Below are 461,373 nucleotides of genomic sequence, written 5' to 3'. Positions count from 1 at the left end.
ATTCTCTATTTAGAAGTGGGGCAGGACTGCCCGGAAAAATATGTCTAACAGATTGAAGTTCTTGCTCCACATGCCAGATCGGTGCGTATTCACAGTTACTACCATTTTCATCACATAAACCATCGCTAAAGCCTAAGGTTAAGACCTCTAGCTCTTTTGGTCGCAGTGCTTCTGGCTCGGTTAAGGTCAGTGATGGGACAGTTGCGATCGCATAGTTCTCAATTAAATACTGCTCGCCATCCCATAAAGCCGCCATGGGTATGCTGCGAAGGATGCCATCTTGGATAAAAACGAGGGTCTTAACATGGGCCTCTGCTAAAACCTCATCAAAGGGAGTAATGATCCACTGATAAAGCTGTGCAGCAGAATGATAGTCATAGGTACGATCATGGGATCTTTCTAAACCTTGCCGATAGTCGATGGCTGTTTTTACCAGACGTTCGGTATTGACTGGCACCCAGGTCAGCTGCGCCGCCGCATTCGGCACAGTCAAGATCAGCGCCATTTGATCACCCACCGTAATGGAGCTAATCACGGCAGAGGTTGTATTTTGATTAATTAGCCCAATCACCTGCTCTTGCCGGATTGGACTGAGTAAACAATCATCCCCAAAGTAATTTTGCAATTCAGCTAATCTGAGAGAGTCTACGGTCTGTAACGCACCTTCTAGACTATTGAGAGGAACATCGTCGTTTCCGTTTTCTACTGATAGTTGGTAAGAGGTATTGTCCGCTAGTTCAAGCTGGAGCTTGATCATTCTGCGATAAAGTGGCTCGACAGCATCACGAAAGTCAAACTGTAGATCTTGAGTGGCCGTTAAAATATCGTCACGAATACTGTCCAAGATTGTAATCGCCTGATGGTAACTGGCCATCGCTTGGGTGTAGTCGCCCTGGGACTCATAGAGGCGACCCGCTTGCCATTTCCACAGATATTGACTATCAGCAGCGTCTCGTCCCTCATCGGCCTGCCACTCAGCTAATTTAGTGAGCCTGAGCGCTTCTTGTTGATAGGTGAGCTTTTGTGTCGGTGACAACGATGTTTGAGCTTGGCATTCATAGAAATGGCCTAACTGCCCCGTCGCAAAGGATTGGGCCCGAAAATCATCGATATCTTTAGCAATTATCTGGGCATGGTCTAGTACCGTACGGACGATAGAGTCAGTTCCTGGAGAAAAACAGCTAAAGGCCTGTAGATTTTCTTGATACGATTTTGCTAGGGCAATGGCAGCATAGGCGGTCTCACGGGAATTGGGTAATTGTTGTAATAATTGACCAATCCGTTGCTGTGTTAAGGAGAGATCTGGAACAGGATGTCTTCTTTGGGAAAGTTTTAACAGCGTTAGCTGGGTACGCAGTTCATCTGTTAATAACGGTATAAGAGAACGTCTGTCAGTTAGGGGCTCGTCAATTAATTCAAACCGCTGCTGCACTAAAAGCAGAGCCTCTTCTACATAGCTGATAGCATTGTCAAACTGCCCATCACCTTTAACTTTCAGCCCCTGGGCAGAACTGACAAAGGTCAGACTTTTAGCCGCCTCAGCCCGTTGATAGCTGAGTAGAGCCTGTCTACCATAGGCATTGGCTAAGCTATTCAGCATCGGAATCTCATAGGCATCTGAGAGGGGTCCCTGATGCGCTAAGTGAAGACCAGCGGTGAGAATTACCACCGCACTCCCATAGTCGCCTTGAAGCTGGTAGGCATCCCCCAAACTCCCCAAGGCTGCAACCTGTCCTGCTAGATCTTGAGTGGAGAGCGCAAGCGGGTAAGCTCCATCTTCAACACAGTTTTGGAACAGGGTGACAGGGCTCGGTGGCTCATCTACATCTATAGGGTTGGTAGTTTGAATATCAACATTTTGAGGTAAACAGATCAGTGCAATTGCTCGCCGGTATTGTCCCAAGCTGGCATAAATCTGGGCTTGTTCAGTTTGTATTCGCCCCATCCTTGCCACCATGCCTAACTGGTCATAGATGTTTCCCGCCTCAATCAGAGCCCCTAGGGCTTTATGGGGTTGTCCTAGCTGCTGATAGGCATTGGCTAGGTTAGTGTGAATCACAGCTTTCTCAGGCACCGGACCGTCAGCAGGGTAACCATTGAGGGCTTCCAGCCAATGCTCAATAGCTACAGAATAGTCGCCTGTATTGTAATCATCGACCCCCGCTTGAACGGCTTGAATAGCCATCTCTTTAGCGAAACTCGCTGCCGATGCCATCCCAGGGATAAAGGGACTATGACCAATCCAGACCGCTAGGGTTAGACCAACAGCAAATAGAGTTTTGAGCCAACGTCGGTTAACGAATAAACACCGGCCAGGAATGTGCATCAAAATATTATCAGGGGAGAAAATTGTTAATTTGCAATAGGACTATTGATATATGGGTGAGCCAGCTGTGACGTCATTACGGCATCAGATGTCTCATGAAAGGACTTAGCAGATTTATACAATGCGTACTCTACTCCCAAAATGTAACAGAATAGATGTCTGAATCGTTATTAATCAAGAGATCGTCCCATGAAATTTACTCAATCTGCTGGTTGGTTTCATGTCTGTACGTTGTTATTAACGAGCAGCTTGGTTGGGCTCTCCCATGGAACTATGATGGCTCAGATTTTGCCGGATAATACGTTGCAGGGTGAGTCTTCGGTGGTAACGTCTGGCGCGGCGGTACAGGGTTTGCCTACGGAGCTGATTGAGGGAGGAGCACGGCGAAATACTAATCTGTTTCATAGTTTTTGGGACTTTAATGTAGATTTTGATCAGCGGGTTTATTTTGCCAATCCTGCGGTAACTGAGCGGATTTTTAGTCGAGTAACCGGGGGAAATCCATCGTCGATTGATGGAGTCTTAGGAGTCGATGGGACAGCTAGCTTATATTTTTTGAACCCCAATGGAGTGATCTTTGGACCAGCAGCGAGTTTAGATGTGTTGGGCTCGTTCTTTGTGAGTACGGCGCAGGGGATTGGGTTTGAAGATGGTAGTGAGTTTAGTACATTGGGGCCGAGCGATAGTTCACTTTTGACAGTGAGTGTCCCACTGGGGCTACAGAAGGGACCAGCACCAAGAGAACAATCTGTGGTGCTCAATCAAGGTAGTCTTGCGACTGGACAAGACTTAACAGTGTTTGCAGATCAGGTGGATTTACAAGGACCAGTCATATCTGGTGGAAGTCTCAATCTATTCGGTACAGATACGGTTCGTATTCGAGATTCCGTAACCGTTCCTTTCATAGCCGCAGCAGCAGGAAACTTAAAGATTCAAGGAAATGAGACGGTTGATATTGTTGTGTTGAGTCATCCAGATAGTGGTCTTTATTCTGGTGGAGATTTATTGTTACAGAGTGCGAATGAGGTGGGGGGAGATGCTCATTTTTGGAGTCGAGGAGGGTTTAGTGTTGAGACATTAAATGGTGATGCTGGTAACTTATTCAGTCCAATCGATCCTATTATTCGAACGTTTGGAGATGTTGTTATTAATGAATATGAGGGGGCATCGCTCCATATTTTGGCCGGTGGTTCAGTGACCCTAGGAACAGCTACAATTACTGGCTCAGATCCAGGCATTTTGGGCATTGATGCGATCCGGGAAGTAATTGAGTTGTCGGACGGTACGCTGTTGGCAGTTGATGGCTTAGCTCAACCAACGTTGGATATTAGGGCAGGTGTTAGACCCGAGATAATCGGCGATCCTCCTTTAGAAATCTTAACTGGGTTCAATCCGTTTACGGATATTTTTTTTGCACCAGCCTTTGCTACACCTAACCCATCTACTGCTGATATCAGCGTAGGTGACGCACGTATTGAGCAGCCCGATGGATTGATTCTGTTGACAAATCAATATTTTCCACAGCCAACCGTGTTGAATAGCTCAATTTCGATTACGGGTGATGGAAGATTTAATGATGGATTAGTTGTCGGCACCTTTAATGGAGAAAGCAGTAACATAGTTATTGACGCTCGCAACAATGTGTCTGTTACTGACAGTGTTATTAGTACTACTGCTTTAGGAGACGTTGGCGATATTACGATACTGGCCAATGATGAGGTGGATTTCATCAGCACCAATGGCAGGTTAACAGGGGTTTTTAGTGATGTTGCTGCCAATGGTACAGGCAACGGTGGCAATATCGTTATTCGAGCCTCTGAGTTGATGCTTGCAGGCGGAGCTCAACTATCTGCCGCCTTGGTTGGAACGGGTAATGGTGGCAATATTTTTCTTGCGATCGCTAATCAATCTACCATTGATGGATTGAATGAAAATAATGCACTTGTCAGTGGTATTTTTGCCGAGGTGAGTGGCCCTGGGGCAGGAACTGGGGGAGATATCGAGTTAAATACCAGACGATTAAACGTAACAAATGGTGCACAGATTAGTACGTCAACCAATGGCATTGGTGATGCAGGCCACATCATAATTGATGTTGCTGAGACGGCCCGCTTTGATGGAGTAAATAATGCAACAGGAATCGTTAGTGGTGCTTTCAGCAACGTCAATCGTACTGGAGCAGGCCAGGGTGGAGTGATTCAAATTTTAGCCAATGATCTTGCAGTTACCAATGGGGCACAACTCAGTTCATCCGTCTCCGGTACCGGTGATGCAGGCAATGTGATGATTGAGGTGGCAGAAACGGTCCACTTTGATGGATTTGATCCACAGGGAAACTTTCCGAGTGCGGCCCTTAGCAATATTAATTCTGATGGGGAAGGCAAGGGCGGAGTTGTGAGCATTACGGCCAATCAGCTTGATGTCACCAATGGGGCAGCAATAGCTGCTTCCTCAAATGGTCTAGGTGATGCGGGAAGTGTAATCATTGCCATATCTGACTCCATGCAAGTCACTGGTTTTAACGCTGCGAACGGTAGAGCTAGTGACATCTCTAGTAGTATTCGGTTTGGAGGGAGAGGCAATGGCGGCTTGGTTGACATTTCAGCTAACACGCTGGAAGTCAACAATGGCTCCCAGATTGAAGGATCAACCAATGGTACAGGTGACGCTGGCACGGTCGTCATTGATATCGCTGAAACAGCTAGATTTGATGGCTTTAATCCAATTAATTTCTTGGGTAGTGGCGCTTTTAGTAATGTGAATTCAGACGGAGTTGGCAATGGCAGCCTAGTGCAAATCTCAGCTGGCAACCTCGACGTGACAAATGGTGCACAGTTGAGTGCGTTAGTGTTTGGTCAAGGGCAGGCAGGTGATGTGGTGCTCAATGTTAGAGAAACAGCACGTTTCGATGGGTTTAATCCCAATGGGAATTTCCCAAGTGCGGCGTTAACCAACATTGAACCCAATGCAGTCGGGATGGGGGGAGATATCACCATCACGGCTGCTAATCTTGACATAGTCAATGGAGCCAGGGTGGTGGCCAGCTCTGATGGCATTGGCAATGCAGGGGATGTGAGGATCAGAGTCACTGACACCATCTTTATCAGTGACTCTGATCCTATTTCTTTGAGTGGCATTTTTAGTAATCTTAGAAAAAATGGCATTGGCACTGGTGGAGATATTGTTGTTTCAACCAACAATTTAGAAATGAGTAATGCTGCAACAATCAGTGCATTCTCCGATGGGAATGGTGATGCAGGCAATATATTTTTAACTGTCAACAATAGTTTTCGAGCAAACGATAGCAGTGTTCTCACGAATGCAGAGAATACTGCTGGAGGCAGTATAACTATCAATGCTGAGAATGTCTTACTAATAGGTGATAGCGATATTGTTACGTTTGTAAATATCGGCGCATCAGGAGGAGGAGACATTACGTTTAATGGTAATACGGTTATTGCCCTTGATGACAGTGATATTTTAGCGTTTGCTGATGATGGACGCGGTGGGGACATTACCTTCAACACAGCCTTCTTTGGAGAAAATTATGTACCGGGCAGTCCACCACCGTTTAATGGCAATGATCGAGTGGATGTGAATGCCAGTGGTGCCATCGACGGCAGTATTACTATCTCTGATATCTCTTTTATTGAAAACAGCTTGACCGAACTGCCAGATGCCTTGGTAGATCCCACCACACTTACCACTGGCAGTTGCATTGTCCGCACAGAAGAAAATCCAGATTCTTTTATCACTACGGGCTCTGATGGTCTTCCACTACGTCCTAACGACTCTGCTGGCTCCAGGTTTTCAGCGCTCCCAGTGCAACCCCTGACTAACGAAGATGCTCCGAGCCTATGGCACGTTGATCAACCTATCGTCGAACCCAATGTCCTGCATCGGCTGGCCGATGGTCGTTTGCTGCTAGGGCGAAACTGCCCATAATCAAATGTAGTTTTCTGCAATGCTCGCCTCAGAAAACGGAAAATCTACACTCCATTTATATGGCTATTTCACTCAAGTTTGGATAACCGATTGGACACAGCGAGAATCTCTTGTGTCATAAAACTCTCCTGACTTCAAGGGGAATAACCCTTAATTTAGGAAGTGTGAATGAGCCAACAAGCAATGCATTTCATCGTTATCTCTCTATCCATTTTCTAGAACAAAGCATTGCTACTGAAAGGCTCAATCCGCTCTTGAAATACCTAACGCATTAATGGAGTTCGACCCATGACATATGGACAAATCACTCAATCTATTGACAATACAGCTACAGGGGATAACAATATCGATGCCCTACTGCTTGAACATCGATGGGCAGATACGACCGTAACGTTCAGTTTCACCAACAACTTTAAAAATGACTATGAGGAAGAAACAGATTATCCAGCCGAGTTTGAAAATGGATTTCAAACTCTAAACGCCACCCAAAGATCTGTGGCTCGCGAATGGATGGATATGTATGAAAGTGTCTCTGGCTTAACATTAACGGAGCTAACGGGGGCTCAGGATCGGAATGCCACTATCCGCATAGCAGAATCTAGTGCTGCCAATCCAGCTCGAGTCGGTGATTTCCCAGGAAGTACAGAGCATAGTGATAGTAGCTTTGCAGCTGGAGATATTTGGTTTGACAACAACCAGTTTAACAATCCTCAAATGGGTGACTATGCCTATCTCACCTTTGGCCATGAAATTGGCCATGCATTAGGTCTTAAACATGGTCACAGCACGGAAGAGGGCGTGCGAGCAGTTGCCATGGATGCCAATCGAGACTCCATAGAGTTCTCGGTGATGACTTACCGTTCTTACGTAGGCAGCCCAGTTAGGAGCTATACAATCGCACAAGATAGTTATCCCCAGTCCATGATGATGTATGACATCAGGGCTATACAAGAGATGTATGGTGCCAATTTTAACCATAACTCCAACGATACAGTCTATAGGTTTTCAACAGACACGGGGGAACTGTCGATCAACGGTGTTGGTCAAGGGCAACCGGTTGGGAATAAAGTCTTCCGTACCATTTGGGATGGCAATGGCAATGACACCTACGATTTCTCTAACTATACGACCAATCTCTCCGTTGACTTACGCCCTGGCAAATGGAGCAATTTAGATAGAGATGGTAACTTTCAACAGGCAGAGCTAGGTCCCAATCAGCACGCCCAGGGTCATGTTTATAATGCTCTTCAGTACGATGGGGATAATCGCTCATTAATCGAAAATGCCAATGGTGGTTCCGGTGACGACATCATCCACGGCAATAACGCTGATAACGTGCTCCGAGGTAAGGCAGGCAATGACGTTCTTCGTGGTTATTTAGGGGCCGACGAGATTCAGGCCGGCACCGGTGATGATACCGTCTACGGTGGCTTTGGTAATGACCGGCTCTATGGCTTTTCTGGTAATGATAAACTCAATGGTCAAGCTGATGATGATCTGATTCATGGTGGGGCCGGCCATGACATCATCACCGGTGGTTTTGGCAACGATCGCCTCAATGGCGATAAAGGCAATGACCAACTCGTGGGGGGCGCTGGTAACGATATCCTTACGGGGGGTGCTGGAGCGGATAAATTCCAGTTTAAGTCCTTACAGCATGGTATCGATTCCATTACTGACTTTGTCCGTGCCCAAGGCGATAGAATTACACTGGTGGCCAGTGGCTTAGGTGGCGGCTTAACCGCAGGTTTATTAGGTGCAGAGCAATTTGTCCTGGGGTCTGCAACCGATACCAATGACCGTGTGCTCTATAATAGTTCAACTGGAGCATTATCTTTTGATATTGATGGCTCAGGCTCTGCGAAGGCTGTCCAGATTGCCACCCTATCAGCAGGTACATCTCTGACGAGAAGTGACTTTGTTGTCGTATAGAATGCCTTATTCCATGGGACGGATGACTTCAGTAGAGATGTCATCTGTCCATTTTTTGTCTTCATTTGTCTGTCTTAATCTAGCGTTTGTTTTAATCTAGCTCTTGATGACGATTAGCCATTTTGAGCCGCTGTTTAAATTTGGTAAACTATATGACAATAGTCAGCGTACTGCTACTCTCGCGATTGCTGATTTAGGGTATACCCCATGGCCCACAACACCAACATCACCCTTGCTTGGCAACATTTACCCAATAGTTTAAAAAACTGGCAGCTGTCAATATTACCAGGATTGACCTTAACGGGGCTAATTATCATAGTTAGACTTTTAGGTGTATTTCAAGCTATCGAGTGGAGAACGTTAGATCTATTTTTACGACTTCGATCTGCAGAAACAACAGATACAAGAGTGCTGGTTGTTGCCATTGATGAAACTGATATTCAAAACTTGGGCACCTACCCGTTACCTGGTCAAACCTTAGCAACCCTTTTAAGACAGTTGGACCAATATCAGCCCCGGGCTGTGGGCATTGATATTTTTCGTGATTTACCCGAAAAATCAGGTAATCAAGATTTTGTAGAGGCCTTAGCCGATCTACCCTATGTCTTTGGTATCGAATTTTTAGGGCAGACTGGTGAGAGTATTGGCCCACCCCCCACCTTACCTTACGAAAGAGTAGGGTTTTCAGATTATCCGTTAGATGATGATGGCGCTGTGCGGAGAAGTCTTTTAGGGAGACCTAAAGACTCTGGTGTTTATCAATTCTCCCTGGCCATGCGTCTCACGTCTGAATATTTACGGCATGAAGGCATTCCATTAGAAAATGGTTTAAAGAATCCTGATGCTATGCGCTTTGGGGCTGTAGAAATTGAACCGTTTTACCCTAATACGGGCGGTTACGTAAGAGCTGATGCGAATGCCCAACAAACACTGATTAACTTCCGCAGTGGGCCTGCGCCTTTTCGGATGGTACCGCTCAGGGATGTGTTAGCGGATAATGTCTCCCCCAGTTGGATTAAAGACAGTGTTATTCTCATTGGCATTATTTCTCCAGGTCATAAGGATAATGTGACATCCGCTGCCCTCGTCGGTAAAAATCCTGGTGCCGTGTCTGGCGTTGAAATCCATGCCCATGTAGTCAGCCAGATTCTGAGTGCTGTCTTAGATAATCGTCCTCTACTGCGCAGCCTGCCAGACATTGGAGAATACCTATGGATTTTATGGTGGGGGACTGCGGGAATTGTGCTGGTGGGTGTGGTCCCCACACCGTCGCGGCATTTGATTTTGGTGCTGATGACGGGCGTAGGTTTGGTGTTTACCAGCTATGTGGCCTTGTCCGTGGGCTGGTGGCTACCATTAGAGCCGCCATTGATTGCCTTTTTACTGAATGGCCTAGTCTTGCCGGGGATATTGCTATATGACCAGATGTTGCGATCGCGCATCGAAGCTGGTCAACGGGTCATCCGCCACACATACAATGCTGTTCACAACGGTCCCCTACAAACCTTAGCTCTCATTCTAAAAGATGTTGATGATCCAGATAAAACGATAGATCGCCCCCAACTATCCGCTAAGCTTGACCAACTCAATCAAGAGATTCGGGCTGTTTACAACACCTTAGAAGAAGAACTTAAACCGCAAAATAACCAACTTCATCTGCAAAGTCAGGGGCCTACTTTAGACCTTGATATGGTTCTGCATGAGTTGCTTTATGAAGTGTTTGAGCAAACAATACAAAGAGATTTTCCACACTTTAAATCCATTAAATTTAACGTAGTTCAATTTGAATCTATGGAGGATTCACGATTGGGCAGGGAAGAAAAGCGATATCTCTGTCGTTTCCTCGAAGAAGCCCTCTGTAATGTAGGTAGGTACGCTCAGGGCGCTACAAAGTTAACAGTCAATTGCCTGGCCACAGAAAACGAAAACCTCATTTTAGTTCAGGATAATGGCAAAACTGTTCTTAAGGACGACTCTAAGTACATCAATCGGCTAGAAGGAGGTAGAGGCACCTGGCAGGCTCAGCAGCTAGCTCACCACTTAAAGGGACAATTCAAACGCTTTTCAGTATCCCCCCATGGCACATGTTGCGAATTAAGATGGCCCATTTCCAAACCTAGGTGAAATTAGCTAAGCTCAAGAAAATGCAAGATTTCAGCATACTAAAGTCTCTTAATATGCCATTTCTCCCTTTAGGTAGTAGATTGACTCGGATAACTTGCTTAGCGCTGATCAGTACCATTGTAGGATCCTCAATGTCTGCGATCGCAGCCTACATGCCATCGGAAGATACAAAGGCCCCTGAAGGACCGACGCTTTCAGGGGGACGTCGAGGGGGATGTGACGATGCCTCAGCCCTTGATTTACTAGCCCTTGCCCCACAACACTCGGTGGGACAAACGTTGACAACACAACCAACATTGGTTTGGTATGTACCTGATGCCAAGGCCTATAACGTTCAGCTAAATTTATACCAATATACCGGTGAGGGTTGGGCCGATATTGTGGAAGGGTTAGACATTGGCCTGAGCACGCAAGGCTATATGAGCTATACGGTACCCGCCACCCTAGAGTTGGAAATAGGCAGTGTCTATGAGTGGCAAATTGTGCTGACTTGCATCCCTGATCGTCCATCCAGTACTCAGGTCACAGGCGCACAGTTTGAGGTGGTTAGCCGTCCCATTGACCTGAGTGCGGTAGACGGTAATCGGGTGCAACAGGCTCAAAAATATGCGATCGCAGGGCTATGGTACGACGCCATGGCACTCCTATCAGATCCGTTGCTAACCCCTGAGGAAAATGACTATAGACGTGCATTACTAACTAGTCTGGCTGAGTTTGAAGATGTTGAAATTGGGGCTCAACTTCGACAAATCTCGGCAGTTAATTAAGTTTAAGCATTGACTTAGGAATTAGGGGTTAGGTCTGCTTTCTGGTCACTAGGATGAGGCTAACCGGCCTACTCCCTAACACTGACTACCTATACCTCACACTAAAGACAGATAAGATTACCAACTGGATCAGCTAAGTTAGATATTGCAGTGGCAAATACAGCTCAAATCCTGAATAAAATGCCGCATCTTTTATTGCAAGTCTAAATCATGGCCTCTGACTATCCCTGTAACAAGATACTTATTGTTGATGATCATGAAGCAATCTTAAGTGGCACTATCAGTGCCTTATCACAAGAATATCCTGACGCAGCCATTACCACAGCCAACACAGCTCAATCGGCCCAAGGGGAATTATCAATCGCATTACCCGATCTCTTGATCATGGATCTATCCATTCCTCAGGATGCTCAAACACCCTCTGAAGTGGATACAGGCATTGAGCTTCTACGAAAGGTCATGGAAACCTACCCAGAACTTAATATTGTTGTACAAAGTGCCCATATACGTTCACTGATTCGGCTCAAGCCTCAGATTGCGATTCATCAGGCAGGTTTTACCATTATCGATAAAAAATTGCCGATGAAAGAAATGCTGACTAAAGTCGCTTGGGCTTTGCAAGGCTTGATTTATACACCCCGTGATATGCGGACAAGTTTAGAAGTTAGGTCCGAATGGCTCACGGTTCTGGAATTAGCCTTCAAAGAAGGTCTCAAAGATAAAATAATTGCCGAAAGAATGAACGTTTCAGAACGCACCGTTCGTCATTATTGGTCTAAGGTCCAGGATGCCCTGGACGTTTACCCTGAAGCGAATAAAAATATACGCATTCAAACTGAGATTCGTGCCCGTGAAGAAGGCTTAATTGCCTAAATTTTAATCAACACCCAGAATTAACATCCAAGCATATGCCCTCACCGGGACATGCGACGTCTCCTAGTTGCCGATGATGAGATTCCAGATACATGGCATACGCTCAATCAGCCTGATGAGATGGTGCCATAACATCACTGGTTAATCCTTGGGCAGCTTTATCGGTTTTGGCAGCCATAATGAAATCATTTCGATGCAGCCCATTTAGAGCATGGGTCCACCAGGTGACTGTGACCTTACCCCATTCAGTCAGTAGAGCCGGATGATGTTGCTCCCCTTCAGCCAGATCACCGACTTTGTTGGTGAACCCCAGGGCGGTCTGAAAATCACTAAAATGGTAAACCCGTTGTAATTGAGGGATGCCCTCTACGGAGATAATATCCCAATCCGGAATCTGAGGCTTAAGTTCCGCTACTTCCGCCTCACTGGCGGGTGGAACCTTGCCACTACAAGGAATACAGGTTTGACGGGTTAATGAATCACTCATTTTTCTTCTCCTGAGTTCAACAGGCCAGAGCCCATACAGTTAGCCCTGGCCTAAAGCTTTCTTTAGTTTACTGAGAGTGCTTCTTTTTCAATCTTCTCTTCTTCATCTTTTGAAAGCACACGCCCTTCGTCCTCAAAACCTTTGAGTTGATCAAAGTTTAAATAGCGGTACAGTTCATCTGCAAAGGGATCGAGCTTCTTCGCAACAATCTCCAAATATTCTTCCATGTTGGGAATTCGGCCCAGCAATGCACAGGCAGCTGCCAGTTCTGCAGAACCTAGATATACCTGAGCACCTTTACCCATGCGGTTATTGAAATTGCGGGTGGACGTAGAAAAGACTGTTGCACCATCTTCCACACGGGCCTGATTCCCCATGCAAAGCGAACATCCAGGCATCTCAGTTCGGGCTCCAGCGGCGGCAAAGGTGCCGTAGTAGCCTTCCTTACGCAGCTGCTGTTCATCCATCCGAGTGGGTGGACAAATCCAAAGACGTCCCTTAACAGTACCAGCCCCTTCTAGCACTTTTGCTGATGCTCGATAGTGGCCAATATTAGTCATACAGGAGCCGATGAAGACCTCATCAACTTTGTCGTCAACAACATCTGAAAGAGTTTTGATGTTGTCAGGATCATTCGGTGCAGCCACCAGAGGTTCCTTAATCTCGTTGAGGTCAATCTCGATCACCTCTGCATAGGTTGCATCTGCATCCGCTGACATCAGGCTAGGATTGGCCAGCCAATCTTCCATCGCCGCAATTCGCCGTGCCAAAGTACGAGCATCGGCATACCCACGGGCGATCATGTTCTTCATCAGTGCCACATTGGACCGTAGATACTCAGCCACAGTCTCTTCGCTAAGCTTGATGGTACAGCCTGCTGCAGAACGCTCTGCCGTTGCATCAGTTAACTCAAAGGCTTGCTCCAGCTTCAGATCAGGCATTCCTTCCATCTCAATAATGCGACCGGAGAAAACATTTTTCTTATTCTTCTTCTCGACGGTGAGTAGACCTTTTTGGATAGCTACGTAGGGAATTGCATTAACGATGTCCCGCAGTGTAATGCCAGGCTGTAATTCACCTTTAAATTTGACTAAAACCGATTCGGGCATGTCCAGAGGCATTGCACCGATGGCAGCTGCAAAGGCGACTAAACCAGACCCAGCTGGGAAGGAAATACCTAAGGGGAAACGGGTATGGGAATCTCCGCCTGTGCCCACAGTGTCGGGCATCAGCATGCGGTTTAGCCATGAGTGAATGATGCCATCCCCAGGCTGTAGGGCAACACCACCGCGAGAGGAAAAGAAATCTGGCAATGTGGCATGGGTCTCTACATCCACTGGCTTTGGATAGGCTGCAGTATGGCAGAAGGTTTGTAGCACTAGCCCCGCACTAAAGCCAAGACAGGCCAGCTCCTTCATCTCATCGCGGGTCATCGGACCAGTGGTGTCTTGAGAACCCACCGTCGTCATCAGTGGTTCGCAGGACATACCCGGTCGCACACCGGGCAAACCACAGGCTTTACCCACCATTTTCTGGGCCAATGTGTAACCGTTGCCAGTCTCAGTAGGCGCAGCAGGACGAATAAATACATCGCTAGGTGCTAGGCCTAAAGCTGCACGAGTTTTATCTGTGAGCGCACGGCCAATCATTAGGGGAATGCGTCCACCGGCTCTGACTTCATCTAGCAGGGTGTCAGGTGTGAGGCTAAAGGTGGCAATGACAGCGCCATCCTTGGTAATTTCGCCTTTGCGCACATGGATGGTAACGACATCGCCAGTTTCCATCTGGGAGACGTCGCACTCAATGGGGAGAGCACCCGAATCTTCTGCTGTATTGAAGAAGATAGGCGCGATTTTGCCACCGAGGATGTAGCCGCTTGTCCGCTTGTTAGGAACGTGGGGGATATCTTCACCCAAATGCCAGATAACAGAGTTCATCGCCGATTTGCGAGAGGACCCGGTACCAACAACATCCCCTACGTAAGCCACCGGATTACCCTTGGTTTTTAGCTCGGCAATGGTTTCTAGGGCATTGGGCATTTTAGACTCGAGCATCACCAAACCATGCAGGGGGATGTCTGGACGGCTAGTGGCATGGGGGGCAGGGGAAAGGTCATCTGTATTAGTCTCACCAGGGACCTTGAAAACAGTGATATCGATGGTGTCGGAAACCTCGGGCTTACTGGTGAACCACTCCGCTGTAGCCCAGGCATCTACAACGTGTTGGGCGTAGTCACTGCCTTTATCCTTGCCCTTGGCTAGCGCTAGTACGTCGTTAAAGGCGTCATATACAAGCAGTGTTTTCTTGAGTGCATCGGTGGCAGCTTGGGCCAGTTCTGCATCTGGAGATTTAAGTAGATCTACCAAGGACTGGACGTTATAACCACCTAACATTGTGCCGAGTAGCTGCACGGCTCTTAGGGGCGATATCAATGGACTCGTGGTTTCGCCCTTGGCAATGGCGGTTAGAAAGGATGCTTTTACGTAGGATGCTTGGTCAACTCCGGGGGGAATGCGATCGCACAACAGATGCATCAAAAACTCAGATTCACCCTCAGGCGGCTGCTTAAGTAGATCACAGAGATCAGCTGTTTGCTCAGCAGTTAACGGTAGTGGAGGAATCCCCAATGACGCTCTTTCAGCTACATGTTTGCGATATGATTCCAGCATCACTTACCCCTACGCTATCTTAAAAAATATTAGACCGGAAAAATTGACAAAAGAGTGCCACTCTCTGGATTCTACATCCATCCTAGCGCAATTCCACCTCAGCAGTCGCCCAGGATCCTTGTAGTGTCAGGGATAAAAAGATTGTAGAACGTCTCAATGGACTCCTCTCAAACTCAAAATAGAATAGCTTTTTAGGAATTATTCCCGTTATTTCTCCCTAATTAGATGAACCTCTCTCTGAGGGAATGGAATACTAATGCCAACTTCATCAAACCGTGTTTTAAGGGATTCCTGAACGCCGAAATATACATTCCAGTAGTTCTCAGTTTTAGTCCAAGGCCGCACAGCCAGATTAACGCTGCTATCAGCCAGCTCTAGGACCCCTACCGTAGGTTTAGGCTCTGCTAGCACCAAGTCTTGACCTGCCAAAACTTCCAAGGTCAATTGTTTAACCTTGGCCAAATTTTCCTGATAGGCCACACCGATTACCAGATCCACCCGCAATATTCCCTTGGCTGAATAATTAATGATGTTGTTATCGGTCAGCTTGCTGTTCGGCACAATTACGGTGCGATTGTCCAAGGTGCGTAGGATAACTGTAAACACTTGGATCTCTTCCACAATGCCATTGATATCAGCCGCTTCTATCCAGTCTCCTACTCGAAAGGGCTGAAATAAAATGATTAAGATGCCTGCGGCAAAGTTTGACAGCGATCCCTGCAAGGCCAAACCTATCGCCAGGCCTGCAGCACCCAGAACAGCAACCAGCGATGTTGTTTCAATTCCTAGCTGACCCAGGGCTGCCAAAATAAAAAAGGCTAAGGTCCCGTAATAAAGGATATTACTAGCAAAAGAGATTAACGTTGGCTCAATGCGAGCCTTTGCCATTAGCTTTTTAATCAGCTGCTTGACAAACGAGGCCATCCAACGACCCACGATTAGAATGATAATTGCAACAATAATCTGTAAGCCAATATCTACAGAGATATTTCGAACTTGGGTCAATAGCTGATTAGACTGAGCAGATGAGATTTGACCTAGCGCATTCATGGATTTATGTGCTTAGCATGACAATATGAGCTAAGTGCTTGATCATACTGCTTTGCTTACGCGCTTAACTGTCTTTCAGCTAGCTATCGGTCAAAACTTTCCATCAAAAAGAGCGATAGACGTGTCTATCGCTCTTGAGGTTGATTTTAGTCAATCGTTAGGATTAACAAAATGGTGTTGCCGAGCGTTGGTATGGTTTCACCGTTTCATCTACATGTCAGTTTCTTGAGAGACTTCGTTTCTAGGCTGCTCGCTGATGCACAGTAAAGTGCTGAGCAGGTGCTGGGAAACCAGCTTGACCAAAGCCCTCGCGAATCACTTTATTGGTATCGAAATACACCTGCCAGTAGTCGTTATTGTTGCAATAGGGGCGTACTGCCAAAACAGGACCCATGGGATTGAATTCCAGAATCTCGACATCTGGAGCAGGCTCTGTCATGACATTGGGAATGGCAGCTAGTTTTTCTTTAAGTAGTGCGATCGCTTGGCTAGGCTCCACAGCATTATCGAGCTGAGCAACTAAATCAACACGGCGATAGGGATTGGTAGAGAAGTTTTGAATTGTATCCGAGAAAATTGTGTTGTTGCCGACAATCGTCATTACATTGTCCATAGTGTTGATTTTGGTAACAAATAAACCAACTTCTTCAATAGTGCCTGTCACTCCGCCTGCTGCAACAAAATCACCGACTTTGAAGGGACGCAAAATAACTAGAAACGCTCCAGCTGCAAAGTGAGCTAATAGACCACTCCAAGCTGCGCCAATTGCAATGCCAGCAGCAGCTAATAGGGCCGCAAAAGATGTAGTTTCAATGCCAAAGAAACCTAAAATGGCAACCACTAAAACAACATTTAGGACAACACCAACGGTAGATTTAAGGTAGATAATTAGTGTTGGATCAATGGTGGTGTTTTTAAGGCTACGGGTCAACAAACCAATGGCAAATTTGATCAGCCAACGACCTACAATCCAGAAAATGAGCGCCCCAACAATTTTGAGACCAACTGCGATCAGAATGCTGGTAGCATTGCTAGCTATATTGGTTAAAAATGCTTCGTTCATTACGATCCTTCCAGCCCAAAATGTATCTACAAAGTGAAAGTATAATATTGAATATAGATATACATTTCTTCCGCTAAAACACTTAAGCTTTCAGCGCACATTATCGATTGTTCTGTTCGTTATTCAGCCTTATTTCTCGTTTTTCGGTAGTTAGCAGTCAAGGTTATTTGTGAAACAATCATCACCTAACTATCTATTGCGGCTACGGCTCTATCTAAACCTTGTGCCAGTTTTAGGCATTCCTGCCTCTCTGTTAACTCTTTATGGCACTCCCCATGAACCTGATGCCCAGCTAAAGCAAGTAAGTCGCTTAGCCGTTGTCTTGGGAATGGGATGGTTATTAGCAACTGTGTTGCTGAGTGCGGGTGCCCATAGCGAATTTTCCCAGCTGGCGACCCTACGATTTTGGATTGCGAGTAGCTTTGTGGGGAGCGGCTATTTTCTGACAAATCTATGGCTGATGCTACGGATATTCCAAGGGAAATCGACTAAGCTCCCAGGCGTTAGCCAGCTAAGCCGCCGGCTACCGGATTAATGTTGCGTTTTGAAAAGATCCGTCTTTTCAGAAAAATACTGCTACTATTCTGCTAAAAATTGGACTGCTGTCCCTGATGTATGGCAGTTTTCCATTACCTTGGGCAAGGGTAGCTATATTAATTAGTCAATTGTGGCCAATAGTCGCTAAACTAACGGCTACATTTCCGCTTTCATAGCCCTTCTTCTCAATTATTATTCTCCAGGTTTGAGGTCATTCTGTGTCCATCCCACACCGCAAAAAACAATCAGCTAAACAGCCAATAAAGAAGGCGGTATTGCCCAAGCAGCGTAAACGTCGTGGGTGGTTGGGCATACCTAAGTGGGCATGGATCACTGTGTCATTGGCCAGTGTAGCGACGTTTTCAGCGGCTACGGGGGCATTGCTGGCGGTGTCTATGAATAGTCAGCCACTGTTACAGAGTCAGCTGTCACCTGAAGAAGCGGCTGTTTTCAGCGAGGATGAACCTATCCTTGCGACCAGTAGTTTGCGCCTCCCCCGTTTGACCAGACCGGTGAATATTCTGGTGCTTGGGGTCAAAGTTCTAACCTCTGATCTCGATCGGTCTGTTGCAGGTGCAGAGGACTTGGGATATCACGCCCTGGTTAACTCCTTTGAGGGCCTATCAGATACCATGCTGCTGCTGCGTTTCAATCCGCGCACGGGGCAGCTCGTGGTGATGTCTGTTCCCCGTGATACCAGGGCATTGGTCAATGGTATGTTGACAAAAATCAATGAAGCTAATTTGGATGGGGGGCCTGCATTAACAGCAGAGTCCATCAGCGACTTGCTAGGGGGGGTGGCGATCGACCGCTATGTTCGTATCAATGTGCAGGGTGTGGAAAAACTGCTGGATGCTCTGGGCGGCGTGACGGTTAATGTGCCACAGGATATGAAATATCAGGACGATAGCCAGCATCTGTACATCAATCTGAAAGCGGGTCGACAAACTTTAGACGGCAATCAGGCGCTGCAATTTCTACGGTTTCGCTACGACGAGAATGGCGATATTGGGCGGGTACAGCGCCAGCAGACAATGATGCGGGCTGTCATTGAGCAAACGCTTAATCCAGCAACCATCGCCCGACTCCCGAAGATTTTGTCAGTTATTCAGTCCCATGTTGATACCAACCTCTCAGTAGAAGAATTGGTGGCATTGGTAGGTTACGGGTCTCAAACTAGCCGTTCAGACGTGCAGATGTTGATGCTGCCAGGTAACTTTAGTAGTCCGACAGAATATAGTCTTAGCTACTGGCTCCCAAATTACGCAAAAATTGATGAGATGGTTGAGCAATACTTTGGGTTAGATGCCGCTCAGATGATGGAGGCTACCAGCCCTTCCTATTTAAGCGTGGTGATTCAAGACAGTACTGGTGATGAAGTTGCAATCCAGTCTTTGGTGGATACTCTCTACGATAGTGGCTATCGCAATGTGAGTGTTGGCTACGATTTGAACGAGGCACTTGCTGAAACCCGCATCGTTGCTCAACGTGGTGATCGTGCCAGTGCATCAATGCTAAAGCAGTTTTTAGGCATTGGTGAGGTGCGGGTTGAAAGTACTGGCAACCTTAACTCAGATATTACAATTCAATTGGGTGAGGATTGGTTAGCCGAACATGGAGCCGCCCTTTGATGCCCAATGAGCGAATTTATCAAATCAAACTGACTTTAACCGATAGCGAACCGCCTATATGGCGACGATTATTGGTCAATGCCACCACAAACTTAGAAGAATTGCATCGCATCGTGCAAATTGCCATGGGGTGGCAAAATTTATCGAACTATCATTACCGCATTGGTAAGCAGCGATCTGATACTGAGCCCTCTCTGTTGCAAATGCCCCTTAATGAAATCATTAGGGATGATCTGGTGCAGTTCTGTTACGTGTATGACCTACGTGACGGTTGGTTTCACACTATAGAGGTGGAAATGATTTTGCCCGCCGACCCTCAAGGCCATTATCCCCACTGCATCACCGGAGAATTACGCTGCCCTCCCGAAGGCTGTGGCGGTATTTGGGGTTACAACGAGCTAATAGAAATTCTCGATGACCCCGATGACCCGCAATATTTGACCCGATGGGATGAAGTCGGTGGGGACTTTGATCCTGACTATTTTGATTTGGGTCTTGTCAACGTACAACTACACTCGGGCTAGTGGCTATTATTTTTCTGGGTTAGACATTTGCTGAAAGCCTTGGGCCGCTTGCTGCCATCCCCGACGAATCTGTGGTCCTTGGTAGTTTATAAACCACTGGCTGCGGGTGGCGAATAAGGCTAATTCCATGGGTAGAGTGAACTGTATTAACCCTTTGCGACGTAATGTGCTGACGTAGGTATCAAACTGCTGTCTTAACTCATTGAGTTCGTCTAAATACCAATCAAGGCTTGCATGACGTAGTGATGCCGACTTTTTGATCCGCTGTAGTTCAGCTTTGAAGGTACTCAATGACGCCATAAACACCTGGTCCCGCATTTGGTCCTGCAGCATGTACTGACTAAAAAGATGCTGGGTGCTTAAGGCTTGATACTGGCTGTCAGCGATTTGTTGGGGACGTTTAGAAATTGGCCGCATATCGATTATGGCGAGCGGATGTAAAAGTCTGAGCGGATATCGTTAGGTCAGACACGATGCTGGCCAAATCTTAGCAAATTCGTTGCTAAGGCAGCGACGTAGAATTTCCTGGTGCTTGAAAGCTAATTCCATTTCCAGGGCTTTCTCCAACTCAAACCAGCCAACGTCTGTGACTTCGCCCTTGCTGACCTGAGGATTTAACGGCGGTAGGTCTGCACCTTGACTGAGAAACACCATCACAGGATAGTGCATGGTGACATTTTGGGAGTGGCGGGGCTCACTAAAAACTAGACTAGGTTGATCAAGGGAACCCACTAGTCGATGGTTTGCCTGGATCTCCTTAAGATCCAGACCCAGCTCTTCCCAGACTTCACGAAGCATAGCCCCACCGATGGTTTCGTCATAGTCTAGATAGCCCCCTGCTAAACACCACTTGCCGACCTCAGACGGCAGGTCAGGACCACGTTTATTCAGGGGGACGTAGGCGTTACCGTCACAAACGACCACGACAATGGCCAGAACGGTAACGCTACGGCTGATCCAAAGCTCCTCGCCGTCAACGATGACACAGCGATTGGGAGTACTGGTGAATTTAGCCATTGGTTAACCCGGAAAAGGGCCTAGTTACTTTGGTTGTTAAGATAAGTCGCGATCGCATCCTCTGCAATCTGTGCCATGCTCATGCCCTTGGTGGCGGCGGCTTCCTTCAGCTGTAGGTAAACTTCACCAGAGACACCGACACGGTGCTTACGACGACCTGATGCCTTCTTGGCAGGTACATAGGATTCAGCAAAGTTACGAATCGCGTCGAAACCGAGGCGATCGCAAAAATCACCAAAGCTTTCACCAGACTGGCGACCTTTCTTAAAGAAGGCAAACATTGGCTCTAGAGTACTCTCCAGATCATCAATGTTCATTTTCTGCATGTAAGGCTGGGCTAATCGGGTTTGATTAGGCGAACCTCCGAGCCACAGCTGATAGGAATTAGGCGCGCTACCCACAAAGCCAAGTTCAGCCATGTAGGGGCGGGCACAGCCATTGGGGCAACCGGTCATGCGAATCACAAAGTGCTCTTTCTTTAGCCCTAGCTTATTCAGCAGTGCTTGAATTCGGTCAAGCACAGTGGGCATAGCTCTTTCCGACTCAGTAACCGCCAAGCCACAGGTAGGTAGAGCTGGGCAAGCCATGGCATAGCGGTGAAGCAGATTGATTTGATTATCTGCTTCAATGCCGTTGCTAGTTAGGATACGGTCAATTTCGTCCTTATCAGCTGGGTTGATCTCCGTTAGCAACAGACTTTGGTTGCTAGTAAGACGGATGGGCAACCGATAACGTAATTCAATTTCCTTCAGCGCTGACTTGATCTTGAATGCACCATTGTCATAAATCCGGCCATTCTCAATATGGACACCGAGGAAGAGATTGCCATCGCCCTGCTCATACCAGCCTAGATAGTCATAGAACTTCCATTCTGGCAAAGGTTTAAAAGGTTGCAGGCTCTTGCCAAAGTACTCCTCAACCTTGGCCCGGAACTTCTCAACGCCCCAATCGTTGATGAGATACTTCATCCGAGCATGGCGGCGCTGTACACGATCACCATAATCACGCTGGGTGGCCACAATTGCCTTTACCAAGTCATAGACATCTTCCTTATCTACATAACCAATTTCGTCAGCAATACGGGCAAAAGTTTCCTCTTTGTTATGGGTACGTCCCATACCGCCACCGGCCAATACGTTAAAGCCCAGTAACTCCTTATTTTCATCAACAATTACCACCAGAGTGACATCCTGGGTATAGGCGTCTACGGAGTTGTCCCCCGGTACAGTCACTGAGCACTTGAACTTACGCGGCATATAGTGGGTGCCGTAAATGGGCTCGACACTGTCCTGAAAGGTGGTGCCATTGCCATTACTCTGACGCGCAGCGACGACATCTGGGTGCTCTTCACCAGTGACGGCCTTTTCACCATCTAGCCAAATTTCATAGTAGGCGGGAGTTTGGGGCGTGAGTAAGTCAGCAATCCGGTTAGCATAGTCCCGGGCATAGACATACTCTGGTTTGTCCTTAAAGGGAGCGGGTACAGCCATCACATTGCGGTTCAAATCGCCGCAGGCTCCCAGGGTGGACCCCATGCTACGAATAATCGACGCCATGGTGGCCTTCAGATTTTTCTTTAGGATGCCGTGGAGCTGGAACGCCTGGCGAGTGGTAGCCCGAATGTTGCTGTAGCCGTATTTGTCCGACAGCTCATCTAAGGTCAGATACATTTCCGGTGAAACTAAACCTCCAGGATTGCGGGTCCGCAACATCATGCGGTAATCCTTTTCCTGACCTTTCACTCGGTTATCGCGATTATCTTGCTGGTAAGACCCATGGAATTTCAGAATCTGGATACCGTCTTCACTGAAATGAGTAGTGTCTTGGGCAAGCTCGGTTGCTACAGGTTCCCGGAGAAACTGACTACGTTCCTTAATCCCTTCCAGTCTGGATACTTTCTTTACAGGATTAATCGCCGGAACCGACGACTGAGCTACGTGGCTATTAGTAGAAATCGGGGTTTGAACCATGATGCAGCGGTCGATAGCAGAACAAGAACTGATGAATCCGAAAAACGAAACAGGCTATGGAAAAGCATCCAAGCCTAATATTTAAGTGTCTCGGTTGATTAGACTAGCGGAGCTAAATTGTAGTCAGATAGCTAGTCAATAACGGTATTACCCGGTAAATCGTTAGACTTTGATTTCCCGGTAATCCGCTCGGGATAGTGGTGTATACCCAATGGTATCATTGCCAACCATTTTGTGAGTGGTTACTCTCTGGCCAAATGTTATCTGATGCTGAAAATCAAGACTGGGCTGCAGTGATTCCACTTTATCCATGGTAAGCCCTTAGGATTGAGTTACCTATCTTGCCAAGCGGAGGCTCAATCTATGGCAGATGCCACCATGTACAGCGAAGAGATGTTTGTGTTGCTGATTCCTGGCAACGAGGAGGTCTTTTTAGAACCTGATGAGCTATTGGCCAAGCTCAAAGCCATGTTAGAGAAGTATCCTGGCCCCTTTCCCAGAGACTTACAAAAATTTGACTTAGTTGAACAGCAAGCTCTACATCTACGCGATACTGCCTGTGAGTTTGAAGTTACCCCCGGGGTGTCCTGGCAGTGGTATGCGGTGAGACTGGAGAAGTAGGCATGGGTAGTAGGCAATAGGAACGGTGCTTCCAGTAAAACGGGAGCATTCTGCATTGGCATAAAACTTCTATTAAATTATATGGTGTCCTGAATGCACCGACTCCTCTTCTCCCCCCTGGTCCATCCCGTTTCTCTAGAGAACTATGTAGAATGAAGAACAAAATTATGCTGTCTCAACACAATTAGTTGACCTGTGGATGAACTCAGGACGGGGTTAGAGTTAGCAACCCACGTTGAACTGGCCGCCCTGGCCGAGGTATTATTTCGACCCAAGTTTAATCCTTTAGATTATTGGTGTACCCCTTCCCCCCAGAAGGTGCAGAGTTGCGATCGCACCCATCGTATCCAACAAATAGACGCTCGACTGCGCTATCTGGCGGCTGATGGTTTGACGGTGCTGCGACAAGACACCCAGCAGCTGAGCTATCGACAAATTTTGCTACAGCTCAACCGTCACCTTAAACTTCGGTTGTCTACGCGATTATCCACCCTCGATTTAGAAGCCGAAATATTTTTGCAGTTACTCGAAAAGACCTGGCAGCAGCTACCTCCCAGTCAGCAACGTCAGCTGCAAAAACGATTGACCAATGAATTGGCGCAGATGAAAGAGTTTCAACGGCTATCGCCTCAATTACAACAAAACCCTATGGCTTTAGTGCTTAAGGGAGGCGGTGCCGTTGCTGCTAGTTCGGTGATTCGCCCCTGGTTACTGCAGCAAATTGCAAAACAGTTTGCGCTCCAGATGGCACGTTATCAGGTGGCTCAACAAACCCTGCGCGGGGCCGCTACTTTGGGCGCTAAAGTGCAGGGGAAAGCGGCTATCCATCTGGCTTCCCGCGGCATGGCTATTAATACGGCACGATACAGTGCTGTACGGGGGGTATTTGCTTGCTTAGGGCCAGCCCTATGGACTTGGTTTATCGTCGATCTAGGCTGGCGAGCCATTGCCTCAAACTATACTCGCGTGATTCCAGTCGTATTTACTCTGGCCCAAATTCGATTGATCCGCGATTCGGATAACGAGTTATCCGATCATGCAACGTTGGAAGCGGCGGCATAATTTGACAGACATATATGACAAATAGCGTCTCTGAGGATAGTCCCAAAAATCACTATGAACTTTTGGGGGTGAAGCCGACAGCCTCCCCCCAGGAAATTCGTCGCGCTTATCGGGAGTTAAGCAAGCTCTATCATCCTGATACCACGGAGTTATCGAGTGCGATCGCAACCAAAAAGTTTCAAGCCCTCAATGAAGCCTATGGCACCCTAAGCAATCCAGAACAACGTCTTAGCTACGATAGTAAAATAGGCTATTCTCGGTTTTACGTGAGCCAAGCCCCCAAAGATATTAGGACGGGTTCTGGCAAAGATTCACCCTTTGAGTCTCGCTATACCTACCTTGATCCGACCGATCGCCCCCTATCTGCAGGGGAGATATTTGCTCTGTTTATACTGGGGCTAACGTTTGCCGTCTGCCTGGCCCTAGTATTTATTTTGGGGATCGCCGATAGTGATTTTACCCTGTCTGTCTTACAGCCTTAATTTAGCAATAGCAATACTCCATGGCCCTTCCCTCCACTGATACACCTCTGTACAACCACACGCTGCCTGACATTGAGCTATGGCTGACCCAGCAGGGTTGCAAGCAAGACAATTCTGAACTCAATCGCTGGGAAATTTCCAAGGCAACCTGGCGAGCAGATTTAATTCTAGAAACGGACTCGCTAGTTGTGCGTTATTTAGATGCAGGCGATACCGGGGAGGACATTCAACGGGGTTTCAAATATTCCCTAAGCCGTCAAGATTTAGAAGATGCCATTTTTGCGGGTCCTTAACTTTACACAGCGCATTTTAAGTATTTAGAAGTCCCGACCTTAACGTGGTGATTAAAAATATTGATCACATCGGTCTGACTTACAGACGCGGTGGATTGACTCATAGGTAGCAGCACGCCGACCAAATAACCTATATCGATTGTCACGGATGAATATGTACAGCTGATCCCCAGAACGCTTCAGGCCCGGCAAGCTACGGTAAGCAGCCACAAACAGAGCACCAACTGGTAGCAAGGCTCCAATTTCTTCAGCAGCAGCACTGCCCTGCCAACGCCTCTTAGGATTAGCCTCATCAATTAGTAGCATCCCTAACTCACAATCAGCAGCTGTAACGTTGAACTGCTCCAGGATTTCAGCATCTTGCATCGACCCATAATGAAAGCGCTGGCCTCGATCAAGCCACTCTAACCATTGGACTAAGGTTGTACAGAGATTACAGTCGCCATCGTAAATTACGCAGTGCATAGGGATCACTCTAAATAGAACAGGTACAAGCCGAACACAGACGACTTACAGGAAGAGAGCTTATATTCAATATCCAGAGCAGTCAAAAATCAGCTTAGAAATCAGGCTTTTTAGGAAATCGCTATAGATTTAAGCCCATGCATCACACCCGTTTATTCCTTAACTATAGGAATAAAACCTGTCAGCTTGACCCGGTGTTAAGGCACCTCCAATGTAGCTTGCTATACATTAAGAACGTTATTCAAGGCACAAAATCACGGAATGATGCATGTTAGCTTAAGCACATTTTCAAATTTTTCTTAACCTTGCCTTTACCTGAGCTCGGTAGTTTTCACCAAGAATGTCTTTAGACATTTTTGGTGAGGAGTTTAAGTCAAAGCAATCATGGAATTCAAAGCACGGAAAATGCGCTACGCATACTCAGCGACTCTGCTTGCTCTATTAACTAGCCTGGCTGCTTGCGGCGGTGGCACTACAACTGATACCGCCGATGCACCTGCTGACGGTGGCACTGAAGTTGCTGCTGCTGGTGGTGTCTCTGGCGATGTTTTAATTGATGGTTCTAGTACCGTATTCCCCATTGCAGAAGCAATGAGTGAGGAATTCAGCATTGCTAACCCTGATGTCAATGTCACTGTCGGTATTTCTGGTTCCGGCGGTGGCTTCAAGAAGTTCTGCGCTGGTGAAACCGATATTTCTAACGCTTCTCGTCCTATCAAGGATGAAGAAGTTGCGGCTTGTGAAGAGGCAGGCATTGAGTTTATCGAGGTGCCCGTCGCTTTTGACGGACTGACCATTGTGACTAATCAGGCTAATGATTGGGCTCAGTGCTTGACTACTGAGCAGCTGAACACCATGTGGTCTCCTGATTCTGAAGGTCAAGTTGCCAACTGGAACCAGGTAGATCCGTCATTCCCCGATCAGGAACTAGGTCTGTATGGTCCTGGTACTGACTCTGGTACGTTCGACTACTTCACCGATGAAGTTAATGGTGAAGAGGGTGCAAGCCGTGGTGACTACACTGCCAGTGAGGACGATAATGTAATCGTGCAGGGTGTAACAGGTGATGAGGGTGCCCTAGGTTACTTTGGTTACGCCTACTTTGAAGAGAACTCTGACTCTTTGAAGGCGGTTGAAATCCAGAACGACGCTGGTGAATGTGTAGCTCCTTCTACTGAGACTATCGCTGATGGCTCCTACAACCCCATGTCTCGCCCCCTGTTCTTCTACGTGAAGAAAGAAGCCTACGACACTAAGGAGCAGGTCAAGGCCTTTGTTGACTTCATGCTTGAGCCCAAGAATGGCGAGCTAATCGGTGATGCTGGTTATGTTGCATTGCCTGATGAGATCTTAGCTAATGCCAAGGCTCGTGTTGATGAGGCCAAGCTAGGCAGCGACCCTACTAACCTGTAGGGGTTAAACCCATCAGGCTCTCTACCTGATGATTGGTCATTGCAACTGGGGAGAGTTAATCTCTCCCCAGTTCTCTTTGGCTAAGTTCTGTTCTGCATCGCTGGATGCATCGTTTCTGGACAAAAATTTAGTAGTCTATTTTTGCATCTGATACTCTTATTCCCTGCAAACAAGAGTTACAGCTGACCTAAAGCATTGGCTTAAACATTGGATGCACTCGAACATTGTCCACGTCCAAAACGGTCGTTTTGACCCAGAGTAAGCAGGTGCCTGGACGTGGTGTAGCCTAAACCCAAGCTGAGGACTTTATGCATGACAGCTGAGCTTCCCTTAAATGATATTGCCCCTGGCGCTTGGCAACCGAATCGTAGTCGTTCTCAAGCTATTCAGATGATCGTTAAGATCATCTGCGGAGCATTTGCTGCAATTTCGATTGTCACCACCATTGGTATTATCGCAACGCTCATTTTTGAGGCCTTTTCTTTCTTTGGAGATCTACCAGCTGAGCTGTCAAAGGATGGCGAAAACGTCTCCTATATTCAAGGGGTTATTCATTTCCTAACGGCTGGCCGTTGGACACCTTTGTTTGCGAGTAAGCAGTTTGGAATTTTTGTGTTGATCAGTGCGACGCTGATGATCACCTTTATTTCAATCGCGGTAGCCCTCCCCTTGGGACTATTAGCTGCCATCTGCCTGAGCGAATATGCGAGTCCCAAACTACGTAAAATCCTCAAACCTGTTCTAGAAATTCTAGCGGGTGTGCCGACGGTGGTTTATGGTTACTTCGCTCTGTTGACTGTTACCCCTTTCTTGCAGGCATTTTTGGAACCTGTGGAAGGTTTCAACTCCCTAAGTGCGGGCATTGTTTTGGGAATTATGATTACGCCTATGGTGGCGTCTTTGAGTGAGGATGCCATCTATTCTGTGCCTCAGTCCTTACGTGATGGTTCCTATGCGTTGGGAGCCACTAAGCGTGAAACGGTTTGGTCTGTTGTTTTGCCTGCTGCGCTTTCAGGAATTGTTTCGTCTTTGATTTTAGCGATGTCACGGGCCATCGGTGAGACCATGATTGTGACCTTGGCGGCAGGCGCAAACCCTACCCTGGGCTTTAATCCATTCGTACCCGTCATGACCATGACAGCTTACATTGTGCAGGTGACAAAGGGGGATGCTCCCCATGGAACCATTGCCTACGAAACTCTGTACGCAGTGGGCATGACCCTATTTTTAATTACCCTTGCTCTCAATGTCTTTAGCTTTTGGTTTGTGCGTCGTTTCCGTCAGAAGTACGACTAATGAAAGCGTTTTCTGAGTTAACGCAGACCGTGTGATGAGTAGTAGAGCAAGTGAGCAAATAGGAATACAAGGACATGACGGCTCAAGGGATTGAAAATAAGGATGTACCAACTGGCAACTTTAAGCAGGATTTGTCCGGTCGCTACAACCTAGATAAAGTATTTGCAACAGCTGCATGGACTGCCACTATCATTTCTGTTGTGGTGCTGGCATGGTTGTTGTTTACGATTTTGCAAGATGGTTTAGGCACGCTAAACCCTAACTTTTTTACAGCATTCCCATCACGAAAAGCTGAGCAGGCCGGTATCAAGGCAGCTTTCTTCGGCACCATGTGGGTAATGGGGATTGTGGCAGCGGTATCATTCCCCATTGGTGTGGGTGCAGCCATCTACCTTGAGGAGTTTGCCACTGATAATTGGTTTACCCGGTTGGTGGAAATAAACATTGGGAACCTGGCTGGTGTGCCCTCAATTATTTATGGTTTGCTGGGTCTAGCTGTTTTTGTGCGTATTCTTGAGCCCTTAACAGGTGGACGCAGTGTGCTCTCCGGGGGGTTAACGCTCTCGCTACTGATTTTGCCAGTGATTATTGTGGCTACGCGAGAAGCTCTCAGAGCAGTACCCAACAGCATTCGTTTGGCGGGTTTTGCGTTAGGTGCTAATCAGTGGCAGGTTGTCTGGCATCACGTGCTACCCAGTGCAATGCCTGGTGTCTTAACTGGGGTAATTCTGGCGCTATCTCGCGCTATTGGAGAGACAGCACCTTTGCTCGCGATCGGTGCGGTTGCGTTTATTCGCTCTACACCTGAGAACTTGCAAAGTCCGTTTACGGCAATGCCCATTCAAATCTACAACTGGGTTGGCCGTCCCCAAGAAGAGTTTCACCATATTGCCGCTTCAGGAATTATCGTGCTGATGGTCATGTTGCTGTTGATGAATACGATCGCAATTTACTTGCGTAATCGTTTTCAGAAGACGCGCTAGTTTACCGCATTCATTTACCAAGATATTGGGTATTCGCAGGAATTATAAATTATGCAAGATACACGTCCTAAAACTATGACCGATACAGCTTTACAGGCTGAAAAAATCTCAGTTTACTACGGATCTAGCTTGGCGGTTAAAGACGTTTTTCTGGATATTCCTCGTAACCAAATTGTGGCCTTTATTGGTCCATCTGGATGCGGCAAAAGTACTGTGCTGCGATGTTTTAATCGGATGAACGATCTGATTCCAAGTGCTCGCGTTGACGGTAATATCCTATTTGACGGAGAAAACATTAAGCGATTTGATCCCGTAGAACTACGTCGCCGCGTGGGCATGGTTTTCCAGAAGCCCAACCCTTTCCCAAAGTCCATCTATGAAAATATTGCCTTTGGTGCTCGTATTAATGGTTACCAAGGTGATATGGATGAGCTAGTGGAGCGATCCTTAAAAGGGGCAGCCCTTTGGGATGAGGTCAAAGATAAGCTCAAAGACAGTGGCTTAGGCCTATCAGGTGGGCAGCAGCAGCGTTTGTGTATTGCTCGTGCGATCGCCATCGAACCCGAAGTCATCCTCATGGACGAGCCCTGCTCTGCCCTTGACCCCATTTCCACACTAAAAATCGAAGAGTTGATGCATGACCTGAAGACACAATACACAATCGTGATTGTGACCCACAATATGCAGCAGGCATCCCGCGTTTCAGATAAGACTGCCTTCTTCAATGCACAGGCCACTGAAGCTGGTGGCAAGATGGGGTATCTGGTGGAATATGACGATACGCAGTTGATATTTAGCAATCCTCGCGAAGAATACACCCGCGACTATGTATCTGGCCGATTCGGTTAATTCACCGGTTGGCTATCCACATCATCCAAGCGTTTCAAATTATCTCCGTAGGGGCATCTCTTGTAGGTGCCCTGTTTTTTGTATGCGGTAGGGGGATTGCATACAATCCCCCTACTGGAATAATAAAATTCCGGCTTGTATGAGACCGATAGTAAAACCCAAAATTCCCCCCAGGTTAACAATGGCTTGTAGCTCATTGCGGACAATGCCTTGAATCGCCATTTCCAGGTTTCGTGGGGACGTGGCATTGACCCGTTCCATAATCACCTGGTCAATATCAAGAATGGGAATTGCCTTAGCAACAATGTTTTCCAAATCTTCTTCCAAATATCGTTCCAGGATAAGAGCGAGTTCTTGACTGGCAGTATCCAGAGAATCCATAACGACTGAGGATGTCTGTAATCGTTTCAGTAATCGCTGGGCTACCTTGTGCCAGTCAATGGAGTCACTTAACCCCCTGAGCAACGGCACCCCGTCTGTTTGTAAATAGCTGCGAATAGTCTGCCGCAGGGTGAGCCTGAGTTGTTGGACGGTCGATATTGGAAAATCCTGGAGTGAGAAATTTTGCAACCATTCTTGAAACCGATTTTCCACGCGTAGAGCGTTAATCAGTTCAGCAATGCGACTGTTACACTTGGCCGGTTCATCTAAACAATAGGTGCGTAGACGGGTGAGAGCATTGCGCACGCCCAAAATATTGGCGACCACCCAATACGTACCGCTAGTTTTTTCTCGTAAAGTTTCGTCAATCACCTTAATATTTCGATCGGTGAGAAAGTCAATAATTAAGCGACGTAGACGATCAGGCGGCAAAATGCCCTGGCGCACCCAGGTAGAAATTTGTTTGGCCTGATTTTCGTTTAGACGAAAATTCAGCAGGACCTGATCAAAAATATGGTCAATTTGATCAGCCAGAAAATTCTCATCCCGGGCCCATACTTTTAACATTTTGGGTAAAGATTGGCCCAGCATATCCTGAAGAATATTGCCGAGGATATAGGCTGTTTTGTCCTGGTTGCTAGTCTGCGTTTGGGTGAGGGCTAAGTTCAAGAGCCAACGAATGGCACCCTCCATACGTTCAGTTTTAAGTAGTCGCTTCGCCAGCCGCTGTAGCTCTTCGGGCGTCAAAAGTGACCCCATGATCGTATCGGCAATCCGCTTGGCCAGACGGTTTTGGTTGCTCGGAATCAACCCTGGCGTAAATGGTAGTCGTTGGCCAAACAGGTGGATAGGACGATAGGGTCGGAATAACATTTTGATGGCTAAATCGTTAGTGAAATAGCCAATAATGCCACCCACAATGGGGGGCACAACCAACACAATGGGAGAAACTGCGATCATTTTTGCGCCACCAGGACACCCATCATCCCCCCGACGAGAGGATAATGCACAGCCTCACGAAAACCGACTTCTTGGGCCAAGGCAACTTGCTCACTACCCATAGGGAAACGATCTACGCTGGGACCGATATAAGCATACTCTTCGGTCAGACCGCATCGCTGAGCGGTGGGCACCACAATGGTGTCGAGATACCATTGCTGGAACTGCTTAACGAAAGCAGAACTCGGACGATGAAAATCCAAAATAACGGCTTTGCCATTGGGCTTTAAGACCCTGTGGAGTTCACTAAGCCCCTTGGGAATATTGATGAGGTTGCGTAGACCATAGCCCATGGTCAGGGCATCAAACTGATTGGTCTCAAAGGGCAAACTGAGGGCATCAGCTTCAACCCAAGTAGTGCGTGTGGTATAGCCTCTGGTGGCAGCACGTTGGGCTGCGATCGCAAGTTGCTCAACCGCAAAATCTGCCCCGGTCACCCGACCATCAGCCCCCACTTTTCGTGCTAGCAGTAAGGCCAAATCACCACTACCGCAGCATACATCCAGAACATTCATCCTTGACTCGGCACCACTCCAATCTACAGCCATTTGCTTCCAAACCTTGTGTAGACCAAAGCTCAGAGATTGGTTTAAGTCATCATAGACCGGTGCAATCCGGTCGAATAAGTCACGAATATAGTTGGCATCGGGAGCAGCCTGAGCCATCAGTTCCTTCCTACGGACAAGTGTGATCAGCGACCCTAGCATACAATTGATGCTGACTACGGCAACTGAATCCGCCTTTTATCATACTGCCGCTTGAGCCTATTGAGAGCGGACTGCAACTAGAGCTTGAGCCATTTGATTCGTTGCAATCGTTAGAATATTGCTGACATCAGTGAGCGTGCGATAGCTGTGGGCCCAATGGAGTGACACCACTGCTAACAGACGTTCTTGAAATATGATAGGGGCCACCAAATGAGCTCGTGTACCTGTTGCCTCGTAGAGATGATCATTGACGTTGCTAGCGCTCACGTCGGGCAAGGTTTGCAGAGTACGAGTTGCCATTACCGCCTGCACTAACGGGTTACTGTCTAGGCTTTGACCACCCAAGTTGCCAAACGTAGCCGTTGCCCCATTGTCTACACACTTGATGACACATAGCTGAGCTGATAGCGTTTGTCCCCATCCATCAGCAATAAACTGTAGTGCCTCGCTCTCCTGCATCGCCATGTGGGCAATCTCAGCGACTCTGCCCATGAGCTGAGATTGCCGATCAGCAACATACAGTGCATGATGACTTTCCTTAAGCAGCTCATAGGTGTCGGCAGCCTTTTGAACTAGCTGTTTTAGAATATTTGGCTCCCAAGGCTTAGTAATATAGCGATAGACTTGGCCATTGTTAATGGCTTGAACCAAATCTGTAACGTCTGTAAATCCTGTAAGAATAATACGAACCGTGTCCGGAAAGTCAGGCACCGTCTTACTCAGGAACTCAGTGCCGCTCATATCAGGCATCCGCTGATCAGAGATAATGACCGCAACTTCGCCATCATCTTCTAATACCTCTAATGCTTTTCTGCCGCTCTCAGCTCTCAAAACCTGATACTCGCGACGGAATGTGCGGTATAGCAAGTCTAAATTGTCGGGTTCATCATCGACAACTAGAAGCCGAGGCTTTTGCCTGGTCAAAACTTGTGCTGCATTTAAAGGACTGACTGTGTTCATAAAGACTTGCAGGAGTACACAGAGAGGGCTACTCACAGGATAACGATACCCATCGAATCACACCAGACTGTGTTTGACTGATGATATTAGTAAACCCAGGTTAATTCTGGAGTAACGATTGAGAGAAGTTATCTGGCTAGTGATGCAATATACCTGAACTGTCAAGCTAGCCCCAACTACGGCTCGCTACAATAAGGAAGCTGACTAGAAAATTTAAGAGATGTTACAGTCAATTCTGCATGCCGCCATCAACGTTTCAAATCTGGCAACAGCAGAACATTTCTATGGAACAGTCCTTGGACTAACCAAAGTAGAACGAACCCTGAAATTTGCTGGAGCATGGTACCAGCTAGGCTCTTTTCAAATCCACCTAATTGTAGCGGAGCGTGATTATTCTCAGCCAGCCCCTGATGAAAAGTGGGGGCGTCAAGCACATTTAGCATTTGCAATTACAGATTTAGACGTTGCCAAACAGCGATTAAAGTTAGCTCATATACCGATGCAAGCCAGTTCGTCTGGTCGTGCAGCGATATTTGTCCAAGACCCAGATGGTCATGTTATTGAATTGAGCCAACTGTAAAATATCAGATTAAATTGCCTATAGCGCAATGCTGGCAAAATGTTTATATGGGGGCATGGTAGCGTGAAGATTAATTCTTATTCTTGATATTTTTCTTTCTAAACGGGGGCTATCCGTGAAGTTTGTTATTTTAGGATTGCTTTTTGCTTTAGTAGGATTTCTCTTAGTGGAGTTAGCCCTGAAGCTCTTGTTTGGGTTTGGCAATCCACCTCTCTATGTAGCTGATGATACTATCGGGTATCTGTTAGCCCCCAATCAGCGAGTGCGACGCTTCGGTAATTTAATTAACATCAATCAATATTCCATGCGGTCGAATGAGATTGAAAAAACTCGACCGTTGAATATTCTAAGGGTATTTCTAATTGGCGACTCTATTGTTAACGGAAATTGGTGGACCGATCAATCTTCTACATTATCGGTAAGACTAGAGAATAGCCTTCTTCAATATGATGAGATACAGTGGGCTGAAGTGCTCAATGCATCTGCCAATTCATGGGGACCTCGCAACGAACTGGCTTATCTACAAAAATTTGGAATCTTTGAGTCACAAATTGTCATACTGGTGATCAACACTGATGATCTCTTTGGTGTCCAGCCTAATTCGCTTCAGGTGGGTAAAGACCGCAGTTATCCAAATCAAAAGCCTTTGCTTGCTATCTTAGAAATCTTTAACCGCTTTAAGAAACAACAACCTATTCCAGGTTTAAAAGAGGTTCAGAACGAGAAAGGAGATCGCATTGGCAAAAATCTAACAGCCATTATTGAGATCAAGAAATATGTAGTTACCAACAACGGCATATTGTTGTTAGCCATGACCCCTCTTAAACGGGAGGTGCTCCATGGTCCAAGAGATTATGAGATTGTTGCCCGTGAGCGAGTGAATAAACTAGTCGCTCAGCAACAGATTCCCTATATAGATTTCTTACAACTGTTCCAAGATACCCCTATACCTGAACATCTTTATCGAGATCATATTCATCTCAGCCCCAGTGGGAATACCTTGGTGACTCAATCTTTAACCGCCCTTACCCTCGAAGTCTTGGCCAAGTAAAACCAGTTTTCTCTGAACAGCTACGTAACCTTTCTTTGCAGTGAACCCGATCCACTGCCTTCTGATAATTACTGTGATAATATCAATCACATAGCTAGGGGTGCCCACTCAAACGGGCTGAGATTATACCCTCGGAACCTGAGTCTGGGTCATGCCAGCGTAGGGAAGCAGCCGATTTAGTTGACTGTTACTGCTGAATGCATCCGTGGGAAAGTCAAGGGGTGATATCTGTTATCTACAGACTATGCTCATCGCTCCTAGTATTCTGCCCAACGCAATGAGGAAGCATGGTGTCCATAGGAGCGATCGCGCTACTAGTGACTCTAGTAACGGCAGCAGCATTTACCCTACTTGGTGTGCTTTATGCTGGGTGTCAACGGATTGATTTAGAAAGCTACATGGTCAATCGCAACCAGGTTGGTGGTTGGTCAGCCTTGGCAACGGTGACGGCTTCAGCTTTGGGAGCCTGGATTTTATTTAGTCCCCAGGAGGCAGGCTCCGCGTTTGGTGGAGTGTCAGCTATTTTGGGTTATTGTCTTGGTTCAGCAGGGGCCGTGGCCTTATTTTTTATCGTAGGGCCAAGACTACGCCACCTAATGCCCCAGGGTCATTCCCTAAATGAGTATGTAAAGCATCGCTTTGGCGGCCCCATGTACTGGCTGGTGGAGACGGTAATTGTTTTTTACATGTTTATTTACCTGGCAGCAGAGCTAACAGCTATTGCCAAGGCATTGCAGCTAGTGGCCGATGTTCCTCTAGGAGTCACCGCTCTGGTAGTGATTACAGCAGTGTTTATTTACACGACGGTAGGAGGTTTAGGCACCACTATCTTGACTGATGTGGTTCAGTTTGTGGTGATTGTGCCCTTGTTGTTGATCTGCTCAGGGATGATTGTTGTGGCTTTGGGGGGGACAGATGCCTTTATTGCTGTTTCTGCTCAGCAGCCCGAGCTATTATCCTTGGGCAACATTGATGGTGTTCGCTTTGGAGCCACACTGATCATTGCTATTGTTGCCGCAGAGGTTTTTAATCAGGGCAACTGGCAACGAGTTTATGCCTGTCGTGACAGCCAAACAGTGCGTCGAGCTTTTCTGGGGTCGGCAGTTATCATTTTGCCACTGATCTTTATTGCAGGCTTGTTAGGTGTGTTGGCAGTTCCCTTAGCAGCAGAACAACCGGACATTATTGGTGCAACTGCGTTCTTTGGTTTGTTGAGCCAACTCGCGATGCCTGGTTGGGTGTTAGTCAGTGTGATTGTATTGGCTCTGGTTCTAGTAATGAGCAGCCTGGACACCATGCTCAATGGTATTTCAAGTGTGTTCACGCTAGATCTTATGCGCGTGTTGCCTGACCCGTCAGCGAAGAATGTGCTGAGAGTTTCACGAATTTTAACTGTTTTGATAGGGGTGCCTGCGATCGCAATTGCCTCCCAAGGCTACAGCGTACTGTATTTATTTTTTGTTGCCGATTTGATTTGTGCAGCCGTCTTATTCCCCATGCTATATGGTTTATACAGTCGCCATCTTACAGGGTGTAATGCCTTTGTTAGCTCGCTCATAGGAATGGTGGCAGGACTATTGTTTTTTCAAAAACCAGACTTTTCACCCTTATTTCCAATGGTGCCTGGTAGCGCAGATCTACTCCATAGCTTTGCAGCAGCGCTGATTACTTCAACAGTGGTCACACTAGTTTGGACTACCTTAGCAAAACAAAATGGTACAGCTCCCGTTTTTAATTACGATCAGCTACAAGCTACACCTTATGTAGTTCAAGCTGAAGACAGCTTGCCAGCTTAATTCCTGGGCCGACCTGGCCAAGTCGTCACCATTTGTTACCCCACTTCATTTTGGTTTAAAGATGAGAACAAACTGGATTACCCCCCGTCGAGGACAAGCGAATGTTACCCAGATGCACTATGCGCGTCAGGGCATAATCACAGAGGAAATGGCGTATGTAGCTAAGAGAGAGAATCTACCTGCTGATCTGATTAAAGAAGAAGTTGCTCGGGGACGGATGATTATTCCAGCCAATATCAACCATCCCAATCTAGAGCCTATGGCTATTGGTATTGCCAGTAAGTGCAAGGTGAATGCCAATATTGGTGCTTCTCCCAATTCTTCTGATATCAGCGAAGAGTTGGACAAAATGTACCTTGCTGTGAAATACGGTGCTGATACCGTGATGGATCTCTCCACAGGTGGTGGCAACCTAGATGAGATTCGTACTGCCATTATTAATGCTGCTCCCGTTCCCATCGGTACAGTTCCTATCTATCAAGCGTTAGAAAGTGTCCATGGCAGCATTGAAAATCTCTCTGAGGATGATTTTCTTCACATCATTGAGAAGCACGCTCAGCAGGGTGTGGACTATATGACCATCCATGCAGGACTACTGATTGAATACTTACCGTTGGTGAAAAATCGCATTACCGGCATTGTGTCTCGGGGTGGTGGCATTATTGCCCAATGGATGTTGCATCACCATAAGCAAAATCCCCTTTACAGTCGATTTGATGACATCATCGAAATCTTCAAAAAGTATGATGTTTCCTTTAGTCTTGGTGACTCTTTACGTCCAGGCTGTCTCCATGATGCTTCGGATGAAGCACAGCTATCAGAACTAAAAACACTTGGTCAGCTGACCCGACGTGCTTGGGAACACGATGTCCAGGTGATGGTGGAAGGGCCTGGTCACGTTCCCATGGACCAAATTGAGTTTAACGTACGCAAACAAATGGAAGAGTGCTCAGAAGCGCCATTCTATGTGCTGGGACCCTTAGTAACTGACATTGCTCCCGGGTACGATCACATTACCTCCGCCATTGGTGCAGCTATGGCGGGCTGGTATGGAACCTCTATGCTCTGCTATGTAACCCCCAAAGAACATCTAGGTTTACCCAATGCTGAAGATGTCCGCGATGGCTTAATTGCTTATAAGATTGCAGCCCATGCAGCTGACATTGCGCGCCATCGTCCGGGAGCTCGCGATCGCGATGATGAACTTTCCCACGCTCGCTACAACTTTGACTGGAATAAACAATTTGAACTGTCCTTAGATCCTGAGCGTGCTCGTGAGTATCACGATGAAACACTACCGGCTGATATCTACAAGACAGCTGAGTTTTGCTCTATGTGTGGTCCTAAGTTCTGTCCGATGCAGACTAAAGTAGACGCAGACAAACTCACAGAACTAGAGAAGTTCTTAGCTAAAGCAGCAACAGTGTAAAGACATCTGAGACTTTCTTTATGAAGTAAGATGTTGATGGGTTAAATAATATTTGGGAAGAAAGGTAGCGGCTTGATGCTGCTCCTTTCTTTTATCTGGAGAGACATTGGTTTCTGTATGCTTCACATAGGTTTTCTATGGCAGTTACATATTTGTCAGATGTTGTTGCAGGAGTTCTTCAATTTCTTCGACTTGAAATTGTTTGGCCAGCTGTAGAATGGTTTCGGCAAAGACGAGATATCGTTGATCTGTAGCCACTAACTGTTCGACTTGCGATCGCAACACCTTTAAATTAGCTTTTCGTGCGTGAGTAAACAGCATCTCTAATGTTTGCCTTGGAGGTAAGATGAGTTCAGCATTGGCAGATGCTGCTTGTAGGGGACTATCCTGCTGAGATTGGTAGATCCACTCTAATTTCAAATGAGTTAACAGGATCTCGAATAAATGAGTCTCATCTACAGGCTTAGCTATGAAACCATCGCTGCCTTGAGCTAGGGCTTTTTGCTGGTCACTTTGGGATACTGAGGCTGACGAGACAATAACCTTGACTTGTTTGAGGTCCTCAGAATTACGAATGCGCTTTAAAAACTCAAACCCATCCATTGTGGGCATCACTAAGTCAGTAATCACTAAATCAGGAGACCCGGAGCCAAGTATGTCCAGCCCCTCTTGACCATTTTCAGCTTCAACAATATCGAAACCTAATGGCTTTAGTAGATTCCTTAAAACAACACGATTTTCCCAATGATCGTCCACTACTAATATTTGACGACGACGACCCTTGTAACCAATTATATGACGGATGTTGAAGGTTATTGGTCGTTCCTTACATTGCTGCGTTAAAGGAAGTTTAACCGTGAAGAAAAACTCACTACCCTCTCCAATTTGACTGCGTACTTGGATAGTACCTTTCATCAACTGCACAATACGTTGACTAATTGCGAGACCGAGACCTGTCCCTTCCGACTGTTTGTGACGATCACCTACTTGCTCAAATGATTGGAATAGTTTAAACAGATGAGCTTTGGCAATGCCTACCCCAGTATCAATGACTTGAAATCGTAACGATGTTTGCATCTGATCAAGCATCAGCACATCTACCTTTAGGGTGACACTCCCTTGATTGGTAAATTTGATAGCATTGCCCAATAAGTTAATTAAAATTTGCCGTAGACGCTTGTCATCAACGATGACCCCAGTTGGCAATTGAGGGTTGGGCTGATAAATCAATCTCAGTTTTTTTTCGTCAGCGCGAATTTTGCATATTTCCACAACACTTTTGAGTAGTGCTGGTAAATCTACTGCAACAGGTATTAACTCCAGTTTACGAGCTTCGATTTTAGCTAGATCTAAAATGTCATTGATCAAGGTGAGCAGGTGGGTTCCGCATTGATGGATAACACTAATTCCATTACGTTCTCGTGCAGTTAACGTTTGGCTTCTTCTCAAAATTTGAGAATAGCCAAGAATACCATTCAGAGGCGTGCGAAGTTCATGGCTCATGTTAGCCAAAAATTCACTTTTTGCCTGATTTGCAACTTCTGCCTTTTGTTTTGCGATTTTGAGTTCTTCTTCAGACCGCTTTCGGGCAGTCACATCGGTCAGCATACAGAGTGTCCCCGTATGTTGGCCAATGTCATCGAAAATTGGAGTGCCATTGGTCAACAGCCATAAAGTCTTTCCATCTGGCCGCATTAACTGTAGGTCATGGGGCACTCGCGACCCCCGTTGAAGAGCAGTCAAATACTCACGGACTTTAAGTTTATCTTCACGGGAAGCAAGAAAATCCCATAAGCTAGCTTCCTTTAGCTTTATCTCATCGAGGCCTAAGATATCTGCCATTTTGCAATTGGCAAAGGTAGTTTTTCCTTGGGGGTCTAAGAGCCAAATACCTTCTTCAGCAGTTTCAATAATACGGCGATATTGCTCCTCTTGCTCTCGAATGGTGGCGAGAATTCGCTGACGTTCTTGAATGAATTGGGCTGTATTAATAATTGCAAAGCAGATAAAAATGAGAAATAAGATAGAAATGACTGTAATAAGCTGAATTGCGCCAGATCGTAGATTTACCAACTGTACATACTGATCTCGTCTCTGATGAGAGTGTTTATTGCCCAGATCATTGATTAGGTACTCAAAGTCGACAAGCTGTTCGTAAAGCTGAGTTTGTAATGCATCATTTGTAGAATCAGTAATCCAGTGATTCAGGTTTACCTCTAATATTTGCCAGGCACGGTCAAATTCAGTGAGCTTACTAGCAAGTTCAGGAGGTAGATCGCTACTGATATGATGCTTTTGAATTACCCTCAGACGACTCTTCACAAGATCAACTTGTTGCTTAATAGCAATCACGTCAAGGTCGCCATGTCTAGCCCTAGCTAGAACGGCTAATCGTAAAACTTCCCGGTTCAATTGATTGACCCCCCGCTCAGAACGATTGAGGCCACTGGTTAGGAGTTCATCTTGGGCTTTTAAGTAATCAATCAGGTTGAGACCGCTGAAAGTAATGGCTCCAAATAATCCCACCGAGATTGTTGCCAGCATCACGATTTTGGTCTGAAAACTTTTGAAGCCTTTCCCAGGCATAAGTTTGGTTTCTACCGGAGTCAAAGGTATACGCATGACAACTATCGCATAAACCTTGAAGTATCACTACTCTTTCACGGTAATGTTCTTAATTTGCCATACCCAATAGGAATCTGTACCCAGCTCAAATTTGTAGTCATTGTAGGGAAAAACGAGCATGGCCGGGCCACGATAATCGGGAGTCATGTATTCATCATCTTGTTGTAATGCAAAAATGACTGGATAGTCACGAACTAAATGGATGGGGACATCTACTTGAAAATCATTTAAGGCAAGCACACCCAGCACGCTGGCTTCAGGAGGAACTTGCCATAATTCCAGTAGATCTTTCATCAAGACCCCTTTAAATGTGTGTTCTTCTTTTTCAAATGGATCTTGAACAGTATATTCCACCAGTCCTACTGACTCAATGGTGGGAATATCCATGATGATCTTTTGGCCATCATTCGTTGCACCAATTTTTCCTGAGACTGTTAAGATTACATCTTCCTGGGGCTTAGGAATTGCGCTACCGGCCTTGAGAATAGGTGTTTCTAAGCGAGTGTAAACCGAGTCAAACTTAGGTTGGGTTGCACATCCAACAACCGCAGCTAGCATTAGGGGATAAAGGATGGACTGAAGCGTAAATTTCATGGGTTCCCTCGCATGCTGATCAAGGCTTTGCTCAAGGAGCTTTTAACTTAACGTGCCCTCAAGCCAGAGGTTATTAACGCAGCATTATCCTAAAATTGGCTGACTTTAATGATGGCAGATATGCATGAAAGGACTTGAACTTTAAACACTAGGAAACCGGAAGTTTGGCGAGGGGCAACCTTCGAAACTTCCGGCATAGGGGTTTTATCTGTGCTGTCCTTAGGGGTTTGAAGAGAGCTGTTTATCTCTCTTGTTCTTGATTCCAAACTGCCTATAGCATTTAATTCAGTCAGACTGTCATAGGAGTCGATTTAGCAAAAGCAGGCCACTGAGAACAGTAGCTAATGCTAATAGCCACTGCCAGGGTTGATTCAAGGTTTCTAGGAGTCTGGCAAAACTCTTATAAAACTGAACGATGTCTGCGAACAAACTAGTTTTATGGGGGGGAGTGATGGGAGGATCTACATCCTTAGGAGGAAGCGTGGGAAGGTCTATCTCCTTGCAGGGTAGCTCTTGTGGAGAGCCATAGGGATGCAGGGGGCGACGTACGGATGCGACAGGAGCAAACTCTCCACGATACTGTTTCGTAGCCGCCCGCCCCCGCAAGGGGGGCTTTACCTTCGATGCATGACGGGGTAAACGGGTCATCGGCGGCCAATCCTGACAACATCACCATCAAATGTGGGCACAGAGAGCACAAACGGATCGGTAGAGTAGGTTAAGGCCTGTTCTTCAAGGATACCGAGGGCGATCTCTTCACCCATACGTAAACTATCGTAGTAGTCACTAAAGTAGTGGACTCCAGCCATATCACGACCAATAGAGATATTCGCTGCAAGCTTGTTTAGTTCACCCTCTAGGGTGAGAAACTCACTGCAAGTAGACTCCACAAGACACCCTGTAGGTGCACCTTCGCCCGTAGAAGGATGGGAGAGGTCAGGTGCACGGAAAACAACAGGTTTGTCACCGTGTTCTTCACGCTTGAAAGCGATCGCACCGCCCTTAGTTTTAGCCAAAACAGCACTGGTATCAAAGAAGGCTTTAAGAATGGTGACACAGGCCCCTGCAACAGTGGCATGACCTGCGCCATAGGCAGGGTGCATAGGTGAGCCTTCTGGAAACGCCATGGGTAAGAAATGGGTGCCACAACCAGGGCCATTTGCGATCGCGGTTAGAGTACGTCCCAAAGCATCTCTTAGGACACCAATGTCTGATGCTAATGCTGTAGGAACTTTGGCACCACAGCGTAGTAGCTCAAGTTTGCCAGCCAACGCCTCGGGACGCAGACGAATATGACTGTTGAACTTCTGGAAACGAACTGCTTTTAGACCTCGGGTCGCCATTTCTGTTACAAGATTGAGAATGTGGGGGCCACCATAAAGCGCGAACCCCCCTGCATTACGAGACGTTTTCGTGTGGCCAACAAAAGTCGCCCCCCCTGAGAGTTGATCAAATCCCGGATCAAAGGGGGTGCCCATGCCTAGCAGGATGATGCAAGCATTTAAGTAGGCTTCGTATAACGCATCATAATGGACATAAGTGGCCAAGTCACGAAGTGTAGAAATAAATCGACGGGGAGGGCGAGCTGGCGCTGAAACAGGTTGACCTTTTTTGGCACCGTAGGTTTCCCTAGGAGGCTTGATACCACGCTGTACCTTCACATACTCAGGCATGGTAATCATGTAGTTTTTGCACGGTTCAGCAATAGGAACCTTCTGGTCGATTTGCAGGACACCATAGGTAATTTTGCCTTCGGCGACGCGTCCCCCACCATTACCATCCTCATCTTGATTGACATCTGTATTACCAATCAGCAAAAACTGAGAGAGATATGGACCGACTTCAACACCGGGAGAAGAACCACGAAAGACTGTTTGAGGGTCGAATTCTTGATCACTATTGACCTTACGAGGGCGACCGGTTTGATTACTTACGTAGCTTAGAGTGTTGAGACGCGAGATCGCACTATCAATCTCTCCTGTGGATTTGCCATTTTCAAAGGCATTAAATGGCTGATCACGGAGAATAGCTAGCTCATAAACTTCAGCCATTTCCAAGGCAAGCTCTAGATTAACATTGCCATGCTCATCCAACAGTGGTGGTGCAGGCGGCATGGTGACTGCCTGGGCATCAGGACCTTGTAGCCCATAAACGACACCAGCGGTAGGTGCTTCCCACTGTCTTAACTTGCCAGTAATCTCTACATCTGTCTCAGGGACAACCTCACCTGCATAGTTCACTTGGAACTTGGCACCGTGACGGACGCGATCTGTAAAAGGATCAATAAAGCCATCGTCAATGGCCCGGCGAAACTCCACGAAATCTTGAGGATCTTGCAGTAAGCCTGTGTCAGGATTGTGGGGTAGTCCTTTGGTAAAGGACATAAAATACTGGGCTCCAGCGTAGCGCTGTTCATCCCCATTAGCTTTATGGGTGGGGTACTCGCGACTTCTAGCTAGTTCGGCTGCTTCCAGACGAACAGCATAGGACTCTTGGCGACGATCAGACATAAGAATCTTCCTACACGAAACGTTAGATCCTACGGATGCTCATGGCACCGAAAATCTAAAAACGATGTATCTGATTCAAATCTAAAAGCCGTGAAAGCAATCGCCAGTACCCTTAGGGGTAATTTCAAATACCCTTGAAATTTATTACTTTGTTCCGGAATTTGCTAAACAACCGATGCTAAGCAGATTGAAGGTTTAGGGCTTTCCAGCGTGCTTGGATTTCGCTGATTGTGAAAACTGCTTTAAAGTCAATATTTTCCTGAGCATAGTGCTCAGCTCCCCCTTGCTGTCGATCGACCAAGGAAATTACCTGTTTGACGGTGTAACCAGCTGCTCTCAGACGGACGATAGCCTTCATAGCGGACTGTCCGGTGGTAACAACATCTTCCAAAATGACAACATTGCTATTCTCAGGGAGGACGGGACCTTCAATGTAGGCTTGGGTGCCATGGCCTTTGGCTTCTTTGCGCACAATGAGAGGAGTTATAGAACGTCCTGTATAGGCTGCAACAACGCTGACTGCGGTAACAATTGGATCAGCACCCAAGGTAAGACCGCCAACACCAACAACGTTGTCATCTAAATAATCAAGCATGACTTGCCCCACCATCTGCACACCTTGAGGGTGCAAGGTAACCAATTTCCCATTGATGTAATAGGTACTCTGTTGCCCTGAGGACAGGATGAAATCGCCCTCTTTGTAAGCATCTGTGCAGATCAAATCAAGCAACTGCTGTTTAACGGTGGTGAGATCAGTGGAGACGGTGGACGAAGGAGCCATGGTGTTAGAGATCACTGGATGGGATGGGTACTTTTGAAAAAGCGTTGACTAATGTTGTGCATTATGTGTCTATGAAGCATTGCAAAAGTGATTAAAACGGATAAGATAGAGGCCAACTTTTGTTGATAACTCTGCTTTAGCTTTTGGTGGCTTCATTATTGACTGCTGAATAATGCTTAGCTAGTTTATCGATTTTTATGAACCGGGGTACTATATGCCCCAAATTGTGAGGTGGACCCATCATGAAACTTAAGGGATTAGTACTCAGTACTGCGGTTGCGATCGCAGCCTTGTCAGCCATGGCCAGCCGCGCCAACGCACAGAACGCAACGTTTACCGAGCCAACTGTGCTTGAAACAATGGATGACATTAACACTCGTCACAGCGGTAGCTATAGACGCGATCGCAGCATTGGTCGTCAGGCGGCTCATATTTTTGGCTTTGGGATTCCAGGACGGGCAGCTTTCCCTGAATTGGAGTTAGATCGCAACAGTGCTGGGCTTAATGAAGCCTATAACGAACTCATGTTTCTTCAAACCCGCAATACCCCAGCGATTCGAGTACCTGATCTGGCTAATCCTTACAACACCTCACTTCAGATGCTGCCTGGTTCCCAAGCAGGCAGCCGAGTAGTCGGCACTGAGCTAAACTTTGAGCCGTTGCCAAGACGTTAATAAAAAGCCCCGGTGTCTTTAAAGGCATCGGGGCTTTTACAATCCAGGGTGCAGGAATCGAACCTGCCTAAGGCGAATTATGAGTTCGCTGCCTAATCCGCTCGGCCAACCCTGGCTATAGAAAGTATATCTATTAGGCCTGTTATATCATAGTCAACTCCTGAAAATAGATGAGTAACAGTTTTTGATATATTTAAATTTAAGCGGCCCTTTCTAAGGGTACGCTAATCCATATTGCTATTTTGGCTAAGTTTTAATTTAACAGTGCCTGGCAGAATATCCCCTGACCTTATGAGAGTTAATCCAGCAATCGCGTTTACCTTGATATTGCTTGCCGCTATGTTTGGTTCAGGCATTGTTAGCGCATCTTGGGGATATTCCTTGGGGCGGCAAGCCCTGACCGGTATTCGCCAACCAGAAACTCGTCCTGCCAGCGCTTCAACGGGTAGCCGAGATACCACCCAAACGAGTGACTTTGTCTTGCTGAAGGAGGAGGATATCCTCAAAAACATCAAGGCTCGTATTGAAGGTGGCTTGGATACTGCTGAGTAGTCGAAAAATGGGACAAATAGATGAACCACCCCCCCCAAGGGGCTGTCAATGGTTGTGCAGGGTTTCATGATTGACGGCGGTGGGTTACCCATTGGCGCTACAGGTATCATGGCCCGTCTGCTGGCAATCGTGGCGCTGATTATTCTGAATGCTTTTTTCGTGGCAGCAGAATTTTCTATTGTTTCGGTGCGGCGCTCTCGGATTAATCAGCTGGCCTCAGTTGGTGATGTCCAGGCACAAACCGTTCAAAGTCTTCAGCAGAGCATTGACCGCCTGCTGCCTACGACCCAAATTGGTATTACCTTGGCTAGCCTAGCCCTAGGCTGGATTGGGGAAGACACCCTAGCGGTCTTGCTGCATCACTGGTTACGGCAGCTGCCTATTCCTGTCTCGTTTTTTTCCCATGGGCTAGCACTGATGTTAGCGTTTTGGAGTCTGGCCTATTTACAGATTGTTCTGGGGGAATTGATTCCCAAATCATTGGCCTTGAGCTATTCGGAACAAGCAGCGCGGCTGTTAGGGCCTGTCAGCCTTACCGTGGCTCGATTGTTTTCACCCGTTGTATGGCTTCTCAATTTTTCCACCCAAGGCTTACTTAAACTGGTGGGATTACAGGAGCGACGTCAGTCGGATACTCAGCTCACGTCAGATGAGCTGCAAATGATTATCAGGACGCCAACAGCGGTGCTTGACCTGGATCAAGAAGAACGGGATATTCTCAATAATGTCTTTGAGTCCAGGGATTTTACAGTGGAAGACATCATGGTGCCGCGAACCCAAGTTGTGGCCCTAGACGATACAGCGACCTGGCAGGATTTACTGAATATCGTGGTAGAGACAGGATATTCTCAGTTTCCTTTGGTCGGCGAGTCTTTGGATAGTATCAGCGGCATTCTTGATTTTAAGGCGATGGCTGAGCCTCTGGCGAAAGGGCAGCTGACCTATGCAACCGAGATCCGTCCGTGGATGAAAGCTGCACGGGTGGTGCCAACAGATTTACCGCTGAGCGACTTACTCAGCCGGATGCAGCGATTAAATCATTCAATGATGATTGTGGTGGATAACTATGGTGGCACGGCTGGATTGGTGACTTGGGCAGATGTAACGGCTGAGCTGATTGGTGACGAAGAGGTGATGTTAGCGGGAGACATTACCTATGTAGATGACCACTCAGCTTTAGTGCCTGCTCAAATGGAAATTGATGCGGTCAATAAGCAGTTTACGTTGGCACTGCCCACCACCGATGATTATCAAACTCTGGCAGGGTTTGTCATCCATTCATTGCAGAAAATCCCTGAAGCAGGGGAGCAGTTGAACTATGGTGATGACCTTGTTTTCACCGTGAAAACGGTTAAAGGTCCGAAGTTAGAGCAGATTCAGATCACACGTCATAATGTGCCACTACGCCGTCGTATCCCTCGCAGACAGACAGGAAATTGACACAGCGGGATGGCAGATTGCTATTCCTATGGCCAAAATTCTGACAATAGAAGGACTGGTTTGACGTTATAAGTGGAGCATGCAACCAAAGAACTAAGGATTGCTGTGGTAATATCTGGTTGACTTTGAGGAAAGTAAAGTCATTCTGGGAGCAAATTGCTCTCTGGTGTGAGGGACCCTGGCGTGCAACAACGAGATTCTCAAATTGCAAGTGATAGTCACGAGGACTTGCTCCGCATTGGCGTAATTGGTGTTGGCAACATGGGTCAACACCATGCTCGTGTACTGAGTCGCATTAAAGATGTGCAGTTGGTTGGCATTGCGGATACAAATGTTGAACGTGGTTTGTCGACCGCTGGCAAGTATGGTGTGCGTTTCTTTGAAGACTATGATGAGCTGCTGAAGCATGTGGATGCCGTTTGCATTGCTGTACCCACCCGGTTTCACCATCAAGTGGGAATGGCCTGTTTGCAGGCTGGCGTGCATATGTTAATTGAAAAGCCGATTGCCGCTAATATCAGTGAAGCCGAGTCTTTAGTAAATGCTGCTGCCGAGGCAAACTGCATTTTACAAGTCGGCCATATTGAGCGTTTTAATCCGGCTTTTCAGGAATTACATAATGTCCTCAAGACCGAAAAACTACTAGCCCTTGAGGCCCGGCGCATGAGCCCTTACTCTCAACGGGCGAATGATGTCTCGGTGGTGCTCGACCTGATGATCCATGACATCGACCTGTTGCTAGAGCTGGCGGAGGCTCCGGTGGTCAAGTTGACTGCTAGCGGCAGTCGAGCTGGGGATTCGCCATACTTAGACTATGTGACAGCCACACTGGGGTTTGCCAATGGCATTGTCGCTACTTTGACGGCCAGTAAGGTCACTCATCGCAAGATTCGTAGCATTGCGGCCCACTGCCGTAATTCCCTAACCGAGGCTGACTTTCTCAACAATGAGATTTTGATTCACCGTCAGACAACGGCGAATACGATGACAGACTATGGCCAGGTGCTCTATCGTCAGGATGGCCTGATTGAAAAGGTCTACACCAGTAATATTGAGCCCCTCCATGCAGAACTTGAGCACTTTGTGAACTGTGCCCGAGGGGGAGGGAAGCCTTCTGTAGGGGGTGAGCAAGCGCTGAAAGCGTTGCGGTTGGCAAGTCTGATTGAGCAGATGGCCCTAGATGGTCAGGCTTGGAAGACGGATGATGAAATGGCAGGGGTGTTGCAGGCCGTTACGGTATAGCGGTAATAACAGCAGGTTCGATTGCGATCGCAATCATGCCACTATCTTTAGCCGACACACCAAAAATCACTTCACCCTCATGGGCGGTAAAAAAGCAGTGCAGGATGCCATCAACCACCCGACATAGAGCAACGGTGCCTGAACGGATCTGCCAAGCTTGCTCAGGGACGTTTAGTTCCAGGATTTCATCTTGTTGAATATGGCACGCCTTTTGAAGTGTGTCTCGGGGCTGTGCGCTCAAGGTAGACATAAGGGATATGCAAATAGACCGAAGCTAGTCTTCTAGGATAGTCAAGCAGGGGAGCAGAATAGCGCGTTTTCTTATTTATCTTAGGAATGTTGAAATAAACTTCATGGAAAACTAATGGATCAGGCCGTATGCAAGGGTAAGGGATTATGCATCATGGTCCTAACCAAGGTGGCCAACGCTATGTTTAGGATTTGGCCAATGCTGCGATGGCTGAAGCAGCGGCTGTAGATGAGGAATATGGGGGCTTAATGCCGAGATATCGATACCCGCTCGCTGGGTTGCGATCGCACCCACGGCTTCCAAGTAAGACCCCACATTGACCACATTTAGATTTAAAGCGGCAGCATCAACTGCAAGGGTAGTGGGATTGTCTTTAACCGCAATAATTTGGGTAGCCGTGCCACTGAGGCTCAGAGTAGCACTGCCCCCTAATGTACTGGCTGGAACAATCAGGACATCAACGTCGGGGGCGCTAATGCTGCGGGCGGTGGCCATGGTGCTGAACTGAGGCGCTTTGCTCAGTCCTGCCAGCACACAGGGTAAAAAAGTATAGCCAATTTCTTCAGCGGCAGACCGTGGAGAAATGCTCGGGTCAAGCGGCAGCGGCTGAAGGGCTGGGGCATGGGCACAGGGCACTTGAAACTCGCGTACCACCAGATGACTAATGACGGCTTCAGCGCCAGCGAGAGGATCGACACCCTGGCCCTGGCGATAGTCGGTGAGGGCATCGCTATCCATATCATCTGGAAAACGGGCAATGACAGCAATGGCGGTACAGCCCGATTGCAGCAAATGCTCGACCGCACGCAGCAGGCTATCAGGGCGTTCTAATGTGCCCCAAGTAGCTGCTGCTGCCTGTTTTAGCTGTACCCCCAAGGAAGCATCTGTAGTGACATATCCATGGATCTTGAGACCAAGGGTGGCACGAGCGGCATCGGCTGCTTGCAAATGTCGCCAACGCAGATCGTCTTCAATCTCCTGGTCTAGCACCAAGCCAATGGTATTTTGATGCACTGGCTGTAGGTGCCAGCGTCCAGCAGCAAACTGGTCGAGGCCATAGCCTTCAACATAGTAGGCATTGGGTAGGGGCCAGTAGAGCTGGGCCCCATTGAGCACATTGGGATGGGTAATCAGACGATCAGTGACGGTTGCGATCGCACGAGCAACGGGCAAGGCATCCCCTGCATAGCCACCAATCGCTGCCCCTACCCCCGTAGGAACAATCATCATAGTGGTATGGGGGCGGCCATTGTGAACAATGCTCATGCTTGATCCTTGGGCACCACTGTAACCACCGCTTCTATCTGGGCGGTTGTCTTTTCTACCGATGTGATTGCCCACCGCAGGGGTTCACCATAGGTGCGCAGTTGGCTTTCAATATGGTTACGAAGCGCGATACCCGTAGTCTGAAGCTCGACCGTCATCAAAACAAACTCTGTGGTCAGGAATGTGCTGCAATCTGATGAGTTATTGTCCAAATCCGTCATGCCCGTGTGTGGTGGACAGCACCGACTTTTATGTCCGACTTTTATGTCCGATGTTGACCTGCTTTAGCGCTATAGGGTTAATTTTGAAATTGGCCAAATTGGGATTGGTAAACTGCGTCTTCCTTTTCTGTTTCTAGCTTGATATTGGACGTGGGATACGCCACACATAATAAGGCATAGCCCTTATCTTGAAGTTCTTGGCTGACCCCCATACCATCTTCTTGAGATACGCTCCCCTCAGTGATCAACGCAGCGCATGTGGTGCAGACCCCTGCGCCACAGGAGGTGGGAAGATCTAGGCCAGCCGCTTGGGCCGCAGCTAAAATCGTTTCCTGTTCATCGACAGTGATGGTTTGAACAGTCCCTTGATGTTTGATTTCAACAGAATAGGTTGCCATGTGACCAGTGGATTAAATAAAAAAATTAAAAAGCGTATTGAATGATTAGCTTAAGGCAGAGGCTGCCATCAGATAAGTATGACAGCCTAACCTTGAGATTTTTCTTTGAAAACACGCTCAAATTCTTCTAGCAAATCATCCATTTCTTCTAAAGCCTGATTGACGTCGATCCGTAGTGTGCCTAGGTTAGGCTGCTCTAGTAGCTGCACCAAGGAATTTCGTTTAGCCCTGATTTGTTCAATCTGAGTTTTAAGCGTTTCTAGAGGCATAGTTATGTCTGATATCACCGTCTACCAACTCCAGAATAAGCAACTTTGGGTGCTTAATGCTATCAGGAGCTGGACCAGTCGTAGATGATGAATATACGGACAGACAGTCACTAGTATAGTCGTGAGTTCGTTTTGTATTTGCAGGAAATTTATCCTAGAACTTCCATGTTTACAAAGGCCCTGAGTATTGATTCCGTGCAGGTCGGATCTAATTTTTGAGCAGGGTTTAAAGGCAAATCCCTTTACTATGGGATTAGACAAGATTGGGATTAGGCAAGACTAGGTTTGCTATCACAAACCTGTGTCTAATTGCACGAAGCAAACATCATCATTCACCACTGACGTTCATTTTTGAATTTAAATCCTACATATGCTGCGCAAAGTTCCCCTCGGTGGTGTTCTACTATCAATTGGCTCTATCCTGACCCTGGTGGGCTTTGTAGCCTACTTCAAAGATATGGCCACCTTAAATTTGGCGGGATTTTTCTATGGAATTCCACTGCTCTTGGGGGGAGCAGCGTTGCGGGCTGCTGAGTTAGAGCCGGTACCTTATACTCAACCAGCTAGCGATACCGTTGTTACACTGCGGGATAAAACGGCAACCCAAACGCAAAATCAGGTTCGTAAGGATGTCACTCGCTATCGTTACGGACAGGAAGCTCACCTAGATATTGCTTTAGAGCGATTAGGATTGAGCCCTAACGATAAGCAACGCCCTATTCTTAGTGGTTTGCGTGAAGAGCTGCGGGATGGTGCATATGCCCTAGTGCTGGAGTTTGATTCACCTTACATGGCCTTAGAAACTTGGCAGGAAAAGCATGAAAAAATCGAGAGATTCTTCGGGCCTAATATTCGGGCTGAAATTGAATCACTGCCTGAGGATCAGGTGGAGTTAGCGCTGGTTACGACAGCGGCGGCAGCCTAAGGCTCTTCCAGTGAATATTTCATGCACGTTAATGCATAGCTCGCGTCAGAGACTTAGGTGAATTAGCCGAGCGGCCAGAAGACTGTCTTAAAATTTAACCCCTAGCACCTAATACCTTTGATTATGTCACTAACCTGGAGACTGCCTATCAGGCAGAACTAGCCATTACCACAGTACTTACTACACACTGATAATGCCTGACCACTGTACTTGCTTAAGCTTAGTACGACGGTAGGAGAAAAAACGCTCGGGTTCTTGAAACGTGCAGTGGGGTGCAGTGGCTACCTGGTCCGATGCGAGGCCCATCTGTTCTAGCTGCATTTCGTTGATACGACGGACATCTAGACGCACATGACCGGGCTTGTTATCGGGTAATAGGGGTGGACTATCTACCGTTAATAGATGGGCAACGATGTCTGCTGGATTGGCAAATTGGTCCGCATCGACGACGCTGAGGCCCATTTGGGTGGCAACATCTTCTCCCACCTGGTAGACTTCACCTGCGATCGCAGGTCCCAGCAAAACACGCAAATCCTGGAGTTGCGAGCCTTGAGCCTGTAGCTTCGCAATGGCGGTGGGGACAATTTTCTGCGCAGTACCACGCCAGCCCGCATGGGCAGCGGCCACTTGCCCAGTACGTTCGTCCGCAATCAGTGCAGGCGTACAGTCTGCCGTGCAGACCCACGTGGCTTGACCCGCTTTACTACTAAAGCAACCATCTGCATGGGGACGCTCAATGTCCTCATCTGAGACCTGACTGCTACCACTGGCTACGAGGGTCTTAGTCCCGGTTCTGACGGCCTCTGGAGCAAGGACGACATTGCCATGGACTTGTTTTGTTCTGAGTACCTCGGCATTCTTGCTCAACGCTGACGTGAGAACTTCAGGGAGTTGGGGCGCAAATGCCGAAGTGAAGAAGCCATGGGGTTGGGCAATCAGATCGCAGGTTAAATAGGGCTGACCTTGCCAGGTCTGCCAGGTCCAATTGTGCATGGGAGAGAACGGGGTAAAAGGTGAGTAGGGTCAAGATTGACACGCTACCAGCTTAGCCTTTACTTCCGATCTCAACTTGAGCAAGCCATATTCCAAACCTTCGACGACCGCCTTATAGGACGCCTCCAAAATGTTGGGAGAAAGTCCTACGGTGGTCCAACGATGTTCGCCATCCCCAAATTCCACCAGCACGCGGGTCTTCGCAGCAGTACCTGAAGCACTGTCTAGAATGCGCACCTTGTAGTCGGTCAAGTAAAATCTCTCTAACTCTGGATAAAAGCGTTCTAATGCCTTGCGGAGAGCATGGTCTAGAGCCTCTACAGGGCCATTTCCTTCAGCTGCGTGGAGTAAGATTTTGCCATCCACAGACACCTTAACGGTGGCCAAAGAAGAGCTGCCCGCCGGGTCCTCAGGGGAACAATTCACGCCGCTGCCAGCGTAGGGCATCCGCTCGCAATGCACCTGAAATCCATACACATCAAACATTTTTGGCCGTTGCCCCAAGGCCTCCCGCATCAATAATTCAAAACTAGCCTCCGCAGCTTCAAACTGATAGCCCTCGTCTTCTAAGGACTTTAGCCGATGCAGTAGCTGCCGCGAGGTGGGACTGGTGCGATCTAGTTTGAGACCAAAGCTGCGGGCTTTAGCCATGACATTGCTTAACCCTGCCTGATCAGAAATTACAATGCGGCGCAGATTACCCACAGCAGTCGGTTCAATATGCTCGTAGGTTTTGGGATTTCGTTCTACAGCGCTGACATGAATACCGCCTTTGTGAGCAAAAGCTGACAGCCCCACATAAGGAGCATGCTCATTTGGCGCTAAATTGACTATTTCACTCACATATCGGCTGGTTTCCGCCAGAGTCGCCAACTTTTCTGCCGGTAGACAGTTGTAGCCAAGCTTCAGCTGAAGATTGGGAATTAATGAACATAGATTGGCATTACCGCACCGTTCGCCATAGCCGTTGATGGTGCCTTGAACCATGGTGACCCCTTCTAGGGCAGCTGTCAGAGAGTTAGCAACGGCCAGATCGCCATCGTTATGGGTATGGATACCTAACTGAGGAGGATTTTTCAAATTCAACGTGGCCAACCACTGGCCAACTGTGCGTACAATCTCCGTGATCTGATGGGGTAACATGCCGCCGTTGGTGTCGCATAGCACCAACCACTCCGCACCAGCCCGAAGCGCAGCTTCCAAGGTTTGGACTGCATATGTAGGATTGCTTACATAACCATCAAACCAGTGCTCAGCATCGTATATGACCCGTCGTCCTTGCCGTCTTAAATAGGCAATGGAGTCGTAGATCATGGATAGATTTTCATTCAACTCCGTCTTTAACCCCTCGGTAACGTGGAGATCCCAAGACTTACCAAACAGGGTTAACCAGTTAGTTCTTGCTGCTAAAGCTGCTGCTAAGGTGACATCCTCTGTCACTGGCATATGGGGGCGGCGAGTCGAGCAAAAAGCAACGACTTCAGCCTGACGCAATGGGTGCTGCTGGAGCTGAGAAAAAAACTGCCCATCTTTCGGATTCGCTCCTGGCCATCCCCCCTCGATAAAGGGAATCCCCAGATCGTCTAAGCGGCGAGCAATATTCAATTTATCTTCAACCGAAAGGGACAACCCCTCGCGCTGCGCACCATCCCGCAGAGTAGTGTCGTAAATCCAAAGCTGAGTGTTTTGAGACATAGCAACAGAGAACACAATGTAGTGAATGAAGCCTAGAAATAGTAGATGTAGAGGATGCTTCCTGTGATATTTGCTGAGTGTCGAATTCTGAACTTTATTTGATTTTTATTTTTTAGATACGTGGCAATTTAAAGACCCTGTGTACCGAGTTTAGACCTTTGATGAAGATATTCACAACCCAAAATGGGAAATGAACGGATGAGGATCAATCCTCTTAACCACAAGTGTTTGGCAGCATTTTATACTCTTTGTGACAGGCTATTTTTTGAGTCGTTTAAGTCATATCATCTCACTACTTTTATGAAGGCCATGGAAAAGCTGCGAAAACTTCAGGTTATGGCTTAATTCACTGATAAATATTTAGTGATATTTGCAATGTTTCTAAATCAAAACGCCTAAGTGTTTTACACATCTAAACTGTTATTTATCAAACTATCTACACAGACTTGAATTTGCCACATAAGAAACTGGAATATAGTTTGAAATGCTTAACACAATGATTCCCATGCCAAACGTGACTGCTCAAGGACAAACCTTTGAATGTGAAACGGGTGCCAATCTCAGACGTGTGCTTTTAGATAACGACATTGCTCTATACAATGGCAACGCTAATTTGATTAACTGCCGTGGTATCGGTAGCTGTGGAACCTGTGCTGTGATGATCGAGGGTGAGGTATCAGCGGCAAATTGGAAGGATCGGGGTCGACGGTCACTACCGCCCCATACCCCTGAGCGTCCCCTGCGCTTAGCCTGCCAAACCACTGTACTGGGGGATATTACAGTGACTAAATACGATCAGTTTTGGGGACAGGGACAAACGTTAGTGTGGTGAGGCGTTAAAGTTTAGACCCAAAGTTGTTAGAGTTAATGTCTGAATTCCTGCAAATAGTGGCTCCATTTTTCAAGAACTGGGTAATGATAAAAGGCGGTGGTAGTAAGGAGGGGATAGGCGTATGAATAAGTTTATCTTGGGTGGTATTCTGGCGGCGATTTCACTGATGGCCATCTACGGCACCAGTGCGTCTAACCAAGTAGCATCTTGGGTGGACCAAACTGATGATGACCCGTCTTCCCAAACTAATTTTGAGGCGGCTGACGATGCCACAAGTGGCACCGTAGTAGCACTGAATGGAGATGATGCGAATGGTAATTCCATTGGAATTATTAGTAGTCGAACACCGTTAGAAAAGGCAGGGGAGATTCCTCAACGTCAAGTTGTCGATGTGCAAAGTGCTCCGGCCTTTGGTATCAATGCTCAAACCAACAATGCTGGGGATGATACCGATGGCGTTGTTGTTGAGCCCAACCCCACGGCTGGAGAGACGGCTCAAACTACACCGCAAACGCCCCCTGCAAATCAGGGACAAGCGCAGCCGCAACCCACCAATCAGAACCAAAATCAGCCGCCTGTTAGGGCGCTTTGGTAGGGTAAACTGATGCACTTGTTGTGTTTCAGGATGTAACTCATCTTCGAGGCAGGACAATCTGTTAAGGTCTGTTCTGCGCCTAGATATTACAGACAATGTCTTCCTAAAATTGGCACCGTCGTTAAGACTTGCTGGGCGGCTATTGCTTGCAAGCATTGTTTATTCTTGCAAACATTGTTTATTGAAGAGGTGGTTGATAAAAACCTATGGGTCAGGCAGATGTGCTGGTGATTGGTGGCGGGATTGTTGGGCTTGCGATCGCAACCGAACTTCGCCAGCAAGGGGCTACCGTTACCGTACTCAGTCGTGATTTTAATGCGGCTGCGGGACACGCGGCTGCAGGCATGTTAGCTCCGAGTGCTGAAGGCTTAACAGGGGCTCTGTTGGATCTGAGCCAGCGAAGTCTTGCCCTCTATGCCAGCTGGAGTCGTAAGTTAGAGGAACTGACGGGTCAAGATACCGGCTTTTGGCCCTGTGGGATTCTCACCCCTGTGTTCTCTTTAGAGCATGCTTCACCAGGTTTACTCAGCCAGACCGCTATTCATAGCTATCAGCCCCACCTTAACCCCAATGTTCAGGGGGGTTACTGGTACCCCGAAGAGGGGCAGGTCGATACTCGCGCCCTGCTTCAGGCCCTGCGCATTGGAGCCCAAGAACTGGGAGTGGACATCCAAGAAGGGGTGAGTGCTGAGGCGTTTTTGCAACATAATCAGCAGGTCACTGGGGTACTGACATCCAATGGTCAGCAGCAGGCGGGGCATTACGTTTTGGCGGCTGGTGCTTGGTCCAGTGAGCTATTGCCCATTCCCATAATCCCCCGTAAGGGACAAATGGCCGCTCTAGGCACACCGCCCAATTTTCCCCATCGCCTCAATCGGGTTTTGTATGGGGAGCATATCTACATAGTGCCGCGCAAAGATGGACGGATTGTGCTGGGGGCAACCAATGAGGATGTTGGATTTACCCCCCATAATACGCCTGCTGGTGTGGCACAGTTGCTCAACGAGGCAGTACGGCTATATCCGTCATTGGCTGATTGTCCCTTACAAGACTGTTGGTGGGGATATCGCCCTACAACACCTGACGAAGCACCTATTTTGGGACCTAGTCAATGCCATAATCTGACCTTGGCAACGGGGCATCACCGGAATGGTGTGCTGCTGACGCCAATTACTGCCAAGCTGATTGTTGAATCGATTCAAGGTCAGCCTGATCCGCTGTTGGCAACGTTCCATTGGGAACGGTTTATGGGGGCAGCGAAGCAGGGTATTGCCGATGCTGCGGGGATGGTGGGCGGCGGCCATCCTACCGATTCACAAAATTCTACTGCCGCCCCTAATTCCGAGTCGTTGGGTTGCACCCGTTCAACCCAACCTACGTTTTTTTCGATTCCTACAAAAATGCAAACTCTTTCTGCTCCTCCGATTACGACTGATGATGATGCTCTTGTTATTGCCGGACGGTCTTTCTCGTCACGGTTGATGACGGGTACGGGTAAATTTGACAATTTTGATACGATGCGGGCTAGTCTGGCCGCTAGCGGTAGCCAAATTGTGACGGTGGCTGTACGTCGGGTGCAGACCAATGCTCCTGGCCATGAAGGTCTGGCTCAAGCAATTGACTGGCAGAAGGTTTGGATGTTGCCCAATACGGCTGGATGTACCAGTGCCGATGAGGCGATTCGGGTGGCTCGTTTAGGCAGAGAGATGGCAAAGCTGTTGGGGCAGGAAGACAACAACTTTGTGAAATTAGAGGTGATTCCAGATTCAAAATATTTGTTGCCTGATCCCATTGGCACACTACAGGCGGCGGAACAACTTGTAAAAGAAGGGTTTGCTGTACTGCCCTATATCAATGCCGATCCGATTTTGGCCAAGCATCTTGAGGAAGCTGGGTGTGCGACAGTGATGCCGCTGGGCTCTCCCATTGGGTCAGGTCAGGGGGTGCGCAACGCGGCTAACATTGGCATTATTGTTGAGCAAGCCACCATACCGGTGGTGGTAGACGCAGGAATTGGTAGCCCCAGTGAAGCTGCCGAATCTATGGAGATGGGGGCGGATGCGTTGTTGATTAACACTGCGATCGCAAAAGCTCAAGACCCTGTGAAAATGGGTCGAGCCATGGGATTGGCGACTGAGGCAGGACGCTTCGCCTATTTAGCCGGTCGTATTCCAGTGAAAGCCTATGCCAGTGCTAGTTCTCCTCTCACAGGGACAATCACGGGCTAATTAATCTGGCTAATTAATCTATATTCATAGAAATTGGCATTCAATCGGTAGTATCAACTATATTCGATTATTCACCGAATATAGTTGAGGTATTTACCATGGGGCTTGTGCAGTTGATGCCACGTCTAGGGATTATTGTTCCTTTTGCTTTGCTTCTAGGTCTGAGTGCAACAAGTAGGGCACAGACCGAAGAACTCAGCTTAGACGAACTGTACAGGCTTTGCAGCAGTTTTCCTTTTAATTCTCGTTGTGAGGGGTTTGAAGCACCGATACCCCTGAATGATCGAGATGGCACCCAGGTGAACTGTGGTTTAGATTTATCTCAGGTTGATGCTTCTGGTGATTGTCGACTATTGATTGAAGACAATATCCTCGTCGTGTATGCAGAAGAGGGTGATCCCATTGAGCCTCTGGATAACCAAAAAGGGAGTCGAGAGATTCGCATCCCCTTTGATCAGATTTTTTCCACAGCCTTACGTATTTGGGATAGAGAAATCGATGCCACTGCATTTTTCGTAGGTGGCCAACTCTATATTCAACGCAACGAGGCTGAATATGGTGGCTTTGAGCGCGACTATGTGCCAGGGGATAGCGATGAACGAGAAGGGCGTGGCAAAGAAGATTTTGCTGAAGTTGCCATTGGCTTTATTGAGTCTCCAGAGACCGATGGACACCGCAGCAATATTTTGCGTGTGACGTCGACAGAAGAGTTTGGTGCTTACTTGTTAGAGCAGCTAGGCCGTGGAGATATTGGCGCTATAACAACGACACTAACCACACCCAATTTTTCTGTTGAAGATGCACGGCAACAGCTAATGGAGACCAATGCCTGCATTCGTTGTGATCTTAGCGGGGTCGATTTGAGTGAATTAGATCTGGATAAGGCTAATTTGGAAGGGGCTGTGCTTGCTGGTGCGAATCTATCAGGCGCTGATTTTTCGGAAGCCTATCTGGTGGGTGCCGATTTGAGTGGAGCCAACCTGACGGAAACAGACTTTAGTCGGGCAAAGCTAGGCTTAGCAAATTTATCAGCCGCCACCATGGATGCTGTTGATTTACATGCCGCCAGTTTGCCCTTAGCGAATTTACAGGATGCCAAGATGCCGAATGCTGAGCTGGGTGGAGCCCATTTGGCAGGGGCTAACCTGATCAACGTAGACCTGAGTAACGCCGATCTAACAGAATTCACCTCCACAGGATTTATTCCCTTTTTAGGGCTTCAGCGATTTCGCCTCTATGCCAATTTACGAGGTGCTGATCTCACTAACAGTACCCTTTCCATGGCTGACTTTGATGATGCCGTTTTAGCTGATGCCCAACTAGTGGGTGCAAACTTAACTGACGCAAATCTCAATGATGTTGCTCTGCGAGGTGCTGATCTGACGGGGGCTACTGTTGCTGAAGATATTCTCGCTGAGGCAAGACTGTGTGGTGCAACAATGCCCAGTGGAGACGTGTTTACTGAAGGATGTGAAGATGAGTAATGTCAGTTTTAAGTGCTTGATTGTGCATTTTGCATTACGGCGATCTTTTGTAAATGAAGACGATTACATGATCGGTCACCCCTGAATTTGAAGTATACAATCTGCTGAAAGCAGCGTTTTACCTTGATCACTGACTACGGTACAGGCAGGTGTGAGTTGCTGTAAGGCAGAGGGTTGTTGCTGTAGCTGTTCTATGGCTGATGATAGCTCTGCGTCAAACTGTCGTAGCCACTGGCGCGGCATATTATCGGCATTAAACGAGTTCTCATCGATCAGCCAAAAATCAATACCGTAGTCAGTAATAACTGAGTGGAGTTTGGATAGGTCTGGGCTATATTGGGCGGCCATCAAGTCTAAAATACGAGATCGAATTTGGCTGTAATAGCCTTGGTGGTAGGCCAAACTATGCCCTGGGCTGACAAGCACTGAACGACCTGTAAAGGCTGGAATATTCTCAGCTTCCTTCGCTAAAGAAGCGATCCGAATATCGCGGGGCTGTTGTTGTAAATACCCATAGAGTGCGGTGCGATTCGAGTTCACATACACCACATTTAGAAAACTGTTGAGTAAACCCGGATAACCTACGGTAATTACAGTAAAGCCAATTACCAAGCTGAGAGCGACTCCCTGCCGCCATAAATGAGACTGATGCAAACGTCGGAGAGCTGCGTCTAATAGCGTCACTAATACTATGGCGGCGGCTAGAGAGAAAATGATTTTAATGCTGTGGCGGCTGTAGCGGCTAGGTAAGTGCAGACGAAATAAGAGGGCGTGGGAGGCGAAAAACATGATGACTGAGGCAAGCCATAGCTGATGAAGGATGGCACCGTTGCGGGTGATTGTTTTTAGCAGGGGCAGCCGCAGTCGATAGAGCAGGGGCAACAATAATGCAGCGCAAATGGTGACAGGAACAACGGGCGGTAGCAGACCGCTGCGGGCGGCAAATAACCAGTATCTCAGCGGGTTGTTATAGAAAAAGGCGTTACGACTACCGGGTTGAAACTCCGCCATGCCCCTGGCTTGTTCTAGGGTGACCACAGGGCCATAGGGTGAGGTGCCCATGGCGTAGGGTAACAATACAAGACTAGCCACTGCCAGACCTACAGCCAAAAACTTCCAAGCATCCGGTTTTCGTGGCGGCCAGATCACCTGTAGCCCTAACAGCGTCAGTGAGACAAACACAGTCTGGGGGTAAAACAATCCCTGGAGACCGAGCACTATTACACAGGGGATAAGTTGTCGCCGCACGACATACAGTAAAAAGGCCAAAATCAACAAAATGTTGAAGGCCTTAGGGGTGGCGGAGGCTAGTTCATCCCACATCCACAGGGATTGATTGAGAATAATTGTGCTGGTAAACGCGACTAGCGGCACAGGGATAATGGCGATGGCCAGGTAAAAGGCATAGGCTGTGCCGATGACGCCCAAAACGGGAGGCAGCAGTTTACTCAATAGAAATGGATGCAGTCCTACTTTTGCACCCAGCCAATAGAGGGCCTTATAACCACCGGGAGCGACTGATTGAAAATAGTCGGCAATAATATCGTCTGGGAATAGGCCAGGATCAACATAACGCAGCATCCAAAATAGGTGCTGCCGACCGTCGTCTGCAATGGTGTACGGCCCCGCAAAGGCAATTCGCCAGAACAAAATGCCATAAATTATGGCAATAATCAGGCTCGCTGCTAACCAGATACGTTGATTTTGGGGGGTGGAACGGAGGCCGTGTTGATTGATCCAGGCCGCAATAGTCTTCAAGGTATCACCAGAAAATCGGTCAGGCCCATCTTACTAGTGTTGCGCCCAGCTTAGGTGGCTTTCACCAGGACCAAATCGCCATCGATAATCGCCTCATAGGAGGCTAAGGGGTCGGTAGCAGGACCGGTGGCCACGCTGCCATCAGTGTTGAACTTTGAGCCATGGCAGGGACAGGCAAATGCGTCATCTTTCCACTCGACGCTACAGCCCTGGTGAGTGCACATGGAGTTAAGAGCGATGACGCTATCGGCAGCGGCTGGATCGCGAATGACAATCACAGGGCCAGCAATAAAGCCTTTTTTGGCTAGATAACCATCGCTGTCTAAATCGGTGACGGTACCGAGAGCGGCAAATCCATCTTCTCTCGGTGTTTCATCGATCGTGGCAGCTGGAGCATCATCAGGTTCTGGGGCTTCAGAGGTAGTTTCTGTGGGATTGCAGGCTGCGATCGCAATCGGCAAAGATGTAGCCAACAGCCCCAACCCAAACAGGTTGCCAAACTCACGACGTTTCATATAAAGTCCTCTCTCCTTTGGTTTTTAAAGCCTGACCCTGCACCTATGGATACCTCTGCAATACCGTTGGTTAGGTACGGGTCTCGGCTGTCTGCATGCCACTCAGCCAACCTTGATGACGAATGGCAGTAATTAGCACAAACAGTAAATCTAAACCGACGACTCCAGCAATCATCAGCTCGGAACCGCCGGTACCAAAACCATAGCTGTGTAGCCCAGTCCCCAAAACAAAGTTGACGCCATACCAAGCCATCAGCACGGCATTAAAGGCCACCACGCTGGCCACGCTAATGCCAAAATTGCCAATCCAACCGACTAAACGACCGTGAAGGGGTATCAGGTAGCAAAGCAATGCAATCAGCGCCCAGGTTTCCTTAGGGTCCCAGCCCCAGAAACGCCCCCAGGAGAAGTGGGCCCAAATACCGCCAAGGATAATGCCAGCGGTCAGCAGTAGCACCCCCACTTGCAACACCCGGTAGTTGAGCTGAGACAGCAATTTAATGCGTGACTTGGCATTGGGGGTAAACAGATAGCTGCCCAGGGCTACGTGCCCTAACCCTAAGGCCAGGGCAAAGCTGGCATAGCTGAGGGCGATAGTGGGCACATGAATACTCAGCCAGAAGTTATCCCGCAGTACCGGTACCAATGGTGAAATGCTGGGGTCCAGCACAGCGGGTAGGCTATCGGCCAAAATTAAACACACCACAGACAGGGGAGCGGCAGCCAGCAAATAGTATTTAGAGCGATGCAAAAGCTCGAACATGAGAGCGATGGCTGCAATCCCAAAGCCCACCCATACCACTGATTCATACATATTGGTCACAGGAGGACGACCGGCAATTTGCATCCGAAGCCAAAAGCCGAAGTTTTGCACAGCGACACCGGCCACAAAGGTGCCAATGGCCGTCCAGTACAGATTAAAAGGCTGTACCCACAGAGCCACAAGCATTAAGACAAAAGCGATGCCGTAGAGCTGCCAGGCCTTGGCAAAAGGATGGAAGTGGTTGAAAAATACCTCCCGTCGCATCACACCATCTGGGGGATAAACGTCAGGGCTAAGGGCGGCCAGTCCAGCTTTGAGAGACTGGGCCATGGGAGCAAGCATGGGCAGATGATCGGTGCCCGACAAAATTGTCTGCTTGATAATGGCGAAGTTGGCTAGCAGCGGAGCCACAGATTCTGCATCGTAAAGGGTTTGAGCCTCGTTGATGCCCACCCATTTGCCTTTGATATCATTAGGGTGAGGAACGATTGCGATCGCATCATCGTTCACCATGCTCAGCATTAGTTGCAACCGGTCCTCGATGGTCAGGGCTTCCCGTTCGTCGCGAGTCAAATCCTCATCATCAATTTGCTTACGATGGGCCGCTCTAACCACATCTCCCAACGGTTGGTTGCGCATCAGCGTCTCAAAGGAGAAATGCTTCTGCTCCACATCCAGCCCCGCTAGCTCCTTTAGGGGACGATAGCTGACCAACACAAACGGCTCTTCGTTCCAGTTGCGATTGTTAAGCCAAAGAGACATAAAGGTTTCCATGGCACTTTCCTGAACGCCATCGTGTTTATAGGTCGTTGCCCCATGAATCTTGGCAACAGTCTCCTGCGCAACGGTATCCAGTGGCTTTTTGCGTCCACCCTGCTGCACAGTCATGGTTTGTAGGCTATCCAGGGCGGACGGCTGAAACTGACTGATGGGCAGAACAATCAGCAATAGCCCAAGGCATAAACCAATCGCAAATTTAAGAAGTTTCATGGGATGTGACTTATGAATGCGGATACTCGAATCACAGGGACTTAAGTCCCTATTTTGATACAGATAGGATGATGCAGATAACTATTTCCTCTATGTAGCGGTTTTGCCTGCACCATTAGAGAAAACGTTAAAAATGGGAATCTGTTTGGTACCAACATCTTGGTTATCTTCAGCAGCCCCTAAGATGTCACCCACAAATTTCAGCTTTTTAGCCACAGCTCGACCGTAGAACATGATGGCTACGCCCAGGGTCACCATGAGTGAACCAAGCCAAGTCAGGCCTGTCACCCACCAGGGTTCACGCTTAACCTGCAACGTAGACTGGGCTAAATCACCCGGATTCCACGATGCCTGAGCAACTTTCCACCCCTTAAACCACGTAGGATGATTCATCCACACTCGACGTTCTGTCAATTCACCGGTTTGTGGCTCCATCAGGGTAACCAGACTTGTCCACATGGCCACAGACTCGCTCCCCTCATTACGCTCCACGATAAAGTCATTGAGTTTAAGGGCAAAGGGTAGCTGCATCAGCTTGGGGCTGAAGGCTACGTACAAGTCGCCTGCCTGGGTTGTAATCGTGGTTGGCTCACCCCATGGCACCCAAGCTGTCTGGCCATTTGCAGTTGCAACCTGCAAAGCGGGTTCCCCACCTTCGGAACCTTCTGGTAAAGGCACAATATCTCGCTCAATTCGTGCCTGTGGCACATAATCTTCAAGGGTGATTTCAAAATCTGCCCATCCGGGTGACACCGCCTCTCCTAGAACAAGGGGGCCAGCTTGAAAGCCTTTAGATGACTTGGCCGCATAATGCAGCTCACCTGCATCATCCACAACGACCTTAAAGAATGCTTCTGGTTGTGTATTGGCCAAAATTTGGTAGTCGATATCTACGGCTAAAGGAGTGTCTCCCGCCAACTGTGCACGAATGGGTTCGAACGCTGGGTTGCCAAAGATAAACCAACGCTCAGTTGCATCACCCATCGATAGCTCCAATTGCACAGCTGGATTTCGCTGCTGCTGCGTTACAGTTTCTGGCTTGCCATCACCATCAAGGCGAAAATCAGGCCAAAAATCTTTGATGGCGAGTTCAACATCCCCCAGCATGATGGTTTGATTCACACTAGATTTCACATCTACTGTTTGAGTCATGTCTGGGAGATTAAGCGTCAATGTGCCCCAAACAGCATTACTGCCTGGAGAAGGCATGGTTAACGCTTGCTGCAGCTCCTGACCAGAGTGCACCTTGATGATTTGTAATTCAGCAGGCCCGATATCCATGCGATCATAGGACGCCGGAGCAACTGCTAGCCAACGCTCCAGGGTTTGACCCATGCGATCGCTACTGAGAGACAGTCTTACAGCTGGATTGTCAATGGTTGCGCCATCTGTAAAGTGAGCCGTCTTAATGGCGTGATTGGTATAGCCCAGTAGAGATAAATCTCCTAGGTGACTGGGAACAACACTGCCATTGTCCTTAATGAATAAGGATGCCTGCTGTGTCTCTTGACCAAGGGCGGCAACTTCCAACAGGTCACCCTCCACCCGCAAGGTACTAACAGGACCACCGTCTGTACGTGCCAACAGCATGCCTTCAACACTTAAATGAATAACCGCCGCTGACCCAGCGATAATCACCACCAAACCCCAGTGAGCAATGGCAAAGCCAACTTTACGAGCCCCCTTCCAGGGATAACGGAGTAATGTGGAAAGACTTAGATTCATGGCTAGGAGAAATATTAGACCCCCAAACCATGGACTCTTATAAATCTCTTGCTGAACAACAGCTGACCCTACCTCTGACTCATAAAATGTTGCACCGATAAGAACAGAGCCAATAATCACCAACAAGGGAACAGCTAGTCTAATCGAACCTATAAATTGAACCACGGCAGAGGTCATAAGCGAGGAATTACCAGATTACTCACATTGCTGGGTTGTCGATAAAACAACAACATTTGACAATCTTCACCGTGATTTGATGTCTTGTTTGTATACATAGGCACAGAAAATCTCTGTTTCTTATCATCGCGACCGATATTATTCAAAAAACGAATCGATCTATGTCGATAAACGCAAATGAACACTTATTTTCGCAATTATTTAGAACTCAAAAAATATACGTGACTAGAGATGAACAGAAGTGCGAAAGCTCCTTCAATAAAGAGTTTTGGCAGTTTTGGTTTAAATGAAAAAATGTTGTCTTCCAAAATTATTTTCCAAAAGCAAGATGGATTCAATTTTTGCAAATATCAGATGCGTTAAAGGGATTTAGCTGTCATTTTGGTATCTGAAGCCACAAAAAAATAGTTGTGATCGCAATACGGTGATAGTCAAATACGCAGATACCGATCCATAGACATAAAGCTTTGTTACTGCCGAAGCTGGTCTCAGGCATTTGGTTTCATGACGCTGTATTTGTCTTTGATTGCCTTGGGTGCTCTGAAAAGGCATCTGTGGAATCGAGCCCCACAATCATCACTTAGCTTGTTTCAGTGCATTTAGTTGATTTGTTGGAATGCTTTGTGCTTTCCAAGCATCTCTGCATGGCATTTTTTGGTTCCTTGAAACAATGCTTGTGACGAAAACTTGTTGAAGTGAGACTAACAGGAATGTCCTTAAACGTTGAGTTGTTAGAGCAGAGTTTCGAACTTGTGAAGCCCAAAGCCGATGAGTTTATAGGTAGCTTCTATAACAACCTTTTTACAGACTATCCAGCAGCTCAGCCATTGTTTGAGCATTCAGATATGGCTAAGCAGCAACAGATGCTTAAAGGTGCTCTGGTGATGGTTATTGAAAATCTCAGGAAGCCGGAGGTTCTGAGTAATGCGCTTAAGGGCTTGGGTGCTCGTCATGTCAAGTATGGTGCTTTGCCAGAGCACTATCCGCTGGTGGGCAACAGTTTGTTGAAAACCCTTGAACAATATGCCGGTGACGCGTGGACATCGGATCTCAAAGAAGCTTGGGCCGGTGCGTATGGAGCGATTACTGAGCTAATGCTTGAAGGAGCTGATTATACACAGGAAGAAGTGGCATTAGAAAGTGCGCCTGCCGAAGAGGGTGGTCTCAATGTAGAGCTGCTCGAACAAAGCTTTGCGTTGGTTGCTCCTAAGGCCGATGACTTAGTATCGACATTTTACGAGCATCTGTTTACCGATTATCCAGATGCTCGCCCCTTATTTGAGCACACGGATATGGTCAAGCAGAAGCAGATGCTTAAGGGTGGTCTAGTGATGGTGGTTGAAAACCTACGTAAGCCAGATGTTTTGAGCAAAGCCTTAAAGGGCTTAGGGGCACGTCATGTTAAGTATGGTGCTCTGCCTGCTCACTATCCTTCGGTGGGGAATAGTTTGCTGAAGACTCTGGAGCAATATGCAGGTGATGCCTGGACATCTGATGTCAAGGATGCTTGGGTTGGTGCATACGGTGCCATCACTGAGCTGATGCTTGAAGGGGCTGACTACGATCAGCAAGATATTCAGTTGGAATCTGCAGCAGCTGTGCCAACTGAGGTGCCAGAAGGTATTGGTGCGGGAACAACGGCGGGCATTATCGGCGGTGGCGCGGCGGCCCTCGTCATTCTGCTGATGGTGTTGCTTTAATGGTGGTTGCTTAGGGATTTGATGGCACGCTCTTTTAAGCAAAGACTAGGTAACGTATTCTCCCTCAAGACAGGCATCATTCTGGCTTTGGTTATTTTGCTTGTGTGGGTCTCAGCAGCGTTTGCTCTAGATAAGAAAGAGGTTTTTCTACCTGGTGAAACCTCTGAAGGGCATCATGTCTTTGAGGCGTCCTGTGCTTCTTGTCATGAAGGGTTTAAACCCGTTAGTAATGAGACCTGCACCCGTTGTCATGGGGCCGAGCTAGCTGATGATTTACATGGGGTGAAAAAGTTTCGAGACCCCCGCTGGGCAGAGTATCGAGAGAGAGTTGACGTACTGACCTGTACGGCTTGCCACAATGAGCATGTGCACATGTTTGGTCGGGGAGTGAATCTGCAACCTGATTTGTGTATGGCTTGTCATGAGGAGCTGACCCTGACACAGCTCAAGAGCCATGAAGGATTTGCTCCGGACGGTTGCTGGACTGCAGGTTGTCACAACTATCATGATCACAGCACGGTATCAACGGGTTTTTTGCGACAGAACATGGGAGCGCCAGAGATGTTGCCTGTTCAGGAGGTCCCTGATCGGGTGGTGACTACATCCCTAGAAGCAGCCCCTGAGCCTAACCTCAGCAAAGAGTTTTTGGGAGGTGGCTCATGATGTGTCAGATATCTAGGCTGCTGCGTTCTCTCGTGCTTTTTGGATTGATACTGCTAGTGAGTTTTGCTCCTAGTCAGATAGCTGGAGCGACGACAGAGCAGGAGCTAAGTGATATTAATAGTCTGTGGCAAAGCAGCGCCCATGCTCTTAACGATGTGAATTGCGCCAGCTGTCATCAGCATAGTGAGACTAAAGAGTTTCTGGCAGCTCCTAATCACGAGACCTGTCAATCTTGCCACGAGCAAGCGGTAGATACATTCTTACTAAGTAAGCATGGTGTCCGTCTGCTAGAAGGTGATTTGCCTTTAACCCCGGCGATGGCCAGACTACCTATGAAGCATGATGCAATGGACAAGCAAATGACCTGTAATGCTTGTCATGATGTGCATTCTGCTAACACGGTGGAAGCGTCAGTTGATGCATGCTTAACCTGTCATAACGACAATCACTCCCTGAATTATCAAAATTCCAGGCATGCTGAGTTGTTTTCAGCGAGTCAGCAGCTTCCTCGCCCTGGACCTGGTGCTGTGAGTTGTTCTACTTGTCATTTACCCCGTGTGCCCCATGGCCAAGATGATAGTACTACGGTCAAGGTGAATCACAACAATACATACAATCTCAAACCACAGGATCGCATGGTGGGGGATGTGTGCATGAATTGTCACGGCCTTGAGTATAGCTATAACAGTATTTTCGACCCTGAACTGGTCGAAGCCAATTTTGACCGACCTCCAACCCTTGAAATGGAGACCTTTGACATGATGAAGGCTGCTGAGGCAAGGAGATCGGGCAATGCCTCTGAATAGCGCATGGTTGTTGTTCAGAATCCTCTGTCGTGAACAAGATTGAAATATCCGGATGTACCAGGAGATGACTAATATGTTGATAAATTGGTTTCAGAGCATTCGCGCTAGGACAATTGGGTTACTGGGCTTAGCCGCTGCAGTTTGCTTTACTGCTGTTGCTTGTAGTGGTGGTGCTTCTTCCACCGTAGCAACTGCGACAGGTCCTAGTATTGCCCCTGATCTTGTTGCTGATTACATTCACACTGTGCTAGCAGCGGATCGTACTGCTTACACCAAGCACGTAGTAAACCGTGTAAAAACCCTTGAGGGTAAGTCTAAGGACAAGGGTGTACTTGACATTGAATCTACTGAAGGCTGGCAGCAAACTGATGGTATCCCTCTGCCTGCACAGATGTTCCGCCTGGGTTCTGAGATTGCCAATGAATCTGGTTACTTTACCTATAACTTGATTTCTACTTGGTATATCAACGACAACCATGGACCTAAGAGTGACTTTGAAAAAATTGCTCTAGAGGAAATGGAAGCCAGTGGTGAGGCCTATAAAGATTATCAAGAAGTGGGTGGTCAAGCATATTTCTCGGCAATGTACCCCGATAAAGCCGTTGCTGAAGCTTGTGTGACTTGCCACAACACCCACCCCATTCACCTTGAACGCTATCCCGACAAGCAGTTTGAGATGGGTGAAGTGATGGGTGGTGTTGTTATTAACATTCCTGTTGAAAGCATGCCTGCTTCTTAGTTTGCCCTTTGGCATAACGGTTGTTTGACACAGCTTTAGCGGGCGTCTTTAAGAGGCTCTTCTAACATTAGGGGTAGTTGTGTTGGTTGCACGAATAGTTCTATCCCTAATGTTGTTTATTTACTGTTGCTGTTTGTTGCCTTGGGGTAATGAAGCCTAAATTTTCCACGCTAATTTTATTGACACTGGCGAGTGCTTTGTTATTGTTGCCCTTTGCGATCAGTCCGATTTATTTGGATGCGCTACGGGATCGTTCGGTTGAGCTTCATCAGTTTATCCGTGGAGAAATCTACAAGCAGGTGACAGGCTATGTTGCTCTAGCATTTGTTGTCTTTGAAATGTTGCTATCGCTACGTAAGCGAGGTCGGAGCTGGCTCGGTAAGATTAAACTGCCTGGTTCTGTGATGTTGTGGCGCAGTGTGCACATTTTCCTGGGCGTGGGTCTATTAGCGATTGTAGTTGTCCATACCATCGGGGCTACTGGCCTTAATTTCAATTATTTATTTTTGTGGGTGTTTTTTGCAGTTACCCTCTCTGCTCTTGTAGGAGTAGTGGCAGAAACAGGAATACTTGAGTCACCACGTAAATTCTTTGGTGTACCAGGGAATAAAGATTTAGTGATGACGAAGGGGCCATTGATCCGCAATATGCGGGCTGTTTGGCTGCCTACCCATATTTTTCTAGTCAGTGTTTTTATGTTGATGCTGGGGGTGCATGTGTTCCTGGCTTACTACTATCGCTAAGGGGACAGTGAGTTGATGGTTTTTACGACGAAGGACGGTGCAACTGGCTCGTCAATCAAATTAGTGGGTGCCATGATTGCGATTTTGGTAGCGATTTTGGTGACCCTATTGATTACGCGTCCGGCGGCAACGACGACCAGTTTCACGCCCCTTTCAGGATTGATGACCTTAAAAACGATGGCAGCTGAGGCGACGCCCTATGAAGTTGCGATCGCATCTCCAAACCCTACATTCATCGAGTTTTACGCTAACTGGTGCACGACCTGTCAGAGCATGTCCCCTGCGATTGCTGATCTACATCAGCAATATGGCGATACCATTAGCTTTGTTATGCTAGACATTGATGATCCTCAATGGGCGAATCAAGTTTCAGACTATGGTGCATCTGGTGTCCCTCAGTTCACGCTGCTCAATGCCCAACATGATGAGGTCAAAACATGGGTTGGCAAAGTGCCAAAACCCATCCTCGCGAATGTTTTTGACCAGTTGCTTGGATAGGGAATGATATAGCTATGACATTATTAGATCGATTTCTCAAACTATTAGAATTTCTAGAAGCAGCCCAAGAGGTATTCGAGTTTTTGACTACCCCCACTGGCCTGTCGGGCGTGCTGGCCATTTGCCTTTACTTTCCAATGCAGGCGCTAGGGTGTGACGCATCGGCAGCAGCTACCCTCGCTTGTACAGCTGCTCTAACCTTTTTCTGCCTTATTGAAAAGCCCGATTTTTGAAGAGTTGGGCACTATGGCAACGCGCATCAGGTGGCCATTCTGTAGGAACTTTACTATGACTGGTAATTCCTATGGCATCGGTCTGTAGGATGTTGGTCAAGTTTGCACCTTTGAGATTGGCTCCAGTTAAATCAGCTCCTGATAAATTGGCGTTTGTTAAGTCAGCTCCCCGTAAATCAGCATGCTGTAGGTTGGCCCGTTGTAGACAGATTCCCTGGCAATTAGTAGCTGTTAAGTCAGCTTTTCTAAAGCATGCCCCTGTGAAATCTGCGTCACTTAAATCGCTACCTTCTAGATTTGCAGATGTCAGATTGGCCTCTGTGGCCAAAACTTGTGAAAGATTGCTCCAGCTAAGGTCGGCTGTCACCAATTGGGTCCCTATCAGTCGAGCTGTTGCCCAATTGGTTTGATGTAAACAAGCGCCACTAAAATCAGCTTTTGTGGCCAAAGTTCCCCAGAGCTGAGCGTTTGAAAAGTTAGAATCTTGAGCAGATACCTCACACAAGGTTGCACCAGTCAGCTTAGCTAGGACAAAATCCGCCCGGTCTAGCTTTGCTGCCGTTAGGTTGGCACAGCTCCAATCAGCGTGACAAACATCAGCCTCAGTTAAGTCAGCCCATAATCCCTGTAGCCAGATGCCGACCGTGTTTTGCAAGTTGGCAGCTACCAATATGCCCCCGCTGATATCAGCCCAAATAAAACTAGCTTTAGATAAATCACTGCGGCTAAAATCTAAGCCACTTAGATTGGCCTGATAGAAATTAGCTTGGTACAAACGAATACCAACAAAGCTGCGTTCAGTTTGGTGATATTGCTGCCAGAAAGCGAGGATATCCATAACCTTGAAGAGGTGAAACAACTCAACTCTCCCCACTGCGTAAGCACCTATGTTGTAGCACTCTACATTAGGTGATGTAGCATTTTTAACCAGGCAAATTTAGTGCCCCGCTCTGCTTGAGCCAGACAATCTGAGCCTCAGTCAATCCCTGTACATCAGTAAAAATAGCGCCTGCGACTTGAGCATCGGTAAAATCAACAGCTGTCAAGTTGGCATTTTCAAGATTTGCTTGCTGCAAGTTCACCCCTGCCAAGTTAGCGCCTGCAAGATTTGCCCCCTCTAGCTGAGCACCCATCATAGAGGCATCAGTCCAGTCAGTTTCAATTAAACTGGCTCCATTCAGTATTGCCCAGTCAGCTTGGGCTGCCATCAATACAGCACCGTCTAGCTGTGTTTGCTCCAGAATGGCATTGAGCAAGTTCGCTTTAGTTAAATTAGCGCCATTCAAGTTAGCTGCGCGCAACCGAGCTGCCTCCAGGTCAGCTTGTTGAAAATTAGCGCCTCGCACTGTTGCACGATGCCAGTTGCTGCGAGTCAGATTAGCGCCTTCAAAGACCGCTTCGCTAAAGTCAGAATCAATTAGCTGCGCCTTGACTAGATTTGCCCAACTGAAGCGGGTGCGATGACCAATGGCATTGGATAAATCGGCCTGGGTCAACGTGGCAAATGATAGGTCAGCTTCAGTGAGATGCGCGCCATGAAACTTGGCTTTAGGTGCCTGTAGTTCACGGAAAATCCCCCGCTCTAAACGAGCACGGGTCAATTCAGCCGCATCCAATCGGGCTTTATCAAAGCGAGCGTCTGAAAGTACCGCCAGAACTAGGGTGGCTTTTGAAAAGTCAGTACCTTCACAGGACGCACCGGTCAAATTTGCTTGCCGTAGATACGCATGGGCAAAATTCCCTCGGTCCAGTGCGGCTCCTCCCAGATCTATCTTGCTCAGCTCAGCTCGACGTAACGATTGCTGATGGCTAATCTTGGAGAGCACTTCGTTAACGGTAAGCTGAGCCATAATGCCAAAAATCCTTACTGCGGTATCAGAAGCAACAATTTAATCTTGATAACCGTATAATACACAACAGTTTTATCTGATTCCCTGTGAATTAAGAATTGTTAGGCCTAATTTGTCTAGATTTGATGACATTGTCAGGCTATGGCTGTTCTAGCTTCGATTTAATCTCACTGACGTTGTTAAGGTCACGCCCATGGCGTGGCCTCCTCAGAGTGTTCCTTAGCTGTTCTTCATAACTTCTAAAAACCTGGTGACAGCCGGTGAGGGTGGCACGTTAGCCAAGATAGCGACGCCAATCACCCGTTCTAGGGGGACAGGCAGGGGACAACTGTCGACCGTATCAGGAATGGGCATGGCGGCTAAACGCGGTAAGATAGCGGCTCCCAGGCCTTGGGCCACCATACTCACAATGGTGGAATCTTCCTTAACGTTATAGGCCACTTTCAAGGGCTGTTGCCAGCGTGACCAATGTTCTCTGACTGCGGTGGTGCATTCGGCATAGTTAAGCAAAATAAAAGAGCGGGTGGACAGTTCATCCCAAGTAATGGGCTTGGCTGTAGGATGTTGGGCTTTGGGAAGGAGTACTACATACTCATCCCGAGTAATTTCCCAGGTTGTAAAGTCTTCGGAGCGGGGTAAAGGCAGCAACCCCAAGTCTGCACCGCCAGACCGTAGTGCTTGTTCTACACCGGCTGGGTCAAATTCATCCAGACTCACTTCTACCCGTGGATAGTGCCGTTGAAACTCGGCAATTTTAGGTGGCAGAATGTGGGTGGAGGCGCTCCGAAAAGAGGCGATACGTAGACGGCTATTGTAGAGAGCCTTTTCGAGATTGACTTCGTATTCGATCGATTCACGCAATTCTAAAATCTGTTTTGCATGGCTGACTACACGTGCGCCAATGGTGGTGAGCTTGGCCCCCATGCGCCCGCGCACAAGCAAGGGGACATTGAGTTCATTTTCGAGGGATGCGATCGCACGACTAACCGCCGACTGAGACATATCCAACTGCATGGCCGCATCCGAAAAACTGCCACATTTGCCAATGGTCACGAGCACTTGAAGTTGGGAAATGTTCATCAATAGAATCTATTCGGTTAGCGCATAGATACTTTCCGCTGGGCGATTTGATCCTTCAAATGGAGGCCGTTAGCTTAAATGCATCATCACGCTTAAGCAGCAAAGTTTAATTTCTATGTTTGAACTATATCCGTTCGAAAAGTTTCGAGATACTCCTAGCGTTCAATTTTTTGACATTACAGTCCCCAAGTCGAATGCCCGTGATTTAGTGTTTCACGATGGCCCTGCCATTAGCCCCCACAGCACTAAAACCGGTGATTGGCAATTTTATTTACACCCGCGCCAAGAAGATAATCTGTTGGCACTGTCTGGGGGACGGACATTCTATCTGGTTAACTTTAGCTGGGACTATCCGTTCCATCGGGTACGCCTTGAGCAAAATGCCTATATTTTGCGGATTCCACCGGGCACATTCCATCGGTCCGAGTCGGACCCCAAGGGTTCCCTTGTGATTAATCAAGCAGTACGTCAGGCCGCTGCCACTGTGCACAGTGAGTTTCGAGTCTATAACAGTGCTGAAATTCCGAAACTGCGAGCTTTACTTGCCTCTGGGTTGCCGCCCATGGACCATGGGTTTCCCTCAAAGGAAATGGTTGCGCCGCCGTTGGCTGCGTAGCACTCCCATGCAAAATTCAAATTCCTACAGCGTCTATCGACCATCGGTAGACGCTTTTATGATAGACATTCAGGCAATTTCCACTTAGGAAAGTGTGCCAGTGATAGGGGAATGCGATCGCACATCCTCTAATTTAAGAGGCATAACCTACTTGCGTGGGGAGCATCTATGGCTGAAACCAATTTCACACAGTTAACCCAGTTGCCCTGGCCAGCATTCATCAGTGCATCGTTGATATTACATGTTGGCGCTTTAGTCGCGAGCCTACCGGTCATTTTACAGGTGGATGCGCCCCCTGATAATTCTGTAACCATTCCGGTGACCCTGGTGGGTGAAGGGGATATGCCAGTTGCTGCCGTTGACAGTCCACCACCAGACATTCCTCCAGCTGAAGCCCCCTTACAACAGCCCAATGCCCTTGGTGGCCAAGACCCAGCGGTTGAGCCAACTAACCAGAATCAGGGATTAGCACAGCAGGCTCCGCCACAAAACGGTCTAGCTCAAAAGCCTGAACCAGAGGCTGTAAATACCGATCCTTCTGAGAACCCCACCACCAAGCCAAACAACGGCACTGAAAGCTCTGACGGAACTACTACAGAGAATCCACCAGCTTCAGATCACCAGACCCACGACACCGAAAAGCCCCAAAACCCTGAGTCCGCAATAGGTGATGGCGCAATTGCCATCAGCATTGTAAGCACCTCAACTGTGCCGCCTGGCACCCCAGGTGATTGGCCAGATGTTTTGCCTACGTTGCAGAGTGCCTCTGCATTGAGCGTGACTGATCACACGTGTAATAATGCCTTACCGGCTGGCGAGGTCACGTTGGGATTGGTGATCGCAGCCGATGGCTCTGTTATCCAGGTTTTTGCCCCGCCTGATGAGGACACGATGTCAGCACAAATTGCCAGCTGCTTACTCACCCATGCCCTCAGCGTGAATCCTGCTGCGATCCGATTTGCGCCTGCATACACTGGCCAGCAAGCCATCATTACCGATCGAATGCAGCTCACATTACGATTCTCCCCAGGATAAAAACCTTGATTTTCAACCAGCTTTCTTATGGCAAACTGTGTTAACCTAGCAAAGCTGGTTGAGCGAATGCTCAAAGTAAAGCTGGTCAAGCACATGCTTGCTGTCACGCTGGTCAAGCACATGCTTGAACTTGCGGGTGTAGTTTAGTGGTAAAACCTTAGCCTTCCAAGCTAATGATGGGGGTTCGATTCCCCCCACCCGCTTTGAAAATCTAAATATTCAGTTATCAGGTGTCTGTTAGTTTCGAGCTAACGCTGTCTAAGAGATGAATGTTAAACACTGAATCAGTACAGCGTTGATATTCCATAACACTTCAAGCAACTCTCCAGAAAAATTGTTGTTTGGATGCATGTTGTTGACACAGCGTTGAAAATTAAAAGTAAACAACAGGTTTCTGATCGTAGCTGGAACTGGTGGTGTGCCCACAAAAATAATTGACGAACTCTACAATGCAGGCGACTCGATTGAAGACATTGCCCACGAATATAGCTGCACTACAGTCCAAATTTATACGGCTATTTGGTTTGAGTCTCAATCACAGGTTGCATGAGTAAGTCATGGGCCATCTTCTTCACCGACCGTGCATGAAGCTATTGAAACTTTGGGATGATGTGTAGTGTAAATAATCTAACCCATGTTCATTGACCTGCTTATGTTAGAACGGTAGGACGACCATAATTACCAGGACTCTACTAAAGATCAATGAAAGTCAAAGCGTTTCTAGGAATAGTAGGGTTAGGCGCATTGGCAGCCGTGCTGATCGCGACTAACCCAGGTCAAGAGCAGTACAATACATTTGCAGCGGAAACCCTACAAACTGAAGCCCGCGCGGCATTTTGCCAGGCAGACGAACTTGATGACTGGTTAGGGGATTTGGGTAAAGCCCTTGGTAATATTTGTGAGACGGCCATTGAAAATGGAACCCTCATCGGAGAAGAGGATCTTACGGAATTTATAGAAGACAACACTCAGCGCCAAAACTTTTGGGTCTTTAGCCTATACACGACAGAAATTCCAGCGGTGCGGGTGAGAATACTAGGAATTTTCAACCGATTTATTCCTATTCAACAAACCGTGGGATAATCCTATGCCAGGCTCTCCGATTTATCTTGATTGCCATGCTACAACACCCGCTGATCAACGGGTTGTTGAGGTAATGCTGCCATTTTTTACAGAATATTTTGGTAATCCTAGCAGCATCCATCACTATGGTTGGCCGGTTGAAGCTGCTATTAAAAAAAGTCGTGAAACTATCTCACATAGCATCAATGCACAACCAGAAGAGATTGTTTTCACCAGTGGTGCTACTGAGGCTAACAACTTAGCCATCAAAGGTGTTGCGGAAGCTTATTTTAGCCATGGCAAACATATCATCACGGTGCAAACAGAACATAGCGCAGTCTTAGACCCTTGCCGTTATTTAGAATCCCTGGGTTTTGAAGTGACCTATTTGCCCGTAGAGCCTGATGGTTTATTGTCTCTACCCTTATTAGAAAAGGCAATTCGTCCAGAGACTATTTTGGTCTCGGTCATGGCGGCTAATAATGAAATTGGAGTGCTGCAACCGCTGAAAGAGATTGGGGCTCTATGCCAAGAGCGAGAGATTTTGTTCCATACAGATGCGGCCCAGGCGATTGGTAAAGTACCTTTGGATGTTCAGGCGATGAATATCCATCTGATGTCGATGACGGCCCATAAAGTCTATGGGCCAAAAGGGATTGGGGCTCTCTATGTGCGACGACGTCATCCTCGGGTAAATCTGGCGGCTCAACTCCACGGCGGTGGTCATGAGCGTGGAATGCGTTCGGGTACACTCTATCCACCACAGATTGTGGGGTTTGCCAAAGCGCTTGAGCTGGCTACGGCAGAGATGGCTGTAGAACGTGAGCGGTTAAGGGGGTTGCGATCGCAACTCCTAACCCACCTCAACCCATTGCCAGACAGTTATCTCAACGGCCATCCCACCCAGCGACTCCCAGGCAATCTCAACATGAGCTTTGGCGGTGTAGACGGCCAAAGCCTATTGCTGGGGCTACAGTCAGTTGTCGCCCTTTCCTCAGGTTCGGCCTGTAGTTCAGCGAGCACGGCCCCATCCCATGTGCTTAAGGCCCTGGGGCGCAGCGATCCGCTAGCCTACGCATCCCTACGTTTTGGCTTAGGCCGCTTTACCACTGAACAAGAGATTCAGCAGGTGGGTCAAGCGGTTATCGAAACGGTGCAGGCACTACGATCTCTGTAGAAAGCTTAATCCCTGCCTACTTACCCATTTGGCGTTTTAATTCTTCCAGTTCCGCCTCAGTTTCCCAACGCTGAAAGCTCTCTTCTAACGGATCCAGCGGCTTGGATTGGAATGGACTGCGATGCCAACCAGTAGTACTAGAATCCCTGGGCGGTGTCTGAGCAGCAGCTTGGGCCGTGGCAATTTTGGCTTTCAATTCCTGGCGCTTAGCATGGATTTGCTGTTGTAGGGTTTGAGTTTCTGCCAGCCGTGACTTGATGCTCTTCATCTGGCCCCACAAATGATTCCCCTGGCGCAGCAAGGTTGCCTCCCGTTCTTTGGCGGGCTTTACCAAATCAAAGCGCTGGGCAGACTCTGCCTTAGCAATACGTTCATGCCAACGCTTAATATCCTTAGCGGTATCTAGAACAGCTGTTTCCAACTCGGCTTCACGACGTTTGAGGGTGGCTAATGTAGCGATCGCATCTTCTTCTTGACCCCGTAGTTGTTCCTCAAGAGCCATCATCTCTAAATGAGGGTGGGCTTTGAGGAACTCATCTAAGCGGGTCTCCAAAAAGCGGCTGAAATCATCAAATATGCTCATATATTTGCTATGCCGACACCATGCAATCAACCATCAAGCCCAGTGTACTTAAAATTGTTGACCAATGTAGATGGAGCGCACCTCACCATTACGTCTGACAACGACCTCTTCATTACTAATTGATACAATGCTCCAACCACTGCTGCCAATGGTTTCACCAATATAGACTCGCTGTGATGTGCCATTGACTTCAAACAAAGCTGCCGAGCGCTCTCCCAATTCCAGCACACCGACGAGCTCGTAAGTATTGGCAGTAGAAATGTTCGGAATAGTCGCTGTTGTGTTGGGCGACTCGGTGCTTGCACCGTTGGGAGCAGGTAAAGACGGTGATGTCACAACATTGGAAGGTGAACCTTGATTGTTCCCTGAACCAGGCTGTAACAGGGGAACAAAGACACGTTCAATCACATTGTTGGAAGGTTTTCCTGCTGCCGCCTGATTGCCAGATGGGTTGCCAGGTACTGTAGCAATGGCACCAGGGGACTGGGTTTCAGTTTGAGCACTGCGCTCACCCCGGATCACCCCTAGCGACCGCTTGAGGTATTCACCAAAAGCAGTTTCCTGGGATATGGCAGGTAAGACAGCCTCTTCTGATGCCGTTGGGAGGGCAGCTGGGGCGGTTGAGGAATCTGCTGTTTGCACATTAGGTTGCTGTCGCATCCACCAGATACCAGCGGCAGTTAAACCTGATAAACACAATGCACCCAGCATAAAATTGCCCAGGCGTTTCTTGCTGAATCGCTTGCTAGACCATATTTTTGGTTTGTCAGACTTAGCTGAGCTAGTTTTAGTGTCTGTGGTAGAAGCCTTAGCACTCTGCTCTACTGCTTGGGTAGCAGTAATGGGCACAATCATCGCCGGGACTGTAACCGATTGATCGCTCAGCAAGGACTGTGTTCCCTGAGAGGCTTGAATACCAGGATCTGCATAAATAGCGGATTCTTCACCCGCCAAAATGCGGTCGACATCCTCAAAGATTTCATCCATCAAATCTTCAGCATAAGCATCGACCAAAGTGTCAGCTTCTTGGGACGTGCCTGCAGGGGCAGCTGCTGCGGCATTGGACTGTCTAGATTGGCTCATAACTTGACATGTACGATTTGACAGTGGGGGGCTACGGACGGACCAACAATAGCCAATTGTTCTTAGGCAAGATGCCTAGAAAGTTAGCAGAGTATACAGCAAACTGAAAAGGAAAATTTCGATTTTATAGAAAATATTCTGACGCATTATATAAAAAATATGCACAAAACCCTTGCACTGGAAGACTTGCAGCGGCTCTTGGTTGCTTGAGACGAATAATGCACATTAACGTATTCAGCGCCAATTGTTTATATTTGTGCAACAAAATAACTGCATGTACTGCGCATGATACCCAGCGAATGCAGTTATTTTTCAACGTAATACCTACGCAAATGTATGGGATATATCCAGATGGCCAAATGTTAAGCTCAGCGCTAAATTCAAGGTCTCCAGAATTTTCACTAGCCAGCCGACAGAATCCTGCTTGGCTAACTCGTAGTGATTAAACAATGTGGACAACCGACGCTCTAGGTAAGGCTTAACCTTACGGCACAACAGCAAAATTCTGAGTAATAGGCCTGTTGTCAGGGTTGCACCCAGATTATTGATCAGATCAATGAAAACAAAGTGAGAGTGGGAACCAGCAGGGTCAACGACTAAAAAGTTGAACAAGTTAGAGCATGTCCGCACTAGCAAAAAGTCATTAAGCCGTTGATTATCATTTTCAGGATAGATATCTTTTAGATTCTGGTACAGGGCATTATTGAAGTGCTGACGCCCATAGGCAGGGTCGACACCTGATACCAAATATTCGTAAAAATCATCCTTAAACGACTTGAAGGATGCTGTCTCGCAACATTGGCTACGAAACTTTAGGGCTAAGTCATTATAGGTACGCCCATGGGCATCCCTGCCAGAGAACTGCTGTAGGGAGTCAACTAGCTCGCGATCGCTAAGTAATGTGGGATTATTCGATGGTCGTAACCATTGGCCTTGTTTTTCTAAGAGCCCCTCTCGCTTCAGTCGTGAGCGGCGTACACGGTAGTTTACGTACTGAGACAGATCCAACTCTACTTTCTTTTGAGCCTGGTGCTGCATCCGTCGTACGTGGGTTTGCTGCTCCTTGGGGCTTTCTTCACTTAGCAAACAATGCTCATATAAATATGGGTAGCGACCAATTAGAGTGCCTAGGGGTTGACGAGCGCGCAAGCTAGGGTCACTGTCTCGTTCCATGACCTGGACCAAGCGCTTGAGCATGAGGTATTGCTCAGTTTTTCTAAACTGAGACACAATTTCTCTCAAACGACGCACGGAGCGTGCCCTCGACACCTCACGGACGGCATGGCTGGGAGCATATTCAAAGAGACTGACGAGTTCCGCAATGGCTGGCTGATGATCTCGGTTTTTCTGCCATCGATTGATCAGAATATGACAGCAACGATTCAGAATATGGTGGAAATACATATCCGCATGGGAGTCCAGCAGAATCTTATCGAGACTGGTGACTACCTGGTAATCACCATATCCAGTACCGTCGATAAATAACGTGTTGAAGCGATTAATTAGTACATCAGGTCGCTCGGAATCTACACAGCCAAGCCAATGATCGTAAAGCACCTGTTCCTGTGGACTAACTAATCGCGCACCATAATCAGATTGCGAGTAGCCTGATTGGACATTCACCAGTGAAACCTCAGCAAATACACCTTATGTAAAGACAAACTTCTACAGGGAAAACTTGCGGCGATCGAAACTACAGACAAACTTATTTTTAAGTCTAACTGCTCCTGATGACCTAAGACAGCATAAAAACTTACAAAAGACCTTGAGAGATGCTGAAGAGGGGGCAATCTAGCAGCATAACTAGACTTAAAGCTGAAATGGTCGAAGGTTTAACTTAAATCACAAGCGTTTCAACGGAGGCACATTGGTAGGTTTGATCTACGGGTCTACAGCGGCGCAAACTGAGACTAACATCCCCCTAAGTTTAGATTCGTGTTCTTCCCCACAATAGACTAACGTCTTACTAGTTTAACCCACAGGGATTTTCAGATAGGATGCGACTGCACCGTCTCTGCTGAAGCTTCTGTAAATTCACAGAACTTTCTTCATCAAGCCTATATGTGGTTAGCATAGCTAATGCTGATGAAACAGTGCTGATGAAACAGAGTCTGCTTAAATTTCTCACAATACTGTTATGTCTAGCTTTGCTGCCGTTTCCCAGCTTTTAGATGCCCTTGATGACGAATTGGTCGGACACACTCTGAGGCCTACTCAGCTAGACCAGATGGTGGGACATATCAGTACAGATACTCGCACCATCCAGGTCGATGACTTGTTTTTGGCGTTAGAAGGTGAGCGGTTTGACGGTCATAGGTTTGTCGAGCAGGCACTGGCATCTGGTGCGATCGCAACCATCACTCGCCAAGGTGTGATTACGGCTGAGGTGCCCCGTATAGAAGTAAAAGATACCCTGGTGGCTTACCAACGCATAGGCCGCTGGTGGCGTCAGCGATTAGGGTTACCCGTGGTAGCCATTACTGGCTCTGTGGGTAAAACGACGACAAAAGAACTGATCTCAGCAGCCCTGGACCTACATGGGGGCGTCCATAAGACCCGTGCCAATTTTAATAATGAAATCGGTGTACCCAAGACACTCTTGGAGATCACCCCCGAGCATGACTATGCCGTTGTGGAAATGGGGATGCGAGGCCCCGGGGAAATTGCCGTGCTGACGCAGATAGCTCAGCCCAATGTGGCTGTGATCACGAATGTGGGTACGGCCCATATTGGGCGGCTAGGCTCCGAACAAGCAATTGCAAATGCTAAATGCGAGCTACTGGCCAATATGCGGCCCGATGGCATTGCTGTGCTCAATCAAGATAACCTCCGATTGATGGAGACGGCGGCTCGGGTTTGGTCGGGTAAAACCATTACCTATGGCTTAACTGGTGGCGATGTCCATGGTCAGTTTCAGGGGCAAACGGTTGTGGTAGATGGTCAGGTGCTGCCATTGCCCTTAGCAGGTGAGCACAATGCGCTGAATTATTTAAGTGCGATCGCAACTCTTCAGGCCCTAAACCTTGACTGGTCTGGTTTAACCAAAGGCCTGGATGTCAATATGCCCGCAGGTCGGGCTAAACGATATGAGCTGGCCCATGACATTGTGCTGCTGGATGAAACCTACAATGCTGGTGTTGAGTCCATGAAAGCGGCCCTAAGGTTACTAAAAGATCAGCCAGGAAAGCGCCATATTGCCGTTCTTGGCACCATGAAAGAGTTGGGGCACAAGTCTGTAGAGCTGCACCAGGCCATCGGCGAAGTGGTCCAAACGTTAGGTATCGATCATCTATTTATCTTGGCGGACCCTGCTGAAGCTGCGGCAATGGCAACGGGGGCTGGAGCCATACCCCATCAGCAATTTACGAGCCATACTGATTTAACACAGCGCCTACAGCAATTTATTCAGCCAGGCGATCGGTTACTGTTCAAAGCATCACGCTCAGTGGAAATGGATAAGGTCGTGAAGCCATTACTTGAGTCTTAGATCGTTAAGGATATTAATTAAGGGTCACAGAATCTGCTCTACAATAAAAAATCTGACACTTTCATCTGGTTGTGGCTCTGATCCTTACACAAGAGCATATTGAACGCATGCAAACCCATGCGGAGCAAGCCTATCCCCATGAGGGGTGCGGTTTGCTAGTGGGGACGTTTGACGCTGCAACCGACCAAAAGACATTAGCGAATGTAGTTCTATTGGATAATGCGTGGTCTGCTGATGTTGCTGTGGCTCTGGCTGAACGAGGCCAGGGTGACTCGGCGGCGATGACAAAAACGCGACGCTACTGGATTGATCCCAAAGATTTATTTGAAACCCAGCGCCAGGCTAGGGAAGAAGGCCTGAGCATTATTGGGGTATATCATTCGCATACTGATGCTGACGCGGTGCCGTCGCAGTGCGATCGCGATCTAGCTTGGCCTGCTTATGCCTACATCATTGTGTCTGTCCGTAATGGTATCGCTGTGGATATCCGCAACTGGCAGCTAGATAACAATCATCAATTTCAGCCTGAACCATTCAAAATTGTGCCAGCCTCTGCGGCAAAGGATCGAATGCCGCGCTTGTCGTCCTGAAACTTGAAAAACGCTCACCCGTAGCGTTGCAACAGACCATTACATCTCTTTTCGTTCTCAAGGAACCATGCTGAATCCAAATCTGGATGACATCCAACTAACTAAAGAAGACTATGAGCGCTACTCACGGCATCTAATCCTGCCCGAAGTAGGCGTTGACGGTCAGAAGCGACTAAAAGCTGCCAGTGTACTGTGTATCGGTACGGGCGGTCTTGGCTCTCCCTTAATTCTGTATCTGGCAGCGGCTGGCGTTGGTCGTATCGGCCTTGTCGACTTCGACGTGGTTGACTACTCCAACCTGCAACGCCAAATTATTCACGGCACCTCTTGGGTCGATAAACCTAAAATCGAATCGGCCAAGCATCGAATTCTTGAAATCAATCCCCATTGTCAAGTCGACCTACACAATACTCGTCTAAGTGCTGACAATGCCCTCAAGATTTTTGAACCCTATGACATCATTGTAGACGGCACCGATAACTTCCCCACCCGCTACCTAGTGAATGACGCTTGTGTGTTACTCAACAAGCCCAACGTCTATGGCTCTATTTTCCGGTTTGAAGGCCAGGCGACGGTCTTCAATTATGAAGATGGTCCCAACTATCGCGATCTCTATCCCGAGCCCCCACCGCCGGGCCTGGTCCCCTCCTGTGCAGAGGGAGGGGTTCTAGGTATTCTCTGCGGTATTGTCGGCTCTATTCAAGCCACAGAAACCATTAAGATCATTTTAGGTGCGGGCAATACCCTCAGCGGTCGTTTATTGCTATATAACTCTCTGGATATGTCGTTCCGTGAGTTAAAGCTACGCCCCAATCCAGTGCGACCTGTGATTGAAAAATTGATTGATTATGAGCAATTTTGCGGTATCCCCGATGCTAAGGCAGCTGAAGCTCAACAGAAGGCAGCTATCGACGAAATGAGTGTGACTGACCTCAAGCAGTTGCTTGACAGCGACAGCAGTGATTATGTCTTACTTGATGTTCGTGATCCAAACGAATACAAAATCGCCCAGATTCCCGGCTCAGTGCTAATACCGCTCTCCGAAATTGAGAGCGGTGCTGGGGTTGAGAAAGTTCGAGGATTAGTGAACGGCCATAAACTCATCGCCCATTGCAAGATGGGTGGTCGTTCTGCCAAAGCACTCTCTATTCTCAAAGATGCAGGCATTGAAGGGACCAACGTGACGGGCGGCATTCTGGCCTGGAGTCGTGAGGTTGATCCTTCAGTACCTCAGTACTAAATTTAGTGTTTTCTTCCGAAATCCCTTTCTAACGAGAAGGATTTAAGCCATTGTCTTCTACAAAGGCAATGGCTCAGTTTCATCAATAGCTCATTTTTTTGTGTACAGACGTTGCTTGCAACGTCTTTTTAATCATGTCCCTTAAAGACCGCATCAGCGACGAAATTAAAGCTGCCATGAAAGCCCGCGATAAGATTCGCCTAGAAACCGTTCGTGGTATTAAGAAAGTCATTCTAGAAAAAGAAACAGAAGTACGTCCCAAGGGTCAGGATGCGCTGACTCCTGAACAAGAAATTGAAGTTGTCACTCAGCTAGCTAAACAGCGTAAGGACTCGATTGAACAATACAAGAGTGCAGGTCGCGACGACCTGGCTGAGAAAGAAGCTCAAGAACTAGCTATTTTGCAAGAGTACTTACCTGAGCAAATGTCTGATGATGAAATTGCAGCAGTTATCGATGAGCTGATTGCCAAAACTGGAGCTAGTGGTCCTCGCGATATGGGGAAAGTGATGGGGCCTGCCATGAAAGAAATGAAAGGCAAGGCCGATGGTGCCAAAGTGCAGGCGTTAGTAAAAGCGAAGTTAGCGGGTAGTTAATTCAAGCTTTAAAGAAAGAGTGTAAAAAAAGAGCGTGCAACAATTGTTGCACGCTCTTTTTTAAAGTCTCACTGTAATCTCAGACTATCGGCGAGGCTGATAGTATACTTTTTGACCCTCGTTGGGCACAAAAATACACTCACGAGCAGAGCGCCAGAAGCTAGTCCAGATAGAGTCTTTACCTTCTCGGTAATAATCTCCTAAGATTGGCTTGATTGCCTCAGTTGCATCTTTTAAGTGGTAGTGAGGCATATTCAAAAAGATATGATGAGCCACATGGGTGCCAATGTTATGGTGAATGTTGTTGATAAACCCATAATCGCGGTCAATGGTAGACAGTGCACCCTTGAGAAAGTACCAGCTATCATTGCGATACCAGGGGATATCAGGTTCTGTGTGGTGTAGAAATGTGACCAAATCTAGCCACATCACGAAGACTAAATAGGGCATGACGTAGAACTTAAACAGAAAGACTAGGCCAAACTGTAAGCCAATCGCACCCAGGAAGCCGATAAACAGGGTCCATAGCGTTGTGCTTGTAATCACATCCCACTTTTCGGAGGGGCGAAATAGATCGCTGCCGGGCATAAAGTGAGATCCTTTACGACCAGGTGAACGCTTGAATAGATAAAAAGGATAGGCTAAAAGAAACAGATTGAAACGGATCGCTTTGCCAATCGCATCCATTTCGTTATATTCATCTTCAGAAACTGGATACCAGCTTTCGTCTGTGTCGATGTTGCCAGTGTTGGCGTGGTGAGTACGGTGACTAATTCGCCAGCCATGGAATGGCACCAATATGGGGGTATGGCTAAGGTGACCAATGAGATTATTTAGCCACTTGTGCTTTGAAAAAGAGCCATGGCCACAATCATGACCCACAACAAACAAGGCCCAGAACATAGTGCCTTGCATTAACCAAAAGAGAGGGAAAAACAACCAGGAGTTGAGGGCGTAAGCTATGCCATACAGGCCAGCAATAATACCAATATCTAGAAAAAAGTAAGCTAGGGAGCGACTAGTAGACGGTTCAAAACAGTAGTCCGGAATCGCATCCTTTAGATCTTTAAGGGTAAATGGAAGCTCGCTCGTAGATTGGGTTGAAGACCCAGTTGGGCGGGTAGTTAATTGCACTTATTACCTACGTTTGACATCTAAAATCAAGCTTTGCAACCTGATATATTACGGACTGGAAAAGCACCCGCATCAAGCCTTAAAGCCGATTCACAAAGCTTTACAATACTATAGATTGAGTCACAGACGTGACGCTAGATAGTCAATTCGAGGAAATGTTCTGACAAAACACGTAGTCTTTACCGGTACTTAACAGAGACCGGCACGACAATTATCGGATGAAGTGCTGCACTTCAGGTAGTGATGCATTACTTGTGATAGCTGCCGCCTTGCAGGATAGTCTTACCGCGATACAGCTGTTCTAACAACAATAATCTTGCGACTTCATGGGGGAATGTCATCGCCGATAAGCTCAGTACCTGATAAGCCTTGTGCTTGAGATGGTAGCTAACTCCAGTAGGACCACCAATAAAGAATACCAATGCACCAGAAGCTTCTTGACCTAACCACTGGCTAAAGGCAACTGAATCGTAATGCTTTCCGTCCTCTGAGAGCACGATCAGTTTGTCATAGGTCTTCAGTACACCGAGTACCTTGGTTGCTTCAGTATCTGGGTCAGTATCTTTGATTTCCAGGAACTCAATTTCGGGTAGCCGCTGAATATATAGACCAATACCGTCTTTGAGCCAGCCCTTTTTAATTTTGCCGACCGCAATGATTTTTACCTTAGGAAAGCTTTGCCCCATCTGTTGCCAGTTTTGAGTGTTAAGTGCTGAGTTTTGAGTTGGTTAACCGAGTGCCACTCCTCTCAGAGTAGCCTGGGAGCTAACTCAAAATTCAAAACTTTACTCTACCGGTGTGGAGGCAAACTCTGGTAACTTTTCAGCGTTGGCAGAGAAGGCTGCAAGCTTTGGGTAATTTGCGGGGTTGATTGACGTCAGCTATGTATAGCTGGGTAAACCACCAGGCCACAGCGACAGTAATATCCGACTGCGTGGGTAAATAGCAGGCTGGGGACATTGCCACCCGCCTGACATAGGGAGAATCAAGCATGCCCATCAGCTGCATAGGCGTACCAAGGGTAAGCGAACACTTCTGAACAAAAGGGAAGCTTGATGACTATACGTCACCCCTTAGATGTTTCTATAGATCGTGCTAGGGTCAGTTATTTATTTTTGTTCAGTAGTGACATAGTCAATGGCCCATCTAGCTGCTGCTAGGCTAATACGGGCTTGTTCCATCGATGATAGGGATTCCCATTCGATGTCACGCACTGAGTTAATGGTGGCATCCAATATTTCCTCTTGACCACGCATGGCGTGAGCTAAAGGACGGGCCATAACTTGCAGATCGGCATCATCCCATCCAGTGAGAGTGTCGCGAACACAGGTAATTAGCTGCTCTGCTAGAGGGCGACCGGTATTGACCACTTGAGTGGCTTTGGCCGTGATTTGATTAATCACGTCTTTAGATAGACGACTAGCAAAACGCTGGGCTAAAGCTGCTTGGATAGATGTTCCACCCCAAAATGCATCTAGTTGAGCTGAGAATGCTTGCCAACCAATCTTGGCTTCCTCATCTGACAGTGCTAGCTCATCACCAGCAGCAGTAGCCTCTGCAAAATAATTCGATGATTCTGCAGGGGTCCATGGATAAGGTTCTTGAAGTGCCAAAATTGACTGCAGCATTTCCTGCTGAGCTAGATTTTCTGCGGATAGATGTTGCTTCGAAGAAGAATTTTTGTGGTTGACCATGGTAGTTTTACCCTCCCATAAGTTCATTGAGCTGTGACAGGAAGAGGATACAGGCTTGATTCCAAGTGTTCCGCATCTAATTATTGAACTTACGGCAAACTTACGCTAAAAGACGTAAGTTCGTATACCCAAACATCGAAATTTTGTCTAAAAGCAGCTCTGAGATTGACCAAATTATGGGAGTTCTAGGTCTCTCCAGTGGGCTCGATTAAAAATTCTAGCAAACAGCCATCTGAGCTACCAAAACGCAATTGTGTGCCTGATGATAGGGGAATTTCTTGGCGATGGATTTGCTGCCATCCTTCGTCACTGAGATAGTAGGTGCCATAACGTGAGAAGTCCCGCAAAAAGTAGGTGGGTTCTGAGGCTTCTTCCGCAGCAGTGGCACGACGATAGAAAATTTCAGCGTGCTTGCTAGATACCCAGGGCTCTCCTATGACCAGATCATTGTCGGGCAGACGTCCCACGCGCATTAAACCTCGATAAATTGGCCATACTTTGCCATCGCCACCAACTTCACGAATGCTGATGGTGTGGGCAGCAGCACGGCCACCAATGCCGGAATCGCCTGGGAGACGGGTAATGTCTGTGGGCATGGGGGTGAGTAGCTCCCCATCAAAGTCGGGGTGCATGTAGAGCACGGGCAAGGTCCATGCGGGTTGATTGAATTTGTAGAGTGTTAGCAAGTGCTGACGTGCGATCGCAACCGCTTCATCCACAGGTTTCCGCTCGGCTAATGCTTGGGCAAATTTCTGAATAAAGCTCAGAGCTTCCTCATCCGCAATGGAATCCCGCATCGCCAATACAGCGGGGACACCATGGTGCAACAAGACCTCTGCCAGGCTGCTGCGGGGAATGGCCTGCTGGCCGCTGCATTCGGGCTGGGCACCCCAGCAGGTATTGAATACAGCTAGCTTCACACGACAGCGGGTGAGCACCTGGGCTAGCTCTGTACCGTTGAGGGTGGCATTGGGCTGGAGAAACAAGAGGCCACCATCGGGCGCAGGGATGCCATGGCCAGCGTAGAAAAAGACATTGTAACGATAGCGCTCTAAATGTTGTACAAGCTCTGCTGGCGAAGGCTGTAGCAGCACATCTACCTGACGCACCACCCGGCGACCGGGTCTGGAGTCGGCTCTGCTTTCCAGAATGTTTTTGAGCAGATCGGCTTCTTTCTCAAGACTCAAGGTGGCTGCAGCCCGATCGTCTGACGCCCCCCCATCGTCATGACCGACAACCAATAATATTTTCAGCCCATTGTCCAAGCCCCAATCAGCTAAGGGATCAACGTCACTGGTGGTGCGACTAAACAAGATCTGCTGGTTAAGCGCCACTGCCGGACGTCCGGGTTGGGACTGCATAATTTCCCAGGGCACGCTGATCAGTTCTGGATCTCGTATTTCTAACCGCAAGCGCATGACCGTGCTCTGACCTTGAGCAATACCGCAGCTGTGGTCCAGGCTACTTTGGACGGGGCCATCAAACAGCCACTGCCAAAGATTAAGCCCCAGGTGCTGCATTAACCGACTGCTGTAGCTATTGGTCTGACTAGACTTGGACAAATCATTGTTCTCGTCTAGCAATAATTGGGGTACATAGGCGGAGGGTATATGGGGAACCTGGGGCAAACCGCGTAACGAAAACATTGACTGCCAGGTTTGCCAGGCTTGGGATAAGGTATGGTTCCAAATCCGGTCATGATGCACATGGCCACTGGGAAATGGAGACTTGAGCACCCAAATAGCGTAATGTTCTGGATCAGCTGCCGTGAGCCGATCCAATGCAAGCCATAGACAAAGTGACTCTGAAGAAGATGACATAGAAGCGGTCATAAACGTCCTGCCACAGTAAAAATACAATACACACCTATTCGGGAGGGCAGTTGAGTACCTCAGCAGTGCGAGCAATTTGCGCCAACTCTGCTTCTAGCACCCAGCCTTCTTCTCCGGAAGTTAGTGGAATGGTTCCAGGGGTTGTGACAACTGAATTGGAATTAGCTGGATCTAATTCACTGGTACGTGGTCCAGTTTCTTCGGTGCTGGTTGGCGGTTGGTCAGTAGACTGACCAACCGCAGGAACAGCACAAACTTTTAGCTTGACCCAGCGGGATTGATCAGCCGCTGGCTCCTGTCGGGTTAAAACTTGGACAATGGCACCATCCGTAAGTTGTCCCAGTTGATCACTATTATCGTCCTCGGGGGTTTGGGGAGCCGCCACCAGTTCAACGGGTTGACTCAATTGTAAATAGCTTCCTGGCGTTAAAAGTGGATTGGTCAGCTCATCGTCAGAAATACCTACCGTCTGTGTTTCTTGACCAGTTTCCTCCTGAATAGTTTCAGTTTCGGGAACTCCAGTTTCTGAGCTAATGGAAAGCTCCCTAAAAAACACCATGGTCAACGTGGTTGCTGTACCAAGAATGGCCACTAGCCCGAGTAAAACTGGCCATAGACTCGACTTTTTCTTGATGGGTTGGACCGCAGGGGGGGCCTCTCTAGCAATTACCGTTGCCTGGGAGGAGGCTACCGTTCGTTGAGACTGGGTTGGGACAGAAAAGGCTAGTTGATTGGGGGACGGTATCGGTACCCTAGGTGGTTTTAAGGCTTGGGCGCGACCTGCAACTACCCCAACGGTGACGTTGTCATGACCGTTATAGGAATTGGCAAGCTTGACCAGGTTAGTAGCGGCTGTGGCAGGCTTTGATTGGCCTGTTAGTACTGGTAATAGATGGGTTTGCCAAGATTGTTCAACCCGATCATAGTCACTTAATCCATCGGAGCACAGGAGCAAAACGATGTCATCGTCAAGGATTAAGCGCTTTATGGCTACATGGAGTGCAGTGGAATGTCCCATGCCTAAAGCCTGAATCAACGCTCCTGTGGCTGGGCGATTCACCACATCGGCATAGAATCCATATCCCAGGCGGACTTCGCGAGCTGCTACATCATCATCAAAGGTAATCTGGCGGCAGTTGTTAGCACTGATGCGGTAGGCGCGGCTATCGCCCACATGGGCAATGTAAATTTGGGCACCAACAATCAGCGCCATGACCAAGGTGGTGCCCATGCGATCGCGAGCCTGACGTTGCCCCCGGTCATTATGCTCAGAGATATTGTCATTAGCGACACCAATGGCTTGTTCAATGGCCAGGTTGACTGCTATGGGGTCATGCTGGGGCTGATGGGCCAGTTCATCTAACAGCGGGGCCAGTTGTTGTTGAATCGTTGCGATCGCAAGCTGGCTGGCCACATCTCCACCTTCGTGCCCACCAATTCCGTCACAGACCAGTAGCAGCAGGGGTTGCTGACTGCGGCGCTTACTATTAGGTCCAGCAGCATGGGTTTGGTTCGTCCCACTGGCTGGATAGCAAGCATCTTCATTACGCTTGCGACTAGGCCCTTGATCGGTCAGTACTGACAGACTATAGTCCGCCTGATAGCCTTTAGTTGTCACCGCAATTGCCTGGTCCAGACAAGCTCCCAAGACCTCTGGTGTCTTAATCTTGCCAGTCGTAAGTTGGTCACACAGACTTTCGAAAAACTCTCGAATCGAGGGTTGCGCCTCAGGGACCAGTGATTGCCAAAATTTTCCTAAATCACTAAGTGTGACCGCCTGCAAATCATTGGTCAGCTCCAGCAGCCGCACCAACGAACCATGAACCCGTAAAAGCGTCTTAGATAGCAGACTGCTAGCGACTTGTTGCTCGGTAAAGTCTGACCATAAACCTGCTATTTGCCACAGCCAGTTCAGCTGCCTCAGGGGTGAAGCCATCGGCCATTCCTCCATGAGGGTAGGCAGCAGTTTAGGCTGGTTATCACCCGGTTCAGCAGCAATGGCGGCTGCATCTAAAAGCAACATCTCACGCCCTGTGCCTTTGTTGAGCAGGGCATAGGGTTGGGGCACATGTAGTCCGTGGGAGGCCAGTATCAAATATGGCCAAATATGAGCTGGAACAGGTTCCGGTGATACCGGAGGAATTCCAGGCTCAGTATCTAGCACAATCTGCTGATGCTGCCAGGCATAGCGTTTATCCAGATGGTCAAGAGCCAACTTCCCCTGTCCCACGGCCCATAGGTAACGGTGGGGCAAAAAAGTTTGACAGGAGGTGCAATGCTCGTTGCCCTCTGGATTAATGACCTGACATTCAGGGTTTGGACACTTAATCACTCTCAGATACCACGCGGGGTAAGCCCATACTATAGTTGAGTACCCGACTTCTCAGGTTGTAGCTAATTTGACCTGATTGCAGCAACGTTCTCACAAAATGCTCAAGATCAGAGCCGATGCGACGTAAGTTGTAATCGGTAAGTGCTTCCCCGGTGGCGGCTTCAACTAATCGATCAAATTCTTTATAAATCTGCTGCAGAGCCTCATCAGGCCAATTAAACTCGTTGTCGGGATCAACGTCTAACGTCAGTTGATTCTCACTCGGTACAAGCTCATTGTTCTCAATGTCTGCCGCAAAGATATGGATATGACGTGTGGTGGACTTGAGCAGCATGGATTTAGTTGCATGGTTGAAGACGCCTATATTGTAAACGTTTCCTCGCAACCGCTTTATGGGCGATTTTTTAGCTTTGTTGGTAATTCATATATCCCTATACTTCACGAGTATTGAGTCAAGCGCTGCAAGATAAGGGATGGCTGAGTATCTGAAGTTACTGCTGGTTCGGCACGGTGAATCACTTGGGAATCTAGAGGGCCGTTTAGAAGGGCAAATGTCTACGGCTCTATCTGCTACGGGTCAATGGCAGGCTCGTCAGTTGGCAGCGTATTTACAGGAATATCAACCTGACCCTGTCTGCATTTACAGCAGTCCGTTACAGCGGGCGGTTGAGACGGCGGTTTATTTAGACGCATTAATTGAACGCCCTATCCAATATGAAGTGGCCCTACAAGAGCTACACCAGGGAATTTTTCAAGGGTTAACTTGGGCTGAGGCGAGTAACCGTTATCCTCAGATCTGTGAGGCGTTAACAAAAACGTTAGATTATCAGCCCGTACCTGAAGCCGAAACGTTAGTGGCAGCTTATCAACGGGCGGCAAGCTGGTATCAAACCCTGTGGCAGCGCCATCAACCAGGTGATTGGGTTTGGATGGTGACCCATGGGGGCTTTATGCAGCAGCTGATCAGGGTGATTTTAGGGTGCGATCGCACCTGGCAAATTCCCATTCGCCACACCGCCCTATTTGAGTTCTGGCTACTTAATCCGGATCTGACTAAAGACCGTCAGCATAACTCAGAGTGCTGGAAAATTTTAAAGTTTAATGAAACTCCCCATCTAGGGCAGAATACTTGAACCATCAAGGCACTCAATTTTTTGCAGGCTATCCATATATATACGGAAATTCCGGAGCAAATTGGATAGCTATGACATTTTTGAGGTAACCTTAATGCCCAGCACCTGGAACATCTTGTGCAACTAGATGTCAGCTGTAACCAGGTGTTCTACCACTCTGGGATGATTGTAGTGATGGTCTCTTGGAGACTATTTGCATGTATACTACTACACTTACTGATATCAATGATGTCTTTGGGCAAGCCCAAGACGGCAGCGTAGCGGCCATTATTCAAATTCTTAACGATCGGTTAGCAAACAACGGCATCCGTACTCGTGCTGTCTTTGTCGATAATGTGCTTCAACTTTTGTGTGAAGCTCCCACCAATGAGCAGCTTGAGAAATCGGTGGTCGTTGAAAATATTCGAAATATTCTAGAAAATATTGCCCCTCGCCGAATTCGGCGAGTCAAAATTAATAGTCGCCTTGTCCAAGAACAGCAGCTACTCTGGCTTGAAGAAATTAGCCGCGACCCTGATAATCATCTGCTTTGGGCAGAAACGATTATCCTCAAGCAACCCCATTGGTTTAAGCGCACCCTGCGTGATCTAAGGCGTCCTAAATTACGAACAGACATGCCAGAGGGAGCTTCTAAGTCTGATCTGCGGCAGCGTAAGTCGTTTCTTGGCAACATTATTGGCGGTCTATCCGTTGCTCTCTTACTAATTGGTATCACTGCTTGGGCTTATAAACGGTTGGCAACGGCTCCTTCAGTTGCTGACTCTTCAGAGCAAACAGCCTCGGCTCATCTGCCTCTACCTGAATCCTATGATTCGTTTGCCCGAGCCGTTCGCATTGCTGAGCAAGCTGCTAAGGATGGTTCAACGGCAGAGACGTCATCTGATTGGCTAGCATTAGCCGCCCGCTGGCAGCAAGCCTCTGATCTAATGGCGGAAGTGCCAGTGGCTGATGAGCGCTATCAAATTGCTCAGGATAGGGTGAGTGCTTATCGCTCAAATAGCGAGAGTCTACTGCAAAAAGCCAGACAGGTAGATTAGGTGTATTGATAACCACTACTCAGCAGTAACAGTGTGTTAGACGCTTGCGCTTAAATAATTACCCCATTACCCATCACTCATCCACCCATCGACAGCCCCAACCGGGATTTTATTTTTGTGCAGTCCCTTAGCAGGCAGTGGAGCCTGACTATCGACGTTTTACCTTGGCCATTTTTGGGGTGGCTGCACCAGCGAATCTGAGTGCAGCCACACAACAAACACTATTTCATATCGCTCGCTCGATTATACTCCATCGATTCAGTCTGCCTGGAAGTGAATGGAACCAGTGGTTCAGGCATAAAAGATCGATAAAGATCGATAGTGACAATTGAGAGAAACAACACACAAGATCTTCATACACAACAAATCGAGCAATTGTTGTTTAGTGTCACTAGATGGCGACAGCAAGGATGTTGTTGCTAGCTCTACTGAGGGAGAAGACTATTGCAGACTAAAGACCATAAGAGCCATGGGAAATTCTTGTTAAATCAAGATCATAAAACTAGAGAGAGAGAGAACAAAAAGTCTCTAAAGCAACAGTTCCAGTTTCAACTATGTAACACTTAGTCTCGTTGCAAATTTAGCGATTGTTTATTTAGGGAATGCACCAGCCTAGCACCGTTGCTATTTGACGGTGTCTCACAACTAACGTTATCCCAAAGATCAGCAATACCCACATTTACTAGCAACCGTTGCCGAAAATGGAACGTTAACCATGGAAAGTCTGGATACAATCTTGACACTTAATGAACTCAGCTAAGCCTGCGATTGGCTCAAGGATCACTTGAGTACTAACGTAATGTCTTACTAGCGATCGCAATCTCTGCGACAGTGTTCCCCCTCTAGCCCAGCTTAATCATGGCCAACTACTATCAAATTGGAGGCAGTCTTGACTATCAAGCCCCCACCTACATTGAGCGACAAGCGGACAAAGAGCTATACTCCGCTCTGTTAGCGGGTGATTTTTGCTACATATTCAACTCTCGCCAGATGGGAAAATCTTCTCTTATGGTGCGCAGTTGGCACCGTCTACAGGAAGAAGGCTATCGCTGTGCCGTTATCGATGTTACTAATATTGGCAGTGATCACATTACCCCCGAACAATGGTACAGGGGGCTGATGGGCACCCTGGCACTACAGTTTGGTCTCCGAAAAACAATAGACATTCGGAGCTGGTGGGAAGCACACAGCCACTTATCGTTGACCCAAATTTTGAGTCAGTTTATTGATATGTTACTGGCTCAGTGTCCAGACCAACGGTTATTTATCTTTATCGATGAAGTGGATAGTCTGCTGAATCTACCGTTTTCAGTCGATGACTTTTTTGCGCTCATCCGCTTTTGTTATAACCGTCGTACGGTGGAGCCAGCTTACCAAAGGCTTACCTTTGCCATTTTTGGTGTGGCGGCTCCGGCTGATTTGATTGCCGACAAACAACGCACACCGTTCAATATTGGTCGAGCAATTATGCTCACAGGATTTAGCCTCGAAGAAGCCGCACCCTTAGGCCAAGGCTTAAAGATTCAAACCGAAAATACCCAAGCCATTTTACAAGAGGTATTGAATTGGACAAATGGACAGCCCTTCTTGACTCAGAAGGTTTGTCAGTTATTAGTTACCTCTAGTCAAACAGCGGTCAATGACCCATTAAATATACCGCTGGGGATGGAAAAGTTTTGGGTGGACAGTGTAGTACGAGATCAAATTCTCACCCACTGGGAATCGCAGGATGAGCCTGAGCATTTGCGCACCATTCGCGACCGATTACTCTATGATGACCGTCGTACAGGACGCTTGCTCGGGATTTATCAGCGCTGGTTAGAAGGTCAAACAATACCCACCGATGATAGTCGCGATCAGATTGATCTATTGCTAAGCGGGTTGATGGTGCAGCAACAGGGAAATCTCTGTGCCAAAAATCGAATTTATGAAACCGTTTTTAATCTGGAGTGGATACAGCGGCAGTTGACCGCCCTCCGCCCTTACTCGGAAGCCTTTAACGCTTGGGTGGCTTCAAAGCAGATTGATGAATCCCGATTGCTGCGGGGACAGGCACTGCACGATGCCCAAACCTGGGCCAGGGGAAAAAGTCTCAGCGATTTAGACTATCGCTTTTTGGCCCTGGGACAAGAACAGGAGCAGATTGAGATTCAGCGATCGCTAGACCTCGAAAAGGCTGAAGCCGCCAAACGGACCACCCGTCTACAACGCATTCTTTTAGGCATCACGTCAGGGGCATTAGCAATCGTTTCACTGCTGGGTGCGGCAGCATTTTTGCAATATCAGCGGGCGATCGCCAGTGAACAAACCGCCCGCCTCAACGAAGTTCAGGCGCTAATTTCATCGGCAGAAGGGCAATTTGCCTCCCACCACGAACTGGAAGCGCTGATCGATGCTATCAGGGCAAAACGCCGACTTCAGGAACTTGAGCAAGCTCCTACAGAGTTGACCGTCGCAGCAGATCGGGCTCTTAACCAGATTATCTACTGGATGAGTGAGCGCAATCGCCTGTCAGGCCATGAAGGACATGTTTTGGGCGTTACCTATAGTCCAGATGGAGAATTGATCGCAACGGCGAGTGGCGATCAAACCGTCAAGCTCTGGGCCAAGAACGGTCAACTACTACACACCTTTGCAGGTAATGCCACTACCTTTGGTATCGCGTTTCATCCCCATCTCCCCCTACTAGCGGCAACTAATTTGGACGGTAGCTTACAAATTTGGCATCTCGAATCCAAAACATTGTTGCAAACGATTCAAGCCCATGAAGGAGCTGCCTGGAGTGTGGCCTTTAGCCCCACAGGAGAATTTTTAGTCTCAGGTGGAGCCGATCATCACGCTAGGGTATGGACTCTAGACGGAAATTTGCTCAAAACGCTGTCGGGGCATCAAAGCATGGTTTGGCAAGTTGCGGTGGGTGCAATTGAGCAAACAATTGCCTCGGCCAGCTTGGATAATACCGCCAAAGTGTGGACTGCCGATGGTGAACTCTTAAGTGTATTACCTGGTCCCCTCGACGGTGGCAGTCTTTGGAGTTTGGCTTTTAATGCGATGGGTAACTTACTAGCTACCGGTGGTGACGGTGAAGTGATACAGCTCTGGAACCTTGATGGCAACCTTAGCAAAACCTTGGAGGGGCACACAAAGCGCGTTGAAGACGTGGCCTTCGCTGCTGATGGTGCTACGATCGCATCCGCAAGCCTGGATAGAACCCTTTGGATTTGGGGCACAGATGGCAGTCCCTGGCGTATTCTTCAAATTCCAGGAGATATCCGCGAACTCAGCTTTTCTCCAACCGATGTGCAATCCATCGTGACAACCGGAACTCAGAACACCGCTCAACTCAGACAGTGGGAAACACCGCTGCTCAAAACCATTTTTCTAAATGACGAGATTTGGGATCTTGCCATCAGTCCTCAAGGTGATCGAATCATCTCTGGCGATAGCTCAACAGTTAATGTCTGGGACACCGAGCGAAACATCGCTGCCACCCTACAAACGGATACAATTCTGTTTGGATTTGACTTTAGTCCAGACGGCCAAATGATTGCAACATCTGGACACAATGGCACCCTTAAACTTTGGACCCAGGAGGGGCGTTTCCTAAGAGATTTAGAGGGGCATCAACTACAGATTTGGGATGCTGCCTTTAGCGCTGACAGTCAACGGGTGGTCGCTGGTGCAGAAGACGGTAGTATTCGAGTATGGACTGTTGAAGGAGACCTCATCCAGACTCTAGACGGTCATGATGGACAACGCATTTATCGTGTAGCATTTAGCCCTGACAATCAAAATTTCGTCTCAGCAGGTTCAGATGGTACACTACAGGTTTGGAACGCCGATGGGAATCGCCTCCATACAATTGAAGCCCACGATACAGATATTTTTGGGTTAGCAGTAAGTCCGGATGGTCAGTTTATTGCCTCTGCCAGTGCCGATCGTACCGCTAGGTTGTGGCGATGGGATGGCACATTGGTCAGCACCTTTGAAGGACATGCGACCGGTCTTTTCGGGGTGGATTTTAGTCCTGACGGACACATGGTAGCTACTGCCAGCGCTGATAACACGATTACCCTGTGGACTCTAGACGGTAAACCTATCAAGACCCTATACGGCAAAGATTCTGGCTTCAAAAGTGTGAAATTTAGCGCCACAGGAGAGCTCGTCACTGCCACTGAAGACGGCACACTCACCCTGTGGAACTTGGAGAAGATATTGGCATTGAACGAGCTGGAATATGCCTGCAACTGGATAGCGGATTATTTACAGACCAATATCGACGTGGTGGAGAGCGATCGCACCCTCTGCAAAGATATAACAACAGTTAATCCGTCTTAATAGAACCATGGCTAACTACTATCAAATCGGTGGCAGTCTTGATTCTGATGCCCCCACCTATATCGAACGGCAGGCGGATAAAGATCTCTACACTGCATTGTTAGCAGGCGAATTCTGTTACGTGTTTAACTCTCGCCAAATGGGCAAGTCGTCTCTAATGGTGCGCAATTGGCATCGTTTGCAGGCAGAGGGACATCGCTGTGCGGTAGTAGATGTGACCAACATTGGCAGCGACCACATTACGCCGGAGCAGTGGTACCGAGGCATGATGGGGACCCTGGCAATGCAGTTTCACCTGCGCACCCGTGACATCCGCATCTGGTGGGAGGATCGCAGTCATCTGTCCTTCACACAAATTCTGAGTCAGTTTATAGAAATGCTGCTGGTTCAGTGCCCGGAGCAGCGATTGTTTCTCTTTATCGATGAAGTAGACAGTCTGCTAAATCTGCCCTTCTCCGTTGATGACTTTTTTGCGCTGATTCGCTTTTGCTATAACCGACGGACCATTGAGCCAGATTATAAACGACTGACCTTTGCCATTTTTGGGGTGGCAACTCCCACGGATTTGATTGCGGATAAACAGCGTACACCGTTCAACATTGGTCGAGCAATTGTATTAAAGGGCTTTAGTTTGGCAGAAGCCATGCCCCTTGCTCAGGGATTGAATATACAAACGCCCAATACTCAAGCGATTTTGCAGTCAGTGCTGCATTGGACTGGCGGACAGCCCTTTTTGACTCAGAAGGTGTGTCAACTTTTGGTAGCGTCTAGCGAAACTGCTTTGAAGGAGCCCTTGAGTATTCCCCCTGGGATGGAACACTTTTGGGTAGACAGTGTGGTTCGAGATCGCATTCTGACCCATTGGGAATCCCAAGATGAGCCAGAGCATCTGCGCACGATTCGCGATCGACTGCTCTACGATGACAACCTTGCAGGCCGTCTGCTCGGCCTGTATCAACAGTGGCTAGAAGGGCAAGCCATTCCCACTGACGATAGCCGGGATCAAATTGACTTACTGTTGAGCGGCCTGATGGTGCGACACGATGGCCATCTCCAAGCCAAAAATCGAATTTATGAAAATGTTTTTACCCTGGAATGGGTGCAGCGCCAGCTAACTGCTCTGCGCCCCTATTCAGAAATGTTTAATGCCTGGGTAACCTCGCAGCAAACTGACGAATCGCGACTGCTACGGGGGCAGGCACTCCATGATGCTCAAGTCTGGGCACGGGGTAAAAGTCTCAGCGATTTAGATTATCGTTTTTTATCTTCAAGCCAGGACCAGGAGCAGGCAGAAAATCAGCGAGCCCGGCAGCTAGAAAAAGCACAGGCCGCCAAGCAAACGGCTCGTCTGCAACGAATTCTCTTGGGCCTAACCTCTGGGGCACTGATCATCGTGTCACTTTTGGGTTTGGCCACCTTTTGGCAATATCGTCGAGCCGTCGGCAGTGAACAAGCGGCCCTTTTAAGCGAACAGGATGCCCGACTCAATGAAATTCGAGCATTGATTTCATCAGCAGATGGACAGTTTGCCTCTCACCATGAATTAGAGGCCTTGATCGATGCCATTAAAGCCAAGCGTAAGCTTGAAACGCTCCAGGGGGACCATCCTGAACTAACAGAAGAGGCTGATCGCGCTCTCAACCAAATTGTTTACTGGATGAGTGAGCGTAATCGATTGTCAGGACATCAGGGGCCGGTTTTAGGGGTTGCCTACAGCCCTGATGGAGAATCGATTGCCACTACCAGTGGAGATACGACGGTCAAGCTTTGGGCCAAGGATGGTCAACTGCTGCACACCTTTGAAGATAGCAGCGTCACGTTTGGTGTTGCCTTTCATCCCCAGCGTCCTGTGCTAGCGACAACCAATCTGGACGGCCATCTAAAGCTGTGGGACTTAGATGCAAACACTCTCTTACAAACGATAGAGGCCCATGGAGGCGCAGCCTGGGATTTGGCCTTTAGCTCCAAGGGAGATTTTCTGGTTTCTGGTGGAGCTGATGAGCAGGTGAAAGTTTGGGACCTAGATGGGACACTACGTTACACCCTGGGCGGACATGAAGGAATGGTTTGGCAGGTGGCTGTGAGTCCAGTCGAGCAGACGATTGCTTCGGCGAGCCTGGATAACACGGCCAAACTTTGGTCGTCTGCGGGTCAACTCCTGAGTACTCTGCGGGGTGAGACTAAAGGCAATAGTCTTTGGAGTGTGGCCTTTAACCCTACAGAGGCCACTGTCGCAACCGGAGGCGATGAGGCCGTCATTCAATTGTGGCAGCCCAATGGAAACGCCACTAGAACCTTGAAAGGGCATACAAAACGAATTGAGCATTTGGCTTTTAGCGCCGATGGCAGAACTCTAGCCTCTGGAGGGTTGGATCAAACCCTGCGTATTTGGGGTAAAAAGGGAATTGTCTGGCGCATTGTCCAAACCCCAGGTGATATTCGCAACTTAAGCTTTTCTCCCACGGATAGTCGTTCTGTTGTCATCTCTGGGACAGGCACTACGGCTGAACTCAGACAGTGGGAAACGCCTCTGCTCAAAACTATCTTTCTGGGGGATGATTTGTGGGATATTGCGATCAGTCCCAGTGGTGAAAAAATTGTCTCTGGTGATAGTTCTAGGCCTTTGGTCTGGGATACAGAACGCAACATTGTGACTGACCTGGAAGCAGAGCAAGGGACCCTGTTTGGGTTTGATTTTAGCCCAGACGGACAGATGATCGCCGCTGTCGGCACCACTGGCACTGTAAAACTATGGACCCAGAATGGGCAGTTTCTACGAGATCTAGAAGGCCACCAATTCCAGTCGTGGGATGTTGCCTTTAGCCCTGATAGTCAGCGCATTGCCGCTGGTGCAGAAGATGGCTCCATCCGAATATGGACCGTTGATGGCCAACTGATCCATCATTTGAAGGGCCAGCAGAGGCGCGTCTATCGGGTCGCCTTTAGTCGAGATGGCCAGCAATTAGTTTCATCAGGGTCTGGAGGCACCGTTCAAATTTGGAATACTACAGACGGTGAGCTGCTCCACGATCTTGAGGCCCATGGTGCAGATATTTTTGCTCTATCGGTCAGCCCTGACGGTCAATTTTTTATCACCGCCAGTGTTGATCAAACCGCTAAGCTTTGGCGCTGGGATGGCACATTGGTCAGGACCTTTGATGGCCATACGAATGGCCTATTCGGGGTGGATTTCAGTATTGATGGACAAATGATAGCCACCGCTGGCTCTGATAATACCCTTGCTCTATGGTCTATAGATGGCAACAAAATCAAAACCCTCTATGGCAATGGAGCAGGTTTCAAAAGTGTGAAGTTTAGCCCCAATGGAGAATTATTGACCGTTGCTGAAGATGGCAACATCACCCATTGGAATCTGGAGAAAGTACTAGCCTTAAATGAGCTGAGCTATGCATGCGACTGGATTGCTGACTATTTGCGGACAAACGTTGACGTGGTGGATAGCGATCGCACGCTCTGCCAAGATTTACCAGGCACTGAAAATAATGCCTGAAACTCGCTTAACGCTTGATAACTAACGTCTACCCAAAAAGAGTAAAAAATTCACTAAATCTAAAGTTGCCTCCTCAAGGAGGAAGCTCAGCAAATCATAGATAAAGCAGTAACAAACGCTACCGGTGGAGAAAAGTATTAGAACTGAACAATGACAATAGACAGAACATTATGTATACACAAGAGTTCTGCCTATATGTTTTGGCATAATTGTCATGAATGTAATGTAGTCAACCCGACAGAATTATTATTCCTTTAAGAAAAGGCTGCTATATAAATTTTCGCAAAAAAGACGGAAAAGTCTGAACACCTGTATGGCAGAAGAAAATTTGAGAGAATTCACTACACCTGAAATCATGAACTGCTAGTGGTTCACCAGGATTCAAGATTGGGATAAAAGAAGAAAGCAATCAAATGATTGTCATCGCTGAAATCCTACTCATTACTCACGGCCCACATTCCCGTCCAAAATATTAAACCCCACAAAATACAACAACCCGTAGCCTTTGCCTAATAGATGACAGCAAAGATTGAGCGTGAGTTTTAAGTCATTCCAACAATTTGCCGATCAATATCTATAGACAACATAGAAAACCTGCTGTGCTTAAAAATGCATTTGTCGACTACACTTACCGTATTTAAATTGTTCGACGAGATCTGTTCGACGAGATTGCTATAAAGATTTGAGAAATCAAGAATGTATCGAAGTATGAACATGTCTGACCCAAAAGTCGGAAAAGTCGGAAAGCTCTTTATGATTTATTTGAGACCTAATATTTTATGCGAAAATATTAGGTAGTTTCCTGTAGATTGCCTCCTGTCTTTTTACCTTCTATGAACCCTGATGCAGTTCTTCTTGCCATCGAAGAGTGCCTACTTAAACGTAAACTTACTCCAGCGGAGCGGATTGTTTTAGGGCAAACATGGAATAAGCAAACCTATGATCAAATGGCCAAGCAGTCAGGGTATGGAGATGCCCACCTTAAAGACACAGGCTATAAGCTATGGCGCGCCATATCCCAAGCATTAGGACAACGGGTCACAAAAAAGAGTTTGCTGTTTGTATTACGCGAATATCTAAAAACTGTCTCTATACCTTCAACGCCAGCTACAACGTCTACTACATCCCCAGCATTAAGTAAACAACTAGGTGCAAGCTCGATTCAACCACTATACCCATCTGGGCCGTTGCCACCGGGATCTCCACTATATATTAAGCGTCTGCCCAGCGAAGACTTAGCCCATTCAGAGATCCAGCTTCCTGGTGGGTTTCTGCGCATTAAAGCACCCAGAAAAATGGGGAAAACGTCCCTGGTGTTTCGTCTGATACAATCCGCACACCAATACAGCTATCAGACGGTACATCTCGATTTGCAAACCGTTGATCAAGACATTTTTAGCAGCATTGACACATTCCTAAAATGGTTTTGCACCCAAACCAGTCGAGCCCTAAATCTACCACCCAAACTCGATGATTATTGGGATTCATCCATGGGACACAAGGTCAGCAGTGAACTCTATTATCAGGAGTATCTCCTAGAGAATAGAAAAACACCCATCGTACTAATTATTGGTGCGGCTGAGAGACTGATTGAGCATCCTAAAGTAGCCCAAGATTTTTTTCCACTATTGCGCTCCTGGCATGAAAAAGCTCGATGGAACTTTCTTTGGCGTAACCTGCGTATCGTTATTGTTCATTCTACAGAAATTTACGTCCCATTAAAAATTAATCAATCGCCCTTTAATATTGGTCAAGCCATTAAATTGCCCAGATTTACGGCTGATCAAGTGGCCGAATTAGTTGCTCGCTATGGCCTAGAGCAGCGTAATAATACATTGGGGAAAGCCCTATTAGATTTGGTGGGAGGACACCCATATCTGGTCAATGTTTTTCTCTACCATCTTGTTACCCAGCCTACAGCTCTTACCAGCCTACTCAAAACAGCCTCGACCCCCTCTGGGATTTATGGCACTCATCTACGTAACTATCTAGCTCTTTTGAGAGTAGAACAAAATCTAGCTACCGCGTTTAAACAAGTGATCTCTTCTGAAGATGGCGTAGAACTAGATGCCGTTACTATGTATCGCCTAGAAAGTCTTGGGCTCATAACAGTCAAAGGCTGTCAGGCTGTCCCCAGTTGTGAAGTGTATCGCACATATTTTCAACAGCAGTTGAGTTTTTAAAGGTCAAATTCTTAAGTTATTTGTGCTCTATGTTACTTATTTATAGCTGGCAACCGACTTTTCCGTCTTTACTTTCCCCATCCGCTTTGATTAGATATGTGAGCCAGTCAAAAGAGGCGATCTGGTATTTTTTTAATCGAGAAATTTTTCGATCAGAGAATTAATCTACACCAGGTTTTTAACTACTCTAAGGTGTTAAGGTCAGATTCTTTTGGGTGCTCGCAGATAGCGAGTTTTGTGCTAGCAACAGTCTAACGTTCAAGGGATTTTTGAGATAATGCGTAGAGTTATTTTTGTCAGAATTCACGCAGTAATTGCAACGGGTATTATTGCGATCTTCTCGGTTTCCGGGTTCCCCGCCTTTTCTCAAGAAGCGGACGGTGAAACAGAATCTACCGAAGAGCAATCTATTTTAGTGGAATCCACCATCGTAGGAGATGTTGATCCAGCCACAGCGATTACGGTAGAAGATCTGACAATCCCGATTGATCAGCTTGAGTTATTTCTCAAACCCTTGACCCTGGAAGAATTACAGGTCGAAGCTGCCGCCTGGTTCTTAATCCTGAAAGATAAAGTTCAAGAAATTAGTCAGACCGAAATTGCCATCAAGCGCCAAAATGAGGCCATTGCCTCTCAGGAAGAAGCGGCCCAAGCGGTGACAGAGGCAGAAGCGGCTCTGGCTGAGGCGGAAGCAGCTCTGGCCGAAGCTTCGCCTGGGACCTCCGAATATGAGAAAGCCACCGAACAACTGGAAACCGCAAAGCAATCTCTTCAGGAAGCCAACCAGGCAGTTGAGAAAGCCGTTGAAACCGGTGACGACCTAGAGGAGAACGAAGCGCTACGGGAAACCCTGGAGGAAGCTGAGAGTGAGGAAGAGATTGCCACTGCTCGGCAAATTCTAGAAGAGGCGAGAAATGAAAGAGATGACCTCACGGCTGGATCGGCGGCCTACGATGTGGCTACGGAGAGGATTGATGCCCTAGACCAGGCTCTCATTGACCTGGAATCAGCAGAGGAAGCACTAGAAGAAGCCGTTCCGGGCTCACCCGAACATCAGGAACTAACCGAAGCAGTTGAATCGGCAAGGGCGGCAGTAATGGAGGCTGCCGAGGCCATTTCTGAGGCAGGGTTAGCACCTGAGGAAGCCGCCGAGGAAGGAGCAATACAGTCTGAAGAGGCTGAATCAGCACTAGAGAAAATTGCTGCTGATATTGAATCGGCAGAAGAGCAGGCCGATGGGGATAACGTTGAGACTGAAGCACCTTCAGTGATCGAAGTGCAAGCCGGTGGGGATATAGACGCCGCCGATGCGGCAGAAAACTCTGGCGAGCAATTGGAAGGTGTGGCCGAGGAACTTGAGGCCGTGGCCGATGCCGAGTCAGATTTAAAAAATCAACTGGTCGTGAATGTCACCGCTTTGCAAGGGGAGCAAACTGGGCTTGTAGATCGCTTCACCGTGGTTTTAGATGCCCTAGACCAAAAGGGTGGCGATACCACTTCCTATCGGAAATACATTGACGCTGTCAGTGGTATTGAACTTGACATTACTGATACTGAGGGGCTGGGCGTTCGACTAGTTAGCTGGTTGAGATCAGAAGAAGGGGGACTCCGCTGGGGGCTGAATCTTGCCAAATTTGTCGGCATTTTACTGGCCTCGGTGATCGTTTCTCGCTTACTCGCTAGAGTCATTGATCGCGTGCTTACTCGCATTGGTGGAACATCCAATCTATTTCGTGATTTTGCCGTCATGGTGGTTCAACGCGGTGTGCTGGTGACCGGTGCGCTGCTGGCACTGGCATCACTAGGGGTGAGCTTAGGTCCAATTTTGGCACTGGTTGGGGGTGCGAGTTTTGTATTAGCTTTTGCGCTCCAAAGCAATTTAGGAAATTTTGCCAGTGGGCTCATGCTGCTGGTGAATAAACCCTTTGATGTGGGTGATGAAGTGAAAGTTGCTGGATACTGGGCGTATGTAGACTCGATTTCCCTAGCCAGTACCAAGCTGAAAGCCTTTAATGGCAGTGTAGTAACTTTACCGAATAATACCGTTTGGGGCGGTGACATCATTAACTTCACCCATTCAGACATTCGGAAACAGATGATTTACATCTATGTCAAGTTCACCCAGGATCTGGACAAGATCTACCAGATGTGGATAGAGCTTGCTGCCTCGCATCCACAAGTTTTAGAGGATCCTGCACCGGGTTGGTTTCCCTGGAATGGCCATTACGATTACCACATTTGTGTCGGCTTGTCGGCATGGACTAAAACAGATGTCTATTGGACTGTGTATATTGAATTGCTGAAAGAGTTGCAAATACGACTTGACAAGATGGGTATTGAGTTAGCAGCTCCTGTTCAAGAAATTAAGTTTGGCCAGAGTGCTGCTGACACAATGGCAACTCAACTATCATCTGCTGTAGCCAGTCAACTACCGTCCACACAACCATGAAGCTAATGGCTTGTGATGAATGAAAAGGTTCTCCTAAGTCAATAATGGTTGGCACAATTAGTGGGATCACGGCACCTGTTTTGACCCATGAAATGAAAACCTTCCTCTGAAAAGACTACTGGAACTTCTATCAGAAATATGGGAAAGAACCTTACCCTATAGAGTTCGTTAAAAAAGCGGCCAAAGCCCTTGATAACCTTCAAGAAGTGCTTGAGGCAGAGGGGGCATTATCCGACGACCAGAACCGGTCGATTATGCTGATCATGTTTTCAAAACCCCTTATTTTGAGTCGGCCGGGTTCTTTAACGCCGATGCCAGAGATGTCTTACTTGTCGACGGCGACAAGATCATTGAGGTGCACATGTCTCAGCGATGTCGATATTTCAAGTTCTTGCGTTATCGACCAATGGGGTCTCACTAGAAGCTGTAAATTCTCTCATAGAGTATATGCATACATTTGCCAAAACAATTCATAGTTTTGCCTGATGGGCGGATAAGAAGTCTTCAATCATGGTGAATGTGGATGCAGTCCAGAAGATTTTTTTCCCTCAGTTTTTAAGTAGAGGAAGTTATATATGTTGATGGAGAAAATTTTAGAGCAATATCGTCTACTGCTGCCCTGGAACGATACTGTCATAGAGTCTCCAGATTATCCGTGTATCCATCAATTGTTTGAATCTCAGGTGGAACGAACTCCTGATGCAATAACAGTGGTATTCGAGGAGCAATATCTCACCTATCGAGAGTTGAACAATCGTGCTAACCAACTTGCACACTATTTGCAAGGGCTGGGGGTAGGGCCAGACGTGTTAGTGGGGCTTTGTATCGAGCGCTCTTTAGACATGGTGATCGCCATGTTGGGGATCCTGAAAGCAGGGGGCGCTTATGTGCCCTTAGACCCTGTATATCCAAGTGAGCGTTTAGCCTATATGTTGGCTAACTCGCAAGCATCGGTGTTGTTGACTCAAACCCAATTCCTGGAACGGCTGCCCGATGGTGAAGCGCAGGTTATTTGTATAGAGACCCATAGGCAAGCAATCTCAACCCAAAGCGATCTCAATCTCCCCAATTGTACGATCCCAAATAATTTGGCTTATGTTATTTACACCTCTGGTTCTACGGGAAAGCCAAAAGGTGTGATGATGGAGCATGGTGCCCTTGTTAATCTGATCTGTTGGCAGCTAGAACAGACAACCCTGTCTCAAAATGCCAAAACCCTGCAATTTTCTCCTGTTAGCTTTGATGTCTCTTTCCAGGAGATTTTCACCACTTTGTGTGGAGGTGGGACGCTAGTTTTAATTTCAGAGGAAGTGCGACGAGATCCCGTAGCCTTGTTGCATTTATTGACAGATAGAGAAATAGAAAGACTATTTCTGCCCTTTGTTGCCTTGCAGCAACTTGCTGAAGTTGCAAAGAGTTTTGAGGTGTTACCGAGGCACTTGGGAGAGATCATTACGGCGGGGGAACAGTTGCAGGTCACTGAGGCGATTGTTTCCTTTTTCGCAAAATTGCCGAATTGTACACTTCACAATCAATACGGCCCTTCAGAAACCCATGTGACAACAGCCTTTACACTGCAAGGTTTACCCCAGGATTGGTCAACCTTGCCACCCATTGGTTGTGCCATCAACAATACTGAGGTTCACCTGCTAGATGAGTCCCTACAACCTGTTCCCATGGGTGTGGCCGGGGAGCTATATGTGGGGGGAGCCTGTTTGGCGCGGGGCTATATCAATCGAGAGGACCTCACCCATGAAAGATTTATTCCGAACCCCTTCAGCCCAGAATTTTCTCCCCGTCTATACAAAACCGGCGACTTAGCCCGTTACCTAACCGATGGCAACATTCAATTTCTCGGTCGCATCGATGCTCAAGTAAAAATTCGTGGCTATCGCATTGAACTTGGAGAGCTTGAGGTGGTGTTGAGCCAATATCCAACGGTGAAACAAGCTGCAGTGGTCGCTCGGGAAGATAGTCCAGGGGGCAAACGCTTGATTGCTTATGTGGTGCCGGTTGCTGAAGGAGCAGAATCGCCAAAGTTAGAGGGTCACATTGAGACAGAGCAAGTTCAGCAATGGGAAAAAATTTGGGACGAAGCGTACGGGCAGCCTGCAGATGATTGGGAGTCAGGTTTTCACATTGGTGGTTGGTACGATACCTACACTGGAAAAGCTCTACCAGAGCCACAGGTACGGGAATGGGTTGACTTTACAGTCAAACGGATTCTATCCCTAAATCCTCAGCGAGTATTGGAAATTGGCTGCGGTACAGGGTTGCTGTTATTCCAGATTGCGCCCCATTGCCAGGATTACTGCGGTACTGACATTGCATCCGAAGGGCTTAACTATATTGAGCATCAGATTCAAGATAGCCCTTTAGAGGCATCGGTAACCCTGCATCACAGTGCAGCGGATGAACTTGAGGGCATGGCTGCCGACTCCTTTGATACGGTGGTGATTAACGGAGTTGTCCAGTTTTTCCCCAATGCATATTACCTGGTGCGCGTGGTTGAACGAGTTGTCCAGTTAGTGCAACCGGGCGGCACGATTTTTATTGGGGATGTGGAGAGCTTTCCCTTGCTGGAGGCTTTCCACACATCGGTGCAACGGACGCAAGCGTCCGCCTCTTTATCGACAGTGGCACTGCGCGATCGCATTCAAAAGCACACGGCACAAACTCAAAAACTTGCGATCGCACCAGAATTCTTTGTGGCCCTTAAAGAGCACTTGCCTCAAATTAGCCATGTGGAAATTCAACTTAAGCGGGGACATTATCAAAATGAACTAACTCGCTTCCGTTACGATGTGGTTTTGCACCTAGGCAAAAAAGTCTCTCCTCCCACCCCTTCTCCCATTTCTCTCAATTGGCAGCAGGATAATTTAACGGCAGCGACCGTTCGCCAGCAGCTGATAGAAACCTCCCCAGAGATACTCGTTGTCACCCATGTGCCTAATGCCAGAATTTGGGCAGATGTGAAGGCAATGGAACTATTAGCCAATCCCGATTGTCCTGAAACCGTAGGAGACCTGCGCCAACAGATTTCTCCAGAGGGGATTGAACCAGAAGACTGGTGGGCATGGCAGTCTGAGGTCCCTTATCGGATTAACATTAGCGGGTCTGGTGATGGGGGCGAAGCTTACTATGATGTGGTGTTCATGCGCAACGATATCAACATCATTGCAGACAGTACAATCATTTCCCCTCCACAAAGCGGACTTCAACATTGGAGTACTTATACCAATCAGCCATATATTGGCTTCAAACCCAGTCAATTAATTCCTCAATTACGGGATTTTCTCACAGAAAAGCTGCCGGATTATATGATGCCCTCGGCATTTGTCATGCTAGACACATTGCCCCTGACGCCTAGCGGAAAGGTAGATCGACGGGCCTTACCGGCCCCCGATAGATCTCGTCCGATTCTGGATGTAGAGCTAGTGGCACCGCGAACACCCACAGAAGAAATTCTCTCAGGCATTTGGACAGAAGTTTTGAACCTCAATGAGATAGGAGTATCTGATAACTTCTTTCTCTTGGGAGGGGACTCTATTCAGGCAACTCAACTGATTTCACGGGTACGGGATACATTCAAAATTGAACTGTCGCTGCATCGGTTGTTTGAATCCCCAACAGTGGCGGAACTTAGTGAAGATATTTTAGGCGCAAGGTGCCAGCAACTCACTGCAATCAAACCTATTCCACGGGGGGGAGATTTACCCCTATCGTTTGCCGAGCAACGATTATGGTTTTTAGATCAACTGCAAGAAGGCAGCACAACTTATAACGAACAAGAAGCGTTACGTCTGACCGGTTCACTGCAGATAGAAGCGCTACAGAGCGCGATGCAAGAAATCGTCTGTCGTCATGAGATATTACGCACTAATTTTCAGGCTGTGGATGGCTCGACCGTGCGGGTGATTCGCTCTGAATTAGACTTAAAGATGTCCATTGTTGATTTACAGCAATTGCCAACGGACAAACAACTCGCGCAAGTGCAACAGTTGGGTAAGCAAGAAATTCAGAAACCCTTTGATCTCGCCACCGATTCCCTACTGCGAGTGACTTTATTGCAGTTGGCGACCCATGATTATGTGCTGTTGCTCACCATGCACCACATTATTACGGATGGTTGGTCAACAGGGGTATTTTGCCATGAATTGGCAGCACTCTATGGAGCATTTGTTCAAGGGAAACCGTCACCGTTACCCCCACTGCCCATCCAATATGCAGACTTTGCTGGCTGGCAGAGACAACCTACAACTGCTGAAGTCCTAGCACCTCAACTGGATTACTGGAAACAACAGTTAGCAGGAGTGCCACCTCTCTTAGAACTGCCCACAGACTGCCCTCGTAAAACAGTGCAGACTTCCCAAGGGGGCAAAGATTTTTTTGAGTTCGGGCTCGAACTCACGGAACAACTCAAGCGTCTGAGTCAAGAAAATGGCGTGACGCTATTTATGACGCTATTGGCCGCATTTAGCACTTTACTGTATCGCTATAGCAACCAAGCCGATATTCTTGTGGGCACGCCCATTGCTAACCGCAACCGCAGCGAACTAGAAGGACTCATGGGCTTTTTTGTGAATACGCTGGTGTTGCGATCGCGCTTTGAAGCCAATCCCACTTTCGCTGAGTTATTGGATCAGGTGCGGCAGACTTCTTTGGATGCTTACGCTCACCAGGATGTTCCGTTTGAGCAGTTGGTGGAGGCCTTACAACCGGAACGCAGCCTCAGCTACACACCCATATTTCAGGTGATGTTTGCCCTGCAAAATGCGCCGATGGCCACTCTGGAGTTACCGGAAGTGAGTTTCAACTGGCTGCCCCTCGAAAATGCCAGAGCCCCGTTTGATTTGTTCTTGTCCATGGAGGAGACAGAAACAGGGTTGAGTGGATATTGGGAATATAATCGCGATTTATTTGAGGCAGCCACCATCCGTCGGGCCATTGGGCATTTTCAGACGTTGCTTGCAGCGCTCGTGGCTAAGCCCCAAATGGGCGTTGACGAACTGCCCTTGTTGACCGCAGCAGAACGCCATCAGGTGCTCGTCGAGTGGAATAATACCCAAGCTGAATATCCCCAAGATAAATGCATTCATCAATTGTTTGAAGAACAGGTGAAACGCAGCCCGGATGCCGTGGCAGTCGTTTTTGGAAACGAACAACTGACTTATCAGGAGTTGAACAATCGCGCCAACCAACTCGCCCATTACTTGCAAAGCTTGGGCGTTGGGCCAGAGGTCTTGGTGGGGATTTACATCGAGCGATCCCTCGAAATGGTGGTGGGATTGTTAGGCATTCTCAAAGCGGGTGGGGCTTATGTGCCGTTAGACCCCAATTATCCATCCGAGCGCCTCGCCTATATCGTTGATAACTCCCAGGCAACGGCCCTAGTCACCACCCATCAACTAGCCGCCCAATTGCCTTGCTTACCCAAGCACCTCATCTGTTTAGATGATGATGACTGGGACGTGATCTCTACCCACCGCACAGATAATCTCCAATCCAATGTCCAACCGGATAACTTGGCCTATGTGATCTATACCTCCGGCTCTACTGGAAATCCCAAAGGCGTAGAAATCTGCCATCAATCTCTTGTTAACTTTCTCTGTTCAATGGGAGTTACCCCAGGTTTAACCGATGCTGATGTGGTCTTAGCGGTCACGACCCTCTGTTTTGATATTGCTGCCCTAGAGATTTACTTACCGCTCATCGTCGGCGCAAAAACGGTTATCGCCAGTCGAGACGTCGCTGCTGATGGCAAACAACTGGCAGTAGAATTGGAACACTCTGGTGCGACGGTGATGCAAGCCACCCCAGCAACCTGGCAGATGCTGCTGGCGGTTGGTTGGCAGGGTAAGCGATCGTTGAAAATCATCTGTGGTGGCGAAGCCTTATCGATGCAACTCGCCGCTAACCTGGGAGAAAAAGGGGCTTCTGTGTGGAACCTATACGGCCCTACGGAAGCGACCGTGTGGTCAACGGTTTGTCCAGTGAGTACCTTAGATACAATAGCGCATCACCAAGATGTCTCAGTCTCGATCGGGACTGCGATCGCAAACACTCAAACCTATATTCTCGATCGCCATCGCCAACCCGTCCCCATCGGTGTACCAGGAGAACTCCACATTGGCGGTGCAGGGTTAGCCCGAGGTTATCTTAACCGTCCCGAATTAACTGCAGCCAAGTTCATCCCCAATCCCTTTTTCAGTTCAGAATTCAAAACTCAAAAATCAAAAGAAGAACGTCTTTATAAAACTGGAGACTTAGCCCGTTATCTCCCCGATGGCCACATTGAATTTATCGGACGCATCGACAACCAGGTAAAAATCCGAGGCTTTCGCATCGAACTCGGAGAAATTGAAGCCACCTTCGCCCAATACCCAGAAGTGCAGGAAGTTGTGGTGATTGCCAGGGAAGATTCTCCAGGGAATAAGCGCCTTGTTGCCTATGTCGTTGCCAAAGAAGAAGTAACGTCGTCTGATTTGCGTGGTTTCTTGAAAAGCAAGCTACCCGACTACATGGTGCCTTCTGCTTTCGTCTTTTTAGAGAAAATCCCTCTAACGCCCAATGGCAAACGCGATCGCCAGGCCCTACCTGCACCTGATGCTGACGATATCTCCGATCGGTCTGATTTTATCCCCCCCCGCAACTCAGCAGAACTGCAACTAGCTCAAATTTGGTCGGAGGTTCTCAATATCAGTGCTGTTGGCGTCACAGACAATTTCTTTGATTTGGGAGGGCATTCCCTACTAGCCGTGCGCTTAATGGCTCGTATCGAACAGCAGTTGGGCATTCATCTACCATTGACAACACTGTTTACCGAACCCACCATTGAAAGCCAAGCCACTTTGCTGAACTCTTATAACGATGTTCGATCCTCTTCTCCTTTGGTCCCCATTCAACCGTCAGGAGAGTTGCCACCCTTATTCTGCGTGCATCCCATTGGCGGCAATGTTCTCTGCTATGCAGAATTAGCCCGTCATCTGGGTAACAATCAACCGCTCTATGGCTTGCAGTCTTCGGGGTTATCTGGTGAGTCAGACCCCTTAGCCAAAATCGAGGAAATGGCGGTAACCTATATCAAAGCCTTGCAGGAAATTCAGCCCAATGGCCCATATTATTTGGGAGGGTGGTCCATGGGAGGTGTCATTGCAATGGAAATGGCACAGCAATTGCAAAATGCTGGGCAAATAGTGGCGCTCGTCGCTTTAATCGATAGCTATGCCCCTAGTACCATGACCGACCTAGACTCCACGGATGAAGTCTCTTTAGCCAATTCTCTAGTAGCGGATTTAAGCGGTTTACTGGAAACCGAACTGTCCCTGGCACAGTTTAATCTGATGCAACTCCAGCCTCAAGAAAAATTACAGCACATCTTCTCCGTAGCCAAACGTCTGCATCTTTTACCGCCGGGGGTTGGGATGGAGCAAATGGAGCAGTTGTTTCATGTTTTCAAAGCCAACCGAGTTGCCCTAGGGAACCATCAGCCCCAGCCTTATTCGGGGCGGGTTGTCTTGTTTTGTGCGAGTTCCTCGGCAGAGCAAGGCCGAGGTTGGCGTTCAACTATCACCGGTCAGTTTGAAACTAACACGATTGAGGGCGACCATTACGAGATCATGAGATCGCCCCATATCCAGGTTCTCGCTAAAGAACTGACTGCTTATCTGCATCAATGCCACCACGGCGTTGATAAATCCTTAGAGTTAACTAAAAATAAGAATTTATGGAGATAATACAGTAATGAAATATGTGATTTGTAGTTATATTGAGATGAAGACATACACGAATAAACTTAATTCCAGTTAGATAGATTCTCCTCTTATGAATTATTATCGCTTAGGTTTCAATCTTGTACTGTAGTACTGAGAATATCTAATGCAACTATGACACTAGAAACGAAGATATCAAATCCAAAAGCATCTTTTAACGAGTATTATCATCTTTACTCACCTCAACCCTACGTTCAGGCACTATTAAAGGAAACTCAATACACGCTTCCTTTTGATGCAATGCAAATTGTAAGCAGTCACCTTAAACAGTTAGATTACTTTGAGAATTTGAATGTTTTATTTCTTGGTAGCGGCCATGGCACAGAAGTTGCCGCTTTAAAGTATGGCTATAGCTATGAAAAAATTCTGCAGCATTGGTTGGCTAGTGATCCTAAAAAGCATATCTTTTCAGAGGGCAACTCTAACTTGACCATCACAATGGTAGATATTAATGAGGCTCCTTTGCGTTTTGCCTATGATGTGGGGCTATGTCAACATTTCCACATATGCGATCTAACAAATCCATGGCCAGAGAAACTATCCACCGTTGTTAAAAATGACACTGATTTACTAGTTTGTGTAGGGGCTACAACCTATATAGGACTCGATAACTTTAAGCACCTTATCAAACTGATAGGAGAAAGTAATGTAAAGCATTTTTATTTTTCTTTAGCTAGTTTTATTTGTGACTCCTTTTTAGAAATCTTTGATGACTCTCATCTACATTTGCGGAAGCTTGGTCATGTTCGTCAGCGTAATTATAAAAATGACGAAGAACGGCTAAAAATCATATCAAATCTCAAGCTTCAAAATAGATACTACAATGCTGATGAGGATGGTTTAACCGCTTCGATATATATTGCGAGTCAGATTGCCTAACGTTATTTCTGGGTTCATACACTAGATAACTGAACATCCTGCGATATGAAATTAGCAAACCTTTGTTCAAAGCATCCTTGGAATCTTATTTTGCATCAACAAGATTTGGGGAAATCTGATATTTTCGAGACCCTTAAACAGCTCCATATTTCAGGTGAGATACAACCAGGGGATAAAATATCCTCTTATGACAAGGTTTCGCTTAATATTTTAGAGCAATTAGCTAAATTATTTCCTGGAGAGTATCGGTTGAGTGAACAAAGCCTATTGAACCAGAATGTTTGTCAGCAAGTACTTAGAGTATCACCTCCAGTTACTAGCAATACATTTGCAGAGCTCCCAATGTCAAAGGATCAACTAGATAAAGAATTAAGTGAGCATGGATATGCCCTATTTAGAGCAGATCAACCTTTTGATGAGAAGAAAATTACCGAATTAATTGGTGGGAAAGACAAGCTTATTAGCTATAAGCATGGTCTTAACGCACGAAATCAGGTTCCTCACTCAATTTTTTCCTATGTTACTCCCTGGTCACATAAGGAAGAAATACTGCCGCATAATGAACTAAGTCACCATACGGAATTTCCGAAATATGTTTGCTTTATGTGCAAACAACCTGCTCAGCATGGAGGAGAAACAACAATATATGATTGTGAACAAGCTTTCAAAAACCTGTCATCTACTTGCCAGCAAGAAATAAGAGGGAGGAATGTCGTCTTTGTAAGAAAACATGTCGAACAAAGAGATCATGAAGAGTATGACTCTAGTTGGCAAGATATTTCAGCTAGAAGTAGTCAAGATGCGATCGCTCATTGGGAAAATTTAGGCTACACCTGTCTTTTATATCAAGAAGATTACAACGGAACACCGATCGACGTTTTAGAAACTCAACTCGAACGTCCATTTGTCTATCATTATCAAGGCAGAACTTGTTTAAATGCGTCTGTGGTAGGTGCAGCGGCTTACTGGTATCGTCAGGTAATGGGCGATAAGAAGCCACAGCTGTCACTGCAATGGAATGATAGCAAACCTTTGCCTGAAGAACTGCTCCATGAAATGGAAGATGCTGTTAAACTGGCACGAATTTTCTATTTTGATAGATGGAGAGAGAACGATTTATTGATTTTAGATAATCTTAGAGTTGCCCATGGACGTCTTCCTTTTCTAGGTGATCGCTTAGTGGGAATTTTAATGGGGACAAAAGCAAGATTCAAATTTCAAGTAAATGAGTGGATTGTTGAAGAAACCTATAACTAGAGTTTGCTGTTGAAGCCTAGCCTTCATACTCAGCAAGGGTCTCATTTAGGCGGCGAGTTTTCAAGAGATCTGCTGATTCACTAATCTCGATTTTGAGGACACCGGCCATGATGGATTCCCAAGATACTCTAATGACCCCCTTATTTATAGCCCATTCTATGGGAATTAAAATAAGCCGAGTGTTTTATGTCATATCCCTCTTTTACCACTCCGGCTAGATAAAAATTAAGCTGAGAGTAATCCTGATTATTCTCAAATATATGTCTACCTCCAGAAATGCCCATCCACCATTAGATTTGTAGCAAATTCTTCTCTGATTTCTATAGGAAACGCCTGAATAAGAACGCTATGCATCATGTCACTATCTTAGGATCTGGAAAAATCGGATCCGCGATCGCTAAGCTCCTACATCGAAGCGATGATTACAACGTGTTGGTTGGCGATATTGATAGTCAATCCTTAGATCATTTATCTGCGCTAGTGCCAGTTAACACATCTGTTATTGATGTCACTGATGAAGCTGCGATCGCGGAAAAGTTAGAGAATCAAGATTGTGTTGTTTCTGCTTGTCCCTATTGGGTCAATCCAGGAATTTCCCGTGCCGCAGCAAAAGCTGGGGTCAGCTATTTCGACCTAACCGAAGATATCGCAACCACCAATGCCATTCGGACTGTTGCTGAGATGAGTTCTGATGGCTTGGTCTTTGTGCCCCAATGTGGTCTAGCTCCAGGATTTATTAGTATCCTTGCCCATCATCTGTGCAGCTACTTTGAGAGGCTTGACGAGGTCAAAATGCGGGTTGGTGCTCTGCCGCAATATCCCTCCAATAAGATGCAGTACAACCTTACCTGGTCTACAAAGGGGCTCATTAACGAATACTGTAACCCTTGTGATGCTATTCGCAACGGTCATAAAATCGAAGCGATTCCCTTGGAAGAGGTGGAGTATTTCTCCCTAGATGGCATCAATTACGAAGCGTTTAATACGTCTGGTGGGCTAGGAACTCTGTGCGAGACTCTCGATGGCAAGGTGCGTACTCTTAATTACAAAACTGTACGCTATCAGGGCCATCGAGATCTCATGGCCTTTTTAATCAACGAATTACGTTTAAGCGATCAACGTGACCTACTTAAAGAAATTTTTGAACGTGCCATTCCCACGACTCAGCAAGATGTAGTAGTTAGCTTCTGCACCATTAGTGGCTGGCGTAACGGTCGTTTCGAACAAATCAGCGATGCCCGCAAGATCTACCCGCTGAATTTATATGGAGAAACCCTGAGTTCTATCCAGATCTCAACAGCTGCCTCTCTTTGTGCAGTCGTGGATATGTATCTCAATGGCAAAATTCTCCAAAGTGGTTTCGTAAAACAAGAGCAAATCAATCTAGATGATTTTCTCGCAAACCGTTTTGGTCGTTACTACATCGAGACCAGCAAGATGTCCCAAGATCCCATGCTTTACATTGATTAGAAAACTAGAAAAGGCACAAATAATATCAAGTTAACAACTTTCAGATAGTGAATATTGATGAGGGAAATGCCTGAAACACTACCCAATGAGTGGTTGAAATGGATTTGCTCTAGCCAGAATCCAAATGAGCTACGTAGGAACTACGATCAGTGGGCCGCTACCTATGAAATAGATGTTAGTAGTATATGGAAACCGGTTCCATTAGCCGCAGCTCTCATGCTTTCAGAGCAGATAAGCAACAAACGAGGCGTGATCTTGGATGTTGGGGTTGGTACAGGTCTGGTGGGTATGGCCTTGGCAGAATTGGGATTCGACAATTTGATAGGTATTGATATCTCACCTGGGATGTTAGAACAAGCCGCTGAAAAAAGGATATATCGTTCCTTGATTTGCTGCGCCATCGGTGATGAACGATTCGGGGATCTAGAGCGGGTAAATGGCATTATTGCCACAGGTGTCTTTGCTGAAACTCATGCTGGTTCAGCGGAACTCAGGGCATTGCAAGAAAGGATTGAGCCTGAAGGTATCTTGGTTTTCACTGCACGTCGGAGCTTTCTGTCTAAACTCCAGGGCGTCCTTGATCAGCCAGGTTGGACGCTGATTGATACTAAAGTGATGCCGATTTATGACGATCCGGTGCATGTTCTCGCCTATAGAATTTACGCTTAATTTAAGGTGGAATGTGAGAGATTGCCTAGGCCAATACTCGATGTCTATGCACACAGCACGACTAGAGCGTAAAACAAAATCATCTTTGTGAACAATGAGTTCAGAATTGCAAAAACTCGAATGCATTAATCAGGAACTGGAAAAGCTCGGTGATATTGACCGTCATCAGTTATTGGAAATGAACGTGCTTCGAGAGAGCCAAGAGTTGGTTCATCGAGTCGGGGCAACCCATGGGGTTGGTCAACAATTACCATTCACAAAGCTATACTTACCAATGGCTTTCACAGGTATCTTAGAACCCAAGAAGTCAGTCAATGAAACCCATCGCGCCATCCAAATTCTGTTACCAGGCACAGGCACCACGTTCTCTGTAGCTGAGACACTCTGTGATGTTGCAGGAACCTTTCATGGGCGCAAAAGCAAGAACCGTGGAGGGGGGCGCAAAAGTAACCAAAGTTTGCTAACTCAATTACTGCCCGGGGATGAAACGTTCCGTGTGGCCTCTTTTCCCACTGATCTACCACTGAATGGCATGGGGTCGGATGCCCCATTTGAATTTGCTAGTAAGCAGGGACTGATGACGGTAATGCGTCATGTGCATCTTGTATTGTCAAGACTTTATCCCGATCGACCAGTTTTTATGGCTGGACGTAGCCAAGGCGGTATAGCGGCTATTTTGTATGCTCAGCATTATGAGGATCTAGCTGGGGCAATTGCGATCAATCCGCCCCATCCCGATCCTGAACTATTTCGATTCACTGTTCAATACTTAGAGGATAAGGCCAATGTTTTGGCTGATCTCCTCCATGCTCCAGGGGTGACCCTACATGATCGGAGTTGGAAAGCATACAAGACTTTCACGCCTTCTTTTGACTATCCATCTATGCGATCGCTATCGCCAATCTTGACGCTGGTTAGCTTGGGCGATCCGTTTAACTTGTTTCCCCAGTACGCTCATGCACTGAAAGCATTTTCCGACAATGACGAAAAAAACCAGTTGCACATCCTTGATGCAGGACATAATCTTTGGGATAGAAAATCAACCGATATGTATCGAGAGGTCATTAATTTGCAAGCCCAATTCATGGTAGATCAAATGAGTGAAGTGGGGAAAAATCAGGCTCTTCCGGTCCGGCCTAGATATGGGAAAGAGTTCCTGAGCGCGAGAAATATGGAGTAGTGAATTTTAGTAAAGGATAGAGAAAAAGTCGGGGTCTTCTCTTTGTGCCATCTTCTTTCTGACTGAGCGGTTGCACTCATGTCTGTACACAGCAGGCAATGATTGCCACAAGGATGGGGGAGTTTCGTGTTTTCAAAAAAAGTCTGCGCAACCACAAACGTATCATCTCTTGAGTAAAACCGGAGAAGATTATGCTGAGATCTTGCACCTGGCAAGGCAGCATTAACCCGCATTGGACTCAAAGTCGCAAGGCTAACTGGCTCAAAACCGCTCAAGCGGTTAAAGAATCCCTAAAAGCTCTATATTTAGAGCTGCCCAGCCAACCTTGTCCCTTGAGTGGACAGCCCTCAATTAGCGTTGGGTTTTGAACCCAACGTGGGTTTAAGCTTCACTTTGAACCGCTGAACCTGGCAACGGATCACGGCTCGTGGGGTCGAAATCCCAGAGCCGATAACCCCCAGTGTCCGGCACCCAGTCCAAGACATAACGATTAATATTCAACATGTATTCTTCCTAAATTTTCTCAATCAGGTTGATTGAGTCTGAAGCTTTGGGTAGCGTAGATACCAAAGTGTGAAAAGGGTAATCTAGCATTAGAAAGACTAAAACATCTTTTTAGAGTGAAATAGTCTTGGGTAGATGCACACGAGCAATAAACAGCGAAGAGCCCTATTTTATCTCGACAAATTGTCCTAGCAACTGGACGGCATTTGCTTGATTTTCCAAAGTAACAAACTGCCCCCCTACTTGATTATTTTGAGAAAACCCTGCAAGGCATAAAGCATATTGCTTCCCATCAACGATTACAGTTTCTTGAGATCGACTATTATTGATAGAAACCGTATCAGGGCAAGGTGGGCCAAACCCAGGTGTTTGAGGACAGGTTCCATTGACACCATCATTCGGTGTTTCATTATGGTCAAACTGGAAATTGAAACTCACTTCAACTCCATTAATGGTTACCGTTAACTGCAAAGTAGCAGAACGGATGCTGTAACCATAAACAGGATAGTTGTGATGAACAAAGGTTCCTAAAACAAAATAAGAACCATCCAGAGAAACTGATGCTGAACTAATGCCTTCAAAGTAATAGGAACTTTGCTGGCTTGTATAATTTCCCTGTCCCCAACAAATCTGGTTCGTCCCAACACCAGTTAAAGACGTTGAGCCAGGAACCGCTTCAACGATATTTGACCAAACCCCAACAGTACTTACAAACAAGGCGAGAGATGATATCTGTTGAGTGATATTTCCAAATTGACCAGGAATGATATTTCCAGATTGACCAGGAATAACGTAACCCGTTTGGCCAGGAATAACGTAACTTGTTTGCCCTGAGCTCCCAGAACCTGGTGGGCAACAACAAACCACAAAAATTGGTGGTACTTGGGGAGGCTTACTTGATCCGGGAGGCGGCTGGACAGGTGGGGCTATGGTAGGTTTGGTCGGGGGACATACGGTTCCTCCACCCCCACAAGGCCCACAAGGCTTAGGACATTTGGGGCGGCAACGAGGACTTCTTCTACGACAACCCATAGGAATAATTTTCTCCTCAACGAATAACAAAGGTGTTCAACTATATTTCTCAGATGTCAGAGTTGGAAAATTCTAGATTCAAATATCTTGAAACTGTCCAACTTGACCTCCCAATTTGACCAGGTTTTGTTGCTCTGATCGCTCAGGGAAGAAATCTGAATCACAGATGACACTTTGAGCAATGGCACGACCCAGGCGCGCGGCCTTGACATTATTCTTTGTGTCCATATCTGCCTCTAGGCTAATAGAGGCAAAAAATCGCGCATCACAAAAAATCCCACAGTCAACAGTCGTTTCATAGTCAACTTCAGCGACTTCAATATGAGAATGCAGTTCACATTCATAACATGAGCTTTTTTGTTCATTGCCGATGCGTCCTGCTTTAACCAAGGCCGTTTCAATGCTGATTGAGCTATGGTTACTACAAAAGACGAGCGAAGGCGATGATGATGATGATGGAGATAGGTGGCAATTTTCTATCTCAAGATCTGAAAAACCTGTGACATTAACAGAAGCTAAATCTAACCCTTTAACAATCACAGAAGAAGCATAGCTTATCGCCAGCCCGAAGTCAGCATCTTCCCGTATGGGCATGATTTTCACGACATCAGGATTAGTAGGAGAGCCAATAATTTCTACCTGTCGTGCATCATGACCATAGATTTGAACCGCATCATAGGTTCCTGGTTCAACCACAATGATGAGATCAAAGTTTTGGCTAAAGTCATAATTTCTATTGGCCCAAACAACAGCATAATCAATGGTTGCAAACGGGTTAGTGTCGGTCCCTTGCCCCGTTTCGTCAGAGCCAGTAGGGGCGACGTATAGTTTTAAGCTCGCAGTTAAGATCTGCTTACTCTCAGAAATAAGCATTGTTTTAGACATGATGGCAATAAAAAAATACAGCAGCAGTATTAGTTAGCGCTAACAGCAGCAGAAGGGGTATTCACTTCCACAAACTGGCACAGAAGTTGAGCAACATTCACCTGATTCTCCAAAGTGATAAATTTGCTCTCAATTTGATTGTTTTGGGAAAAGCCAACAATACATAAAGCGTATTGTCTACCATTGATGGTCACTGTCTCTTGAGAGTAATTATTGCTAATTGAAACAACATCAGGACAAGGTGGAGAAAAGTTAGGCGTTAGAGGGCAGGTTCCATTGATGCCATTATTAGGCACCTCATTGTGGTTGAATTGGAAATTGAAATTGACATCAACACCGTTGATTTTAACTATCAACTTCAAGATGGCAGAGCGAATACCATAACCATAGATAGGATAGTTGTAGTGGCTAAATGTTCCTAAGGTAAAGTAAGTACCATCTAAAGCAATGGACATCGCTGCGATACCTTCAAAGGTATAAGCGCTTTGGTTACCTTGAGAACCAGGATTTCCCCAGCTAATCTGATTAGTCCCAAGCCCGTTCAAATAGGTGTAGCCAGGTGCAGATTCTAGGACATTTAACCAAACCCCAAGGCTGCTGATAGAGAATACGGTAGACGATATTTGTTGTGTAACCGTTCCTGTGCCACCACCAATGACCGTTGGCCCTGTTACTACTCCACCCGGAAAACCTGTTCCAGGACGTCCACCACTCCCGGTTATTGTTGTCCCAGTTGTAGTACCGCCACCAATGACTGTTGTACCGCCACCAATGACCGTTGGGCCTGTCCTGCTACCACCATTAATAATCGTTGAACCAGAAATACCGCCACCAACTACTGTCGGGTTTGTTTTACCACCATTAATAATCGTTGAACCAGAAATACCGCCACCAACTACTGTCGGGTTTGTTTTACCACCATTAATAATCGTTGAACCAGAGGTAACACCACCAATGACTGTTGGGTTGGGGTTGCCACCGCCAATGACTGTTGGGCCTAGCTTACCGCCACTAATCACCGTTGGGGCTAGGTTCCCTGGGATTACACTGGTTGGTTGCCCGGTTATGTAAATTGGCTGCACGGGTGTTGGGCAGGGACAGGGCGGACAAACAATGACGTAGCAGGGCGGGACTGTAACTGGCTCCACAATCTCTGGTGATGGATCCTCAATCAATACCAACTTGCCATAAATTTCAGCCTTGTTATCTCGACTCTCAGCCGTTTTGAAGTTTCTAGTGACTTTTCCACCCTGCAAAAAACCAGTGATGGTCAGTGCGTAAACTTTTCCCTGAATGGTGACTTTTTCTTGGGACGTAATTTCTGGAATGGAAACAATATCTGGGACAGGCCCAGGAACATTGGGAGTTTCATTATGCTGAAATACGACGTCAAACTCTTTTATGCCTGCGCCCTGAATATTAATAGACAGTTTAAGAACTGCCCCGGAGATACTATAATCCCCTGTAATCGTATAATTGAAATGAGTAAATGTCCCTAATAAACAGTCTTCCCCATCTAGGGTGAGAACTGATTGAGTTAAACCGTCAAATCGATAGGCACTTTGTCGATTTTGTGGATTGTCTGTAGTATAAGGCACCCCCCAATTGACCTGGCTTGTAGCAATTCCACTCAGTCTACTTTTTGCCGTATCTCCCTTATGTTTAACCGAAGTCCAAACCCCTGAAGTACTTGCTGTTACGCTTGCAGAAGTTGGAATTAAGGGAGGGGGGATGATCGGGGGTGACGTACTGGCAATAATGGATGGAGGCATATCAATTTCTCCTGAAATTACCTGACCCCATCGTAGTCAAGGTAATTAGGAAAAGTAAAGACGGAAAGGTCGGTCAAACATTTGTTTTTTCGACTCATTGAGTGCTGTATTTTAAAAGGATTGACATTCCTCATAACAATTGATTTGTAAAAATATATATCTCCAATCTGTTAGGATCTGCATCATTCCCTTTATGCTGGTTTTATTGACACTGGCCAGCAGAGCGAGAAAATTTGGGCACTGAAGTTATAGACGATTTTAGCTATTGATTATTCAATGCTACTGCTGTATAAGCAAGCAACCCCTCAAAAACGGTATTCGTCAGCTCAAATCAGGTGAACAGGGTCAATACTACTGATATAAGGATTGCCAGAGGTAAACCATGAAAATCAAAGTCCAATCTCTGAGTCTATCTGTATTAACAATCCTATGTCTTAATTCAACAGCAGTAAGTGTGCGTGCTAATGAGAATCTGGAAAATTATCTAGAAAATACACCTGCTTTAACGAATTCAGAAACATCACAAGCGATCGCACTACTCAGTCAGAGCAGCCAAACAATCTCTCTTACAGGTCAAGATTTAACCACAGCGGATGTGGTTCAGGTTGCTAGACATGGAGCTAGGGTCACCATTAGTGATGAGATATTCGCGCGCGTTCAGCGTTCCCATGACATCCTCTTATTGGCGGCTGAAAGTGGACACCAGATTTACGGACTGACTGCCGGAGTAGGGCTGAATAAAGATCAGGCATTTGTCGATGCTAGCGGTGGCTTAAGTGAAGAAGTGATTCAGCTCTCTAGAGAATTTAACCGTAAATTGATCTACGCCCACAGCGCGGGTGCAGGGCCTGAAATGTCCGAGGAGGTGGTGCGAGCCATTATGGCCACTCGGCTCAATTCTATTCTCTTCGGCTCAACGGGTGTCCAGCCTAGAGTTGCAGAACTCTACCGAGACTTCTTGAACAATGATATTACCCCTGTCACGCCTTCGCGAGGGTCCGTTGGTGAGGCTGATATTACCTTAATTACCCATATCGGGCTCGCCATGATAGGCGAGGGAGATGTGTATTTTCGAGGTCAAAAAGTCCCAGCACGTCAAGCCTTGGATGCCGTTGGGCTAGAACCGCTAGTCCCCTTTGGTAAAGATGCGCTTTCCATTCTTAGTTCCAATGCCTATTCAGCCGCCCTTGGAGCACTGGCGATTGAAGACTTAAGGCAGTTGCTGGAAGTCAATAAGCTTTTGTTTGTCCTGAGTTTGGAAGCCTTGGATGGCAATATTGAACCGTTTCTGCAAGATACCCATGTCATCCGCCCCTTCCCCTATGTCAATTCAGTGGCGATGGATATTCGCACACTGTTAGCAGATAGTTATTTATGGGAGCCATCCGAAAATCGAGCCCTCCAGGATCCCCTAAGTTTCCGCACGGGAGCCTATACCTTAGGCGCGGTGGAGCGATCGCTAGCAGCGTTGGCAACCCAGGTGCAGATTCAACTCAATTCTTCAGATGATAACCCTGCTGTGGTTCTAGACGTGGTGGCCCCTTCGGATCGGCCTGAAGAAGTGTCCCATTATGTGGATAAAGACGGGCTGACAGGCGCTTTGATTCCAACGGGAAACTTTTCGCCGTTGCCCTGGGTGATTTCGTTTCAGGAGGCTGCGATCGCCCTCAGCCATTTGTCCAATGCCTCGGCTCAGCGCACCATTAAACTGGCAGATCCGCACTTTACCTATCTCAGTCGATTTTTAGGCACTGAAAATACCTTTCATGCCTATGGTGCCATCCAAAAAGTCTTCGCATCTTTGGCCGCAGAGAATCAATCGTTAGCGCTTCCCGTATCTATGGATTTGGTATCAATCGCAGGGAACATTGAGGATACATCAACGAATGCCCCTCGCGTGGTTCGGCGCTTTCACCAAATGATTGACAACCACTATTACATTCTGGGAATTGAAATGATGCATGTGGCTCAAGCGATTGACTTGAGACAGCAAGCCTACCCAGATTTGAGATTATCGGGAACAACTCGATCTTTCTTCAATGATTATCGACAAGTAGTTCCGTTTTTAGATGTTGATCGTGTGCTTACTCCTGATATTGAAGGTTCTTATTTATTCCTCAGAGAATATCCATTGAACTAATCTTTCTCGATAACTTGATATAGCGATCGCAAGTGGATATTGGTGAGGGTTGAGCTTGTATCGCTAAGGTCGTATGTGTGGGATACAACAGACACAGGCTGACTTACCCATAGGCAAGCTCAAACATACGCTGACCATGCTCAGGATTTTAATTGATGTAATCGCAGGAATTTTTCATTGGGAAGGATCTAAAAAGCTTTTAAAACATTTGCCAAACATGCCCGCGAAGGAACTTTATTGATTCTTGGAGTTTACAATGCTTTTTTGTGTGTAGGCAATTTCAAGACCCATGTTACATATGATATTCCATCGGGCAAATATGCCGGAACATCTAAAGCAACATTTGATTTTGTCGACCTTGAACAACGATTAATTGGTAAACGCATTTGGGCTATTTCGAGTTTAGAAGATACGGAGAAAGAAAATTATTTTGAGTTTCGTTTGTTTTCAGCAATGGAGCTGGAATACTATTCAAACGACTATGGGTTTAAGGTTGTGGAAAAAATCGACATTTCAAAAGAGAAAACACACATCCTCTTTCATGTACGTTGTTTATTGTGTCTGTGTCTCAGGGAGAGTAATCAGCATTGACCTTCAAAGTGGGCTATGACCTGGCTTGACGGCCAACGATTGGTTTTGCGGGGGCTATTTTCGAGCTGATGGGAGTATAGAAGACAGCCATTATCATCGGCGTTCCCTGAACGAAACCATGATGTATCACATCAAAACCATGTTCACAGGAAAGGTGTCTGCACATTATTGAAGGCTAAGAAGGCAGTCAGCGTAAAGCCTGATTATTCGATCATTTAGCCTGTTTGAGTCAGATTAAATATAAAGAAAAATAAATAAGTCGGAATTGTCGGCTATAAATTGAAACTCAGGCGATTTTCAAGATTTACTACTTATAGGCTGATAAGATTGTGAAATGGAACCAAGCGTTAATGGGTAAAGAATTTATCATCAATGGGAGACTTTCTGGCAAAGATTCTAATCAGTGTGATAGCCCAATGCCATAAAGCATTCAAACATTGAAGGATGCAGTCATTTGATGTGGACTAAACTTGTAGCATCATCCATAATTCATGCTATTAATTATTCTGTTAGGGATGAGATCATCCTGATCTCATTTAAGGTGAATTTACCAAACAAGCTGACTTTAGTTTGCCGAACGTCTGAGTTGGAGCTAACTTATTAGCGACAATTCCGTCAATTCCGAACTATTCATTATCACTGTGTTGTTTTCCCTTTAGCTTAAGATTAAATTACCGAACAATCCGACTTTACTTCGCTAATATCTGAGGCTAAGATAACGATGTGAGTGATTCTCTAGCATTTGTATTATAACGACTTTCACTCACGCAAGGTGCATCGAACCCATTAGCTGTCAGGCCTTTACGCTTTAAACCTATCTCTCATCAGATAGAGAAACGCTATAAATTGTCATCCAAAGGCTGAATACTCTTCAGCTCTTCAGTAATGCCGCAAAAAATACTCGGCTCATCAGAAGTCTGTATTGCTATTTTAGATGGTCAAGTTGACTTGAATCATCCTTGCTTTCAAGGGGCAGACTTGACGTTGCTTCCTTCTCTCGTGAGTGATGAAGTAGTCTCCAATGGCCGAATGTCACTTCACGGTACGCATGTTACTAGCGTACTTTTTGGTCAGCCAGGAAGTCCGGTAGTTGGAATTTCTCCTCGCTGTAAAGGGCTAATTATTCCAGTCTTTTCTGATGGCGGACGATCCCCGTCCCAGCTTGATTTGGCTCGGGCAATTGAACAGGCGGTCAACGCTGGCGCACACATCATTAATATCAGTGGAGGACAACTAACGGATGAAGGAGAAGCGGAAGGTTGGTTAGAGCGTGCGGTGCAGCTTTGCCAAGACAACAACGTCTTAATTGTTGCCGCCGCCGGAAATGATGGCTGCGATTGTTTGCATGTTCCTGCTGCCTTACCCGCTGTCTTAGCGGTAGGGGCCATGGATGGCGAAGGTCAACCGATGGCGTTTAGCAACTGGGGAGAAATCTATCAGAAACAAGGCATTTTGGCTTCTGGGGAAAATATCTTGGGAGCCAGACCTGACGGGGGTACCGTTCAGCTGAGCGGCACGAGTTTTGCCACACCGATCGTAGCTGGTGTGGCCGCGCTGTTGCTCAGTTTACAGATGGAGCGAGGAGAAACGCCTGATCCTCAAAAGGTGCGGACGGCTATTTTGCAGACGGCATTGCCCTGTCATGCCGATCCAGAACAGGGAGATCAATGTTTGGCAGGAATGTTAAACACTGCAGGCTTATTTGAATTGTTTACAGGAGGAATAATGTCAGAACCATCCGAAACCATTGTGGCAGCTGGCTGTGGCTGTGGTAGTGGGGCAGATATAGACAGCTCTGGAGAAGGTGAAATGGAAGAGATTAGCTCATCAGGTACACCGGACGAACAGATGGCGGTTAGGGCTCAGTCTGAAGTGGGAGAAAATGCTCACCCTGAGGTACCGCGCGACCTGGTGCCAGCGGGCAGTGCTCCGCCCGTTGGCACCTCAGTTACTCCGTCAATTCCCGCTGTTGCGGTGGCCCAGCCATCGCTTGATCAAATATCCACTCATCAATCATCTAATCGCAAATCCTCCATGTCTAACTTTGTGACTGCCAGCCAAGCGCCGAGCGATTTGGTCGATAGCCAACTTGTTTATGCCCTTGGCACCCTCGGATACGACTTTGGCTCTGAAGCCAGACGCGATTCATTTAAGCAACTGATGCCCGCCTATACTACGGGAGACGTGACGGTTCCTGCGAATCCCCACGATGCTCGGCAAATGGTGGATTACTTAGGTGCGAGCCCGTCGGAGGCGCGATCGCTGATCTGGACGTTGAATATTGAATTAACACCGGTCTATGCGATCGAACCTGAAGGGGCCTACGGTCGTGATGTTTATGCTGCTTTGCAGGAATTACTGGCAGGACAGGTACAGTCTGAAAGCAGCGAATCCTATGTGGAACGGGTCAGCATCCCTGGTATTTTAACGGGGCGTACCGTTAAGCTATTTTCGGGCCAGGTCGTGCCGCTGATTGTGCCCCAAAGCCCACGGGGAATCTATGGCTGGAAAGTTAACACCCTCGTCAGTGCGGCCATGGAAACGGTGCAAACAACGGCTGAAGGTGCCAGTGAAGAGGCGATGCGGCGTACCCTGGGCAGCTTCCTCAACCGGATTTACTACGATCTGCGTAACCTGGGCACCACATCCCAGGATCGGGCCATTAACTTTGCGGCGACTAATGCGTTTCAAGCCGCCTCTGCGTTTGCTGAAGCGGTGGCCACCGGGATGGAATTGGACAGCATCAATGTGGAGAAAAGTCCCTTCTGTCGACAGGATAGCGATTGTTGGGATGTGAAGTTGAAATTCTTTGATCCTGAAAATAGCCTCCGCGCTAAGAAGATCTTCCGCTTCACAATCGATGTGAGTGATTTGATTCCTGTGACACTGGGCGAAGTTAGAACCTGGTCGTCACCCTATTAAACAGTCTTCTTTCACCCAAAGAAGCGGCCTGACCCACCGATTGAAGTAGGTAAAGGCCAACAGTAGACTGACAGTCGAGACTTTGAACGATTAAGTCTATTTACTGCTTCAAAGACGGGTCGAAACTCAAATGAACTCATGATAGGAGAAATGTCTTATGGACAAGAAGAACTTGATGCCTAACCAGGCCAGCCCGATCAATCGGATGACTACAGGGCAATTGCCTCCAGAACTAGCAGAACTAGCCGAAGAGACCTTGTGCAGCCACGACGAAGCGATCACACCATCTGGTTCCTGTTTCTCTAATATCAGCTGTGCTGCTGGTGGTGTTTTTGGTTTCGGTATTGGTGGTTTTAATGATGCTAAGTTTTGTGCTGGCCTTTGCTCTTATGAGGGAGATGACACCGAGTAGTTTCTACTGCCATTTTCTCATTTTTGCTTAGCATTTTAAGAGATGCTTGGCAGCGTGGGTTAATCCACAGCTTTTCGCAAAAAAAAGTTTGCATACCAACAGTCTTCTTTTACTCAAAGAAGCGGCCTGACCCACCGTTCGAAGCAGGCAAAAGGAAACAGAAAATGAATAGCTGACTTTTAACGGTTCAGTTTATTTACTGCTTCAAAGACGGGTCTAAAATCAAGCAAAATATTAGGAGAAATTCCCATGGACAAGAAGAATCTGATGCCTAACCAAGCCCATCCGATCAGTCGGTTGACGTCAGGGCAACTGCCTCCAGAATTGGCGGAACTAGCTGAAGAAACCCTATGTAGCCATGACGGAGGAGATATTACACCGTCTAATGCCGGTAGTGCTTCTATCGCCTGTGCTGCTGGTGGTGTTTTTGGTTTCGGCATTGGTGGTTTTAATAGAGCCGAGTTCTGTTTTTGTTCTCATGACGGAGATGATGCTGAATAGAGCCTAATAACATCATGAGGCAGACGTGAAAAGGTAGAAGTTAGAAATAGCATTTAGCTTTTACCTTTTTACGTCAAGCTTCTTCAAATGCCATTCAAGACTCAAACGAATCCTGAATATAGAATAAGACACCCATGGATAAGAAAAACCTGATGCCCAACCAGGCTCACCCAATTAGTCGCATCACTACCGGTCAACTGCCTCCAGAACTGGCAGAATTGTCTGAAGAGACCTTATGCACTTATAACGAAGGAAACATCGTACCGTCTAGTAGTGCCGGTCTTCTCTGTTTCAGGATCGTTATTTGCAATGCCCTTGGTTTCTTTGGGGCAGCTGGGGGTGGCTTTAATAACGCGAATTTGGGCACTTGCTCCTATGCCGGAGATGGCGTTGAATAGGGTCTGCTTCTAGTAACATATTCTGTTTGAAAAGATTAGGAAAAGTACAAAGAGAGCAACTCATATCCTCCTTTTTTCCTAATTTCTCATTATTGATTTATCTCAATTTAGTCAAAGGACACTAAATCCATGAGACTTCCCAAACAATCATCACCAGTCAAGCGTCCTGACCTAATCCAACCCCACGAAACCGTGGATGTTGTTCACGGCAGCATTGAGGAACTGGTCTCCATTCGGATAGACTTGCTGCATGGCGCTAACTATAACGATCCACCCGCTTTTCAACACCGTACTTATCAACAACTCAAAGGCTCTAGTTGGGGCCATAGAAGATAGATACCCTCCTCTACTTTTTAAGTACTAAAAGTAATTGAGTCCCGAATCGTTGTTTTCCCTCAGTGGAGGATGATCGCCCTGTGGCTATCTTATTACTCAAGCAGCGGTTCATCAGTATAGAGATTTGGCGCTATGGCTCAAGTAAATTCATCCCAGCAACCAAATAACACCCCAGCCTCGAACTCTCCTGCTCTTTCACCGGTTCTTTCCTTTAATGGCCAGGGTGATTGTGTCGATTTAGGCGTGAAACCGTCCTTTAAAGTCCAGAAGCATCTAACACTAGAACTTTGGGTCTGGATCGAAAGCCAACGACAATGGGCTGGACTTGTCTCTAAGGTTTTTGATACGGGGTCTACTGAAAGTGGGTATGGACTATTGCTAGATGGTAGTAGCGGCGTCTACTTTGGTGTAAAAGTTCCTCGTCACCAGATGGAATACCTGAGTAGCGGTGCCGGTACTGTGCCCTTGAAAGAATGGCATCACATCGCTGCAACGTATGATGGCGAGTGCTTGCGCGTGTATGTGGATGGTGTGGAAAAAGCGCTTCAAACCCTGGTTGATTCCAGCATTGATTACGTCCCTGATAACAATTTACGGATTGGGATGTACCGGGATGATAATGAGACTTACGCCTTTCACGGCAGCATTGCCGATGTGCGACTGTGGGAGGTCGCCCGCACCCAAGCTGAGATTCAGGGAGCAATGGGTCGTCGTCTAACCGGTACAGAGGCAGGTTTAGTCGGTTATTGGCCCATGGCTGAAGGGTCTGGTACTACTACTAATGACCACACTACAAATACAAGCCATGGCTCCATTAGTGGAGCGAGCTGGAGCGAGTCAGCCTTACCTATCCTCAATCCCACTGAGGCCGCTGAAAGTTCTGCACAGATCGCGACAGTAACGCTGCCTAACAATAGCACAATCAAGCTGAAGTCGTGGAAAGGGGATTACCTGCATCGCCCTGACTCGGCTCAAGGCGTTACCAGCTGGAGTACAGGCGTTGGGAACGAATGGATCGTTGAAGCGATCGATAACAACAAAATCAAGCTAAAGTCGTGGAAAGGAGATTACCTGCATCGCCCTGACTCGGCTCAAGGGGTGACGACCTGGCATACAGGCGTTGGGAACGAGTGGACGGTTGAAGCGATCGATAACAACAAAATCAAGCTAAAGTCGTGGAAAGGGGATTACCTGCATCGCCCTGATTCGACCCAAGGCGTGACCAGCTGGAGTACGGGCGTTGGTAATGAGTGGGTGCTGAAAACAATCAACACCCCAACATCAGAGTCTCCCCAAGTATTACAGTTTGATGGCCAGGATGATTATGTAGCCGTTGCGATTGCCCCCTGGGAAACATCAACCTTTTCCATCGAACTGTGGGCTAAGGCTGCAACTATCTCCCAGAGAAACTACTCTTCCTTGTTCAATAGTTGGGATGGAGCGACGCCAAAGGGGTCTTTCCAACTAGATATCTTGAATGGCTCTTATCGGTTTCTCCACAGCAATACTCAGCTTTTGTTCACACAGGTGAGTGAAGAATGGCTGCACTTAGCTGTGACCTATGATGGCTCGACCTTGGTTACCTACGTTAATGGTGAGATTGCTAACCAACGGAAGAAAGCCTTAACCATTAGCTTTAAAGACTATATTTTTGGTCGCAATCGTAATCGCGGATGTCTATTTAAGGGGGAATTGAGTGAGATTCGCATCTGGAATCGAGCTAGAACTCAAGCTGAGATTCAGGCAGATGGAACCTGCCGCCTGACCGGTAATGAACCGGGGTTAGTCGCCTATTTCCCAATCAGTGAAGGGGTTGGCAACACCACAAATGATAAGACAACGGATGCCAAGCAAGGCAACATTTATGGTGCCACTTGGACAACTTCGTCTGGCTTACCAATCGCAGCTGGAACCCCTCATCAGCTAGATGCCACAACAACTCAACCGGAGACAATTCGTCAGCCAGAGACCACGAATCCACCAGAGACCACGAATCCACCAGACACCACAAGTCCACCAGAGACCACGAGTCCACCAGCCATGACAACACAACCTGATACAACAACGTCTACTTTGAGATGGGTTTTACAGTTTGATGGGATAGATGATTATGTTGAATTGCCACCGGCAAGCATTCCTTCTGGTAAGGAAATCACCTGTAGCTTTTGGGCTTTCGGCGGAGATGCCTTACCCAATAATAATTCACTATTTGCTGCATTTGATGCGGCGGGAACTCGCCTTCTAAACATCCATTTACCTTGGGGGAATGGATCTATATATTTTGATTGTGGCTGTGTTAATAGCACCTATGACCGCATAAATAAGCAGAGTAGTCCAGCTGAGTTCAAGGGTAAATGGTCCCATTGGGCGTTTACTAAAAACTGTGCAACGGGCGAAATGAAAATCTATTTGAATGGTGCATTGTGGCACAGTGGATCGGGCAAGACACTCCCAATCCCCAATGCCATAAGAGCCCAATTTGGCAGCTATGCGGCTGGTTCTTATCACTATCAAGGAATGTTGGCGGAAGTTCAGTTTTGGAATTACGCCCGTTCCCAAGCCGAAATTCGGCAGTCTATGAACTCTGCACTAATGGGAACTGAAGCTGGATTAATCAGCTACTACCCCATGCAGCGAGGTGCAGGCAACACGATTCTCAACAAAATTGGCGACACCTACGACGGCACCATGCAGGGGGCCATGTGGATGTCTAACGCTGGTCTGTCGATCGCCCCTGTTCCTGTCAGTCCACCAAGACCTACCCCTATGCCACCTAACCCAGTCACTCCAATCACAACTTCTCCCGCACCACTCTCTATTATCGAGAGTTGTCAGCCTGTCTTAAAGCTGGGGCAAAATCATCAGGGAATTGCCGTTGGTAGCGGTGCCCTGTCGCCCCAGGGACAATTCACCCTAGAAGCTTGGATTTGCCCCAGCGGCATCACTGGACAGCAAGTGATTCTGGCAGATGGGGAAGCTCTGTTGTATCTGGAAGGGGGCGACCTTAAGTTTCGAGCTAATGCCAATGCTGAGCCCCTTGCCTCCAAAAATGCTGGCCTGACGGCGGGCAATTGGTATCACGTTGCGGTGGTTTGCAGCGGTTCCCAGGCTGATGGCACCAAGCTCTATTTCAGTGGTGAACGAAATGATAATCAGCTGGCGAGTGGCGCGATCGCATCAGGTGGCAGCACCTACCTGGGGGGCCATCCCAACCTGGCTGATGCGAAATTCCAGGGCTATTTAACCGAGGTTCGGGTCTGGCGATTGGTGCGATCGCAAGCAGAAATCAAAGCCAATATGTCCTACCGCCTCACCGGTCAAGAACTGGGATTGATCCGCTACTGGCCATTGAATGAGGGTTCTGGAGCCAAGATTTCCGACAAAACAACCTACCGAGCACCCGGAAATCTGATGGGTGAAATCACCTATGAAGAAGTAGACGTTCCCCTAAAACTACAGCTCGAACCCCAGGAGCGATTAACCCGATCCACCGGATTGGAAGATTATGGCTACTGGTATAGAGAAATGGCAAAACAACAGAAAGCAAAGACAGAGGCAGATCCCCCTTTCCTGCGGGGCCGGATCTGGCGATGAGTGCCCTTGGAAACTCTTCTTCTTGCCGCAAGCACCTCAGTCTATCTGAATGAAGCATGAAAAACCCCCAAATCAAGCCCCATTTTCGTCTAGAAATCATTGAGCCCAAACACGTTTATCTGTTGAGTGAATATTCCACCCAAGCACTCACGGGAGGGCTTTACTGCCAAATTTTGCCCCTGTTGAATGGACAGCACACCCGTGAAGAGCTGATTCAAAAACTGGATGGTCAAGTACCACCTGAGCATATACATTACGTGCTCGATCGCTTGCAAGACAGAGGCTTTCTAACGGATGCGGCCCATGAACTAACCCCAGAGATGGCGGCATTTTGGAGCGGGTTGGGTGTGGAACCTCAGCAGGTGGCAGAGTACTTACCGCAGAGCCAGGTAACGGTGACGGCGATTGGAGCAACGAATCCTCAGCCGTTGCTCGATGCTCTCCAGGCGATTGGCATTCCAGTGCAACAACGACAGTTAAAGGACTGCCTAGGAGCGGGGGCAGCTAGGAAAACAGAAGCCAAGAATTCTTTATGGGTTGTGCTGACGGATGATTATCTTCAGCCTGAGCTCAGACAGATTAATCAAAACGCCTTGAGCACTCAGCAACCCTGGCTGTTGATCAAGCCCATGGGGAATATGCTTTGGTTCGGCCCCATCTTTCATCCCGGTCAAACGGGGTGTTGGGCCTGCTTAGCGCAGCGCTTGTGGGGCAATCGCGAGGTGGAATCGTCGGTGTTACGGCAAAAAGGGAAGCTGGGTCAGAACGGTAACGCAAGCGATCATCAGGCGTGTTTACCCGTAGCATTTGCTGAGTTTCCGGCGATGGTGCAGACAGCCATTGGGCTGACGACAACTGAGATCGCAAAGTGGCTAGTGCAGCAGAGCATCACAGACTCACCGATCCAGACGTTAGCCGGAAAAGTGATCACACTGGATCAGGCCACCCTGACATTAAAGACCCATCAATCACCCCATCGTCCGCAATGTCCTGCTTGTGGCGATGCTGACTGCATCAGTCAACAAGTTAACCAGCCGCTTGCCCTCACGAGTCGCAAAAAGTTGTTCACCCAAGATGGGGGACATCGGGCTTTTACCCCAGAACAAATTGTCAGCCGTCATGAGCATTTGATTAGCCCGATTACCGGCGTGGTCAGCAGTCTGGTGCGCTCATCCGCCCCGGATAATTCTTTTGTGCATACCTACAATGCTGTGCATGCCTTTGGGTCGGCGGCTAGCCTGAATCAACTGCGACAATCGCTGCGGCACAAAAGTGGTGGCAAAGGCAAAACCGATCACCAGTCGAAAGCCAGTGGATTCTGTGAAGCGATTGAACGCTATTCGGGTATCTATCAGGGCGACGAACCCAGGATGCGTGCCACTTTTATGGAGTTGGACGGGGCCGCCATTCATCCCTACCAATGTTTGCTATTTAGTGAGCGACAATATCAAAATCGAGAGCAGTTGAATCAGGCAGCACGGGTCGAGCATGATTGGATTGCTCAACCCTTTGATAACACTCAAACTATTGATTGGACACCTGTTTGGTCACTCACCGAACAAACCCATAAATATCTCCCCACCGCATTTTGTTATTACAACTACAAATTACCCAAAGGGCAGCGCTTCTGTTCGGCAGACTCCAACGGCAATGCAGCCGGTGGAACATTAGAGGATGCCATTCTTCAGGGCTTTTTAGAATTGGCGGAACGGGATAGCGTGGCTCTCTGGTGGTACAACCGCTTACCGCGTCCGGGGGTAGATTTAGCCAGTTTCAACGACCCCTATTTACTAGATTTGCAAGCCTGGTACAAAACTCACCAGCGAGAACTGTGGGTCTTAGACTTAACAACAGACTTAAACATTCCAGCCTTTGCTGCGGTTTCTCGGTATACCGGTGACGATCAAGAATACATTGTTGCTGGCTATGGCGCGCACTTCGACCCTAAAATTGCCATCTCACGCGCGGTCACAGAGGTGAACCAGATGGGAGGCCACCTGCCAGAAAAGCATCCTCCCACCGAAGCGGACTCAGCCCTGAACTATTGGTTCACCCAGGCAACAATCGCCAACCAGCCCTATCTGGCTCCTGCCCCCCAAGTCCCGTTCAAACAATACACTGACTATCAGCAGGAGTGGAGTGATGACATTCATCAAGATGTCTTGCAGTGTGTTGAAGTCGTCAGACGAGCAGGACTAGAGATGTTGGTGTTGAACCAGACTCGTCCTGACATTGGCTTACCTGTGGTTAAAGTTATTGTGCCGGGACTGCGCCACTTCTGGTCACGCTTTGGGGCCGGACGCCTATACGATGTGCCGGTAAAACTAGGTTGGCTGTCGGCATCGCTGGCAGAAGAGCAGATGAATCCCATGCCCATGGTGTTTTAAGATGGCTGATCTTTTCACTCTCTCCTTTAGATCCGATATTACCCTTGAGGTGGAAGCCGAGCAGATTGCCTTGCGATCGCCCCAACAGACCCTGACATTGGATCATCCTCAACCGGGTTTAAAGGCCGCCTTAGAGCACCTAAAATATTCAGCACTCACCCTCACCCAGTTGGTGGCTAAGGTGGTAGAACTGGATGGGCCTGAAGCGGGTCTCACCTTTGAGCCTGAATTACAAAAACTGATTCGCCTGGGCTGGATCTGCCATTCTGTTCTTCCCCTGGTAACGGCTATTCCAATTACGGATAATTACCAGTTCGAAGATGGTAGTGCAGATGGCAGTGCAGATGGGCCATGGCAACTACCAACGCTTTCTCGCTTTGCTTTTTTGCATCAGGACAACCAGCAATTCGTTCTAGAGTCTCCCTTATCCAAAGCCAAGATTGTTCTGTGGGATTATCGAGCTGCTGCGATGGTGGCAAAGTTGGCTACCCCTAATAAATCTCTGACCTTAGAGGAGATTACAGAGACACTGATTGATCTAGATACTGCCCAACGCTTTATACAGTTATTAATCGCCACTGGCATGGCAATTGTTGAACCTGAACCTAAGGCGTTGACCCACTGGGAATTTCATAGCCTATTGTTTCATCGTCAAACTCGATTGCAACGATTAGACGACCCACACCAAGCGGAATTGCCTTTCTTTGAAGATCGCGATCGCTATCCCACCCTCAAACCCCCCATGGGCGATCAGGTGATCTCATTAGTCAAACCTGATCTGGCCCATGTGACAGCCAACGATATGTCACTAACCCAGGCGATCGAGGCGCGTCAGTCCCTTCGAGAATATGACGATCAGCCCATTTCGATTGATCAATTGGGAGAGTTCTTATATCGCTGTGCCAGGGTGAAAGAACTCTCTACCCTGGAAAAAGATTGGCTCAATATTAAAGAATTCACTCAGCGCCCCTACCCCTGTGGCGGAGCCTTATATGAATTAGAAATTTATCCCGTCATCAATGAGTGTGAGGGGTTGGCGGCAGGGCTCTATCATTACCAACCCCTCGCCCACACATTACACCTACTTGTTGATGGACAATCTCCCGTAGAAAATTTGCTTTACGATGCCTGGAAGGCAACGGGACAACAAGATATTCCCCAGGTTCTGTTAATCATTACAGCCCGATTTGGTCGCTTGTTCTGGAAATACCCCAGTTTTGGTTACGGCTTAATTTTGAAACATATTGGCGTGCTATATCAGACCTTTTATTTGGTGGCCACAGCGATGCAATTAGCCCCCTGTGCGATCGGATCAGGGAACTCAGAGCAATTTTGTAAAGTGGCCGCCCTGGATGAGATTGAAGAAGCATCTGTCGGAGAGTTTAGTCTCGGTTCATTAAAGCGACATAATCACGAGCTGCCCTAAACGTTTCACCTGTCTGATAACGCCATTCACCTCTCATTTAACCTGAAGCTACCATGCCTGACTTTGCTGCTATTCCTGGATTTGCTGCCCTCCAATCGCTGACCCTTGGAGATTCTCGCATCAAAATCGCGGTTTTGGACGGGCCTGCCGATCTTGATCGCACCTGTTTCAAAGGTGCCAATTTGAGCCGAGTCAACCCCTATTGGCAAGAAGAGCTGGAGCCCATTGATCCGGTCTATATTCAGCAGGAACTCAAAATCAGAGCACTGACGGAGCAACGAAAAGCGCTGAAAAAGTCCATGAAGGAATGCGAAAAGCAGGATGCAGAGATTATCCTTTCGACTCCAACCGATGGCAACGGTGAGCCGCGATCGCAATTAAATACTCAGGTGACACCCTCTGAGTTAGGGTGCACGACTGGCCCACTGAGAAAAATTTTCAATGCTTTGCTAGAAGACATGGATGCCCCTTTGCGGGAGCACTATCGTCAGTTAAGGGATGCCAAGCAACTATCATCGCCATCGCCCAAAACCCTCCAAAACATTGACCATACCGCTGCCATTGACGCCTTAGAAGCAGAAATAAAAGAGCTGGTAGAAGCGATTCCTGAATCAGTGAAAATACGTTTGAATGGGGTTTTCCACGCCACAGGTATTTTTGGCACAATGTTTGGGCAACCGGGCTCTCCAGTCGAAGGGATAGCCCCCCACTGCACAGCAATCAACATTCCCCTGTTTGAGACGGCAACAACCGGTGAAGCCCTATCCCCCCTGAGTCTAGCCCATGCCTTTAACCTGGCACGGGACCTGGGGGTACATATCATTCATTGTGCGGCTTGCCACCCTACCCAAACCGGATTTGCCCACGAAATGATTCAGAAAGCCGTCCAGCAATGCCAGGAAAACAATATCCTAATTGTGGCTCCGGCAGGCAACGACAAGGGGGAATGCTTTTGTGTTCCTGCCGTTCTCCCCAATGTTCTGTCCGTCGGCATGATGAAAGATGATGGGCAACCTGCCAGCTATAGCAATTGGGGCGGACAGTATCAGCACCAAGGTATTCTGGCTCCAGGTGAGAACATTGTAGCCGCTCAACCAGGCACTAATGAACCTGCTCGTCAAGAAGGTACAAGTTTATCCGCTCCCCTGATGACCGGTCTCTCTGCGTTATTAATGAGTTTGCAACTGCAACGCGGTGAGCAACCGAATGCAGAAGCTGTGCGGTTGGCTTGGCTGAATAGCGCCCTGCCTTGCGATCCTGAAACGGTTGAAGAACCCGAGCGCTGTTTGGCGGGTCGGTTAAATCTTGCGGGTGCTTATCACTGCCTGACTGGACAATCGTTGCCTGGGGTGCAACCGGCTACGGTCATGCCGTCAACTATAACGCGGCCCACGGCCAATCTTCTGGCCCTCGGCCTGGTTGAACCGGCACCGATCCACGCCCCAGTTGCACCCCTCAAAGCAGCACCTAGCCCTGAACCAACACCAATCCTAACGGCGACAGTTCCGGTCCCACAACCCGTTTCTCTCCCCACTGTTCTCCCTGCTGCCGCCTCTGCTCCAGTCGCCCCGCCAGCGACGACCCTTTCTTCAGCGACTGTAACACCCAGTGCAGTCTCCAACAAAGTGTATGCCTTGGGAACCATCGGCTATGACTTTGGCACTGAAGCGCGACGCGACACCTTCAAGCAAAAGATGCCAGCTGTTGCCAGTGATGGCACGATCGTGCCGGCCAATCCCTATGATGCTCGTCAGATGGTGAACTATCTGGATCAGAACCCAACGGCAGCAAAATCGCTCATCTGGACACTGAACTTAGACTTAAATCCCATCTATGTGGTTGAGCCTAAGAATGCGTTTGCTAATGATATTTACGAGACTCTAATCCAAATGCTAGCGGGGCAGTTGGAAGCGGAAAACAGCGAAGATTACATTGAGCGGGTGAGCATACCTGGGCGCTTGCAACATAAAACGGTAGACCTGTTTTCGGGACAGGTTTTGCCTGTGGTCGAAATTGAAAATTCGCGGGGAATGTATGGTTGGCAAGTCAATGAATTAGTCCGTTCGGCCTTTACAATGGTTCGCGATCGCATCCCCACAGCTACCGATGTCGCCATGCAGCGTTCATTAGACAGTTTTTTGCAGCGCATCTACTTTGAATTGGGAAATTTGGGACAACTTGCTCGGGAGCGCGCCCTTAACTTTGCCGCCACTAATGCCTTCCAAGCTGCATCTACTTTTGCTGAAGCGATTGCCCTAGGGATGCAACTTGATAGCATTGAGGTTGAAAAAAGCCCTTTCTGCCGCATTAATAGCGACTGCTGGGACGTGATACTGATGTTTTTAGATCCAGAAAACAGTCATCGAGCAAAAAAGGTATTCCGCTTCACAATTGATGTAAAAGATACCGTTCCAGTGACGTTAGGGGACGTGCGATCATGGTCAGTACTCCGATAGTAATCCCTCAGGAGTATTGGAAGATTACTATAAAACAAATCTCTTTTATCCAAAAAATTTAGAGAAAATTCAAAAATATAGATAGGCGATGATTTCTTTGCAAAGAATCATCTATCGCATCCTCTGCAAAGACTACTAGACAAATAGACATATAGATGTAGTATATTTCAAAATATAAACAAACAAAGGTAAGAAAAGTCGGAAAAGTCGGAAGACCTCTAATAACTTACCTGAGTTTAATAGTTATGTGAGAATGTTTAGGTGATTTCCTGTAGAATCTCTAGTTCCTGTAATCGCCTATGAATTCTGATGAAGTTCTTCTGGCCATTGAAGAGCGATTTCTTAAACGGAAGCTAACTCCAGCAGAGCGGATCGTTCTAGGACAAACCTGGAACAAACAAACCTATGATCAAATGGCCAAGCATTCAGGCTACGGAGATGCTCACCTCAAAGACACAGGCTACAAGCTGTGGCGAGCCATCTCTCAAGCTCTTGGACAGCGCGTCACTAAGAAGAGTTTACTCTTCGTGTTACAAGAACACCTACAACCGCTCTCATCATCACACCTACAACCGCTCCCATCATCGTCGAATCTAACCAAGACTTTTGTGCCTTTACATACAGAGGCACTATCAGCACGACGACCGTACCTATCTGGCCCCCTACCGCCTGATTCTCCGTTCTATATCCAGCGTTCTCCAGGCGAAGAATTAGCGTACTCAGAAATTCAGCGCCCCGGAGGTTTTGTGCGGATCAAGGCACCTCAAAAGATGGGAAAAACCTCCCTGATGTTTCGATTGATTGAAATTGCCCATCAAAACAATTATCAAACGGTCCATCTCGATTTACAAACCGTGGATCAAGATGTCTTTAGCAATATTGACACGTTTCTAAAATGGTTTTGTGTACGCAGCAGCCAATCATTAAAGTTAGCGCCAAAACTCCTTGATTTTTGGGATGCCTCCATGGGGCACAAGGTCAGCAGTGAACTCTATTACCAGGAATATCTGCTGGAAAATAGGAAAACGCCTACGATATTGATTATTGATGCAGCTGAACGACTGATTGAACATCCTAAGATCGCCCAAGATTTTTTTCCGCTGCTGCGTTCCTGGCATGAAAAAGCTCGATGGAACTTTCTTTGGCGTAACCTCCGTATTGTCATTGCACACGCTACCGAAATCTATGCTCCATTAAAAATCCATCAATCACCCTTTAACATTGGTCAAGCCATCAAATTACCTAAATTCACTGCTGCCCAGGTGGCGGAATTAGCAGCCCGCTATGGTGTAGCAAAAAGCAATGACACATTAGGAAAAATCCTTGTAGATTTGGTCGGCGGACATCCTTATCTGGTAAATATCTTTCTATATTATCTGGCTACGGAGTCCCTATCGATCGATACATTACTCAAAACAGTATCCATGCCATCCGGTATTTATGGGACTCATCTGCGGAATTATCTAGCGCTCCTAAAAAAAGAGCCAGAGTTAGCTATTTCTTTCAAACAAGTGGTCTCTTCCACAACAGGTGTGGAACTAGATGCTGTTGCTATGTATCGTTTAGAAAGCCTTGGTCTTATTACCATCAACGGATATCAGGCCATCCCTAGCTGCAATATCTATCGCTCATACTTTCAACAACAACTTAGTGTTTAGAGATACAGAATTAGCAAACATCAACATTTCCTTGTTTTTAGTCTGTTTTTTGATTCGCTCACCATGAAGATTCAAACTTTAAAAGTATCATTTCATATGAAATAAAAAGAATGCGTAAAGTCGCTCTTCAGCCGTCTTTTCCGACTTTACTTACTTTTGTCTTTTGCTATATATGTAATGTATTCACAACTGAGAATACAGCAAATTAAAAGGCAACTTAAAAAGTTTGAAAAGACTCTTTGATGTTTGCCAATGCGGATCATTTTATTGGTCCGCATTTTCTTATGTAATTAAATACTAACTCAACTATCTCTTGACTTGGCTGAAATCAGTTTACCTTTCTCACATCTAGCTTTTCTTTCAACCAAATCTACTGGAGAAATCTACAGGATATGGCACGGACTCCTCTATTTAGCTTGTTTTCTCGCGCTCTGAGGTCTGCAACTCTTGCGAAGCTTTACCGAATGCCTATTGATGAACTGTATGAACTCCAAAAAAATCAAAAGAAAGGCAGACTGGGACGACGCAAATTCTTGAAAACAGCTGCTGCCTTTGGAGGTGGGACAATGCTGGCCACTGGGAGTCAAGGGTTTCGAAATGTCGTGCTTGCCCAGGTCGTTAATCCTCCGAAAATTGTGATTGTGGGGGCAGGCCTTGCCGGACTTAATGCCGCTTACCAATTAAAAAAAGCAGGCCATCGCGCCACAATTTACGAAGCCTCAAACCGTGTCGGTGGCAGGATGTATACAGTACACGATGCCATTGGAGAAAATGCCTGGGTGAACCTCGGAGCCGAGTATATCAATAGCGATCATGAGGATATGATCGCCCTGGCTGAAGAACTGAATATTCCCCTGATCGATCGCTTTACTCCCGATGAGCTGGCATTGAAGAATCTGTATTATTTCGACGGGCGCACGATTTCTGAGGCCGAACTGGGAGAAGCACTGATCCCCATTGCCGAACGAATTGCCGTTGATGCCAAGCGGCTGGATGAAGATTGGGATACGGTTAGCGTTGAACTGGATGCCCTCTCGGTTTCTGACTATTGCGATCGCCTTGGCATTTCAGGATGGGTGCGAGAGCTTATCGAGACTGTCATGGTTGCAGAAATGGGACTTGAAACTGACGAGATTACCGCTCTCAATCTAGTTTGGTTGATTCCCAGCGTCGGTGAAGACGGGAGCGTTGAACCAACAGGGGAGTCCGACGAACGATACCTTGTCCAAAATGGGACTCAGGCCATCACTGACGCGATTGCCCAACAGGTGCAAGGCCAAATTGAAACAGGAATGACCTTGACTTCTATTCGCAGCCAGGGTGAACGATTCCGACTCACATTTAACTACAGGGATGTCGAGGCGGATATTGTTATTCTTGCCATTCCCTTTAGCGTTCTTCGCCGCATTCCGCTACAGTTGGACCTACCTCGATCCCTACGTCAATTCATTCATCAAGTAGGTTATGCCAATAATGTCAAAGTCGCTACGGGGTACAGCAAATCTATTTGGCGAGAACAAAAATTAAGTGGGGTGGGGCATACCAATCTTCCTTACCAAACCTTTTTTGAAACCACGCAACTTCAAGAAACAGAAACAGGATCTCTCACCTTTTACTTAGGGGGAAATGTTGGATTTGAGAGCAAGCGTTATAGCGTTCGCGAAAATGCTCGAATCTATACACAAATGCTCAATGATCTAATTCCTGGTTTAGCAACAGCCTGGAATGGCAAAGCAACTCGCCTACACTGGCCAACCCATAGTTATGCCCTGGGAAGTTATGCCTGCTGGCAACCGGGACAGTACACCGGGTTTATGCAAGACTATGTTTATATTGAAGGGGAAGAGGAGCAAGAGTTTGCTGTGGGGAACTTAATCTTTGCTGGAGAACATACCAGTGATGAATACCAGGGCTATATGAATGGTGCGGCACAGTCAGGACGTTTGGCAGCCCGTGCTGTCTTATACCGGCTCTTTCGGCTCTTAAGTTGACTACTGAAGTGTTTTTCCCTTAAATCCTACCTCTAGCTCCAGAATTCATCTAGGTTGACATCTGATATCTCCTCCTGTACTTTCTGAAAGTAGGTGCTTGAAGTCAGGCTTTTAACTTCTTCTTCCCGTTTTTTGTGATCAATCTCGATTTGCAACTCTTCTAATTGCCGTTTGAGTTCATCTTCGCGCCGCTTGCGCTCGGTAATGTCTTGCACAATGCCTTCGTAATACAGCACATTACCGTTGTTATCTTTTACAGAACGAGTATCGATTTGAGTCCAGATAATATCGCCATCTTTGCGATAGCAGCGATATTCAAAGTCTTTGACAAAGCCTTGTTGGTCTAGCAGTTCTCTAAATTCGGCTCGCCGCTCTAGATCAACGTATAGCTGTTTACCGATATTAGTGATTTGTTCAATCATTTCCTGGGGAGAGTCATAGCCATAAATTTTGGCCAGGGCTGGGTTGACGCTCAGGAATCGTCCTTGGGGAGAGGATTGCACTCCTCTGCGCGCCTTGGGAATATTCCTGCCATCTTGAAGCAGACGGAGCTACCCCTGGTCCAGGCTCTGCTAACAGGGGTAGCTCTGCCTGATGTCATGAAGATCTAACACAGGGTCAGGAGGTGCTTTACTAAGGAATTTGGCATTTTCTTTGATAGCAGATTTATATCTGGTATTTTCTTGAGAAGCTTCCAACATAATTTCCCAGGTATGCCCAAAGTTGTTTCGGTACATTCTTATCGAGGCGGTACTGGTAAATCCAACTTTACTGCTAATTTAGCGACCACTATCGCCCTCCAGGGTAATCGCGTCGGTATTGTGGATACTGATGTGCCTTCCCCTGGTATTCATAACCTATTTGGTCTAGAGCCTGAGCACACCCACAAAACCCTAAATAATTATCTTTGGGGGGAAACTTCTATTGAAGATGCCGCCTATGATGTGGGTGAAAAGTTGGGTGTGGCTGGCGATGGCAAGCTTTACTTGGTTCCTTCTAGTGTCAGGGCCGATGATATTGCCCGCATTCTCAAGGATGGCTACGATGTCAGGCTGATGAACGATGGCTTTCGTAGCTTAGTCAAGACGCTAAAACTTGACTATCTATTCATCGATACCCACCCAGGGCTATCTAAAGAAACCTTTTTATCCATTGCCATTTCCCACGTGCTGATCTTGATCTTGCGTCCCGATAAACAGGACTATCAGGGCACAGCAGTGACTGTCGATGTGGCCCGACAGCTCAAGGTTCGTAAAATGCTCTTGGCGATCAATAAGGTTTATAGCAGCTTAAATATGGACGCCCTCAAGCAAAAAGTGGAGGAAACCTACGGTGAAACCGTAGCAGGTCTGTTTCCTCTATCTGAGGACATCGTACAGCTGGCGAGTGAAGGGGTATTTTGTGTGAACTACCCGGAGCATCCAGTCAGTCAAGAATTTCGTAAAGTCGCCCAGCAAATCGTAGGGGATTAGCCAGGATGTCAGACATCGGAGATTTGCAGTCCCTCGCCAGTTCAATCACGGCGGTCACCTCCCCGTTTCGCAATTATTTGACCGAGCTACACGAAAAGTTTCAAGCCATTAACGACGGTGCTGTAGCTGACTATATTCCTGAACTGGCGCTGGCCAAGCCGGAGTGGTTTGGGATTTGTGTGGTCACCCAAAATGGTCAGGTGTTTGAAGTGGGGGAGTGCGATCAGCTATTTACGATTCAGTCGATTTCTAAGGCCTTTGTGTTTGGTTTAGCCCTCGAAGATCATGGTCGTGAGTATGTGAATAGCAAGGTGAGTGTAGAGCCGACGGGGGAAGCCTTTAATGCCATTGTGCTGGATGAGGCGACGAATCGTCCTTATAACCCGATGGTGAATGCAGGTGCGATCGCAACCACAGACCTGATCAAAGGCAGCAGCAGCACCGAACGACTCAAGCGCATGCTGGCCATGTTTCAGCGCTACACCGGTCGAGAGCACGACATTAATGTGCCTGTCTTTTTATCCGAAAAGGCCACTGGCTACCGTAACCGTGCCATGTCCTACCTGATGCTGAACTTTGGCATGGTGGGCGACAAAATTGACGAAACCCTGGACCTGTACTTTCAGCAGTGCTCGATCATGGTCAACGCCCGTGATTTAGCCATGATGTCCGCCACCTTGGCCAACGGCGGCATCAACCCTGTCACCCAAGAACGCGCCATTGATGAGCACTATGTACAAGACGTAATTAGCGTGATGCTCACCTGCGGCATGTACGATGCCTCTGGCGAATGGGCCTATCGAGTGGGGATGCCGGCCAAAAGCGGTGTCGGCGGCGGTATTTTAGCCGTAGTGCCCAAGCAGCTGGGCATAGGCACTTTTTCCCCACCGCTAGATGCCAAAGGCAACAGCGTCCGGGGCATCAAAGTTTGTGAAGCCTTAGCTACAGATTTTGGCTTACATCTATTTAACGCCGCCAAGCCTGAGCGAGAGCTGCAAGCCTGGATTGATGGCAACGATGTGGATAGCTGGTAGATACCCCATGAAACTACCAGCTCGCCTGCAGTCGCCCAACAATCTGCCCCTACGAGTGGTCTTGATTGTGCTGTTTGTTGGCCAAATTGTCGGAGCCGTCGGTCTAGTGGGCTATCTGTCCTTTCGCAATGGTCAAAAGGCCGTGAATGGGCTGGCTATCCAACTACGCCATGAGGTCACAGCCCGGATTGAACAAGAACTACAGAGCTATTTTGAAACCCCCCACGAGATCAATCGACTCAATGCCAGCGCCTTTGCCAGAGGCATACTGGATGTAGACGGAGCAGGCTTTGGTGAAACCCAGCTCTATCAACAGATGCGGATTGCCCCCACCATTGCCCTGGCCTACTGCGGTAGCGCCCGCAGTGGCGAATTTTTTGGAGTGTTGCGATCGCCTGAAAATGGTGCACTGCAGCTAACTTATAGTAATCCCGCCACCCAAAAACTGCGCCGATATTACAGCTTAGATGTCCGGGGAGAACGCACTAACTTTCTATGGCAGGCAGATACACCCTATGATTCTCGCCAACGTCCCTGGTATAAAGCGGCAGCCTTGGCCGAGCGGCCCCAGTGGACAGATATCTACATTGCCTTTACCACTGGGCTACCCAATATTACTGCCAGCCTCCCCGTGTATGATCGCTCCGGCAAAGATGTGCTGGGAGTATGTGCAACGGATGTGGTGCTCCCAGAGGAATTTAGAACCTTTTTACAAAGCCTACAAATCGGGCAAACCGGGCAAGCCTTTGTGATCGATCGCCAGGGGCAGCTGATTTCCAACTCAACCGATGAACCCCTGATGGTCAACGATGGGGATACTGCCACCCCCCTGCTAGCTATCAATAGCAGCGATCAGTTAGTCCGAGATACGGCCCGTTACCTCGCCCAGCGATTCAATGGGTTTACTAACGTGACCGAAGTTCAGCAGCTACAGCTACAGCTCAACGGTAAACGCCAATTTTTAGAAGTGCTGCCGTTCCAAGATGGGTTTGGTCTCGATTGGCTGATTGTGGTCGTTGTGCCCGAAGCCGATTTTATGGGCCAGATTAATGCCAACACCCGCAATACCATCCTGCTATGTGGGCTAGCGCTGCTGGTTGCTATTGCCTTAAGCGTGCTGACGGCCCGTCGAATCACCCGTTCGCTTCTACGGCTATCTCAAGCCTCCGATCGCTTGGCCCAAGGCCATCTAGACCCGCAGGTGAAGTCCAGTTTTATTGCCGAAATTGATACCCTGGCCAACTCATTTAACAAAATGACTCGGCAGCTGAAGCAGTCCTTTGAGAATATCCGCATTGCCGAGGAAAACTACCGCAGCATCTTTGAAAACGCCCTGGAGGGGATCTTTCAATCTAGCCCTGAAGGCCGTTTTATCAATGTCAACCCAGCCCTAGCCAACATCTATGGCTATGACTCTCCCCAAGAGATGATCGATAGCATTACCAACATTGGTACGCAGCTGTATGTTGATCCAGAAAAACGGGCAGACTTTCAAGCAAAAATCGACCAGCAAGACAGCATTACCGGGTTTCAATATCAGTGCTACTGCAAAAACGGCAGTATTATTTGGGCCCAAATCCACGCCCGAGCCGTTCGCACCTCCCAAGGTCAAGTGCTCTACTATGAGGGCATTGTCCAAGACATTACGGAACGCAAGCGGCGCGAAGACGAGCTAAAACGCCAGCTGGCCGAGCTAAAAATTGAAATCGATCAGCAGCAGCGGCAAGAGGAAGTCGCCACCCTAACTGCCAGCAGCTACTTTCAGGAAGTACAGCAGGAAATAGCCGAAGTCGATTTAGACGAATTTTGGAGCTGAAGAACCCAGAAAGGCCTATGGCCAAGCTCACTCAATACTCACCCTTGCAAGAGTCTATGGATATTAATTCTGGGAGTCTTAGGAGAGATTATAGAACAGGTTTATCACTGTATTTTAGAACTTACAACAAAACTAGGAGAGAGTTTTATTCTTGCGCATTATCGGTGGGTAATTGAGCGAACATTATCTTGGTTAGATAAGGCCAGACGTCTGTACCGAGACTATGAGATGTTACCTGAAAACCATGAAGGAGCGGTCTATGGGGTCATGATTCGCTTAAGGCTGCGTCGGTTAACCGATAATCGACGACAGTGGACGTCAAAGACTCCTCAGGCTGCTGAGTATTTGTTTATGAACCCACTCTTACTCAATACTCACCCCTTTAAAGGTAGTTGCCTTAGGCTTAGCTGCCATAGGTGCAGACTTAATTTGTTGCGTGCGTAGTCGATGCTTTTGAAAATATCCCTGCCATTCTTGGGGAGCGTTGAGAGTCTCACCACCATGTTGAGTAAGGCGTTTACGTACCTGACAAAGGACAGGAGTGTTAACACAGGCTCCAGAAATAATCACCTGCCCCTTAGTGAGGGCTGGTAACTCCTTAAGTAAATCGCGCCCAGCAGCTTCTACACCATACTTCAGACTTTCTTGATCCACTGGATTCACAATGCGCATAAGAAACTGGCTCATGCACTGGGAGAGCACATCAGAATCAAGCTTGCCGGGCCGTTGGGTGATTAATCCCACACCCAAGCCAAACTTACGACCTTCGCTGAGGATTGTACGGAGCACTGCTTTGCAGCGAGATGGTTCCTTGGCTGGGGCAAAGCGATGGGCTTCTTCGATCAAGACGAATACAGGAAAAGGTAAATAGTTTTCATCACCTTCTTCGATTTTATCGCGGGCCGTGTTGATGCGCGCATGGTAGCTCTGACGTAGCACCGCTGCACAGATAACCTGCTGTTCTTCCTGGCTGATTTCGTTCATCTGCAAGACGGTCACCTGCCCCGGCTCAAATAAATCGCGGGGGGCCATGTGGTTCATCTGATGAAAGTAAGGAGATCGAGCTAGACGATCCAGCTTCCACTCCAACGCAGGCGCAGACGATCCCACCTTGTCATTGCCCTCATCATCAGCTGTGGTGTCAGCCTCGTAAACTGCTGCAATGAGATCATTTACATTCCACCGGTAGTCTCCCCGTTTATGTTTACCCAAAATGGTAAACGCCTTGTTGAGTATGGACTGTTGACGGTCACTCATCTCGGGCAGTAGGGTCAGAATATCGTAATAGTCCAGGGACGACATCCGAATCTGAATATCTTCAGGTGTGAGAATTTGGACTTTAGGGGCATAGCCATCGCTGTCATGAAAGGCTGAATGACCTCGCATTTCTGCTAGGGTACTGTATTCTCCATGGGGATCGAAGATGAGCACCGCTGCTCGGTTATAGGGCTGCAAAAATTCTTCGATGAGGACACCGGCTGTGTAGCTTTTGCCTGAGCCCGTCCCCGCCAGGATAGCCATGTGGGTACTGACAATTTCTTTCACGTCCAGGGCGACGGGGACACTGCCGCCAGGACGCAGTAGTAGAGAACCAATTTGGGCCGATCCCACCTCGCCTGGCTGCTTTTTATTGACGACCTGTTGTAGGCGGCTATCTGCTGCAATATGGACTTTGGCCCCTGGATCTGGGGTTATGCGAGGGTTAATAAACCCAAGGGCCGGATGGAAGTAGCCAATGACATCCACCGTGACCTCATAAATTTCTGGGTTGGGATACGCAAACCCAATCAGTGAGGCAATGGTATCTGGGCTAATTTGTGTGTCAGCAAAAATCCGATCCGGTAGATGATCGATGAGTCGACGGTCAGAAATCTTCCCTAAAATTTCCCAGGAGCCATTACTATCGGGTGCTTCGATGGCATAAAAGACAAATTCACCGATTTTGACCCGCTTGTTATCGGCAGTAATAAAGACATATTGGTTGCCATCTTCGCCAGGGCCCTTGACTGTGCCAATTACTGGATTCTCAGTACCTGAATCGGAGTGAGCCGTTGGAGTCATAGCGGTGCGATCGCATCAGTGCTGGCTTGCAAGCCAATATCACCCACCATAGTAAACCTGTATTGCTGGAAAGAAACCTGATCTTTTAGGGATGCATGCAGTACCGTCCTGAAATGTTCTGCAAGCCATGGTAAGAAAGGGAGAACGGCCTCGAAACATAACTTCAAAAGAAGCTCGTACGACGGCACGTTCTCCATGGGGGACATGGAGAATGACGAACAGGCTATTTTTGAGTTCCCTAAGTTAAACGATAAACATCCGGCAAAATCACCATGGCATCACCAAAGGAATAGAAGCGATAGGCCTGTTTAATCGCATCTTGATAAAGATCCATCAGTCGCTGACGGCCCACTAGTGCGCTCACTAACATCAATAAGCTGGAGCCAGGCAAATGAAAATTAGTGATCAATCCATCCACCACTTGCCACTGATAGCCAGGGTAGATAAATAAATTAACCGCACCTTGGTACGCCTTGAGACTGCCTTCCTGGTTAACCACGCCTTCTAAGGTGCGAGTGGTCGTAGTGCCGACAGCAAAAACATGGTTACCTCGTGCTTTAGTTTCTTTAATCAGATCGACTGTGCTTTGGGGTAAATGAACCCATTCTGCATGCATCTTATGGTCAGTAATCGCTTCTGATTCTACCGGGCGAAAGGTGCCCAACCCTACATGCAGCGTAACTTCAGCTCGCTGCACACCTTTTTCTTCCAGCGCTTGAAATACCTCTGGGGTAAAGTGCAAACCAGCTGTAGGAGCTGCCACGGCACCGGGGTTTTGGGCATAGATTGTTTGATATTGGTCCGGCTCCGCATGGGAGTCGGTGATGTAAGGCGGTAACGGAACTTCCCCGAAAGCGTCCATAAGTTTGTCGATGGGGGTATCCGTTGTGGTTTCAAACGTGAGTAATCGACCGTTGGTGTCGAGATCGCAATCCTCTACCCTGGCCGTTAGCAGAGGGTTCTCTAAATCTGGGCCAAAATAGATTGAACTCCCTGGTTTTAAGCGTCGTCCTGGTTTGACCAGTGCCAACCATTGATGGGGTGGGATACGGGGTTCTAGTAATAAAACTTCAACCTTCGCCCCACTTGGTTTGTATCCATACATTCTTGCCGGAATGACTCGCGTATTATTAATCACGAGGAGGTCTCCAGCACACAAAAACTTAGGCAAGTCTTTAAAATAGGCATGCTGGTGATCGGTGTTTGATGAGATCACCATTAAGCGAGAGTGATCTCGGGGTATAACCGGTTCCTGTGCAATCAAACTTGGCGGTAGTTCATATTGATAAGCCATCAAGGAATAATCGCTGTTTGCCTGCTGTTGATCGATCAATTCTTGACTATGGGATGGTTGACGGCTATTAGATGGAGACATAGTTTATAAAGAACAGCAGATGAAATACCGTTGATTTTTGATAAAGGCGTGTTTTCGGCCTTACTAAGCCGAGGGATTTAATGCCAGACTATTAGATGGATTTCTAGGGACCGGCTGCCTAAGTGATTCAAACGATCTAGACTGTAGCACCGCTTTATACCTATGGATTACGTTTACTATTTATCCAATGCCAGTCTTGTTCTGCGAGTTGTTGAAAGGCTACATCGCCTCACTCAGCTCCCGTTAGAGTTCTTAAGTGTTATTCATCGTATCGATGGCTGGATTATTCGGGTTAGGCTACATGAAAGTGTCTCTCCGGATACGGCATCGAACTTTCAAGCTTTTTTAGATGAATTGGGCGGTCGTTCCAAACCTGGTTATCGCGTGCGGATGGCGTTATGGGGTTTGGAAACTGGCCAAACATCCGTAGATGTCATGCGTCGTTACCAGGTCGCTGTTGTTTCCCATGGCAAACCTGACCGCTACGAAATTGAAGAATTTCGCAAGCAGTTTGTTCAAGGTTTAGGCTATTGCCCTGAAACCCTGGCGTAATTAATTATTCATGGAGGGTGGGGGTTAAGCCCATCCTTCAATGGCATTGACCAAATAATCTTGTAGCACCAGGTATCGCGCACCGTCCGGCAGTTTTAGCTGAGCCCTGGCTGTTTGTGATGCCTTCCCATGGCAGCTAACCAATGCCACATCTAAACGGCACGGCAACTGAGCCAGATGCGGATGGCGGGTGAGAAAGAGGCGAGCCGTGGTCCAAAGTTTTCGCTGCTTAGCGCGGGTAATGGATAATAGCCCATCCAGATCCCAGTTGCCCCGACTGCGCGTTTTCACTTCTACAAATGCCAGCATTTCGCTACTCAGCTGGCCACCTTGGGTGTTGTAGCCCTGGGCCACAAGGTCTAGTTCTCCCCAGCGACAGTGCCATCGTCGATAAAGAATTTCCCAGCCTTGCTGCATCAGCCAGGTCTCCACTAGTTGCTCGCCATACACTCCCAGATCTTGATCAGGCATAGCCGTTCTTGTTTAAGCCTTCGAGCTAGATTGCCCTGGGCTGTCAGCATAAAATCAAGTACTGCTAACTACCGATGAAAATCGCCAGAGAACTGGGTAATATGGCACAAAATCCCCTGGCTAGACAGCGCATCATGAGTCAAAAACTAAAAGCGGACCTTTATGCAGAGTATCAACAAGCGTTTGACCGATGCACAGTACGGTCAGAGTCTTTAGGGTTAGCGCAGGGGGTGACTAATCGATTGGTGGCTTTGCGATCGCACTATGATGCTGTGGAAAAATCAACCACTGTGCCCTGGTGGTTTGCTGGCATTTTGCATTACAAAGAATGGAATTTCCGCGAGCCTGCCCTCTTTGAAAAGAAAGTGGCAGAAGTTCTCATTGACAAAAAATATCACCAAGCAACTACCCGCACTGTAGCTGCCTATCTCTGGGGATTTGACCTTTGGAATGGCTTTCAAGATGGTTCAGGTAACCAGTCCACTTGGGTGTGGGGCAGCACCAATGTCCTGGCAAAGAAGACCCCTGAAATGGGGGCAGCCGGAATTTTAAAGCGCTTGCAGCAACAGGGGCTAGTGAAGGTTAATGCAACGGCTCCAGTAGCAGCTAAAGCGTCAGCAACTAAGAGTACCCAGCCTGCCCCCGCCAAAGCACCCGCAAAGCCTGCACCCGCAAAACCCGCCCCTAAGCCTGCCAAGAAAGGTAAAAAGCTGCCGGTCATGTACTTTTCCCAGCGTGACAACGCGGCCCAAGCGCATCGGACGTGTAATACCGCCAGCTGTTGGATGGGCGCACTCTACATGAAAACGGCCCTCTGGGAAGAATGTGGCGAAGACCAAAATGCAGACCTCAATTTCTACTTACCTAAAGTAGAAACCTACGGAGACACTACGGACCATGGCGCTCAGACTAGAGCACTGTCAAGCCTGGGGGTGGAGTCGGCATGGCACACTACGCTTTCCATGAATGATGTCAAAAAAGAACTTGATGCAGGTCGTCCGGTCGTTTTAGGTGTGTTGCACAAGGGGCCTGTCAGTAGCCCCCGTGGTGGTGGTCACATGATTTTGGCAGTGGGCTACGACGACAGTGGCATGTTTATCCACGACCCCTATGGAGAGATGGACTTGGTGAACGGTGGCTATCCTGGTTCGACCGATGGGTCCTATCGCCACTACAGCTATAAAAATTTAGGTGCTCGTTTTGAGGTTGAAGGCCCTGGGAGCGGTTGGGGGCGTCTATTCAAAGGGAGCCGTGCGTAATAATTATGGCTACCGTTGCAGCTCGATCACCGCTTATCCATCCAACTGACCATAAAATTCACCAACCCAGGGTAAGCTAGCCAAATCTTCAAAAGCGACCTGCCGCTCTTGCTCTAGTTCAGCGATCCGATTTTTCTCGGCATAGCTTTGCTTTTGATAGTAGGCGCATTCATCAGGCTGAGTTTCTAAGTCAGTTTCTTCCCACAGTTTTAGAAAGTAACGATATCGCTTTTCGCACAGGGTCTTCTCCATGCAGGCTACGGATGCTCGAATAATTAGGGGGGCACGGAGAATATCACGCTGCGTCTTTTCATCGAGATAAAGCAGGTGATGAACCTGGGAAAGGGGGCCGGTGGATTCTGAGGCTAAATTGCGGAGCTGCTCCAGTAGGCGCATGGGAGATGTGTCAGGTTGCGCCTCATCGGCGGTCTGCCACTGCATCATCATGCGCCAGAGGGCACGATGATGGGAAAAACTCAGTTGCAAATCCCGTTCTTCCAGAGCCTGTTTAACCGCTTGGCGATTTTTCGGCATGTGAATGTAGACCCGTAAAAGCCACCCTTCTGCTTCTTCCAGCGCACTCTTTTTAATGGCGACTTTAAACTTTTGAGGTGCGTCGTCTGGGGAGCGTCGCTGACGGCGTACCTGGGCTAAAAAGTTTTCGGCCAGCAGGGGCACTAGTCGCGCATCGCCCTGGCTAAAGATTTCGGCGCAGTGGCGAATATAGTGGGTGCGAGTATCGGCATTGGCAATGTCGGCCAGCAGTTTGACGATATCCTGGGATGCTTTTTGAAACTGGTCGGCCTGTTTCAGGTCTACATTTTGTAGGGTTTGTTGGATTTGCCAGTCGAGCCACAGCGGAGCGGCATCAACTAAGGCATTGTATTCATCAGCGACATGGGTTTTCAGGTAGTCATCGGGGTCCTTGCCGTCAGGAATGTTGAGAATGCGTAGCTGCACATCACCTCGGTGAGCCATTTCAGTAACTTCACCAATCGCTCGCTGTGCTGCCTTAACCCCGGCAGCATCAGCATCAAAATTAAAAATGATTTGCTTTGATTCGGTGTAGCGCAGTAACTGTCTCACCTGTCCGGCATTAAGGGCAGTCCCCAAAGAGGCCACAGTATTCGTGATCCCTGCCGCGTGGAGGGCAACCACATCGAAATAGCCTTCGACAACAATGGCGCGGTCTTGCTTTGCGATCGCACCTTTTGCCTTATCCAACCCGTACAGAGTTTTACTCTTATCAAACAGCTCGGTCTCCGGTGAGTTTAAGTACTTGGGTTTTTCATCCCCAAGACAGCGCCCCCCAAAACCAATAATGCGTCCGTTGGGATCATGGATGGGAACCATGACCCGATTGCGAAAACGGTCATAGTAACCCGTACCTTTTTTATTAGGTAAAATCAGACCGGCCTGTTCCACCAGTTTGACTGAATAGTTTTTTTGTTCCACCAGATAACCATAGAGGGGTTGCCAGCCATCGGGGGCATAGCCAAAGGTGAAGTGCTTGAGAATGTCATCACTAAATTGGCGTTGCGATCGCAAATAGGCCAATGCCTCCTGCCCAGCACTCTGATATAGGGCGTGTTCGTAAAATTTAGCGGTCACTGTCAGAATTTCAAACAGCTGTTCACGCAGGGTGACTTTGCGTTGATACTCTTGTTGTTTGGCAGGTTCTAAGGTTTTGACAGGGACCTGATACCGTCGCGCCAGGTCCAAGACGACTTCCGCAAACGATTGCTGCCCCAATTCCATCAAAAACTTGAAAGCATTTCCCCCAGCGCCACAGCTAAAACAGTAATAAAACTGTTTCGAAGGACTGACACTGAAACTAGGGGACTTATCATCATGAAACGGACAGAGGCCCGTAAAGTCTTTGCCTTGCTTTTTGAGCACCACATGTTCGGACACCACATCAACGATGTCCACTCGCTGGCGCACATCATCGATGGTATCTGGGTGTATGCGGGGAGAACCCATGGAGCTCCAGGTGGCTATGTTGGCCTAACCATCATAGGATCAATCATAGCGAGCAAGCTGTAGGGCAAACCAAGTTAGGAGTATGCAAGCTTATTCGCTTAATTGAACCAAGCTCACACAATCTTTAATCAGGTCTTCAAAATATAGATATTACATAAATGAAGCCTAGCCAGCTATTGAAAAAACTACGTATATATGGATATATTCGTGGTTACATATCCGAAAATTTACGAAGGTCCGTAAAGTAGGAGTACCATCCTAGACTTTAGGAGCTGTAGGCAGTACCAACTGTTTCCAATTGGGTTCTAGCTTCTTGTTGGAAATGTTGTTAAGTAATGGATTCAATATCCAGCGGACTTGGTCCTCTCGACTATCTGTATCCATTTTTACGTAACAGCATAATAGAAACGTTAAAAATTAGTCCCTAGTGAGGTCATAACTCGTAGGGCTTATTTTGGTTTTGTGTTTTCGGTGTGATTGTCCGTTTTTAACAACATTCGAGCATAGAAGAGTTTCGATGAACATCTTGATGCTTGCTCCACATCCCTTTTACCAGGCAAGGGGTACCCCTATCGCAGTTGACCTTGTGCTGAGAGTTCTCTCAAGTCGTGGTGAAAACATTGATGTTATTACATTTGCCGAAGGCAAGGATGTGTACTACACAAATGTGAGAATCCATCGCACCCCATCATTCAGGTTCACTCGAAATATTCGTCCTGGATTTTCTGGAAAAAAGTTGCTCTGCGACGTTTTTGTATTCATCAAGGCAGTTAAATTGGCTAGGACTGGGCGCTATGACCTTGTCCATGCGGGTGAAGAAGCTGTTTTTATTGCGTTATTTATAAAGAAAGTCTTTGGTATTCCGTACGTTTACGATATGGATTCCTCCCTTGTAGGTCAGCTAATTGATAAGTACCCCAGGTTACGGTTTTTCCAGACCTTGCTGCGTGCATTTGAGGGGACGGCTGTGAAAAATGCAGAGGCTGTTATTCCTGTTTGTCGGGCATTGGCTACTGAGGTGCAGCGCTACAGCCCGAACAAGAAAGTTGTTGTAATTCCTGATATCTCACTGCTACATCAGTCTCGCTAGAGCTGATTTGCTTGTGTTTGCTTGTGTTTGCTTGTGTTTGCTTCTATCAAAAAAGGGGATTTACCAATGCAGTTAACTCAGTTAAGAAAGACCTATAAAATCACAGGCCCCCTGTTAATGTATGTGGGCAACCTGGAACGATATCAGGGGATCAATTTACTTTTAGATAGCTTTAAGCTAGCTGTAGCTCAGATGGATGAAGTCCATCTGGTCGTTATTGGTGGCGTGTCTGAGCATATTGAGCACTATCAGCAATATGCTCGAAAGTTAGGGATTGACGCTTGCGTACACTTTATTGGTAAGCGCCCCGTAGAAGATTTGGCGTACTACTTATCTCAGGCTGATATTCTGGTTTCTCCCCGTACCCAGGGTAATAATACGCCTATGAAGTTATATTCCTACCTGGATAGCGGTAAGGCTTTATTGGCGACTAATTTACCCACCCATACTCAGGTGCTTAACCATCAGGTGGCTAGACTTGCAGCGCCTGAAGCCCAGGACTTTTCCCAAGGAATGTTGCACTTGATGCAAGATCAAGAGTTGAGGGAGCAGCTGGGAATTAAAGCTCAAGCCCTGATTGCAAAGCAACATACCTATGAGGCATTTTCCGATAAATTGACTGGGCTATATGACTGGCTACAGACTCAATTATTAGGTGAAATTCAACCCTCTAATCTTTCCAATAGCTACTAAGAGGGTCCTCTGGTTAAGAGAGTCTCTGGTCAGTAACTCAACTAGGTTGATTTGAGGCTCACAGCAGCACGGGCACAATTATGCAGAGAAACTTACAGGCATTATCCAATCAATCGTTTGACCTTTTGGTTCTCGGGGGTGGAATTCAGGGTGCCTGTGTTGCTTGGGAGGCCACATTACGGGGTTTGTCAGTTGCTTTAATTGACAAGTCTGATTTTGGAGCAGCCACATCGGCCAACAGTCTAAAGATCATTCATGGTGGGTTGCGCTATTTGCAAACTGCCGATTTTAGACGCATGCGGCAATCTATTCGAGAACGGCAGACGTTGATGCGTATTGCCCCCCATTTGGTTCATCCCTTGCCGATTTTAGTGCCTACCTATGGGCATGGTCTAAAGGGGAAAGAGGCCATGGTTGTTGCCTTGAAACTCAATGATTTAATTAGTTGCGATCGCAACCAACACTTGAGCGATCCCCAAAAGCATATCCCTCCGGGTCGGGTTTTTTCTCGGCAATGGTGTCAGCAACAAGTACCCGAGATTACAACACAGGGATTAACGGGCGCAGCCACCTTCCACGATGCCCAAGTTTATAATTCTGAACGCTTGACATTAGCTTTTATCCAATCAGCCGTTCAGCAAGGAGCCACTGTTGCGAACTATGTCAAAGCAACGGATTTTTTACAGACCGGGGATCGGATCCAAGGCATTGTTGCCCAAGATGCGTTCACCCATGAATCATTTGATGTTCGAGCCAAAGCCGTTATCAATACCAGCGGACCTTGGCTGAACCAGGTCTTAGCACGATTGCCTAAGCCTCCATCTCCCCAGGCATTTGCTAAGGCTTGGAATGTGGTGCTGCGTCGACCGCTGTTGAAGACACCCTACGCCATTGCCTTGCAAAGTTTACCTGAAGGCATGGGTACCCAAAAGACACAGCAAAAATCTCGGATGCTATTTGTAGCACCTTGGCGTGGCACATCCATGATCGGCACACTATACAGTGTATGTGACAAGTCACCCGATAGTTGGCATGTGGACGAAGCGGAAATCCAAAGCCTGCTGCGACAGATTAACCAAGCCTACCGACCTGCTCAACTGACTAGAGAGGATGTGGCCTTTGTCCATGGTGGGTTACTGCCACAAATAGGCCTTTCTAGCAGTGGTGAACCTCGGCTGGCAAAACGCTACTGTATTCGGGACCATGCCGCTGAGGGCTATGGAGGCCTGTTATCGGTGACCGGTGTTAAATACACCACCTCACGAGACGTGGCCCAAAAGGTTGTGGATTATTTATTCCGTACCTGGGAGCAGACACCCCCACCCTCACGTTCAGCCAGTACAACACTGGTAGGTGGATCCATTGAAAATATTGAAGACTTTATTCAACAGATTCTTGAACAAGACCACAGTCAGCTAAATCCCTCTGAAGTGCGGCATCTTGTCTACAACTATGGTTGTGTTTACTCGGATATCTTTAGAGGTCAAAGCGCAGACTCAACCCAAGCGATTGTCGCTCAAGTTCGTCATGCCGTACAGACAGAAATGGCTCAAACATTAAAGGATGTGATTTTCCGCCGCACTGATCTGGGATCGGCTGGTGTCCCAGATGGTTCAATGATTCGCCTTTGTGGAGAAACGATGGCTCAAGAGCTAGGTTGGAGCTATGCTCAAACCCAAGCAGAAATCGAAGGTCTAATGTCTGGAGATAAAACGTCTAGTCGAGATGTTGTCACCGTGTAGCTGTGTTCAAAACCTGATCTGTTGCTTTATTTATCTTTTATTTAACTAACCTATGCCATCTCCTATTGCCCATTCCGTCTCTGGTTATGCCATCGCCAGAGGGCTGGAGTTTCCTAAAGTTCATAGCGTTTTACCTCTGGCGTTATATGCGGTCTTTGTTGCGATCGCAGCAGATTTTGATTTTCTGCCCAAAATTGTGGCTGGGATCAATACCCATCGCGGCTTTACCCACAGTCTGATCTTTGCGCTTATATTTAGCTTGATGGTGAGCAAATTAGCCAGCAATAGGACTGCTATTAAGTACCTCAGAATCTTTGCCCTCACCCTGGTTATCTACTGTTCTCACCTGGTTCTAGATTTTTTTACCCAAGGAGGCTCAGGTATCCCGTTACTGTGGCCTGTTAGTGATCAGATGTTTCAGTCCGCCGTCCCTTTGTTTCCAGCGGTGCACCATTCCCATGGTCTATTCAATTCCATCCACCTCTTCTTTCTGACGTTTGAGCTTACCTATACGGTTCTTTTATTGTGGGGATTATCTCAGTGGAAATCATTTAGGCAGCAGCAAAAACATAAGACATCCCGCCTTGAACAGTAACTATTACATGATGCGATTGAGCTAGAACAGCCAAATCCTTCTGAGCACTGATTAATCCTATGACCTCTCTAACCAACGCTGAAGTCAATAGAGCCAACCCTCAAACTTTCCCCTCAACCAGCAGTCAGCCTATTCTGATTGACACCCATGTTCATATTTATGACTGCTTTAATATCGATACATTCCTAGACTCAGCCTGGCAAAATTTTTACAGTCAGACTGGGCATCAAGCTGGGTTTACTGGTGTGCTCTTGCTGACGGAGAGTAAATCTCACAACTGGTTTCAGTCCCTAGTGACACATGTGGGTGAATCTTCCCATCGCTGGACCTTTCATGCGACCGCAGAAACCTTGTCTTTGCGAGCTACTGATACTCAAGGTAGAACCCTTTATCTGGTGGCGGGTCGACAAATTGTTACGGCTGAAAAGTTAGAAGTAGCGGCGTTAATTTGCGATCGCACCTTCCCCGATGGGTTATCGACCCAAGCCACTATTGAAGCCATTCAAGCGGCTGGAGGCATTGCTGTACTGCCCTGGGGAGTGGGCAAATGGGTTGGTAAACGAGGAAATTTAATTACCCATCTGCTCCAACAGAAATCCCTATCCCCCCTATTTCTGGGAGATAACAGTGGGCGACCTCAATTTTGGCTAAGGCCTCCTTATTTCTCGCAAGTAGAGCAGCAAGGACGCTCCGTTTTGCTGGGTACGGATCCGTTGCCCTTGAGTTTAGAAGTTTCTCGCCCAGGTAGATATGGTCTCATGCGATTGGGAGAATTTGATGGCCACAAACCGGGGCATTACATAAAATCGAGTTTGCTCAATCCAGCCGTGAGCTGGCAACCCTACGGTAGCCTAGAGACACCCTGGCACTTTATGCGCAATCAAATTGCTCTCAGGGTGGGGGGCCTAAGGGGAGTACCCCTTAGGGGGAGAGTCCAGCCATCTCCACCCCCACCCATGGCAATTCAAAACACGCTAGCTCCTGACGGTTTTCCTGAAACTGCCGATATCGAAACATCCTCTGAGGACTATGCTTCTCGGTTTGCTGGGGCCATTGGTGAGTGGCTATTACAGGTACAAGAAGCGGCCACCTTAAAAATGTTGGCCGCTTACCCAGGGGCGAAGGTGCTAGATGTGGGCGGTGGCCACGGTCAGTTGACCAAAGTCCTGATAGAGCAAGGATATGACGTGACTGTGCTGGGGAGTGCCGAGATCTGCAAGGCCCGAATTCAGACCTATCTTGACCAGGGGCAGTGCGCCTTTCAGGTAGGTAATGTGCTGGATATGCCTTACTCAGATAATGCCTTTGATGTGGTGATTAGCTATCGCTTTTTGGCCCATGTGACCCAGTGGCAGCAGTTTCTCAGGGAGCTTACCAGAGTAGCTGGTAACGCTGTTATTGTGGACTATCCGACGGTGCGTAGTGTAAATGCGATCGCACCCGCCCTCTTCAAATTCAAAAAAGGGTTAGAAGGCAATACCCGTCCCTTTGTTTGTTATCAAGAACAAGAAATTATTGACCACTGCGAGTCTATCGGCTGGCACCCAAGTCAACGCTATGCTCAATTCTTTTGGCCGATGGTGCTTCATCGTACGTTAGGGAAGCCAAAAGTCTCTTCGCTATTAGAGAAAGCACCCCGACTGCTAGGGTTAACGCGATTATTGGGTTCACCTGTGATTGCTAAATTCCAGAAGCGTTAGAGGGTTCAGGTAATCTTTTGACTGATTAAACTCGCATATTCAAACATATATGGAAAGCACTCAGTACCAACTGCCATCTGGGAGTCGAGCCCTGGTTACAGGGGCCACTGGTTTTACCGGTTCAAATTTGGTAAAAAAGCTGATACAACAGGGGGTAGAGGTTGTTGCCATTGCCCGTAAAACTTCCAACCTTCAGCCCTTTGAAGGCTTGCCAGTCACATGGTTTCAAGGCGATGTTTTTGACCCAGACTTAATTGCTGCCGCCACCCAAAATGTGAACTATACCTTTCACATGGTGACCCCTTTTCGGGAAGCAAAGTCACCAGACATTGGCTATCACAATGTCCATGTTTTGAGCACTCAGCTCCTGGCAAAAGCAGCCTTAGAACAGCCAGACTTCCGTCGCTTTGTTCATGTGTCCACCATTGGCGTCCATGGTCATGTGGATGAGCCTCCTGGTGACGAGAACTGTCCCCTAAAACCAGGAGATATTTATCAAGAAACCAAGCTAGAAGGTGAAATCTGGATTAGGGACTTTGGTCAACAATCAGGCTTGCCCGTGACTGTGGTGCGTCCAGCGGGCATCTATGGACCTGGAGAAAAGCGACTACTAAAGATTTACAAGATGGTGATGCAGGGCTGGGTGCCTGCCATTGGCAACGGTAGTAATCTGTTGCACTTTGTCCATGTGGATGATTTAACTAATTTCTTTATTCACGCTGCAACTCACCCCCAGGCTATTGGTGAAGTGTTTATTTGTGGCAGTCAACAAGCTATTACCTTTCGAGAGATGGTCGGCTTAATTGGCAACTACTATCGAGTCTCTGCAAGATTTCTCAGCTTACCAGCCAGCCCATTATTTGCCCTGGCCGATCTGTGTGAACTCATCTTTCGTCCGTTAGGGATAGAGCCGCCAATCTATCGGCGGCGTTTAGCTTTCTACACTAAAGATCGGTCTTTTAATACCAGCAAAATGCAAACACTGTTGAATTTTGCCCCCAGTCATCAAGATAAAGATGGGTTAATCGAACTGGCGCAATGGTACCTGGATAACGGTTGGCTAACCCATAGGCATCCAAAACAAAGAGCGTAATCTAACCGCAGCTTTGACATTGAACTTGATAGTGAACTATTTATCCAAAAGTCAGCCATGATATCTTCCCAACGTCAAAACCAAAGTCAAAAACGGATTGACAAGACACCCTTGAGTGAACAATTAAATCAAGGGAATGGTTCTGCATTGGCAAAATATCAGGCTAAGGTTCTAGGTAGCACAAAGCTCTTACCTTTTCTTACCTATGAGGTATTCACATTCTTCCTCAGCGATCTGCCCGGCACCTTAGGGTATTTGCTCAGGAAAAAACTCTACCCGATGCTATTTAAAGACATTGGCAGTGGAGCAATTTTTGGGAAAGGGATCGCCCTACGCTGCCCTGGTCGAATTACCCTGGGGAACGGTGTTGCCATTGACGACTATGGGTTACTAGATGCTAGTGGTGTGGAAGCAGGTATCACCTTAGGAGATAATGTCATTGTGTCTCGCAACTGCGTGATTCAAAGTAAAACCGCTGCCGTCACCATTGGTAACAATACAGATATTGGCTGCAACACCATTATTTCTTCTAGCGGTGGCATCTCCATTGGTGCATCTGTTTTAATTGCGGGTAATTGCTACATCGGTGGAGGACGCTACATCACCGATCGGCTGGATTTGCCCATGATGCAACAAGGTGTATATACCAAAGGTGCTGTCAAGATCGGTGATGATGTGTGGTTAGGCGCAGGAGCCATTGTGCTAGATGGCGTTCAAATTGGTAAGGGCTGTATTGTCGGTGCGGGTGCTGTTGTCACTAAAAACCTGCCCGACTATACCGTGGCTACTGGTGTACCTGCTAAAGCTGTGCGTCAGCGCTCCGAGTGATAGTGTTTTTCGTTTTCATTGTTGCTACTGCTTTATAAAGATCTAGCCGAATGACTAACAAGCAAAGCATTATCAATAATCTGTCCCCATCTGGAGCCCCGAGCCACACTACTGTTGAATCTCCTGTTTTTATTTTTGGCTGTCCTCGCTCAGGAACGTCCCTACTGAGTCGACTGATTGGGAGTCATCCCAGAATCGCCATCCCTTTTGAATCTCATCTCTATAATACCTTTTACCCCTGGCTCAAATATTACGGAGATCTGGGTCAGCTGAAAAATCGTGAGCGCTTGGTGGATGACATTCTTGCAACTGAGGTTATGCGAGATTGGTCACCTCGTCTTAACCGTCAAGAGGTACTAGCAACCATATCCCAGTATAACTTTCATGGAATTGTGGACGGCATTCTACGAACGTGGACCCAGGCCCAGGGTAAACAGCGTTGGGGAGAAAAGACGCCTGCACATCTTTTTTATTGGCGTGAAATTTTGAGTGCGTTCCCCAAGATGCAAGTTTTACATATTGTGCGGGATGGTCGGGACGTGGCTCTGTCCTGGGAAAAAGCACGCTTTGGTCCCAAGCATATGTATCCACTGGCCCAAAAATGGAAGCAACATCTTGAAGTTGCTTCCGTCCTTAAAGCAGAACTGGATAATGGCTCTTTTTTGGATGTGAAATACGAAGAACTCTTGCAAAAACCCGAAAGTGTTGTGCGTAAGATCTGCACTTTTCTGAATGAAGAGTTTTCTCCTGAAATGCTTTCCTTTTATAAAACAGATACAGCTTATCCCACGGATCGTAATAATCAGAAAAATCTGTCTAAACCACCGCTAGTTAGTAACATTGGCAAATGGCGGCTTGAAATGACAGCGCGACAGCTCCATATTTTTGAAGCAGTGGCTGGGACTACCCTTGAACAGTATGGCTATACACCACAACTAAGCCAGCCACGTGTATCAGCTCTAGAAGCCATGCGATTTCGATTTCTGGAGCATCCACCTCGAAAGATCCTGGCTATGTTGAAAAATAGGAAAGGTCATATTGATGGTCTGCGCAGGCTGCAGATTTATTGCCGTCTCAGATTAGGGTTATAGCAATATCATAGGAGATTTTTTCTAGTTAACCACGGGAGATAGGGCTTGGCTCAGATAAATACCACTTTTAATAAGCTGATTAAGGGCGCTGGGTTATCCTTCCTGGGCCAAGTTATCAGTACTGGTTTGAAGTATCTGACTCAAGTGCTGCTCGCTTGGTTAATGGGTGCAGAGGTCTTTGGACTGTATACCTTAGGTATTATTATCTATCAATTGGGAGAACTGTTTCCCAGGATGGGTCTAGAAACAGGCGCAATTCGCTACGTTTCAATTCATCACGATCAACACGATCAGAGACGACTGAAAGGTGTGTTGCTCCAGGCTCTGGGCTTTCCCTTGATCAGTGGGCTCGTTTTTGGGGCAGCTCTATTTTTGGTTGCTGAGCCTGTTGCTCAGATTGTTTTTGGACAGCCCGAGCTTGTGCCTGCCCTACAGGCTTTTGCAGTAGCGCTTCCATTTGGAGCTAGCATGACAGCTGGTGTCTTTGCCACCACTGGATTTCAGACAGCCACTTACAAGGTTTTTATTTGGGAAGTCTTACTGCCATTACTGAATTTGGTGTTGGCGATCGCCTTATTTTATATGGGCTGGGGACTTCGAGGCGCTGCTATGGCATGGACGTTAGCACTCATTGTTTCGCTGCTAGCCACTCTCAGTGTTTTGCAAAGACTTTGCCCTGTTCTTTTCAAACAACGGCCTCGTCCTATTTTTGAGAGCAAAAAGCTATTAGCTGTTTCTATCCCACTGTCATTGGGGAGTTTTCTGTGGCTGATTATGCTGTGGACGGATATTCTGATGCTGGGATATTTTCGCCCGCCCGCTGAGGTTGGTATTTATCGAGCCGCATCCCAGACAGCATTGCTAATGACGCTGTTCACCCGATCGCTAGTAACTATCTTCACCCCGATGATTGCCAACCTTTACAGCAGCGGCAAACTAGAGGAGTTGGATAAGCTTTTTTGCGTGGCTTCTCGGTGGAGTTTTTCGTTGACACTGCCTCTCTTTTTGAGCGTAGCAGTGATTGGCGAAGATATTCTAAAAGTATTTGGTCAAGAATTTGGAATTGGCTGGCTGCCCCTGATTATTCTTGCTGCTGGCCAGTTGGCAAGGGCTGGTCCTGGAGGATTTTCTATGCATATTTTATCCATGTCAGGCCATCAAAATCTCAAACTTATGGGAGATATTGTATTAGCCATCACTAATATTGGCCTGAACATGGTTATGATTCCCCGATGGGGTCTGATGGGAGCAGCGATCGCAACAGGCATCAGCATTCTGGGGGTTAACCTATTACGTGTCTTGCAAGTGTATTCTGTGTTAAAAATACATGGGTTTCAGTGGGGATATCTTAAGGTGATTACTGCGGGAGGTATTTCTCTATTATGCGGTATTGGCATCAACGCTGGACTTGCAGGGTGGTCCACTTTAACAAGGGTGAGCTGCACTTTAGGCATAATTGTGACCCTTTATACAGCATTGGTGCTGACGTTCGGTCTGGAAAGTAGCGATCGCACAATGCTTAACCAACTGCAACAAAAGCTAGGCTTTAGTAAATAGTTGTTAGCGTTATTTTCCTGACAAAAGTCAGTGAGTTTAGCTGCTGATATATGCCGTAAAGCTGTCTGAGTTTACGGTTAGAATCTCTGTAGAACATGTGCAAGTGTGGAGAAACCATAAACCTCTCAATTACTTGTAAAGATTACGTAAAACGTACATGTTTCTCAGTAGAGATACGCATCTCCTAGGTATTCTATAAGCAGGATGATGGTCAGTCAGTAACAGTGTCTCTGTTTTATTAAGTACTGACCTGGTGATATTTAAATCAATATTTGACCTTTTTGCTTCTGGACTAGGGCAAAAAGAGCTGTCTTTTATTGTGATTTCTGTAGCTACTCGGCTTTTCTATTTTCGTTACTCAATTAGTTTCCTGGATATTCTCAATTTATTTTTAGACTGCGGTTATATCATTCGCTAAGTTTGAGGATTTACACTATGGTCTCTTCGGTTTCTGTGCATCCCAATGTCCTGTCGAACAATTTTTTGTCTGAGCAACCGGCAGTATCTGAGGAGACCCTATATCTGTCTGTAGTCATTCCCATTTATAACGAATTTGACAACCTGCCTACGCTCATTGGGCAAGTCTCAACCGTCCTAGATCAAGAAGCATATAGCTATGAAATTATTTGTGTTGATGATGGGTCTAAAGACGGCTCAACTCAACGGTTAAAAGATCTTTCCCAAACCCATGGGCAACTGCGCGCCATTATCTTTCGCCGCAACTATGGACAAACAGCGGCCATGGCGGCTGGGTTTGAATATGCCCAAGGTCAAATAGTTATTACTTTAGATGGCGACCTACAAAACGATCCACAAGATATTCCTCGACTATTAGAGAAAATGAAAGAGGGATATGACCTCGTGAGTGGTTGGCGTAAACAGAGACAGGATGCTGCCTTAACACGCCTTCTCCCTTCAAAAATTGCTAATTCGTTAATTGCGAAGGTGACAGGCGTTAAGCTCCATGATTATGGTTGTTCTCTCAAAGCCTATCGAGCTGAACTAGTTTCAGATCTGAAGCTGTATGGAGAATTGCACCGTTTTTTGCCTGCATTAGCATTTATTGAAGGTGCCAGAATCACAGAAATTCCCGTACGGCATCATCCACGCCGTTTCGGGCAGAGTAAATATGGCTTAGGCAGAACATTTCGAGTCATGATGGATCTGCTCACCGTCTATTTTATGAAAACCTTCTTGACCCGTCCCATGCATGTATTTGGGGTTTTGGGGATGACATCATTGTCAGTTGGGTCTTTTCTGGCAATCTATCTCGTATTTCTTAAATTTATTCTCAACCAGGCCATTGGTGATCGTCCTCTGCTGATGTTGGCTGTGGTTTTATTTCTCTCAGGTATACAGCTATTCTGTTTTGGGCTACTGGGTGAATTGCTGATGAGAACATATCATGAGTCTCAGAATAAGCCCATTTATCGTATTCGCGATAAGGTTAGCTTCTAATTTTTTGTGGCTATTGTGTTGACTAATCAACACTTTCCCAACATTCTACTTAGGGGATTGGTTCAATTTGAGCATGATTTCGAAGAACAGCGTGTCAGACATCTCAATCATTCTGTTTAGGGGAGATATTTAGATGAAGCTTGATCAAATCAGCCCTGTTGAGAAGACCTATCAGAATACTAGGCCTAATATTCAGCAATGGTTGCCGATCACGCTATTGATGCTCCTAGCGACAGTTCTATATTTTTATCGCATTAATGCAGAGGGGCTGTGGCTGGATGAGCTCAGTAGTATCGAAGATTCTCAGCTACCGGCCATCCAATCTGGTAGAAACTTGTTAAGGCCGCTTTACTACATATTGCTGACGGGATGGAAACAGTTTGGCAGTAGTGATGCCTGGTTGCGTAGTCTGTCGGTGGTTTTTGCGATCGCATCCATCTTTTTAATCTACCGATTAGGATCTCGGCTTTTAGGAAAAGTAGAAGGGGTGGCAGCAGCAGCTTTTTTAGCCTTTTCTCCCTTATTTATTAACCACGTCCAAGAAGTCAGAATGTATGTGCTATCTGCCTGTTTGGGGATAGCGGGCACATGGTATTTGGCTAAAGCCCTGATGGAAGAACCCACAGATAAAACAGGGGCTCCCAGCCATGTATCCCTGGCTGCCTGGTGTATATTTCGTTGGTTGGCAATTTTGGCTGTGCCGCTCAATGTGGTGCTATTGTTGCCCGATGTTGTCATCTATGGTTTGCGCTTCCGCCAGCAGCGGGCTGCATTGATCCGCTTTGCAGGCTGGCTAGTCTTGATACTTGTCTTGTGGTCGCCCTTTGTTTTATCTGTTTTTCAAGCCATTGCTCCAGACTCTACCTATGCATCACACCATCCTGGGCGCAATCCTCCAGGGTTAAGCAATGTGGTACGCACCCTGAAGTTCTGGACGGTGTGGCCATTTTCAGTGCAGAGTGATGCGATCGCATCTTCGTTTTATAGGTTCTTCACCTTTCTATTAGCAGGATTGATTGGTCTAGCCCTTTTCCAAAAGCATAAGTCCCCCCAGGTTTTGTGGGCAGCTGCCTGGTTTGCCTTGCCATTGCTGCCGATTTTAGCCTTTTCTTATATATCGATCCCGATTTGGGTCAATCGCTATCTTGTTTTTGTTAGTCCTTACCTATTTCTCCTGTTAGCGGCTGGGTTGAGCCGACTATGGCGACAGTGGCGGCTTGCAGCCATAGTTGTCAGCCTGGCTTATCTAATCGCCGTAAGCGGCGGATTGGTGCGCTATTACACTGTGCAAGATCGACCTGATTATAAGTTTATTGTTGAAACCATTGAACAATATGAGCAACCTGAAGATGTGGTTGTGTGGTCTCTCTTTGCTCGAAAGCTCGTCTTGAACCATTACTACCAAGGGTCTTTAGAGATCTATTCAAATAAGAGTCGTGGCGTCAAAAGTGAGGCTGAAATCGGCCAGTGGTTGGATAATTTTCCAGATGCGCCGACTCGACTATGGCTAGTTTTAAAGGTGAAGGAGCAAGACTATCCCAACTTTGAGCAGCAAATTAAAGCACAATACAATGTAGAAGAGACTTTCGCATATGAACAAGGCTCTAAAGTATTATTACTGACCCAACGCTAGCTTACTTTGGAGCTTGCCCTGTTGAAAAGGCAAGAGAAAAAAGTACAACATATTTTTCCATAAAAAACGGTAGAGATCCAAGCCAATAATCTCTACCGCCTTTTGTCAAGGAAGCATCCTAAAGGAAGCACCCTGAATGTCCTGTCATATCAAATCCGAATCCATTAAACCCAATTAAAATGGACAACCCTGTAGGGGCACTCCCTTGTGCGGTTCGGCTGAGCTCACCGTCGAAGCCATGCCCTGCGATACCGAGCACTATCAGTCAGGATTGCCTAGAAGATCGGTGTCCGAGTGATTTAGAACTCGTTTACGGCACAGGCGGCCAAATTGGTTTCGATTTGCTGTAGCTGTTCTGGGGTAAGAACCTGAAGCACAGCCTGTTCATATTCTGCTTCTGCGGCTTCAATACTGGCTGCTTGCTCAGCGTTGGGCTCTGGCATGGTAGCCTCTACTTCGGCGTCTAGCTGTTCTTCAAGCACTTCAACCTGCTGCTGTTGCTCAGGTGTCAAAATGCTCTGAAAGTTGCGATCGTATTCTTCTGCGATCATGTCTAATGCTGCCTCCTGATCTGCTGAGAGGGCAGGATCCTCTTCTATTTCTAGCTCAGGAGCGACGCTAGCGACGCTTTCGTCAACCCAGGCATTGAGCTGACCCACTTGCTGTTCCTGTTCAGGTGACAACATTGATGAGACTTGCTGTTCGAAAGTTTGTTCCAGTTGTTCCAATTGCGCCTCTGACTCAGGCGTGGCAGGCATAATGGACTCAATTCTATCGTCCAACTGCTCTTCTAATGCTAGCAATTGCACCTGTTGGTCCTCGCTCAGTTCAATCCCCTCGAACTCGTCTGGACAGACCAATTCCTCAGCTTGCACTTGACGAACTAAAGGCATTGCCACAAGTGAGAGTGTGCCTAGTAAAACAGACAAAGTTTTAAGTTTCATAATCTTTTGGAAATCAAGATTTCCTTGAGGCTACGTCACCCACTCTAAAAAACAGTTTGGAAGAATCTAGGGAATAATTCGGGTAGAAATCGGTTAGTGGCTGTAACCCCTATGATTGCTTTAATCGATAGCCCACTCCATGCACGGTTTCAATGAAATCTGCGGGAGCACCGGCTTTTTTCAACTTTTGGCGTAGGCTTTTCAGGTGGGATTTGACGGTTTCTTCGTCAGGTAGTGCATTGGTTGCCCAGCACTGATCAATCAAGACGGATCGACTTAAGACTCGTCGGCCACTGCGTAAAAATAGTTCCAGGAGGCTGAATTCTTTGGGTGTTAGTTGGAGAGGAGAGCCATCGTAAAACACTTCATGGGTGACTGAGTCGAGCTGGGCCTGTCCCCACACCAGCATTGTGCCAGTGTCATTCAAAGTGCCACGCCGCAATAACGCCCGTAATCGGGCCAGCAACTCCAGTAAGTCAAAGGGTTTAACCACATAGTCATCTGCCCCGGCATCTAAGCCAGCAACTTTATCAGTGTTGGTATCGCGAGCGGTCAACATCAGGATTGGCAAACGTCTGCCCGTTTCTCGTAGCCGTCGACATAAGTGGATGCCGTTGATTTTGGGTAGCATGACATCCAGTACCATCAAGTCATAGGTTAAGTCAGTTGCCTGAATCCAACCCATTTCTCCATCCGTTACCCAGTCCACTACGTACCCTTCATCGGTGAGTGCTTCATTCAATCCCTCACCTAGCTGTAGGTCATCTTCGACTAAGAGAATGCGCATGGGAAAATGTTGCCAGTGAATTACTCGGCGTTGCTGATCCTTGGTACGAATAAGCTGTGAGGTTCAGAGTCATCACAGCTCCGACGGGATGTCCCCAATCAACAACGACCCTTACTCTGACTATAACGACGGTTAAATCGCGCTGTCTAGATTATGGTGGATCCTGCAAGCTTAAGTTTCAAGGTAGGGGTCTGCCCCCTTCTGTCCGATGAATCGTTCTCGCACTCAGCAATGGCTAACAGTAGGATTTGGTGTTGCGATCGCAACGCTACTAGGGACTGCCTTGCTGGCGCGTAATGCAATTGTCGGTCGAGTTAATCCATCTGACTGGGTGGAGGTGGAGGGGAATGAATATGCCTATTTAAATGGCTTGTTAGTTGCGATCGCAGAAGCGGAAGCCAGTCATCGTTCTTATCTTAATACAGGTGAGGAAGAAGCGTTAGAACGCTATCAGAGCAAGCTTGAACTGATTAATAGTTATGTTGAAGAGCTAGATGCAGAGCATGAAAATTTAGAAGACACAGAGGCCGCCTTTGAAGAAGATTTAGTGTATCGAGAAGCCTTAGAACGGTTACGGGTTGCCACTGAAACCCATATTCAAATTTTAGAAGACGGCATTGAACAATACGACAATGGACAACTGGACCTAACCGCGCAACTAGACATTGCCCAGCAAAGCAGTGAAGTTCGCGTTGATGCCCATCTGGCGATGCAGGCATTGTTAGACGAGGGCAGCGCCGCACTACAGTGGGAAATGGCAGACACCAGCGTCAGCATCAATAATGATCTTTGGTTGACAGGGCTGGTAGCTGGCTTTGGTGTGATTCTCTTGAGCATTTTGTACGGCTGGCTGCTGCAAACCCTCAAGCAGCACCAGCAAACCCTGTTAACACAGCAACGAGAGACAGAGACGCTCACCCATAAGCTTCAAGCTAAAACAAATGCCTTACAAAATACAGAAGAGATTTTAACCACTGAGCTTAACCGTCGCCAGGAAATCGAAACCACCTATAAAGAGATTGAACAAGCCAAGGAATTAACCGATCTAAAACTTAATTTCTTCTCCCTGGCCTCCCATGAGCTAAGAACTCCCTTGAGTGCCATTTTGGTCTCTGCACAATTGTTAGATAACCGCAATGTAGCCTGGTCTGAAGAGAAACGTTCCCGTAATCTTAGACGCATTCAGTCTGCCGCGAAGACCATGGCACAGCTGTTGTCAGATATTTTACTACTGACCCGAGCTGAAGCAGGCAAGCTAGAATTTAACCCTCAAACAATTGATTTACAATCTTTTTGCGAACACCTGGTCGAGGAAGTCAAATTTAATACCCAGTCGCAGCACCATATTTTAGTACAGCAAAAAGGGACCTATGACGAAGCCTTTCTAGATGAGAGATTATTACGCGCTATGTTGATGAGCCTATTGACTAATGCCATCAAATATTCACCCCCAGAAAGTGAAATTCAACTTAATATTTGGGGTGAACACAGTCGAACTCGGTTTCAAGTCAGCGACCAAGGTATTGGCGTTCCAGCCGCCGACCAGCAACACCTGTTTGACTCTTTCCATCGAGGCCAAAACGTAAAATCATTGTCTGGCAGTGGCTTAGGACTAGCCGTTGTCAAAAAATGTTTAGAACTCCACGGCGGCAAAATTGAAGTAGAAAGTCAGGTAGGCGTTGGCACAACCTTTTCTGTAGATATGCCCTGGGTAGAAGATAGCGAACAGCTATCTGACATGGCCCCATCATCGCCAGAGTATAACAGTTAAAAGACGTCTATACTTAAAGCCAATCTAGTGACGGATACTGAACCTTAATAATCGACTTAGCCGTAACCGTCTCCCAACCCAAAATAGTTGCCACAAGCAATTACCCTGTCGGGGAAACGCCAATATGCCCAACTAGGATAGCTAATATGCTTCTCACAAGGAGAGTTTAGGATCCCTGCGAACAGCTACTGTGTAAACATCTCTAGCAGATAATACCCTAGAAGTCAGGCCTGCCACTAAATTGGCCCTCATCCTAAATCCTTCTCCCTGAGGGAGAAGGACTTTGAGCTCAGGCCTTCCTTATCCTTAAGGGAGCAAGCGCTTAAGGTATGATGATGAGGCTACGTCTAGGAGAAGAGAAACCTCCCACTGGAGATCAAAGGGATTTGTACAGATATCACTCCTTTTTGTGTTTATGAATTATTTTTGGCATTCCACCAAATGAAACGTTTATTGTTTTTGATCGGTCGTGCATTTTTTGGCGTTTCAATTATGAGTGATGGGATCTTAGCCTCTAAGAAAACTGTTGGCAACAATACTGAAAGCGTCCTTACAATGAAAAAGTTCATAATTAGGATAATTTCAAATAGTTATGTGGAAGAGTGGAAGAGGAGATTTTGGTGTTTCCCAGTCATTGAATTTCATTAAGGCTTCAGCGACTGAGATTGTAGCAGTTCTTAATCAGATGTCTCATACCAATATTAGCTATCATGAGTATGGACAGCCGATTAATGTCAGTAGCAATTCTTTGTATTTGCTATATCAACTTAGAGATTGTGAATGGACAACCTTTGAATGCATTCGGGAAAAAAGGGATTTTAGTATAAGTCCCTGGGTACAGACTTTGGTAAAAGAGCTTAAAACAGATGGAATATCCTACTTCTGTAATAATACAACAGAATCGGCAGGATACGAGTGGTTCAATAAAAGCCAAGTGATAGAGGAGTTTTCTTACCCTAATTCCTCGATGAATGGAAAGTTGGTAGGCCTCAGTGAGGCCGAAGTCGAAAAAGTATTTCTAGAAGCAGAAAATGCAGTAGATAGTTTTCTAAAGTCGAAGAATATATTGGCTCTTCACGACACATGGTCAGGTCAAGCTATTAATGAGCGTGAAGATTTATCGCATGATTATCAAATTGATTTCATAAGTTCTGGGTATCCTGGATTTACCCTTGATGCAAATGACTTTGAACAGATCTACCTTGTTGAATTCTCTGACAGTTCTCTACAGGCTAATGCATTAAGGGGTATGGCATAAATTTTGAAGAAAGGGTGTCAAGAGCTGTTTACTTATTAGCAATAATTTACGAACTCATTCTTAGACACTTCCGACCAGAGGTAAAGTCTTGAGTCTTGAGCACCTCTATCATCTTATTTGTTAGTATCTTGAAAAGATTGTCGAAACTAAGATCACCGCGAAGCCAAGAATCTGACAGAACGACGCGATATACCCCACAATAGTCATCTAACCCACCGTAAACATCGCCTTAACTCTAGCTTAGGCAACAGCCAATTCCTCTGCAAATTCACCCTTACAAACTCCAACTCTTGCCCAAACCGCTCCCCCGGTTCAGGCCAAATATCCCTAGGCGGCTCCTCACCAAACAATTGCCTATAGCTAGCCAACTTACGCGAATACCAATCCAAAAACTTGTCATGCTCAACACCTCCTCCCTGAGTTGGTTCATGGTGCAACGACATTTGTAAAACATTGGGACAAAAATCCTCCCAATATGAGCGCGTGTAGGTGAGATGTAAATGCCACACCTGATCCACCTGGTCAGACGGTGTTACCGGATGTCCAGCAACGACCGCCAAAAACGCAAATCTCTTATACTCTTCAATTACTCTGCACGTGTACTTAAATGACCAACAATTTTCCTGGGCGAGACGCTGACTAAACGAAAATTGCGCACCTGGTTGATCCAGAGAATAGATCTGAAGCCGGTTATAAAGCTCTGCTTGTTGAGAATTCATCCGTAGCTGTTGAGTTGTATGCATTAACCACCTCCTCCACAGCCGCCGCCGCCGCAACCACCGCCGCCGCAACCACTACTGCCACCGCTGCCACCACTGCCATCGCCACCATAGTAGCCACCCCACACAGTAGTATGGGACCTCGAAGCCGACTTACGAGGAATGGTTTGATTAAACCTGCGATCGTAGTTGCAATTTTGGCAGACGTGTCTAATTTCTCTTGTCCCTCGCCTAGATCGGGTTGATTTCTGCACAACTCGATTAGTTCGTTTCAGAGTCATCTGGCCACAATTGGGACAACGTTTTCTAATCGCTACAATGCTGCCAAAAACACCGAGCACAAAGATTGCTGGCACTGCCCAGCTAAAGAATGGAGCCCAAGATGACTGCTTGATGCTCCAATAATCTGTCTGGGCCTGTGGGATATTTAACGCGCTGGTGGGGAATTCGAGCCGAATATTCAAAAACTGTTGTGGTGCCAGAGGGCCACTGGTCACAAACTCATAGGTGGTGAGATTGAGTTTACGATCGCGACTCGCCACCCCTTCACCCTGAAAACTATTCACTTGATCGGCTAACACCTCTGGCACATGCAGCGTTACGTTACCGCGATTAATGGGAGCACTCCGCTCAGGAAAGAGAGCATTCCAATAAAGCTGGCTACGGTTTCCTTTGACCTGAATACCCCCCACAACACGATATTGAAGTACAAAAGTATGGGCAGCAGGAGCATTCAAGGAATGTTGCCAACGAATCCAATAATCATTATTGCGGCGACCCGTTTGAACCGTTAACGGTTCATTGTTTTCATAAACCGCCACATCTGTGATGCTATCAATCCCTTCTAAGGGAATATAGCGATAGCGTTCGTTGCTGTGGGGTTGGGTAAATACATACTTTTGAGTTTCTGTTACTAATAGGTCACCATCCGCTTCCAGGGCCATATCCACATCAATGGAATCCCAAAAAAACGGTGTGGCTGCCTGGGCCAGGCTGATACTAAAACAGAGAACACAGGTAAAGATGGCGGCGCATAATCGCCAACCCGCTCTTCGTTTAACGGCAATCATAAGCTCATTCCTCTTGGTGCATGACCTCAGATTAGGAGCGTTGATTGTTGGTTAGAGGCTATTGCTGGTTATGGATTAGGTTATGAAGTGTTGGGGAGTAGGTCTTGCCCTGAGACTGTCAAAGGGGTTTCAACCTGAATGTTGGGACTGATGGTGTATAGATGCATATCGCTGAAGACGATCGGGTAATATCATTCATAGTTCGTTGTCCTATCGATGGCTACAGAACAGCTTTTTGCCCAAGCGGCGGCACAGTGGAATCTAGATCAGCTTTATGGGGATTTAGCAAAAGCTAAGTCAGAACTAATGCCCCATAAGCGTTATGGGCTGACGGATTTAGAGAAAACGCGACTGCGGGGCCTACTGCTGAGGTATAGCCCAGCGGAAATCTCTGACCATGAGGGGATTGAAGCGCGTACGGTGGAAGTGGCCTTAAGCCAGGGACTGTATCGCTATGTGGAGCAACTGACGGGTCGCGATCGCAATGCCCTAGAAAGCTGGCGTGACGTCGCCCATTGGCTCGAAGCAGCAGGTTACCGCACTACCCAAGTGGCCATTAACTGGGACCAAATGCCAGATGTCCCGGTCCTCTATGGTCGTCAGGTAGAGCTAGATCAGCTCCAACAATGGATGTTAGGCACATCAGCCTGCCGATTTGTATCCATTATTGGTCCCGTGGGGATGGGCAAAACATCCCTCGCCATTACCCTGGCCAAGGCAGTGCAAACTCAGTTTGATGGGGTTATTTGGCAATCCCTGCGGCATCGACCTACCCTCGATAATGTTCTAGGTCAGTGGCTGAATGAACTACCAGACGATGTGATTCCCCATTCAGATGAATGGTATGACCAGCTCAGCGCTCTAATGGTTTACCTGCAACAGCACCGTTGTCTGGTGGTACTCGATAACTTAGAAAGTATTCTCAGCAGCGGCAGTCTTGTCAGTGAGTATGCACCAGACTACAGCAACTATCGCGAGCTATTAAAGCGTCTGGGCGAACAGCCTCACCAGAGCTGTATCGTGGTCACCAGTCGTGAACGTAACCGCGAACTTGCCGGGTCGAGGGCTGCCAATAGTCCTGTTCGTTATTTAGAATTAGGGGGGCTAAAGTACGATGATGGGGCGCAGCTCTTAACTGCAGAACGGCTACCCGCCTCAGGTAAGCCCCATTGGAAAGGCCTGATCAACCAGTATCGGGGGAATCCACTGATGCTGAGAATTGTCGCCATGACTATTCAGGAGTTGTTTGATGGCGATGTGGATCGCTTCCGCAGACATGGCAGAACCATGTTTGGCGATATTAAATATCTCATCGATCAGCAGTATGAGCGTCTGTCCGAAGCAGAACAAGATATTCTGGGGCAGCTGGCTGAAAAAGCAGAGCCCATGTCCATTGAAGACATCAAACATCCTGATGGACTCGCTGCCATCAGTGCTCTCCTAAGTAAATCCCTGATTGAAAAAAGCCCCGCTGGTTTTACCCTGATTCCCGTGGTGATGGAATATGTGCGTGAGCAGCTACCCTAAGACCCGATCGGACATTACCGTCCTGAATCACCCATGAGCTATTGCATTAACCCCCGGTGTGGCCATCGCGATAACCCCGACGGGCTGTCCCACTGTAAGTCGTGTCAAACGCCTTTATTGATAGAAGGTCGTTATCGCCTGCTGCGACCGCTGCGGGAGTTAGATGAATGGGAACCGTCTGAGGTGTTTGAAATTGATGACCAGGGCCAGACAAAAGTGCTTAAGGTGCTCAAAAAGAAAATTTTGCAGCCCCTGTTTGAGCGCGAAGCTGCTACGTTGCAAACCCTGAAGCATCCGGGTATTCCTCAGGTAGACCCCGATGGCTATTTCTCGTTAGAGATTGAAGGGCGACAGCTGTATTGCTTGGTGATGGAGAATATCCAGGGGGTGAACCTGGATAAATGGTTACAGCAGCATGGCCCCATCGATCAAGCTCAGGCCATAGATTGGATCAGACAGCTGGTGGATCTGCTGGCTCAGCTCCATAAGGAAGAACTTTTTCACCGGGATATTAAACTAGCCAACATTATGCTGCGTCCCACGGGTCAGCTGGCCCTGGTGGACTTTGGCACAGTCCGCCCCATGACCAGCACCTACTTTGCCAAAGTGGCCGGTCAGCGAGATATCACCAGTGTGGTGTCACCGGGATATACCCCCCTGGAACAGATCAATGGCCGTGCCGTGCCTCAGTCTGACTTTTACGCCCTGGGTCGCTCCTTTGTATATCTGCTAACTGGCAAACATCCCATTGATTTACCCGAAGATGACACCACTGGGCGACTTACCTGGCTGGATCAGGCAGCTCAGCTAGATGCCTGGTTTGTCCAACTGCTGGATGACATGATGGCCCCCTTCCCAGGGCAGCGTCCCCTCAACGCTGAGGTTCTCCTGGCGCGGCTGAATAATCCTTCTCTAGTTCAGCAAACCAGAGATGACGGTGAGAAAACCAAAATTCGTTGGCTAATGGCCATCAACATAGGACTGTTGCTATTGCAACTGTTTGTGGGTTGGCAATGGTGGTCTGCACGTCAGCGCATGACTGAGCAAACCTCTAATCGCCCTGAGATACTGGGCGTAGCAATTTTTCCGTCTCAGCTTGGGCCCACTTCATAGCGGTTTCGGCGGACTGTTGTCCGCTTAAAACATCGCCCAGGGCTGTTTGCAAAATTTCTGAGGCGGCTCCGTATTCTTTGATAAAGGGACGAAATGTGGATGAATTTTCCAGGTAGTCCAGTAGCTGGGGCATTTGTGGGTATTTCGCTACAATTTCTGGGTCTTGGAATAGGCTGGCGCGACTGGGCAAAAAGCCGGAGGCGAGAACAAATTGTTTTTGGGCGGCTGCACTGGTGAAGTACTTGATGGCTGTCCACGCTTCCTCAGGGTGGGCGGCATTTTGGGCAATGCCAAACCCCCAGCCGCCACGACACCCTATGCCAGGGGTGTTATTGAAAGCAAAGGGGAGTGAGATCGCAACCTTCCCAGCCAGGTCCGACTGCTGTATCTCTTCCCAAAAATAGGGCCAGCCCCTCAAAAATACGGTTTGTCCCTCCAAAAACCGTTGGAGCCCATCTTTTTCGGTGTAAGTAATCACCTCATCAGGTGAGATCCTCTGTTGAATCAGCTGTTTTAATAGGTTGGCCGATGCGATCGCTTGGGGCGTATCTAAACCCACATTGTCCGTTTCTGGCTCAATCCATTGAGCCCCCAGACCATCCATGACCTCTGCAAAATTCGCGATTAAGCCTTCATAACGACTGCCCTGCCACAGGTAACCCGTATTGATAGAGGATTTAAGCGTGTCCACAGCCTGGGATAATTCATCCAGAGTTTGGGGCAATGTCATGCCTGCCTGTTTAAGCAGATCTTGGCGATAGTACAAAACCCCAACATCTGCCCGCATGGGTAAGCGATACAGGCTGTTATCTAGCTGCCCCGCTGCCACGTCACTGGCTAAAAAATCTGACAAATCTAGGTGGTCTTTCTGGACATAGGGGGTTAAATCCCGTAAATGCTCTGCAAACTGTAGTGGCCAGACGATATCCATATACACCAGGTCGTATTGGGCGACACTGGCTTGAAAATCAGCGGTGTAGATGGCTTTGCGCTGGTCCGTGGTGTAGCCAATCTCTAAATCGGTAACCAGGTGAATGCGAATATTGGGGTATTTCTTTTCAAAGCCGGTGATGACAGTTTCCCAAGGTTGCACCTCATCTTGGGGAACTACAAACGAAAGTTCTGTGGCGGGTGGTTTTGGCCAGGTCACCCCCCACAACAACAGACATAGCACCTGTGCCGCTATGGCCAGTATGAGCAGCTTAAACCATCGTTTTGTCAGGCTTTTAGAACGCACGTTAATACCATCAACCACATAGGCGTCTCTATCATAAGGGGATGACGCTAGGGCCTGTCTGGTTTTCGGTAATCACACTAAATTCATAACGACAGTTATGGCGCTCCTGATTGGCAGCTTTTCTACGATGCACAGGTCAGTCGAGGAAGCCTTGCATGGATATTCGATGGAGATTTGTCTTCGGTAAATTTTTTGTGTGGTTAGCAGCAGAAATTGTGTTGTCAATGCTGGGGATCGATGACTTAGCAGACTATAGCGAGTTTCTTTTTGATAGGAATGTACCTGTGCTGATGGCTCAAGAATTGGAACTGCACTAAGGGATATTTGGTTTAGATCTGACAATTTTGGGGCGGTGGGTGATGAGTCCGCTTTAATTCATAACTTTGGTTATGAACTGCATAACCTTCTTTACCTTTACCGTATATCCACATAGCAAATGCACTGGCGGTCAACTGCCAATTTGCGTCCTCCGTATCTATGGGCCATATCTGTCCCTAGCATCTACCCAATAACATCCCCGGTTCAGGTTTTCGTTGCCATTGGCAGCTGACCCTTTCACTAACATTGAGCAAGTGACGTTGATCAAGTGATATCGGGTTTTCTGGCGGCAGGACGCAAAGTGCTAATCAACTGACCATCCTTTGGATAACGCGCTAGGGATGGTCGTTGATTTTCTTTTTTGTGATTTCTTTTTTGTGATTGGAGTTATGGGGTATCGGTTATTCGAGTTTTAGGGTGTTGCGATCGCGACCCGGCACATTTTCCAAAGTTGATTCAACTGCCCGTGCAGCGGCCAAAATATCCCGTTCCGCACCCCCCAGGTATAGGCGGCCAAAGCTACCGATGGAGGAAATTTGCAGGATGTTGATCTGGGCGGCTTTTTCGGCTTCATTTGCGGCCAAAGATGCATAAGCTGCAGGTTCCACTTCCATGACGTATAGGGTTTGCCCAGCCAGGATCATATTGCCGCGTCGGGTGCGGTTGATCAGCTGCACATGGTGCGGGTCCAAGTTACGGATCACCTGGCTAGACACCATACGTGGTTTTAAGCGATCGCGCATTTTCACGCCAAGCACATCTAAAATCGCTTGCCCAGCTGCTTTCACTTCACCTTGGCTACCGGAGTGAATTTCTAGTAGACCATATAAACGTTCAACAATCTGTACACCAGGGGTAACTACAGCCGACTTTAAGGCAACGTCAGTAATACGATTAATCTCAATGCCGGGGGAAATTTCAACCCATAAAGAAGCGTCGCCCGGCAGTGGCAAAAAGCCAATGGAAACGCTGCCCATATAGGCAGCGTGCTGAGGTTGCAAGTTGTCAATATATACGTAGCTACGAAGTTCTACACCCAAGGTCGCGTTAAAATTTATAACCTGCCGATCTTATCAGGTAATCGTCAGGCAAAGCGTTATCAGGAGCTGATTACGTATTGTCAGACTGCAGTGCTTCAATTTGTGACCTGAACCATTTAGCTACTAATTTTTTGATGATGCCGTAGCCGCCATCTTGATAAATTGCTCCAATAATGGCCTCAAAAGTTTCTGCTAACCGTGAAAGTTTTCGATGATTTTATAAGAAACACTTTGCTTTTTTGAGCCTTGTAGTATTACATCAACGAGAGCTGATCATTATCGTCATTGATGTTTAAAAGTCTTACTAGAGTTGGGCGATCAGGCATTTCATACCCTAAATGTTTCCAAGCGGCGGGTGTGGCAATTCGGCCTCGCGGTGTGCGTTGCAAATAGCCAATCTGTAACAAATAGGGTTCGTAGACTTCTTCAATGGTCTGGGCATCTTCGCCAGTGGCTGCAGCCATGGTATCCAGCCCAACTGGGCCACCGTTAAAGTTTTCAATCATCACCGATAGCAATCGGCGGTCGGTCCAATCGAGACCACAGGGATCCACATTAAACAGCTCTAACGCTTCCCCAGCAATCTGTTCCGTAATTGGCCCTGATGCTTTGACTTGCACATAGTCCCGCACCCGCTTCAGCAGACGGTTAGCAATACGCGGTGTGCCCCGAGCCCGCCGGGCAATTTCCATGGCTCCCGATTCTTCAATATCGGTTTTGAGCACGGTGGCTGTACGCAAAATGATGCTGGTCAGTTCATCTAACTCATAGAACCGTAACCGCTGGATCAAACCAAACCGGTCCCTCAAGGGTGATGTCAGGGCACCTACTTTTGTAGTCGCACCTACGAGGGTAAAGGGCTGTAGCGGAATACTGCGGGTTCTGGCACTTTGCCCCTTACCAATGGTGATATCCAAGCGAGCATCTTCCATGGCTGGGTACAAAATTTCTTCGGTCACCCGCGACAGCCGATGGATTTCATCAATAAATAAGATGTCTCCGGCTTTTGCATTGACCAGTAGACCCGCAATATCGCGAGGGCGCTCTAGGGCTGGAGCCGTTGTAATTTTGCAATCCACCTTCATTTCCTGGGCCAGAATCAGGGCCATGGTGGTTTTGCCCAGACCCGGCGGTCCATAAAGCAACAGATGGTCCAAGGGCTCCTTACGGGATTGCGCGGCCTGAATCGCAATTTGTAGGACTTCTTTCAGCGCTTTTTGGCCAATGTAATCATCCAAACTGTGAGGTCGGATACCGTCTTCATTACGACTCACCTCATCGGGGCGAGCTGAGGTTTCTAAGAGCTGGTTTTTTTTGGCTGGAGCAGCCGGTGGTGATGGTTTTGACTGAGCTTTCTGTGGCTGATCGTCTGGCTTATTTGATTCCGGCTGCTTGGAAGAAATGATTGCCATGACAACTCAACCAACGATAAAGACAAATGATGGCTGCTAATTTTTACGTGTATAAATCAGCAACGGCAACAAATGTACTATATCGTTTAATAAATCATCACGCGTCCGTCGTTAACAATGTGTACAGCACTGTCATTAACTGCACCACTGGGCAGCAATTCAATTTGTAGGGTATCTGCTTCTGGGCGATGCAGCCTGACTTCAATCGGGCGCTGAGCCGCTTCCCAAAATACAACTGATAAATCGCCTATGCCAATCTGGGCATCAATAGTGATGGTCTGATCAGGCCACATGCCGTAGGGTTCAAAATCCAAAACACGTTCGAGGCTAACGCGCCCCCCGGTACGGTTGACGACTTGCAGTGTTACTGCCTGGCCAGGGGCAAATTGGATTTCATTAGAGCCACATCGGTAGACACAGCCAGCTGCCCGAACAGCTGGAGTCGCGATCGCGATCACCAAAGCAGAGCTTAGAAAAAGTAAGTTTTTAAGCATGACAAATCCTCTATAGGTAGAAGCCGACTTAACGGATTGATGCGTTCCATAGCTGGCGATTGAGGCCCGAGAAATGGCAGTTATGGCAGACGCTGGAGGCCGCCATCGCAGACGATGGGCCGCCATCGCAGACGCTGGGCCGTCATCGCAGACAATGGGCCGTCATCCTCTTCAGAGTTCCCTCAGCAGTGCAAAGCTATCGGTTGCAAAGCTCTGCCATGTTTTTTCTTAAACGTCGTGCTAGTGATGCAGCAGCCAAGCACAGATGCTTTGCTGTTACCGATGGAGGGTACGAGTTGCTTAGCTATCTTTAAAAATTGGCCCTTGGGCTGCATAACCCATAGGATTTCATAATGCAGTCTAAAGACTTCTGCCGGAAACGGCGAAAAGTCGCTAAAGTAAAACAATGTAAACGTTTCTAAGGTATATATGCGCGTACTCCTGATGACTGGAAAAGGCGGCGTGGGTAAAACGTCGGTGGCAGCGGCGACGGGGTTACGCTGTGCAGAACTTGGCTACAAGACTTTAGTGCTCAGTACTGATCCAGCACACTCTTTAGCCGATAGCTTTGATATGGAGTTGGAGCATACACCGCGTGAAGTCAAGCCCAATCTTTGGGGTGCAGAGCTGGATGCCCTGCGTGAACTCGAAGGTAATTGGGGTGCGGTCAAGCGCTATATCACTCAGGTGCTGCAGGCCCGTGGTCTAGAAGGGGTAGAAGCTGAAGAGCTTGCGATTCTGCCAGGAATGGATGAAATCTTTAGTCTGGTGCGCATGAAACGTCACCATGATGAAGGTGAGTACGATGTGCTGATTATTGACTCAGCTCCCACCGGTACCGCACTGCGCTTGTTGAGTTTGCCAGAGGTTGCAGGCTGGTATATGCGTAAGCTATATAAGCCTTTTCAGGCCGTATCTGCAGCCCTAAGGCCCATTGTGGAGCCTCTCTTCCGCCCCGTTGCCGGATTCTCTTTGCCGACCACTGAGGTGATGGATGCACCTTATGAATTCTACGAGCAGCTAGTCGAGTTGGAGAAGGTGCTCACCGATACTACTACCACATCCGTACGGCTGGTAACCAACCCTGAAAAGATGGTTATCAAAGAATCTCTTCGTGCCCATGCATATCTCAGTCTCTACAATGTGGGCACCGACATGGTGGTGGCCAATCGAATCATTCCAGAGACGGTTACTGATCCGTTCTTTCAGCGTTGGAAAGAGAATCAGCAAATTTATCGACAAGAGATTCATGATGACTTCCGTCCCTTGCCTGTGAAGGAAGTCCCCCTATTCTCTGAAGAGATGTGTGGCATTGAAGCTCTAGAGCGTCTCAAAGAGACAATTTACGGCGATGAAGATCCTACCCAGGTATATTATAAGGAGACTACATTACGGGTAGTTCAAGAGCAGGATAATTATAGTCTGGAAGTTTATCTACCAGGTATTCCTAAGAGCCAAATTGAACTCAGTAAAAGTGCTGATGAATTGAATATTCGTATTGGTAACCACCGCCGTAATTTGGTTCTACCCCAGGCTTTAGCCGCATTACAACCTGCTGGTGCCAAGATGGAAGATGATTATTTAAAGATCAAGTTTGCCGCTTAAGACGGTTGCAAAATTGAAGCATCTGATGGCCCTGATCTCTTCTGCGAAGAGATCAGGGCTATTGAGTGAATATTGAGGCCGCTTTATTAGCAAGGCTACATGCCAAAGTAGTAGAGTTTGGTTCGGTAGCGAAACACAATTTCTCGTTGTTGGCTATAGCGATTGAAGAGGTTTCTCAGCTCAGTCAGCATCATGTCATAGTTAGACGCATCTGCTTTGGGGGCATAAGAGCACGATAACAGGCGACCTTTCAATCCTTCATAGTCAAATATTTGAGAATTTTCAAAGGCGGCCATTTCCATAGAACGTGGGGCTAAAATATCCGCTAACGTTGCAGATGTTAGACGACGGTGGTTAACTTGTTTGTACTCAATACAGTGGGTTAGCAAAAACTCTTCATAGGCTTGCTGAAACGGATCACTCTCTAGACGAACATTCCAAATCACAGCGACATGACCGCCTGGTTTCAGAATGCGTTCAAATTCTCCGGGTGTTTTTTCTAGATCAAACCAATGAAAAGCCTGACCAGCCACCACCCAATCGACAGAAGCATCGGGAAGAGTAGTGGCTTCGGCTTGGCCATTAATGCTGGTAAACCTAGGATATGCTTTCAAAATACTTTCTGCGGCAAGACGCATATTGGTATTGGGTTCGACTCCATACACCCGATGGCCATTGTCTAAAAAGTGTTTTGTTAGCAAACCTGTACCTGAGCCGATGTCTGCCACAACATGAGATGCTGAGAGACTAAACTGTTCTTTTAATTGTGCAAAAAGAGCTTCTGGATAGTCGGGGCGATACTTAATGTAGTCTGCCACTCGATCTGAAAATCGTTCCGTTGGGTTGAGACTGGTCATGGCAAGGTACTGAGATAGGAGATTTCATGGGGCGAATAGCTGTTTGAATACGTCCCATCGTGAACAATTCCAATAGTCAATGTGGGCACAGATGAGCCCCTCTGTATTAATTTGTAGCTCACTCCAACCCGGAATAGAGATTCTGGGTTGCCAGGGCGTAGGCGCTGTAAAGTGCAGCGTCCATCGAGTGATAACTGTATTCGCCTGAGGCTGTTCTACCTTGTGCAACTCCAACTCAATATTATGGAACCACTGTGCAATAAACCCGATCATGCGCTGATAGCGTTCTATGCCACGAAACTCATTCATGGGGTCTTTGAAATAGACATCCTTGGCATAGATTTGATAGCTTTGCGCCTCAGGAAAACGGGCATAATCTGCTTTAATCTGCTCGATTACCGTCATGGCTATTGGCTCACTCATTTTTGGCAGATTCTGATGGATTAACCTCTGACCATAACCGCTCTAGCTGACGTTGCCATGCAGCTAACGCCCGATCACCATAGTCACTGTCTTTCATATCACCCATGATGCCCTCTGCATAGAAACGGTTGATAAGTTGCATGGTATTTTCTAAGGACTGTCCCTGTAATTTAGCCGCGTGAATGATTTGGCGTACCCGAGTTTCGATCAAGGTATTGAAGAAAGGACTGACGCCGGCTTCTTTCATGGCGAGCAATTGATCGATTGCCGACATGAATGTTTCCGTTTCTAAGGTGGCTAGCTTGTGGCGAAATATTCCCCATAGATTGTTGTCATAGCTAGCGTAGTGAGCCATGTGAGTCTGTTCAAAGTTGGCCTCTAGAATCTCCCCTAAAAAAGGCTGAGCTTCGGCAATGGGGACAATGGGGACAAGGAGCCGTAGCCAGGTTTGGCTATTGGTAAAAAGGACTAGCAGTCGCATTTCAGGGGTTTCTACCTGCCAAGCGTCAGGCGTATCCATTTTGCTGGCGCTATCACCAAAGCGTGTCTGAAGCAGGTGGGTAATATCTTGGGGAGTCATTCATCTATGAACAAAAACAACGGCCATGGCAGACCTCCTTATGGCACCATAACGCAACTTAGCGCCTAACTTTGCCCAATAAAAAAGGAGGTGTGCGATCGCACACCTCCTATCTAATTTGCCTATCTAATTTGATTTAAGGAAGCAGTCTTCCGTGTCTCAAGCGATTTGCGTTAACTAGACTAAAACGCAAACCATTCTTCAACCGCTTCCGCCTTAGTATTGGTGTTACGCTCGGGAGTCTCGCGGGTGAACTTCATATGGATGGAGCGCGTTTGCTCACCATCAGCCGCTACAGCCTTGATGGGATAGTCAATTAGACCATCCTGGAAAGACATTTGGAAGCGGAATGTGCCGTCGGGCTTCAGGTCAATCTTACGGCTACCGATAGTAACGGTTGCATCCGGCTCAGTGGCACCGTAAACAATTAGCTCAGCATCCGCGATCAACCAGAATTTGCGAGGACGAACCGGCGGGGCAGAAGCAGAGAAGCCAACGCCCGACATGTTAATACCAGAAGCCGTTGGCAGGGCCCACATCCCCACACCAGAGGGGAAGACAAAGGAGCTAACGGCTTGCTCAGGGACCTGATGCATGGAGCCAAACAGTGAACCCGCAATACGCTGAGCTTCCATGGACTGAGCCTTGGCAAAGATCTCATCGTAAATGGGGTTACCTTCAGCATCCATCACACCAGCAGCTTTCTTGCTGGGGGGCACCAGGGTCATCACGGTCTTGCCGCGTAGATCTTCATCCCAGTTAACAGAAACGAAGTGGTCTTCGACCCAGTCAGAGGGATAAACGGGAGGAACGTGGATGGGTGCAGAGCGCGCCATCAACAACCAACGACCGTCGGCAGCCACATAGCCGATTTCAGCAATATAGTCGCGATCGCTAACGGGTATAGGCAAAAACCATTCCCGTGCCATCTCATCACATTCATACTGCTGAAGACTGTGGGGAGCAACAGAGTTGATATCAATGTCAGTCACATCGTAGAAACGAATTGCTAGACGCACACCGCCCTGACGACGCATTTCTTCTTTGTGGACACCAGGAATATCCCAGTAAGCATAGGCCCATTGAGGGTCACGAGGCATTAATACAATGCGACTTTCACCGTAGCCACCAGGCAAATCACCAAACCCATCATCCACAGCGGCTAGCTCTTCCATGGTCATACCTGGAGCAGGCGCTTCAATAGTTGTTGCAACCGTTGCCGCTTTGGGAGCAGGTGCACTCTCGCCACGAGCCGCCTGTGCTGAACGAATTGCTTCAACTAAGTCAACTTTACGCATACGGCTGTAGCGAGATACCTCGTACTCGCTTGCTACCAGACGCAGCTGTCGCAACGTCATTTCTTCTAATGGAACCCTTGTACCGTTACCCATGGCCATACCTTTGACTTCCAGCACTGCAGAACAAACAGCTAAATCTCCCACAGGGGATCGCTCTTGGAATTCATCATGCCAGGAAAGCCCGTGGGGATCAACCAAAATGATCCCCACGAAATCAAGGCCACATCGAGAATTCAGTATTTTCAGGAAACAAAATGTCATGAATTTATGATTTATTGATCCCATGCAGCCACTTAGCCCGCAAATAATGTCATAATTTCATGACATTTGGGGATCAGTTCTCGCCTATGCTGCTTGAAATGAACGTAGGGTGTGCGATCGCAACCCAGCAATCGGCAAATATGCCATAAGCAGATATGTCATTAGCAGATATGCAATGATTGGTTCGGAACTATTCAGCACTGTCCTATGACCCAAGCCCCATCAGCACCAAAAGGCAGCCGTCTCATTAGTCGTGTGTTGCCTGTGGCTGTGAAATTTTGGCTGCAAACGCAGCTCGATGAAATTGGGGAGTTGGCCTTTGAAATTCAAGCCACCGATCGGCAAGTATTATCGGGTTATATTCCTGGCATTACCCTATCGGCACAGCAGGCGATATATCAGGGCGTGCGGATTACTCATGTCAATGTGCAAGCCAGTGACATCAAGATCAATATTGGTCAGGTTCTACGCGGTAAGCCTTTACGCCTGCAACAGGAATTTCCCATTGAGGGGCAGGTTGCCTTCGATATGGATGCGCTCGCAGCATCTGCCACAGAATCGATTCTGGCGGATGGTCTGCTTGACTTCTGGCAAACCCTTGTGGCTAAAGAGGATGTGGCCACAGAAATAGCAACTCACTATGGTGCCAACATTGCCGCCCTCAAAGATCCACAGCTCTCTGAGTACCAATCAAAATTGCAAACCCTGGACACAGATTTGATGTTGCATCTTGTGCGTAACGAGCAATCAGAAATTGGCCTGAGGGGATCTCTAGACGTTGATCATGGCCATATCCTCCGCTTAACCACCGCCCAGTGGCGCTTGCCTTCTGGAGAGCATGTGCGCAGCGATGCCCTCACAGATTTCTGTTGGAATCTAGGCGAACAGACTGATTTGCAGTCACTTCAGGTGCAAGATGATCAGCTGATGTGCCAGTGCCGAATTATGGTGCAGCCCTAGCTACCTGGCCACACACCAGGCAAACTAGGCAACAACATGGTGATGAAATAAAACACTAGCGGTGCGGTAAAGACATAACTATCCGTGCGGTCTAGAATGCCTCCGTGGCCTGGAATTAAGGTACCTGAGTCCTTAACACCAGCATCGCGCTTCATCAAAGATTCGGTCAAATCGCCCAAAAGGCTAGACACACCGATCATGGTGCCAAAGGCAGGGCCGGTAATCCACCACAGGGGCCACTGCATCAGCCAGGCTCCAGTGCAACCCACGAATAGGCTACCGATAATGCCGCAAAAGGCTCCCTCAACCGTCTTCTTAGGACTAATGTTGGTCAGGGGAGTGCGACCAAAGGTGCGGCCAGCTACATAGGCACCAATATCAGCCGCCCAAATGCAGGCAAAGGCTAAAAAGGTATGCACCAAACCAATGGGTAAGCTCTCTAAATGCCAATCGGTGGGCCAATAGCCACCCAGGGGCAAATTCGTTAAATCACTGCCCCAGTCCCGTAGGCGAATCCAGTAGCTGGGTAAATAGCCGCCGTAAAACAAGCCTAAAATAGACGCTGCCACGTCAGCAATGGTGGCAAACTTGGGCTGGAATAACACGTAAAAACAGATGCACGTGCCTGCCAAAGATAAAATCGCATCCGTTAGGGGTGGGGCGATGTGGGCTGACATCAACAGCACCTGACTGACAATCAGGGTGGTTTTAACAGCCGCGTTAATACCTTTGGCTTTGGTCAGGGCAAAGACCTCTAGCTGGCCTAGGTAGACGATAATGCCGAACGCGATTGTGAAATACCACCCCCCTAAGATGATCATCAGTAGGGCAATTGCGATCGCAACTCCACCACTAGCAATACGGATCCACGGCATAAGCGAATAAGTAAACGGGCCCAATAGTCAGGATAGACCGATTCAGAAGCTTAACACTTGATGGCCCCGTCTCTCCCATGGGGACGTATTTAATGGTCTTTTAGACAGATATCTAAACCGATACTGACATCAGATTTTCTTCCCACTTCCGTGGTGCACTGGCGCGGCGAATATATCGCCAGATCTGGGTTGCCGCCAATGTACCGTCGGCGACAGCCACCGATACCTGGTTCAGACCCTGCTTCAAATCGCCCACGGCAAAAATACGATCGTGGGTCGTTTGAGCCATCCCATTAGTCACCAAGTTTTCACCATCCCAGGTCAGACCCTCAATTCCTTTGAGGTAATGATTATGATAAATCGACCCCATATTAATCAGCCCTGTGGTCGCTTCCACAATGGTGCCGTCCTTGAGTTCCACACCGCTCATCTTGTGGTTCTCGCCCAAAACACGAGCAATGGGTGCTTCATAGAGAGGATAGCCATGGTCTGCTAACTTTTGCTTCATTTCAGGACCCACGGTGAAACCATTAGTGAGCACAGAAATATAAGGTGTGAACCAGTTCAGCACAAAGGCCACATTAATTTGAGATTCGCGGCTGACCATGACTACCGCTTTCTGGTCCCACATATCAAAGCCGTCACAGATCATGCAAACGTGCAGCGTGTAGCCCGCATAATCATAGACATTTTGCATATCGTCTAACTCAGGTAAGACGTCAATGACGCCAGAGGCGGCAATCAAATACTTACTGCGAAGCGTATAGTACTTGACGTTTTTCTTGCCGATTTTCACCTTGACCGCAAAGGTATCCCCTTCGTCAGTCACCTCTTCCACAAATGCTCGCAGGTGATCAGCGCCCCAATCCATAGCCTGCTTTGCACCATGGGTGAGGATATCTCGCCCTGGAGTGTTAGGGTCTAAGCCAAGGTAGTTACGAGTATCCTGCATCCATAGGGAGCGTCCCTTGCCTTTTTCAATAACAAGACATTTCAGACCGTAGCGCGCCAGATAAATAGCGGCTGATAGGCCTCCCATACCACCACCGACAACAATCGCGTCATAGAGGGTATCAAGATGATTTTCAATATTTGCACTAGATAGTTTCATTGTTTTCTAACCTGCCCTAAGCGGGCGTTGGGGATGAGTCTGTTGGTAGTGAATATGGATAACTCCATGGGTGTTTATCTCAAGCAATGAGAACACCTTGAGTACCTAGAGATACAGACGGCAAAGAAGACATTACCATTAGCCTTCTTTGCCGTCTAGTGTTGCAGGGCTGGACTTCGGCGTGAACAGTTCGGCTGAGCGGTTCGGCTGAGCTCACCGTCGAAGCCTCACCGTTGAAACCTCAGTCGAACGCACAAGATTCAGTCCCTACAGGATTTAATTTTGATAGGGCTTAGCCAACAAACTCTTTACGAGGGGCAGATACACCAGGAGCAGCAGCACCCTTGAGGTAAGCCAGCATAGTGTCAGCGTCAGAGACCTCGAAGGGGTCAGTGGGACAGTTGTCACCAAAATCAGGCTCAGCAAATAGCTTCTCGATGGCCATATCGTTAACAACCATGGAGTAGCGCCAAGAGCGCATGCCAAAACCCAGGTTAGACTTGTCTACCAACATCCCCATCTTGCGGCTGAATTCGCCGTTACCATCGGGTAATAGCTTCACGTTCTTAGCCCCCTGTTGCTTGCCCCACTGGAACATAACGAAGGCATCGTTAACGGAGAGACAGTAGATATCATCAACACCCAGAGCCTTCATTTCATCAGCTAGCTCTTCATAACGGGGTAAGTGGTTAGAGGAGCAAGTGGGAGTGAACGCACCAGGAAGAGAGAAGACAACGATTTTTTTACCAGCAAAAATATCTTGGGTAGTAGTATCCTGCCAGCGGTAGGGGTTAGGGCCTTCAACGGACTCATCACGAACGCGAGTCTTAAAAACAACGCTGGGCACTTTCTCAATAACAGCCATGATAATTTCCTGTAGATTAATTGTTAGGTGGATCAGTAACTGAAAACGTACTGTCTGTTTGTCAGCAAAGCTCAAACTGAACAAACGACAGACTTACAGATTTCATTGAGTGGTCACTTCCTAAATCAGAATAATTCTTATCTTAAAAAATGTCAACATTGGAAATTATTCAAATTTCGAAGTAGCTGTTAGATAATGTGAATGCTAAGATGGTACTACTTTGCTCGCACTATCAGCGTCATACATGCCTATATCTTGCATGCTCTAATGCTTTTGTGTGTGAAACTCCATTCACATTCTCTTTAGATTTAATCGGCGATGTCTCTGCAGACAGAAGAAATTGTAAAAGTCCTCAAATCTAAGCATCTGCGGGTTACCCCTCAGCGATTTGCAGTCTATGCCAACCTGCTTTCTCGTGAGGATCATCCAACAGCTGAGCAAATCCTGAGCGATGTTAATAAGGATGTGCCCCGGTCTTCCCAGGCGACCATATATAGTTCGCTACAGGCATTACGGGATGTCGGCCTGGTACGCGAGGTGCTGCTAGAAGAAGGTGTATGCCGTTACGATGCCAATGTGGGCCAGCATCACCATTTTCGCTGCAAGGTGTGTGGCTCCATCGAAGATATCCCGTGGGAAAAGTTTCAGTGTTTGGATACGGCGCAGCTGCGTCCTGGGTTGACCGTGGATAGTTATGAAGTGACTGTGTATGGGGTTTGCGATCGCTGCGATTAAATCGCCCATTGCAACGGCCTAGCCATGCCCACAGGCACCTTAATGTATCAAAAATGATGTTGGATCACGTAGGGGTAGTGCCTTGTGCCTACCCCATTTCGCGTGGGCCGAAAATTTTTCATCACAATTTTGAGTATTCGCAAAAAACTTCAGCAGAACTTCGACTTATTTTGAAGTCCGCATCACCATATTCAAGGGCAAATTCGCATAAAACTGTATGGGGTGTATCCCATTTAGTTCGTTTGAGTTGTCCCATAAACGGTTTTTTTAAACGTATGACAGCCCTCAATCCTATTCTGAATTTTCTAACCCAGCCCTCAAGTTCTGGGACTGCAGCGATTTTGCCTTTAGAGCTAACAAGTGTCGCTGATGGGCAAGATACAACAGCGTCATTGCAAAGTCTTAACGCGGCATTTCTTATGGTTTTGGCTGGTGAGACCCACCCCAGCTTTTCTAACGCTCAAACTTATCTAGAGAAATTATCCACGTCACCAGAGTGGGGTAAAGCCGCTAAGTTTTACATCCAAAGTGCTCAGCTGATTGCTCAAGAATTAGAGCAAGTTTGCGAGAAAGATGCTGATCTAAAGTCCAAGTTGGAGTATGTAGCCACCACCCTGGACGGTGTAGCTGATGATACAGTTGCTGCCGCTAATACAGTTTGGTCTGTACTGTTTCCCGAAGGTACTGGCATTTGGGAAAGAGAAGCTGAACAAGTTGCCGCATTGCGTGAAAAGCGTACAGTTTCAATTGATCAGCTCAACCCCAATCCGATTGAGAACCCTGCCAAGCAGGTGCTCTTCACCTCTAATGCTCTGCTAACAATGCCCCTGGGCTCAGCAGACTTGTCCGCATTTGATGCTGACTTTCAATCCGAACTAGCAGATGCGGCGGATGATCCTCAGCTTTACTGGTATGACCACCCCATTCCCATTGGTGTCGCCGCTGAGAACAATGAGATTCTATATGGTCTCAAGCACCTGAACCATGCAGTTGCATACGAGAATGAGCAATCAGGCAGCACCGACAAAGTCAACTGTGTGTTGTCAGTGTCAGTCACCCATGAGCGCTTGCAAACATTGGGTAAGAGCTATTTAAAGCAGGTGTTAGCGGCCAGTGAGCCGTTGGACCATCTGAATATTTTTGCCTTCACAGAGACAGATACTAATAAGCTAATTGAGAAAGTCTTACTGCCTATCTTAGAGAAATCCTCTTCTAGTGAAGATGCCAAAGAAATGTTGGCTGTCTTTGGCGTGGATGGTCGTTATGGCCGCCACTACAGCTTCCTAAAGGCGATTGTTGCTTTGTGGAATGCGCTAGTCGATCCTAAGATTAAAGCCACATTTAAGATTGATCTGGATCAGGTTTTTCCCCAGGCTAAGTTGCTAGAGCAAACTGGTGACACTGCCTTTGGCCATCTAAAGACACCTCTCTGGGGTGCAACAGGCAAAGACTCCGCCGGTCAGCCCATTGAGCTAGGCATGATTGCTGGCGCATTGGTCAACCAAAAGGATATTCACAAAGGTGTATTTACACCTGACGTGACAGTTCCAGAAACTAAGCTTGCTCCCGATGAGTATGTGTTCTTTAGCAAACTGCCCCAGGCGCTATCCACAGAGGCAGAAATGATGACTCGCTATGAGGCGGGCACTGACTTTGATGGAGAGACGAAAGCCATCCAGCGGATTCACGTGACCGGTGGTACCAACGGGATATTGGTGGATACTCTACGCCGTTATCACACATTTACGCCTAGCTTTATTGGTCGTGCAGAAGATCAAGCTTACATTCTCTCGGCCCGTGGGCAGCAGCCTAACCTGGGATATGCCCATGCGTCTGGTTTGATTATGCGCCATGACAAGGAAGGCTTTGCCCAGGAAGCCATTGCCATGGCTAAGGTGGGTAAGCAGGTAGGAGATTATCTACGGATTCTGTTGTTCTCCAAGTATGCTGAGGCACTCCCCGAAGCGACAGCAAGCATTAAGGCAGATATTGCTCCGTTTACAGGCTGCTTTGTATCTCGACTTCCCATCACAGTAGCGATGTTGAGATTCTCTCTTAAGGTGGCAAATCTGTTTAATACCGGCAAGTCAGACGAGGCAACTGAGTTTATCCAAACAGGTGTTTTCCAGCTGCAAGAAGGTCTAGACTTTATCCAGGGAGAACCCAGCGACTTGCAAAAGACCTATGAGGGTGAGAAAGCTGGTTGGCAGTTGTTTTATCAGGCTCTAGAGAGTGTGGAGAAAGCTGTGCAGAATGATGAAGAGTGGGCGCTTGAGGTGAAGCAAGTCACTCAGGCAATTGTTCAGAACTGTCGTGTTAACTAGAGAAGAGAAAACATCAGCTATCGATCTAATATTTCGATAGTTACATATCTGCTCAAAGCCCGAGAGACAGCTATGTCTTTCGGGCTTTATAGGTAAAAGGGCTTTATAGCTCTTGGTATGTGATTTAGATGTGGTTTACGGAGTAGCAGAGTACTATTGAGATGTACACCTACAACTGTACCTGTATGACTCAGGCTAAAGAGTCCCCAGAGTTGCTACAACCGGTGCCACCGGTGCCACCGTCGGAGAGTTTGCCGACGATGTATGATCTGCCGAGTGAATTTCCCGAGGAACCTGGCTTGCCTGACGAGTTTCATGATTTACAACCCCAGCTGCTGAGTCGCACTCTGCGCTTGACTCAGTATGCGGCTGATAACTATTTCACAGGTACGGACATTAACCTCTACTATGATGTGCGCAACCCGCTGTGGCATAAGCGACCTGATTGGTTTTTGGCGGTGGATGTGCCAAGGCTCTATGGTGGCAAGGATTTGCGCAATAGCTATGTGGTATGGCAGGAAGGAGTAAGCCCACTGGTTGTGGTTGAGTTTTTGTCGCCGGGGACTGAAGCGGAGGATTTAGGCCCGTTTTATGGAGAGGCTCTTGAAACTGTAAACGGTCAGCAGACTAACGGTCAGCCAGCACCACCACGTAAGTGGCAAGTATATGAGCAGATTTTGCGGGTGCCTTATTATGTAGTGTTTAGCCGCTATACAGGCATAGTTAGGTTCTTTCGACTTGTAGGAGCACGGTATGAGGAACAGGTGGTGCAGAAGACTCAGCCGCAGCTATGGATACCGGAGTTAGAGTTGGGATTGGGTGTCTGGACAGGGACATTTGAAGGCATTAACCATGGCTGGCTGCGGTGGTGTGATGGTTCGGGTAACTGGCTGCTGACAGATACGGAATTAGAGTCCCAGCGGGCGGATGAGGCCACAGAAAAGGCGGTCAGTGAATCGCAGCGAGCAGATGAAGCAGAGGCGCGGTTGCGGCAGGTGGTGAGAAATTTACGACAGTCGGGCATGGATACGGCTGCTATTGCTGGCGTGGTAGGTTTATCTGTTGAGGATATAGACGACATGGACAACAACCTTGTGTAGGTTAGGTTATTCAGGATCTGTATAATCCATCGAACCAATAAATTTGGTTTAACTCATCAAGAATACTTGATGAGTTCTCATAACAATGACTGAATTGTTTAGGGGTATTACTTTTAGGCAAAGCATAAACTCTTGTTAGTGGTTGTAACAATCTGTATCTTGACTGGGGTCTAAAAGAGATTTATAGTTTCTCGCAAGCCGCTTTGCGGCTCTATTACAGAACTGAATACCTGGCACTGTCGGTAGGTGCGTCACCACCTAACCGACAGCTGACCCACAGCTGATCTAGCCAACTGCGGGCTTTGGTTATTATGCCTTAGCATCCCCGGTGTGCATACATCTTGTGTGGTTTGCTAAGGCATTCGGTTCTGGTTTCCTTCGCAAACGCTACGTTTTGGAGATCAGAATCCATGTTTCAAAACCAGTCCGCAGTCGTGCCGAAATCTGAGCCTGCTCCCTTGCCAGAGCACCAATTTGAAACGGTGCGTCATATCCTGTTTGGCACACTCACCGCTGTGCGCAACACGATGAAGCTACTGCATAAGCTCAACTACGCCGAACCCAATGATTGGAGTAAGCCCTTACCCACCGGGCGACCTAATGAGGTAATGGCTATTCTGACCAAGCGCATCAGAGTCGATTAACAACAAATGTAGGGTGGATTAGCGATTATTCGCGTAATCCACCGAATCCTACAAATCAAGGTGAGAGAATTCTATTGACACCTGATGAGCAAGTGCTGCTGACCTTGAAGTGAGGCTCTAGTTGCTAGGTTTGAGAGATCCAACCCTCGGGCAATTTATTAAGTTCTTCTAACAAGAAGTCACCATAAACCCATACCCGAGAGTCATTATAAAGATTACTGAGAATTGGTTTGCGGGTACCCAACCTATCCCAAGGTTGAAGATCGGAATCCAATTCACAAAAGCCAACCCAAGGATAGCCATCTTGCTGTAGTTCTTCAGATTTAACGAGCACAGCTGCCAAAATCGCCAAATCATAGGGTTTTAAAGAAAGGCCCATAGCACCAATCGTAACTTGACGCTCTAGCATCGACTCGGACAGTGGAAAAACACTGAGTCCTGGGTGGGAGGCTAACATTTCTAATCTTTCTGAAACCTTTGTCAGTTCATTGACGACTAATCCATCAAACTGGTTAGATACCCGAAATGCGGCTTCTGCATCTTCAAGGTTTATGCGCCCCTCATCCCTCGCCCATCGCACAAATTTGCGTAAATCTTCTGAACGCGACCGAGGTGTAAACCTTCGAGGTACAGTTTCACGAGCTTCCGCCAGACATATCGCGGGAACAAATAGCCGAAACTCGCCAGCGTCAGCTCGTTGTAATAATTGAATTGCCTGTGGACTCTGTAAATGGGCTGGTGACGCAACATCTACAACCCAATTTGTTTCCACTAAAACTATGCTGGGTTTCAACTAGCCACTCTGCTCCACCTGGGGCCAGCTGCCCGAATTTCACCAAGTCTCAGAAGACTAATGGTGGGCTCACTAAAAAGCTGATTTAAATCACTGGGCAAATTTTCTAAACTTGAAGTGTGCTTGAGTGTTTCTAACCACTGTTGAATCTGTAATTCAAACTCAAGCTCATAGTGCCCCTGCCCCTGCTCATTTGCAGAGGGCAGTAAATGTTCTGGTAGTAATGCTTCGCTAACCACAGAAATCGATTCGCCATCAGACTTTTCTAGGGAATCACGGAGCAGCAAAATATGGTCACCAGTTATGGCCAACCCAACTGAGCAGCTCATGGATGCCATGAGTCTTTTAAGCTCCTCAATAGCATCTTGACGATGGAAAAAGTGATCATTGAGTTTTACCTCAACAATAACCAAATACTCCCCATCAGGACTTACTACGACTATATCTGGATGTACTCTACTCATAGTCGTATTGTAGCTTGTGCAGACTGGATCAGCGATGATTCAGCTTATTGAGGTGTGGGTTTTAAGATATGCGTTGCTGTGTAATTCCAACGATGCATCCCCCATGATTGGAGCAACCCCCTACCTACCGAGCGACCCAATAAAGCCATGGAAATTTTGCTCAACCGAGCCAGGATCAGCCAAATATATGACAATCTCAATGAGAGGATAGACCATCTGAGATAAAAATCTAGCAGAGTAAGCTAAACCTTGTGCAAGGTAGATTAGTAAAGATCTGCGTAGTTCACCTAGTTTACAGAAGCATAGTTTTATAATTTCTTTGATTGGTTTATTCAAAGTACATTTTACGTCTAGATGTATCTGAGTCTTTACTTAAAGAACTACGATTTTGCAAATAAAGACTCTGCTGAAATTAAAACTTGGCAATCAATTTTGATTGGTCAATCTTTTGATTTAATTACTTTACTATGTATCGGTGTCACAAAAAGAAAAAAAGAATTCTAATTCTAACTGCTAACCCCAAAAATTCAACACTTTTACGCTTAGACGAAGAAGTTCGTGATATCCGTGCATGTCTTCAGGATGCTCGTTATCGAGATAATTTTGAGTTTGACTCGCTCTGGGCAGTTCGGCCGTGCGATTTACAGAAGGCAATGTTTCGTGAAAGTAACACAACAGCTAAAATTATTCATTTTTCAGGACACGGAGAAAAACAAAGTGGACTTTACTTTGAGAATGAAGTAGGTGAGGCTCAGATAGTACCTATTGAGGCCTTAGCTGATTTGTTCGCACTTTTTGCTGAGAAGTTTGAGATCGAGTGTGTAGTACTCAATAGCTGCTATTCTCAACTTCAAGCTAAAGCTATTGCAAAATATATTCCTTATGTAATCGGGATGTCTCAGGCAGTGAGTGACCGCTCGGCAATTAAGTTTGCAATTGGGTTTTATAAAGCTATAGGAAATGGTGATTCCATAGACTTTGCTTTTAGATCCGGGAAAAACGCGATAGCATTAGACGGTGCCAATGATTCAGAAATACCTGTACTGTTATCAGGCTTATTAGTAGATCGCTCTCAAAAGGATTTGGACAAAGAGCAAAGTATTGTTACTGAGCAATCAAGTCTGAGAAGAAAATGCTTTGGTGTTTGCGACTATCAAAGCTCATTAAGCCAAAGTTTAGACTTCAAATCTCTTACTTGTTATTTGAAGAATAAGGAATGGCAAAAGGCAGATATCGAAACCTACAGTTGTATACTTTCAGCAGTAGGAAGAACTAAAGAGAATTGGCTAAGAAGCAAAAAGGATACAGAAAAAATATCCTGGGAGCTTATTGGTAAGATTGATGATCTCTGGACTCATTATAGTCATGGAAGGTTTGGTTTCACTCCACAGAAAGATATTTTATATGTGCTCAACGATTGTCCTCCCAGCAAAGTCAAAGGAAAACTATTTGAGAATTTTCAGAAGACAGTTGGTTGGATGAAAGATGACGTTAACTCTACTATTGTCGAGTATGAAGACTTTACATTTTGCCTAGATGCGAGAAAAGGGCACTTGCCAACATTTGGACGTAACCAGCTTCCTTACAATGAATGGACACCTGGACTTAAGAACTTTCTATATCGTGTATGCCACTTCTCAAGATAAGACACTTGCTTACGTCTTGCAGGTTGTTCAACTTTCAAGATAGATTCACGGATTCAAGCATCTGCCTCCTCCTTTTCGTTGTTTGAATCTCTATTTTTTTGCGTCTCCAAGCCAGTCTCAATCATGCTGCTATTTTTTGAAGAATTGTTATTAGCGCCACTATTGTTTTTATCCTCTTCAGGTATAATCATGTTGACACTTGCCTCCAATCCACTAGAGTTCTCTTCCTTGTCAGTATTCGATTTAAGGAAACTTCCAACCAGCCATTGTAGTAAAGTCGTTCCATAATTATCAGAACTATCAAAAGATAGTTCTGGAACCAGTCGCATTTTATTTTTGCTAATAGTTTCCATAATTTGAAAGGCTGTATAATTTTCAGCTCCAAAGGCAGCGATCTTTTCACGCAGAGTTTCAACTTCAGCTTTCTCTCTAGTTCTTTGTGCCTGAGCCTGTTGCTCAGCAATTTCTGCTTGTACAAATTGTTTTTGAATCTTCGTATACTCTTGCAGACGAACAAGTTCTTGCTTTTCGACTTCAGCTTCTTTTTGAGTAATATAAGTTTTCTTCTTCTGCTCAGAGATCTTTCTCTCTGTCAGAGTCTTCTCTAAGTCAGGCGGCAAATCAATTTCGCTAAGAAAAGTGCCAACTGCCTCAACCCCATAGTGTCTTAGACCTTCTCGAATCTCAACTAATGCCTCTTTTTGTCGATCACTACGCTCATCGAGAAATTCTAGAGCTCCATACTGCTGAACTGAATTACGAAAATGGGTTTCAACCATCGGTTTTAGAACTCTAGTTACAAGATTCCTGATCGATGTATACTTTGGTGCAGATAGAGGTCCAGAGGGCCTATGGTTTGGATGACCATCTCCGTCAAGCATAGGTGAGCCGACACGAGATATCATCCTTGGTGCACTTTCTTCCGGCACTTTAATAACTTGAGTGACTTCGATATTAAACGCAAATCCATCCTGTGCTCGAAGGTTCAATGAGTACAAGCCAGAATCGTAATTGGATGGACTCTTTCTGGTATCACTTCTCCAATCAAGAGCAATTTCATGTATGGGGACAATTTCCACACTCATCACTTTAGTATTGATAGGATGTTTGCCAGTTTTCAGAGTTTTTCTCCAAACTCCCTTGAAGCCATCGTCAACAAGCCCATCATCACTATGTTTAGTTGCTATCTCTCCAACATGAGAAATAACAACTCCAACTGTTCCGTTTGGAATCTCAACAAGAGGTACCTTTTCAACCTCAGCAAACCAAGGATTTATATCCCAAGAGCCAGATGGGAGAAGATCCTGCTGTAACCCTCGACAACCGCCATTATCAATAAATTTCTGTGGATCTTGAAACTTTGCATGCCCTTCGATAATAGGGCCAGCAATATCCCCTGATGGTATGGGAGTTCCATCATGAGCTGTAACAATACCCACACTGTCAGAAGGAATTACACAAGGCTTTAACTGCTCTGGTTTCAATTCATATTCAGGTGCATTCGCTACTGTGATTATTGTGAATAATTTTGTGTTAATTCTGTAAGTGCCCGTTGTCAAAAAACTTAGCTGCTGGCCTTTTTCTCCCCCATTATCAAAGAAAGCTTTTGCATCCTGAAAATCATTGCAAGGTACTGCTTTTCCTAAAGCTCGTTCTGCCGCCATAGGTGCTCCATCCTGAGCAATAACTAAAGCAATTTCACCTTGAGGTATTACTACTAGATCTTCCTTTAAGATAGTAAATCTAAAACGAGGATATCCGTGATGTACACCAGGCTGTAATATCTCCGCCTGAATACCAGCCTCACCGTCAGTAGCAATGATTTTACCTGTAGGCAGCTTTCGAGAGGAATTGAGGTCTATTTTTTTAATAACAATCCCAACTTTATCTTCCTCGATTCTGATAACCCCTAGAATAAGAAAGTATGCAATCGCACCAAATCCTGTTCCCAGAACGATAAGGTTTATGAGAACAAGCGTAACGGTATTTGAACCAGTCTGAGCTCTCACAACTTGAAAGCTAGAGGATAACAAAATCTTCTGAAGGTTGGTTGATGTAGCGTAGTTCTGACCAGCTACAGAACTCGGTATTCCATACAGGGCATTTTTAGATGCCTTCGCTGATAGGGAAACCTGATTCAGCAATGTTAGGCTTGAAATTATAAGTAAGCCAATTACTTTTGATATGTTCACACCAGCACCCTACATATAAATTCTATAGTTATAAATACGTAACTGTAGCTTTCGTTATGCACATATTTACTGTTTTCAAATAAATGTAACTTTTGAACGGCTGTCAGATTACGTTATTTGATCATCACAATGACGATCAACTGTACTGATTGCTGTTGTGATATTTCTAACCCTAGTTTTTATACAGCTGATATATAGACAATAAATGAGGCTCTGAATCCTTGCCATAGAAGGGATTTCTTTATCAACAGTATCTACCTCTTCAATTACTAAAAAAGATGGAAACAAGCATTGAGCCTTTCTATTTCAAGAGTAATATCCTCTCAAATTGAGACGCTATTCTCTAATTTTTGCCCGTTGAATAGGAATTAGGGATCTGCCAATAAATAGAATACCCGTTTGAAATTGTGTTGTAGGATTTCCTCCTTACGAAGGGGAGGTGCCGTAGGCGGAGGGTTTCGACCAACAGCGCTAGTATCGAAAACCCTCCCTGACGGTTCCCCTTACGAAGGGGAACCAATTGTCACCAAGCCTCTCAACAGGTAGATTATTTTCCCGCGCATCCCTTATCCAGCCGCTTTCCTGCTAATCCTCGTAAATTAACCTCGGCGGTAACCTCATCCTACTGTGCCTTTTCAAAAAACGAGAGGTCTTGTTTCTGAACAAAGCTAAACGTCGGACTCGTCTCAGCTTCTTCATACGCATCACCCATCAGACAATGAATACGCCAGACATCACCATCAAACCACCAAAACTCCGCCCCCTCCAGACCAGAATACAGACGGTTCTTATCAATATCTGTATGAGTAAGATCCACCTCCACCACAATATCCGGCGACGGGTCAGTTTTCAGATCACCCCTCTTATCAGCCACCTTGGGCTGATTCTGAATGTAGTATGCGTTGTCTAGTTCTGCCCCCCCTATCAAGATCGGCTCGATCCAGAATTATAGACCGCATCGACTTCAGCCGTAAGCCTAACTCCATCACCCAAAATACGAATAAAAAGACCGATTAGCTCGCTGGCTCGTTCGTGTTCTTCTGAAAGCGTAGACATTTCTAAAACACCACAGTCATAGGTGAGACAAGCCGCATGGGAGACGGTAGCGTATGCAAAACCTACCTACTGAAGCCTTGCCAGGTAACGTTGGGCAAGACAACTCGTTTTTCTCCGATCGATGGGGCAAGTGTTCTAACCATTTGGGCCAGCACCAAAAAAACGACTGATTGCGCAAGTAAAGTCTGGCAACAACGGTGACGTGACTTCATCTTCTGGCATCATTTTGGCAACTAATGCCAACTGCCCTTGCTGCCGACGATAAATCTCTAACTGTCGGGTAAACCGATCCGCAATCCAATATTCTTGAACACCCTGTACCGAATAAAGCTTGAGTTTTGCCTCACGGTCTCGGCGGATATTGCTTTCACCCGGCGATAGAACCTCAACTATTAGCTCAGGAAAACCTGTAAGATGCCCTGCTTCATCTTCCAGTACAGCTAGCTGTTGCTTACTAATCCAAACAACATCAGGAATAACATTATCTGTATCCGATGGAATAATGCCTGGTGCCAGAATAGCTTCCCCTAGACCTGATATTTCTGACCACTCATCTAAGACCGCAAAAATTTTGCCGCTGATCTGCTGATGTCTACGATGGAGCGAACGAGTTACAAATAGTTCTCCATTGATCAGCTCATAACGGCTGCCTTCACTCTGAGGCAGCACTTCCAGATCCCGCACAGTCCATCGAACCTGTTCAGCAGTTTGACTCATTATTCACCCTTCCCATGCCCCGACTGTTGTTCCAACCAATCCATCAACCCATCGCCCGTCATAACTCCCGGTGCAGCTTCCTCCAATAACCCCAACTGTCCTAAAGTCAGTTTCTCTATCTGCTCCATAACTGATACCTCCAACGCCCCTAACCGTTGGGTCAGCATTTCTGTTACCTCAGTTCTTTTCTCTGTCAACTGACCCAGCCAGTTGTCCAAATCTGCCAGTTCACCAAAATCCAATAATGCCTCAGCTAAATCCTCCAGCTGCATCAACGACAGTCGATCTATCTGTAATAAAGTCGTTTGAGGAAATGCCCCCACCTTTCGTCTAAGCAAACGCATCACCAAAGCCCGTTCCTGAGCGAGCACCTCTTGCCGGCCTTCCTGATATGCTTCCGCATAAACTTTTGTCTTTTTTAGATCGCTGATGGCAAACATATCGGCTACTTCCTGGGATGTAAGGTGCGGAAACTTATAAACAGTAATAGTCTCAAGGATATTGAGAATGGTTTCGGTGGATAAGTTGGGTAAAGGATGCGCTCGTGCTTGCTGAATCAACTGTTTGCCTGGGGCAATAGCACTGCTGGGGGGCTCTACTATTAGTTTAACTAACCCCAGAGTCACCGATTGACTTGGGACTAGCTCATCCAAGAAAACCCGTTGGCATTGGTTACTTTGGAGCAAACAGTCATAGGCATCATGGTCATTCGGTTACAGGTAGTCCTTATGCGTATTGGCTCAGCTCAGCGTTGGGTGTCGGGTCTCAGGTATATTAAGAAGGGCAGCTTCACAATCGAACCCACTTTCCTATGCTTTACTCTATCGGTGTAATCGAAACCCACGGATATCCGGCTTCGTTGGCAGCGGCGGATGCCATGGTTAAAGCAGGTAATGTCTCCCTTTTAGGAATTAATCAGGCCGATAGCGGACGCCAGTTTGTAACGGTTCGAGGGCGTGTGGCTGAGGTCAACAGAGCCATGGAAGCGGGGATAAAAGCTGCTAACGCCTGCCCTAATAATGGGAAAGTTACGTCCCACTACACCGTGCCCCATCCAACTGAAAATATTGAAAGTGTCTTACCTTTACACTTCGATGAAAAATCAGAGCCATTCAGAGTTTGATCAGCTGTCTGCCTCTGTATTCAGTATCCTCGCTTCAAAATGGATAATTCCGTAGGGGTAATGCCTTGTGCATACCCCGGCAGCATTGGAAGCGATCCACCAAAATTTTGCTAACCCGCGATCGCAACTGCCACTCTCCAACTCTTTGCTCTCATTGATCAAATATTTTCCCAACCAATGATCGGACCATGGCGTAGGGTATCCAGGGCACCCACAAGGGGAGGTCCCTACCTGTTCTAAACCCCTAAATACGCTTTTATCACCTGGCTATCTTGTTGCATCTCTTTGCCGGTACCCGATTGCACAACCTGCCCCGTTTCCAGTAGATAGGCCCGATCCGCCACTGCCAAAGCCAGGCTGGCCATCTGATCCACCAATAAAATGGTCAGTCCTTCATCCCGTAGCTCTGCCAGGGTGGTAAACAGATCGGTGACAAGTTTTGGTGCTAGACCAAGGGACGGTTCATCCAGCAACAACAATTTTGGACGAGCCATCAAGCCACGACCAATCGCTAGCATTTGTTGTTCTCCACCTGATAACAACCCCGCTTTTTGGTTGCGCCGTTCAAATAAGCGGGGAAAGCGCTGGAGAATTTTCTGGATATCGTCGTCCACATCATCATCCTGACGATTAAACGCTCCCAGGCGCAGATTGTCGATCACCGTCAGCTCTTTAAACACCTGTCGTCCTTCAGGTACTAAGACAATGCCTTGTCGATTGATGTCATGGGCGGGTGTTCCCAAGAGAGATTGGTTTTGCCAGATAATATCCCCAGACCAGGGGGCAATCAGCTGGGTAATGGCTTTCATCAGAGTACTTTTACCAGCACCATTGGCACCGATGACGGCCACCAGTTCACCCGCATTCACCGTCAGGTCAACCGCCTGCAATACCTTTAGTTTGTCGTAGCCAGCAACCAGCTGTTTGGTTTGCAATAGAGGATATGGCTGAGAGAGGGCTGGGCGCGTTAGGTCAGGTGAGTCAACGCCTAAATATGCCGCCAAGACAGCTGGATCTTGTTGCACTTGTGCGGGAGAACCCATGGAAATGAGATCGCCACTGTCTAGCACCACAACTTGGTCCGAAATATCCATCACCAAGTCCATGTCGTGCTCAATCAAAATGACGGGAATACCGCTGCTGGCAATCCGCCGCACTAGCTTTGCTAGCACTTGCTTATCGTCTTTACTCAGCCCGGCAGCCGGTTCATCCAATAGCAACAGCTGAGGCCCCAAGACTAATGCCCGAGCGATTTCCGCTAACCGGCGATCCACAAAGGGCAGGTTAGCTGCAGTCTGATAAACATCACCCCTAAAGCCAACAAACGATAAAACTTCCAGTAGCGTTTTCTCTGGATGGTTCGGTGCTTTGCCTCGACCCACTAGAGCGGAAAAAATGGAGCTAGTTTGAGCACCTTTGGCAGCAACTCGTAAGTTATCAATCACTGAAAGTGAGTCAAATAATCTTGTTGCCTGAAAGGTGCGAGCCACACCTGACCTGGCGATCGCCAGGTCAGATTGTTGGGTCAGGTCGGTGTTCCCAAGTATAATGGTGCCAGTTTGGGTTTGATAAAAGCCTCCAATTAAGTTCAACAGGGTTGTTTTACCCGCACCATTTGGCCCAATCACCGCAGTCACCATACCCGGCTGCACCGTCAGGCTCACCTCATTGACCGCACGCACGCCCCCAAACTGAATGCCGACCTGATTTACCTGTAGCGCCGCCGCTGTTTGATTGCGGGTAATCAGGGCTGGCATATCGGGTGGAGTGGCCAGGGGATATACCGGAGACGGTTGGCTAAACCAACGCTTGAGCGGTTGGGTCACGCCTTCGGGAGCTAGCCACAGTGTGAGCAGCAACAACACACCAAAGACCAACAGTTGGTAATCGGCGAAGTCCTTAATCAGTTCTGGTAAAAGAACAAGTACGATCGCGCCGACAAATGCCCCTTCGGCAGTGCCAATCCCCCCTAAGATGACCACCAACAGAAATAAAATTGAGCGGTGCCGGGTAAAGCTGTCGGGGCTGACAAACCCAATTGTGGAGGCAAAGAAGGCTCCCCCCAGACCCGTAAATGCCGCCGAAACGGTGAATGCCATCACTCTCACCGTTAGGGGATTTAACCCGAGAGAAATGGCGGCTGTCTCATCGTCGCGCACTGCTTGAAACGCTTTGCCCCAGGGATGTTGTTTGAGCTGGTCAAAGGACCAAATTGCAACAAACGCTAGCACCACAGCAATGAGAACGACATCTCTCAAAGCGGGTTGTAGGCCAAATAGCACCGGTTTGGGAATGTTGCTCAAGCCACCAAAGCCGCCGGTGAGGCCAACCCACTCGATCAACACTCGCTCGACGATGATGCCAAAGGCGATGGTCACCATTGCCAGGTAAGGGCCTGTAACCCGCAAGGCGGGAGCCCCTAAGGCCGCTCCCATACCAGCCGTGACCAGGATGCCGATGCCTGCCGCCGCTGGAAACGACCAGTCTACCCTCAGCATCAACAGGCTTGCTGTATATGCGCCGATGGCAAAGAACCCCGCATGGCCAATGGACACTTGCCCTGACAGCCCCACCAAAATATTAAGACCAACGGCCACCATAGTGGTAATGGCAATCATGCCAATGGTGTAAAGGTAGTAGGTATTGGGCGCGAATAGTGTGGCTGCGATCGCACCCAATAACAAGCCTATTCCAATCCAGCGACGCAGCTTCATATTGATGCCCTAAACCTTTTTAACCTGAGCCTGGCCAAACAGACCATAGGGGCGTATTGCCAGCATCAAAATCACCACCGCAAAGCCAATAATTTCGCGATAGCTACCCCCCAATAAACCAGCGGCTGCCGATTCCACTAAACCGTATAGAATGCCCGCCACCATGACTCCCCAGGGATTCGCCAAGCCACCGATGATGGCTGTGGCAAAGGCCTTCAAACCCAGCAGCGTGCCCATGGTGGCGGAAACATTGCTAACCGGCGCAATTAACATGCCCGCCAACGACGCCAGTGCGGTAGACATGCCAAATGTGACGCTGATCATGCGCTCCACCGGAATGCCCATCAGCCGAGCGGTATCATGGCTCTCGCTGACGGCCTGCAGCGCTTTGCCCAAGAGAGTTTGAGTGAATAGGATACGGAGTGCGATCGCAACCGCTAACCCCACCACCGGAATTAGCAGCTCTACTGGAAACACACCAAACCCCAGCAGTTGGACTGGCGTTTCCGCCCAGGCAGAAGGATAGCCCCGTGTCTCTTTGCCAAATGTGAGCATGGCGAGATTTTCGAGAATGATGCCCAGGGCAATTGTCGTCAGTAGCCAACTGTTGGAGCCCCCTTCTGAAAATGGACGTACCACAAACCGCTCAATTAGCATGCCTAACCCAAAGGTCGCCACCAACGTGAGAGGAACTGCCAACCAGGCAGGCACTCCCAGGGTGATGTTCAGGCTGTAGCACAAGACAGCTCCCACCATTACAGAAGCGCCCTGGGAAAAATTCATCGTCTTCGAGACCGCATAGGTAATCTGAAAGCCCAGAGCCACCAAGCCATATAGACTACCAACAGCAATCCCTGAAAGGATCAGTTGGGACCACATTGCATTTATCCAGTGTCTTTACCCTTGGAAGGGCACTAATTTGTTATCTTTCCACTGCACCAGAATATAATCGTCTTCATTCAGGGCATCGTGGTTATCGGGTGAAAAGGACTGCTCATAGGTTTTAATCAAACCTTCATAGGTTGGGAGATCATAGAAAGAGTCTCGCAATGTGGGTCCGTCTAAGCTCTCTGCCGTATCTATGGCCAGGGCGACCAGATTCATGGCGTCATAGGCATTGGCCGTTCCCACTGGGGCAATGACATCCTCTGGCCTCTTGACATCATATTTCTCTTGTAACTTGCTCATCAGTGCTTCCGAGCGCTCTCCTTTGGCATCAAAGAAGCTATAGGTCTGCATAAATACCACCCGAGCAGCCGCTTCCTCACCAGCCAATTCAGGGAAACGACCACCCGTCGGTCCCCAATGGGAGACAACTGGCACATCCCAATCCAGGCGCAGCAAAGACTTCATCGCTACCGCTGAAGGGGCGGCGTTAGCCACCATCAGCAGCACTTCGGCCCCTCCCTCCTGCAAACGACCTAACTGGGGAGAAATATCGGTGTCCCCATCGTTGAACTTTTCAATACCAACAATGTCCAGGTCATACTTCGGTGCCCATTCCTCAAACCCAGCCTGATTCGATTCGCCCCAAGGGTTGTTGATTAGTACTAAACCCACCTTAGTGGCCCCTAATTCTTGCTTGGCGTAGCGCATTAGGTAACTGTCTACAATATTGTCGTTAGCCGAGACTCGAAAGGCAAAGTTGGGGTCAAATTCGTTGCGGGTAATGCCTGTGGCCGCAGCCCACACACCCATGTAAGGCACTTCTAACTCATGGAAAACAGGCAACATGGCCAGGGATACGGGAGAATCTAAGCCACCAAAAACCAGGGCCACTTTTTCCTGCTCAATCAATTCCCGAGCCGCCGCTACCCCCTTAGCCGGGGTGGATTCATCGTCACGAATGACAAGTTCCAACGGACGCCCCCCCATGACGCCACCACTCGCGTTAATTTTTTCTAGGGCAATGGTCAATCCCCGCGTAATCGATTCACCTGACACGGCTGAAGGCCCTGTAATGGCAGCAATAAGACCTAACTTAATCGGTTCACTAGAAGAGGCTGTTTCTCCCCCAGCAGTCGGTGTGGCGTCACTATCGGTGGTGGTTGCACAACCGGCTAGCCTAGATGCCAACAGAGCTGCACTCAGCCCAGTGACACCTCTAAGTACCTGCCGTCGCTTAAAAAACATGCGCTTGAGCGAGTTTTGAGTCATGGGTTCCCTGGTGCCTTAGCAGACGCTATCAGGAAGATTATCAGTTTTAAGGTAGATTCGAACTGATGCTTACGCTACAAATACGTTTCCAGTGACTTGATACCTGATTCATGGTTTAAAGTACCCAGTTGCATCCATACATAGACGGAGAATCTGTTGTCAAAGGTAGTATGTACATCATATCTGAGGAGACAATTATTTCTCTAAGTTAGTGCTGTGACCTAGAAACACAGACACAAACAGGTCAGGTATTGCTCACGAATATTCAACCCAACAGCGAACGATGACGCAGCTATGAGAGCACAATTCATCAGTTATTTCTAGCCTGGATAGAGCCACAAAGGCCACAATTCAAGCATGAATCACTCAAGATACATCATCTAGCATTGTAGTAGCTCAATCAACAGCATTGAGTCCCCACAGCAGCAACCACTAACCATACATGAAACAGTTAGGCTTCTTTAGTCTCCCAGTCAGTAATGTTTTCAAATCAGCGTTTGGCAAAAGTTAAGTTTGTTTTCTCAGGTTTATTGATGGTTTCACCCATGTAAACACCTAAATTTCGCGCTGTTTTTATCCAAGGATCGTCCAATGCCACCGGGCTAGGGCAGCGTTGTTCTAAATGACACCGTTTAATTCGCGGTATCACCTGATCTAAGGGTTTACTGTCTGCATGCCCATGGGACCACACTACTAATTGCTGATAGTTCTCAGCTGCAATCAATTCCACTGCCTTACATCCAAAGGCTGCTGCAATCAGCCGATCAAGCGATGATGGCATACTACTGCGTTGAATATGACCAAGGATTGTGGCTCTCGTTTCTAATGGCTGTAAATGACAAAATTCAGGTTGATTTGTCTCACGCAGTTGCTGAGCATGGACCTGAATCTGTTGTGCCAGGGTATCGCCAATGTACTTTTCCCTAACCCCATTTTGATTACACACCCCTTCAGACAAGACCACTAGGGCAAACTGCCGATCAGTCTGACGCAGCTGTACAATTTTGCTACAGATACCATCCAGTAGCTTGTCATTAATCTGTGGAGTGAGTTCTGGAATCAAAATCATATCGGCTCCTCCAGCAACACCCGCCCGTAGCGCTAGATGACCGGCATCCCGCCCCATGACCTGAACAATCATAATGCGATTATGGCTGGCCGCCGTAAATGTGAGATCATATAGGGCATGGGTCACCGTATCAACAGTTGTATCAAACCCCAGTGACTGTTCAGTAAACGGCACATCGTTATCGATGGTTTTAGGAATCGCAATCCAGTTCCAGTTACCCTGTTGTGCTAAATCAGAAATAATATTTAAGCTGCCATCTCCCCCCAAGGTAATTAAGGCATCTAAATCGAGCAATCGGTACCCCTCTAACATCTCACGAGCAATATCAGGATTGCTGGGGTCACCGTTGCTTAAAGCACCCAGCATACTACCACTGAGAAACTGAAGAATATCGATACCATGCAGCACCCCTGGAATATCAAACCCATGGTCTCGCAATTGAATATCCTGTCTCGAACAGTTGCCCTGCTCTAAGTTAATCAAGCCTTGAGTACCGTAGGGAATACCATAGACCTGCCATTGCCGTTGGGTTGCACATTTAACAACAGCACGAATCGCTGCATTGAGACCAGGGCAATCACCACCACTGGTAAGAATGCCAATGTTTTTAGTCACTTTAGAGGTCATTAGAGCGCTAAATAATTTGATGGATAGAGACAGTTGATAGCTTTGTAACGATTAAATATATTGAGCCACTCACCTAAGTTGGGACAGTCAATTTGGAACCTACTGCCCTGTAGCTGGTTCAGGAAATGATAATTGTGATTTTCTAACCACAATATAGGTGATAGAGCCATTGCTGGTGTGGCCTACCGACAAAACAGTTTCAAGATGTTACAACAGATAAACGGGTCTAATTAAATATGGATTTTGACTAACCCATAACGCCCAAATTAGAGCCATTAATGCCAATAGCCACCACTTCAGGGGTTTCCATTTAAGAGAGTTGCCATTTATGCGGATCATGATGGGTTATCTCCTACTACAGCTAAATACTGATACAACGGTCATCGGGTTTGGCTATCTTGTTGACGCTATGCCCAAGATGACAACTGTGAGCTGCAATCATTTAACAGCAGGCTGAACCAGCATTTTCAACATCTTTAGACTACGCGGGAAGTGTGAGGATATTGTGAGGAATAGCACTTTATCGGCCTCAAGTCTGGTTTCTTCAGTCTCAAATTTTGCAAAATCTATCGCTGCTATTGACTAACTCTTTCCTAGCCTGCCACAGCATAATCTACCAACTGCACTAAACGCTGTCGCAACGTCTCCAACCCCAGCTTCTGCGCAGCTGAAATAAACAATGCCTGGGGATACTCATCCTTAGCAACCGCAAGAGTATCACTATCCACTGCATCCAATTTGTTAAATACCAATAAAATTGGCCCTGGTGTTGTTGGCATTTGTCCCAAAATCCCCATCACCGAGCGAATATGATCTTGCCAAGCCGGATGAGACAAATCCACCACATGCATCAGCGCATCTGCTTCGGTAACTTCTTCTAATGTGGCTCGAAATGCATCCATAAGAGACGGTGGCAAATCTTGAATAAACCCCACGGTATCGGTCAGGACCATAGACCGTTTCTCATGGGTGTCACTATCCACCACGGATAATTTTTTTGTTGTTGGATCTAACGTTGCAAACAACTGATCTGCAGCATAAATATCCGCATTGGTCAGCGTATTCAACAACGTAGACTTACCTGCATTCGTATAGCCCACCACGGCAACAGAAGGCACCCGATGATGCTGTCGATTCTGTCGCAGCCGCGAACGATGAGCCTGTAACTGATTTACCTCTCGCTGTAGCCGCGTAATTCGTTTTTGAATGGCCCGTCGTTCAGTTTCTAATTTGGTTTCACCGGGACCACGGGTACCAATACCACCCCCCAGTCGAGACATGGCCTGACCGCGCCCCGTCAGCTTCGGCAACTGATACTCTAATTGAGCCAGCTCCACCTGCAACTTGCCCGCACCTGTCCGCGCCCGCTGGGCAAAGATATCTAAAATCAGCTCGGTACGATCCACTACTCGCACCCCAATTCGTTGCTCCAGGCTGCGTACCTGAGCTGGAGATAGATCCCGATCAAAGACCACTAAACTTGCACCAAAGGTTTGAGCCTTTAGGGCCACCTCATCGACCTTACCCGCCCCCAGCACAGTTTGAGGGTGAGGTTTAGCTCGCTTTTGTTTGAGGGTTTCTAAAACTTCGCCACCGGCAGTTTCCACGAGTCGAATGATTTCTTCCAGACCGCTTTGAAAGCGTCGGGTAGAGATCCGATCGGTTTGTAAACCCACTAACAGCACACGGTCGTGGCTCGCATCTACTTGCTGCGCCACAAACAGACGCCGAAATTCCTCCTCCAAACCTTCAGTCAAGTCAGTAAAATCTTCCAGACTGATGCTTTCCAAATCCATTGGCGCTGATACTGACCAGCGCTGGGTCTCATCGGGAACTAAATGGGCCAAGTAAGCCTCACGAATATAACCTGTGGCACCACCGCCCTTACGCTGAAAACCGCTGCCGGTTAGCGTCAGCAGCACTAGCGCGTCCAACCGCTGTAGGGCCATGGCCGTCAACGCAGCATTTCCCGGTGGTTCCTGTTTCAGTTGAGTGGCAATGCAGCGAATACCACTCAGTCGCTCGGCACCATATCGTGGTAACTCCATAGCTGGAATTTGAGTTTGCCGTGGGGAGCCAACACCGACGCGGATGACATGCCCCCGCCGGTCAATATAACTACAAACTGGCTGATTGATATCAGTACTGATGGCAGCCAGACGCTGGGCAAATTCACGGTTAGTGATTTGACTACCCGGAATGCGCTGATGATATAGACGACGTAGTTGCTTGAGCTGACTAGGTTTAAGACCTTTCAGCTCGCCGTAGATGGTTTCGATAAGCCCTTGCAGAATTCGGTAGCTCTCATTTTAGTCATGACATCCACCTCAACGACAAAGCAGTCTCAAATTGAAATGTTTTGATAATGCATTGGGGCCAATGATTGAAATTGACTATATGTCGATGAACGATAATATTTTTCTATGAAGTCAGAATAAACTATTTTAAAGTGCATTGATTTGCACACAGCTATGCAAGATCTGGCATGTGCCTAATGCGCGGTTGGCAGCTTGCATTTGGACTAACTCTAGTTTAGTTTCAGAAGCTGATAACTAAGCTGGTTCATTAGCCGCATGGCAAATGAGCGAGGGAAATCCGCTCCTAGGTTGTTAATACTCCATATAAAGATGAGCACCGATATCAATCCCCCTGAAGAGAACGTAACAACTCAAAGTACGACCGATACCACTGAACAGGCCAAAGAAATTTTGGCTAAGGTTGCAAGTGTACTTGGGGATTCACCGACTTACGTAGTTGAGACGTTTAATGAGTACAAACGGCCACTCACAGTTATTGGTCTAGTCTTCGGTGCTCTCATTGCCATCAAACTAACCTTTGCTGTCTTGGCGTCGATTAACGATATCCCAGTACTAGCGCCTACGATGGAGCTTATTGGTCTGATTTATACGGGCTGGTTTATCTATCGATTTTTGCTAAAAGCCAGCAATCGCAGTGAGTTACTGAGCAGTTTGGGGGATGTAAAGGATCAGATTACTGGCAATAAATAGTTGCTACTGATTGACTACAATTCCAAATATTTTGATGCACATTGCAAAATCTGGAAAGGCTGGATGCTAAGTCATTCAGCCTTTTTGGTGTTTGAGATCTGGCAGAGCGCTCCGCCTACATGACCTTCTAAGGTGGTGGATCATTATGGATATGGAAACCCACACCTTTACCGTCATGGCAGATGATCGATAAGGCTTTCTATACTAAGAATCATCGCTACAATAAGGCCCCTAAAGGAACCTATGGAGCTAAATAAGGACATCATGAAAGCGGTCGAAACCCTGAAATATCGGGTAACCGTAGGTGATGTGGCTGCTAAAACTGGTCTCAATATTAGCCAGGCGGAAGCTGGGGTTTTGGCCTTAGCATCTGAAACCCAGGCCCACATGCAAGTGTCTGAGACGGGGGACATTGCCTATGAGTTTTCCCCTCAGTTTCGAGCAATTCTGCGTAATCAATATTGGCAACTGCGCTGGCAGGAAACCTGGGAAAAAATTTGGGCGGTTCTGTTTTACCTGATTCGCATTTCCTTTGGCCTCATGCTGATTCTGGCGGTGGTGCTGGTATTTGCGGCCATCATTGCGATTCAAATTAGTATGCAGTCCCAGCGGGAAGATGATAATCGCGGTGGCAGCTATAGTGGCGGTATAGGGTTTAATCCTTGGCTGTGGATTGGTCGGGATTGGTTTTACTGGTTTAGCTATGGCCCCCGTCGGCAGTATGGTCGGCAGTATGACTATTCGTCACGAGATCGCAATCGCCAGGGTAGTGAGCTGAATTTTTTGGAAGGTGTGTATTCGTTCTTGTTTGGCGATGGTGACCCGAATAAGGATTTGGATGAACGGCGGTGGGGTGCGATCGCAACCGTCATTCGCAACAATCGCGGTGCCGTCTCTGCCGAACAGCTAGCTCCCTATCTCGAAAACGCCAACCTCGACGACGACCTTGAAGACTACGTAATTCCTGCCCTCAGTCGTTTTAACGGTCGGCCTAACGTCAGTCCCCAAGGTGACCTCGTCTATTACTTCCCCGAGCTCCAGGTAACGGCTAAAAATCAGAAACCCCAGTCAGTACCTGCATTTCTTAAAGAAGCCAAACGTCGCTTTACCAGTGCCAGCTCCAATCAAGTCGCCATTGCCATCGGTCTTGGCACATTGCTAGTCGTTGGCTCCATCTATCTCAGTTTTATTGCGGCTGACTTTACCGACGGAGGCTTTGTTGATCTGGTCTATTCCCTCTGCGATCTCTTCCTAGCCTATGGCGTTGCTTTTCTTGGCATCCCTGCCATTCGCTACTTCAGAATGCAGCGGCAAAACCAGAAAATTGAAGACCGTAATACTCAGCGTAAGAACCTTGTGGGCAGAACGGTACAACGCAAACTTGACTATGCCAAGCAGTTTGCGATGGAAACCATTGTTAGTAAAGACAACCTGGCTTACACCACTGAGACTGATCTGATTGACCAAGAGATCGAGAACCGAGACAAAATTGATGACGAATGGCGCAGACGCCTTGAATCCTCCTGACACTAAATTTAACGCCTTGGTTCAGTTCACAAATATCTCGTAAGGGTGGTGCCTTGTGCCCACCCTGCCTTATGTCTAGTCCGTTTGCTCCTGTCCTGACAATGTACAAAAAAGCCCCGCATCGGTAGGTAGATACGGGGCTTTTTCTATGTAGGGTTATATGACCCATTGTCTTGAAGCGTTAATAACTGTGCAAAAACTTAATCTGAAATCGCCTTGACCCTAGTCAAGAACGCCTTGACCCTAGTCAAGAACATTAATCAGTGCGCCTGCAGCGCCCCCTTGAATGGCATTTTCAATGAAGGAATCGTCATTGGTGATAATGCCAACGACACCGCTAGCGGCAGCGCCCACAGCAGCATCCTGAACCAAACTGGAATCGTCATTGTTACCGCGTACGGCCTCAACAGCCGCTCCAGCCGCCGCCCCGTTAACAATGTCGTCGACACCTGCGTTGTCACCGACAACGGTACCGGTCACAATACCTGTACCAGCGCCAATGCCAATGCTTTCCAGAAGGTCAGCTGAACTGGGTGCTGCCAGAACTGAACCCAAGGTAACAGTAGTCAATCCAGTAACAAACAATGCAGTCAGTGCTTTTTTCATGGTAGTAACCCCCAAAGGGTCATGAACGATTGTTCTAACTATCTCAATTTTAGCTAACCGATATCTGATACGACCCTGAACTCTGCATAAGAGTGACTTAAGTCATACTGAATCTTGCATGTGATCATGATCACTGCGATCGCAGACTCACGCCGTTCAGTTTTCTTTGCGCACTAGGGGATTAACCAAATCATTTAAGCCCTCACCGATGAGGGATAACCCGGTCACCATGCCCGTAATGGCTAGTCCTGGAAAGAGTGCGGTCCACCAAATACCTGTGGGGAGGGCGTCCAATGCCTGACGTAGGGAACTGCCCCATTCAGGTACTTCGTCTGGAAGTCCCAAGCCTAGGAACCCCAGCCCCCCCAAAATGAGTACCGCATCTGCTGTATTGAGGGTAAAGAGTACGGGCACACTCTGCACCACATTCAAAAATAGGTATCGAGACAGCACGGCCCATGTCGAAGCTCCCATGGCCTGAGCCGCCTCGACAAACAGCTCCGTTTTCAGGCTAACGGTGTGGTTACGCACTACCCGGTAGTACTGAGGCACATAGGCAATACTCAAGGCCGCAGCTGCATTCACCACACCCTTACCCAAAATAAAGGCTAGGGTGACGGCCAAAAGCAGCATTGGCAGCGTGTAGATCGTGTCCATGAAAAACAGCAGACCCCGGTCCAGCTTGCCACCGAGATAACCGCTGACCATGCCTAAGGGAACGCCCACCACCACACTCATGGCCGTTGCCAACAGCACCACCTGCCAGGCTGCCCGTGCTCCAAAGAGGGTACGAGCAAAGACATCATAGCCCTGGCGGCTGGTGCCAAACCAATGCTCACCAGACGGTGGTACATGAATGGGGTTTTCCAACGTCACCAATGGATCCTGGATCCATCCCCAGTTCTGCATCAGCGGTGCAAACAGGGCAACGATGACAAACAACAGGGTGATGGCGATGCCCATCCACATAAGTATTCGTGAAATTGTCCAGCGCTTTGCCCGCAGAATGTCTGCCATAGCTATGAGAATTGAGTCGGATAATATTGTCTAACGCTGCGGGGCAATGGAAAAGGAGAAATATGGAACCTATGTAGAGGCGTTCCATGGAACGCCTCTACATTCATCTCTAGATTCATCGATTGATTGCGTCGAATAGTTCTTCCACCAACTCACCAAATCCTGCGCCCTCTTCTGCCTGGGTGACAAACGAAGGGTGATGGGTCAGCGTATCTAAATAGTGACGAACATTGGCCACACCAACGGAATGGGGAAATTGTGCAGGATCAAACATACTTTCATCGTTGGGGCTATCACCAATGGTGAGTACTTGGTGATGGGCTAGATCTGGAAATTGCTGGGCGACGACCTGGGCTAGACCGCTAGCTTTGTCTTGGGGCAAGGGTTTGATGTGGCATTGCACGGTGCTGTAGGTGAATCCCCAACCGTTTTCATGACAGTTGCTAGTCATCCACTGCAAATCGTCTAGACTCAATCCGGTCACATCAAAGGTCCAGTCCGTTAGACGAAAAGGGTTATCGCTGGATTCTTTGAGTTGAGGGTATTGTTGGCGTAACCGGTTAAATTGTTGTAATAGCAACTGTCTATGGTCGTTGGCGAGCGGTTGTAGGAATGTGGGATGTCTATTGGTTTTGGTGAAATAGAGTCCGCCGTTTTCTGCGATCGCAAGCTCCACAGGCAGATAGTGTAGTAACCCATTGACCCAACCTGCTGAACGTCCAGTGGTGATTAATACAGGCATGCCTGATGCTTTGAGCTTTTCTAAGGTGATTAGCAAAGATGGAGCAAATTCACCTTGGTGGGTGAGGGTGCCATCCATATCTGTTGCCAATAGCCGAATTTGAGCCAGTGCTTGGCGACATGCCTGGGTTGTGAGTGCCTGTAACCGATTTGATGCCATCGTTGCTATACTGCTTCTGCCTATTTCTAAGGGCTATGGTGCCAGACAAGCACTAGATTTTGATTAAGTAATTCCCTTGTTATCAAGAAACTGATATACGTTAGAAGCGTTAGCAGCCAACTCTTAATTGCTCTACCGTAATTTGTGCAGATGGCAGACACCCAATAGTCACTTATCCTTGTCAAGGTAAAACGTTTGAGCCCATTAATCTATGGCAACACTCGTACCCGATCAGCGCAACTACTACTATCTCTTAGAGGCGGAACGAGCCGGTATTCATAAACCCATTCTGGCGGGTCTCTATACGGTACATCAGGCTCCCCGGCTGATGGATGGTGAAACGGGTCTGGGTATAGCACCTGCCAATAAGATTGCAGTGGCTCAGGTCAACACCTTTCCTGAGCAGGTACAGTATGCTGCCAATACATTACGAGGGCTAACCAATACCCTGACTGCCAATGGTTGGAGTGGCAGCGATTTATGGGATGCCCCCAAGGGGCGCTACAGCGATCGCTTCATCGAGCGGATTGCTGAAGGCTATATGCCACCAGGGGCTGAAGAAAACTCCGCGCGCCTAGAAAGCTGTAATGCTGAAAAGCTTTTAGCGGCCTATCTTGAAGACATTAGCTATGACTATGGTGCACAGGAGTTGCCCCATAATTTGGCCGAATTAGATGATGAGCTACTGGCATTAGCCGATCGCATCGCCCCCAACTACAGTCGTCTAGATTTTCAGCGAGAAGCACTACTGGAGGTTGCCCGCATCTGGCGCAAGCTGGACTCTCACCGGAGTACCATTGAAGCCATGAAAGTTCCCATCAACAATGATGTAGTGGATGAGGCAGCCCTGGATAAAGAGCTAACCAACTTTATCCGCCAGGTATCTCGCTTTTATTCTGGCTATCCCCATCAGCGAGAAGCACTGTTGCGCTTAACCCAACTATGGCGGCAGGTAGATTCCCGGGAAGAGGCGATCGAGTGGCTGCGCTCCCATGATCCACGGGCCAATGAAACCAACCTGCAAATTGTAGATCCGGCCTTGATTGCTTTTGTGCAACGGCTTCCTGACCACTACAAAGGGGATGGCTATCATCGATTTGCACTGACGGAAACCTATCGGATGTGGAAGGAACTGGATTCACGCCCGACCGCTTTGAGCGAGCTAGGGGTAACGCCACAGTTTCTCAGTGCCAATAAGAATAATCCCCCTGCCCTAGCAAAAGCGGCTAAGCAAGTCGATCAGGCTTTACTGGCCTTTATCGACAATGTGCCCAATGTCTATAAAGAGACCGAAGAACAACGAGAGGCTTTGATCCGCCTGGTGCAAATCTGGCGAAAGCTAGACCGGCGTGTAGATTCGATTCAGTCGCTGTTCGATGATGTGCGGCGTATGACCCGTGCTAATCGTGATTCGGTCGAAGCACCGCCAGCTCCGAAACCTGCACCCCTGCCACCACGCCCCAGCCGTTGGACACCCCATAATCTTCAGTTAGGGGCTTCAATTATTCCCAATGGCAACTTTACCTGGGCTGAGGCTACCCGTGGCGGTACACGCATGCCTCCCAATCAGTCTACTGTAGATGCTATGGTGCGCCTTGCTAAGCTGGCTCAGCAAGCTCGAGATCGCATCGGTCGTCCCTTTCATATCACCAGCTGGTATCGTCCACCCGATATCAATCGGCAGGTGGGTGGAGCTTCCAATAGTCGTCACATTGTGGGTGATGCCATCGACTTCTATGTCGATGGTCTTTCTGGAGATCAGATCTACTGGGCATTGGATCCTTGGTGGCCCGGTGGATTAGGGCGCTATCGCCGTTTCCCTAGGCTGAGCCATTTGGATGCTCGGGGATATCGCGCACGATGGCGTCACTAATTGCACCTATGGCCATCGAAAATTCACAGAGGCTTTACATGTGTTTAGATATATCCTCTTAGTCCGGAAACCCTTGCCCAGGGCATGCTAAATGTAACCGGATAGCACTATTCCTTAGCTATGTCTCATTCTGTTAGTGAGCTCAATCCTTTGATAGCTCAGACTCCTGTAGCTGTCGCTCAACCAAAGAATCCATGGCTGTATACTTCGATCGGTTTAGCGGTGCTATTACTGATTCTGGGAATTGTTTCTCAGATACAGTTTTCGCGGGTACGCAAAAAGCTCAAATTTGAGGCTTACAAGAATAAAGAGCTTCAGAAGCGCGTTAAATTGGCGCTGACGACCATCAGCAAGATGGAGAAAAATCCTGATTTGGTGCATTCTCGAGATTTCAACCTCGATTACCTCAGGATGAGAATGGAAGAGAAGCAGTTCCATTTTTCGGTGCTCAACCAGCTTAAGGTGAAGGTCAAGCAGCGCATCACTGTGGCACTCCGTCCACAACAGGCACAGCAGGGAGTCGTCGGCATTGCCTCCAAACCACGGGCTGTAGACCAAATCTTTGATGTCGAGTATCAGACGGTTCAAGACAACCAAAAGAAAAAGCGAGTGCTCTTTCGAATTCAAATTAAGCTGGTCAAGCTACCCACTCAAGCAACGTCGATCACGGTTCAAGAAATTATCGACTGTATCGAGAACTTCCTAAGCCCTGATCGAGACGATAAATTTTGGCAGCCCACATTGTTAGGGCGCTTAGCCACCATGCATTGGGATCAAAAAGCAAAGCCTACTCCACTGTTAGTGCTGGAACAAACGAGCGAAGGTGTAAATGTCACCTTCCGCAGTTCTAGCAACCGAGTCGCGCTTTAACGACTGTGTGGGGTCGTTCCATGGAACGACGACCCCACACAGTCATAATTCATGAGGTGAAAACCAGATCTTCAGCACTTGAGTGGTTTTCGTGACCGTTATTCTCACCCAAATTGACAAAAGGGAGCACACGTTTGTCGATTACCTCCTGCATGTCATCAGCAACTGCCTGACCTAAAAGCTGACGCAGATCTGGCATGACAGCCAGGGCACGGGTCCAATCAGGAATTTCAGTCCCAGTGGGGTCCTCTAGATACTGATCACCGGCTTTGATAATCACTTCTTCGAACCGTTCAAGGGTGTTTTCCTCCTTATGACGGTCGTACTGTAACCCGTTGAACTTGGCATCGACAAAATACTGCCGTGCCAGGTCTTGCGCTTCACGGCGAAACTTGATGCGTAGCGATCGCAACTGATCTTTGCCAATGACGACCTGCTCTGTTTCCGTCAATGTGCGCAGTAGGGAGTGCAAAATGTCGCGACACATCTTTTGCAGTCCCTGGCTAGGTGATTGCCCCACATCCTGGTGCTTATGGTCAAAGGTGCCCAGATCTACCTGGGCGATTCGCTTGAGGGCGACGTTCCGATAAACCTCGGCTAGCAACCCAACTTCTAAACCCCAGTTAGCTGGAATACGAGTAGTCAATGCTAAATCGCTGGTTAGGGCAAACTCACCGGAGAGGGGATATCGATAAGCCGATAAGTAAGAGATGTAATCCCGGTGCCCCCATACATCCATCAAAGAATGGAGTAATGGGGCAACAAACAGGCGCGTGACGCGACCATTGATTTTTCGGGGTTCGCTGCCGATGCGAGCGTAGTAGGCTTTGGTAAAGGCAAAACCAAACTCAGGCTCTAAGAGAGGAAAGAGAAGCTTGAGGGGATAGGCACGATCGTAGGTAATAATGTCTGCATCGTGGAGTGCGATCGCGCCAGCATGCAGCGTCGCCAATCCCAGACCTAACCAGACGGCTCGACCCTTGCCACGGTGCATCAAAATATCAAGCCCCTTATCCTGGAGTTGCTTGAGCAACGCTATGACGCGGGGGCCATTCTCCCAAATGATATGAGTCTTCTGAGGTAGAGGGTCAAAAAACTCAACCGCTTTAGCATACTGCTCTGGCGTATCTGCATAGAGACTGACGACGACGGTATTCACGAATGCGCAATCCTTAAGGTGATCGCGAATACGGCTGAGAGCGGGTCTTTCTAGCTCGTCATAAAGGGATGGAATTAAAACAGCGGTTGGCGTATCGCGAGTCAGCTCCAGTGAACGCTCCTCCAATCGCGATATATCGCAACCAAAGTCATGAATCGTCGTGATTCGTTCCTGCTTATAGTCCATATAATCCCTTACACCCGTAGTGTTCAGACATATCATAAGAAAAATATTAAAAAAAATGTGTCCCCAACGCTACAGCGTAATTTGTAACAGTACATACCAATCCTGATCCCCTTGCACTGTTAAGGAACCACTCGCTTAACCCCTGATACCAACCTGTATCAGGGGGTTTAGACGATTATTAAAGTAACTACATCAGCTGTCCTAGAGATGCCACATGCTATCGCAGCCAGTTTTTCAGGCGAGAGGCAACCTGAGGACGACGGAGCTTGCGCATTGCTTTGGTCTGGATTTGACGTACCCGCTCCCGAGAGAGATTAAAAATACCACCCACTTCTTCAAGGGTATGGGGTTCACCTGTGGTCAAACCATAGCGCAAAGAAATAATGTCCTTTTCACGCTCTGTGAGTACCTCTGTCAAAACATCAGATATTTCCTGACGCATCATGGACTCATTCATCCGAGACTCAGGCGACAGAGTACTGCCATCTTCCAGCAGTTCCATTAGCTCCGTATCTTCGCCTTTTCCTACGCGATGATTCAGAGATAAAGATTTGCGCCGCACCTGCTGTAGACTGCGCAACTGTTCAGGAGTTAAATCTAATTCTGCCGCTAGTTCAGCCTCAGTAGGGGTGCGGTTCAGCTGTTTTCGAAGCTCTCGCTGAGTTTTCTTAAGTTTATTGAGCTTTTCTACAATATGAATCGGTAATCGAATGGTTCTTGCATCATTGGCAATCGTTCGGGTAATACCCTGGCGGATCCACCAGTAGGCATAGGTAGAAAACTTATAGCCTTTGTCTGGATCAAACTTTTCAGCTGCGCGATTTAGCCCCAGAGCACCCTCCTGAATCAAATCCAGAAATGGCACACCTCGATTGAGATAACGCTTGGCAATGGAAACAACAAGACGCAGATTAGAGCGAATCATCTTGCGCTTAGCACTGCGGGCATACTGTAGGCGATGTTGAAAATCAGCTTCGCTACAGTGCAAGGCACTGGCCATTTCCAGGCGAGTGGGAGTACGTTTCAGCTCCTCACCCATTTTCTTGGATAAAGCTTCTACATCAGCTAGAAACTTGACTTGACGAGCTAGCTCAATCTCCTCATCAGCCTTCAGCAGAGGGTAGCGCGCCATTTCTTTAAAGAACGCTCCGACAGCATCATCAGCCAGGGTCTTCTTATAGGCAGAGGCTACTTCTGCGGTCAGCTCAGCGGCTGGATCAGCATTGAGTTCCTCTTCTTGATCAGCACTCTCCGATCGATTCCAACCAGGGAGATTTGATTCTTCGTTAAACTGACTATCTTGACGATTCTCGCTCTCGGGTTTGGGCGCTTGGTCTACCTCAGTCCAAGGTTCAATTACTGCTGTTTCTGGGGAATTAACAGAAGGAGCCATAGTTCCGCAAGAAAAAATCTGTGCCTGAAGGGTTCTGAAAATGTAGCCGAAGGACGTCGTTAACTATCAATTCAGATGAGACTGTATGCAGCCCCAATTACACTATACCAATCTGATTCTGGAGCACTGTCCATTGTGATATTTTCTGAACGATGAAAACTCTTATTTATCAAGGTTTTTGTAGCTTTTGTAACGTTTGATTCCATTCGTTGCGCCATGTAAAGTTTTCATGACATTTAATCCGGAAATCATGCTTAAAAACCGCTTATTTTTGTTTTTTATTTAATAATTTAAGTCCTTTATTTTTTGTTTGTTAGACGTCTATAGACGTCTATGTTTATTATTAATTTAGATTGCATGCCTCAACCTGAACCTCCCTCTCCATATGCTGTTGAGCTTGTTGAAGTGCTGGTAGATTGCCCTGGAATACAGGGACTTTATACATATGGAATTTCTGGGAATTTATGCGTTGAGCCTGGCGATATTGTCAGTGTGACCTTTGGGGGACGTCAGCTAGGTGCGATCGCAATTCGTTTGTCCTCAATGGCAACAATGCCAAACCTGGATTATCAGCTCCGTAATATCGACACAATTATCAGTCAGGGCTTTTTTTCTAAAGATTATTGGAAATTATTAGAACAAGTTGCTGATTATTATCAGACTCCCCTGATTCAGGTGATTCGAACAGCTTTGCCACCTGGTTTGTTAGGGCGTTCTCAACGCAGAATTCGCCTCAAATCTTTACCCCAAGATACGGCCTTTTTATCTGGGTTAGACGCCCTGAGTCCGCCTGCGCAGGCTCTGATAGAAAGCCTGCGTCGCTCGCCTCAAGGCGATTACACATGGCGCTATTTGCGACGTCAACATGAACGGGCCAAGGCGGGGTTAGATCAGCTACTGCATCAGGGGTGGGTAGAGAGTTATCTAGCGCTTCCCAAACCCCCCCGCCCCCAACAGCGCCAGGCCGTGAGTTTACTGGCTCCTAATGTTCCCACAGACGACCTAACTAACCGCCAGCAGGAAATTTTAATCACTCTGAAACGTCATGGGGGTGACCTATGGCTCAGTGATGCCCTACAGCGACTAAAAACGACCAGTGCCACTCTGCAGCGACTCGCAACTAAAGGCTATCTGCTGATTGAGCCAAGAGAGCGTTTGCGGGTGAGTCATCACTCGCAAGCTCCCGCAGACCGTCCGAAAAAACTCACAGATGAGCAGTTTCATGGGCTATCTACCCTCAATCAACTGTCTGGTTATGCCCAGGTCTTACTGCATGGTGTAACGGGGTCTGGCAAAACGGAGGTATATCTACAGGCCATTGCGCCGCGTTTAAAGGCGGGGGATTCAGTATTAGTGTTGGTGCCTGAAATTGGACTTACCCCCCAGCTAACAGACCGATTTCGGGCGCGGTTTGGTGAGCAAGTGTGTGTTTACCACAGTGGTTTGTCCGAAGGTGAGCGCTATGACACCTGGCGACAGATGCTCGATGGCGAACCCCAGGTGGTAATTGGTACCCGTTCGGCCATTTTCCTGCCACTCCCCCGCCTTGGACTCATTGTGCTGGATGAAGAACACGACAGTAGTTTTAAGCAAGACCAGCCAGCACCCTGCTATCACACCCGCACCGTGGCCAGGTGGCGGGCAGAGATGGCGGATTGTCCGTTAGTGTTGGGTTCGGCAACGCCTGCGCTGGACACCTGGGTTGCGGTGACAGATCCAAATAATGCTGTGGGAGCATTCCATGGAACGCCCACACAGCATTATTTGACCATGCCCAATCGTGTGCATCAACGGCCGTTACCCCCCGTTAATGTGGTCGATATGCGCCTTGAACTTCAGGCTGGCAATCGTTCTGTCTTTAGTCGTTCGCTCACAACGGCCTTAGAACAGATGCAAGCTAAGGGTGAGCAAGGTTTACTTTTTATTCATCGTCGTGGCCATAGTCGCTTTGTTTCCTGTCGCAGCTGTGGCCATGTCATGCAGTGCCCAGACTGCGATGTCTCCCTGGCATATCATCAACCGCAGGATGGTGGTGCCGCTTACCTGCGCTGTCATTATTGCGGCTATGGGCAACGACATCCTGACCTGTGCCCCAGTTGTGAATCGCCTTACCTCAAATATTTTGGCAGTGGTACCCAGAGGATTGTGCATGAGTTGCAAAATCAGTTTCCAGGGTTGCGCTGTCTACGGTTTGATAGCGATACGACGCGGTCAAAGGGGGCTCATCGGGCTTTGTTACAGCGGTTTGCCGCCGGTGAGGCGGATGTCTTGGTAGGTACGCAAATGCTGACCAAAGGCATTGACCTGCCTCAAATTACAGTGGTGGGTATCGTTGCTGCCGATGGACTATTGCACATGCCGGACTACTGGTCGGGGGAACGCGCCTTCCAAACCTTGACCCAGGTGGCTGGGCGAGCCGGACGAGGTGAACGACCAGGACAAGTCATTTTGCAAACCTATACCCCAGATCATCCGGTAATTGGGGCTGCTAAGGACCATAACTATCATGACTTCATCAGTCAGGAAATTGAGCACCGGCAGCTGTTAGGCTATCCACCCTATGGTCGCTTAGTGCTGTTAAGGTTCACCAGCCCAGTGGAGACTGAGGCTGAAGCGGCTGCTCAACAATGTGCTCAGAAGCTACAGAAGTTGATTGCCCCCACTAAGGACCCATCGGCGTCATTGGACGATCTTGACCTGGCGGGACCTAGTGTATTGGGTCCGACGCCAGCACCTATCTTGCGGGTGGCGCGACGCTTCCGCTGGCATGTGTTATTAAAACTGCCATTGGAGAGGCCAGTGCCGGATTTGACATCATTGCGATCGCACTTACCCAAATCCGTCAGGCTCACCATCGATGTCGATCCGCTCAACCTCAGTTAATGGCCCATGTGCCTAGAACACCATATCGCGCCAATGCCATTCTGTAATGGTCGTATGGGACTATTGCGATCGCACTTACCCAAATCCGTCAGGCTCACCATCGATGTCGATCCGCTCAACCTCGGTTAATGGCCCATGTGCCTAGAACACCATATCGCGCCAATGCCATTCTGTAATGGTCGTATGGGACTGGGGACTATCGGTTTCGAGCTGTGGTGGAGAAACAGCAGCCATCGCATGCATCGGCATTGCCAGTGCTAATCCGGCTGCTAAGATCCCGCTCGAAAGCCTATTTGAAGCGTGCCAGCTTTTCATAGGGACCTCCTGGTATCAAATTAGACTGTTTCAGTTACCAGGATGAGCATTAAGTCTGAGATTTTACTGAGGTGGCCCTAAACCAATCTTAAATTTTTGTAGCCTAGACTACACGACTCGTCAGTGATGTTTCTAGGGTCAAATCTCACCAGTTAATACAGGTGGACCTTTCGGAACATGGGGATCGACGATGGCATCAACGGTAATGATCACTCTAAAAGGGGTGGCGTTGCAGAGGGTGTCCGGGACTGTCCACTGCACATTCCCCACTTCAGTATTATTGAACTCACCGCAAAACATGGGGTCTGACGTTTCTGTTGCCACTGACCAGAGACGATAGATCTGTCCTGCTGGTAATACCGGTAAATTGTGGGATACCAACTGAACTTCTGAATGATCAGGTAGGGTCAATAAACTGCCCGATGACTTGACAGCATTACCGGTGCCTTGCAGAGAATACACCAGGGCATTGGGCTGGCGGAGAATATCGATCACTGGTTCAACGTTGGCCTCGTTTAGCTGGGCCTGGGATTCATCCAGTTTGGCTTGTAGAGTTCGCTGCTCAGCTTTTGCGGCTTGCTGTTCCATACGAGCGTTGTCTAACTGGGCTTGCAGGCTCGTCTGCTGCTGCCGCAACCGATAGTTGTCTGTCCCTATGATGGCAATCATTAGGGCCGCTGCCATGGCGACCGCGTACCAGCGGCGCTGCCATGCTCTGGGTTGCCTTGATCCGGGGGCTGGTTTTCTGGTCGCTGGTTTTCTAGGCTCCATAGGCGACTGCTTGAGTTGTTGGGCTGAGGCGACGATAGTCTCTTCCAAACCGCCAGGTAGAGATTGGGGATCTAGGGCATAGGGCACCAGGGCCAAGGTTTCTTGGTATGCCAATACCTCGGCTTGCAGTTCAGGTCGCTGAGCCAAAAGTTGTTGAAGTGTGGCCTGCTCTTCCGGTGATAAATCGCCGAGGGCATAGCCTGCGAGTAAGTCATGCCAATCGGGATGCGGGTCTGTAGTGGGTGGCGAATCGAACGACATAGTGGTCTGGCAAAAGTGTGGTCTGGCAAAAGTGTGGTCTGGCAAAAGTTGGGATAGTACGTTAGACGGGGGCTAAAGGTGGTCTTGTAGTGTCTGGCGGAGCTTACGCAGAGCTTGTCGAGAACGGGACTTAACGGTGCCTAGGGGGATATCCAGGCGCTGGGCAATTTCTGACTGACTAAGTCCCTCGTAGTAAGCAATTTCGATGACCTGGCGTTCTTTGTCGGAGAGTCTGCTGAGGGCTTGGCGGGTGCGCTCTCCTCGCTCCGTCAGGGTGGCCATGTCTAGGGGGGTGGAGGCTACATCTGCCATCATGAGGTGCCATTTATACAAACGCTGGCGATGGGAAGTTTGCGATCGCAACCGATCAATTGAGCGTGATCGTGCCAGGACGACCAGATAACGGCTGAGGGAGCCTCGTGTTGCCTGATAGGCGTCCTTGCGCCATAGCGTCAGAAATACATCCTGGGTGATTTCTTCAGCTTCTTCATCACTGTGGAGAATGCGACGCGACAGGGTATAAACTAAGCGGCCATAGCGTTGATACAGCATCCGCAGAGCCTCTACTTGACCAGCTCGCAAGGATGCCAGCAGATCTGCATCGGAGGAAATGGCATCGGATGTAGCCGTTTCCTCCCAAGATTCAATTGGCCCCATAGGTTTAATCAGAGACTCCTAAGCTTGAACAGGCATATCAATAACATCGGCAAGGACCGAATGCTGTCAGCATACTATTGAGTTGTTCTATCAAACTCTACGGAGCCATGGCACCGATTGAGCTGTTCTATCAAACTCTACGGAGCCATGACACCGGTGGATTGAAGTGGAATGACTTGGATTACAGATAAAACCCGGCATAAATCACCCACATTAATCCGTTGCTAACTAGCAACAGGCCTTTAACCCAGCGTGATTGCAATAGTTGCCAAACCCGTATGCTAGCCACCATCACCAAAAGAAATTCCACCAGGGCCACGATGCCCCCATGGTGATCAGGATCCCAATAGGAAATTGGACTTTCATATCGAAAATTACTGAAGGGCCAAAAATGCCGATGACCATCGTCTACGTGCACAGGTAAATCGCCCAGGCAGTGCAAAATGACGCTAGCGGCTAGAAAAATAACTCCGAGGCTCAAGGGCTGCCAGACTGGATAACGTCTTCCCACCCAGAGGGCGAGGGCAATGACTAACAGCGCCAGCGGAATCGAATTGCCCACATCAAAAATTGTTTGCCAGAACGGCTCATAGTAGGCCTCACGCCAAATGGTGGCTTCATCCATCTGGACTATCAGTTTGGCCCATCCATAAAAGCCAAACATGGCTAGATCTGGCACCAGTGCTCCCCAAAAAATGGAGGGGTTGAGGTGCGATCGCGATCGATGGCCCAGCAGTGCAAGGTTAAGGATGACGTGGCTCGGGGTGTTCATGGGGGAATCGTAAGCAATGGTTGGCAAGGGATTAGAGAATGGGTTTGCAAGATAACCCCTTACTCCCTACCCTCTAATCCCCTGCCGCGATAAACCAATCAATGAGTTGTCTAGCAATACTGAGCTTGCCAGGCACAGGGGGCAGGGAGTCTTTGGTAAACCACCCTGCTGTTTCAATTTCATTTGGATCGACAACAATGTCACCGCTGGCATAGCGGGCCGTAAATCCAATCATAAGTGAATTGGGGAAAGGCCAGGGCTGAGAACCAAAATAGCGAATATCTTTGATCTCAACCCCCACTTCTTCTCGCACTTCACGCGCTACGGTTTCTTCTAAGGATTCTCCCGGCTCAACAAATCCGGCCAGCACACTGTACATGCCCTCCCGAAACCGGGGGGCACGGGCTAGTAGGACTTCAGATCCGCGAGATACCAGCATGATGACCGCAGGCGATAGCCGGGGATATTGCCTGAAGCCACACTGGGGGCAGCACTTGACTCGTTCATGTTTTGACTGCTCCATGGGCGTAGCGCAGCAGCCACAGTACTGGTGGGTGCGATCCCATTCCACTAACTGGGTGGCGCGTCCTGCCAAGGCAAAGAATGGATCGCCTAATAGACCATATAGGTTTCGCAATGGTCTCAGGTCGAGCCCTGCCGGTAGCTCTAAATCTGAGGGTAGTTCTGCTCCGTAGCAGGGTGAGTTGACCAAGGTGCCCAGGTATTGCGATCGCACCACCCTCACCCCTAAGTCTTCTAACGTTTCCACCTGAGGAATCCCGATGGTTTCCTGCGTGCCCTCCACCTTAAGGGTCACCAGCATCTGAGAGCCACTAAACCCAAACCACCAACCCAACCCGGCAGGGGCTGCCGTCGGATCAACGCCTGCCATAAAACCTGAGGGCATTGCAAAGGGGGACGGCTCCTTCATATCAGGAGCTGCTAATTCATTCATGCTGCTTAGCCTGTGCAAACTGCCTGCGCTATCTTACGCTAATGCTCGATCACACCCCATCCCCATGTCATGACCGATCACCCTTTAATAAGTTCACCCTCTATTTTTGCGAGCATACGGTCAGGTCAGGCCTTGATTGTCGGTGGCAACCGGGGCATCGGCCTTGGCTTTGTCAAACACCTGCTGAAGGATCAGCGGTTTGATCAGGTGTTTGCCACCTACCGGACTAAGACTGCTGCGTCAGAACTTCTGGAGCTTGCCCAAACCCATGACAGGCTGCATTGCATCGCCATGGACCTAACCGATGAAGCGGCGATTGAAAGCGGGATAGCTCAGATTAAAACGATGACCCCTGAGTTACATTTTGTGGTTAACTGCGTGGGCTTTTTGCATGATGGTGCGATCGCGCCAGAAAAAGCACTCCGACAGCTACAGCCAGATCATCTGATGCGCTATTTCCAGGTCAACAGCATTGGGGCAGCCCTACTGGCAAAACATCTACTACCATTGCTTAATCACAAACAACCCAATGTTTTCGCCACCATCTCTGCCAAAATCGGCAGCATTGAAGATAATCGCCTTGGTGGCTGGTATGGCTATCGAGCCTCTAAAGCGGCTTTGAACATGCTCCTCAAAACAGCTGCCATTGAATACAGTCGTCGCAGTAAGCAAACAGCGATTGTGCTGCTTCATCCTGGTACTACGGATACACGGCTGTCAGAGCCGTTTCAACGGGGGGTGCCTCCCGATAAACTGTTCCCAGTCCCAAAAACCGTAGGACTCCTCATGAATGTCTTAGGTAACGTCACCCTAGACGATAACGGCTCATTTTTCTCATGGGATGGCAGTCAATTGCCTTGGTAAACAACTAAGCTCCTATTTTTGAAGTTTTGCAAGAGACATTGGCGTTTTATTACTAAATAGCTGAATTCGTACGACTCCTTAGATAAACTGACTTCAGTCTTCAGAGTTTAGGACCCTCTGAAGTTCAATACCGAACCGGTTCATTTAAAAGCACCTATACTAAGGCCACTCCAGCAATGCTGCTCTGCTAGTTGGGGTGGCTTTGTTATGCGCAGATTTTTATTTTTTCTTAATCTTCTGCTGAAGTTATCTTATCCTGAGTGCAGTAATCTTGCTCCGTTATTATTAAAGTTAGCGTTAAGGATTCCTTGCATGGAGGCTTGTGATTTAGATGTTTCGTCCCAAGGCCAGTCACAAGCACGGTTTCGACACCTATTTCGAGGCAGGTCTGCACTTATAGCGACCCTGCTTGTTATTTGTAGTGGTGGCTTTTTATACGGTGCTAGTGAAGTAGATACCCATACAACGGCTGATTCTTCCATTGCCTTTAATCAAGAGCTGCTGGATGGCATTGAGCGAGTAAAGGCGAGTTTGCCCTCCCCTGCCATTGCTCCCATTGTTTTCAATACCTGGGTTGATGAAGACTTGGCCGATGATGTTCTTGAAACAACACCGTCACAGACATTCTCAGCTACTGACTATTATTGTTTGCCCGCTCCGCAATCTGCGGATTCTACCGAGAGTCTTGGGCACACATTGTCAGCTCTAGGCACTCAGGTAAATCAAGACAGTCAGAGCCAAATTTCGCAATGGGTGGCTAGTCTGACCGCACAGATCGAATCTGCACGCTGGCCACAGCTTCATGACCGTGCCCAATTATCCAAAGTACCTGTGATTATGTATCACGATGTACTCCCTGAAAAAGAAGTTTTCTTCGACATTACCCCTGGACGCTTAAACGAAGATTTTCGAGCGATTCGTGCTCAAAATCTAACACCCATTAGTCTCGATCAGTTGGTTAATCACCTTAGAACCGGGGTGCCTCTGCCTGAAAAACCTGTTGTTTTGACCTTTGATGATGGGTATGTAGGTCATTACGACTATGTTTACAAGTTAGCTAAGTATTACAACTATCCGGTAGCCCTCTCTATCTTTACAGACAAAGTTGACGGCAAGATTGTGGGACGCTCCACCCTTGACTGGGAACAAGTGGAAGAGATGGCCCAAGACCCATTAGTCACTGTTATCTCTCACAGCGTGACGCATCCACGGGATCTGCGAGAACTGTCAGATGAAGACTTACGCTATGAATTAGAGACATCTAAGGAACGCTTAGAGACAAAACTCGGCATCCCAATTCATTACTTTACCTATCCAGAAGGCAAACATGATAAGCGTGTTGTAGAGGCTGCCGAAGCAGCAGGCTATCAGGCTGCACTGATTATGCGTAATGATTCAGGTCGATTTGCAGGAGAGTCAGAAAATCTTTTGACCATTGAGCGATTTGGTGAATCTCGTTTTTATGAAGTTATTGAGTCAGCGTGGGGTGGTCCTCCGTTGTCAGGCTTTAAACCTACCCCAAACTTCAAATCTCCTATTCAACGATTGGAGATCGAGATCGATGAGATCCCGATGACCTTGATTAGCGGTGGTCAACCTACAACCATCCATGCTGATAGCCGTTACCCTCTGGCTGACATTGTTGCTGACTCCGATGCGATTGCTGCTGTGGATGGTACTTTCTTCTCTCTAGAATTCCTGGACTCTAACACTATGATTGGGCCGGTGCTCAGTCAAAACACAGGGGAATTTATTCCTGGAGATGAAGGTGATATTTACAAGCTCAAAGGTCGTCCCTTAGTTTTAATGAGCCCTCAGGAAGCCAAGTTTCTTCCTTTTGACCCAGCACAGCACAACACATTAACAGGCATTCAAGAAGAGATGCCGGACGTAACCGATGCGTTTGTTGGTGCAGGTTGGTTGGTGCGAGAACAAGAGCCCCAATCTGCAGCTACATTCAAGAATCTGTTTGCCTATGAGGAGCATCGATTCCGGGCATTTTGGGGCATAAACATGGAAGGACAACCTGTTGTTGGTGCCACCCACGCTCAAATTGATTCGGTAGGTCTAGGTGAATTGCTGATGCAAGCAGGTTTCCATCATGCAGTCATGCTAGATTCCGGTGCGAGTACTTCCCTGGTGTACCAAGGAGAATCTCTGATCGGGTTTGAGTCACGAACGGTACCCCATGCGGTGGCATTAGTACCCTCGGGTGGTAGTAGCTGTGGTGTTGCCCAGTAATCAAAAATAATTTTGCAGAGACGTTGCATGCAACATCTGTACGCCAATAAAGTTAAAGCTTGGGGAGTTGTGATGCCTAATTAGTGGAGACGATGATTGCATGGAGCGGACGCAAATTGTTGTGATTGGCAGTGGCATTGGTGGCCTCTGCTGTGCAGCGTTATTAGGACGCTATGGCTACGATGTCATCGTGTGCGAAAGCCACAGCATCACGGGTGGTGCAGCCCATGGGTTTACGCGAGGTGGCTTTTTATTTGATTCTGGTCCGTCTCTGTACTCAGGCCTATCCCATAGCCCGTCTCCCAATCCATTAAGACAGGTGCTAGATGCCATTGGCGAAGATGCAAATTGGCTTAATTATGATACTTGGGGATGCTGTTTGCCAGAAGGTGACTTTGACACCACGGTGGGTTCAGATCAGTTTTGTGATGTTCTACAACAGCTACGAGGAGAACAGGCGGTTCGAGAGTGGCGGCATTTACAACAGGTCATGCGGCCCTTAGGGACTGCCGCCATTGCTTTACCACCTGCCGCGATGCGATTTGACCTGGGAGCTTTTCAGACCGTTAGGCATTTTCTACCGTCGTTGCTCCAACAAGGCGTGCATGTAGCTAAACTCACTGGCCCCTTCAGCCGCATTATGGATGGCATAGTGCATGATGACTTTGCCCGTCATTGGTTAGATATGCTGTGCTTCCTGCTTTCTGGATTACCCGCTACGGGGACCATAGCAGCGGCAGTGGCCTTTATGTTTGCTGATTGGTATCGCCCCGGTGTGCAGCTTGACTATCCCCAAGGTGGCAGTGCTGCTTTAGTGGCTGCCCTAGAGCGTGGGCTAAAAAAGTATGGTGGTGACATCAGGTTAAATGCCCACGTTGAAGAGATCTTGTTAGAGGGGGATCAGGCGGTTGGGGTGCGTTTGCGTAATGGACAGGAGATTCAAGCTACAAAGGCAGTCATTTCTAATGCATCGGTTTGGGACACTCTCAAGTTGTTACCGGCACTACCTGCAAAGTATAAGCGGTTTGAGCAAAAGCGCCAGGCCACCCCTGAGTGCGACAGCTTTATGCATCTACATCTGGGGATTGACGCCACTGGCCTGGATCAGTTGGCCTGTCACTACATTGTTGTTAATGACTGGAGTCAGGGGATAGATGCACCCCAAAATCTAGTACTAATTTCTATTCCGTCAGTGCTAGATCCAAATTTAGCGCCAGATGGCAAGCACACGATTCACGTATACACGCCTGGCAATGAACCCTATGGGGTATGGGCTGGTTGCGATCGCAAGAGTGCTGAGTATGCCCAGTTAAAACAGCAGCGAGCTGAGGTCATGTGGCAAGCGCTGGAACGTATTATTCCTGATATTCGCTCTCGATGTGCCGTTACCCTGGTGGGCACCCCCCTAACCCACGGACGTTTTCTCCGTCGCCACCACGGATCCTATGGTCCTGCCCTTCGTGCTGGACAAGGTGTTTTCCCTGGTCCACGTACACCAATCCAGCAACTTTGGTGTTGCGGTGATTCGACATTTCCAGGCATTGGCTTACCTGCCGTAGCTGCCAGCGGTATGGTGTTAGCCAATACTTTAGCTCCTGTTAAACAACATCTGGAGATGCTGCGAGACATTAATGTGCTGAATTCCTAAAAATCTCTCTAGTTTCTACTCCCGATTCTCCCTCTCTTATGAAATACTCGGTGCAGTTACTGGAGCTCTACTGTGAATTTGCGTCTGTATCTAGATACGGCTGACACTGCTGTCTGGGAAACCTGGCTACCCATAGGTATCTTTTATGGGGTCACGTCTAACCCGCTGTTGTTAGAACGGGCACAGGTTGCCTGTACCGTTGACTCATTAACTCAGTTAGCTGCAAAAGCGTTTAGCCTAGGAGCTAAGGAAGTTCAGCTGCAAACCTGGGGTGATAACAAACAGGCTTTAATCACGACAGGGCAGGCTTTAGCTAAGATTGATCAGCGTGTGGTGGTGAAAGTTCCCATTACACACCTAGGGACAGCCGCTGCTGCCGCCTTGATTGCCGATGGCATTCGAGTAACCATGACGGCTGTTTATGAAGTGCCACAGATTCTGGTTGCTGCTGCCCTAGGTGCAGAGTACGCAGCTCCTTATTTAGGACGAATCAATGATTCAGGTCGTAATGGACGAGAGACACTGGCTCAAATGCAACAGGCGCTTGATGGAGTAGAAAGTTCAACGCGCATCTTAACAGCCAGTATCCGTGATGTAGACGATATTGCCTATTTAGCAACCCAAGGCTTGAATACCTTTACCTTTGCACCCCGGATTGCTGAAGCATTCTTTAACAGTGAGCAAACTGTAGAGGCAACAGCCGTCTTCGAGGCATGTGCGATCGCAATGGGTGCAAACAGTACACGCTAAAGACCTTTGGCAAAAGGAAGACTCTAATGAAGACTCTATGGTGTCTCCACGGTAACTTGCAACAACCTGAGGTGTGGAGTGAGATCACTCAGGGATTACAGTCTAGGATGCCAGAGCTGAAGATACATCTGGTTAATCTGTGGGATACCCTGGATGATGACTGTTGGGCTTGGTCTGATGCTTTCTGTAAAAAAGTTCAAGCAATAGCAACTGACCAGCCAGAGACTCAACAATATCTGTTGGGATATTCTCTGGGTGGGCGGCTAGCCTGGCATGCATTAATCGCTAGGCCCGCCCTTTGGTCTGCGGCTGTTATTGTTAGTGCTGATCCAGGCATAGTCAGTCTTCAACAGAAAGAACAATGTTTAAGGCGAGATCGCACCTGGGCCAATCGATTTCTCTCGGAGCCCTGGGAAGAGCTATTGACCGAATGGGACCGGCTGCCTGTTTTTTGTAATCGGCCATGTGCAACGCCTCGCCTGGAAGCAGACTTTGACCGGTCAAAAATTGCGCGGGCCTTTGAGGTGTATTCCAAAGGGCAGATGGATGATGTGAGATCGCGGCTAGCCACGATCTCCATCCCCATTACCTACATCACAGGCAGTGAGGATAAGCGTTATCACCAAATCGGTGTGGAGTTAGCTCATCAAGTACCTAGCCTCCGCCACATCAGCATTGAGCAAGCAGGGCATCGAGTCCCCTGGGAACAGCCCGCCACCTTTCTTGAAATACTGCATCGGATACTTGTGAAATCTGTGTAATCGCTTGGAGGCGTTATAGCTATGGGCACATACCAACCAGCCATTAATGACACTCATAAATGCCTAAACCTTGATTTTTAAGGGTTCAAACCATCCATGGGTAAAATCTTCAATAAGTTGCATTTACGTTTCTTAATTAACTGGTTACAATTTTTAATATATGAAAAACGCAGTTTGACACGCACCCTATAACCATGGCATTCAATTCTTTGCTCGTTTCTTTATTCAGGCCCAACATCAAGTTAAATTTAGGTGCTCAGACTACCTTCGCTATAGTCAGGGTTGTAGTCGGCATCATGATGGTGCATAACGGCTTTGACAAGCTGGCCAACATCGAGAGTTTTGCGGCTGCCTACGTAGAGTATCTAGGATTGCCATTCCCTATTTTTCTTAGCTATGTGGCGGCCTACACTGAGTTGATTGGTGCTCCACTGGTTGCCTTTGGTTTTCTCACAAGACCTGCGGCTTTTGGTCTTTTGGGCACCATGTGTGTAGCCATGTATCACCACATTAAGGTGGCTGGCCTTAGTCTGCCTTATCTAGAGCTATCGGCCATTTATGCGGCTATTTTCTTGTTTTTTACGGTCAACGGAGCAGGCTTGTTCTCGATTGATGGTCTGCTGACCTACTGGTTGAATAAGAACGCTCTGTCGGAGAAGGCTAAGCAGGTGATGAAGCTGGAAAAGAGCTTTGAGGCATCATCTGCTGAAAAAACTACTGTGGCCTCCTAGGAGTGCGCCAAGGTTAAAAATTTGAGATGCTGATGGATAGAGGACTGCTCTTTTTTAGGGCAGTCCTTCAATTGTGGGCGTTGTTGATCCTCGACAGACTTTAATCTAAAAAATACGGAGGCAAGGAGCAAGCCATCAATAAATTCCAAAAGTAAAGGTTGAAGAGACGTTCCATGGAACGTCTGTACACCCAAAATTTGGCAGCTAATTGATTTTATTTCCTAAGCTCATGCTGCCAGCTAGATGCCGTGCCTCTATTCGCAACAGCTAATTTTTCTCCGTAGCCAACCCCTTGAAGTCAAACAATTCGCTGTCAGCCAGCTGTGATGGAGAAACATTTTGAATACTGCGGAATAAGCTGTCAGTACGCCCCGGAAATTCTGTTTCCCATTGCTGTAACATCTGTTTAATATTGGCGCGCTGAAGATTCTCTTGAGAGCCGCAGAGATTACAAGGAATGATAGGAAATTCTCGATAGCGTGCATAGCGCGCGATGTCGTTTTCTGGGCAATAGGTCAGAGGGCGAACAACAATGTGCTTGCCATCATCTGTACGGAGCTTAGGCGGCATCGCCTTGATACGTCCACCATGAAACATGTTTAAGAACAACGTCTCGACAATGTCATCGCGGTGATGGCCCAGGGCAATTTTTGTTGCACCTTCTTCAGTGGCAACCCGATAGAGAATTCCACGCCGCAGACGAGAACATAGACCGCACATGGTCTTGCCTTCAGGAATAATGCGGGTCACCGTGCTGTAGGTGTCTTCCTCCACGATGCGGTAAGGCACGCCGACAGATTCTAAATACTCAGGTAGTATATGCTCTGGAAAATCGGGCTGCTTTTGATCAAGGTTAACGGCTAACAAGTCAAACTTGACTGGAGCACTACGCTGCAACGACATCAGCAACGACAGCATCGTGTAGGAGTCTTTACCTCCGGACAGACACACCATGACCTTGTCACCGGCTTCAATCATGGTGTAATCATGAATAGCTTTACCCACTAACCCCCGCAGGCGGGCTTCCAATTTCTTTGCATTTTTGGAGGGTAAGGTGGCAACCATAAAGTCTGTGTCACGATGGGATTTTTGCTATTTTACGCCATGACCCCAAGGGAAGATATGTTCAAAGTCTGCAATGTTGATCAGGAACCTCGCTCCTAAATTTAGCTTCATCACAAAGGGGAATAGAGGCTGAAGCACCCATATGGCCACTGTCCATGACATGGCAGCAGCAGATCTGCACGTTCATTACCAAAATTTAACTCTAGAGGGCTAAGTCGTCTAATCTTCAAATAATCTTCGTTAATTCTTGATTCGCAACCGTATTGAGAACAACAAGTACCTGGACAGATGGCAGCCAAAATCGTATTACCGTTGGCGGAAAATTGGATTTGGGTTTAGATAGTCCAGTAACCCAGCAGCATTCATTATTGGTCAATACTAAACCAACAGATTATAAGCGTTGGATTCACAGCTAAAGGAGACATCATATGTGCGGAATTGTCGGTTATATAGGCACTCGGGCCGCTAGCAATATTTTGATTGAAGGCTTACGTAAGCTGGAGTATCGCGGCTATGATTCAGCCGGTGTTGCAACTATTAGCGAAGGTCAACTCAACCGAGTGCGGGCTAAGGGTAAACTCCAGAACTTACAGGACAAACTAGACGGTTTGGAGGACCCCGCTCGTTTAGGCATTGGCCATACCCGCTGGGCCACCCACGGCAAGCCCGAAGAGCACAATGCCCATCCTCACACGGATGGCAGTGGTCGCATAGCAGTGGTGCAAAATGGCATTGTTGAAAACTACCGGGAACTGCGGGAAGCGCTGATTGCTAAAGGGTATGAGTTCCAGTCTGAAACCGATACCGAAGTGATTCCCCATTTGATTGCCGACTACCTTGCTAAGGGTGTGGAGGGGCCACTAGCTCACGAATCCGACTTGCTAGAGGCCGTACGCCAAGCGGTGAATGACCTGGATGGAGCCTTTGCCCTGGCTGTGGTGAGTGCCGATTTCCCCGACGAGCTAATTGTGGTGCGGCAACAGGCTCCGCTGGCCATTGGTTTTGGTCAGGGTGAGTTTTTCTGTGCATCCGATACGCCAGCAATTGTGCCCCACACCCGTGCAGTGCTGCCTTTAGATAATGGCGAGTTGGCGATGCTCACGCCGTTGGGGGCGGCTATTTATGACTTCACCGGGCGACGTCTGAAAAAGCACCCTATCACCCTCAGCATTAGCCCCACCATGGTGGAAAAGCAGGGTTTCAAGCACTTTATGCTGAAGGAAATCCATGAACAGCCGGGGGTGGTGCGTACCAGTCTAGAAACGTATTTAGCCAGTGATTGGACCCCTGAAAGTGACACGTCTCCGGTGAATTTGGGGCTGGATGCAAGTTTGCTAGCAGGATTAGAGCAGGTACAAATTTTGGCCTGTGGTACTAGCTGGCACGCTAGTTTAGTTGGTAAGCATTTGCTGGAACGGTTAGCGGGCATTCCAACCGTGGTGCACTATGCTTCAGAATTTCGTTATTCCCCCACGCCACTGATTGCTAATGCCCTGACCATTGGTGTGACCCAGTCTGGCGAAACGGCAGATACGCTAGCGGCGTTGGATATGGAACAAACTCGACGGGTTGAAAAAGGTGATGCGGCCTTTGCCCCACGCATGTTAGGGATCACGAACCGCCCAGAAAGTTCACTGGGACGTCTGGTGCCCAATGTTGTGGCGACCCATGCGGGCATTGAAATTGGGGTGGCGGCGACTAAAACCTTTGTGGCGCAGTTGATGGCGTTTTACTTCCTGGCGTTGGAATTGGGTTATCAGCGGAAGACTCTATCTGGCCAGGAGCTGGCGGAAATTATTGAGGCGATGCGTCAACTGCCCACCCAGATGGAGCATGTGATTGAAAAGCAGGAGGGCTATACCGAAGAGCTGGCCCATAGCTTTACGGAAACTCAAGACTTTATCTTTATTGGCCGTGGTGTTAACTATCCTATTGCGTTGGAAGGGGCGCTGAAGCTGAAGGAAATCAGCTATATCCATGCGGAGGGATATCCAGCGGGTGAAATGAAGCATGGTCCGATTGCGCTGTTGGATGCGAAGGTACCGGTGGTTGCGATCGCAGTCCCTGGCACTGTCTACGATAAAGTTCTTTCCAACGCTCAAGAAGCTAAAGCCCGCGACGCCCAGCTGATCGGCGTGGCCCCAGCCAATGACCCTGAGGCTGAGCACACCTTCGATACTTTATTGCCTGTGCCGACTGTAGATGAACTGCTCTCACCCATGTTGACGGTGCTACCTTTACAGTTGTTGTCTTATCACATTGCAGCACGACGAGGCCTGGATGTGGATCAGCCCCGCAACTTAGCCAAGTCAGTCACGGTTGAATAAGTATTGAGTACGAGTTAACCACTTGTATAACGACAATAAAGTTGTTTACCTGAAAACAAAGTTTTATGCCAGCATCGGTCCATAGCGATCAGGTGCTGGTAGTTTTTGTATTGGTTAGAGATAGCTCTTGAGTTTTTATAACTTTCAGGTGCCCCATCTATTGCCAGGGGTTCTCCTATGGCCAAGCGTCAGCGCAAGACAGATCAAGTAATACGAAATCCTGCCTGATAGCACCCGGTATCGCAGGGCATCCACAAGGGAGTGCCCCTACAGGATGGTCTATTTTTAATCGGGTTTAATAAATTCGGATTTGGTATAACTATAGAAGAACGTCTAGAAGAAACACTTACAATCGCTGATCAGGTGGGAATTGAACACCCCAAAGAACCTCGTAGCAAAAATTCTGTGTCTTGAGAGAGTGTTGCTATCGGACATTGCTCAAGTCTCGGCCTCCCTTGTTAATGTAGCTACCAGATGAATTTTAATTCAAGTTCTTTCCTATACTCTGCGCTGCTTACGTGTATTAGTTTGAAGCCACATCATCAATCCTGTAATGACCAACGTCAGTAAACCTATTGCATTTAGGATTGGATAGATCAGCTCTAGATTGATGCTGCCGAATTTGCCTCGATGTAACTCTAGCAGCCATAGAAATTCATCGGTGCGACCAATAACCACAGCAAATTGGAAAAACATGCCAGTTATCAGCGTGAGTAGCAAAGGGATGGTCATAAAAGGCACTAATCTTCTATGTATCTGGCGTAGTCGAGCTTGCTTAATAAGCATAATCACTTCTCTAAAGTCTCTTTTTCAAAGACATTAGCAAAAAGGGGCCTACTAGAATCAGACCTAATAAAGCTTCACCTAAGCCAATAGAAAATCCATATTTATCTTGTTATAGCTGCCTGGCTTTAGCAACAACTATGAGTGCTCAGCAAAAGTGGCAATTAAACCGTCTTTCTCAAACGAAAATACAGTGTAAGACTCAACATAATTTCCTGATTCCATGCCAGGAGAACCAATGGGCATCCCCGGTACAGTAATACCGGCAATATCCGGTTTTTCTGTGAGTAGTTGAGCGACATCTTCTGCGGGGATATGGCCTTCAACAATATAACCGTCCACAACAGTGGTATGGCATGACTTGAGGTTTTCAGGTACACCGTACTGCTCTTTAATCGCCGCCATGTCCTCTGTAATTTGATCATTCACCTCAAAGCCCGCGTCACGCATATGTTCGATCCACAAACCACAACAACCACAGGTAGGACTTCGAAATACGTTAATTTCGCTAGCTAAGGCTGCTTGAGAAATAGGAGCGGGTCCCTGGGCTAGGCTACAGCCAGTGACGATCAATCCTATGGTGATCAGTCCTATGCTCCCAAGTCTTTTAATGCGATTGATCATGGTCGTTTACGTGTAAACGCTAAAGCTGGGCAGATTTTCTGGCCTGGATAGCCTGGATAGTCCCAGTCTGGCACTAAGGTAGTCGGCAATCATGAAATAGAAATGAAATTGTGGCTAGACACCCTCTTGAAGTTGCACAACGGCGGAACGGGGTGTGGGTTCTGGCACATTAGCTTCGACATTGCGGGCAGCTGATACGATCAAGGCAGCTCCCATGAAGGTCATAATGGCATTTTCAGCAAAGCTAACAATTCCCAAGGGTGCTTTAGAATTGCCACCGACGCAAGCACAGTTGAGGGCCAATTTATCGATATACACGGCTTTTACTACTGAAGCGACACCATTGAGACCCACCGCAAGGGAGCCAATGCCTGTGGCCAAGGGAGCAATACCTGATTCGTAGCGGTTCCAGGCTATTTGATACGCCTACGATAAACTCTATAGTGAACTGTAGGGTCAAGGGTGCAGGAGTTATGTCAAACAGATAGTCCCTGGCTGGAACCTATACATTTCATTGCCATTTCATATTCTTAAGTTAGTTTCGAAAATACTCTCTGGTTATCTAATGTTGATTGATGCGCATTCTGCTCGTTGAAGATGAACCGGATCTTGGTAAGGCGATTAAACGTACCCTTAGCCAAGAAGCGTATGTGGTGGACTGGGTGCAGTCTGGCAACGATGCACTCACCTATTTAGAGCACGATATTTCCCTCTATACATTAGGTGTCTTTGACTGGATGGTGCCGGGACATTCCGGTATTGAGCTATGTGCATGGTTACGTCAGCACTGCTACAGTTTACCGGTGCTGATGCTAACTGCTAAGGACCGTGTCGAAGATCGGATTACGGGCCTGGATGCTGGGGCTGACGATTATTTAGTTAAACCCTTTAGTATGGCGGAGCTATTAGCAAGGCTGCGAGCGCTGCGGCGCAGACCTTCGGCGTTTCAGACAGCCCAGCTACAGCATGGACCATTGTTGCTAGATTGCGATCGCAGACTCGCCTTTCTGCATCCAAGAACATCCGCCGAACAACAAATTGAACTCACCCAAAAAGAGTTTCAACTGTTGCAGTACTTTATGGAGCATCCCAATCAAATTCTCACCCGCGATCAGGTGTTGACTCAGCTATGGGAAATCGGCGCTGAACCCAGCAGTAATGTGGTGGCTGCTCAAATGCGTTTGCTACGGCGTAAGCTGGGACCGTATGACCACACGATTGAAACTGTATATGGCATGGGATATCGATTTACCCCGCCGCCGAGCGAGTAAACCCCAAAATCAACTATTCCGACGATCACGCCTCCAATTAGCAGCTTGGTATGCCGGTGTTATGGGGGTAATTCTGACATTATTAGGGTTTGGGATGTATCGTGCCATTGCCCATGCCCATGAAGTCACGATTGATCGGGAAATTAAATCTGTTGCCGATGCGCTTAAGAATGCCTTGAAAGTGACTCTTGCCGATGAGCAACAGCTGGAACAGCTACCGCCCCAACTACTCCCTGATTTATGTCTTGCTGACCAGCATTGCCTGGAACCTACGCAACAAACACCCGGTAGTCCCTATCTTCAAAGCTATTATATTCGCATCATCAGCCCGACAGGTAAACTGTTAGCAACAGCTGGAGATCGACCTCAAGGCATACCCGTTGCCGTGCCGACAGCAACCTGGCAAACCGTATGGGATGCTAATGATCAACACTACCACCAAGTTGCCTTAGAACTCTTTCCTAATGTCTCTCCAACTGTAAGTCTAACGGCTGTTGAATCAGAAAGTTGGGCCTATTTAGTCGTGGGACGCTCATTTCAAGATTTTGACGAATACCTGGCGTCAGTCCGCTGGAGAATTTTGCTAGGATTATTAGTGGCGTTGTTTCTGGTAGCTCCAGCCAGTTGGTGGCTAGCTACTCTGGCCATGCGCCCCATTTACCGTTCCTACAGCCAGATTCAACAATTTACGGCGGATGCCGCCCATGAATTACGTACGCCCTTAGCCGCGATTCGGGCTACTGTAGAGTCCGTCTTGCGATTACCCCATTTATCAGAAGCGGAAGCTCAAGATACGTTGGGGGTAATTCATCGCCAAAACCATAGGCTTTCCAACCTGGTCAGTAATTTACTATTGCTCTCGAAGCTGGATATTCAGTCCTATCCCACTAAGCAGGCCTATTGTAATTTGGTGGATTTAATCCATGATATTGCCGAAGAGATGGCCGCATTTGCCTTGCAGAAGCAGATTACCTTAGATATTGCTGTGCAAACCGACTCTGTAGTCACTATTTTAGGTGATGAAGAAAATCTCTATCGGTTGTTACTCAATCTAGTCAACAACGCCCTAACCTACACGCCAGAAGGCGGACGTGTGACTCTCACGCTTCAGCAACAACAACAGCAGGCACTCATTTTAGTGACAGACACAGGTGTAGGTATTGCGCCAGGCGATCAGGCAAAAATCTTTGATCGGTTTTATCGGGTGGATACGGCCAGATCTCGACAGACGGGAAATTCGGGTTTGGGGCTTGCGATCACAACCGCCATTGCCCAAGCCCATAGAGGCACCATTACAGTCTCTAGTCAGCTCGGTAAAGGCAGCACGTTTACAGTTTTCCTGCCAATTTCATCATGATTTTATTGCACACATTTATCGTGAGAAACGCGTTGATATAAAAGGTGTGTGTTATGGAAGCCCATAGTATTTTACTAGTCTCTAAGATGTGTTGTATGTGTGTATGCGCAGTCTCAGAAACAAATTAGAAGCTACTGGAGAACCACGCCTGATACAGACTGTACGAGGGATTGGTTATGTTCTCAGGGCTCCCGCAGGCGAGTATGAGAAAGATGCCAATGAGGATGAAGATCCAAATTTGTCTGAGTTGACCTTGACCACGTCCAGACCTGGAGTTTTGTCGTAGAGGAAACTCCAGGCCTAGACGTGGTTTAGCTGGCACTTATCGATAACATTTCATTCTGATTTCACAATTGACCGATATAGTCTGAACTGCGCACACTGAAGTCGCATCGCAGTGTAATGAATTATCCCCCTGAATCTACTGAAGAACCCATATCAGAAGAAGATTACAAGCCTGAACATGTAGCACCTCCCCAACCCTGGTGGAAGTCATCGGGTAAAGCCCTACTGGGGTTAGGCGTTTTTGCTGTTTTGAGTACAGGCATTGTCGGTGCCACCCATATTCTCTCCTCGTCTGCTATGGAAGACCACGACATGGGCGGCCATGATATGGAGGGCATGTCCCATGATGAGATGATGCGGGTGGATGGAGCCTTCAACCCAACACCAGTTACCGTAGAGGTAGTAAAGGCGGCTCCGCTGGATGTCAGTTTTAATTATACCGGAGCAATTTTGCCTTACACAGAGGTTACTGTTTATCCCCGTGTGGCGGGTCAGCTCTCAAACTATGCTATTTATCCCGGTGACTGGGTCGATGCGGGGCAGCTGTTGGCTAACTTGGATGCCCTTGAGCGGGTCAGCCAGACGAGTGAAGCCCAGGCGTCGGCCACGGCATTCCTTGCGGCGGCTGACGCTAGCCAGTTTGAGCTAGAAGAACAACAACAGGAAATTGTCCAAATTCAGGCGGATCTGGACTATCTCATGCTCGAACGAGATCGCTTTAAGACCCTCACGGCAGAAGGGGCCACATCTCAATCTCAGTATGATTTGGCGGCATCCCAGGTAAATGCCAAACAAGCCATGTTAGAGGGCGCTAAGGCCAAACTCACACGTCTGCAATCCAAGGTGGCCAGCGATCAGGCTCAGGTAGAACGTGCCCGTGCTCAGATAGAGACGGCATCTGCATTTGAGGGCTACACCCAAATTACAGCCCCGATTAGCGGCATTGTGCAAGCCCGCATGGCCGATCCAGGTGTTGTGGTGCAGCCTGGAATGGGGATTTTCAAGATTGGCGACTATCAGCAGGTGAGACTTCAGGCCAATGTGGCTCAACAGGATGCCAATCAAATCCGAGTGGGAACGCCAATTTTGGCGAAGATCCAGGGCACGGATACAGGCGTTATTCAAGGGGAGATTACCAGCATTTTTCCCCAAGCGGATTTAGAGACCCGAACAGTTACTGTGGAAGCTGTGGTGGATAACCCGGAGCGACGACTACTCTCCGGGCAGTTTGTGGATATGGAGATTATCACTCAGCGACGCACCGAGGCGCTCTCAGTGCCGAAAAAAGCTGTGGTGGACTTTAACGGTGAGGCGGCGCTCTGGGTCGCGAATGGCAGTAAGGCCCAGCGACGACGGGTGACAACGGGGATGATGAGTCGCGATCGCATCGAGATTACCGACGGTCTGCAACCCGGCGATCGGGTCATTACCTCGGGAAACAGTCGATTGATCGAAGGGGGAGCCGTGACCGTTGTTGATGCCCTGGGTAACCCCACCGATGATTTTGTAAGTCCCACAGGCAGTGCATTAGAACTCTCCCTGGTAAGTCCTGACACGGTAAAAGCTGGAAAAAATGAACTCACCCTTGTCTTAAATAATACGGAGACTGAAGAACGGGTAACCGTGTCTACCGATGACATAGCCTTCGACATCACCATGCCCATGAAAAACATGGCACCGATGATGGCCAAAGTGGAGTTGGCGGCCACAGACAACCCCGGAGAATTCAAAGTTAACACCCATTTAGGCATGAGAGGTGACTGGATTATAGAAGCCACCGTGACCGATGCCGAACAGGCTGGCAAAGCCCGCCTCACCGTGCCAGTGAAATAGGTTTTGCTGCTCACACACTTCTCTCAGTTACACATACCCCCATTCGAATCAATAAGACCATGAAAAACCTGTTATTGAGTCTAATTGCAGTCAGCGCGTTGGTCACTGGCTGTGCAGGAGCATCCACTCCTGACGCCACTACATCAGAGGCACCGGATACTGCTGAAACCGTCACTGATGATAAAGCGGCAATGGACACCATGGAGGGAATGGAAGCCACCAGCGAAGGTAATGTAGAGATTACCCTGGTGAGTTCTGATGCGGTACCCATAGGAGATGCAGAACTTCTGGTTGCCGTGAAAGATACCGCCACAGGTGAACCTGTCACCACTGAAAACCTGAAAGTGGAGATCTTTATGCCCATGGAGGATATGGAGGATATGACCACTGAAGCGGAAGTTTCACCGGATGCTGAACCGGGTCAGTATAAGGTCACGACTTACCTTGGTATGGCGGGCATGTGGGCCGTTAACACCACTGTTAATGAAGGGGAGCAAGAGGGCAAAGCTTACTTTATGTTTGAAGTACAATAGCTGGATTCAGCCATCAGAAAATGAACTGCCTTTGTCAATGTCCCCTTCGACTCCGCTCAGGGGACGCTGGCTGTAAGAGTTGGCTGAGCGAATAAGAGTTGGCTGAGCGAAGCCGAAGCCAACGGTATTTGATCACTAATTAGGGCAATCTCTTCGTTTTTTAGCGTCCCTAGTCATTCCCAACACTTTCTATGAAAGAATTTCTCACCCACTGGTCTATCAAAAATCCAGTTGTTGTCACCGCTCTTTACATTACGGTGATTATGCTGTCGTTACTGACGCTATTTCTCTTGCCAGTGCGGATGATGCCCTATGTGGAAAGCCCGCTGGTGTCGGTGGTATCCATGGCTCCTGGTGCATCTCCAGAGGAAATTGAAACCTATATCACCAAACCCATCGAGCAGCGGCTCAGCGTACTGGACGGGGTGCGATTTATCCGGTCTAGTTCCCAAAAGGACAATTCCATCGTCACCATTCAGTTTGCCTGGGGAGGCAATGTCGATAAGGCTGTGCAGTCAGTGCAAAACATCATGACAGCAGCCGAAGGCGATCTGTTATTTGATGGCATTAACTTTAGATCTTACTGGGTGCTGCCCATTGACCCGCTAAACAGACCCGTGCTGACGTTAGCACTCAAGGGTGAGAACTGGGATCCTCTGCAGCTGAGGGAATTTGCTGACAATGCGTTAGTGGATCGCCTGACACAGGTGGAAGATGTGCAGGCCGTGTCCATCTTTGGAGGCTATCGTCGTCAACTGCAGATCATTGTAGACCGCGAGAAGCTGGCAGCCTATGGTCTTTCCATTGTGCAAGTGCGAGATGCCATTGATGCCAATAACATTAGCCAGAGTGCAGGTACCCTAACCCAGGGAGATAGCGAAATTTTGGTTCGCACCGACGAGCGAACCCTGGGGGCAGCTGAGGTGATGGATTACCCCGTTTTAGAACAAAATGGTCGGGTGGTGTATGTGCGGGATGTGGCGACGGTCAAAGACACCTATGAAGAGCGCCGCAGCGGCTACCGCTATAATGGAGAATCGGCCCTCGCGGTCAATGTGATTCAGCGGCCAGACTCTAGCTCACCCCAGGTGATCAAGCGGGTCAGGATGGAACTGGAGGCTATCCAAAACGAGTATCCTGGCATCGAATTCCAGGAAGCCTATGACAACTCTTACCTGGTCAACCTGATTGTCAGCAGCACGTTCCAGGAGCTGTTGGTAAGCGTCGTGTTAGCAGGGCTGGTCATGTTAGTCTTTCTCGAAGACTTTCGGTCCACGGCTATCATCATGATCTCCATTCCCACCAGCCTGGCCCTTTCCACCCTGCCGTTTATCCCCATCGGCATGTCCCTCAATTCCTCCACGCTGATTGGCATGATGATGGCCATTGGTAAGCTGGTGGATGACTCCATTATTGTGCTCGACTCCATTGACCAAAAGTTACGGGCAGGGTTGATGCCCGTGCAAGCGGCGATTAAGGGGACTGGAGACGTCTTTTTAGCCAGTGCTGCGGCGAGCTGTGTGATGATTGCGGCCCTGGTGCCCACTATTCTCTCGGGTGGTCTCACAGGTCTGATGTTTGTGGGCATTGTGTGGCCGATGGTGTTTGCCTTTGTGGCCTCGTTGCTGGTGTCGATTACGCTGATTCCTCTGGTGGCAGCCTTTACCCTCAAGCCCCACAGCGACAAACCGAAGCGACAAACCTGGCTACAGGTGCTAACGACACCTGTTCGTTTTGGCTTTAACAGATTGGAAAGGGGCTACGCCTGGCTGCTAGACCTGTGTATGCGAAACCGAGAGATTACCCTGGCCATCGCTGGGGCTTCGGTGGTGCTGGCGATCATGCTGTACGGTCTTATTCCCCAGGAGATGATGCCCCTGGGGGATTCGGGACAGTTTGTCGCCACCTTAGAAATGGAGGCAGGTACCTCGTTTGCAGCCACCAATGCGGCGGCAGGTCGGTTTGAGGAAATTATCTTGCAACAGCCGGAGGTGGAGAAAGTCTCTTCCCAGATAGGCTTTGAGCTAACGCGGAACAGCACCTACTTTACGGGTTACAGCATGGGCGGTGTGAATACCGCATCAATGACGGTTACCATTACTCCCCTGGATGAACGTCAGCGCGACATCTGGGAGATTATGGACGGCATTGAAGCCGAAGCGAAACGGACGATTCCCGGTACCCGCCGCATTGCCATTAAAGAAATGGGCGTGGATGTGATGGCCACCTCTGCGGCTCCCATTCAGCTGGCGGTATATGGCGATGACTTAGAGACACTGCATCGCCTGGCTCAGGGGGTCTTAGACATTGCAGAGGCCAACCCCAACATTATGATGCCGTTTACAAGCTCAGCCCTCTCCCAGCCCGAATATCGGCTCAATATTGATCGCCGTCGTGCCCAGGAGCTAGGGTTAACGGTACAGGCGGTGTCTCAGCAGGCGTACTACGCTCTCAATGGCGGCATGACGCGCCGCTACTACAATCGTCCCAACCTGCGACAGAATTCCATTCTGGTGCGGTACGACGAAGATGCTCGCGGCACGATGCAGGATCTGTCAAATACCTACATCACGACAACAACAGGCCAACAGGTGCCGCTGAGCGTGGTGGCGACGATCGAACCGCAACAGGGTCCGACATTGATTGAGCGGGTGAATGGTAAACGGGTGGTGTATGTAAATGGCTATTACCGCAAGAATGGACCTGCGTCTATGGATTTATCCATGGCGATCGCAATGCAAGCCGGTCAAGAACTGAGCTTTCCACCAGGCTATGGCATCGACTCCATGGGCGATATGACCGACATGATGATCGAATTTGCCCGGTTGCTGAAAGGATTACTGGTGTCGCTCGTGCTGCTTTATATCATTTTGGTGATTCAGTTTGGCTCGTTTATACATCCCCTGGTGATGATGTTGTCCGTGCCACTGCAGCTGGTGGGGGTATTTGGTGCGTTGTTGCTGTTTAATCACACCCTGTCCACCGTATCGATTCTAGGAATTGTGATTCTTTCGGGGATTTCACTGTCGGCGGCAATTCTGTTGTTGGAGCTGATTTTAGCCAAGCGGAAGGAGGGGGTGCCACGTGCGATCGCAATCCGCCAGGCCGGACCTATCCGCCTCAAAGCCATTATCATGACCACTGTCACCACCCTGATTGTGATTGTCCGGCTGGCCTTTTTCCCAGAAACCGGTATGGATGCCTATTCTCCCATTGCCACTGTCATCTTAGGGGGTCTAGTGATGTCCACAATTTTGACCCTTGTGGTTGTGCCAGTCGTTTATTCCTTGGTAGACGATGTAACAGAAACTGTTAAGCGAATGCGACGTAGAACAAAGCGGGCAGAAGCCTCTCAAGTCAGATTATTGCAATGAGGTGAACGCATTTGGCTCAGTTGAGATCCTGAACCGAAGTGAGCCGCTAATTTTTATAACAACCACTGGAGCCTTTAGTCAGCTAGAGGCTTTATACTAGAACCGTAAGCAATATTAGAGCTTAAGGGAGAGCGTATTATGAAACGCCGCATTGCCTACGTTACTCTTCCCGCCTTAGCTGGAGCTGGTTTAACTTACTTCGCTCTGATCGCCACACCCCTAAGAGCACAAATGGTAAACAGACCGATGTTTGACTCTTCAAATGCTCAGTCTGATTGGGTGGTGCCCAGACATGCACAACGAGGCCAAGGTCATGGTTGGAGACATGGCCATAGACATGGGCATAGACATGGTGGTAGGCACTGGGGTGGCGTAGGCCCCTGCCCAATGTACAACGGAGCCTATGATGCCAGTACGCTGGAAACAATCGGTGGTCGCGTGACTAATATTGAGCGAGTAGGTTCAAGACAAGGAATATGGCTACAGGTTGAAACAGACCAAGAGACTTTTAGAGTTCACCTGGGTCCAGCCTGGTATTTAGAAAACCAAGAGGTCAACATCACCACGGATGACACGATTGAAGTGACGGGCATTCGGGGTGCCTGGGGTGGAGAAACAACATTTGCGGCCTCAGCCATCAACCATGCCAACCGCACCATTGAACTGCGAGATAGCAATGGATACCCATTGTGGATGACTTGGCAAACAGACCAAAACTCAGAAGTTTACTAGGATTAAGTTTCACACCTGAGCACTATTCTCCTTGGCGATATCCTCAGGGACTGTCTTGGCTACAGCCTCAGCATCCCCTGCAATCATCACGACCTACAGACCCATTTGCTGTAATCGATCAACAGCTTGGCGCACTTGTTCTCGAACCTTGTCAGCCAAACCAAACAGGGCGATTAGACGGGTCTCTTCCATAAAATGGAAAGATTTCATCCAAACTGCACATGTACGCGGCGAACTTTGATCACCTGTTGGTAAACGGCCTCCTTGTAGTCAGCAGGTGGCACCATCGAATCCAGTTCAGACATCAGCTGATCGCTAGATTGAATCTGGGTTCTCAGTAACCCCATCACATCCATATCAAACGTAAACTCAATCGATGTCAGTCCCCGAAAACGTTCGTTTAACACCGATTGCCATGTCGGCTCATAGACTAACCAGTGATATCCCTGGACGTTAATAGCATTGGGGGCCGTGAGGGGACGGGGGGCATACTCAAAGACCTTGCGATATCCCTCTTTATCCGCCACGGCTTCATCACCACTCACTGACTCAATAATAATTTGAGTGGCACCTAAATCACTTAATAGCGTGATCAGTTCTTGCTCTCGTTCCTCAAACAACATTGAAAAATAGTTGTTTACAGGGTAGTAAAGATGGCCCTTATCCTTAATGTTGTAGGGATAATGTCGATACATTTGTCCTGGGATCGGATGTTCAGGGGGAAAATGCACCTCAGCAGGTAAGTTATCAGGCGCAACCTGAGTGACCGATTGTGCATACCAGGGCGATAGATCCAGCTGGGCTAGCTGCTTAAACAGCAGTCGAGCATCGTGATTACGACGATTAATACGATTATCTAAACCAGGTTTCTCATACTGATGTTGAAGAAACGTATGAATTGTCCAAAATAGTGGAATGGCCGCCCCTGGTAGTGACAACGCGGTTAGTGTCGGCAATGAATTAATACTGGTCTCAGTGATAAAGGCCAAGGATTGGATCGCCTTTCTTAATTCAAGCTCCCCACGGGCAATCGATACATCTGTTTGTCCATTAAAAACAGCTTGATTAATCTGGCCAGGATCACCGGAAGCTTCACCATGGGCCAGTACGTATAGCAGAGGTTTAGACAACGACTGGTTCAAGGCTGCCTGGGCATTGACACCTGCTTTTTGATGTTTGTTTCGAAACATAGCCTACTACCACTAGCCTGACCATTGTACATTTAGAGTCAAACGATGGTTCTAGATCAAAGGACTGTTCAACAACAGAATCTTAATTAAGACTTTTTTGAAGATTACTTGCCATATTGACAGTCTGACTATCCTCAGTGTGAGGCTCCCATTCAAAGGTTTGGTCCGTTCCATCAATGTACTGGGTTTTCATTCTGATCGTTTGACCCATGAATTTAACCCTTGTAAAGAATCAGGCTTGAAATGTAAAAATCATCGTTTTCCCGAGGATTCGGTGGAGAAGACATGGTTTACACTTCTCAAGTTAGGAAAAAGTGGAACAATACTGACCCTATTAACGGCTGAGGTAACTACCCTTATGCAAGGCATTAAGCATCTATGGAGCCATTCTATAAATCGTAAGCTCAGATTTCTGGCCATTGCTCTTTTGGTGGCAGGCCTGTTTTCTGTCTCAAGTACGTTGGGCTCTTCACAAATATCATTGGCCCAGGCACCTACTGACATCGTGGCTAGCCCATGGCAGCCTAAAGTCGGCACCTGGCAACCAGTGCCATCCCACCGAGAAGATTATGGCAAAATCAAGGTGGTTTGGCTCCAGGGAACGCCCTACGAGATGGGTTACCAACAAGGCAGTCTACTCAAGGATGAGATTGCTTCTATGGGGCGTGAAGTGATTTCCTCCCTAAATTTTTTGGGTCGTGGATTGGCCCTTTCTCGGCTGGCTCGAAAACGGTCGTTTCCCGGTGTGGCAGAGGAATGTCGCGGTCTTGCTGACGGTGCAGAAGGGAGTGACCTCAATTATCACGGTTGCATGGTTCTGGCCCTTGGGGATGTGTATCAGGATTATTTCACACACTTGATCCCCAATGTTTTGTTTAATGTTGGCTGTGCTCACTTTATTACCTCTGGTAGCGCCACAGTAGATGGGAAAATGTACCACGGTTGGACTCTGGACAATGGAGAAGAGCCGATTCCCTACTGGATTGAGAACCCGACGATTATGATCCGTCAGCCCAATGAGGGAATTCCCCATGCGTTTATTGCGATTCCCGGTGTGGTGTGGCCCAATGCGGGGCTTAATGCAGAGGGCATCGTTGTATCTAACAACACGTCTCGCCCGGCGGATTATGAAGAGGTTTCACTGCAGGGGCGTAGTACGGTGCAGCTGATGGCCCAGGTGGCGCAGTATGCCAGCACCTACGACGAAGCTAAAGCGATCATGACTTCCCATGAGCGGATGCGGTCGAACCTGGTGATTATTTCCGACTATAAATCTAAGCAGGCGGGAGTGTTTGAACTGCTGGGGGATGAGATGGGGCTGCGGGAACTCAGTGATGATGGTGTGTTGTATATGACCAACCATTTTGCTGACCCAGATTATGTAGGTCGCGATCGCACCTATGGCGAGTCTAGTTTTAGTCGTTTCAAAAGTTTTCAGCAGCTGTTAGAGCCCGGTGGCTCCCGGTCGCTCTATGGCCAGATGAACCCTGAGACAGTGGTACAGGTACTGCGCGATCGCACCAATCCCAATACAGGTGAAGTCAGTGATCTATCGATCTATGACGACAACACCAGCATCGGCGGCAATGGCTCCCTCCGCCAGGTGGTATTTGACCCTGAAAGCTTACGGTTCTGGGTGGCCGCCGGAGACATCCCCATTCCTGAAAATCCCTTTACCTGTTTCTCGTTGGGCGAAATGCTCGGTCTGCCCAATGCTCAAGCCTGTACTGCCCCTGCCATTAATTAAGGAAGTTGACTATGGAACCTGACAAGTCAGGATTTGCGAGATTGTACCCTGATCTGCTTATTGTCAAAACGTTAGTGGCAGGTCTCATTACGGGCATTACCTTGGGCATTTCTCCCCTGTTTGGTGGAGTCGCCCAGGCCGCCGACACCGTTACTATGCAATTTCTTGATTTACGGGCTAGTTTGCCCGTCAGCGATCTCGAAAAATTTGCTGATGATGGCACCTTATCGCCAGCACTACAGAACTTTTTGGGGCGCACACCTATTCCAGTAGACGCCCTATCTGTTCTACTGGATGCCGCCATTCCTGACACGGGTATTCCCCTGGGGGATAGCGATATTCAGTTTCTCTTATATCAGCTCAACAAAATAGTAGGAAACCCTTCTATCCGGGCAGATTTGACCCCATTGGCCCAGGCGCTTAATTCTGCCTATTTGGACGATAATATGTCAATTCTGGAATTAATCAAGCGCTATCCCGAGGATGAGGTTCGCTTTGATATCCGAGAGCTAGGGATTGTTTATCGAGATGTCAACCTTTTTGTTGAAACGCTGACGCCTCTCTTTAACTTTTTTAGTGAGCTGCTGCCCGACTTGGTTTGTGACTGTGATGTTACAGACGTGGCTTATGCAGATTCTGTCCTGGCAACTCACTCTTGTAGTCCCTCAGAACATACTATCTCCGTGGCAAGAACTAAAGCCCTAGCCACGGTGGCTCAAGGATCTAGAACACCAGAGTCAGAGAGCCAGTTCCTTAGCCAGCAAACCAGCGATAGCGTCAATGAAACCTCACCCCAGCCAAGACATCCGGTGGAAGTCACCACCACCCTGGGGCCTTTGCTGATATCGATCTCGACGGATGAGTTGGTCACGTTTGTAGAAACCGGAGAACTGCCACCTAGCTGGCCCCTCTACATGAAGGTAGCTGGTGTGGACAAAGAGAATTTTCGTAAGATTCTCACGTCTGAATTTGAACTAGATCTACTGTCATTGGATCAGTTTCTCAACCAGTTATTGGGAGAATATATCTTGTTTCAGCTGGGACGGATTATTCATACCCCGTCTCGACAGGGCAATATCCAGGCATTGCGGGGGACAATTTTGCTATCGGCGGCGGATGACAACAAAGCATCACTACTGGAAATTTTGCAAAAATACCCAGCCCGAGAGTTGTTTGTCGATATTGCCACCCTCAGTCGGTTTGGTCGAAACCTTGATGCGAGGGGTGGCGTGGGCACGGCCACAGCGAGTCTTGAGGATCTCTTAGTAGAGATACAGGTTGCAGTGGCAGCCGATATTTGCGACTGCGATCGGCCAAGTGATCCCACTTTTGTCAGTGCTCATCATCAGTTAGTGCCCAATAGCTATCGAGTCGCGAACTTAACCGATCCAACCACAATCGTGCCGCCAACGGCCATTGGAGATCTGGTTTATCTTCATGGGGGCGAGCCCTGGGAATTTGTCACCTCAAAGCATGATGTTGGCCCCCACCATTACATCAGTACCTATCGAGAGGCCATCGAGAAAGAAGTTGAGACAAATCAGCCGCGAAATTTCCCAGTTTCTGGGGTTAATTGAGTTGGTCGGCACACGTTCTCAAGTCTTCTTTCTCTATCTGCTAGTTGATCAAGGGGCTGTTCCAGTTGGCATCAACTTGATCCCGGCAGCAATGCCTTGGCTCAGTGTAAAACTTTATTCTCAGCTTACACAAACGTCTAAACGCCAAAAGCTAGGGAAACTTAGCTTTGAACTTTGCCCATTTCACCCAAGGTATATACAGTGGTTTGAGCCGTGCGTCCCCGCAGTTGAATTTGAGCTTTCTCAGCAATAACAGCGTACTGATCCGCCACATGTTGATAAGTGGCCTCGCTCATCAAAATTGGATACGGAGAGTTTTTAGTGAGCTGCTTGGTCATATCTTGCAACCTTGCTGCAATATTGACAGTGTCACCAAAGAGAGAATAGTTAGCTCGATAGCGACTGCCGACGGTCCCTGCCACTAAGGCACCTGTATGTAACCCGATGCCAAATCTCACGGTGGGTAATCCTTGAGCCGTAAACTCTTGATTTAAATCTTTTAATCTTTCTACCATGGCCATACTTGCACCAACGGCGGCTAGAGCATCTTGCTGAACAGCATCCTTACCTGATCGTGATACTGGTGCACCGAATGCTGCCATAATAGCATCACCAATATACTTATCGACGACGCCACCATGGGCCATAATGCACTCAGTCATCACCTCAAAATAACGATTTAACCACGAGAGTAATTGGTCAGATGGCAATGTCTCAGCAATTGTTGTAAAACCACGAATATCAGTAAATAATAAGGTGGCAGTCAATTCTTGGGAGTGAATTTGTCCTTTAGTCAATAGTTCTTCTTTATGCTGCCAGATGAAGTTGGCCATCTCTGGAGATAAACTAATGGCAAAGAGATCGGTTAATGCTTGACGCTCTCGTTGTTCTGCCACTTGGAGGAACATCATACCTAACAGTGTTGTGCCGATGGGGGCAGCCATCGGTAGCCACAAACCGGCTATAAAGCCAAGGTAAGTGATGACGAACCACGCAGGAATCAAGGCTATTACAAAGATGAGACGTCCCCAAAGCCGCATAGGTTTTAATATCAGGCTACTACCCATGGCACTCAGCATGATTAAGGCGAGGGTCCAGCCTTGGGGGAGTCGATTGAGAAAACGATTGTTTAATAAGTTGTCTAAAAGAGCTGCATGTAAATATACTCCAGACGTGGGAATATCTTGTTCAAAGGGAGTTCTAATAGGATCTTCCACTGTGCCCACCACCCCAGTAGCCGTGTAGCCTACTAAAACAATTTTATTTTGAAGTTGATCAATAACAGCACTACCATTTAAGATCTCTGAGAAAGAGAGTGTTTTTAGCCCTTGGGGAGATTTCTGGCCTTTGCCAGGACGTGTCAGTCCTGGCCAGTTAATCAGCATGGATTGAGTTTGATCAAACTGCTCAGGATGCTCTAAAAACTGAACTGATTGTTCTGATAATGTGGTGGGGGTCTCTGTGATGAGTTGTGCCAGATTCTGTTGATAGACGTCCAGCAGGGCAATGGCAAAGCTAGGGGCAAATGATGTTTGATGTCTCTCGTAGAGAAACCCTTGACGACTGAGTCCATCTAGATCTGGTGTATGTTTGACGTGCCCTAATTGGAAGAACCCTTGGGCAGGTGTCGTCAGGGTAGGCGTAACCTGGATGCTGTTACCTTTGCCATCTCCGCCAACGGCCAGAACAACATTGCTACTAAAGCTGATGCTCTCTGCTAGCTGTGCATCTTCAGGGGTGGCTTCTGGCATGAGGATATCGAACCCCACAGCCGCTGGTTGCGCTACCATTAAATGATCTAGCAAGGTGGCGTAGAGGTCGCGAGACCAGGGGTATGGACCATAGGCTGCCAAACTGTCATTATCAATGGCAACCACGACAATCCGATCATCCCACTGGAGTGCTCCAATGCGATCGCGTGTTAGGAAAAGGCCAGTATAGGCCATTTGCTCTAGGGGCTCCCACAGACCTAAGCCAAAGAGGCTTACGCCTAGGCCTGCTGCTGCCAAACTTGGGCCTAAGAACATATTGACCCAGTGCGATCGCGCCTGACCGACCCCGTTGCGAATGTTATCCTGAACCTGCTGCAAAAACTGCCTCATAGTCCATCATTCAGAGAACTGTTCCCATCGGTGCTGGATGTCTTTGTTTCAATCATTGGATAACCAGGGCAGCATTCGATGTGTGCGAGATTCACCAACCGCGTTTTGAACTGTCAAAATAACAGGCTGGTTACGACTAGATAACTCCAGTTTTTGCTCAAAATGTCCAGTACGACTCACCGATAGTGCTTCTCCCAGGGCCAAGAGAGTATTGGCTGCATCAATCCGACCAGCCATATAAAAGTGATCATCTCTCCACTCATAAAGTTCCCATTGAATATCCAATTTACGATCTAGGGAACGGGCAGGTGTGGGGGGCTCCCCTGGATGAATGATTGAAACCATGCCTGCATCGACTGGTACAGCTACATTTTGAGCACTGGCCTCCACTTGCCCTTCTAGGGTAGCCACATTAGTCTGTCCCGCATCATCGACTGAAACTCCAAATTCTGTGCCTCGTACTGCCGCCACACCACTAGGCGTATGTAGTTCTAGGCGTGAGTTTGGGTGAGTAAATCGTCGGACCTGTAGTCTTGCCTGACCCTGAGGGACATCGATAACAGTTGTTTTGCTACCGTCCGATAAAACAGCTAGCTGTCGGATAGTAAGCCGTGTATTTTGAGCGACGGCAATCGTGCCAATACCATCATCGGCTGATAGGTGCGCGCTGGAGCGATTGCCTGTAATTAACCCATGCCCTACAGCGGTTAAATGATCGCCTATCTGGGCATTCTTACGACCACCTGCTAATGTGGTCACGTTACCGGAGATGCGCTCTACTCGTAACCATCGTTCTGCTGCCGACTGAGCTTTCCATGCGGGTATGAGGGTGATGCTAATGGCCGTTGTCGCCACTAGAGAGCCTAAAATGACCTGCTTCAATCGTTTGGGTCGCAGCATAAGACGCACGTTCATATTTGTATATCTGCTTGTACTCATAAGCAAGAAATAGTAAGAGAGCTCGCTAAGGCTCTCCACTATTATTTATGCCCCACCGTTATTTCTAAAGCCCCGTGGGTAGTCTAGAATCCGGACTATTTTTTTACTTTTATGTTCTAAGAGTTTTTGTATGGACCTAATTCAAAGGCATACAGGCTGTTTGCGTAAATAAATAAATAGGGATGAGGAATCAGCCATATGCCTTTCTGAAATCTGTACTTTGGCGCTTATCAGATGCTCAAGCAGTTTTCCAATAGGATGTAATCTGGCTAGTCCAATCACTTTAAATCAGTATTAGCAGTATTAGCAGTATTCGTTGAACCCGTTATTGAGATTGAGCCATGCCTTCATGAATTGCTAGTTGTTTCCAGCTGCCAGGGCCAACTTCTTTTTCAAACTCATAGGCAACCCAATCGTCTCGTCTACCTAAACGACGAGCGCTTTTTCTGAGATAGTCGAGAATAGTGAGTTGTTGTTCCCAACTGGGGCGATGGCCATAGATAGACCCACGACACCATTCTGCTTGGGCTTTACGCCCCGTATGTTCAAAAAAAGAACGCTCAGCCCAGGTAGGTGCATAGTTACTTTTAAAGGCTCGTCGACGATGGCCGTGAAACAGTTGCACCAGGGTGGGAATGTCGTTGATTTGATGGGCTTGCTGAGATGAATATATCTGCACCATGTCTTCTAGCATAATGGGCCGATCGTTGACCCACTGGTGACCACACTCAGGGCATTTAACAATAAAGGAATAGACAATCAGACCACAGGCAGGACAGGGTTTAGTGGGGGCAGGACCACCCTGACCAGAGGACTGACTGCGGGTGGGTAGGGTATACTCACGAATGTCTTCGGGAAAGCCCAGACGCTCTAAATTACCGGCCTGGTCCAGAATAATGCCATAACGTTTGCCGGTTTGTGGGGAAATCCGCATCACCCGTCCCAACTGCTGAAAGTGCAGTGCACTGGATTTGGTAGGGCGTAGCATTAAACCGACTTCCACACTGGGCTCGTCAAAGCCGATGCTAATAACGTTGCAAGAGGTCAAAACGAGTAGTTCTGCCTGGCCCAGGGCATCGTAGAGGCGCTTGCGTTCTTTTATGGGTGTGTTGCCATCGACCGTATCCGCTGAAATGCCTGCCTTGCGAAACTCTTTGGCTACGTTGCGAGCATGTTCCACATCAACACAGAAGGCAATGGTGCGTTTGCCGGGCACCAGACGCTGCCATTCTTCAATGATACGTTCTACCAATTCGGGGCGATCGCACGCGGTCTTGAGATCTTTCTCATCATAGTCACCGCCCTTGGTACTGACCTTTTCCAGGTTAGCCATGCTGTCCATGGGCATACTGAAATACTTGAGGGGAGCCAGGTAGTTCATTTGCTGTAGCTCGCTGGGCACAGGCGATGCCACTAACGTGTCAAGCACATCCCCTAACTGCTCTCTGCCCAGGCGTAGAGGGGTGGCTGTCATCACCAAATGCACGGCATCAGGGTGGGTTTTGTGCATCACCTGTTTACCAATTTGGCTAAACATGGTGATGTGTCCCTCATCGTAAAACACGACATCGGCAGGCCAGTTCTTCCACCAACGCCGCTTGGCCATGGTTTGAATACTGGCAATTTGAATGGGAGCCTCTGGATTTTCTGGCCAACCTGCTTTGATAAACCCGCAGTCCAATCCAAAGGACTGCATTTTCTCGTAGGTTTGCCCCACAAGTACATCCAGGTGCACCAAAAACATCAGTTTACGACCGGCTGACTCAGCATGGGCACAAATTTGCCCACTGATCACGGTTTTGCCTGCGCCTGTGCCAGCAATAATGGCAATGCGGCTGTAGCCCTCATTCAGTTTTCGATAAAGGTCGTTAACCAGGTCTACCTGATAGGGACGTAGCTTAGGTGGGGCAGCCTGGATTTTAGCTGGTGGGGCGTCATCCGCAGTGGGATCAGCGGTAGGTTGATTTTTGGGTGGCACCTCGGCCATAGGCATTATTGACTGATTTGTTCGCTCTTCACAGGGTAATGCATCTTGTGAGAGACGGGAGCATGATGGGCCTGAAATCGTTGGATCAAAGCTGATCGATAAATGTAAGTAAGACTTTTTGATGGGGGGCACCCAGGGGTCTGTCTTCGCCTAGCTTCGGGGCGTATTTATAGCCACGTTGCACATCTTCAATGGTGCACAAACCCAGGTCTTGGCCTTCATTCAGCGTCAGGTCTGCAACGGACACGGTTAATTCGGTGTGGTAAAAGTGACGAACAACGCGCTCATCTTCACTCCTTTCAAATAACGTGATTGTTGTGGGCGTATAGTCAATCTCTTCTTGGAGCTCTCTTAGCACACCAGTCTCAGGATCTTCGCCGGGGTCTAGATGCCCACCAAAAAAGCCCCAGTGACCAGGAAATAGAATCGTTGGTAGATCGTCCCGTAGTTGCATCAGAAACCTATCGTTTTGATAGATGATTGCCATCGCAACCTCAACTTTACCACCAGTCATCGAGTGCTTTCTCCCTTGAAGTCAGCCTTTAGAGTACCTCGATTTACCTAAAACTATAGGCCTAGAACTATAGGCCTCAAACTATAGGATGGCCACAGGGCAATCAGCTCAGTTTGGTGGATATCTGGCAACCGGAGTTATCTTAATTTCTCATAGGCCATGCGTGTACCCTGAACACGGGCTGTAATTTTTGCAAAGGCGGTCTCTCGACTGGTAACGACGTCATCACTAAAGGGAGAAAAACCACAATCATCGGTCGTACCGAGCTGATGGATGGGAATGTATTTTGCGGCCAATAAGATGCGATCGCACACCGTTTCCACAGACTCAATCTCTTCATTCACCACATCAATAACCCCCACATAGACCCGTTGATTAGGACGTAAATTCTCCCCGATAATCTGCAAAGACTTTTCAGGGTTCGCTTCGCTGGCCATCTGCATGTAAAAATTACCTGCATTTAGCCTCAATAACAGGGGAATCAACTCACCATAATCCACATCAGCACTATGGGTTGAATCATGGTCACCCCCCGGACAGGTATGTACCCCAATGCGTTGACGCTCATCTTCATCAAAATGGGAAAGCACCTGATTATTCAGCTCAATAAATTGTTGCAATAACTGCTTTGATGGATCTAGTTTGACCGCTAGACGCCCCTCGGTAAAGTCAATTTGTACCTGGTGTGCGCCGTTGTCAAAACAGCTACGGATATCGGCAACAGCCTCCTGGATCAAATCAGACAAAAACTGCTCCCGTGGATAATCAGGAAGACCAGCCTCTGGGTAAAGCAGACTCATCGCTGAGGCAGCAATAACAGCCTGTTTCACTGGACGAGTGGCAAACTTCCTGACACGGGGCAAATAGGAGCCTGCATAGTTGGCATATTTGAAGGGTCCCTGCGTTAAGCGGGGCAGTTGCCGAATATGGCCATCCTCAAAGGGGATAATCATGCCATCGGCGGCCAGGTTATTCAGCCCCTCAAGGGGATAGGTAACAAAGCTAGATTTTGTCTGTTCACCATCACTGACCACAGGAGAACCAGTGGCTTCAAACTGTTCAATGGTGTCACGCACTGCCTGGTCGAATAAGGTATCCAAGTCTTCGGGGGTCATAGTCCCTTGCTGGCAAGCGACCATAGCATCTTGTAACTCGCGAGGGCGAGGGATACTACCGACGGGTTCGGTAGGAATTCCTGCTAACGGGAAGTCGTTACTAGGGGGTCGGGGGCTCATGGACCAGTCTCCTGAGTAGATGGCAATGTAGATGGCAATATTATTCTGAGCCGTTAAATATTAGCTAACTTTACAAGTGTTGGCAGTCTCTTTAGGGAGTAAATCTCAAATCTCTCTGAATTTTTCACCTTCAGTTCGACGCAGGTCTAATGATACTGTGCCGGGTGTGAAATAATATTCACCGGCCAATCTCAGTTCAAAGTCAAGCCCAGCCATTAAACGGGCCTCCATAGTTTGATTATCTAGATCAACATCTTAGTCTTGCCTACTATGGGTGTGTTTGAAAAAGCAGTTGCTCTCATGAACGATACTTTTGTTGCTAATGATTAAGCTTAGCTGACAGCATAAATGCAACCGTTTGCCCTGTGGATACCATAGAAAAGTCTATCTCCCCCCATGGCCACAGTTTATGGCAGACTTCAAAGATGTATTCATCTCCTACGGGCGTCCTGACAGTAAGGGATTTGCAATTAAGCTAAAAGCCCGTTTAGTAGAAGAAGGCTTTAATGTTTGGCTAGACTTAAACGATATTCCCCTGGGCGTTGACTTTCAAAAATACATTGATCAAAGTCTGCATAAGGCGCACAATGTTATCTTTATCATTTCTCCCCACGCCGTTAACTCGAAATATTGTGGCTTAGAACTTGAACGGGCACTCCAGTTTAAAAAACGGATTCTTCCACTGCTACATATCGATGAAATATCACGCGAGACCTGGCAACAAAGAAATCCACAGGAAACAGAACAGGATTGGTTGCAGTATCAAGCTGAGGGACGCCACTCTTGCTATCCCAATATGCACCCAGCGATCAAAAAGCTTAATTGGGCATTTTTTCAAGACGACAAAAATGATTTTGAACTGGCACTACAAGATTTGGTAGCCTTACTCAAAACAGAAATTGACTATGTGCAACAGCATACTCAATTGCTCAATCAGGCATTGACATGGTTGGAACACCAGAACCAGACACGCTATCTCCTTACCGGAAAAACCTGCCAAACGGCCACAGAGTGGTTAACTCGTAATAATGAATTAGTGTCTTGTGAACCGTCAGAATTGCACTGTGAATTTATTACCCAGAGCATCAAAAACACCCAAAATTTGATGTGTCAGGTTTTCCTCTCCTATGCAGAGGAAGATGGGGAAAATGCCATCAAAATTCGTCGTAGTCTCACTCAAAGAGCATTTACAGTGTGGACTAGTCGTACCGATATTGTTACCGGGGAAGACTTTCTATCGGCGATCCACCGTGGCATTGAGCAAGCGGATAATCTCATTTATATGATTTCACCTGAGGCAATGGTGTCTAAATACTGCCAAGATGAGCTGAACTATGCGCTATCGTTACATAAGCGCATTATTCCAATTCTGGCTTGCCCCACAGATATTGCGCAGATTCCAGAGGTAATACGCGCCATACAATACATTGATCTGACGGATAATGTTAGAGAAGAAGATTACTTGTTAGATGAGAGTCAGCTCTTACAGGTGCTTAAACATGAGGCTACCTACCATGAAGAGCATAAGACTTTATTAGTAAAAGCACTGAAGTGGCAACGTCAAGAAGATAATCCCAGTATTTTGTTAAAGGGCCATAGCATTAGCCACTATGTGACCTGGCTTAAACTGGCTAACCAGCGGCCACTATATGGCCCAACTGAGTTGCAGAGAGATTTTGTGGGGGCGAGTGCGCAACAGTCACCGGATGTGACTTTGGATGTTTTTATTGCGTCGGCTGCAGCCGATCTGGACTTTGCCCGAAAATTAAATGAAACGCTACAGGTGCAAGGGCAGTCCACCTGGTTTGAGCAAGAAAGTGTAGTGCCTGAGTCAGACTTTGAAGAAGAACTCAAGGCCGGGATTACCGCATCTAAAAATATTGTCTATATTCTGTCGCCAGATGCAGTTGCTTCAGCCAAATGTAAGAGCATGATTGATTATGCACTGGCTTTCAATAAACGACTTTTAGTGATTCTTTATGGAGAAACCCAAGATACCAAATTGCCTGCATCCCTAAAAGAGTTTCCACGGTTTGATTTTAGACAGCAGGATGGGGATTTCTTAAGTAACTTTGGTCGACTCTACCGTGCCCTTGAAAGTAATCCTCAGCATATTCATGAGCACACGCGTTTACTGATCAAGGCGACAGAGTGGGAACAAGAAAATCAAGATGATGACTTTTTGTTGCGGGGACGACGGCTCACGGCTGCTGAAGCCTGGTTGAGCCAGGCACATCAAAATATACCTCAACCAACAGAACTACAATGCCGCTATATCAAGGCCAGTCGGGAATTACCATTACGAAGAATTCGGCCTATTTCTGTTGCTTTATGGAGTATAGCGACTGGTTTATTGGTGGCGTTTGCCCGTATGGTCGGTCTGTTTCAACCTATTGATTTAGCGGTCTATGATCATTTGCTACGGCAGCGACCTGATGAACATCTAGATGACCGATTTACATTAATTGAAGTGGATACCAGTAGTGGTAAATATTTGCGAGATAAGCTAGTTAATAAAGACTATCAGCCTGGGATCGGTACGATTCCAGATCAAGCATTATTAGATGTCTTAGACAAATTAGAAGTCTATTCTCCCAGGTTAATTGGCTTGGATTTTTATCGAGATTTTCAAACTGATCTGCCTCGACTTGCCCAGAAACTACGCAACACTGAAAACTTGATCGGTATTTGTAAAGCCCAAGCAGGGGAGGCCGATGCGTTAGCAGCAGCAGGACAACCTGACGATCCTAATTTACAGGGTTTCCATCCCATTTATGAGGTTTTACCTCAAGATTATCCGAATCGCATTGGGTTTAACGATTTGCTTGATGATGGGGATCTGCGGGTGCGGCGTCATTATCTATGGAAAACAGAAGATGCTGAATTTTGTGATGTGCAACAGGCTTTTAGCTTAACCCTGGTCCGTCGCTATTTAGAAGGTGAAGGGGTGGCGTTTACCGCCCCTGCGTCCTATGGGCAGCATGGCAGGATATTTCTGCAACCTCACAGCATGCGGGTTGGTAATGTCGGGGTGCCACAACTGAGGCCAGGAGGTCGTGCAGCTGGCTTATATTTTGACTCTACGAACCTCAAGGGGTACCAGACACTGCTTAACTTTCGCACAGTGGATGGTCACCCTGAAAAGTTTGCTGTGTCAATACCCTTGCAGGATGTTTTAGAGGGAGATCTTGAGCCTGACCTGATTCGCGATCGCATTGTTCTGATCGGCATTACTGATCTCTCAGAAAACGCGGATGTTTGGAATACGGCCTATCAGGATATGCCTGGTGTCATTATCCATGGACAAATGGCGAGTCAGTTGATTAGCGCTGCCTTAGATGGTCGACCGTTAATTTGGTGGCTGCCGTTGGATAGAGAAGTGCTGTGGATTGTTGCTTGGTCAGCCTTAGGTGGCTTAATCGCATGGGGGTTTTATCGTCCGCTACCCCTGGTGTTAGCCATGGGGGGGGGTGTTTTAGTCATCTATGTGCTCAGCTGGGGAGTGATGATTACCTTCGCGGGATTTTTACCCATGGTGCCTGCGATTTCAGCTTTATTAGGTACCGGTAGCATCATTCTTTATTACAACTATCGCTTGCGGAAAGTCTGATTGATCAACTGTAATTAATGGTGCTCTAGCCTTAATTAGCATTGATTAGACAGTGGCTTCATCAGTGCAGGGAGACATCTAGATGAATCGACCGCCATCGCAATATACGCAAACGCTTAAAGGTCTGCTCAGCATAGGGTTAAGCCTAACGCTACCATTGACAATGGTGTCGCCAGCCCAAGCAGGTTTAATTGACCGAATCACCTCCATTTTTCGGCCTAATTCTGAGTTGGGTAATGCAACAGGTACCCGTCGAGGTGGGGGCACTCGGGATATTTGTGAGGTGCCAACGCCGAGTGTTGGTCAGGCTAGGGTCAATACTCCATCGATAGATGATCTGTTTGAAGATGATGCCGTCACGTCTGCAGACACTGAGACTAGCGAGGAGACGATGGCACAATCTCCTGAGTCCTCAGCGAACCCTGAAGAGCCTCCGGTTCTAGTGGCATTTGTACCCGCAACAACGGCTCCTGATCCAACATCGTCTGCCCAAGAGCTATTGTTGGAGGGGAAAACCTTAAATGCCCATCCCCGCTTGGGCTTATATGTTCCTTTTTCCAAAATAGAAGATACAGCTATCCTGGAACTCTCGATTGCAGATAATGACGATGAGAATCGACAATTCTTAGTGGAACGTCTATCCCTAGAACTTCCGCAAAATCCTGGCCTAGTGACCATTGCGTTGCCTGAGTCGCAACCGGGTCTACAACCCAACCGTGTGTATTACTGGACGGTTGCCTTGCGCTGTCGTGGTGAAGGTGCGGATGATGCCAGAACATTGCAGGAGGTGAGCGGACTGATTTCGCTGACCTCTGATGCTGCAATCTCGTCGTCCTCTGACGATTATTCTGTTTATCTAGAGCATGGTATCTGGTACGACATGGTGGCCCAGTTAATTGCCCACCGCGATCAGTATCCAGACGAGTGGTCTGAGTTTTTAGAGTATTTTGGCCTGACAGATGAAACGGTTGATCCTCAGATAATTCCAGGGCTGGCTCCCTTAGCTGAGTAAATAATCCCTCAGGAGATTGTACCTAACGCCAACTGCCTACCAGCACATAGGGAGCCCAATATCTAGGTGTCGTGTACTCCTCTTTTAACGTTAGCTGAGCCTGTTGCAGAGCAACGGCACGACTGGTATCGGGTTGTTCTAGATGCTGATAAAAGGCCTCAGCGAAGGGGACGCTGGCGGCATCATCTACACTCCATAGGGCAGCGATCGCACTACGGGCACCAGACTGCACCGTGGCTCCCGCTAGCCCCAGCACGGCTCGATTATCACCAGTGGCCGTACGACAAGCGCTAAAGATAATCAACTCAATGGGGTTTTGAATGGCTTGGGTATTGCGAAATAGGGCATTTAATTCATCGACTGGAAGGCGTTCATCATCGGCCAAAATATAGGTGTCTTCTCGATTTGAGGCAAATTGACCATGGGTGGCAAGATGCACAATCTGATAGTTGGCATCATTTAACTGCTGGTTAAAGGTCTCTCGGGTAAAGTCCTCTTCCTGCAATAGCTTGACAGAGGCTCCACTCGTTTGGATTTTTTCTAATTCAGCAGTGACATTGGGGAGGACATAGTCTTCAAATGGGATGGGTGGGTTTCTTACACCAGCGGCTAGAACTTTTAAGTCGGCACCGTTGGGTAACGTGGTTGACTCTCGTACTTCAATGCCTAGATTGAGTGCGATCGCATATTCCTCAAGCAAATAGTTCTCACCATCGTACAAAGTCCCGAGGGGAATGGCTCGAAACGGACCATCTAACACAAAAACCAGCGTTTTAGATGAACTGTTAGCTAAAGCATTTTCCAAGGCGATTGCCAGGGTTTGAGGCTTTGTCTGGGGGCCAATCTCAGTGGCTTCAAATAGGTAGGTGTACAGCCGTTCACTAGCACGTTCAAATTGTCGCACTGCTCCTGGATTAGAGGAATCTAAATTTCTGCGAATTTGACTTAGTAATTGTTCAATATCTGCCTTCTCTACATTGCTGGAGAAACGTTGAAGGGTATAATCCTCGGTTAGTTCTGATGTCGTGTTGGCCTGCTGAACTGTTTGATCGACCATGGGCAGCTGCAAGACCACTTCTAACCGGTGTTCGAGCAAAATTGGGTATATGCCTGCATCTCCTGGCTGTAGGGTTTTACCTAGTTCAGTTGTGGTGTCGACACAGGCAGCTTGAAAAAAGTTCTCCAGCTCCGCCACCTGCAAGGCATCCATGACCTTTCGCACCAGGTCCAAATCTTGTTGAGACGTTTGAACCCCATCAGCATTAGCTTTGCTTTGTTGAGACCTGGTAGGGGGTAAAAGCAGCGCTACCAATTCACGATAGATGGGTTCAATGTTGTCTCTAAAGTAAAAGCGCTGATCGGAATTGACGGCGATCAAATCAGAGCGGAGAGTTTGCAGGGTGTCAAAGGCACCTCTGTAAGCTGCGATCGCACCGTCTCTATCCCCTTGTGCCGTTAACAATCGCCCCAGCTGATGCTGCCACTGATAGCTAATATCCCGAGCCCCGATGGCTTGGGCTTGGGATAGGGCCTGCCGTGTCAGAATGGTGGCGGTTTCTAGATAGGCGTTTTGCCGAGGCCCTTGAGAATCTTTACTATACAGTCCATAAAGCTGGCCTTGATGCCCCAAAACAGAGGATAGGGCACGTTTATCGTCTAGCTGTCTCGCCTGGGCTTCTGCAGTTTTTAGCAGGGCTAAGATTTCTGTGCCATCAATGGCCAATGGCTGATTCTGTTGCCATTTCATTTGTTGCCATTTTAGTAAGCTCTCTGCCAGGTTTACATGGGCGTAGACCGTCTGTCTTCCGGGCCTAAGGATGCTGAGCTGCGTCTTAGCGGTGTCATAGGACGTTTGCAATGCTGTTGGCTCCAGCGCTGTTTGTAACTCGCGCTGCTGATCTGTGGATAACCCTTTAGCCTCAGACAACCAGTCACGAATATCAGCATTAACCTTGAAACTCAGCTGATTGAGAAGCGCTTGCAATGCTAATGGACGATTACTCGTCTCATTGATCACCTGGTCATAGATGAATAGGGTGTTTGAGAAATTTTTATACGCTTTCTGATGGTCAATGGTAGGTTGACTAATATCTTTAAAAAACTGGTGACGATAAAAATTGCCCAAGCTTAATGTCGCAGCAGCTGTAATATCTGTTCGATTTAACTCTCGACCAATGTTTAAACTCTCCTTAAGCAAAGATTGCACTGAGCGTGTTTGTTGTTCGTTAGAAGAGTCGCTCTTATGGAGAGAGATTTCTGAGGCACCTGTCATCCATAAAACATCGGCTAGCTGACGCAATGCGATCGCCTTCTCTCTCCCGTCTGAGGTTGGTTGCTCCCGCAAAGATTTTGCCACATCCACCAGGATAACCTTGACCTGCTGAAATAGGCCCAGGGTTTGGAGCGAACGGGCCTGTTTAATCTGGCTTAGAGCTGCCCGGTTGGGTTGATCGAGCTGGGTATAGAGTTGGGCTGCTTGTTCCCAACTGGTGGCCGCTGCCGCAGCTTGGCCCCTAGCCAGTTGCAACTGTCCCTGCACGTCTAAAGCCTGGGCTTGAATAGCCGCTTGATGGTCAGCATTGGACACCTCGATACGCTCAAACGCCATTTTCAGGGCGTCAGTAGCCAGCTGCCAATTACCCAGCTGTTGATGGGTTAGAGAGAGGTTACTCAGGGCAATGGCTTGGTTGATCGAGTCGCCCTGTTGACTGACCGTTTCTAGAACAGTGGCCGCAGCGTTATAGCAGCCTGATTCGTAGAGGGTTTGAGCCTGGGACAGGGATAAATCACTGTCGGGAATAGTGCAGTTGATGACTCCCTGTTCGCTGTTCCCATTAACTGTTATTTGGGCGGCGGTGCGTCCTGTGCCTAGGGTTAGCCATAGGATCAAACAACCAATGAGTACGTATCGCAGATTTGCCATGGCCATCGCTTCTCAACTCATTACAACAGGTCTGAGGAACACGCTCTAATAGCCTCTATAAAAAAGAGTAGCTAATGGAAAAATAAACACCGCTTTCTTGCAAACTATCATTACCATCTGAGGCTGAGATTAAAGGAATGCCCCAGTCTAAACGGGCGCTCACGTTAGGCTGTTGCCAGAGGAGGCCTGTGCCGATGCCCACCAGGGTATTGGGGTCGGGATTTTCTCCATCTACATTCCAGCCATGGCCAAAATCCACAAATGGAGTGATTTGTAAGACACCCTCTACTTTGGCGATGCGTAGAATGAGAAATCGGGCTTCGGCAGAGGCTTGGACGCCTCGATCCGTTAACAGTTCTTCTTGACGATAGCCGCGTACGGTCGCCTGTCCTCCTAAGCCAAACTCTTCTGATGACAGCAGATTATCATCGGTGAGCTGAACACTCCCCCGCAATAAAACAAGGGAATTCTCCCCCAGACGTCGTACCCATTGGCCTTGGCCTTGCCAGGAGAAAAAAGAATTGTCGGGAAGCTCTGGATCGCTATTGAGGGTGCCATCGAGAAAGTTACCGAGACCAAGGTTAAATTGCGATCGCAACGAAACCACCTGCTTGGTGTTCCGCTGGGTCCAGGTTTGGGCAAACCGTAGGGCCGAGGTTACCGTACGCCCCTCATCATCGGCACCGTCTGATAAGGGAAATGGGCCAATATCATCAATGCCTAGCTCAGTCTGGCTAAACTGCCGCCATAGGCTCAACTCCAAGTCAAATTGGTGCTCAGGGGTTTCAATAATGGGATGCCGCAGGGCGAGGCTATAGTTACTCGACTCTGAGCTAATCTCCAGCACTTCAAATGGAGATTCGACTACCTCATTAAAGGATGTCGTTGCGGCGGCGGTGAGGGTGGTGTTGTAAGGGCTGATGGGCAGGCTATAGCTACCATTTAATTCGTTGCTGCCATCCGTATTGGAATAGCCCAGAGCAAGGGCATCGCCTAACCCTAGCAGATTGGTTTCTTGAAAGCTGATTCCTCTCCGAAAGCTGCCCACACTCGGGGAGCGATTATTATTGAAGTTGACCGTGAACGAGGAGCTATCGGTTTCGGCGACTTCCACCACGAGCAAATTGGTGCCGGGGGTTGTCCCGGCCTGTAGATCGGCGCGAATGGTTTCAATCAGTGGGTTGAGCTGTAATAACTGTAGACCTGCCAATAGGTTGGCTACGTTTAGGGGCGGGCGGGCGGCGATGCCCAACCGGCTACTAATGTAGGCTGATTGAAGACGTTCATTACCAGTAACTCGAATATCTTCTAACCGGCCTTCAACGGCTTGAATGGTGACAATGCCATTGATAAACGGAGTATCTGCCGGAATGATGGCTCCAGAAGTGGCGTAGTCATTATCCAAATACAACTGAGTCACAGCTGAGCGGGCGAGTAATATCTGAGAAAAGGTGAGCTGTCGTCCGCCCTGGCAATCAACCGATGCGTCGATTGCTGGAATGGTTGCATCTTCTGCAAAGGCTGCTTCAATGGCATCATTTAGCTCATCCTTTTCAAAAACGGTGCTGTCTCTTACCTGAAAACCTTTGACACAAAGTGTTTCAGTACTACCCGAGAACGTGTCATCTGGTGGAGATGTGTCAATTCTGGGCAATAGCTCCCCTGGTAGCGGCAGTGGGGCAGCAGGCTCTAGGTCACGAAATGGTTCGGTGTCGCGAGGGATGACATCTTGATCTCGCAGGGTGGGTGGATTGGTAGGTGATGGATTTTGGGTCAGTACCTCGGGGTTTGAGAGTCGTGCGTTAGTAGGCGATATTTGGCCCCAAGCAGGGGTATCTATGCATGGCACTATGGCGAGGGCAATGAAGGCTAGTCGAAAACTGTTTAAATCTTTGTGTATTACAAACGTTCTATTTGTGCCGAGGGTACGTGTTTGATAAATGAGCATGGCACATATATTGTTCAGAGAATATAGAGAAGATCTAAGCAAACAAGAGTTCTATGAATCAATGTCTGCTGCGCAGAGGCTGGCAGTCGGTATACCAGATGCGTAAGGTGATGGTTCTGTAGATGGAGTGGTGACGAAGAAAATCTGACCATTGGCTTGGGTGATCCAGCCTTGAGCTTCGCGTAGAGGTGTGGGTGAGGATGACTCCATGGGAGCGGTGGAGATGGTTGATGATGGGAGATCTGTTGCTGGTGAAGTGACCCAGAGAACAGTATCGAGATGTGCGGACAGTGGATCGCTAGGGCTAGTCGGAAGACCTCCTCGACCTGTAACCACAAACTCACTTTGGTCTGTACTACTAGCATTAGCACGACAGTCTGCTGCAATTTGATCAGACGCATCGGAGAAATTAAGCGGAAGCTCATTAATGCCTTCCGCAGGGTTAAATCCAGACGGATCTTGGGCAAAGCCGGTAGAAATAATGTCGTTTTCAGCGGTGAGTGAGTCTCGCACAAAAATGTTGTCTAGCGTTTGAGCAAACGTTGAGGTAATGGTGACGGCTCCCGTAACAATATCCTGGTTATTGGCTCCGGTCGCATCAATAATATCGGTGAAAATGTTGACAAATCCCAGGGGGGCATTAATCCCCCCTGAGCCTTCTAAAATGAGCGATCTGATCTGGGTCTGGCTTAACCCAGTATCGATATTGATGATACTGCCTGCTGGAGGGCTACCCAGCAGCTGAATGTTCGCTAAACTAATATTGCCGATTGCCGTTAATGAGATATTACGGGCCTCAACCACTACATCGCTGAGCGATAGGGGCTGAGCACCTGATGTAATTGCGACAGTCCCCTCAGGAGACTGTAATGTTAACGGGGAATCAAACGGATCGGTACCATTCACTGCCACATTGAGGATGCCCTCACCGGATGACCTGCCAATGGTGATGGTGTTGGGGGCAGTGGTATTGATCTGCTCAATTTCGGTTGGATCAATAGTGAATAGACCAGGGGGGGCATTTGACCCAATCGTAATTGCTTGATCTCTCTGGTAAGGCTGTAGTGATAAATTGCCATTTACAGAGAATCCAGGGCCGATGTTAATATCCCTGGCGATCATGGTGAGATCCCCTGGAACATTGGTTTCTCCTAAGCTGGCCGTACCATTTTCTTGAATAAGAACGTTATTGCCTGTGAGGTTGAGCAGGCCAAATCGATTGTTCTCACTGTCGAGGATAATATTGTTGTTGGCAATTAGGGTGGTGGTGTTTGCGATCGCAATATCCCCACTATCCGTAATCGAACCACTTGAAGTCACCTCTAGAGTCCCGCTGACAGTCGACGGACCCAGATCCGTATCTGAACTTTCTTGAATGGTGACGTTATTACCCGTGAGTTCTAGGGTGCCAAATTGATTATTAGGGCCATCAAGGATGATGTCGTTTGCGCCAGCATTGAGAGTAAGTGTATCTGTAATTGTACTTCCAGAAATCTGTAGTGTCCCTTCACTATAAATGCCAGCCCCCGCTGTTGTGGCTGCATTATTCTCCACACGACTGTTACCCAAAACCAACCGATTACCACGGCCAACCCGAAGTCCTCCGCCTAGATCAGCATTGCCATTGGTTATTCTAAGATTTTGAATCGTGGCTGTATTGCCGCTGCCCTGGATGTCAAATACCCGACTCTCATTGTTGCCACTAACCTCAAGGTTAGGAGCACCTGCTCCATCAATGGTCAGATTACGATCCAGGGTTAACTGCCCAGAACCGAGGGTGATTGTCCCATTACTTAAGGTAGATGTGAATTCAATTGTCCCGCCATCTTCGACAATCGTAATCGCTTCTCTTAAAGAAACATCGCCAACCGTAAAGTTGTTATCATTCTCGTCAGCCAAAATATCTACGGTTATATTGTTGAACAATGAATTCTTTAAATTAAACGTAGCCACATCGCTAGTATTCAGAATATTGCTAGTAACCGCATAATTTCCTGTAATTGCATTTGCTGAGGCCGTGACACTCGCTTGTCCAACGTTGTTCAGGATAGCCGTAGGGTTGCTAAGGGTGGCCGTAGCTCCAGTTTCAGGTGCTGTAAATACAACAATGCCATTTTCAACAGGCTCACCAAAAGCACTGGTTACGGTTACAGTTAGAGGATTTGCAAATACCCGATCAATATTGGTGGTCTGTGGGGTGCTTGCAGTATTAGCGGTAATGGTAAATCCCCGAGATTCGAAGGCACCAATGTCGCGGGTATTATTAACAACGGCAATACCACGCTGATCAGTGCCCGTCCCACTGCCGCTATCAATGGCTACGCTACCGGGTAGCAAGGCATGGGTTTGGGTCGGACCACTATAATCTCCCAGGGGAGCTAAACGTACGCCGACGTCAATGAGGTTATTACCACCATTGGTAAAGGTGCCGTTAATGTTACCACCGTTGTTGCCAGTGACAATAGAATTGCGACCCGTTGCCTGACCCCCAAAAATATTGGAAATGCCGCTGCCTGAACTAGCGATATTTTCTGTGACGGTGCTCTGATTCAGGTTAAGGCTACTGTTCGAGCCGAGGGAAAAACCCCCACCGCCTCCCCCAGCACTATTATTACTAAAAGTACTGTTATTAACAGTTAGCTCAAAGCCACCCGGTGCAAAGTTGATATCCACTCCACCCCCATTGCCTGTGGCTGCATTATTGGCAATGGTGCTGTTTTCAAAACCAACATCCGCAGCTCCGACCAGGGAAATCCCCCCACCGACACCGGTAGCCGTGTTATTGGCAACCGTACTATTGGCCAGGGTAAAGTTACCATTGCCGCCAACTTGAATACCGCCACCGCTGCCTGCTTGGACACGACCATTAGTAATAGTAAGGTCAGAGACCCTAACCGTTCCACCATTAACTTGCAGGACTCTATGGACATTGGCACCATTCAACGTGGTGCTTCCTGCTCCAGCACCTGATAGTGTGACATTCCGATTGAGAGTCACTGGTTGCCCTTCTTGGTAATTACCCGCTGCCAGGTTAACGGTGCCATCTATTGCTGCAACATTTACCCCATTTTGCACAATGCCTGGGTTAGTGACATTAACGTTGACGGTGCTACCATCGCCTGTCAGGGTTTGGTTTGCACCCAAGAGAATGGGCGCATTGAGATTAATGGCTAAGCGACCATCTCCATTCTCATCATCTAAGGTGAGAGTATTGGCATTGGTTTGGTCATTACTGTTAACAACAGCATTGATGTTGATGGTGTCAGATGCGCTGATTGTCGCATTGCCGCCTGCTAGGGTCGATACAATGGTATTGGCTCCTTCAGCATTCACAGTGAACGTAGGCGGGTCAAACAGAGCATGGCCACCGCCAGCCGCATCTACAGTTACCCCAAGGGTGAGACTTTTATCAGCATAAACTGCCAAGTCTCCCCCTGTGACCGTGCCAGAAATATCAATCAAACCCGAGGATAAATCAACAGTATCAGCGGACAACAGTACCTGTCCCCCCTGTTGTCCAGATACGCCGATCGTGGCCTGATCTGCCAGACTCACGTGATTGCCGATCACTTCCACAGTGCCACTCGGAGTTGTTAAGGAGCCACTGTTGAGTACGTTATCTCCAAACAGGGTAAGGCGTTCACCGGCATCAACGGTTAAATCTCCCTGGTTATCAATATCTCCTTGGGGTTGATGATTAAACTGTACCCCCAATGGTGTGCTAAAGGTGAGCAGTTCATTATTTAAGGGTGTTGCCCTAAACTCTCCTCCATTGGCTAACGGCAGACTTGCTGCTGTACTCGCGGTGAATGAGCCATGGATATCCAACTCTGCCCCTGGACCAAAAACAATGCCATTGGGATTTAAGAAAAACAGATTTGCGGGACCGTCAACCCCCAGCAGTCCATCAATATTAGAAGTATTGGTCCCAGTGACTCGGCTGAGAATGTTGTCAATACTCTCGGGGTTGGCAAAATATACCCGCTGCCCCGCATCAATATTAAACTCGCTGAAGCTATGGAATAGATTGCTGCCACGTTCTGCACCGCCATCAATGCGGTCTGCCACTGCTCCGTTGATGGTCACACCGGGAATCACCGTCGAGCTTTCCGCACCTAAACTGGTATCGGGTATGAGTTGGGCCTGCCCCCGAGGCATTTGTCCTAAGATCGCAACAGTAGATACCAAGGCACCCATGGCTATTCCAGCCCGCTGAGCTGCTGGAATCCAAGACGTTCTATTCAAATCACCCATGGGCTTATTGTCTGAATATTTTTCTCAGACACTCGTAAATTCAGGAGACTGGTTAGGAGGCTGGCTAGTCTAGAATATGACCAGCCTATGTATTTTCCCTGAAAACCTTTAGCAGATGGATACGTGATTTACAAATTGATAGAACCGGTAACCCCGTTTAGGTGTTTTCTCACATAAGGGTGTACTGTTTTCGGGACAGATAGGTTTTCGGGGCAGATAGGTGCGATCGCACTAGCGCTAACGTATCAAGTCACGATCATGGACCTGCGCAAAATCAATCCTGGGTCCAACGGGAACAATACCACTGGGATTTAGCTCAGGCAGACCTGCATAGTAGAGTTGTTTCCCATGCTCGATATTGCACCAGTCTCCCTCTAACTGATATAGCTCGCGGCAATAGATCCGCAAAACGTCAGAGGCAGCTAGAAGGTCTGACGTAACCGATTGAGTAACACCTTTAACAGCTCTAGCTCTGATGGATTAAAGGATACAAAGTGCTGTTTCATATCGGCAATGTGAGCCGGAAATACCTGGTCGAATAGGGCCTTGCCGTCAGGAGTGAGTTGGACGATAACACTACGCCGGTTCTCGGGAGGTGTCTTACGGGTGACGAGTCCTTTCTTGATCAGGCGATCAACCACACCTGTCAGAGTCCCTTTTGTAATCAGGGTTTTTTCACCGATAGCGCCCATACTCATGCCTTGGGCATGGCCTAAGGTGGCAATGACGTCGAACTGTGATGGGGTGAGGTTGTGTTTTCTGACAAAGCCCTCGGAGTAATTGGCAAAGGCTTGATATGCCCTAACTAGCTCTCTAATGGTTCCAAGAAAGGGTTCTTTAGCGGCAACCTGGGGAGAGTAAGGAGTTGGCATAGGTGATGAGTCAGACAGTTTGAGTTAGTCTTATTTTAGCGAGATGGGGAGTAATCTTAGTAACTATTGTGTATTGTTGCAGCAGCAGTTAGCCTCAATGCTGTCAAATTGTCTGCATAGGATAAATGCTGTTATTTCTAGAAAACAGAACAGCTTTACGAACTTAGGCGTTTACGCTTAAACAATCCACCCATCTCTCATCCACCCATCCACCGTCTCAACCAGGATCTTTATTTTTACGCAATCCCCTTAAACTAACCGTCTCAATCAAGGGACAAATATCCCCCGGAGCCGGTTGTGGCCGAGTCGATGCCCAGCGATCGCGATAGTCTTCCAACTCAGCTTTAAACTCTGTCATCTGTCGAATTTGAGTCTCCAACTGATCAATTTTATCCTGCAAAAGAGATTGCACTAAGCCACAAGGAGTATCCCCTCTCTCATGCAAATTCAATACCTCGCCAATCTCTTCTAGGGAGAAACCAATAGCCTGGGCTTTCTTGATAAACTGCACCTGATGCACAGCATCAGGAGAGTAATAGCGATAACCGTTATCACCACGATCTGATGTCAATAAACCCAGGTTTTCGTAATAACGTAGTGCACCGACAGCAAGACCTGTCTGCTTTGCGACCTCACCGATTCTTAACCGGACAGCCATGGCCAATGTTCCTAACGAATTAATCCGATCATAAACCCTACAGTTAAATATAGAGTTCTCGATATGGAGTGTTGTGGGCTTGATCCGTTATCTGACTAGAGGCTTTATCCTAAAGTGAATAGTCCGATGTTGACCCTAGGAAAAACCAAACGAACTGCTAATGGCCCATGCTAGTTACACAATCACAACAGTTAGTACCTTAGCGATTGGTCTACCGAGGGTGCCGCCAGTCATGGCTCATAATGGTGTGATCCATGGTCAACCGCAAGAGACGACTCCAGCAGAGCCAGTCACCGCTGAGCCAGAGTCAGTGGGCTCTAGTGGTTCTGCTTCAGAAAGTCATGCCGAGGATATGACCGTGGAGCCAATTACAGAATCTGAAGAAGCTGATGCACCACAGTCCCTCTACACAAGGTTCTCGCTGACTAGTTTACCTATTGGTCCTGGCGAAGTTCTATTGGGTTTGATCTTGATTTTCCCCTGGTTACTCATCACACTCAGAAAGCAGCTACATCGTGCGACTCGTTCATGAAGGCCTACCAAATTCGTCAGCTCCATCGTGCTCTTGTGCCGTTTATGGTGCTGCCATTGCTGATTACTCTCACAACCGGCACTGCCTTTCAGTTTGCTGCTGTGGCTAACCGTGCTGAGGATTTTCTATGGCTGCTAGATTTGCATCGTGGCAAGTTTGGCACCATTAACCTGGAAGTTATCTACCCCATTCTGAATGCCGTAGGGTTACTCACCCTAATCATTACCGGGTTGTTTATGTGGATGAATACGCTCAGTCGACGGCGACCCCAGGCTTAGGCGGCTGGAGCTTCTAGCTGAAGGGCTTTAAATACATCTAAAAACGCATAAACCGCTGGCGATAATAGGGCATCTTTAGGCCATGACACGCCTAGGGGGCGAAAAACTTTGAAGGGTAGCTGCATGACCCGCACATTTTTAGGAATTGGGTGGGCTGATAGTTTGTGCAAAATACCAATGCCTAAGCCCTGGTTGACCATGCCCACAATCGTACTGTCAGTGCGCACGCGATACTCTGCCTCAATGGGAGGTAACACCTGCTTTAGGACTCGATTGATGCGATGGGTGCAGCTGCCATGGACTGAGGTAATCAAAGGATATTTATTTAGATGATCCCAGGTGAGCTGAGGGGACTCAATGGAATAGCTCGATGGCACCAGACCGATGCAGGGATCATTGATCACTGGCAAGGTTTCAAAGTCATTCTCCGGCAGCAGTTCGGCTACGGAGATATCAGCTTTTCCTTCAATTAAAGCTTGCTGAAATTCCCTCAGCTCATCCATTTCAGTAATGGTGACCTGGATGTTGGGATAGGTGGTGTGGAGTTTTGCGATCGCACTCGGCAATACATTACTAGCCATGCTGCGAAAGGCCACAATCCGTACCTGGCCGCCTTCCACACCCCTTGCCTGGGAAGCCAGCTGGCCAATGTCGTCCAGACTTTGTAGCATCTGCTGGGCCTTGGCACAGATCGTTTCGCCAACGGGCGTCAGACTAGCTCCATGACGGCCACGATTGACCACAATGACGCCCAGCTCCGACTCTAGAGCGGCAATACTGTGACTGATGGTGGACTGGCTCAGGTTTAGCTCTAGGGCTGCTTCACTAAAGTTTTGGGTGGTTGCGATCGCAACCAAAGCGCGCAACTGTGAGAGCTTGATTTTCCCTAGATTCATAGCAACTGATGACTGCTCTGAAAAGAGCAGTACGGATCTTACTGCCAAGGCTATCGTAACTGCCCCAGGAACAATCATCGATTTTTTGCATACATGCTATGGCTAATCTGAGTTGATTTAACTCAGGCATGTTATAAAAATCGATCCCAGGTGGTTTATCACCTGGGATGAAAGCCTTGTATTGATTTGATGGAAGTCCTTTAGATTAGCCAGTCAAAGACCCAAGCCAGTAACACAAGCAGTCCTGTACCCATTGCCACCGTCTCTGTGAGCCAGATCAATCGACTTTTCAGGTTAATCATGCAAAAAGTTGCCTTTTCGATACATCATCCCCAGGTAGACTCAAACTCAGGGTCATAACGGACCAAGTTGGTGAAATTTTCCCGAGATAGAGTTGGCTAAGTTAGCTGAAAGTACCTGTGGCTGGTTAGATGGCCTGCAAAACCGCACCCATTTGAGTTTGGAAAGGTCAGGTGTCAATACAAACAGCAGGCTAACATACTCGCATATTCGAGTGCCAAGCTGCACCCTGCACACATCAGTAATGCTAATCTACGTGTTCATATGCACTGGAATTATTATATTCATCGTCTAAAATACGGACGGCGTTTGCTCAATTCTTCAAGATGATTTTATAAAAAGCGCAGGTGCCCGTTGAAAAACGCTGACAATTTCGGATAGCGTAGGTCGCTCCGTGGATCGTAAAGACTGGCCATTGCCACCAGTTATTCATCTAACCACCGATACTGGTAGGGTTCTACTTCCGCGCCCCACACTTGTTCACCGTTAGCATCAAAACCCCGATCCCAGGTATCCATGCCATCTTGATGTAAAACAATGGTGTTGGTCAGGCGTACGGCTCCCCGCAGATTTACGGGACACCCTTCGGCAGGCGTGCTGCCCACGTAACCTAAGGTGGAGGGACGTAAGGACACCACACAGACCAACTCCCCTAGGGCATGGGTGTCAATCGATGGGGTGGCCTGCTGGCAAAGACCGGTCCATGTCTCTGGAATAGGCGGTTTGAAGGTGTGTGACTCAACCCGCGTGGCATCTTTGCTGAGGGTAATGTACAAAAAACGTTGCCTATAAGGACTTTCTATATGTGCCGTCAGCGCCTGCTCTTGATATAGGTAAATACCGTACTGATCCGCTGACCCCGTGACCTGAATCGGGCAGGTGGTCATTTGGACACCGACAAAGCGAGAGTTTCGCTCTGCTTGTTCAGTGGTATCCATAGGACGGGTGAGGTGTTCTACCACGGCATCCACATGCTGGGGGGATATCGCGGGTGTTGGGGCATGGCTGGTGTGGCTGCTGCTTAACCACACCCCCAAAAGCACCGGGGTCAAGGACCATAAACGGGGCATGACTGTTTATAGAGGGGGGTTCTGATCAAATCCCCAGTATTTTCCAGCTTTATGGGTGCCCAAACCTGAGATCGACCAGGGGTTGTTACAGAAGTTTAAGCAGCTTCGATAGCGAGTTCCATCAGGTGAATGTCAGTGTGTCCTGGTCTAAGCCCCAGGTCTTGCCAGCCGTGACGTTTGTAGAAATTCATGGCTTTTTCGTTAGTTGGGCTGACGGATAGCTGGGCACGAATGACGCCCACTTCTTGAAATAGCTGCATCACATAGTCATGGAGCTGGTCGCTAAATCCTTGTCCGCGGCGGCTGGGAATTAGATAAAACAAATACACATAGCCAAGTTTTTCTTGGCCCCGCAGCTCTGTCTCAATTTGGCCGATGATTTCCTGCCCATCAAAGACATGAACACAGCTTTCGGGGCAGGCATTGATGCGCTTGCTTAGCCAATTGAGGTAATCCTGGGCATGTTCGCCACCTTCTAAGGCAAATCGTTGGTCACCATCTGCAAAACTGCAGGCAAATGCGTCACGCCGAAAATGAACACACAGTTCGGCATGGGCTTCAAGGTCAATAGAGCGAAAAACGAGATTCATCTGATGGATGTGAGCTCTAGGGACGAACATAGGAAACGTTAAGGACTGACTAAGTGCCAACAAAACCCTGATATCTAGATTAGTGCGACTACCCTCAAAGTTGCTATGACTCTGCGTCCTAACTTCGTAGGAAGTTGCTTGACACTCCAAACTCTATGGAGCCAGGTGCCATCAGTATATAAGCGGGATCAATCAACTGTCGGGCTTCTACCGATATGTTTCGTTTCCCTAAAGCTTGCTGACTGTAGGTTAATTTTTTGTTTCAGACTCTAAACGAATGCCTGTGGCTGTAAAGCAGGTGGACCATAGTTTTAAGTCTGGATCAGGTAGGGCTGCTCGTACTTTATGCAAAATCTCATCGGCAGCGTCTTGGGTAGAGGTCAAGGTAAAGACGGTCGGCCCCGAGCCGGACATCATGGTGCCCAGCCCGCCGTAACTGGCCATGTAATCCCGTAACTGCTGGACTTTATCGTGGGCTGGGAGGACCACACGCTCCAGGTCATTGTGTAAATGTGAGCCGATGGCAGCACCATCTTTATGGGTGATGGCGGTAACCATGGGGCCTGCATGGACACGCTTTTGCCGTTCTTGTAGGGTGGCATTGTCGGAAATATCGGCATAGCGATCGCTAAAATTTGCTCGATAGGTTTTGTAGGCCCAGGGTGTAGATACGGAAAGACTTTCGTACTTTGCCAGGACAACGTAGAGGTCCGTCAGGCTAGAAATGGGATCGAGGATTTCGCCACGACCGGTGGCAATGGCGGTGCCGCCGCGAATGCAGAAAGGGATATCTGAGCCTAGCTGGGCGGAGAGTTCTTCTAGTTCAATCTGGGTTAAACCCAGTTTCCACAAGAGATTTAAGCCCACTAACGCAGCAGCAGCGTTGCTAGAACCGCCGGCTAATCCTGCGCCGACTGGGATATTTTTTTCAATGGTGATGTCTACACCGCGATTCGCTAGTTCTGGAAATTTATAGGTCAGTAGATCAACGGCCTTAAGGGCGAGGTTAGAGTTATCGGTGGGTACCTGAGGATGATCGCACTGTAGCCGTCGAATGGCTGCGGGGAGATTGGTGAGGGTGATGCGATCGCATAAGTTCACACTTTGCATCACCATGGCCATTTCATGGAATCCGTCAGGCCGATGCCCAATGATTTCTAGATACAGATTAATCTTGGCAGCCGACAGCAGTGTGTAACTTGTCATAGACCCCAGCAAGATCCCAAAACGTTGATGCCACAAGCAGATTAGCACCTCGTGGCCATTAAATCAGGCAGTTGGCTCTGCTGGATGTAAGGTACCAATCTGATTGCTTAAGTTAACCCATTTTTCCAGGCTGAGTTGTTCTGCCCGTACCTGGGGATCGATGGCCATTGTTTCCATGATTTTGGTAAGTTGCTCGCGGTCTACCAGGCTTTTCAGGTTGTTGCGCAGCATCTTGCGTTTTTGAGAAAAGCCCTGCTTCACTAAGGTATCTAATAGTTTTGGATTGTTGGCTTGCACTGGAAATGTGCGTGGTCGCAGGCGAACAACGGCGGAGTCTACTTTGGGTGCAGGTTTAAATGCCTTGGCGGGAACGGGGCAAATCAGCTCACACTCTGCTAAATACTGTATGCGCACCGATAGACCGTTAAAGGCTTTAGTGCCGGGCTCAGCGTACAGGCGGTCGGCCACCTCTTTTTGCACTAGCAGCACAATTGAGTCGTAGGGTTGGGGATTGGGCTGACGAATCTGGCCCAGCAGCTTTTCTAGAATAGGCCCCGTAATGTAGTACGGAATATTGGCAACGACTTTGTTGGGAGATTGAAAATTTGGGTGGTCAGCGAGGGCTGCTGTTAGGTCTACATCTAAAAAGTCTCCCTCAATTAAATGAAAGCGTTCCGATGCTTGAAACTGTTGCTGTAGCCGACGCACTAGATCTCGATCGACCTCGACGGCCACTACGGACTGGGTAAAGGGCACCAGTCCTTTAGTCAGTACACCCTGGCCAGGGCCAATTTCCAATACCCGGTCGGTGTCGCATAGTTCTGCCGCCGCTAAAATCTGATTTAAAATCTGAGGATCGCGTAGCCAGTGCTGGCCAAACCGTTTACGGGGGCGGGGCATAAAAACACAGGGGAATGAATGGATTGGTATTCTATATCAGTTCTTGCCTGGTGAGTAGGTGTGGGTGCGTGGGATGATTAAGGCGTTGGGCGGGGGTAGTGGACGATGGGCAATGGGGCAGTAAAATAGGGATAGGATTTAGGTAAAGGCTATGGCTGAACCGTTAAAGCAATCGGGCGGTGACGATAAGGTGACGAAGGGTAGTAAGAAATCGACATCGCCTCTGAGTTGCTTTAGTGGCTCTTTTTTGGCTGGGACTCTTAGTGTTCTGTGTTATCGCATGATGGTGGCTATTGTTACGGCTTTTGCTGCTAAGCCGGTCCTATCTGATAATACGATTGTTTTGAATATTTCGGTGGCAGTGCGGACTCTAGTGGCTGGTATTGTTGCTTTGGGTGCTGGTGTGTTTGGTTTGACTGCCGTTGGTTTGTTTTTGTTGGGTATTCAGCTGATTGTTAGGAAAATGACTGGTCAGGATGCGACGGTGTAAAGGGGTTTGAATAGGGGGCTTTAGGGCTACGGTGTACACACATCTCGGCAGAGAGTTCAGAATTCTGCATTACTCTCCTTAATCGTCTTGGTAAGGCTGCGGTATATACATTTCGAAAGAGGGCTCAAAATTCTGCACTACCCCCTTAATCCCCCCTTGGTAAGCTACCGTGTATACATAAGTCGGAGAGCTAGCTCTAGATTTCGAGCCCTCATCCCCCAACCCCTTACTCCCTGAGGGAGAAGGGGGGCCTAGCCTCAAAGTCCTTCGCCCCCAGGGAGAAGGATTTAGGATGAGGGCCAATTCAAGGACAGGCCTACCTTTTGGGACATTATTTTTTAGATGTGTATACACCGTAGTTGGTAAGGGGGGAAACTCCAGTCCTCCCCCTTACCTTAGGCTTTAGCCCATGCCTGGAGGGCTTTAGGGGGAGTTAGAGGGGGTTAGGCAATCGAAACCGCTAGTTTCCAATACTTGTATGTACACCGTAGCTGTGAGAGGAAGTGGTTGGTTGTGACTACACCCGACTAGAAGAGAAACGCAAATCACTAGAGTTTCAATCCCCGTGAGGGGAAGTGGTTAGTTGTGACGAGTAGTCAGCGTCTTTCTCCTCAAAGAATAGCTTGTTTCAATCCCCGTAAGGGGAAGTAGTTGATTGTGACAATATGAGTCGCCAAGGTACGGAAACAATCTCTAGGTTTCAATCCCCGTGAGGGGAAGTGGTTGATTGTGACAAAGAACTTACAGCATACGGCTGTGCTTACGGCTTGTTTCAATCCCCGTGAGGGGAAGTGGTTGATTGTGACCCTAAGGGTAAGTTTCCTCTGGTGATTGGCCGAGGTTTCAATCCCCGTGAGGGGAAGTGGTTGATTGTGACACACGTCAGAAGGGCAACAGCCTGAGGTAGAGTTGTTTCAACCCCCGTGAGGGGAAGTGGTTGATTGTGACGGATTTGCAGTCTGTGAACAGCCCCAAGAAGAACTAGTTTCAATCCCCGTGAGGGGAAGTGGTTGATTGTGACCAAACAGCTAATGGTGACGCACTTACTCTAAGTCGTTTCAATCCCCGTGAGGGGAAGTGGTTGATTGTGACGGCGATATATCTCACTCAGAATTAAAAATAATCAGTTTCAATCCCCGTGAGGGGAAGTGGTTGATTGTGACCTGGGCATATCCAAGCCTTACAAAATGGGCATCCAGTTTCAATCCCCGTGAAGGGAAGTGGTTGATTGTGACTGGTATGGGTAGTCATTTGTCGCATTCTCTCAATGCGTTTCAATCCCCGTGAGGGGAAGTGGTTGATTGTGACGGCGTTTCAATCCGGCAGCTTAGGAAGTATCGGTGAGTTTCAATCCCCGTGAGGGGAAGTGGTTGATTGTGACGGCAGCCCATTGAAACGTTGGCTGCATTTAGTTTTCAAGGTACATTTGCGCGAACCTACCCCATTATAGTTCTCAGCCCAATAAATGTGCACTTCTTCAAGTTCCCTTAATCCTACAAAACATTGAATTAATAAGCCTTCCAGCCCTTGCGCGGATCCCAAAGACAAGCAAAAAGCCACTAATTGGCTCTGACAAAGCTTTTCATCCCCCTTTATTCAGGCTGCCACAGCAAACACCTACACAGTCGCGCAACCCATGACAGCCCCAAACATTAAACAAAAGGGAACCATCATTCTAACAGTCAGCCCCATAGATAGTTGACTCCCGACTCCCCACCTATCCAGAGTTTCCCAACTTAAACGGATACCCCCATAACCAATAACCAATAACCAATAACCAATAACTCAAACCTTTTTAAAGCCTTAAGGTAAACTGCCGACTCAAGGCAAATCTCAACAGCCTCCCCGGATGTGTCGAACCACTCAGCACAGGACCTCGTAAATACTTATTAAGCAACAAACGCCCCAACCCTTTGACGCGTCCATAGGTACGTTCTTGTAGCACTTTTCCATAGGCCGGTTCAAAGGCTAAAGGACCATAGAGCACATCGGCACGATGGGTGGTGCTGAGATTGTTTTGCTGATGTTCAGGATTGGGGATGCCACCATGTTCGCCATAGTTACGCCAGGGAACATAATTGTGGAAGTTGCGATCGCGCAAATAATACTCAATACCTGAATCCCAGGAAGTATAGGTTTCTGGGCCAGGGTCTGCCTTAACCATTTCAGCTAACTCGATCAGCCTCCAAGCACTTTGCTTAGTAATGACATAGGCCACCATCGCAGTTGAATACCCCTGGGCATACCCTTGATCTGTAATGGTATAGATCTGCGATGCACAGGTATAAAGCCAGGCAATACCCAGATGTTTATCGTTAGGGTCAAACGGTGACGGCAGCTGAGCAAAGTTGGCAACCGGTACAAAATCTGCTTCGACAATCAGGGTGGGCTTTTCTGATAGCAGTGCTTGTTCCCAAGCTTTACGGTGATTGAGTAAACACAGGTAGCTACGAGAGTAGTTTTTGTACTCTGAACGATGCATCTGCCGTAGCACCTCAACATGACAGCCTGTAGTGCCTAGAAAGGATGACAATTGCTCAGTGTCTTCTTGATAGGCCAGGATCAATATCTGACCTATCGTATCTATGAGACGACTATCTGTAGGACGAGTACCCATTGTCTTGGCTAAGAAGGGTTGAGAGAACGTTGGGTTAAGTTTTCACAGCATTGGGCTGAAGATTGAGTAGGGCCTTAGTGGTCACCCCTGCATAGACTGCCCCACCCACGGCTCCTAAAAGGGCTCCCCAAATTACTAAAAAATTCTCTGTGCCGGTGACGGCAAAAACGAACCAGCCCACTAGACTGGCGCTTACCCAGCCCAAGATTCTGCCCAGGAAATTGGCGATCCACCACTGTCGCACATTCTGTACCTGACTCGGTAGGCTGCAAAGTTGGGCAATACTGACGCACATGCCGATGACGGCACTGTAGATGGCAATGGTTAAGACTAAGGTGACAATATCGCCAGGATCGGGCAAATTGTTGAAAAATTGAAGCAACATCACAATCAGCCCAAATACCAATAGGCCAACCCAGGACCCTAAATAGCTACCAAAAATATTGGCGGTCACCCACCGCCACATTTTTAGCCTGGGTAAAAGCCGCTGCATGACGAGGGCCTGTAGAGGACCAACCACAGCACCAACAATCAAACCCGCGATGTAAAGCGCTTCAAAGTACTGAGCTGATACGTTCATCAAAAAGCTCAGGGGTGTTGCGATCGCAAATCCCAAGACGTTGGCCCCCAACCAAAGCCATACAGTCTTTTGATTGGCCCTTTGATTAGCCCTTAGTGGACCACGCCCACCCCGATTAATTTTTTCAGGTCCACTCACGTTTGATGGGTCAGAATTGTCAGTAGCCATAGACCACACAGGCAAGAGAACTGTTAACTATACATAGAACAGAGGCTTCTTTCCTTAAACCTTGTGGAAATACTTGTAGCAATTGCATTGCGTATTCGTTACTACGGCAGTTCCACCGATGTGGGTTTAGCAATATGGGGCAGTCCCCAACCTAACTTTTCCCGCAAAACCTTAAAGAACTCTGGATCCTTTAGACGGATAAACTTTGCTGGATACTTTGCTTCCCGTAGGCAAACGCGATCGCCAGGGGCGACATAGCAACCAGCATTGCCATCAACCACCATCACCAGAGGATCTGGGTTTGCCGAAGACACGATGACCTTTTCAGCACTGGGAAAGACCAGGCCACGTGCTGCCAACGAATGGGGGCAAATGGGAATCAACTGTAACACCGATACCCCTGGCGTGATCACCGGGCCACCGGCTGAGAGTGAATAGGCGGTAGACCCGGTTGGCGTGGAAATGATGATGCCATCAGCGGCAATATCAACCGGCGCATGGCGACCAATGGTGACCTCAAAATGGCACATGCTGGTGAGTGGCTCACGGTTGAGTACGACCTCATTGAGGCACAGGGCTTCCCAAGCAGGTTGGTTATGCCGTACTAACTGCACCGCTACCATCGTGCGATCTTCCACTTGGTAATTGCCCGCTAGCACCTGCTCCAGTACATGGGGTAACTGATTAAGATACGTTTCCGTTAAAAACCCCATATGTCCTGTATTCACCGCCAACAAGGGAATACCTGCTGGTGCCACCTGGCGAAACGCTGACAGTACTGTGCCGTCACCACCCAGCACAATGGCAAAGTCCATGGCGTCATCAAAGTCTTTAGGCACCAATGACTCGATGGGAATGAACTTAGCTGGTTTATTGGCATTGGCATAGCCAAGTAGTCCACCTAATCCTGTTGCTGTGGCTACTTGACAACCGTACGCTTCAAGTCTGACCTTTAACTCTTGAGTGACCTGACAGGCGACAGGTTTGACATCGTTATATATGATGCCAACCTTTTTGGTGCGTCTCTGTGGGGAAGTAAGGTTGTTAGAAACCGGGGTCACGTTCAGCATCCGAGCTAATCGATATCCTTTAGGCTACCGCCTTTAGCTCTGTCTTGAACAGTCTGCCATCCTCTCCGTATCTAATTTTTCTGCATGGGAGGGTAGCTCTAACGCAAAGAGGTAGCTATCTTAACTTTAAGGCCTCTTTTGCATAATTTTCTTGTGACTGCCCAACGTTTACCCGAAACCACTGCCCATGTGCGCATCACGTATCAATCCTGGCAACAAGGCAAACTCGAAGGCGAAGTCAATGCTAATGAATTTGCCTGGCAGTTTCAATGGAAATTTCGCGGTGGCCATCTGACCGTGGAACCGTCGTTAGGACGGGCCTTGATTCAGGAGCCGCTGGGACGATTTTTAGAACGGTTTGACTATCAACTAGAGCCTGGTGGGGATTATTCCTTTACAATTCGTGCTGAGCTGTAATGCCAAACCTTTAGTTTTATAGCTGTCAGAGCACTTGTCGGTAAAGTAGGGTAAGGTCTCCAATCAATAACTGTACCCTGGCTCTACCATGGCAACGCTCTCTCCAGCTTCATCTGTCGCCACTACCTTACGTCCAGACTACCGTCTATCCCTGTCAATTCTTTTAATGGGTCTGTGTGTAGCCCCTATTCAAGCTATAGGTGGGCTTGTGATCGCCCTATTGGGAATGTTCCTCATAGTACAAACGACGGTGATAAGGCTGACGTTTACGGACACGGAATTACAGGTATGTCGAGGGACAACTATTTTGCGGCGGTTTCCCTATGCTGACTGGCAAGCTTGGCAGGTCTTTTGGTTGGCGGTTCCAATTTTGTTCTACTTTCGCGAGGTGAAGAGTATTCACTTTTTACCTATGGTATTTAACGCTGGGGAACTCGTTGATCAGCTCCAACAGCATTGCGACCCTGTGGGGTTAAATCAGTAGTCAGAGAGCCACTGCGATTAACTAAAGATCGAAGAAGAAGTCCATTAACTACCATGCCGACTGAAGAGTTTTCTGAGTCACCCAAGCAACCTAAGGATAGTCCCCTAGCGCCTTTGCGCACGTCATCAAGTCGTAGTTCAGAGGCTGAGGTGGCTCGATTGGTACAGGCGGGATTACAGGATTTAGAGCAGCGCCGTCAGACACTACAGAAAGAGATTGAACAGCTAGAACGACGTCGCGATCGCATTCAGGCAGAAATGCGCACCTCCTTTGCTGGCGCATCCCAAGATTTAGCGGTGCGCCTCCAAGGGTTTAAGGATTATTTGGTGGGTAGCCTCCAAGATTTAGCCACATCTGCTGAACAATTAGAGCTGGCTCCAACTGCGCAGGCGGCTGAGCCGATGGCACGCCAGCCGCCTGCACAGCAGCGTCCAGCCCCTGAAGCGCCAGATATAACCACCACGGCGTTTTCTATTCAGCGATTTGAAGAGCAGCGAGAGCGGGTACGCAGCCTCATTGACCAATATCGCACCAGGCCCGATTACTATGGCCCCCCCTGGCAGCTGCGCCGCACCTTTGAAACCATCCATGCGGACCGGGTATCTAATTGGTTTTTTACCCAGGGAGGACGTGGGGCGGTCAAAAGTTTAGGCAGTCGTTTGCAAAATGTGGTGGTGGCATCGGCAGCCATATCGGCACTCTATGCCATTTATGGCGACCGCCTATGCACTATGGTGCTAGCCAATACCCCTGAACGTCTAGGAGAATGGCGACGCTGGCTCCAAGACTGCCTCGGCATATCACGGGCCGATTTTGGTTCTAATCGAGGGCTCATGCTGTTTGAGGTACCTGAGCCTATGGTGCAGCGTGCTGAGCGCTTGATGGATAATGGCTATTTACCGATGCTCATTATTGATGAATCGGAAAATAAATTGCCATTGGCAGCTTTGCAGTTTCCCCTATGGTTAGTGTTTGCCCCAGACCCGGCAAATCCTTCGCAGGACGATTATTACTATTAAGGCGACTGCCCCTACCGTAGCCACAAGGGTTCACCCGTTACAAAAGGATGATGGGGCGTGGTTTTCCAAACGTGCATAACCCCCTAAACTAAAATCGGGTTTGGTTTTTTAGGACTGGTTAACTCATGGTTTGGTGGATTGCAGTCGGTTTATTGGTACTGGCCTACTTGCTGGGATCGCTGCCTACGGGATATGTGGTCGCAAAGCTACTCAAAGGAATTGATATTCGTGAACATGGCTCAGGGAATACCGGAGCCACCAATGTGTTTCGAGTCGTGGGCAAACAAGCCGGTATCACTGTGCTTGTGATTGATTTGCTTAAAGGCCTAACTGCGGTTTTAATTGCTCGGTTTGTGATGGCTCAGTTTGGTGACAGCCTGACTCTGTCCACATGGATACAAACCCTGGCAGGATTATTGGCAATTTTGGGGCACAGTCGCTCCGTATGGTTGAACTTCACAGGGGGTAAATCGGCGGCGACGGGACTTGGGGTCATTCTTGCCTTAGCTTGGCCAGTTGGCCTAGGGACAGCAGCTGTTTTTGGCCTTGTTTTTGGCCTCTCGCGAACAGTGTCTCTAGGCTCTATTTCTGCTGCGACTGCGGCCCCAATACTTATGTTCTTAACCGGCCAACCACTGCCGTTTATATTGTTGGTCTTATTGGGGGGTATCTATGTCATCATCCGCCACCGCAGCAATATTTCTAGATTGTTAGCAGGGACAGAACCAAAATTAGGCAATAGTTAGGGGTTAATCAGGGCATTGATGCCATGCCCCTACTGGTTGCCCAGTTCCCGTGACCGGCTACTGGCTGCCCTCACAGCTTCAATCAATGCTGAACGCAGACCTAGTTCTTCTAAACAGGCGATCCCAGAAATTGTGGTGCCGCCGGGGCTCGTCACCCTATCCTTCAAGACGGCTGGGTGCATGCCTGTTTTTTGTAATAACTGAGCGGTGCCCAGGACTGTTTGCAAAGCCAGCCTATTGGCAGTTGTGCGTGACAAACCAGAGGCTACACCTCCGTCCGCTAAGGCTTCAATTACGATGGCAACATAGGCCGGGCCTGAGCCAGATAGTCCGGTTACGCCATCTAAAAGTGGCTCGGCAACCTGAACAACTTCACCCACAGTGCTGAAAAGTTGTTGCGCGATTTCTACATGCTCGGCAATAGCACGACTGCCAATAGCAATGGCTGTCATCCCACAACCAACGGTGGCCGGTGTGTTGGGCATGGCTCGAATAACTGGCCATCCTGGAACAGCTTGCTCTAATCGAACAATTGAAACCCCGGCTAAAATAGAAATAACCAGAGGAGATTCACTAACAACAATTCCTGAAAAATCTCTGGCGACACTGTCAAAAACTTGTGGCTTAGTGGCTAAAACAATGACGTCGCTATGCTCAATGACCTCACGGTTACTATGGGTAGTGCGGATGTCATACTGTTCGATGAGCAACTGTCTCCGCTCATGGGATAAATCAGACACCAAAATGGCATCCGGTGTATACATCCTCTTAGAGAGCAGGCAAGACAGCAGTGCTTCTCCCATGACACCGCCACCAATAATGCCGAGTTTACCAGGCAATGATCCAAGGCCTCCGAACACGCTTATAGCATCCTAAGAATACCTTGAAATGGGCTGATAACCTTGAACAGCCAAGAGGCAACTAGGGCAATGCTTAGAATTGAAGGGGCATTAAGCATCGCCCTAAGTTCCAATTAGCATCATCTTTAGGCCATACGTGCCACCTGCTCAGTTGCCCAAGCGGGTGTGGGAGCAGCGGAAGGCATAGCAGGCTCTTCCATAGGCAATCCATCTTCGCTGTCAACGGGCATACTGACCTGTACACAGTTGGGTGTGAATAGGAAGATGCTTTCGCCAATGCGCTCTTGATGACCATCCATGGCATAGGTGCCACCAGCAACAAAGTCAACTGCACGCTGGGCTTGGTCAGGATCCATGATGGTTAGGTTTAAAACCACAGACTTCCGCTCACGGAGTGCTTGGATTGCCTGGGGCATTTCCTCAAAGGAGCGGGGCTCCATCACGATTACTTCAGACACACCGTTAATTGCACCAGGCATACCAATCACATTACTAACACTACTCATTGAATTATTCATGGAAACCATCCCAGAATCGGTTGACATTACGCGGTCACGGATGCGGCGACGGGGCGCGCGAGTCTCAACGGGCGCAGCTGTCGTTACCCCTGAAACAGGTTGAGGTTGAGGCTGGGGTTGAGGAGCCTGATTCTCTTGTTCATAGAGGTTCTGGTATTCCTCGCCGTCCATTTCGTCATATTCATACTCATAGTCGGCCGGGTCATTAAGGCCAACAAAGTCACGTAATTTAGTAAAAATGGTACTCACGGCTGAAACTCCGTCATGGCTAGTACTAACTTGGCTAGAAAATCTCTCAAGACCTGAATTAAAAGGAGTCGAGAGATGATTTGAGACTAAAGTGGGCCATTGATGGCTGGACGTATCAGCAACCTCAATTGAGATTTTCTGATAGCTCTAACCCCATTGCCTAAGATCAGGGATACTCTAACCCCCTTGTGCTCAAACGGCAATGGAAAAACAAACGTCATTCAATATGACGACGCTTGCAGCGCTCTATCAACCTAGAGAATTAAACCTCTTTAGTCGACATTTGAAAATACCCGCACACAATCATTCGGGCATAACTTTGAGCCACAGTATACACGAATCGATTAAAAAAAATCACCAATTCCCAAAATAGACCGAAGTATCTTGATCTTTTTTAGGAATAGAGATGATATAAATGGCCAAAGCCCTCAGGTACGGGAGCCAAACAGAGTAGTTCCTAATCGAATGATATTTGATCCAGCTGCGATCGCAAGTGGAAAATCCTGGGACATTCCCATGGAAAAGTGATGAATTGGTAAGGGCGTTTCTTGATGATTTGCCAGTGATTGCCCGAGGGCATAGGCTCGCTCAAAAAAAGATTGGGTTTGAGGCAACAATAGACCATAGGGAGGAATTGCCATGATCCCCTCTAATTTGAGATGAGATAACTGCGCTAAATCGGGCAAGGCTTGCCAAAGTTCAGACTCGGTCAAACCATGCTTATTGGCATCTGCCAACAGTTTTACCTGTAGACAACAGATGGGCGAACGGGAGAGTTCAGCCGCTATCTGATCCAGGCGTCGAGCTAATTTCAGACTATCTACAGAATGAATCCAGTCAAAGTGTTGTATGGCCTTGCGCGCTTTGTTGGTTTGCAGATGACCAATAAAGTGCCAAGTAATATCTGGCAAATCCGTCAGATCTGCCTGTTTTGCAATGGCTTCCTGGATCTTATTTTCGCCAAAGTCCCGGAGGCCAGCTGCGTAAGCTGCCCGAATAGCAGCCGCAGGAAATGTTTTACTGACTGCCACTAAGCGCACATGGGCAGGCAACTCCAATTGCTCCACTCGTTGAGCAATTTGCTGACTGTGCCATTCAAGCGGCTGTGGAGAAGATCCTGGAGTAGTAGTCCCCGCAGCATTCATCATTGAAACGTTCGCTTGTACACCTTATTTAAATGCTCAAATTCGCTGTATTGGCCAGACTGGCGCAATATTCGTAGACGTGTTTCTAACATCATACGGGCCTCTGTTCGACCAATGGGATCAAAGAGCAAACCAGCTGCCCGATCAACTTTTGCCAGAAAAAATAGCCGCTGGGCATAGAGCGTGGTAAATAGCTCTTTATCGCCATCCACCAGGCAAATCCGAAACAACAGCCCAAAGTCAGGGTGATTGAGATAAGTTTCAGTGCTCATTCAAGGGGTGCGATAAATGGGAGAACAAAGGACAGTTAATACAGAGTTTACTCAAGAAGACTTGTGATCCTAACGCTCATTGATAAATCTACCAAGCCCAATGGCTAGAGTGCCATATTGTCCAAAACAAGAGTTTAAAAAGGGTAGGACACCTTCCTGGACTGACCTCAGCTCAATACGAGCTAAGCTCTGAGTCTACCAGGGTGGCAGAAAAGACATTGATAGAGTTTACAGCGTTTCCCTGCACTATCTTCAAGAATTAAGCGGCAAGGTCTGCATTCTACCCCTATCTAGACGGAAATTCCCAAAGCGAGTAGTTGTGCCTGGGCCTTTTGTAAGGATTCCTGCCATTCTTGGTGGGCCTCACTATCGGCGACAATGCCTGCTCCCACTTGCCCCCAAACAACATGCTGGTTTGATCGATCGGGGGTAAGCAACAGCGTACGGATCAAAATATTCAGGTCTAGCTGACCGCGCACATCCAGGTAACCGCAGGAGCCATAAAACAAACTGCGACGCAGGGGTTCGAGGGTTTCAATGATTTCCATACAGCGCACTTTGGGGCAACCAGTAATGGTGCCGCCGGGGAATGTGGCTCGAATTAAATCAATGGCATTGAGGTCAGGGTGCAAGGTGCCGATGACGTTACTCACCAGATGCATGACATGGCTATAGCGTTCGATCACCATGAGTTCGTCCACATGGACTGATCCCCAAGTACAAACTCGACCTAGATCATTGCGCTCTAGATCTACGAGCATTATGTGTTCTGCCCGTTCTTTGCGATTTGTTTCCAGGGTTTGAGCAAACTCTCGATCTGCTGCCGGTGTCTTCCCACGGGGACGTGTCCCGGCAATTGGACGGGTTTGGGCCGTTTGATCCCATAGCTGTACGAGACGTTCGGGAGAACAACTAATAACATGTCCCCACGGTGTACGCCAATAGCTGGCAAAGGGAGAGGGATTAATCTGGTGAAGCTGTCGGTATAGCTGCCAGGGAGAACTACTGGTGTGGGTTTGAAACCGCAAGGAAAGATTTACCTGAAAAACATCTCCTGCTTGAATATGGTCTTTGGCCGTTTGTACGGCTGTTTCAAATTGGGTCTGGCTAGAGCAGAACGTCAGTTTTTCTGAAAGATTCGGTGCTACGAGGGACGGGGTTTGGTGGGGCAGGTGTTCCAGACGGTGCACCATGGTTTCTATATCGGCTGGAGAGGCAGCAGCTAACCATAAATCCTGTTGGTGATGATCGAGAATGGCAAACTGTTCTGGCTCATACCAGTAGGCAACTGGGAAGGGCAGTGAATCCTCTTTGCGATAGGGAAGTTTTTCAATCTCCCAAGCCGTGTCATAGCCTAGCCAACCTAACCAGCCGCCGACAAAAGGCAGATCATCTGGGGGGGTTGCAGAGGATGGATACGCTACCCATGCGCTGGGGACTTGCCCCCTGAGTAACTGGCTAAGGGTGGGCAAAATCTCCCCAAGGGACGGGGTAAACAGTTGAGGCTGGTTCGCCATCTGTCGAGGTCCGCCAGCACATAGGGAATAACGAATTAAATTATCGGGGGCACCATCAACTCGATCTGGGCTCTCTAACAGGGTGGCGATGGCAGACCCATGAAACAGCGCTGCGAAGACATCAGCGCCACTGCGCTGCGCAAGGTCAAGCCGGTGCCAAAATCTGGGCAGTATATCTTGCTTAGCAAGCGATGGGGGGGAAGAAAGGGACAATTGAGGATGTGGGAGGTAGGGTGGGCCAGACCCACCAAAAAGGATTATTGGGTGAGGAACGAATCAAATGGGATTGCCTAGGGCAAAACGACCCCACCAAAAGAAAACCAGGCTCACAAGGAAAACCCAGTCCCACCAGCGTAGCTGTAGCTGATGCCATTGGACCTGGTGATGGTCTGGACTGGTAAAGCCTCGAACTTTCATGGCAGCGGCAATTTGCTGGGCTCGCAACAGTAAGTTGTCGAGCAAACGCTCTGCCACCATCAGCCAAATTTGACTGGCATGACGCCAGCCTAATTTACGCCAGTTGATGGCGCGGGTACGTACAGAACGCACAAGATTTTGGACCTCTTCAAGGACGAGGGGAATAAATCGTAGCGATAGGGTCAAGGTCAAAGCAATTTCCGTGACTGGCAGTTTAAACCATCGCAACGGAGACATTAGCTCTTCGATAGCTGCTGTGATCTCCTCAGGGGCCGTGGTTAATAAAAATAGGTTTGTGCTGTAAATCAGTGTGAATAACAGCGTGCCGACCTTAATGGCAAGCTTTAAAGACTTTTGTGTAATCTGCACCCAATGGAAATCAGCAATGATATAGCGATAGTTGGTTTCTGGTAGGGAACCAATGGTTTCAAAGGGGGTATCTAGGGTGGCGATCGCATCAGGTGTGGGCCAGCGAGGCTGATTAATCACAGCAATGCCATCGGGCATCACCATAATTAGCAGCGACGCCAGCGTAAACAAAATGAGTAGCCCGCCCATCTGCTGTCGCCATACCCGCCATGGCACCCTGGCGGTCAGGGTGAGCAACATCAAAATCACCACCAGAGCAATACGCCAGGCCGTATTGGCTAAAACGGGCGTCAGCAAAAAGCTCAGCAGCCAGGCTAGCTTTACCCGTGCATCAATCCGATGCAGCCAGGTGACCGGCTGTTCCAGGTATAAACCGATCGGTAGTGAGCGGAGTAGATCCATGGGGAATAGTGTTGAATTCTAAACCTTAGTTGCCCTATTCGCGCTTTCTCGGTCAAGATCGCGCATCTTCTTACCTCGCCAAATTAGACGAATGGGCGTACCTTCATACCCTAGGTTTTCACGAAATTGACGTTCAATGTAACGACGGTAATTGTCGGTAAATAGTTTGCCAGCATTCACAAATAGCGTAAACGTTGGCGGGCGGGCGCTAACTTGGGTACCGTAGTAAATTCGCCCTTGTTTACCCTGACGTGTGGTCGGTGGGGAATGCCAGCTGATGGCATCTTCGAGCACTTCATTGACGACGGCAGTACTGACGCGACGACGATGCTGCTCTACCGCCTCATCCACCGCATCTAAAATCTTGGGCACCCGTTGACCGGTGAGGGCACTGACATATAACCGTGTGGCCCAGTCTAAAAAGTAGATTTTGCCACCCAATTTTTTGTCGTATTCATAAATAGTGTGACTGTCCTTTTCAATGGCGTCCCACTTATTGACCACAATGATGCAGGCGCGGCCTTCATCTTCGATGCGCCCTGCCAGTTTTTGATCCTGCTCAGTCATGCCATCAAGGGCATCAATAACCAGCAGCACAACATCAGAACGGCGAATGGCCTTAAAGGCACGGTTGATGCTAAAAAACTCAGGGCCGTAATTGACGTTCTTCTTCTTACGAATACCGGCGGTGTCAATCAGACGATATACCGTCTCTTTACGGCGCACCACCATGTCAATGGTGTCGCGGGTCGTGCCTGATACGTTGCTGACAATGGCGCGATTTTCACCGACAAAGGCATTGAGCAAACTGGATTTACCTACATTGGGTCGACCAACGATGGCGACCTTAATCTCATCGTCTTCTTCGATTTCATCCGTTGGGGGGAGGTGGGTGACTAGTTCATCTAACAGCTCCCCGGTACCATTACCGTGGATGCCTGAGACAGCATAGGGTTCACCTAACCCCAGCGCCCAAAACTCAGTGGCTTGGATAATGCCCTGATCCTCGGATTCACATTTGTTGACGGCGAGTAGCACAGGTACAGATTGCTGCCGTAGCCAGGAGGCAATTTCGCGGTCGCTTTCATTCAGGCCTTCCTGACCATCCACCACAAACACAGCGGCCTTGGCCTCAGCCAGTGCTAGCATGGCCTGCTCACGAATGTGGGGTAAAAACTCACTGTCATCTGCAAAGACGAGACCGCCAGTATCAACCACCATAAAATCGCGATCTTGCCAAAAGGCAGGTTGGTAGGTGCGATCGCGAGTTACCCCAGGTTGATCATAGACAATGGCCTCCCGGGCCCCAGCCAGTCGATTGACGAGGGTGGACTTGCCTACATTAGGACGACCAATAATTGCGACTACGGGCAAAGCCATGGGAAACCGGCGGATACAAAGCAGACGACCATTGTAACAATTTGTGCCAGGCAGGTCTTTTTATTTTCAAAGGAATACTCAGGGACAGTATCAGGCAATTATGAACTTCGGCATATTGTTAGCAAACATCAATCCACCTCACAGGATGGCCTGCATGTCAGCTTTGGCTTCACGACGGAGTTGTTTAGAAATACGAAACAATTCTTGCCCGGTGTGGAGATAGCTGTCGTCATAGGTAAAGGTAAACCGCTCAATTTCTTCAATGCCGTCTTCGAGCTGGTTGAGACAATAATAGAGATTCGCGGCCACCTTGGCTGCCTGGGAGGGGTTGGGCATGGATTTGAATTTCTGCTTCGCTTTTTCTAGGGACTCACGACAGTTTTCCAAATAGTCCTGAAACGCTTCCATTAACTCATCATCAAACGGGTCTGCCGATAGGTTACGAACTTCTGACTTCAGGGGATTAATGATTTTGCCTATTAGGCGGTCAATCGGCTTATAAATACTGCGAATCCATTGGGCGAGGGCATCCTCAGCTTTTTGATACGCTTTGCGCCGCTGCTGATACTCAGCGCTAATATCACTGGCCCGTTGAACCCTATACCCATTCCGCTGGGCATCGTAATGTTTACGAGACTTGGGGTCTCCTAGCACTTCATAGGCGGCATTAATTTTAGCGATATGGTCGTGATCGCCATGACCGTTGGCCCGGCTATCGGGGTGGTGTTGTTTGGCTAAGCGATGGTATGCCCGTTTAATGTCAGCTTGGCTGGCCGATTCGTGCAGTTCTAGGGTTTTGTAGTGATTAGACGTCGCCATGGCCAGTTTGAAGTGCAGTCTTTATTTTATGGCTAAAAACTCAACCTTTAGCGGGTTGGCAAACCGGACAGTAATAAAAACGTCGACTGCTGGCAAAGTCTTTGACAATAGGTGTTTTGCACACACGGCACGGTCGATTGGCACGGCTAAACACCCAATGACGGTACTGGGATCGCTTTTGCCCCTCAGCTTTGAGCTGGTTGGCTAAGTCTAGATCATTGGTGATGCCACTGTAACGATAGGACTGATAGGGAATAGCAATGCTGGCTTCGGCTAGGGCTTCTAGTTGCTCGTCATTACAATCTATGGGGCGTAGCCGGGGATGAATGCGAGCAACATAGAGAATTTCACTGCGCAGATAATTGCCAATGCCCGCTAGGAAGTGCTGGTCCAGATATAAAGTGGTGAATTGACGGCGTTGATGCAGTTTTGAGGTGAGCAGTTCCAGTACATGAGCTGGCCGTAACTTAGGGCTGAGCACGTCTGGCCCCAGTTTGCTTAGAAACGGATGGGTGGGAATTTGTTCTGGGGTGAGCACCTCAATATCAGAGGCACTGTAGAGCAAGGCCGACTTTTTGGGGTTGTGAATGGCGAGTCGCAGCTGTCGTTTAGTAGTTGGATAGTTATAGGCATTACGAATCATCCAGACACCGTAAAGCTGGTTGTGGCTGTAGATGCTGAGGGCGTTATCAAAGTGAATCAGGAGGGCCTTACCACGGGTTTCAACCTGGCATACTTTTTGCCCGGTTAGTTCACTTTCATAGGGTTTGAGGTGTTCAAAAGCAAAGAATACCTCGCGGGTAGCTTTGGCTTTAACAGCCCGTTCAATTTTATCGGCGGCTTTTCGAATTTCGGGGCCTTCAGGCATTGGCGATATTTATTCTTTGTGCCAGAGTTTAATGGTTTTATCAGAGCTGGCGCTGGCCATAAATTGACCATTGGGGTGAATTGCGATCGCAGTCACCGAATTTCCATGGTCTAAAAACGTCTCCACCAGTTCTCCGGTTTTAGCATCCCAAACCTTGATGCTGCTATCTCCGCCAGCACTGACGACAGTCCGTTGATTGGGTGCGATCGCCACCGCATTGACCTCACGGGTATGGCCCTTCAGCGTGTGGATCAAATTGCCAGACCGCAAACTCCACAGCTTGATGCAACGATCCTTGCTTGCACTCGCAATCAAACGCCCATCGGCACTGATGACAACATCATTCACAGAATTCAAGTGACCAGATAGAACTCGAAAAACCTCACCAGTCCCCAGCTGCCAAAGACGAATTTTGTTATCAAAACCACCACTGACCACCAGTTCTTCATCGGGGGATATATCAACACAGCGAATCATCCCTGCATTGCCCGACAACACCTTGGCAAGCTTACCTTGCTCTAAATTCCACACCCCAACGGTCCGGTCTTCGCTGCCACTAATCAATATGGAGCTTCGCCGACCAATAGCCACTGAGGTCACATCGTGGCGGTGGCCCTTGAGAATGTGCAATAAGCTGCCTGTGCCCGCATTCCACAGACGAATGGTGTCATCATCGCTACAGCTGGCCAGGATCTGTCCACGAGGACTAAAAGCCAGCCCATTAATCCCCCGCACATGGCCAGTTAAAGACGTGATTAAGGTGCCCGTCTGTAGATCCCAAATATTAACGGTGTCATCCAATCCCCCACTGGCAAGCACCATAAATTTGGGGTTGAAGGCCACCGTTGAAACCCATGAATTGTGTCCTTCCAGGGTATGGGTGCAAACCCAATGCGACGGACCACTCCGCGGGCCAGACGTCTGCGATTTAGTCGGTATTCCAGAAGAGATACGGCTCTTAGACGATCCCAAAGAACCGGTAGAAGGCCGACCCAGGCTCATGGGGCCTGAGGGAATACCTGAAACCGGGCCAGATTGGCCCTTAGACACAGGCCTAGATTGTCCTTTAGAGACCGGACCCGAACGTCTACCTGACACCGGCCTGGATTGTCCTCGAGAAACAGGCCCAGATTTTTGTCCTGACATGGGACGAGACTGTCCCATCGAAACTGGCCCAGAACGCCGTCTGCCCGGTACTGCACCTGATCTAGGCTGGCCCGATTTAGGCTGGCCCGATTTAGGCTGAGAAGTCGATCTCGATTGCGATATCGGCCCAGATTGTGCCTTAGAGATCGGTCTATTACCAGACTGTCTAGGGGGCGGAGCGGTGGGGGGATGCTCTGCTCTAAACTCTGGGCTGAGTTCTTGGTTAATTAGCTGTTCGTTAAGATTGCGGCTGACATCTTGGCCAGTGCTAATGGCATCCGACAGCAGGCTACCCGTATCGGCGGGTCGTTGCCGAGTCCAACCTGGAACTGACCGGTGATAGGCTGGCAACGCCTCCAACTCTTGTAAAACTTCTGCAGCAGATCGGTAACGCTCATTAATAAAATCCTTGAGCATCCGATCGAGAATGGCTGCCAGTTCGGGGGTAACAGACCGACCTGATCCTATTAAATGTTCTTGCCACAGCCAGCGGCCTTCGAGGGGGCTATAGAGCTTTTCAGGCTTACGCCCAGTCATTAGGCAAATGCAGGTTGCTCCCAGGCTATAGAGATCGCTAGATGGATAGGCCTCACCACTGCGTAGTTGCTCAATGGGGGAATAGCCCTCAGTGCCGATGCGAGTCCCCGTATGATCTTTATCATTGGAGAGTGAAACTTCTAGCTGCTTAGCAATACCAAAATCAATCAGAACTGGTTTGTTATCTTTCTGACGGGAGATAATGTTGGTCGGATTAATATCCCGATGCACAACATTACGATCATGGATAAACTGCAGCACTGGTAGCAGGTAGTTCAATAACCTACGAACCTTGGCCTCATCAAACGGTCCTTCCTTTTTTACCTCTTGCAGTAAGGTATTCCCTTCAATGATCTGCTGTACCAGGTAAAAATTTCCCTGCTGTTCAAAATAGGCAAGCAGGGACGGGATCTGTGGATGCTCCCCTAATTCGTTTAAACGGACAGCTTCCTGATTAAACAAAGTGAGAGCTTTGTCAAAGGTTTTATTACTGGATTGACGTGCGAACTGCTTAATGACACAGCGCGTATTCAGGCGATCAATGTCTTCCGCCAAATAAGTTTTCCCAAACCCCCCTTGTCCCAAGGGTTTTATCGGTCGATAGCGATTACGAAGTAACTCTGTGAGAGGGCTGCCACAAGACTGACACACAGTGACCCCATCAGGGTTTACTGGCACCAAGCAATCAGGATTTAAACAGCAGATCATCTCAACAGGCAGGACGGCTAATGGTGACGCAAGCGGGAACGCTACTCTACTTTACCTATCAACCCATCTTTAGGGTGGCTGATTTTAGCAATGGCGTAGGTAATTTCCGAGGAGTAAGGAAATTATCCTTATCAGTCGTATCATTTCTTCATAAAAGCACTGCTTTGGGCACAAAAAGTCAGCCTTTGCCAATAATCAAAATTACAGTGACCCAGAATTCTATGCAGGCTGCTGATGAGTTATGACAGCTGAACCCTAATCCGTTAAAGGGTATCATTGGGACGTCTCAGATATAGCCTTTATAACAACGTCTATTGCATATGACTGACTCCAGTACTTCAGGGATACAACGTATTTTGGTGTTGGGTGGCACAGGAAGCATTGGACGTGCCGCAGTCGCTGCATTGGTAAAGCGCGGTCACGAAGTCGTCTGTATTGCTAGAGCAAAAGCTGGTAGCGGTGGTCGATTAACACAAGAGAAAACCACTCGCCTTTTGCAAGGTGCCGAGGTCCTCTTCGGTGACGTTACAAATACTACGTTTCTGGCTGAACACGTTTTCCGAGAACAACAGTTTGATGCAGTGCTGTCATGCTTGGCATCGCGGACGGGAGAGCCGAAAGATGCCTGGGCTATTGACTATCAGGCCCATGCAGACGTTCTATCCTTGGCGAAAGAATCCGGAGTGACGCAGATGATACTATTATCTGCAATTTGTGTGCAAAAGCCACGGCTTGTATTTCAGCATGCCAAGCTTAAGTTTGAACAAGAGTTAATAGAATCGGGGTTGACCTATTCTATTGTTCGACCGACTGCATACTTTAAATCACTGGTCGGACAGGTAGATCGGGTAAAAAAGGGAAAGTCTTTTTTGCTGTTTGGTGACGGCAAACTAACCGCTTGCAAGCCGATCAGCGATGCTGACTTAGCTGAGTATATGGCAGATTGTTTGGAAGACGTTTCACTACAGAACAAAGTGCTGCCTATCGGCGGACCGGGACCCGCAATTACGCTGTTGGATCAAGGGGAATATCTTTTCAAGATATTGGACCGCAAACCCAGCTTTAGGAGCGTACCAGCTTCGTTATTGAGCGGGGTGGCGGCGGTTTTGGAGGGTCTAGGTAAGGTTGTACCGCCGTTGGCTGCAAAGGCTGAGTTAGCACGGATCGGACATTACTATGCGACAGAATCGATGTTAGTGCTCAATGCTGAGACGGGGCTCTACGATGCTGATGCCACACCTGAGACAGGGAGCGATACGCTATTTGAGTATTTGCAGCGCCTTATTGACGGCAGCGAAACTGCTGATCGCGTCGATTACGACTTGTTTTAAGGCTCATTAGTTATTCGTTTTCAAGACCTTGTGTCAATTTAATGACAATAAGATTGAGATTGAGATTCAATTTAGGTTAGAGATTGTAGGAAAAGAAAGATTAGTTACCTACATTCTGTGTATATGGAAATCTTGCTAGTCGATGATGAGATAGAACTCACCGAACCGCTCGGTAGAGTACTGCGGCGTGAGGGATATAAGGTGCAAGTTGCCCATGATGGTGAAACTGGTTATGAGTTAGCAGCTAATAGCCAGTTTGACTTATTGATTCTGGATTGGATGATGCCAGGGTTGAGTGGGTTGGATATGTGTCGGCAGTTGAGAGAGCAACACTTGACCACCCCAGTTCTTTTTCTCACTGCAAAAGACACTCTAGATGATCGTGTAGACGGTCTTGATGTCGGGGCAGACGACTATTTAGTGAAACCTTTTGAACTGCGGGAGTTGTTGGCCAGGGTGCGGGCGTTGTTGCGTCGTCCCCCCATCCGCGAAGAGACTCAAATAACAACTTTACAGTATCAAGATTTAATTCTAGATAGTGCGAATCAAATTGCTAGACGGGGGGGGGAGATTCTGCCGGAACGTATCATTGAGCTATCCGAAAAAGAAGCTCAGATTCTGGGCTATCTAATGCAGTACCCTGATCAGCTACTGACCCATCAGCAGATTTACGATGCTGTCTGGGGCACCAGCGGTCAACCTAGCAGTAATGCCCTTGCGGCTCAGATGCGTTTGTTGCGCCGCAAGGTAGAACATTATGGTGAAGTGACCTTAATTCATACGGTCTATGGCAAAGGGTATCGATTTGGCTCTCCATCGGAGCCTGTATAACAGTATGCGATATTCGTTATCACGTTTGCTATGAAGCATATAACCAGTTCGCTTGTCGACTACGCAAGAGCGAATTGGCTAATGGCCTGGTCGAAGATAGATTTTGTTACTCCTAGTAAACGGGATAAATCACTCACAGTATAGCTATCGATTTGTTTTGTCAGTGTATTGTGCGAAAACTGGGCAAACTCCCACAGTTTTCCGTCTGTCACTATGCCGTAAACGGGTGTATCTGCACCGTTAATATGAGCTACCGCAATTAGTTGTGCCAGACATTGGCCCCAGCCTTGTTCAAAATCGTTTTTCTTCGCCTCTACAACTATGATAATTGGAGTTTCCAGCATGGTTTTACCCAATGGGGAGCGCTTGGAAACTAAATAGTCGGGAGTGCCGTTGAGTTTACCATCATAGGCAATTGATTTTTGTACCCAGAGGGAAGTGCGCTGATAGTAGTGCTTATAGACCTCTCGCAAAATTGGAAAGATAATGGCTTCACATCTTGCTGCTTCTGAAGCAAAAATATCAATATTTTTTTGATTGAAGTCAAATTCGTCTAAAAAAACTTGAGAAGGACTGTAATCAGCAGGTTCAATAAAATTAAGTTCTTCGTACCTTGTTTGATATTCAGTTTGTACTTGAGTGATGCTTTTGTAATCGCTAAAAGCCATGGCTAGATAAAGACATCAAGTCGTTAAACCGTCGCTGTATGCCCTTATTCTAGCTAAGTGCTTAAATCCCATTATCAGTGTTGCAGCAGCTGAATGTCGTTGTAACGTAAGCGTCCCATAGCTTATTTAGCTGCGGGCATGCCTTCGCCATGATTCATGTCACCGTGATCCATGCCACTGTGGTCCATCATCAATTCCATGCTGGTGGGACCAGATGCTTTGAGCCCCATGGATACTAGACCAGATGTTAGTAGCCCCATGGTGACAAGGCCGGTCGACAGTACCCCCATGGAGATGATGCCGATGGAAATAATACCGTGGGAAATGACGCCAATAGAGATAATGCCATGGGCAGAAATTCCGACTGCAACGATGCCATGAGCACCGATCCCCATGGAGAAAAGCTTTCTTTTCTTGCGCGGGGTTACAGGTTCTGTAGTGGGGGTGCTGTCTATCACAGGTCGATGCATAGAGTTAACCCAGCGATATTAGTGCCCTAGACAAGAATATGTCAAAAGACAGCCTGTCATAGAAGCGCAGCTTACCCCTTCAGTATCAACCTTTAACGCCGCTGCTAGCCTCGCTAGGGACAATGTAACGCTGCATAATCACAAAAAAGAGCAGGATTGGGGCAGTGGCAATGACGGAACCAGCCGCAATTAAGCGCCAATCTAGGGAGAAGCTGCCGGCTAATCGGGCAACTCCCAAGGGGAGGGTGTAATATTCAGGTCGATTGAGCACAAGTAGCGGCCACAGGAAATCGCCCCAGGAGCCAATAAAGACGAAAATGGCTAAGGTTACCAGGGCGGGACGCACAGACGGAATCATAATGTGCCACCAGATGCCGAGCTCTGAGCACCCATCAATGCGGGAGGCTTCTTCAAGTTCTTTGGGCACGTTCTGAAACGCCTGACGCATCAGGAAAATGCCAAACGCAGAGGCAATGGCTGGAAAAATCACGCCCAGATAGCTATTGGTGAGGCCCAGTTGTACGGTGAGAATGTACAGCGGAATCATCACAATTTGGAACGGGATGAGAATAGTGGCAACTATCAGTGAGAATATCAGCTCTCGCCCGCGAAAGTTTAGCCTGGCTAAGGGATAGGCTGCTAGGGAACAGAACAGTAAGTTCAAAACCACTGTAATGGTCGCAATCAGAGTGCTGTTAAAGAAGTAGCGGCCAAAGGGATTGGTCTGCCATACGTTGACAAAATTTCTAAAGGTCGGCTCTTGGGGGATAAACCGAGGTGGGAATTCGAAAATGTTTTCGGTACCTGATTTGAAAGCGGTGCTGATCAGCCAGAGGAGGGGCAGCAGCATTGCGATCGCAATTCCCCCCAAAAGCGCATAAATCAAGACAACTTCCCACCAACGCTTTTGCTTTAGCACGGTCTATCCCCTTAGCCAAACGAGCGTTTTTGCATGAGCCAAAACCCAGCAAAAGACTCCGAGTCAGGATTATCTTGCACCGCCACAAAATGCACCTGATTCGCCTCCTCCTTAGCAGCCATGAACCTCTCAGCTTCCTGCTTCAGTTCAGGCCGATTCAGACTGGCCATAATCCAAGTGTCATTGCTGCCAGTTTCTAGCAACAGCTGGGATATCTGACCGATTTGCACATCCAAATAAGCCATCTCCAACCCTGACATCCAGCCCGCTAATGGCAGGGCTCGTTCTGAAAAAATCAGGATGCCAGGCACCATGGTATCAGGACCAATCCCAGCCAGTTCCAGGGGAAACGCCTCACCAAAGCCAATCTCCCACTCTGGCATATCGGCAAATTCCTTCGCTGGCAGGCTGACCATGGCCCAGCGCTGCCCTATTAAGGCATCAGGTAAAGGTCGAGCAACTTCCACAGGTTGCACTGTCGCAGGTGATTTCCCCTCCTGGTAGCCAGGTTGCTGGGGATAAAAATTTTCCTGCCGGTCTTCAAGCCAGGTCTGTAGAGTCAAGGTACGACGACTGAGACGAGCCGAAACACCCAGTTCATCACAGGCACGCTTGATCATGTTCTGCATCTGATAGCGAAAGAAGCGAATCTGTGTGGGAGATTCTCCTGATTTTTCAATGGCTTCCTCTATCGCCTGTTGTAACTCAATGGAGTTAACCTGCTTGTTCGAAAGGAATTTACTGTAGCGAATCCTAGAGCTATCAGCAACGGATTGTGCCCCATCACAGAGAAGCACTTCCCATCGTTTTTTTTGATTGTCATCTAAGACCGGGCGCGAGTAAAAATCCAGTTCCCATACGCTACCCATTAACCGTCTTGCTCCGCCAGTAGTTTGCCTGGATCTGCAGCTCGTTCAGGAGCTTCAGCCATTAGTTTATCAGCCTCTTTAAGAATCTCGCCAGGATACTTTTCTAACACCTTGGTGGAAAGGCTGATACGACCTCTCTCTTCATCCAGGTTCAGTACCACCGCCTTAACCGGCTGTCCTACTTCAAAGACATCGCCAATGGAGGGCACAAAACTCTTGCTGATTTGCTTAACATGGAGCAGACCTCGCACACCATCAAAATCAACAAACACACCAAAGGGTTTAATGGAACCGACTTTGCCATCGATCAGCTGACCTGGATTGAGTTGACCTAAAGCAGTGGTGCGAGCCGCATTACGGCCTGAGAGCACCAGCTTATTATTTTCTTCGTTAACTTCTAGAAATGCGACAGAAATTGTGTGCCCTACCAATGTGGTCAGGTCCTCAGGAGGGTTTACCAGATGAGAGCGAGGGACAAAACCACGCAATCCTTCCACATCTGCGATCACGCCCCCCTTATTCGTGCCGGTGACCGTGACATCAAGGATGTCTTTATTAGCTTCACGTTCTACCAGGTGGGCCCAAACTTCCTTAATTTCTAATTTACGAATGGACAGAATTACCTGACCGTTGGCATCCTGATCACGCACAATCAAAAACTGCCGTTCACTGCCAATGGGCACTGCTTCTTCGAGAGTGACGCTAGAGCTAACGGAGGCTTCACGGGCGGGAAGGAAGGCTGCTGCTTTACCACCAATGTCTATATAAGCACCATCGTCAGTATGGCTATCCACTTTGCCCGTAACAACTGCTCCCTTTTGGAAGTTAAAGTCATGTTGATCAAGGGCCTTGAGAAAATCGTCAGCAGAAAAGGTCAACGGTCTATGGCCTGTCAGGACAGGCTCCCATAAAAAAAGTCAGTTTTTCAAGTGTAAGCTAATTTTCGCGTACCGAAATCTTAATTTTTAGGTGTGGTAAGACGTAGGCTGGGTACAGCCATTTGGTTTGCCCTTTAAGCAACTATAGAAAACGTTAAAACCCAACAAACCCAACTCTTAATAAAAGAACACCGTAATCAACCCATCGTCTCGGCAAATAATGCCTTTACCTTTTCCCAAGCATCGGCGGCAGCATCGGGATTGTAGCTATCGCGCCGATCGCAGAAAAATCCGTGGGCGGCACCTTCGTATTCAAAAATTTCATGGTCGATATTGGCCGCTTGTAGAGCTGAACGTATTTGCTCAACTGCTTCAGCCGGAATAGAGCCATCTTCGCTGCCAAAGAAGCAGTAAAGGGTGCCGGTAATGTGTGGGGTGCGATCTAAAGCAACAGGGCCAGGGCCAAAGGCCGTGTCGGGAATACCCGCGCCATAGAAGGATGCGATCGCATCCGTATCCCTTAGAGTGGCTGCCAAATAGGCCACATGGCCACCAAAGCAAAAGCCAATACAGCCGACGCCACCAGCTTTTACCTGGGGCAGGGTCTTGGAGTAGTTGATGGTGGCTTGGATGTCGCTCAGTAGTTCATCAGCTTTGGTTTGCACCTTATATTGACGGCCCACTTGAATATCTTCAGGCATATACCCAGTTTCAAAGCCAGGGGCCTGTCGATGGTACAGCGCGGGGGCGAGGGCGACATACCCTTCTCTGGCGATCCGTTCGGTCACATCGCGAATGTGGCTATTGACTCCAAAAATTTCCTGTAGGACAACGACTGCGCCAAAAGGACCATCACCGTCGGGCATGGCGACATAGACCGGGAGAGTCATATCATCGCTTTTGACCTCAATGGTTCGAGTCTCAATCGTTGGAGTGGTCATGGTTCCATTGCTCTAGTTTATCGCTCCTATTCTGCCGCCCCATGGCCTCTTTGTCCCTTGCACATCTGTAAACGGTATCTGAGGGGATGGCAGTGAAGCATGCCATCAATATTCGGGTTCCCAACCACAAGTCAGACCAACGATCATTTATTAAGCAGCGCCTCGACTGTGAACTTTTGTTTCCTATGACAGTTAAATGACAATTGTCACATCTCAAAACCCGGTTTCGCGAGTAACCTCTATGTAATGTTGGGTAGCCTGGTTGTGGTTGGAGCTATTTCTAGGTACCAAACCGCATAAATTTTCTTACTAGACGGCAACTGAGCGCGATCTATGGTGCAATTTCACATTCAGACTGATAGCGAAATTCCAGCTTCTACCCAGCTCTACGATCAGATTTGGTTTGCGATCGCATCCCGCCAATATCCACCTGGATATCGGTTGCCCAGTACTCGTCAATTGGCCATGCAGACAGGGCTACACCGCAATACCATCAGTAAGGTATATCGCCAGCTGGAGGAAGCCGGAGTCGTTGAAGCCCAGCCCGGCTCTGGTATCTATGTGCGCACCCAGGGCAGCGTAGAAATTGACAAGCCCCGGTCACCGCTACTGGCCCAGTTCCCGAAGGCCCAGGAACTGGTCGAAAGCAGTTTGGATGAATTGCTGCGTCAGGGGTGCTCTTTGCATCAGGCCCGCGAGCTATTCTTGGGAGAAATTGACTGGCGGCTACGCTGTAGTGCCCGAGTGTTGGTCACCACACCCCGTCAGGATATTGGTGCAGGTGAGCTCATGGTGCGCGAACTGGAGCAGGCACTACGAATTCCCGTACAGCTAGTACCCCTGGAAGAACTGGAGGATGTGCTGTCCCAAACACGTTCCGGGACCGTTGTGACCAGCCGCTACTTTATTAATGAAGCAGAAGCGATCGCAGCACCGAAGTCTGTGCGGGTGATCCCCATCGATATTTACGACTATGCCGAAGAGCTAGGCCAGCTGAAGGATCTCCCGAAAGACACTTGTCTGGGACTAGTCAGTCTCAGTTCAGGGATTCTCCGAGCCGCTGAGGTACTCTCCTACAGTTTGCGTGGCGATGAGATTCTGGTAATGACAGCACAAACCGAAGATGAACAAAAACTCTCGGCGGTTGTGCGCAGTGCCCAAACCATCGCTGCCCTAGACAAAGCCAGCTTCCCAGCCATTAAAGAAGCCTTGCAAGCAGCTCGAGAAGACATCATCCGCCCACCAAAAGTGTTCTGCTGTGAAAACTATATCGGTGAGAAATCCATCGAAGTGTTAAAGCGAGAATTGGGCCTGGATTAATTAGACGTCCCAGTCAAGTTGGCAGCGTCTACAGCATCAGATGTCCGTAGCTGAAGTAAAGCCACTTGCTTTTCTTGGGGTTGAGCATTTAGAAATAAAGACTCAATAATGCCTGCCTGTTTCTTAAATATTGCCCGTTCATGAGGTAGGAGCTGTTCTAGGATTGTTTTGATAATTGTTTGTACCCCAAAGTTAACCAGCTCCCATTGAACATCAGTTAATGAGAACACCTGTAGGCATAGCGGCAAGAGTTGTTTCTCGATCACCGATGAACTATCCTCCAAAACACATAGCCAAATGTAGGCCTGAAACATATTTAGATCACGTAGGCTAGAGGCTTGAACAGCCGCAGATTGAATTCTGCCTTGACTACTAATGTGTTTAGGGAAAGTTTGTAGCGCCTGCTGATAGGTATATGCCGAGATTGAGCTTATCTGCGGCATCATTTTTCTTGCTACAGCGAGTGACTGCGTCATATTGGATGTGGATGGAACGATTGAACAGATGCGTTGCCATGGCATACACATCAACTCGTCTAAGACATGTAGATAGGGAACTAACCAAGTGCAATCATAGGGAGTGAGATGACTTAAAATTCGTTTTCGGGTCAGATGTAGTTGGGTTGTCATAAACCCAACTAGATGATGATTGACAGATGAAAAATAGACAGCTTTGAGTTCGCGTAATAGAGGACCCACCGTCAGCATCAAGCTTGCAAAGTGGGGAATGACTAGGTCTACGGCCTCTAACCGCCTCTCCTCTGAGTCAATCACATGTATATAGTCAACAACAGGTGAAAAGATAAAAGATTTTTCGTAGGAGTCAATTAATACTGCATAAATTTGCTTAATTTTAATGCTGAGTTCCTGTAATTCCCAAATATCAGGAGAAGGCGAAAGTTTCTTTGATAGAAGTTGTTGTGTGTCTACAGCTGCTAGAGCACAGTCCGATTCTAAATGATGATTAATATTAAAAGAGGTAGCTTGGCGTGCTTCATCGGTGATTGATGACCGCAGACGCTGCTCAACATGATTTCTAACGTGATGAGAAATCTTATCGAACTCTGGTAGGTACCGGGCAATCCATATCTTCAGTAGTTCATTGTTGATGTCAGCTCCTGCAGCTTGAACGCGCTTGATACTCATACATGCTGAAGAAAATTTAATGTGCTAATTATGATCTACGCTGTGATATATTGCTTTTCTAAAATGTTTAGCACCTATCCTCTCAGCGTAGACCTAAGGTTTTATAAAGTTGCTGGCGCAACTAAACTACATCCGTAAATTCTTTTCAATCTGGCGTAATTTAATCCGAGCTAGACCTAAATTAGCCTTCTCTCGATCCAGCACGAGGTAAAAGAAGACACCTTCAGCTAAATCGCATATACGCAGCAAATGATATTGGTTTGCAAGAGTAATTAGGATGTCTTCAATGGGTGATGTAATCCCTAGCCCTTCACGAGCTCTGTTTTTAGCCTTAATCACTTCGGCGTTAAGAGCGACGGCTTGTTCTAACTTAACAGAAGAGAAAGCTTGTTCATTCCGACTAGCTTGTCCCAATGAAAAACCTGTACTCCAATCTCCAATAGCGGCTCCGATAGTGCCGTCGATATTTAGAGCACTTTGAATAGATTCTTTAATATTGTCCATATACGGTAAATAACCTCAATAATGATTGTTCAAGTTACAGGTGGGATACGCGTGAGTTCTAATAAATTAAATCACTGCAACAACTTTCGAGAGGCCACAGTTATTCTGATTGTTAGAACAAAGAAATTTAGATTTTGCACAGTAAATGCACCGACTGCTGCCATTTCTCGATAAATATCGTTTTCTCGCCGTATATTCAATGACATAATCTAGCTTATACATTGAGAATCATCTATCTTTTATCAGCTTGTCAGTTTGTTAGAAAGCAAGCAATATTCTAAGAGTCATCTTATTTATGTCTTAACATATGGACATCATGATTTAAAGTTTAAGCTAGTTACATGATAAAAAACCTATTTTTAAGGCCCAAAACCCTTTTCATGAGATAAGTTTCAGGATTAAATTAAATCTCTCTCATGAATCTTATGAAGAATAAAGTTTTTGCCGCAGTTAATTTCTTAATTACTTTGTTTGGCAAAAACCTAGTAAGAGGCTGAGAGAGCACAATACTATTCGAAATAATTTGGCATTTTTACCTGGCTTTCTGACTGGGTAAAGGTTGATGCTAATCGACAGATTGATAAGGAATAACGCTGGGATGTCTAATCGCAGGGAACGATTTAACTAACGATGCAGAACAAGCTAATGCTAAGGGCAGGAACCTTTCCCTGATAGCCAAATCTAACAGAACTCTGTGAGATCAACGATTGTAGTTCATGCGTGCTTTGCTAACGATGGCTGTACTGTATTCATGTTTAACCAGTTGGGCTCTCCTAATGCTCTATGCTCGGTGGAGGCAGTCACGAGTCGTGATTCGATGCCTGCCCAAATTTGAGGCGATACTCTGACAGCCATTTGCTTGCACCGTACCATCAGCTCACAGATGTAAAAGTAATCAGCCAGTGCTTGGGCATCCGTCGGTGATAAATGCCAATCATCGGGAGAAATACCTAGGCTACTAAACCATAGCTTGAGAACTCTGGCTTGAAATATCTGTTTTTGATACTCAGACGTTTCTTGGGTAGGAATGCTGGATTTAAGTGTTTGCAACCCTTTAAGTAGGTCTAAGCAATTGACAGAGGTGAAGATATTAAGGCGAGCAAAGCGTTTAGCGAGGGTAATACCCCGTGAGATCGCACGGGTAATATCTAGATCAGACTTATGAACACGGGTAAGGGCATGGTTAAGGGTTAGCGTCCGTGCCAGATTCATCTCAATTATGCGAGCATGGTCTGGATCAAGGACCAAGGCTAAGGCGCGAGCCCGCTCAAGGATATGGGTGCGAGCCAGGTCACGATTGAGTTCGCGATTCAGGGCCAGAGCCAGGTAAATAGCGGCTACTCGTTTAGCCACAGGACGAAAGCTACCCAGGGAGTTATTGGTTGATGCAGCTGCCCACTGCCCCAGACGTTGCAGCTTGATAGAGTTAAGGCATTGGTTCGCCTTGTGTTCGAGAGCTTCTAACAAATGGTTTGCCCCTTGTTTACCGGTCAATAACCCTGGCGTTAACAACAACACTTCACGCCAGCGTCTATCGGTGGCATGGGCCGCAATCACACTATCCCAGTGGTGATTATCTGCCAAACATTGAGCCGTGAGATATTCTTGCAAAGTCAGATGAGAGAACGAATAAGCATCTTCAGCACGCTCTACTAAAATACCTTGCTGCACCTCAATGGCTTGTAAGACAGCTTCCCCATCTAGAATTTTGGGTACATTTAGATTGCTAGCCAAAAAGTCTTTAATTTGAGCTGTTAGCTCTCGCCGCGAGAAAAATAAACGATTGGACTCAAAGCCAGCAAAGGCAATTTCAGATAACAGTCCTTCTTCCAGCTCAATACTCAGACCTTCATAGATTTCATCGCGATTGATCCGCTTTTCTGCGGCCCATTCCTCTAAAAGGATACGTAATGCCCGTTGATACAGGCTGCTACGATTAGCAGGAAATCGCTGTGAGCGGTCGTAGACAAGGCATAGAAAGGTTAACAGTAGGGGAGTGTGGGCTAACTCTTTGGCAGCTCTATTTTTCTCTTCTTGTAATGTCTCCCAGCATCTTTGGCTGGTGCCACGTTCTGCATCTTGTGCACTACTAAACCAATTTTTAATAAATTGCTCGATTTGTTCATTGTCAAAATCGGCCATACCCACATCACTAAACCGAGTAAAACCACCGTGGTAGGCTGCGGTTCGGCACGACCCTATAAATCGGTTTTGATCATAGCGATCAACAAAATTCTGGATAGTGCAGATAACATTATCGAGATTTGCAGTGGGCACCTCATCCAGACCGTCCAATAAAATCAGCAATTTCCCCTGTCTTAGGGCCTGTTGAACAAATTCATTAGGGGCAGGAAAACCACAGTGACGAAACTCCTCGGAGATCAGCATTTCAATGTCAATGTTATCGGTCTCAAAGCGTTTCAGTTCCAGTAACACAGGAATCTTTCGATGGTGATATGCGACGTGTCCGTGATGAAATGTTCGTAATGCTTCCAGACCTAACTTACGCAGGAATGTCGATTTGCCTGCTCCGGGTGCACCTAAAACCATCAGATATTGCTTTTCGTTAGCCACATCAATACCCGAACGTTTTTCATTACTGTTACGTCGGCCAATGGAGCTACGAAATCGAGTTTTTCGATACTGTTGTTCTAATGCCTGAGGAGATTCAAACCCTAGAACATCATCTTCATCAAGAAATTTTACGCCTGTGTAAACCTTTGCAAGGTCTACGGGTTCGCGCATTCCTAACACTTTTAGCTGGCAGTGACGCTGCCTGTAGGTATGAACATATTTCCTTGATGCATTAAAGAATAGGTTGCGTATTTCAGCAACAGCCTGACTGCCGACTTTCGGCAAAAGATTAAATGCAAAGCTGGCAATGCCGTCCGCGACTGGTTCCGCCAGCAGTTCTAAACCGGTCATATTCGTTGATTGTTACGCCATGAACCATTGTGCCAATGTTCTGCATTCTCGGGGAGAGGGGGAAGTGACCTGGTTATCTACGCTCAGGGGGTAAGACACTTGGTGTTAAGTCGATAGTGTAGGGCTCGTAGACAAGATAGAAGATCCTCGCATACTCAGAAAGTATAGATTGCATTATTCTTCGCTTACTTTGTACGTAGGTGATTCTAATTAGTTACAGATGTCAAGACCCCTTCCGTCCCCATTTTTTGGGAAGACTAGCTCCGAAGCCCTCCAAGATTGGGAGTTTTGAGAGTAACTTCTAGAGGTTAAACAGCTTGTATATATTTTAAAAGAATTGAACTGAGCTCCTTAATTGGAAAATAAAACCTCTGATAATTTTGTTTTTAGGATTGATGATTTTATTGTTATGAATATTGAGTGTAAGGCTATCAACAATCTCATTGGGTAAATGGTAACAACTGGATAGTGTTGCAATTTAAGATCACCTTGCGGAAAAATCCCATCTCACCGGGGATCACTAGACAAGTAAATTCTGAAAATCGTATGCAACGACTAGCAAAGATCGGGCAGCGACTGCTGCCATGGTTACTGACTGCGCTCATTCTGATGACCGTAGGCGGTTTACCCGCGTTGGCTCAAGGAGCCTCTACATCACCACGCATCATAACCGTAACCGGTCATGGCCATCACACAGCACCGACTACCCTAGCAGAAATCACCTTAGGAATATCTGATAAAGGCGATAGTGCAAAAGCAACCTACACGCAGCTAGCAAAGCGCACGTCTGCGATCGCAAAAACCTTGAAAGCCCGCAAAGTCGACAATATTAAGACATCTAATGTTCATCTTGACCTCAAATATGGTCGTGATGGCAAACCGCAAAAAGATGAGTATGAGGCCTATAGAAACATAGAATTTCAGGTACCTGCCGACGAAATTGGGGTATTGGATAATGCGATCGCACTGAACATAGACCGTATTCAAAACATTCGCTATCTAGCGAACGAGAAAGACCTCCTAGCCGCCCGCGATCAAGCCCTAGAAAAAGCAATTACCGATGCCCAAGCCCAAGCTAAAGTAGCCCTCGACCAGCTGGGCTTTAGCCTTGAAGATGTAGTCGATATCCAGGTGAACGATGCCATCACCCAAGCACCGGGAGTTGATGCTGTTCCTAAAGGTGATGGCTATGCCAGCGGTAGTTGGTCTGCTGCTAGCAGCCTGGCCGTAGAAGATGGGGCGCAGGCTGTGGATGTGCAAGTGACATTGAAGGTGCAGTATTAGAGACTGCTGGGCACTCCCCATTTCCCACGCCCTAAATTACTAGGGACCTCACTGTTGCTGTTGCTGTTTCCAGGTGTCAGTTAGTAAGCCAGAATAGCCCCAGTCTTCTTCTTTAATTTCCTGGATGACGATGTGAATGTGCTCGGGCTTTTTCCCTAGCACACGTACTAAAGAATCAGTCACATCCTTGACTAGCGCTGCTTTCTGGGCTCGTGTTGCCCCAGCTGTAATCTGAATATTGACATATGGCATAGCGATAGTTGAGGAGTAATATAGTGGCGAAGGGTGCTGTGTCTATTGTATGTTTTCCCACTGGATTGATGACCGGCTACAGTTGCGATCGCTCCAGCTAACCGATGCTAATGAGCTTTTTGCACTCACCGATGCAAACCGCGACTATCTGCGTCGGTGGTTGCCATGGCTAGATAGAACAACGACATCAGCTGATACCAGAAATTTTATTCGCAATGCGATAGAACAGTTTGGCGATACGGAAGGAGTTGTTGCAGCCATCTGTTACAACAATTGTATCGCAGGCATCATTGGTTACAATCACATTGACTGGGACAACCGCATTGGCCATATGGGCTACTGGCTAGCATCTTCTCATCAAGGCAAAGGGATAATGACCCGGTCCTGCCAGTATATGGTTGACTACTCATTTGCCACCCTCTATCTCAATCGCATTGTGATTTGTTGTGCCACTGGTAACAGACGCAGTCGAGCCATTCCTGAGAGATTGGGCTTTACCCATGAAGGCACTGCCTGCGAAGCAGAGTGGCTATATAATCGCTTTATTGATCATGAAGTTTATGCCATGTTGCGAAGCCACTGGCAACGTCACGAAGAGTTTTTATAGGCAATTACCAACAGAGAACAAAGAATTGTTGATGCTGTTGTTGCTTAACGATTGTTAGTTACTGGATAAAGCTCTAAACCATAGCGATAAAGAGCAACGGGGCGATCCATTGCCTTAAAGTAATCCGGATCTTGGGGTGATAAATATATGGCCGTCATCTGGTCGGCCACAATATGGTCTTCTTGGTAATGATAGGCCGTTGTGTTTTCCACTTCGTTTAAGTACACCGTTGGTCGGCCACCCCGAAAAAACTGTTGAAAGACTTCAGTGGTGATAAACGTATGGTTGTCAGGCTGTTCTACTGCTCGTCCGGTCACTGTAGACACCAGCTGCTGATTGTCCTTTAAGAAGGTAATTTGACGATTGGGATCTTCAGGATCAACATTAACAGCTTTAACCCAATCATCTCCTAAATATGCTTTGGCCAGACTCATGCCATTAAAAGCGCGATCTGACACCACACCTTCTGTCGTTTTTAATGGCCGATTGAGAAATTTACCCTGGGCAACCCGTGTCTTTTGAAAGTGAATATCCGCTTCAATGGGCATATCCAAAAACTGACGATTCCCTTCAAATCCTGGTGTAATCACCTCTGGGGCGACTGGTGCTGCCATGGTCAAAAGCGTTGAGGTCATCCGCCATGAACCGTCCATCCAAGCTGGGTAGACCAGGTCTCCTGCTGATGGCTGTACAGGTGGTTTGGTGGACCAATGGGGAAACGCCGAGACTCGCTCAGCCAGGGGGGTGGCCATGGCTTCACCGCTACACAGCAGCCATACTAAAAATAGCAGTGTGAACCAGACGAGTTTGCGCCGTAGCCGCAGTCGCAGCAGCTTCAGAAAAAAACGATGCATGATTGGGTTGATGACCATAGCACCAGTTTAGTCCTATTAATAGCTGGGAAGGCTGAAAGAATCAGCTGATGCAGTCATCAGATGACTGCATCAGGAGTAATTCTAAATTATCGACAGTGATTGGGAAAAGCCACTGTAGCCTTTAGATACGGGCCTTGATGATGAGCCATGGTTAACTGATGGATAATCAAATTTTGCTCAAAGAAGCGCTAACGGATGAGCTGGGTGTGCTCTACACAAATATTACTCAGCTGACTGATGTAAAGTCCTTGCCAGAGGACGATTTACAACTGCTACGTGGGCTAGTCTCGGTATTGCAGTTTGCAACTCAGCAAATGACGCAGCAGCAGGCTTCGGGTGGCAAGCTAACGGCAGATGTCACTGCGCTAAGGGATAAAGTAGCCCAGCTACAGCAGGAAAATGCTGCCTATCAGAAACAACTGCGGTGGATTCAGGATCAGCTGGCGCTATCACGGACGGCCACTGGTAAAATGCGGCTAAAAGCCACCCTGAAACAAACGCTGGATATTGCGGTGGTGATTTCTGAGGCCAGTAGTGGCAGTATTTTCTTGTTGGATGACGCCAAGGTGGTGACAGAATGTATTCTGACTCGCTCGGGCACCACAGAAAAGGAACGCCATAATCTGGTGGGGCAAGTTTTGGAGAAAGGCTTGGCCGGTTGGGTTGTGGAACATCGTAAATTGGAGACGATTGCCGATACCCGTCTAGATAGTCGTTGGATTAGCTTGCCCGATCAGCCTTACAAAGTATGTTCAGCGATGTGTGCACCGGTAGTTAGTGGCAATCGCATTTTAGGGATTATGACCCTAACCCATTCTGAGCCCAGGCATTTCCAACCACCGATTCCAAATCTGATCGGAGCCATGACCGATCAGATTGCTTTAGTGTTAGAAAATGCCAAATTACACAGCGTCAATCGTAAGCTCAATGGCCGCCTGAGTCACTTTAAAGACTTTTGCCATCAGCTTTTAACCACTGAGGTTGTGGGGGCCATGTTAGTACAAAACAAAAAGATTGTTCAAATTAATCAGCAAGCGGCCAATCTGTTAGGGCAAAGGCCAGATGCTCTCATCCACCTACCGTCTATCACTAGCTTGATTGCCTATGAAGATCTAGGCCGAGTCTGTGACGCACTGCGTCAGTGTTATACCCACCGAAATCAGCCGATGCCCCTTGATTTTGGTATTACCCATAAAAATGGCCAGGTAATTGCGATCGCAGCCCAAGCCATAGCCTTTGAGTTTGAGGAGCAACCAGCTGTACTATTGCTGCTAAATCAGGCAGATTGAGTCATCGACTCTTCACTCCCCCTTTTATCTACAATATACTCAGCTTTTTCCCATACTCTTGTGCCCACTCCCCCCAGCCGTCCAACCACCATTAAATTCCTCAAAAGCCCCACGTCCCAGGCATGGATTGAGCAAGCTTTAGCCAATTTAGATGAGGTGATGCTGGACCATTCCCACTGCGAGCGTAAAGCTGCCGGAATTGCCATCAAGCTGATGTTTTTGTACCCCGGCGATGGGGCATTGGTGGCGGCGCTAACGGATATTGCCCAGGAGGAGCTCAGCCATTTCAAACAGGTCAACCAGTGGCTAGAGCGTCGAGGTGTGTCCCTACGGCCTCTAGCAGCAGGCCCTTACGGTTCTAAGCTGCGCAAGCATGTGCGCCCCAATGATCCTGAACGCAAGCTGGACCTGTTACTGGTTTCAGCCTTAATCGAAGCCCGCAGCCATGAACGCCTGGGTCTGTTGGGAGAACATTGCCCCGATCCAGACCTGGCCAAGTTCTACCGCAGCCTGATGGCATCCGAAGCCCGACACTACGGTGCTTACTGGGTACTAGCCACCAATGAATTTGGCTCTGATGTGGTCACCCCCCGATTAGAAGAATTAGCGGTCGCCGAGAGCGAGATTTTGGCAACGCTGCATCCAGCCCCTAGGGTTCATAGTTGATAGGGAAATAGAAACTATGCCCATGCCCCTATAACTATCCCTCCCATCCCTATGCACACCACCTTCAAATCCTTTCTCATCCGCGACTGGCAACCGGCTGACCGAGCAGCCGCAACTGACCTGGTTGGCCAAGTTTTAACTGACTACGGTCTTCAGTGGGAACCGGAGGGCGCGGATATCGATGTGGTGCAGGTGGAAACACACTACCAGCATGGTGAATTTTGGGTAGTAGAGCAGGCGGGGGAAGTGGTCGGTACCGCAGCTTACCTGCCGATTGAGCGGGGTGAGCAGGCGGTAGAGATTCGTAAAATGTATTTGCTGCCGATGGCCCGTGGTCAGGGATTAGGGCGATTTTTACTAGGTCAGCTAGAAGCGACCATTGCAGCCCGTGGTTTCAAAGAAATCTGGCTAGAAACAGCCACGGTTCTCAAAGAGGCTGTTCGTATGTACGACAGCTCAGGATATCTGCCGGAAACGGGTGTGGAAACAACCCGCTGTGACAAGGTTTATAAAAAACGTATCGTGCCGTAGGGGCTGCCCTCGTGGGTGCCCTTCAATATGCATTGCAATCAGTCAGAGTTTCCTATAAATCGATATAATCAGTCGGGCCAAATTTCATTGCCCATGTTTGGTCAGGGTCACGATCTTGCCCCCATTTTTGGGGTAGGTACAAGACCGTGAACCTATGTACATATATCCTAATTATCTACCTGCTTGTGATTGCAGTTTATCCCGGTAGCTTTGATCCAGTTACCTTGGGTCATCTCGATATCATTACCCGTAGCAGTGGTCTATATGATCATGTGATTGTGGTAGTGTCACGTAATCCGATGAAAAACCCGATGTTTTCTATCGAGGAAAGGCTGGGTCAGATTCGGCAGGCAACAGCGCATCTCACTAATGTAGAAATTGATAGTTTTGATGGTCTGACGGTAAATTACGCCCACAAACGTAATGCTAAAGTCTTGATTCGGGGTTTGCGTGTACTATCAGACTTTGAGAAAGAACTGCAAATGGCTCATACTAATAAGACCCTTGCAGATGATCTTGAAACTGTCTTTTTAGCGACGTCTACTGAATACGGCTTTTTAAGCAGTAGTCTAGTAAAAGAGATTGCAAGGTTTGGCGGAGCTATCGGTCATCTTGTTCCTGATCATGTTGCCCACGATATTCAGAAATGGTACGGCAAGAACCTCCCCTAAACGACCCCAGGCTGGTGAATGACCCCAGGCTGGTGAATGATCCTAGGTTAAATGGCCAAGCTGCCCAGGTTGATGATGTCCTGGCTCAGCAGCAGATTGGCAAGGCCGGGCCTGCGCCTATAGCAGGGTTTGATATTCAAGATGCCCTCAATCAAATTGAGGAGTCTGTACTGGATAGCCCTCGCCTACCAGTCATGGGGCGCACCATGATCAATGAAGATGATCTGCTCGATCAGCTAGATGCTGTGCGGTTAAATCTGCCCAGCGCGTTTCAGGAAGCTCAGCAATTAGTAGAGCAGCGTGATGACATCCTCAGCGAGGCTGAGCGATACGCTCAGAGTATTGTGACGACTGCTGAAAAGCAGGCGGCCACGATTCTGAATGAAACGTCAATTTTGCGACAGGCTGAACAGCAGGCCCAGCAGTTGCGATTACAGGTGGAGCAGGAATGTGCGGCGTTGCGATCGCAAACCATGCTCGAAATAGAGCAACTGCAAACCCAAACAAAGCAAGAATGTGAAGATCTGCGCCAAAATGCGATCGCTGAATGCCATGCTATCCAGACAGATGCTGATACCTATGCCGATCAGGTATTACAGCGCATGGAAACCCAATTTAGTGAGATGCTTGGCGTGATCAGTAACGGTCGGCAGCAGCTCTACGAACGGCAGCAGCGAGCTCGACAGACAGCACCACCATCAATGCCAGCAGCGAGCGATGTTTCTCCCCCTAATCCCTTGAGTCGTCGTCCGGTCACCCAGCGACCGTCTTCTACTCAGCAATCCTATATCCAACCCCCTCAACAGCCGCCACCGCCGCGCTCCCCCCAGCAGCCGCCACCGCCGCGCCCCCCCCAGCAGCCACCGCGTCCCCAGCAGCGCCCGCCCCGTAAGTTCTAACCCCCCATGATTGGCTATCTCAAAGGGAACTTGGCCGATATCCAACGGCTGACCAATGGTCGTGTGATTATTACCGTGGATGTCAATGGCATTGGCTATGAATTACAGGTCACGGCTCGAGTGATGGGTAATCTCCCCCCCATGGGCGACCCGGTGCAGATTTTTGCCCACTTACAAAATCGAGATGACCAGCCAGTACTATTTGGTTTTGGCTCGCGGGCCGAGCGAGATGTTTTTCGTTTGGCCATCAGCGTTAGTGGCATTGGCCCCCAAATGGGCATGGCCTTGCTCGATACCCTGAGCTTAAATGACTTAGTTCAAGCCGTTGTGGCTGGGAATGCCCGCATTTTGTCCCAAACCCCCGGTGTCGGCAAGAAAACGGCTGAGCGCATAATTTTAGAACTGAAAACTAAGTTAGCCGAGTGGCGGCAGCAGGCTGGGCTCATTACCGCTCCTACAGGAGGTCCAGTGTCCGTCGTCCAAGAGGATGTAGAAATGACGCTACTGGCTCTAGGCTACTCTAATAGTGAAATTACTAAAGCGTTGCAAGCCGTAGGGCAAAGTAAAACCCTCAGTAAAAACGCTGACACTGAAGCCTGGATTCGTGAAGCGATCACCTGGCTCAGTCAATAAAAACCTGTCAAAGGTTGTAACGAAAATATGAGACCTGTAATGATACCTGATAGCGTTATTAAACACACTTTTTGTATCAAATAACACCGTTATCTGTCCTTGATAGCAGAGCACCCTGTAGATACACAAGCAGGATAAGCAGGTTTAAAGTCATCAGCGCCAGGAGTTTATGAAACAAGTTATTGCAGTTATTCGGTCCTCCCAGCTAGATAAGGTCAAAGAGGCCCTTGTCAATTCAGGAATTGTGGGTATGACTGTTGCTAATGCCCGTGGTTTTGGTCGTCAGAAGGGGCAGACCCAAAAATATCGTGGCCAAACCTATAAAGTCGATTTTCTTCCTAAAATCCGGTTAGAAATTGCCGTTGCCGATGACCAAGTAGACTTAGTGATAGACACCATCACTGAAGCTGCCCGCACAGGCGACATCGGCGATGGCAAGATCTTTGTGCTGCCCATTGAGGCCGCGTACCGTATCCGCACAGGTGAACGAGATGATGTAGCGTTGTCTAGTTCTGAAGCCTAAAACTCCCTATTCCACTCCCACATTCTTCAGTGCTGCCTGGGCTGCTTTCTTTTCCGCATCTTGTTTGCGTTTTCCCTTGCCTCGGCCATACAGTAATCCTTTCACACGCACTTCAGCGGTGAATTGTTTGGCATGGTCTGGCCCACTGGCGGCAATAATCTGGTAGGTAGGAACTTCGCCAAGCTGCTCCAATGACCAGATTTGAAAACGGCTCTTGTAGTTAACATGAATTGCAGTCTCACTGACGGTATCAGCAACACTGTCAAACATAGGGACTACATAGGACCGTATGGTTTCAATGTTTTGGCCGCTATCTAGAAAGTAGGCTCCAATCAGAGCTTCAAAGGTGCTGCATAGCACTCGCTTGCTATTGCGACTATCGCTATTTTCAGCGCCGCGACTCAGGCACAGGTACTTTTGCAATTGCAGCTGGCTGGCAAAGTAACTAAGCTGGTTTTCGTCCACTAAGGCAGCACGTAGCGGGGTCAGTTCACCTTCGGGTCGGTCCGGGTAGCGCTGGTAAAGGTACTCGCCACTGAGAAACGTGAGGATAGCGTCACCCAAAAATTCTAGCCGTTCATTGTCCTCGCAGTCATTTTCTTTAGCGTAGGACTTGTGGGTGATGGCTAGCTGCCAAAGATTTTTATCAGCGAAGGTAGGTAAATCAAACGTACTCATGCTTTCACAATAGCGTGGCTAGCTACTTTCTGAGGTGCAAATCACGATTGTTTTTAACACAAAAACAGCGATCGCAGACCTCTACGACCGCTGATTCAGGTCAAGACTTAACAGCAAAGATGACTGATTGTTTCAGTCTTATTCACCCGTGCTTTCAGTCTTGTTCACACATGCATTTATGCAAACGTGAAGTTGTTGCTAGTCAGCGAATTTACATCCACACCCGCTAGCAGTACAGAGTTATCGTTGCCTAAATCAAGCAAGGTGTCATTACCCACTTGGCTAGCAGCGCCTAACACGTCATGGAAGCCATCAAAAATGGCTTCTACATCTAGAATGTCATCCGTCACCGAAAAGTCGGTAACAACATCATTGCCCGAATTGCTCTCAAATCTGAAGGTGTCGCTACCCAGTCCCCCCGTTAGCAGGTCATCATCACTACCACCATTGAGGCTGTCATTACCAGTGCCACCAGTAATTTCATCATTACCGAGACCACCAGAGACAACAACATCGCCTGTAGATATCTGAACAAAACGGTCATCACCTACACCTAGACGGACTTCCCCGTTGAGGGTGCCTGCGTTGAGAATATCTACACTCCCCAGGGCACCATCAGCATCAATCGCCAATCCATTACCACCACTGATGGTGCCAAAGTTTGTAATTTGCCCATCAAAAATAACCCCCGATTCAATTAAGATGCCTGCTTGTTCTTCCGATGCGATAACGCCATTTAGTTCGTTGGTAATATCGCCGCTAAAGGTTGCTTCAGTCAGCCCCGAACCAACAAATAAGCGAATACCTGCAGGAACGCTGCTGTCGCCTCTACCCTGAATGAGACCACTGTTAGAAATATCGGCTGATAATTCCAGGTCATCAATGCCGTCACCTAGACCACTGGCTGCACCCACCTGTACCGAGATACCACTACCAGCGACACCTGCATCAATGGTACCAAGCTGGTTATTGATGCTGATATTGTCAGCAGTGCCATCGAGATAGACAGTGCCATTGCGCTGGGTGCCAGTGCCCAAAATGCTGCCTTGATTTACCAGGGTAACGTTGTCTCCATCTAAGTTAACGGCTCTACTACCTGACTCAATTTGTCCAGAGTTAACAATGGAGAGATCGTGGTCAGCATTGCCAATATAAAGACCATTGCGAGGACCAGAAATCGAACCACTGTTGTTGATCTGGCCATCAAAGGCGACACCATCTTCAACCACCAGCCCCCCTAAAAAGCCCACATTCACTTCCGAGGTGATGGTGCCACGGTTTACAACAGAACCAGTAACCGTGGCTTCAGCTTCACCTGAGCCATTGAAGAACCGCAGGCCGCTGGAGCCATTAGAGGCCACCCGACCACCGTTGGCAAAGACATCAGGGCCATCACCACGACCTTGTAGGAGACCACTATTCACAATGTTGATATCTTCACTAACTGCGTCTCCAGTGGCTCCCACTTGCACAGAGATGGCATCACCCAAGTTGCCTTCACCAGCATCCACCGAGCCCTGGTTATTGACGGTGATATCATCAGCGGTGCCATCAAGGTAGATCGTGCCGTTGCGCTGGTTGCCTGTACCGAGGATGCTTCCCTGGTTGGAGAGAGTCACGTTATCACCATCGAGGTTGACAGCTCTACTGCCTGACTCAATGGCTCCAGTGTTAATGATGGAGAGATCGTGGTCAGCATTGCCAATGTAAAGACCATTGCGAGGACCGGAAATTAGACCACTGTTCACAATGCGACCATCAAAGGCCACACCATCTTCAACCACCAGACCACCTAAAAAGCCCACATTCACTTCAGACGTAATGGTGCCACGGTTAACCACTGAGCCAGTAACCGTGGATTCAGCTTCACCTGAGCCATTGAAGAACCGCAGGCCGCTGGAGCCATTAGAGGCCACCCGACCACCGTTGGCAAAGACATCAGGGCCATCACCACGACCTTGTAGGAGACCACTATTCACAATGTTGATATCTTCACTAACTGCGTCTCCAGTGGCTCCCACTTGCACAGAGATGGCATCACCCAAGTTGCCTTCACCAGCATCCACCGAGCCCTGGTTATTGACGGTGATATCATCAGCGGTGCCATCAAGGTAGATCGTGCCGTTGCGCTGGTTGCCTGTACCGAGGATGCTTCCCTGGTTGGAGAGAGTCACGTTATCACCATCGAGGTTGACAGCTCTACTGCCTGACTCAATGGCTCCAGTGTTAATGATGGAGAGATCATGGTCAGCATTGCCAATGTAAAGACCATTGCGAGGACCGGAAATTAAACCACTGTTCACAATGCGACCATCAAAGGCCACACCATCTTCAACCACCAGACCACCCAAAAAGCCCACATTCACTTCAGACGTAATGGTGCCACGGTTAACCACTGAGCCAGTGACTGTCGCTTCAGCTGCACCAGAACCATTGAAGAAGCGTAAACCACTGGAGCCATTGGCAGCTACCCGCCCCCCGTTGGCAAACACATCGGGACCATCGCCACGACCCTGTAATAACCCATTGTTTGTAATGTTAATGTTCTCATTGCTAGGGTCATCAGCTGCACCCACTTGAACAGAAACAGCATCGCCCAGATTACCTTCACCAGCATCAATGCGTCCACTGTTGACTAAGCCCAGGTCATCAACGGTGCCATCAACATAGAGTGTGCCGTTGCGTTGATTCCCTGTTCCTAAAATGTCACCTGTATTCAGCACAAAACTTCCATCACCATCACTTATATCGACGGCACGACTGTTGGACTGAATTGTGCCAATATTGAGAAGTCTTAGGTTGTCGCCTGTGGAACTAATGCCATTTAGATCTCCCGAAATCTCTCCTAGGTTCAGGATGGTAGCATTGTCACCGCTGGCCTGAACTGCTGTATTCCCTGAGTCAGGCGCTGCTATTGAGCCACCAGGGATAATGGCTAATAATGCTTGATCACCTGAGATGTCAATGGCAGGTTCTCCAGCTGGTGCTTGAATATCATCAACAATAACTTCAACTTCACCATCAGAAAGAACAATGGGGTTAGTGGGTTCTTCTAGCATGATTGGGTGCCTCTAAGTGTTTCTTTTGTTTAATCTGTTGCGAATAAGATGAACAGATTTTGTTCATGTCTGCATCGTAGGAAGCTACGAGAGATAACGCTTGAGGCATAGGGCCTAAATCAGGGATAGGTCTAAAGTCCCAAACAAAACTTGTTCTTTTGTTGCCAAACAAACTGAGTCAAACAAAGCGAAAACGTATCATTTGAAAAGCATTGATTAATCTTTCTCTCAGTTTGCAAGAGGCTTTTTAAGGCGCTTCTCATTTATGTTGCCTGATAATCTACTAGTCAGGGTGATAAAAGCAAAATGTAAAACAATTTGAAGATGTAAAATTATTTTTACGAATAGCGACTGGATGTACGGGTAAGCAAGAGACGAGTAATAATTATCCAGAGCACAGCGCTTTCTCAGTTGCCATTCATCTATTCGAAAATGGACAAATCTATAATTCTGGCTAAAAGGAAGAACCTGTGTATCCTCAGGTCTTTTGGCGATGTTATGGGTAAAGGCTACAGTATGGCGAGTTCACAAAGTTCAATTCGGCTCCTACTTGCAGATGACGAAGATATTATTCGCTATGGCCTCAGTGCCATTTTGCAATGCGAAGCGGCGATAGAAATTGTGGGCGAAGCCTCTAATGGCCAGGAAGCCGTTGAAAAGACCCAACAGTTAAAACCAGATCTTGTCCTCATGGATATCGGTATGCCTATGATGGACGGTGTCACTGCAACAGGTAAGATCTGTCAGTCGGTACCTGATGTTAAAGTCCTAATTTTAACAACGTCTACAGAAGATCAGCATCTACACGATGCGATTCAGCAAGGTGCTTCAGGCTATCTGTTAAAAAACATACCACCTGAAGATTTTATCCATATTATCCAAAGTACCCACAAAGGATATATGCAATTTGATCCTACAATCGGTTCAAAATTGCATCAACATCTGAAATCTCCTCAACCTGCTAAAGTTGTGAGCGATTGGAAGGGAGTGACTCCACGAGAACGGGAGGTTTTAAAGCTGATTGCAACAGGTGCCAATAATCGAGAGATTTCTCAAACGCTCCACATCGCTGAAAAAACCGTTAAAAATCACGTTAGTAATATTTTAAATCGAGTAGGCTTAAGAGATCGTACACAGTTAGCAATCTGGGTCAACACAACTAATTTAGACACGTTGCAAACTGCGTAAAATCTAAAATATAAGCGCCCTCAATGATACGCTGGAACCTCTGGGCAAAGTTTAGTTTATTTCTATTTTTGGTTTGGCTGTTGGTTAGCGGCTCTACTATAGCTATGCTTTCGCAGCACCTCAATGCCCATGCTGAGCAAGCTGTAAAAGAACGAGCAAAAATTGTGCTGACTGGCATGCAAGCAGTTCGTGATTACACTCGTGATCATGTTCAGCCAGTGCTAAAAGAGAGTAGTGATATGGGTTTCTTTATCCAGGAAAGTATCCCAAATTTTGCTGCTAGAACTATTTTTGCTGACTTTCAGCAACAAGATGAACTGCTGGAAGATTTTTTGTATAAAGAGGCAACCCCAAATCCTACTAATCCTACCGATCTAGCAGATGCCTTTGAGACTGATATTTTTAGTCAACTACAGCAGTTTGTAACTTCTGAGTCGCAGGGTCTTTCTGGCTATCGTTTTTTGGATGGCAAGAAGCTGTTCTATATGGCGCAGCCTCTAGTCATGAGCGATGTCAGTTGTTTAGAGTGCCATGGCAAGGTTAGGGATGCGCCTGAATATCTCGTGAATATGTATGGCGATCGCAATGGCTTTGGCTGGCAACTTAATGATGTTGTGGCAGCCCAGATGGTCTATGTGCCTGCAGATATTATTTTCGATCGCGGTCGTCAGAACCTATGGACGGTAACCAAAACTCTCTTGGGTACACTGGGTGCCTTTTTTGTCGTAGTGAATCTATTATTGTGGCGCACGGTGGTGAAGCCGCTCAAGATACTCACTAATACTGCAAAGGCTGTGAGTAGCTGTTCCATTACGTCAGAGCAAGATGTATTTCCACAAGATCAACATCTGGAAAAATTAACCCTGCGACGGGATGAGCCGGGGCAACTGGCTCGCTCGTTTCAGTACATGATCTATGTGCTCAGTCGCCGTGAGCAAGATCTACAGCTGGCGGTTCAGGAGCGCACCCAATCGCTAGAGCAGGAAATGCGCGATCGCAAAACTATCCAAGACGCATTGCAAACCTATGCCCATGCCATGAACCATGACCTGCGGAACTTGGTTATGGGTATTTCCAATCTGGTGCAGGGCATTATTTTTCGCTCATCTAAAGCCAAGACCCATGACTCTACTCAGCCAGCATCAATTGTAATGGAACCCAAGGCGCTTTCTATGATTCAGCAAAGTTGCGATCGCCAGCTTAAGCTTATGAATTCTCTGATGGAGGTGCAATCGTCTGATATTTGGCGCATATCTCTACAGAAAGACAATGTAAACTTGCGACAGTTAACGGAAGATTTGAGATTCTTCTATGAGACCAAACAGACGTTGTCCACTGCCAAAATAAGCAATCATGTATCGTCTGAGGTACCACAGGTCTATGGAGATTTCTGCCAACTCAGACGAGTATTCGAAAATCTAATTGATAATGCCCTAAAGTACAATCCCAAAGGCGTCGCCATTACCCTAACCGCCAGCATTTGGGACGACGATCCATCAATGGTACGATGCGCGGTGACGGATAATGGCATGGGTATTGACCCTGCCAAAAGTCAGGAGCTATTTGAAATCTATGCCCGTGGCAAGAGCCAGTTCTCAGTAGATGGGTATGGCCTGGGTCTATACATTTGCCGCAAAATCGTTGAGGCCCATGGCGGGCATATTGGCGTGGAATCGTTCTCCAATCAAGGGGCAGAGTTTTGGTTTACATTGCCCCTTGTCAACACAGGCTGAGTAATCTCCGGTCAGAATTTTTGCCGTTGTTGATTGAGGGGATTGGTCAATCTGGCAGCCCCCCTGACATTAGTCTTGCTTAGATTACAGTTTCCTGAGGATCAGCGATCGCAAAATTTCTGTCCCCGAAGCACATCCAAATCAGGTATATTCCCGTACTCATACTGGATGGTTGCCTAAGGCCATCCACGTATTGTGCTGCAAAGCACGCTTATTATATAGAGCAGTGCTTTTGAAGACAGGTTCATATATTTACCTTTTATTGGTTCCTCGCCCATGCTTTCTGAACGTCCCGAAAGTCAATCTCCAGATTGGGGAGACGCCACAGATGAAGCATTGTTTGTAGCCCTACAGCAGGGGGATAAATCAGCACTGGCCATTTTGTATGATCGCTATTCGCGATTGGTCTATACCGTTGCATTTCGGATTTTAAATAATGGGCCAGAAGCCGAAGACTTGACCCAGGAAATTTTTCTGAACCTCTGGCAAAAACAAACCTATAACCCAACCCGTAGTGCCCTTAGTCGTTTTTTGAGTACCGTTACCCGAAATCGAGCCATTGATCGAGTCCGCTCCCGCAGCATCCGACGGCGGATTCTTAAAGGTATGGTGCCCCAGCAGTCTCAACCTGTGGCTTCCTTTTCGCTACCTGTGGAGCAGGCCTCATTGGGAGAACGCTCCCAGCGGGTACGGGCAGCACTGAAAAACTTGCCTGAAAAACAACGTGAGCTTCTATGGTTAGCTTATTATCATGGATTTAGTCAATCCGAAATTGCTAATCATACGAATATACCTTTAGGGACCGTCAAGTCGCGCATGCGTCAGGGCTTACTCAAGCTCAAAGGCACGTTGCAAGATCTGGTCGATTAGCTTATTCCTCTTTGATTGATTACCTATTTCTGTCCTATGGCTTCTGAACGAAAATTGGATGAATTTGCAGCTGACTATGTGGCTGGTAATCTCTCAGCCGAAGAAGCTGATGAATTTGCCCGTCTAGTTGCAGAACAGCCTGAACTGCAGGTAGAGGTAAATCGTCTTGAGAAAACTGTTAGCCTCATGCTTGATGAGCTGCCAATGATGCAGCCACCCCAGCGTTTGAGGGATGCGGTCTTAGCTGGGGAGAATAGGCCTGTGCGATCGCACCGCTTACCCCTAGCCTGGATACTAGGAGCATTGGCTGCTGGCGCAACGCTATTATCCCTATCGCTGGGTATGAGTAATCATCGTTTACGGCTAGCCAATCAACAGCTACAGCAGGATTTGGTAGCCGTGATGCCCGCACAGCAGGCTCAGCGCATTTTGCAGCAGCCCTCCACACGCTTTTATGACTTTGCCGGGACCGATAATGCTATCGATACATTTGGCAACATGATTGTGGATACAGATGGTTTGCAGGCTGCGATCGCATTTGAAAACCTATCCCCCCTTGCGGACAATCAAACCTATGCTCTGTGGGTGAGCTACCAGGGCAAATATATTCCCTGCGGTGTATTTCAAACCACTCCAGACGGCACGGCCTTCGCCACGTTGCCCATGCCCCCGGTTTATCAATCTAGACCCTGGGTACAAGATGTGATCGTAACCGTTGAACCCGCCGATTTACCCGCTCAGCCCACCGGCCCAATCGTCGCTGCAACTAGCTAAGTTCAAGGGTTTCAAGATAAATCAAAAAAACTTTCATCCGATCCACAACCTCATTCGTATTAATAGTCAAACAGATAAGTTACAGGTAAGTTGTTGTTACGAAGGTGATTATTGGAACTACACTATTACATTCTGTTTGTGTAATGGTGTGCCTGAGGGTATGAGTTTGCTGTCTAGCAGTCTTCAAGAATGTTTCAGCCCATTCCAAAAACTCTCAACTTTATCTCATCTAATATCGAACATTATTCGTATCTATAACTGAGTGTCAATTTTGTTCTTGCCAGGCCCTAGCTCTTGTTTGGTAAAGGCTCCTAAGTACACGTCTGTTCATTCACTCTTCTCTCCCTAGAAATATTCGCAACAACTGCCTTGGTACTTTGTCCTGCGGTCCAGTTGAATCTGCTGACTATTTCTTTTAAGAGATGTCCACTTCTTTCATCTACAAACTTATAGGAGAACACACCATGAACGCTTTTCTAGCTCTTCTTGTTAACCAGATTGTTGGCAACCTATTTGAAAATGCACCTGAAATTGAAGATTTAGGCGATATCTTCATTGGTGGTAATGGTGACGACAACTTTCAAGGAGGTGACCAAGACGATATCTTTTTTGGTGCCAATGGCGATGATACCATTCTTGGAGGCGCTGGCACTGACGTAGTATTCGCAGGGGGAGGTAATGATACGGTTGTTGGTCAAACGGGTAATGACGTTGCATTCTTAGGCGCAGGGCATGACCGTTTTATCTGGAACAACGGCGATGGTAGCGACTTTATTAATGGTGGGGCAGGCAACGACACAACTGAGGTCAATGGGGCCGATGGACCAGGCGATGAGTTTGAGCTCACTGAGGCTAATGGTCAAGCTATTTTTAACCGTCTGAATCTGGGTTTATTCACCCTAACCAATGAGAGTATTGAGAAATTTAAAATTAATGGCCAAGGTGGTGATGACTCGCTAACGGTGGGTGACCTCACTGGCAGTGATGTACAAAAGGTTATCTTTTCTGGTGGTGATGGCAACGATACGCTCGATGCCCGTGAAAGTTCTACAGAAATCAAGGCACGGGGTGGCGACGGTAACGATCTCTTGCTAGGTGGGTCTGCTGAAGACACCTTCTATGGTGGTGCTGGCGATGATGTTGTTGTGGGCCAGCGTGGCGATGATACGGCTTATCTTGGGCGCGGTGATGATCGCTTTATCTGGAACAACGGTGATGGCAGTGATTTTATTGACGGCGACGCTGGTTTTGATATCACCCAAGTGAATGGTGCCGATGGCGCAGGCGATGAGTTTGACCTCAGTCAAGAAAATGGTCAAGCTATTTTCAACCGCCTGAACCTGGGCTTATTTACCCTCACTAACGAAGAAATCGAGCAATTTGAGATCAATGGCCAAGGCGGTGACGATTCCCTGACAGTTAACGATCTCACTGGTAGCGATGTACAGAAAGTTGTCTTTTCTGGTGGTGATGGCAACGATACGCTAGATGCCCGTGAAAGCTCCACTACCATTGAAGCTTTCGGTGGTGATGGTGATGACCTGTTGCTAGGTGGCTCTGCCGTAGATACATTCTTTGCTGGAGCCGGTAATGATATTGTCGTGGGCCAGCGAGGAAATGATATAGCTTACTTGGAAGAGGGTGACGATCGCTTTATCTGGAATAACGGTGACGGCAGCGATTTTATCAACGGTGGTTTAGGCTTTGACGTGACTCAAGTCAATGGTGCAGATGGAGCCGGTGATGAGTTTGATCTTCGCCAAGTAGACGGTCAAGCTATTTTCAATCGTCTTAATCTGGGTCTCTTTACCCTTACTAACGAAGGCATTGAACAATTTGAAATCAATGGCCAAGGTGGTGATGATTCTTTCACTATTGGCGATCTCACCGGCAGTGAGGTAGAGTCTGTGCTCTTCTCCGGTGGTGAGGGTAATGACTTCCTAAATGCTAGCGGCACATTAACTCCAGTGACTGCTGACGGTGGCGATGGCGACGATATTCTCATCGGTGGCGCAGGCAATGACATTCTCATTGGTGGTGATGGTGCCGACTTACTGATTGGCGGGGCAGGCAATGACATTCTCATTGGTGGTGATGGTGCTGATTTCTTTGGCTTCGACACCGGCGCAGCGTTTAATGCAGCTGACATTGGCACTAATCAAATTCAAAACTTTGAGGCCATCGATAGCATTGTTCTAGATGTCACTGTGTTCGCTGAGCTAACCAGCGCAGTGGGCGGTACCTTGTCTGCTAATGAGTTTGCAGTGGTCAACAGTGTTGAAGAAGCAGCTCTGAGTGATGCCTTAATTATCTATGGTGCTGACACTGGGAACTTGTATTACAACCCGAACGGCATTGAAGATGGCTTTGGTAACGGTGCTCAGTTTGCCACTATTGAAGGCGCACCCACACTGGAGGCAAATGATTTTGTCATTCAGGCATAGTGTCTTGAATCCTATTAGTAGATAGTAAGCACCCTAAGCAGAACAGATGCCTTCTTCGCTGATGTCTTTGCTTGGGGCTTCGAATGGTGTGAGTGATGTCGACGCCATTAACATTACTGCTACCAAGTCAGCCGCAGTCCCTGTTCTAACATCTGCTCTTGTAACTCATCCATATAACCTTGTTCAACAATATCAGCAGCTGTCAGGTTAGGACGGTTAATTAGCCATGCGGAGGTAGTTCCCGCTGCTGCACCCATCCCCCATTCACTAATGTGAACCCGCGTCACCGCATTCACAATGTGACTCACAGCAAGACTCTTGCCACCCATTAGCAGATTATTAACCTCCTGAGGCACCATACTCTCTAACGGAATCTGTACCGGACGCACCACAAACTCCTTTGCTGGCGCACTACTCGCTTCCCAGGAAGGAGCGCCATTACGATAACGGCAGCCATGAATGTCAATGTCATAATGGGTGACCGCTACCGTTGTTGGCGTAAAATCACGACCACCGACTTGATCTGTTCGCAGGTCAGCCTCACGCATGAGAAAAGCCTTATCCCCATAGGCAGACCGGCCTAAAATCCGCCGACCTTCACGGATATAGGGTACCAAACTTAATCCCGACTGCGTGCCCATATAGGCCTCATCACCCATGAGGTAACTCAATGGAAACTCTGGTTGTGACTGAGTTTCTAGTAACCAGCGAGCAAATAAAAGCGCATGGTCCTCACCATGGCGCAAGGCTACCGCCGAAATACCACCCAACCAATTCTGATGTTGACCACTCTCTCTAATTTGATCTGCCGTAAAAATCAGCGGAGGATCCATCCACGTCCAATCATTGCCACGGTTCCAGTTCACCATCGTCATATCACCCAGCACAGGTGTGGCCCGAAATGGATCGTTGCGGGTGGTACTCACAATCCGACGATAGTTAAAAAAGCTCCGCCCTGTAAAAAAGGGAAATCCCTCCATATCAAATTGTTTCTCGTGCTCATGGGCTCCATAGAGTGGCGGTTCTTGTTGCAACATTTGCTCTAACGCAGTCAGACTCTTGCCATCATCATCATTGAGAGCAATAACAAAAGGGTACGTAAAGGCCTGGGTACAGGCCGGATTATCTCTTTCTGAACCGTGAGCCTCCCCAGTGGTTGTTTGAGCCTCTGACCCCAGTCGATGGGGTAGATTTGCCCACCCCACAAACTCCCCCGTATCTGTGGCATCAATGACCATCATCCGCTGTCCCGATGGCGGTTCTAACCTTAGGGACACCTTCTCAAAGGTGGCATCAGCTGACCAGGAATACCAGCTAGCCAGAGCTTGGGAAAATCGACCTGTGGGAATGTAGTTTGAGCTTTTGGGAATACGTCGCACAGCATGAATGGCAACAATCTCTTGACCGCTGTCATCAAAGGTGGCTCCCTTAAAGGCTGTTTGTGTCTGCCAACGACTTTCAGGGGATTGGGGCAAAACACTTTCTAAATGTGCTTGGGCTGCCGCCGCGCCAGCCTCGGGCACAAAGCAGAGTTTGCCCACCCAGCAGGCGTTCACCTCATCTACCGTAACGTCCCCCTTACCTGTCCACTCCGGTAACGTCACCGTCTGCTGAGCAATTTCTTGCTTAAAGGCCTGCCAACTAGCCGAAAAGTTTTGATCCGCTCGCATGGCCAAGGACTCGTCAACCGCCGATACACCTTGAGAACTGATCTGCCCCCCTAGCCATGGCGTCAGCTCGATCAAACAGGTGGTCGCCCCAGCCTCCATGGCATGGTAAGCCGCTGCCACACCCCCCAGGGAACCACCAATGACGACTACTTCGCATTGCCAGGTTTCCTGCGCTGTCGGTAATGGCATTAAATTGGGTCTACCATTATCCAGAATCAGAGGTGGCGGCGATGGTGGGGAGGGCACTTCAGTGACTTCTGTCTGAGGAGTACAGGCACTGAAAAAACCGCATACTATCAACCAACCAAAATACCTGGCAAGCAGAATACGTCGAACCATGGATCAGCGTATAGGAACGATGATGATTCTATCGCTGAACGACCTATAGTCCAGGCTCTTAGCGACACATGTTTGAGATTGCTGCGGCTGACATCAAAAGGTGGGCGTCGGTATGTCCCTAACGTATACACACCTCTCAAACTCCGCTCCCAAGCTTTCATGCCCCCCCCCTTAATCCCTTTGGGTGAGAATTGTCTCTAGTGCCGAAACAGAGACACTTATTTTTGAGGTGAAATACAGGGAATACGGACTGAGATTAATTGCTGAAACCGTTGTGTTAGAACGATAGCAGCGATTAGTTGTCCGAAGGTTAAACTCCACCACAGACCAATGCCTTGCCACCCCAGCAGTTGTCCAATCACATACCCCAAACCAATGCCAACACCCCAATGGGCCAACACATCTACCGTTGCCAATAGATGGGTGTCCTTCAGTCCCTGCAATGTTCCAGCACTGATTAAACGAATCCCCTGGGCAATTTGAAATACTACGCCCACTTTAAACAGGGTGGCTGCAATAGTCACAGTTTCGGTATTCTCTGGTAAGTTCACGTCCAGATAAAAACTGGCAATGGTTTGGGGCAAAAACCAGAGCGGAATTGCCAGCACCATAACCAACACCAAATTCATGAGCAGGTTAGCATGGGCCACCTGTCGAGCCCCTCGCGGTGCCCCTGCCCCGATTTTATGCCCCGTACGCATGGCAGCGGCATAGGCAAAGCCCCAAGAGAACATTAGCAACAGCTCTGTGGTGGTCATGACGATGCGATGGGCGGCCAGTAATTCTGTACTCCAGAGGCCCATGAGCAGGGCAGCGGCTGTGAGGGCTCCCATCTCGGTGCCATAGTCGACGCATAGGGGCCAGCCCAGGTGAATTATTTCGGTGAGGATATTGCGATCGCACCGCCACCACTGCCTGAATAACCGCAATCGCCGCAGCGACGGATACACCTTTAAGAGCACCACTGCCACTCCAAAGCTGCACCAAAATACCACCGTACTGGCCCAGCCAATCCCTGCTAGACCTAACTTTGGCAGCCCCCATTTGCCATACATCAGCCCATAGTTCAGGCCAATATTCAGAGGTATGCTCAACCCCATCAGCAGTACCACCAAACGCGGTCGCGATAGGGCCGTCAGAATTTCCTTAAACACAAAGACACCCAGGGCTGCGGGTAGGCCCCAAACGATGGCATGCAAATATGCGATCGCACCATCCACAGTAGCCGCCTGCTGCCCCAACAATCTAAGAATGACATCCATATGCCAAATCAAAACCATCATGGGTAGAGAGATGCTAAAACTCAACCACACCCCCTGCACATTGATCCGACTAACACGATGATGGTCTCGGGCACCATGGGCTTCAGCAGCAATGGCTCCCGTCATTTCCAACAGGCCAGTGCACAACGATAGCAGCATCCAAAACACTGTTGCCCCCAGCCCGCCTGCAGCCAGGGTTGCCGTACCCAAACCACCCATCATTAAACTATCCACAAAGTTCACAGCCCCTTCCGACAGCTGAATCAGTATCAGAGGAATAGCCAGACGAAGTGAGGCCTTAGCTTCGGTTCGTAGGCTACTGACCCATCGGGGCAAGGCATTAAACAGGGGCATGGTAGATGCAGGTTAGGACTACGTCTTAGCTTCAGGCAAACGTAGGAATTTTTCAGATAGCCATGGCAATTGTCACCCGATGGTTGACGTCATAGCAACAAATGCAACACAAACAGTCCATATCTATTTGATACGCTGGGATTGATCTACTAAGCCCCAGCCATGGAAAATTTACCGACCGCTGAACGCTATCTCTATGAGCTATTCAGCTTTATTAGCGATGGCTACTTGACCGTCACCAACCCCAGCGGTCAGATATTTAACTTTGGCTCCCCAGACACTCAGCCCCATGTGCACCTACAAATTCACGACCAACGCACCTATGCGAGCATCATTACCTTTGCTTCGCTGGGGTTTGGGGAAGCCTATATGGACGGCTGGTGGGATGAAGCTAACGACCAGCTGACAGAGCTGATCAGTATGCTCTATCGCAACCGAGTCTACTCCAAGGCCAGCCAAAAGCTAACCATTCCCCTGGCGCTGCAAATCATTTCTCAACGGCTGAAAACAGTACCACTACTGCTCAAAAATAGTCGTAAAAATGTCCAGTACCATTACGACCTCGGCAATGACTTTTATCAGCTGTTTTTAGACTCTACCCTCACCTACTCCTGCGGCTATCAGGTTACCCCTGAGGACAGTCTAGAAACCATGCAAAACCAAAAGTATGAAATCATCTGCCGCAAACTTGCCCTTAAACCGGGAGAGACTCTAGTAGACATTGGCTGTGGGTGGGGCGGCATGCTGATTTATGCCGCTGAGCACTATGGCATCACCGGCACTGGCGTTACCCTCAGTGACGAACAGGCTGCCTTAGCAAAAAAACGAATTGCCGACAAAGGTCTAGAAGACAAAATCAAAATAGAAATTAGAGATTATCGAGAAACAGAAGGGCAGTACGACAAATTTGTCAGCATCGGCATGTTTGAGCATGTGGGCAAAGGCAATTTCTCCACCTTTATGGAGAAAGCTAGAGCCCTGCTGAAACCCCACGGTGTTGGCATGCTCCACACCATTACTACCGAGAGTTCTGAACGTAACGGCCCCTGGATCGACAAATATATTTTCCCTGGTGGCTATGCTCCCCAGCTATCCGAAATTTGTCGAGATTTGCGGGCAGCAAAACTAACCGTAGCCCACTGCGAGAATCTAAAACCCCATTATGCAGAAACCTTTAGACGCTGGGGCAAAAACTTTACCGCGAACCGCGAACTAATTTCTTCCCTCTCACCTAACTATGATGAGAGATTTCTACGGATGTGGTATCTCTATCTGCAATCCTTCGAAGCCTCCTTCAGAGATGGCAGTATGCACATTTATCAGGTCTTGTTCTATGGTGACAAGCAATGGCGGCTCAATGTCCCCTTACCCGGTTTCTTGCCAGAAAAAATGCAACAAGCCTCGTAAGTTCCACTGTGCTCATCTAATTTGGTGCCTAAAACACCCACATCCTGGGTACTCCGGTCGAGCTATTGAGGATAGTTTCAACATCATGGGCTGTGAGTGGCTGTGAGAATAGATATCCTTGGCCCAAATCACAGCCCAGTTTTTGCAACTGTTGAAGGTGATGAGGGGTTTCGATGCCTTCTGCCACAACGGTCAACCCCAACTGCTTACCTAGAGCAAGGATAGTGCTAATTACCTGATAGTTACGATTTTTCAAATGCATATTGCCAACAAACAAACGATCAATTTTTAAACTATGAATGGGCAATCGATGGAGATAACTTAGGGATGAATAGCCAGTGCCAAAATCATCAATACTGATTTGGATGTTTCTAGATGCCAGTTGTGACAACAAGTCAATGGTTTGATCAATATCAATATCCTCAATCAACATGCTTTCAGTTATTTCTAAAATCATCAAATCTCCCGTTAAGCTCATCACGCTCAGAATATCGTCAATATCCTGAAGTAACGTACTTCTGTGTAAGTCCTGAACAGAGAGATTAATACTGATTTTTAGAGGAAAATGATTGGGAAACTGTTGCTTCCACACCATCAGCTGTTCACACGTCTGGTTGATCACCCAGCTATCCAAACCAGTGACTAAGTTTGTCTCCTCGGCCATAGGGATAAATTCGCTGGGAGAGAGAAGACCACGGTCTGGATGTTGCCAGCGAATCAATGCTTCAAATCCAGTGAGCTGACTATCCTTTAAGCTAACAATGGGTTGGTAGTGAATCACAAATTCCTGCTGAGTAATCGCCTTCCGAAAATCGGTTTCTAAGGTGAGGCGACTCATGGCCTCTAAATACATGGCTGCATCAAAGAATTTATAGGAATTATGAGTCTCTGACTTAGCGCGATACATAGCGATATCAGCATCTCGAATGAGATTAGCGGCTTCCTGATAATCTTCACTGCCAATGGCAATGCCGATGCTGGTGCTGGTAAATATCTTATGCTCATCAATCAGAATCGGCGTTTGGCAGTCCGCCAAAATCCGCTCTACCACTTGGACAATATCCTCAACAGTATCCACATCTTCCAGCAAGATCACAAACTCATCCCCACCGAGCCGAGCAACCATATCTGTACTGCGGAGATGTTGTTTTAGTCGTTTTGACACTTCAATGAGTAATTTATCGCCCACTAAATGCCCCAAACTATCATTGACAACTTTAAATCTATCTAAATCGAGAAAGAGCACAGCATAGTGAGACGTTTGATGGCGTCTCGATCGTTGTAAGGCAAACTCAATACGGTCTAACAATAATCGTCGATTGGGCAAACCCGTCAATGGATCATGGAGGGCATTATGGGTAATTTGTTCTTGTGCCTGTTTGAGATCACTAATATCACGACAAACACAGATCACCAATCCATTATTCATTAAGGTTAAAGAAACCCCTTGAGGAAACTGGGAGCCATCTTTGCGAGTTGCAATGGCTTCTCCTTGCCAGGCGCGATCGCATTCTAATGTGGGAAAAATGTCTTGTTCAAATCGTCGTACCTCTTCTGAAGAATATAGGAGTTGCCACGACTGTCCTAACAGTTCGTCGGGATGCGTGTACCCAAAGAGGTTGAGATGAGCTGGATTGACATAAGTGTAGACATCGTTTTGCAAAATACTAATGCCTTCAATAGCAGCCTCAATGGCCGCCAATTGCTGTTTAATCAATGCCTTTGCGACCTTATGATCGGTAACATCCTGAAACGTACCTAATACACCAATAGTCTCTCCATCCAGATTGTGCAAAGGGTGCTTATTTGTTTCAATCCAAATTGACTGACCATCAGCTTTACGTTGAGTCTCCATAATGCCAAGCTTAGCGGTATTGGATTCTATTACCTGACGATCGTCAGCTCGATACGCTGCCGCTTCTGCCAATGTCCAAGGGAGATCATAATCCGTTTTCCCCTGAATATCCACCAAGGAGTTTAGGCCTGCATTCTTTAAAAAATTACGATTACCACCTAAATAAACAGAATTACGATCCTTCCAAAAGATGTGCAGTGGAAAAGTATCCAAAACAGTTTGGAGAAATTGCTCTCGCTCTAAAAGTTCAGCTGTCCGTTCAGCCACTTTGATTTCTAAGGCCTGATTAAGTTGCTCCAATGCCGTATTAGCCCGTTGTCGCTCTAATTCAGCCGCAGCCCGCGCAGCGAAAATCTGTAGAATTTGGGTGGCCCGCTGGACATCTTGCAATGGCTGTTGGTGAAAGATGCATAGAATTCCAGTCACCTCTCTTTTCGTATCCCGTAGAGCAATTCCCACATAGCTCTCTGCAGCCATTTCACGCAACGCTAAATAGTCAGGAAACTGCTGCTGAATAGATTGTTCACAACAAAAGATGCCCGCTTGCACTACCTGCTCGCAGGGGGTCTTCACTAAGGGGTACACATCATTCGGCTGCAGTTCTCCCTCCGTCCAAACGGCCAGGCTATGAAGTTGACGGCCTCTGCACTCCGTGATCAACACATGGGTGATATCTAAGGCCTCAGCAATATGCCTGGCCAATGCAGGGAAAAAGTCTTGACCCACTGCAGCAGTTCCTAAAATCAAATTCTGTAGCTGTGACTCAGCTCGTTTGCGATCGCTAATATCCGTATCCACAACCGTGACATACCAATAGTCTCCTGCCTCATTCCACTGCACGAAGCAATTGGCCAAAATCCAACAGATGGAACTATCCTTACGGTTGAATCGATATTCCATATGATGGGTGGATGTGCTGCGCGTACTGAGAATTGACTGCAGCGTAGGTAGCACTTCCATTTCCCAATCATCCTGATGAATTCGTGCTTGCCATAACCCAGCATCTGGAAAAAGCTCATCAGCGGTATAGCCAAAATTTTGTTCGCAATGAGGGGAAATATAATCGTATTGAATTGAGGCATCTGGATAAAAGCGAAAGCGGGTAATACCTGCGATCGCCGTATCTAAAACCTCACTCAGTTGTTTTTGGGAGTTTTTTAGCTCTAACTCTAATTGTTTGCGAGCTGTAATGTCCTGATAGGTTCCCAATACCCCAACCACCTCACCTGCCAGATTATGTAGCGGCAATTTATTCGTTTCCGCCCAAAGCCGTCTACCATCTGCCTTAACCAAGGTTTCGATAATTCCCAGCTTGGCCGTATTAGACACCATGACTTGCAGATCGTCAGCTCGATAGCCTGTCGCTTCGGTCCGAGGCCAGGGTATCTCGAAATCCGTTTTACCAATGATGTCAGCAACAGAGTCTAAGCCAGCATTTGAGAGATAGTTACGATTACACCCCAGATACACACTGTTGAGATCCTTCCAAAAAACTGAGAGCGGGAACGTATCTAATACAGTCTGTAAGAATTGCTCCCGCTCCTGTAATTCAGCAGTGCGTTCTGCCACTTTATCTTCAAGGGCTTGGTTAAGCTGTTCCAGGGATGAGATTGCTCGCTGACGTTCTAGTTCAGCTGTCGCCCGAGCCGCAAACGACTGCAGAATGGCTTCGGCCCGTTGGGGCGATTGAATTGGTTGAGTATCAAGAATACATAGATCGCCTATGACATTCCCTTGGGCATCATGTAGAGCAATACCTAAATAGCTTTCTGCCCCCATCTCAGCCAAATCTAAATCATCCGGGAAAGACTGCTGTAGCAAAACTTCACAATAAAAGCGCCCCGCCCGTAGCGTCAGTTCGCAAGGAGTCTTTGCTGGATGATAAGAAGTCGGTGTATGCAGCTCACCATGGCCCCAAAACGCTAAGGCATGTAGCTCTTCCCCAACTAACTCAGTGATAATGGCGTAGGCCACACCCAGGGCTGAGGCAATATGACGAACCAACGCTGGGAAAAAGTCCTGTCCCGTGGTTGCAGCAGTGCCTTCAATTAGATTTTGCAGCTGTCGTTCAGCCTGTTTGCGATCGCTAATATCGCGAATCATAAACAGAACTTCATTATCACCACTTTGAATCACCCTAACCTCTTCATCCCGTATCTGATCACCTAGCTGTATCTGTTGTTCATAGGTTTGAAGTACGCCTGTACGTAACGCTTCTTTCAAATAAAAAAGCTGTTGCGTCGCCACCTCCGCCGGAAGCATCTCGATCATCGATAGCCCAACAGGATTCACATCCTCAGGAAATAACGTAATATCTTTTTGATGCGTCACAATTTCGCGATAGACACCCTGAGCATCTACACAAAAAAGATAATCTGGAATAGCTGACAGAATTGCTCGATTTTTAACTGCACTTTGATTCAATACCGATTCAGGGACATGGAGCAAAGTAGATTGTCTGGAACCACTATCCTGTAGCCCGTTTTCTTGACAATCATCCTCTCGCTGATCTGGTAGATTGAAGTCTTGTTGCCATTGTTCAGCCTGTTTTAAAGCTAACAACCTTTGTAACGTTAATTGGGTGACGACTCCCGCCAGATACCCCTGCCCATTTAGAAGTAGTAAATGCCGGCTATTATGTCGCTGAAGTAAATCCAAAGCAAGATCTGCGTCAGTAAAGTCGGACTCACCCAGGGTCAGTGCAGCAGAAACTATGACGTCCGCTATGGTCAAATCATCGAGGGCTAGTTGCCGAGCAGTCAGGCGCACCACATCTCGCTCCGTCAGTATGCCAACCACAGAGCCTGCCTCTACAATGACAACGCAGCTGGCTCGCTCACCATAGCTATCCTGTGCACCAGCCATCTGGTCAACAGCAGTCATAACCAACGTCTCCGAGGAAACCACTAAAGGATCCCGAATAATCGCAGAGTCTAGATCCAGTGACCCAGAGCCGATGACACGAGTGACCATAAATTTTCAAAAAAGAATAACTGTAACGAAACAACAGCAGCGACGTATTAAAGACAGCTGTCTCAAAGCACACATCTACGGACTAGTGTCAAAGAATAGTATCGTTATGTCAATTTTGCCTGGGTTTTAAGCGTCTTCTCATAGGTACAAGGTAACATCCTCCTAACGTTGGAACTGAGTTTAGCTTAACCTCAAACTCTTCACACTGTAATTGTGGGGATAATTTTGTCTTGCCATGAATCCTTTCGCAGTTAGTTTTGTTGAATTTCTGATTAAAGCGGTCCAAGTCTACTTTACCGCCGGCTTAATTTTCGCTGTTATTTTCTCCTTATTTGGTGTACAGCGTACCGACTCCGGAGCACAAGGATTTGCCCCATTCTTCCGGCTACTGATTATTCCAGGGGTCAGTATTTTTTGGCCCCTCTTTGCCCTACGTTTAGTGGGTGGAAAACAACATCCCATAGAGCAAACGGCACACCGACAGGCTGCGAAATTCACTCAGTAATTCATTTAGCGACTTATAAGAAAATACGGAGGTTTATGTGATTATTTCACGTCGAAAAATCCATTTATTCTCATCAATAGCTCTGGCAATTATGATGCCAATCATTTTCATTGCAGGGCTCCTATTTCGCCCTACCTACGCGACGGTCACCCCGGACACCGATCAATTACTCAGCCATACAAAAGAGCAAAAAATTGTTGTTCAGCCTTCAAAAAAGACTGGATCTGACCAAAATCCCATTGCTGCATTTTTAGAGCAGTAGGCAACAGGTATATGCTCTAACTGCTGATTTTTAAGCTTCAGTGTTGTGTGTACAGTACCCCGTGCTTACACCCGCCACCTATGTACCCAACCTTGCAATCTGACACACCGTTAACCGCACATTTAAGCAGTGATTTCGTCTTGCCATGAGTGTTTCCTATAAATCAATACAGTGGAACCGACAGAAGCTAATCTATGACGCTATCTTGTTAGGCACTGTTGGTCTATATGTTTATATCTTTCTCACTGTCGCCCATCATACAGGTACAAGCTTAGATACTAAAGGAATCCGGATTCGCGCCTATGGGTCTGCGGCATTTATTCTACTCAATGTCATCTTATCCATCGGCCCACTGACCCGATTAGACAAACGATTTTATCCTCTCTTGTTTAATCGACGCCACATGGGTGTCACCATGTTTTTTCTCGCGTTGATTCATGCCATTGGTCTCAATCTGCCAGTGCTGCCCTTCAAAGTTGATGGTGTGCTCACCTGGTATCACGATTTTGGCAACCTGGAGCCGCTGGTTAGTCTTTTTGTTAGCAATACTGAATATGGCGATTTTATTCGTTTTCCCTTTGAAACCCTTGGCGCTGTAGCCCTCGTTATTTTCTTTATTATGGCGGCCACCAGCCACGACTTCTGGCTCGTCAATCTAACAGCTCCCATTTGGAAGGCGCTACACATGGGGGTGTATTTGGCCTATGGTCTGGTGGTTAGCCATGTGATTTTAGGTCCTTTAGAAACAAATCAGCATCCCCTACTCACCCTTGGTGTAGGCATCAGTCTGGTGTGGATTGTTGGGTTACATTTATTCACGGCTTTAAGGGAAGCCAAACTAGATAAGCCGTTTACCGGTAGTACTAATGAAGCAGGGTTTGTGGATGTCGGCAGCCTTGATGAGATTCCAGAAAATCGAGCAAAAATTGTCACCTTAGCTGGGGAGCGAGTGGCCATCTTTAAATATGATGGCAAGCTCTCAGCTGTTTCTAATGTTTGCCAACATCAAAATGGTCCCTTAGGGGAAGGAAAAGTTGTCGATGGTTGTATTACTTGCCCCTGGCATGGCTATCAGTACTTACCGGCTGAGGGAGCATCACCACCGCCATTTACAGAAAAAATTCCCACCTTTGAGATCCGAGTCTTTGGCGATCGCATCTGGGTCGATCCCATCGCTAAACCACCCGGCACACATGTTGAGCCAGCGGTAATTGGTTAATTCCAATATTCTCTTTAGTTTCCCCTCAGTACAAAAGTTTGGACAATCCAATGGCTCAACGCGACGATTTTTATATTGGCTATGCGCCAATGCCACCCAGCGTGCGACGGTTATTGTTGTGGTTTATACCGGTATTGGTATTATGCGTCTTAGGGTTAGCGATCATTGCCCCCCCCCTTCACTTTGATCAAGCCAATCCTGGGCAAGTCATCAAAAAGTCTCAAGTATTCGAAGGTTTGTTGTTAGCAGAGCCGTCACCCCATCTGTTAGTTCCCAATTCTGAAGTACCGGATCAGCCGTTTAAGGTATATCCCTTATCAGGTCTTAGCAAAATGCTGCCCGGAGCAGCTGTAATGAAAAATGCAGGTAGCTGGGTCAAGTTAGAGGGTACGCTAGTCCGCCGTCCGCCCTATGAGATGGTGGCGGCCCGATCGGCAGAAACCATAGATATCCCTGCTGGAGCAGCGAGAGTAGAGGAGCAGACCGTGTCGCTAGGGGAGTTTGCGATCGCAGGCGAAATTGTCGATGGCAAATGTTATCCCGGCATTATGAAACCAGGCCGTACTAAAACCCACCGAGCCTGTGCTATCCGTTGCATCAGTGGTGGCGTCCCCCCAGTCTTTCGTTCTGAAAACAGCAGCGGCCAGTCATTGTACTTTATGCTCTCAGATCTTAAAGGTGAAGCCGTCAATAGTCGCGTACTCAACATGGTCGCCGATCCAATTAAAATTACGGGCGAAGTTATGCAATACGGCGATTCCTTTATTTTGAAAGCAGATCCAGCTACCTATGAGCGATTACCGGCATAAGCTTTAACTCAAATTTAGGTACAGCCAGAACATCAATCAACTTATCTGGTCTTACCATTGGATACCTACATCACCTTTTTTTCCTGGAGCTGACGCGCTGCTTAGTTGAGCAATACAAGGGTGCGATCTCAATATCCTACGCCTTGGTTATTTTAGGCAGAATAAAATCCTTTAAAGAGACCAAGACATGGCATAGGAAATAACGAAGCCTAACAATCTTTGATTGAGACTTTTGTCGGTTGTGTTCAACAGCCCAAGCATTAAATTGTTTAGAAAACGATTCAGTTTCAGCGTGCATTTCCTCAATTTGAGCCCTCATACTCTGAATCTGTGCCTGAAATTTGGCGTTGGAGTTCATTAATATGTTTCCTTAGTTCCGTATGACCATATCGCTGTTCATCAATGAGCACCTGAATCAGCTCTGAAAGTTCGGCAAATTGAGTTTCTTGACTTTTATCAATGGCATCCACCCATTGCAGCATCATCGTCTGAGCATCTTTTAGATCTTGGACAGCTGCTTTCAACTCCTTAATATCTTTCTTATCACTCATTGTCTTCGTCAACCTTATCCAAATGCTGTTGGACAGATTGAAGCTGTCGCTGAATGAGAATCTTGACCTTTTGGGTATAGCTCAAGGTTTGCCAGATGTCAGCATCAATCCCTGCCGCCTCAGGATAACGATCAATATCGGCAACAAGTTCGCCAATGTCTACCATTTGTCGCTCTCGTTTAGCTGGAGCCATAGGTTACTCTCACGTTGGAACTCAATATATTAATCATACAGCGACCAACCATGGTTGACAATGTTGACAATGTCAAATCCTGAAATTTATTCAACTAGAGCCAGGTAGGGCAGGCAATGCTCACTGACACTTTTGCAAGTCGCCTAACCCATCTGACTATCAAAATTTCAGCAAGCAGCAAGCATAGGGTGCGATCACACTGAGGTACAGATAGCGAACAAAATCCCCACTACACATCAACATGGGAAAAGCCATCCTGCATCATCGATGCTCCATCAAATGTGGCGAAATATTAACTGCCTTCGAAGCAGAACGAGCAGCAGGCATTGACCGATCTTGGGAGTTTATCGATCGCACTATTCTTCCAGGAGAGATGCAATTCATTCTCAAATCAGAAAGAGATGCAATTCATTCTCAAATCAGAAGCCGAAGCATTAAAAGCATGCCACAAGACAAAAAACACTGGAAGCGCCGAGGCCGAATGATAGTGTTTTGCTTTGATGTTTAGCCCAGTCAGGTATTCAGGGCAAATAGACCTGGTTGTAAAAGCAGTATAATTGCCTAGTTCTAAAATACTAGTAGCAATCATATAGAGCTGATTACCGATGGCTAAAACGGCATTGGAGCTAAGCCCAGAAGAGTGGAAAAAATATTCATTACCCAAACGGGCTATTACACCAGAGCTACAGGCCCATTGGGACAAAGCATGGAAATTGATTCCCGAGTTAGCAAAGCTGCTCCGTCAAGACTTTGGAGCGAAGCAGATTCAGGTATTTGGCTCAGCCATTAAGATTGACTACTTCTCAGTAGAATCAGACATAGATTTGGCAGCTTGGGGTATTCCAGTTGATAAGTTTTTCAAGGCCATCTTAGCCGTTGATGAATATGATCCTGCTTTTCGGGTAGATTTGGTAGATCCTGTATTTTGTTCCGAACGATTACTAAAAAGAATTGAAGAACAGGGCATTGATGTATGAACGAGCGGTTTATCTACCTCTCCAACAGAATTATTGATGAGCTAAACAAGATAGACCTAGCTACGCAACGTGCTTTCAGCGCATGGCAAGACTTTCAAAACTCTGGAAACGAGTTCTTTTTAGATAGTTATGGTAGAGCCTGTATTCGGGCAAGTCCGTGCAGAGCTGATGGCATTTACTGGTTTCCTTAAAGTCGTGGCAGAGCAGCAGCCGAATATCTAATCATTCTCAAATTAGAGGGTGACGCATCAAAAACAACGCCCCAAGACAAAAAACACTGGCAGCGTCTAGGACGAATGATAGTGTTTTGCTTTGAATTTATTTAGTAGATACTTGTTCTACCTCTTCCCTGCTAAGCTTTATGACTGCAAATCCGCCAGTGCTCCACGGGCCATATTGGCAATGGCTTTATCCGTTGCCTTAGGTAACTGATAATACTTACCGCCCGCTGTCTTTGCCAGTTCCTTACCAAAGCCGGTAGAAACAAACTTGCGCTCAGTATCAATAATCAACAGCTGAAAACCAGTCATACGAATACGTCCGGCAATGTCTAGCAGTTCTGCTTTAATGTCCGGCTTCTCGCCCTCTTCCATGGGTTCCCCTAAAGAACGAGCCAGGGGCACATTACCTCGACCATCAGTAATTGCAATAATCACCACATTGCCCGTATCACCAGACTGCTGTGCATTGGTGCCCACGCGCACGGCCTGACTGAGACCATGGGCCAGGGGAGAACCACCACCACAGGGCATTGTCTCCAACCGACGGCGGGCAGAAGTGATCGAACGAGTCGGTGGCAACAACACGTCTGCCTGCTCTCCTCGAAACGGAATCAGGGCTACCTGATCGCGGTTTTGGTACGCATCTGTCAGCAGACTCAGAACAGCTCCCTTTGCCGATTGCATACGATTGAGCGCCATAGAGCCAGAGGCATCCACAACAAAAATGATTAGCGAACCCGCCTTACGAGCCAATCGCTTCGCTCGAATATCACCCTGCTCAACAATCACCTTGCGCTCAGGTTGACGGGCACGACGTGCCTTTTGATAAGGGGCAGCCGCTCGCAACGTGGCATCAACGGCAATGCGCCGTACAGGGCCCTGGGGCAAAATCGGCTTAATATAGCGACCTCGATCTTCAGAGATCACAAGACTCTGTTTACCCGAGCTGCCTTGTCTACTCATGGATTCAGCAAACAACAGGAGAGATGGGTCTAGAACAACACCCTCAGGGTCAAACAAAAACTCTTCTGGAATACTCGGAGGAGACTCTTCTTGTTCTTCATCAGGTTCATCGTCGTCGTTATCATCCTCGTCCTCATTCTCTTGGGACTCGTCTTGATCGTCTTCTTGCTGATTTTCTGGCGGTGGGGGCGGTGGGGGCTGCTCATCTTCCGGTGGCGGCTGATCCATGTTCATGGCACGGGGAATAATCACTAGTTCCACCGCACGACGTAAATCATCCGCATTGATTTCAGTGCGACCGTCTAACGCAGCACTGGCCTTAGCCACCCGCACAGCAAAAAGTTCAGCACGATGGCCTTCTACACCACCGCGAATGGCTTCTGTCACCAGATACTGAACCTGGTCGGGAGTAATGACAACATCCTTAAGCCACTCGCGGGCCAAGATGATCTGGGTTTTAAGGTTGTCAATTTCTTCAATATACTCGGCTAAAAAGCCTTCTGGATCATCAGCGTAGTTAGTTGCCTGATCGGTGGCGTCCACCCGCTCTTCCATGGTCAGCGCCCGGTCGGCGGAGAGTGAGATCGCAATCCGGTCCAACAAATGCTGTCTCAACACCCCCTCTTCCGGGTTATAGGTCGCCACCAACAATGGTTTACAGGGATGCTGAAAACTAATACCCTCACGCTCAATCTGGTTACGCCCTTCCGTTAACGTCCCCAGCAGCAGGTTCGAAATCTGGTCGTCCAGAAGATTGACTTCATCAACGTAGAGAACGCCGCGATTGGCTTCAGCTAGCAAACCTGGCTGAAAGACCGATTCACCGGTTTGAATGGATTTTGCCACATCCACAGACCCTAGCAACCGATCCTCGGTTACCCCTAAGGGGATCTGAATAAAGGGAGCCGGAATAACTTTGGTGGGTAAATCATCTAGATTCGTGGGATCCCCATGATCGCCAAAACGATCAACGGTAGCATCGTCCCACTCACGCATATTGGTCGGGTCAGCATTGGCATAGGACCCATCGATGATCTCAATTGGGGGCAGCAGCTGGTGCAACCCTCTAGCCAACACAGACTTGGCTGTGCCGCGACGACCAGCAATGACCACACCGCCTAGCCCAGGATCCACCGCAGCCAATAGTAAAGCTAACTTAATTGCATCCTGGCCAACGACAGCCATCAGTGGAAATGTAGTGGGCGTATCCGCGAGGGCCTGCATCTTTTCTATCTACTCAACTTAATAGTTACTGTATCACTGCTTTTCAGCAATCGTGCCCACGAAAGTCGGCCACTTAGGAGGTGCAGGCTCAGATGTTCAGCCTTTAGAATTTGACTTACGCTGTTGCCAAGCTTATAAAAGGAACAATCTGTCCTTGCCTATCCGTACTCGACAGATTGATTCATCCCACCATGTAAGCAGCGCCAGACGATAAATCTCTGTGAGTTCCCGATGCCTGTTGCTGCCTGTAAACTACTGACCTATAAGGGCCAATACAGCACGTGCCAAATTAAGGTACCAGATATTGATGAAAAGTTGCCTGCCGTCAAAGTAAGTGGTCAATACTACAGCCGGTTTCGCCGGTTTGAAGACGCAGAGGCTGCCATGAATGCATTGGACAAACTGGCTCGAAATGGAGATGTGCTGGCATTAACCAAACAAAGCAAAGATAGCTACGTCATGTGGGCATTGGAACTAGAGGCCCAAGTTTTCAAAGGCCCTCGAAAGGATGGGCGACGCTGGCCAACGTGTGGGCCAGCCACATGCTTGATACTGGGAGACGCAAAACAATATAACCAGGGCTATATACAAGTCCCTGACCTGGCCGACCCCATGGTGGCTGTACAGTATGACGACCAATTTTATAGTGTCTATCGGCCAGGATTGGCAGCTGGTGAGGCACTCTATTTAGCGGCCCAACTAACAGGTCGAGGCAATGATAGTGCAATCGCATCTACGTCAAAAGGATACGCCGTTTGCATGCTAGAGCCAGAAGCAACAGCCCATACCCCAGAGTGAAGTAAGTATCTAAAAATAGAGTGTCGAATTCAATTTCAATAATTCAACACTCAATACTCAAATCTCACGACTCAATCCTTAACGTCGTCCTGGCAAAATAGGTTGCTCTACAGCATTACGGAAGCGCTGCACATCTTCGCTAAAGTCAATGGGTAAGACAGCGACCACGTTCTCGTGGGGACGAGGAATAATCACCCAAGTTTCTAGGACTCCACCGGGAGCATTTTCCGCAGCTTCCACCCCAGCTGCCATAGCCGCTTTGACTTCGGATACATCACCACGAATATTGATGCAGAAACGTGCACTACCTGCCCGAATGTAATTCACCAATGTGACTCGTCCTGCTTTCACCATCGCATCTGCGGCGGCTAGTACAGGGGGAAATCCCTTTGTTTCTAACGATCCTACTGCCTCAGGCATTGTCGCTCTCCTTAACTACGAGCCTAGATTGGCTTTGATTTTATAACTCCAACGTCTATTCTACGGGAGACACGGGGGCTTGAATAGCCACAACGGGTTGCGTTTGCTGAACAAACGTTTCAACCTTCGTAAAGTAGTCCGGCCCAGCCGTACTTGCCACATCGTTATGCCCTGCTTCGGGAACTAGCCACAGTGACTTGGGGGAGGGTGATGCAGCATAGAGTTGCTCTGACATCGCTGCTGCAGTTGTATCGTCTTCTAATCCATGGATATAGAAAACGGGTAGCTGCAGATGGGGCACTTTAGCAAGAGAATCAAACCGCTGGGTCAGAATCCAATTCACCGGCACCCAGTCATATTGCCCAGTTAATTGGACAGCCTGTAGCATTGAGCTAAAGGTACTTTGCACAATCAGCCCCGCCGCCGGGCGGTGGGTCGATAGTTCAATGGCAATGGCTCCTCCCAAGGAATGGCCAAATAGCCACAGCTGCTGGTTCGGGATCTGCCGAGTTTCTGTGAGATAGCGATAGGCTGCGATCGCATCCTCATATACCCGATCTTCATTGGGAAAGGGGCCAGGACTGAGACCATACCCGCGATAGTCCACCATGAGCACGTTAAACCCCATCAACTGATAGCGATGGGCTAGCCCTAAATTTGCACCAATATTCTCGCTATTACCATGGAGATACAGCAACGTCAGTGCGCGTGCAGACAACGTTCCTGGTAAACCAGGTAGCCACCACCCATGTAACCCGTTACCAGGAGAAGATCTTCCTTCTGGGCTAATCCAAACTTCTTCGTAAGCTAACTGTTCGTCTGCTGGCGTTTGGGTTAATACAGATGTGGGCGAAAAGATCAGCTTCGTTTGATAAAAGTACAACCCAACACAAAATGCACCATAAATACTGGCAGTAGCTAAGGCCAGTGCCAGTAGACCTTTATAAACCATCATTTACAGCATTACCCAGAAACTCAAATATTGACCACAACTACAAAGACCACTCTTCTTGTAGCGCCTCTAGCTGCCATACGCGGGTCTCGGTGATTGCCGCCAGACAAGCCTTAACATCTCCAGCTGATGGCAAATTAGCCTCATACTCACAGTGGGCATCACGATAATCCAGCCAGGAAAGCTGAACATCCGTCAATGCCTCCCCTGCATCACCATCGGCTAACGCCTGCACAGCCTGATAAACCTCATTAAGCTCGGCATCGGCTGCCGCAAAATCAGTCTCGGCAGTAATCGTCTGTCGCAGCTCAGCGATACGATTATCCGTTATTTGCTCCATACAGCTAGCTTGAATCAGAGGCGCAATTGAACCACCTGCAAAACGATCACTCTCAAACGTGCACTCGGCATCACGGAAGACAAGCCAACGTTCTTCCGCTCTAGTCAGCAAATCTTTTGAAGCCTCATTCAGACCTTGCTTCACCTCCTGATAGACATCATTGAGCGCCTTATCAGAAACGGCATAATTTTCAGCCGCGCACTGATTCATCTCCTGCTGGGTAGCCAATTGACCGCAGTCCTGTTTAGCTAAAGCTACCGGAGAAGCAGCAGGTGGCGGCGCAGCAGCCTCGTTGGACGAAGCAACCGGTGGCGTCACAGGCACCGGTTCAGCCGCTTCACCCTCGGTCGACTCGGCAGCAGATGAAGCCTCTTGATTAGTTGCTGTAGACGTATCATCAGCCCCATTGGTAGGCGCAGTCGTCTGCTCTGCGCGTCCGCAACTGACCAAAGCCAGGAGTAATGCTATAGAGACTAGTTTGGACAATAGTTTATAAGACGATTTATCCATGGTTTCACAACACCAGCTCGCACCATTGGAGTGTAACGCACCCGCTTTTAGCTATGGAAAATCTAAAGAATAATCAGGGTTTCTAGCGTAGAACAGACCAAAAGCTATAGGTTGAGCGCAAGCTTCTTAACGGTGGGCTGACGGCCCAATGATTCCTGATTATTTCCTATGCAAATCGTCGCCTACCTTTACACAGATCCTCGTCTGGAACCCCCAGTCGATGCCAACCTGTGGGGCTGGGAGGTTGATCGAATCTACAAAGACACTCCCTTTGCCCCACAGCGCCCTCAACTCCAGGAACTATTAACCCACATCCAAACTGAGGCACCGGCCTATCTGCTAATACGACATCTTGATGAATTAGGGGATTCCTTAACATCGGTCGCTGAAAATCTCACGCTCATCGAAACGGCAGGAACGGTGGTGATTGCCACAGAACAGGACTATCAGACAGCCGCAGCTGGCACAACTCACCCGCAGCTACCCATAGTCCTCGCTCAAGTACAAGCCAATCAACGCCAACGCCGTATTCGCCAAGGGCATGCGGCCAAACGGCTAAAGGCCCTGCCACCGCCAGGCAAAGCCCCCTATGGCTACCGCCGTGGCAAGCAAGGCTACATCATTGACCGAGCCACTGCGCCGATACTAAAAGCCTTCTTTGAACAGTTTTTGTTATACGGTTCTCTGCGAGGCGCAGTGCGTCATATCGCGAAGCAATATGGTAAAAAAGTATCCGCCTCCACTGGGCGACGCTGGCTAGAACATCCCATCTATAGAGGTCACACCCGCTATGGTGATGGCGGCATCATCCTCAATACCCACCGTCCTCTTTTAGATGCCACCGAAGCAGCCCAGATCGATCGCCTACTACGTCGAAATAGTGCATTACCGTCTAAAACAGCGAGTGCGCCGCGTTCTTTAGCGGGTCTAGTTAGCTGTCAACAGTGCCAGGCAAAATTTACAGTGAGTCGGGTCAGTGCACCCCGGCGCGCTAAAGACTACACCTATATGCGGGTGACCACCTGCCCAGAGAAATGTAAAGCTCTACCCTACGAAGAGCTGCTAGCTCAGACAATTCAGACTATTTGCCACGACCTGCCTAAGGCGGTGGCTCAGCTCTCTATGCCAGACCAAAGTCCTAAAAATGCGCTAGAGGTTGCGATCTCAACACAAGAAGCCATCCTCAACCAGTTGCCTCAGCTAGTAACCGACGGCATATTAGACCAGACAACAGCTGATCTACGGGCCTATAGCGTGCGCACCAAAGTTGCCCAACTTACTCAGCAACTGGCCCAATTACCCCCAGTCAATCTTAAGGAACTCACTCAAGCGGTTAGCATCCCTCAATTCTGGGAAGATCTCTCAGAACCAGAACGCCGCTTTTTCTTTCGCGAATTCATCCGTGACATACAGGTTATCCGTTCAGGAAACAGCTGGACACTTCAGGTATTATTTGCCTTCTAGTCAACAACTAAAGTTGTTGACTAGAAGGCAAATAAAAAGAGCACCTAAGCACCATGGCGAGATAGACATACAGACATTGCATGGACATCTCTCTAAACGATTGCGCAAACAAAGCAAGTATATTAGCGGATGCATACTGAGAGAAAGACACGACGAGGCCTGTAAGATCCGCAAAAATCCTGAGGACAACACCACAACAATAATTAATCCTTGCTGGAAATTCTATAAAAGTCTCCTTAAAAGCTACGAGATGGCTCAAATCTTCATACACAACATGCGTATTCATCCGCATTTCGACAACATTTTTAGGCATTAAATTTGACATACAAGGGTCAAGAACTAAGTCACAAGACGTCAACAAAACAATCATGAATCAATTCAATATCCGTGCTGCACTAGGCATGGCAGTCATAGTGAGTGCGATAGGAGCAGCACCCACCTATGCCTTCACCCTAACAGGGGCATCAGCAAGCTTCGACAACGCACGATTAGTAAACGGCAAAACTGTTGGTAGAGCGGCTAACAACAGTGATTTTGCCGACTATGAGCAAGCGGCTTTTACTAAAGACTCAGATAACTATGTTGAGTTTTTTGATTACAACGGGGTCAACCAAGTGCGTTGGGGCGATCCTGTCTATGACTACTACAGCTACTCCAAAACACAAGAAGCAGGTCATCGAAAAATATCGGACTATGGGTCCTACCGCACCAGCAACGGTTATCAATATTATGGATCCCATAAAGACCGAACAGCTCAAAAAAGTGGTCTTGGTTTCGCGGGTGTCAGCAATGTTGATTTAGGTGTAGGTGAGATTTTCAATCTTGGTACTCTCAAGCACTACAACAACACAATTTGGTCAGATGGTCGCATCGCAGAGAAAACCGATTTCAGCCTAAAATTAGGCTTTGGCGACACTGGTCTAGGTGACCAGACCTTCAACTTCGCCCTTAACATTGATGAGACTAGCAATAATCCTAATAATCATGCGGGCGGCCAATGCCCATATCAAACCACTGGCTCTGGCTGTTCTGATAAAATCACCTGGGATTTTGCCATTGACTCTGAAAGTAGCTTTGAGTTTGAAGGTGAAGAATACACCCTTGAGCTAGTAGGCTTTAACGACACGCCTAACTTCGATGCTGGCGGAGTAACAGACTTTATCTCCCAAGAGAATGGCACTAGTCAGGCTAGTCTGTTTGCTCGCATCGTTAAAGTAGACGACCCTGATAATCCTGATGAGCCCACCGCTGTGCCTGAGCCAGGAGCGCTGCTAGGAATAGGCGCATTGGGATTGCTCTTGCATAATACCCGCCGCCGCCAAAAAGAGGCTGCTATTGCTGAGGCTTAACAAAGCCCCAATCGCCACTGGCAAACGTCTCTGCAACAGAGCAAAAACCCCAGACCTAAGAACTTTTTGTTTCTCAGGTCTGGGGTTTTCTTAGCTATGGCAATCTGTTCTTGCTTATCCTTGTGAGGGTTCATCCAGCATCAAAGGATACCAAGGCTCACGATCATTTAACTGCCAAATAGAAATTACTAGAGCGCTGGCCACTGCCAACCAAATCACCATGGGCAATAGCAGCTGGCCTGCCAAGGGCACAACTTGCCAGTAACTCACGGTAACGACAACAGACGAAACCAACGGTCCAAGAATAACCACAGGCACCGCCAAGCCCAGACGCCCTTCCACCGTGAAGACTGTATTCCAGGTATCTCCCAAGGCTAAATGGATAATAAAAATAGCTAGGGGCCATGTTAAGTAGGTCTGGCCTAAAGCTTGCCACACTAGATAAGAGGACACCACCCGTAAGACACCAATGCTCATCCAAATAATCGGAAACGCCAGGGGAGGAGGAGCCCAGCCAGGACGTTTGACATTACTGTAGGTGGTGCGAGTTCGTGCATTGTTCAAAGGGGAAAACAGACGGGACCGAATGGCTAGCACAATAAAAAATGCGATCGCAGCTCCCACTTTGACCGTTTCAGACCATGCCTGGGTCAGTTGCTGTAATCCCCACAAACTGATGATCATCAGTCCAATTTGCGCCAGGGTGCCAACGACATATCTCCCTAAAGCAGACCAGTCAGCTTGACGCCCCTCTGCGGCTGGCAGCTGCGTTGCATCGTCTAGACGCACACCCATGATGGCATTCACCATCGACTCCACCTTGCCAAACAGGTTCGTTTTTTCCGCCATAGTCGCTGCTAAGTTACTCCCATTACTATCTATCATGATTGCCGCTACTATTTGGGGAAAGAGCAACCCAACCAAAAACGGCAGTTCATGGCAAATGTTCGGTTTGAGCGCGTTACTAAACAGTATGACAACGGCTTCGTCGCGGTTAAGGATCTAAATTTAGAAATTTGCGATCGCGAATTCTTAGTCCTTGTGGGGCCTTCAGGCTGTGGCAAAACCACCTCTCTGCGCATGTTAGCAGGGCTGGAAAGTATCAGCAGTGGTAACTTATACATCGATGAACGCCGGGTCAATGACTTACCGCCCAAGGATCGAGACATCGCCATGGTGTTCCAGTCCTATGCCTTATACCCCCATATGAGCGTGTTTGATAACATGGCGTTTAGCCTCGAACTTCAGGGCGTGCCTAAGGCAGATATTCGTAAGCGGGTGCAGCAGGCAGCTCAGCAACTGGGTATTGATAGCTTACTCGAGCGCAAACCCAAACAACTGTCCGGTGGTCAACGCCAGCGAGTGGCCGTGGGTCGTGCCATTGTGCGTAACCCATCAGCTTTCCTAATGGATGAGCCCCTATCTAATTTAGATGCCAAACTACGGGTACAGGCTCGAGCAGAGCTGAATAAACTTCACAAACGATTGGGCACCACATTTATCTACGTTACCCATGATCAAGTAGAAGCCATGACCATGGGAAGTCGTATTGCCATTATGAATCAAGGCATTCTACAGCAGGTGGATACGCCCCAAACAATCTATGAAAAGCCTAACAACATTTTTGTAGCAGGATTTCTGGGCAGTCCATCAATGAATTTCTTGGATGCCACCCTTAGACGCCATGACGACAACTTATTAATTAAAACTGATAGTTTTAGCTTACCACTGTCAAGAAACAACGACACTATCCACCCTTACATCGACCGCTCAGTTACTCTTGGTATTCGTCCAGAAAGCATTTACCACCCTGACTATTTGCCTCCTGGCATTACACCTGTAGACATTCAAGCTGAGGTATCCGTGGTTGAACTTATGGGGCATGAATTAATTGTTTACGCCACCTTAACCGATGGTAGCGAGATTGTTTCCCGCCTCGATCCAAGAGCCGTTATTGTGCCAGGGGAAATCATTACCCTACAGCTCGATCAAAATCGCATCCACCTCTTTGATAACGAAACAGAACAAACAATTTAGCGGACATTTGACTGTCAGCACAGGCTCGGTCAGCCACCTCCTCAAAACAACAGTGTCTATTTTTGTTTTTTCCACAACCGTAATTTATCCAATCTAGAAGGTATAACTTGATCACTAAAATGTGTAGTTTTCTGCACATTTTTTTGCGTAAGAATACTAAGATATAAAGTAATGAATACCTAACCTACGCAATTTAACTAGCTCTAATAAAGAGTCCGTGAACTGAAGTGGTCAATTTAGTTCTAAGATGTGAATATTAATCAAGGTTAATACAAGCGTAATCAGCCGCCAACTACCATGTCCCCTGACGGTCTTTCGATTAGCTATTCCCAACCGACCTTGGCTACAAGGCAAGATGCTATTGAGCAAGCGGTTGCGAATCTAATGCAGCACGCCCAGCATCTACGAATCAAAAAACTCTTGTTTAGCGTTTGTTATGGGACGTGGGAAAACGAGGCTGCCGTACTAAGCAGTGTTCCGATGAGTTCGTTGGTATCAATTTTGTTGGGACGCTACTCTACCCTGCAACAATGCCGCAACAGTCTCTACCAAAAAGCAAATAACCTGAATCGTAAAAAGGTTTACATTGCGATTGCAAACGTTATTTTATACTATCTGCGCAACGTATTTCTTCCCCAAACACCACTCTCCCCATCTACGGATCAACAAGCTGATAATCTAGCCGCCTCGGTACAATCACGGGCTAAATCGGATCTTTACCAGCCTGTAATCAATGAACTCAAAAAATCAGATAATTTAGGCGTTATTAAGACGTTTCTGGGGTATCTAGGACAGTCCCCTGGGAACATCGCTGACACAGCTAGTACTGATTTACTGAGTCTTGTGCAGTTGGCCCATCGCCAAGCACCAACGCCTTTAGAACTAAAGCAGCGTTTATTGGGGATCTTAAAGCATCAGAGGCATCTGCCCTCTTTTACTCACTCGCAGATAGTAGCCCGACAAATTTTAAGGGCATTTCGCTCTCTTTACGTCACTGGACCTGCACCAGTGGTCACCACACCTGATAGCCTCACCACGTTGGAGCAAGCCCTCTCCAGTAAATGTGATCCCGACAAAGTCCGAGTACTGCTTTATTCCATTCTTTACGGCCCCTATGCAGACAGCCCGCTACAACGGCAAATCTTGCAAGCCAAAACACTACGCGATCTTTTAGAGGAAACGTTTGACTACTGCCCGACCTACGGTGACTTTGAAAGCAAGCTGACAATCCTGGCCCACTGTTTGGAAACATCCGATGGCCTGAATCGAGCCCTCAAGGTCATGCTGGTCTCGTTATACCGCTATTACACTAAGGACAAAAAGCTATCGGTATAAAATAGCTTGCTTGTTTATTAGTGGGCCTATTATTCAGCAGGTGTCCGCTTGCCGAGTAGCTTTTCTCGTAGATGCTTGATGCGATCGCGAAACTTAGCCGCTTCTTCAAAGTCCAGCTCCTTGGCAGCCGCTTTCATTTGCTTCTCCAGCTGACTAATGAGTTCCGGGATATCTTCCAGGGCAAGATCGTCACTATGCTCATAAACTTCTTCCAATTCTTGGGCATTGAGACGCCGTGATACCTCCAAAAACGAGAGAATAGCGTTGCTCTTCCGTCGAATAATGGGCTTTGGCACAATGCCATGTTTTTCGTTGTAAGCCTTTTGAATTGCCCGTCTACGCTCAGTTTCGTCAATGGCCCTAGCCATACTGCCAGTCAGATTATCAGCATAGAGAATCGCCTGCCCCTGAACGTGTCTGGCGGCTCGACCCATGGTCTGAATCAGGGATCGCTCCGCCCGTAGAAACCCCTCTTTATCCGCATCTAAAATTGCTACCAACGAGACTTCAGGTAAGTCCAACCCTTCCCTTAGTAGGTTTACTCCCACTAACACATCAAAGTTACCGTTACGCAAATCTTGAATAATCTCAATCCGCTCAATAGAGTGAATCTCAGAATGTAAGTAACGGACTCTCACCCCATGTTCGTCAAAATACTCAGTGAGATCTTCTGCCATCCGTTTGGTCAACGTAGTCACTAGGGTGCGCTCACCCCGCTGAGCCCGATCCTGAATCTCTCCTAATAGGTCATCGACCTGCCCTGTAGTGGGTCGTACAAAAATCTCAGGGTCTAACACCCCAGTAGGACGAATAATCTGCTCCACAACCCGTTGTTCAGAGATTTCCAGCTCCCACTCACCCGGTGTAGCAGATACAAAAATACAGTTTTTGACCTTTTGCCAAAATTCTTCTGCTTTCAGAGGGCGATTATCAGCAGCGCTGGGTAACCGAAATCCATGATCGATTAAGACTTTCTTACGAGCCTGATCACCGTTGTACATCCCCCGCAACTGAGGAATCGTAACGTGGGACTCATCAATCACCAACAGCCAATCTTCAGGAAAGTAGTCCAAAAGACATTCGGGGGGATCTCCTGCGTGGCGTCCGGCTAGATGGCGAGAATAGTTTTCGACGCCATTGCAGTAACCCACCTCCCGCAGCATCTCCAGGTCATATTTAGTGCGTTGCTCTAGACGCTGAGCTTCGAGTAGTTTGCCTTCTTTTTCTAGCAACTCCAGCTGCTCTCTGAGTTCTTCTTGAATGCCGTTACACGCTGCTTCTAACTTATCGTCCGGGGTCACAAAGTGGCGAGCCGGATATATGTTGAGGGCTTCCATACTCTGAATTGTCGCCCCAGTCACCGGGTCTACATAGCGAATGGCATCAATTTCATCGCCGAAGAACTCCACTCGGATAATGCGATCCTCGTAGGCCGGACCAATTTCTAACACATCGCCTTTCACGCGAAATCGTCCTCGACCTAAGTCGATGTCGTTGCGCGTATATTGCACAGAGGCCAAATCCCGCAGTACCTGCCGCTGGTTTATTTCCATGCCTACCCGCAGCGGGATCGATGCCTTTAGATATTCTGTCGGGATTCCTAAACCATAGATACAGCTGATGGAGGCCACCACAATCACATCCCGCCGTTCAAATAGAGAACGGGTGGCAGAGTGTCGCAGCATATCGATTTCTTCGTTAATCGATGCGGTTTTGGCAATGTAAGTATCTGTAACCGGGATATAGGCCTCAGGCTGATAGTAATCGTAATAACTGATGAAATACTCAACGGCATTGTCTGGGAAAAATTCCCGCAGCTCGTTACAGAGCTGTGCTGCCAGCGTTTTATTGTGAGCTAGAACCAGGGTGGGGCGTCCTATGGTATCAATGACCCGAGCAACCGTGTGAGTCTTCCCGGTACCGGTCGCTCCCAATAGAGTTTGATATTGACCTCCAGCCTCTAAGTAGCTAATTAAACCTTCAATTGCTTTGGGTTGGTCACCCTTGGGTTCAAAGGGAGCTTGAATATCGAAGTCATTCATGGGCGGCTGGCGCTAAGAAGGCACGTACTTCACTGAAACCATCAACACAAAGGTAGACTTTACGATCTTAAAAGTAATGTCTAAAATTCGCACAGCTGTTTTTAGCCATCATCTACCGCAATGGCTTATACCATGACAGTTTCACAGGTGGGGTTCTACGTCTTTACCATTTTCCAGAACCGCTACCCTAGGAAAGACAGGGCCGATCCTAGTCGACCCGATTAGACACACTTGATAGCTCACCGTGGGGGTATCTATGAAAATCTGGCGTTGGGGATGTATTGGCCTAGTAGTTGCAATCAGTGCCTGCGGTCCTGGCGAACAAGCGACCGCTCCAGACAGCCCTGGTCCAAATGGCGCAGACGTGACCACCACCGCAGCTGCAACCGCCGCCTGCGATCCCATGGAGAGTCAGGTACCGCTACAGGCTGCCACTGAAGTAGACCTACCCTTCGAGCGCTTTGACTTTCGACCAACTGAGGTAGAAGCTACTGAGTCAACACTGATCTTTAGGGGAAGGCGCTATGGGTTTACGTTTTGTAAACGCGATCGCACCTGGGGCGTAGAGGCCCTGGAAGTTGCCCCACCTGTGGAGGAAGACTACGCTGAATATTTCGAATCCCTGGGTGATCCAGACTATGAAACCATAGCCAGCCAAGAGCAAAGTTATCAAGCACGGGTCCGCCTTGACGCCTCCTGGGTTGAAGGATCGGAAACCCTTGAGAATGATCTAGAACAGGTAATTTTTGAACTGATCAAACCCGGGGATAGCGAGCCTACGGCTCAAGTCCTATATACCAACACTGACATCATTGAACGTGAACTAGGGGCAACGGCGGGTGTGCCAACCATCACTCAAACCCTAGTGACCGATGATGCTCTGTGGTGGTCCATTGGATTTGAGCAAGGTGAGGGAGCCAGTGGCATTGCTACAGTGGTGCAATATCAGCTTGATCAGGATGAAATTGTCCTCTGGCAACCATCTGAACTCGGAAATGCTCAAATTACCGATCTGGCCCTGACAACGGCAGACGATGAGGCCACCCTCTGGTTGGGTACCCAATACTCAGGGGAGGGCAATCCATTTCTCCCAGCCAAAGGCTTGGTAGCATTCCGTCCAGCAGACAATACAGTGAAGACGTATACCGTTGAGAACAGTCCGCTCATTGGAGCCATCCCCACTCGACTCTGGGCTGAAGAAGCAACATTATGGGTGGCCACCGCTAATGGCGTATGTGAAATAGACTGGACAGCGATTGATACGAATGATAGTTGGGCCTGCTGGCGCTTTATAGCCAGGACTGATATCCCAACCGATCAGGATTTGTATGCCAGTCTGCTAGCTAAAACACCTATGGAACAGCTAGATGGTACAACAACGGTAGAGGTGCTGTGGTTAGCAGACACTGACATCAGCACCCCCGAATCTTCAGTGCGATACGAAATTAGCTACGAACCAGGCATTACCACTGAAATCAGCCAAGGTGCCGACTATTATATGGGTCCAGAAGAGAATCCGGACGATGGATATTTTTGGTGGCCAGGTCAGGACTGGAGCTGGAATGGAGAACGCTTTGTGCGTCCATGGGATCAGGTCGCTGTGAATTATGTGGGTGGTGGTCCCCAGGGGATTGGCCCCACTGAATATGAGAGTTTTGTTGCCGATTGGCAAGCAATGCGGGGGGAGTTTGAATTATTGACCCTGACGCCTGACGTTACAGAAATCATCTATTACTCTGCCTGGATTGACGGAGAAGATCTGGAACCTTGGGTAACAGTGACTGAGGCGGCGAATGCTCCCCTTGATACTGCAAATCCGACGGATGTGGTACTGACAGATTTGAAAAAGGCGGCGCAGAGTAATTAGCAAAGATCTTACGAAATCCGAATTCATTAACCCCCGCTTAAAAGTGAATAACCCTGTAGGGGTACTCCCTTGTGGATACCCTTCGATATCGGGGGCAGGTAACCAGGATTTTGCATTATTATCGTTGGTTAATCTGATTTCTCATGCTCAAAATTCATCATCTCTATGTTGTATTTGCATAGGCATGAGAATCTCGTATACATCAATGTTTTATGATGAGCAACAACGTCTCAACAGATGTGCCATCATGCCGGGGCATTAGTCTTGGCATGGTGTTTTAACTCACCCCCATGAGAGATAGCAATGTTTTAGAGGTAGACTCTACAACATCCTAAGTGATAGCCGCAAAGAGCTGAGACCATTCGATGGCAGGCGGTCGTGGCCCCTGATTAATGATTTCGAAAGTTTGCTGCTCAGTGACGGGATGCTGCAAGCACTCAACACAGACAGCAGCCACATCTTTGCGGCTGGTCTGGCCAAGCAATCGATCTCCAACCCCTAAAACCACACCTTGTTTTCCACCAGTGGAAGCCTTGATCAGGGTATTGAGATCGTAGGAGGTGTAAGGACCATCAATCAGTCGGCCTGGACGGATAATGGTGTAGCGACAGCTTGAACCACGCAGGGCAGCTTCGGCAGCTGTTTTAGCATCTAAGACACCATACGTATTGAGCAGGCTGAAGGGAAACTCTTCTTTACGCTCCACACCTAGGGAAGAGACTAGAACAAAGCGCTGTACCGCACTCTTCTTAGCAACCTCAATCAGGTTTTGTACACCCTGGCCATCGGCAATTTCTGGAGAGTTTTTTGTATGGCGCTGGCGATAGTCAGTATCAAGAAAAATACGTCCCCACGCTAAGAACTGCTCCAGGGGCTGGGCAGGTAAATCCACCTGCCATTTATCTGAAGGAAACGCCGTTGTGCCACTGCAACAGAGGATGGCATCGATTCTGTCCAAGGCAGCCGTTAACGTATCGAGCAATCGCAAGTCTGCCTGCACCAGGTCTACCCGATCGCCAAATAGTGAACGGGCTTTGACAACATTGCGGGTTAAGGCCCTAACCTCGTAGCCCTGACCCAGGGCATAGGCTACGGCTAACTGACCGACCCCACCGGTAGCACCGGTGACCAAAATTCGCTGCATACTCGGTACTGAGATCGCAATAAACTCCTTCCCTCTCAGTTAACCTTAAAACAGCAGCACCACTCAATCAAAGGTGGCTAGACCCAATCCAGCCGATTAAAATTTAGGGACCCCCCTAAGGACCACCCTTAGGCCCCCCTAAGGACCATCTGCCCCCACATTGCTATGCCTCAACTTCGTCAAACTTGGGATAACCAGCATTTCTTCAAAGGTACCGACGATCCCCAGATTGCAACCGCTATCGCTGAGATTAGGGACAACGTTGGGCAAATCTCCATGGCCTGTGCCCCGTTTGCAGAATACATTGACAGTGCGGAAACACTTCCTGAACCAGAGTTTGACACCCTGCTTGGCTTATTACGCGGCATTCACCAAACCCGCACAGAGTTGAACAAACAGCTGGGCAATGTGCGCACTTACATCACGACGGCCCTGAGCGTAGATGCCCAGGACACCCATGCCAGCGCCATCATGCCCACACTGCAGCAGATCAGCGCAGAGGTGAGCCAGGCACTCACCCCCATGCAGGTGTTTCTCAATCGGGTTCGCTCTGAATTTGTGGCAGCTGTGGTCGCGGATCCGGTCTTAGTAGAAATGGCTTTTTTACTGGTGCATCAACGCAAACTCAGAGATCAACTGCTCAGTGTTGCAGAAGAGAATTTAATTACAGGCCTGGCGGTAAACGGTCTGCATACCTGGGGCAATCTCTACACAGAGCTGGCGGGTACCCTTAAATGCACAGTTAACGGAGAGACCATGGGTCTGGCAAAAGCCGCTAATTTGCAAAGTGACCCCAACCGAGAAACTCGACAGGCCGCCTGGAACGCGATCCGTAACGCTTGGACTGGCCATCAACAAACTGCATCCACCATTCTCAACGCCATCAACGGCTGGCGACTAGAAGAAACGCAAAAACGGGCTCAGGTGCGTGAACTCCATTACCTAGACCGCAGCTGTCATCAAAGCCGTATTGAGCGGGCTACTCTAGATGCGTTGATGGCAACCACCTATCAGCAACGTTCCATTGGGCAACGCGCTCTGAAGGCCATGGCACAGGTGCTCAACATTCCCCAGATGGCACCGTGGGATTTACAAGCCCCAGCGCCTACCATTGGCGAGCCCAAAACAATTTCATTTGACGCAGCCATTACATTGATTGCCGATGCGTTTCGACAACTAACCCCAGAAATGGGCGACTTTGCCGTGATGATGGCTGAGCAGGGCTGGATTGATGGGAAACCTACCCCCAACCGAGCCACTGGAGCTTACTGTACTCGGTTTTCCGACCCCCGTGAACCGCGTATCTTTATGTCCTATGCGGGCACGATGACCAATGTCATCACCCTGGCCCATGAACTGGGTCATGCCTGGCATAACTGGGTCATGCGTGATCTGCCCCCCATGCAAACCTATTACTCCATGACCTTGGCGGAAACTGCCAGTATCTTTGCTGAGACCTTAGTGCGTGATGCTCTGCTACAGCAAGCTGAAACACCAGCTCAAAAGTTAGAGATTCTCTGGCAAAATGCCCAAAGTGCAGCGGTCTTTTTGCTAAATATTCCAGCTCGGTTTGAGTTTGAGAAACGACTGGTTGAAGCACGGAAACAGGGTGTTGCGATCGCGCCTGCACTCAAGACCATGATGGCTGATAGCTGGCAACTTTGGTACGAAGACAGTCTTTCAGACTATGACGACATGTTTTGGGCTACTAAGCTACATTTCTCTATTTCTCAACTGGGCTTTTACAACTATCCTTACCTATTTGGCTATCTCTTTAGCCTCGGCATTTATGCCCAGCAAGACAACTATGGAGCCGATTTTAACACCCTCTATACTCAAATTTTACGAGACACTGGCAGCATGACAGCAGAAGAGTTAGTAACTCAGCACCTACAGCAAGACATCTCACAATCTCAGTTTTGGAAAGCCAGTCTGAGCATTGTTGAAAAGAGTGTTGCCTCATTTGAACAATTGGTTGACAACTGATGCCGTTGTGCTCGCCAGAATTTCTTGTGGAGACTATCCCGATGAACGTGCCTAATGGCGCTAACCTAGTGAAGCACTTCCGCGCATCTGGCATATAGGGCAGATTCACCATGGTCACCAGCACGTCCCTCGACTGGATTTTTTTTGACTGTTTCAATACCCTGATCGACGATTTTGATACCTCTGGCTATGAAGCAGGGTTAGCACCCATGTATCAGGTGCCAGTGACAGCCGGGCTCTATACAGACATTGAAGATGTACGGGCTGATTACCACCGCTGGCGGTTAGAGTATATTGCTGGCAAACCCCATGAGCAAACCTTACAGGAGCGGTTTCGCAATCTATTGGCAGTCTATCGCCCTGAGGCAGATACGGCGCTAGTTGACCAAGTGCTCGCAGAAATGGAAGTTCAGTTTATGGAGTGCTTTCCCGCTACACTCAGACTACCTGCTGGCGTAGAAAGCATGCTGCAACGCTGGCAAGACCAGGTGTCCATGGGGGTAATCTCTAACTTTTTCTTAGCAGATTGGCCTGGCAAAATGCTGGAGCGCTATGGCCTGAACGTATATTTTCAGTTTGTACTGGACAGTGCCGAATGTGGCAAGCGCAAACCGAGCGATACCATCTACCAAATGGCTCTAGAAGCAGCCGGAAATCCAGCCCCTGAGAGAGTATTGTTTATTGGCGATCATTTAACCAATGATGCGATCGCACCTCAGCGGTTGGGAATGCGATCCATTTACTTTGATCGCTCGGCTGAACGCGCCTCGTCATCGGCTGCACCAGCTGACATCAAAGCCATCACTCACTGGGATCAATTTATACCTTACCCTTAATAGAACGCAGGAAAACCATTATTCATGCAATGTGGCAAAAAAATACGACTAAGGTATAAGGCTAAGTCTGACACATCTTGCTATGGGCGAGGGCAATCTACATAGAGGCACCCTAGAGAAAGATAAATGTAGCGAAAAATGCCACCGTGTAATTAAGGTGTTTTTTAAATAAAAATAAAACTTAAATTATTTTCGTCATAGATAATTAAAGCACTAGCCAGATATTAACCGTCTTTATTATGAGCCAAATCCCGCAGGCCGCAGTCATTATTACTAACCAATAAAATTAATCATACAAAGTTAAATGCCTCTTAAACTCTCTAGGATCGCCAGTGTAATTCTGTCTGCAGTGATGATATCGGCTCCATTGACTGGGGTTGGTCGTCAAGTAGCCAAGGCTGACACCACAGCTTCACCTGCGACTAATGAGGTTAAACCCAAAGCACCAGAGGACAAGGCATCACAGACAAAGCCAGAGCAAAAATCATCGGCAACCGCTGAGATTAGTCCCAAAACTCCAAAGAGCAAGCCATCAAAGCCAGAGCAGCCTCAATCATCTGCGACAACCAAGACGTCAAGAAACTCAACCTCGCCAGCTCCCATTGAACCCTTTATCCAAGCTGATGCTGTGGCGTTAGGACAGTGGTTAGTCACCAAAACCGTAAAAAACCTGGTAGACAACCCCGCAGATAGTGCCGCTAAGCCAGCAACACAACCTAAAAAACCAGCAGGTTGGCCCAGTCCACCGAACAGAACCGCATCTGCTGCCAAACCACAGCCCGCTGCCCAACCGCAAACACCGACTCTACCAAAAGTCGCGGTGCGCGCACTACCCCCTGAACCCTCTAGCAATCCCACAATTGATAACTACACAGAAATGCGAGTCGCTTTGACGAAGCAGGCTCCTGATGTGTCAATCGCTGCATCCGAAGGGGGGGTGCTCGTGAGCACCAACGGCGAACTTGTGGAAAATGTATCAGCGGGTATTAGCTATCAAATCAGTGCTGACGAGCGAGGGCTATTTGTAAATGGCCAACCGGCCCCAACAGCCCTCTGGGTTGAACCAGATAATGGTTATGTAGCGGTTGGCAATCGGTGGTATCGCGGACGCTTACTGCTGTTATGGCAAAACGGCGGAGTCATGGCTGTAAATTACGTCATGCTTCAGGAGTATTTATACAGCGTAGTTGGAGCTGAAATGTCTGCCAGTTGGTCTTTAGAAGCCTTAAAGGCCCAGGCCGTTGCAGCGCGTTCCTATGCCATCGTACACACCGTTCGCCACCAGCGAAGAACCTACGACTTGGATGATACGCAACGGTATCAAGCTTATAAAGGTATTGCCACGGAAGCTAGCTCCACCCAGCAGGCCGTCCATGAAACATCCGGAGAATTTATTAGCTATGGCGGTGGTGTGGTGGAGTCATTATACGCGGCTAATCAAGATATTGTTGACGATGCCCATAGTGGGTACGGGATGAGTCAAACCGGAGCCCTAGATTTGGCAGAACAGGGCTATCGCTATTATGAAATCTTGTCTGCATACTATCCTGACACATCGGTAGGACGCATTGACATTGGTGAGTAGGGTCACTCACTGCTTAAGAGACTTTGACGCTCTTACGTGCCAGGTTACAGGTTAGATTTTGCCCTTCGATCACCACCGGCCCTAGCACGGTATGGACAAGTAGCCGAGTAGCATCAGCTTTAATTACTGACTGTAGATTAGCCGGAACCTTAGGTCTCTGGAGGGGTTCCGAGTGATTAGCCACCAATTCATCATGATAGGGATATTTGCTAGCCACTAATGTGTCCTTGGCATGGCGTTTTCGGACATTGACACGCAGTCGCTGTCTTTGCGCATTACGATCTAGCCACACCACAGTATCTGCCAGGGACAGGATTTGTTCTCCGCGCCAGGTTTTGACATAGATCGTCCCGGTATCACACAGCATGTGTTTAACCGGATACCATTGCTTGTGGCACAGCAGCAGAATATCCATCAGCTGCATACTACGATGGTTGACCCACCACGTTTTCCAAAAAACAGACGCTGCCTCACAGTGAATCTGATACCCTGCTGGCACACTATGGTGATCATACTGAGCAAACGTTGCCTTAGACGAGCGCGCCTGTTCCAGACTGAGCGGAATAAACCCTGCTTCAAGGGCAAACTGATGGAGCAACGCCCAATAATCAGAACTTAAACGGATGACAATATGGGGACACTTAGTCGTGAATCGCCCTTTGGCTAATAGCACTCCTTGGGTGGTGAGCAACTGAATCTCATCCAAAGCCTTCTCTACACGTAGCTCGCGATTGGCTAAAAGAGATTCTTCTCCCCTCAGAAATGTTTTAATCAGAGCACTATTATCTATGGCGATTTTCATGAACAGTTTTATGGTGTAGTAGACAGCCGTTGCAACCGACGTGCCGCAACTAGGTCAAGGAAATTTTTTCGCCTGTAAGTTTATCCATAGAATCTTACAGTTAATCTCGATATTATTGAGATCGACTACAGTATTCCCACCTGACTAAAGGATGACAGCGTCTGATTAATGCTCTTCCTTTCTTTTTGGCAAAATCACGGACATCGTTAACAACATAACTGTAACAATATCCGTGAATATAATGGGGCCATGAGATATTTTCGACCCGTTATTACAACAGCCACTGGCCATCAGCCTAGCCCCTACCGATCCCCCAACCAATCCATCATCAAGCTCAATAGCAATGAAAACCCCTATCCCCCCTCGCCAAATGCACTGAAACGTCTAAACACGTTTGATGGGGAATGGTTACGCCGTTACCCCGATCCCTATTCGCAAGAATTCTGTCATGCAGCGGCAGCGGCGTTAGGCATTCCTTCAGATTGGATTATCGTTGGCAACGGCTGTGATGATCTGCTCAATATATTGATGAGGGCCTGTATAGATGAGACACGAACGGTTGTTTATCCAACGCCCACCTATAGCCTTTATCGCACTTTGGCCCAGATCTGTGGCGCTCAGATTATTGAAATCACCTACGATACACAATTCTCTCTACCACTGGAGAAAATTGTGCAAGCCGATGGAGCTCTCACGCTCATAGCGTCACCCAATAGTCCATCGGGCCATCGGATTCCCATGGCTGAGCTCCGGCAGTTAGCCACCACCATTCAGGGGCTATTAGTGATTGATGAAGCCTATGTGGACTTCGCAGAAGAATCGGCGTTAAGTCTGACGCAAACCCATGGGAATGTTCTGGTACTGCGAACCCTGTCTAAAGGCTATAGCCTGGCAGGACTACGATTTGGCTTTGGCATCGCTCAACCTGCATTACTCGCAGGTTTATTTAAGGTGAAAGATAGCTATGGAGTAGATGCGATCGCAAATTGTGCTGCTGCCGCCGCCATTGCCGATCAGACCTATAAAAATCAGTGTGTAAACCAAATCAAATTAGATCGACAGCACCTCACCTTAGCCCTACGCAAGCTAGGCTTCCAGGTGCCACCATCCCATGGCAACTTCGTCCTGGCCACCCATCCAGAAGCGCCAAGGCTCCATGACGCCCTTAGGGAGCATGATATTTGGGTACGCCACTACCCCCAAGCCCATTTAACCAACAAGCTTCGGATTACAGTGGGCACACCAGAGCAGAATCAGCGGCTTTTACAGGTGCTAACAAACTTACTATAAGCAGTCAGCAGGGGATGAGGAGTTCCCAAAACGAAAGCCGAGAATACTCCACCTTTGGACAATGTAAAGCATTAACACAATTAGATACATTAATGGATGAAACTAAACCCTAGAGCAACACTGAGAACCATGCATCCTTCACAGAGAGCATAAGCATCTTGAGCGAGAAGCGTATCTTATCTGGGCTAGCTTAGCGGGAATCCCAGTGTCTCTAAATATCCTGTCACACAAGTCTCCTAAGTTCTTTTACTTAGGAGACTTTTTTATAACCCAAACAACCATTGTCAAACGCCACTCGATACCCTACAACAAGACAAAACAAACATATATTTACGATCTGTTCACTTTAGATAGAATTAAGGCGCTTGCGCTTAAATGATCACCCTCTTACCCCATCACTCATCCACCCATCTACAGCTCCAACATAGGTCTTTATTTTTGTGCAGCCCCCTAACTCGTGCCTGTAAGCAGTCCTAAAGAGACTTTATCCATACCGTAAATCTCACCACATTGAACTCTCTTCAGGATCTCTTCCCATTGCACTAACACTGCACTAACACTTAGAAGACACGATCCCAAAAAAGCAAAAAACTAGTATTTCTATCAGGCTTCACATAAACCAACCAGTAAAATCGTTCGAAATCTAAAATCCTCCTTAACCCTTAGGCTAAGCAAGAATAAAACAAGTTAAATTGCAAACAACACTAAATCACGGAGAAGCATTGAACATCTAAACCAAGGAAGTTTTCCTACAGAACCTCCCAATCTAGAGGTTGCTTTTCTGACTCAGCTCAGAAGATCAAACCGAGAGTAAGTTTGGGTATTCAATCTCTCCGAAATATCCTGTCACACCATCTCCTGAGCTTTTTGCCTGGGAGATGTTTTATTGCTTGGGTCTAAAGCGTCTTGGGTACTCTCTTTCAACAATTCCATAAATGCAAACACGGGTGGCGGTAAGAGGGCATCAGCAAGTGTGGCCACACAAATGATGCGATAAATCGGTTCTGGCAAACTGCACACCTGCACACCAGGGGGAATAGGTTCAGCAGCAAGTCGGGGACTAATGGCTGCGCCTAGACCTTTGGCTACCATATTCACGATGGTGGCATCAGACCGAATTTGATACGTGGGCGTTAACTCCACACCATACTGGCGGCCATGGTTGATGACCATGGCATCACAGCTATCACCGTCAGGTGCCATAATCAGCGGATAGGTCGTTAAGGTTTCCCAGGTAAGGGGCTCGGGTAATGCAGTATCCGGGGGGAACAGCACCACAAACTCATCCTGGGTCAGTTCTGAGGCTTCTAGATCTGGAGCATGGGGTAAGTAGGTAATTCCCACATCTGCCTTACCCTTGCGCAAATCAGATTCAACATCAGGACGGTCATCGTATTCGGCAATGGTGATTGCGATCGCAGGATACCGCTGACAATATTGCGCAATCACCTCCGGCAAAATATGGGTAGCTGCACTGCGAAAGGCCGCAATCCGCAATTGCCCCCCCTCAAACCCCTTAGCCAGGTTGGCTTGCTGATAAATATCCTCAATTAAATGCAGCACATGGCGGGCGCGCTCGATAATCTGCTGCCCCACGGGTGTGGGCACGGCTCCGTAGCGTCCACGGGAAAACAGCACTACCCCCAGATCCTCTTCCAAGGTAGCAATGGCATAGCTTACAGCTGACTGCGATAGCTGCAGCTGTAGGGCTGCCTCACTAAAACTACCGCCATCAGCCACAGCAATTAGCACTCGCAGTTGCGAAGGTTTGAGTTGCCCCAGGCGATCCTGTCCCATGATGTGCGTAAAAAGTGACCCACACCATTGTGACAAGTTCTTGGCCATTAACCTATGGAATCGACTGATGGCATCTATGGAGTGGTTTTATGTCAAGGCAAATGGATACCCCGTAGGGGCTGGCCTTGTGCCTACCCTGGGACAAGAGGCGACGGCAAAGCAGGGCAACCATAAGGGATTGCCCCTACGGATATTGCTATTTTTCTAGGTTAAAGAGCAGTTTCTTTTCGTCATCAGTGAATGGCTTCGGGGCCGGATTCACAATCTTTGCCCGCCCATAGGCGCGCTGTACAGCAGGTAGAGCAGCAATTGCCTCAAACCAACGTTTTAGATGGGGAAAATCATGGAGGTCTTGCCCCTGTTTGGCATAGGGGACAATCCACGGATAGATCGCCATGTCAGCAATAGAGTAAGCGCCAGCAACATACTCGCGTTCGACCAGACGCTGATTTAGCACTCCATATAGCCGCGCTGTTTCTTTGACATAGCGATTAATGGCATAGGGAATTTTCTCAGGGGCATAGCCAGAGAAATGATGATTTTGCCCCAGCATGGGCCCCAGACCACCCATCTGCCAATAGAGCCACTGCAACACCTCGGCTCTAGCTCGTAAGTCCGCAGGTAAAAACTGGCCCGTTTTTTCTGATAAATATTGCAGAATTGCCCCTGACTCAAACAGGCTAATGGGTTCACCACCGTCCGTAGGAGCCTGGTCGACAATGGCCGGGATCCGATTATTAGGCGCAATCTTAAGAAACTCAGGCTGAAACTGCTCACCTTTGCCAATGTTAATGGGGTGAATTGTGTAAGGTATGTTTGCTTCTTCGAGGAAAATCGTGATCTTGTGGCCGTTGGGCGTCGTCCAATAATAGAGGTCGATCATGATTAACTACTTTGTACGAAAATCTTGAACTATTCTAGCGTAGGTTTCAAGATTGGGCGTAAACTGTTGAAAATTCTCAATTACCATGGATAACTCACGACGCATCCAGTTCACGACTTCCATCGGAGACGCGTTACGAACGACTTCGCTCAGTTGGCTGAATGTGGCAGGATAAAGCAGTTGCATAGGTGAGCAGAGAGCATGGCCCTGTCCAAGGAAGAATCAAAACAGCTATTAGAACGCATTATTTTTGAAGAAACAGCCCCAAAAGATTGGGTGCAAGATGTATGGGGTCTAAGCCCAATGCACGGCGACGAAGCAGCCAAACTGTTAGATATATTCGATGCCCTGATTGAATGCTGTTCTGAGGAGAAGCTAGAGAATTTAGTCCAGGGTCTGATTCGATCTCAGGCGGAGGTATAGCATGGGCATCTGGGATGTTGATCGCTTCTTTTCTATTATTGAGGAGTTAGTCCTTTGCCATTCCCCCAGTGGCGTTGAAGGAGAGATAAATCAGTATATTCAGAAGTGGCTGGACAATCTTGGTGTTGAACATTGGCACGATGAAGCCGACAACATTGTGATTAAAATCCCAGGTCGTACTAGTAATGGGGCGATTGCTGTTACTGCCCATAAAGATGAGATTGGTGCTCTTGTTAAAGGCATTGAGTCTGGGGGCAGGCTACAGGTCAGACGTTTAGGTGGAGCCTATCCCTGGGTTTATGGTGAAGGTGTAGTCGATCTGCTCGGCGATAAGGAGACTATCTCAGGTATCCTTAGCTTTGGGTCTCGCCATGTTTCCCATGAGTCTCCCCACAAATCTCAGCAAGAAGGTAAAGCAGTACGCTGGGAGACAGCCTGGGTAGAGACTAAACTCTCAACCCCAGAATTGGTGAGGGCTGGAATTCGCCCTGGAACACGGATGGTGGTGGGCAAACATCGTAAGCGTCCGTTTCGTTTAGGGAATCATATTGCCAGTTATACCTTAGACAACAAAGCATCGGTCGCTATTTTGTTAGGTTTGGCAGAGCGGGTCAAAAACCCTCCGGTAGATGTATATCTGGTGGCCTCTGCCAAAGAAGAAGTCGGTGCGATCGGGGCCCTATTCTTCAGTCAACGACAGAAGTTGAGTCGGCTGATTGCGTTGGAAATTTGTCCCCTATCCCAGGAATACCCAATTGTTGATGGTCCCAGGCCTGTTTTGTTCGCCCAAGATAGCTACGGTCTCTATGACGAAGGACTGAATCAGGAGTTGATCTCAGCGGCGTCCACTGTCAGAATTCAGCTTCAACAGGCAGTGATTTCTCAATTTGGTAGTGATGCATCAATTGCGATGAAGTTTGGCCATGTGCCGAAGGGAGCTTGTTTGAGTTTTCCGACGCAGAATACCCACGGATATGAGATTGCTGATTTGGGTGCGATCGCAAACTGCCTCACTGTCCTCACTGCATACTTAAACAACGGTGTTCAATCATGCAGCCACAACGGATAGGAGCCGCCTCAGCCCAAGACTCAGAGCGACTAAACTAAGCTTTATCACCCCACGTTACACTGACAAAAGTAGTCAACCAGGAATGAGGTATGCAATTAACCGGCAACGAGAATCTGGCTAATCGCACCTGCTGGGTGTTCGACATGGATGGCACATTGACCCTTGGTATCCACAATTTTGAAGCGATTCGAGCAACCTTAGAACTACCGGTAGGCACACCCATTCTGGAATCATTACGTCAGTTGCCCCCAGATATTGCCGCCGTTAAATATAAACAGTTACGAGAGATTGAGTTAGACCTAGCAAGTCAAGCCACTGCACAGCCTGGAGCCCATGAACTATTAGAACTGCTCATTAGCCAAGGCAAACAAATTGGCATTCTTACCCGAAACGGCAAAGATATTGCCCATGAGACCCTCGATGCTTGCGGTTTGATGGATTTTTTTGAACCCGCCCTCGTACTCAGTCGCGACTGTCATGCACCAAAACCAGAACCCGATGGCATTTTAGCGCTATTGGATACTTGGGAGGCTCCATCCACTGCAGCCGTGATGGTGGGAGATTATAAGTTTGACCTGATGGCGGGGCAGCGAGCGGGTACAGCAACGGTCTACATTGACACCGATGGCGAGTTTATGTGGTCAGAGTATGCAGATTATGGGGTGCGATCGCTAAAGGCTGTGGTTGATTGGCTAGACACACCTCAGCCGGTCAATTTCTAATCAGACACTTAGCCCATGCATAACACTAGTGAACAACAGAACGAATTTACTCCCCTCTAATTTGCTCCCCATTTTGCAAGCATACCCTGGATTTGTTCTAGGGCATAGGGTTTACTAATATAGTCATCCATGCCAGCTGCAAAACAAGCCGCTTGATCCTCCTGCCGGACATTAGCGGTTGCTGCAATAATCTTTGGGCGATCTTCACCCCATTTTTCAATGATTTGCTCAGTTGCTTCCAAGCCATCTATTTCAGGCATTTGAAGATCCATGAAAATAATGTCATAGTGCTGACGTTCTAAAGCCTCTAAAACTTCCAATCCATTAGCCGCTAGATCACCCGAATAATCTAACTTCGCCAAAATCCGTAACACCACCATTTGATTTACAGGGTTATCCTCAGCTACTAGAATCCTGAGGGGCGGGCGGTTTCCAGAACCATTGCCAGATACATGGGCCTCAGATAAAGAGTTAGCATCTTGGGAGAAAGGTTTCGCAGTGCTATCACAATTATTTTGTTGTTTTTCAGAATATTGTTGAGAGTTCTGTTGAGCTTTAACAAGGTCAGTTACAGCATTCCACAAGTTTGCATGCTTAATGGGTTTAGTTAACCAAGCATCGAATAGCTCTTCTTTATCATGGGGTTTGCTAACAGCGCCCAACATAATACAAGGCAAGGGAAAATCAAGTTGAAGCGAGCGAATCTGCTGAACAAGTTCCAAGCCATCCATACCTGGCATCTGGACATCGATAATAGCTAAATCAAACTGTTGGCCTCGTTTTAGGCTACCTAAAGCAGCTTGAGCCGATGGCACAGTGTCTGGTTTTAGTCCCCATTGACTGCACTGTTCTGCCAGCACCGCACAACTCGCATGACTATCATCAACAATCAAAACACGGCATGCTTGCAGAACTGGAACTTGAGGGTTTAGATGCAGCTGTGATTGTGCGTCTGCTAATCGAGTTTGCATGGAGAAATAAAAGGTTGAACCTTGTCCCACATCACTGGCGACCCAAATTTCACCTCCCATTAAGGTTACTAAGCGTTTACAAATAGCCAGCCCTAGGCCAGTCCCCCCATATTTTCGGGTCGTAGAATTATCAACTTGAGAAAAGTCCTTAAAGAGTTTAGGAATTCCATCGATCGGAATGCCAATACCGGTATCTTTAACGAAGAATTCCAGGATTATAGGAAATTCAGGTTGGATAGTTTCCAGTGTTTTTGAGTCTATTGTTTTTGAGTTTAGTGGTTCAGACTGCCTCAGTCTCACTGAAATCAGAACCTCTCCTTTCTCTGTAAACTTAATAGCATTACTAACTAAATTCATTAAAATTTGACGTAGCCGATTCAAATCACCTTGAATGCACAGGGGAACATCACTGGCAATTTGATATAACAAATCTAAATTTTTCTCTAAAGCTTCACTGGCAAAAAGATCTAGAACATCTTCGATACAGTGCCTGAGTTCAAAGGAAGATTCCTCGAGAACCATGTAGCCTGATTCAATTTTAGAGAAGTCGAGAATATCGTTAATAACGCCCAGTAAGCTATCACTACTATTCTGAATAATATCGACATACTCTTGCTGCTCAAAACTTAAATCAGTATTTAACAGTAAGCTCGTGGTACCAATGACTCCATTCATCGGTGTTCGAATTTCGTGACTCATGTTGGCCAGAAATTGAGACTTAGCCTGGCTAGCGATTTCTGCTTTTTTCTTCTCTTCACGAATTGTCTCAAACTGGCTCTGAATTTGAGTGGACATTGCTTTAAAGTTTTGAGCTAAAGCCCCAACTTCATCATTTCCCTCGGGAAGTTCTCCCAAATACTGAAAATGACCTATCGCCATCTCATTCATGGCGTTTTTTAATTGTTTCAGACGAATAAGTAATGATTGGGCGCTACGAATCTGTAGCAAAGTGAAGGTAATCAGTAAAATAAAGACAATGGTAAATACTAAAACTGTTTGCAAACTAGAAATCTGCCGTTGGGACTGGAGCTGTTCGGTTGTCAAATCGAGTAAATCATTGACTTCCTGCTGGCTGTTAGAAATATTAGGGGCAATTCGATCAAATTGCAGAGAGGCTTCAGCCGTAGAAAGCTCCAACTCTAACGTACTGTACATTAGTTCAACAACTAGCTCTCGATATTGTTGAACTTCATCCAACAAAAATGACTCGAAGGTGACAGGACCTATAAATTCAGACCTGATGATGGCTTGTTCCAGGTCTGTAACTTGATTAACTAGCCGATCTGACAGACGCATATCTAGGGTGCTGATGAAGTCTCGCTCATAAAGTTGCATTCGAAAGAACTTGGAAATCAAAACCTGTTTATCAGAAACATCGAGTTCTGCTTGAATGCGATCTTTAACCGTTTGGAGTTCAGTTAACGTTCCTGTGCCATCAGTAGCAGCAATACGAGACTGAATTTCTAAGGTTTGATTAACCGATTGCTCATACTTATCAACAATCACTAAAAACGTTTCAAGGGAATCGATAATCTTATCATGGTCATTCTCTTGACAAATTTCTATCAAGTCATATGCAATCTGCCTTGTCCGATCAAGGTGATCCGTAAACTTAGAGGAGGCTGAAAGATCTTGAACCTGATTAACCTGGACCTCATCCAATCGAGCCATGAGCATTGATGATTCCATCTGATTCAAGTTCTCTTTAATCGAAAGAAGTTGCTCCTGTTTTTGAATTAGAGCATTATGTTGAGCCCGATCTTGAAAATCCAGAAATGCCAAAGTTGCAGTAGCTGCCAAGGCAACCACTGCAAAGGAAGAAAAGTTAGAGAGGAACTGCAGTCTTTTGCGAATCATAAAACCGAGCCGACCAGGTTTGGTTTAAAGCTCCTCTGGAGATTTGAACTGAATAGTGGGCCAGTTAGCAGCAACTTTCTGAAGGTTACCCGTACTATCTAGTAAGAACTTCTGCTGCACATCCTCATTGAGGAAAACATATAAGCGAGACTTAATCACAGACCACACCTGCGGATCACCATCAAACTTCTTTCGCAGGACAATACCAAACGTGCAGTAACCGCCATTGGCAGGCGCATATTTTTCAGGTTCACGGCTAAATAGATCTCGATTCTCAGCAGTTGCAAAGTACCAGGTTGCATCATGCCAGACGAGGCTGTAACTATCCTGGCCTTTTACTGGCCCACTTTCCGTAAAGTAAGAAACTGGATCATAGCCCCGCAAAGCAATGCCCTTCTCATCCAGGTTCATATGAACCAGATTATGCGCAGCTTGAACTAGCCCAGTTTGAGGAGCAGCCTCAGGTTGAGAGGTGGTCTCAGGTTGGGAGGTGGCCTCAGGTTGAGAGGTGGCCTCAGGTTGAGGGTCAGCCTCAGGTTGAGGGGCAATCTCCTGGAAGGTGGACGTATCGGACACCCTAGCATCAGGTCTGCAGCTACTTATACCAATTACCAACATCCCCACCCCTAAAAGAGCTGGAATGGATGAGGTGATAACGTTGACGGCTTGTTTTCTAATCATAAAGAGTCCTGCACGCTAGCTTTTGATCGTTGCTCATTCGAGAAGTAGCGAGAATATGATTTTCCTAACTGCATACTCCAGTTTAGCCGTTGGATTGGGCAAATAACCTTTGAGCAGGCTACTACGCTACGCAAATGTGCTGAGCGCGGATTGGCATACGTTAGACCAAATGCTGCATAGATCTGTCAACCGAGATAAAGTGTACCCCTCCTTTATACAGAGCTATATGCTGTAAATCAGCAATACAGTAACGAGCTTATTCTTATATTGAGACTCCGATAAAGTAATCGTTTAGAGCGCACATCTTCTGCTGTGGATTCGTAGATGAAATCACCCACACTTATGAAGTTTTGAGAAGCCAAGATAGTGACAAGGGAGCAGGGGGTGGAGTTTATTCAATGGGATTGAGACTTCCCATATATCGGGACTGAAGGGCTCAGGCTGTTCACTTACCTCAGCTAGCAAAATATTTTGTTGTTTTGCAAGACTAATCAACGCAAACGATAAGTTTATACAGGATGGCTGTTATGCCTATAGTAAAGCCATGAAGAGGCAGTATCTTTAGCCAAGGTTGTCGGGCGATACGCTGGGTGAGTACTATGCTCAGTAACGCTCCAAATATTAGGCTAACGCCTTGCAAAAAAGCAATTACAGCTGGATGTGCTACGACTACAGGCCCAGTGCTTGCCAAGCCAAAACTGGCTAAGGAAACGGGGATAATACGCCCTGCCTCAGTTAGGCCAAGAGAAAGATAATGGGCCAGACTGCCCAATAGAACGATGGGTAGCCAGCCATAGGCAACTTGAATAAACGGGCGGGCTTTCAGGCGAGGTTGAATGAGATGGGTGAGTTTATGAGTGGCCCAGGCCATGGGCCATGGAGCAAAGAGCAGCAGGGTGGTTGCGATCGCATGTCCCCCAAATCCCTCAACCCGATGCGCCACGCCTAACAGCTCTGCCACTGCCGGTAGCCGATGCACAAAAACCGCTCCCCACAGCAATAACAGCAGTGCCACCTCATGGTGCGCAGGCGTGTGCGTGGTCCATAACTCAATGCCAGGGGGGCGTAGATTAAACTCCACCGACCGATGGGGACATGCTTTTAGACAGGTCATACACAGCACACAGTTTCGATTATCCACTAGCTGAGCTGGATGAGAATAGACTGGACAGCCACCAGTCTCTTGCCCTTCTCCTTTAGCTGGTCCACCTTTGTAACATTGATAGGTGTTACAGGTGGCTGAACAAATACCTGTTTGCCCCCGCAATTCTGTCATAGAGAGTTTCGCAAATAGTCCGTTCATGCCACCAATGGGGCACAGGTAACGGCACCAAAAACGCCGCTCAAAGAGTGCGGAACAAATCATGGCCCCAGCCGTGATAATCAGCAATAGCCAGGCAGAGAGATAGGCCGTGTTTTCTAAATTCCATAGTTCTTCCCAGATCAAAATGGCGGCAAAGCCTGCATATAAAATCCAGCCTCCCCAGCGCTCTGCCCACTGCCTTGGCCATTCCCCAAGCTGTCTGGGCCATAGCCATAGAGAGAGTTTTTGAGTAATTTCTCCATAGATCATAAAGGGGCAAACAGCACACCAAAGACGACCCACAAAAGGAAATAACAACAAAATTAATGGCCACCACCAGGCCCAAAAGAAATTCAGGGCAATATTGGCATCACGGGTTTGGGGACCGAAGAATAATAAAGCGACCACTAACCCATAGAACCAGCTGGTAAAACCAAAATTGATGCGATCAGGCCACCAGGGACTACGTAGGAACTGCCGTAATTTTGGATAAGCGTTGAGTAAATTCAGACGAAATCGATTGGGTTGTTCACTGGCGGACCAAAAGACTTCTTCATTCAGGCGAGGAGCACATTCTGCCTGTTCAATGGCCCGTTGCACTAGGCTATCTAGTTCCTTGAGATTGCTAGGGAAATCATAGCTTTGTAAACGACGCAATGCTTCGGGGGTCAGCCTAGGCTTACGGATTCCGCGTTTTCGACAGTAGAGCTGAATGTAGTAGTTGATTTGGGCTTCTATGTCGGCTTTTCTCACCCGGAGGGGAGGGACTTTCACCTGTTGAGGAGACAGGTTTGCAAAGGGTGTGAGACTCTTTTCTGAGATCATCATGATCCAGGCAGCACTCTCCTTGACTGCTGATGGTGCATTGCCTGGCTGAGTAGTGGGTTGATACTGGCCTGTTTTGATCAATCTCAGAATAGCGGGGCGTAGTTCAGGATCTAGATCCTGAATGTTGTTCAGCAATAGGGTGCCCTGGTCTAACCAGTCCAACAGTCCTGGACGACTCTCGCCTTTACCAAATAGCTCAATGGCCCGCAAGGTTTTGCAATTCACCTTAATCATGGGTTCTTGTTTGTAGTGAGACCCAAAATGGATTAGGGCAGCCAGGTTATCTTTTTCTAATCCTGGCTCACCAAAAATAAGCACTGGGTCGCGCCGTCCGTGGTCATCGGCCATCACACTTGCTGCTGTACGCACGGATTGCCGTAGACGTTGGGCATAGCGACTAGCGCCGACCACGCCCCGGCTGACCTTGGGTACTAAGTAGGGGCGTAGTTCTTGTTGGCGCTCTTGTTCGTAAAGTAGCTGGGCAGACAGCTGTTCAACTTCTTCAGCCAATAGTTCGGAGAGCTGTTGGCTGAGACTTGGATGTTCGGAGGCGATCTGCCTTAGTTTGTCAGCAGATAGCTGCCACAGCTCACAATCTTCGAGGGTAATGATGGTGTAATCGGTGGGCTGCTCTAGCAGGATTTCTTGTAAGTGTAAAACTACCCCCGGCAACAGCTCTACAATCTGGGCCATAGACGTCCGCTGGCTACGGTAGCGTTCTAAATGACCGGCTTTCAGAATATAGAGGGCATCGGCTTGGGTATCTTCGAGAATAAGACGACGGTTGGCTTGGATAGAGAGCGGGGTTAGGTTGGTTGCGATCGCAACCAAAACCTCCTCTGGCAATACCTTGAGGCATGTGGCCTGCCGCAGCCAGTTAACCCGCGTTGCCACCTCAGCCATCTCAGTCGCATACTCCGCCATGATTGATGCACCCTGACTATTCAGATGGTTTGGATGATGACACAATCACCCGCCACACCACAAATAGTAAAAAACTTAGATAAGTAATCGTAAATACCCAGTTCTGCCAACTATCGCCTGCTTGAATAACGTCTATATCCATCATATTTATTTACTTATAAGCCAATGGTGTAAGCGGGAATTATCATATGACCTTTGGGTATCGATTAGCATACAAAACAGGGTAGATACAGAGAAAAGGCTGACAGTTGACTCCGCAAAAGTGTCTTTGGCGCAACAAAACTCTCCATTTATCGCACTGTTGAACCATGGTTCTCTTGTGATTGAATGCTATTAACCTTTTGGTGTGGCTCAACAGCAGCCTCACATACGCGACGAGATTTATGTTGTAGCTTCGGCACGGGTGAGTTTATCAACGACCCATCTCGCCATAGAGTTGAGCCAGGAGAGGTTTTATTCGTACCAGCCGGTAGGAAGCATCGAGTTGAGTTTTTTCAGAAGACTTTGGTACATGGGTATTTTTCCATGGCCCTGGAGGTGTTGAAAGACCATTGGTTGAGTAGTCGAGTTGTTGCCAACTAGTGCAGTTCAGCACTAGTTGGCATCCTCCAATAGATAGTGCGATTTTGCTAACCAAGTCGAGTTGATTTCTATAAGTTATAAGTGAGGATCTGCTCAAAAAGTTTTGGTAAACCGTACGGTAACGAACGATAAACGATTGAAGTAGTCGCTAGGATCAATTAACCCGGCCCCATTGACAGGCTGTTCATTATGCTGAGCAAAAACCTAAAACCTACTGATAATCAAGACGCATGGCTACAAAAGCCCCTTAAAACGCTTAACCGTCGCACATTACAAGTCTCCCATCCCCACTGGAGTGATAGTGAACTAAATCAAGCTATTTTGATGCTTGATCTTAAGCAAGACAACCCTTATGGCGATTTGGGTGTAATTCTGACATAAATTTGCCGGTCTAGCGCAAAATCACTCCTGAGGAAATCTATAGGCCTGGATGTAAAAGATTTTTTATCAAGCCTTCCTCACAAGTCGTCCAGGCAACGATTCTGGCCCGAATTTCTGTGTTAAGGTGACCCTGGATGAGCAGTCAACTGCGGCTAGTCAGTTCGTCTATACCTATCTGGGTGCCAGCTGTCTAAGTGTTACTCTCGTCAGTTTTTCATCTTAATTGTTTGGAGAAGGTCCATGTCCATTTATGTAGGGAATATCGCCTACACGGTTTCGCAGGAAGATATTCAGGAAGTATTCGCAGATTACGGTACCGTTAAGCGAGTAACTGTTCCTATGGATCGCGAAACCGGTCGTCCTCGCGGATTTGCATTTGTAGAAATGTCTGCGGATGCCGAAGAAGACGCTGCTATCGAGGCCCTTGATGGAGCTGAATGGCTCGGTCGTGAGATTCGTGTCAATAAAGCACGCCCTCGGGAGGAAAGACCAAAGCGCTAACCCTGGCCCATTCTATTTAATTCAAGGTTTATCAGAAGTGCCACATTTCTGTTACAAATGTGGCACTTCTTGGTGTGGCTTTATTGCCAAAAATACGTACCCAAAAATACTGCGGCTGTTCCTCCAAAAAGTACCGCCCAAATCAACCATTCTGTTGGAGTAATGCGTTTAGGATCAAACTTAAACCGATTGGTTTGAGGCCGTTTTTGAGGTACTTTTCCATATTTAGGATCTTGTTCTTTTCTGCGTTTGGCTTCTCCCATGGGGTACTCCCTTTGTTAAATTAGCTTTGCCTGTAACTCGTCTTCTTTTACCCGGAAGCCTACTAATACAGCCTGATCATCTTTGACAAATAGAGGCCGCTTGAGAAGCATGGCGTCTTCCGTAAAGGCGTCTATCCACTGAGCATCACTCCAGGTTTTCTTTTCTTCTCCTAAGGCGCGATAGGACATGCCGGATGTATTACGCATCGGCTTAGCAGTTAGTGTCGTCACCCAGTCGGTAATTTGCTCACGACCAGGGGGATGCTCTTTAGTATTGATAAACTCATAGTCAACACCGTTAGCATCGAGCCATGTCAAGGCTTTTTTACAGGTGCCGCAGTTGGGAATGCCGTAAACCTGGAGCGCCATAGTTACTTCAGTTCTGTGATTTGCTTACGGATGTTAGCATTTTCCAATTCAGGTGTTGACCATGGGTTTTAGATTAATTATTGGTAATAAAAACTATTCTTCCTGGTCTTTACGGGCCTGGCTATTTTTGACTGAAAGTGGTCTGGCGTTTGAAGAGGTTCGCCTGCCGCTGTTTACAGAGGCCTGGCAGCAAATTAGTCAATACAGTCCGGCAAGACGGGTACCTGTACTGATGGATGGAGCAATTGCGGTTTGGGACAGTAGTGCCATCTATGGCTATGTGCGATCTCAACATCCCAGGGCCATTGGTTGGCCCACAGACCAAAAGGCCCAGGCCATCGCTCGCTCCATTGCGGCTGAAATGCACAGCGGTTTTTTCGGTATTCGAGAACAGCTGCCGCAAAACGTTCGTGCGCGGGTGCCTGTGGAGCGCGCCAATCTACAGACATCCACCCAACAGGAAATCAGTCGCGTTGAGCAAATGTGGACCCAAGCCTATGACACCTATGGTGGACCCTGGCTATTTGGCGATTTTTCCATCGCAGATGTGGTCTATGCCCCTGTGGCCCTCAGATTCGTCACCTATGAAATCCAGCTAATGCCTACGGCCAGGGCGTTTGTAGATGCAGTAAAGGCATTGCCCTCTATCCAAGCTTGGGCGAAGGCATCTGCTGCAGAATCAGAAGCAATAAGCTTTATTGATCAACTACACATTGCTGACGATAGTGAATAAACTAGGGTCATACCTGATGTGCCTTTTGCACAGCTATATAAGGTAGAGTGATTATTTTTTACAGAATCACAATCTTTGCTGTAGATCCGTTGCATTATTGAGGCGGTAAGCTACGATTAGGAAATTCGTTAGATTGCTGGGGCATGAATAAGCTCATGGCTACTTTTATGAAGTGAGTCTAGTTGATTCGTATCGTTCCAGCAACGGCATTGTCCATTTAGTCCTGTCGCGTTCTAAGTAAAGAGGGAAAGACTTATCGTACAGAAACATCGAATCAACCGTCAGATCAAAGCTCCGCAAGTATTGCTGATTGACCACGAAAACAATAATCGTGGCTTGACCGATACTAGAGATGCGCTCAAGCTGGCTGAAGAAGTAGAGCTGGATCTAGTTCTAGTCTCTGAAAGTAAGCAGGCCCCTGTGGCTAAGATATTGGACTATGGTAAGTTTCAATATCAGCAGAAAAAGCGCCAAAAGCAGAGTGCACGCACCACCGTTAAAGAGGTAAAATTTCGCCCTAACGTTGGTGAATCTGACTATCAACTGCGTATCAACCAAGCGACTCAGTGGTTGGGCAAAGGAGATTCTGTTAAGTTCCGCGTCCGTTTGAGAGGACGGGAACATCAGCACCGCGACCGGGCACTGGAACTGCTGGAACGCATTGTTAAAGATCTTAAAGAAACTGGCAAGATCCAATCTTTTGATCGGCGTGCGCTTGTTTTACAGCTCATGCCAGCATAACCAGCTATTAGCTTTTTAACTGGTTTAAAGCTCTAAGTCATTGTTCCCACGGTAATGACTTAGAGCTTTTCGTGTTGACTAACCATGGTTTCAATGTCTTCAGCGGCCAGTTTTATGGCATCAGAGCTGAGGTTGGTGGTAACCGGATAATGATGCCTACCTAGCTGGGTGTATATCGTAATAGTGACTTGCTCTAATGTTTGGTCACTGGGAACTAAGTGGGGTAGCAGATGAGAAGATACTTGAGTTAACACATCCAGCAAACTTGATCGATAGGCCTGTAGCGTAAAAATTCCGGGTTCCCATTGAGCAATGTCATCAGGACCAAGATTCTCCGATTGGGTGGTGAAACGTTTGATCTGGTTAATGGCAGGATGGGCCATCAGGGTTAAAAAAAGCTGCGAAGTAATGTTATCTGTGGCCGTCGGTAGACAGCTGGCAAAGTCAAACGTTAACCATAAAAAACGTAAAGGTCTTGGTGACTCGCTCGTATTCTGTTGTGTGGTCACAGGGTGGTCCTTTTGCATGGGTGCTTTATGATACCAGGGTTGTGCGGGGAGTAGGGAGTGCAGAAGTGGGGGACGAGCTAAGACAATCTGAGAGACCTGTAAAAACAAAACTGACATTGCTGATCCTCAGGATGACTTTAGCTGGGAGACACCTTCAAATAGCAATGGATCTAGCCCGGTGCATCTCCTAAATCATCAACCGAAAAAACCATCCCTGATCAAGAGGGATGGTCCGACAAGATTTTTGTATTATCTCCTTTGGTCATCTTGCAAGGAAATACGAGACTAATTTTTAAGCAGTAACTAGCTCTTTTTCAAGTTCCAATAATCGCTCTACTCGTTTATCGGTAGATGGATGGGTGGAAAACAATCCGCTAAACATTTGTTTGGGGACAGCGTGCATAATCATCAAAGGCTCATAGGCTGGGTTGCCGGTCATGGGCATTTGTCTAGCACTGGCTTCAAGACGCTTGAGGGCGTTGGCAAGGGCGCGGGGATTACCCGTAAGTTGTGCGGCACCGGCATCGGCTGAAAATTCGCGAGTGCGGCTAATGCCTAGCTGGATAACGGTTGCGGCCATGGGAGCCAGGAAAAGTGTGGCCATGAGGGCAATGGGATTAGGACCGTCGTCGTCATTAGATCCCCCCATGCCACCAAACCACATGGAGTATTGCAGCATCTGGGCTAGAAATGAGATCGCACCGGCAATGGTTGCAGCCACAGCCTGGGTGAGGGTGTCACGATTCATAATATGGCTCAGCTCGTGGGCAATCACCCCTTCTAGCTCATCAGCGGGGAGCATTTCCATAATGCCCTGGGTAACAGCTACAGCAGCATGCTCAGGATCGCGCCCCGTGGCAAAGGCGTTGGCTGACTGGGTGGGTAGCAGGTAAACCCCGGGCATCGGAATATCAGCCTTTTTCGCTAGTTTTTCTACCATGGCGTGCAGTTGAGGTGATTCTTCTCGACTGACGGGTTGAGCACCGTGGGCAGCTAGGGCAATCTTATCGGAGTAGAACCATGAGCCTAGGTTGGTCATGGCTGCAATCAGGATGCCAAAGATGACGCCACCTGTACCACCAATTGTGTAGTAGCTAATACTGATCAACAGAGCGCTAAGAACACTCAGCAATGCAAGAGTTTTAAACTGATTCATACTATCTCAACCCTTTGATTTCGCCATTACGCTTATAGTACTGAGAAAAGTAGAGGCTAGACAGGGATGGCAATCCGAACCTATGACCGAACAGTTGCTGATGAACCGTAATAAGAAGTATGGAAGTTGTAGATAAATCTACGGTTGTAGGTAAATCTACACATGGGTGGGGCATCTAAATTTAGTTGATTACTGTAGGGAGTTTTGATTTGTGATTAATCGATGGGGAACGGCAGCGATCGCATTAGCTTTTTTCGCCACACCTCTGGCTGCCCAAGAGCCATCGTTAGAAAAGTCAGAACAGATTGAAGAGTCTGCCCCTGCAGTGCCAGATCGGTCAGAAGGTGTGCCTGTAATCTTGGAATCTCCCCTTGAAGGGTCTGAAGCGATGCCCGTTGGGAAACCTGAGTCGGAGGAGACAATTGACGAGTTTGAGATTGAATCAGCCATTGATGTCACTGAATTAAGGGCGTCCCTAGAAGAGCTGCTGCCAACCTCTGCCTCAGCGCCACCCATCATCGCAAATATTCTGCCTGTAGACACGCCGGCAGCCATTATTGTCAATACTCGCGACGATGCTTGGTCTGCCCTCAAGCAATATACGCTGTTTGCACAGCTGAGTGAGGCCTTTGGTGTGGAGCCGAGCCCCCAGGCTCTGCCATTGTTACCGTTGGGGATGAACTATGCCGAAGATGTGCAACCCTGGGTTGGAGATAGCGTTGCGATCGCACTGCTACCCATACCTAGTGTTCGCACCATCAACCCGGTAGAACGGATGGTCACCATTTTGCCCATCGAAGATGCCGCCGCCTTTATCGACTTCATTCCCACCCTGGCCGAAGCCCGCACCGCTTTACCCGAAAAGCATTCCTACAGAACGTTTCCGATTTGGCTCTGGCCCGATGAGTTTGTTCCCTACGACTACTCCTGGGATGACTTTCCTGAAGAGATTGAACCAGAGGAGTTTCCAGCACCAGTCGAATTCAACTCTGCTGATCTGGCCTCCCCTAATGCAGCCCTCCGCAGCTATCGCCAACCCGAACCTCCCTACATTTATATTCCTGACGGGACCTATTCAGAGGACGGCTACACCATTCCTGGCTATGCCGTTGCCCACCTGGGGAATTACATTGTTGCCGCCGAGACTATTGACAGCCTGCGTCAGTGGATTGAATATCAAACCCAAGATGGTCCTAAGCTCACTAGCAATCCAAGTTTTGCGAAGACCCAAAGCCACCCTCAAGCACAGAACAGTTTAGCCATCATATATGGCAATGTCGGTCAGTTGCTGAGCTTTGAGTTTAGTAATCCGTTTCAAGACTTTGGTCTACCACCAATTCCCCAACCCAGCCTGAGTGAGCGGGCGGCCATGTCTAACCTGTTTAGCAATGTCACCTTTGATGCCTTGATTTATCCTGAGGACAAAGGCATACACCTAGAAGCTCATCTTTATACCAAAGGTGTACTACCAGATTTACCTCCCTCTCCCAATGCCGATCACTCTATCTTGGGACTGATCCCTGCAGCCACCTATTTCATGGGCAGTGGCTACGATATCAGCGGCTTTTGGAATGATGTGTCGTCAGCTTTTTCTCTAAATGAGATGACAAGCGGCCTGATTGAAACAGCCCGCTCCATTGTTGCCCTGGCAACAGGGCTAGACCTCGATACCGACATTTTGGGATGGATGGATGGAGAATACAGTATTTTTCTGTTCCCCAGCCAATCGGGGTTGTTGAATTCATTTTTTCCAGGTTTGGGCCTAGAAGCGGGCGTCTTGTTAGAAACCAGTAACCGTCCGGCGGCTGAAATAGCCTTAGCCGCCTTAGATGATGTGGCTGGCGAAGATGTCGCACTATCTACAGAAATTGCAGATCACGCGACAACCAATTGGCTATACGACATTAATGGCGATAGTCAGCGGGAAAGCGTGCTAACGCATACATGGATTAATGACGATACCCTGGCCTTTACCAGTGGTAACGGTGCCATGGAACGATTGGTCATGCCAGCAGGGTTTCATGCCCTCAGTCGCCACAGCACCTTTCAAAACGCTACTTCCACGTTTCCCACACCCAACAATGGATACCTGTATGTCAATGCCAGTTCTACACTCGCATTTTTCTACAACCTATTTGGCTTTAACCAGGCAACTGACCCTTGGGCTGCCGATATCCGCGGCTACTTTGGTACAGTTCGGAGCCTTAGCTTGAGCACCTCTAGCAGCACACAACAGTTTCAGATTGATGCTTTGCTAGGGTTGGCTGCCAGTGACCCACCGGCAGCCGGAGCAGAGGAAGAGAGTGCTGAAGACATCGAGACGACAGAAGAGACTGCTGACGAGGCCGAGACGACAGAAGAGACTGAAGCAAATGGGGAGGAATAAGTTAAAAGAGTTTACAGACCTGATTTTACCTTTTCATAACAAAACTGCTGCTGGCGTATCGTGACGTTACACCAGCAGCTCAACTAAACTCACAGACCTAAACCTTAACACTCTTCCCTAATAGCTCTCATCACCGTCAACATCTTTTAGCGCTAACAGATGATTAGCTTGTTGTAATCGCTCTGCAATATTTTGACGCAGAGTTTCATCAACCTTAGGATCAGCTAAGACTGCCTGCGCTAGCTGTCGATATCGAGCACTGGTGACTACATCAACCCGTTCTAAATCATTCAAGTTCTCATAGATGGTTTTTGGAGAAGGCTTTTCCATGAGACTCCTTATATAGTTACTATTGCTAATCTGGTTACTATTGCTGATCTTATAGTCAACAACACCATTGTGTTGCAAGGGGGCAAAGTTCAATAGGAGAACGTCGCTAGAGCAAAGAAAACAACACAAATTGCATTATTTCGTATCAAAACTTAAACCTTTAAATGAGTGGTATGCGCTATGCCTCCTGAAAACCTTACAGAGGTCTCAAAAGCTGATTAAATCGACGTTTTGTCAAACTGTTACAGTTGACGTACCATGTCACGTGTAACAATTTGACAGTTTTATTAAGGAACTGGGTCAAATTGCTTTTCTCGTTAGAGAATTAAAGCTCCTCTTGAATTGCCTTGGGCAATGGTGATGCAGCTGCTTGTGTCACGATTGACGAGCCCTGCAAGCTAAGTTTCTCTAGCTGCCCTTGGGAATTCTTGTCAATACTTGCGCGTTTGTCAAAATACACTTCTATGACTAGTCACCAATTGCCTCCCAAGCAGGGTCTGTACGATCCTCAATTTGAGCACGATGCGTGCGGAGTCGGCTTTGTTGTGCAAATAAAAGGACTAGCCTCCCACGAGATTGTGCAGCAGGGGTTACAAATTCTCTGCAATTTGGAACATCGTGGAGCGTGTGGTAGCGAAGTAAATACAGGGGATGGAGCCGGTATTCTAGTGCAGCTGCCCCACCGCTTTTTACAGAAGGTGGTTACAGCGGAAGGCTTTACGTTACCTGAGGCTGGGCAATACGGTGCAGGGATAATTTTTACGTCGCCAGACCCACAGGTGAGAGCTGAGAGTCGGCAACGATTTGAGTCGGTGGCGGCTCAAATGGGCCAAAAGGTTTTAGGCTGGCGCGATATTCCGACAGACAATAGCACCCTGGGTGCAACAGCGCAGGCTAGTGAGCCTTTCATGCAGCAGGTGTTTATTCAACGTTCAGCAGACCTGGAAGACGATCTGGCGTTCGAAAGAAAACTCTATGTCATTCGCAAGATTGCTTACAATGCCATTGGCAAGTCAGGGCATGATACCTACTGGTATCCGACTAGTTTGTCATGCCGCACGATGGTTTATAAGGGAATGTTGACACCACCCCAGGTGAGAGACTTTTTCCCAGATCTAAGCGATCCCGATTTTGAAAGCGCTCTGGCTCTTGTGCATTCTCGCTTTAGTACCAACACCTTCCCCAGTTGGGAGCGGTCTCACCCTTATCGATACATTGCTCACAACGGTGAGATCAATACCCTGCGCGGCAACATTAACTGGATGGTGGCCCGGCAGTCCATGTTTGAATCAGAATTTTTTGGTGATGACATGGCCAAAGTCAAGCCGGTCATTAATATCAACGGTAGTGACTCAACCATTTTTGATAATGCTTTAGAGCTGCTGGTTTTGTCAGGAAGATCATTGCCCCATGCAGTGATGATGATGATCCCTGAACCGTGGACCGGGCATGAATCCATGGACGATGCTAGCAAAGCATTTTATGAATACCATGCATGTTTGATGGAGCCTTGGGATGGTCCGGCATCGGTGGCATTTACCGATGGCTCGATGATTGGCGCGGTGCTTGATCGTAACGGTCTGCGACCTTCTCGTTATTACGTCACCAAAGATGACCGAGTCATTATGGCCTCAGAAGCCGGGGTGCTACCTGTGGAGCCGGAGCAGATCCTTGAGAAAGGACGGCTACAGCCGGGTCGCATGTTCTTGGTCGACATGGCGGCTGGTCGGATTATCGGCGACGAGGAACTTAAGGCAGAGATTGTTAACGCCCAGCCTTACCGCCAGTGGTTGAATCAACATCAGGTCAGCCTGGAAAAGCTGCCTGCTCAGACGCCACGGGCTGAAATCGCTGGAGGCACGCTGCGACAGCGGCAGATGGCATTTGGTTATACGTTTGAAGAGCTGCGCATGCTCCTGACACCAATGGCTCAGAATGGTGTCGAGGCGATTGGTTCCATGGGAACTGATACGCCCCTAGCAGTGCTCTCAGATCGGCCCAAGCTATTGTATGACTATTTTCAACAACTGTTTGCCCAGGTCACCAATCCTCCCATCGACTCTATTCGAGAAGCAATCATCACGTCGGCGGTGACCACACTAGGTTCGGAGCGTAATTTGCTAGATCCGCAACCTGAGAGCTGCCGATTAATTCAGCTGAAGACTCCGGTAATTAGCAATGGTGATTTGGCTAAGCTGCAAAATATTGATGAATCTGGGTTTGCTGCCCTAACCCTACCGATTTTGTTTGATCCTCAGACAGGGGTGAAAGGGTTAGAGACAGCGATGGAAGAGATTTGTGCTCGGGTAGATGATGCGATCGCAACCGGCACTAACCTGATTATCCTGTCTGATCGTGGCATGGACGCTAGACATGCGCCGATCCCAGCACTGCTTGCCGTTTCCGGTCTGCACCATCATCTGATCCGAACAGGGACACGCACTCGCGTTGGCATTATTCTCGAATCCGGTGAACCTCGGGAAGTGCACCATTTTGCCGTTCTCCTGGGTTATGGCTGTAGTGCCATCAACCCTTACCTTGCCTTTGAAACCATTGAAGGCATGATTGCTGATGGCATGCTCATGAGCATTACCCCCAAGGATGCCTACAAAAACTACATCAAAGCAGTTACCAAAGGCACTATCAAAATTGCCTCAAAGATTGGTATTTCCACATTGCAGAGCTATCGAGGGGCTCAAATTTTTGAAGCCATTGGTCTCAACCACAGCGTCATTAATAAATACTTTACCTGGACCGCCTCCCGCATTGAGGGTATTGGACTGGATGTAATTGCCCAAGAAGCAATTATGCGTCACGGCCATGGCTTTGCCGAGCGCGGTGATATTCCGATTCTAGATGTGGGTGGTGACTATCAATGGCGTAAAGAGGGTGAAGCGCATCTGTTTAATCCAGATACCATCCACACGCTGCAGCAAGCGGTGCGCTCAGGTGATTACGAAACCTATAAGCACTATGCGAACTTGGTCAATGACCAGAGCAAACAGCACTTTACCCTGCGGGGGCTATTGGACTTCGAGCCACGTCAGCCCATTCCCATTGAAGAAGTAGAACCCATTGAAGCCATTACCCGCCGGTTCAAAACTGGGGCGATGAGCTACGGCTCCATTTCTAAGGAAGCCCATGAATCCCTGGCCATAGCCATGAACCGCGTGGGAGGTAAATCCAATACCGGTGAAGGAGGCGAAGATCCCGAACGGTTTACCTGGACTAATGAGCAAGGCGACTCTAAAAACAGTGCCATTAAACAGGTGGCATCGGGACGCTTTGGTGTAACCAGTCTCTATCTCTCCCAAGCAAAAGAGATCCAGATCAAAATGGCCCAGGGTGCAAAACCTGGAGAAGGGGGTCAGCTACCTGGACGCAAAGTATATCCCTGGATTGCCAAGGTCCGTCACTCCACGCCCGGTGTGGGTCTGATTTCTCCGCCCCCCCACCACGATATTTACTCCATTGAGGATTTGGCTGAGCTGATCCACGACTTGAAGAATGCTAATCGTGCAGCCCGCATTAACGTCAAACTCGTTTCTGAAGTGGGTGTGGGCACCATTGCGGCAGGTGTGGCTAAAGCCCATGCCGATGTCGTCCTGATCTCCGGCTTTGATGGTGGTACGGGGGCCTCTCCTCAAACCTCCATTAAACATGCAGGCTTACCCTGGGAGTTAGGACTCGCAGAGACCCATCAGACATTGGTGCTAAACAATCTGCGTAGCCGCATTGTTGTTGAAACCGATGGGCAGATGAAAACTGGCCGCGATGTGGTGATGGCCGCATTGTTGGGTGCAGAAGAGTTTGGTTTCTCCACAGCACCGTTGGTCTCATTGGGCTGCATCATGATGCGGGTGTGCCAGAAAAACACGTGCCCAGCCGGGATCGCGACCCAAGACCCCCGCTTACGTAAAAGCTTTGTGGGTGATCCTGACCATGTGGTGAACTTTATGCAGTTTATCGCCCAGGATGTGCGAGAGATTATGGCTGAGCTGGGTGTACGCACCTTTGATGAGCTGGTGGGTCATACCGACTGGTTAGCTGTGCAGGCTGCTGTTAACCATTGGAAGGCGAAGGGCGTAGATCTCTCCAAGATTTTGGAACAACCTCAAGTTGATGACAGTGTAGGGCGTTATTGCCAGATTCCCCAAGACCATGGCCTGGATAAGTCATTGGATATCACCACTCTGTTGGATTTATGTAAGCCTGCCATTGAGACTGGTGAAAAAGTCAGTGCTACATTGCCCATTTGCAATATCAACCGTGTAGTCGGGACCATTCTCGGCAATGAGATTACTAAGAAACATTGGGAAGGTTTGTCAGAAGATACCGTGCATCTGACCTTCCAGGGTAGTGCTGGCCAGAGTTTTGGAGCTTTTGTTCCTGCTGGTGTCACCCTGAAGCTGGAAGGAGACGGTAACGATTACTTAGGCAAAGGTCTGAGTGGTGGCAAGATTGTTGTCTATCCACCAAAAGCGTCTACATTTGTGCCTGAGGAGAACATTATTATTGGTAACGTAGCCTTTTATGGCGCTACCGGTGGTGAGGCTTACATTTATGGCATGGCTGGGGAGCGCTTCTGTGTGCGCAACTCAGGTGTACATGCAGTGGTAGAAGCGGTTGGTGACCATGGCTGCGAATATATGACGGGAGGTAAGGTGGTCGTGTTAGGCACCACTGGACGCAACTTTGCAGCGGGTATGAGTGGTGGCATAGCCTATGTGCTGGATGAAGCCGGAGACTTTGCCACCCGGTGTAACACTGAGATGGTGGACTTAGAACGTCTGAAGGAGGCAGAAGAGATTGCTGATCTCCGCGAGATGATTGAAAAACACCACCGCTATACCGGCAGTCATAAAGCAAAAACAGTCATCGACCATTGGGAAAGTGTCTTGCCGAAGTTTGTCAGAGTGATCCCTCGTGACTATAAGCGCGTGATTCAGTCTCTGCAGCAGGCGTTGCAAGATGGTCTGAGCGGTGATGATGCGCTCTCGGCTGCATTTGAAGCGAACATCAAAGATGTTGCACGAGTTGCTGGTAACTAGCCAGTACTTCGTAATGTTGGCTTAAATTTGACTCATTATTTCCATCATCGATATCAGTTTTGGCCAGTTTTATTGTCCCGGTGGCAGTGCTCGCCTTGCAAAAATCACAATACGTCATTCCTTTTTCAATCTACGACTTCTCCCATGGGTAAACCAACAGGCTTTCTCGAATACACTCGCGAAATTGCGCCAGATGTCTCACCACTGATGCGAATTTCTCATTGGCAAGAGTTTCATACGCCATTGCCGGATGACCAGCTACGCAATCAAACAGCGCGCTGTATGGACTGTGGCACACCCTTTTGCCATACGGGGAATACCATTAACCGCATGGCCAGTGGGTGCCCCATCTATAACCTGATTCCTGAGTGGAATGATCTGGTGTATCGAGGTCTGTGGAAAGAGGCTCTGGATCGATTGCATAAGACCAATAACTTTCCAGAGTTTACGGGGCGGGTATGCCCCGCGCCCTGTGAAGGTGCCTGTGTATTGGGGATTCATAATCCGCCAGTGACGATTAAAAATATTGAGCACGCCATTATTGATAAAGGCTGGGAAGAAGGTTGGGTTGTGGCTGAGCCGCCAGTTCAACGCACTGGGAAGACAGTTGCCGTGGTGGGTTCTGGCCCCGCTGGTTTATCGGCAGCAGCCCAGCTCAATAAGGCTGGCCATCTGGTCACGGTATATGAGCGAGCTGATCGACCAGGGGGATTGCTGATGTATGGCATTCCCAATATGAAGCTTGAGAAAGAAACGGTGGTGATGCGTCGTCTCAAGCTGATGGAGCAGGAAGGCATTCGATTTATTTGTAATGCCGAAATTGGTAAGGATTTGCCAGCTGAGCAACTGGTTAAAGACTATGATGCGGTGATCCTATGTACTGGTTCAACTCGACCTCGAGATTTACCCATTGAGGGACGTGATGCCAAGGGAATTCATTTTGCTATGGAGTTTTTGACAAAAAACACCCAAGCAGTGATGGATCCTACGCTGAATGACCAGGCAATTTCTGCTACGGGCAAGGACGTGGTGATTATCGGTGGTGGTGATACCGGCACCGACTGTGTAGGCACCTCTATTCGTCATGGCTGCGCCAGTGTTACTCAGCTAGAGATCATGCCTAAGCCACCAGCGGAGCGGGCTCCTAATAATCCTTGGCCCGAATGGCCCAAGGTTTACCGTATGGACTATGGCCAGGAAGAGGCTGCTGCTAAGTTTGGGGGCGATCCGCGAGCTTACCTATCCACGGCGACTAAGTTTGAGGCGGGGGACGATGGCCAGGTCAAGGCGATCCATGTGGTGGATGTGGCCTGGGAGAAAGATGATAGTGGCCGCTTCCAAATGCAAAAAGTGGCAGGCTCAGAGCGAGTCATTCCGACGCAGCTGGTCCTGCTGGCCATGGGATTCCTTGGACCAGAACAGCCCATTATCGATGCCCTGGATCTGGAGCAAGATGGCCGTAGTAATATTCAGGCTGAATATAACAAGTACACCACTAGCCTACCTGGGGTATTTGCTGCGGGCGACTGCCGCCGAGGTCAAAGCCTTGTAGTATGGGCATTTAATGAAGGTCGTGGAGTGGCGCGGGAATGCGATCGCTACCTGATGGGCCATACCGATCTGCCGTAAAGACGATCGTCTGACGAGAAAGTATACAATCTTAAGGGCAAACTTGATGAGTAAGCTCTTAAAATTCAATGACATTACAAGTGGGTGATCCGGCTCCTGACTTTAGCTTGGCTGATGCAGACGGTAATACCGTCAGTTTGGCTGATCTAAAGGGTCAACGTGTGGTGCTATATTTTTATCCTCGTGATAATACCCCTGGGTGCACAAAAGAAGCCTGTGCGTTTCGAGACAACTACGAAGCCTACCAGGCCAAAGATGTGGTTGTTTTAGGTGTCAGTGCAGATGATGCTAAGTCCCATCAAAAGTTCATTACCAAACACGACCTGCCCTTCCCACTGTTAGTGGATGAAGAGGCCAAAGTAGCCACTGCCTATGGCAGCTATGGCCTCAAGAAATTCATGGGCAAAGAGTACATGGGTATTAGTAGGAGTACCTTTGTAATTGGCCCTGATGGGAATTTAGAAAAAATCTACCGCAAAGTAAAAGCTGAGAAACATCCCGTTGAACTACTGACTGCCCTCGACGAACTTTGAATCCATGCCGCAGTTTTGGCGACCAGTCCGTACCCTTTTGGGCTTACTTTTGCGACGACCTTTAGTCGGTACGTGTGTAATACCGATTTTGCCCGATGGTCGCATTGTCTTAATTCAACGCCGTGATAGTGGGCGTTGGGGTTTACCGGGGGGACTGGTCGATTGGGGTGAAGATATCGCCACATCTGCCCAGCGCGAGCTACTGGAAGAAACAGGTCTAGCTATCCTGAAAATTGGTCGTCTGGTCGGCGTATATTCCCATCCAGAGCGTGATCCGCGGTTTGATTCTATTTGCGTCGCCCTCGAAGCCTATGTGGATGGTGAATTTTATATTCGTGATAAAGCTGAGGTAATGAGAATCGCAGCATTTACAGTGGATGACATTCCCCGTGGTAACCTAGCCCACGATCACGATCAACAGCTACAGGACTACTTTAATGGAGCCATTGTTTTGGCCTAGTGCTGGCCAAATGCCCGTACGCAACCTGCGCCGTAAGCTTCAGTACGGTCAGCTGTTTTGGCGGGAAGTGGGGCGAGGTCAGACAGTCATTTTTCTGCATGGCTCCTGGCATGACGGTGATCAATGGAGCGAGACCCTAGCTCTAATGGGTCGGCAGTATCACTGTCTGGCACCTGATTTAATTGGCTTTGGTGAGTCAGAACGCCTACAAGATAAGACAGCCTACTCGATTGCGATGCAGGTAAAGACACTGGCAGAGCTACTAGACTCCCTGCGCATCGGTTCCGTTGTGCTAGTTGGCCATTCCCTAGGGGCTTGGGTAGCAGCTCGTTATGCCCTGCGTTATCCAGAGCAGGTTAAAGGACTATGTGTCCTGGAACCCGAAGGTTTTGCCTATACTCCTAAGCGTTGGCGGCGAGAACGTTGGTTGATTAGTCCTTTGAGTGGATTATGGTTAGCGATTACTAAGCCATTTGCTCGCAAATCCACCCCCGGTCAGACACCTACCTGGTTGCAAAATTATCATTGGCGACAGCTATTACGGCGTCATCCTGCAGCCTGCCGATTACTCTTCCAGCGTCGCCGTCATGTGTTAGAACCTGAAATTGTTGGCGGCCTGGCCAATCTTTCAATGCCCATGGTGGCCCTGCAAGGAGAACATGCAGGAGAAACCAGCCGACAGCTGACTCAAACGTTTGAGACGGCTGCTCCCAGGGCAACAGTAAAGGTGTTGCCAGGCGGTGACGAATTACCGAGTTATAAAGCGAAAGTCATTGCCGATTTTTTAGAGCACTGGATTTTGTAAGAATGCTTGGATCTTAATGAGTGCATCCGATTTCACCGACATTATCAGTAAAGTCAGCACCTAAATCTAATAGATAAATATCCTACTTTTTAATGCTGTTCGTAAAAGCTACAGATAGGACTAATCTCTAGTAAAATTTCACAATAATTGGCTCAAAAACATTAAGGTAAATGACTGCGCTCATTCTCTCTTGAATCCTGTGTCAACCTAATACTCTGTCTAAGCGAGCTACTCATATTCGTAACTGGGAATATGATATTGCCTCACTATTTCTTGTCCTTTAGGGGAGATTAAGAAATCTATGAACTCTATCACCGATTGATAAGTATCCCGTTTAGCCACAGCATACAAGTCCCTTGTTAGAAGATATTCTTCTTGCAGAATAGTCTCTGCCGAAGGAAAAATATCATTAATACTTAAAACCTTTATATCATCCTGATTAACTACGTGATTTAGACTTGCGTAGTATATGCCGTATTTTCCCATTTCATTGATTACTGTAGTTGTCTCATCTGCATTCCACGTTCTAAAACTAGAGCCATTCTCTCTTTCTCCATCCGTATCAGGCTCACCACCGCAGAATGCCTGGCCATCTAAAACTTTTTTATTGAAAACACTTTGTGTGCCACTGCTTCTATAGCGATTAAAGACATCTATACCAAAGCTTTCTTGATTTCCACCCAAATTGGACCACCCAAATATGGACCAATCATCGACTTGACAGTTATAAATTGCCTTTAATTGATCAATATTTAAGTTATCAATAGGGTTATCTTTATGAACAAACACAGCAATTGCATCTTTACCAATAGGAAACTCTACTAAGTTACCTACTTCTTTCTCATTACGGGTTAGCTCTCTAGAAGCAAAGGCAAATTCGATATCTCCATTTGCTAGCTTTAAAAGCCCATCGTCCGTTCCCAATGGCTTTTGGTCATTAACACCATAGACAAGAGAAATCCCAGGATACTGCCTCTGCAATTCACGAACCATAGCAATGACAGAAATACTGCCATCTGCTGTCAGTTTTTGTAAATCATCGCTGACGGCATTAAAAACGTCAGTGGGACGGCTTGGCTTCTTTAATAGTGATTGTACTTGCTTATATTCTGGAGCTGATGGCTCAGGTGCAACAGGTTTATATTCCCCAGAAGAGCCTGAAGCCGTCATAACAGCTACAATTACACTACCCAAGGAGTCTATAACTCCAGTAAGTTCACTTACAACAGTTGCTCCACCAAATGCTGCGAAGAGAATCAAGCCAATCAACCATTTTGGAAGTCCATAAAGGTGATCAGATAATGATGGTTTGTTGACAGGTAAAGCAGCCTTAGGCGTACTTGACTGCTCATTTTCTGAAGAAGGAGGCGTCGGAGAAGGCATACACTTTAATCCTAGGATTCTTGAATATCCAATGGGTATTGCACGATTACGCAACGTACCCTTCTACATATACTCTTATTCTCATACCTAGTTTGTGCGAGTGTCAAGATTCACGAAGGTACCCTTTCGGGTAATTTTTTAGGCAGCACAACCAGTCTTGAACCATTACCAAACCATTAAGATTACTCTAGCATTCGCTGAGTGGTTTTAGAAAAGCTGCAAAAGCTTTATGTAGTATCGTAAATCCATCTCTGTTTCCGTAGCATCAAGTCTACGTTAGCTTAACGCACTTGATGATTGAAGGTCATCAATAATGGCAACCTTATTGATAAATAAAGACTCGTTTTGCTGCCCGTGTAAATGCCACATAACACAGCTGATTTCTCTCAATCAGCTTCGAATTTCTCATTAAATCTGGCAAATCTATAAATACGTCTTGGAACGTGGAGCCCTGACTTTTATGCACTGTCAGGCTATAGGCATAGTTCACATCGTGAAACTGTTGCCTGAATTCCCAGAAAATCTCCCATTGTTTGGTGGTGGCATAGTCCCGTGAGCGACGTTCATAGTCAGGCAGGCTGATTTCCTGGAGTACATTCAGGTCTTGAAACTTGCCCTCTTCTGTATAAACAACCAGCTGCCATGTCGGTAATCCCTCTATTTTTCCGGGTTTTACCTCTAACACTTCACACTCTTCTGAAGTTTGGAGAATAATGCCGCCCTCCTCAAGGCATGGGTTGTTGGCAATGAGTCGCTCCCCAGGTACAAACTGTTGTAAATCGTCACCGTAGATCGCATGACGAATCATACGGTTTAAAGTTTTAACCCGCTGGTTAGTATAGGCAAGCACTCTCACATAGTTGGGGTCGGCTTTGTATTTATCGCAGGTGAAGGCACGGATGAGCACATCACGCCAGGGATATTTGGGCAGCACAAAGAAGCCTTCGGTGCGATCGCAATTCACATCGCTTTCATATCGAGGTAACTGCTCCCGCTCCATGTTGCGACGAATGTCATCGGCAATCACCCCAATCGCCCCGCCATAGCGAATCACCTGGGATAGAGACGACTGATGCATAATCTGGCTAAAGCAGCATGACTCCGTTTCATTGACAGGCGGTAGCTGAGCCGGATCCCCTACAAATAGCATCTGGGTGGGAATATCCAATCGAGAAATGGCCTCCACCAGTAGCTTCCACATCTCCTGATTGATCATGGAGCATTCATCCACGATCACCAGTCGATAGTCCGGCACCTGATTATGCTGGTCGCTAACTGACTTAAAAATTTGCTCGCCGCTGCCCGTGTCAATGACCGGTTTTAGCCCCAGCAATCGGCAACAAGTGACTGACTCCACATCTTTGATATCCCACTGGGTGGCCATGGTTTTGAGCACCTTGGTGGCTTTATTACTAAAGGCCGTCAGCACAATCGGCCAGTCACAACCTTGATCACGCAAATAGGTAACCAGAGCTTGTAGCAGGGTGGTTTTGCCCGTACCCGCATAGCCTGTCAGTAAATAGAGCTTGGATGGACTCTGCAAAAATTCCTCAATGGCTTGCAGTGCTTCCCACTGCTCCTCGCTTAACTCAATCCCTGGCAGTATTTCTGGAATCGTGGCAGCGCTATCCATTTGAGCGAAGCATCCGGGTACGAAATCCATCATAACCTGAGGGATAAAGAAGTACAAAGGAACTATTTGCCATCAATATTGATTCTCTATATTTCTCAGCACCATTGCTGCTTTAGGGGAAGATTTGCCTTAAACCTATAATGAAATATATGGAGATCAATGGCTTGCCTATTGCCTATAGCTGAGCCGTTATGGTTTTGCCATCGGCAGGTTTACCCCACAGATAGCCCTGCATATACTCACAACCTAAGGTTTCAAGGGTCGCTAGTTGGACTGAATTTTCAACGCCTTCGGCGGTTACACTCATGCCTAGCTCATGGGCTAAATTGACGATAGCCTTGATGACCTTCAGACCTTTCGTCGTATTGTTCATTTGGTGGATAAAGGAACGATCAATTTTTAAGTTTTCAATTTTTAAGCTGTATAGATAGCCGAGCGACGATGAGCCCGTACCAAAATCATCAATGCTTACCATAATTTGATAGCGCTTAAGCTTCTCTAAGGTGGCTAGAACAACGTCTGTTTTTTGCATGAGGCCATATTCAGTAACGTCAAAGGCAAGATTTTGATGATCAATTTGAGTTTCTCCTAATATGCGATCCAGATAGTCGATAAAGTCTCTTTGAGTTAGCTGCTGAGATGATATATTGACATGCAGCTTAAATGAAGAATGCAGTAAATTTTGCTCTTGCCATTCTTTGAGTTGTTGACAGGCATACCGCAGAACATAGCGGTCTAACTCAAGAATGAGTTCGGTTTCTTCTGCAACAGGAATAAATTCATCAGCACTCAATATGCCCCTTTGAGGATGATTCCAACGCACTAGAGCTTCTAAGCCATTCAGATAATTGTCTGCCAAAGAGATAATAGGGTGATAAACAAGGATTAACTCTTGGTTATGCAACGCTCTATGCAACTCATTTTGCACTTCAAAGAAGGAGAACGTACGTTGATGCATACCAGAATTAAAGATCTCTATTCTACCAGCACCTTCAGCTTGAGCCTGAGATAATGCAGTGGCTGCATCTCTCAATATATGAGTAGCCTGTTGATATTTATGGGAGTGTAGAACAATACCAACCTCAATTTGTCCATAGATTAAGTGATTGCTGATGTGGAAAGGGTACGTAACTTCTCGCTGTAATTGTTCTGCAAATTGAGTAATTTGTTCCTCACTCCGAAAGGCCTCAATTAAAATAGCAAATGTATCTTCTCCAAAGTTTGCCAATAGAGAACCTGGCCAGGTTATTGTCTCTAAGCGACTCTTAATCGCTACAATGAGCTGGTCTACAGCTTGGTGCCCAAGGGAATTTTTAACTAGCTGTAGTTTGTTATATTTAAGCAAAATGACGGCCAGTCTTTGGGTTGGGTTAGACTGTGCTTGTGTGAATGATTGTTGTAATCGCTGAGTTAGCAAAACTCTATTAGGCAACCCAGTAATGCTATTATGGGTTGCCATATGTACGAGTTCTTCTTGCATGCGTAACCGTTCACCAATTTCTTTCTCTAGCTGAGCGGTACGTTGCATGACCCGTTGTTCCAATTGAGAGTTGAGCTTTTGGATTTCAGATTGGGCAGCACGTAATTTTAGATGATTGTCAATTCGGGCTAGTAGTTCTTCCGCTTGAAATGGTTTGGGAATATAGTCCACGCCTCCTAGATCAAAGGCTTTGACTTTCTCATCAGTTTGATCTAAGGCACTCAGAAAAATGACAGGAATCTCTTGAGTTATTGGATTTGCTTTGAGCAGGCGGCAGACCTCATAGCCATCCATTCCAGGCATTTTAATATCTAAGAGAATCAGGTCTGGCTGGGCTGCCTTAGCAATTTTGAGCGCGACCTCGCCGTTGATGGCACTGCGTACTTTGTACCCCTGCTGAGTCAACACTGTAGATAAAAAATCTAGATTGGGGGGGACATCGTCCACCACTAAGATATCGCCGCAGGGTAAAGGATTTAGTGATGCATCTGAGGGTTGGGTCATTATGCTCAAAATTAAGGAGAGTGATTCAATATAGTCAGCACTGTGATAGAAAAGTTTAGGGTTCGAAGGCTTGTCTTGATGAGGTCGTCAATTCAGTAATCAGGTCACAGCGAAATCCTTTGACTAATTTAGTCAGTGCTTCTACTAATTGATCTTCAGGTATTGGGATTTCATCAATGAGCTGAGCAACCCATTCTGCATCGGCTAAGCTAGATGCCTCATGGAGTTGATGTAGCCACTCTTTTGGCTGTTTAGATAGCTGTTCGACAATGATGTGATGCTGGTTATCAGATGACAGTCTAGGGAAATTATGGGTGTGTTGATGTTCATAAATGTACTGTACTCCGAGGTGTTGCTGTAGTTTTTGAAAAATAATGCTATCTCTGAAGGGTTTGCGCACAAAATCGTCACAGCCCACCGATAAGACCATCTGTTTTTCACTCTCTAGAGCGCTAGCAGTGAGGGCAATAATGACTGTTGCTTGCCCTTGTAGACTAGTGCGGATGCGCTGAGTCGCTTCGTAGCCATCCATCACAGGCATACGCATGTCCATCCAAATTAGGTGAGGCTGCCATTTTTGCAAAATTTGCAGAGCTTCTTGGCCATTTGTAGCTGCTCTTACCTTGAAGCCAACGGGCTCTAACAGTTGCATGAGCAGGGTTCGACTCGCCCACTTATCTTCCACAATTAAAACGCGATAGCTCGGTTGGTTGGGTGCAAGACAAATTACCGTTGAGCTGCTCTCATCTTCCTCAATATCTAGAATATCGACGGGAGTGACTGGGAGGTTAAATCGAAAAATACTACCTTGTCCTGGTGTACTTTGGACAGATATATGACCGCCTAAGAGTTCAATATAGGTTTTGCTGATGGCCAGACCCAACCCCGTTCCCCCTTGAGACTGACGACCAATATCAGTTTGATAAAAAGCGTCAAAAAGATACTGGAGCTGTTTAGGGTCAATCCCTGATCCAGTATCTTGGACCTCAATGGAAAGGTGGTTTTTGCCGGAAATCGTTAACGTAATACTGCCACTGTTGGTAAATTTAACAGCATTACCCAATAAATTAATGAGGATTTGTCGTAGCTTGGCTTCATCAGTTTCTATATATTGGGGTACTTCAATCGCGCATTCACACGTTAAATTTAGTCCTTTTGCGCCAGCTTTTTCTTGAAACATGGTTGCTAGTGAATGCAGTAACTGATGCAGGTCAAAGGGTTGCGCATTAATGCTAATGTGACCAGCCTCAATCTTTGACATGTCGAGGACGTCGTTAATCAGGGTAAGCAGATGATCGCCGCTATGTTGAATGACGTCTAAATGCTGTGCAGAGTCTTGCTGAAAGCGCTCAGGCTCATATTTAAGGGTACGCTGCATAACTTGAACAAAGCCTAGAATGGCATTGAGAGGCGTGCGTAACTCATGGCTCATACTGGCCAGGAATTCACTTTTGACCTGGCTGGCTTGCTGGGCTGCTTGAATTGCGGTCTCTAATGCAATATTTTGTTGCGCAAGTTCTTCTTGCTGGGCATGTTCTTGTTCTAGGAGACGTGCCTGGGTAATCGCGATACCAACTTGGGCGGCAACAGATTCTAGCAGCTCAATTTCCCAAGATAACCATGCCCGTTGACGGTCACACTGATGGATTTCAATGACTCCATTGGGAGGCCCTTGATAGGATGATGTGCGAATAGCCAGCATGGATTTAGTGTGTAGCTGCTCCCACGTTGACTGTTCTTGTTCGAGCAGAGACGTCTGGGTAACATCGTCAATAGTTAAAGCGTTTTCCTGGGACAGCACCACCTGAATGTAAGGGCTTTGGAGAGTCGAAATTTTAAAGGCTTTTTGGGAAATGTAGTCGGGAATCAGATATTCGGCAACAGTGTGTAACTGTGGAGTAGGTGTATCGGTATAGAGATGAAAACAACAGCGACTGACGCCAAATGCCAGGCCAATTTCATCTACGGTTGTTTGATAGGTTTTTAGGGTATCGAGGCTTTGACGTATAGCATTGCTGATTTTCGTCTGTAGCTGTTCGCTTTGAACTTGTTGAGCAAGGGCAGCTTCAATCGATTTGCGTTCTGTGATATTTAAGGTGGTGGCTATAATCCGGTGAGTTTTTCCTTGGCTGTCTTTTAATGGTGTCAGGGTTGTTAACCACCAGTTCCATTGATCATTGATATATAGCTCCTCTTCAAAGGTGAGGGGTGCGCCAAAATCAGCACAGTGCTGATACTTCTGAGTAAGTTCGACAGCTGTTTCTGGGGAGAAGAGTTCTTCTGGAGTAGAGTTAATCAACGATTTTCTCCGAGCACCGGACATACGCTCAACCGTAGCATTGGAGTCTACATAGCGAAATTTTTTGTAACCTAATACATCGACGACAAAAATCCCTGCTTCTACACCATTGTAAATACTGCGAAGAAACTGCTCTTGTTGAAGAATAATCGCTTCGTTGCGTTTGCGATCGCTAATATCCGTATGGGAGCCCACCATGCGGATGGCCGTGCCATCAGTATCCCAGAGGGCTTGACCACGATCTAAAATCCACTTGTATTGTCCATTTTTGCAACGAAGACGGTATTCTTCGCTAAAGAAAGGTGTGTCCTGATCTAGATGAGCCTGGCCTGCTTTGAGAACTCGCTCTCGATCCTCTGGATGCAGACGACTCTCCCATTCATCTCGGCTATGGGCAATCTCATGCTCACCATAGCCCAACATTGCTTTCCATCGTAGGGAATAGAAAATTTTACCTGCAGCAATATTCCAGTCCCAAATTCCGTCATTATTACCTTTTAGAGCCAGTTGCCAGCGTTCTTCACTCTGACGCAGTTTTTCTTGTTCAGCAATGCGATCGCTAATATCATTACCAATGACGAGAACACAGGCGCTATCTTGAAAATAAATAATTGCAGCAGACAGTAAAATTGTTTTGATTTCTCCCAATGCATTTTGGACTCTCCATTCCTGGTTACGCAACCTACCTTTGACCAATTCTTGACGAAATACATCTCGGGTTTGCGGCGGAATCCAAATGTTTAATTCTCTGCTGGTGCATCCGACAATGTTCTCCCTGGGTAGCCCCATGAGCTCTACGAAGCGATCGTTAACTTTGATGTAACGGCCTTCATCTAGAGTACTCAAGGTAATGGCATTAGGGCTGAGTTGAAACGCCTTGGCAAACGTCTCTTCTGAACGCTGTAGAGCCTGAGTACGCTGGTCAACTAAGTCTTCAAGGTGTTGTGAATATGTTTTTAGTTGCGATCGCGAGTTTTCTAAGCTTCCTTTCATGCGATTAAAACTACTGATCAATACATTGAGTTCCTGGATATGAGAGGGCACAATACCCTTCCGAGCATCACCTTTAGCCAGAGACTGGGTGGCGAATCCAAGTTGTTGTATAGGTCGATTAATCCACCGAGCGATCAGCAAACTGACACCGCTAGAAATCCCCATCGCCAATAGAGATAGGACTATCGTATTACGGCTGTTCGCATGAATTTGCGTTGTAAAATTGGCTTCAGGTAATAGAGAGACCCCTAGCCACTCTAGATTATGGTTATCAAAAAATGGTGTAACCTGTACCCAATATTTTGTCTCCTGAACTCGACATTTGAACTGCCTTGTACCCTGAATTGGACCACTCGTTTCTAATTCTTTCAGGGTGTATTCAATGGTTTTCTGAATGAGCTCGTTATGTTGTACCTGCGCAGATGAGATGGATATGTCATTATCTTCTAACAAAGTACGGTTTTCAGAACTAACCAGCACCTTACCATCCATATCCATGATAAACATGGCACTGGAATGACTGGTTTGAAAACGCTCTACAAATTTTGTGAGGGCCTCCAGGGAAAAATCTGCACCGAGCACCCCTTGTAATGTTTTGTCATCATCCAGATAGGGACGTACAAAGCTGATGCCTAATTTAGGCGATGGATCTTCAAAATCGTACACATTGGTCCATCGAGCCTGCTGGTGCCTGATGGCTGTTTTGTACCAGGGGCGCTGGCGTGGATCATAGGATATGTTTAATTGAGCTGGCTCTAATTGACCATCGGTTGTCACTGAAAAAATCTTGACAAATTCATTTGAACTACGATCTTTGATTGCTAATTCCAAGCTGCTATCTGGTAGTTTATTAAGCTCTACATAGTGACCGTTAATATCGCCATAGTAGATATAAGTGACATCTGGAAAGCGTTGTATTTGTCGAAATAAATGAGGAAACCAGCTTTTTAAATTTTGAGGATCCAACTGCTGTAGCTCTAGGGAATCTAGATTTTCCTGGGTTACTAGTGGTGGAATCGCTGTGTAGGCTTCTAATTTATGTTGAAAATGTTCTCCTGTTTCGTGGAGTAGATGATAGGCCAATGTTTCTACAGATGCTTGGCCGTTTCGATGGGCAAGCCACCCTGTGATCGTTGTGACAACAACGACCTGCGTGATTAACGGAATCGCAATCAGTGATCTTAGCGTTAGTTTCACTGGCGAGCAGCTCAGTAAGAATACCTAAGGACTAAGCATAACGATTGATCTGTGTAAATGCATCACGATGGGTTATAAGCATTTGCCGAGCACCACCATAGGTAATCTCTCGATCTTCGACCTATGGCTAATAAAACAACGTTATTTTTTGCAGTTTCAGGAAAGATCCTAGCCAATAGTCGAAGCTTGTAGTCTCTCGGGTATGCTGGATGCCATTCACCTATTTGATCGAGTTGTATGAGTGGCCGTGTTCGCCAGACGTCATGTCTAAAAGAACATATTGATCGCTTCATCCATGCCCCGCAAACTGAAATTGCCCTGGTAGCCTTGATTTTGCTATCGGTATTTTTGGTCGTGGTTGAGGTGGTACTGGATACTCGCGGGCTGTCTACCCGATGGGTTAGCCATCTTCAGGCTGGGCTGACGAGCATTTTTATGCTGGAACTAAGCTGCCGTTATTGGATAGCGCGGAAAAAACAGCGGTTTTGGCGTAATTACTGGCTTGATATCCTGGCTACTATGCCAATGATCACGGCGTTTCGTCTGCTGCGGTTGCTGCGGTTGCTGCGGTTGTTGCGGGCGGGGATTTTGCTGAATCGCAGTTTGGGGCGGTTGTCGAGTGCGATCGCGGCCAGTCTAGGCATTCAAATTGGCGTATTTATGGTGATTGGCTTGATTGTGCTCACAGGGGGTCTGGCCATCTACCTATTTGAAGAGCCCTACAATCCGCGCATTGAAAGCCTGCGAGACTCCATGTGGTGGAGCATTTTATCCTTAGTTGCCGGAGAACCAATTGGCGGTGATCCACAAACGGATATTGGGCGCATAATTGCCCTCGTTGTCATGATGGGCGGACTGACCACATTTGCTGTCTTTACCGGTGTCGTCTCTGCTGTGATGATGCGCAAACTAGAAACTTTTATGGACTTCAAAGCCTTGGAAATTGATGAACTGCGGGGCCACATTGTAATTTGCGGCTGGAATCGAGGTGGGCATTTAATCGTGGAAGAGTTGTTGGCCGATGGGATAAATCGCTGTGCGGTCGTGATTGTGGCCGAAGCAACCGATGAACCGGCTCAGGCTCTTAACCATCTCAATGCTTCTCAGCTTTACTTTTATGCTGAGGATTACACCAAGATTGATATCCTCGAAACGGTTGGGATTATTCATGCTTCCAGGGCAATTTTATTGGCCGATGCCACCCATCCGCGTACAGACCAAGACCGAGATGCCCGTACAGTTTTGGCTGCTCTGACCATCGAAAAATTGAATCCTTCTATCTATACTTGTGCGCAGTTGTTGGATCGCCGTAATGATGTGCAGCTTAAGCTGGCTGGTGTTGATGATGTGATTGTTACAGAGGAAGTATCAAGCCATCTAATTGCCACATCTGCCCGAAATCAGGGTTCTGTAGAGGCTCTTTCGGAGTTGTTGACGGTGCAAAGTGGCAATCAAATTTATGAGATCCAGGTTCCAACTGATTGGATTGGTAAACAGTATTGGGCATTAGCTCAAGTTCTTAAGCAACAATCTGATGCATTGTTGTTGGCCATAGAGTCGGTCAAACAAGATAAACGAACTACTCAGGTGAATCCTCCAGCGGAATTAGTTTTAAACAAAGAAGATCGGCTAGTGATTATTGCAAGAGAAAGTCCTAGATTTTAATCGAAGATAATATCGATGACTCCTAAGGCAAAGAAATACTTAGGACGTTTATTGTTTTCTGATTCAGTTAAGATCCCTACTTGAACTAACCGATCAATATCTTGTCTAGCTGTGTTGTATGCCACATCACACATATTAGCGTGATAGGGTACGGAAATGACGGGTGCTTTGAACAGGTGTTCTATAACCTTATTAAGCCTAATACTGACACCTTGTTCATCTAGCAACGCCATATACTCATCCCTCAATTTGAGCAAGGCCTCAAAACGTATAACTGAGTCTTTCGCTTGTTCAATAGTGCCACGTAGACAAAAGTCTAGCCAAGCGAGCCAATTTCCCTGTGAACTTACTTGAAATAAGAGACTTGTATATTCATCTTTATACTTGTCAAAGAAAGCACTGAGGTATAACCAAGGCTTACTAAGTCCACATAGTTGATAAATCATTAACGACAATAAAAGTCTGCCAACTCGTCCATGGCCATCTGTAAAAGGATGAATAGCCTCAAATTGATAATGAACCATGAAGCAAAAAAGCAGAGGTTGTATTTTTGGAGAAATCTGAATTTGTGTTTCTAGTACCTTGAGACAAGGATCAACCTCATAAACAGGTGGTGGTATATATCTTTTAGTTGAGCCAATATGAACTTGAATTCGCCTAAAGCGACCAGGTTCTTTATGTGAACCTCTAACACCCTCCAAGAGAATTTGGTGCATTTGTCGAATTAAGTTACGAGAAATCGGCCAACCTTTTTCTATGGCTGCAAAGCCTAGGTCCAAAGCTCTGTTATAGTTGGCAACTTCCTGTGAGGCACTAAGTGGATCCTGCGCTGAAGTGGGCTGCTTAGGATCAATTTCAAATAGCAATAACTGTTTAGCTGTTGTGTAAGTTCCTTCCAAACTAGAGGATCGAAGAGCTTCTCTCCGTTGCAGAGGTTGAAGTAAGAGCTCATAGTTTTTCATGGTTTTTCCAATCCCATCTAACCTTGCTAATGCTTCTCGAGCGTCAGCTAAGACTGGCCACCAAAGCTTTGTCGGTATTCCCAATAATCTGGTAACGGCGCAGGAATAAAAGCTCAATCTTGATGTCCATCAACAATCAGCTCAATTAATTGACCAGGGGCATTATCAGCGAAAACAGCTTTATCCATTGCACTTAATGACCCAAAATTGAAATCCGTTCCCATCAATTTCAATTTCGGACGGCTTTGGTGCGTGAATCAGGAAGCTACGGAGCTGTAAGAGCCGGTAAAGTGTAGTTACCACACAAACACGGTACCGATGAAACGCACTTACAAACTCCGTAACTGGTCTAAGTATAACGCTGCCTTGGTCAAGCGAGGAAGTCTGACACTATGGCTCAGTGATGAGGTGATTGCAGGGTGGGAAAATACCCAAAAGACAGGCAAACCTGGGGCTTCTAAGACGTATAGCGACTTAGCCATTGAGACCTTATTAACCTTCAAAGTGATCTATGGACTCGCCTTGCGTCAAACCATCGGCTTTGCAGGGTCTATCTTTGAGCTGATGGGAGTATCGGTGACCTTACCGGTGCATACAACCCTGTCGCGTCGTCAAAAGACTGTAGCAATTGATTTACCAACGAAACCCACGACTGGGGGACGTCATGTGGTGGTAGACAGTACGGGCATTAAAGTCTATGGAGAAGGGGAATGGAAAAGCCGTCAGCATGGCGTCAGTAAACGTCGCACTTGGCTCAAACTACATTTGGGTGTCGATGAGCAAACGGGAGAGATTCTGGCAACCATGGTGACCTCGAACGCCATCAGTGATGGTGAGATATTGCCAGACCTCCTCGACCAAATTCCAGACGAGATTGACCAAGTCAGCGCCGATGGAGCCTACGACCGAACCTATTGCTACGATGCCATTGATGAGCGGGCGCAACCGCCGCGATTCCGCCTCGCAAAGATGCCAAAATTTGGTTTCATGGCAACCGCAAACAAGATCCTCATCCACGGGATGAAAACCTACGAGCGATACGAAAACAGGGGCGTTCTGCCTGGAAGGAAGAGATTAACTATCATCGACGGTCTCTGAGTGAAACGACCATGTATCGAGTTAAAACCATTTTCACAGGGCAGGTGTCTGCACGTTGTATTGAAAATCAAACGACAGAATTACTGTTGGAGTGTTCTATTCTCAATCAGTTCACCCACTTAGGAATGCCGGATAGCTATCCTGTTGAAGGCTAAGATCGAGGTCCTAAAGGACCGTTCTGTCTACCAAAATATTCACGCACCAAAGCCATTTCGGACTAAAAAATGAAACTCATTTCTGTGACTCTCATTTTTGACCTTAAAACTGAAATTCATATTTTTTGTCCTATGACAAGGTTTGACTGTGGTGAGGTATCAAGCGTAGTCAAATCGTTGCATTTTCTGTAACCCGACCCCATGCCATTGAATCCCTTTATATGCTGAGCATAACGAATACAAGGAAGGCAGATAAATGGCTAAGCGGCTTTGGTTATTAGGATTGGGGGCAATGGCAATGATGGGCATGACCTATCAAGCTGAGGCAAATTTATCCTCTGAGCCAGCTGAATTGCTAGCTAACGTATCTAATGTGCCAGTTTCTGGACCGGAGAAGGCACCTCGTATTGTGCGGCGACAACAGTTTGAAGATTATCGTCAAGTCATTGAGCGCACCCGGTCAATGATTTATGACCAGAGTAGCCAAACCCTGGCAGACCGCTGGGGGCTAGATATCCTCGACGTTACTTGGGAAGATACTGGGCGTTATGACAATTCTGCAGTTGGTCCTAACATCAGCGATATGACCATTCAGGTCCAACAACAAGATCCTGATACAGGAGAATATTCGCTGCACCTGATGCCCGTCATCCGCTATCCGAATTTTGCGGATCTCACAGGTGATGTTCCTATAGATCAGTTTTATGTGCTTACCGGTAACGAAAAAGGTGAGGATTTAGAACGGGTCTCCTTAGAAGATGTACTTGAAAATTTGCGTAGCTATTTGAGTGAGCCAGATTCGTGGGCTGGCACAGAGAAATCCCTTTTAGCAGATCGTGACAGTCATGTCTTGGTGAGCGCTCAAGCAGCATTCTTACCCATTCCCCAAGGCGACGAAGCAACTTTTAACCCTGTTTTATTTAACTACCAGTCTTACCCGGGTGATCCGGCTGTGCTCACATTGCTGGTGACCCGAGAAGGCACCAGCGCCACTGTAATTGATAACCAGCGTGATGGCTTTGACGCCGGACATACCTGGGGACAACGTTTATTTTTCAATCAAAATGGCGAGCGTGCTAGTCTCACGGGCCAGCGGCTCAGCGATTTTCAGATTGATACCAGTAGCGATACCGAGCCAACCAATGAGCAACCTGTGAACACTGATGCAGACAAGGCAGGGCTCAACATGGTCATGCTTATTCAGGTACCCCTCAAACAAAAACAGCCTTTTATGTCCGCTGCACCGATGGCTGGAACCATGATGCTGGAATCAGCGGCTATGGACTCAATGGAGCGTAGTAGCAATGTAGAGGCTGCCGTTATCGGTCATGGTGAAGTCGAAGGTCCGTTCACCGAAATCGATAACCTTGAGATCGAACGAGATCCTAATTTCCCAATTCGCGTCACCGTCCAGTTTTACAAAGCCACCAGCAATGGCGTTGTCTCTGCTGATGATATGCGCGAAATTCATGAACAAATCCAAAAAGTCTATGATGAGGCCGACTATGTAGGCAGCCTGGTCTTAGATGGTCGTCAAGGTCGCCCTAATGAGTATGAGGGCGACCACACTCAGCCGGATGATTGGTGGGAGAAGTTTTGGCAGCATTCTCGCGAACGTTTGGATATGAGTGAAGAAGAAGCGAGAGAGCTTTGGGAAAGATTGCGAGAAGAATAAATTTTGAGTGCTTATCCCAAGTCCGAATACATTCAACCCAATTAAAAATAGACAATCTTGTAGGGGCACGCCCTTGTGGATGCCCTTCGATATCGGATGTTATCAGTCAGGATTGCGTATTAGTTTTGAGTTGATATCCTTGCACTAAGTCTGAACCAACTAAAGAGCATCAACTCAAAATTCCAACCTCAAAATTCAAAGTTTTCTCTAGCTCGGTTCGGTCAACCCGAATGAATCTTTATGGACGCTCTCAGTTTTCCTTTTGTAAGCTGGAAGCACTAGCCCCCCCTACTTAGTTGAGCTATGTCTGCTATCGTGCCTTCCCAGCAAGTTCAAAATCGTAAAATTGCGAGTTATTTTTTGTGGGCTGGCGCTTTTTTAGGCATATTTGGGCTACATCGACTCTACAACGGCAAAATTACGTCCGGCGTCATCTGGATGTGTACTTTAGGTTTCTTTGGAATTGGTCAGTTTGTTGACCTGTTTCTAATTTCAGATATGGCAGAAAAACGACAGCGACAGCTTGTGGATGACCACCCATCCAACTTTGATCTACAGCCTGCTGTTGCCGCCGAAGTTAGCCAAGATCCGCTAGCGGTGAAACTGTTGCGTTTAGCTAAGCTGCACGGTGGCCAGATTACGGTGACCCAGGCTGTGATGGATACAGGTCAATCTTTTGAAGCTATCGAAACGGAGCTCACAGCAATGGTTAAATCTGGCTATGCTGACATTACCAACCGCCCTGATTCAGGGGTTATCGTTTATGAGTTTCCAGAATTGATGTGAGATTACGGCAGAGTGCTGTAGGCAATCTTTTGGTGATTGTCTTAAGTCACATCATGCAACTGTCGTTTTCATTTACTGACCAAAAATAAGGCCTTTGACCCAATCTTTGCCTTGATCAACAACCTCGGCACCCAAAAAGAAGATACTTCCCACTAGACCCACGGCCAGGGTGCAAAGTGTCAGGCCTGCCAAACTAATTGCTCCGTCATCATCGAGTAGGCCAAACCCAATCACAAAAATGCCAATGGCAGGCAAGGTGTTAGTGCCGGGGATGGGAATCATCATGCACATTGACATTAGTGCGATCGCAATTCCCAACACCATACGACCCACAGGGCTTGTGCAGATAATGGACAGTCTAGGGCGCGATACCGCCTCAATCTTCTGTAGCCAGGGCAATCCCTTCGTGATGAAGCCCGCCACCTTAGTGCGCTCAAATCCTCTGTTCATCCACTTTTCTGGCAGCCAGGGCTTTTCTCGACCCACTATCAGCTGCACTGCCAACCAGAGCATAACAATGCCAAATGGAATCGAGTAGCCCGGTGCTGGCACAGGCAAGGCTGAGGGCAGTGAGAGCAGTACAAATAAAAAACCAAAAGTACGCTCTCCCCCCAGGGTGAGTAATTCCTTTAAGGTGACATCTAAACGTGATGTAGCTGCCGCCGCTGCTGCTTGTTCATGGGGTGTTGGCGTCAGCGAGGGAGCATCTAAAAAGTAGCGCTGAAGTTCAGCGGACAGTTTAGCCATAGTAAATAAATTTAGAAGTTACTTATAAGAGTTTCGCCAACGTTAGCGCAGGTCTGGGGAAGTTTAAGGTCTGAGTTTTAAAGTTTGAGTTTTCCATCACTCTTACTAATTTTTTCCTCCCCAAGGAAAGGATTATGCCCATGGGTCATTAAGTGCTCCCAAACGCACCATATCTCAGCCCATTTGACTGAGCCAACGAACGCTAGGTTCCACCGATGTCTTAGCCAGCTTAGCGGCATATGGCAATCCCTGGGAAGTCACCCCCCGATGACGGCTTATGGAGTTTGGCGGACCTGGTTACAAAATTGTTGGACGGCGTTGATGGCTTGCGATCGCAAATCTGCCAGCGGTTGAGCAAACGGTGGTTGCCATTCCGATAGTCCCCACAGGTCTGAGGTAACCAACACCTGACCATCGCAGTGTGGCCCAGCCCCAATGCCAATGGTAGGAATTCCTAAGGTTTGGGTGATAGTCTTAGCCACATCCTGCGGTATATGCTCCAGCACAATGGCAAATGCACCTGCCCGCTCTAACGCTTGAGCCTCTTGCAAAATGCGCTCAGCCTCTTTAGCGGTTTTACCTTGTTTACGAAAGCCCCCAAACTGATGCACTGACTGGGGTGTCAAGCCCACATGCCCCATGACAGGAATACCAATTTGGGTCAACCGTGCCACCGTTGCCGCCATCGCCGGATGACCGCCTTCTAACTTCACTCCCTGGGTGCCAGTTTCTTTCATCACCTTGCCAGCAGTCACCAGAGCCTGTTCTGGGCTGACCTGATAGCTTAAAAACGGCAGATCCACCACCATAAATGCATTGGATAACCCACGACGCACCGCCTTGGCATGGTGAATAATCTCATCCAACGTTAGAGGCACCGTAGTTTCGTACCCCAGCACGGGCATTGCCAGGGAGTCACCCACTAACGCAATATCTACCCCAGCCGCATCCACCAACTGAGCGGATAGATAATCCCAGGCCGTAAGTGCTGCTATGGCACGTCCCTCCTGCTTCCAACGATTTATTTGAGAAACCGTTATGGTCATGGCTAATCACCGTAGTCACGTATTACCGGAGGATGGCTGCACCATCGCCTCTACTACAATTAGGCCACAACTAGACCGTTTCGGGGGTAACGGCATTTTCTTGCTTTGGAAGAATAGAAAATGTCGTCAAGGGATTGGCTAACAGGGTTAGAGGGGCTTCTGGTTACCTTATGGTGCTAATCAGGGTTGGTGGGTAAACATCTCATGGGTATTGGCTCTGCCTGTGGTCAAACTTACCCAAGCCAAACCTTCTGTTGTACCCACCCAAAGTTTGTCACTGACGTCTGTTGCCAACGAGAGGACATTGCCTGAGGGTAAGTTGGGCACCTGGCTGACAATGGCACCGTTATAAGGATTGAGCTTAAACAATCCGTTTTCAGTCCCTGCCCAAAGGGTATGGGTTGTATCAAAGGCAATGTCGGTAACGCTTTTGCCTTCCATTTGCGTCACAGAGCGCAGCAGAGCCCCCGTTTTACCATCAAAGACAAATAAACCTTGGGATGTACCCACCCATATTTGTCCTTGCGGTCCCGTTGCGATCGCTCGGACAGAACGACCTGGGATATTAGAAACCTGATTCAAAATAAAGGCTGATGCCGTATCCACCCGCACCAACCCCGATAGGGTTCCCACCCATAACTGTCCATCCTGATCAACAGCCAACGCATTTGCACTGGTACCTGGCAGCTCTTGCAGGGTGGTCATCAACAGACCTCGATCAGGACTGACCATCGCCAAACCTTGATCGGTCCCTACCCACAAAAAACCACGACCATCAATGGCCATGTCCAACACCCGATTAGACGGTAATCGAAAGTTTTGTGCAGTGATTTGATTAATGCGAGGGTCAACCCTGACAAGACCGTTAAACGTGCCTAGCCAAATACGCCCCACCCGATCTTGAGCCATCGCATCAATAAACCGGTTGGGTACATTGACCCGAGACTGAATCACGCCCGTTGCTGGATTAATACGAGCCAATCCCTGGTGGGAGCCCACCCAGAGACTCCCCGTAAAGTCTGACTGCAGCGCCCCCACCCGAAAGTCAGTTGCCAGAGGATTGCGTTGATAAGGGCGATCAGACGGCAGTGGCACAGCTCGCGGCGGCGGGTCTGTATATATAGGGGTCCCAGTCGATTCTTGCGCCCTAACCGGCATGCCAGCACTCCACAAAAGTGTTGCGCCTACGGTCAGCTGAATCAATTGCTTAACAGAAATCACAGTGACGTCTCCCTACAGACCATGGGTTTATCTCTCCTGCAACATATGGCAGCAGGTAACTTGATGCTTTTGATAGCGTGCCCAAGGATTTGTGTCAACTCTAGCCGTTCCAAACAGGGTATTGTTCACCAATAAATCTAAAAAATTCATTAGAGAATAAAAGACTTTTTCAATTTCCGTGGGACATTACCTCCAAAAGATGCTAGGCGTAATCTGCCTGGCTAGCAAAACCTCTACATGCTGCATTAACAGACGCATCTTTCGAAAACTTAATGATATAGAACGTAGATTCATAAATAAAAATTATGAATCTATACAGAAGTTCCAAAACAGAACTTATCAGATCGCTGATAGTATTCTTTAAAGAATTAGGTAGTTGTTTGCTGCCTAACCATAAGGAGAACAGTCAATTTGGCTGTCTAGCAGTGTTTGCTGCTCGATACGATTTTCGAACTCAGTTAACTCAGTCAAACAGCGGCAGACCGCCCTATCTGGGAATTGCAAGAGTTCGTAAGCCATCTAGTTTGATTCACAGGAAAGGGAGATATGTCTTACTCTCAGACGTCGACGCAGTCGAAGGCTGGCTATAGTGCTGGTGTAAAGGATTACAAACTTACCTATTACACTCCGGACTACACGCCCAAAGATACTGATATTCTGGCCGCATTCCGGATGACCCCTCAGCCTGGGGTTCCTCCTGAAGAGTGTGCAGCTGCTGTAGCTGCAGAATCTTCCACCGGTACTTGGACCACTGTATGGACCGACCTTTTAACCGACATGGATCGGTACAAGGGTCGTTGCTATGACATTGAGCCCGTACCTGGTGAAGATAACCAGTACATTTGCTACGTTGCTTATCCTCTGGACCTATTTGAGGAAGGCTCCGTTACTAACTTGCTTACTTCTCTTGTAGGTAACGTATTCGGCTTTAAGGCTCTGCGTGCTCTACGTCTGGAAGACTTACGCATTCCGGTTGCTTACCTCAAGACATTCCAGGGACCTCCCCACGGTATTCAGGTTGAGCGCGACAAGCTGAATAAGTATGGTCGTCCTCTACTTGGTTGCACCATTAAGCCCAAGCTCGGTCTATCCGCTAAGAACTATGGCCGTGCGGTTTATGAGTGCTTGCGTGGTGGTCTTGACTTCACTAAGGATGACGAGAACATTAACTCTCAGCCTTTCCAGCGCTGGCGCGATCGCTTCTTGTTCTGTGCCGATGCCATTAGCAAGGCGCAAGCAGAGACTGGCGAAATCAAGGGTCACTACCTGAATGTAACTGCTGGCACTTGTGAAGAGATGCTGAAGCGCGCTGAGTTCGCCAAAGAACTCGGTCAGCCCATCGTCATGCATGACTTCCTGACGGGTGGCTTTACTGCTAACACGACTCTGGCTCACTGGTGTCGCGACAACGGTCTGCTATTGCACATCCACCGTGCGATGCACGCAGTAATCGACCGTCAGAAGAACCACGGTATTCACTTCCGGGTTCTGGCTAAGTGCTTGCGGATGTCCGGTGGTGACCACATCCACACCGGTACTGTTGTCGGTAAGCTTGAGGGTGACCGCGCTGGTACCCTTGGTTTCGTAGACCTACTGCGTGAAAACTATGTAGAGCAAGACAAGTCTCGTGGTGTTTACTTCACTCAAGACTGGGCTTCCATGGGTGGCGTAATGGCTGTTGCTTCCGGTGGTATCCACGTATGGCACATGCCTGCTCTGGTTGAAATCTTCGGCGACGACTCCGTTCTTCAGTTCGGTGGTGGTACGTTGGGTCACCCTTGGGGTAATGCTCCTGGTGCAACTGCTAACCGTGTTGCCCTTGAAGCTTGTGTTCAGGCTCGTAACGAAGGCCGTAACCTGGCTCGCGAAGGTGGCGACATCATCCGTGAAGCTTGCAAGTGGTCTCCTGAGCTGGCTGCAGCTTGCGAACTTTGGAAGGAAATCAAGTTTGAGTTCGACACTGTGGACACCCTCTAACTAGAGACACTCTCTAACTAGAGACACCCTCTAACTAGAGACACCCTCTAACTAGAGACACCCTCTAATTGCCATAGCTAGAGCAGTGGTCATTGCGATTAAGGGCGATTGCTAATCCGTTAGCAATGCCAATATCAAAACTGCTGCTCTGGTTACTGCATCAGCTGTTTCAAGCTGCTTTAATGCCTGTGATGCATTGAGCTCACCCATGGATATAAAGCGAATTGCAAAAGATACGGCTAAGACGCTGACAAGCTATCTAACCTATCAAGCGGTTCGAATAGTCATGGGGCAGTTGCGAGAAACAAACTTGCCTCGCTCCTATTGGTTCAATGAGTTTGCAACTCGAGATAAGTTACAGGATGGTGAAGCCTTTATTGCTTCGCTCATGCAGGAAAATGCAGATCTCGCGCTTCGAGTTATGACTGTTCGTCAGCACCTCGCGGAAGAAGTGACTGAATTTCTCCCAGAGATGGTCGTGACGGGCATTCAGCAAGCAAACATTGAGCATCGTAAGCGACATTTAGAGCGCATTACTCAAATGAGTTCTGATGATTTTCATAGCGAAGCTGATGCGGGTGATAGGGATTCTCAGTCTGACTAAACCGTTGTAAACCGATACTGACGAGTAGATTATGAAAACTCTGCCCAAAGAGCGTCGTTACGAAACGCTGTCTTACCTCCCTCCTTTGACTGATGCTCAGATCGAGCGTCAGATTCAGTACGTACTTGAGCAAGGTTACTTCCCTGCCATTGAGTTCAACGAAGATTCTGATCCGACTGCTTACTACTGGACCATGTGGAAGCTGCCTTTGTTTAACGCAAGCAGCACTCGTGAAGTCCTAGACGAAGTGCAGGCTTGTCGTTCTGAGTACCCCGATTGCTTTGTTCGTGTTGTTGGATTTGACAACGTGAAGCAGTGCCAAATCCTTAGCTTCATCGTTCATAAGCCTGGTTCTGGCAGCAGCTACCGCTACTAAGCTTTTGGGTATAGCCGGTAGGCTTGTATCCTAATTGATTATTGAAAAAGCGGAAGGAATATATTCCTTCCGCTTTTTTGCTTGTAAAGTTCGGACTTGAAATTTTCTAGCCTTTGTTTCTGATGATCATTACCTGAATGACTTGGTTAACCAAATTTTCGGGTCACTCTAATGAGCTAAATAGACTGCTCAAGAGAGCTGCTGCTGCTTCGCTTACTTGACCATCTGCTAGTACTACATCAGTTGCAATCACATAATAGTTATATCTTTATGTCGCTAGGTTCGGCGGTAGCGGCAATAATGCGATGACAGCCTGATTCCGGGTAAGCCCAGCCACAATAGCATTCTTTGGGATTGCCCCAACATAGACCCAGGTATAGCTCGCAGCGAGTGGCGCTAATATCGGCCCATTCCGTTTCTTTGATATAGCTTTCAACGGTGGCGGCATCAATTTCTACAGGATCATGACCTGCTGCCCACAGTCTTAACCCTTCACTGGAAGTCCGCCAGAATTCAATAATGGTCGTTTTAGCAGCGGCTAGGGTTGCTTTATCGGCTGGAATTGCCGCTAGGTTTGGATGAATTTCTGGTAGTCGAATAGTTTGACCCTTGAATGTGCAGGGATGCCACACGAGGCCAGATACATTGTGTTCTCGTTGGTACTGATGAATCTGATCGCGAAAATCTTTAAGGGCAAAGACTTTACTTAGTTTTTCAGCGCCAATAGCTTTAGAGACTACGGGATTGGCTAAGCGATCATCAGTGGATAGTAATACGCGTTCTCCGCGCCAGGCGGCCTTGAGTTCTTGATCGAGGATGTCGATAAGTTCCTGAGTGGTATAGGTCATTACTCTACCGGGCGGCTTGATGGCATTTTAGCAATCGTTCCTGGTTGGCGCAGTAAAGTAAAGGACTTTGTTCAAGTATTGATGATTAATTGGGAAGTGGACAATAGGATGTAGGGGCTGCCCATTGTGGGTGCCCTGGGCCAGCAGACCATAGGATATAGGGGCTGTCCTTGTGGGTGTACCTGGGCTAGCGGGCAATCAGGGACCTCCCCTTGTGGGTGCCCTGGGCCAGCAGATAATGGGGAATTGGGATTATAGTGTGGCTAAGGATTTTATGAGCAAGTCGTATATGCTGGCCGTATTGACAGAGGCGGCTACATCTACATTAGGTGCTTTACCAGTGCGCTCCCACCAGTCAATAACGGTACGACCCATATTTTCAGGGCTGGTCGTGTCGACGGTTGTATAGGTAGGCCGAAACGTAAATAGTTCGGGGTTTAATAAGTAGGCGATCACACATGGATCGTGCAAAGGCGCGCCGTTCATCCCATAGCGTTCAACATCAGGGGTGCCGTAGTGGGCAAGCAGATCAGCGACAGTATGACCCACGGGGGTATGGAGTTCTCTGAAGCTTTTGAGGCGCTCAGGTGTGGTAAGTACCTGATGGGTGGTGTCGAGGGTAATCAACTTGATGGGAATGCCGGATGCGAAGACGACCTGGGCAGCATGGGGATCGACATAGATATTAAACTCAGCACCAGGCGTCATGTTGCCGTGGGTAATGGCACCGCCCATGGCAATAATTGTGTCGATTTTGTTGGTGATTTGAGGTGCTTGGATCAGGGCAACGGCAATATTGGTCAATGGTCCCAGGGTGGCCAGGGTGATCGGTGCTGATGCTTGTTGCAGGGTCTCGATTAAAAATGCAACAGCGTGTTGCACCATTAGTGGCTGTTGAGGGGTAGGTAGCTCTGTCCCTTGTAAACCAGTGGCTCCATGGACATCAACGGCAGTGGATAAGGGCCTGAGCATGGGACGAGGGCAGCCTGCGTAGACAGGAATGTCTGCATGGGCTAACGCGCAAATCTTGAGGGCATTTTGGCTGGTGTAGTGTAGCGGGACGTTGCCCGCGACGGTGGTAATGCCAAGAATATTGAATGCTGCGGGATGGGCGATCGCCAGTAGGAGTGCGATCGCATCATCCACTCCAGGATCGCAGTCAATAATCAGCGGACGTGCCATGGAAGAAACCCAAAGAAGGAGGTGTCCCTAGCCTAGCCTGCCATGTATTTGATCAGATACGCTAGCGTGGTAACGCAGCTTCTAGGGAGCTTAGTGGAATGCAATACCTTCCTCAGCACATCGTCAAATCCTTGGGTTTTGTCCTGTGCTTGTTTTTAGCCAGTTGCGAAGGCAGTCAGTTGGGAGATTCATTAGAAAAGAATCTGGAGCCTGACCCACGCCTAGTGGAGGAAGAAACGGCTACGAACGAGACAGCTAGCACACCAGGGACAACTGCCACTCCAGCGGCTCCCAATGAAGCTGAACCAGCGGAGGAGGAGGCTGCAACCAGTAACCAACCTGAAGGACCGGAGTCTGAGACGCCGGTAACCCCCACATTTACCCAAACAAGCTACATCGATATTGGAGAAGCTCCAGAAGAATTGCAACAGTATATCGAGGATTTAGTGGCTCTGGATGTACTGATGCTGATTGATGTTAAGGCAGATGACAATATTGAACGCGACCCCAATGAGTTTTTGCCAAACCAAGTGATCACACGGCGGGAATATGCCCGTTGGCTGTTGGCTGTCAACAATAAGTTCTATAGCGACCAACGCGCCAAAAAAATTCGCCCCGCTGTAGAAAGTGCTCAACCAACGTTTCAAGATGTGGGTAAAACCAATATTGATTTTGCAGCGATTCAAGGCTTGGCGGAGGCAGGGATTATCCCCAGCCCGCTGAATGGCAGCACTACGGTTGTAAAGTTTCGACCTGATGCTCCTCTAACGCGCAAAGATCTGATTCTTTGGAAAGTCCCGTTAGATACCCGAGCGGCATTACCAGCGGCTACGGCTACGGCTGTGACAGAGGCTTGGGGCTTTCAAGATGCTGGCAAAATTGAGCCTACAGTCCTCAAGGCTGTCCTGACTGACCATAGCAATGGAGAATTTGCCAATATCCGTCGAGCCCTTGGATACACCACGCTCTTCCAGCCCGATAAAGCAGTCACTCGCGCTGAGGCGGCAGCGGTGCTGTGGCGGTTTGGGAACAGCACCGAAGGTATCACCGCTACAGACGTTTTGACCTCAGCAGAAAATCAGAGTAATAGTGAGGAACAGGATATAGAGACTGCTGAATAAATACCTAGTAATGCACTTGGTAATGCAGACTTCATATATATTACCAAGTGTATTGAGATAGGGGTATGCCATCGAATGTCCCAAATCTCCAGCGGAAACAGGAACATTACAACCTTTTCCCAATACGCCCATGACATGGGAAAATGAAGCCCGTTTATTTTGTCAGGAAAAAACGTTGTGAAGGCCATTGTAATTGGTAGTGGTGGGCGTGAGCACGCCATGGCATGGACATTGTTACAGTCACCCAATGTGAGTGGAGTAGTGTGCATTCCAGGCAATGGTGGGACGGCCACATTGGCTGGCTGTAGTAATTTGGCGATGTCTGTAGATGATGTCGAGGGGATTGCGCGGTTTTCCCTGGTGCAGAATATTGGTCTGGTGGCTATTGGTCCAGAGCAACCCCTAGCAGATGGTGTAGCAGATGGCCTGAGGGCTCAGGGAATTACTGTATTTGGCCCCAATCAAGATGGGGCACAGCTGGAAGCCAGTAAGGCCTGGGCAAAAGCACTGATGCAGGAAGCGGGTATACCGACCGCAGCAAGTTCTGTGTTTGATAATGGTGAAGCGGCCACTGCCTATGTCGAGGAACAAGGGGCTCCCATTGTCATCAAGGCAGATGGATTGGCTGCGGGGAAAGGCGTGACTGTCGCCATGACTCTGGAGGAGGCTAAAGATGCGATCGCATCCATATTTAGCGGTCAGTTTGGTACAGCGGGCAAACAAGTAGTCATCGAAGAATTTCTGACAGGCCAGGAGGCATCAGTATTGGCCGTCACCGACGGCATCACCATTCGTCCCCTGATGCCTGCCCAGGACCATAAGCAGATAGGCGAAGGCGATACAGGCCCTAATACCGGCGGTATGGGTGCCTATGCGCCCACTCCTGTTGTCCCCTCTGCCCTATCGGAGCGCATTCAGGCTGAAGTGCTAGAACCGACGGTACAGGCGCTAAGAAACCGAGGCATTGACTACCGTGGCGTCGTATATGCCGGACTGATGATTACCCCCGCAGGCGACCTCAAAGTTATTGAGTTTAACTGTCGCTTTGGTGACCCTGAAACCCAGGTGGTGCTTCCCCTGTTAAATACACCCCTAGACAAGATCATGCTGGCCTGCTGTGAGCAGCGCCTAGAGGAACTTCCCCCATTTGAGTGGAAGTCTGGTTATGCGGCTTGTGTGGTGTTGGCGGCTGATGGTTATCCTGGCAAATATCCTAAGGGCATGACCATTGATGGTATCGATGCCGCTACCGATACGGGTGCCATGGTATTCCATGCGGGAACTCAGTTAGACAAAGGAACCCTCAAATCCAACGGTGGGCGCATTCTAGGGGTGACAGCATTAGGTGACACGTTTGGAGATGCGATCGCAAACGCCTATGTTGCAGCCGAAGCCATTCAGTTTGATAATGCCTACTATCGGCGAGATATCGGCCATAGGGTTAGAGATCAGTTTTAAATTACGAGTTTTGAATTGTGAGCGGCTTGCCTGAGAGACTCTATCTGATGCGTATCTGCTCACCGTTCACCCAAAACTCAGCACTCAAAACTCAAAACGTCCATCCCTGCCGTTCCCTATCCCCATGCCCCACTCCACCCGTCATTTTGGGATTCATGTCACAATACTATCGAGCGGTTTATGTAGGTTGAATGGTAGAGCTGTTTCAAACAATTCGCACTCTAATCGCTGACTGGTGGAAAGACTTTACCCTCCAGACGCGTTTAATGGCGGCGGCCACCTTGGTTGTATCTCTGATTATGAGCAGCCTCACCTTTTGGGCCGTAAATACGATCCAGCTCGATGCCCGTTTGAATGACACCCGTTTTGGTCGTGACTTAGGCTTATTGCTAGCTTCAAATACAGCCCCCTTGGTCCAATCGCAGCAGCTTGATGAGCTGGCCCTATTCTCCCGGCGGTTTATGGAGAGCACATCGAGCATTCGCTATATGCTCTATGCCAATCCAGAGGGCTATATCTTTTTTGGTATTCCCTATTCTGATTCGGCGGTGCAAAACTCTCTTACCCTCAGCCGCCGTATGCAGCTGCCAGAGAATTATGTCAAGAGTGTTGATCTGCCCATGGTGCGTCAGCATCTCACCCCTGCTGGCGAAGTCACTGATGTCTTTGTCCCACTTAAAGTCAAAGGCAATTACCTCGGTGTCCTAGCGTTAGGGATTAATCCTAATCCGACGGTGGTGGCATCTTCCCACCTCACACGTGATGTCACCATTGCTGTATTTGTGTGCATTTGGGTGATGGTGATTTTGGGAGCAGTGTTTAATGCGCTGACCATTACTCAGCCCATTAAAGAACTCTTAACCGGTGTGAAGAACATTGCTGCCGGTAACTTTAAGCAGCGGATCGATCTCTCCCGAGGTGGAGACGAGTTGGGTGAGCTAATTCAAAGCTTTAACTACATGGCAGAGCGCCTGGAGCGCTATGAAGAACAGAATATTGAAGAACTCACTGCTGAGAAAGCCAAGTTAGAGCGTCTTGTATCTACCATCGCTGACGGTGCAATTTTGATCGATGCCAACATGGAGGTGGTGCTTGCCAATACGGCAGCTAGTCGTATTTTTGGCTGGGACGCTCACCTACCACCGGACGGTAATGTGTTACAGCATCTTCCCACAGAGGTGAGGGCACAGATGACCCGCCCACTATATCAGGCTGCTAAGGGGGACTCATCTGAAAGCCAAGAATTTCGCATTGCCCTGACTGAACCTACGAGTCGTACCATTCGCGTATTACTGAACTCCGTGTTGGATCAGTCGGGTGAAACGGTTAAAGGTATTGCCCTCACAATTCAGGATATTACCCGAGAGGTTGCCTTAAATGCGGCCAAGAGCCAGTTTATTAGCAACATTTCCCATGAGTTACGGACACCGTTGTTCAACATCAAATCGTTCATTGAAACTCTCTATGAGTATGGTGATGATTTGTCTGACCGCGAGCGCCAGGAGTTTTTAGAGACCGCTAATCATGAAACTGATCGCCTGACACGTCTGGTGAATGACGTGTTAGATCTTTCACGGTTGGAGTCGAATCGTCGCTATCAGTTTTCGGCGTTGGATATTCATCAACCCATTGAACAGATCCTGCGCACCTATCAGCTCAACGCTAAGGATAAAGGAATAGAGCTGATTCAAGAAATTGAAGAAGGTCTGCCACCGGTGCGAGGCAACTACGATTTAATGTTGCAGGTGTTTGGTAACTTAGTGGGGAATGGCCTGAAGTTTTCTACAGCGGGGGGCTGTGTGGCCATTCGTGCCTATCGTGCGCCATCGGCGGTTGAGCACCCAGACTTTACTGACAGTGTCCGCATCGAAATTTCCGATACCGGTATTGGCATTGCACCTGAAGATCAAGATGCAATCTTTGATCGTTTCTATCGTGTAGAAAATCGCGTTCATACGCTAGAAGGTACTGGGTTAGGCCTTTCTATCGTTAAAAACATTATTGCCAAGCACAACAGTAAGATGCGTTTAGTCAGTGAAGTGGGTATTGGTACCACCTTCTGGTTTGACTTAGCCATGTATGAAGCTCCACGCGTACAACCTAGGTCAGAGTCAGACCTAGAATCTGTTGCTAATCAAGAAGATGGAAACGCCGAAGCAGCCACGGGCAGCGAGATTTCCCCAGTAGCTGCTAAGGCCACCCCCAAGGAATCGGCTTAGCCAACCAACCAATTGATCAGCAACGGTCCAACGCCTCGTTCACGGGCCGAAAAATTGGACTGATTTAACCATTTAGTGTTCACCGGAGCAGGTTGTACTGCAAGATCATTTGCGATCGCTACACCATCCAACCCCAAAGACTGTGCATATTGTTTGAGAAATCCCTGTACATAAATTGCTTCTGGCAACTGCATCCAATTGCCAGTTTCGATGGCACGCAATTGCTTGGGTTGAATATGCGTACGTTGTGCCACCTGTAGCAATGACAGTCCTTGTTGTGTACGTACTGCTTTTAAGTATTGCCCCACTTGCTTTAACTGATGATCAGAACACTCCAGAACTTGAGACCTATCTATAACCCTAGGAAAAACGCTCATTGCTCTACATATAGATACAACACACCTGTTGGTAGTGTATTGATCCTACTTTTCTGAATCAAGCCGTTAGCTTGCTATTTTTGATACACAGACTATGGATTAGATAGGTGCGCCTTCGCAGTCCACAATATTTTTTGACTTAAGACTAATTGACAAATGCTTGGTTCTAGGGAGTTTCAGCGATGACATGAAATACTCGGCCTCAAAAAACTGCTTTTAAGTCATAAGATAGCCGCCGATAAATACGTATCAAATGTCGTCAAAACATGACAAATAATACGTATAGCATCCGTGTAAATCACTAGATACATGAAGATCGTATATTAAACACCCTATCATTCTGCATAAAAGCACCTGTTCTTACACCATAATCAAACTAGGAGGGGAGTGGACAAGTATTCTTGTCTGCGAGGTTTGTGATGGCCTTTTTTCCCTCTTCAGTTCAACAAGTGCTACAGCGACGAGTGTCTCTGATATGGCAACAGAGACGGCTACCACAGCTAGCTAAGCGTACTTGTGAGATATATCTTGACAGCCAAAACCCTCAGGCCCAAACTCAATGCCAAGAGATTTTACAAACCCAAGTAAGACTCGATGCGAAGAGCTTACAGCGATTTTTACGCACAGATATTGGTGAATCCTTATTAGTAAGGCTAGGACAGTTAATTGAACTACCTGACGATGTAGCTGGTCGTCAGGCACTAATCCGAAAAATCACTCAAGCCGATCAGCTATCGATCATGAGCTTGCTGTATCAAATAGCCGGCAATCTTCGCACGGATCGGCTTCTGGAAACAGCACAGCAAATTGATCTCCTGTTGCAGACCACCGATAAACTGTTAGCTTTACTCAAGACACTGATGTTGCAAGAAGCAACGAAACAGACAGTGCCGGAGATTGATCCTCGGGTCCCTGGTCCCTGGGGAATACGTCAAAAAGTGCTGCGTTTACAACGGCGCTCATCTCAACCATTTCAGGTTTTTCTCTATGAACCTCTGGGAGACATTCCATATCCCGTACCCATTGTGGTCATTTCCCATGGTTTAGCAGCTAATCCCCAGACCATGACTCGCTACACTAAACATTTGGTGTCCCATGGTTATCTAGTGGCTGTACCCCAGCACCCAGGCAGCGATACCCATCAGGTTCATAGCTTGCTATCGGGGCGTGTTGACGAGATATTTTCACTCCATGATTTTTTTGATCGTCCCCATGATATTAGTGCCCTGTTAGATGAGTTGGAGCGTCTAAATGAGCACGACTATGATGGCCATCTGAAGGTAACGGATGTGGGCATATTAGGCGAATCTTTTGGAGGCTACACAGCCTTAGCCTTAGCAGGGGCCACCATTGATTTTGAGGCGTTAGCCCAGCGTTGTGAGGGAATCTCTGAAAGCTTAAATGTATCCCTATTGCTCCAATGTCGAGCGTTGTCACTACCGCCCAAAGTTACACCGCTTCAGGATTCTCGCATTAGCGCTATTTTTACGGTGGATCCCATTGGTAATGGCCTATTTGGTGCAGAGGGTTTAGCGTCTGTCACCATTCCTACAGTTATTGCAACTGGCAGCAACGATAAAACAGCACCCATGGCCTTGGAACCCCTACAAATGTTTCCTCTACTGGCCAGCCAAGAACGATTTTTAGCCGTTATTCGGGGCAAGTCCCATGTGCATGATCTCAGAAAATTGTTATCTTCTCTGCAACTGACCAGCCATGATGATTTACCCAGTCTCAATTTATCCCCCCCTATTATTGACAGCTATCTGTGTGGATTGAGTGTTCTATTTTTTGATCGTTATTTGCGGCAATCGGAGACTCCTCAGGCACAGCTAACGTCCTATGCCCAAGCCATTAGTCAGCCTCCTTATGATTTACACCTCATCAGTGCAAAGTCTGATCATGCCTTACAACCTGTGCTCAATAAATTTCAGCAGCGTCTGGAACAGCTTCAATGGCAGACAATTACTGTCCAACATCAGGAGGGTCTATTCACCGCAGCAGATGGCTTAAGTCTTTACTATCAGAGCTGGTTGCCAACATCGACCGTGAAAGCAATTGTGATTTTGATTCACGGATTAGGTGGACACAGTGGTCTTTTTCAAAATGTTGTGAAAGCTCTATTGCCTGAAGGGTATGCCCTGTATGGCTATGATCTACGGGGTCACGGTCGTTCACCAGGACAGCGTGGCCATATTAATACCTGGGCAGACTATCGAAATGATTTAGCTTACTTGCTTGCCATAGTCCAGCAACAGCATCCACTGGTGCCTTGTTTCTTATTAGGGCATAGCTTAGGTAGTATTGTTGCATTGGACTATGAACTTAACAGCCACCTAACGGAAAGACAATCGAATAAACGTCTATATCCAAGCATTGCAGGCATCGTAGCGGCATCGCCACCCTTTGGTATCCATGCTAAAACTGACCTGCGTTTAAGAATTGGTCAACTATTGTCCATGGGCTGGCCTCGATTTTCTCTTTCCCTTGGCCTCAATCACATTTTGCCATCACGCGATCGCTCGGTGGTTTTAGCCTATGCCCACGATCCGCTAAGACATCGTCGGGGGACAGCTCGTCTGGCAACAGAGTTTCTAAAAACGACAAAGACTCTATGGAGTCATCAAGAACATCTGACATCACCTATTTTGATGTTGCATGGCACTGCTGATAAAGTTGCAGATCCTAGAATCAGTCAAGTTTTTTTTCAAGACTTATCTCAAAAAGATAAGACGTTCATTAGTTATAGCGGAGCTTATCACGAACTCTATAACGAAATTAATCAAACCGAGATTATGAAAGATATTAATAGTTGGCTAGAGAGTCACATCAAAAAAGATGAGACTGTGGTCAAATAGCTATCAAATGGCGGTTTAAATATTTCTGAAATATTACGACCTTATTAAGACAACTTCATGTCTGATGGGCGATCCCACTATAATAGTGGTATTAGAAAACCAGCTAACCCAACTAGGCTACTTGAAATAGACTAAGTTCTTTACTGCGATATTGCTTGGTTAATCAGCTGGATTCTTGACTATAAGTCGCCATTTATCTGGCTGTTTTTTATTGTTATCGAATAGATTATCTCAGCTCTAGCCTGATAGTCAGCTGCGACTTTAAACCCGTTGATGACTCCTGTAACGAGTCTTTTTTATGCGTTTTTCTGTACAGAAAATACTGCTTGAAATGGGTTTAGGTGTGAGGTTTAGTCTGCTTAATGAAGGCTCGGAGTCGTTTGCCCATGGCTAAATTCAACTGTTAATGACCAAGCCATAGGCTCTACCCTTATCCACTCCTCTCTTTGCTGGGTAGAACTATAGGTCTTTGGGTGTGATTGCCCTATGCCACTGCAACGGGCGTCCCAATTGTATTGAGGAAGAGGGTTTTTAGCTCTCTTAAAAAGATGGTTGATCAATGTCCCCTTTGCTGCGCGTTGTATGTTGCGCCAGCTACTCAGGGTTCTGTACAGCTTCATCATACTATTCCTGATTTGTTAGATATGGGGTGTGCCTATGACTATGCTGCGTTGCATCAGTGGACTCCCCATGGGTGGGAGACTTATTCCTATATTGAGTTTCGTACTGCTGCTGAAGAGTTGGCGCTAGGCTTAGAGGCCGAAGGATTGACCGGTAACGAGGGTACCAGTGAGTCACACCGCATTGGCCTGCTACTAGAGAGCGATATCCATTGGGCGTTGGTGGATATGGGCAGTGCGATCGCAAATCTAGTCACTATCCCCATAGACAAAGGGCAACCACTATCCGCCATTCGCTGGATAGTGGCCGATGCCCACATTAAGGCACTAGTTGTGTCCACCTGGAAAACGTTAAAACGCTTTTACCACCAGGTACAGCAGGTTGATTTGATTATTGTTGTTGAAAAAGCAACACGCCCCGACTGGGTGTTATCAAAGAGCACAATTAAAACATTAGAAGACATTCGTCACCAGGGTCGTCATGCCCATTCCCCAGAAGCGATTCAGGCATTGAAGCAGCGGATTCATCCCGATGATTTGGCCACCATTGTCTACACCCCCGATGCCAGTGGTCATATAAAAGGCGCAATGTTAAGTCACAGGAACTTAACTGGCAATATCTGGGCGGCGTTTAGCAGCATGCCAGGACTGAAGCCAGGTACACCGGAAGTAGCCCTATCGTTTTTACCCCTCAACCATATTTTTGCAAGGGCGTTTCTCTATGGCCACTTTGCCTTTGGCCATCACATTTATTTCTCATCTCCAAAACGGGTATTTCTACATTTAGCGACCGTGAAACCCACCATATTTATTACGGTGCCACGACTGCTGGAGAAAGTTTATGAGCGAATTAATAACCTGCGACAACAGTCCCGTGGGCTAAAACACTACTGGCTGAACTGGGGCTGGCATCTGGCCCATGATGATGAGCTAGGGAGTGTAAGCTGGCGTCGTTTACAGCGCTGGCTACTTAGCCATGGCGTGTTTAAGAATTTGCGTCGAGCCTTTGGCGGGAATATACGCCATCTACTATGTGGTGGAGCGGCCCTACGTCCTGAAATTATGACCTTTTTTAATGGTGTTGGTATCCCGGTGAAGCAGGGCTATGGCTTAACTGAGACCAGTTCTGTGCTCAGCTATACACGCGCGCGCTGGCTGCGCTCAGGGACTGTGGGGGCACCTATCCCCGGTGTGGAAATGCGGCTGGCGGCGGATGGTGAGGTCTTAGTCCATAGTCCTTACACCATGATGGGGTATCACGATGATCCAGACGCAACGGAGGCGGTGATTGACGCCCATGGGTGGTTCCACACGGGAGACTTTGGAGAGTTTTCTATAGATGGCCTATTGACGCTCCAGGGATGCAAGAAAGATCTTTTCAAGTTATCCACTGGTAAGTACATCGCTCCGGCACCGATTGAGACACAGTTGAGACTGTCTCCGTTAGTGAAACAAGCTTTGCTAGTGGGACCTGGACAAAAGTTTTGTGGAGTGTTGATTGTCCCTGAAAATGAAATTCTCAAAACAACTCTTCAGGCTGGCGGGGAGATTTTGTCAAACTGGGATCTGCTATTAGAGAAATTACTGAGTAATGTTGGAGGTCAAGCTGATGAGTTAGTACTGATGAGATCTTATTACCAAAAGCTTATTGACCAAATGAATGCTCGGTTGCCAAGTTGGTCAACCATTAAGCGGTTTGTGCTGATTTCTGAAAAGGTGGGTGTTAGGGGAAGTCGCCAACAGCTCTATAAGGCTTATGCCCAGGAAATCGATGTGCTTTATCAAGAGGTTGAGTCCTTGTGCCAGGTGTCGCCAAGGAGATTCTCTCATTTATATCAAAGGTGGAGGCGTTTAGGGACCTTATATCATCGTGATCGGCAAACTGCTTCATGATATTTGGATTTGTTGGGTTTCAATAGACTCAACCCAACCTACAGTCTGTTTTTGGTGAGCGGTGCCCACCTTCCGTATTTCGTATTTTTAGTGGAGGGTATTTGCCCTCCGTTGACCTGCTTTTGAGGAGATCTATTATGACTTTTCTTCCTTTCAAAACGGCTGCTGTGCTGGGGGCTGGCATTATGGGTACTCAGATCGCAGCTCATTTGGCAAATGCAGGATTGCAGGTATTACTGATGGATCTACCTGCTCCGAAAGGTGATAAAAATGCAGTGGTAGAAGGGGCATTTAATAAGGCTAGAAAACTCTCCCCGCCAATTTTCTTTTCCCCTGATATGGCCCATCGGATTGAGCTCGGAAACTATCATGATCATTTTGCTCGTCTAAGCCAGGTAGATTGGGTGATTGAAGCTATAGTTGAACGTCTGGATATTAAGCAACAGCTGATGGCCCGACTAGAACAGGTAGTGCGTTCTGATGCGGTGATTTCTACCAATACCAGTGGGTTACCCATTGCTCAGATTGCGGATGGACGCTCCTTAGACTTTCGGCAACGATTTTTAGGGACTCACTTTTTTAACCCACCTCGTTATTTAAAACTGTTGGAACTAATCCCCACCGATGTAACCGATCCAACAGTGATGCAGCGAATGGAACGGTTTGGTCGTAGTTATCTAGGCAAAGGTGTTGTTCTTGCTAAAGATACCCCTAATTTCATCGCTAATCGTATTGGCTTATTTTCCACATTTCTCGGTGTTCATGCCCTAATTGACGATGGCTACTCCATTGAGGAGATTGATACTCTGACAGGCACATTAATTGGTCGTCCAAAATCGGCAACATTTAGAACAGCAGACTGGGTTGGCCTCGATACCTTACTCCATGTAGCTGAAAATATCTATCCAGCCATTCCCCATGATGAGCAAAGGGAGATGTTTAAGCTGCCGTCTTTGTTAAAAACGTTGGTGGAAACTGGTTCGCGAGGAGCTAAGTCAGGACAAGGGTTTTATAAAAAGGTAAAGCAGGATATTCTGTCAGTGAATCCTAAAACCTTTGCCTACGAAGCACCTCGCCCCCTTAACTTGCCAGGACTTGAGAATGTTGCACAGTTACCTAAACTGATCGATCGAGTCAGGGTGCTTTATACCCTGTTGGGTAGAGCGGGTGATTTCTTCCGTAAAACAACATTAGCGTTATTGAGTTATAGTGCCTGTCGTTTGCCTGAAATTGCTGATAGCCCTGCTGACGTTGACCGAGCGATGCGCTGGGGATTTGGCTGGCAAATGGGGCCATTCGAACTATGGGATGCCATTGGTTTCCATCGAGTGCTCTATGATATGCAGGCGGCAAATTTACATGTACCTGAGTGGATTAATGAAATAGCAGCTGTAGGGGAAGGACACTTTTATCGGAGTCCCCATGGCGTACCGAGCAGTCTGCTGATGGCTGATTCAGTACTTGGTCCTGTGGGGCAACAAACGGTAGAACAAGCTACAGATGAGATTCATCTGCCTTTGATTAAAACAACAAACAGTAAGATTTGGGAAACCTCAGAAGCAGCCCTGTTTGACATGCAGGACGGCGTTGCGCTCTATGAGTTTCGTTCTAAGGGGAACACCCTCAGCACGTCTGTTGTAGATGGGTTACAGACGGTGCTGCATATGTTGTCTCAAGATGATCAGTACCGGGGGCTTGTCATTGGGAATAACAGCGACCATTTCTGTGGTGGGGCCAACCTTGTGGAAATGGCAACAGCAGCTCAAACTGGCAACTGGTCAATGATTACTGATTTGTTGGTGACGTTTCAGACGTTGCTACAGCAAATTCGTTACTTCCATAAACCGATTGTGGCGGCAGTGCAGGGGCGAGCCTTGGGAGGAGGTTGTGAGTTAGTAATGGCTTGTCCCCATGTGGTCGCTGCTGCCGAGAGTTATATTGGCCTTGTCGAATTAAGTGTTGGTCTCATTCCTGGGGCAACCGGTACCACTCGTTTGGCAAAGTGGGCATCACAGCAGGCTGTGAGCGGTACAGCTCAACACATTCAGCCCTACTTGAATCATGCCTTTAAAACTGTGGCAACAGCGACTGTTGCAGGCAGCGCCTATGAGGCAATGGAGTTAGGCTTTTTGCCTGCCCATACTCACATTGTTATGAACAATGACCAGCGTCTCTATGTGGCAAAAGAAGAGGTGCTGTGCCTTGATCGGGCAGGGTATCGTCCGCCGGCCCACGACAGTTTTTGGGTGTTAGGACAACAGGGACGTGCAGTACTCGACCATATGGCTTACACCATGCAACAAGGGGGATTTGCTAGTGACTATGATCGATTCTTGGCAGGTCAACTGGCCTACATTTTGACTGGTGGTGATTTAACGGCTCCGGCAAGAGTATCTGAGGAGTATTTGCTGGGGTTAGAGCGGGAGTTGTTCTTGCCGTTGTTGCAACAGAAAAAAACCCAGGAGAGGATTATGCATTTATTGAAGACTAAGAAGCCGTTGCGGAATTGATGGTCGAGATGATTGGAATGGTTGGGTTTCGTCTTGGGCACTGTGTTGAAGGTTTAGAGTCTTGTGGATCAACCCAACCTACGTTGTCCATTGTCCCTATGGCCTGTTGCTCATTACCTGGAGAATATCATGCAAGATACTTACATTGTTGCGAGCGTACGTACAGCCGTTGGTAAGGCTCCGCGCGGTACTCTACGGCATATGCGGCCCGATGACATGGGGGCAGCGGTTGTACGCGGCGCGATCGCAAGACTCCCCAGCTTACAACCAGACCAAATCGAAGATGTAATCATGGGCTGTGCCATGCCCGAGGCAGAGCAGGGCTATAACCTGGGTCGGGTAGTGGCGCACCGGGCTGGCCTACCCTCATCAGTACCGGGCATGACGGTTAATCGGCTGTGCTCGTCAGGGTTACAGACAATTGCTATGGCACACCAGGCGATTAGCTTTGGGCAGGCGGATGTGATGGTGGCTGGAGGCGTGGAGTCCATGAGCTTGATTCCCATGGGTGGGGACCGCTGGAGCCCTAACCCAGCCATGATGGCTGAAACACCCCAGGTATATACCTCTATGGGGCTCACAGCGGAGAATGTGGCAAAGCAGTTTGAGATTTCACGGGCGGATCAAGATGTATTTGCACTGCGATCGCACCAAAACGCCATCAAAGCCATCAAGACTGGTAATTTTACCGATGAAATCATCCCCCTGACCGTCACTGACACGGTCTACCAAAATGGTGATGTCCACACCCAAACAACTCAATTCCAAGTGGATGAAGGTTACAGATCTGATACCAGCCTGGAGGCTTTGGCATTATTGCCACCTGTATTTCGGCGTGGGGGCAGCGTCACAGCCGGTAACTCCTCCCAAATGTCGGATGGGGCTGCCGCCACGATTCTGATGAGTGCTCGCCAGGTACAGGAATTGAACCTTACGCCGATGGCGCGACTGTTGGGTTTTGCGGTTGCCGGTGTACCGCCGCAGATTATGGGAATTGGGCCGGTGGAAGCGGTGCCTAAAGTGCTGAAGCAGGTGGGGCTAAGTCTGGATGACATTGGCCTAATTGAACTTAACGAGGCGTTTGCAGCCCAAAGTCTGGCGGTCATTCGTAAGTTGAGACTAAATGAAGACATAATCAATGTGAATGGCGGTGCGATCGCACTCGGCCATCCCCTCGGCTGTAGCGGTGCGAAACTTACTGCAACATTGCTCCATGAAATGCAACGTCGCCACATCCGTTATGGCATGGTCACCATGTGTGTTGGGGGTGGCATGGGTGCCGCTGGAGTGTTTGAAAATTTGTTGCTCTAATTCATAGAGAGTGACAAAACGAGACTAGGCTTGGAAAGCGCAAGGCAGCGTTTGTTGTCAATTAGACTTCAACAAAAATACAGATTCTTCTTCATGCCCTAGTCCAGTTGTGACACAAGGGGTAAATACTATGACTCTCTTGATCGTTGGTTTAATTGTTGGATTGCTCGGACTATTTGTTGTTCTGGCCTACATTAATGTGCCGATGCTGGCTTGGTTTGCCTACGCAGCATTGGTACTCGCTATCGTCCATGCGCCTTTATGGCTATGGATTCTATTTGGCCTAGTGGCCATTATTTTTAATGTGCCATTTATCCGTCAGGTAGTGATTACGGCACCCATTGCTAAAACAATCCGACTCTTTAAGTTGTTGCCAGCAATTTCAGAAACAGAACGCGCAGCTATCGAAGCAGGTACTGTCTGGGTAGATGGCGAACTGTTTTCTGGTAAACCCAACTTTAAGCGGATTTTGGCAGAGCCTTACCCGACACTGAGTCCCCATGAACAAGTGTTTATTGATGGCCCTGTGGAACAGGTGTGCCGCATGGCCACGGACTGGGAGATCCATCAGCGCAAAGATTTCCCCGATGATGTGTGGGCTTATCTAAGAAAAGAACGCTTCTTTGGCATGATGATTCCGTCAGAGTATGGCGGTTTGGGGTTTTCGAATACAGCCTATAGTGCGATCATGACCAAGCTAGCATCGCGCTCATTTACCTACACAGCGACGGTAGGCGTGACGAACTCTTTAGGGCCAGCCAAGCTGCTGCTGCGCTATGGGACTAACGAACAAAAGCAGCGCTATTTGCCAAAACTCGCCATGGGCGAAGAAATGCCTTGCTTTGCCCTAACGGAACCAACGGCTGGTTCGGATGCAGCAAGTCTGCAGTCTGGCGGTACGGTGTTCAAGGGTAAAGATGGTGAGCTATATTTGCGGTTGAACTGGCAGAAGCGATACATTACGCTGGGTGTGATCGCCACCCTCATCGGCTTAGCTGTTCGTCTCCGTGACCCCGATAATCTCCTAGGCAAAGGAGTCGAGGTCGGCATTACCTGTGTCCTAGTTCCTGCAGATACTCCGGGCGTGCAACTGAGCCATCGTCATGACCCCATGGGTGTACCCTTCTATAACTCTCCAATTTCTGGTCGTAATGTAGTCTTACCTGCGAGTCAGATTATTGGTGGTGTTGAGCGCGCTGGCCAGGGTTGGACAATGCTGATGCAGAGTCTTGCTGCTGGTCGTGGTATCAGCTTCCCAGCTACCTGCACTGGTATAGCCAAGCTGGTCTCGCGGGTAACCAGTGCCTACAGTGTTGTGCGCGAACAGTTTGGGTTATCCATCGGCAAATTTGAAGGGGTGGAAGAACCCCTGGCTCGCATTGGTGGTCTCACCTATTTGATGGATGCGGCGCGTCTATATACCTGCGGTGCTGTGGACCAAGGCGAACAGCCTGCCGTGGTCTCTGCCATTGCTAAGTATCAGTTTACTGAGCTGTCCCGCCACATTATCAATGACGGCATGGACATTCTCGGTGGTGCTGGAATCTGTCGCGGACCTCGCAATCTGTTGGCCAATATTTATACGGCAACACCAATTCCCATTACGGTTGAAGGAGCGAATATTATCACCCGCAGTTTGATGATTTATGGTCAAGGAGCGATCCGTTGTCATGGTTATATTGTCAATGAAATTGACGCTTTAGAAGACAACAACATTGCAGCCTTTGACCATGCATTTTGGCGACATGTGGGGCTTGTTTTACGAAATCTCACCCGTGCAAAAGTCTTAGGTTGGACCCATGGCCATGGGGTGAAACCTCCCGTTCGAGGAGAAACGGCGAGATATTATCAAAAGTTGGCTTGGGCTTCGGCCACATTTGCAGCTCTATCGGATCTTGCCATGCTCACCTACGGTGGTCGACTCAAGCGTCACGAGAAAATTACAGGTCGTTTTGCCGATATGCTTTCTTGGATGTATTTAGCGACAGCCACACTCAGACGGTTTGAGGCAGAAGGGCGTCGTGAAGACGATTTACCCCTGGTTCACTGGGCGATGCACCATAGCCTTGGGCAGATTCAGCAAGCATTAGAAGGACTATTGGTAAATCTGAAGATTCCTGTTTTGGGTGGTCTGATGCGAGCCACAACGTTACCCTGGTTCCGGTTAAATCCCATTGGTGTGATTCCTACCGATGCCCAAGGCCATGCTGTAGCTCAATTACTGCAGTCTCCTGATGGACGCAAGCACCTTACTAAAGGATTGTATGTACCCATTGAGGCAGAACAGGCACTCGGTCGACTAGAGCGTGCTTACCAGCTTTCTATTGTGGCAATGCCAATCTTTAAAAAAATCAAAACGGCACTACGCCATGGTCAGCTGAAGATTACACCACCTGTGGGTCGTGTGGAAGCGGCACTGCGAGCTGGGTTGATTACAGGCGCAGAATCTGACCTGGCGACAACTGCAGAACAGGCACAGTTGGATGCTATTCAAGTAGATGCGTTTACCTTGGCCGAGTATCAGCACATTGGCAAAGAATATATTGCAGAGGAAATAACAGACCTGTGAGGGCAAAGCTGTTAGAAAACATAGGACAGATACAAGGTCCTACTATCCTGAATCTTGCGTCGACAAACGTCCATCTTCCATGTAAATGATACGGTCGGCAATGTCTAAAATACGATTGTCGTGGGTGACTAGTAAAATCGTACAGCCCTGCTCTTTAGCTAAGTTGTGCATAATGTCTACCACATCTCGGCCTGATTTCTTATCTAAGGCAGCTGTCGGTTCATCAGCCAACAGGATCTTAGGATGGCTGACTAGCGCACGCGCGATCGCAACTCGTTGTTTTTGTCCACCCGATAAATCAGCAGGATAGTAATCGGTCCTCTCTTCTAGCCCAACCTGCTTCAGCATCTCTGCGGCTCGATGATGCCTGGCTTGTTTAGTAACTCTTCCCTGCACTTCCAGGCCCATTTGCACATTTTCCAGTGCAGTCAGGCTACCATGCAGGTTATGGGCTTGAAATATATAACCATTATTGCGCCGCGCTTTAACTAGAGCCTGCCCACTGGCCTGGCATAACTCATGTCCTATGACTTGTAGGCTCCCGGATTGCGCCGAGCGTAAGCCACCAATCAGGGTGAGCAGCGTGGTTTTTCCAGAACCAGAGGGACCCGTCATAATCACAATTTCTCCAGCTGCAATGTCTAAATTGATGTCAAACAAGGCTTGTTTGCGCAGTTGCCCAGAGCCAAAATAATGGTCTAACTTGTGAACAGAAATAGCAGGTGCAGTCGTCATAGGTCTGTGAAAGAGAAATAGAGACGGAGATGGAGATTAACGGGTAGGGGCTGTGCCTTGTGCCAGCCCTCCAACACCAGGCTAGAAAATATCGGCAGGATCAGCCGCTTGGAGACGACGGGTTGCGATCGCACCGGAAACATTACACATCACCAGCGTCAGCAAAAACACCACAAACGTTCGACTCACAGGCATCGCAATCGGCAACGCCGTCGCTGTAGCCGTCAGACTATAGGCACCAAGGGCAATAGCTAAGCTGGGGAAAAATCCTAGAAAAGAGAGAATCAAGGCTTCTTCAAAAACAACACCGAGAAGATAGCTATTGCGATAGCCCATAGCCTTAAAGGTGGCGTACTCAGCCAGATGACTATTCACATCCGTGGAAAGCACCTGATAGACAATCACCACTCCCACAATAAAGCCCATGGTCGTTCCGAGACCAAACACAAACCCAATGGGAGAGTTAGCCTGAATCTCATTTAACTCAAAGTCGATATAGCCATCATGGGTTAACACTATGACATCGTCCGGCAGACGAGCTATGAGTTGTTTTCTCACTTGTTCAGGGTCATAGGCGGGATCGACATTGATCAACCCTAAACTGACAGTGCCTGCTTCACGCCTAGGAAACAATCGCAAAAAGTTTTGACCGCTGGTGATCAAGGCCCCATCATCAGAAAAGGATGCGCCCACTGTGAACAACCCTGAAACCGTTACCGTATTCACACCCACCTCAGTTGTGGCCAATTGTCCCGCTTGTACTTTGGCAATCATCGCTTGATAATCACCCCGCGACGCCTGATCAAAGAGAACATGATACGGCATTCGAGTCTCCGAGATTTTGGCATTCACCTCAGGAATATCAAAGGCAGGGCGATGGGGATTTTGCCCAACAATCATCATGGAGGTTTTCTTACGGGTTTGAGGATTACGCCACTCTACAGAGCCCACATAAAGAGCATCGGCAGAAACAACCCCCGGTACATCCTGTGCTTGATATAACCGTCGTCGAGGAATGGTACGCAATTGTCCAAAATTCTTGGCCTGAGTGCTAATCAGGACAATATCTGCCTGGAGAGACCGAGGGTATTGGGTGTTGGTTTTATAGAGCGCATCTGAAAACCCTAACTGCATAAAAATCAGCACATCGGCAAAGGTGATACCGGCGATCGCAGTTAGCAATCTCATTGGGTCGTGTTTTAATTGCAACAACCCTAGGGGCGTTCGTTCTTGGAGAGATTTAATAATTTGGAGAGGGTTCATGGGACCAATAGAGGTGGGAGCACCCCGTGTAGAGACGTTCCATGGAATATCTCTACACGGGAATATGGGAACGAAAATCTATTTAATTTGAATGGCGGCGGTGACCTGCAAATTTGTTAACGTTGCAACAGTCTCACCATCAGGGTCATCGAGTTGAATATGAACCTCTACGACCTTGGCATCAATATTGGCCGCCGGATCTTCATTGACCACCTGTTGCGATTCCACCTGAAGACCAATTCGTTGAACCGTTCCCTGTAGAACATCGTCAATAGTAGGCGTCGTAATCTCCACCCGCTGACCAGGATTTACCTTGGCAATATCATCCTGGTACACCTCAGCAACCACCATCATTTGCTGGGTATGGCCCAGGGTGGCAATCCCTTCATCACCGATGGTTTCTCCAGAGCGAGTATGAATTTTCAGTACTTGTCCGTCGCGGGGAGAGCGCACATAAGCCTGATCAAGGTTGGCTTGCGCTTCTGCCACGCCTGCGATCGCAGATTGCACGTCCGCCTCAGCTGCATCCACATCCACCGGACGCACCTCTGCAATCCGGTCGAGGGTGGCACGGGCCTGGGTAATTTGCTCCTGACCTGCTGACTCAATTCGTCCTAGAGAAGCTTGAGCTTCCTGAAGCTGGCGTTGGGCTGTGGTGTAAGTCAGCTGTTTAGCATCGCGCTGGGACGCCGAGACCGCCCCCTGCTGATATAGCGACCCATAGCGCTGGGCCTCAATTTGAGCATGTTGCACTTCAGCATCCAGGCGAGCAACCGTCGCTCGCTGGGCACTGATATTACCAGCCTGGTCAGCCTCAAGCCGAGCGATTTCTGCCACTTGCGCCTGCAATTCACCAGTTTGGGCACCCGCCTCAACTTGGGCCAGCTGGGCGCGGGCAATTTGCACTTGTTGCTCAGCTTTTTGCAACGCGGCTTGCATGCGATCTCGATTATCCAATATCGCAATGACCTGCCCCGCCTCCACAACATCGCCCTCTTTCACCAGTAGCTCCTGAATCCGACTCTCCTGGGCAGAAGTAGGGGCCGTCAGAGCAATCGTTTCACCGTCTGGCTCCAAACGACCTAGAGCGGTCACTGATGTGATTTCAGGCAGCACAGCCACCTGCTCTTCACGCTGATTCGGGACCTGAGCACTACGCCAAGCCGTAACGCCCACTACGCCTAAAACAGCGACACCCACAATCAACCACCACTGACGGCTTACAGCTATTTTTTGGGGATTTATCAGATTGAGATTCATGAGCCTACACAACTCGCTATACTTTTATTTTACTAAACCGTTTAGTAAAGTCAATAAAAATCAAAACGATTTAGTAAAATGAGATCCCGTTTCCCACCCCCCGGAGTTATTTGAGTGAGCCCTGTTACCCCTGCCCCATCCGACGCATCCTCAGATCCTAAAGCTGACAAAGCCAAAGCGATTCTGGCCGGTGCTTTCGAAGTGTTCATGGCCCAAGGGTATGCTGCAGCGAGTATGGCTCGTATCGCCAAGGCAGCAGGGGTATCAAAACCCACGCTATACAGCTATTTTCAGGATAAAGAGGGATTGTTTGTCGCATTAGTGCAACAGCTGCTGCACAAAAGCAGCAACATGATGGGAAACTTGCCTGCACGTGCGGAAATGCCCACCTCGCCTGACGTCATGCTGCGCAAAATGGGGCGATCATTTATCAATGAGGCGGTTAGCAATCAACCGTTCCTCACCCTGATGCGCTTGATTATTGGTGAATCTGAGCAGTTTCCTGAACTAGCCCAAACCTTTGTGCGAGAGCTGACTAAACCTTTATTGGAAAGGCTATCGACTTATCTGGCAAATCATCCCGAGCTAGAGTTTACAGATCCTGAGATTGCGGCTCGGGTCTTTTCCGGCTCGATGGTTCACTATCTGATTGTGCAGGAGATGATGGGCGGGAAAGAGATTATGCCGTTAGAGTGCGATCGCATGGTCGATGGCTTAGTTGATCTCATGATGGCCGGCGGTCATTATCAGAAATAAACAACTCGCAGTGATCGGGATTCGACTTCACTGATCCCCCGCGAAATAGCTGGCTGAGCGGAGTCAAAGTCAACATCTCCTCAAGAAGCATTAGCCCACCCTGCACTCAACCAGTACCGACAAGAACAGGTATGGTTATCCCTGAGCAATCTTCAACATTTCCCAGTCATCTACCCAATGCTAGAAAGCATCATCTGGATCCTTCTCACAGGCTTTTTTGCCGGACAAATAGCCCGACGGCTCAAAGCCCCAGCCCTGGTCGGCATGGTCCTCGCAGGTATCATCCTCGGTCCCCAAGTCGCTAACGTGCTCAGCCCTGGAGTGCTGGGTGCAGCCGACTCTCTCCGTACCATTGCTGTCATGGTGATCCTCATGAAAGCTGGTCTGGGCCTAGACCGTGAAAAGCTAACCCAGCAAGGCACCGTCGCCCTAAGACTTGGCTTCTTACCCGCCACCTGTGAAGCTATCACCGTCGCTCTAGCTGCTATCTGGCTCTTTCAATTTGATTTAGCCACTGGGCTACTGCTCGGCTGCATCCTTGGAGCAGAATCTCCAGCTGTCATCGTGCCAGGAATGCTGCGCCTCAAGAGTCTTGGCTGGGGTGTCAAAAAGGGTATCCCTGACGCCATTTTGACTGGTAGTGCTCTGTCAGATGTGTTGCTGTTACTCGTGTTTAGCCTACTGCTAGCCTTTCTCACCCAAGGAACTGCCACAGGCATCGCGTTTGGTGGTCTCAGCCTCAGCCCTGTGCAACTTCTGCCACTTCAGGTCATCCTGCAAGTCAGTTTAGGCATCATATTAGGCTGGCTCACGGCCCGTTTACTCGTCGTGGTTTTAGCCAAACAAAACTGGACTCAGAATGTCGTTCAGGATGCCCTAGTTGCTGCCAGCGTTGCATTACTACTGGTTGTTCTTGCAGAACATATCCCTATCTTCTCTGGCTATTTAGCCGTCATGACCACCGGATTCTTTCTTATTGAATTCGACACCCCCCTGGCAAGGCGGCTAAGAGAAGGATTCAACAGTCTGTGGGTTGCCGCTGAGATTATTCTGTTTGTATTGCTAGGAGCTAGCATTCAGCTCTATGTTTTAGAAGATACTCTCCTGGCCGGGCTGTTGATATTGGCTATCGGCACATTAGTAGGACGTTCTCTCGGCTGGTATCTGGCCACGTTAGGTAGCAACTGGACTCGCAAAGAACGCCTGTTTTTGCTCTCAGGTAATTCCGCAAAAGCCACAGTCCAAGCAGCAATTGGGGCTATTCCCTTAGCCCAAGGTGTTAATGGAGGAGAAACAATCCTTGCCCTCGCGGCTCTATCGATTTTAGTGACGGCTCCCTTAGGGGCTTGGGCTATTCCCACCTTTGCACCCAAGCTGCTAGAACGAGGAGAAGTGGACCCCACTAAAGTCTCTGTAAATCGCCATATTACTATTCTTGCTGCTGTTGACACTTCTCCCCTGGCAACACAAGTCCTCACAAAAACGGCTGATCTCGCTCGAAGATGTGATGGGGATGTGGTGGTTTTACACGTCCTACGCGTTGATAATCCTCAAAACATCAAACATCTAAAAACACTTGCCAAGCAACACTTAGCTGATATCCGACATCGGTTTATTACTACATCTGGAGCCATCCCTGCAGAAATACTACAAATCGCCCAAGAACATAGCGTGGCAGAAATTGTTGTTGGTAAACGCGGTCATCGACATCTACAAAACTTATTCGTTGGCTCTGTTTCTCGCGCAGTGATAGAAACCAGTCCTCTACCCGTCATCATCGTAGAAGCGATCTAAAACTCAATACTGAGAGTCTAATAGCTGGTTGATATTAACGTAACTACAATGGTAATTACTTGAGCAGTGACTCAAAACTATGAAGGCTAAGTTACGAAAAGTCGGTAACTCCATCAGCACAACGTTTCCAAAAGAAATCTTGGAAACATTTAATCCGAAAGAAGGCGATTCCCTAACCATGGTAGTGATGGATGACGGTATTAAGCTGATGGACTATACCCCAGAATTCGAGCAGGTAATGGCCGCTTATAAACAAGGAGCATCGCAGTACTGCAATGATATGAGAGAATTAGCAGATGGCTGAGCCTATAATATCCAAGTAACCTCCAAAGAGTTTCCTTTCAGATTGCTAAGTATGTTATCCTTCTTGGTTGTTATTTCTCTATTCCATACTGATCGAGAAACCAATCAGCTGCCTCAAATCGAATAATATGCTCTTTCTCGAGCTGAGTTTCTAAACCATATTTTGCAGCCACATCTTTCAACAACCGCTTCGCTGTTCCTGGCGGCAAGTCGAGTCTTCTGTCAAGCTGCCTGAAGTGTATAAGTTTACCACGGTATAGTGAGGATTCTCTATCTCTGTGTATTGTTGGATAGTTGACAATATCTTGTATCTCTTTGGAAACTAGCTCAGTTACAATGACTTCTTCAAGTTCTTCGTCAGAATATCCAGTGTAACGACCATCATAAAATTGATACTCAAGTAAATCTGCTTCTTTAATTTTCACATCCTTATACTTTGGAATCCGCTTACTGATATTAGATGCCCGGAACGAAGAGATTTTCCCAAATCCAAATTGTTTAATTAGCCCTTCGAACAATAATTTGAGATCAGTTGCCTTACCCATAGAGAGTGCTTGCAAACGATCTAACGGAGACGGAAGTTGGGATGCATCAATTTCAGGGGCGCAGAGTGGATAGATTGCCACTTTACCACTGCGTGCACGAAGCCAGCTAGCTCCAACTTCAAACCAAACCCAGGGCCTTTCAATCGATAAGGGCGTGACGATTACGATAACCGCTTGACAGGTTTCCAGTTTCTCTTCAACAGCAGCAAGCCAATCTTGTGAGACACCGATCGTACCAGGAGAACTTGTACAAAATACCTGCACTCCTCCAGCAAAAACTTTCTCAATTTCAGCCTGAAGCACACGAGCAAACTCACCATCCGATGAAGTATGGCTAATGAATAGATTAGGTTTTCGTATCTTGTGATCAACCATACCTTCTAATTCAAGAGAACTGCTCACCAGTAAAGGTGATTTTCAATATTTCCCTTATATAGATTTATTCAAATCAGATACATTGGTTGGCAAACTTATCTTTTATCTATAAAGGTCAGATTTACAGGTTAATACAGGCCATTCTCTACATTTTAAGCGTAAATTTATATTAAGAGTCCTTGTTTTTTATCTCTTTCTAAATATCTAAGCTAGTAAACATATCTGAGACTGCTTATTTTTAGGCTTCCCGCAGCTGATAACCCTAGAAAGCTATTATATGAGAAGAATAATCGGCTAGCCACAGAAGGTTCAAGTCATGCGCACATTAACCAAATGGTCAGTTGCAGACTATCAGCACATGCGAGATCTGGGCATTCTCGATCATCGGCGCTGTGAACTCATCAACGGAGAAATTTGGGACATGGCTCCAGAAGGCGCATTTCACCGATTTATTAATGATCGCGGTGCCGAGTACCTGAGACGCATTCTGCAAGATCAGGCTAAGGTTTTTGAAGCTCATCCCATCACCCTTATTGACTCTGAACCACAACCGGACATCGCCATTGTTCGTCTACCTGAAACCCTCTATCTAAAACGTCATCCTTACCCGGAAGATATTTATTGGTTAGTTGAGGTGGCAGATACTACCCTAACCTACGATTTGAATATCAAACGAAAGCTCTACGCTCAAGCAAGCATCCAAGAGTATTGGGTCATTAACATCACAGATAGGCAGCTAACCGTGTTTAGAAACTTACACAATGGTGATTTTGTAAGTCAGAACACCTTCAGCAACGGCAGTATACATCCAATGGCCTTTCCTGATATTGCCATTGAAGTTCACAAATTAGTCACTATTCCAGAGTGATGCAAGACGGGACGCTGACTAGCGAAAATTACAAGCTACGCCAGCCCATAAATAGGTAACCATACCATCCGGCTCATTAGCATCCAACAAACCAAACAAGCTATTGGATGCATTAAACTCTGTTCCTAAACTACTTTCTATTACCCCAACATCATAGTTCTCTTCCAATTCCACTAACGTTGAGCCTAGACCAACACCATCCAACGTTGTCAAGTTTGCACGCTCAGTCTCTGGACGTACTGTCCAACCAACAAACTGATTCTCCATCGCATTGAGCGTAAAACCATTGGACCAAGTAATGAAACTCATTGGCCCAGCACCACATTCGCCATTTTCCGCTGTTTCTGTGGGTTCTCCTAGGGACGCAGAAATCGCTGTTTGGGACGTCTCAAGATCTGTCTCAAAGGGAATGGTTTGAGTTTTTCCAGACTGCTGATCGACCACTAATACGCCTTCTCCAGACAGAGCGAGAGCTACACCCGTCAATTCTTCTGCCGGTAATGCATCTGGATCATCGATTGGCTCATCGATTGGGAGGGGCTCTTCAACTGGAATAGATTCAGCCGGTGGCTGTGTAGTCTCTGAGCTAATATCACCAGCATCTGACGATGTTGCATCACAGGCTGTCACCGGCAACAACAAAAGCAAACTCAAGGGGAACAATGCTTGACTGCGTATGCTTTGTATAGCCACAGTTTTAAAGAGAATCATTATTGTTTTTGCAGAGGTTGTTTGAAGCACTATCAAATATACATCCTTAATGCGGCCCACATTTAAGCACAACAGTTTCTGAAAACTGTTGCTGCAGTGTAGTCAATGTTTCTGGACTAGGTGCTTGACCAAATGGCTTACCCAGATCGTCGGGGGTAGGAATCGTAGCCAGTGTTGTTTGCTCAATGTCAGTGACCACAACTACTTGGGCAATCTTGCGCTGGTTGGCCTGACTCTTGTCATAAAGGTCGCTGTAGGGCTTGACCACAGCTGTCTGCCACTGGGCAGGAGGGCAATAACTCTGATCGATAATCACAGTCACTTCTGGGACTTGAACCCCATAGCGTAGCCCTAGCCCCAGGCCACCAAAGGCTAACCAGCCCAGGCCAAGGGTACTCAACAAACGTTTTGTCGGATTTTGTGGGGCCATTACAGGTTTACTTGGAATAAGTCCTTAAACAAGGTTTGTACATTGTCGGGGTTGCCTTGCTTCACGGTAGACTCTCGCAGGCTAGCAATGGCTTGTAGTTCGGCTTCATTGACGTTGCCGTAGGCGATGGGATAAAACCGCACTTCGCTATAGGCCATGATGTCTTGGACATCGCGGAATAGGTGCCCCTCATTAACATCACCATCACTGAGCAGTAGTAGGTAAAATCGACCGTTGGGGTCGTTGGCTCGTTTTTCCATCAGGTCTGCTAAAGCCACCATCACACCGTCGTACATGGCGGTACCGCCATCGGCTTGGAGCTGGTCAATGGCGGCCAATAGTTTTTTCTGCTGCAGCTCATCAAAGGGAGTCAGCTCCAGCCGTCGGACTGGCTGATCGGCAAAGGTGACTAGGCCCACCTGGTTGCCTTGGTTAATTTGTTGACTGGCAATGCGCAACCCGGCTTGAACAGCCTGCAGGGGTTCACCTTCCATGGACCCGCTAGTGTCAATCACCATTTCGAGATAAACCGTACGACCACTATCTTTATTGCTTTTCCAAGTGGACTGGGCCGCTAGTAGGGTTTCTCCATTGGGGATGGGGGGATGGGCAGCCTTTAGATAATCGGTGTCAACAAAGCCTTGATTATTGGCCAGTTTTATCATGTCAGGAGACTGGGCAAAGGCGGCGAACTTTTGCAGGGCAGCGGCGGTTTCGGGAGTATTCCAATCAAAACCCACTAGAGGATTGTTGTGGGGAATACCAAAGGGAATAAATTCAGTGGATTCAAATCCAGCGACCTGTTTGAGGGCCTGGTAGTTTTGATATTCCAATGGAAATGCCTGGAGTTTGGTCTGGTCTCGGAGGAAAAGTTCCTGCAGCTCTAATGTAGTCGGTGTGGTGATCAGCACCTGGGATTGAAACTGGTCAAAGACCGATGTTACTTGGGGGGTTTGTAACTCGGCTTTGGTCAACGCCCCACCATCTTTTTGATGACCAGCGGCACGCCAATAGAGGGTGTAGAGCAAATTTAAGGCGGTGGAGCTTTTATAGGGATTGGGGTAGGCTACGCTGATTTGGCCTGCTGCGATCGCATTCAACAAACTATCAAACGTAACCTCACCGCTACCCTCCAGCTGTTGGTAAACATCACTGGGCACCACCCACCCAGCCGTATTCGCCACCAGCCGCTCGGCCACAGGGGTCACCTGAATGCCCTGACTTTGGATCATCGATACCCATAGATCGTTCGAAGGGCTATAGCCCGTGGGCTGGGCGGCCCCTGCACCGATGAGGCGAGCGGCGGTACCGGAGGCGATTTGACGGATACCCACCTGGATAACTTTGCCAGAGCTACTTTTCTCTTGACGTTGGTTAAAGGCATCGGCCACTTCCACCAGCCAACGCTCATTTTGCCGGTCAATATTGGCTTTTTCCGAGGAGCTGTAGATTTCTAGATAGAGCTGGTCTGCCCTGGGTTGGGCTCCATAGAGGGGAAAGTTCTCAATGTCGGGCAGGGGCTCTGCAATTTGATCAACGGTGTAGCGACTGGCAACTTCGTCGGAGACTAGATTGCTAGCAACATTGATTTTGGGTAATACCTGCTTGGTGAGGGTGGCTTGGGCTGTTTCCAGGGATGTGACTGGCGATTGACAGCCACCTATACCCCCAAGACCCAGGGTAAACATCAGTCCTAGGATAAGACTGATGAGCTGACGGTGGGTGCGATTTGGAAACAGTTTTTTGAGCATGGCTGGTATTGAAGCAACGATGGCAGCGGGTGTCTGAGCAGGTATCTAAGCAGTTGACCGGCCTAGGTTTCTAGAATTTCTTTATTGGCGGCGATGAGGGTTTCTAATCGCTGGGGTAGGGAGGCATCCCCCTGGGAGAGACTGGCCAAGGCTACCTGATCTTGGAGCTGCTGTAGCTGCTTGTAGGTTTGCTCCATGCGATCGCAACTTTGCTTCAGCTGCCTTTTGGCCATTTGTTGATAGGTGGGCGTTTGAATCTGGGCCTGTACCTGAAGGCCATCGGCCACCTGTTGGGCTAACTCCACGACGGTGTGTAGGGCTTCGAGCAGTTCAGTGCGAAGGGTGGACTCGCGATCGCAAATACCCATCGCAAACGTTTGCGACTGCAATGCCCAAGCTTTAACCGGCTGCCAAGTCTGATAACCATCGCGAGCCACCTGGGCGTGAATGGCCTCAATCCGCCTTTGAAAGGTAGCAGCATTCAGCAAGTCACTGTCATCTTGTACACCGCTGGACGACGATCGATAAGCCGTTACCCAGCTGCCTGTCATCACAGTCGCCACAGCACCACCCCCCAACCAGGCCACCGGTCGGTTACCGGCTAAGATAACCAACAGACCACACCCAAAGGCTGTCCCCAAAAGTAACCCATAGGTCTGAGGTTGCCGTCCCAAGGCTGACCAGTTGATAGGCATCGGGTTGCGCCTCCCTACATTTTCCTTACATTGACTGACAAAAGCACTGTAACTCAGTCTTATCTCGCTCAATGGTAGTAGACGGCGTCACTGCCTGGGGACGGTTCATCTATATCGACAAAACCTTACCCCGCAAATCACTAGGACCATCCACTCCATACCGATCTAGCATGGTCGGCGTAATGTCATATAGCTGGGCATTCTCTAACACCCGACCACCCTGGGGGGCTTTCGGATCATGGAAAATCATTAACCCATATTGAGCATGGTTGGCATCATCCGGCCCAGTATCATTCCCTTTAGCATACAGCTCGCCTGTGCCCACACTGCCCACCGAACGCCACGCTAACCAATCAAAGTACACTAGCAAATCCGGAGCCATTCCCCGCACCTTCTGATAAGTCTCCTGAGGCACATAGGCCTTCACCTCCATCGGAGAACCATCTGGAAACGTAATTGATTCTAATTCACTAATCAACTGCTCGCGAAATGCTTTGAACTCTTGTAAGGGGATCGCTCCCTGGGGTTCTCTCCCTCGCACATTCAAAAAAATTCTGGCATAGTAACCACCCGCACCCCACACCTTGGTGTTCTCCCAATCCACCTCAACCTTATCCAAAGCAATTGGATCACTCGGCTTTTCCTTCAGTGTGAGATAGCCCTTTTCAATTAACCATTCATTGATGCAAATCCCCCCCATCAGAGGCTGTGCGCCATGATCCGACACAACTAAAACAGCCGTGTCATCATCACACTGAGCAAGCAGCTGCCCTACCCGCTCATCCACATGACAGTAATAGTCATGGATCGCCGTAGCAAAGGGCATATCTGGCTGATAGTCAGGATGACGTGGATCCATAGGCTTCCAAAAGGCATGGTGAATGCGGTCCACACCCATATCCACCAGCATCAAAAAGTCCGGCTGGTCCTGCACAATCAGCTTCTCCGCCAGGGTAAAGCGCTGATCGCATAGCTTATGAATATTCGACAGAATTTCAGCCTTATCCTCTGACCGAAACTCAGGCACATCCATCATAAAGTCCGGCATCCAGCTACGAATCTGAGCACCCAGCTCCGGCGGATGGGTAAAGGTAACCTGGGGACTGGGCGTCAGAAAACATGACACCATTGAACCATTTACCTCGTAGGGTGGCGATGTGCCGGGAACGCTTAGAGCAGCCACCTTCCAACCAGCATCGCCCAGATAATCCCATAGCCGAGGGAAACGCACAGCTCGACCATCAGCAATTGTCATGTTCTGATAGGCCCGCGTTGCTCGATTACGAAAGCCGTAGATGCCCAGTTCCCCCGGATCGCGCCCAGTCATCATGCAGCTCCAAGCTGGAACGGTAATGGCAGGAATGGAGCTTTCTAAACGACCATAGCTACCTTGGGTCATGAGGCGGGAGAGATTAGGTAGATCCTCTCGCCATTGCTCAAAGACGAGAGAGGGTTCCATGCAGTCAAGGCCGATGATAATGAGGCGAGGAGAGGGAGGCATGGGACAGGTAGAGGAAGAAGGAGAAGTAAATGAGTTTAGATATGTGAGTATTATTTAAGTCGGGAATGGCCCCTCATCCCGCAGCCCCTTATCCCTGGGGAGAAGGAAAGAAAGACTTTGATTTCTATTAACCGAAAGGCTGATAAAGGCTTTTTCAACGTCCCACTCCCTGGGGAACGGGATTAGGATGAGGGCATTATCTCAAAGCAACACGTCTCCTGAGGAAAAACGTAGCTCCCGCCCCAACAACCGCGAGAAGAGATAGAATGTGCACCACATTAAACGGTGTACCCAGGAAGAACCAGGAATCTGTTCTTAAGAACTCAATAAAGAAACGACCAAAGGGATACCAAATTAAGTACAACAGGGATATATCGCCAGGTCGTAACTGTCTACCAAACCGCTTTGACACCCAGTACAGCACCAAGAAACCTAACAAATTCCAAACAGATTCGTATAGAAACAGGGCATGAAATCGGGTGGACTCAGGGTAGGCAATTAAATCGTTGTAGGGAGCTAAACGGTGCTGTGGATCAATACGCAAACCAAAGGGCCAAGCGGTGGGGGGACCATAGAGTTCTTGATTGATAAAGTTACCCCAGCGACCAATGGCTTGGGCAATGGGTAAACCTACCGCCGCTGCATCTAGGTACATTAGCGTGGGTAAACGACGGAATTTGGTAAAGAGCCAGAGGGCAATGCTCCCAAAGATAAATGCACCAAAAATATGGATACCGCCACCCCAGACTTGTAAAATCTGACCAGGATTCTGGAGGTAAAAGGCTTTATCACTGGACTGGACAAAAACATAGTAGAGACGGGCACCTATAAAGGCTGGGATGAGCACCCAGATCAACATGTCCCAAAAATCTTCAGGGTTCTTACCACGGCGTTCAATTTCTTTACTGGCAAACCAGGAGCCGGTAATCACAGCGGTGGCCATGAGTAGGCCATACCAACGCAGGGCAAAGGGACCAATTTCGACAATCGTCGGATCTACGGGAGGATACATACTTATTCTTCTAGATATCCAAGGTCTTTGAGACGACGGCGAACTTCTGGATCATCAAATCCAGTTGCACGGGCTTGAGAGTATAGAGCCCGATGCTGATCAGCATCTTGACTAAAGGCAGAGAGAGAATCTTGTAATGATTCCACCATCTCTGGAAAAATTTCGCTCAAATCTAAACTCTCATTCGGATCATCTTGAACATCATAGAGTTCGGGAGGATTTTGAGCAGTTTCAATTAATTTGTGATTCCCAACCCACACAGCCCTTCTAGTTTGATCGCAGGCATGTTGAGATATAAGTTCAGGCTGCCGTTTTTGAATCAAGTTCAGCACATTCTGCGGAGTGATGGCCTCTGCATAAACACAATGTTCAGGATCAACCTCTTCTAGAGTCTTGCTGGTGTTTGAATGCTCTAAACTAAGCTCGGCCTCTTCTGGAGTTGCCAGCCCTGTTGCTGACAATACAGTATGGAATAAACAGCGAGTGGAGACGACATCATCACGAACAGTGCCGCGACTAATTATATCGTTAGGGTCATGGATAATTAATGGTACTTGCACCAGTTCATTATAGATAGAGAGGCTGTGGCCGATGAGCTGTTTCTCTCCTAAATGCTCTCCATGATCGGCACAAACAACAACATAGGTATTCTCTAAACGACCGGCCTGTTTCAGCTGTTCTAGAAAATGACCAACCTGTACATCTTGTGCAGCGACCTCAGCATCATACATGCTATCTAGGGTCTCTTTTTGCTGGTCTCCCAAGGCTCCCATCAGGGGCGCAAGCCAACCGTAGACATCGCTATTAAAGCGACGTAGATACGTCTGAGCATCGCGATCTTTGAGAACATTGGGGGCAAATTTTTCGATGTACTCGCGGGGAGGATGGTAGGGCATATGGGTGCCCATCAGATTGATAAAGGTGAAAACGGGTTGGTTCGCCTTCACACCTTTCCGCTCAATCAACAGTTGAGCGGCATCGTCTAAAGACTTGCGAGTATTGCCTTTGAAGCTGAGGGCCGTTTGCCACAGGGGCACCATTAAAGGTGTAAATGATAATGATAGTAACCAGTCAGAACGAGCAAAGGCATCTTGAACCTGGTTGAGTGCCTTTGCAACAATGCGTTTGAATAGCTGGCGATATTTATCTAAAAAGCTTGAGGGGATACCGGCTTGGTTAGGGCGAGAGCTGAGTAAACCGCTGTAGTTGAGAAAGCTGTAAAACCCACGTCGCAGACCATTGTTAATGACGCCAACCAGAGGGTTATTGCAAAATGCAGATGTGTAGTAACCGCCATCTTGCAGTCGCTCTGCCAAGGTTTTGAGATGAGGCGGCATTACTGAGTAGGACTGCTGCATCTGGTGCTGTGATGGATACAGTCCAGTGAACATGGACGCATGGGAAGGAATGGTCCATTGGCCGGGTGCGATCGCGACTTTAAACCGTGTCGCCCCCTCAGCAAACGCATCTATATGTGGCGAAGTCGGCTTCTCGTAGCCGTAACACGACAGGCGATCCACACGCTGAGTGTCGAGCACCAAAAAAATGACATCTGGTTGATTTGAGGGCATTGAAGCGCAGGAAGCGTAATGACAATCTTGCCGCTGTTGCTAAGCAGCAACGCCGCTGTGTAAGTACTACGTTTGCGAAAAATATTCGGATGCACAGTCTCGCCTATTAGCAATGCTGAATTAACCGCAAATTATTGCTAATGCTCCACTGACTGCACCAATTTTTTCCACTCGACACGGTACTCATTCAGTCTAGAGCATCAAGACTATAAACTACCTGAAGGATGGCTGAGCAAAAAGTCTTCCACCTGTGCTCGGATTGGCATAGATGACTGTGCCCCAGCTTTTGTAACCGCTAGAGCGGCTACTGCACTGGCCCACACAACTGCTGCCCGCAACGATTTTCCTTCTGCCAAAGCAACTGCTAAACCACCGTTAAACGCATCCCCAGCAGCCACAGTATCCACCGCTTTAACCTCAAAAGCAGGCACATGAAAGACCTCTAAATCTGAGGCAACCACTGCCCCCTGGCTCCCCAATTTCACAATGACTGTCGATACGCCCCGCCGTCGCAGCACCTGAGCAGCTTCCATGGCGGTGGCCACACTCTTTACTTTCATGCCCACAAGCTGGGATGCCTCTGTTTGATTAGGCGTCAGAATATCCACCAGGCTATAAAAATCTGTAGGTAAATCGGAGCGAGCCGGGGCTGGGTCTAGAATTACACAATGCTCAGCCGCTCGCTTTGCAGCTGCCTGTACCGCCACCAGGGGAATTTCAAACTGCATCAGTAAAACTGAGGGCCCAGGCCCTAGAGGTAGGCGGTTTGCATCGGATAAATCCACATGGCCATTAGCTCCAGGCACCACCACGATCTGGTTTTCACCCGATTCATCCACGTTGATCAAGGCCACCCCTGAAGGTCCCGGCTCGGCCAGTACTAACTCTGTAGCCACATTAGACGCCTGCAAGCTATTGCATAGCTCCTGTCCAAAGCTATCGTCACCAACCCGACCCACCATGGTTGTAGGCGCACCCAAACGGGCAGCCGCTACCGCCTGGTTAGCGCCTTTTCCTCCTGGGACTGTGGTGAAGCCAGTTCCCAATAATGTTTCGCCAGACTGAGGCAAACGAGGGACCTGGGCCACCAGGTCCATATTAAGACTGCCAAAAACAATGATAGGCATTGAAAAAAACACAGCTCAGACACTAGGGATCAAAACTTCCCCAACTATCCCCTAACCCTGTCAGTGGATCCAAATTGGACGGTGATTCCTCTGGTGGATCATTTGGTGGATCGTTTACTTGCCAGGAGTTCGGCGGGCGATCGCTACTCCAAGCCCACCAGGCTACGCCACATTTACATTGATAAAACTCTTGCCACTTGCGTTTGTGGTTGTGGGTGTAAACAGGCGATCGGCGATTAATCCAAACATCAGTCGCTACGCTGGCAGACTCGCTACAGTGCGGACAGGAAAACGTCAGGGCATGAGTTGCAGATTCGGCCCACTTAGGTGGGTCAGGGGAAAAAGCTTCCATAAATGGTTAGGGCGATTCGCTAGCGTCTCCTTCAATCAATTATGGTCGTGATTTCTAAAAGCGAACCATTCCCCACAGCTCTTAAAATTTTGTGAAAAGACGTTAAGAATCTATAGTTGAAACAGGGCGGGCCAGATGGTCAGCTGTAAACCTTTAGCAATAGGCAATTACCGTGAAGGCAATCACTCTGCTTGGTTCAACTGGCTCCATTGGCACCCAAACCCTCGATATTGTTGAGCATCACCCTGATAAGTTTCGCTTAGTTGGCATTGCTGCAGGCCGCAATGTGACACTTCTGGCTGAGCAAGTCCGCCAATTTAAGCCAGAAATTGTCGCCATCCACGATGCGAACAAGCTGGCAGAACTCAAAGAAGCAATTGCTGATGTAGACCCACAACCACAAATTCTGGCTGGCGCAGATGGCATCGTAGAAGTAGCCCGCTATGGTGATGCAGAGGCTGTCGTAACTGGCATCGTCGGCTGTGCAGGATTATTGCCCACTATTGCCGCGATTGAAGCAGGTAAAGACATTGCTCTGGCTAACAAAGAAACCCTAATTGCGGGTGGTCCCGTTGTGCTACCCCTGGTGGAAAAACATGGTGTGAAGCTGTTACCTGCTGACTCCGAGCATTCGGCTATTTTCCAGTGTTTGCAGGGGCTGCCCGAAGGGGGGCTACGCCGCATTGTTTTGACGGCTTCCGGCGGTGCTTTTCGTGATTGGCCCGTAGAAAGGTTAAAGGACGTGACCGTTGCAGATGCCGTCAAGCATCCTAACTGGTCCATGGGTCGCAAGATTACAGTGGACTCAGCCACAATGATGAATAAGGGTCTAGAAGTCATCGAAGCCCATTATTTGTTTGGGATGGACTACGATCACGTCGATACGCTGATTCATCCCCAGAGCATTATTCACTCACTCATTGAGACCCAGGACACCTCAATGCTGGCGCAGCTAGGCTGGCCAGATATGCGTCTGCCGTTGCTCTATGCCATTTCCTGGCCTGAGCGTATTTTCACTGACTGGAAGCCTTTGGATCTGGCGCAGTTGGCCACACTTACGTTTAAGGAACCCGATCATGCTAAGTATCCCTGCATTAATCTGGCCTATGAAGCTGGACGAGCTGGTGGCTCCATGACTGCCGTTCTCAATGCAGCTAACGAGCAGGCGGTGGCATTATTCTTGGATGAGAAAATTCATTATTTGGATATTCCCAAGGTGATTGAGAAGGTGTGCGATCGCAACCGCGACCACCTCACCACAACCCCTTCACTCCAGGACATCCTGGATGCTGACCAGTGGGCTCGCCAGGAAGTGATTAACGTTAGCAATACACTCACCGAGCGTCAGGTTGTAGCCCTAGGTTCATAGGTTAAGATTGGTCAGACTCTAAGAGGAAGCACGGCCCATGGAAATTGTGGTTGTCATTGGTGCGATCGCTATTTCAATCCTGGTCTTTACCTGGTTGATCAAGGTGGTAAAAGCCACCCTAAAAACAGCCTTTTTAGCAGCCCTGATTTTGCTAGGGTTACAAATTTTCTTTGGCATTGGCCCCACCGCCATTTGGGAAGCCATCCGTGATTTCGTCGGCCAGCAAGCCGGCAATATTCCCCGGTAGGTTGTGTGGCAAACCCACAAAGGCAGCATGAATGTGACAGTTTGAAAGAAAGAAAGCAGCTTCAAAATAACGATATAGACCATTGTAGTTTTCTATAAAGCTTGCCTAACTCCTTTCCTATCAATGGTTTCAGCAGCTTATAAGCCAGAAAAAACAATAGATAAAAGGTAAATCATCTGATATCAGCGCTTCACATCCCAGATTTGTCACTATGCCAGTTAAAAAGGCGTAATGACACCATTCGAATTTTGAAAATAAGTCTTGTTAGAGTCAATTCGTGAACAGGGGCTCTACCACCTTGTTGAATAGCATCGCTCAACCAGGAAAAGATTTTTAGGGTTATATACGATTTTTCTGTCTACTCATCTATCCTTCTACAGACATTAACCACCTTATCTCTAGGGCTGAAAGATTTTTTGTAGGGGTGCATTATCAT

The 461,373-nt window shown here is 47.9% G+C and carries 377 protein-coding genes, 2 tRNA genes, 5 pseudogenes, 1 CRISPR repeat array and 1 riboswitch (1 of these 386 cut by a window edge); of the genes and pseudogenes, 201 read left to right on the top strand and 183 right to left on the bottom strand.

Annotated elements, in window-relative coordinates:
- On the bottom strand, positions 1-2,326 hold the 5' portion of the coding sequence (locus SPB21_RS27670; RefSeq protein ID WP_499868260.1) for a CHAT domain-containing protein. Its footprint begins 473 nt before the window's first position; 2,326 of the gene's 2,799 nt are visible here — the first part of the coding sequence; it begins with the start codon at positions 2,324-2,326; the stop codon falls past the left edge of the window.
- A 189-nt stretch (positions 2,327-2,515) separates the two neighbouring features.
- Here SPB21_RS27670 and SPB21_RS27665 point away from each other — a divergent pair, with 189 nt between their 5' ends.
- The 5 genes from SPB21_RS27665 to SPB21_RS27645 all read left to right on the top strand — a co-directional run bounded on the left by SPB21_RS27665 (position 2,516) and on the right by SPB21_RS27645 (position 11,967).
- Entirely contained in the window at positions 2,516-6,271 is a 3,756-nt protein-coding gene (locus tag SPB21_RS27665) for a two-partner secretion domain-containing protein (RefSeq protein ID WP_499868258.1), read from the top strand.
- A gap of 288 nt (positions 6,272-6,559) precedes the next feature.
- Entirely contained in the window at positions 6,560-8,203 is a 1,644-nt protein-coding gene (locus SPB21_RS27660) for a M10 family metallopeptidase (RefSeq protein WP_499868257.1), read from the top strand.
- A 207-nt stretch (positions 8,204-8,410) separates the two neighbouring features.
- Positions 8,411-10,327, top strand: coding sequence for a sensor histidine kinase (locus tag SPB21_RS27655; RefSeq protein WP_499868256.1), 1,917 nt, complete (start codon positions 8,411-8,413; stop codon positions 10,325-10,327).
- A 131-nt stretch (positions 10,328-10,458) separates the two neighbouring features.
- Complete coding sequence (locus SPB21_RS27650; RefSeq protein ID WP_499868255.1) at positions 10,459-11,094, top strand: DUF928 domain-containing protein; 636 nt, start codon at positions 10,459-10,461, stop codon at positions 11,092-11,094.
- Between the two features lie 210 nt (positions 11,095-11,304).
- Positions 11,305-11,967 carry a response regulator transcription factor gene (locus SPB21_RS27645; RefSeq protein ID WP_499868254.1) on the top strand — a complete coding sequence of 221 codons (663 nt, stop codon included), beginning with the start codon at positions 11,305-11,307 and terminating at the stop codon, positions 11,965-11,967.
- 103 nt (positions 11,968-12,070) lie between these two features.
- On the opposite strand, the gene SPB21_RS27640 is transcribed toward SPB21_RS27645, so the two are convergent.
- From SPB21_RS27640 to SPB21_RS27625, 4 genes are all read right to left on the bottom strand, one after another.
- A complete protein-coding gene (locus SPB21_RS27640; RefSeq protein ID WP_163698737.1) occupies positions 12,071-12,454 on the bottom strand; it encodes a 4a-hydroxytetrahydrobiopterin dehydratase in 384 nt (127 codons plus the stop codon).
- Positions 12,455-12,516: 62 nt separating this feature from the next.
- Positions 12,517-15,123, bottom strand: a complete 2,607-nt coding sequence (gene acnB, locus SPB21_RS27635; protein WP_499868252.1) for a bifunctional aconitate hydratase 2/2-methylisocitrate dehydratase — start codon at positions 15,121-15,123, stop codon at positions 12,517-12,519.
- A gap of 207 nt (positions 15,124-15,330) precedes the next feature.
- A complete protein-coding gene (locus tag SPB21_RS27630) occupies positions 15,331-16,173 on the bottom strand; it encodes a mechanosensitive ion channel family protein (protein ID WP_499868250.1) in 843 nt (280 codons plus the stop codon).
- A gap of 241 nt (positions 16,174-16,414) precedes the next feature.
- Positions 16,415-17,236 carry a mechanosensitive ion channel family protein gene (locus SPB21_RS27625; RefSeq protein WP_163663521.1) on the bottom strand — a complete coding sequence of 274 codons (822 nt, stop codon included), beginning with the start codon at positions 17,234-17,236 and terminating at the stop codon, positions 16,415-16,417.
- A gap of 169 nt (positions 17,237-17,405) precedes the next feature.
- Between SPB21_RS27625 and SPB21_RS27620 the strand changes: the two genes are divergently transcribed.
- The 3 genes from SPB21_RS27620 to SPB21_RS27610 all read left to right on the top strand — a co-directional run bounded on the left by SPB21_RS27620 (position 17,406) and on the right by SPB21_RS27610 (position 19,928).
- On the top strand, positions 17,406-17,771 hold the full coding sequence (locus tag SPB21_RS27620; RefSeq protein ID WP_163663523.1) for a hypothetical protein: 366 nt from the start codon (positions 17,406-17,408) through the stop codon (positions 17,769-17,771).
- 220 nt (positions 17,772-17,991) lie between these two features.
- Positions 17,992-19,404 carry an LCP family glycopolymer transferase gene (locus SPB21_RS27615; protein WP_163663525.1) on the top strand — a complete coding sequence of 471 codons (1,413 nt, stop codon included), beginning with the start codon at positions 17,992-17,994 and terminating at the stop codon, positions 19,402-19,404.
- Positions 19,404-19,928: a plasmid pRiA4b ORF-3 family protein gene (locus SPB21_RS27610; protein WP_163663527.1), complete on the top strand. Its 525-nt coding sequence runs from the start codon at positions 19,404-19,406 to the stop codon at positions 19,926-19,928. The genes SPB21_RS27615 and SPB21_RS27610 overlap by 1 nt, the downstream gene beginning before the upstream one ends.
- Positions 19,929-19,934: 6 nt before the next feature.
- Here SPB21_RS27610 and SPB21_RS27605 read toward each other — a convergent pair whose 3' ends face one another.
- Genes SPB21_RS27605 through sir form a run of 3 tightly spaced genes read right to left on the bottom strand, consistent with a single transcriptional unit; the run spans position 19,935 to position 22,915 of the window.
- Positions 19,935-20,345 carry a hypothetical protein gene (locus SPB21_RS27605; RefSeq protein ID WP_163663529.1) on the bottom strand — a complete coding sequence of 137 codons (411 nt, stop codon included), beginning with the start codon at positions 20,343-20,345 and terminating at the stop codon, positions 19,935-19,937.
- A gap of 42 nt (positions 20,346-20,387) precedes the next feature.
- Positions 20,388-20,945, bottom strand: coding sequence for an NUDIX hydrolase (locus SPB21_RS27600; protein ID WP_163698741.1), 558 nt, complete (start codon positions 20,943-20,945; stop codon positions 20,388-20,390).
- A 20-nt stretch (positions 20,946-20,965) separates the two neighbouring features.
- The gene (gene sir, locus SPB21_RS27595; protein WP_250564908.1) at positions 20,966-22,915 is read right to left on the bottom strand and encodes a sulfite reductase, ferredoxin dependent; all 1,950 of its coding nucleotides are present in this window, start codon (positions 22,913-22,915) and stop codon (positions 20,966-20,968) included.
- Between the two features lie 363 nt (positions 22,916-23,278).
- Here sir and SPB21_RS27590 point away from each other — a divergent pair, with 363 nt between their 5' ends.
- From SPB21_RS27590 to SPB21_RS27575, 4 genes are all read left to right on the top strand, one after another.
- Entirely contained in the window at positions 23,279-23,536 is a 258-nt protein-coding gene (locus SPB21_RS27590; protein WP_163663532.1) for a CRR7 family NDH-1 assembly protein, read from the top strand.
- A gap of 195 nt (positions 23,537-23,731) precedes the next feature.
- Entirely contained in the window at positions 23,732-24,598 is an 867-nt protein-coding gene (locus SPB21_RS27585; RefSeq protein ID WP_163698743.1) for a hypothetical protein, read from the top strand.
- Positions 24,599-24,612: 14 nt separating this feature from the next.
- Positions 24,613-25,080, top strand: coding sequence for a J domain-containing protein (locus SPB21_RS27580; RefSeq protein WP_163698745.1), 468 nt, complete (start codon positions 24,613-24,615; stop codon positions 25,078-25,080).
- Between the two features lie 20 nt (positions 25,081-25,100).
- The gene (locus tag SPB21_RS27575; protein WP_163663540.1) at positions 25,101-25,373 is read left to right on the top strand and encodes a DUF3143 domain-containing protein; all 273 of its coding nucleotides are present in this window, start codon (positions 25,101-25,103) and stop codon (positions 25,371-25,373) included.
- Between the two features lie 51 nt (positions 25,374-25,424).
- On the opposite strand, the gene SPB21_RS27570 is transcribed toward SPB21_RS27575, so the two are convergent.
- On the bottom strand, positions 25,425-25,838 hold the full coding sequence (locus SPB21_RS27570) for a thiol-disulfide oxidoreductase DCC family protein (protein WP_163698747.1): 414 nt from the start codon (positions 25,836-25,838) through the stop codon (positions 25,425-25,427).
- 384 nt (positions 25,839-26,222) lie between these two features.
- Here SPB21_RS27570 and SPB21_RS27565 point away from each other — a divergent pair, with 384 nt between their 5' ends.
- The 4 genes from SPB21_RS27565 (at position 26,223) to pstB (ending at position 30,379) form a co-directional block, all read left to right on the top strand.
- Positions 26,223-27,251, top strand: coding sequence for a PstS family phosphate ABC transporter substrate-binding protein (locus tag SPB21_RS27565; RefSeq protein WP_163698749.1), 1,029 nt, complete (start codon positions 26,223-26,225; stop codon positions 27,249-27,251).
- A 312-nt stretch (positions 27,252-27,563) separates the two neighbouring features.
- The gene (pstC, locus tag SPB21_RS27560) at positions 27,564-28,547 is read left to right on the top strand and encodes a phosphate ABC transporter permease subunit PstC (RefSeq protein WP_163663549.1); all 984 of its coding nucleotides are present in this window, start codon (positions 27,564-27,566) and stop codon (positions 28,545-28,547) included.
- A 74-nt stretch (positions 28,548-28,621) separates the two neighbouring features.
- Complete coding sequence (pstA, locus tag SPB21_RS27555; RefSeq protein ID WP_163698751.1) at positions 28,622-29,530, top strand: phosphate ABC transporter permease PstA; 909 nt, start codon at positions 28,622-28,624, stop codon at positions 29,528-29,530.
- A 51-nt stretch (positions 29,531-29,581) separates the two neighbouring features.
- Positions 29,582-30,379 carry a phosphate ABC transporter ATP-binding protein PstB gene (pstB, locus tag SPB21_RS27550; RefSeq protein ID WP_163698753.1) on the top strand — a complete coding sequence of 266 codons (798 nt, stop codon included), beginning with the start codon at positions 29,582-29,584 and terminating at the stop codon, positions 30,377-30,379.
- 111 nt (positions 30,380-30,490) lie between these two features.
- On the opposite strand, the gene SPB21_RS27545 is transcribed toward pstB, so the two are convergent.
- The 3 genes from SPB21_RS27545 to SPB21_RS27535 all read right to left on the bottom strand — a co-directional run bounded on the left by SPB21_RS27545 (position 30,491) and on the right by SPB21_RS27535 (position 33,426).
- Entirely contained in the window at positions 30,491-31,720 is a 1,230-nt protein-coding gene (locus tag SPB21_RS27545) for a DUF445 domain-containing protein (protein ID WP_163663555.1), read from the bottom strand.
- Entirely contained in the window at positions 31,717-32,424 is a 708-nt protein-coding gene (gene ubiE, locus SPB21_RS27540) for a bifunctional demethylmenaquinone methyltransferase/2-methoxy-6-polyprenyl-1,4-benzoquinol methylase UbiE (RefSeq protein ID WP_163698756.1), read from the bottom strand. The genes SPB21_RS27545 and ubiE overlap by 4 nt, the downstream gene beginning before the upstream one ends.
- Positions 32,425-32,523: 99 nt before the next feature.
- Entirely contained in the window at positions 32,524-33,426 is a 903-nt protein-coding gene (locus SPB21_RS27535) for a response regulator (RefSeq protein WP_499868244.1), read from the bottom strand.
- Between the two features lie 220 nt (positions 33,427-33,646).
- Here SPB21_RS27535 and SPB21_RS27530 point away from each other — a divergent pair, with 220 nt between their 5' ends.
- The 4 genes from SPB21_RS27530 (at position 33,647) to thiC (ending at position 38,282) form a co-directional block, all read left to right on the top strand.
- Positions 33,647-34,006, top strand: a complete 360-nt coding sequence (locus SPB21_RS27530; protein WP_163663561.1) for a VOC family protein — start codon at positions 33,647-33,649, stop codon at positions 34,004-34,006.
- 115 nt (positions 34,007-34,121) lie between these two features.
- A complete protein-coding gene (locus SPB21_RS27525) occupies positions 34,122-35,057 on the top strand; it encodes an SGNH/GDSL hydrolase family protein (protein ID WP_499868242.1) in 936 nt (311 codons plus the stop codon).
- Positions 35,058-35,143: 86 nt separating this feature from the next.
- A riboswitch (TPP riboswitch) is annotated at positions 35,144-35,240 on the top strand.
- 104 nt (positions 35,241-35,344) lie between these two features.
- Positions 35,345-36,853: a sodium:solute symporter family transporter gene (locus SPB21_RS27520; protein ID WP_499868240.1), complete on the top strand. Its 1,509-nt coding sequence runs from the start codon at positions 35,345-35,347 to the stop codon at positions 36,851-36,853.
- A gap of 61 nt (positions 36,854-36,914) precedes the next feature.
- Positions 36,915-38,282, top strand: a complete 1,368-nt coding sequence (gene thiC, locus SPB21_RS27515) for a phosphomethylpyrimidine synthase (protein WP_163698763.1) — start codon at positions 36,915-36,917, stop codon at positions 38,280-38,282.
- Positions 38,283-38,426: 144 nt separating this feature from the next.
- Here the strand turns inward: thiC and SPB21_RS27510 are convergent, their stop codons facing one another.
- The 5 genes from SPB21_RS27510 to pyrE all read right to left on the bottom strand — a co-directional run bounded on the left by SPB21_RS27510 (position 38,427) and on the right by pyrE (position 44,792).
- Positions 38,427-40,904 (bottom strand): hybrid sensor histidine kinase/response regulator, encoded by a 2,478-nt coding sequence (locus tag SPB21_RS27510; protein WP_499868238.1) that lies wholly within the window; start codon positions 40,902-40,904, stop codon positions 38,427-38,429.
- 30 nt (positions 40,905-40,934) lie between these two features.
- A complete protein-coding gene (locus SPB21_RS27505) occupies positions 40,935-41,501 on the bottom strand; it encodes a putative pterin-binding protein (protein WP_163663571.1) in 567 nt (188 codons plus the stop codon).
- 297 nt (positions 41,502-41,798) lie between these two features.
- Entirely contained in the window at positions 41,799-42,149 is a 351-nt protein-coding gene (locus SPB21_RS27500; protein ID WP_163663573.1) for a hypothetical protein, read from the bottom strand.
- Positions 42,146-44,011 carry a phosphatase PAP2 family protein gene (locus SPB21_RS27495; RefSeq protein ID WP_163698766.1) on the bottom strand — a complete coding sequence of 622 codons (1,866 nt, stop codon included), beginning with the start codon at positions 44,009-44,011 and terminating at the stop codon, positions 42,146-42,148. Before SPB21_RS27495 ends, SPB21_RS27500 begins: the two co-directional genes overlap by 4 nt.
- A 178-nt stretch (positions 44,012-44,189) precedes the next feature.
- Entirely contained in the window at positions 44,190-44,792 is a 603-nt protein-coding gene (gene pyrE / locus SPB21_RS27490) for an orotate phosphoribosyltransferase (protein WP_163663577.1), read from the bottom strand.
- A 242-nt stretch (positions 44,793-45,034) separates the two neighbouring features.
- Here pyrE and SPB21_RS27485 point away from each other — a divergent pair, with 242 nt between their 5' ends.
- Entirely contained in the window at positions 45,035-45,466 is a 432-nt protein-coding gene (locus SPB21_RS27485) for a hypothetical protein (RefSeq protein ID WP_163663579.1), read from the top strand.
- A gap of 42 nt (positions 45,467-45,508) precedes the next feature.
- On the opposite strand, the gene SPB21_RS27480 is transcribed toward SPB21_RS27485, so the two are convergent.
- Positions 45,509-45,581 (bottom strand) — tRNA-Ile (locus SPB21_RS27480).
- 176 nt (positions 45,582-45,757) lie between these two features.
- Between SPB21_RS27480 and SPB21_RS27475 the strand changes: the two genes are divergently transcribed.
- The 3 genes from SPB21_RS27475 to SPB21_RS27465 all read left to right on the top strand — a co-directional run bounded on the left by SPB21_RS27475 (position 45,758) and on the right by SPB21_RS27465 (position 48,700).
- Entirely contained in the window at positions 45,758-46,018 is a 261-nt protein-coding gene (locus SPB21_RS27475; protein ID WP_006517683.1) for a hypothetical protein, read from the top strand.
- A gap of 48 nt (positions 46,019-46,066) precedes the next feature.
- The gene (locus tag SPB21_RS27470; RefSeq protein ID WP_163663581.1) at positions 46,067-47,458 is read left to right on the top strand and encodes a hemolysin family protein; all 1,392 of its coding nucleotides are present in this window, start codon (positions 46,067-46,069) and stop codon (positions 47,456-47,458) included.
- Between the two features lie 183 nt (positions 47,459-47,641).
- Positions 47,642-48,700, top strand: coding sequence for a Gfo/Idh/MocA family oxidoreductase (locus tag SPB21_RS27465; protein ID WP_163663583.1), 1,059 nt, complete (start codon positions 47,642-47,644; stop codon positions 48,698-48,700).
- Here SPB21_RS27465 and SPB21_RS27460 read toward each other — a convergent pair.
- From SPB21_RS27460 to SPB21_RS27440, 5 genes are all read right to left on the bottom strand, one after another.
- On the bottom strand, positions 48,690-48,950 hold the full coding sequence (locus SPB21_RS27460) for a hypothetical protein (RefSeq protein ID WP_163663585.1): 261 nt from the start codon (positions 48,948-48,950) through the stop codon (positions 48,690-48,692). The genes SPB21_RS27465 and SPB21_RS27460 overlap by 11 nt on opposite strands.
- A gap of 159 nt (positions 48,951-49,109) precedes the next feature.
- Positions 49,110-50,216 carry a DUF3326 domain-containing protein gene (locus SPB21_RS27455; RefSeq protein ID WP_499868235.1) on the bottom strand — a complete coding sequence of 369 codons (1,107 nt, stop codon included), beginning with the start codon at positions 50,214-50,216 and terminating at the stop codon, positions 49,110-49,112.
- Positions 50,213-50,437 (bottom strand): DUF8621 family protein, encoded by a 225-nt coding sequence (locus SPB21_RS27450; RefSeq protein WP_264315327.1) that lies wholly within the window; start codon positions 50,435-50,437, stop codon positions 50,213-50,215. Before SPB21_RS27450 ends, SPB21_RS27455 begins: the two co-directional genes overlap by 4 nt.
- Positions 50,438-50,514: 77 nt before the next feature.
- A complete protein-coding gene (locus SPB21_RS27445; protein ID WP_006517677.1) occupies positions 50,515-50,835 on the bottom strand; it encodes a 2Fe-2S iron-sulfur cluster-binding protein in 321 nt (106 codons plus the stop codon).
- An 86-nt stretch (positions 50,836-50,921) separates the two neighbouring features.
- Positions 50,922-51,104 (bottom strand): hypothetical protein, encoded by a 183-nt coding sequence (locus SPB21_RS27440; protein ID WP_006517676.1) that lies wholly within the window; start codon positions 51,102-51,104, stop codon positions 50,922-50,924.
- A 370-nt stretch (positions 51,105-51,474) separates the two neighbouring features.
- On the opposite strand from SPB21_RS27440, the gene SPB21_RS27435 reads away from it, so the two are divergent.
- Positions 51,475-52,029, top strand: a complete 555-nt coding sequence (locus SPB21_RS27435) for a DUF2854 domain-containing protein (RefSeq protein WP_163663589.1) — start codon at positions 51,475-51,477, stop codon at positions 52,027-52,029.
- Between the two features lie 180 nt (positions 52,030-52,209).
- Here SPB21_RS27435 and pgeF read toward each other — a convergent pair whose 3' ends face one another.
- Positions 52,210-53,022, bottom strand: coding sequence for a peptidoglycan editing factor PgeF (gene pgeF / locus SPB21_RS27430; protein WP_163663591.1), 813 nt, complete (start codon positions 53,020-53,022; stop codon positions 52,210-52,212).
- A 30-nt stretch (positions 53,023-53,052) separates the two neighbouring features.
- Complete coding sequence (cimA, locus tag SPB21_RS27425; protein ID WP_163663593.1) at positions 53,053-54,717, bottom strand: citramalate synthase; 1,665 nt, start codon at positions 54,715-54,717, stop codon at positions 53,053-53,055.
- Positions 54,718-55,222: 505 nt separating this feature from the next.
- Here cimA and SPB21_RS27420 point away from each other — a divergent pair.
- From SPB21_RS27420 to SPB21_RS27405, 4 genes are all read left to right on the top strand, one after another.
- Positions 55,223-55,549, top strand: a complete 327-nt coding sequence (locus tag SPB21_RS27420) for a 2Fe-2S iron-sulfur cluster-binding protein (RefSeq protein ID WP_036021464.1) — start codon at positions 55,223-55,225, stop codon at positions 55,547-55,549.
- Between the two features lie 121 nt (positions 55,550-55,670).
- Positions 55,671-56,144, top strand: coding sequence for a hypothetical protein (locus SPB21_RS27415; protein ID WP_163663595.1), 474 nt, complete (start codon positions 55,671-55,673; stop codon positions 56,142-56,144).
- Positions 56,145-56,350: 206 nt separating this feature from the next.
- Positions 56,351-58,372, top strand: a complete 2,022-nt coding sequence (gene thiO, locus SPB21_RS27410; RefSeq protein ID WP_163663596.1) for a glycine oxidase ThiO — start codon at positions 56,351-56,353, stop codon at positions 58,370-58,372.
- A 98-nt stretch (positions 58,373-58,470) separates the two neighbouring features.
- Positions 58,471-59,856 (top strand): pentapeptide repeat-containing protein, encoded by a 1,386-nt coding sequence (locus tag SPB21_RS27405; RefSeq protein WP_499868232.1) that lies wholly within the window; start codon positions 58,471-58,473, stop codon positions 59,854-59,856.
- Positions 59,857-59,931: 75 nt separating this feature from the next.
- On the opposite strand, the gene SPB21_RS27400 is transcribed toward SPB21_RS27405, so the two are convergent.
- The 4 genes from SPB21_RS27400 to SPB21_RS27385 form a co-directional block, all read right to left on the bottom strand.
- The gene (locus tag SPB21_RS27400; RefSeq protein ID WP_499868230.1) at positions 59,932-61,614 is read right to left on the bottom strand and encodes a hypothetical protein; all 1,683 of its coding nucleotides are present in this window, start codon (positions 61,612-61,614) and stop codon (positions 59,932-59,934) included.
- Between the two features lie 50 nt (positions 61,615-61,664).
- Positions 61,665-62,129, bottom strand: coding sequence for a QcrA and Rieske domain-containing protein (locus tag SPB21_RS27395; protein WP_163663603.1), 465 nt, complete (start codon positions 62,127-62,129; stop codon positions 61,665-61,667).
- 70 nt (positions 62,130-62,199) lie between these two features.
- Complete coding sequence (locus SPB21_RS27390) at positions 62,200-63,882, bottom strand: cytochrome c biogenesis protein (RefSeq protein WP_499062154.1); 1,683 nt, start codon at positions 63,880-63,882, stop codon at positions 62,200-62,202.
- A gap of 90 nt (positions 63,883-63,972) precedes the next feature.
- Positions 63,973-65,784 (bottom strand): cytochrome c biogenesis ResB family protein, encoded by a 1,812-nt coding sequence (locus SPB21_RS27385; RefSeq protein WP_499868228.1) that lies wholly within the window; start codon positions 65,782-65,784, stop codon positions 63,973-63,975.
- Positions 65,785-66,494: 710 nt separating this feature from the next.
- Here SPB21_RS27385 and SPB21_RS27380 point away from each other — a divergent pair.
- The 7 genes from SPB21_RS27380 to SPB21_RS27350 all read left to right on the top strand — a co-directional run bounded on the left by SPB21_RS27380 (position 66,495) and on the right by SPB21_RS27350 (position 71,166).
- Positions 66,495-67,484: a globin family protein gene (locus SPB21_RS27380; RefSeq protein ID WP_499868226.1), complete on the top strand. Its 990-nt coding sequence runs from the start codon at positions 66,495-66,497 to the stop codon at positions 67,482-67,484.
- A gap of 21 nt (positions 67,485-67,505) precedes the next feature.
- Positions 67,506-68,147 (top strand): cytochrome c3 family protein, encoded by a 642-nt coding sequence (locus tag SPB21_RS27375; RefSeq protein WP_163663612.1) that lies wholly within the window; start codon positions 67,506-67,508, stop codon positions 68,145-68,147.
- A 56-nt stretch (positions 68,148-68,203) separates the two neighbouring features.
- Positions 68,204-68,953: a cytochrome c3 family protein gene (locus SPB21_RS27370; protein WP_499868224.1), complete on the top strand. Its 750-nt coding sequence runs from the start codon at positions 68,204-68,206 to the stop codon at positions 68,951-68,953.
- A gap of 73 nt (positions 68,954-69,026) precedes the next feature.
- Entirely contained in the window at positions 69,027-69,692 is a 666-nt protein-coding gene (locus SPB21_RS27365) for a Tll0287-like domain-containing protein (RefSeq protein WP_499868222.1), read from the top strand.
- 149 nt (positions 69,693-69,841) lie between these two features.
- The gene (locus SPB21_RS27360; protein ID WP_499868221.1) at positions 69,842-70,435 is read left to right on the top strand and encodes a hypothetical protein; all 594 of its coding nucleotides are present in this window, start codon (positions 69,842-69,844) and stop codon (positions 70,433-70,435) included.
- Between the two features lie 15 nt (positions 70,436-70,450).
- Positions 70,451-70,933 (top strand): thioredoxin domain-containing protein, encoded by a 483-nt coding sequence (locus SPB21_RS27355; RefSeq protein ID WP_499868220.1) that lies wholly within the window; start codon positions 70,451-70,453, stop codon positions 70,931-70,933.
- A 14-nt stretch (positions 70,934-70,947) separates the two neighbouring features.
- Positions 70,948-71,166, top strand: coding sequence for a hypothetical protein (locus SPB21_RS27350; protein ID WP_163663621.1), 219 nt, complete (start codon positions 70,948-70,950; stop codon positions 71,164-71,166).
- On the opposite strand, the gene SPB21_RS27345 is transcribed toward SPB21_RS27350, so the two are convergent.
- The 3 genes from SPB21_RS27345 to SPB21_RS27335 form a co-directional block, all read right to left on the bottom strand.
- Entirely contained in the window at positions 71,144-72,004 is an 861-nt protein-coding gene (locus SPB21_RS27345) for a pentapeptide repeat-containing protein (protein ID WP_499868218.1), read from the bottom strand. The genes SPB21_RS27350 and SPB21_RS27345 overlap by 23 nt on opposite strands.
- Positions 72,005-72,089: 85 nt before the next feature.
- Complete coding sequence (locus tag SPB21_RS27340) at positions 72,090-73,016, bottom strand: pentapeptide repeat-containing protein (RefSeq protein ID WP_499868216.1); 927 nt, start codon at positions 73,014-73,016, stop codon at positions 72,090-72,092.
- 219 nt (positions 73,017-73,235) lie between these two features.
- Positions 73,236-74,096 carry a LysR family transcriptional regulator gene (locus SPB21_RS27335; protein WP_006517655.1) on the bottom strand — a complete coding sequence of 287 codons (861 nt, stop codon included), beginning with the start codon at positions 74,094-74,096 and terminating at the stop codon, positions 73,236-73,238.
- 115 nt (positions 74,097-74,211) lie between these two features.
- Here SPB21_RS27335 and SPB21_RS27330 point away from each other — a divergent pair, with 115 nt between their 5' ends.
- The 6 genes from SPB21_RS27330 (at position 74,212) to SPB21_RS27305 (ending at position 77,986) form a co-directional block, all read left to right on the top strand.
- On the top strand, positions 74,212-74,712 hold the full coding sequence (locus tag SPB21_RS27330) for a redox protein (protein WP_163698791.1): 501 nt from the start codon (positions 74,212-74,214) through the stop codon (positions 74,710-74,712).
- 168 nt (positions 74,713-74,880) lie between these two features.
- Positions 74,881-75,747, top strand: coding sequence for a hypothetical protein (locus SPB21_RS27325; RefSeq protein WP_499868214.1), 867 nt, complete (start codon positions 74,881-74,883; stop codon positions 75,745-75,747).
- 132 nt (positions 75,748-75,879) lie between these two features.
- Positions 75,880-75,950 (top strand) — tRNA-Gly (locus SPB21_RS27320).
- Positions 75,951-76,165: 215 nt separating this feature from the next.
- On the top strand, positions 76,166-76,297 hold the full coding sequence (locus SPB21_RS27315) for a hypothetical protein (protein WP_348917925.1): 132 nt from the start codon (positions 76,166-76,168) through the stop codon (positions 76,295-76,297).
- A 152-nt stretch (positions 76,298-76,449) separates the two neighbouring features.
- Positions 76,450-76,830 (top strand): DUF4359 domain-containing protein, encoded by a 381-nt coding sequence (locus tag SPB21_RS27310; RefSeq protein WP_163663631.1) that lies wholly within the window; start codon positions 76,450-76,452, stop codon positions 76,828-76,830.
- Between the two features lie 4 nt (positions 76,831-76,834).
- Positions 76,835-77,986, top strand: a complete 1,152-nt coding sequence (locus tag SPB21_RS27305; protein ID WP_499868212.1) for a cysteine desulfurase family protein — start codon at positions 76,835-76,837, stop codon at positions 77,984-77,986.
- 16 nt (positions 77,987-78,002) lie between these two features.
- Here SPB21_RS27305 and SPB21_RS27300 read toward each other — a convergent pair whose 3' ends face one another.
- The 3 genes from SPB21_RS27300 to SPB21_RS27290 all read right to left on the bottom strand — a co-directional run bounded on the left by SPB21_RS27300 (position 78,003) and on the right by SPB21_RS27290 (position 81,275).
- On the bottom strand, positions 78,003-78,569 hold the full coding sequence (locus SPB21_RS27300; RefSeq protein ID WP_499868210.1) for a TIGR04376 family protein: 567 nt from the start codon (positions 78,567-78,569) through the stop codon (positions 78,003-78,005).
- Between the two features lie 48 nt (positions 78,570-78,617).
- Positions 78,618-79,652 carry a hypothetical protein gene (locus SPB21_RS27295; RefSeq protein ID WP_163698799.1) on the bottom strand — a complete coding sequence of 345 codons (1,035 nt, stop codon included), beginning with the start codon at positions 79,650-79,652 and terminating at the stop codon, positions 78,618-78,620.
- Between the two features lie 324 nt (positions 79,653-79,976).
- Positions 79,977-81,275 carry a Sll1247 family protein gene (locus SPB21_RS27290; protein ID WP_163663638.1) on the bottom strand — a complete coding sequence of 433 codons (1,299 nt, stop codon included), beginning with the start codon at positions 81,273-81,275 and terminating at the stop codon, positions 79,977-79,979.
- A 514-nt stretch (positions 81,276-81,789) separates the two neighbouring features.
- On the opposite strand from SPB21_RS27290, the gene SPB21_RS27285 reads away from it, so the two are divergent.
- From SPB21_RS27285 to SPB21_RS27270, 4 genes are all read left to right on the top strand, one after another.
- Positions 81,790-83,139 carry a UDP-N-acetylmuramoyl-tripeptide--D-alanyl-D-alanine ligase gene (locus tag SPB21_RS27285; protein WP_163698801.1) on the top strand — a complete coding sequence of 450 codons (1,350 nt, stop codon included), beginning with the start codon at positions 81,790-81,792 and terminating at the stop codon, positions 83,137-83,139.
- A gap of 71 nt (positions 83,140-83,210) precedes the next feature.
- Entirely contained in the window at positions 83,211-83,729 is a 519-nt protein-coding gene (locus tag SPB21_RS27280; protein WP_348917926.1) for a M67 family metallopeptidase, read from the top strand.
- A 67-nt stretch (positions 83,730-83,796) separates the two neighbouring features.
- Complete coding sequence (gene moeB / locus SPB21_RS27275; RefSeq protein WP_163663642.1) at positions 83,797-84,969, top strand: molybdopterin-synthase adenylyltransferase MoeB; 1,173 nt, start codon at positions 83,797-83,799, stop codon at positions 84,967-84,969.
- Between the two features lie 134 nt (positions 84,970-85,103).
- On the top strand, positions 85,104-85,565 hold the full coding sequence (locus SPB21_RS27270; protein WP_163698803.1) for a GatB/YqeY domain-containing protein: 462 nt from the start codon (positions 85,104-85,106) through the stop codon (positions 85,563-85,565).
- Between the two features lie 84 nt (positions 85,566-85,649).
- On the opposite strand, the gene SPB21_RS27265 is transcribed toward SPB21_RS27270, so the two are convergent.
- The 7 genes from SPB21_RS27265 to SPB21_RS27235 form a co-directional block, all read right to left on the bottom strand.
- Entirely contained in the window at positions 85,650-86,699 is a 1,050-nt protein-coding gene (locus tag SPB21_RS27265; RefSeq protein ID WP_163663646.1) for a fatty acid desaturase, read from the bottom strand.
- A gap of 248 nt (positions 86,700-86,947) precedes the next feature.
- Complete coding sequence (locus tag SPB21_RS27260; protein WP_163698805.1) at positions 86,948-87,385, bottom strand: 23S rRNA (pseudouridine(1915)-N(3))-methyltransferase RlmH; 438 nt, start codon at positions 87,383-87,385, stop codon at positions 86,948-86,950.
- A gap of 136 nt (positions 87,386-87,521) precedes the next feature.
- Entirely contained in the window at positions 87,522-87,692 is a 171-nt protein-coding gene (locus SPB21_RS27255; protein WP_163698806.1) for a hypothetical protein, read from the bottom strand.
- A 116-nt stretch (positions 87,693-87,808) separates the two neighbouring features.
- The gene (locus SPB21_RS27250) at positions 87,809-88,420 is read right to left on the bottom strand and encodes a hypothetical protein (RefSeq protein WP_499868207.1); all 612 of its coding nucleotides are present in this window, start codon (positions 88,418-88,420) and stop codon (positions 87,809-87,811) included.
- Positions 88,421-88,578: 158 nt separating this feature from the next.
- Positions 88,579-90,225, bottom strand: coding sequence for a CHAT domain-containing protein (locus tag SPB21_RS27245; RefSeq protein WP_499868205.1), 1,647 nt, complete (start codon positions 90,223-90,225; stop codon positions 88,579-88,581).
- A 34-nt stretch (positions 90,226-90,259) separates the two neighbouring features.
- Positions 90,260-92,557 (bottom strand): PP2C family protein-serine/threonine phosphatase, encoded by a 2,298-nt coding sequence (locus SPB21_RS27240; protein WP_499868204.1) that lies wholly within the window; start codon positions 92,555-92,557, stop codon positions 90,260-90,262.
- Entirely contained in the window at positions 92,550-92,891 is a 342-nt protein-coding gene (locus SPB21_RS27235) for an NAD(P)H-quinone oxidoreductase subunit M (RefSeq protein ID WP_163663657.1), read from the bottom strand. The genes SPB21_RS27240 and SPB21_RS27235 overlap by 8 nt, the downstream gene beginning before the upstream one ends.
- Before the next feature lie 139 nt (positions 92,892-93,030).
- Here SPB21_RS27235 and SPB21_RS27230 point away from each other — a divergent pair, with 139 nt between their 5' ends.
- The 13 genes from SPB21_RS27230 (at position 93,031) to SPB21_RS27170 (ending at position 120,803) form a co-directional block, all read left to right on the top strand.
- Positions 93,031-93,690, top strand: a complete 660-nt coding sequence (locus SPB21_RS27230; protein ID WP_499062172.1) for a histidine phosphatase family protein — start codon at positions 93,031-93,033, stop codon at positions 93,688-93,690.
- A gap of 197 nt (positions 93,691-93,887) precedes the next feature.
- A complete protein-coding gene (locus tag SPB21_RS27225) occupies positions 93,888-94,727 on the top strand; it encodes a hypothetical protein (RefSeq protein ID WP_163663661.1) in 840 nt (279 codons plus the stop codon).
- 858 nt (positions 94,728-95,585) lie between these two features.
- Entirely contained in the window at positions 95,586-99,065 is a 3,480-nt protein-coding gene (locus SPB21_RS27220; RefSeq protein WP_499868201.1) for an AAA-like domain-containing protein, read from the top strand.
- A 7-nt stretch (positions 99,066-99,072) separates the two neighbouring features.
- Complete coding sequence (locus SPB21_RS27215) at positions 99,073-102,576, top strand: AAA-like domain-containing protein (protein ID WP_499868200.1); 3,504 nt, start codon at positions 99,073-99,075, stop codon at positions 102,574-102,576.
- A gap of 833 nt (positions 102,577-103,409) precedes the next feature.
- Positions 103,410-104,759, top strand: a complete 1,350-nt coding sequence (locus tag SPB21_RS27210; protein ID WP_499868198.1) for an AAA-like domain-containing protein — start codon at positions 103,410-103,412, stop codon at positions 104,757-104,759.
- A 277-nt stretch (positions 104,760-105,036) separates the two neighbouring features.
- Complete coding sequence (locus SPB21_RS27205; RefSeq protein WP_163696028.1) at positions 105,037-107,208, top strand: mechanosensitive ion channel domain-containing protein; 2,172 nt, start codon at positions 105,037-105,039, stop codon at positions 107,206-107,208.
- 575 nt (positions 107,209-107,783) lie between these two features.
- Positions 107,784-114,944, top strand: coding sequence for an amino acid adenylation domain-containing protein (locus SPB21_RS27200; RefSeq protein WP_499868196.1), 7,161 nt, complete (start codon positions 107,784-107,786; stop codon positions 114,942-114,944).
- A gap of 150 nt (positions 114,945-115,094) precedes the next feature.
- On the top strand, positions 115,095-115,859 hold the full coding sequence (locus SPB21_RS27195; RefSeq protein ID WP_499868194.1) for a hypothetical protein: 765 nt from the start codon (positions 115,095-115,097) through the stop codon (positions 115,857-115,859).
- A 45-nt stretch (positions 115,860-115,904) separates the two neighbouring features.
- Positions 115,905-117,116, top strand: coding sequence for a TauD/TfdA family dioxygenase (locus SPB21_RS27190; RefSeq protein ID WP_499868192.1), 1,212 nt, complete (start codon positions 115,905-115,907; stop codon positions 117,114-117,116).
- A gap of 348 nt (positions 117,117-117,464) precedes the next feature.
- On the top strand, positions 117,465-118,586 hold the full coding sequence (locus SPB21_RS27185; RefSeq protein ID WP_499868190.1) for a saccharopine dehydrogenase family protein: 1,122 nt from the start codon (positions 117,465-117,467) through the stop codon (positions 118,584-118,586).
- A gap of 66 nt (positions 118,587-118,652) precedes the next feature.
- On the top strand, positions 118,653-119,255 hold the full coding sequence (locus SPB21_RS27180; protein ID WP_499868188.1) for a class I SAM-dependent DNA methyltransferase: 603 nt from the start codon (positions 118,653-118,655) through the stop codon (positions 119,253-119,255).
- 94 nt (positions 119,256-119,349) lie between these two features.
- Positions 119,350-120,435, top strand: a complete 1,086-nt coding sequence (locus tag SPB21_RS27175) for an alpha/beta hydrolase (RefSeq protein ID WP_250565557.1) — start codon at positions 119,350-119,352, stop codon at positions 120,433-120,435.
- 191 nt (positions 120,436-120,626) lie between these two features.
- On the top strand, positions 120,627-120,803 hold the full coding sequence (locus tag SPB21_RS27170; protein WP_499062180.1) for a hypothetical protein: 177 nt from the start codon (positions 120,627-120,629) through the stop codon (positions 120,801-120,803).
- Between the two features lie 13 nt (positions 120,804-120,816).
- On the opposite strand, the gene SPB21_RS27165 is transcribed toward SPB21_RS27170, so the two are convergent.
- From SPB21_RS27165 to SPB21_RS27150, 4 genes are all read right to left on the bottom strand, one after another.
- Complete coding sequence (locus tag SPB21_RS27165; RefSeq protein ID WP_499868187.1) at positions 120,817-120,939, bottom strand: hypothetical protein; 123 nt, start codon at positions 120,937-120,939, stop codon at positions 120,817-120,819.
- A gap of 165 nt (positions 120,940-121,104) precedes the next feature.
- Positions 121,105-121,806 (bottom strand): choice-of-anchor K domain-containing protein, encoded by a 702-nt coding sequence (locus SPB21_RS27160; RefSeq protein WP_499868186.1) that lies wholly within the window; start codon positions 121,804-121,806, stop codon positions 121,105-121,107.
- 243 nt (positions 121,807-122,049) lie between these two features.
- Entirely contained in the window at positions 122,050-122,856 is an 807-nt protein-coding gene (locus tag SPB21_RS27155) for an acetylornithine aminotransferase (protein WP_499868185.1), read from the bottom strand.
- A 29-nt stretch (positions 122,857-122,885) separates the two neighbouring features.
- On the bottom strand, positions 122,886-124,628 hold the full coding sequence (locus SPB21_RS27150) for a choice-of-anchor K domain-containing protein (protein ID WP_499868184.1): 1,743 nt from the start codon (positions 124,626-124,628) through the stop codon (positions 122,886-122,888).
- 382 nt (positions 124,629-125,010) lie between these two features.
- Between SPB21_RS27150 and SPB21_RS27145 the strand changes: the two genes are divergently transcribed.
- From SPB21_RS27145 to SPB21_RS27085, 13 genes are all read left to right on the top strand, one after another.
- Entirely contained in the window at positions 125,011-126,768 is a 1,758-nt protein-coding gene (locus tag SPB21_RS27145; RefSeq protein ID WP_499868182.1) for an HAL/PAL/TAL family ammonia-lyase, read from the top strand.
- 237 nt (positions 126,769-127,005) lie between these two features.
- Positions 127,006-127,359 (top strand): hypothetical protein, encoded by a 354-nt coding sequence (locus tag SPB21_RS27140; protein WP_499868180.1) that lies wholly within the window; start codon positions 127,006-127,008, stop codon positions 127,357-127,359.
- 885 nt (positions 127,360-128,244) lie between these two features.
- Positions 128,245-130,281: a S8 family peptidase gene (locus SPB21_RS27135; protein ID WP_499868179.1), complete on the top strand. Its 2,037-nt coding sequence runs from the start codon at positions 128,245-128,247 to the stop codon at positions 130,279-130,281.
- A 157-nt stretch (positions 130,282-130,438) separates the two neighbouring features.
- The gene (locus tag SPB21_RS27130) at positions 130,439-130,693 is read left to right on the top strand and encodes a DUF5837 family cyanobactin class RiPP (protein WP_163697929.1); all 255 of its coding nucleotides are present in this window, start codon (positions 130,439-130,441) and stop codon (positions 130,691-130,693) included.
- Positions 130,694-130,942: 249 nt separating this feature from the next.
- Positions 130,943-131,194 (top strand): DUF5837 family cyanobactin class RiPP, encoded by a 252-nt coding sequence (locus SPB21_RS27125; RefSeq protein ID WP_499868178.1) that lies wholly within the window; start codon positions 130,943-130,945, stop codon positions 131,192-131,194.
- A gap of 134 nt (positions 131,195-131,328) precedes the next feature.
- Positions 131,329-131,592 carry a DUF5837 family cyanobactin class RiPP gene (locus SPB21_RS27120; protein WP_490794239.1) on the top strand — a complete coding sequence of 88 codons (264 nt, stop codon included), beginning with the start codon at positions 131,329-131,331 and terminating at the stop codon, positions 131,590-131,592.
- Positions 131,593-131,721: 129 nt separating this feature from the next.
- The gene (locus tag SPB21_RS27115; protein ID WP_163697922.1) at positions 131,722-131,928 is read left to right on the top strand and encodes a cyanobactin biosynthesis system PatB/AcyB/McaB family protein; all 207 of its coding nucleotides are present in this window, start codon (positions 131,722-131,724) and stop codon (positions 131,926-131,928) included.
- A gap of 132 nt (positions 131,929-132,060) precedes the next feature.
- Positions 132,061-135,522, top strand: coding sequence for a LamG-like jellyroll fold domain-containing protein (locus tag SPB21_RS27110; RefSeq protein ID WP_499868177.1), 3,462 nt, complete (start codon positions 132,061-132,063; stop codon positions 135,520-135,522).
- A gap of 56 nt (positions 135,523-135,578) precedes the next feature.
- Positions 135,579-137,909 carry a TOMM precursor leader peptide-binding protein gene (locus tag SPB21_RS27105; RefSeq protein ID WP_499868176.1) on the top strand — a complete coding sequence of 777 codons (2,331 nt, stop codon included), beginning with the start codon at positions 135,579-135,581 and terminating at the stop codon, positions 137,907-137,909.
- A 1-nt stretch (position 137,910) separates the two neighbouring features.
- A complete protein-coding gene (locus tag SPB21_RS27100; protein ID WP_499868175.1) occupies positions 137,911-139,335 on the top strand; it encodes a SagB family peptide dehydrogenase in 1,425 nt (474 codons plus the stop codon).
- 53 nt (positions 139,336-139,388) lie between these two features.
- Positions 139,389-141,791, top strand: coding sequence for a S8 family peptidase (locus SPB21_RS27095; RefSeq protein ID WP_499868173.1), 2,403 nt, complete (start codon positions 139,389-139,391; stop codon positions 141,789-141,791).
- A gap of 299 nt (positions 141,792-142,090) precedes the next feature.
- Positions 142,091-143,449 (top strand): AAA-like domain-containing protein, encoded by a 1,359-nt coding sequence (locus SPB21_RS27090; protein WP_499868170.1) that lies wholly within the window; start codon positions 142,091-142,093, stop codon positions 143,447-143,449.
- A 392-nt stretch (positions 143,450-143,841) separates the two neighbouring features.
- Complete coding sequence (locus tag SPB21_RS27085; protein WP_499868168.1) at positions 143,842-145,440, top strand: flavin monoamine oxidase family protein; 1,599 nt, start codon at positions 143,842-143,844, stop codon at positions 145,438-145,440.
- Between the two features lie 32 nt (positions 145,441-145,472).
- Here the strand turns inward: SPB21_RS27085 and SPB21_RS27080 are convergent.
- Positions 145,473-145,940, bottom strand: a pseudogene (locus SPB21_RS27080) (PAS domain-containing protein); the annotation flags it as partial.
- Between the two features lie 213 nt (positions 145,941-146,153).
- On the opposite strand from SPB21_RS27080, the gene SPB21_RS27075 reads away from it, so the two are divergent.
- The 3 genes from SPB21_RS27075 to SPB21_RS27065 are packed head-to-tail and all read left to right on the top strand — an operon-like array spanning position 146,154 to position 149,762.
- A complete protein-coding gene (locus SPB21_RS27075; protein ID WP_163663707.1) occupies positions 146,154-146,912 on the top strand; it encodes a MinD/ParA family ATP-binding protein in 759 nt (252 codons plus the stop codon).
- Between the two features lie 5 nt (positions 146,913-146,917).
- Positions 146,918-147,946: a glutaminase A gene (gene glsA, locus SPB21_RS27070; protein WP_499868166.1), complete on the top strand. Its 1,029-nt coding sequence runs from the start codon at positions 146,918-146,920 to the stop codon at positions 147,944-147,946.
- Between the two features lie 7 nt (positions 147,947-147,953).
- Positions 147,954-149,762: a PAS domain S-box protein gene (locus SPB21_RS27065; RefSeq protein WP_499868164.1), complete on the top strand. Its 1,809-nt coding sequence runs from the start codon at positions 147,954-147,956 to the stop codon at positions 149,760-149,762.
- 363 nt (positions 149,763-150,125) lie between these two features.
- On the opposite strand, the gene SPB21_RS27060 is transcribed toward SPB21_RS27065, so the two are convergent.
- Together SPB21_RS27060 and queA are read right to left on the bottom strand one after the other, a co-directional pair.
- Positions 150,126-151,823 (bottom strand): ATP-binding protein, encoded by a 1,698-nt coding sequence (locus SPB21_RS27060; protein WP_163663713.1) that lies wholly within the window; start codon positions 151,821-151,823, stop codon positions 150,126-150,128.
- 238 nt (positions 151,824-152,061) lie between these two features.
- Positions 152,062-153,117: a tRNA preQ1(34) S-adenosylmethionine ribosyltransferase-isomerase QueA gene (queA, locus tag SPB21_RS27055; RefSeq protein WP_499868753.1), complete on the bottom strand. Its 1,056-nt coding sequence runs from the start codon at positions 153,115-153,117 to the stop codon at positions 152,062-152,064.
- Between the two features lie 243 nt (positions 153,118-153,360).
- Between queA and SPB21_RS27050 the strand changes: the two genes are divergently transcribed.
- Complete coding sequence (locus tag SPB21_RS27050) at positions 153,361-153,750, top strand: hypothetical protein (protein WP_006517587.1); 390 nt, start codon at positions 153,361-153,363, stop codon at positions 153,748-153,750.
- 24 nt (positions 153,751-153,774) lie between these two features.
- Here the strand turns inward: SPB21_RS27050 and SPB21_RS27045 are convergent, their stop codons facing one another.
- Positions 153,775-154,221: a YraN family protein gene (locus SPB21_RS27045; RefSeq protein ID WP_499868162.1), complete on the bottom strand. Its 447-nt coding sequence runs from the start codon at positions 154,219-154,221 to the stop codon at positions 153,775-153,777.
- 74 nt (positions 154,222-154,295) lie between these two features.
- Between SPB21_RS27045 and SPB21_RS27040 the strand changes: the two genes are divergently transcribed.
- Positions 154,296-155,480, top strand: coding sequence for a C39 family peptidase (locus SPB21_RS27040; RefSeq protein ID WP_163697904.1), 1,185 nt, complete (start codon positions 154,296-154,298; stop codon positions 155,478-155,480).
- 33 nt (positions 155,481-155,513) lie between these two features.
- Here the strand turns inward: SPB21_RS27040 and dnaG are convergent, their stop codons facing one another.
- Entirely contained in the window at positions 155,514-157,463 is a 1,950-nt protein-coding gene (gene dnaG, locus SPB21_RS27035; protein ID WP_499868160.1) for a DNA primase, read from the bottom strand.
- 517 nt (positions 157,464-157,980) lie between these two features.
- On the opposite strand from dnaG, the gene SPB21_RS27030 reads away from it, so the two are divergent.
- From SPB21_RS27030 to SPB21_RS26980, 11 genes are all read left to right on the top strand, one after another.
- Entirely contained in the window at positions 157,981-158,553 is a 573-nt protein-coding gene (locus SPB21_RS27030) for a glycosyltransferase (RefSeq protein WP_163663721.1), read from the top strand.
- A gap of 66 nt (positions 158,554-158,619) precedes the next feature.
- Positions 158,620-159,246, top strand: a complete 627-nt coding sequence (locus SPB21_RS27025) for a glycosyltransferase (RefSeq protein ID WP_163663723.1) — start codon at positions 158,620-158,622, stop codon at positions 159,244-159,246.
- A gap of 80 nt (positions 159,247-159,326) precedes the next feature.
- Positions 159,327-160,988, top strand: a complete 1,662-nt coding sequence (locus SPB21_RS27020) for a glycerol-3-phosphate dehydrogenase/oxidase (RefSeq protein WP_499868158.1) — start codon at positions 159,327-159,329, stop codon at positions 160,986-160,988.
- Between the two features lie 52 nt (positions 160,989-161,040).
- Positions 161,041-161,583 carry a metal-dependent hydrolase gene (locus tag SPB21_RS27015; protein WP_163663727.1) on the top strand — a complete coding sequence of 181 codons (543 nt, stop codon included), beginning with the start codon at positions 161,041-161,043 and terminating at the stop codon, positions 161,581-161,583.
- Between the two features lie 59 nt (positions 161,584-161,642).
- Positions 161,643-163,283 (top strand): class I SAM-dependent methyltransferase, encoded by a 1,641-nt coding sequence (locus SPB21_RS27010; protein WP_250564910.1) that lies wholly within the window; start codon positions 161,643-161,645, stop codon positions 163,281-163,283.
- A 49-nt stretch (positions 163,284-163,332) separates the two neighbouring features.
- On the top strand, positions 163,333-164,376 hold the full coding sequence (locus SPB21_RS27005) for an NAD-dependent epimerase/dehydratase family protein (RefSeq protein ID WP_499868156.1): 1,044 nt from the start codon (positions 163,333-163,335) through the stop codon (positions 164,374-164,376).
- A gap of 57 nt (positions 164,377-164,433) precedes the next feature.
- Positions 164,434-165,204 carry an acyltransferase gene (locus SPB21_RS27000; protein ID WP_499868154.1) on the top strand — a complete coding sequence of 257 codons (771 nt, stop codon included), beginning with the start codon at positions 164,434-164,436 and terminating at the stop codon, positions 165,202-165,204.
- 50 nt (positions 165,205-165,254) lie between these two features.
- Entirely contained in the window at positions 165,255-166,295 is a 1,041-nt protein-coding gene (locus SPB21_RS26995; RefSeq protein ID WP_499868152.1) for a sulfotransferase family protein, read from the top strand.
- A gap of 45 nt (positions 166,296-166,340) precedes the next feature.
- Entirely contained in the window at positions 166,341-167,852 is a 1,512-nt protein-coding gene (locus tag SPB21_RS26990; protein ID WP_499868150.1) for an oligosaccharide flippase family protein, read from the top strand.
- Between the two features lie 435 nt (positions 167,853-168,287).
- Positions 168,288-169,310, top strand: a complete 1,023-nt coding sequence (locus SPB21_RS26985) for a glycosyltransferase family 2 protein (RefSeq protein ID WP_499868149.1) — start codon at positions 168,288-168,290, stop codon at positions 169,308-169,310.
- Positions 169,311-169,443: 133 nt separating this feature from the next.
- A complete protein-coding gene (locus SPB21_RS26980) occupies positions 169,444-170,943 on the top strand; it encodes a glycosyltransferase family 39 protein (RefSeq protein WP_499062205.1) in 1,500 nt (499 codons plus the stop codon).
- Between the two features lie 299 nt (positions 170,944-171,242).
- Here SPB21_RS26980 and SPB21_RS26975 read toward each other — a convergent pair whose 3' ends face one another.
- Positions 171,243-171,887, bottom strand: a complete 645-nt coding sequence (locus tag SPB21_RS26975) for a hypothetical protein (RefSeq protein ID WP_499868148.1) — start codon at positions 171,885-171,887, stop codon at positions 171,243-171,245.
- Between the two features lie 109 nt (positions 171,888-171,996).
- Complete coding sequence (locus SPB21_RS26970) at positions 171,997-172,674, bottom strand: response regulator transcription factor (RefSeq protein ID WP_163663742.1); 678 nt, start codon at positions 172,672-172,674, stop codon at positions 171,997-171,999.
- A 208-nt stretch (positions 172,675-172,882) separates the two neighbouring features.
- On the opposite strand from SPB21_RS26970, the gene SPB21_RS26965 reads away from it, so the two are divergent.
- Together SPB21_RS26965 and SPB21_RS26960 are read left to right on the top strand one after the other, a co-directional pair.
- Positions 172,883-174,445, top strand: coding sequence for a sensor histidine kinase (locus tag SPB21_RS26965; protein ID WP_499868146.1), 1,563 nt, complete (start codon positions 172,883-172,885; stop codon positions 174,443-174,445).
- Positions 174,446-175,037: 592 nt separating this feature from the next.
- Positions 175,038-175,703: a hypothetical protein gene (locus SPB21_RS26960; RefSeq protein WP_499868145.1), complete on the top strand. Its 666-nt coding sequence runs from the start codon at positions 175,038-175,040 to the stop codon at positions 175,701-175,703.
- Positions 175,704-175,906: 203 nt separating this feature from the next.
- On the opposite strand, the gene SPB21_RS26955 is transcribed toward SPB21_RS26960, so the two are convergent.
- Both SPB21_RS26955 and SPB21_RS26950 read right to left on the bottom strand, forming a co-directional pair.
- Positions 175,907-176,446 (bottom strand): glycine-rich domain-containing protein, encoded by a 540-nt coding sequence (locus SPB21_RS26955; RefSeq protein ID WP_499868144.1) that lies wholly within the window; start codon positions 176,444-176,446, stop codon positions 175,907-175,909.
- Entirely contained in the window at positions 176,446-177,492 is a 1,047-nt protein-coding gene (locus tag SPB21_RS26950) for a DUF2207 domain-containing protein (protein WP_499868143.1), read from the bottom strand. The genes SPB21_RS26955 and SPB21_RS26950 overlap by 1 nt, the downstream gene beginning before the upstream one ends.
- Before the next feature lie 216 nt (positions 177,493-177,708).
- Here SPB21_RS26950 and SPB21_RS26945 point away from each other — a divergent pair, with 216 nt between their 5' ends.
- Positions 177,709-179,019 (top strand): NB-ARC domain-containing protein, encoded by a 1,311-nt coding sequence (locus SPB21_RS26945; protein ID WP_490793009.1) that lies wholly within the window; start codon positions 177,709-177,711, stop codon positions 179,017-179,019.
- 33 nt (positions 179,020-179,052) lie between these two features.
- The gene (locus SPB21_RS26940; RefSeq protein ID WP_499868141.1) at positions 179,053-180,132 is read left to right on the top strand and encodes a serine/threonine protein kinase; all 1,080 of its coding nucleotides are present in this window, start codon (positions 179,053-179,055) and stop codon (positions 180,130-180,132) included.
- Here SPB21_RS26940 and SPB21_RS26935 read toward each other — a convergent pair.
- Positions 180,071-181,387: an ABC transporter substrate-binding protein gene (locus tag SPB21_RS26935; RefSeq protein WP_499868140.1), complete on the bottom strand. Its 1,317-nt coding sequence runs from the start codon at positions 181,385-181,387 to the stop codon at positions 180,071-180,073. The two genes, SPB21_RS26940 and SPB21_RS26935, sit on opposite strands and share 62 nt — an antisense overlap.
- Before the next feature lie 137 nt (positions 181,388-181,524).
- Here SPB21_RS26935 and SPB21_RS26930 point away from each other — a divergent pair, with 137 nt between their 5' ends.
- On the top strand, positions 181,525-181,686 hold the full coding sequence (locus SPB21_RS26930; RefSeq protein WP_006517564.1) for a hypothetical protein: 162 nt from the start codon (positions 181,525-181,527) through the stop codon (positions 181,684-181,686).
- Positions 181,687-182,088: 402 nt separating this feature from the next.
- Here SPB21_RS26930 and ccmP read toward each other — a convergent pair whose 3' ends face one another.
- The 3 genes from ccmP to SPB21_RS26915 all read right to left on the bottom strand — a co-directional run bounded on the left by ccmP (position 182,089) and on the right by SPB21_RS26915 (position 184,633).
- Positions 182,089-182,727 (bottom strand): beta-carboxysome protein CcmP, encoded by a 639-nt coding sequence (ccmP, locus tag SPB21_RS26925; protein ID WP_490793006.1) that lies wholly within the window; start codon positions 182,725-182,727, stop codon positions 182,089-182,091.
- A 254-nt stretch (positions 182,728-182,981) separates the two neighbouring features.
- Positions 182,982-184,139 (bottom strand): Holliday junction branch migration DNA helicase RuvB, encoded by a 1,158-nt coding sequence (gene ruvB / locus SPB21_RS26920; RefSeq protein WP_499868138.1) that lies wholly within the window; start codon positions 184,137-184,139, stop codon positions 182,982-182,984.
- Positions 184,140-184,225: 86 nt separating this feature from the next.
- A complete protein-coding gene (locus SPB21_RS26915; protein ID WP_163663762.1) occupies positions 184,226-184,633 on the bottom strand; it encodes a hypothetical protein in 408 nt (135 codons plus the stop codon).
- Between the two features lie 59 nt (positions 184,634-184,692).
- On the opposite strand from SPB21_RS26915, the gene SPB21_RS26910 reads away from it, so the two are divergent.
- Together SPB21_RS26910 and SPB21_RS26905 are read left to right on the top strand one after the other, a co-directional pair.
- A complete protein-coding gene (locus tag SPB21_RS26910) occupies positions 184,693-184,947 on the top strand; it encodes a hypothetical protein (protein ID WP_499868136.1) in 255 nt (84 codons plus the stop codon).
- A gap of 115 nt (positions 184,948-185,062) precedes the next feature.
- Positions 185,063-186,238, top strand: a complete 1,176-nt coding sequence (locus SPB21_RS26905) for a TRC40/GET3/ArsA family transport-energizing ATPase (protein ID WP_163663781.1) — start codon at positions 185,063-185,065, stop codon at positions 186,236-186,238.
- A gap of 95 nt (positions 186,239-186,333) precedes the next feature.
- Here the strand turns inward: SPB21_RS26905 and SPB21_RS26900 are convergent, their stop codons facing one another.
- The 4 genes from SPB21_RS26900 to SPB21_RS26885 form a co-directional block, all read right to left on the bottom strand.
- Positions 186,334-187,095 carry a class I SAM-dependent methyltransferase gene (locus SPB21_RS26900; protein ID WP_499868134.1) on the bottom strand — a complete coding sequence of 254 codons (762 nt, stop codon included), beginning with the start codon at positions 187,093-187,095 and terminating at the stop codon, positions 186,334-186,336.
- Positions 187,096-187,119: 24 nt separating this feature from the next.
- Complete coding sequence (locus tag SPB21_RS26895) at positions 187,120-187,500, bottom strand: C6orf136 family protein (protein WP_499868751.1); 381 nt, start codon at positions 187,498-187,500, stop codon at positions 187,120-187,122.
- A gap of 10 nt (positions 187,501-187,510) precedes the next feature.
- The gene (locus SPB21_RS26890; RefSeq protein ID WP_490793003.1) at positions 187,511-188,098 is read right to left on the bottom strand and encodes a hypothetical protein; all 588 of its coding nucleotides are present in this window, start codon (positions 188,096-188,098) and stop codon (positions 187,511-187,513) included.
- Between the two features lie 182 nt (positions 188,099-188,280).
- A complete protein-coding gene (locus SPB21_RS26885; protein WP_163671631.1) occupies positions 188,281-189,489 on the bottom strand; it encodes a DUF4912 domain-containing protein in 1,209 nt (402 codons plus the stop codon).
- A 375-nt stretch (positions 189,490-189,864) separates the two neighbouring features.
- Here SPB21_RS26885 and SPB21_RS26880 point away from each other — a divergent pair, with 375 nt between their 5' ends.
- Positions 189,865-190,617: an LmeA family phospholipid-binding protein gene (locus tag SPB21_RS26880; protein WP_163663786.1), complete on the top strand. Its 753-nt coding sequence runs from the start codon at positions 189,865-189,867 to the stop codon at positions 190,615-190,617.
- On the opposite strand, the gene SPB21_RS26875 is transcribed toward SPB21_RS26880, so the two are convergent.
- From SPB21_RS26875 to SPB21_RS26865, 3 genes are all read right to left on the bottom strand, one after another.
- Complete coding sequence (locus SPB21_RS26875; RefSeq protein ID WP_163663788.1) at positions 190,614-191,492, bottom strand: phosphatidate cytidylyltransferase; 879 nt, start codon at positions 191,490-191,492, stop codon at positions 190,614-190,616. The genes SPB21_RS26880 and SPB21_RS26875 overlap by 4 nt on opposite strands.
- A gap of 112 nt (positions 191,493-191,604) precedes the next feature.
- Positions 191,605-192,603, bottom strand: coding sequence for an NAD(P)/FAD-dependent oxidoreductase (locus tag SPB21_RS26870; RefSeq protein WP_163663790.1), 999 nt, complete (start codon positions 192,601-192,603; stop codon positions 191,605-191,607).
- Between the two features lie 292 nt (positions 192,604-192,895).
- Positions 192,896-193,468 (bottom strand): peroxiredoxin, encoded by a 573-nt coding sequence (locus tag SPB21_RS26865; RefSeq protein ID WP_163663792.1) that lies wholly within the window; start codon positions 193,466-193,468, stop codon positions 192,896-192,898.
- Between the two features lie 318 nt (positions 193,469-193,786).
- On the opposite strand from SPB21_RS26865, the gene SPB21_RS26860 reads away from it, so the two are divergent.
- The 4 genes from SPB21_RS26860 (at position 193,787) to SPB21_RS26845 (ending at position 198,271) form a co-directional block, all read left to right on the top strand.
- Positions 193,787-194,203 carry a Fur family transcriptional regulator gene (locus tag SPB21_RS26860; protein ID WP_163663794.1) on the top strand — a complete coding sequence of 139 codons (417 nt, stop codon included), beginning with the start codon at positions 193,787-193,789 and terminating at the stop codon, positions 194,201-194,203.
- Positions 194,204-194,478: 275 nt separating this feature from the next.
- Entirely contained in the window at positions 194,479-196,527 is a 2,049-nt protein-coding gene (locus SPB21_RS26855) for a hypothetical protein (protein ID WP_499868131.1), read from the top strand.
- 185 nt (positions 196,528-196,712) lie between these two features.
- Positions 196,713-197,627 (top strand): Uma2 family endonuclease, encoded by a 915-nt coding sequence (locus SPB21_RS26850; protein ID WP_499868130.1) that lies wholly within the window; start codon positions 196,713-196,715, stop codon positions 197,625-197,627.
- Positions 197,628-198,037: 410 nt separating this feature from the next.
- Positions 198,038-198,271, top strand: coding sequence for a hypothetical protein (locus tag SPB21_RS26845; protein WP_499868129.1), 234 nt, complete (start codon positions 198,038-198,040; stop codon positions 198,269-198,271).
- A 124-nt stretch (positions 198,272-198,395) separates the two neighbouring features.
- Here SPB21_RS26845 and SPB21_RS26840 read toward each other — a convergent pair whose 3' ends face one another.
- Both SPB21_RS26840 and SPB21_RS26835 read right to left on the bottom strand, forming a co-directional pair.
- Complete coding sequence (locus tag SPB21_RS26840) at positions 198,396-199,064, bottom strand: hypothetical protein (protein WP_499868127.1); 669 nt, start codon at positions 199,062-199,064, stop codon at positions 198,396-198,398.
- A complete protein-coding gene (locus SPB21_RS26835) occupies positions 199,061-199,528 on the bottom strand; it encodes a hypothetical protein (protein WP_499868125.1) in 468 nt (155 codons plus the stop codon). The genes SPB21_RS26840 and SPB21_RS26835 overlap by 4 nt, the downstream gene beginning before the upstream one ends.
- Positions 199,529-199,995: 467 nt before the next feature.
- Between SPB21_RS26835 and SPB21_RS26830 the strand changes: the two genes are divergently transcribed.
- Positions 199,996-201,174 (top strand): GUN4 domain-containing protein, encoded by a 1,179-nt coding sequence (locus SPB21_RS26830; RefSeq protein ID WP_499868123.1) that lies wholly within the window; start codon positions 199,996-199,998, stop codon positions 201,172-201,174.
- Between the two features lie 53 nt (positions 201,175-201,227).
- On the opposite strand, the gene SPB21_RS26825 is transcribed toward SPB21_RS26830, so the two are convergent.
- From SPB21_RS26825 to SPB21_RS26805, 5 genes and pseudogenes are all read right to left on the bottom strand, one after another.
- Entirely contained in the window at positions 201,228-203,366 is a 2,139-nt protein-coding gene (locus SPB21_RS26825; RefSeq protein WP_499868121.1) for an SPFH domain-containing protein, read from the bottom strand.
- A gap of 622 nt (positions 203,367-203,988) precedes the next feature.
- Complete coding sequence (locus tag SPB21_RS26820; RefSeq protein ID WP_499868119.1) at positions 203,989-204,240, bottom strand: PDDEXK family nuclease; 252 nt, start codon at positions 204,238-204,240, stop codon at positions 203,989-203,991.
- A 317-nt stretch (positions 204,241-204,557) separates the two neighbouring features.
- Positions 204,558-205,139 (bottom strand): Uma2 family endonuclease, encoded by a 582-nt coding sequence (locus tag SPB21_RS26815; protein WP_499868117.1) that lies wholly within the window; start codon positions 205,137-205,139, stop codon positions 204,558-204,560.
- Complete coding sequence (locus SPB21_RS26810; RefSeq protein ID WP_499868749.1) at positions 205,139-205,579, bottom strand: DUF4351 domain-containing protein; 441 nt, start codon at positions 205,577-205,579, stop codon at positions 205,139-205,141. The genes SPB21_RS26815 and SPB21_RS26810 overlap by 1 nt, the downstream gene beginning before the upstream one ends.
- A gap of 6 nt (positions 205,580-205,585) precedes the next feature.
- Positions 205,586-205,837: pseudogene (locus SPB21_RS26805) on the bottom strand (DUF2887 domain-containing protein); the annotation flags it as partial.
- A gap of 113 nt (positions 205,838-205,950) precedes the next feature.
- On the opposite strand from SPB21_RS26805, the gene SPB21_RS26800 reads away from it, so the two are divergent.
- The gene (locus SPB21_RS26800; RefSeq protein WP_006517539.1) at positions 205,951-206,262 is read left to right on the top strand and encodes a carbon dioxide-concentrating mechanism protein CcmK; all 312 of its coding nucleotides are present in this window, start codon (positions 205,951-205,953) and stop codon (positions 206,260-206,262) included.
- 236 nt (positions 206,263-206,498) lie between these two features.
- Here SPB21_RS26800 and SPB21_RS26795 read toward each other — a convergent pair whose 3' ends face one another.
- The 5 genes from SPB21_RS26795 to hflX form a co-directional block, all read right to left on the bottom strand.
- Positions 206,499-208,976 (bottom strand): branched-chain amino acid ABC transporter ATP-binding protein/permease, encoded by a 2,478-nt coding sequence (locus SPB21_RS26795; RefSeq protein ID WP_499868115.1) that lies wholly within the window; start codon positions 208,974-208,976, stop codon positions 206,499-206,501.
- Positions 208,977-208,985: 9 nt separating this feature from the next.
- The gene (locus tag SPB21_RS26790) at positions 208,986-209,855 is read right to left on the bottom strand and encodes a branched-chain amino acid ABC transporter permease (protein ID WP_163663811.1); all 870 of its coding nucleotides are present in this window, start codon (positions 209,853-209,855) and stop codon (positions 208,986-208,988) included.
- A gap of 18 nt (positions 209,856-209,873) precedes the next feature.
- Positions 209,874-211,133, bottom strand: coding sequence for an ABC transporter substrate-binding protein (locus SPB21_RS26785; RefSeq protein WP_499868113.1), 1,260 nt, complete (start codon positions 211,131-211,133; stop codon positions 209,874-209,876).
- Between the two features lie 490 nt (positions 211,134-211,623).
- Positions 211,624-212,829 (bottom strand): ATP-dependent 6-phosphofructokinase, encoded by a 1,206-nt coding sequence (locus SPB21_RS26780; protein WP_499868111.1) that lies wholly within the window; start codon positions 212,827-212,829, stop codon positions 211,624-211,626.
- Between the two features lie 593 nt (positions 212,830-213,422).
- Positions 213,423-215,108: a GTPase HflX gene (hflX, locus tag SPB21_RS26775; protein ID WP_499060187.1), complete on the bottom strand. Its 1,686-nt coding sequence runs from the start codon at positions 215,106-215,108 to the stop codon at positions 213,423-213,425.
- Positions 215,109-215,456: 348 nt separating this feature from the next.
- On the opposite strand from hflX, the gene SPB21_RS26770 reads away from it, so the two are divergent.
- Positions 215,457-215,837: a CAAD domain-containing protein gene (locus tag SPB21_RS26770; RefSeq protein ID WP_250564912.1), complete on the top strand. Its 381-nt coding sequence runs from the start codon at positions 215,457-215,459 to the stop codon at positions 215,835-215,837.
- Positions 215,838-216,080: 243 nt separating this feature from the next.
- Positions 216,081-217,364, top strand: a complete 1,284-nt coding sequence (locus SPB21_RS26765) for a hypothetical protein (RefSeq protein WP_163663819.1) — start codon at positions 216,081-216,083, stop codon at positions 217,362-217,364.
- A gap of 243 nt (positions 217,365-217,607) precedes the next feature.
- Here SPB21_RS26765 and SPB21_RS26760 read toward each other — a convergent pair whose 3' ends face one another.
- The 3 genes from SPB21_RS26760 to SPB21_RS26750 all read right to left on the bottom strand — a co-directional run bounded on the left by SPB21_RS26760 (position 217,608) and on the right by SPB21_RS26750 (position 219,888).
- Positions 217,608-217,970, bottom strand: coding sequence for a hypothetical protein (locus SPB21_RS26760; protein WP_006517529.1), 363 nt, complete (start codon positions 217,968-217,970; stop codon positions 217,608-217,610).
- A gap of 156 nt (positions 217,971-218,126) precedes the next feature.
- Positions 218,127-218,987: an ABC transporter permease gene (locus tag SPB21_RS26755; RefSeq protein WP_499868110.1), complete on the bottom strand. Its 861-nt coding sequence runs from the start codon at positions 218,985-218,987 to the stop codon at positions 218,127-218,129.
- Positions 218,988-219,102: 115 nt separating this feature from the next.
- Positions 219,103-219,888 (bottom strand): HAD family hydrolase, encoded by a 786-nt coding sequence (locus SPB21_RS26750; RefSeq protein WP_163663821.1) that lies wholly within the window; start codon positions 219,886-219,888, stop codon positions 219,103-219,105.
- A 211-nt stretch (positions 219,889-220,099) separates the two neighbouring features.
- On the opposite strand from SPB21_RS26750, the gene SPB21_RS26745 reads away from it, so the two are divergent.
- Both SPB21_RS26745 and SPB21_RS26740 read left to right on the top strand, forming a co-directional pair.
- A complete protein-coding gene (locus SPB21_RS26745) occupies positions 220,100-221,761 on the top strand; it encodes a D-Ala-D-Ala carboxypeptidase family metallohydrolase (protein ID WP_163663823.1) in 1,662 nt (553 codons plus the stop codon).
- Between the two features lie 120 nt (positions 221,762-221,881).
- Positions 221,882-222,631: a hypothetical protein gene (locus tag SPB21_RS26740; protein WP_163663825.1), complete on the top strand. Its 750-nt coding sequence runs from the start codon at positions 221,882-221,884 to the stop codon at positions 222,629-222,631.
- 49 nt (positions 222,632-222,680) lie between these two features.
- Here the strand turns inward: SPB21_RS26740 and SPB21_RS26735 are convergent, their stop codons facing one another.
- Positions 222,681-223,976, bottom strand: coding sequence for a glycosyltransferase family protein (locus SPB21_RS26735; protein ID WP_163663827.1), 1,296 nt, complete (start codon positions 223,974-223,976; stop codon positions 222,681-222,683).
- 217 nt (positions 223,977-224,193) lie between these two features.
- Complete coding sequence (locus tag SPB21_RS26730; RefSeq protein ID WP_163663829.1) at positions 224,194-225,369, bottom strand: RNA polymerase sigma factor, RpoD/SigA family; 1,176 nt, start codon at positions 225,367-225,369, stop codon at positions 224,194-224,196.
- A gap of 357 nt (positions 225,370-225,726) precedes the next feature.
- Between SPB21_RS26730 and priA the strand changes: the two genes are divergently transcribed.
- Positions 225,727-228,252, top strand: a complete 2,526-nt coding sequence (gene priA, locus SPB21_RS26725) for a primosomal protein N' (protein WP_499868107.1) — start codon at positions 225,727-225,729, stop codon at positions 228,250-228,252.
- 141 nt (positions 228,253-228,393) lie between these two features.
- Here the strand turns inward: priA and SPB21_RS26720 are convergent, their stop codons facing one another.
- From SPB21_RS26720 to nudC, 5 genes are all read right to left on the bottom strand, one after another.
- A complete protein-coding gene (locus SPB21_RS26720) occupies positions 228,394-228,567 on the bottom strand; it encodes a hypothetical protein (RefSeq protein WP_499060165.1) in 174 nt (57 codons plus the stop codon).
- A 138-nt stretch (positions 228,568-228,705) separates the two neighbouring features.
- On the bottom strand, positions 228,706-229,599 hold the full coding sequence (locus SPB21_RS26715) for an anti-sigma factor domain-containing protein (protein ID WP_163699267.1): 894 nt from the start codon (positions 229,597-229,599) through the stop codon (positions 228,706-228,708).
- 72 nt (positions 229,600-229,671) lie between these two features.
- The gene (locus SPB21_RS26710) at positions 229,672-230,256 is read right to left on the bottom strand and encodes a sigma-70 family RNA polymerase sigma factor (protein WP_163663837.1); all 585 of its coding nucleotides are present in this window, start codon (positions 230,254-230,256) and stop codon (positions 229,672-229,674) included.
- 181 nt (positions 230,257-230,437) lie between these two features.
- Entirely contained in the window at positions 230,438-231,028 is a 591-nt protein-coding gene (locus SPB21_RS26705) for a metal-dependent hydrolase (protein WP_163700010.1), read from the bottom strand.
- Positions 231,029-231,101: 73 nt separating this feature from the next.
- On the bottom strand, positions 231,102-231,983 hold the full coding sequence (nudC, locus tag SPB21_RS26700) for an NAD(+) diphosphatase (RefSeq protein WP_499868105.1): 882 nt from the start codon (positions 231,981-231,983) through the stop codon (positions 231,102-231,104).
- 69 nt (positions 231,984-232,052) lie between these two features.
- Between nudC and SPB21_RS26695 the strand changes: the two genes are divergently transcribed.
- The 6 genes from SPB21_RS26695 (at position 232,053) to SPB21_RS26670 (ending at position 238,978) form a co-directional block, all read left to right on the top strand.
- Positions 232,053-232,847, top strand: coding sequence for an SDR family NAD(P)-dependent oxidoreductase (locus SPB21_RS26695; RefSeq protein WP_499868104.1), 795 nt, complete (start codon positions 232,053-232,055; stop codon positions 232,845-232,847).
- 312 nt (positions 232,848-233,159) lie between these two features.
- A complete protein-coding gene (locus SPB21_RS26690; protein ID WP_499868103.1) occupies positions 233,160-235,088 on the top strand; it encodes a polysaccharide deacetylase family protein in 1,929 nt (642 codons plus the stop codon).
- Positions 235,089-235,188: 100 nt separating this feature from the next.
- Complete coding sequence (locus SPB21_RS26685) at positions 235,189-236,736, top strand: phytoene desaturase family protein (RefSeq protein WP_499868102.1); 1,548 nt, start codon at positions 235,189-235,191, stop codon at positions 236,734-236,736.
- A gap of 72 nt (positions 236,737-236,808) precedes the next feature.
- Positions 236,809-237,486 (top strand): transaldolase family protein, encoded by a 678-nt coding sequence (locus SPB21_RS26680; protein WP_499868101.1) that lies wholly within the window; start codon positions 236,809-236,811, stop codon positions 237,484-237,486.
- A gap of 26 nt (positions 237,487-237,512) precedes the next feature.
- Positions 237,513-238,247, top strand: coding sequence for an alpha/beta fold hydrolase (locus tag SPB21_RS26675; protein ID WP_499868100.1), 735 nt, complete (start codon positions 237,513-237,515; stop codon positions 238,245-238,247).
- 194 nt (positions 238,248-238,441) lie between these two features.
- A complete protein-coding gene (locus tag SPB21_RS26670) occupies positions 238,442-238,978 on the top strand; it encodes a DoxX family protein (protein WP_499868099.1) in 537 nt (178 codons plus the stop codon).
- 267 nt (positions 238,979-239,245) lie between these two features.
- Here SPB21_RS26670 and ttcA read toward each other — a convergent pair whose 3' ends face one another.
- Positions 239,246-240,043: a tRNA 2-thiocytidine(32) synthetase TtcA gene (gene ttcA, locus SPB21_RS26665; protein ID WP_499868098.1), complete on the bottom strand. Its 798-nt coding sequence runs from the start codon at positions 240,041-240,043 to the stop codon at positions 239,246-239,248.
- A 428-nt stretch (positions 240,044-240,471) separates the two neighbouring features.
- Between ttcA and glmS the strand changes: the two genes are divergently transcribed.
- Positions 240,472-242,370 carry a glutamine--fructose-6-phosphate transaminase (isomerizing) gene (gene glmS, locus SPB21_RS26660; protein ID WP_163700028.1) on the top strand — a complete coding sequence of 633 codons (1,899 nt, stop codon included), beginning with the start codon at positions 240,472-240,474 and terminating at the stop codon, positions 242,368-242,370.
- A 498-nt stretch (positions 242,371-242,868) separates the two neighbouring features.
- Here the strand turns inward: glmS and SPB21_RS26655 are convergent, their stop codons facing one another.
- The 3 genes and pseudogenes from SPB21_RS26655 to SPB21_RS26645 form a co-directional block, all read right to left on the bottom strand.
- Entirely contained in the window at positions 242,869-243,156 is a 288-nt protein-coding gene (locus SPB21_RS26655) for a PepSY domain-containing protein (RefSeq protein WP_163663859.1), read from the bottom strand.
- A 135-nt stretch (positions 243,157-243,291) separates the two neighbouring features.
- Positions 243,292-243,777, bottom strand: coding sequence for a DUF411 domain-containing protein (locus tag SPB21_RS26650; RefSeq protein WP_499868097.1), 486 nt, complete (start codon positions 243,775-243,777; stop codon positions 243,292-243,294).
- Positions 243,778-243,891: 114 nt separating this feature from the next.
- Positions 243,892-244,173, bottom strand: a pseudogene (locus SPB21_RS26645) (glutaredoxin); the annotation flags it as partial.
- Between the two features lie 179 nt (positions 244,174-244,352).
- Here SPB21_RS26645 and rppA (SPB21_RS26640) point away from each other — a divergent pair.
- From rppA (SPB21_RS26640) to SPB21_RS26610, 7 genes and pseudogenes are all read left to right on the top strand, one after another.
- Positions 244,353-245,048: a two-component system response regulator RppA gene (rppA, locus tag SPB21_RS26640; protein WP_163668426.1), complete on the top strand. Its 696-nt coding sequence runs from the start codon at positions 244,353-244,355 to the stop codon at positions 245,046-245,048.
- Positions 244,984-246,405 carry a two-component system sensor histidine kinase RppB gene (gene rppB, locus SPB21_RS26635; RefSeq protein WP_499868096.1) on the top strand — a complete coding sequence of 474 codons (1,422 nt, stop codon included), beginning with the start codon at positions 244,984-244,986 and terminating at the stop codon, positions 246,403-246,405. Before rppA (SPB21_RS26640) ends, rppB begins: the two co-directional genes overlap by 65 nt.
- Positions 246,406-246,493: 88 nt before the next feature.
- A pseudogene (locus SPB21_RS26630) lies at positions 246,494-246,592 on the top strand (helix-turn-helix domain-containing protein); the annotation flags it as partial.
- A 215-nt stretch (positions 246,593-246,807) separates the two neighbouring features.
- Positions 246,808-248,523: an efflux RND transporter periplasmic adaptor subunit gene (locus SPB21_RS26625; protein WP_499868095.1), complete on the top strand. Its 1,716-nt coding sequence runs from the start codon at positions 246,808-246,810 to the stop codon at positions 248,521-248,523.
- A 59-nt stretch (positions 248,524-248,582) separates the two neighbouring features.
- Positions 248,583-249,056 carry a FixH family protein gene (locus tag SPB21_RS26620; protein WP_163700036.1) on the top strand — a complete coding sequence of 158 codons (474 nt, stop codon included), beginning with the start codon at positions 248,583-248,585 and terminating at the stop codon, positions 249,054-249,056.
- Positions 249,057-249,247: 191 nt separating this feature from the next.
- On the top strand, positions 249,248-252,430 hold the full coding sequence (locus SPB21_RS26615) for an efflux RND transporter permease subunit (RefSeq protein WP_163668435.1): 3,183 nt from the start codon (positions 249,248-249,250) through the stop codon (positions 252,428-252,430).
- Between the two features lie 138 nt (positions 252,431-252,568).
- Positions 252,569-253,162, top strand: a complete 594-nt coding sequence (locus tag SPB21_RS26610; protein WP_499868094.1) for a MamS/MamX family magnetosome protein — start codon at positions 252,569-252,571, stop codon at positions 253,160-253,162.
- A 206-nt stretch (positions 253,163-253,368) separates the two neighbouring features.
- On the opposite strand, the gene SPB21_RS26605 is transcribed toward SPB21_RS26610, so the two are convergent.
- Positions 253,369-254,352, bottom strand: coding sequence for a hypothetical protein (locus SPB21_RS26605; protein WP_499868093.1), 984 nt, complete (start codon positions 254,350-254,352; stop codon positions 253,369-253,371).
- Positions 254,353-254,626: 274 nt separating this feature from the next.
- Between SPB21_RS26605 and SPB21_RS26600 the strand changes: the two genes are divergently transcribed.
- Both SPB21_RS26600 and SPB21_RS26595 read left to right on the top strand, forming a co-directional pair.
- Positions 254,627-256,099, top strand: a complete 1,473-nt coding sequence (locus SPB21_RS26600; RefSeq protein ID WP_499868092.1) for a C45 family autoproteolytic acyltransferase/hydrolase — start codon at positions 254,627-254,629, stop codon at positions 256,097-256,099.
- 11 nt (positions 256,100-256,110) lie between these two features.
- Positions 256,111-257,676, top strand: coding sequence for an alpha/beta hydrolase (locus SPB21_RS26595; RefSeq protein ID WP_499868091.1), 1,566 nt, complete (start codon positions 256,111-256,113; stop codon positions 257,674-257,676).
- A gap of 161 nt (positions 257,677-257,837) precedes the next feature.
- Here SPB21_RS26595 and SPB21_RS26590 read toward each other — a convergent pair whose 3' ends face one another.
- The 5 genes from SPB21_RS26590 to SPB21_RS26570 all read right to left on the bottom strand — a co-directional run bounded on the left by SPB21_RS26590 (position 257,838) and on the right by SPB21_RS26570 (position 264,453).
- On the bottom strand, positions 257,838-259,778 hold the full coding sequence (locus SPB21_RS26590; RefSeq protein WP_499868090.1) for a CHASE2 domain-containing protein: 1,941 nt from the start codon (positions 259,776-259,778) through the stop codon (positions 257,838-257,840).
- A gap of 48 nt (positions 259,779-259,826) precedes the next feature.
- The gene (locus SPB21_RS26585; RefSeq protein WP_499868089.1) at positions 259,827-260,693 is read right to left on the bottom strand and encodes a FecR family protein; all 867 of its coding nucleotides are present in this window, start codon (positions 260,691-260,693) and stop codon (positions 259,827-259,829) included.
- A 349-nt stretch (positions 260,694-261,042) separates the two neighbouring features.
- Positions 261,043-262,704, bottom strand: coding sequence for a DEAD/DEAH box helicase (locus SPB21_RS26580; protein ID WP_163702084.1), 1,662 nt, complete (start codon positions 262,702-262,704; stop codon positions 261,043-261,045).
- Between the two features lie 85 nt (positions 262,705-262,789).
- The gene (locus tag SPB21_RS26575) at positions 262,790-263,218 is read right to left on the bottom strand and encodes an NUDIX hydrolase (protein ID WP_163668450.1); all 429 of its coding nucleotides are present in this window, start codon (positions 263,216-263,218) and stop codon (positions 262,790-262,792) included.
- A gap of 137 nt (positions 263,219-263,355) precedes the next feature.
- Positions 263,356-264,453, bottom strand: a complete 1,098-nt coding sequence (locus tag SPB21_RS26570; RefSeq protein WP_499868088.1) for a cobalamin-independent methionine synthase II family protein — start codon at positions 264,451-264,453, stop codon at positions 263,356-263,358.
- 409 nt (positions 264,454-264,862) lie between these two features.
- Between SPB21_RS26570 and SPB21_RS26565 the strand changes: the two genes are divergently transcribed.
- Together SPB21_RS26565 and SPB21_RS26560 are read left to right on the top strand one after the other, a co-directional pair.
- A complete protein-coding gene (locus tag SPB21_RS26565; protein WP_499868087.1) occupies positions 264,863-268,063 on the top strand; it encodes a TIR domain-containing protein in 3,201 nt (1,066 codons plus the stop codon).
- An 82-nt stretch (positions 268,064-268,145) separates the two neighbouring features.
- Entirely contained in the window at positions 268,146-269,075 is a 930-nt protein-coding gene (locus SPB21_RS26560; protein WP_499868086.1) for a DUF928 domain-containing protein, read from the top strand.
- A gap of 22 nt (positions 269,076-269,097) precedes the next feature.
- Here SPB21_RS26560 and SPB21_RS26555 read toward each other — a convergent pair whose 3' ends face one another.
- The 5 genes from SPB21_RS26555 to SPB21_RS26535 all read right to left on the bottom strand — a co-directional run bounded on the left by SPB21_RS26555 (position 269,098) and on the right by SPB21_RS26535 (position 279,730).
- Entirely contained in the window at positions 269,098-271,998 is a 2,901-nt protein-coding gene (locus SPB21_RS26555) for a CHAT domain-containing protein (protein WP_499868085.1), read from the bottom strand.
- Between the two features lie 55 nt (positions 271,999-272,053).
- Positions 272,054-273,946, bottom strand: coding sequence for a ShlB/FhaC/HecB family hemolysin secretion/activation protein (locus SPB21_RS26550; protein WP_499868084.1), 1,893 nt, complete (start codon positions 273,944-273,946; stop codon positions 272,054-272,056).
- A gap of 51 nt (positions 273,947-273,997) precedes the next feature.
- Positions 273,998-278,200 (bottom strand): two-partner secretion domain-containing protein, encoded by a 4,203-nt coding sequence (locus SPB21_RS26545; protein ID WP_499868083.1) that lies wholly within the window; start codon positions 278,198-278,200, stop codon positions 273,998-274,000.
- Between the two features lie 422 nt (positions 278,201-278,622).
- Positions 278,623-279,072: a MarR family winged helix-turn-helix transcriptional regulator gene (locus SPB21_RS26540; RefSeq protein WP_163668465.1), complete on the bottom strand. Its 450-nt coding sequence runs from the start codon at positions 279,070-279,072 to the stop codon at positions 278,623-278,625.
- Positions 279,073-279,289: 217 nt separating this feature from the next.
- Positions 279,290-279,730, bottom strand: a complete 441-nt coding sequence (locus tag SPB21_RS26535; RefSeq protein ID WP_163668467.1) for a heavy metal-responsive transcriptional regulator — start codon at positions 279,728-279,730, stop codon at positions 279,290-279,292.
- A 160-nt stretch (positions 279,731-279,890) separates the two neighbouring features.
- Here SPB21_RS26535 and SPB21_RS26530 point away from each other — a divergent pair, with 160 nt between their 5' ends.
- The gene (locus SPB21_RS26530) at positions 279,891-280,262 is read left to right on the top strand and encodes a hypothetical protein (RefSeq protein WP_499868082.1); all 372 of its coding nucleotides are present in this window, start codon (positions 279,891-279,893) and stop codon (positions 280,260-280,262) included.
- Positions 280,259-280,540 (top strand): PepSY domain-containing protein, encoded by a 282-nt coding sequence (locus SPB21_RS26525; RefSeq protein WP_163668471.1) that lies wholly within the window; start codon positions 280,259-280,261, stop codon positions 280,538-280,540. Before SPB21_RS26530 ends, SPB21_RS26525 begins: the two co-directional genes overlap by 4 nt.
- Here SPB21_RS26525 and SPB21_RS26520 read toward each other — a convergent pair.
- From SPB21_RS26520 to rsmA, 5 genes are all read right to left on the bottom strand, one after another.
- Entirely contained in the window at positions 280,537-281,436 is a 900-nt protein-coding gene (locus SPB21_RS26520) for a LysR family transcriptional regulator (RefSeq protein ID WP_499868081.1), read from the bottom strand. The two genes, SPB21_RS26525 and SPB21_RS26520, sit on opposite strands and share 4 nt — an antisense overlap.
- A gap of 725 nt (positions 281,437-282,161) precedes the next feature.
- Positions 282,162-282,806: a chromophore lyase CpcT/CpeT gene (locus tag SPB21_RS26515; protein WP_163668475.1), complete on the bottom strand. Its 645-nt coding sequence runs from the start codon at positions 282,804-282,806 to the stop codon at positions 282,162-282,164.
- A 95-nt stretch (positions 282,807-282,901) separates the two neighbouring features.
- A complete protein-coding gene (locus SPB21_RS26510; RefSeq protein ID WP_163668477.1) occupies positions 282,902-283,396 on the bottom strand; it encodes a GNAT family N-acetyltransferase in 495 nt (164 codons plus the stop codon).
- Positions 283,397-283,645: 249 nt separating this feature from the next.
- Positions 283,646-284,602, bottom strand: a complete 957-nt coding sequence (ispE, locus tag SPB21_RS26505) for a 4-(cytidine 5'-diphospho)-2-C-methyl-D-erythritol kinase (RefSeq protein WP_499868080.1) — start codon at positions 284,600-284,602, stop codon at positions 283,646-283,648.
- 63 nt (positions 284,603-284,665) lie between these two features.
- Positions 284,666-285,502 (bottom strand): 16S rRNA (adenine(1518)-N(6)/adenine(1519)-N(6))-dimethyltransferase RsmA, encoded by an 837-nt coding sequence (gene rsmA, locus SPB21_RS26500; RefSeq protein ID WP_499868079.1) that lies wholly within the window; start codon positions 285,500-285,502, stop codon positions 284,666-284,668.
- A 151-nt stretch (positions 285,503-285,653) separates the two neighbouring features.
- Between rsmA and SPB21_RS26495 the strand changes: the two genes are divergently transcribed.
- Positions 285,654-285,992: a DUF3082 domain-containing protein gene (locus SPB21_RS26495; protein ID WP_250565108.1), complete on the top strand. Its 339-nt coding sequence runs from the start codon at positions 285,654-285,656 to the stop codon at positions 285,990-285,992.
- 553 nt (positions 285,993-286,545) lie between these two features.
- A CRISPR array of direct repeats spans positions 286,546-287,373; the repeat unit is 37 nt; unit sequence GTTTCAATCCCCGTGAGGGGAAGTGGTTGATTGTGAC.
- Positions 287,374-287,787: 414 nt separating this feature from the next.
- On the opposite strand, the gene SPB21_RS26490 is transcribed toward SPB21_RS26495, so the two are convergent.
- The 3 genes from SPB21_RS26490 to SPB21_RS26480 all read right to left on the bottom strand — a co-directional run bounded on the left by SPB21_RS26490 (position 287,788) and on the right by SPB21_RS26480 (position 290,427).
- Positions 287,788-288,609 (bottom strand): LPS biosynthesis glycosyltransferase, encoded by an 822-nt coding sequence (locus SPB21_RS26490; protein ID WP_499868078.1) that lies wholly within the window; start codon positions 288,607-288,609, stop codon positions 287,788-287,790.
- Positions 288,610-288,643: 34 nt separating this feature from the next.
- A complete protein-coding gene (locus tag SPB21_RS26485; RefSeq protein WP_499060097.1) occupies positions 288,644-289,357 on the bottom strand; it encodes a hypothetical protein in 714 nt (237 codons plus the stop codon).
- A gap of 101 nt (positions 289,358-289,458) precedes the next feature.
- Positions 289,459-290,427, bottom strand: a complete 969-nt coding sequence (locus SPB21_RS26480; RefSeq protein ID WP_163702110.1) for an NAD(+) kinase — start codon at positions 290,425-290,427, stop codon at positions 289,459-289,461.
- Positions 290,428-290,580: 153 nt separating this feature from the next.
- On the opposite strand from SPB21_RS26480, the gene SPB21_RS26475 reads away from it, so the two are divergent.
- The 4 genes from SPB21_RS26475 (at position 290,581) to plsY (ending at position 293,093) form a co-directional block, all read left to right on the top strand.
- Entirely contained in the window at positions 290,581-290,844 is a 264-nt protein-coding gene (locus tag SPB21_RS26475) for a DUF3146 family protein (protein WP_006517471.1), read from the top strand.
- An 88-nt stretch (positions 290,845-290,932) separates the two neighbouring features.
- Complete coding sequence (locus SPB21_RS26470; protein ID WP_499868077.1) at positions 290,933-291,328, top strand: DUF3119 family protein; 396 nt, start codon at positions 290,933-290,935, stop codon at positions 291,326-291,328.
- 53 nt (positions 291,329-291,381) lie between these two features.
- Complete coding sequence (locus tag SPB21_RS26465; RefSeq protein WP_163666277.1) at positions 291,382-292,347, top strand: DUF3086 domain-containing protein; 966 nt, start codon at positions 291,382-291,384, stop codon at positions 292,345-292,347.
- A gap of 125 nt (positions 292,348-292,472) precedes the next feature.
- Positions 292,473-293,093 carry a glycerol-3-phosphate 1-O-acyltransferase PlsY gene (gene plsY, locus SPB21_RS26460; protein ID WP_163666279.1) on the top strand — a complete coding sequence of 207 codons (621 nt, stop codon included), beginning with the start codon at positions 292,473-292,475 and terminating at the stop codon, positions 293,091-293,093.
- A 29-nt stretch (positions 293,094-293,122) separates the two neighbouring features.
- On the opposite strand, the gene proC is transcribed toward plsY, so the two are convergent.
- The 10 genes from proC to SPB21_RS26410 form a co-directional block, all read right to left on the bottom strand.
- A complete protein-coding gene (proC, locus tag SPB21_RS26455) occupies positions 293,123-293,932 on the bottom strand; it encodes a pyrroline-5-carboxylate reductase (RefSeq protein ID WP_163666281.1) in 810 nt (269 codons plus the stop codon).
- A 146-nt stretch (positions 293,933-294,078) separates the two neighbouring features.
- Positions 294,079-294,720: a cell division protein SepF gene (locus tag SPB21_RS26450; protein WP_163666283.1), complete on the bottom strand. Its 642-nt coding sequence runs from the start codon at positions 294,718-294,720 to the stop codon at positions 294,079-294,081.
- 428 nt (positions 294,721-295,148) lie between these two features.
- Positions 295,149-295,868 (bottom strand): YggS family pyridoxal phosphate-dependent enzyme, encoded by a 720-nt coding sequence (locus tag SPB21_RS26445; protein ID WP_499868076.1) that lies wholly within the window; start codon positions 295,866-295,868, stop codon positions 295,149-295,151.
- Positions 295,865-296,137 (bottom strand): transcriptional coactivator PipX, encoded by a 273-nt coding sequence (gene pipX / locus SPB21_RS26440; protein ID WP_163666285.1) that lies wholly within the window; start codon positions 296,135-296,137, stop codon positions 295,865-295,867. The genes SPB21_RS26445 and pipX overlap by 4 nt, the downstream gene beginning before the upstream one ends.
- Before the next feature lie 290 nt (positions 296,138-296,427).
- Positions 296,428-297,867 carry an anthranilate synthase component I gene (locus tag SPB21_RS26435; protein WP_499868075.1) on the bottom strand — a complete coding sequence of 480 codons (1,440 nt, stop codon included), beginning with the start codon at positions 297,865-297,867 and terminating at the stop codon, positions 296,428-296,430.
- A 63-nt stretch (positions 297,868-297,930) separates the two neighbouring features.
- Complete coding sequence (locus tag SPB21_RS26430; RefSeq protein WP_490794448.1) at positions 297,931-298,842, bottom strand: energy-coupling factor transporter transmembrane component T family protein; 912 nt, start codon at positions 298,840-298,842, stop codon at positions 297,931-297,933.
- Between the two features lie 18 nt (positions 298,843-298,860).
- A complete protein-coding gene (der, locus tag SPB21_RS26425) occupies positions 298,861-300,222 on the bottom strand; it encodes a ribosome biogenesis GTPase Der (protein WP_163666289.1) in 1,362 nt (453 codons plus the stop codon).
- A 138-nt stretch (positions 300,223-300,360) separates the two neighbouring features.
- Positions 300,361-301,041 (bottom strand): J domain-containing protein, encoded by a 681-nt coding sequence (locus SPB21_RS26420; RefSeq protein WP_163666291.1) that lies wholly within the window; start codon positions 301,039-301,041, stop codon positions 300,361-300,363.
- 40 nt (positions 301,042-301,081) lie between these two features.
- A complete protein-coding gene (gene nei / locus SPB21_RS26415; RefSeq protein WP_499060085.1) occupies positions 301,082-301,909 on the bottom strand; it encodes an endonuclease VIII in 828 nt (275 codons plus the stop codon).
- 9 nt (positions 301,910-301,918) lie between these two features.
- Positions 301,919-304,300: a protein kinase domain-containing protein gene (locus SPB21_RS26410; RefSeq protein ID WP_499868074.1), complete on the bottom strand. Its 2,382-nt coding sequence runs from the start codon at positions 304,298-304,300 to the stop codon at positions 301,919-301,921.
- A 320-nt stretch (positions 304,301-304,620) separates the two neighbouring features.
- Between SPB21_RS26410 and SPB21_RS26405 the strand changes: the two genes are divergently transcribed.
- Both SPB21_RS26405 and rppA (SPB21_RS26400) read left to right on the top strand, forming a co-directional pair.
- Positions 304,621-305,631 (top strand): NAD(P)H-binding protein, encoded by a 1,011-nt coding sequence (locus SPB21_RS26405; RefSeq protein WP_499868073.1) that lies wholly within the window; start codon positions 304,621-304,623, stop codon positions 305,629-305,631.
- 123 nt (positions 305,632-305,754) lie between these two features.
- On the top strand, positions 305,755-306,462 hold the full coding sequence (rppA, locus tag SPB21_RS26400) for a two-component system response regulator RppA (protein ID WP_499868072.1): 708 nt from the start codon (positions 305,755-305,757) through the stop codon (positions 306,460-306,462).
- 59 nt (positions 306,463-306,521) lie between these two features.
- Here the strand turns inward: rppA (SPB21_RS26400) and SPB21_RS26395 are convergent, their stop codons facing one another.
- The 6 genes from SPB21_RS26395 to SPB21_RS26370 all read right to left on the bottom strand — a co-directional run bounded on the left by SPB21_RS26395 (position 306,522) and on the right by SPB21_RS26370 (position 311,207).
- Positions 306,522-307,130, bottom strand: a complete 609-nt coding sequence (locus SPB21_RS26395) for a hypothetical protein (RefSeq protein ID WP_163666302.1) — start codon at positions 307,128-307,130, stop codon at positions 306,522-306,524.
- A 122-nt stretch (positions 307,131-307,252) separates the two neighbouring features.
- Positions 307,253-307,600 carry a copper resistance protein gene (locus SPB21_RS26390; protein ID WP_499868071.1) on the bottom strand — a complete coding sequence of 116 codons (348 nt, stop codon included), beginning with the start codon at positions 307,598-307,600 and terminating at the stop codon, positions 307,253-307,255.
- A gap of 85 nt (positions 307,601-307,685) precedes the next feature.
- A complete protein-coding gene (locus SPB21_RS26385; RefSeq protein WP_250565374.1) occupies positions 307,686-308,450 on the bottom strand; it encodes a carbohydrate ABC transporter permease in 765 nt (254 codons plus the stop codon).
- 80 nt (positions 308,451-308,530) lie between these two features.
- Entirely contained in the window at positions 308,531-309,388 is an 858-nt protein-coding gene (locus SPB21_RS26380; RefSeq protein WP_163702121.1) for a Tab2/Atab2 family RNA-binding protein, read from the bottom strand.
- Entirely contained in the window at positions 309,388-310,266 is an 879-nt protein-coding gene (locus tag SPB21_RS26375; RefSeq protein WP_499060080.1) for a S1 RNA-binding domain-containing protein, read from the bottom strand. Before SPB21_RS26375 ends, SPB21_RS26380 begins: the two co-directional genes overlap by 1 nt.
- A gap of 197 nt (positions 310,267-310,463) precedes the next feature.
- A complete protein-coding gene (locus tag SPB21_RS26370; protein ID WP_499868070.1) occupies positions 310,464-311,207 on the bottom strand; it encodes a dienelactone hydrolase family protein in 744 nt (247 codons plus the stop codon).
- A gap of 333 nt (positions 311,208-311,540) precedes the next feature.
- Here SPB21_RS26370 and SPB21_RS26365 point away from each other — a divergent pair, with 333 nt between their 5' ends.
- Complete coding sequence (locus tag SPB21_RS26365; protein WP_023075400.1) at positions 311,541-312,527, top strand: GntR family transcriptional regulator; 987 nt, start codon at positions 311,541-311,543, stop codon at positions 312,525-312,527.
- Here the strand turns inward: SPB21_RS26365 and SPB21_RS26360 are convergent.
- The 3 genes from SPB21_RS26360 to SPB21_RS26350 form a co-directional block, all read right to left on the bottom strand.
- Positions 312,524-313,672, bottom strand: coding sequence for a bilin-binding protein (locus SPB21_RS26360; RefSeq protein WP_499868069.1), 1,149 nt, complete (start codon positions 313,670-313,672; stop codon positions 312,524-312,526). The genes SPB21_RS26365 and SPB21_RS26360 overlap by 4 nt on opposite strands.
- A gap of 126 nt (positions 313,673-313,798) precedes the next feature.
- Positions 313,799-314,176 carry a hypothetical protein gene (locus SPB21_RS26355; RefSeq protein ID WP_163702128.1) on the bottom strand — a complete coding sequence of 126 codons (378 nt, stop codon included), beginning with the start codon at positions 314,174-314,176 and terminating at the stop codon, positions 313,799-313,801.
- Positions 314,177-314,890: 714 nt separating this feature from the next.
- Complete coding sequence (locus tag SPB21_RS26350; RefSeq protein WP_499868068.1) at positions 314,891-317,101, bottom strand: NACHT domain-containing protein; 2,211 nt, start codon at positions 317,099-317,101, stop codon at positions 314,891-314,893.
- Positions 317,102-317,647: 546 nt separating this feature from the next.
- Between SPB21_RS26350 and SPB21_RS26345 the strand changes: the two genes are divergently transcribed.
- Positions 317,648-318,385, top strand: a complete 738-nt coding sequence (locus SPB21_RS26345; RefSeq protein WP_499868067.1) for an SIMPL domain-containing protein — start codon at positions 317,648-317,650, stop codon at positions 318,383-318,385.
- A gap of 48 nt (positions 318,386-318,433) precedes the next feature.
- Here SPB21_RS26345 and SPB21_RS26340 read toward each other — a convergent pair whose 3' ends face one another.
- Positions 318,434-318,637, bottom strand: a complete 204-nt coding sequence (locus SPB21_RS26340; protein ID WP_490795753.1) for a tautomerase family protein — start codon at positions 318,635-318,637, stop codon at positions 318,434-318,436.
- Positions 318,638-318,686: 49 nt separating this feature from the next.
- Between SPB21_RS26340 and SPB21_RS26335 the strand changes: the two genes are divergently transcribed.
- A complete protein-coding gene (locus SPB21_RS26335; protein WP_163666324.1) occupies positions 318,687-319,244 on the top strand; it encodes a GNAT family N-acetyltransferase in 558 nt (185 codons plus the stop codon).
- A gap of 44 nt (positions 319,245-319,288) precedes the next feature.
- Here SPB21_RS26335 and SPB21_RS26330 read toward each other — a convergent pair whose 3' ends face one another.
- On the bottom strand, positions 319,289-320,116 hold the full coding sequence (locus SPB21_RS26330) for a DUF6816 family protein (RefSeq protein WP_499868066.1): 828 nt from the start codon (positions 320,114-320,116) through the stop codon (positions 319,289-319,291).
- A 161-nt stretch (positions 320,117-320,277) separates the two neighbouring features.
- On the opposite strand from SPB21_RS26330, the gene SPB21_RS26325 reads away from it, so the two are divergent.
- The 7 genes from SPB21_RS26325 (at position 320,278) to SPB21_RS26295 (ending at position 325,331) form a co-directional block, all read left to right on the top strand.
- Positions 320,278-321,408, top strand: coding sequence for a GAF domain-containing protein (locus tag SPB21_RS26325; protein WP_499868065.1), 1,131 nt, complete (start codon positions 320,278-320,280; stop codon positions 321,406-321,408).
- 60 nt (positions 321,409-321,468) lie between these two features.
- Complete coding sequence (locus SPB21_RS26320) at positions 321,469-322,074, top strand: tRNA isopentenyl-2-thiomethyl-A-37 hydroxylase MiaE (protein WP_163666330.1); 606 nt, start codon at positions 321,469-321,471, stop codon at positions 322,072-322,074.
- 51 nt (positions 322,075-322,125) lie between these two features.
- The gene (locus SPB21_RS26315) at positions 322,126-322,605 is read left to right on the top strand and encodes a GNAT family N-acetyltransferase (RefSeq protein WP_499060074.1); all 480 of its coding nucleotides are present in this window, start codon (positions 322,126-322,128) and stop codon (positions 322,603-322,605) included.
- Positions 322,606-322,751: 146 nt separating this feature from the next.
- Entirely contained in the window at positions 322,752-323,276 is a 525-nt protein-coding gene (gene coaD, locus SPB21_RS26310) for a pantetheine-phosphate adenylyltransferase (RefSeq protein WP_431732028.1), read from the top strand.
- A complete protein-coding gene (locus tag SPB21_RS26305; protein ID WP_499868064.1) occupies positions 323,252-324,175 on the top strand; it encodes a F0F1 ATP synthase subunit B in 924 nt (307 codons plus the stop codon). Before coaD ends, SPB21_RS26305 begins: the two co-directional genes overlap by 25 nt.
- Positions 324,176-324,181: 6 nt before the next feature.
- The gene (gene ruvA / locus SPB21_RS26300) at positions 324,182-324,808 is read left to right on the top strand and encodes a Holliday junction branch migration protein RuvA (protein WP_163666240.1); all 627 of its coding nucleotides are present in this window, start codon (positions 324,182-324,184) and stop codon (positions 324,806-324,808) included.
- Positions 324,809-324,977: 169 nt separating this feature from the next.
- Positions 324,978-325,331, top strand: coding sequence for a P-II family nitrogen regulator (locus tag SPB21_RS26295; protein ID WP_163666238.1), 354 nt, complete (start codon positions 324,978-324,980; stop codon positions 325,329-325,331).
- Positions 325,332-325,337: 6 nt separating this feature from the next.
- On the opposite strand, the gene rnc is transcribed toward SPB21_RS26295, so the two are convergent.
- Together rnc and SPB21_RS26285 are read right to left on the bottom strand one after the other, a co-directional pair.
- Complete coding sequence (gene rnc / locus SPB21_RS26290) at positions 325,338-326,009, bottom strand: ribonuclease III (RefSeq protein ID WP_163666236.1); 672 nt, start codon at positions 326,007-326,009, stop codon at positions 325,338-325,340.
- A 176-nt stretch (positions 326,010-326,185) separates the two neighbouring features.
- Positions 326,186-329,068 (bottom strand): beta strand repeat-containing protein, encoded by a 2,883-nt coding sequence (locus SPB21_RS26285; RefSeq protein WP_499868063.1) that lies wholly within the window; start codon positions 329,066-329,068, stop codon positions 326,186-326,188.
- Between the two features lie 516 nt (positions 329,069-329,584).
- Between SPB21_RS26285 and SPB21_RS26280 the strand changes: the two genes are divergently transcribed.
- The 5 genes from SPB21_RS26280 (at position 329,585) to SPB21_RS26260 (ending at position 336,077) form a co-directional block, all read left to right on the top strand.
- The gene (locus tag SPB21_RS26280; protein ID WP_499059652.1) at positions 329,585-330,256 is read left to right on the top strand and encodes a response regulator; all 672 of its coding nucleotides are present in this window, start codon (positions 329,585-329,587) and stop codon (positions 330,254-330,256) included.
- Between the two features lie 104 nt (positions 330,257-330,360).
- Positions 330,361-331,989, top strand: a complete 1,629-nt coding sequence (locus tag SPB21_RS26275) for an ATP-binding protein (RefSeq protein WP_499868062.1) — start codon at positions 330,361-330,363, stop codon at positions 331,987-331,989.
- A 276-nt stretch (positions 331,990-332,265) separates the two neighbouring features.
- On the top strand, positions 332,266-332,859 hold the full coding sequence (locus SPB21_RS26270; RefSeq protein ID WP_163660913.1) for a sigma-70 family RNA polymerase sigma factor: 594 nt from the start codon (positions 332,266-332,268) through the stop codon (positions 332,857-332,859).
- Positions 332,860-332,895: 36 nt separating this feature from the next.
- Positions 332,896-333,633 carry an anti-sigma factor domain-containing protein gene (locus SPB21_RS26265; RefSeq protein WP_163698564.1) on the top strand — a complete coding sequence of 246 codons (738 nt, stop codon included), beginning with the start codon at positions 332,896-332,898 and terminating at the stop codon, positions 333,631-333,633.
- Positions 333,634-334,097: 464 nt separating this feature from the next.
- Positions 334,098-336,077: a calcium-binding protein gene (locus SPB21_RS26260; RefSeq protein ID WP_499868061.1), complete on the top strand. Its 1,980-nt coding sequence runs from the start codon at positions 334,098-334,100 to the stop codon at positions 336,075-336,077.
- A gap of 119 nt (positions 336,078-336,196) precedes the next feature.
- Here the strand turns inward: SPB21_RS26260 and SPB21_RS26255 are convergent, their stop codons facing one another.
- Complete coding sequence (locus SPB21_RS26255) at positions 336,197-338,086, bottom strand: FAD-dependent oxidoreductase (protein ID WP_499868060.1); 1,890 nt, start codon at positions 338,084-338,086, stop codon at positions 336,197-336,199.
- A gap of 218 nt (positions 338,087-338,304) precedes the next feature.
- Positions 338,305-339,702: an MATE family efflux transporter gene (locus tag SPB21_RS26250; protein ID WP_499868059.1), complete on the bottom strand. Its 1,398-nt coding sequence runs from the start codon at positions 339,700-339,702 to the stop codon at positions 338,305-338,307.
- Between the two features lie 162 nt (positions 339,703-339,864).
- Here SPB21_RS26250 and SPB21_RS26245 point away from each other — a divergent pair, with 162 nt between their 5' ends.
- Complete coding sequence (locus tag SPB21_RS26245; RefSeq protein WP_163660922.1) at positions 339,865-341,109, top strand: class I SAM-dependent methyltransferase; 1,245 nt, start codon at positions 339,865-339,867, stop codon at positions 341,107-341,109.
- Between the two features lie 28 nt (positions 341,110-341,137).
- Here the strand turns inward: SPB21_RS26245 and SPB21_RS26240 are convergent, their stop codons facing one another.
- Positions 341,138-345,937 carry an EAL domain-containing protein gene (locus SPB21_RS26240; protein ID WP_499868058.1) on the bottom strand — a complete coding sequence of 1,600 codons (4,800 nt, stop codon included), beginning with the start codon at positions 345,935-345,937 and terminating at the stop codon, positions 341,138-341,140.
- 235 nt (positions 345,938-346,172) lie between these two features.
- On the opposite strand from SPB21_RS26240, the gene SPB21_RS26235 reads away from it, so the two are divergent.
- From SPB21_RS26235 to SPB21_RS26220, 4 genes are all read left to right on the top strand, one after another.
- Complete coding sequence (locus tag SPB21_RS26235) at positions 346,173-346,442, top strand: hypothetical protein (RefSeq protein ID WP_163697391.1); 270 nt, start codon at positions 346,173-346,175, stop codon at positions 346,440-346,442.
- A 91-nt stretch (positions 346,443-346,533) separates the two neighbouring features.
- Positions 346,534-346,704 carry a hypothetical protein gene (locus SPB21_RS26230; protein WP_163697393.1) on the top strand — a complete coding sequence of 57 codons (171 nt, stop codon included), beginning with the start codon at positions 346,534-346,536 and terminating at the stop codon, positions 346,702-346,704.
- A gap of 145 nt (positions 346,705-346,849) precedes the next feature.
- Positions 346,850-347,923, top strand: coding sequence for a Rieske 2Fe-2S domain-containing protein (locus SPB21_RS26225; protein ID WP_163660930.1), 1,074 nt, complete (start codon positions 346,850-346,852; stop codon positions 347,921-347,923).
- Positions 347,924-347,973: 50 nt separating this feature from the next.
- Complete coding sequence (locus SPB21_RS26220; RefSeq protein WP_499868057.1) at positions 347,974-348,732, top strand: hypothetical protein; 759 nt, start codon at positions 347,974-347,976, stop codon at positions 348,730-348,732.
- Between the two features lie 302 nt (positions 348,733-349,034).
- On the opposite strand, the gene SPB21_RS26215 is transcribed toward SPB21_RS26220, so the two are convergent.
- Positions 349,035-349,283: a hypothetical protein gene (locus tag SPB21_RS26215; RefSeq protein ID WP_163660934.1), complete on the bottom strand. Its 249-nt coding sequence runs from the start codon at positions 349,281-349,283 to the stop codon at positions 349,035-349,037.
- A complete protein-coding gene (locus tag SPB21_RS26210) occupies positions 349,276-349,476 on the bottom strand; it encodes a hypothetical protein (protein ID WP_163660936.1) in 201 nt (66 codons plus the stop codon). Before SPB21_RS26210 ends, SPB21_RS26215 begins: the two co-directional genes overlap by 8 nt.
- Before the next feature lie 605 nt (positions 349,477-350,081).
- On the opposite strand from SPB21_RS26210, the gene SPB21_RS26205 reads away from it, so the two are divergent.
- Positions 350,082-350,453, top strand: a complete 372-nt coding sequence (locus SPB21_RS26205) for a nucleotidyltransferase family protein (protein WP_163660940.1) — start codon at positions 350,082-350,084, stop codon at positions 350,451-350,453.
- A 359-nt stretch (positions 350,454-350,812) separates the two neighbouring features.
- On the opposite strand, the gene bchD is transcribed toward SPB21_RS26205, so the two are convergent.
- On the bottom strand, positions 350,813-352,861 hold the full coding sequence (gene bchD / locus SPB21_RS26200; RefSeq protein ID WP_499868056.1) for a magnesium chelatase ATPase subunit D: 2,049 nt from the start codon (positions 352,859-352,861) through the stop codon (positions 350,813-350,815).
- A 231-nt stretch (positions 352,862-353,092) separates the two neighbouring features.
- Here bchD and SPB21_RS26195 point away from each other — a divergent pair, with 231 nt between their 5' ends.
- The gene (locus tag SPB21_RS26195; RefSeq protein WP_499868055.1) at positions 353,093-353,659 is read left to right on the top strand and encodes a hypothetical protein; all 567 of its coding nucleotides are present in this window, start codon (positions 353,093-353,095) and stop codon (positions 353,657-353,659) included.
- 78 nt (positions 353,660-353,737) lie between these two features.
- Here the strand turns inward: SPB21_RS26195 and SPB21_RS26190 are convergent, their stop codons facing one another.
- Genes SPB21_RS26190 through SPB21_RS26180 form a run of 3 tightly spaced genes read right to left on the bottom strand, consistent with a single transcriptional unit; the run spans position 353,738 to position 355,881 of the window.
- Complete coding sequence (locus tag SPB21_RS26190) at positions 353,738-354,079, bottom strand: carbon dioxide-concentrating mechanism protein CcmK (protein ID WP_006517410.1); 342 nt, start codon at positions 354,077-354,079, stop codon at positions 353,738-353,740.
- Between the two features lie 55 nt (positions 354,080-354,134).
- Positions 354,135-355,034: an alpha/beta hydrolase gene (locus SPB21_RS26185; protein ID WP_250565667.1), complete on the bottom strand. Its 900-nt coding sequence runs from the start codon at positions 355,032-355,034 to the stop codon at positions 354,135-354,137.
- Between the two features lie 37 nt (positions 355,035-355,071).
- A complete protein-coding gene (locus tag SPB21_RS26180; RefSeq protein ID WP_499868054.1) occupies positions 355,072-355,881 on the bottom strand; it encodes a lysozyme inhibitor LprI family protein in 810 nt (269 codons plus the stop codon).
- Between the two features lie 168 nt (positions 355,882-356,049).
- Between SPB21_RS26180 and SPB21_RS26175 the strand changes: the two genes are divergently transcribed.
- Both SPB21_RS26175 and SPB21_RS26170 read left to right on the top strand, forming a co-directional pair.
- Positions 356,050-357,345, top strand: coding sequence for a recombinase family protein (locus tag SPB21_RS26175; RefSeq protein WP_163660949.1), 1,296 nt, complete (start codon positions 356,050-356,052; stop codon positions 357,343-357,345).
- A 368-nt stretch (positions 357,346-357,713) separates the two neighbouring features.
- Positions 357,714-358,694 (top strand): choice-of-anchor K domain-containing protein, encoded by a 981-nt coding sequence (locus SPB21_RS26170; RefSeq protein WP_499868053.1) that lies wholly within the window; start codon positions 357,714-357,716, stop codon positions 358,692-358,694.
- 114 nt (positions 358,695-358,808) lie between these two features.
- Here SPB21_RS26170 and SPB21_RS26165 read toward each other — a convergent pair whose 3' ends face one another.
- Complete coding sequence (locus SPB21_RS26165) at positions 358,809-359,543, bottom strand: tryptophan-rich sensory protein (RefSeq protein ID WP_163703430.1); 735 nt, start codon at positions 359,541-359,543, stop codon at positions 358,809-358,811.
- 87 nt (positions 359,544-359,630) lie between these two features.
- Here SPB21_RS26165 and SPB21_RS26160 point away from each other — a divergent pair, with 87 nt between their 5' ends.
- Both SPB21_RS26160 and SPB21_RS26155 read left to right on the top strand, forming a co-directional pair.
- Positions 359,631-360,731, top strand: a complete 1,101-nt coding sequence (locus tag SPB21_RS26160; RefSeq protein ID WP_163660953.1) for an ABC transporter ATP-binding protein — start codon at positions 359,631-359,633, stop codon at positions 360,729-360,731.
- Between the two features lie 297 nt (positions 360,732-361,028).
- Entirely contained in the window at positions 361,029-362,066 is a 1,038-nt protein-coding gene (locus SPB21_RS26155; protein WP_499868052.1) for a hypothetical protein, read from the top strand.
- A gap of 29 nt (positions 362,067-362,095) precedes the next feature.
- On the opposite strand, the gene uvrB is transcribed toward SPB21_RS26155, so the two are convergent.
- Positions 362,096-364,108, bottom strand: a complete 2,013-nt coding sequence (uvrB, locus tag SPB21_RS26150; protein WP_499059621.1) for an excinuclease ABC subunit UvrB — start codon at positions 364,106-364,108, stop codon at positions 362,096-362,098.
- A 256-nt stretch (positions 364,109-364,364) separates the two neighbouring features.
- Between uvrB and SPB21_RS26145 the strand changes: the two genes are divergently transcribed.
- Positions 364,365-365,975 (top strand): hypothetical protein, encoded by a 1,611-nt coding sequence (locus tag SPB21_RS26145; RefSeq protein WP_499868051.1) that lies wholly within the window; start codon positions 364,365-364,367, stop codon positions 365,973-365,975.
- Between the two features lie 331 nt (positions 365,976-366,306).
- Here the strand turns inward: SPB21_RS26145 and SPB21_RS26140 are convergent, their stop codons facing one another.
- Positions 366,307-367,119 (bottom strand): SDR family oxidoreductase, encoded by an 813-nt coding sequence (locus SPB21_RS26140; RefSeq protein WP_499868050.1) that lies wholly within the window; start codon positions 367,117-367,119, stop codon positions 366,307-366,309.
- Positions 367,120-367,284: 165 nt separating this feature from the next.
- On the opposite strand from SPB21_RS26140, the gene SPB21_RS26135 reads away from it, so the two are divergent.
- From SPB21_RS26135 to SPB21_RS26125, 3 genes are all read left to right on the top strand, one after another.
- Positions 367,285-369,105, top strand: a complete 1,821-nt coding sequence (locus SPB21_RS26135) for a M3 family oligoendopeptidase (RefSeq protein WP_499868049.1) — start codon at positions 367,285-367,287, stop codon at positions 369,103-369,105.
- Between the two features lie 110 nt (positions 369,106-369,215).
- Entirely contained in the window at positions 369,216-369,941 is a 726-nt protein-coding gene (locus SPB21_RS26130) for an HAD family hydrolase (protein ID WP_163660965.1), read from the top strand.
- Between the two features lie 304 nt (positions 369,942-370,245).
- A complete protein-coding gene (locus tag SPB21_RS26125; protein WP_163697411.1) occupies positions 370,246-371,526 on the top strand; it encodes a SpoIID/LytB domain-containing protein in 1,281 nt (426 codons plus the stop codon).
- Positions 371,527-371,539: 13 nt separating this feature from the next.
- Here the strand turns inward: SPB21_RS26125 and SPB21_RS26120 are convergent, their stop codons facing one another.
- Positions 371,540-372,328, bottom strand: a complete 789-nt coding sequence (locus SPB21_RS26120) for a hypothetical protein (RefSeq protein WP_499868048.1) — start codon at positions 372,326-372,328, stop codon at positions 371,540-371,542.
- 249 nt (positions 372,329-372,577) lie between these two features.
- On the opposite strand from SPB21_RS26120, the gene hisC reads away from it, so the two are divergent.
- Positions 372,578-373,618, top strand: coding sequence for a histidinol-phosphate transaminase (gene hisC, locus SPB21_RS26115; protein ID WP_499868047.1), 1,041 nt, complete (start codon positions 372,578-372,580; stop codon positions 373,616-373,618).
- An 846-nt stretch (positions 373,619-374,464) separates the two neighbouring features.
- Here the strand turns inward: hisC and SPB21_RS26110 are convergent.
- Positions 374,465-375,415, bottom strand: a complete 951-nt coding sequence (locus tag SPB21_RS26110) for a LysR family transcriptional regulator (RefSeq protein WP_163660970.1) — start codon at positions 375,413-375,415, stop codon at positions 374,465-374,467.
- Between SPB21_RS26110 and SPB21_RS26105 the strand changes: the two genes are divergently transcribed.
- Positions 375,414-375,623, top strand: a complete 210-nt coding sequence (locus SPB21_RS26105) for a hypothetical protein (protein WP_499868046.1) — start codon at positions 375,414-375,416, stop codon at positions 375,621-375,623. The two genes, SPB21_RS26110 and SPB21_RS26105, sit on opposite strands and share 2 nt — an antisense overlap.
- On the opposite strand, the gene SPB21_RS26100 is transcribed toward SPB21_RS26105, so the two are convergent.
- Both SPB21_RS26100 and SPB21_RS26095 read right to left on the bottom strand, forming a co-directional pair.
- Positions 375,612-376,298 (bottom strand): glutathione S-transferase N-terminal domain-containing protein, encoded by a 687-nt coding sequence (locus tag SPB21_RS26100; RefSeq protein ID WP_499868045.1) that lies wholly within the window; start codon positions 376,296-376,298, stop codon positions 375,612-375,614. The two genes, SPB21_RS26105 and SPB21_RS26100, sit on opposite strands and share 12 nt — an antisense overlap.
- Positions 376,299-376,304: 6 nt before the next feature.
- Entirely contained in the window at positions 376,305-376,484 is a 180-nt protein-coding gene (locus tag SPB21_RS26095; RefSeq protein WP_499868044.1) for a hypothetical protein, read from the bottom strand.
- Positions 376,485-376,499: 15 nt separating this feature from the next.
- Here SPB21_RS26095 and SPB21_RS26090 point away from each other — a divergent pair, with 15 nt between their 5' ends.
- From SPB21_RS26090 to SPB21_RS26080, 3 genes are all read left to right on the top strand, one after another.
- Positions 376,500-376,721 (top strand): hypothetical protein, encoded by a 222-nt coding sequence (locus SPB21_RS26090; RefSeq protein ID WP_163660979.1) that lies wholly within the window; start codon positions 376,500-376,502, stop codon positions 376,719-376,721.
- A 1-nt stretch (position 376,722) separates the two neighbouring features.
- On the top strand, positions 376,723-377,790 hold the full coding sequence (locus SPB21_RS26085; protein WP_163697424.1) for a M42 family metallopeptidase: 1,068 nt from the start codon (positions 376,723-376,725) through the stop codon (positions 377,788-377,790).
- 89 nt (positions 377,791-377,879) lie between these two features.
- A complete protein-coding gene (locus tag SPB21_RS26080) occupies positions 377,880-378,512 on the top strand; it encodes an HAD family hydrolase (protein WP_163660984.1) in 633 nt (210 codons plus the stop codon).
- A gap of 56 nt (positions 378,513-378,568) precedes the next feature.
- Here the strand turns inward: SPB21_RS26080 and SPB21_RS26075 are convergent, their stop codons facing one another.
- The 4 genes from SPB21_RS26075 to SPB21_RS26060 form a co-directional block, all read right to left on the bottom strand.
- Entirely contained in the window at positions 378,569-381,340 is a 2,772-nt protein-coding gene (locus SPB21_RS26075; RefSeq protein WP_163697428.1) for a response regulator, read from the bottom strand.
- 24 nt (positions 381,341-381,364) lie between these two features.
- Positions 381,365-382,021, bottom strand: coding sequence for a YHS domain-containing (seleno)protein (locus SPB21_RS26070; RefSeq protein WP_499868043.1), 657 nt, complete (start codon positions 382,019-382,021; stop codon positions 381,365-381,367).
- Positions 382,022-382,508: 487 nt separating this feature from the next.
- On the bottom strand, positions 382,509-385,076 hold the full coding sequence (locus SPB21_RS26065) for a cyclic nucleotide-binding domain-containing protein (RefSeq protein ID WP_499868042.1): 2,568 nt from the start codon (positions 385,074-385,076) through the stop codon (positions 382,509-382,511).
- A 16-nt stretch (positions 385,077-385,092) separates the two neighbouring features.
- Entirely contained in the window at positions 385,093-385,221 is a 129-nt protein-coding gene (locus tag SPB21_RS26060) for a hypothetical protein (RefSeq protein WP_006517383.1), read from the bottom strand.
- A 182-nt stretch (positions 385,222-385,403) separates the two neighbouring features.
- Between SPB21_RS26060 and SPB21_RS26055 the strand changes: the two genes are divergently transcribed.
- From SPB21_RS26055 to rbp, 3 genes are all read left to right on the top strand, one after another.
- Positions 385,404-385,658 carry a cupin domain-containing protein gene (locus SPB21_RS26055; protein WP_499868041.1) on the top strand — a complete coding sequence of 85 codons (255 nt, stop codon included), beginning with the start codon at positions 385,404-385,406 and terminating at the stop codon, positions 385,656-385,658.
- Between the two features lie 189 nt (positions 385,659-385,847).
- Entirely contained in the window at positions 385,848-386,039 is a 192-nt protein-coding gene (locus SPB21_RS26050) for a hypothetical protein (protein ID WP_163660993.1), read from the top strand.
- A 240-nt stretch (positions 386,040-386,279) separates the two neighbouring features.
- On the top strand, positions 386,280-386,540 hold the full coding sequence (gene rbp / locus SPB21_RS26045; RefSeq protein ID WP_006517380.1) for an RNA-binding regulator: 261 nt from the start codon (positions 386,280-386,282) through the stop codon (positions 386,538-386,540).
- An 80-nt stretch (positions 386,541-386,620) separates the two neighbouring features.
- Here the strand turns inward: rbp and SPB21_RS26040 are convergent, their stop codons facing one another.
- On the bottom strand, positions 386,621-386,803 hold the full coding sequence (locus SPB21_RS26040) for a hypothetical protein (RefSeq protein WP_006517379.1): 183 nt from the start codon (positions 386,801-386,803) through the stop codon (positions 386,621-386,623).
- 15 nt (positions 386,804-386,818) lie between these two features.
- Entirely contained in the window at positions 386,819-387,172 is a 354-nt protein-coding gene (locus tag SPB21_RS26035) for a Spx/MgsR family RNA polymerase-binding regulatory protein (RefSeq protein WP_499868040.1), read from the bottom strand.
- Between the two features lie 61 nt (positions 387,173-387,233).
- Between SPB21_RS26035 and SPB21_RS26030 the strand changes: the two genes are divergently transcribed.
- A complete protein-coding gene (locus tag SPB21_RS26030; RefSeq protein WP_163697434.1) occupies positions 387,234-387,905 on the top strand; it encodes a glutathione S-transferase family protein in 672 nt (223 codons plus the stop codon).
- Positions 387,906-388,160: 255 nt separating this feature from the next.
- Positions 388,161-388,646 (top strand): translation initiation factor IF-3, encoded by a 486-nt coding sequence (gene infC / locus SPB21_RS26025; protein WP_083876980.1) that lies wholly within the window; start codon positions 388,161-388,163, stop codon positions 388,644-388,646.
- A gap of 59 nt (positions 388,647-388,705) precedes the next feature.
- Here the strand turns inward: infC and SPB21_RS26020 are convergent, their stop codons facing one another.
- Positions 388,706-389,173, bottom strand: a complete 468-nt coding sequence (locus tag SPB21_RS26020; protein WP_499868039.1) for a hypothetical protein — start codon at positions 389,171-389,173, stop codon at positions 388,706-388,708.
- Positions 389,174-389,447: 274 nt separating this feature from the next.
- The gene (locus SPB21_RS26015) at positions 389,448-390,311 is read right to left on the bottom strand and encodes a M48 family metalloprotease (protein ID WP_163661001.1); all 864 of its coding nucleotides are present in this window, start codon (positions 390,309-390,311) and stop codon (positions 389,448-389,450) included.
- A 211-nt stretch (positions 390,312-390,522) separates the two neighbouring features.
- On the opposite strand from SPB21_RS26015, the gene SPB21_RS26010 reads away from it, so the two are divergent.
- Positions 390,523-392,697: a DUF3352 domain-containing protein gene (locus SPB21_RS26010; RefSeq protein ID WP_499868038.1), complete on the top strand. Its 2,175-nt coding sequence runs from the start codon at positions 390,523-390,525 to the stop codon at positions 392,695-392,697.
- Positions 392,698-392,814: 117 nt separating this feature from the next.
- Here SPB21_RS26010 and SPB21_RS26005 read toward each other — a convergent pair whose 3' ends face one another.
- Entirely contained in the window at positions 392,815-393,027 is a 213-nt protein-coding gene (locus SPB21_RS26005) for a hypothetical protein (protein ID WP_006517372.1), read from the bottom strand.
- 464 nt (positions 393,028-393,491) lie between these two features.
- On the opposite strand from SPB21_RS26005, the gene gltB reads away from it, so the two are divergent.
- From gltB to SPB21_RS25980, 5 genes are all read left to right on the top strand, one after another.
- Positions 393,492-398,078 carry a glutamate synthase large subunit gene (gene gltB / locus SPB21_RS26000; protein ID WP_499868037.1) on the top strand — a complete coding sequence of 1,529 codons (4,587 nt, stop codon included), beginning with the start codon at positions 393,492-393,494 and terminating at the stop codon, positions 398,076-398,078.
- A 144-nt stretch (positions 398,079-398,222) separates the two neighbouring features.
- Positions 398,223-399,707, top strand: coding sequence for a glutamate synthase subunit beta (locus SPB21_RS25995; RefSeq protein ID WP_499868036.1), 1,485 nt, complete (start codon positions 398,223-398,225; stop codon positions 399,705-399,707).
- 68 nt (positions 399,708-399,775) lie between these two features.
- Positions 399,776-400,240 (top strand): thioredoxin-dependent thiol peroxidase, encoded by a 465-nt coding sequence (gene bcp, locus SPB21_RS25990; RefSeq protein ID WP_163661008.1) that lies wholly within the window; start codon positions 399,776-399,778, stop codon positions 400,238-400,240.
- A 4-nt stretch (positions 400,241-400,244) separates the two neighbouring features.
- Entirely contained in the window at positions 400,245-400,700 is a 456-nt protein-coding gene (locus SPB21_RS25985; protein WP_006517368.1) for an NUDIX hydrolase, read from the top strand.
- Positions 400,678-401,505 carry an alpha/beta fold hydrolase gene (locus SPB21_RS25980; protein WP_499868035.1) on the top strand — a complete coding sequence of 276 codons (828 nt, stop codon included), beginning with the start codon at positions 400,678-400,680 and terminating at the stop codon, positions 401,503-401,505. The genes SPB21_RS25985 and SPB21_RS25980 overlap by 23 nt, the downstream gene beginning before the upstream one ends.
- A gap of 228 nt (positions 401,506-401,733) precedes the next feature.
- On the opposite strand, the gene SPB21_RS25975 is transcribed toward SPB21_RS25980, so the two are convergent.
- From SPB21_RS25975 to SPB21_RS25960, 4 genes are all read right to left on the bottom strand, one after another.
- Positions 401,734-402,888 carry a substrate-binding domain-containing protein gene (locus SPB21_RS25975; RefSeq protein WP_499868034.1) on the bottom strand — a complete coding sequence of 385 codons (1,155 nt, stop codon included), beginning with the start codon at positions 402,886-402,888 and terminating at the stop codon, positions 401,734-401,736.
- A 322-nt stretch (positions 402,889-403,210) separates the two neighbouring features.
- Positions 403,211-404,554, bottom strand: coding sequence for an ATP-dependent DNA helicase (locus tag SPB21_RS25970; RefSeq protein WP_250565670.1), 1,344 nt, complete (start codon positions 404,552-404,554; stop codon positions 403,211-403,213).
- Between the two features lie 142 nt (positions 404,555-404,696).
- A complete protein-coding gene (locus tag SPB21_RS25965) occupies positions 404,697-406,505 on the bottom strand; it encodes an EAL domain-containing response regulator (protein ID WP_499868033.1) in 1,809 nt (602 codons plus the stop codon).
- A 55-nt stretch (positions 406,506-406,560) separates the two neighbouring features.
- Positions 406,561-410,994, bottom strand: coding sequence for a PAS domain-containing protein (locus SPB21_RS25960; protein ID WP_499868032.1), 4,434 nt, complete (start codon positions 410,992-410,994; stop codon positions 406,561-406,563).
- Between the two features lie 237 nt (positions 410,995-411,231).
- Between SPB21_RS25960 and SPB21_RS25955 the strand changes: the two genes are divergently transcribed.
- Positions 411,232-412,659: an ion transporter gene (locus SPB21_RS25955; RefSeq protein ID WP_163661015.1), complete on the top strand. Its 1,428-nt coding sequence runs from the start codon at positions 411,232-411,234 to the stop codon at positions 412,657-412,659.
- On the opposite strand, the gene SPB21_RS25950 is transcribed toward SPB21_RS25955, so the two are convergent.
- Entirely contained in the window at positions 412,656-413,621 is a 966-nt protein-coding gene (locus tag SPB21_RS25950; RefSeq protein WP_250565671.1) for a Fic family protein, read from the bottom strand. The genes SPB21_RS25955 and SPB21_RS25950 overlap by 4 nt on opposite strands.
- 318 nt (positions 413,622-413,939) lie before the next feature.
- Here SPB21_RS25950 and SPB21_RS25945 point away from each other — a divergent pair.
- From SPB21_RS25945 to SPB21_RS25935, 3 genes and pseudogenes are all read left to right on the top strand, one after another.
- Positions 413,940-414,874 (top strand): annotated as a pseudogene (locus SPB21_RS25945) (IS5 family transposase).
- Between the two features lie 256 nt (positions 414,875-415,130).
- Positions 415,131-416,549, top strand: coding sequence for a hypothetical protein (locus SPB21_RS25940; protein WP_499868031.1), 1,419 nt, complete (start codon positions 415,131-415,133; stop codon positions 416,547-416,549).
- Positions 416,550-416,852: 303 nt separating this feature from the next.
- The gene (locus SPB21_RS25935; protein WP_163661021.1) at positions 416,853-417,335 is read left to right on the top strand and encodes a TM2 domain-containing protein; all 483 of its coding nucleotides are present in this window, start codon (positions 416,853-416,855) and stop codon (positions 417,333-417,335) included.
- Positions 417,336-417,407: 72 nt separating this feature from the next.
- Here SPB21_RS25935 and SPB21_RS25930 read toward each other — a convergent pair whose 3' ends face one another.
- The 3 genes from SPB21_RS25930 to SPB21_RS25920 all read right to left on the bottom strand — a co-directional run bounded on the left by SPB21_RS25930 (position 417,408) and on the right by SPB21_RS25920 (position 420,349).
- Complete coding sequence (locus SPB21_RS25930; protein ID WP_163661023.1) at positions 417,408-418,082, bottom strand: exopolysaccharide biosynthesis protein; 675 nt, start codon at positions 418,080-418,082, stop codon at positions 417,408-417,410.
- 275 nt (positions 418,083-418,357) lie between these two features.
- Positions 418,358-419,128, bottom strand: a complete 771-nt coding sequence (gene panB / locus SPB21_RS25925; RefSeq protein WP_006517358.1) for a 3-methyl-2-oxobutanoate hydroxymethyltransferase — start codon at positions 419,126-419,128, stop codon at positions 418,358-418,360.
- Between the two features lie 180 nt (positions 419,129-419,308).
- Entirely contained in the window at positions 419,309-420,349 is a 1,041-nt protein-coding gene (locus tag SPB21_RS25920) for a ligand-binding sensor domain-containing protein (RefSeq protein ID WP_499868030.1), read from the bottom strand.
- 546 nt (positions 420,350-420,895) lie between these two features.
- Between SPB21_RS25920 and SPB21_RS25915 the strand changes: the two genes are divergently transcribed.
- From SPB21_RS25915 to SPB21_RS25905, 3 genes are all read left to right on the top strand, one after another.
- On the top strand, positions 420,896-422,326 hold the full coding sequence (locus SPB21_RS25915; RefSeq protein ID WP_163661027.1) for a form I ribulose bisphosphate carboxylase large subunit: 1,431 nt from the start codon (positions 420,896-420,898) through the stop codon (positions 422,324-422,326).
- 208 nt (positions 422,327-422,534) lie between these two features.
- Positions 422,535-422,930 (top strand): RuBisCO chaperone RbcX, encoded by a 396-nt coding sequence (gene rcbX, locus SPB21_RS25910; RefSeq protein WP_163661030.1) that lies wholly within the window; start codon positions 422,535-422,537, stop codon positions 422,928-422,930.
- A 31-nt stretch (positions 422,931-422,961) separates the two neighbouring features.
- Positions 422,962-423,306 carry a ribulose bisphosphate carboxylase small subunit gene (locus SPB21_RS25905; RefSeq protein ID WP_006517353.1) on the top strand — a complete coding sequence of 115 codons (345 nt, stop codon included), beginning with the start codon at positions 422,962-422,964 and terminating at the stop codon, positions 423,304-423,306.
- A gap of 260 nt (positions 423,307-423,566) precedes the next feature.
- Here SPB21_RS25905 and SPB21_RS25900 read toward each other — a convergent pair whose 3' ends face one another.
- Positions 423,567-424,154, bottom strand: coding sequence for a hypothetical protein (locus tag SPB21_RS25900; protein WP_163661031.1), 588 nt, complete (start codon positions 424,152-424,154; stop codon positions 423,567-423,569).
- A 252-nt stretch (positions 424,155-424,406) separates the two neighbouring features.
- Positions 424,407-425,336, bottom strand: a complete 930-nt coding sequence (locus tag SPB21_RS25895) for a nucleoside hydrolase (protein WP_163661033.1) — start codon at positions 425,334-425,336, stop codon at positions 424,407-424,409.
- Positions 425,337-425,434: 98 nt separating this feature from the next.
- On the opposite strand from SPB21_RS25895, the gene SPB21_RS25890 reads away from it, so the two are divergent.
- The 3 genes from SPB21_RS25890 to nblS all read left to right on the top strand — a co-directional run bounded on the left by SPB21_RS25890 (position 425,435) and on the right by nblS (position 430,134).
- A complete protein-coding gene (locus tag SPB21_RS25890; RefSeq protein WP_499868029.1) occupies positions 425,435-426,457 on the top strand; it encodes an S-layer homology domain-containing protein in 1,023 nt (340 codons plus the stop codon).
- Between the two features lie 177 nt (positions 426,458-426,634).
- A complete protein-coding gene (gene purD / locus SPB21_RS25885) occupies positions 426,635-427,915 on the top strand; it encodes a phosphoribosylamine--glycine ligase (protein WP_499868028.1) in 1,281 nt (426 codons plus the stop codon).
- 191 nt (positions 427,916-428,106) lie between these two features.
- Positions 428,107-430,134: a two-component system sensor histidine kinase NblS gene (gene nblS / locus SPB21_RS25880; RefSeq protein WP_499868027.1), complete on the top strand. Its 2,028-nt coding sequence runs from the start codon at positions 428,107-428,109 to the stop codon at positions 430,132-430,134.
- Here nblS and SPB21_RS25875 read toward each other — a convergent pair.
- A complete protein-coding gene (locus SPB21_RS25875; RefSeq protein WP_163661041.1) occupies positions 430,131-430,511 on the bottom strand; it encodes a helix-turn-helix domain-containing protein in 381 nt (126 codons plus the stop codon). The two genes, nblS and SPB21_RS25875, sit on opposite strands and share 4 nt — an antisense overlap.
- A gap of 419 nt (positions 430,512-430,930) precedes the next feature.
- On the opposite strand from SPB21_RS25875, the gene SPB21_RS25870 reads away from it, so the two are divergent.
- From SPB21_RS25870 to SPB21_RS25850, 5 genes are all read left to right on the top strand, one after another.
- Entirely contained in the window at positions 430,931-433,369 is a 2,439-nt protein-coding gene (locus tag SPB21_RS25870) for an alpha/beta fold hydrolase (RefSeq protein ID WP_499868026.1), read from the top strand.
- A gap of 548 nt (positions 433,370-433,917) precedes the next feature.
- Positions 433,918-435,882, top strand: a complete 1,965-nt coding sequence (locus SPB21_RS25865; RefSeq protein ID WP_499868025.1) for an AMP-dependent synthetase/ligase — start codon at positions 433,918-433,920, stop codon at positions 435,880-435,882.
- Between the two features lie 137 nt (positions 435,883-436,019).
- Entirely contained in the window at positions 436,020-438,392 is a 2,373-nt protein-coding gene (locus tag SPB21_RS25860; protein ID WP_499868024.1) for a 3-hydroxyacyl-CoA dehydrogenase/enoyl-CoA hydratase family protein, read from the top strand.
- 129 nt (positions 438,393-438,521) lie between these two features.
- Positions 438,522-439,703, top strand: a complete 1,182-nt coding sequence (locus SPB21_RS25855; RefSeq protein WP_499868023.1) for an acetyl-CoA C-acyltransferase — start codon at positions 438,522-438,524, stop codon at positions 439,701-439,703.
- 130 nt (positions 439,704-439,833) lie between these two features.
- Positions 439,834-442,272: an acyl-CoA dehydrogenase gene (locus tag SPB21_RS25850; protein ID WP_499868022.1), complete on the top strand. Its 2,439-nt coding sequence runs from the start codon at positions 439,834-439,836 to the stop codon at positions 442,270-442,272.
- Between the two features lie 42 nt (positions 442,273-442,314).
- Here SPB21_RS25850 and SPB21_RS25845 read toward each other — a convergent pair whose 3' ends face one another.
- The 3 genes from SPB21_RS25845 to SPB21_RS25835 form a co-directional block, all read right to left on the bottom strand.
- Positions 442,315-443,007, bottom strand: coding sequence for a DevA family ABC transporter ATP-binding protein (locus SPB21_RS25845; protein ID WP_499868021.1), 693 nt, complete (start codon positions 443,005-443,007; stop codon positions 442,315-442,317).
- Between the two features lie 81 nt (positions 443,008-443,088).
- The gene (gene devC / locus SPB21_RS25840; RefSeq protein ID WP_499868020.1) at positions 443,089-444,270 is read right to left on the bottom strand and encodes an ABC transporter permease DevC; all 1,182 of its coding nucleotides are present in this window, start codon (positions 444,268-444,270) and stop codon (positions 443,089-443,091) included.
- A 78-nt stretch (positions 444,271-444,348) separates the two neighbouring features.
- Positions 444,349-445,530 carry an ABC exporter membrane fusion protein gene (locus SPB21_RS25835; RefSeq protein WP_499868019.1) on the bottom strand — a complete coding sequence of 394 codons (1,182 nt, stop codon included), beginning with the start codon at positions 445,528-445,530 and terminating at the stop codon, positions 444,349-444,351.
- A 114-nt stretch (positions 445,531-445,644) separates the two neighbouring features.
- On the opposite strand from SPB21_RS25835, the gene SPB21_RS25830 reads away from it, so the two are divergent.
- The 3 genes from SPB21_RS25830 to SPB21_RS25820 all read left to right on the top strand — a co-directional run bounded on the left by SPB21_RS25830 (position 445,645) and on the right by SPB21_RS25820 (position 448,384).
- Entirely contained in the window at positions 445,645-446,286 is a 642-nt protein-coding gene (locus tag SPB21_RS25830) for a TetR family transcriptional regulator (RefSeq protein ID WP_163661060.1), read from the top strand.
- Between the two features lie 177 nt (positions 446,287-446,463).
- On the top strand, positions 446,464-448,080 hold the full coding sequence (locus SPB21_RS25825) for a cation:proton antiporter (protein ID WP_499868018.1): 1,617 nt from the start codon (positions 446,464-446,466) through the stop codon (positions 448,078-448,080).
- A 79-nt stretch (positions 448,081-448,159) separates the two neighbouring features.
- Positions 448,160-448,384: an AbrB/MazE/SpoVT family DNA-binding domain-containing protein gene (locus SPB21_RS25820; protein ID WP_499868017.1), complete on the top strand. Its 225-nt coding sequence runs from the start codon at positions 448,160-448,162 to the stop codon at positions 448,382-448,384.
- Positions 448,385-448,454: 70 nt separating this feature from the next.
- On the opposite strand, the gene SPB21_RS25815 is transcribed toward SPB21_RS25820, so the two are convergent.
- The gene (locus SPB21_RS25815) at positions 448,455-449,330 is read right to left on the bottom strand and encodes a toll/interleukin-1 receptor domain-containing protein (RefSeq protein ID WP_499868016.1); all 876 of its coding nucleotides are present in this window, start codon (positions 449,328-449,330) and stop codon (positions 448,455-448,457) included.
- A 289-nt stretch (positions 449,331-449,619) separates the two neighbouring features.
- Here SPB21_RS25815 and SPB21_RS25810 point away from each other — a divergent pair, with 289 nt between their 5' ends.
- Positions 449,620-450,171 (top strand): Uma2 family endonuclease, encoded by a 552-nt coding sequence (locus SPB21_RS25810; RefSeq protein ID WP_499868015.1) that lies wholly within the window; start codon positions 449,620-449,622, stop codon positions 450,169-450,171.
- Between the two features lie 18 nt (positions 450,172-450,189).
- Here SPB21_RS25810 and SPB21_RS25805 read toward each other — a convergent pair whose 3' ends face one another.
- The 9 genes from SPB21_RS25805 to SPB21_RS25765 form a co-directional block, all read right to left on the bottom strand.
- A complete protein-coding gene (locus SPB21_RS25805; RefSeq protein ID WP_499868014.1) occupies positions 450,190-450,882 on the bottom strand; it encodes a hypothetical protein in 693 nt (230 codons plus the stop codon).
- A gap of 46 nt (positions 450,883-450,928) precedes the next feature.
- Positions 450,929-451,312 carry a hypothetical protein gene (locus tag SPB21_RS25800; RefSeq protein WP_499059546.1) on the bottom strand — a complete coding sequence of 128 codons (384 nt, stop codon included), beginning with the start codon at positions 451,310-451,312 and terminating at the stop codon, positions 450,929-450,931.
- Entirely contained in the window at positions 451,312-453,063 is a 1,752-nt protein-coding gene (locus SPB21_RS25795) for a VWA domain-containing protein (RefSeq protein WP_499868013.1), read from the bottom strand. Before SPB21_RS25795 ends, SPB21_RS25800 begins: the two co-directional genes overlap by 1 nt.
- Before the next feature lie 62 nt (positions 453,064-453,125).
- A complete protein-coding gene (locus tag SPB21_RS25790) occupies positions 453,126-453,758 on the bottom strand; it encodes a hypothetical protein (RefSeq protein ID WP_163661076.1) in 633 nt (210 codons plus the stop codon).
- A 109-nt stretch (positions 453,759-453,867) separates the two neighbouring features.
- Positions 453,868-455,259 (bottom strand): alkaline phosphatase family protein, encoded by a 1,392-nt coding sequence (locus tag SPB21_RS25785; protein ID WP_499868012.1) that lies wholly within the window; start codon positions 455,257-455,259, stop codon positions 453,868-453,870.
- Positions 455,260-455,455: 196 nt separating this feature from the next.
- Complete coding sequence (gene lgt, locus SPB21_RS25780) at positions 455,456-456,271, bottom strand: prolipoprotein diacylglyceryl transferase (protein WP_006517328.1); 816 nt, start codon at positions 456,269-456,271, stop codon at positions 455,456-455,458.
- Positions 456,272-456,273: 2 nt separating this feature from the next.
- Positions 456,274-457,842: a sulfatase gene (locus tag SPB21_RS25775; protein ID WP_499868011.1), complete on the bottom strand. Its 1,569-nt coding sequence runs from the start codon at positions 457,840-457,842 to the stop codon at positions 456,274-456,276.
- A gap of 206 nt (positions 457,843-458,048) precedes the next feature.
- On the bottom strand, positions 458,049-458,969 hold the full coding sequence (gene rbsK / locus SPB21_RS25770; protein WP_499059538.1) for a ribokinase: 921 nt from the start codon (positions 458,967-458,969) through the stop codon (positions 458,049-458,051).
- Positions 458,970-458,991: 22 nt separating this feature from the next.
- Positions 458,992-459,321 (bottom strand): hypothetical protein, encoded by a 330-nt coding sequence (locus tag SPB21_RS25765; protein WP_163661084.1) that lies wholly within the window; start codon positions 459,319-459,321, stop codon positions 458,992-458,994.
- Positions 459,322-459,493: 172 nt separating this feature from the next.
- Here SPB21_RS25765 and dxr point away from each other — a divergent pair, with 172 nt between their 5' ends.
- Together dxr and SPB21_RS25755 are read left to right on the top strand one after the other, a co-directional pair.
- The gene (gene dxr / locus SPB21_RS25760; RefSeq protein ID WP_499868010.1) at positions 459,494-460,690 is read left to right on the top strand and encodes a 1-deoxy-D-xylulose-5-phosphate reductoisomerase; all 1,197 of its coding nucleotides are present in this window, start codon (positions 459,494-459,496) and stop codon (positions 460,688-460,690) included.
- Positions 460,691-460,727: 37 nt separating this feature from the next.
- On the top strand, positions 460,728-460,937 hold the full coding sequence (locus SPB21_RS25755; RefSeq protein ID WP_163661088.1) for a hypothetical protein: 210 nt from the start codon (positions 460,728-460,730) through the stop codon (positions 460,935-460,937).
- The last annotated feature ends 436 nt before the right edge of the window (positions 460,938-461,373 follow it).

Origin of the sequence: Leptothoe sp. ISB3NOV94-8A (assembly GCF_043421595.1) — a bacterium.
Lineage (GTDB): Bacteria > Cyanobacteriota > Cyanobacteriia > Phormidesmidales > Phormidesmidaceae > Leptothoe > Leptothoe turfae.
The sequence above is the reverse complement of the archived record's forward strand: the minus strand, read 5'-3'. Positions and strand labels throughout refer to the sequence as shown.

What these genes read in the sequence shown, in the direction of transcription:
- SPB21_RS27665 (WP_499868258.1), top strand. Translation starts at nt 2,516, where the DNA reads ATGAAATTTACTCAATCTGCTGGTTGGTTTCATGTCTGTACGTTGTTA.
- SPB21_RS27660 (WP_499868257.1), top strand. Translation starts at nt 6,560, where the DNA reads ATGACATATGGACAAATCACTCAATCTATTGACAATACAGCTACAGGG.
- SPB21_RS27655 (WP_499868256.1), top strand. Translation starts at nt 8,411, where the DNA reads ATGGCCCACAACACCAACATCACCCTTGCTTGGCAACATTTACCCAAT.
- SPB21_RS27650 (WP_499868255.1), top strand. Translation starts at nt 10,459, where the DNA reads ATGTCTGCGATCGCAGCCTACATGCCATCGGAAGATACAAAGGCCCCT.
- SPB21_RS27645 (WP_499868254.1), top strand. Translation starts at nt 11,305, where the DNA reads ATGGCCTCTGACTATCCCTGTAACAAGATACTTATTGTTGATGATCAT.
- SPB21_RS27640 (WP_163698737.1), bottom strand. Translation starts at nt 12,454, where the DNA reads ATGAGTGATTCATTAACCCGTCAAACCTGTATTCCTTGTAGTGGCAAG.
- acnB (WP_499868252.1), bottom strand. Translation starts at nt 15,123, where the DNA reads ATGCTGGAATCATATCGCAAACATGTAGCTGAAAGAGCGTCATTGGGG.
- SPB21_RS27630 (WP_499868250.1), bottom strand. Translation starts at nt 16,173, where the DNA reads ATGAATGCGCTAGGTCAAATCTCATCTGCTCAGTCTAATCAGCTATTG.
- SPB21_RS27625 (WP_163663521.1), bottom strand. Translation starts at nt 17,236, where the DNA reads ATGAACGAAGCATTTTTAACCAATATAGCTAGCAATGCTACCAGCATT.
- SPB21_RS27610 (WP_163663527.1), top strand. Translation starts at nt 19,404, where the DNA reads ATGCCCAATGAGCGAATTTATCAAATCAAACTGACTTTAACCGATAGC.
- SPB21_RS27605 (WP_163663529.1), bottom strand. Translation starts at nt 20,345, where the DNA reads ATGCGGCCAATTTCTAAACGTCCCCAACAAATCGCTGACAGCCAGTAT.
- SPB21_RS27600 (WP_163698741.1), bottom strand. Translation starts at nt 20,945, where the DNA reads ATGGCTAAATTCACCAGTACTCCCAATCGCTGTGTCATCGTTGACGGC.
- sir (WP_250564908.1), bottom strand. Translation starts at nt 22,915, where the DNA reads ATGGTTCAAACCCCGATTTCTACTAATAGCCACGTAGCTCAGTCGTCG.
- SPB21_RS27590 (WP_163663532.1), top strand. Translation starts at nt 23,279, where the DNA reads ATGGCAGATGCCACCATGTACAGCGAAGAGATGTTTGTGTTGCTGATT.
- SPB21_RS27580 (WP_163698745.1), top strand. Translation starts at nt 24,613, where the DNA reads ATGACAAATAGCGTCTCTGAGGATAGTCCCAAAAATCACTATGAACTT.
- SPB21_RS27575 (WP_163663540.1), top strand. Translation starts at nt 25,101, where the DNA reads ATGGCCCTTCCCTCCACTGATACACCTCTGTACAACCACACGCTGCCT.
- SPB21_RS27570 (WP_163698747.1), bottom strand. Translation starts at nt 25,838, where the DNA reads ATGCACTGCGTAATTTACGATGGCGACTGTAATCTCTGTACAACCTTA.
- SPB21_RS27565 (WP_163698749.1), top strand. Translation starts at nt 26,223, where the DNA reads ATGGAATTCAAAGCACGGAAAATGCGCTACGCATACTCAGCGACTCTG.
- pstC (WP_163663549.1), top strand. Translation starts at nt 27,564, where the DNA reads ATGACAGCTGAGCTTCCCTTAAATGATATTGCCCCTGGCGCTTGGCAA.
- pstA (WP_163698751.1), top strand. Translation starts at nt 28,622, where the DNA reads ATGACGGCTCAAGGGATTGAAAATAAGGATGTACCAACTGGCAACTTT.
- pstB (WP_163698753.1), top strand. Translation starts at nt 29,582, where the DNA reads ATGCAAGATACACGTCCTAAAACTATGACCGATACAGCTTTACAGGCT.
- SPB21_RS27545 (WP_163663555.1), bottom strand. Translation starts at nt 31,720, where the DNA reads ATGATCGCAGTTTCTCCCATTGTGTTGGTTGTGCCCCCCATTGTGGGT.
- ubiE (WP_163698756.1), bottom strand. Translation starts at nt 32,424, where the DNA reads ATGGCTCAGGCTGCTCCCGATGCCAACTATATTCGTGACTTATTCGAC.
- SPB21_RS27535 (WP_499868244.1), bottom strand. Translation starts at nt 33,426, where the DNA reads ATGAACACAGTCAGTCCTTTAAATGCAGCACAAGTTTTGACCAGGCAA.
- SPB21_RS27530 (WP_163663561.1), top strand. Translation starts at nt 33,647, where the DNA reads ATGTTACAGTCAATTCTGCATGCCGCCATCAACGTTTCAAATCTGGCA.
- SPB21_RS27520 (WP_499868240.1), top strand. Translation starts at nt 35,345, where the DNA reads ATGGTGTCCATAGGAGCGATCGCGCTACTAGTGACTCTAGTAACGGCA.
- thiC (WP_163698763.1), top strand. Translation starts at nt 36,915, where the DNA reads ATGAGAACAAACTGGATTACCCCCCGTCGAGGACAAGCGAATGTTACC.
- SPB21_RS27510 (WP_499868238.1), bottom strand. Translation starts at nt 40,904, where the DNA reads ATGCGTATACCTTTGACTCCGGTAGAAACCAAACTTATGCCTGGGAAA.
- SPB21_RS27505 (WP_163663571.1), bottom strand. Translation starts at nt 41,501, where the DNA reads ATGAAATTTACGCTTCAGTCCATCCTTTATCCCCTAATGCTAGCTGCG.
- SPB21_RS27500 (WP_163663573.1), bottom strand. Translation starts at nt 42,149, where the DNA reads ATGACCCGTTTACCCCGTCATGCATCGAAGGTAAAGCCCCCCTTGCGG.
- SPB21_RS27495 (WP_163698766.1), bottom strand. Translation starts at nt 44,011, where the DNA reads ATGTCTGATCGTCGCCAAGAGTCCTATGCTGTTCGTCTGGAAGCAGCC.
- pyrE (WP_163663577.1), bottom strand. Translation starts at nt 44,792, where the DNA reads ATGGCTCCTTCGTCCACCGTCTCCACTGATCTCACCACCGTTAAACAG.
- SPB21_RS27485 (WP_163663579.1), top strand. Translation starts at nt 45,035, where the DNA reads ATGAAACTTAAGGGATTAGTACTCAGTACTGCGGTTGCGATCGCAGCC.
- SPB21_RS27475 (WP_006517683.1), top strand. Translation starts at nt 45,758, where the DNA reads ATGAGAGTTAATCCAGCAATCGCGTTTACCTTGATATTGCTTGCCGCT.
- SPB21_RS27470 (WP_163663581.1), top strand. Translation starts at nt 46,067, where the DNA reads ATGGTTGTGCAGGGTTTCATGATTGACGGCGGTGGGTTACCCATTGGC.
- SPB21_RS27460 (WP_163663585.1), bottom strand. Translation starts at nt 48,950, where the DNA reads ATGTCTACCTTGAGCGCACAGCCCCGAGACACACTTCAAAAGGCGTGC.
- SPB21_RS27455 (WP_499868235.1), bottom strand. Translation starts at nt 50,216, where the DNA reads ATGAGCATTGTTCACAATGGCCGCCCCCATACCACTATGATGATTGTT.
- SPB21_RS27450 (WP_264315327.1), bottom strand. Translation starts at nt 50,437, where the DNA reads ATGACGGATTTGGACAATAACTCATCAGATTGCAGCACATTCCTGACC.
- SPB21_RS27445 (WP_006517677.1), bottom strand. Translation starts at nt 50,835, where the DNA reads ATGGCAACCTATTCTGTTGAAATCAAACATCAAGGGACTGTTCAAACC.
- SPB21_RS27440 (WP_006517676.1), bottom strand. Translation starts at nt 51,104, where the DNA reads ATGCCTCTAGAAACGCTTAAAACTCAGATTGAACAAATCAGGGCTAAA.
- SPB21_RS27435 (WP_163663589.1), top strand. Translation starts at nt 51,475, where the DNA reads ATGCTGCGCAAAGTTCCCCTCGGTGGTGTTCTACTATCAATTGGCTCT.
- pgeF (WP_163663591.1), bottom strand. Translation starts at nt 53,022, where the DNA reads ATGCACAATTGGACCTGGCAGACCTGGCAAGGTCAGCCCTATTTAACC.
- cimA (WP_163663593.1), bottom strand. Translation starts at nt 54,717, where the DNA reads ATGTCTCAAAACACTCAGCTTTGGATTTACGACACTACTCTGCGGGAT.
- SPB21_RS27420 (WP_036021464.1), top strand. Translation starts at nt 55,223, where the DNA reads ATGCCAAACGTGACTGCTCAAGGACAAACCTTTGAATGTGAAACGGGT.
- SPB21_RS27415 (WP_163663595.1), top strand. Translation starts at nt 55,671, where the DNA reads ATGAATAAGTTTATCTTGGGTGGTATTCTGGCGGCGATTTCACTGATG.
- thiO (WP_163663596.1), top strand. Translation starts at nt 56,351, where the DNA reads ATGGGTCAGGCAGATGTGCTGGTGATTGGTGGCGGGATTGTTGGGCTT.
- SPB21_RS27405 (WP_499868232.1), top strand. Translation starts at nt 58,471, where the DNA reads ATGGGGCTTGTGCAGTTGATGCCACGTCTAGGGATTATTGTTCCTTTT.
- SPB21_RS27395 (WP_163663603.1), bottom strand. Translation starts at nt 62,129, where the DNA reads ATGAAACGTCGTGAGTTTGGCAACCTGTTTGGGTTGGGGCTGTTGGCT.
- SPB21_RS27390 (WP_499062154.1), bottom strand. Translation starts at nt 63,882, where the DNA reads ATGAAACTTCTTAAATTTGCGATTGGTTTATGCCTTGGGCTATTGCTG.
- SPB21_RS27385 (WP_499868228.1), bottom strand. Translation starts at nt 65,784, where the DNA reads ATGACCTCTGCCGTGGTTCAATTTATAGGTTCGATTAGACTAGCTGTT.
- SPB21_RS27380 (WP_499868226.1), top strand. Translation starts at nt 66,495, where the DNA reads ATGTCCTTAAACGTTGAGTTGTTAGAGCAGAGTTTCGAACTTGTGAAG.
- SPB21_RS27375 (WP_163663612.1), top strand. Translation starts at nt 67,506, where the DNA reads ATGGCACGCTCTTTTAAGCAAAGACTAGGTAACGTATTCTCCCTCAAG.
- SPB21_RS27365 (WP_499868222.1), top strand. Translation starts at nt 69,027, where the DNA reads ATGTTGATAAATTGGTTTCAGAGCATTCGCGCTAGGACAATTGGGTTA.
- SPB21_RS27360 (WP_499868221.1), top strand. Translation starts at nt 69,842, where the DNA reads ATGAAGCCTAAATTTTCCACGCTAATTTTATTGACACTGGCGAGTGCT.
- SPB21_RS27355 (WP_499868220.1), top strand. Translation starts at nt 70,451, where the DNA reads ATGGTTTTTACGACGAAGGACGGTGCAACTGGCTCGTCAATCAAATTA.
- SPB21_RS27350 (WP_163663621.1), top strand. Translation starts at nt 70,948, where the DNA reads ATGACATTATTAGATCGATTTCTCAAACTATTAGAATTTCTAGAAGCA.
- SPB21_RS27345 (WP_499868218.1), bottom strand. Translation starts at nt 72,004, where the DNA reads ATGGATATCCTCGCTTTCTGGCAGCAATATCACCAAACTGAACGCAGC.
- SPB21_RS27340 (WP_499868216.1), bottom strand. Translation starts at nt 73,016, where the DNA reads ATGGCTCAGCTTACCGTTAACGAAGTGCTCTCCAAGATTAGCCATCAG.
- SPB21_RS27335 (WP_006517655.1), bottom strand. Translation starts at nt 74,096, where the DNA reads ATGAACATTTCCCAACTTCAAGTGCTCGTGACCATTGGCAAATGTGGC.
- SPB21_RS27330 (WP_163698791.1), top strand. Translation starts at nt 74,212, where the DNA reads ATGTTTGAACTATATCCGTTCGAAAAGTTTCGAGATACTCCTAGCGTT.
- SPB21_RS27325 (WP_499868214.1), top strand. Translation starts at nt 74,881, where the DNA reads ATGGCTGAAACCAATTTCACACAGTTAACCCAGTTGCCCTGGCCAGCA.
- SPB21_RS27310 (WP_163663631.1), top strand. Translation starts at nt 76,450, where the DNA reads ATGAAAGTCAAAGCGTTTCTAGGAATAGTAGGGTTAGGCGCATTGGCA.
- SPB21_RS27305 (WP_499868212.1), top strand. Translation starts at nt 76,835, where the DNA reads ATGCCAGGCTCTCCGATTTATCTTGATTGCCATGCTACAACACCCGCT.
- SPB21_RS27300 (WP_499868210.1), bottom strand. Translation starts at nt 78,569, where the DNA reads ATGAGCATATTTGATGATTTCAGCCGCTTTTTGGAGACCCGCTTAGAT.
- SPB21_RS27295 (WP_163698799.1), bottom strand. Translation starts at nt 79,652, where the DNA reads ATGAGCCAATCTAGACAGTCCAATGCCGCAGCAGCTGCCCCTGCAGGC.
- SPB21_RS27285 (WP_163698801.1), top strand. Translation starts at nt 81,790, where the DNA reads ATGTCTAGCTTTGCTGCCGTTTCCCAGCTTTTAGATGCCCTTGATGAC.
- moeB (WP_163663642.1), top strand. Translation starts at nt 83,797, where the DNA reads ATGCTGAATCCAAATCTGGATGACATCCAACTAACTAAAGAAGACTAT.
- SPB21_RS27270 (WP_163698803.1), top strand. Translation starts at nt 85,104, where the DNA reads ATGTCCCTTAAAGACCGCATCAGCGACGAAATTAAAGCTGCCATGAAA.
- SPB21_RS27260 (WP_163698805.1), bottom strand. Translation starts at nt 87,385, where the DNA reads ATGGGGCAAAGCTTTCCTAAGGTAAAAATCATTGCGGTCGGCAAAATT.
- SPB21_RS27255 (WP_163698806.1), bottom strand. Translation starts at nt 87,692, where the DNA reads ATGCTTGATTCTCCCTATGTCAGGCGGGTGGCAATGTCCCCAGCCTGC.
- SPB21_RS27250 (WP_499868207.1), bottom strand. Translation starts at nt 88,420, where the DNA reads ATGAACTTATGGGAGGGTAAAACTACCATGGTCAACCACAAAAATTCT.
- SPB21_RS27245 (WP_499868205.1), bottom strand. Translation starts at nt 90,225, where the DNA reads ATGACCGCTTCTATGTCATCTTCTTCAGAGTCACTTTGTCTATGGCTT.
- SPB21_RS27235 (WP_163663657.1), bottom strand. Translation starts at nt 92,891, where the DNA reads ATGCTGCTCAAGTCCACCACACGTCATATCCATATCTTTGCGGCAGAC.
- SPB21_RS27230 (WP_499062172.1), top strand. Translation starts at nt 93,031, where the DNA reads ATGGCTGAGTATCTGAAGTTACTGCTGGTTCGGCACGGTGAATCACTT.
- SPB21_RS27225 (WP_163663661.1), top strand. Translation starts at nt 93,888, where the DNA reads ATGTATACTACTACACTTACTGATATCAATGATGTCTTTGGGCAAGCC.
- SPB21_RS27220 (WP_499868201.1), top strand. Translation starts at nt 95,586, where the DNA reads ATGGCCAACTACTATCAAATTGGAGGCAGTCTTGACTATCAAGCCCCC.
- SPB21_RS27215 (WP_499868200.1), top strand. Translation starts at nt 99,073, where the DNA reads ATGGCTAACTACTATCAAATCGGTGGCAGTCTTGATTCTGATGCCCCC.
- SPB21_RS27210 (WP_499868198.1), top strand. Translation starts at nt 103,410, where the DNA reads ATGAACCCTGATGCAGTTCTTCTTGCCATCGAAGAGTGCCTACTTAAA.
- SPB21_RS27205 (WP_163696028.1), top strand. Translation starts at nt 105,037, where the DNA reads ATGCGTAGAGTTATTTTTGTCAGAATTCACGCAGTAATTGCAACGGGT.
- SPB21_RS27200 (WP_499868196.1), top strand. Translation starts at nt 107,784, where the DNA reads ATGTTGATGGAGAAAATTTTAGAGCAATATCGTCTACTGCTGCCCTGG.
- SPB21_RS27195 (WP_499868194.1), top strand. Translation starts at nt 115,095, where the DNA reads ATGACACTAGAAACGAAGATATCAAATCCAAAAGCATCTTTTAACGAG.
- SPB21_RS27190 (WP_499868192.1), top strand. Translation starts at nt 115,905, where the DNA reads ATGAAATTAGCAAACCTTTGTTCAAAGCATCCTTGGAATCTTATTTTG.
- SPB21_RS27185 (WP_499868190.1), top strand. Translation starts at nt 117,465, where the DNA reads ATGCATCATGTCACTATCTTAGGATCTGGAAAAATCGGATCCGCGATC.
- SPB21_RS27180 (WP_499868188.1), top strand. Translation starts at nt 118,653, where the DNA reads ATGCCTGAAACACTACCCAATGAGTGGTTGAAATGGATTTGCTCTAGC.
- SPB21_RS27175 (WP_250565557.1), top strand. Translation starts at nt 119,350, where the DNA reads ATGAGTTCAGAATTGCAAAAACTCGAATGCATTAATCAGGAACTGGAA.
- SPB21_RS27170 (WP_499062180.1), top strand. Translation starts at nt 120,627, where the DNA reads ATGCTGAGATCTTGCACCTGGCAAGGCAGCATTAACCCGCATTGGACT.
- SPB21_RS27165 (WP_499868187.1), bottom strand. Translation starts at nt 120,939, where the DNA reads ATGTTGAATATTAATCGTTATGTCTTGGACTGGGTGCCGGACACTGGG.
- SPB21_RS27155 (WP_499868185.1), bottom strand. Translation starts at nt 122,856, where the DNA reads ATGTCTAAAACAATGCTTATTTCTGAGAGTAAGCAGATCTTAACTGCG.
- SPB21_RS27150 (WP_499868184.1), bottom strand. Translation starts at nt 124,628, where the DNA reads ATGCCTCCATCCATTATTGCCAGTACGTCACCCCCGATCATCCCCCCT.
- SPB21_RS27145 (WP_499868182.1), top strand. Translation starts at nt 125,011, where the DNA reads ATGAAAATCAAAGTCCAATCTCTGAGTCTATCTGTATTAACAATCCTA.
- SPB21_RS27135 (WP_499868179.1), top strand. Translation starts at nt 128,245, where the DNA reads ATGCCGCAAAAAATACTCGGCTCATCAGAAGTCTGTATTGCTATTTTA.
- SPB21_RS27130 (WP_163697929.1), top strand. Translation starts at nt 130,439, where the DNA reads ATGGACAAGAAGAACTTGATGCCTAACCAGGCCAGCCCGATCAATCGG.
- SPB21_RS27125 (WP_499868178.1), top strand. Translation starts at nt 130,943, where the DNA reads ATGGACAAGAAGAATCTGATGCCTAACCAAGCCCATCCGATCAGTCGG.
- SPB21_RS27120 (WP_490794239.1), top strand. Translation starts at nt 131,329, where the DNA reads ATGGATAAGAAAAACCTGATGCCCAACCAGGCTCACCCAATTAGTCGC.
- SPB21_RS27115 (WP_163697922.1), top strand. Translation starts at nt 131,722, where the DNA reads ATGAGACTTCCCAAACAATCATCACCAGTCAAGCGTCCTGACCTAATC.
- SPB21_RS27110 (WP_499868177.1), top strand. Translation starts at nt 132,061, where the DNA reads ATGGCTCAAGTAAATTCATCCCAGCAACCAAATAACACCCCAGCCTCG.
- SPB21_RS27105 (WP_499868176.1), top strand. Translation starts at nt 135,579, where the DNA reads ATGAAAAACCCCCAAATCAAGCCCCATTTTCGTCTAGAAATCATTGAG.
- SPB21_RS27100 (WP_499868175.1), top strand. Translation starts at nt 137,911, where the DNA reads ATGGCTGATCTTTTCACTCTCTCCTTTAGATCCGATATTACCCTTGAG.
- SPB21_RS27095 (WP_499868173.1), top strand. Translation starts at nt 139,389, where the DNA reads ATGCCTGACTTTGCTGCTATTCCTGGATTTGCTGCCCTCCAATCGCTG.
- SPB21_RS27090 (WP_499868170.1), top strand. Translation starts at nt 142,091, where the DNA reads ATGAATTCTGATGAAGTTCTTCTGGCCATTGAAGAGCGATTTCTTAAA.
- SPB21_RS27085 (WP_499868168.1), top strand. Translation starts at nt 143,842, where the DNA reads ATGGCACGGACTCCTCTATTTAGCTTGTTTTCTCGCGCTCTGAGGTCT.
- SPB21_RS27075 (WP_163663707.1), top strand. Translation starts at nt 146,154, where the DNA reads ATGCCCAAAGTTGTTTCGGTACATTCTTATCGAGGCGGTACTGGTAAA.
- glsA (WP_499868166.1), top strand. Translation starts at nt 146,918, where the DNA reads ATGTCAGACATCGGAGATTTGCAGTCCCTCGCCAGTTCAATCACGGCG.
- SPB21_RS27065 (WP_499868164.1), top strand. Translation starts at nt 147,954, where the DNA reads ATGAAACTACCAGCTCGCCTGCAGTCGCCCAACAATCTGCCCCTACGA.
- SPB21_RS27060 (WP_163663713.1), bottom strand. Translation starts at nt 151,823, where the DNA reads ATGACTCCAACGGCTCACTCCGATTCAGGTACTGAGAATCCAGTAATT.
- queA (WP_499868753.1), bottom strand. Translation starts at nt 153,117, where the DNA reads ATGGCTTATCAATATGAACTACCGCCAAGTTTGATTGCACAGGAACCG.
- SPB21_RS27050 (WP_006517587.1), top strand. Translation starts at nt 153,361, where the DNA reads ATGGATTACGTTTACTATTTATCCAATGCCAGTCTTGTTCTGCGAGTT.
- SPB21_RS27045 (WP_499868162.1), bottom strand. Translation starts at nt 154,221, where the DNA reads ATGCCTGATCAAGATCTGGGAGTGTATGGCGAGCAACTAGTGGAGACC.
- SPB21_RS27040 (WP_163697904.1), top strand. Translation starts at nt 154,296, where the DNA reads ATGAAAATCGCCAGAGAACTGGGTAATATGGCACAAAATCCCCTGGCT.
- dnaG (WP_499868160.1), bottom strand. Translation starts at nt 157,463, where the DNA reads ATGGGTTCTCCCCGCATACACCCAGATACCATCGATGATGTGCGCCAG.
- SPB21_RS27030 (WP_163663721.1), top strand. Translation starts at nt 157,981, where the DNA reads ATGAACATCTTGATGCTTGCTCCACATCCCTTTTACCAGGCAAGGGGT.
- SPB21_RS27025 (WP_163663723.1), top strand. Translation starts at nt 158,620, where the DNA reads ATGCAGTTAACTCAGTTAAGAAAGACCTATAAAATCACAGGCCCCCTG.
- SPB21_RS27020 (WP_499868158.1), top strand. Translation starts at nt 159,327, where the DNA reads ATGCAGAGAAACTTACAGGCATTATCCAATCAATCGTTTGACCTTTTG.
- SPB21_RS27015 (WP_163663727.1), top strand. Translation starts at nt 161,041, where the DNA reads ATGCCATCTCCTATTGCCCATTCCGTCTCTGGTTATGCCATCGCCAGA.
- SPB21_RS27010 (WP_250564910.1), top strand. Translation starts at nt 161,643, where the DNA reads ATGACCTCTCTAACCAACGCTGAAGTCAATAGAGCCAACCCTCAAACT.
- SPB21_RS27005 (WP_499868156.1), top strand. Translation starts at nt 163,333, where the DNA reads ATGGAAAGCACTCAGTACCAACTGCCATCTGGGAGTCGAGCCCTGGTT.
- SPB21_RS27000 (WP_499868154.1), top strand. Translation starts at nt 164,434, where the DNA reads ATGATATCTTCCCAACGTCAAAACCAAAGTCAAAAACGGATTGACAAG.
- SPB21_RS26995 (WP_499868152.1), top strand. Translation starts at nt 165,255, where the DNA reads ATGACTAACAAGCAAAGCATTATCAATAATCTGTCCCCATCTGGAGCC.
- SPB21_RS26985 (WP_499868149.1), top strand. Translation starts at nt 168,288, where the DNA reads ATGGTCTCTTCGGTTTCTGTGCATCCCAATGTCCTGTCGAACAATTTT.
- SPB21_RS26980 (WP_499062205.1), top strand. Translation starts at nt 169,444, where the DNA reads ATGAAGCTTGATCAAATCAGCCCTGTTGAGAAGACCTATCAGAATACT.
- SPB21_RS26975 (WP_499868148.1), bottom strand. Translation starts at nt 171,887, where the DNA reads ATGAAACTTAAAACTTTGTCTGTTTTACTAGGCACACTCTCACTTGTG.
- SPB21_RS26970 (WP_163663742.1), bottom strand. Translation starts at nt 172,674, where the DNA reads ATGCGCATTCTCTTAGTCGAAGATGACCTACAGCTAGGTGAGGGATTG.
- SPB21_RS26965 (WP_499868146.1), top strand. Translation starts at nt 172,883, where the DNA reads ATGAATCGTTCTCGCACTCAGCAATGGCTAACAGTAGGATTTGGTGTT.
- SPB21_RS26960 (WP_499868145.1), top strand. Translation starts at nt 175,038, where the DNA reads ATGTGGAAGAGTGGAAGAGGAGATTTTGGTGTTTCCCAGTCATTGAAT.
- SPB21_RS26955 (WP_499868144.1), bottom strand. Translation starts at nt 176,446, where the DNA reads ATGCATACAACTCAACAGCTACGGATGAATTCTCAACAAGCAGAGCTT.
- SPB21_RS26950 (WP_499868143.1), bottom strand. Translation starts at nt 177,492, where the DNA reads ATGATTGCCGTTAAACGAAGAGCGGGTTGGCGATTATGCGCCGCCATC.
- SPB21_RS26945 (WP_490793009.1), top strand. Translation starts at nt 177,709, where the DNA reads ATGGCTACAGAACAGCTTTTTGCCCAAGCGGCGGCACAGTGGAATCTA.
- SPB21_RS26940 (WP_499868141.1), top strand. Translation starts at nt 179,053, where the DNA reads ATGAGCTATTGCATTAACCCCCGGTGTGGCCATCGCGATAACCCCGAC.
- SPB21_RS26930 (WP_006517564.1), top strand. Translation starts at nt 181,525, where the DNA reads ATGGATATTCGATGGAGATTTGTCTTCGGTAAATTTTTTGTGTGGTTA.
- ruvB (WP_499868138.1), bottom strand. Translation starts at nt 184,139, where the DNA reads ATGGCAATCATTTCTTCCAAGCAGCCGGAATCAAATAAGCCAGACGAT.
- SPB21_RS26915 (WP_163663762.1), bottom strand. Translation starts at nt 184,633, where the DNA reads ATGCTTAAAAACTTACTTTTTCTAAGCTCTGCTTTGGTGATCGCGATC.
- SPB21_RS26905 (WP_163663781.1), top strand. Translation starts at nt 185,063, where the DNA reads ATGCGCGTACTCCTGATGACTGGAAAAGGCGGCGTGGGTAAAACGTCG.
- SPB21_RS26900 (WP_499868134.1), bottom strand. Translation starts at nt 187,095, where the DNA reads ATGACCAGTCTCAACCCAACGGAACGATTTTCAGATCGAGTGGCAGAC.
- SPB21_RS26895 (WP_499868751.1), bottom strand. Translation starts at nt 187,500, where the DNA reads ATGACGGTAATCGAGCAGATTAAAGCAGATTATGCCCGTTTTCCTGAG.
- SPB21_RS26890 (WP_490793003.1), bottom strand. Translation starts at nt 188,098, where the DNA reads ATGACTCCCCAAGATATTACCCACCTGCTTCAGACACGCTTTGGTGAT.
- SPB21_RS26885 (WP_163671631.1), bottom strand. Translation starts at nt 189,489, where the DNA reads ATGGGTAACGGTACAAGGGTTCCATTAGAAGAAATGACGTTGCGACAG.
- SPB21_RS26880 (WP_163663786.1), top strand. Translation starts at nt 189,865, where the DNA reads ATGACCCAAGCCCCATCAGCACCAAAAGGCAGCCGTCTCATTAGTCGT.
- SPB21_RS26875 (WP_163663788.1), bottom strand. Translation starts at nt 191,492, where the DNA reads ATGCCGTGGATCCGTATTGCTAGTGGTGGAGTTGCGATCGCAATTGCC.
- SPB21_RS26870 (WP_163663790.1), bottom strand. Translation starts at nt 192,603, where the DNA reads ATGAAACTATCTAGTGCAAATATTGAAAATCATCTTGATACCCTCTAT.
- SPB21_RS26865 (WP_163663792.1), bottom strand. Translation starts at nt 193,468, where the DNA reads ATGGCTGTTATTGAGAAAGTGCCCAGCGTTGTTTTTAAGACTCGCGTT.
- SPB21_RS26860 (WP_163663794.1), top strand. Translation starts at nt 193,787, where the DNA reads ATGTCTCTGCAGACAGAAGAAATTGTAAAAGTCCTCAAATCTAAGCAT.
- SPB21_RS26855 (WP_499868131.1), top strand. Translation starts at nt 194,479, where the DNA reads ATGACAGCCCTCAATCCTATTCTGAATTTTCTAACCCAGCCCTCAAGT.
- SPB21_RS26850 (WP_499868130.1), top strand. Translation starts at nt 196,713, where the DNA reads ATGACTCAGGCTAAAGAGTCCCCAGAGTTGCTACAACCGGTGCCACCG.
- SPB21_RS26845 (WP_499868129.1), top strand. Translation starts at nt 198,038, where the DNA reads ATGTTTCAAAACCAGTCCGCAGTCGTGCCGAAATCTGAGCCTGCTCCC.
- SPB21_RS26835 (WP_499868125.1), bottom strand. Translation starts at nt 199,528, where the DNA reads ATGAGTAGAGTACATCCAGATATAGTCGTAGTAAGTCCTGATGGGGAG.
- SPB21_RS26830 (WP_499868123.1), top strand. Translation starts at nt 199,996, where the DNA reads ATGTATCGGTGTCACAAAAAGAAAAAAAGAATTCTAATTCTAACTGCT.
- SPB21_RS26815 (WP_499868117.1), bottom strand. Translation starts at nt 205,139, where the DNA reads ATGAGTCAAACTGCTGAACAGGTTCGATGGACTGTGCGGGATCTGGAA.
- SPB21_RS26810 (WP_499868749.1), bottom strand. Translation starts at nt 205,579, where the DNA reads ATGTTTGCCATCAGCGATCTAAAAAAGACAAAAGTTTATGCGGAAGCA.
- SPB21_RS26800 (WP_006517539.1), top strand. Translation starts at nt 205,951, where the DNA reads ATGCTTTACTCTATCGGTGTAATCGAAACCCACGGATATCCGGCTTCG.
- SPB21_RS26795 (WP_499868115.1), bottom strand. Translation starts at nt 208,976, where the DNA reads ATGAAGCTGCGTCGCTGGATTGGAATAGGCTTGTTATTGGGTGCGATC.
- SPB21_RS26790 (WP_163663811.1), bottom strand. Translation starts at nt 209,855, where the DNA reads ATGTGGTCCCAACTGATCCTTTCAGGGATTGCTGTTGGTAGTCTATAT.
- SPB21_RS26785 (WP_499868113.1), bottom strand. Translation starts at nt 211,133, where the DNA reads ATGACTCAAAACTCGCTCAAGCGCATGTTTTTTAAGCGACGGCAGGTA.
- SPB21_RS26780 (WP_499868111.1), bottom strand. Translation starts at nt 212,829, where the DNA reads ATGACCTCTAAAGTGACTAAAAACATTGGCATTCTTACCAGTGGTGGT.
- SPB21_RS26770 (WP_250564912.1), top strand. Translation starts at nt 215,457, where the DNA reads ATGAGCACCGATATCAATCCCCCTGAAGAGAACGTAACAACTCAAAGT.
- SPB21_RS26765 (WP_163663819.1), top strand. Translation starts at nt 216,081, where the DNA reads ATGGAGCTAAATAAGGACATCATGAAAGCGGTCGAAACCCTGAAATAT.
- SPB21_RS26760 (WP_006517529.1), bottom strand. Translation starts at nt 217,970, where the DNA reads ATGAAAAAAGCACTGACTGCATTGTTTGTTACTGGATTGACTACTGTT.
- SPB21_RS26755 (WP_499868110.1), bottom strand. Translation starts at nt 218,987, where the DNA reads ATGGCAGACATTCTGCGGGCAAAGCGCTGGACAATTTCACGAATACTT.
- SPB21_RS26750 (WP_163663821.1), bottom strand. Translation starts at nt 219,888, where the DNA reads ATGGCATCAAATCGGTTACAGGCACTCACAACCCAGGCATGTCGCCAA.
- SPB21_RS26745 (WP_163663823.1), top strand. Translation starts at nt 220,100, where the DNA reads ATGGCAACACTCGTACCCGATCAGCGCAACTACTACTATCTCTTAGAG.
- SPB21_RS26740 (WP_163663825.1), top strand. Translation starts at nt 221,882, where the DNA reads ATGTCTCATTCTGTTAGTGAGCTCAATCCTTTGATAGCTCAGACTCCT.
- SPB21_RS26735 (WP_163663827.1), bottom strand. Translation starts at nt 223,976, where the DNA reads ATGGACTATAAGCAGGAACGAATCACGACGATTCATGACTTTGGTTGC.
- SPB21_RS26730 (WP_163663829.1), bottom strand. Translation starts at nt 225,369, where the DNA reads ATGGCTCCTTCTGTTAATTCCCCAGAAACAGCAGTAATTGAACCTTGG.
- priA (WP_499868107.1), top strand. Translation starts at nt 225,727, where the DNA reads ATGCCTCAACCTGAACCTCCCTCTCCATATGCTGTTGAGCTTGTTGAA.
- SPB21_RS26720 (WP_499060165.1), bottom strand. Translation starts at nt 228,567, where the DNA reads ATGAAAAGCTGGCACGCTTCAAATAGGCTTTCGAGCGGGATCTTAGCA.
- SPB21_RS26715 (WP_163699267.1), bottom strand. Translation starts at nt 229,599, where the DNA reads ATGTCGTTCGATTCGCCACCCACTACAGACCCGCATCCCGATTGGCAT.
- SPB21_RS26710 (WP_163663837.1), bottom strand. Translation starts at nt 230,256, where the DNA reads ATGGGGCCAATTGAATCTTGGGAGGAAACGGCTACATCCGATGCCATT.
- SPB21_RS26705 (WP_163700010.1), bottom strand. Translation starts at nt 231,028, where the DNA reads ATGAACACCCCGAGCCACGTCATCCTTAACCTTGCACTGCTGGGCCAT.
- nudC (WP_499868105.1), bottom strand. Translation starts at nt 231,983, where the DNA reads ATGAATGAATTAGCAGCTCCTGATATGAAGGAGCCGTCCCCCTTTGCA.
- SPB21_RS26695 (WP_499868104.1), top strand. Translation starts at nt 232,053, where the DNA reads ATGACCGATCACCCTTTAATAAGTTCACCCTCTATTTTTGCGAGCATA.
- SPB21_RS26690 (WP_499868103.1), top strand. Translation starts at nt 233,160, where the DNA reads ATGGAGGCTTGTGATTTAGATGTTTCGTCCCAAGGCCAGTCACAAGCA.
- SPB21_RS26685 (WP_499868102.1), top strand. Translation starts at nt 235,189, where the DNA reads ATGGAGCGGACGCAAATTGTTGTGATTGGCAGTGGCATTGGTGGCCTC.
- SPB21_RS26675 (WP_499868100.1), top strand. Translation starts at nt 237,513, where the DNA reads ATGAAGACTCTATGGTGTCTCCACGGTAACTTGCAACAACCTGAGGTG.
- SPB21_RS26670 (WP_499868099.1), top strand. Translation starts at nt 238,442, where the DNA reads ATGGCATTCAATTCTTTGCTCGTTTCTTTATTCAGGCCCAACATCAAG.
- ttcA (WP_499868098.1), bottom strand. Translation starts at nt 240,043, where the DNA reads ATGGTTGCCACCTTACCCTCCAAAAATGCAAAGAAATTGGAAGCCCGC.
- glmS (WP_163700028.1), top strand. Translation starts at nt 240,472, where the DNA reads ATGTGCGGAATTGTCGGTTATATAGGCACTCGGGCCGCTAGCAATATT.
- SPB21_RS26655 (WP_163663859.1), bottom strand. Translation starts at nt 243,156, where the DNA reads ATGCTTATTAAGCAAGCTCGACTACGCCAGATACATAGAAGATTAGTG.
- SPB21_RS26650 (WP_499868097.1), bottom strand. Translation starts at nt 243,777, where the DNA reads ATGATCAATCGCATTAAAAGACTTGGGAGCATAGGACTGATCACCATA.
- rppA (WP_163668426.1), top strand. Translation starts at nt 244,353, where the DNA reads ATGCGCATTCTGCTCGTTGAAGATGAACCGGATCTTGGTAAGGCGATT.
- rppB (WP_499868096.1), top strand. Translation starts at nt 244,984, where the DNA reads ATGACCACACGATTGAAACTGTATATGGCATGGGATATCGATTTACCC.
- SPB21_RS26625 (WP_499868095.1), top strand. Translation starts at nt 246,808, where the DNA reads ATGAATTATCCCCCTGAATCTACTGAAGAACCCATATCAGAAGAAGAT.
- SPB21_RS26620 (WP_163700036.1), top strand. Translation starts at nt 248,583, where the DNA reads ATGAAAAACCTGTTATTGAGTCTAATTGCAGTCAGCGCGTTGGTCACT.
- SPB21_RS26615 (WP_163668435.1), top strand. Translation starts at nt 249,248, where the DNA reads ATGAAAGAATTTCTCACCCACTGGTCTATCAAAAATCCAGTTGTTGTC.
- SPB21_RS26610 (WP_499868094.1), top strand. Translation starts at nt 252,569, where the DNA reads ATGAAACGCCGCATTGCCTACGTTACTCTTCCCGCCTTAGCTGGAGCT.
- SPB21_RS26605 (WP_499868093.1), bottom strand. Translation starts at nt 254,352, where the DNA reads ATGTTTCGAAACAAACATCAAAAAGCAGGTGTCAATGCCCAGGCAGCC.
- SPB21_RS26595 (WP_499868091.1), top strand. Translation starts at nt 256,111, where the DNA reads ATGGAACCTGACAAGTCAGGATTTGCGAGATTGTACCCTGATCTGCTT.
- SPB21_RS26590 (WP_499868090.1), bottom strand. Translation starts at nt 259,778, where the DNA reads ATGAGGCAGTTTTTGCAGCAGGTTCAGGATAACATTCGCAACGGGGTC.
- SPB21_RS26585 (WP_499868089.1), bottom strand. Translation starts at nt 260,693, where the DNA reads ATGAACGTGCGTCTTATGCTGCGACCCAAACGATTGAAGCAGGTCATT.
- SPB21_RS26580 (WP_163702084.1), bottom strand. Translation starts at nt 262,704, where the DNA reads ATGGCCGAGGTGCCACCCAAAAATCAACCTACCGCTGATCCCACTGCG.
- SPB21_RS26575 (WP_163668450.1), bottom strand. Translation starts at nt 263,218, where the DNA reads ATGACTGGTGGTAAAGTTGAGGTTGCGATGGCAATCATCTATCAAAAC.
- SPB21_RS26570 (WP_499868088.1), bottom strand. Translation starts at nt 264,453, where the DNA reads ATGAGCCCCCGACCCCCTAGTAACGACTTCCCGTTAGCAGGAATTCCT.
- SPB21_RS26565 (WP_499868087.1), top strand. Translation starts at nt 264,863, where the DNA reads ATGGCAGACTTCAAAGATGTATTCATCTCCTACGGGCGTCCTGACAGT.
- SPB21_RS26560 (WP_499868086.1), top strand. Translation starts at nt 268,146, where the DNA reads ATGAATCGACCGCCATCGCAATATACGCAAACGCTTAAAGGTCTGCTC.
- SPB21_RS26555 (WP_499868085.1), bottom strand. Translation starts at nt 271,998, where the DNA reads ATGGCAAATCTGCGATACGTACTCATTGGTTGTTTGATCCTATGGCTA.
- SPB21_RS26550 (WP_499868084.1), bottom strand. Translation starts at nt 273,946, where the DNA reads ATGCTCATTTATCAAACACGTACCCTCGGCACAAATAGAACGTTTGTA.
- SPB21_RS26545 (WP_499868083.1), bottom strand. Translation starts at nt 278,200, where the DNA reads ATGGGTGATTTGAATAGAACGTCTTGGATTCCAGCAGCTCAGCGGGCT.
- SPB21_RS26540 (WP_163668465.1), bottom strand. Translation starts at nt 279,072, where the DNA reads ATGCCAACTCCTTACTCTCCCCAGGTTGCCGCTAAAGAACCCTTTCTT.
- SPB21_RS26535 (WP_163668467.1), bottom strand. Translation starts at nt 279,730, where the DNA reads ATGGCTGTCCGGTTAAGAATCGGTGAGGTCGCAAAGCAGACAGGTCTT.
- SPB21_RS26530 (WP_499868082.1), top strand. Translation starts at nt 279,891, where the DNA reads ATGGCCCATGCTAGTTACACAATCACAACAGTTAGTACCTTAGCGATT.
- SPB21_RS26525 (WP_163668471.1), top strand. Translation starts at nt 280,259, where the DNA reads ATGAAGGCCTACCAAATTCGTCAGCTCCATCGTGCTCTTGTGCCGTTT.
- SPB21_RS26520 (WP_499868081.1), bottom strand. Translation starts at nt 281,436, where the DNA reads ATGAATCTAGGGAAAATCAAGCTCTCACAGTTGCGCGCTTTGGTTGCG.
- SPB21_RS26515 (WP_163668475.1), bottom strand. Translation starts at nt 282,806, where the DNA reads ATGCCCCGTTTATGGTCCTTGACCCCGGTGCTTTTGGGGGTGTGGTTA.
- SPB21_RS26510 (WP_163668477.1), bottom strand. Translation starts at nt 283,396, where the DNA reads ATGAATCTCGTTTTTCGCTCTATTGACCTTGAAGCCCATGCCGAACTG.
- ispE (WP_499868080.1), bottom strand. Translation starts at nt 284,602, where the DNA reads ATGACAAGTTACACACTGCTGTCGGCTGCCAAGATTAATCTGTATCTA.
- rsmA (WP_499868079.1), bottom strand. Translation starts at nt 285,502, where the DNA reads ATGCCCCGCCCCCGTAAACGGTTTGGCCAGCACTGGCTACGCGATCCT.
- SPB21_RS26495 (WP_250565108.1), top strand. Translation starts at nt 285,654, where the DNA reads ATGGCTGAACCGTTAAAGCAATCGGGCGGTGACGATAAGGTGACGAAG.
- SPB21_RS26490 (WP_499868078.1), bottom strand. Translation starts at nt 288,609, where the DNA reads ATGGGTACTCGTCCTACAGATAGTCGTCTCATAGATACGATAGGTCAG.
- SPB21_RS26485 (WP_499060097.1), bottom strand. Translation starts at nt 289,357, where the DNA reads ATGGCTACTGACAATTCTGACCCATCAAACGTGAGTGGACCTGAAAAA.
- SPB21_RS26480 (WP_163702110.1), bottom strand. Translation starts at nt 290,427, where the DNA reads ATGCTGAACGTGACCCCGGTTTCTAACAACCTTACTTCCCCACAGAGA.
- SPB21_RS26470 (WP_499868077.1), top strand. Translation starts at nt 290,933, where the DNA reads ATGGCAACGCTCTCTCCAGCTTCATCTGTCGCCACTACCTTACGTCCA.
- SPB21_RS26465 (WP_163666277.1), top strand. Translation starts at nt 291,382, where the DNA reads ATGCCGACTGAAGAGTTTTCTGAGTCACCCAAGCAACCTAAGGATAGT.
- plsY (WP_163666279.1), top strand. Translation starts at nt 292,473, where the DNA reads ATGGTTTGGTGGATTGCAGTCGGTTTATTGGTACTGGCCTACTTGCTG.
- SPB21_RS26445 (WP_499868076.1), bottom strand. Translation starts at nt 295,868, where the DNA reads ATGATGAATGCTGCGGGGACTACTACTCCAGGATCTTCTCCACAGCCG.
- pipX (WP_163666285.1), bottom strand. Translation starts at nt 296,137, where the DNA reads ATGAGCACTGAAACTTATCTCAATCACCCTGACTTTGGGCTGTTGTTT.
- SPB21_RS26430 (WP_490794448.1), bottom strand. Translation starts at nt 298,842, where the DNA reads ATGGATCTACTCCGCTCACTACCGATCGGTTTATACCTGGAACAGCCG.
- der (WP_163666289.1), bottom strand. Translation starts at nt 300,222, where the DNA reads ATGGCTTTGCCCGTAGTCGCAATTATTGGTCGTCCTAATGTAGGCAAG.
- SPB21_RS26420 (WP_163666291.1), bottom strand. Translation starts at nt 301,041, where the DNA reads ATGGCGACGTCTAATCACTACAAAACCCTAGAACTGCACGAATCGGCC.
- nei (WP_499060085.1), bottom strand. Translation starts at nt 301,909, where the DNA reads ATGCCTGAAGGCCCCGAAATTCGAAAAGCCGCCGATAAAATTGAACGG.
- SPB21_RS26410 (WP_499868074.1), bottom strand. Translation starts at nt 304,300, where the DNA reads ATGATCTGCTGTTTAAATCCTGATTGCTTGGTGCCAGTAAACCCTGAT.
- SPB21_RS26405 (WP_499868073.1), top strand. Translation starts at nt 304,621, where the DNA reads ATGACTGACTCCAGTACTTCAGGGATACAACGTATTTTGGTGTTGGGT.
- rppA (WP_499868072.1), top strand. Translation starts at nt 305,755, where the DNA reads ATGGAAATCTTGCTAGTCGATGATGAGATAGAACTCACCGAACCGCTC.
- SPB21_RS26395 (WP_163666302.1), bottom strand. Translation starts at nt 307,130, where the DNA reads ATGGCTTTTAGCGATTACAAAAGCATCACTCAAGTACAAACTGAATAT.
- SPB21_RS26390 (WP_499868071.1), bottom strand. Translation starts at nt 307,600, where the DNA reads ATGCATCGACCTGTGATAGACAGCACCCCCACTACAGAACCTGTAACC.
- SPB21_RS26385 (WP_250565374.1), bottom strand. Translation starts at nt 308,450, where the DNA reads ATGCTGCTGCCCCTCCTCTGGCTGATCAGCACCGCTTTCAAATCAGGT.
- SPB21_RS26380 (WP_163702121.1), bottom strand. Translation starts at nt 309,388, where the DNA reads ATGGGTAGCGTATGGGAACTGGATTTTTACTCGCGCCCGGTCTTAGAT.
- SPB21_RS26370 (WP_499868070.1), bottom strand. Translation starts at nt 311,207, where the DNA reads ATGACCACTCCAACGATTGAGACTCGAACCATTGAGGTCAAAAGCGAT.
- SPB21_RS26365 (WP_023075400.1), top strand. Translation starts at nt 311,541, where the DNA reads ATGGTGCAATTTCACATTCAGACTGATAGCGAAATTCCAGCTTCTACC.
- SPB21_RS26360 (WP_499868069.1), bottom strand. Translation starts at nt 313,672, where the DNA reads ATGAGTATCAAGCGCGTTCAAGCTGCAGGAGCTGACATCAACAATGAA.
- SPB21_RS26355 (WP_163702128.1), bottom strand. Translation starts at nt 314,176, where the DNA reads ATGGACAATATTAAAGAATCTATTCAAAGTGCTCTAAATATCGACGGC.
- SPB21_RS26350 (WP_499868068.1), bottom strand. Translation starts at nt 317,101, where the DNA reads ATGACCGGTTTAGAACTGCTGGCGGAACCAGTCGCGGACGGCATTGCC.
- SPB21_RS26345 (WP_499868067.1), top strand. Translation starts at nt 317,648, where the DNA reads ATGCAACGACTAGCAAAGATCGGGCAGCGACTGCTGCCATGGTTACTG.
- SPB21_RS26340 (WP_490795753.1), bottom strand. Translation starts at nt 318,637, where the DNA reads ATGCCATATGTCAATATTCAGATTACAGCTGGGGCAACACGAGCCCAG.
- SPB21_RS26335 (WP_163666324.1), top strand. Translation starts at nt 318,687, where the DNA reads ATGTTTTCCCACTGGATTGATGACCGGCTACAGTTGCGATCGCTCCAG.
- SPB21_RS26330 (WP_499868066.1), bottom strand. Translation starts at nt 320,116, where the DNA reads ATGGTCATCAACCCAATCATGCATCGTTTTTTTCTGAAGCTGCTGCGA.
- SPB21_RS26325 (WP_499868065.1), top strand. Translation starts at nt 320,278, where the DNA reads ATGGATAATCAAATTTTGCTCAAAGAAGCGCTAACGGATGAGCTGGGT.
- SPB21_RS26315 (WP_499060074.1), top strand. Translation starts at nt 322,126, where the DNA reads ATGCACACCACCTTCAAATCCTTTCTCATCCGCGACTGGCAACCGGCT.
- SPB21_RS26305 (WP_499868064.1), top strand. Translation starts at nt 323,252, where the DNA reads ATGGTACGGCAAGAACCTCCCCTAAACGACCCCAGGCTGGTGAATGAC.
- ruvA (WP_163666240.1), top strand. Translation starts at nt 324,182, where the DNA reads ATGATTGGCTATCTCAAAGGGAACTTGGCCGATATCCAACGGCTGACC.
- SPB21_RS26295 (WP_163666238.1), top strand. Translation starts at nt 324,978, where the DNA reads ATGAAACAAGTTATTGCAGTTATTCGGTCCTCCCAGCTAGATAAGGTC.
- rnc (WP_163666236.1), bottom strand. Translation starts at nt 326,009, where the DNA reads ATGAGTACGTTTGATTTACCTACCTTCGCTGATAAAAATCTTTGGCAG.
- SPB21_RS26285 (WP_499868063.1), bottom strand. Translation starts at nt 329,068, where the DNA reads ATGCTAGAAGAACCCACTAACCCCATTGTTCTTTCTGATGGTGAAGTT.
- SPB21_RS26280 (WP_499059652.1), top strand. Translation starts at nt 329,585, where the DNA reads ATGGCGAGTTCACAAAGTTCAATTCGGCTCCTACTTGCAGATGACGAA.
- SPB21_RS26275 (WP_499868062.1), top strand. Translation starts at nt 330,361, where the DNA reads ATGCTTTCGCAGCACCTCAATGCCCATGCTGAGCAAGCTGTAAAAGAA.
- SPB21_RS26270 (WP_163660913.1), top strand. Translation starts at nt 332,266, where the DNA reads ATGCTTTCTGAACGTCCCGAAAGTCAATCTCCAGATTGGGGAGACGCC.
- SPB21_RS26265 (WP_163698564.1), top strand. Translation starts at nt 332,896, where the DNA reads ATGGCTTCTGAACGAAAATTGGATGAATTTGCAGCTGACTATGTGGCT.
- SPB21_RS26260 (WP_499868061.1), top strand. Translation starts at nt 334,098, where the DNA reads ATGAACGCTTTTCTAGCTCTTCTTGTTAACCAGATTGTTGGCAACCTA.
- SPB21_RS26255 (WP_499868060.1), bottom strand. Translation starts at nt 338,086, where the DNA reads ATGGTTCGACGTATTCTGCTTGCCAGGTATTTTGGTTGGTTGATAGTA.
- SPB21_RS26250 (WP_499868059.1), bottom strand. Translation starts at nt 339,702, where the DNA reads ATGCCCCTGTTTAATGCCTTGCCCCGATGGGTCAGTAGCCTACGAACC.
- SPB21_RS26245 (WP_163660922.1), top strand. Translation starts at nt 339,865, where the DNA reads ATGGAAAATTTACCGACCGCTGAACGCTATCTCTATGAGCTATTCAGC.
- SPB21_RS26240 (WP_499868058.1), bottom strand. Translation starts at nt 345,937, where the DNA reads ATGGTCACTCGTGTCATCGGCTCTGGGTCACTGGATCTAGACTCTGCG.
- SPB21_RS26235 (WP_163697391.1), top strand. Translation starts at nt 346,173, where the DNA reads ATGAATCCTTTCGCAGTTAGTTTTGTTGAATTTCTGATTAAAGCGGTC.
- SPB21_RS26230 (WP_163697393.1), top strand. Translation starts at nt 346,534, where the DNA reads ATGATGCCAATCATTTTCATTGCAGGGCTCCTATTTCGCCCTACCTAC.
- SPB21_RS26225 (WP_163660930.1), top strand. Translation starts at nt 346,850, where the DNA reads ATGAGTGTTTCCTATAAATCAATACAGTGGAACCGACAGAAGCTAATC.
- SPB21_RS26220 (WP_499868057.1), top strand. Translation starts at nt 347,974, where the DNA reads ATGGCTCAACGCGACGATTTTTATATTGGCTATGCGCCAATGCCACCC.
- SPB21_RS26215 (WP_163660934.1), bottom strand. Translation starts at nt 349,283, where the DNA reads ATGAGTGATAAGAAAGATATTAAGGAGTTGAAAGCAGCTGTCCAAGAT.
- SPB21_RS26210 (WP_163660936.1), bottom strand. Translation starts at nt 349,476, where the DNA reads ATGGCTCCAGCTAAACGAGAGCGACAAATGGTAGACATTGGCGAACTT.
- SPB21_RS26205 (WP_163660940.1), top strand. Translation starts at nt 350,082, where the DNA reads ATGGCTAAAACGGCATTGGAGCTAAGCCCAGAAGAGTGGAAAAAATAT.
- bchD (WP_499868056.1), bottom strand. Translation starts at nt 352,861, where the DNA reads ATGCAGGCCCTCGCGGATACGCCCACTACATTTCCACTGATGGCTGTC.
- SPB21_RS26195 (WP_499868055.1), top strand. Translation starts at nt 353,093, where the DNA reads ATGCCTGTTGCTGCCTGTAAACTACTGACCTATAAGGGCCAATACAGC.
- SPB21_RS26190 (WP_006517410.1), bottom strand. Translation starts at nt 354,079, where the DNA reads ATGCCTGAGGCAGTAGGATCGTTAGAAACAAAGGGATTTCCCCCTGTA.
- SPB21_RS26185 (WP_250565667.1), bottom strand. Translation starts at nt 355,034, where the DNA reads ATGATGGTTTATAAAGGTCTACTGGCACTGGCCTTAGCTACTGCCAGT.
- SPB21_RS26180 (WP_499868054.1), bottom strand. Translation starts at nt 355,881, where the DNA reads ATGGATAAATCGTCTTATAAACTATTGTCCAAACTAGTCTCTATAGCA.
- SPB21_RS26175 (WP_163660949.1), top strand. Translation starts at nt 356,050, where the DNA reads ATGCAAATCGTCGCCTACCTTTACACAGATCCTCGTCTGGAACCCCCA.
- SPB21_RS26170 (WP_499868053.1), top strand. Translation starts at nt 357,714, where the DNA reads ATGAATCAATTCAATATCCGTGCTGCACTAGGCATGGCAGTCATAGTG.
- SPB21_RS26165 (WP_163703430.1), bottom strand. Translation starts at nt 359,543, where the DNA reads ATGGCGGAAAAAACGAACCTGTTTGGCAAGGTGGAGTCGATGGTGAAT.
- SPB21_RS26160 (WP_163660953.1), top strand. Translation starts at nt 359,631, where the DNA reads ATGGCAAATGTTCGGTTTGAGCGCGTTACTAAACAGTATGACAACGGC.
- SPB21_RS26155 (WP_499868052.1), top strand. Translation starts at nt 361,029, where the DNA reads ATGTCCCCTGACGGTCTTTCGATTAGCTATTCCCAACCGACCTTGGCT.
- uvrB (WP_499059621.1), bottom strand. Translation starts at nt 364,108, where the DNA reads ATGAATGACTTCGATATTCAAGCTCCCTTTGAACCCAAGGGTGACCAA.
- SPB21_RS26145 (WP_499868051.1), top strand. Translation starts at nt 364,365, where the DNA reads ATGAAAATCTGGCGTTGGGGATGTATTGGCCTAGTAGTTGCAATCAGT.
- SPB21_RS26140 (WP_499868050.1), bottom strand. Translation starts at nt 367,119, where the DNA reads ATGCAGCGAATTTTGGTCACCGGTGCTACCGGTGGGGTCGGTCAGTTA.
- SPB21_RS26135 (WP_499868049.1), top strand. Translation starts at nt 367,285, where the DNA reads ATGCCTCAACTTCGTCAAACTTGGGATAACCAGCATTTCTTCAAAGGT.
- SPB21_RS26130 (WP_163660965.1), top strand. Translation starts at nt 369,216, where the DNA reads ATGGTCACCAGCACGTCCCTCGACTGGATTTTTTTTGACTGTTTCAAT.
- SPB21_RS26125 (WP_163697411.1), top strand. Translation starts at nt 370,246, where the DNA reads ATGCCTCTTAAACTCTCTAGGATCGCCAGTGTAATTCTGTCTGCAGTG.
- SPB21_RS26120 (WP_499868048.1), bottom strand. Translation starts at nt 372,328, where the DNA reads ATGAAAATCGCCATAGATAATAGTGCTCTGATTAAAACATTTCTGAGG.
- hisC (WP_499868047.1), top strand. Translation starts at nt 372,578, where the DNA reads ATGAGATATTTTCGACCCGTTATTACAACAGCCACTGGCCATCAGCCT.
- SPB21_RS26105 (WP_499868046.1), top strand. Translation starts at nt 375,414, where the DNA reads ATGATGTGCGTAAAAAGTGACCCACACCATTGTGACAAGTTCTTGGCC.
- SPB21_RS26110 (WP_163660970.1), bottom strand. Translation starts at nt 375,415, where the DNA reads ATGGGACAGGATCGCCTGGGGCAACTCAAACCTTCGCAACTGCGAGTG.
- SPB21_RS26100 (WP_499868045.1), bottom strand. Translation starts at nt 376,298, where the DNA reads ATGATCGACCTCTATTATTGGACGACGCCCAACGGCCACAAGATCACG.
- SPB21_RS26095 (WP_499868044.1), bottom strand. Translation starts at nt 376,484, where the DNA reads ATGCAACTGCTTTATCCTGCCACATTCAGCCAACTGAGCGAAGTCGTT.
- SPB21_RS26090 (WP_163660979.1), top strand. Translation starts at nt 376,500, where the DNA reads ATGGCCCTGTCCAAGGAAGAATCAAAACAGCTATTAGAACGCATTATT.
- SPB21_RS26085 (WP_163697424.1), top strand. Translation starts at nt 376,723, where the DNA reads ATGGGCATCTGGGATGTTGATCGCTTCTTTTCTATTATTGAGGAGTTA.
- SPB21_RS26080 (WP_163660984.1), top strand. Translation starts at nt 377,880, where the DNA reads ATGCAATTAACCGGCAACGAGAATCTGGCTAATCGCACCTGCTGGGTG.
- SPB21_RS26075 (WP_163697428.1), bottom strand. Translation starts at nt 381,340, where the DNA reads ATGATTCGCAAAAGACTGCAGTTCCTCTCTAACTTTTCTTCCTTTGCA.
- SPB21_RS26070 (WP_499868043.1), bottom strand. Translation starts at nt 382,021, where the DNA reads ATGATTAGAAAACAAGCCGTCAACGTTATCACCTCATCCATTCCAGCT.
- SPB21_RS26065 (WP_499868042.1), bottom strand. Translation starts at nt 385,076, where the DNA reads ATGGCGGAGTATGCGACTGAGATGGCTGAGGTGGCAACGCGGGTTAAC.
- SPB21_RS26060 (WP_006517383.1), bottom strand. Translation starts at nt 385,221, where the DNA reads ATGATGGATATAGACGTTATTCAAGCAGGCGATAGTTGGCAGAACTGG.
- SPB21_RS26055 (WP_499868041.1), top strand. Translation starts at nt 385,404, where the DNA reads ATGCTATTAACCTTTTGGTGTGGCTCAACAGCAGCCTCACATACGCGA.
- SPB21_RS26050 (WP_163660993.1), top strand. Translation starts at nt 385,848, where the DNA reads ATGCTGAGCAAAAACCTAAAACCTACTGATAATCAAGACGCATGGCTA.
- rbp (WP_006517380.1), top strand. Translation starts at nt 386,280, where the DNA reads ATGTCCATTTATGTAGGGAATATCGCCTACACGGTTTCGCAGGAAGAT.
- SPB21_RS26040 (WP_006517379.1), bottom strand. Translation starts at nt 386,803, where the DNA reads ATGGGAGAAGCCAAACGCAGAAAAGAACAAGATCCTAAATATGGAAAA.
- SPB21_RS26035 (WP_499868040.1), bottom strand. Translation starts at nt 387,172, where the DNA reads ATGGCGCTCCAGGTTTACGGCATTCCCAACTGCGGCACCTGTAAAAAA.
- SPB21_RS26030 (WP_163697434.1), top strand. Translation starts at nt 387,234, where the DNA reads ATGGGTTTTAGATTAATTATTGGTAATAAAAACTATTCTTCCTGGTCT.
- SPB21_RS26020 (WP_499868039.1), bottom strand. Translation starts at nt 389,173, where the DNA reads ATGCAAAAGGACCACCCTGTGACCACACAACAGAATACGAGCGAGTCA.
- SPB21_RS26015 (WP_163661001.1), bottom strand. Translation starts at nt 390,311, where the DNA reads ATGAATCAGTTTAAAACTCTTGCATTGCTGAGTGTTCTTAGCGCTCTG.
- SPB21_RS26005 (WP_006517372.1), bottom strand. Translation starts at nt 393,027, where the DNA reads ATGGAAAAGCCTTCTCCAAAAACCATCTATGAGAACTTGAATGATTTA.
- gltB (WP_499868037.1), top strand. Translation starts at nt 393,492, where the DNA reads ATGACTAGTCACCAATTGCCTCCCAAGCAGGGTCTGTACGATCCTCAA.
- SPB21_RS25995 (WP_499868036.1), top strand. Translation starts at nt 398,223, where the DNA reads ATGGGTAAACCAACAGGCTTTCTCGAATACACTCGCGAAATTGCGCCA.
- bcp (WP_163661008.1), top strand. Translation starts at nt 399,776, where the DNA reads ATGACATTACAAGTGGGTGATCCGGCTCCTGACTTTAGCTTGGCTGAT.
- SPB21_RS25985 (WP_006517368.1), top strand. Translation starts at nt 400,245, where the DNA reads ATGCCGCAGTTTTGGCGACCAGTCCGTACCCTTTTGGGCTTACTTTTG.
- SPB21_RS25980 (WP_499868035.1), top strand. Translation starts at nt 400,678, where the DNA reads ATGGAGCCATTGTTTTGGCCTAGTGCTGGCCAAATGCCCGTACGCAAC.
- SPB21_RS25975 (WP_499868034.1), bottom strand. Translation starts at nt 402,888, where the DNA reads ATGCCTTCTCCGACGCCTCCTTCTTCAGAAAATGAGCAGTCAAGTACG.
- SPB21_RS25970 (WP_250565670.1), bottom strand. Translation starts at nt 404,554, where the DNA reads ATGATGGATTTCGTACCCGGATGCTTCGCTCAAATGGATAGCGCTGCC.
- SPB21_RS25965 (WP_499868033.1), bottom strand. Translation starts at nt 406,505, where the DNA reads ATGACCCAACCCTCAGATGCATCACTAAATCCTTTACCCTGCGGCGAT.
- SPB21_RS25955 (WP_163661015.1), top strand. Translation starts at nt 411,232, where the DNA reads ATGAGTGGCCGTGTTCGCCAGACGTCATGTCTAAAAGAACATATTGAT.
- SPB21_RS25950 (WP_250565671.1), bottom strand. Translation starts at nt 413,621, where the DNA reads ATGAAAAACTATGAGCTCTTACTTCAACCTCTGCAACGGAGAGAAGCT.
- SPB21_RS25940 (WP_499868031.1), top strand. Translation starts at nt 415,131, where the DNA reads ATGGCTAAGCGGCTTTGGTTATTAGGATTGGGGGCAATGGCAATGATG.
- SPB21_RS25935 (WP_163661021.1), top strand. Translation starts at nt 416,853, where the DNA reads ATGTCTGCTATCGTGCCTTCCCAGCAAGTTCAAAATCGTAAAATTGCG.
- SPB21_RS25930 (WP_163661023.1), bottom strand. Translation starts at nt 418,082, where the DNA reads ATGGCTAAACTGTCCGCTGAACTTCAGCGCTACTTTTTAGATGCTCCC.
- panB (WP_006517358.1), bottom strand. Translation starts at nt 419,128, where the DNA reads ATGACCATAACGGTTTCTCAAATAAATCGTTGGAAGCAGGAGGGACGT.
- SPB21_RS25915 (WP_163661027.1), top strand. Translation starts at nt 420,896, where the DNA reads ATGTCTTACTCTCAGACGTCGACGCAGTCGAAGGCTGGCTATAGTGCT.
- rcbX (WP_163661030.1), top strand. Translation starts at nt 422,535, where the DNA reads ATGGATATAAAGCGAATTGCAAAAGATACGGCTAAGACGCTGACAAGC.
- SPB21_RS25905 (WP_006517353.1), top strand. Translation starts at nt 422,962, where the DNA reads ATGAAAACTCTGCCCAAAGAGCGTCGTTACGAAACGCTGTCTTACCTC.
- SPB21_RS25900 (WP_163661031.1), bottom strand. Translation starts at nt 424,154, where the DNA reads ATGACCTATACCACTCAGGAACTTATCGACATCCTCGATCAAGAACTC.
- SPB21_RS25895 (WP_163661033.1), bottom strand. Translation starts at nt 425,336, where the DNA reads ATGGCACGTCCGCTGATTATTGACTGCGATCCTGGAGTGGATGATGCG.
- SPB21_RS25890 (WP_499868029.1), top strand. Translation starts at nt 425,435, where the DNA reads ATGCAATACCTTCCTCAGCACATCGTCAAATCCTTGGGTTTTGTCCTG.
- nblS (WP_499868027.1), top strand. Translation starts at nt 428,107, where the DNA reads ATGGTAGAGCTGTTTCAAACAATTCGCACTCTAATCGCTGACTGGTGG.
- SPB21_RS25875 (WP_163661041.1), bottom strand. Translation starts at nt 430,511, where the DNA reads ATGAGCGTTTTTCCTAGGGTTATAGATAGGTCTCAAGTTCTGGAGTGT.
- SPB21_RS25870 (WP_499868026.1), top strand. Translation starts at nt 430,931, where the DNA reads ATGGCCTTTTTTCCCTCTTCAGTTCAACAAGTGCTACAGCGACGAGTG.
- SPB21_RS25865 (WP_499868025.1), top strand. Translation starts at nt 433,918, where the DNA reads ATGGTTGATCAATGTCCCCTTTGCTGCGCGTTGTATGTTGCGCCAGCT.
- SPB21_RS25860 (WP_499868024.1), top strand. Translation starts at nt 436,020, where the DNA reads ATGACTTTTCTTCCTTTCAAAACGGCTGCTGTGCTGGGGGCTGGCATT.
- SPB21_RS25855 (WP_499868023.1), top strand. Translation starts at nt 438,522, where the DNA reads ATGCAAGATACTTACATTGTTGCGAGCGTACGTACAGCCGTTGGTAAG.
- SPB21_RS25850 (WP_499868022.1), top strand. Translation starts at nt 439,834, where the DNA reads ATGACTCTCTTGATCGTTGGTTTAATTGTTGGATTGCTCGGACTATTT.
- SPB21_RS25845 (WP_499868021.1), bottom strand. Translation starts at nt 443,007, where the DNA reads ATGACGACTGCACCTGCTATTTCTGTTCACAAGTTAGACCATTATTTT.
- devC (WP_499868020.1), bottom strand. Translation starts at nt 444,270, where the DNA reads ATGAACCCTCTCCAAATTATTAAATCTCTCCAAGAACGAACGCCCCTA.
- SPB21_RS25835 (WP_499868019.1), bottom strand. Translation starts at nt 445,530, where the DNA reads ATGAATCTCAATCTGATAAATCCCCAAAAAATAGCTGTAAGCCGTCAG.
- SPB21_RS25825 (WP_499868018.1), top strand. Translation starts at nt 446,464, where the DNA reads ATGCTAGAAAGCATCATCTGGATCCTTCTCACAGGCTTTTTTGCCGGA.
- SPB21_RS25820 (WP_499868017.1), top strand. Translation starts at nt 448,160, where the DNA reads ATGAAGGCTAAGTTACGAAAAGTCGGTAACTCCATCAGCACAACGTTT.
- SPB21_RS25810 (WP_499868015.1), top strand. Translation starts at nt 449,620, where the DNA reads ATGCGCACATTAACCAAATGGTCAGTTGCAGACTATCAGCACATGCGA.
- SPB21_RS25805 (WP_499868014.1), bottom strand. Translation starts at nt 450,882, where the DNA reads ATGATTCTCTTTAAAACTGTGGCTATACAAAGCATACGCAGTCAAGCA.
- SPB21_RS25800 (WP_499059546.1), bottom strand. Translation starts at nt 451,312, where the DNA reads ATGGCCCCACAAAATCCGACAAAACGTTTGTTGAGTACCCTTGGCCTG.
- SPB21_RS25795 (WP_499868013.1), bottom strand. Translation starts at nt 453,063, where the DNA reads ATGCTCAAAAAACTGTTTCCAAATCGCACCCACCGTCAGCTCATCAGT.
- SPB21_RS25790 (WP_163661076.1), bottom strand. Translation starts at nt 453,758, where the DNA reads ATGCCTATCAACTGGTCAGCCTTGGGACGGCAACCTCAGACCTATGGG.
- SPB21_RS25785 (WP_499868012.1), bottom strand. Translation starts at nt 455,259, where the DNA reads ATGCCTCCCTCTCCTCGCCTCATTATCATCGGCCTTGACTGCATGGAA.
- lgt (WP_006517328.1), bottom strand. Translation starts at nt 456,271, where the DNA reads ATGTATCCTCCCGTAGATCCGACGATTGTCGAAATTGGTCCCTTTGCC.
- SPB21_RS25775 (WP_499868011.1), bottom strand. Translation starts at nt 457,842, where the DNA reads ATGCCCTCAAATCAACCAGATGTCATTTTTTTGGTGCTCGACACTCAG.
- rbsK (WP_499059538.1), bottom strand. Translation starts at nt 458,969, where the DNA reads ATGCCTATCATTGTTTTTGGCAGTCTTAATATGGACCTGGTGGCCCAG.
- SPB21_RS25765 (WP_163661084.1), bottom strand. Translation starts at nt 459,321, where the DNA reads ATGGAAGCTTTTTCCCCTGACCCACCTAAGTGGGCCGAATCTGCAACT.
- SPB21_RS25755 (WP_163661088.1), top strand. Translation starts at nt 460,728, where the DNA reads ATGGAAATTGTGGTTGTCATTGGTGCGATCGCTATTTCAATCCTGGTC.